This is a genomic window from Pseudomonas sp. H3_E04 (genome assembly GCF_054668915.1).
The window spans coordinates 1,434,240-1,895,612 of record NZ_CP162797.1 but is presented as its reverse complement, the minus strand read 5'-3'; the positions used below and the strand labels follow the sequence as shown (position 1 = coordinate 1,895,612).

Below are 461,373 nucleotides of genomic sequence, written 5' to 3'. Positions count from 1 at the left end.
CCACCCCCAGTTCCTGGTAGTACTTGATCCGCGGAATGATTTCTTCCGGCGTACCAATCATCGCCGTCTTGTGCAGGCTCTCCAGTTCAAACTCAGGACGCCCGGCAAACTTCTCTTCAGGACTCGGCGCGAGGAAGCCATTGACCGGCGTTTCCTTGTTGCCAAACCACGCATCGAACGTGCGATAGAAACGTGAGATGGCTTTCGCCCCGACCTTCCAGCCGTCCGGGTTATCAGCGGTGTGCACGTGGGTGTGGCGCAGCACCATCAATTGCGGACGCGGCACGTCGGGGTTGTTGTCCAGTGCGGTCTGGAATTTGTTCTTCAGGTCGAGGACTTCTTCGTCGCCTTTCATCAATGGCGTGACCATGACGTTGCAGCCGTTGGCCACGGCGAAGTTGTGCGAGTCGGGGTCGCGGGCGGCGATCCACATGGGCGGGTTCGGCTTCTGGATCGGCTTCGGCACGCTGGTGGAGGTGGGGAATTTCCAGGTGTCGCCGTCGTGGGCGTAGTCGCCTTGCCACAGGGCGCGGACTACCGGGACCATTTCGCGCAGGGCCTGGCCGCCGCTCGAGGCGGGCATGCCGCCGGCCATGCGATCGAATTCAACTTGATAGGCGCCGCGCGCGAGGCCGACTTCCATGCGGCCGTTGCTGATGACGTCGAGCAGGGCGCATTCGCCGGCGACGCGCAGCGGGTGCCAGAACGGCGCGATGATGGTGCCGGCGCCGAGGTGGATGGTCGTGGTTTTCGCTGCGAGGTAGGCCAGCAGCGGCATCGGGCTTGGGGAGATGGTGTATTCCATGGCGTGGTGTTCGCCGATCCACACGGTGCTGAAACCGCCGGCCTCGGCCATCAGGGTCAGTTCGGTCAGGTCTTCGAACAGTTGGCGGTGGCTGACGCTTTCGTCCCAGCGTTCCATGTGTACGAACAGGGAAAATTTCATGACGCTACCTCGAGTCTTTTGTAATTGGCCGGTCGTGTGCGGGCCTGTCGAACTGACGTGAACGCGTTGCGCTCGCGAGTCTTCTCACCATTCAAGCACGCCTTCGAGGACGGCTGTTCGGTTGATTGAATATTGGTATACCATAATACGGAATATCCGCAAAATATTTCTGACCGACACTTCGAACAAGGAAGGCGCAAGCAATGAACATAAAACAAAAACTGACTCTGGCGTTTGCGGTAATCGCCAGCCTGCCGGTGTTACTGGTGGCAGCGCTGATCATCCTCAATGTCCGCGAGGGCGCGCGCGACACCTTTACCGATAGCACCGGGCGCGAGGTGCGTCAGGTGGAAAACGCGATGCAGCTGTTCTTCGAGGGCATCAGCCAGAACGTTGCCTATCTGGCCGAGCATCCGCAACTGCAGAGCATCGACACCAGCCTCAAGCGCTACCTGAGCAGCGACGCCGCGCAAGTGCCGATGGGGCCGCAGGATCAACAGCTGTTCAAGCTGTTCGACGGTCTGGCCAAGGCGCACCCGGCCTATACCTATCTCTCTGTTGGTACGGAGCAGGGCGGTTACCTGTTCTGGCCGGGCGATGCGAAGTTGGCGAACTACGATCCGCGCACCCGCCCCTGGTACAAAACCGCGATGGCCAACCCCGGCAAAACCCTGCGCACCGAGGCCTATTACTGGGCGGCGGATGACGTGGTGCTGGTGAGCACCGTGCGCAGTTTCAACAACCAGTTGGGCAGCAATGCCGGCGTGGTCAACATCGATGTGTCGCTCAAGCAATTGACCGATCTGGTCAAGCAGATCCGCCTTGGTGAGAGCGGTTATCTGTTGTTGATGGAAGCCAACAACACCGTGCTGGTCGACCCGAGCGACCCGGCGCACAACTTCAAGAAACTCAGCGATCTCGGCGACGGTTATCAGCAACTGGCCGAGGCGGGCAAAGGCCTGGTCGAGGTGCAACTGGCCGGGGAGGATTACATGGCGCTGGTCTGGCCGTCGCAGGCGTTGGGCTGGCGGTTTGTCGGCTTGGTCAAGGCCAGCGAAGTGATGGCCGGGGCGACGCGTTTGACCTGGCTGATCGGCGCTATCGCTGTGGTTTGCGCATTGTTGTTCGCGATGGCCGGCGCGTGGTTTGCCGGACTGATGGTCAAGCCGATTCGTGGTGTCGCCAGTGGTCTCGAAGGCATTGCGCAAGGTGAGGGTGATCTGACTGCGCGACTGGAGGTGCGCGGGCAGGATGAAACCGCGCAACTGGCCGGCTGGTTCAACCAGTTTCTTGAAGCGATTCGCACACTGATTCAACGCATCGGCCAAGCAGCGGGGCAGATTCACAGCAGCTCCGGCAGTGCCACCGAAGTCTCGGCGGAAATGGCCGAAGTGGCTTCGCGTCAGCGTGAGGCGGTGGACATGGTGTCGACCGCATTTCACGAGATGGTCGCCACGTCCAACGAGGTCGCGCGTTCGTGCAGCCAAGCGGCCGACTCGGCAGACAACGGTCAGCGTCAGGCACACACCGGGCAGCAGCAGATCGACGCGGCGGTGAGCAACGTCGGGCGCTTGAGTCAGGAGATCGGCCACAGCGCCGAGTCGATGCAGCAACTGGAACAGGACAGCAACGACATCCAGTCGATCCTCGGCACCATCCGCTCGATTGCCGAACAGACCAATCTGCTCGCGCTCAACGCCGCCATCGAAGCCGCGCGCGCCGGTGAACAGGGCAGGGGCTTTGCCGTGGTCGCCGATGAAGTCCGGGCGCTGGCCAAGCGTACTTCCGACTCCACCGGTGAGATTGACGCATTGCTCGGCAATCTGGCGCGGCGCACCCACCAGATGGGCAAGCAGATGCACGCCAGCCTTGAGGTCTCGCAGGAAACCGTGGTGTCGATCAACGAGGCGCGGGCGAGTTTCGAATTGATTCGTGAATCGGTGGACGTAATCCGCGACATGAACACGCAGATCGCCACGGCGGCGGAGGAACAGCATCAAGTGGCAGAGGACATCAATCGGCACATCAGCCAGATTCATGGCGATGCGCAGTTGGTGGCGAGCCTGGCGGATTCGACTCGGCAGGATGCGCAGAACCTGACGGCGTTGTCGCAGACGTTGAATCAGCTGGTGAGCCGGTTTCGGACCTGACACGGTCGCCCAGGCAACACCAAAACCTGTGGGAGCGAGCCTGCTCGCGAAGGCGTCGGGTCAGTCAAAAATGTAACAACTGACCCATCGCATTCGCGAGCAGGCTCGCTCCCACATGGGATATCCGAGATCTGGTGAAATCACGCCACAACCGGCAACGCACCCATCTTGCCGTGGCAATACACCAGCGGCCCGGCGACCTGCTCGGGGACGATCAGGTTCTTCACCGCGCCGACCATGATCGCGTGGTCGCCACCTTCGTATTCACGCCACAACTCGCACTCGATCACCGCCGTCGCATTGGCGAGGATCGGGTTGCCCAGTTCGCTCAACGTCCACTCGATGCCCTGCGCCTTGTCCTTGCCTTTGCGCGCGAAGGCATAGGCCTCGCTTTGCTGCACGCTGGACAACAGGTGAATCGCAAAGCGTTTGTTCTTGATCAGCACTGGGTAAGAGTCGGAGCTGTAATTGGGGCAGAACAGCACGAGCGCCGGGTCCATCGACAGCGAGCTGAACGCGCTGGCAGTCAGGCCGACGATCTGGCCGTCGTCGTCCAGCGTGGTGATGACGGTGACGCCGGACGGGAACGAGCCCATGACTTGTTTGTAAATGGCAGCATCGATCATTGGGTGGTCCTCGGGTGGTGTGACGCGGTTTTTATGGTTAGTAGGTCTGATGGTATACCGTAATACATATCTTGCAAGAGCTTTTCTGGTGAACCGATAAACGTGCCACTTTCGTCGGAAACTCAATGTTTACGGGGCGTTCAGCTAGCCGGTCAGGGGTGGGATCAGCGAGGATAGCGGATCAGACAGCGACAGAATCAGCGGATCAGGCTTGTGCAAAGTTTGGAATACCATAATATGGTCTGCATCTGAGGGGCGACACAAGAGTCCTCCCGGTTTGGCTTCATACAAAGATAAAAACAGACAAACTCGAGTTCATGCATATGTCCCAGATGTCCCGGCAAGATCCGTTGATCGAGAATCATACGGTCGATTACGTCCCACTCGCGGAACGCCACGGGAAGGCCCGCGATCTGTTCACTCTTTGGTTCAGCACCAACATTGCGCCACTGCCCATCGTCACCGGCGCCATGGTGGTGCAGGTGTTCCATCTGAATCTGTTCTGGGGGCTGCTGGCGATTGCGCTGGGGCACATGATCGGCGGCGTGGTGATTGCGCTGGCCTCGGCCCAAGGCCCGCGCATGGGCATTCCGCAAATGGTCCAGAGTCGCGGTCAGTTCGGCCGCTATGGCGCGCTGCTGATCGTGTTCTTCGCAGCGCTCATCTACATCGGTTTCTTCATTTCCAACATCGTGCTTGCCGGCAAATCCATCGTCGGCATTGCGCCGTCAGTGCCGGCACCGCTGAGCATTCTGATCGGCGCGCTGGCCGCGACCGCGATCGGTGTGATCGGATACAACTTCATCCACACCCTCAACCGCATCGGTACCTGGGTGATGGGCGGCGCATTGCTCGCCGGGTTCATCTACATCTTCGCCCATGACTTGCCGGCAGATTTCCTGACGCGTGGCAGTTTCAACCTCTCCGGCTGGCTGGCGACGGTGTCGCTGGGGATCATCTGGCAGATCAGCTTCTCGCCGTACGTCTCCGACTATTCGCGTTATCTGCCAGCAGACATCGGTATCGCCAAACCCTTCTGGGCGACGTATCTGGGCGCGACGCTGGGTACGATTCTGTCGTTCAGTTTTGGCGCAGTCGCCGTACTGGCGACGCCGGAAGGCACTGAAGCGATGGCAGCGGTCAAGCAGTCCACCGGCTGGCTGGGGCCGATTCTGATGGTGCTGTTTCTGCTCAACATCATCAGCCATAACGCGCTGAATCTGTATGGCGCGGTGTTGTCGATCATCACCTCGATTCAGACCTTTGCCAGCCAGTGGACGCCGAGTATCAAGGTGCGCGTGGTGTTATCAAGCGTGATCCTGGCAGGTTGCTGTGTGGTCGCCCTCGGTGCTTCGGCGGATTTCATTTCTGAGTTCATCGGACTGATTCTGGCGCTGTTGCTGGTGCTGGTGCCGTGGGCGTCGATCAACCTGATCGACTTCTACCTGATCAAGCACGGCAACTACGATATCGCCTCGATCTTCCGCGCCGACGGCGGCATCTACGGGCGCTTCAACCTGCACGCGATCATTGCCTATTTCATCGGCATCATCGTGCAGCTGCCGTTTGCCAACACCTCGCTGTATGTCGGGCCCTACGCCAATCTGGTGGAAGGTGCCGACCTGTCGTGGCTGGTTGGCCTCGTGGTCACCGTGCCGCTGTATTACTGCCTCGCAACCCGTGGGCAGGCGCAGCAGAGCAGGGCGGCCAGACTCGGCTATACCGACTGATCGAAACGGCAACACAGCAATGCCCGGCCCAGCGCCGGGCATTTTGTTTGCGTATCTCGGCGGTCAAGCAAATTGGCCATATCGATCCCCTTTTGGCCTGCCGCCTACTGTCATCGCGCTACGCTGTCAGCAAGAATCGAAACCCTAACAACAGGCTCGACCTTTTTTGCCCTTGGCTATCGTTACAGCCACTGCCGTGTACAGAACATAAAAACCATCGATCTCACGTCGCATTCGGGGAAACAACCATGGTCACGATCAAACGCATTCTGGGCGCCACTGTGTGTGGCCTGACGCTGCTGGCCAGCGCCGTCCAGGCCGAGCAGCGCGAACTGCGGGTGTACAACTGGGCGGATTACATTCTGCCGTCAGTGCCCAAGGACTTCGCCGAGCAAAGCAAGATCAAAGTGACCTGGGATACCTTCGACACCAACGAATCCCTGGAAGCCAAACTGCTCACCGGCAACTCCGGTTACGACCTGGTGGTGCCGTCCAATCAGTTCATCGAAACCCAGATCAAGGCCGGCGTGTTTCAGAAGCTCGACAAGTCGAAACTGCCGAACTGGCAGCACCAGGATCCGGCCCTGCTCAAATTGCTCGACGCCAACGACCCCGGCAACCAGTACGGCGTGCCGTACATGTATGGCACCGTGCTGATCGGCTTCAACCCGGCGAAGGTCAAGGCTGCCCTGGGCGACAACGCGCCGGCGGACAGTTGGGATCTGGTGTTCAAGCCCGAGAACATGGAAAAGCTCAAGTCCTGCGGCGTGGCGATGCTCGATTCGCCGTCGGAAATTCTGCCGCTGGCCCTGCATTACCTCGGCCTCGATCCGAACAGCCAGAACCCGGCGGACTATGAAAAGGCCAAGGCCTTGATGATGAAAATTCGCCCGTACGTGACCTACTTCAACTCGGCCAAGTACATGACCGACATTGCCAACGGCGACATCTGCGTGGCGATCGGTTATTCCGGCAGCTTCTACCAGTTCGGCAATCGCGCCAAAGAAGCGGGCAACGGTGTGGTGGTCGACTGGCGTTTGCCGAAGGAGGGCGCGCCGATCTGGTTCGACACCTTCGCCATTCCGAAGAGCGCTAAGAACGTCGCCGAGGCCCACGAATTCCTCAACCACTTGCTCGACCCGAAAGTGATCGCCCCGATCAGTGATTTCCTCGGGTATCCAAATGCCAACAAGGACTCGATGCCGCTGGTCAACAAGGACATCACCGACAACCCCAACCTGACCCCGACCAGCGAAGCGCTGAAAACTTTGTATGTGGTGCAGCCGCTGCCGCAGAAAATGGAACGGGTGCGCACGCGGGTGTGGACCAGTATCAAGTCCGATAAATAAGAGCACCGCACTTCAAATGTGGTAGCGAGCCTGCTCGCGAAAGCGGGGTGTCATTCAAATCAGATGGTGAATGATCCGGCCTATTCGCGAGCAGGCTCGCTCCCACAGGTAGGGTTGTGTGTTGTCATTCGGTGCTGCGTTCTGCCTCGCGGCTGGTCACCAGACTCAACAGCACCGACCCGAGAATCACCGTCCCGACGATTGCCAGCGACCATTCCACCGGCATGTGGAACCACGGCATCAGCACCATCTTGCCGCCGATGAACACCAGCACGATCGCCAGCCCGTATTTGAGCAGGTGAAAGCGGTCAGCCATGTCCGCCAGCAGGAAGTACAACGCGCGCAGGCCCATGATTGCGAAGATGTTCGAGGTGAAGACAATGAACGGGTCGGTGGTGACGGCGAAGATCGCCGGGATGCTGTCGACGGCGAACATCAAGTCGCTGGCCTCGATCAGCACCAGCACCAGGAACATCGGTGTTGCCCAGCGCACGCCGTTCTGCAGGATGAAAAACTTCTCGCCGTGAAAGCCACTGGTGATGCGCATATGCCCGCGCACCCAGCGCAGCAACGGGTTTTTGTCCAAGTCCGGTTGATGATCAGCGAACACCAACATTTTGATCCCGGTGATGATCAGGAATACCCCGAAGGCATAGAGCAGCCATTCGAACTGCGACACCAGCCACACACCGGCGAAAATCATTATTGCGCGCATGACAATCGCGCCGAGCACGCCGTACAGCAGCACCCGCCGCTGCAGTTCGGGCGGCACGGCGAAGTAGCTGAAGATCATCACGAAGACGAACATATTGTCGATCGACAGCGACTGCTCGATCAGATAGCCGGTGAGAAATTCCAAGGTTTTCTGCCGGGCGATTTCACTGCCGAATTCGCCGTGCAGATACCACCAGAGCAGCCCGGCAAAACTAAGCGCCAACAGGCACCAGGCAACCACCCAGGCCGATGCTTCCCGCACCGACACCCGGTGCGCCTTGCGCCCACCGAAGACAAACAGGTCCAGGGCCAGCATGGCCAGAACGAAGACGATGAAGGCGCCCCACATCCAGGGTTCGCCGATATTGATGTTCGTGGCAGGCATGGCACGCTCCCGGTCTTTTGCAGCTTTATCACCGATCCCGACTCCGACACAGAAACCTGTGGGAGCGGGCTTGCTCGCGAAAGCGGTACAACAGCGAAGTTGAAGTTGACTGACAGATTGCCTTCGCGAGCAAGCCCGCTCCCACAGGGATTACCGTTGGCCGGGCGTTATGTTCATGGTTTGATCAACGTCAGACGGGGCCATGCTAGCGACGGATTTGGGGCAAAGAAAAATCGTTTATTTCTGAGTGACAGTTCGGCAAAAACGAAGTGTCGACAATAGGATTACCCCGGCGTATCGCCACATTCTTACGGTGGCGGCATCAGATCGAACTGCGGGGCCTGGCTGGTGGAGGGCGACCTGCGCCAGATTTGGAAAAACGAACAAAGGACGATTTAAAGTCACTGAAAAAGGACGAACCAGACTGGCGAGCCGTAAAAAACATCAATTTCTCGCTATAAGTCGCCGGTCTGATTCTGGTTCGCATGTTGCGCAAGCTGATTGCGCATTAAATCAACTGATAGCAGTGGGCTTGACGTGAATTCTTCCTTTAACGGTATGTTCATTACCTTCATGTTTTATGATGAAGGCAAAGTCTGCATCGACGATATCTTCGTTTTGCTTGACAGATACTTTACCGCTGATTGCGCTTTTAATTTCCGAGGTAAGTGCAAGTGAGGCGCGGGCACCGTTGGGATGTGCTTTCCCGATTTCATATTCAGTCTTGGTCTTTGGTGAATTCAGAGGAAGCACGATAGAAAGGAATTTAGCTCCCGACATGGCTCTACCGATAATGCTGAAGCTGTGAGGGGAAAGGGACTGACAAATATATTCTGTGGCGCTGAACTCTTTTTCCTCAAAAAGCGGGGGCGAGATATCAGCTTTGAATATCCAGTCGCCAATAGGCTCCGCTTTGTTTTCGGCGAAGTTCTCCTTCAAATGCTCGAAGTCGGTCATGATCTGCTCCTGATGTAATTAGTTAGCGCTGTTGAAGTAGCGGGCGGATGGAATAATTCCACCCGCATGATTAACATTGCGCGGTCATCAAAGGTTGGGCAACTGTCAGATATGACAGTTGGTTATGCATCTGGGTTGTGCTAGTAGCCAGTTATAGAAAACCTGGACTCATGCAGTACCCTGGAACCGCGATGTGTAGCGAGGCTGGCGAATATGATTCGTCCAGTTCTATCGAAAAAACTCCCCCGGCGTCTCACCAAACTGCTGCCGAAACGCCGCAATAAATGCCGAAGTCGAGTCGTATCCGCAGGCCAGCGCAACGTCAGTCACACGCTCACCTTTCTCCAACGGCGTCAGTGCTCCAAGCAGGCGCAGGCGTTGGCGCCAGGCGCGGAAGGTCAGGCCGGTGTCGCGCAGAAACAGGCGCGTCAGAGTCTTTTCGGTGACACCGAATTTTTCGCTCCAGTGGCTCAGGGTGGTCTGCTGTTCCGGGTGTTGCTCAAGGCTCTGATAGATCTGCTTCAAGCGCGGGTCCTGCGGCAGCGGCAGCATCAGGTCGATGGTCGGAGCCTCAGCGAGTTGATCGAGGATGACTTGAGCCAGGCGTCCATCGGGGCCGCTCTCGTCATACTCCACCGGCACCTGACTGAAGGCGCGGATCAACTCCCTGAGCAGATCGCTGACGCCGAGCACATGGCAATGCTCAGCCGCCCAACCGGTGACGCTGCTGTCGATATAAAGACTGCGCATTTCCGTATGCGGTGCGCTGAATACCCGGTGCGGCACCCCCGCCGGAATCCACACCGCACGTTCCGGCGGCGCGACAAAACGGCCAGCGCTGGTCTGCACTTCGAGCACGCCTTGAATCGCATAGGACAACTGCACCCACGGGTGACTGTGACGGCGGGTGAGGGCGCGGTTGGGCAGCGATTCGGTGCGTCCATAAACCGGGCGCGGCAGGCTCGGCAGCCCGGGAACACTGCGGCGAACGCTCTTGCTATGTCCTTTAGGCGGCATCTTGCGGCTCTTCGGCGTTAGTCGGTAATTGCCAGTCACGTTAGAGTCGTCGACACGCACTGGCAACCCCCGGATGAATCTCATGACGCGCCCACGTTTTTTACCCGATAACTTCACCCTGACGTTGATTGCTGTGGTTGTGCTGGCGAGTTTTCTGCCTGCCAGCGGTCAGGTCGCGGTCGGCTTCGGCTGGCTGACCAATATCGCCATCGCCCTGCTGTTTTTCCTGCACGGCGCCAAGCTGTCACGTGAATCGATCATCGCCGGCGCCGGCCATTGGCGCCTGCATCTGCTGGTGTTCGGCCTGACCTTCGTGCTGTTTCCCATACTCGGTCTGGCGCTGAAACCGTTGTTATCACCGCTGATTGGCGATCAGCTGTACATGGGCATGCTCTATCTATGCGCATTGCCGGCCACCGTGCAGTCGGCGATCGCGTTCACTTCGTTGGCGCGGGGCAATATTCCGGCGGCGATCTGCAGTGCGGCGGCGTCCAGTCTGTTCGGGATTTTCCTTACGCCGCTGCTGGTGACGCTGCTGCTCAACGTCCACGGCGACGGCGGCTCGACCCTCGATGCGATCGTGAAAATCAGCGTGCAATTGCTGCTGCCGTTCATTGCCGGGCAGATCGCGCGACGCTGGATCGGCGCGTGGGTAGGGCGCAACAAGAACTGGCTGAAATTCGTTGATCAGGGTTCGATTCTGCTGGTGGTTTACGGCGCGTTCAGCGAGGCGGTCAACGAAGGCATCTGGCAGCAGATTCCGTTGTTCGAGTTGCTCGGTCTGGTGGTGGTTTGCTGCATCCTGCTGGCGCTGGTTTTACTGGCCTCGACCTTTTTGGGCAAAGCCTTCGGCTTCAATCAGGAAGACCGCATCACCATTCTGTTCTGCGGCTCGAAAAAGAGCCTGGCCACGGGTGTGCCGATGGCGCAGGTGTTGTTTGCCGGCAGCACCATCGGCGTGCTGATTCTGCCGCTGATGCTGTTCCACCAGATTCAGCTGATGGTCTGCGCGGTGTTGGCCCAGCGCTATGCCAAACGGCCGGAGTCGGTGCCTGATCTGATGGCGCAGGTTGACCCTTAAAAACGCTTCACAGCCGCGAATACTTCACCGCCGCTGCCGCTCGCGTCGGCACATCCAGCGTGCGCAGCAACGAAGACACATGGATGCGTACCGTGAACGGGGAGATATCCAGTTCACGGGCGATTTCCTTGTTGGTCTTGCCTTGCGCGATCAAACGCAGCACGTCCTGCTGACGCGGCGTCAGCGTCGTCGCGGTTTCCAGCGGCAACAAGCCGGACGGCGCCGACTTCACCAGTACTTCACCTTCACGGATCGCCAGAATCGCCTGGCCGATTTCATCCGGCGCGATGTTTTTGCCAATGAAACCGTCAATGCCCGCCGCCATGACTTCACTGATCAGCGCCTGATCGTCAACCATCGACACCACGATCAACGTGGTGCGCGGCAACTGTCGGCGCAAGTCGGCGAGCTGGGTGATGCAGGTCAGCCCGGGAAAACGCAGATCGAGCATCAGCGTGTCCGGCTCGTTACCCGACGCCAACAGCCTGAGCACAGCGTCGAAGTCGCCGGCCTCGCAGGTATCCGCATCGGGCAGCAAGCGCTGCACGGTGCGCAGCATCGCCTCGCGAAACAGCGGGTGATCGTCGGCTATGATGATCCGGCACGTCATGACGCGACCCTCCCTGGGTCAGGCGTGATTCAAGGCCTGCACCTTAGCATCGGACGCGAAGGTTGCCTGTAGGCTGCTTCCGAAACTGCAAGTGCTGCACAAGGACGTTTGCCATGAAGTTCGAGAAAAACACCGAACTCGACCAGGCCAATCTGCGCATCATCATCGCCGCCATCGCGGTGATCTACATGGTCGTACTGGTCTTTCTGCCGGGCCATCGCTTGGCGACCTACCTGCCGGTGATTACCTACATCAGCCTGTTCCTGCTGGCGTCGATCGTGTTTCGCCAAGCCATTGCGCGTTGGCCGGGGCATTATCGAGCGCGGCGGATTTTTGCCATGGTCCACGATTACACCGGTACCTGTTTTGGTCTGGTGATTGGCGGCGAGGCAGCGTTGCCGCTGTATGCGGTGATGGTCTGGGTCAATCTCGGCAACGGCATGCGTTACGGCTCGCGCTATCTGGCGATCGCCACCGGCCTGGCATTGGTGGCGCTGCTGGTGGTCTATCGCCTGACGCCGTATTGGCAGGCGCAGCCGTTCATGGTGCTGATGTTGCTGATCACCAGCACGGTGATTCCGTTTTATGCGCACTTGCTGCTCGAGCGTACGCGCAAGGCGTCGGAAGAAGCGCTGGCGGCTAACCTGGAAAAGTCGCGGTTTCTGGCGCAGGCCAGTCATGATTTGCGTCAACCGATTCACTCCATCGGACTGTTTACCGCGTGTCTGCGGGAGTCGCGTTTGGGCGATGACGAGCGGCGGCTGGTCGACAATATCGACCGCTCACTGCTCAACGTTTCGCAACTGTTCCGCTCGATTCTCGACCTCTACACCCTCGATAACGGCCGGGTCGAAGCGAAAATGCAAACGCTCAACCTCGGTGAATGGCTCGCGGACATCGTCCGCCAACATCAGGAAGCGGCCCGTTGGGCGGGCGTCGAGTTGCGTATGCGACCGTGCAACTACTGGATCAGAACCGACCCGGCACTGCTGGCGACCATGGTGCAGAACGTGCTCTCCAACTGCTTCAAATACGGTGCGCAGCGGCCGGTGCTGATTGGTGTGCGTAAACGCGGGGCAGGGCTGGCCATTGTTGTTTATGACCGCGGCAATGGTATTGCCCAAGAGCACCTGCAAAAGGTTTTCGAGGAGTTTTATCGGGTGCGGCAGGTACGCGACAAAGATGTCGAGGGTGTCGGGCTGGGCCTGTCGATCATCAAGCGCCTGGGTGAACTGATCGATGTGCAAGTTGCTCTGCGTTCACAGTTGGGGCGCGGCACAGCTGTGACCCTTGCAGGGTTGCCAATCGTAGCGGCACCGCAGTCACTGGTCGTTCGCGGCGAAGCGCGGCAGGTGGGATTGTTGACGGGGTTAAAAGTCTGTCTGGTCGAGGATGATCGCAATGTGTTGCTCGCGACTTCGGCGTTGCTCGCACGTTGGGGCTGTGTTGTGCAGGCCGAGTGGTCGGCCGCAGGCCTGGTTACTGACTGCGACATCATCGTCGCCGACTATGACCTCGGCACCCACGCCACTGGCATCGAATGCATTGACGAAGTGCGCAGGCAGCGCGGCTGGGCAGTGCCAGCGATGATCATCACCGGGCACGACGTCGACAGGATTCAGGCAGCCTTGCATGATCGGCAGATTGCGATTCTGTCGAAGCCTGTGCGGCCGGCCGAGTTACGCGCGACGCTGCGTGCCCTGCGTGATCGACGAGGCGAGGCGGTCGAGGAGACGCTGTAGAGGCTGATGTAAACGGGCGGCTCAGCAACCCGCCCGTTACATCGGGGCGTTATTGCGGGCTATTGAACTGGTCGGAATAGCTGCCGGTCATCAGCGCTGATGCCACGCGATCAGAACCGACTCCGACTCGAGAATAGGCCACACGGTTGACGCCGGTGCGGTCGGCGCCATCCGCCGCCAAAGCCCCAGCCCCGACCTTATCGGCGCCATCGGAAGCCACTGCGCCAGCGCCGACATGATCGGCGCCGTCAGATGCCACTGCGCCGGCCCCGACCTTATCGGCACCATCGGAAGCCACTGCCCCGGCGCCGACATGATCGGCGCCGTCAGATGCCACTGCGCCGGCCCCGACCTTATCGGCACCATCGGAAGCCACTGCCCCGGCGCCGACATGATCGGCGCCGTCAGATGCCACTGCGCCGGCGCCGACCTTATCGGCGCCATCGGAAGCCACTGCGTCGGCCCCGACCTTATCGGCGCCATCGGAAGCCACTGCCCCGGCGCCGACATGATCGGCGCCGTCAGAAGCCACCGCGCCAGCGCCGACATGATCGGCGCCGTCAGATGCCACCTCGCCAGCACCGACATGATCGGCTCCATCAGAAGCCACTGCCTGCGGTTGCGCCGCCCAGACATTGGGCACCACAACGCTGGCCGCTACCGCAAGAAGCACGCCTGACAACAACTTGTATTTCATGGTTCTCTCCACGACCCGGCAGCCATACAGCGATCATTCGTGCGCTGTACATCTTAAGACGCCACGACTCATTGGCTTGGGTTTACCTGGTTGGCGAAAGGCACGGGCACACCGAGTGGCGTGCGGGTGTCGAGATAATTTTGATCGAGCCGATTGAGTATAGGATCGGCCTCGGGAACTGCCACGGCGGGGAGATCGACGGACAAAAAAAAGACGAGGCCCGCATCGCGCGGGCTTCGTTGTGTGGAGCTGTTTACATTCTTGCCAGTGCCTGAGCCAGATCGGCGCCCAGGTCTTCAACGTCCTCAAACCCAACTGACAACCGCACTGATCAGAGCCTACAGCCACGACGTAGTTGAGCAAATCGCCAATCAACCACAGGCGTTCGACTCACTGGCTCGGCTCAAGCTAATTGGTGAGTGCAGGCCGAAGGCCGGAAACGTTTGGGATTGAAGCCCGAAAGGGTGAAACGGGTTGGCGGTTGGGCCTGGTTCAACGCGCAGCGCGAATGCCCGGCCCGCAGGGTGCGTCAGATGGCAGCATTTGCAGTAAGCCATCACTGGACGAGGTGACAATTACAACGATGGTCTCAGTGACTCGACGCGCGAGGCTTGCCACCTGTTTCCGATCCCGCTGGCTGCTGAGGTTGAACGCGTTCAAGCCCATGCGTGGCCTTCCATTTCTCGGCAAAGGCTTTGCCTTGCTCGATTTGTTCAGGTGACATTTTGTTTGAATAGTTTTCTAATCTTTCTCGATCATACTCTTTATCAGACTCGTCATTTTCTAAGCCTGCTAAAAAGAACATAAGGCCATAAGCCTTCACCATATCAAATGGAAAGCCATAGTAATTTGGATTACTTGCATACTCTCGAGCAAGCAAACCGATGCCATTGCTGTCACCCGCCTTCGCAGACTCCTCTAGCCAATACCGGGAAATTGATAGGTCTCCGTTATCTTCATAAATGGAGGCTGCATAGGCAATCATTGCTCTTGGATAGCCATTTTCAGCCGCTCGCTTATACCACTTGTTGATTTCCTTGCGGCGCTGCCCAAACCACCAAAAAAATCCATCACCAGCTGAATAACTCTCTGCAAGCTGATATTGTGCGAATGAGTACCCTCCCTCTGCTGATTTAATCAGCATATTAAAGTCAGAATTGCCTACGTATAACAAATAGGCAGCTTCCATGTCACCGGAAGCAATTTTTTCTCGCGCAATCTTCTCAAATTCTGATTTCCACTCGCGCTGAGTTTTATCTCCCTTCGGGCAGTTCTCAACGATCGTGCATAATTTATCTCCATCATCAAGAGCCAGACGAAGTAGGGAGTTAAAATTTCCTTGATTAGCAGAATGTACTAGCCATTCGCGCGTATCTTCCACCCTGTGGTTTTTTGCATAACGAAGCTCATCCTGTAGATGAAACCACTCTCCTACAACATCCGACTTGGCTACCCAATCATTTAGTTCGCCTAGTTGTTGCAAATCATTTGAGGCAAATTTCTCCATCAAAGTTTTTCTGTACTCTTGATCCCATTCACCTCGGCTTTTTTCCCCTTTGGGACAAAATGAAGCAATAACACACAGCTTGACGTTGTGAGATAACTGATATAGCGAGAATAAATTGCCTTGATTAGCAGAAGCCACGAACCACTTTACAGATTCTTTCGAGTCTAGCGCTTTATTAAGTTCCAGTTGGCGAAGTTGTTGCGCCAAATAAAATTGTGCTTCTGCATCGCCAGCCTCAGCGGCAATGCGCAATTCACGCTCTGCATTTTTCTCTTGTTTATATAATGAAATGCCGCGTTCCTTGGCTGCCTGCTGCTCCTGTGAAAGCACTGCCGATGCGGTGACTGAGTTAAATAAAAAAAGTAAACTTAAAATTGATTTGATTAGATGTTTATAATGATTCATTTTCTTCCCTGTGTAATTAACAAGCGAGCGCCGTATTCCATATGCTGTTTGACACCAAGATGCGAAATGAGGTGGGCGAATGTTGCGACACTTGTGTTGTCGAGTTTGCGCAGCAGCACGGAGCTCTTCATTCGGCAGACTTGATGTCATTTTCAAAAAGACTTGTATGACAATAAAAACGACAGATCGAAAGGCCACAGGGGGTTTTCCCCGCGTGGCGAGGGTAATTATCCCCGTTGGGCTGCGATGCAGCCCTCTTCAAAAAGTCACATCTTAGCCAAAGCCTGCGCCAAATCTTCCCGCAGATCCTCAACATCCTCAACCCCCACCGACAACCGCACCAGCCCATCGCCAATCCCCAGCTTCGCGCGGGTTTCCGGCGGAATGGTCGCGTGGGTCATGATCGCCGGGTGCTCGATCAGGCTTTCCACACCGCCCAGACTTTCCGCCAGTGCAAAGATCTTCACGTTCTCCAAAAACCGCCGCGCACCGGCCAGGTCGCTGTTCAGATCGACGGAAATCATCCCGCCAAAACCACGCATCTGCCGCTTGGCCAGTTCGTGCTGCGGGTGCGAGGTCAGGCCAGGATAGTAGACGCGCTTGACCTGCGGCTGCTGTTCCAGCCACTGCGCCAAGTCCAAGGCGTTGCTGCAATGACGCTCCATGCGCAGCGCCAGGGTTTTCACTCCGCGCAGAGTCAGGAACGCGTCGAACGGCCCGGAAATCGCGCCGACCGCGTTCTGCAGGAAACCGAGCTTTTGCGCCAACTCGGCGTTCTGCCCGACCACCGCAATGCCACCGATCACATCGGAATGGCCGTTGAGGTATTTGGTGGTCGAGTGCAGGACGATGTCGAAACCCAATTCCAGTGGGCGCTGGATGTAGGGGCTGGCGAAGGTGTTGTCGGCCACGCAGATGATCCCGCGCGCGCGGCAGATGCGCGCGATGGCGGCCAGATCCGACAGGCTCAGCAGCGGGTTGGTCGGGGTCTCGACCATGACCATGCGCGTGTCGTCCTGCAGCGACGCTTCGAACGCCGACAGGTCGGCGAGGTCGACGAAGCTGAAACGGTGCCCGGCACTGCGCTGGCGGACCTTGTCGAACAGGCGGAACGTGCCGCCGTACAAGTCATTGCCGGAAACGATGTGCGAGCCGGCGTCGAGCAGTTCCAGCACCGTGGAAATCGCCGCCAGCCCTGAGGCGAAGGCGAAGGCGCGAGTGCCGCCCTCAAGATCCGCTACGCAGCGTTCCAGGGCAAAGCGCGTCGGATTGTGCGAGCGACCGTAGTCGAAACCCTTGTGCACGCCGGGGCTGTCTTGCAGGTAGGTGGAGTTGGCGTAGATCGGCGGCATCAGCGCACCGGTGGTCGGGTCCGGCTGCTGCCCGGCGTGGATCACTCGGGTGGCGAAGCCTTGGGATTTATCGTCGTGCTGACTCATGCAAGGGATCTCCGTAATTGGTTGAGCATGTCGGTGCGGGTGATCAGGCCATGGAAGCCGGACGCGTCAGCGATGATCGCGACGAGGCCACGGCTGAGCACCGCTTCCAGTTCGGCCAGGGTCGCAGCCGGGGCGAGCGTTTGCAGTTTGTCGGTCATCACGCTGGACACTGACTGGCTGAAGCGCGCGGCGTCTTCGTGCACGCCGAGGAGGATGTCGGACTCGTCGATCACGCCCACCAGTTGCTTGCCTTCGACCAGCACCGGCAATTGCGAAACATCTGCCAGACGCATGCGCTGGAATGCAGTGAGCAGAGTGTCGCCCGGGCCGACGCTGATCACCCGGCCGTCCTCGAAACGCCGTGCGATCAAGTCACGCAGATCGCCATAGCCCTTGCGTTGCAACAAGCCCTGATCGGTCATCCACTGATCGTTGTAAACCTTCGACAGGTAACGCGTGCCAGTGTCGCAGACAAAACTGACCACGCGTTTCGGCTCGGTCTGTTCGCGGCAATAACGCAGCGCGGCAGCGAACAGGGTGCCGGTCGATGAACCACCGAGAATGCCTTCGGCCTTGAGCAACTGGCGGGCGTGATCGAAGCTTTCTTCGTCGCTGATCGAGTAGGCGTGACGCACGCTGGACAGGTCGGTAATCGATGGAATGAAGTCTTCGCCAATGCCCTCGACCGCCCACGAACCGGGCGTCGGCAAGGTGCCGTCGCGGCTGTATTGCGCCATTACCGAGCCGACCGGATCGGCGAGGACCATTTCCAGATTTGGCTGCACACGTTTGAAGAAGCGACTGAGCCCGGTCAGCGTGCCAGCCGAACCGACGCCAACGACGATGGCGTCCAGATCATGTTCGGTCTGCGCCCAGATCTCCGGCGCAGTGCTGCATTCGTGGGCCAGCGGATTGGCGGGATTATTGAACTGGTCGGCGAAAAACGCCCCGGGAATGTCCCTGGCCAAACGCGCCGCGACGTCCTGGTAATACTCGGGATGGCCCTTGCCGACGTCGGAGCGGGTGATGTGCACTTCGGCGCCCATGGCCTTCAAGTGCAGGACTTTCTCGGTGGACATCTTGTCCGGCACCACCAGCACCACGCGATAGCCTTTGGCCCGGCCGACCAGCGCCAGACCCAGACCGGTGTTGCCGGCAGTGGCCTCGACGATCGTGCCGCCCGGTTGCAGGCGGCCGTCACGTTCTGCGGCGTCAATCATCGCCAGGCCGATACGGTCCTTGATCGAGCCGCCGGGGTTCTGCGATTCGAGTTTGAGAAACAGCGTGCAGGGTCCGGTATCAAAGCGGGTGACCTGCACCAGCGGAGTATTGCCTATCAGCCCAAGCACGGCAGGGCGTGATTCCTTCGACATTTCTTCACCTCATTATGGTGTTGATCGCGTTCCGATCGCGGGGAAAAGACTCGCGTGCAACTTAGGCGCAGGCATCTTCCCTCGCAACCTTTAATCTTTGAGAAATCCAGCCATTTGGATCTAACGATAGAACGAAATCGGCCAGCTGCCGGAACAGTTCGAACGTGTTTACAGCAAGGCGTCATCGAGTATTCAAAGGGCGTCTTCGCCGCGACAAAAGCTTGATTTGTGTCCCCGGGTTCCGATCGTTCCCACGCTCGGCATGGGAGTGCAGCGGGGGACGCTCTGCGTCCCTTCAGCCGAAGATCGCAGCCTTCGGCAGCTCCTAAAGGCTTATCTCTACATGAGCATAATTTGTGTTCATTAGAAAAAGATTGAGTTTGTTTCATTAAGCTAGGTTCCAGACAATAGCCGCCATCGAATAAGCATCTGGAGTTGTTTGTCATGGCACTGGCCCATTCCCTTGGATTTCCGCGCATCGGCCGCGACCGCGAACTGAAGAAAGCGCAAGAGGCGTTCTGGAAAGGAGAACTGAACGAGGCGGGCCTGCGTGACGTCGGACGTGAGCTGCGCAAGGCCCATTGGGACTTGCAGAAAAACGCCGGCATCGACTTGCTGCCGGTCGGCGATTTCGCTTGGTACGACCAGGTGTTGACTCATTCGCTGATGTTCGGCGTGATCCCCGAGCGCTTCCGCCCGCACGACGGCAAAGCCACGCTGCAGACGCTGTTCAGCATGGCCCGTGGTGTCAGCAACGGCTGTTGCGGCGGTGGTCACGCTCAAGAGATGACCAAATGGTTCGACACCAATTATCACTACCTCGTACCGGAATTCAGCGTCGATCAACAATTTCAGCTGGGTTGGGAGCAGCTGTTTGAAGAAACCGAAGAGGCCCGCGCGCTGGGGCACAACGTCAAACCGGTGATCCTCGGCCCGTTGACCTATCTGTGGCTGGGCAAAACCAAGGGCGCCGATTTCGACAAGCTCGAGTTGCTCGATCGCCTGCTGCCGCTGTACGGGCAGATCTTCGCGCGGCTGGCGGCATTGGGCGTGGAGTGGGTGCAGATCGATGAGCCGATTCTGGTGCTCGATCTGCCGCAGGACTGGAAGAATGCCTTCGAGCGCGCCTACAACCAGATCCAGCGCGATCCGCTGAAAAAACTGCTTGCTACGTACTTTGGTGGTCTGGAAGAAAACCTCGGTCTGGCGGCGAACCTGCCGGTCGATGGCCTGCACATCGATCTGGTGCGCGCGCCGGATCAGTACCCGACCATTCTGGATCGTCTGCCGGCCTATAAAGTGCTGTCGCTGGGTGTGGTCAACGGGCGTAACGTCTGGCGCTGCGATCTGCAAAACGCGCTGGCGACGCTGCGCCATGCCCATGAGCGTCTGGGTGATCGTTTGTGGGTGGCGCCGTCCTGCTCGTTGCTGCACAGCCCGGTTGATCTGAGCCGCGAAGACCAGCTCGATGCCGAACTGAAAAGTTGGCTGGCATTTGCCGTGCAGAAGTGTGAAGAGGTCGCCGTGCTCGCTCTAGCGATCAGCGAGCCGGAAGCGCCGCAGGTGCTGCGCGCCCTGGCGCAAAGCCGCTCGGTACAAACCAGCCGCGCCGCCTCGCCGCGCATCCACAAACCTGAGGTGCAAGCGCGGGTTGCGGCGATCACTGCCAGGGATGCGCAACGCCAATCGCCGTTTGCCCAGCGCATTGCCAAACAGCGCGACAAACTCGATCTGCCGCTGTTTCCGACCACCACCATTGGTTCGTTTCCGCAGACGGCGGCGATCCGACTGGCGCGTCAGGCCCACAAGCAAGGCAAGCTCAGCGCGGCCGATTACACCGATGCGATGCATACGGAAATTCGCCACGCTGTAGAAATTCAAGAACGCCTCGGCCTGGATGTGCTGGTGCACGGTGAAGCCGAGCGCAACGACATGGTCGAATACTTCGCCGAGCAACTCGACGGCTACGCATTTACCCGCTTTGGCTGGGTACAGAGCTACGGTTCGCGCTGCGTCAAACCGGCGGTAATCTTCGGCGACCTCAGCCGCCCGCAAGCCATGACGGTCGAGTGGATTCGCTACGCCCAAGGTCTGACCAACAAGGTCATTAAAGGCATGCTGACCGGCCCGGTGACCATGCTGATGTGGTCGTTCCCGCGCGAAGACGTCAGCCGTGAGATTCAGGCACGACAACTGGCGCTGGCCATTCGTGACGAGGTGAATGATCTGGAAGCGGCAGGAATCAAAATTGTGCAGATCGACGAAGCGGCGTTTCGTGAAGGCTTGCCGTTGCGCCGGGCGCAGTGGCAACCGTATCTGGACTGGGCAAGCGAAGCGTTCCGCCTGTGCGCCTGCGGCGTGCGCGATGAAACCCAGATCCATACGCACATGTGCTACAGCGAATTCAACGATGTGATCGAGTCGATCGCGGCGATGGACGCCGATGTCATCACCATCGAAACCTCACGGTCGGACATGGAACTGCTCGAGGCTTTCGAAGCGTTTGCCTACCCGAACGACATCGGCCCGGGCGTCTACGATATTCACTCACCACGCATTCCCGATGTTACGGAAATGGTCGGCTTGCTGCGCAAGGCCGCGCAACGTATTCCGGTGGAGCGTCTGTGGGTCAATCCGGATTGCGGATTGAAAACCCGAGGCTGGCCAGAGACCGAAGCGGCGTTGGTGCATATGGTCAGCGCAGCGCGGCAACTGCGCAAAGAATGGGCCTGATCCTTCACCGCCCTGGAAAACATAACCCCTGTGGGAGCGAGCCTGCTCGCGAAAGCGGCCTGTCAGCCACAGTTAAATTGCCTGACCTGCCGCCTTCGTGAGCAAGCCCACTCCCACAGGATTTCGCGTTACACCCGCCATCCCCGCTAACCCACAAATCCATTGTGGGAGCGGGCTTGCTCGCGAAAGCGGCAGGTCAGACACAAATGAGTCAGGTAAGAAAACGCAATATCGGCGCACCATCGAACGGGTCCGTCAGATAGTGCGCCCTGACCCCGAAGGTCGTCTGTAACCGCTCCGGCGTCAGCACGTGCAGCGGCTCGCCCAATGCCACCAGACGCCCGCGCTCCAGCACCGCCAGGCGATCGCACTTGAGCGCCTGGTTGAGATCGTGCAGGGCGATCAGCGTAGTCACCGGCAGTGCGCGGACCACTTGCAGAATGCTCAACTGGTGCTGAATGTCGAGGTGGTTGGCCGGTTCGTCGAGCAGCAGGATCTGCGGGCGCTGCGCCAGTGCGCGGGCGATGTGCACGCGTTGACGTTCGCCACCGGAAAGACTGCGCCAGAGGCGTTTACGCAGGTGCACGGCGTCAACGTCGACCAGCGCTTGCTCGACGATGGCGTCGTCGGCGGGGGACCACGGTTGCAGCGCCGATAACCACGGCGTACGCCCCAGCGCCACGGCGTCGAATACGCGGATGCCATCGTCGGTATCGGCCTGTTGCTCAACCACCGCAAGCGTCTGCGCGATGCTGCGCCGCGACATTGTGCCCAGCGCCTGACCGTCGAGCTGCACCTGGCCTTCGTTCGGCTCACGCAGGCCGGCGAGCAGTTTCAGCAAAGTGGATTTCCCCGAACCGTTCGGGCCGACAATGCCCAGCGTCTCGCCGCGCTGAACGTCGAGACTGACACCGTTAAGCAACTCGGCGCCACGCACCTTGAAGCCCACACTCGCACAACTCAATACCGCGTTCATCGTGCCGATCTCCGGCCCACCAGAATCAGGGCGAACACCGGCGCGCCGACCAGCGCGGTGATCACGCCGACCGGAATCACCTGACCCTTGATCAGGGTCCGCGACAGCACATCGGCGGCAATCAGAAACACCGCGCCGCCCAGTGCACTGGCGGGCAGCAGACGCGCATGCCCCGTGCCGAGCAACAACCGCGCGGCGTGGGGAATCACCAGGCCAACAAAGCCGATCGAGCCGACGATCGACACCATCACCGCCGTCACCAGCGCGGCGCAGCCGATCAACAGAATTTGCACACGTCGCACTGGAATGCCGAGGGATGCCGCCGAATCCACGCCGAAGGTAAACGCATCCAGCGCCCGCCGGTGCCACAGGCAAACGACCAGCCCGAGCAAGGCCACTGGGACCGCCAGCCACACCGACGGCCAGCGCACGCCGCCGAGATTGCCGAGCAGCCAGAACATGATCCCGCGCGCCTGTTCCGAACTGGCCGAGCGGGTGATCAGAAACGCGGTGAGGGCGTTGAAAAGCTGCGAGCCGGCGATCCCGGCAAGAATGATCTGTCCGGTACCGCTGGCCGTGCCGCTGACCCGCGCCAACAGGATCACCAGCGCGAACGCCGTCACCGCACCGGCAAAGGCACCCACCGACAATGAAATCGCCCCTGCGCCGACGCCAAGCAGCGCGACCATCACCGCGCCGGTCGAGGCGCCAGCGGAAATTCCCAGCAGATACGGATCGGCCAACGGATTGCGCAGCAGCGACTGCAAAATCACCCCGCATGTCGCCAGACCGGCGCCGCAGGCCGCCGCGACCAAAGCGCGAGTCAGGCGATAGTTCCAGACAATGCCTTCGTCGATCGGGTCGAGCACATAACCGGCACCCCACAGCTTGTTGGCCAGCACCTGCAACACCACGCTCGGCTCGATTGAAGTCTCACCAATGGCCACGCCGCCGATCAGCGCGACCGATAGCGTCAACAGAACCAGCAGCAAACGGATCAGGCGTCTGCTCATTGCGACAGGTCGTAGCCGTTGATGGCCGTGGCCAGTTGTGCGAGGCCGTCGAAGGTGCGCAGGCTGGCCTGCATGGCCATGGCGTCAAGAATGATGATGCGGTTGTGCTTGACCGCGTCCATGTTGCGCGTCACTGGATCACTGCGCAGAAAGGCGAGTTTCTTCTGATAATCGTCAGCCGGGAAACGCCGACGATCCATGCGCGCGATGACCAGAAACGTCGGGTTGGCCTTGGCGATGGTTTCCCAGCCGACGGTCGGCCATTCTTCATCCGACTCGACGACGTTGCGCACGCCGAGGGTGCTGAGCATGAAATCGGGAACGCCTTTGTGTCCGGCCACGAACGGCTCGATGTCCATCTCGGCGCTGGAGAACCACACCAGTGCACTGACGTCTTTGCGCTGCTGTTTTGTCGCCGTGGCGATCGACTGTGCGAGGCTGGCTTTGAGCTGCTCATTGAGCTGCTCGCCGCGCGCCTGCACGTCGAAAATCGCCGCCAGTTGGCTCACGGCTTTATAGATGCTGTCGATGCGGAACGGCGCCAGCCGCGTGCCGTCCGAGCCGACGAGGTTGTCCTTGGCTTCGCAATCAGAGGGCAGCAGATAGGTGGGAATCTTCAGTTCATGGAACTGCTCACGGGTGCCGACCGCGCCTTGCGGGCCGACCATCCATTCCAGCTCGACGGCGACCAGTTCCGGGCGTTTGCCGATCACCGCTTCGAAACTTGGCTCGTTGTCGGCGAGACGCTCGACCCTGTCGTTCTGCGTTTTGTATGTGCCCAGCACATCGTTGAACCACAGCGAAGTGCCGACGACTTTGTCGCCCAGGCCCAAGGCATAAAGCATTTCCGTACCGGCCTGGCCGATGGTCACCGTGCGCGCAGGAGCGTGCTGAAAGGTCAGGCTGCTGCCGCAGTTTTCGACGGTCAGCGGATACGTAGTCGGCGCCGCTTGCGCCAGGGCGCAAAGACTCAGAGCGGTGAGCAGGGTGGCAACGCGGGGCAGCAGCATGGGGCAGTCTCCAGGGGAACCGTACGTGAGCGGGCGGGTACGGTTGGAAACACACCTCGGGCGCGGTCGTGGAAACTGCGCAAGGCCGGCATTGAAAAACGCGCACGGCACGATGTCCTTCCCGGACACCCCGCCGGTTAGTCAGTCACTGTGCCGGCAGGTCTCCTGACTGATGCGTCATCGCCACGCTCCGGCCTTCCCGGGATTCACCCAGTGGCAGTCAAGGAGCAGGCTCGGCACCTACAGTTGCGGGGGCAGTTCCGATTGATGCTGTGCAAGCATTTCGGATTCCCTATTAATTCCGTGTGGAAACCGGCGGCGGCATGGTAGTCGATCGAGCCGCTGAAGGGGAGACCAATCTATCGCGACGAGCATTAGCAGCAGGCGTCTGCTGTCACGCCAACCTTGCTTCCGGCAGTTCAAGGGAGTGATGGGATCGTTCCCACGCTGAGCGCGGGAACGATCACGGTCAGGGCCGACTCAGCTGGCTTGCGGAGTTTCACCCCGGGCCAGACGCGCATTGATGTCGTCGATCACCTGAGGCAGTTCAGCGATGGTATCGATCAGGTAATGCGGGCGCGAAGGGGCGAACATCTTGCCGATCCGCGCGCGTTCTACCGCCAGTCGATCCGACGCCAACGCCTTGTATTGCTCATAGGTCAGGCCCAGCGCGTTGCCGGAACAGGTCAACGCCACCGTCCACATGCCGGCGGCGCGCCCTTCGAGAATTCCCGGCCAGGTGTCGTCGACCTTGACGCAGGCGGCCACGTCATTGATGCCCAGGGCAATCACGTTGGCCAACGCCTGCGCCGGATATGGACGGCCATTGGGCACTTCATCGGTGGCGACGACATGGTCGGCGACGTAGCCATTTTCCTCTGCCAGTCCGACGACCTTGGCCATCACCACCGCCGGATAGCCCGAGCACGAACCGATTTTCAAACCCTTGTCGCGCAACGCCGCCATCGCCTCGAGTGCACCCGGAATCAACGCCGAATGCAGGGCGATTTTTTCGATCTGCAACGGCATGAATCGTTCGTAGATCGCCGTCACATCGTCGTCACTCGGCAAGCGGTCAAACGCCGCGCGGTAACGTTCGGCAATCTGCGGCAGGTTGCACAGGGTGCGGATGTGATCCCACTTGCCCATGCCCATTGGCCCGCGCGCTTCCTCCAGCGACACGGCGACGCCGAACTCGGCAAAGGCTTCGACGAAAATCTGCGTCGGCGCAAACGAGCCGAAATCGACAACGGTGCCGGCCCAGTCGAGGATCGCGGCTTGCAGATGAGTCGGTTGTTGGTACTGCATGGTCAATCTCCGTTTTCAGGTAAGCGTGGGCCGTCCCTCGACAATGAGGTAGGCGGTTCAAGGGGCAGGGCTGATCAGGTCAGCGGTGGATTCGCATCAAACAGTTCGGCAATCACTGGCCGGTTCCTGCGGATGCCGAGGCAGCACAGGTGGTATTCGATGAAGAACGGGTGATCGACAAAGGTGATCGGCCTGGTGCCCGGGGTCTCGGCGTATTCCACGGCCGAGACAAAACCGATACCGATGCCTTTGACGATCGCGTGGACGATGGCTTCGCGGCTGTTGAGTTGCATGACGCAATTGAGCTCGATATCGAGCCGTTTGCAGCTTTCTTCCACCAGTTGCCGGGTACGCGCACTGGATTCGCGCATCACCCATTTTTCGCCGCTGATTTCACTGACGTGAACCTGCGCCTTACCGGCCCACGGATGGTCATCGCGGACCACGGCGATGATCGGATAACGGTGATACAGCCGCGTGTGGAAGCGCTCATCGAATTCCGACAAGGCCAGAATCGCCACGTCGATATCGAAGTTGAACAACCGCGCCAGGGTGTCCTTTTCCGAGGAAAACGAGGTTTCCAGTTCGATATCCGGGTGGCGCTGCATCAGCTCATAGGTCAGATTCATGGCAATCGGCGGTGACACCGCGCCGAGGCGCAGCATGCCGGTCTTGCGCTGCTTGAAGCTCTGCAACAGTTGCACGGCTTCATCCTCCTGACCGAACAGCCCCTGAGTGATCGCATAGAGCTTGTGCCCGGCGGCGCTCATTTCGATGTAGCGGCCACGGCGATGAAACAGTTCGACCGAGAAGGTGTTCTCCAGTGCGTTGACCTGTTCGCTGACGGTCGGCTGACCGACGCAGAGGTACTCGGCAGCAAGGGTGAAGCTGCCGGTCTTGGCTACCGCATGAAACGAACGCAACCACTTGTGATACTGGTACATGCAAGCCCCGTCAGCGTCGAATGAACAATGCCACTGCCGCGCTGCACAGGCAGGCACTGGTGACCACTATGAAGATGAGAGACGTGTTTGCTGTGGTGTCAAGCAAACGACCGATCAATGGCTCGGCCAATCCGGCGAACAGATAGGAGGAAAAGTTCATGATTCCGGTCGCCGTACCGGCGCGTTTGGCACCGACCAGATCCGGGCACAGCGCCCAGAAACTCGACGCCGGGCCGTATACGAAAAAGCCGCAAAGGAACAGGGCGATCAGGCCGATGACGCTGTGTGGGGGCAGGCTCCACATCCACAGGCTGGTCGCGGCGCCGAGCAACATATAAAGCATGATCGCCAGATACCGCTTGGAGCCGAACAACTTGTCTGACACCCAACCGTTGCTCAACGCGCCAACCGCCATGCCGACGGGGAGGGCGACGGTGATCCATTTCGGATCGATCATGCCGTCACCACTTTTCCAGTCAGCGCCTAGAAAGTGCACCGGCACCCAGACGATCAAGCCGTAGCGCGCCGCGTTCTGAAAGCCCAGTGACAGCGCGGCGATGAGCAGGCGAGGGTTCTTCAGTACGGCTTTGTAGCGTTGTGCCGAGGATTCGACTTCACCCTGTGCCGCTTCCTGATGTTTGTCGTCAGCGTTGGCCACACCGGTATCACCCACCGGTTCGAAGCCCAGATCCTGTGGGCGTTCGCGTGCAACCAGATAGAAAATAATCCCGCCGGCGAGCATCAGCAGCACCGGCAAACGGAAGATCCAGCGCCATTCCAGTTGCAGTACTTCGAGCACGACGATAGAGGTGACGTAAGACAGAACCGAAGCGCAGCCGGCGGCGAAAGTGTAGAAGCCATACACCTTGCCGCGCTCGCCCGCCGCCCACCAATTGGCAATCAGCCGACCGCCCGGCGCCCAGCCCAAGGCCTGAAAGTAGCCGTTGACGCCCCACGGCAGAATCAGGCTGGTGAAACCACTGGCGAAACTGGTCACCCAGTTTGCCGCGCAGGACAGCACAGCCCCCAGAGTCATGATGCGTCGACCACCGAATTTGTCGGCGAGGTTGCCGTTGATCGCCTGACCAATCGCGTAGGCCCAGAGCATCACCGCAGAGGCCCAGCCGAGAGTTTCCTTGCTCAGACCGAACTCGGCCTGAATCCCCGGAATGGCAAAACCGAACGTCTGCCGACCGGTGTAAAAAAACAGGTAACAGAACATCGCCGCCAGCAGCATGCGCCACTGGGCGACCCGGAACGAGGCAGAACGTTCGGCGAGACCAGGCATTGTTTCGGCACGATTCATGATCTTTTCCTTATTGTTGTCGGTTCCCGTCGGGTGTCGTCGGCGGGGTGCACTCTTTTATGGTGCGACAGGAAATCACCGCGGCTGCATGCCGCTGGCGGTGCTTGGGTGACTCGGGTGTTATCAGGCGTCAGGCGGCTTGCGAACCGATGAAGTTCTTGCCGCGCGCGCCCTGCATCGCGAGCTGGATGATGGCTTCGGCGTCCTTGGCCGAAACGCCGTAATCGGCAAACTCGGTCTTCACCCCGAGGCTGTGCAAGAACTCGCGCAACTGCTGCTGGGCTTTGCCCAGGTCCGCGCCGAATACCCTTTGCAATGTACGGTCGCGAGTGGCGTCGTGGCCCCAGGCCAATCCCAAAACCATTGGTAGGGTGAAGGAGCAGGCGATGCCGTGGGGTAAGCCGTGGCGCAAGGTCATCTCATAGGAAATCGAATGCGCCAGCGCGGTTTTGGTGTTGGAAAACGCCAGTCCGGCTTTGAGCGCAGCGAGCGCCATGCGGCTGCGCAACTCGTGACTGGAGAGATCTTTGTGCAGGCGCGGCAGGCATTCCAGAATGTCCTCGATCGCGGAAATCGCGAAGGTGTCCGAGACCGGGTTGGCGTTGACGTTCCAGATCGCCTCCAACGCATGAGACAACGCATCGAGCCCGGTAGAGACGGTGACGCTGGCCGGCACAGTGAGCATCAGTTGCGGATCGATGATCGCTACCCGTGGCCAGGTGCAGTCCAGGTGCAGCGAGTATTTCTTTTGGCTGGCGCTGTCCCAGATCGTCGCCCACGGCGTGACTTCGCTGCCGGTGCCGGCAGTAGTCGGTGCGGCAATCAGTTGTTTGCAACGGGCCGGGGTGAATGGTTTGCCTGTCGCCAGCAGGCTCAACAATTCATCGAAACGGCCGGATTCGGTACCGACGATCAACGCTTTGGCAGTATCGATGGCGCTGCCGCCTCCGACCGCGAGCACCACGTCGCAAGCCCCTGCATGCTGCCAGAAATGCTCGTAAGTGTTGCGCAGATGGGCGACGTCCGGGTTGGGCTGAACGTCTTCGAACACATAGACCAGACGCTCGCCGAGCAAGGCTTGCAGGCGATCGACCAGCCCCAGCCCACGCGCTTCTGGAAAGGTCACAAGGGCCACGGTCTGCTGTTCGGTGAGGGCGGCGAGGTCTTGCAGGCTGCCCCAGCCGAAACGGGTATCGACGGGGTTCTGGAAGCGGGCAGTCATGGTGAATCCTTCTTGTTGTTGTCGTGTGGCGCCATACTCAGCGCCCGTCGACAACGGCTCAAATCGATAATTCGCAGGTTTGAATCGGTTCAGCCGATAGCAGCTGTACGCTAGTGCGCCGAACCGCTCTGGATCGCCGCGCGCAGGCGGCTGGAGATGGCGTCGGCGACGATCACCATGAAGGTGATGACGATGATGCAGGTCGCGGTTTCCTGATATTTGAACAGCTTGAGACTGCTCACCAGCTCGAACCCCAGGCCGCCAGCGCCGACCATGCCGAGCACCGTGGCCGAGCGCAGATTGACTTCGAAGCGGTACAGAATCACTGCAATCCACGCGGTGATGACTTGCGGCAAAACGCCAAACACGATCACCTGCAATGGCCGCGCACCGGTCGCTTGCAGCGCTTCAATCGGACCTTGGTCGATCTCTTCAATGCTTTCGGCGAAGAACTTGCCAAGCATGCCTACACCATGCAGCGCCAGCGCCAGTACGCCGGGAAATGGGCCGAGCCCGACTGCCGAGACGAAGATCAGCGCGAGGATCAGTTCGTTGATGCTGCGGGTAAAATTCAGTGCCTGACGCGTGGCGTGAAACAGCCAGCGGTTGCGGCTCAGATTACGTGCGGCGAGAAACGACAGCGGAACTGCCAGTAACACGCCAAGCAAGGTGCCCCAGATGGCGATCTGCAGGGTTTCCACCGCTGGTGCGACCAGACGCGCAAGAATGCTCAGATCCGGTGGGAAGGTGCGCGAAAGGAAATCACCGATCTGCGGCAACCCCGCCGCCAGTTCACCGAGGCTGAGCTGCGCGCCTTGCGCGCTCCAGTTCAGCGTCCACAGCACGATCAGGACGACGGCGCCGGTGGTCAGCCAACTGCGCGGGCCTCGTGGACGATCGCCGACCCACTGATAGTTTTGCGATTGCATGCTCAGGCCCTCGAGGCGTTGCGGTAAGACAGGGTGGGCGTCGGGATTCCGGCGCAGGCTTGCGCCGATTGCCCCGGATAGATTCGCGCCAGATCGGCGTCGGTCATGCTCGACGCTTTGCCATCGAACACCAGACTGCCGTTGGCCAAGCCGACCACACGGTCGCCAAACTCACGGGCGTATTCGACCTGATGCAGATTGCACAGCACGGTGATACCCAACTCGCGGGTGGCATCGCGCAGATACTGCAACACCAGGCGCGCGCTTTTCGGGTCGAGGCTGGCAATCGGTTCATCGGCCAGAATCACTTGCGGCCGTTGCGCCAAGGCGCGGGCAATGCCGACGCGCTGCTTCTGTCCGCCGGACAGCGAATCCGTGCGCTCGCCAGCCTTGTGCGCCAGTTCAACACGCTCCAGGCATTGCATGGCCAGTGCCACATCGTCACGGCGGAACAGCTGCAGAATCGAGGCGAGCGTGCCGACGGAACCGAGGCGACCGGTCAGTACATTCTTCAGCACACTCAGGCGCGGCACGACGTTGTGGTGCTGGAAAATCATCGCCACTTCACGGCGCAAAACGCTGGTGTCAGGGCAGGCCAGGGCATCGATGCCGGCCACGTTCAGCGTGCCGCTGTCGGCCTGTGCCAGGCGATTGATACAGCGCAGCAAAGTCGATTTACCGGCGCCGGACTGACCGAGTACTACGACGAATTCCCCTGCACCCACCTCAAGGTCAATGCCGCGCAACACCGGGTTGCTACCGTAGTCTTTGGTCAATTGGCGGATGCTGATCATTTCATGCTCCGCAAATCGAGATCGAGCACCTTGGCGGTTTCGCGCACTACGTCGTAAGAGGCGTCGGTGGTCGGCTGGAAACCATTGAGCACGCCCTGATCACCCCACGGCACATCCTTGATTGAAGCCAGCGCGTCGGCGACCTTCTTCTTCAATTGTGGATCGAGCGCCTTGCGCCAGACCATCGGCGATTCGGGGATCGGCCTGGAACTCCAGACGATTTCGAAGTCATCCTGCTTCACCACACCTTTGGCCACGGCACTGGCGAAGATGCGGTCAGCCACGGCCGCAGCGTCGACTTTCCTGTTCTCCACCGCGAGGATGCTGGCGTCGTGGGAACCGGAGAAAATTACCCGTTTGAACAGGCTGTCCGGAGCAAAACCGGCCTGCTCAAGGCCAGCCTTGGGAAACAGATGCCCGGACGCTGAGCTCGGGTCGACGAATGCAAACGTATGCCCCTGCAGGTCGGCCAGCGAATGAATCCCGCTGTCCTTGCGCGCCAGAATCACGCTTTTGTAAGCGCTCTGGCCGGTCTTCTTGGTCACCGCCACTGAGAACGCCTCGACATCCGCCACCGAGGTCGCCAGCACGTAGGAGAACGGCCCGAGGTAAGCGACATCGAGCTTGCCCGAACGCAGCGCTTCAATGATGCCGTTGTAATCGGTGGCCACGAACGGCATCACGGGCATGCCGATCTTGCTTTGCAGATCGTCGAGCACTTGCTTGCTCGATTCGATCATTGCCTGGGAGTCTTCCGAGGGGATCAAACCAATGGTCAGTTTGTCTTTGGCCCAGACCTGGCTGGCGCCGAGGGCAATGACGGTGAGGCTGGCGACACGCAGAAACTGTTTGATTGTTTTCATGGCATTCCACGGTGTGGTTGGGAGTTGCCACAGGCTAGGTCTGTCACGTGACAGTCATTCAATCAATTCAATATGGGAAACAGCAGCTATGTATTGATGGAGTCTATGGATGTCCAGCGCCAAATTGCGGGCCTTTCTCGCCGTTGCCCGTCACGGCAGTTTCAGTGCCGGAGCACGGGCGACCGGGCTCAGCCAGCCAACACTGACCACGCAGGTGCAGAGCCTGGAACGTCAGCACAACGTCGAGCTTTTTCACCGGCGTGGGCGGCGGATTGAGTTGTCGGATGTTGGTCGGCAGTTGCTGCCAATCGCGCAACGACTTGCCTTGCTGGAGCTGGAAGCGCACAACCTGCTGCGCGATTCCGGGCGGCTCGACAGCGGCCAGCTCAAGGTCGGTGCAGTGGGGCCGTTTCATGTGATCGAGATGGTCGACAGCTATTTGCAACTGCATCCGAATATCGACGTGTCGATCCGCGTCGGCAACTCGGCTCAAGTGCTGTCGGATCTGGAAAACTATGTGACCGACATCGCCGTGCTGGCGGGGCGGCAAGATGATCCGGCGTTGTGCTCAGTGCGTTATGCGCGGCACGCGATCATTCTGTTTGCCCACCATGAGCATGCGCTGGCTAATCGTGGCAGCGTGCGGCTGGAGGAACTGCAAGGGCAGAGGCTGCTGCAACGCGAGCCAGGCTCGACCACCCGACTGGTACTGGAACAGGCGCTGAATGCGGCGCAGGTCAAACCGCGTATCGCCATGGAAATCGGCAGTCGTGAGGCCCTACGTGAAGCGGTGGTGCGTGGGCTGGGGTTGGGGGTGGTGTCAGAAGCGGAGTTTATTGCCGACCCGAAAATCCGAACGATCAGAATCGAGGGCGAAGAGCTGTTCACCGAGACGTATCTGTACTGTTTGGCCGAACGGCGTTCCAGTCGGCTCATCTCATCGTTTTTTGATGCGGCGCCGAAGGTTTTCAGGATTCGCTGAAATAGTAGCACTGGTATATAGCACTTCGGCTGCTCTGTATTTCACCAGCGCCGAACTGAAATTCCAACAAGTCCGAATTTTTTTGATTCTGGTGCATGTTTAGCGAAATAACTGAATTCGCATGCTTAGGTTGCTTGCTACAGTGTCTGTCTGTCGCCCATACCTGGTCAGTTTCTTAGAGAGCAAGGCCGGTTATTGCGATCACTCAACCAAATCCATGCGTCAGCTCGGCTGTAAGCGGTCATCCCCGAGCAGCGTTTTTCGACTCGTATCGGACACTGGATCAACTTAGGCAAGCTCTTGAGTGGGACTGACGACGGCACGCAGGCGTATCCTCTTTTGAAAAGATGACCGACGCGTCGGTGGGCGACCAACGAGCGCCGGAGAGCAGGCGCTCAGATTGCGGTATAACCGCCGTCAATGGCAGAGCCACCCTACGATGAAACTTGCTGCGTTGCTGCAAAGAAACAGAACCGCAGCCCCTACTTCTTCCGCGCCGCCCAGGCTTCCGACGGGCTGTTTCTTGATGATTGCATCCATGGCAGCGGGGTAGTTAGCCAGCATGTTAAGGACCATGGGGGGTATCGATTACACCAGGTCAGACGATGTTGAGGCGAATGCTGCGCGTGGCGTATACCAACGCGGCAGTCTGGGTCATGCCAATCACGCCGTGCTTGGCTGCATGGTAAGCGGCGAAGCCAGGATTACCGACAAGTTCTCGGTGGCAGCATTTCCTCTACTGCTACGAGGAAGCAACTGGCAGAGTAATGTAAACAGGCGTGCTTGTAGCGTTCAGCATGCTGGGCAATAGCAACTCTCGACGAAGCTGCAACACCATCAAGACATGGTCACTGTGGCAGAAAGAAAAGCTGGCAACCGACCGCTGCTTTGAGCGACTGCCCGATCCTGGCCAGAAGCGGACGCCGCCAAGCGACCGCTACCGGCCAAAAGCGGACATAAATGAGCCATGCATATAGCAAAGGTGGTCACCGCTGCGGGCTTGCCCATGTGGGTCTTTCGTTCAAGGCATGCTGGGCGTGTCGGCACCGGCCAGCTGAGGATTCATAGATACAAGGTGGTCAACCATGGGGGGAATGTACGTAATCAAGGGCCCGAGTTGATCGCGTCAATCGAGGTAAAGTTAGCGCAAGAAAAAATAAGAGGCCGAGCGCACGATCCGCACCGGATACATGCCTACACGACCTCTTCGCGTTTCTATGCCCTACCGCAAGGTATACCCACCATCTACCACAATATCTTGGCCGTAAATGCCACGAGCTCGCTCTGATAGAAGGAACAGAATCACATCTGCCACCGCTTCCGGCTCAAGGAACTTACCCTCTAGTAAGCGCTGGTTGACCGTTTCCGCGACTGAGGACAACGTCGCATTATCCAACCCTAGTGATCGCCAGATCGGCGTAGCTGTTGGCCCTGGCGATACGACGTTCACTCTAATTCCGGCCTCAGCCTGTTCGACGGCTAAGGTTCGAGCATGCGCTGTCAGTGCTGTTTTCGACGCAATGTAGCCAGCCAAGCCTGGGAAGGCCAAAGCGGAAAGAAAAGTCCCCACAAATACAACCGAAGCGGGTCTCGCCAATTGGGCTCGCAAAGCTGAAAGCGTGTTAAGCGCACCTGATCCGTTGATGGCCCAATTTCGCTCGAATCCCTTACTCGCCAAGCTGTCTTCAAGTACAGCGACTCCTGCATTCGGTACTAGAAAATCTACAGGCCCGATTCTGGAGACGCAGTGTGCAAGCTTCTCAAGATCCGAACTTACCGTAACATCGCCACTGACAATATGGAGGCGATCACCATGAACGTCTTTGAGTGCAGCCAGGCCGCCCCGGCCACGGGACATCGCCACTACCGTCGCTTCATAGCTTAGTAATCGTTGAACGACTGCCAGTCCGATGCCTGAACTTGCTCCGGTTACCACAGCGACACGATTGTCGAACTCACTTTTCATGTTTCAGCTCCTTGGGTATTAAACCATTTACCCATCACTGACACATTTCATGCCAACCTAAAACGTCATAAAAATCAGGGTGCAGAAGCTATACCGAGTCAATTTGACCATTATTCGTTTTAGTCGAAATGACGACAAATAGGTTTTTTTGACACGCACCAATGGCTGTGTTCTCAAGTGCGTTATAGGACTGAAAATCCGATCGCATCGAATTTCTTTGAAAGGAAAATACCACTCCACTCTTCGTAAACACGCCCGAGTTGCTCTGCGAACTGCGGATTGACCGCCCACCGCCCCACTCTCTTGCGATCTGTTTCGGCGTTTTCGACCGGCGAGAGGAATCAGTCTTCACAAAGGCGCTGCACCTGTTATCCACCCCAGAACTATCGCGCATCGCATTTCAGTTGCCGCTTACTGTGCCAGTTTATACACCGGCTTTGGGTCGCCTTCCGCCGGGTTCACGGACAACCGGCTTGGCAACATCGGCGAACGGCAAATCGCGAATCAGAACAGCATGGCTTAGTTGAAAGGTCTTTTCTTGGCCCTGTCTGACTAGACCACGCGTGGCTACAGTGGGCTCCAACAACCCTAAACCCGCTGCGAGTGACCGCCATGAACAACCGTATTGATTACTTCAAACAGTCGCCTCAGGCTTCCAATAAGCTGGTGGAGCTGACGATGCAACTGAGTAAGAAGCCGCTACTGGCTGACCTGGCCCACCTCATAATGCTGCGGGCGTCTCAATTGAATGGCTGCGCGTTCTGCGTGGATATGCACGTGAAGGAAGCCAAGATCCATGGCGAGCGCGAATTGCGCCTCCATCACATTGCGGTCTGGCGTGAATCGCAACTGTTCTCGCCAATAGAGCGCGCGGCGCTCGCCTGGACAGAAGCCCTGACCCAACTGCCATCCCACGGTGTACCTGAAAGCCTCTACGCGGATGTGCGTGAGCAGTTTTCCGAACAGGATCTGTCGGATTTGTCGTTCCTGATTGTCGCCATCAACGGTTGGAATCGCCTCAATGTGGCCTTTCAGGCAGTCCCTGGTTCGTCGGATGAGGTGTTCGGCCTGACCAAAGCCAACCTCAACTGAGCGCACGGTTTATCAACGCGCCAAGCTGCTCGCCCTGAGCAGCGCAGGCGCAGTTGGTGAAGCTCAGCAGCAGCCCAGATTGACGCCGCGACGAAACACTCCATCGCGACAAGGGTTGCACGGCGATGCCTTTGGCCAGCAGTTGCTCAGTCAGGGCAGTGTCGACTACTCCCTCCGGCAAACGGAGTACCAAGTGCATCCCCCCTGGCGAGCGCTCCACCAGCAGTCCATTGGGTAAACTCCGCTCCAACGCTTCAATAGTCAAAGCGCGTCGTTCGCTGTAGAGCCTTCGCATGCGCTGAATGTGCCGAGTGAAATGCCCCTCGACAATGAACTCTGCGACCAGCGCTTGAGTAATCGCTGGCGAGCCTGCGGAGAATAACGCCCGACTTACACGCTCAAACGCTGCCACTTGCCCCTGAGGCACCACTAGGTAGGCAAGGCGGATACCGGGGAAAAGCACCTTGCTGAAAGTCCCGGCGTACAGCACGCGCCCGTTGCGATCCAGGCTCGCCAACGCCGGGAAGGGGCGACTGACATAGCGATACTCGCCGTCGTAATCATCCTCGACAACCCAGGCATCGCTCCGGGCCACCCAATCGAGTAACAACTGTCTCCGAGGCAAAGACAGCGCCATACACAGTGGGCTTTGATGCCCCGGCGTCACCATGACGACCTGTGCAGCCTGATGCCTGGCAATGGCCTGCTCCACATCCATACCTTCGGCATCAACTGGCACTGCCTCAAGCTCAATACCGAATTGACGAAGCACTTGGCGCGTGGTTGGGTAGCCAGGATCTTCGACCCAGGCTCGCTCCCCTGCGCGCAGCAAAGTATGTGCGATCAGCGACAGGCTACTGCGCCAGCCGCTGGTGATAAACACCTGATGGGCGCCGCAATCGATACCTCGAGACACCTGCAGATATGAGGCGATGGCGCTGCGTAAGGCAGGCAGGCCGTGCGGCGGCGGATAGTCCAGATCGCCTGAACGCATGCCTCGCAGATAACGGGCACCCAAGCGCGCCCAGATCTTGCGTGGGAACTCATCCATTGCAGGCACTCCCATCTGAAACGGCAAAAGTTGCGGTGGACGCCATAGTGCGTCTGGGGAGTTTTCAATCACCTCGCTGCTGACGGATAAAGCGGGGGCAGACAGTAGCGGCTTCTGCAATTCGGGATTGACCACGGTGCCCTTCTGCCCCAGGGCTAAGAGATAGCCCTCGCTCGTGAGCAGCGAATAGGCCAGTTCGATGGTGCCACGAGCAACGCCGAGATCCTTGGCGAGAGCTCGCACCGAAGGCAATCGGTCACCTGGGGAAAGCGTGCCAGCGGCGATGGCGGCGAGTACTCGGTCATATAACTGACGGTACAGAGGCGAACCGGGTTGCCCATCCAAGGAGGCGAAAGGGTGCGAACAGGAAGTCATCATGGCCTAGTTCATATCTCACTTCTTGGTTCAATAAATTGAGGCAATGTTAGTTCAAGATTTGACCATCACAACCCACTAAGGCCTCTCCCATGACGTTCAATCTTCAAGACTACGTGCCCAGCGTGCTCGACTTGGCCGACACTGCCCTGCGTCCTCTAGACAGCCGCCATGACTTGAAAATCGCTTTCCCGGTAATGCAGCAATTGCGCCCCCACCTAACAAGCGAGGCCGATTTTATGAGTCGTATCGAACGAATGCGAGCCGGCGGCTATCGCCTGGTTGGAGCCTTCGAGTCATCGGCTCTCGTGGCGCTTGCAGGTTACCGCCTTCAGGAGAATCTGATTTATGGCCCATTCTTGTATGTCGATGACCTCATCACCGATGAAGCCCAGCGCGGCGGCCAGTGGGGCTCCCGGTTATTGCGAGCTCTGGAACGACTGGCTCGTGCCAGCGGTTGTGCTCGCCTTGTGCTTGACACGGGTTTGGCCAACGCGCGCGCCCAACGCTTCTACTTCCGCGAAGGCCTTTATACCGGCGCGCTGCGTTTTCAAAAACAGTTCGATACCCCATGACCGCATCACCCGTACAGGAGGCAATATCATGAACCCGTCTCAGAAGCCCCTCGCTCCTTTGCGAATCCTTCGCCTGATTGCCAGTCCCAACGGTAATGCATCTGAAAGCTTGAAACTGTCTGAGCGGATTCTGCACGCTCTGACAGTACGCGCTGGCATACGCGGGATTGAAGTGACGGATATAGATCTGAACACGTTATCGCCAGTCGATGCGACTTATGCCCATGCCTTGGCCCATCCGAGCGAAATAGCTACCGAGGATCAGAAAGGTACATTGAGTCGCTCCGACCAAATGATCATCCTGTTGAATGCCTGCGATGTGCTGCTTATCGCTACTCCCATGCACAACTACAGCGTGCCCTCGCCGCTCAAGGCCTGGATTGACCACGTCGTACGCGTCGGAAAAACTTTCCTCAGCACATCAAAAGGTAAGGTTGGAACGTTATTGGATCGCCCCGTCTACGTTGCCGTAGCCACCGGCGGCTACATTAGCGGTGAGAGGGCACGGCAACCCGACTTTCTTCGTCCCTACCTATCCGCAGTGCTGAAAACCATCGGTCTCAATCAGGTGCATTACTTCACCGTTGAAGGCACAGCAAAAGGGACGGACGCGCTAAAAACGGCGCAGAAAATAGGGTACGACGATGTGCATACGTTCTTTCATGAGGAAATCGAAACTAGGACTCATGAAACAGTTGCCTGAAGCCGGTGCCCCAGACGGCCGAAGTACAAAGGTCGGCAGCGATGCCTGAAGCTGAGCCTAGCTTTTTGATTTTCGGGAGAGCTGTTCGCCCGGGTCGGCAGCCATGGGCCGCATGTCCCCCTCTTAATACCGCCTACAGAGAGGAATTGATCATGAGTCGCCTCAGTTGGTTTCAAACTTCACATGGTGCAGCCAAGTCGCTTGAAATTAATGACCCCGCCATGATCTACATACGGGAGATGCTGGAGCATGCCGACCGCCCCTACGACTTGCTTCCACCTCACCTCAAAACTCCAGCGTTCTTCTACAGCTACAGGTAACAACCAAGTCTACTTTGGGGGCTATAGCATTTGAGACTGGCGGGATACTGATTGATCGGGGCCTGGCGGGATGGAGCGAGGGACGGGCGTAAGGGCAGCTGCTGGTGGCAGATGACGCAGCAGGTGGATGCTTTTCCATCAACGGCGGCGGCTTGGGTGATGATGTGGGAGCGGTGTACTACTGGGCGCCCGATATTCTGCAGTGGGAGCCATTGGGCATCGATTATACCGCCTTCTTGGAATGAGCTGTGAGCAATCGTACGGCGGCCTACTAAGAGGGCCTACGTTGGTAATCCTGGCGCAACGACATTCAGTCAGTGGGCGGAGATCAATGCGTGTCTTTCTACCCATTCCTATGGACACGAGGGGCTGAGTGGCAATAAGCGCGCAGGTTGTCAGTATGGCTGAATAGTATGATTTGAATTGCACATTAGCCGGCCAGTTGTACGCCCCGCCATCACTCCTAATTAAATTAAGCAGGCCGGCAGCGAGTCAAAGTGCGCTGGTTACGCACAGACATTTCAAAGTTGAAGCATTCACTGGACGCTTACTGAGACACTGACCACCTGCTTACGTCAGACTGACACTCCGGATAGTACGTTTGAACAATACAACACCGAGCCTTCGTTCGAGGTTTCTCTCTACCTAGCTTACAGCAGGGGGAGCCCCCCCCCAATGGTGGGATGCCCAAGTGCAGCTGCGCTGCTTTGCTACCTCTAAGAATTTAACCAAGACCATCAAGCTGATCTTGGCGCATAAGTCCTCCGACCTTTTGTAATTTTGTTGGCAGCAATTGTTACGAAATTGCTCTACCTGCCTAGGAACACCGCAACGCAGATCATGGGTTGATTAGTACAAAGATCCACTCGGGAGAGAAGGCGGACAAGCGAGGAAAAGGACCACTGGATTTCGTTTTTATCAATAAAGTCGCGAGCACTGGTCTAACACAGACTGCCCCTCGGATTCTGCTGCAAAATTGAAACAAAAAATTTTGGTTCGCGGGCACGGGAATCGCACTTAGTCGTTTTGATGATGACTTCAGCCTGTCTTTAGATGCGAAGGTTAAAGAGCGACAAGAAGTGGCGTGCCGCTTTGCACATCGGACATAGCTTGGAGGGGAGAGCTCTCTGAGTCCTAATGCTTCGCTAAGGGAAATACGGGACGTACTCCCCACGCCAATTTGAGCTACACGCACCCGATCCATTTCCGGTCAAATGTAAAGAGATTGAATAAGGCGTATTCAAAGTCTAGTTGCAGCAGAAGCACGGTGTTCTGCCGCGTAGCTGCTTTACTTGAAAATTATGCTGCCTGCGAGGGCCTAGGAATGAATCGAAACGACTTGCGTCGCGTGGACATGAATCTTCTGGTTATTTTCGAAACCTTAATGTTCGAAAGGAACTTGACTCGGGCTGGGGAGAAACTGTTCTTAGGCCAACCCGCCGTCAGTGCCGCTTTAGCGCGGTTGCGCGACTTGTTCGACGATCCCTTGCTAGTACGCAACGGTCGTACCTTAGAGCCGACCCAGCGAGCGCTGGCAATTCTTAAAGAGTTGCAACCAGCCATGGACACCATCTCCGGAGCTGTCAGCCGAGCTAAGGATTTTGACCCATCCACCAGCCGGGACGTATTCCGCATCGGCCTTTCCGACGATGCCGAATTCGGCCTGTTTCCACCATTGATCAATCAACTTCGCGAAGAGGCGCAAAAGGTTATCGTAGTGGTACGGCGGGTTAACTTTCTGCTGATGTCGACCATGCTTGCCTCCGGAGAGATTTCCGTCGGAGTCAGCTACACCACCGAGTTGCCGGCCAACGCCAAGCGCAAGAAGCTGCGGGATCTGCGCGTCAAGATACTGCGCGGCGATAATCGTCCTGGCCCCCTGACCTTGGATGAGTATTGCGAACGACCTCACGCCCTGGTGTCGTTTTCCGGGGATTTGACCGGTGCCATCGATACCGACCTGGCACGCATCGGCCGCTCGCGGCGAGTGATGCTGGCGGTACCCCAGTTCTCAGGACTGCGTGCCTTATTAGCGGGCACGGAAATGCTAGCCGCAGTGCCGGACTACGCGGCGTGCGCGCTGATCGATGGCAGCAGCCAGTTGCGTGCTGATGACCCGCCCTTTGACATCGTGCCGTCGGAGTTGTCGATGGTCTGGAGCGGGGTCAACGATAACGATCCGGCAGAGCGTTGGTTGCGCTCATTAATTGCCCAACACATGGCGACCCCTCTGCCGGTGTATTGAGCGAATTGAAATTTGGATCGGTCTCGCGCAGGAATATCGGCATGTCTGTCATTGGCGGAATGGCCGGAATGTCGAAATACATCTGGATAACCCACCCACGGTGATAGCTGGCGTGGTTGACCACATGCATCAGCATTGCTCCGGCACTCATGGTGCCGCGTTCCCCAGACACAAACGTGAACTCGACGAGTCTATCCAGCGATGCCTCGCTCTGCCGGGCGCTCCAGTCGCTGTACCAGTGATCGATCTCCTTTTGTGCCAAGCGCAAATCAGCGAGTTCGGGATGCAGCAGATCATGTGAAGTTTCGAAGCCGTGCCCCCGGCCTTCGAGGTGAGCCTGCCAAATGCAGTCCACGACGTAAATGTGATTCAAAGTGCCAATTATGTTTTTGAACACCGACACTCGCTCTTTGCTGACTTCGCCAGGAGGCAGTGCGGCCAGGCTGTCAAAGAGGCGCTGATCGGCCCAGCATTTGTAATCGGCAAGCATGCGGGCTGTGCGTACGTTGATCATGAGATTTCCCCAATTTAAATGGGCGTAATGCCAAGCATAGCCCTCACAACGAGCGGCATCGAAGACGCTGATTATCGGTCGGCAAGCGCCAGGGAGCCAATTGGGCTAGGAGACTCGAAGCCGGAAAGCTTAAAGGCGCTGCCTGCCCCCCTCAGTCTTTGCTGATCAGGGAGCCTACCAGAGTTATACGACGAAGCTGGATCAGTTGTGGAGGGTGAGCGCCAGGTAGCGGCGACGGGATGGGCCTCTGCCGCCTGAAAAACGAGCCGTCTTGAACGGCTGCTTATGGCCGATTGCAGCCGGTGATAATGGCCATCTTAGGAATTATTTTTAATGGAGGGGGTGTACCAGATCTACTGCTAAGGTTTGACCTGACAGATACGGCTGCAAAAGCTGTAAGTGTCAGATCAAATTAAGGCGCCCTTCAATATCAGTAGCGAGCCGCAGTATTGCTTTCAATCGCTTCCGCCGCAGCCAGCGTATTCCTCATCAAGCACGCTACGGTCATTGGACCCACGCCGCCCGGAACTGGAGTCATGGCCGCTGCGATGTCCTTGGCAGAGTCGAAATCTACATCACCGACTAGAACAGATACACCGTTTTTCTCGACTCGGTTGATGCCAACGTCAATGACCACTGCACCCGGCTTGATCGCCGTCGCATCAATAAATTCCGCCCGTCCAATTGCTACCACCAGGATGTCGGCCTGACGACATTCAGCGATGAGATCCCGCGTTCGGGAATGCACAATCGTGACGGTGCAGTTTTCTTGTAAGAGCAAATTCGCCATTGGCTTTCCGACGATGTTGGATCTGCCAACAATCACCGCTTTTTTGCCACTGAGGTCACCGATCTGATTCTTCAACATCATCAAGCATCCCAGGGGAGTGCAGGGAATCAGTTTGGCTTTACCCTGACCCAGCAGACCCACATTGATCGGATGGAAACCGTCGACATCTTTGGCCGGGTTGATTGCCGCAATAACCTTCGACTCATCGATATGGGCGGGCAACGGGAGCTGCACCAAAATCCCATGTACATATCGGTCATTGTTCAGCTTATCGATCAGGTTCAGCAGGTCCGCTTCGGACGTATCGCTTTCGAGTAGGTGAGGGAAGGAGTCAATCCCGGACTCAAGCGCCTTTTTCATTTTGGTTTTCACGTAAACTTGGCTGGCAGGATCGCTCCCGACTAGTACGACAGCCAGCCCTGGTGCTCTGCCGCGTTTCTCCCTGAAGGCCCTTGCACCGACGGCGACATTCTTGCGCAAGATTTCGGCAAACGCCTTCCCGTCGATTATGGAGGCCTCTGCATTGGGCGCGGTATCTAAAGATTGTGTGATGGTCATTTCGTCCTACCCCATTAGCGGTCAGAAGCTGCCTCCACGTTCTTGGAGGCAGTTGCATAATCAAGATTTCAGGCGTTCGCCTTTCGGGTCGTAAAGGCATCCGCGAATGACTTTCGCGGAACATTCTTCACCCAGAATTGTGATGGTGAGTTCGGTGTCCAGGGCCGCCAGTTCGCGTTTGATAAAGCCCATGGCCAAACTCTTGTTAACGCGATAACCATAGGCTCCTGATGTGGTAAGCCCTACCAGTTTTCCTTGATGGAAAATGGGCTCGCTACCCAATGCGTCAGCAGGACCCGCTTGCACTTCCATCAGAACGAGACGGTGGGTACTCGGCTTCTCTTTTTCTGCCAGCACTGCCGCGCGCCCCTCAAAATCGCCCTTATCGGTCTTGATGAAGTAGCCCATGTTGGCAGCCAGCGCCGAGTACTCTGTTGTTAGTTCGCGGCCCCAGATTTGATAGCCCTTTTCGATGCGCATCGAGTCCATCGCTCGTAGCCCGAAGTCGACGATTCCATACGCTTCACCCGCCCAAACGAGTGCTTCGTAAAGTGCTTGCTGGTGTTGGAGTGGATGGTGGAGTTCCCATCCCAATTCGCCGACAAAGTTCATCCGCAACGCGCGTACGGGAGCGCCAACGACCTGGATCTCCTGGCCGGTAAACCAGGGGAATGCTTCATTACTCAGATCGGTGTCGGTGAGTTTGGAAAGCACTTCTCGTGCTCTAGGGCCCGCCAGGATGAGCGTGCCCCAGTCCTTGGTGATATTCGCGATGGAGATATTCGCGTATTTCGCTGCCCGTTGTCGCAGCCAATCTTCAATCAGCAGCTCACAAGCCGCCGGGCACATCAGGTAAAACGCGCCGCTTTCCAGGAGGGTCATGGAGAACTCCCACGCCACGCTTCCTGATGGGGTAAGTACATGGGCGAGAGCTACATCCCCACATTTGGCAGGAACCTGGTTGGGGCTGATCCGATCCAGAAATGAGCGAGCATCCTTTCCAGAAATCTCGAATTTTGTGAAGGCGCTCAGGTCGAGGATACCCACGCGATTTTGCACCGCTTCACATTCCGACCGAACTGCGGCATCCCAATTGCCCCGGCTGTAGCTGAAGTTCTCGACGGGGGCATCGGCAGATTTTGCGAACCAGCTGGCTCGCTCCCAACCGTAATAAGCGCCGAACACGGCATTCTTGTGTTTAAGGATTTCGTAAATTGGCGTGGTCTTGACCTCGCGACACGCCGGGCGCATCGCGTAGGGGGGCAACTTTCGCGTTCGTGGATTGTTTGGAGCTTAAATTGATTCGCCATGTCTATTGTGTTGACCGAAACGTCATTTCTAAGATCAAGGATAAGTCGCTTTCCAGTGAGGAGGAGGCACTGCTGCGTTCGATTGATCAGGAAGGCAATCGTGTCAGTCCTATTCTTGCTTGTTTCGAAGGGCAAATCGGCGGTTTGCAGACAGTAGAACAGCTCAAGGAATCGATTGAGAAAGACACTGTTGCGCTTGCCAGTTTTTTCAAACTAGCGCTGACGGATGACATGGCAAAAATCGCTCACCCGGAGCACATGCTTGCGATCGTCAATCGTCAAAATGAACGGTGGGATGCCAATGCCGAATTTGTTAGGTATGCGCAGCGTAGGTTGTACCAACCTATTGCCAAAGACCAACTCAAGACAGTCCAAAAAGAGCTCGCCCAAGAGGCGAGACGCCTTAGCGTGCCGATTGGAAGTATTTTCGTTCTCTGCGCTCTTGCCTGCCTGTACCAGCAAAAGGACGCTCATGAAATTCTCAAGCCTTCGAAGAAGGAGGCGCGGGCCGAAAATCGGATTCATAACGCCATGCAAGACCTTGCATCCATTGGGCTGTACTTCATGGTCTCAATGTTTTTCAGCGCAGGTCGGCAAAAACTCGAAACGACCTATATCACATTCGACGGATGGGTAAACCGCTTTATGAAGCTCACCAATGCACGTGCCGGTGCGCTCCTGGTGACTAACGGGTGAGCCAAACGAAATTTGACTTGAGCCGTGAGGTGTTTCCAAAGGCATCCGAGGCCGACTTCAAAAGTATCTGCGAACTGCTGGGTGTAACGGATGATCAACCTGGTTACAGCCGGCCAAGCTACGCACCTTCTTGGTACCCATCACCACATAAAGTTCGCATCAAAATAAACTTGCGCAATACCGAGGATCACCGCTGATTGAACCTTGATGTTTCGACCGTTATTTGGTTAGGCAACCACGGCTATTTGGACTGCGGTTCCCAAGTTAACGGTGGTGTGATGGGTTGTGTTCTGACTGCCAGGACGTTGGAACTATTGAAGGCGATGCCTTCAAATCTCGAACGCAAAGATCCGTCCTTGGGCGAGCAGTTGGTGAGTACCACGAAGGACGGTATGACTGGCAAGGTCAAAGAACTAGCTTCTGACTTCCTAAGCAAAGCAGTGGTTTTCGGAACCAAGGCTGTGACCGATTGGGTGGGCTAGCTTCAATGGCCCCTTCGACTCTCCCTTGAAAGGTGCAACTGTGACGATGCCAATTGTTGATGAGGCGCGAGCCCTTACTGCTGATTCCACCGCGGAGATTCTTGAGGCACTACACGAGGCGAAAATTCTCGCTCGACGATTTTATCGGCTTACTGGGAAACCACTGGGAATCACTCGCGAGGTGGCTGAGTATGAGGCAGTCAAAAAGCTAGGCTTGAATTTGCATTGCGCCAGACAGGCGGGCTACGACGTTACTGCTATCCGAAATGGGAAAGAAGTACGGATTCAAATTAAGGGACGGTGTGTCACGGATTAGTCAAAGTTGACTGGTCGGTTGGGCAGTATTGACTTGGCTAAGCCATTCGACGCTGTACTACTGGTGTTGCTTGATTTGGATTTCAATGCATTTGCGATGTATGAATCGAGTAGAGACACGGTTGTTTCAGCACTGACTAAACCCGGCTCAAAAGCTCACAATGAGCGTGGGGCACTGGGTATCAGGCAGTTTATTGCATTAGCGACTGCCATTGGGATCGATTCAAGTTTTAAAAATTTGGAGCCGTAAATATCTAACTGGACGACAAAATTATGAACCTTCCTTTGCCGAAAATTTGGCGTTTAATACGTACAAGCAAAGCGACATCTTACGTGTTACTCATGCTAGGCCCGATGTTCATTCAGCCACTAGCCTTTGTTAAGGTGCCTTCACAAAGTTAACCCGCTTACGCGAGGTTGCCAGGTGTATGGCATACGCCTTTGTTAGTGGCCGGCGTTTTAGCACCTGCAATTCAATCGTTTTATCAGTGGGTTTACTGGCGGGAGGCGAGCAAGGATTCTCCCGCAATGTCGTGTGTAGATCTGATTTTTCAGCTTCACCAAACCGAAGGGCGATACTTTTGGTTCGGCTTCGGCATTACGGTTGTAATGGTGTATGCCATAGCTTGCCTTCGCTGGGGATACCACTGGTGCGCTATTTATCTCATACGAAAGTGGCTGCCAAATCTATATGAGCCACCTTTAAAATTCTTCTTGGTAACCACTGCTGGCTGGGGACTCTGGTTAAGCTTTTACTCCACAGCTTTTGTATATGCTATGTGGTATTGGAAAGTAAATCAGGATCTAGGGCAGATAATTAACGACTATGTTTCGAGCAATGCAAATGGGATAATTATAATTTTATTGGCTTTGGGAGTTTTTTTGAAACTTGCGGGGAGAAATAGCGACCTTGGAATGAAAGCCTTATATGGTGGTCGACAATGGCTGAGTGTGCTCGTGAGCTTAGCGGCTATTGCTTGCATGGTTGGACTCGCAGCAGCTTTGGTCATCCTCCCCTAGTGAAGATTTGACCTTCAGAGCCAAAATCGATCTGATCAACCCTCAACTCGACAGTCAGGACGTTAGGTATGAAGCAGTACGATTGGCCCGCATGGCGTAGCCAGATTAAAAGCTTTACAGGCAAATGGGCGCTTGAGCGCTGGTTCCTGATGTATCTGCATAAACAACACAGCATTGACGCACTCGCGCTTGAAATCAAAAGCCAGTTGGCTGCACAAGGCCGCTCTGCTCAGGTACGGGTCCAATCCATTTGGGTCGATGGCACACCTCAGGCGGAGTTCACTCCTAAAGGCCATTCGCCGCGTCAGCAGAAACCACAGTGTGAACTGGCTGATCTGCTACTTTGCGTGCGGTTGGAATCGCCTAATGGCGTGCTCCAGCGCGAGCAAGCAATGCTGATTCAGGCCAAAGTTGCGAGTAAGTACAACAAACTACCAGGCGGAAAATCGACGCAGAAAGAACGGCTGCTGTTCGAGGACTGCAATCGGCACAAAAACATTACGCTGTACCCTGGCGTCAATCGAGAAAACCCAATTGGCGCTTATCAGCTTGGCAGCAGTGCTGCTACAAAAACCTATGGCCTCGAAGATTGTGCAACCTTCTTATTAATGGCGAAGTCGTCGTGGCCTCTCGCTACGGCTCCCGTGGGACCACTTCAGGTTGGCTGGCCATTGGACAAAAAAAAGACCGAGATCAAGCCTCCGGACTCTTACTTGGATGCTGTTATCAGCATGGTATCTAGCACTACACCGTCGATGGGGCGGGAGGTCAAAACGGGTGCCTCAGCCAAACACTGTGTTTGGACCAAAATGGTGAATGACCTACGTGGGAAGTACGAAAAGGTCAGCATGAACGGGTACAATGGACAGGCTCGTGTAATCACCTCTGCTAGAAGCGCCTCAGCGCGAAATTTAGTCTACTCACTGCTCGACAAACATGAAAAATTCAGCGATTTCGTTTCGGATCTAACGCGCCGCACTGGACGGTTACCAACTTTTTTCCAATTTTTTGGGGAAGATGAGTGGAGGACGGCGCGCAAAGCGAAACAACGTAATGATCCTCACGGTATGCGGAGTTCTGGCTACGTCATGGCGTTTATGGAGTTCTTTTGGAGTTGGGAGGAGTTGTACGAATTCGATCTTTGGGAAAATGTCCCACCACCTCAAGGTGAGGATTTTGATGATGGCAGAGGCCCTCACCTTCCAACCGTGGTAATCACTGTTCGTAGCGATGACGAGTATCGACGTTCAGACTAACCGGTGACCTCGCCTAAGTCGCCACGTGATCGCCGCCCTGATGAGCGGCTTTCATTGGACGATAATCAGGAAATTCCAAGATTCCTGTTGTACCAACCAACCGATCCTTCCCACCCACCCGAAAAATATTCGCCAAATAATGCAGCAACACTACCTGTTCACCACTACAGACGGTTGCTCTACTGTGCTGAAGCAAGGATTGTGAGTCGTTGTCTAGAATGGAACAACGACTCACTGAGGGCGGTGCGCTGGATTTCAGTTAAGGTGAAAAAAGTTCATACGGTGGTGAAAACCTACGGGCGCTGGGTTGATTTGCAATTCTGCGTAAGGCTTGGCTAATATACGATCCATATACACATCGTATCGGATTCATATATGGGCATCGTAAAAATCTCAGAGGACATGCACGAGAACCTGCGTATCTCCAGCAACGCCCTCAGCCGCTCGATCAACGCGCAGGCCGAGCACTGGATGCGCATCGGCATGCTTGCCGAGCTGCACCCCAACCTCGACCACAGCGCCATTTGCCGCCTGCTGATCCGCGCCGAACAGAACGGCGGACTGGATCTGCATCAACTGACCCAGGAAGCCGTCAGCGCATGAGAAACCAGATCAGGATCAACACACCCGCCGACATCGAAAAATCCCGCGCCGCCGGCAAACTGGCTGCTGAAGTGCTGGCAATGCTGGTGCCGCATGTGAAGGCTGGCGTGACCACCGATGAGCTCGACCGGCTATGCAACGATTACATCGTCAATGTGCAGAAGGCGGTGCCGGCCAACGTCGGTTATCACGGTTTCCCGAAAACCGTCTGTGCATCGGTCAACGATGTGGTGTGCCACGGGATTCCATCGGGTACGCCATTGAAGGACGGCGACATCGTCAATCTCGACATCGCCGTGATCAAGGATGGCTGGTTCGGTGATACCAGCCGCATGTATGTCGTGGGTGAGGCGAGCCCCGAAGCGCAGCACCTGATCAAGACCACTTACGATGCGATGTGCGCGGGCATTCGTGCGGTGAAACCGGGCGCGACACTCGGCGATATCGGTTATGCGATCCAGAGCCTGGCGGAGGCGGAGGGCTTCAGCGTGGTGCGCGAATACTGCGGCCACGGCATCGGCAAGGTCTATCACGATGAGCCGCAGATCCTGCATTACGGCTTCCCCAATCAAGGGCTGAAGCTCAAGGCCGGGATGATTTTCACCGTGGAGCCGATGCTCAATGCCGGCAAACGCCATGTGAAGAACATGCCGGATGGCTGGACCGTGCTGACCAAGGATGGCTCCTTGTCGGCGCAGTGGGAGCATATGGTCGCGGTGACGGAGAGCGGGTTTGAAGTGCTGACGGCTTGGCCGGATGAGATTGAAGGGTATTCCCCGATTCATTGAACAATACCGAACCTGTGGGAGCGAGCCTGCTCGCGAAGAGGTTGTGTCAGTCACCATTAATGTTGAATGACACACCGCATTCGCGAGCAGGCTCGCTCCCACAGGGGAATTTCAGTGGATTGAAAATTTTAGTGGGCACCGGCAGCCTTGTTCAAATCGCTCTCGGTCCATTCGGTATAAACACAAGCATCCGCCGTGGCCCAGCGCACCCGCACCGGGTCGCCGGCCTTGAGTGGCATGCCTGCTGCCGACAGCGCTTTCACCGTCATCGAGGTCCCGCCCGCAGTCACCACGCTGCACGTCTGGCTCTCACCCAGAAACAGCACCTCCACAACGTTCGCCGACACCTCATTCCAGCCCGCCGCCAGCGGCTCATCAATCGCTTGTTGCACGCTCAGCGCCACAGCCTTTTCCGGGCGGACCATGAGCAGCACATCCTGATCGGTGTGCAATCCCGCCGTGAGCCGGATCGACAACGACTGCCCCTCGAAACTCGCCGCTGCATTGCTCTGCGCCTTGAGCTTGAGGAAGTTCGAGTTGCCGAGAAACGACGCAACGAACGCATTCGGCGGATTTTGATAAAGGTCATAACCACTGCCCAGCCCGACAATCTTGCCGTGGCTGAAAATCGCGATGCGTTGCGACAGCCGCATGGCTTCTTCCTGATCGTGGGTCACGTAAACGATGGTGATGCCCAGGCGCCGGTGCAGCTGGCGCAGTTCATCCTGCAAGTCTTCGCGCAGCTTTTTATCCAGCGCACCGAGCGGTTCGTCCATCAGCAGAATGCGCGGCTCGTAAACCAAGGCGCGAGCGATGGCGACACGTTGTTGCTGACCGCCGGACAGTTGCGAAGGGCGGCGATGGGCGAACTGTTCGAGCTGCACCAGCTTCAACATCGCATCGACGCGTTTTTCGCGCTCGGCCGCCGCCAGTTTGCGAATGGCCAGAGGGAAGGCGATGTTGTCGCGCACCGACAGATGCGGGAACAGCGAGTAGCGCTGGAAGACCATGCCGATATCGCGCTTGTGCGGCGGCACATTGACCAGCGACTGGCCGTTGACGAGAATCTCGCCGCTGCTCGGTGTTTCGAACCCGGCGAGCATCGACAGCGTGGTGCTTTTGCCCGAGCCGCTGGAGCCGAGGAAGGTGAGGAATTCGCCGTCCTTGATGTCCAGCGAGATGTTGTCGACGGCAGCAAAGTCGCCGTAGTGCTTGTTCAGGTTGCGCAGGCTGACCAGGGGTTTGTCGTTCTGCTGGGATGCGTCTTTGATCACGGCACTCATGTCGTACTCCTGGGCGCTCAGGCGCTGATTTCGTTGCGCCGGCGCAAGGCGGCGGCGATCACCATGACCAATACCGACAGGCCGATCAGCAGCGTCGAAGCGACGGCGATCACCGGGGTCAGGTCCTGGCGCAGGGTGGTCCACATTTTCACGGGAAGGGTTTGCAGAGTCGGGCTCGCCATCATCACGCTGAGCACCACTTCGTCCCACGAAACGAGAAAGGCGAAGAGGGCGCCGGCGACCATGCCTGGACGGATCGCCGGGAACGTCACCTTGAACACCGCTTGCAGGCGCGAGGCACCGCAGATCACCGCCGCGTCTTCAATCGACTGATCGAACAGCTTCAGCGAGTTGATGATCGAGATGATGGTGAACGGCAGCGCGACGATCACATGGCTGACGACGAAGGCGAACATGGTCCCGGTGTAGCCGAGCTTGAGAAACAGCGCGTACACCGCCACGGCGATGATCACCAGCGGCACGATCATCGGCAGGGTAAACAGGCCGTAGAGCATCTCGCGGCCGGGGAAGCGCCCGCGCACCAGCGCAAACGCGGTCGGCAGACCGAGGGCCACGGCGCAGATCGTGGTCAGCACGGCAACTTTCAGGCTGGCGGCAGCGGCGTTCATCCAGTCGGGATTGGAGAAGAACTGGCCGTACCATTTCAGCGTCCACCCCGGCGGCGGGAACACCAGCCACTGCGAGGAACCGAACGACAGCAGGACGATGAACACGATCGGCAACAACAGGAACAGACCGATCAGCCCGGTGGTGGCGTAGAGGCCGAAACGCATGCGCCGGCTCATGGCATTGGGGGTCAGGAGCATGTCGGCTTACCTCGCGTTGCTGGCGCCAACCGGGGATTCCGGTTGAAGCTTCAGGTAGAAGTAGAACAGCACCAGAGTGATGGCGATCAGCAACGCGGCGCCGGCACTGGCCAGGCCCCAGTTGAGGAACGATTGCACCTGCTGAATGATGAACTCCGGCAGCATCATGTTCTGCGCCCCGCCGAGCAGCGCCGGGGTGACGTAGTAACCGAGCGACATCACGAACACCATCAAACCACCGGAGGCCAGACCCGGCCGGCACAGCGGCAGGAACACCCGGAAGAAGTTGGTCCACGGACTGGCACCGCAGATCGAGCCGGCCTGCAGAATCATCGGGTCGATGGCCTGCATGGTCGCCTGCAACGGCAGCACGATGAACGGGATCATGATGTAACTCATGCCGATCACCACGCCGGTGAGGTTGTGCACCATTTCCAGCGGCTGATCGATGATGCCCATGGCCATCAGCGCCTTGTTGATCACGCCCGAGGCTTGCAGCAACACCAGCCACGAATAGGTGCGGGCGAGCAGGCTGGTCCACATCGACAGCAGCACGATGTTGAGGATCCAGCGGCCCCAGCCGCGCGGCACCAGGGTGATCGCCCAGGCCAGCGGAAAACCCAGCAGCAGACTGAACAGTGTTACCAGCCCGGCCACCGAAAAGGTGTTGAGCAGCACTCGGGCATACGCCGAGTTGGCGAACAGTTGTTCGTAGTTGCCAAGGCCAGGCACAGGTTCCAGCACACCGCGCAGCAGCAGGCCAATCAACGGCGCGAGAAAAAACAGGCCGAGGAACAGCAGCGCCGGAGCGAGGTTGCCGGCGCCGCGCCAGCGTTGCTTGAGGGACGAACCGGCAGCGCCGGCGGCGCTCCCGGTGGCAGTGGAAGGACGAGGCGCAGTGGCCGCGATTTTCATTTGACCAGCCATTCGTTCCACCGTGTCGCGATAGCCGGACCGTTTTTGGCCCAGTAAGCGAAATCAAGGGTGATCTGATCCTTGGCGTAAGCCGTCGGCAGGTTGGGGGCCAGCGTCGAATCCAGACGCTCCACGCTGTCGAGGTTGACCGGGGCGTAGGCGGTCAGATTGGAGAAGTCGGCCTGGCCTTTGGCGCTGCTCGCATTGGCCAGGAACTTCATCGCTGCGTCTTTGTTTTTCGAGCCTTTGGGGATGACCAGAATGTCGGCCATGACCAGGTTCTGCTTCCAGCTCACGCCCACCGGTGCGCCGTCTTCCTGCAAGGCGTGCACGCGACCGTTCCAGAACTGGCCCATGCTCGCTTCGCCGGACGCCAGCAGTTGCTGCGACTGCGCGCCGCCGCCCCACCAGACGATGTCTTTCTTGATGGTGTCGAGTTTCTTGAAGGCGCGATCCAGGTCCAGCGGGTAGAGCTTGTCAGCCGCAACGCCGTCGGCCAGCAGCGCCAGTTCGAGCACGCCTGGGCTTGGCCATTTGTACAGGGCGCGTTTGCCGGGGTAGGTCTTGGTATCGAACAGCGCGCTCCAGTCCTGCGGCTTGTTGGCGCCGAGCTTGCCTTCGTTGTAACCGAGAACAAAGGAGAAGAAGAACGAACCGACGCCGTGATCGTTGACGAAGCGCGGATCGATCTTGTCGCGCTGGATCACTTTGAAGTCGAGGGGTTCGAGCAGGCCTTCGGCGGCGGCGCGCAGGGCGAAATCGGCTTCGACATCGACCACGTCCCACTGCACGTTGCCGCTCTCGACCATTGCCTTGAGTTTGCCGTAGTCGGTCGGCCCGTCCTGAACGACGGTGATGCCGCTGGCCTTGCTGAACGGATCGGCCCAGGCCTGTTTCTGCGCATCCTGGGTGCTACCGCCCCAGCTGACAAAATTCACGCTTTCGGCAGCCATTGCAGCCTGGCCGGTAACGCTGAGCAGTCCCGCGAAAAAGATCGCGGTTGCAGCTTTGTTCAACACCATGTTCACGCCCTCATTGTTGTGTTTTTGAGCGGGCCTTGCGTTGTTGCCCGCCTGTCGGGAGCAGTAGCCGGGTGCTTCTTTGGAGTGTCCGGTCTATGGAATATCATATTATGGTATTCCAAACTTTGTGCAAGCACTTTGCCTTACCGGTTATCTGGCGGATAAGCTTTTTGTCGTTCGACAGAATTTGGTTTGAAGCGCGGATCCCTTGTGGGAGCGGGCTTGCTCGCGAATGCGTCGGGTCAATCAACACTGATGTCAGCTGACAGGACGCCTTCGGGAGCAAGCCCCCTCCCACAGAGAATGTTGTTTCAAGTGGGTTATTCGCTGAAGGGAATGCTTTCAACCACCTCAAGGTCATACCCGGTCAGGCCGGCATATTTCAGCGGCGGGCCAAGATGGCGCAGCTTGCCCACCCCCAGGTTCTGCAGAATCTGCGCCCCAGTCCCGACCTCGGAATAAATCCGCGACTGCGAACGGCTGAACTGCCGTGGCGGCTGGGTCAGTTGCGGCACGCGCTCGAGCAACGCCTGCGACGATTCATGATTGGCCAGCACCACCACAACCCCATGGCCCTCCGCCGCGACCCGTTGCAGCGCCGCCCACAGCGTCCAGTTCGTCGGCCCGCTGTACTCGGCGCCGACCAGATCGCGCAGCGGATCGATCACGTGCACGCGCACCAGTGTCGGCTCTTCACGGCGCAAGTCGCCCATGACCATCGCCATGTGCACGCCGCCTTCGATGCGATCCTCGAAAGTGATCAAACGGAACGTGCCATGCACTGTAGGCAGCTCACGTTCACCGATGCGTTCGATGGTGTGCTCGGTGCTCAGGCGATAGTGGATCAGGTCGGCGATGGTGCCGATCTTGATCCCGTGCTTGCGCGCGAACTGCTCCAGATCCGGGCGGCGGGCCATGGTGCCATCGTCATTCATCACTTCGACGATCACCGAGGCGGGGGTGAAACCGGCCAGACGCGCCAGGTCGCAGCCGGCCTCGGTGTGCCCGGCGCGGGTCAGCACGCCACCTTCCTTGGCGCGCAACGGGAAGATGTGGCCTGGCTGCACCAGATCTTCGGCGCGGGCATTCGGCGCGACGGCGGCGGCAACGGTGCACGCGCGATCTGCTGCGGAAATGCCGGTGGTCACACCAACCGCCGCTTCGATCGACACGGTAAATGCAGTGCTGAACACGCTGCCGTTGGCGGGTACCATTTGCTCCAGGCCCAGACGCTGGCAATGTTCGTCGGTCAGGGTCAGGCAGATCAGCCCGCGTGCCTCGCGGGCCATGAAGCTGATAGCCTCCGGTGTGCAGCGATCGGCGGCCAGCAGCAGGTCGCCTTCGTTCTCGCGGTCTTCGTCATCGACCAGCAGGACCATTTTGCCGAGGCGATAATCTTCGATGATTTCTTCGATGCTGTTGAAGGCCATGCTGGACTCTCAGGGTTCGTTGGAAATATATTGGTATACCATAATACAAAATCAACAAAGAGGTCACTATGAAGGCGTACTGGATTGCACATGTGGATATAGCTGATGCCGAGCACTACAGCCAATACACCCAGCGCACCCCGCAGGCGATTGCCGCATTCGGCGGCAGGTTTGTCGCCAGAGGCGGGCGCAGCGAAGCGCTGGAAGGGCGGGAGACGCCACAGCGCACCGTGATCATCGAGTTCGAGAGCTACGAACAGGCCGTGGCGTGCTACCGCTCGGCGGCGTATCAGGAGGCGAAGAGCTACCGCGAAGATTGGGCGAGGGCGGAGATCATCATCGTAGAAGGCATCGCCCCGAACTAGGAAACACCGCTAGCCCCATGTAGGAGCTGCCGAAGGCTGCGATCTTTTGATTTTGCTTTTAAAGTCAAATTCAAAAGATCGCAGCCTTCGGCAGCTCCTACAAGGGTAGTGCAATGATGGAAATCAGCGCATGAAGTGGATCTTGCCGCTGTCATCATTACCCATGTAAATCCCGTAAACCCCGGCCTGGCGCTCTTCGATATAGCGCTCGAGAATCTGCCGGATCGCCGGGTAGTAGATCTGCTCCCACGGAATCTCTTCAGGGGCGAAGAACTTGTAGTCCATGGTCTCCGGCCCGTACTGCCCGGTGATTTCCAGGGCGATGGCGCGGAAGATGATGTAGACCTCGCTGATCTTTGGCACGCTGAAGATCGAATACGGCGAGACGATTTCCGCGCGCACGCCGCTTTCTTCCCAGACTTCGCGAAGCGCCGCCTGCTCGGTGGTTTCGCCGCTTTCCATGAAGCCGGCCGGCAGCGTCCAGGTGCCCGGGCGTGGTGGGATTGCCCGTTGGCACAGGAGGTATTTGCCGTCCTGCTCGATGATGCAGCCGGCAATGATCTTCGGATTGACGTAGTGGATATAGCCGCAGCCGCGGCACATCAGGCGCTCGTGCGTATCACCCGGCGGCGTCTGCTGACCAAGGTCAGGGCCACCGCATTTCGGGCAAAAGCTCGGGCTGAACATGTCATTGACCTATGCGAGGTTCTTTCAGCGCGATCGGCAGGGTGATCGCCGGGGTGCCTTTGACGGCGACGCCGGTTTCTTCCTGTTTGCGCTTGAGGTAGTCGAGGGCCACGGCAGCGGCCGCGCGGACGTGATCGACACACGCCTGATGCGCCGCCAGCGGATCACCGCTCTTGATCGCCTCGACCATTTTTTCCATCTCGTGATTACTCGCGCCGCGTCGGTTTTCCTGGGAGACCGAGGTCGCGCGCAGATAGCTGATGCGTGCCTGCAACTGGCGCAATTGGGTGGCGGCGACATGGTTGCCCGAGCCTTCGAGCAGCACGTCGTAGAAGCCCTGCACCGAGTCGATCACCTGTTGCAGCTCGCCGTCCTTCAACGCCTTGCGGTTGTCGTCGAGGGCTTTTTCCAGGGCTTTGATGTCCTTGGCCTTGGCGCGCAGGGTGAACAGCTGGACGATCAGGCCTTCGAGTACGCAACGCAATTCGTAGATATCGACAGCGTCGTCGAGGGTGATGATGGCTACGCGCGGGCCTTTGGCGTCGGCGAATTCCACCAGGCCTTCGGATTCAAGGTGACGCAAGGCTTCGCGCACCGAAGTGCGGCTGACACCGAGGCGATCACAAAGGTCGCGTTCGACCAGGCGATCGCCTGGCATGAGCTGGAAATTCATGATCGCGCTACGCAGTTTGTCCAGCACGATTTCGCGCAGGGTAACGGGGTTGCGATTGACCTTGAAGCTGTCGTCGAGTGGCTGGCGTTTCATGGGGTCCGCTCTTGAGCTTGGCTGTCCATGCCAGACGGGCATCAAAACAGCCGAGGGTTAACTGGAGGCCTCGGCGTCGGCTTCGGCAAAGGCTTCACGGGCCAGCCGGAAACTGTCCACGGCCGCCGGAACGCCGCAATAAATGCCGACCTGAAGCAGAATTTCGCGTATTTGCTCACGACTCAGGCCGTTACGCAAGGCGCCACGCACATGCAGCTTGAGTTCATGCGGGCGGTTGAGCGCCGAGATCATCGCCAGGTTGATCATGCTGCGCTCTTTGAGCGACAGACCCTCACGGCCCCAGACATGGCCCCAGCAGTATTCGGTGACCATTTCCTGCAGCGGCCGGGTGAAATCGTCGGCGTTCTCTATCGAGCGCTGCACGTAGGCTTCGCCCAATACCTGCGTGCGGATCTGCAGGCCTTTTTCGTACTTTTCGTTACTCATCATTCCTCCAATCACCACAATTCCTCTGTGGGAGCGGGCTTGCTCGCGAAAGCGTCGTGTCAGTCGACATCCATGTTGCATGATCTACCGCATTCGCGAGCAAGCCCGCTCCCACAGGTTTTGCATTGCTCTCAGGTAAGCGGCGGCAACGCGCCCAACTTGCCCTTGTGGTAAATCATCGGCGTCACCGGCTGCTCGGGCAGGATCAGGTTCTTCACTGCGCCGACTATGATCGCGTGATCGCCACCGTCGTATTCACGCCACAATTCGCACTCGATGATCGCCGTGGCCTTGGCCAGAATCGGGTTGCCCAGATCGCTCAGGTGCCACTCGATACCCTTGGCCTTTTCCTTGCCCTTGCCGGCGAACGCGTAGGCTTCGGCGGTCTGCTCGGCGGAGAGCAAGTGGATGGCGAATTTCTTGCTGTCGCGCAGGACCGGGTAGGTGTCGGACGCGTAGTTGGGGCAGAACAGCACCAGCGCCGGGTCGATCGACAGCGCGCTGAACGCGCTGGCGGTGATACCGACGATGCCGCCATCCGGGTCGAGGGTGGTAACCACCGTGACGCCGGACGGAAACGAGCTCATGACGTCTTTGTAAATGCCGGGTTCGATCATTTCGCAGGACTCCTAGCGCATCACAAACGGATCAGGCATTGGCGCCTGGGAGAGGTTGATCCACACCGTTTTCAGTTCGGTGTAGGCCAGCACCGAGTCGATGCCGCTTTCGCGTCCATAGCCACTGTTCTTGAAGCCGCCGATCGGCGCCATCGCCGACACTGCGCGGTAAGTGTTGACCCAGATAATCCCCGAGCGCACATCACGCGCCAGACGATGGGCGCGACCGAGGTCGCGGGTCCAGATGCCGGCAGCGAGGCCGAACTGCGAGTCGTTGGCGATCGCTAGCGCTTCGGCTTCGTCTTTGAAACGAATCACCGAAGCCACCGGGCCGAAGACTTCTTCCTGCATGATCTTCATCGAATTGCGGTCGCACTCGAACAGCGTCGGCTCGTAGAACCAGCCTTCGCCGAGATCCGCCGGACGCTTGCCACCGGTGCGCAACCGCGCGCCCTCGGCGATGGCATCGGCGACCAGACCTTCGACCACCGCCAGTTGCTGCGCGGTGGCCATCGGCCCCATTTCACTGTGGTCTTCCTGCGGGTTGCCGATGCGGATGCGCTGGGCGCGCTCGACCAGGCGATTGACGAACTCGTCGTAGATTTCGTCCTGCACCAACAAGCGCGAACCGGACACGCAGCTCTGCCCGGACGCCGCGTAGATTCCGGCAATCGCGCCGTTGATCGCGCTGTCGAGATCGGCGTCGGCAAAAATGATGTTCGGCGACTTGCCGCCCAGCTCCAGCGACAGCTTGGCGAAGTTCTCGGCGCTGCTGCGCACCACATGCCGTGCCGTGGCCGCGCCGCCGGTGAAGGCGATCTTGCGGATCAGCGGATGACGGGTGAGGGCGGCGCCAGTGCTCGGGCCGTAGCCGGTGACGACGTTGACCACGCCCGGCGGTATCCCGGCTTCGAGGGCCAGGCGTGCCAGCTCGAGAATGGTCGCCGAGGCGTGCTCGGACGGCTTGATCACAATCGTGTTGCCGGCGGCCAGGGCCGGGGCCAGTTTGATCGCGGTCAGGTACAGCGGGCTGTTCCACGGAATGATCGCGGCAACCACACCCATGGCTTCGTGCACGGTGTAGGCAAACAGGTCGGGCTTGTCCAGCGGCAGGGTGCCGCCTTCCAGTTTGTCGGCCAGGCCTGCGGTGTAGTGGAAGAACTCCGGCAGATAGCTGACCTGGCCACGGGTTTCGCGGATCAGCTTGCCGTTGTCGCGGCTTTCCAGCTGCGCCAGGTGTTCCTTGTTTTCTGCGATCAGATCGCCGAGGCGACGCAGCAATTTCCCCCGCGCGGTGGCGGTCAGACCCCGCCACGCCGGGCTGTCGAAGGCCGTTTGCGCTGCTTGCACGGCGCGTTCGACGTCCGCTTCATCGGCGTCGGGCAATTGCGCCCAGGCTTGCGCGGAGGCCGGGTTGAGGCTTTCGAAGGTCTTGCCGGAGAGGGCGTCGACCCAGTCTCCGCCGATGCACATCTGGAAGCGTGCGAGTGTCATGCAACGATCCCCTTTATATGGTTTTGTCGGGAGTGTGCGAATTGGAGAAATTCCAGCAGCATCTGGTTGACCAGACGCGGCGACTCTACCGGCATCATATGCCGTTGCTCGGGCAGCACGGCAACCTTCGCACCGGGGATGCGCCGGGCCAGTTGCTCGGCCATTTCCGGCGTCGAGCCGGGGTCGAGTTCGCCGGTGGCGATCAGCGTCGGCGCCTGAATGCTGCTCAGGTCGTCGGCGCGGTACATGTCCTGGGTGGCGAACAATTCATAGGTGGTCAGGTAGCCTTGCGGATCATTGTTGGCCAGGGTCTGGCGCAACGCGGCGATCTGCGCCGGGTTGGCCGCCTGATATTCACGGCTGAACCAGCGTGACAGGGCGGCTTCGGCGTTGGCGTCCGGGCCATGTTCGGCAGCCTGCGCAGTGCGCGCGATGACACCGGCACGCTGTTCTTCGCTGCGGTTGAACACGCTGTTCAGCACCACCAGGCTTTGCAGGCGCTCCGGGTAATGCAGGGCGAAGGCCCGCGCGACCAGACCGCCCATGGAGAAACCGATCACCGCCGCCTGCGGCACGTTCAAGTGATCGAGCAACTCGAGCAACTGATCAGCGTAACCGAGCAGGTCGGTGCCGCTGGCCGGGCGCGGGCTGGCGCCGTGGCCGAGCATGTCGTAGGCGATTACCTGGTACTGGCTGGCGAGGCCGACAATCTGCCCGCCCCACATTTCTTTGTTCAGGCCCACGCCGTGGATCAAAACCACGGGCTGGCCTTGGCCGGTCGCCAGGTAACTGGTGCCAGCCGGGGTGAGTTCAGCGGTGAGCCGAATCATGGAGCGCTCCTGCAATGCCTTTTTATTGTGATTACTGGGCTTTTTCGGCAGCCAGTTCTTCCAGATCGATGTAGCGGTTGCCGATGCGCGGGTGCAGGCGGCCACCGTCGGCGCAACCGAGCACGACCACGATTTCGTCGGCACGCGGCGCGTCTTCGATCTGCATTTCCAGGGTGATGTAGTGCGAACGCAGGCCTTCGTCGTCCTTGTGCATCATCGGAATTTGAATCGAAGTACCCGGACCGCCGCGCTTGTTGGTGAAGCTCAGGTAGCTCTTGGCTTTCACCGCTTCGCGGTAGTGGTTGCCGAAGCGCAGGGTGTGGATCACCGCCGACGCGTGCTCGATCTCGCCGTCAGCGCCGACGACCGCCGCTTTGCCGTAGGCCTCGATCTTCTCGGCACCGCCGATGATGCCGACCAGACGCTCGACCATCATTGCGCCGAGGTCGGAGCAGTTGGCGCGGATCTGCGGCTTGAGGTCTTCGACAAAACCGTTGCCCACCCACGGGTTCTTCATCACCACGGCGAGGCCGACCATGGTCACCGGCTTGTCAGTAGCCTTGCCGCCTTCGATGAAGGTTTCTTCGACATAGCTGACGATCTTGCGAATTTCGAAACTCATGAGCTGCTCCGTTGGGGGATTGAGAGTGTCTGTGCGTCTGATGGTATACCATAATACCAATCCTGCAAGTCCCCTCCGCAACAATTGCGTCATCCATCCTACGAATGGCTGCGCATTCACCTGCTACTGCCAATCTTCCAGACAGCCTGAAACCCTGTGGGAGGGGGCTTGCTCCCGAAAGCGGTGTATCAGGCAACGTCTCTGGTGGCTGACACATCGCATTCGGGAGCAAGCCCCCTCCCACAATGGAAACCGCAGGCCAAGCGAGGCTGATGCCGGTTAACAAAAGATAACGTGGCGCCGATTGTCAGACATTTGCAAAGCCCGATAGGATGAGCCAGCTTCCGAAGGGGCTCTGGATTGCGGGTTTCAGGACTATGCTTCTGATCTGCCACTAGCCGAGCACCCTTGCGGCGCCCTTGAAGGCCCGATGGCCCAACAATAATAAATAGGGGAAGGTCTATGAGTCGTTGCCGCCCGCCGGCGTTACGCAACACCGCGTTGCTGGCCACAGCACTCTCGCTGCTGGGCTTTGCCACGTTATCGGCACCCGTGATTGCCGCCGAGGCCCCGGCTGACGTGGTCTATGCCACCGAATCGGCCAAGGCCGCGAAAAGCCTGATTCTCGATGTCGTCCATGCTGGCGCGCGTCTGGTCGCGGTCGGCGATCGCGGGCACATCGTCTATTCCGATGACCAGGGCAAGACCTGGACCCAGGCCAAGGTGCCGACGCGGCAACTGCTCACAGCCGTGTATTTCGTCGACGACAAAAACGGTTGGGCCGTGGGCCACGACGCGCAGATTCTCGCCAGTGCAGACGGCGGTCTGACCTGGACCAAGCAATTCGAAGACCTTGCACGCGAATCGCCGCTGCTCGACGTCTGGTTCAAGGACGCCAGCAGCGGCTTTGCCGTGGGCGCCTACGGCACGCTGCTGGAAACCGCCGACGGCGGCAAGCACTGGGAAGACGTCAGCGATCGCCTCGACAACGAAGACCAGTTCCACCTCAACGCCATCGCCTATGTGAAAGACGCCGGGCTGTTCATCGTCGGCGAGTCCGGCAGCATGTTCCGCTCCGCCGATGACGGCCAGACCTGGGAAAAGCTTGAAGGCCCGTACGAAGGTTCGCTGTTCGGCGTGATCGGCACGGCGCAGCCGCAGACCCTGCTGGCGTACGGCTTGCGCGGCAACCTTTATCGCTCCACCGATTTCGGCAGCAACTGGGAGCAGGTCGAACTCAAAGCCGCACGTGGTGCGCTGGAGTTCGGCCTGTCTGGCGGCACGCTGCTGGAAGACGGCTCGATCGTCATCGTCGGCAACGGCGGTTCGGTGATCAGCAGCAGCGATAACGGCGAAACCTTCAGCGTGTTCAACCGCCCGGATCGCATTTCGCTGTCGTCGGTCACCGCCGCCGGCAACGGCAACCTGATTCTGACCGGGCAGGGTGGTTTGCACATCACCCAGCCAAACGGTGCCGAGACCAATAACAATAAGGCGGGGCTATGACTTCCTTGATCACTCCTCAGCAGGAAAAGGCGACGGTTCTCGAGCGCCTGATCTTCAACAACCGCCCGGCCGTGATTCTGATCTGCCTGGTGGTGAGCATTTTCCTGTTCTGGCAGGCCACGCTGATCCGGCCGTCGACCAGTTTTGAAAAAATGATCCCGCTGCAGCATCCCTTCATCGAAAAGATGATGGAGCACCGCAACGATCTGGCGAACCTGGGCAACACCGTGCGTATTTCGGTGGAAGCCACCGACGGCGACATCTTCTCCAAGGAGTACATGGAGACCCTGCGCCAGATCAACGACGAAGTGTTCTACATTTCCGGCGTCGATCGTTCCGGCCTCAAATCGCTGTGGAGCCCGAGCGTACGCTGGACCGAAGTGACCGAAGAGGGGTTCGCTGGCGGCGAAGTGATTCCGCAGAGCTACAACGGCTCGCAGGACAGCCTCGATCTGCTGCGCAACAACGTGCTCAAGTCCGGCCAGGTCGGGCGTCTGGTGGCCAACGACTTCAAGTCGAGCATCGTCGACATCCCACTGCTGGAGGCCTATCCGGACCCGCAGGACCAAGGCAAGTTGCTCGCGCTGGACTATCGCCAGTTCTCCCATGAGCTCGAAGACAAGATCCGCAACAAATTCGAAGCGCAGAACCCCAATATCAAGATCCACATCGTCGGTTTCGCCAAGAAGGTCGGCGACTTGATCGATGGTCTGGTGATGGTGGTGCTGTTCTTCGGTGTCGCCTTCGTCATCACCCTGATTCTGCTGCTGTGGTTTACCAACTGCCTGCGCAGCACCATTGCGGTGTTGAGCACGACGCTGGTGGCAGTGGTCTGGCAGCTCGGGTTGATGCACTTTTTCGGCTTCGGGCTCGACCCGTATTCGATGCTGGTGCCGTTCCTGATTTTCGCCATCGGTATTTCCCACGGCGTGCAGAAGATCAACGGTATCGCCCTGCAATCCAGCGAGGCCGATAACGCGCTGACCGCTGCACGGCGCACCTTCCGCCAGTTGTTCCTGCCGGGGATGATCGCGATTCTGGCCGATGCGGTGGGCTTCATTACCCTGCTGATCATCGACATCGGGGTGATCCGTGAACTGGCTATCGGCGCGTCAATCGGCGTTGCGGTGATCGTGTTCACCAACCTGATTCTGCTGCCGGTGGCGATTTCCTATGTCGGCATCAGCAAGCGCGCGATTGCCAAGAGCAAGAAGGACGCCAACCGCGAACATCCGTTCTGGCGTCTGCTGTCGAACTTCGCCAGCCCGAAAGTCGCACCGATTTCAGTAGCCCTGGCTCTGATCGCCTTCGGTGGCGGGCTCTGGTACAGCCAGAACCTGAAGATCGGCGACCTCGACCAGGGCGCGCCGGAACTGCGTCCGGACTCGCGCTACAACAAGGACAACAACTTCATCATCAGCAATTACTCGACCAGTTCCGACGTTCTGGTGGTGATGGTCAAGACCAAGGCCGAAGGGTGCTCGCGCTACGAAGCCATGGCGCCGATCGATCAGCTGATGTGGAAAATGCAGAACACCGAGGGCGTGCAGTCGGCGATCTCGCTGGTGACCGTGTCCAAGCAGATGATCAAGGGCATGAACGAGGGCAACCTGAAATGGGAAACCCTGTCGCGCAACCCCGACGTACTGAACAACTCAATCGCCCGCGCCGATGGCCTGTACAACAACAGCTGCTCGCTGGCGCCAGTGCTGGTGTTCCTCAACGATCACAAAGCTGAGACCCTCGATCGTGCGGTCAACGCGGTGCAGGAGTTCGCCAAGGAAAACAACAAGGACGGCCTGGAATTCATCCTCGCTGCCGGTAACGCCGGGATCGAAGCGGCCACCAACGAAGTTATCAAACAGGCTGAGCTGACCATCCTGATTCTGGTGTACATCTGCGTGGCGGTGATGTGCATGATCACCTTCCGTTCGTGGGCGGCGACGCTGTGCATCGTCCTGCCGCTGGTGCTGACCTCGGTGCTCGGCAACGCTCTGATGGCGTTCATGGGCATCGGTGTGAAAGTCGCGACGCTGCCGGTGGTGGCGCTGGGCGTGGGGATTGGTGTGGATTACGGCATCTACATCTATAGCCGCCTGGAAAGTTTCCTGCGTGCCGGGCTGCCGTTGCAGGAAGCCTATTACCAGACGCTGAAGTCCACCGGTAAAGCGGTGCTGTTCACCGGCCTGTGCCTGGCGATCGGCGTGTGCACCTGGATCTTCTCGGCGATCAAGTTCCAGGCCGACATGGGCCTGATGCTGACCTTCATGCTGCTGTGGAACATGTTCGGTGCGCTGTGGCTGCTGCCAGCGCTGGCGAAGTTCCTTATCAAGCCTGAGAAGCTGGCGGGGCAGAAGGGTAACTCGTTGTTTGCCCATTGATCTGACAGGCTGAAACGACAAAGCCGCAACCTTGAGGGGTTGCGGCTTTGTTATTTTTGAACCTTGCGCCGATTTCCTGTGGGAGCGAGCCTGCTCGCGAAGGCAGAGTGTCAGACAGCACACATGTCACAGGCAGACCGCTTTCGCGAGCAGGCTCGCTCCCACAGGGCGATCTCAGCGCTAAGTGAGCTCAGCACCCAGCACCACACTCAACGCACTGCGCGCATCATCCAGCTGCACCAGCGTCGCATGCCGGGCCCCCAAGGCATCCCGATTTTCAATCGCCGTCAGAATCGCCTTATGCCTGGGCAACGCCAGTTCATGCAGATTCGGCCGTTGATTGGAATGCTTCAACGCCTCGGCGATCGCTACCGCCAACATGTTGCACAGGTTCGCCAGCAGGTCATTGTGCGTGGCATCGGCGATGCGGCTGTGGAAGTCCAGGTCCGGCTGCAACAGCGCTTCCGGGGTCGGCGCGGCTTCCATGCGTTGGTAGGCTTCGTTGATCGCGGCGATGTCGGCATCGGTTGCATGCTGAGCGGCGAGGGCGGCGGCGGCCGGTTCGATGATGCTGCGCACACTGGTCAGGACGTTGAAAAATTCATTCTGCGGGCTGCTTTGCATCAGCCAGTGCAGCACGTCCGGGTCGAGCATGTGCCATTCGCGGCGCGCCTTGACGACTGTGCCCACGCGCGGTTTGGAATACACCAGCCCCTTGGCCACCAGCACTCGAGTCGCTTCGCGCAACACCGGTCGACTGACCGCGTACTCCTCGCACAGCAGGGCTTCGGCGGGCAGTTTGTCGTCGGGCAAAAAGCGTCCGGAGACGATCTGCATGCCCAGTTCCTGGACGATGCGCGAGTGCATGCTTTTACGGTCGGAAGGTTTGCGGTAATCCATGGGGAGTGGCGCGATCCTGAGCGATGGAGATGCCGCGCATCATAGCAGGCACGGCACAGATTTGAGGCGATACGCAAAAGCAACTGTGGGAGCGAGCCTGCTCGCGAAGGCGGCATATCAGTCAAATAGATGTCGACTGACACTCCCTCTTCGCGACCAGGCTCGCTCCCACAGGGGAATTGCGCTGTTAGTGAGAGTGACGCGGAACCTCGGCACCTCGGCAGCCCACCAGGAAGTCAAAGTCGCAACCCTGATCCGCCTGCAGCACGTGGTCGATGTACAGCTGACGATAACCGCCCACCAGCAATTGCTGCGGGGCTTGCAGATCGGCCATGCGCGCGGCCAGTTCAGCGTCGGGAATGTCCAAATGCAGACGGCCACTGGCGCAATCGAGTTCGATCCAGTCGCCTTCCTGCACCGCCGCCAATGGTCCGCCCGCTGCCGCTTCCGGGGCGACGTGCAGAACCACCGTGCCATACGCGGTGCCGCTCATGCGTGCGTCAGAAATACGCACCATGTCGGTCACGCCTTCTGCCAACAGCTTGGCCGGCAAGCCCATGTTGCCGACTTCGGCCATGCCCGGATAACCCTTCGGCCCGCAGTTCTTCATCACCAGAATCGAATCCTTATCGACGTCCAGCTCCGGATCGTTGATCCGCGCCTTGTACATGTCGAAGTTCTCGAACACCACGGCGCGGCCGCGATGCTGCATCAGTTCAGCAGTGGCGGCGGAGGGCTTGAGCACCGCACCCAGCGGCGCCAGATTGCCGCGCAACACGCAGATGCCGCCGTCGGCGCGAATCGGATTGTCGAGGGTGCGGATCACTTGGTCTTCGCCGTAGATCGGCGCGTCCTTGGTGTTCTCGCCGATGGACTTGCCATTGACGGTCAGTGCGTTCGGGTTGGGGATCAGATTGGCCTCACCGAGGCGGCGCAGTACCGCTGGCAAACCACCGGCGTAGTAGAACTCTTCCATCAGGAAACGCCCGGACGGTTGCAGGTCGACGATGGTCGGCATGCCGCGACCGATGCGGGTCCAGTCGTCCAGATCGAGCTCGACGCCGATGCGCCCGGCGATGGCTTTCAAGTGGATCACGGCGTTGGTCGAACCACCGATGGCGGCGTTAACACGGATGGCGTTTTCGAAGGCTTCCTTGGTGAGGATCTTCGACAGTTTCAGGTCTTCACGCACCATCTCCACCGCACGCATGCCGGACATGTGCGCCAGCACATAACGGCGCGCATCGACGGCCGGAATCGCCGCGTTGTGCGGCAGCGAAGTGCCCAGCGCTTCAGCCATGCACGCCATGGTCGACGCGGTGCCCATGGTGTTGCAGGTGCCCGCCGAACGCGACATGCCGCCCTCGGCTGCGAGGAAGTCATCGATGGTGATGGTGCCGGCCTTGACCTGTTCGCTGAGCTGCCAGACCACGGTGCCCGAGCCGATGTCCTTGCCCTTGTGCTTGCCGTTGAGCATTGGCCCGCCGGTGACGACGATGGCCGGCACGTCGCAACTGGCCGCGCCCATCAACAGTGCCGGAGTGGTTTTGTCGCAACCGGTGAGCAGCACTACGCCGTCGATCGGGTTACCGCGAATCGCTTCTTCAACGTCCATGCTCGCGAGGTTGCGGGTGAGCATGGCGGTCGGGCGCAGGTTCGATTCGCCGTTGGAGAACACCGGGAATTCCACCGGAAAACCACCGGCCTCGATCACCCCGCGTTTGACGTGCTCCGCGATCTGGCGGAAGTGCGCGTTGCACGGAGTCAGTTCCGACCAGGTGTTACAGATGCCGATGATCGGCTTGCCGTGGAACTGGTGGTCGGCGATGCCCTGATTCTTCATCCAGCTGCGGTACATGAAGCCGTTCTTGTCGGCCGTGCCAAACCATTGGGCGGAGCGCAGGGTGGGTTTCTTATCAGACATGATCGATTCTCTTATTGTAAGACTATTGTTTGCGAGCTGACGCTTAATCTAAGCTCAAAATCCGCGCTTTGGAAGTGTTGTTGGGTAATTAGTATTACTATATAGTCGTTTTCGACGGAGGGATGGCCCTGGCTGTTTTGGCGAGAGGCGTCCCCCGAGGTTCTATAAAAACAACAATCGGAGACCGATCTCATGAGCCAGGAATTGCGGCTTGTCCGGCGCATCACACTGAAACTGATTCCCTTCCTGATCCTGCTGTACCTGATCGCCTATGTGGATCGCTCCGCCGTCGGCTTCGCCAAGCTGCACATGGGCGCCGACATTGGCATCGGCGACGCCGCCTACGGCCTCGGTGCCGGGCTGTTTTTCATCGGTTACTTTCTTCTGGAAATCCCCAGCAACCTGATGCTCGAACGCTTCGGCGCGCGGCGCTGGTTCGCGCGGATCATGATCACCTGGGGCGCGATCACCATCGGCATGGCCTTCGTGCAAGGGCCGCACAGCTTCTATGTGATGCGCTTTCTGCTCGGCGCGGCCGAGGCGGGCTTCTTCCCCGGCGTGCTGTACTACATCACCCAGTGGTTCCCGGTGCGCCATCGCGGCAAGATCCTTGGCCTGTTCATCCTGTCGCAACCGATCGCAATGATGATCACCGGTCCCGTGTCCGGCGGTTTGCTGGGCATGGACGGCATCCTTGGTCTGCACGGCTGGCAGTGGCTGTTCATCGTCATTGGCACCCCGGCGATCCTGCTGACATGGCCGGTCCTGCGGTGGCTGCCGGACGGCCCGCAGCAAGTAAAGTGGATGGATCAGGCGGAAAAAGACTGGCTGACCGGCGAGCTGAAAAAGGACTTGCAGGAATACGGTCAGACCCGTCACGGCAACCCATTGCATGCACTGAAAGACAAACGCGTGTTGCTGCTGGCGCTGTTCTATCTGCCAGTGACCCTGAGCATTTATGGCCTCGGCCTGTGGCTGCCGACGTTGATCAAACAGTTTGGCGGCAGCGACCTGGTTACCGGGTTCGTTTCTTCGGTGCCGTACATTTTCGGGATCATCGGCCTGCTGATCATTCCGCGCAGCTCCGATCGTTTGAATGATCGCTACGGCCACTTGGCGGTGCTCTATGTGCTCGGTGCGCTGGGCCTGTTCCTCAGTGCCTGGCTGTCGATGCCGGTAGCGCAACTGGCGGCGCTGTGTCTGGTGGCGTTTGCCTTGTTCTCGTGCACTGCGGTGTTCTGGACTTTGCCAGGGCGCTTCTTTGCCGGCGCGAGTGCCGCAGCGGGAATTGCCTTGATCAACTCGGTGGGCAACCTCGGCGGTTACATCGGGCCGTTCGTGATCGGCGCATTGAAGGAGTACACCGGCAACCTGGCTTCGGGGCTGTATTTCCTCTCGGGCGTGATGGTGTTCGGGCTGATTCTGACCGGCATCGTTTATCGCGTGCTGGAACGCAAACACGTGTTGCCCGTCGACCAGTTCGCCGCCAGCGCCCGTGGCGCGACCCGCACTTGACTGACAACACTGGCCCCTGTGGGAGCGAGCCTGCTCGCGAAGAGGCCATCACATTCAACACTGTTGGTGACTGATACACCGCTTTCGCGAGCAGGCTCGCTCCCACAGGGATAGCGGCGTTTTTGATGGAACAGGAGAAAATCATGCATCTGGTTCAATTCGAATTACCCAACGGCGAGCGCCGTGTCGGCGTGGTCGACAACGGTCAGGTCCGCGAAGTCGAGGACGCCCGCAGTGTCCGTGATCTGGCCCTGGCCGCGATCGAAGCCGGCAGCTCCCTTGAGCAGCAAGTGCAAAGCCTCGGCCTCGGTGCCAGCCACGACTACGCGCAGTTGCTCAAAGACCTGCGCATCCTGCCGCCACTCGATCACCCGGACCCGGCCCATATGCTGGTCAGCGGTACCGGCCTGACCCATCTGGGCAGTGCCTCGGCCCGGGACAAGATGCACCAGCAGGCCGGCGATGAAGCGGCAATGACCGACACCATGCGCATTTTCAAATGGGGCGTGGAGGGCGGCAAACCAGCGGCGGGGCAGGCCGGCGTGCAACCGGAATGGTTCTACAAGGGCGACGGCAGCATTGTCGTGCGTCCGGGGCAGCCGTTCCCGCTGCCGCCGTTCGCCGAAGACGCTGGCGAAGAGCCGGAGATGGCCGGCCTGTATGTCATCGGCAACGACGGCAAGCCGTATCGCCTCGGTTTCGCGGTGGGCAACGAGTTCTCCGACCACGTCATGGAGCGCAAGAATTACCTCTACCTCGCGCACTCTAAATTGCGCAGTTGCAGTTATGGCCCGGAACTTCGTACCGGTGAATTGCCTCAACACCTTGCCGGCACCAGCCGAATCCTGCGTGACGGCGAAGTGCTCTGGCAGAACGAGTTTCTCAGCGGCGAGGCCAACATGTGCCACAGCCTGGCGAACCTCGAATACCACCACTTCAAATACAGTCAGTTCCTGCGCCCGGGCGACGTGCACATTCACTTTTTCGGCACTGCGACCCTGTCGTTTGCCGACGGCATCCGCACCCAACCGGGCGACACGTTCGAGATCAGCCAGGCCGACTTCGGCGCTGCGCTGGTCAACGGTATCGCACCGGTCAAAGCGGCTTTTGAACCGGACAGCATCGGCACCCTTTAAGGAGATCCCATGACTCAGATTCTCGGTCACAACTACATCGGCGGTCAGCGCAGCGCCGCCGGCAGCGTCAAACTGCACTCGGTCGACGCCAGCACTGGCGAGGCCCTGCCGCACGATTTCATTCAGGCCACGGCCGAAGAAGTCGACGCCGCCGCCAAAGCCGCCGCTGCGGCTTACCCAACGTATCGCAGCCTCAGCGCCGAACGTCGCGCGCAGTTCCTTGACGCGGTCGCCGATGAGCTGGATGCGCTAGGCGATGATTTCGTTGCCGTGGTCTGCCGCGAAACCGCGCTGCCGGCCGGTCGTATTCAGGGTGAGCGCGGTCGCACCAGCGGGCAGATGCGTCTGTTCGCCAAAGTCTTGCGTCGCGGTGATTTCTACGGCGCGCGCATCGATCTGGCGCTGCCGGATCGCCAGCCGCTGCCACGTCCGGATCTGCGCCAATACCGCATCGGCCTCGGCCCGGTCGCCGTGTTTGGCGCGAGCAACTTCCCGCTGGCGTTCTCCACTGCCGGTGGCGATACCGCAGCAGCACTGGCCGCTGGTTGCCCGGTGGTGTTCAAGGCCCATAGCGGCCACATGGCTACCGCTGAGCTGGTCGCCGACGCGATCATTCGTGCCGCAGAAAAAACCGCCATGCCCGCCGGCGTGTTCAACATGATCTACGGTGGCGGCGTCGGCGAATGGCTGGTCAAGCATCCGGCGATTCAGGCGGTTGGCTTCACTGGCTCGCTGAAGGGCGGTCGCGCCTTGTGCGACATGGCTGCCGCACGTCCGCAACCGATCCCGGTGTTCGCCGAGATGTCGAGCATCAACCCGGTGATCGTCCTGCCTCAGGCGCTCGCTACGCGTTCGGAAACCGTCGCGCGTGACCTCACCGCTTCGGTGGTGCAGGGTTGCGGTCAGTTCTGCACCAATCCGGGTCTGGTCATCGGTATTCGCTCACCGCAGTTCAGTGCGTTTGTCCAACAAGTCGCCGCTGCAATCGGTGATCAACCGGCGCAAACCATGCTCAACGCCGGCACCCTCGGCAGCTATGGCAAAGGCCTGGAAAAACTCCTCGCGCACAGCGGCATCGAGCATCTGGCCGGTAATCCGCAGCAGGGCAATCAGGCGCAGCCGCAGTTGTTCAAGGCTGATGTCAGCCTGTTGATCAACGGCGATGAAGTGCTGCAGGAAGAAGTGTTCGGCCCGACCACGGTGATAGTGGAAGTGGCCGATCAGGCACAACTCAGCGCGGCGCTGCATGGCCTGCACGGTCAACTGACCGCGACGATCATCGGTGAGCCGTCTGACTTCGAGCAGTTCGCTGAACTGACGCCACTGCTGGAACAGAAGGTCGGGCGCATCCTGCTCAACGGTTATCCGACCGGTGTCGAAGTGTGCGATTCGATGGTGCACGGCGGGCCGTACCCGGCGACGTCCGATGCGCGCGGCACGTCGGTGGGCACGCTGGCGATCGATCGCTTCCTGCGCCCGGTGTGCTTCCAGAACTACCCGGACAGCTTGCTGCCCGAGCCACTGAAAAACGCCAACCCGCTGCGGATTCAGCGTTTGGTGGATGGCAAGCCATCGCGTGAGGCGATCTAAAGCCAACCGGAAATCCTCTGTGGGAGCGAGCCTGCTCGCGAAAGCGGACTATCTGCCAGTTATTTGTTAACTGGCACACCGCCTTCGCGAGCAGGCTCGCTCCCACAGAGGTTCCAGCAGGGGCCTCTGGATCACATTGGGCTATCATTGGCCCTTTCCCCCCTAGAAAGACTGTTTGCCATGACTGCCCAAACCCTTCTCAACGCCCTCGAACACTGCGGTATGGTCGAAATCGATGGCCTGCACGCCTTCGAATTCGCCCTCGACGAGGACGATAACCTGCACATCGAATGCATCGATGGCCGTGAAGCCAAACACTGGGAATTCACCCCGGCGCAGGTCGCGCAAGCGACGTTCGATGAGACGCTGCAGAGCTGGCTGATCACCGGTTACGCCAGCGACACCAAGACCACGGGCGAGCATCGTCTGGTGTGCATCGGCGACGTAGTCAGCAGCAGCGACGATGAGGATGACAATAATGAAAATGCGTAACTTCTGGCCATTGCTGATGGCCGGCAGCGTCGGCGCGATGGGGCTTTCGAGCGCCTCTGCCGACACCTTGCAGTTGCTGGTCGGCTCGTACACCGCTGGTTCCAGCCAGGGCATCTACCGCATGCAGTTCGACAGCGCCACCGGCCAGATCGACGCCAAGCCGCTGCAAGTGGTCAAGACCGAAAATCCATCATGGCTGACCCTCTCGAAAGACCAGAAGCGCTTGTTCGTGGTCAACGAAAACGGCCCGGGCCAGACTGACCCGGTCGGCCGCGTCAGCAGCTTCGCCATCGATCCGAAGACTCACGCGCTGAGCCTGATCAATCAAGTGCAGAGCCTGGGCAACGAGCCGACCCATTCCAGCCTCAGCGCGGATGCCAAACACCTGTTCGTCAGCAACTACTCGGTGATGGAAGATCCGGGCGGCACCCTGGCAGTGTTGCCGGTCGATGCCGACGGCCAACTTAAACCGGTAGTGCAGATGAGCGGGCACCCGGCCAGTCGGGTCAATCCGGAGCGCCAGGCCTCGAATCACGTGCACTCGACCGTTTCCTCGCCGGACGGTCGTTACGTGTTCTCCAATGACTTGGGCGCGGACAAGGTGTTCATCTATCAATACGACCCGAAGGCCAACCCGCACTTGCCGCTAACCCCGGCGAAAACCGCCTCGGTAGCTCTGCCGGCCGGCAGTGGCCCGCGTCATCTGCTGTTCAGCGCCGACGGCAAACACGCCTGGCTGACCATGGAAATGAGCGCACAGGTTGCGGTGTTCGACTACAACGACGGCGTGCTGACGCAGACGCAACTGGTCGATCTGGCAGCGGGCCAGCCAACTTCGGACAAGGCGGGCGCGGCGCTGCATGCCTCGGCTGACGGCAAGTTTCTTTACGTGAGCAATCGCGGCACGGCCAATCAACTCGTAGTGTTCGGCATTGATCCGGCGACCGGTCAGCTCAAAGAGCTGCAAAAACGCTCGGTCGAAGGTGATCACCCGCGCGAGTTTGCCCTTGATCCGAGCGGTAAATTCGTCTTGATCGCCAACCAGAAGAGCAACCAGATTGTCGTCGTCGAGCGCGATGCCAAGACCGGTCTGCTCGGCAAAACCGTGCAAAAACTGCCGATGGACGCGCCAAGTGATCTGAAATTCCTGGTGCGACAATAAGCCACAGGCCCCGGTCTACGGGGCCTGCATCGTTGTATTAATTGCACTGATAACGGCTAATGCTACAAAAGATTTCAAGCGAGCAACCCTCGAGCGTTACGTTTGTTTCACAGCCCGACCGGGCAAATCAAGCAAACGAACACGAGGGTTACCGCCATGAACTTCAATCTCTTCTCCGTCATCGCCGCTTCCGCCATTTCTGCCACCGTGGTATTGCCAGCCGGTGCCAACGTTGAAATCGCCAGCAAAAAATCCCACACCCAGAGCTATACCCAGAAATACCTGCAACAAAGCGCCAACTTCTACGCCGCGCTGGATCACAAAACCCAAGCCTGAGCGCACCGTTCTCCTGTAGGAGCTGCCGAAGGCTGCGATCTTTTGATCTTGTTTTTCATAAGCAAAATCAAAAGATCGCAGCCTTCGGCAGCTCCTACACGTGTGCGTGGCATTTGGTTATAGGTTTCTTCAAGCGAGGGAATAGAACGGCTAAATAATCAACGAGGCTGATGTTCACCATTGCAAACCCTGAGTGGTTACCCCGGCTTTTTTGATTGATTCTGTGGCCATCGAAACCTTTGCCCACGGAGAACACCATGGCCAGCGCAATCCTCACTTCCGCCAAACGCGGCGCCTACCTGGCCATCGGTCTGTACCTGGCCGTGGTGCTGTTCGTCAGCATCGGCGCACAGATGGAACACAGCTTCGACGCCCCGATCGACGTCGCCCACCCCGGCATCCAGTTCGAACTGCGCTCGCAAAGCGCGATGGTCGACAGGGCCGAACTCGCAGGAGTCGGCGGCGCATGAAAGGCTACAGACTCTGGGTCATCGCCAGCCTCGCGCTGATGACCAACGGCGCTTCACTGTTGGGATTTGGCCAGGGCTCGGTGGGCGGCTTGGCCCGGGCCATAGAGGCCAACCACAACATCGCGCACAACATTGAACGAGCCAACACGCTGGGGCTGATGGCCGGCAATCCACCGGTCAAGGTCGCGGTGGATCTTCTCGGGCCGTTTGAAGTGGATTGCATGGCGCTGGGCATGTGTAACGCCCTGGCCTGACGAAGATCGCCGCCTTCGGCAGCTCCTACATCGGGTTACTTCTTCATGATCGAGGTGAACAGGTCGGATTCGAGGAAACGCTGCAACCACGCCTGCAAGCGAGCATAAGGCGTCTGCGCGAACCACTCCCTATCGACGTGAGCGAACTGCCGGACGAAGGGCAGCAGGGCGATGTCGGCGAGGCTCGGATGATCGGCCAGCAAGTAGTCACGTCCTTCAAGCAGCTCATCCAGTTTCTGCAGAAATAACGCACCTTCAGCCCGATAAGCTTCCATCGGCTGCTCAGGGTAACGCTCGGCGTACTTGTAGCGATTCAAAGCCGATTTGAAAATCTGATCATTGCCTTCAATCAGTTTCTCCATCCACAGCGCCGCGAACGAATCACCGGCCAGCAACCAATCATCCGGATCATTCTGCGCCAACGCCCAGCGCATGATCTGCAGACTCTCATCGATCACCACGCCATCGGCATTCAGCACCGGCACGGTGCCCTTGGGCGAGAGCACGAGCATTTCCGCCGGCTTGTTCTTGAGGCTGACTTCGACAATCTCTACCGGCACGCCTGCATAACGCAGGGCCATTCGCGCACGCATGGCGTAAGGGCAGCGGCGGAAGGAATACAGCGTGTTCATTTCACCTCCAGCGTGCTCAAACCATTGCCCTGACGCCGCACCTGAATCTGCACCGGAATCCGTTCGTGCATTTCCTGCACGTGGGAAATCACCGCCACCTTGCGCCCCTGCGCCTGCAAGCCATCGAGCGCGTCCATGGCCAGTTGCAAGGATTCCGGATCAAGGCTGCCGAAACCTTCGTCGATAAACAGCGATTCGATTTTCAGCGTGCTCGACGCCATTGACGCCAGACCCAGTGCCAACGCCAGCGAGACCAGGAACGTCTCGCCGCCGGACAACGAATGCACCGAACGCAGTTCGTCGCCCATTTCCGTGTCCATCACCAGCAGACCGAGCATGCTGCCGCCGCGTTTGAGGCGATAGCGTTTGACCAGTTGGCGCAGTTGCGCGTTGGCGTGATGCACCAGCAGGTCGAGGTTGTACGCCTGGGCGATCTTGCGGAAGGTGTCACCGGTGGCCGAGCCAATCAAGGCACTGAGCCGCGCCCAGCGCTGGTACTCGGCATAAGCCTCGGCGATCTGTTGGGCCAGCGCCTGATTGGCGTTCTGCCGGCGCTGGTCTTCAACCTGTTCGGCGCGCAATTCGGCGCACTGCTGTTCGCTGACGGCAAACTGGTTTTGCAGCTCGGCGAGGGCGCTGTCGAGCTGTTCGGCGTCAAGATTACCGTCCTGCCGGGCCTGGTGATCGAGCAGACGCTGATCGCGCTCCTGCAATAAGACCAGGGCCTGTTCGATGGCTTTTTCGTTGTGCTGAAGGGTCTGACGCAGGTCGGCGACTTGCGCGTCGTCGAAGCGCAGCAAGTCTTCCAGGCCGCTGTCATCCAGTTCCGAGTGGCTGGCGCGCCAATCGGCGATCTTGCCGGTGAGTGCCTGGTCTTCAGCTTCCAGTGCTTGCAGGCGATCCTGCTGTGACTTGAGTTCGGCTGCGATCCGCACCAACTGCGTGCGCACGCTTTGCAGCTCCTCAGCGGTGCTGGTTTCGGCGACGCGCGCCTGTTCCACCGCGTGTTCTAGCTGCCGCTGCCAGTGCTCGGCGCTGTCGTGCTCGCCAAGTAACTGCGCGAGTTTTTCCTGACAGTTTTGCTGTTGCTCGGTCAACGCGGTGGATTGCTGCTCGGCGCTTTGCAGTTGCTGAGTGCGCAGCTGCTGGCGATCCTGCTCTTTCTCCAGCGTCTGCTGGCGTTGCTGTTGTTCGCTCAACTCTTCCTTTTGCTGCTCAAGCCGGGCCAGACGCTCGGCGATCTGCCGATCCAGCTGCATGAACGTTGCCGCCGGCTCAAGGCGCAAGGCCTCAAGCGTGTCGGCGGGCAACAGCGGGCCAAACGCGGCGAGTTCTTCTTCAAGACGCTGACGATCACTGTTGAGTTCATGCTGCTGATGGCTCAGCTGTTGCGCCGCTTGCTGATGAGCCACTTCGGCCTGACGCAGCAGCTGGGACAGGCGCGCGGCGTCCTGCTGCAAGGTGAGCAGGGCGCTTTGCCGTTGTTCGTCCTGAGTGATGCTCTGGTTCAATTGCTCGTTCTGGCGGCTGAGCCAGGCGTCGCGTTTGTCAGTGTCCTGATTGAACAGTTGCGCGGCCAGCGGATGCGCCTCGAGGCTCGGGGCCAGGGCTTGTTGCTGCGCCGCGAGTTGTTCCTGTTGCTGGAGCAATTCTTTCTGTTGGGCGATCACGCCACCGACTTCGCCGCGCAGTTCGATCAGTTTTTCCTTGAGCTGATCGACCACTTGCTGGGCGTTGGCCTGTTCGCTTTCATCGTGACGGCCGAGGCTTTGCAGCAGCGCCTCGGGCTGATGATAGGGATGCTCGTTGCTGCCGCAGACCGGGCAGGGCTGATCGTCCTGCAACTGCGCGCGCAACTCTTCGACACTGGCACTGCGCGCCAGCCGCTGACGTTCAAGCAGTTCGCGAGTGACGCTGAGGGTCTGCTCGGCGACGGTCAGTTCGGCCTTGGTTTTCACCCCGTCCTGGGTCAGGCGTTCGCGTTGCTGCTGCGCGTCGAGCTGACGTTGTTGCAACTCGGCGCTGCGCTTGTCGAGATCCTGCTGAGTCGCCCACAAGCGCGACAAGTCTTCGATCGCGCGCAGCTGTTTGCGGTTGTCCTGCAGCAAAGTGCCGAGCAGGCCGATCTGTTCGGCCACCGCATCGGGCTCGGCGCCAGCCTCTTTGAACAGCACTTCCAATTGTTGCTTGTGCGAGGCCAGTTGCTCAGCACTGCGCGCGGCGTTCTGTTCGAGGGACGCCAGTTCGCTCTGGCCTTTGTTCAAGCGGTTGCCGATCAGCATCAGCTGTTGCAGACGATCGCGATAGGCGCTCCAGGCATCGCTCAAGGGCGCCAGATGGGCGCTCTGCTCAAGCTCGTTGGCGATGCTTTGCAAGCGTGCGGCGACTTCATCCTGTTTTTCCTGCAAGGCCTGAATCGCGCTCTGGCCATCCTTGAACGCTTGCTCGGCCGCTTGCCGGGCTTCGGCGCTGCTGGCAGTGTCCTTGATCAGACGGGCGAGGGTGCTTTGTTCTTCGAACGCCTGACGCAGCAACGGCGCGTTTTCGCTCTGCCGCTGCTGCGCTTCGCTCAGGGCGACTTTCGCTGCGTCGAGGTTTTGTTCCAGCTGCGTCTGGCGTTCGCCCAGCGCCGCGTGTTGTTGGGTGTGTGCGGCAATCTGCGCCGCCAGTGGCGTCAGCAGCGCGTCAAGCTCGGCCTTGCGCGCGAACTGATGGCGTTGCGGGCCAAGCTGTTCCAGACGCGTCAGTTTCACCCGCTCGCCGGCCAGTGCCTGCCATTGCTGTTGCGCGGTTTGCAGTTGTTCACTGGCGGCTTTTTGCGCGTCCTGCAACTGACGCAAATCCTTCAGCCAACTGTGTTGTTGCTCAAGCTGTTTGAGCTGCGCCTGTTGCGCCTTCATCTGTTGCTGCGCGGTGTTGAAACGCTCGTCGAGTTCGGCGCGCGCTTCCGGCGCCAAAGGCGTCACACCGGTGGCCTGATCCTGCAACAGCTTGTGTGCTTCGCGGGCTTCTTTGGTCTTGTCGAAGGCGCGGCGGCCGAGGCGTGTGTAGAGCGCGGTGTCGGTGAGTTTTTCCAGCAGTTCACTGCGGTCGTTATCGTCAGCCTTGAGGAACGCGCTGAACTCGCTCTGCGCCAGCAACACAGCGCGGGTGAACTGTTCAAAGTTCAGGCCCAGTGCGGCTTCCAGCTGAGTTTTGTATTCGCCTTTCTGGCTGGCGAGCAGTTGATCCTGATCGATGTCGCGCAGGCTCTGCCGACTGGCTTGCAACTTGCCGCCAGCCTTCTCGCGGGCACGGTTGGCTTCCCAACGCGCGCGATAGCGGCGGCCATCGACGCCGACAAAATCCACTTCGGCATAGCCTTCACCGGTGCCACGCCGCAGCAAGGTGCGCGGGTCGCCGGTGGCGATTTCACCGTCGGCATCCGGAACTTTGGCATCGCGGCCGGTGTTGTTCAGGCGCGGCACAGCGCCGAACAGTGCCAGGCACAAAGCGTCGAGCAGGGTACTTTTGCCGGCGCCGGTCGGGCCGGTGATTGCGAACAGGCCGGCGCTGGCCAGCGGTTCCGCGGTGAAATCAATCTCGAACGGCCCGGCCAGCGAGGCCAGGTTCTTCAAACGAATGGCGAGGATTTTCATGGTTGCTCGCCCTCCAGTTGCACGTCCTGCAGCAGTTCAGCGAAGTCCTTGAGCGTCTGATCGTCGACCTCGCTGCCGTAGTTGTCGAGCCAGGCGCGGCTGAACAGTTCCTGCGGGGTGAGCTGGTCGAGTTCGATCAGCGTGCTGCCGTCATCGCTGCCATCGGCGCCACGATTGCCAGCGTATTCAGCGGCGATGCGCACCAGGCGCACGGCTTTGCCTTGCAGTGCGGTTTCCACTTGGTGGCGCAGATCCGGCTGCGGCTCATCCAGACGCACGCGCACTTCCAGCCATGGCTGGCGCTGGGTTTCGGCGAGCAGATCGATGTTCGGCAGGTCGGCCAGTTGCAGCAGGATCTCGGCCAGCGGCGCCGGGCCGATGCGCTGCAGATTGACCGAGCGCGGGATCAGTTTCGGCTCGACGCTGACCAGTGTTTCACCGTCGAGGACCACATCGAGAATCTGATGCTGATAGCCGATTTCGGAGAACGACAGCGGAATCGGCGAGCCGCTATAGCGGATGCGCTCCTCGCCGTTGACCTTCTGCGGCTTGTGCAAATGGCCGAGGGCGACATAGCTGATGCTTTCGCCGAACAGGCTGGCGGGTAGGGCTTCGGCATTGCCGATGATCAGGCTGCGCTCGGAATCCTCCGACACCGAACCACCGGCCATGTGCGCGTGGCTGATAGCGATCAACGCCTGCCCGGGCCGGCGCTTGGTATTCGCCGCCGCGATCAGCCATTCATGCACTTGACCGATGCCGCGCAGATAGTTGTCACCCAGATGCGCGCCAGTGACTTCCGCCGGGCGCAAGAATGGCAGTGCCAGGCACCATGCGGCGATTTCACCGGTTTTATCCGGCAACGGCAGCAGCAGCCGGTCGGCATCGAGTTGGCCGTCATCCAGCCACAGCACCCGACCCAACGCGTGAGTACGCAAACGCCGCATCAACGGCGCCGGCAGCTCGATCCGCGAGCCGGAATCATGGTTGCCGGCAATCATCACGATGGTCAGCAGCGGCTGCTGTTCGTGAGCGCTGACGATGAAATCGTAGAGGCGTTCCTGAGCTTTGACTGGCGGGTTGACCGTATCAAAGATATCCCCGGCGATCAGCAGCACATCCGGCTGCGCCAGGTGCAACTGGCGCAGCAGCCATTCGAGAAAACACGCGTGCTCGAAATCGCGCTCCTGGCCGTGCAGGTTTTGCCCAAGGTGCCAGTCGGAGGTGTGGAACAAACGCAAGGTGAACTCCGCATTTTGATCAAGAGGGTGGCCGCGAGGAACAAAGGGCGGCGAGAGGAGGGGAGTTTACTGGCAAATCACGCCCCTTGCCTTGTCGTGTGTCTGCTTGCACCGACAGCGGCGAATATTTCGGTAATCGGCCGATGCGGCTGGCGCTTGTGCATCTGCCGCACCAACTCGCTCAACCGCAACAACTCTTCGCTCGGCTTGGCCCATTGCTCTTCCGGCAATGGCTCGGACCATTCGCGCATGACTTCCGGCAGCGCCTGCTTGCCGATTCTTTCCAGGCGGCGCACTTCCCATTCGACCAAACGGTTGGGAATCGTCCATAAAGTCATGATGTGATACAGGTACCAGAAGAACCCCGACAACCGCGAGCGGCGGCCTTCATGGATCTCCTGATGCACCCGCGCGCGGGCGTTACGGAAAGTGTGCAGGCCTTCGTGGGGCGGGTCGTCCGGGCCTTGAAGGTCTTGCAGGTCCTGAATCGATTTGAGGTCGTTGACTTCGTACTCCATGTAACCGCGAATCGCTTCCCAGTGGCTGATCGCGAGCTCCAGGCCGGCGCATTGGAATTCGAGGCTGGTGAGGGTTTCGCCGTGATCAAAACCGATGCCCATGCCGTATTGGCGGTGGATGCCAAACTGGGTGGCGCCTTTGGCTTCGATGATCCAGGCGCTGAGCGACTCCCACGGGACAAAGACCGGCTCGGTGGCGCCTTGGGGCATGAAACAGACTTCGCGGCGTTGACGGTTGAAGCGGGTTGGGATGAGGGAGAGGCGTTTTTTGTGGACGTGGTGCCAGACGCCCAGGTTAATACACAAACAACAAAAAATGGTCAAAGAGCCCGTACCAATCAAAGCATCGAACACTCCTTCGATGGCGCCGCATATGTCATTCCACCCCGAACCTGCCAGAAAAAACATAAACCCAGCAATTGCGGGAAAAAGGCATGTGATCATGAAGGTTGCACTAAAGGGCAACCCTACTGTTACCTGCCACATGAACACTTGCGGCGGTCCTATCCCGAATTCCATGAAGACGTGATTCAGTTCACCGATTTGCGGTCCAAAGGGTTGCTGTACGGTAGGCAATGGCAACGGTGCCAGATAAGTAATTTTTCCGCTTGGAAACGGTTCGATATCTCCCGCCTGCCTGGCCTGGTTGCTTGCGTTGTCTTGGTCATTCGGCATGGTCGGCTGGGTCCAGAAACTGTGTTTCGATGAACAGTACAGGTGGTTTGTCTTTTACAAGCTCAGGTGAAACCACCGGAAAATGACCTTTCCCGCGAGGCTCAACATGTATCACCCGAGTTCGTGATACCCATTGACCATTCTCATCCAGAGCCTGAATGCGGATGGCCAGTTCGAGTGTTTCTTTTGCTGGGGTGAATTCCGAGTCGGGTGCTACCGGGTACTCAAGACAGAGCACCAGGCCCTCCGGCATGGACTTGACGATGCGCAGACTCTTTACGATTTCGTCGCTGATGACGTCCCGCTGTTCTCGTGGCGTTCCTCGGCTGTGTAATGGAACTGAAATGCGGTGCGCGCCGATAGCTAAGTGATGCGTCGGTTTCCCACCGAAGGGGGGTGTCAGATCCTTCAAGGTCAATCGAGGCAGGACCAGATGGATATCGCTGGGCTTGGCTTTCAGCAGCAAGCTTTTAAGTCGAGAGTCATGCGCTTGCACGCCGAGTTGCACATAGGGCGCGTGAATCAAAAAAGCCAGATAATTTTGATAATCCTTGAGCGAATGATCACCACGCATATCCGGATCCCGGCTCCATGGCGTTATTTTCAGCCATTTATCATGCGCGCTGATGTTGTAACGGCTGAACAGCCAGACCCCCGATAGTTCAAGCACAGTGAATAACGCACCGGCCAGGTTAAAGCGAAAGAAAACAGTAGACAGGCGTGTGCCAGCAGCGGCCCAGGCTGCGGCTCTTGCCGCTGCGTTTTCGGCGATCAAAACTCTGTGCCCGGCGTGAATGGTATGGCTCAAGGCATACCCGTTATTGGCAGTTGAACCCAACGCGCCAATCGCGGCCAACGCAGTGCTTTTCTCGGCGTGAAAGCTTCCGCCGCGAACGGCCTGTTGCCAGTTTGCATAATGGCTTTTCACGCTTTGCAGCGAAGACAGGAAACCTGAGACATAGGTGAAACTGCCCAAACCAATATGCAGTTTCCCCAACTGCACATGCACGTTTTTCAGCGCCGCTTGCTGAAGATTCGTCGCCAGCAATGAACTGCGGTTTTTCAATGCTGTATCCCCAAGACTTTGCGCAGCAGTAAATCCTGCAGCCCCAGTAGTGATAATCGCATTGGCGAATGGCTGCCAAACCCGTTTATTCGCTGTTTGCCTGCGCAGTTCACGCAAAGCCCCCACCAAATTCACCACCTGCACCAACACCACCAACAACCCCATCCCCTCCGTCCGCACCAGACTCGCCTTCGAAACCCCCGCCACCCCCGCACGAATATTCTCCAGCAACCCGCGCAATTCCCCGTGCTGCGCCGGCGGAAACACCACCGTCAATCCCGCTTTCGCCGGGGTGGCGCCATACAGTCGGGCCGAGCGATCCGGCAGTTCGTCAATCGGGCTTAACGCTGCCGCAAGGCGGCCTTCGAACAGCGCCAATTGCGTGCGCACGCGGACGATTTCCTGCTGCAATTCCATCGCCCGGGCGGTTTTGTGGCCCTGGCGGTTTTTGTTGTGGGTGAGCTGGTTGCGTTCGCGGTTGAGGGTTTTCAGGTAGTCGCGTTCGCGCAGCACTTCCTTGATCGTGGCTTGCAGCGCCGCTTGTTCCGCCGGGGTGGACACGGTGAAGGTCACGCCGCTGGTTCGCGCGGCGTCGAACACGCGCAGGCGCAGGGCTTTGGGCAAGCGCTGGAACAGTTCGTCGAGGTCGGGGATTTTCTCGCCGGCAAGATCAAAGCCTTCCAGCGCCCGGCTCAGGCCGAGGTTCAGCGCCGGGCTGTAGGTGTCTTGCACCGCGTCCGCCAGGACGCGACTGTGTGCGGGCAGGTCGTCCAGTGCTGGCAGCTGCGGCTGCTCGATGCTCTGCAATTTGGCCAGCCAGTCCGGCAGGTTGTTGAACATCGCCATGCCAGCGTTGAACAGCGTTGAATATTGCCCGGCCTGTTCGGTCTGCAAGCGCAGCGGCAAGGTGTAGAACAGCGGGCGGGTCAGTTGCGGGTGTTGCTCGAGGTAACCGAGCATTTGCTCATTGGCCGCGTCGCTGCGGCCGATGTCCTTGAGACAGGCGTATTCGCTGGCGAGCGCCTGATCGATCTGCACTTGGCCGTCGAAATACCACGCCGAGCGATGGAAACGCCCGGCGCACAGCAGTTGCGCACGATCGGCGGTGATGCGTTCGAGCAGGCGATTCCAGCGTCCGAGATTGTCGCGATGACCGTTCAGCACCTCGTCCATGGCCGGGCGGTCGATCAGATCATTGATGCCGCGTTTGCCGCTGAGCAACGGGCCGTCGAGCACGTCTTTCATCCGCCGGCTCTGGTCCTTGCCGAGGTCGACCAGTGTGCTCAGGTGGCGCTCGACGAATTCGGCCGGGGCGACTTCAGAAAAATATTCGCGGGTGTAAAAGCGTCGGTCCGCCTCGGCGGTGACGCGAGCGTGCGCGGTGAAATCCGGGGCGACGCCGTCGAAACGGTTCAGCGCCAGCGACTCGTCCAGTGCCTTTTCGCGAAGCTGTTGCAACTCAGGCGTGGCTTTGACTGCAACTGGCTCGACCTCACCTCCCTTGTTCAAGTACTCGAGCAGCGCCTGCCGGGTATTTTCCCGATCCGGCTCGGGCAATTGCTCCAGTTCAGCGAACAATGCCTGGGCGCGCGGATCGTCGCTGGCCTTGGCCAGGGTGTCGAAATCCTGAGCGCCCAACTGGCTCAGCGACTCGATGTAGCTGGCCAGCAGATAGTCGCGCTCGTTGTTGTCGGTGTTGCTCCACTGCTCGATCCAGCCGACCACCAGGTCCTGATAATCAGCCAGATCACGCATCACCCCGAGGTCGTCGTTGACCAACAGAAACAGCGTGTCGTCCTGATATGGCCCGCGCACCCGCCCGAGAAATTCGCCGATATGCGCCTCGCGAAAACGTCGCGGGTTTTCCCACAGATAGGGTTCGCGTTCGTGCTCCGGCGCATCGCTGACCTGCACCGTCGGCATCCGCGTGGTGTCCGCCTCGGCCAGCGGTTTTGCCGTGCAGGCCACTTCCGCCAGCCACTGTTTGGCCTGGGCCACGGTGAGCAAATGCTCGCCGCCGATCAGACAATGCACTGGGCCAAGATCGACCGCCTGCATGAAGTGCTCGCGCTCCTCCGCGCTGTCCAGCACCTGTCGGCATTTCGCCGCGCTCAACTGCACATCGGCAAAGGTCACGTAAAGGGTGCTTTTGCGCGAGAAGATCAACGCCGGACGTTCCTCGATGGCGCTGCGCTGATCCTCGCTGACGGTTTTGCCGCGATGCAGCAATGCGCTGATGACGCCTTCAAGCACGCGGTATTCGTAGAGCTCGCCGCTGAGGCTGTCGACGATGTACAGCCAGCCATCGCGCAGGCGGCGGATGCCCATGGGGCGCGTGGTCAGGGTGTAAGGCGGCGTGATTTCGGTGCTGGGGTCGAAGGGTTTTTCCACCAGGCCGTACGCGAGGGGTAACAGTTGCACGTGGGTGTTGCGCAAGGGGCAGGCGGCTGGCGCACCAATAGGTGCTTTCGAGGCGGCAGCTGCCGCAAGGTTGGCGGGGTGCATCATTGAGCACATTTCCCTGTGTCTGTTTGTGACAGAGAAATGTGCGTGTATCTGGAAAACGACAGCAGTCAGATCTTTCTGTGTTTTGCGTAGGAATCGAACACTCGGGATTAAACCTACGAGGGATCGTCTGAAATCTTACAGAGGTTGCTTCGGATGAACCGTGAGTAACCCTGAAGGCGTACCCGCGCTCGCAAACCGACGCAGGGCAAACAGAGCCTTTAACAGGCGCATTGCCCGAGGATACGGGCTGTACCGCTCATCGAAACCGATTGTTCAACCAATCCATTGATTGACGCCAAAAAGGTGGCCACCTAATATCATGCCGGCTGGTGCGCTAGTGCAGAGACGCCAGCGACTCTTTGCGCTCATCCGCGCCGCTGTCCGGCCGAGCATGGCACCTGATCAGACCGATTATTGCCCGTTGCAGGATCTTCTACATGTACGTTCGTCGTACGTATTTCTCGCGCACCAGTCTCCTGCCCCTGTGGGCGAACTCATCAGTTCATTGGCATGCCCAAGCGCGGACAGACGTTCCTGCTGGCAAACATCATGGTCTTGCAGCCACTATGAGCGCAGTCCGATGGCATCGTCGTTGCCAATCCCAGTATCTCGCTGGATCGTGCGGGTAATGGAGCAGAACCAGGGACAAACCAAGTTCTGATAAACAGAGGTCTGTCCCCCCGAGGTCCCCCGCGGCGGAAAATCGTGTCTGGAGCCCATGCAATGCATCTGATCAACTCTTTACCCTCCGTCATCGACACTGAACCCTATGACGCGTGGAAGCAGCAATGGGCAAATCAGGAAGGCCTGGATATTCATTCGTATATCAACGACCAATGCCACCCGGAACAGATATTGATGTTTTCCACGTTGCTGTTCCCGACGTTCATCGTGTCTGAGGGAGGCGTTTTCCTCGAGCGAAATTTTTCACACGAAGCGTTCGCGCGCTGCGTGAACCTTGCCGCTGGCGACATGGCGGAGGTTGAGCGGCTTATGAATTATGTGAAGATTTATGATGTTTTTGGCCAATACGGAAATGGTGTATCGCCCAGAATATTTTTTCAGCTGTGCGAGATGATCGGGTTTGCCTGGCGAATGGTGTTGAAGGAGAAATTCCCGGACACATTATTCACTGTCGAGGTGTCGAACTCGGATGAGGATTACGGCCCGGTGGTTACGTTCTATCAGGTGAAACAATGAGTGATCCCATTCCCAACGCTCGCTGATAAAAAGATTTTTGTCTTGATGTGCTCGCCTCAAGACCGTGGGCGAGCAATTACGTTTCTTGAGTTGAGCCACCAATACAATGCCTAAATTTTCCTGCGTGTGCGGTCAGATAATCAATTTGTCTCATGGTACGTCCGAGTCCGAGTTTTCAATGGTTGCCGAGCGAAAGATAGATGAGCTGGGTGCTGCCTTGGCAGATCGTTGGTTGTCTGAGGAAGAGTTCTATCAGCAGATAGGTGCGAGTGCTACTGCTGTTTATCGCTGCAATAAATGCGAACGACTACATATTGATCAAGGTGGCGGAAACTTTTCTTCCTATATCAAGGAAGTATGATAGAGCGCGCCCACATGCTTTCGGGGAAAGAGTGGGAGCTGGATTGTTCACCAGCAAGAGGCTTCAAATGGACTTTTCAATTGCGGAATACGGATTGGTCGGCCCCCTGAATGGAAAACTGTCCAGAACTCAAGTGCGCGAAATTCTGGGAGCCGGTTTCGAAGTGTTCTGGAAAACAGCTGACTCCTTGAATACTACGGATGCTTATTCTCAGCTCGACCTTCATGTCTACTATGACGAACGAGATATGGTTAAAGGGGTAGAATTTTTCGAAAGAAGCACGGTGTCTTGGAGCGGGCACAAGCTGGTAGGCGAAACATCCACGGACGTATTGGCTTTGTTCCGTCGCCACGGTATTGACCCCATCATTGATGATGACGGATTTGAAGTCGGTGAGTTGGGTATGGGGTTTTACGTTGACGATGACGACGACTTGATCACCACTTTATATATCAATCTGCGCCGCGAAAATTCATTCAACGGCGTCGTGCTCTAACAGGAGCCAGAGATGATCATCTGCCCAAGATGTCAGCAGGATTACATTGTCTGTGCCCATGTCAAGGCCACTGGCAAAGAGTTATTCATGTGCCCAGAGTGCGACGCTACCTGGTTTTCAATTGAGGCGATCGGCGTTGCGCCTTTTCTGGATTTTGGGACTTATATGGAAAGCATAGGCTTGTCGATGCTGTGGGGCGAGCTGGACATTGTTCCGTGTCCAGTTGATTTCGAAAGGAAGTGATGTTGGTGTTTGATCTGTCAAGTCGCGGTGATCTGGGGTTGATTCACGCTGGCATGTCCCGAGAAGAATCAAGGAAGGCGCTTGGTGGTCGGTTTGAGGCGTTTTACAAAGCCGAAGATTCGACAGTACCGACCGACGCTTACGATGATTTAGGCGTGCACGTTTACTTTGATGAGCGCTACCGGGTCGTTGGCGTTGAGTTTTTGAAATGGAGTGAGCTTGTTTGGGACAACCAGAAACTGGTCGGTGAGAATGCGCTTGTGGTTCGACAGTTTTTGGCCAAGCGAGGAGAGGTTCTGGTTTTCAATGATTCAGGCTTCAGTGCCACTGGCGTGGGTTTAAGGTTTTATGTGCCTGATTTCGGGGAAAACGACGCCACCGTTGAGGCTGTCTATGTAGAAGTTGGTGGCGCATGAGGAGAAGCGCGGGAAACTATTAGCTTCGGGGTTGGACATCTCAGAGAAACTCAGCTTCAGCCGCAATCTGGAGTTTTTACAGTGATTACCGAAGACATAAAGATTCTCCAAGAGAACTTTCAGTTAGTTCAAGCCGGCGTCGCCCATGGTTATGACGCGTTCCGTTAACTGATCCCGGACTTTCCGATCAAAAGATCGCAGCCTTCGGCAGCTCCTACACACAATCCGTAGGCGCTACCAAAGGCTGCGATCTTTCGCTTTTCACTTCGGATAAAGCGGCGGCAATCCACTCTCACTCACCGGATCCTGCACGCGCTCGGCGGCGGGAATAGTACGAATCGCCCGCCACAAATCCTCACCCTGCCAATGCTGCCCGGTCTCGCTGTACAGCGCGCCGTTCAACCCGTCCAGCGCGTCCGACAACGGCACAAACCGCGCGGCCATGTCTGCCAGTGTCTCCGGCTGTTGCCGCGCCCAGGCGTCCAGTGCCTGGCGGGTGGCGTGGGGGTCGTTGGCCTGGCTGGCGCGTTTGATGTCGTCGAGCAGGGTGCGTGGGCTCGGACCGGTCTGGGCGGCGCGGTGGATTGCCGGTTGCCAGCGGGCGCGCCACCAGAGGCCGAAGCCGAGCAGGGTGGTGCAGGCGAGGATCAGGGTGCTGAGTTTCCACCACCACAATGTGTCGTTGTCGGGCGTGCTCGATTGCAGGGTGCCGGCCGGGGTGTCGATTTGCAGGCTCGGGTTGTTCGCCACTTGCAGGGTGCGCGCGGGCAGGCTGCTGTGTTCGAGGTGGTCTTCGAAGGTGTTCCACCAGACTACGTCGACGGTCGGCAGGTCGATCGCGCCGCTGCGGCTTGGTACCAGTGCTTCGCGTTCTTCGCGGCTGCCGATGATGCCGCGGTCGCTGCTCTGGTTGCTCAGCACCGGTTGGTCGGGGTAGCGGCGCAGGCCGTTGACGTCGGTGGCGGGCAGGGCCGGCAGTTGCGAGCTGGCGAGGCCTTCGACTTTCAGGGTCAGGCTGCGGGTCAGTGAGTCGCCGACCTGGGTGTGGTCCGGTTCCGGGCTCCAGCTTTCGCTGAGGCTGAGGCTGCGCGCCGGCAGCCATGGCGCATCGACCGGGTAGGTCAGCGGTTTCGGTTTGACCGTCAGCGGAATCGACACCGAGCTGACGCGCATCAGTTTGCCGGGCTTCGGCCCCGAGGCGTCTGCTGATGGCGCGGTATCGACCAGCGTGGCGCTGAAGGTTTGCGGGGCGATCGTCAGCAGGCCGCTGTGTTGCGGGTAGATCGCGTAGCGCATCTCGATCACGCCGTGGCGCAGGCCGTTGATGTCTTTTTCGTAGGTGCGCGTGTCGCCAAGTTGTTCGATGCGCGCATCGGCGATTTGCAGCGGGCTGAGGCTGCTGTCGTCGTAGAGCGAAACCGAGTGATAAATGCGCAACGTCAGGATGGCCTGCGCCTGCACATAGACGCTGGTCTGATCGAGGCTGGCTTCGATGAACACCGGATCAAGGCTGTTCTTTTCTTCGCGGTTGTCGCTGGCGATCACCTGCACGGTGATCGGCTGGCTCTGCGCTTCGCCCAGTTGCAGCGGCGGAATCACCACGCTGCCGTTCTCTTTCGGCAGCAGGGTAATGATCCAGCGTGTGGTCGCGCGGTTGTCGCCGTTGAGGGTGTTGAGCTGGTTGACCTGGCGCGTGCCGCGCACTTCGAACAGCGCTTCCAGCGCCGACAGATCGGGCTTGCCGAACTGGGTGACGTCGTCAGTTTCGAGGGTGAGCTCGACCGTCTCGCCGGAGTTCAGGCGACTGCGATCCACGCTGGCGGTCAGCTCGGCCGCCTGAGCGGTGGCCGTGCAGATCAGCAGGGGCAGCAAGAGAGCGGTGAAGCGGGTCATCGATTGTTTTCCTGATCCTGATGTTGTTGCTGTTCGTACCAGAATTTGCGCCTGAGCAGTTCGCCCGGGTCGTCCGGGATCTTGCCCAGCCATTGCTCGAGCGCCTGACGCTGCTCGCCCTCGAGGTTGTTCTCACTCGGGCGCAGGGTCGGCACCGTATCGGTTTCCTCTTCCTCGTTGCTGCCGGGGATTTCGTTAGGGCCGGGCAGCGGCGGGGCGGTCGGCGGCGGTTCGCTGGCGGATTCGGCCGGTTGCGCCTCGCTCTGGGTTTCGCTGCTCACCGCCGGAGGGGGCGCGGTGGTGGGCGAAGGCTCATCGCCGGGCAGACTTTGTTCGTTCGGCTGGTTGTCCGGCTCGGGCGGCGGCGGGGCGTTTTTCTGCTTCAGCAGGTTTTCCACCAGCGCCTTGTTGGTCTGCGCCGGACGCAGATCCGGTTGCAGTTCCAGCGCCTGTTCGTAGGCGTCGATCGCCGCTTCCAGCTCGCCGCTTTTCGCCAAAGCGTTGCCACGATTGTAGTGGGCGCGGGCATCGCTGCCCTCGGCGAAGCGCTGAGCGGCGCCACTGTAGTCGCCGGCCTCGTACAACGCCACCCCTTGCCACTGATGATCTTCAAAATGCTGCGCGGCTTCGGCCGGGCGTTTCTGTTTGAGCAGATGCAAACCTTGTTGATCGGGGCGCAACCACAAGTCTTCGAAGTCGAAAGCGTAGCTCGGTTGCGGCAGGCACCACAGCAGCGGCAGGCAGAACAGCCAGCCACGGCGCCCGGCACAAGCGGCGAGCAACAGCAGCGGCAACAGCAGCCAGTAACCCTGATCGGCCCACGTATCGAGGCGCACGGTCTGGCCGTCGTCGCGCAGGCTGCGCGGGCCGTTGAGCAGGCCAAGAGCGCCAAGATCAGCCTCGTCGAGACGCGCCGGGTGATATTCGCCGCCCACGCTGTTGAAGAAAGTCGCCAGGCCTGGGCTATCGAGTTGCGGCACGCGGATCGCGCCTTGCTCGTCCTTGAGGAAACTGCCGTCCTCCTGGGCAATCGGCGCACCTTCTGCGGTGCCGATGCCGAGCATCAGCAGTTGCGTCGACTCGCCATTGAGCGCGCGGCGAATACCGCGCCGTTCCTCTTCGTTGAGCGACGAACCGATCAGCAAAATCCGTCCCTGTCCCAGCGCACCTTGCTTGAGCAAAGCCAGCGCCTTGCCCACGGCCAGATCGGCGCGGTGGCCGGCTTCCGGCATCAGCGACGGCTTGAGCGCGTCGAGCAGGTTGCGACTGGTTGCGAGATCATCCGACAGCGGCACCAGCGTGTGCGCGCTGCCGGCATAAACGACGATGGCGGTCTGCGCGTCGCTGCGCGCCTGCAACAGGTCGAACAGCTTGCGCCGCGCCTGTTCCAGACGCGTCGGCGGCGAGTCGGTGGCGAGCATTTCCGGGGTGAGTTCGAGCACGACTACCAGCGGATCGGCGGGTTTCTGGCTGGTCTGTTCGACGCGCTCCCAGCTCGGCCCGAGCAAGGCCAGAATAGTCAGCAACCACGCCACGCCAAGGGCGATCCACGGCAATTTGCTCTGGCGCCCGCTACCACCACTGAGCAGCGCAGCGTGAAATGCTGGCGGCAGAATCATCTGCCAGCGACCGGCGCGTTTCTGTCGGTGCCAGAGTTGCCAGAGCAGCCAGCCGAGCAGCGGCAACAGCAACAGCCACCAAGGGCGGAACCAGTGCGGCCAGAGCGCGATCATCGGCGCCTCCGCAGGCGCAAACGCTGCAAGCGCTGACGCCAGTCCGGCAGTGGACTTTGCAAATACAGTTGTTTGGTAAACAGGCGTTGCAGCGGATTGTCCGGCCACAGCTCGCGGACGACCAGCAACAGGCTCAACCACAGCGCCAGCGCCAGCGGCCAGTGATACAAGGCTTGCGCCGGGCGTGCCTGAGTCGGTTGCTGAGTCACCGGTTCGAGCTGATCGAGGGTGTCCTTGATCGCTTGCAGCTCTTTGCCGTCATGGGCGCGGAAGTACTGGCCGCCGGTGATTTCGGCGATGGCTTTGAGCGCCGGTTCATCCAGGTCAAGGCTCGGATTGACCCCGAGCAGGCCGGTCGAGCCGCTGTCCTCGGGATTGGCGCCGATGCCGATCGGATAGATCCTCACGCCTTCACTGGCCGCCAGTTTTGCCGCAATCAGCGGATTGATTTCGCCGCCGTTGTTGGCGCCGTCGGTGACCAGAATCAGCACGCGACTTTGCGCCGGGCGCAGACGCAGGCGTTTCAGGGCCAGACCGATAGCGTCGCCGATCGCGGTGTTCTTGCCGGCGATGCCGATCCGCGCCTCGTCGAGCCACACGCGAACGGTGCGCCGGTCGAAGGTCAGCGGTGCTTGCAGGTAGGCCTGACTGCCAAACAGGATCAAACCGACGCGGTCGCCGTCGCGACTTTCGAGGAAATCACCGAGCAAATGCTGCACCAGCGACAGGCGACTGACTTCTTCGTCCTGCCACTGCATGTCGGGAAAATCCATCGAACCGGACACGTCCACCGCCACCAGCAGATCACGGCCACTGGCGGCAATCGGCAGCGGTTCGCCGAGCCATTGCGGGCGGGCGGCGGCGGTCAGCAGGATCAGCCACAGCAAGATAAACGGCGCCTGCTGCCGCCACGCCGGCAAGTTCGCACGCGCGCGGCGGCGGGCGAGGCCTTCGAGGTCGGCGAGGAAGCTGACTTTGAGTGCCGGCTCGCCGCTGTCGGCCACCGGCAGGACGAGACGCATCAGCCACGGCAGCGGCAACAGCACGAAGATCCACGGCCAGGCGAACTCAAACATGTTTGCGAATCCACGTTTCGACCGCTTGGGTCAGGCCAGCGATGGCTTTGTCGTCGAGTTTGCATTCCGGTTTGTACGCGCCTTCGACCAGCACCATCCAGCGCGTCAGGCCGGCAGCCGGGCAGCGGTTATCGAGGAAGGCCAGCCATTTGCGCCCGTTGAGGGTGTGGCTCTGGCTGTACGGATAGTGGTTGCGGCACAGGCGTTTGAGCAGGCCGTTGAGTTGTTGCAGCCAAGCGCCGGCCGGAGCGCCGTCGTAGGGTTTGGGCATTTGCGCCAGTTCGGCGAGCGCGGCGATGCGCACCGGGTCCAGTGGTTGCTCGGCGCGCACCACCGGGCGTTTCTTGATCGGAATGAAGCGGCGCAGCTTCCACACGGCAAAACCCAGCAGCGGCAACAGCAGAAGCAGCAGCCACCAGCCCGGCGCCGGCGGCCAGAAGGCGATCGGCGGCGGTGAGATCAGCGGTTGCAGTTGGTCCAGGCCGTTCATCGACCTTTCCCCGGACGCTGCGGGTTCAGGAACTCGCGCATCTGCTCGACCATTTCACTCTGCGTGCTCAACGGCATCAGCAACACCCGCAGCTTTTGCGCGAGCAATTCCCAGCGAGCGATGCGCGCTTCGGCCTGAGCGCGGTAGGTCTGGCGCAGGTCGAAGTTCAGCGTGTCGATTTCCAGCTGCGCGCCACGTTCGGCGAAGCGCAGCAGGCCGGCAGCGGGCAAAGCGTGATCGAGCGGATCGGACAGCGGCAACATCAGCAGATCGCAATGCCGCGCCAGCAGACTCAATTGCTGCTCGGCGCTGTCGGACAAAGCGCGTTCGTCGCAAATGACGATGGCCAGACTGCCCGGGCGCAGCACTTCCCGCGCGCGGCGCAAGGCCACGCCGAAGGCATCGCGATCCGGCTCGCGCTCGCTGTGCAGCGACTGATTGACCTTGACCAGACGGTTGAGCAATTGCAGCAGGCTCTGCTTGCTGCGCCGAGGCTTGATTTCGTAGTGCTCGTTGTCGCCGAACACCAGCCCGCCGACGCGATCGTTGTGCCCCAGTGCAGCCCAGCCGATCAACGCCGCGACCTGCGCCGCCAGCACCGACTTGAACATCAGCCCCGAGCCGAAAAACAGCCGCGTGCTTTGCTCGACCATGATGAAAATCGGCCGCTCGCGCTCTTCATGGAACAGCTTGGTGTGCGGCTCCTGCGTGCGCGCGGTGACGCGCCAGTCGATGGTGCGCACGTCGTCACCGGCCTGATACACCCGCACCTGATCGAAGTCGACGCCACGGCCACGGAATTTCGAATGATGCAGGCCGATCAGCGGGCTGCGCTGACTTGGCGTGGAAAACAGTTGCACCTCGCGCACGCGGTGACGCATCTCGATCAGCTCGGCGAGGCTGATGCGGATACCGGGTTCGGAGGGCAGGGCGGCGTTCATGGGGGTCAAGCGACGGCGACGACGTCGAGAATCCGCTGCACCACGCGGTCCTGATCGATGCCAGCGGCTTCGGCTTCAAACGACAGAATGATGCGATGGCGCAACACGTCGAATAGCACGGCCTGAATGTCTTCCGGGCTGACGAAGTCGCGGCCGGCCAGCCAGGCGTGGGCGCGGGCGCAGCGATCGAGGGCGATCGAGCCGCGCGGACTGGCGCCGTAGGCGATCCACTCGGCCATTTCCGGGTCGAACTTGGCCGGGTTGCGCGTGGCCATGACCAGTTGCACCAGGTATTCCTCCACAGCGTCGGCCATGTACAAACCGAGGATTTCCTTGCGCGCGGCGAAAATTGCCTGCTGGCTGACCCGACGCTCGGGCTTGGTCTCGCCGTTCAGCGCCTCGCCACGGGCCTGCTGGAGGATGCGCCGTTCGACAGCGGCGTCGGGGAAGCCGATCTTGACGTGCATGAGGAAACGGTCGAGCTGGGCTTCCGGCAGCGGGTAGGTGCCTTCCTGTTCGATCGGGTTCTGCGTGGCCATCACCAGAAACAGCGGCGACAGCTCATAGGTGCTGCGGCCGACACTGACCTGACGCTCGGCCATCGCTTCGAGCAAGGCCGATTGCACCTTGGCCGGCGCGCGGTTGATTTCGTCCGCCAGCACCAGGTTGTGGAAGATAGGCCCTTGCTGGAAGACGAAACTGCCGGTTTCCGGACGGTAGATTTCGGTGCCGGTGATGTCAGCCGGCAGCAGGTCGGGGGTGAACTGAATTCGATGGAACTGGGCTTCGATGCCCTCGGCGAGTTCTTTGATCGCTTTGGTCTTGGCCAGACCGGGAGCGCCCTCGACCAGCATATGGCCGTCGGCGAGCAGGGCGATGAGCAAGCGCTCGATGAGTTTTTCCTGGCCGAGAATCTGCGTTGAAAGAAAGGTTCGCAGCGCCAGCAGCGCTTCACGATGTTCCATCGGTGACTGTTCCTGGAAAGGGAGTGGCCAGGGCGTTCGGATAACGCCGGGGCTGGGGGCGATACTTTAATCCATCGCGGGGGGCGGCGACTAACGGCATTTTGTGCAAAAGAGCAAAAGATCGCGGCTTTTGGCGGCTTCCCGGTTGGAATGCGATCCCCTGTAGGAGCTGCCGAAGGCTGCGATCTTTTGATCTCCTGTCAGCAGGAAATTTACCGAATGGCAGTTCCGGCCTCTTCGCGAGCAGGCTCGCTCCCACAGGGTCTGGTGTACGCATTCCAATGTGGGAGCGAGCCTGCTCGCGACAGGGCCAGCCCGGTCAACATCAAATCTCGCTGATAAAGGTGCCGGTGCCATCGAGAATATTCTTCAAAGTCTCGACAACCTCGTCCATATCCACCATGTCCGGATTAAAACTGATCTCCAGCACATCATCGCCATTCAACGCATCGGCATCCGCCGCAGCAATCTCGATCTTCAGCAGATTCGCAGTCAGCGTGACCTTCACCCCGTCGAGCGTCGAAGGCTCGCCATCGAGGGTGATCTCCAGCTCATCCTCATCCGGATAACGACTCATCAGGAACATCTCGCCCTTGTCGCTGTGGCAGCAAAGCATGGCCATGTTGTCTTCTTCGTCGTCGCACGGGTTGACGATCAGTAGGGCGGTGGTCATTTGCATGGGGGAATCCTGGGCAGTGGCGGCGGTGAATCTGTTCGAAGGTGCGATTTTGCCAGTCTCTGCTCGTTCGCGCTGCCTGCTTCGGTAAAAAGTGGCAAAGCAGGACATTTCCGTCATTCACTTCCGAGCGGCTCGAAGGAAGGATCCGGCGCCCACGTAGGGCAATTGCCGGTCGCAACAAATCCATGCGTAATTGCGATTTTTCCCTTGTGATCGCTACCGTTTTCCCGTTAGTTTCGCCGCTCTTGCGCAACGGAGTGCGTTACGAAAACCCCCAAAAAAGGACCTTTGCCATGACCCGATATTTCGAACGCGCCGAAGAAATCCGCCACCTGTCCGATGAGCAGATCGAGGAGATCTACAAGCGCTATCTGGAAGGGGAGAAAACTTCGCAGCTGATGGAGCAGTTCCAGATTCCTTCAACGGTGCGCAGTCTGCTCAAGGTACTGCCACCGATCGTCAGCGCAGACCTCACCTGTCCTTACTGCGAACTGCCGATGTGGATGCGCCGCCACGCCAGAGGTACTCCGCTTTCGCTGCGCAGTGCATTCAAATGCGTACGCTGTGAGCACCAGCACAGTGTCCCCGGCGCCAATCGCCGCCACACCACGTGCAATTGCAAAGAATGTTTCAAGGTTCGCCAGCAGCAACTGGCCGCCCGCGCAGCACGGGACCGCCTGGAGTTGCAGGCCAGATATGGCGCGCAACTCCCTGCAGTGCCTTACGCCAATCTGGGGTTTGTGCAGAAGTTGACGTTGCTCGCCTTGCTCGATGATGGCTACGGCGCAAACGTTGAATGGATTGCGCCATTGAATGCGCCATCCAGAGAAGAACTGCTCGCCCTGACGTTCGAGGCCCGTGAAGAGCTGCTCAAGGGCCTGCACGAAGCCGCAGTGCTGGCGGTTTCCATCGATTCGGATATCAACGCCTTCGATCGCAGCGAGGGCTGCAATATTCGCGAGTACAGCGCGGTGCGCTGGCTGCCCAACGTCACGCTGGATGGCTTGGCGCGCTGTACCCGAGAGAATCTGTATCTGGCGCTGTATCAGGAGTTGTCGGGCAGCGTGAAGGCTGCCTGGAAGAGCGAAATCTATTCTTTGGTCTTCAGTCTCGCCCGCGAAGAGTCGATTCAGTACATTCGTGTGCTGGCCAGCGAAGTGGATTTCGCCTTCACGGCTGAAGCCCGTGCCGAGGAGGTGGTCGGGCAGTTGCTGCAGGATTTCTCGGTCAGTCAGCTGTATTACTTTGCTCGGCTGGCCGTGAGAAATGCCGCGCATTTCTATGCCACCGGCAATTCCAAGGGGCGCAGTCACGCCTCCAACACCATTCCGCGCAACATGCTCGGCACGGCGCAGGACGCACTGAATCGTAACTGGCGCAAGAACGCCCATCGCGATGCGCGGGTGCCGCAAACGGCCTTGCAGCGGCTGCTTTACGATGTAGTGCTCAAGGACAGCGGCGGCGGATTCTCCAAATCGCCCGGCATGTACTGGCGCGACGAACTGGTTCCGCAATTCTTCAGCGCTGTAGCGTTCGACAGCGACTTGCTCGGCAATCTGCGCCTGTTCTGCCGCGAATGCGATTCGAGCAACATCGACGCCAGCATGGACAAACAGATCCTGCAGACGATGTGCTACGACTGCGCCACGGTGAGCAAATTCAGAGCCTTCGAAGAGTTGCCGGACTGATCCGCGTCAACCGCTGGCGCTGAACCGGATGCCACGCTCAGGGTCGATTAAAGGGCCTTGGGCGTTTTCGTTTCCGGATATGTAACGTCCTCAGGGCCCGTGCTGGTACGAAAGTCCCGTGAAACGGGGGTGTCGAGCCTGCGTTTCAGCTCACGCCTGCTAGTGTTGATGCAGACGAAACCCTGCATTTACGTGCCAATGACCGAATATGTCGCAGCACCGCAAGCAGACACATTGTCGCACCCATTAAGCTGCGCAACGGATGAGCACCCGTAAAGGCATTGCCAGCAGCGCGGGCAGTCGCTTTTGCAGATGCTCATTCATGGAAGGTGAATGTGACCTGAGTGTCCCGTCCAGCTTCACCCACCTGTCTCCCTGTTTCCTCTGCCCGAGAATCAGGAACAGGGCGACACGAGGCCCGAAAGGGCTGTTGCACGCGACGCTTTCCATCAATAACAAGCTTAAGCGGAGTACCACAGATGGCGTTCTTCACCGCAGCCAGCAAAGCCGACTTCCAGCACCAACTGCAAGCGGCACTGGCGCAGCACATCAGTGAACAGGCACTGCCACAAGTGGCGCTGTTCGCTGAACAATTCTTCGGCATCATTTCCCTGGACGAGCTGACTCAACGTCGCCTCTCCGACCTCGCTGGCTGTACTCTCTCTGCGTGGCGCCTGCTTGAGCGCTTCGATCACGCGCAACCGCAAGTGCGTGTCTACAACCCCGATTACGAACGCCACGGCTGGCAGTCGACCCACACTGCGGTCGAAGTGCTGCACCACGACCTGCCATTTCTGGTCGACTCGGTGCGCACCGAGCTGAACCGTCGCGGCTACAGCATTCACACCCTGCAGACCACCGTGCTCAGCGTACGTCGTGGCAGCAAGGGCGAACTGCTGGAAATCCTGCCAAAGGGCAGCACCGGCGAAGGCGTGCTGCACGAATCGCTGATGTACCTGGAAATCGACCGTTGCGCCAACGCGGCCGAGCTGAATGTGCTGAGCAAAGAGCTTGAGCAGGTGCTCGGTGAAGTGCGCGTCGCCGTCGCTGACTTCGAGCCGATGAAAGCCAAGGTGCAGGACATCCTCACCCAGCTCGACAACAGCGCTTATCCGGTCGATGCCGACGAAAAGAACGAAATCAAGAGCTTCCTGGAATGGCTGGTGGGCAACCACTTCACCTTCCTCGGCTACGAAGAGTTCGTGGTCACCGATCAGGCCGATGGCGGCCACATCGAGTACGACCAGAGCTCCTTCCTCGGCCTGACCAAACTGCTGCGCACCGGCCTGACCTACGAAGACCTGCGCATCGAAGACTACGCCGTGTCTTACCTGCGCGAACCGACCCTGCTGTCGTTCGCCAAGGCTGCGCACCCGAGCCGTGTACATCGTCCGGCGTACCCGGACTACGTGTCGATCCGTGAAATCGACGCCGACGGCAAAGTCATCAAGGAACACCGTTTCATGGGCCTGTACACCTCGTCGGTGTATGGCGAGAGCGTGCGGGTCATCCCGTTCATCCGCCGCAAGGTCGAAGAAATCGAGCGCCGCTCCGGCTTCCAGTCCAAGGCTCACCTGGGCAAGGAACTGGCGCAGGTCCTCGAAGTGCTGCCGCGTGACGACCTGTTCCAGACCCCGGTCGACGAACTGTTCACCACCGTAATGTCGATCGTGCAGATCCAGGAGCGCAACAAGATCCGCGTGTTCCTGCGCAAAGACCCGTACGGGCGGTTCTGCTACTGCCTGGCCTACGTGCCGCGCGACATCTATTCCACCGAAGTCCGCCAGAAGATCCAGCAAGTGCTGATGGAGCGCCTGAAGGCTTCCGACTGCGAGTTCTGGACGTTCTTCTCGGAATCCGTGCTGGCCCGCGTGCAGCTGATCCTGCGCGTCGATCCGAAGAACCGTCTCGACATCGACCCGGTGTTGCTGGAAAAAGAAGTGGTTCAGGCCTGCCGCAGCTGGCAGGACGACTACGCTGCACTGACCGTCGAAAGCTTCGGCGAAGCCCACGGCACCAACGTGCTGGCCGACTTCCCGAAAGGCTTCCCGGCCGGCTACCGCGAGCGTTTCGCTGCGCATTCGGCCGTGGTCGACATGCAGCACCTGCTGAGCCTCAACGAAAAAAATCCGCTGGTGATGAGCTTCTATCAGCCGCTCGGTCAGGTCTCCGGCCAGCGCGAGCTGCATTGCAAGCTGTATCACGCCGACACGCCGCTGGCGCTGTCCGACGTCCTGCCGATTCTGGAAAACCTCGGCCTGCGCGTGCTGGGTGAATTCCCGTACCGTCTGCGTCACACCAATGGCCGCGAGTTCTGGATTCACGATTTCGCCTTCACCGCCGCTGAAGGTCTGGACCTCGACATCCAGCAACTCAACGACACCCTGCAGGACGCGTTCGTGCACATCGTGCGTGGCGATGCCGAGAACGATGCGTTCAGCCGCCTGGTGCTGACCGCCGGTCTGCCATGGCGCGACGTCGCGCTGCTGCGTGCCTATGCCCGTTACCTGAAGCAGATTCGTCTGGGCTTCGACCTGGGTTACATCGCCAGCACCCTGAACAACCACACCGACATCGCTCGCGAACTGACCCGGTTGTTCAAGACCCGTTTCTACCTGGCGCGCAAGCTCGGCAGCGATGATCTGGAAGACAAGCAACTGCGTCTGGAACAAGCGATTCTGACTGCACTGGACGATGTTCAGGTGCTCAACGAAGACCGCATCCTGCGTCGTTACCTCGACCTGATCAAAGCCACCCTGCGCACCAACTTCTATCAGACGGATGCCAACGGCCAGAACAAGTCGTACTTCAGCTTCAAGTTCAACCCGCATGCAATCCCTGAGCTGCCGAAGCCAGTGCCGAAGTTTGAAATCTTCGTTTACTCGCCACGCGTTGAAGGCGTGCACCTGCGCTTCGGCAACGTTGCCCGTGGTGGTCTGCGCTGGTCCGATCGTGAAGAAGACTTCCGTACCGAAGTGCTCGGCCTGGTAAAAGCCCAGCAAGTGAAGAACTCGGTCATCGTGCCGGTGGGCGCGAAGGGCGGCTTCCTGCCGCGTCGCCTGCCACTGGGCGGCAGCCGTGACGAGATCGCGGCCGAGGGCATCGCCTGCTACCGCATCTTCATTTCCGGCCTGTTGGACATCACCGACAACCTGAAAGACGGCGCACTGGTACCGCCGGTCAATGTCGTGCGTCATGACGACGATGACCCGTACCTGGTGGTCGCGGCGGACAAGGGCACTGCGACCTTCTCCGACATCGCCAACGGCATCGCCATCGACTACGGCTTCTGGCTGGGTGACGCGTTTGCGTCCGGTGGTTCGGCCGGTTACGACCACAAGAAAATGGGCATCACCGCCAAAGGCGCGTGGGTCGGCGTCCAACGCCACTTCCGCGAGCGCGGCATCAATGTTCAGGAAGACAGCATCACCGTGGTTGGCGTCGGCGACATGGCCGGCGACGTGTTCGGTAACGGCCTGTTGATGTCCGACAAGCTGCAACTGGTCGCTGCGTTCAACCACATGCACATCTTCATCGACCCGAACCCGAACCCGGCGACCAGTTTCGTCGAGCGTCAGCGTCTGTTCGACCTGCCGCGTTCGGCCTGGACCGACTACGACACCAGCATCATGTCCGAAGGTGGCGGTATCTTCTCGCGCAGCGCGAAGAGCATCGCGATCTCGCCGCAGATGAAAGAACGCTTCGACATCCAGGCTGACAAGCTGACCCCGACCGAACTGCTCAATGCCTTGCTCAAGGCACCGGTGGATCTGTTGTGGAACGGCGGTATCGGCACCTACGTCAAAGCCAGCACCGAAAGCCACGCCGATGTCGGCGACAAGGCCAACGATGCGTTGCGCGTCAACGGTAACGAACTGCGCTGCAAAGTCGTGGGCGAGGGCGGTAACCTCGGCATGACCCAACTGGGTCGTGTGGAGTTCGGCTTGAATGGCGGGGGTTCCAACACCGACTTCATCGACAACGCCGGTGGCGTGGACTGCTCCGACCACGAAGTGAACATCAAGATCCTGCTGAACGAAGTGGTTCAGGCCGGTGACATGACCGACAAGCAACGCAACCAGTTGCTCGCGAGCATGACCGACGAAGTCGGCAATCTGGTGCTGGGCAACAACTACAAGCAGACTCAGGCCCTGTCCCTGGCGGCGCGCCGTGCCTACGCACGCATCGCTGAGTACAAGCGTCTGATGAGCGATCTGGAAGGCCGTGGCAAGCTGGACCGTGCCATCGAGTTCCTGCCGACCGAAGAGCAACTGACCGAGCGCGTCGCTGAGGGCCACGGCCTGACCCGTCCTGAGCTGTCGGTGCTGATCTCCTACAGCAAGATCGACCTGAAAGAGCAGCTGCTGGGCTCGCTGGTGCCGGACGACGATTACCTGACCCGCGACATGGAAACGGCGTTCCCGCCGACCCTGGTCAGCAAGTTCTCCGAAGCCATGCGTCGTCACCGTCTGAAGCGCGAGATCGTCAGCACGCAGATCGCCAACGATCTGGTCAACCACATGGGCATCACATTCGTGCAACGACTCAAAGAGTCGACCGGCATGAGCCCGGCGAACGTGGCTGGCGCTTACGTGATCGTGCGCGACATCTTCCACCTCCCGCACTGGTTCCGTCAGATCGAAGCGCTGGACTACCAAGTCAGCGCTGACGTGCAGCTGGAGCTGATGGACGAGTTGATGCGTCTGGGTCGTCGTGCCACGCGCTGGTTCCTGCGTGCCCGCCGCAACGAGCAGAATGCTGCGCGTGACGTCGCGCACTTCGGTCCGCACCTGAAAGAGCTGGGTCTGAAACTCGACGAACTGCTCAGCGGCGAAATCCGCGAGAACTGGCAGTCGCGCTATCAGGCGTACGTCGAAGCCGGTGTGCCGGAGTTGCTGGCGCGTATGGTTGCGGGTACTTCGCACCTGTACACGCTGCTGCCGATCATCGAAGCCGCAGACGTCACCGGACAGGATCCGGCCGAAGTGGCCAAGGCCTACTTCGCCGTCGGCTCTGCGCTGGACATCACCTGGTACCTGCAACAGATCAGCGCCTTGCCGGTGGAAAACAACTGGCAGGCCCTGGCCCGTGAAGCGTTCCGTGATGATGTCGACTGGCAGCAACGGGCGATCACCATCTCCGTCCTGCAACAGGGCGACGGTTCCCAGGACGTGGAAGCACGCCTGGCGCTGTGGATGGCCCAGCACGAAAGCATGATCGAACGCTGGCGCGCCATGCTGGTGGAAATCCGCGCGGCAAGCGGCACGGACTACGCCATGTACGCGGTGGCCAACCGTGAGCTGCTGGATCTGGCGTTGAGTGGGCAAGCGATCGTGCCTGCGATCACTGCGAATGCCGAGCTTGAACTGGCGTAAGTAGTGGCTGAATGAAGAAGCCCCGCTCTCGAAAGAGGCGGGGCTTTTTCATATCTGCCATTCAGTACGTATCGGCGCAGCGGAAGGCGAAGCTAGCGACGCCGTCGACATGGGGCAGGGATGTTCCGGCTACGACAATCTGATGGTTCTGAATAGCAAGGCCTCCCGCCGTGTCGAGCACGTCGGTCAGATTGATGACCAGCACACCGTCGTCGGCAAAATCGCGATCTGCAGAGCCATCCAATTTGAACTGGGCAATGACGATTTCCGAGTCTTCTTCGCCGTGGGTGCTGGAAACCACAAGGATATGTCCGCCTTCTCGCAGCGTGCCAGAGGTCCATTGGATGCCGAAACGCGCGTTCGAATAAGGCGTCAGAACGGGCCTCCCTTCATTGAAGTCGGTGGCGTATTTCCCATTCCTGTCGACACAAACCAGGACGCCCCTGTGAACAAAATCCTTCGAGGTGGCGCTACCGATGCCAAGGACGTTGCCATCAGGCATTTCGACGAGTTGGTTGATCTGACTGAGCATGTCCAGGCCGTCGAACAGGGCAAAACCCTTATCGCCAAAGCTGCTGACAGGGTTACCTGCGGCGTCGAAGAGGGCGATCATCGCGCAGTAGCTGTCTTCACGTGAAACGTTACCGGCGATGGCGAACTTGCCGTCCTGGAGCCGGATCATTGAGCCAGCCCACGTGAAGTTGGCCAGGTATCGAATTGCAACGTAACCCTGTCCCTGGCCAAACGTAGTGTCCAGATCTCCGTTGCTTTGCAGCCTGATCAAAAGACCGCATTGGTCGTTGGGGGAATATTGATGGTTGCTGAGCACCATCAGTTTTCCATCGGCCATTTCAATGGTGTGGCCACCGTTGTCGGATGCGGTTGTGCGTTTCTGCCTGGGGTCAACCTCGGACAGGGTGAAGGCGGGAAGCGGAATCGGCGCAACGATTTTTACACCTTGGTCGCCAAATTCGACGCTCGGCGTTCCGTCACTGTTAAACATCGCCAGGCCGCGCTGCGCGCTCGAGAACTCGTGCAGATAAAAGTCGCCATTCAGCAAGATAGACTCGTGCTTGAGAATGTTGATGCTGGCGCCAACGGATCTGTATCCGTGGGCGAAAACACCGCTGGCCACGCCATCTTTCGAAAACGAAGCGTCAGGTGTGCCATCAGCGTTCAACCGCACCACGGCGAACTTGTTGCCTGCACTGGCGGCGATCAGCAGCCTGCCGTCTGCTGCGACGGTGATTCCCTTGGCGAAACCATTTTCCTGTTCGGAATATTCAAGCCAGGTGATGCCATTATTGTCAGGGCCAAAAGTGGGGTCGAGTTTATGCACATCGGTTTTTTTAATCTGAGACATGATCTGCTCCTTGCGTAAGCGGTTTTTGCGTAAAGCGATCAGTCGATGCGCACCGGCAAATCAACGCAGTGCTGCTATTTGGAGAGCGTTCGGTCGCGCTGTCCACTGTCAGACCTGACAGTGGACAGCGGCGGATGGTTGTGGATGTGGAAGAAGGGATGGCCAGCGTTGCCGGGGATTTAATGTCTGAGGGTTTTTGTGGTGTCTGGTCGGCGCCTTCGCGAGCAGGCTCGCTCCCACAGTTGATCGCATTGCAAATGTGGGAGCGAGCCTGCTCGCGAAAAGAGACTTACATTCAATACAACTTTTGAGCTTGTTTACTCTCGAGCATCGACACTTTCTCCGCCGGCCGCACAACCAGATTACTCAGCGAGCGATCAAACTCCCGCAACGCCGCCAGCTGCAATTCCTCCTGCTGATTGATATCCGCCACGATCTCTTCCGAGCGCTTGAAGTCCGCCCACACCGGCGTCAGCTCCCTAGCCTGCGAACCCTTGGCCGTGCCGATGTAGTTCAGCTGCCCATCGTAAAAGTCGGCACTGACGTCAGCGCGGATATCCGAGCTGCGCGAGGTGATCAATTGGCTGTGGGTATCGACGATCGCCACCACATCCGGCCTGGCCGCGCGCAGACTTTGCATGTCCGGGTACACCGTCACCGAGCCGAACTGGCGTTGCAGCGAAGCGTTGACCCACTCCACCGCGCGATCCGGGCTGGCGCTGGCGACGTAGGCATCGTGGATCGGCTGCACCAGCAGGCTTTGTCCAAAACCGGTGCCGGCCTTGGCCTGGTACTCGCGCAGGTATTTGCGATTGGCTTGGGTGCCGGGGCTATAAATCACCCCCAGCGATACGCCGGGACCGCTCTTGACCAAAGTGGCAGTGCTGCGACCGGTCGGGTGCGGCAGCAGCGTGTCGAGAGATGACACGGCTTGCGGGGCAGTGGGAACAGAACAGGCAGAGAGCATCAAAACGCAGATCGCCAGCAGGGTGGGAAGCGCAGGTTTCATGGTGTTTCTCCCGTGAAACAAGGTCTATCGATGAGTGTGCACGGGCCGATGGTTCGGCGGATATTCAGGGTAAACCTGCCGGCCTGACCATTGGCTGAATAACCTGTGCGGGGTTAGTTTTATTGGCTTTAAGCGTTCGCAGTTAATGCCGCTGCGCAATAAAAGAGGCGCAAATGGCCGATTTGCGCCTTTCGTTTATGGCTGATCAGGCAGCCATCAGTTTTCCAGCGGGATCAGCACCTGCTCATCCGGGGCCAGCACCATGAACACCAGCAACTTGGCCGGCTTGGTCGAGCTGGCATTTTTCGACACCAGATGTTCGGACCCGGCCGGCTCGTACCAGAATTGGCCCTTCTTGTAAGTGATCGCTTTTTCGCCCTTGACCTGTGAAATGACCTCGCCGTCGAGCACGTAAGCCATCGCAGTGCCTTCGTGCTTATGGGCGATCGAGGATTGCCCGGGCTTGTAGTCGACTTCGATCATCATGGCTTTCTTGCCGGGGGCGTTTTTCAGCAGTTGTTCCTGCAGAACCGTAATTTTCTCGGACGGATCGTGAGCCATTGCCGATGCGCAAAGGGTGACGGCGAAGGCGGCGGCGAAGAAGGGCAGGGCTTTCATGGCGGGTTACCTGTGATGGTTGGGGTGTGCTCACAGTAGGCCGCAATGTGGCCGGTTCAAACGGCCAATATTCACGAAGATCAGGTGACCAATTGTGGTTCAAAAGCAAAGATCGCAGCCTTCGGCAGCTCCTACAGGGGAACGCATTCCAGAGTAGGAGCTGCCGAAGGCTGCGATCTTTTGATCTTGCTTTTAGACGATAGGAAAGCTGTTGAAATCAACGCTATTGGCCAGGCGGCTATCGATCAGGTCGATAAACCCCTGCGCCTCGGGCCGGTTGAAATGCGCCTGCATCGCCGCCTCCGACTGCCAGCGCGCGCTGACCGTCCAGCGGTGGCTATCTTCCGGGCAGCGGTCGACCAGGTAGGAATCGCAGCCCGGGGTTTGGCGCAGGGTGTCGACGATCTTCTGCAATTGCTTGCCAAGCTCTTCCGAGCGGCCCGCAGCAGCTTTCACTTCAACCGTATTGATCACTTCGCTGGACATTGCTCACACTCCTGAATCAGGCCGGACGAATCCTGCTCACTGAGGGATAACGCCTGTGCAGAATAGGCCTGCCGCCGTGAATCACCAATAACCAATCGGCGGTAAAAGCCTTATACCAACGGCTCATGACAGCTGTTCGAGGATGTCACGCAGGCGATCGAGGGCGATGTCGATGTCCAGGGTTTCGATGGCGCCGAAGCCGAAATACAGGCCTTCTTTCGCCGGCTGCTGGTAGTAGAAACCACTGATCGCATACAGGCCGACCTCGACCTTTTTTGCCAGCTCAATGACCAGCGGCAAATCGATCGGCACCTTGCAGAACACCGCCATGTGAAACCCGGCACTGGCCGGCACAGCTTGCAGCCATGGCGCCAGATCAGTCGCCATGCGCGCCAGGATGCGCTCGCGGCGCTGCGCGTAAATCGTGTGGCAGCGGCGGATGTGCTTGAGCAGACAACCCTCAGCGATGAACTTCGCCAGCGCCCATTGCGGCAGGGTCGAGGCGTGTAGATCGGTCAACTGCTTGGCGCGAATAACCGCCTCGATGATCGACGGCGGCAGGATCGCGTAGCCCAGGCGCAACTCCGGCAGCAAGGTTTTCGAGAAGGTGCCGACGTAGGCGACGATACCGCGCTGATCGAGGTTGTACAGCGAATCGGTGGGCCGGCCCTCGTAGCGGAATTCGCTGTCGTAATCGTCTTCGATGATGATCGCGCCGAGCTCATGGGCACGGGCGAGCAGGGTCTCGCGGCGCGCCTGACTCATCGCCATGCCGAGCGGAAACTGGTGCGACGGGGTGACGTAAATGAGCCGCGTGCCATCGGGAATCTGTTCGACCTGAATACCCTCGGCATCCACCGGCACCCCGACCACTTCGGCGCCATGGGTGCCGAACAGCAAGCGCGCGGGCGGATAGCCCGGATCTTCCATCGCCACCAGACTGCCAGGGCGGGTCAGCACGCGGGCAATCAGGTCCAGCGCCTGTTGCGCGCCGTTGCACACGACGATGTCTTCATCCTGACAATTAATGCCGCGAGAAAACGCGATGTGCCGAGCGATCGCATTGCGCAGCGCCGGCAAGCCTTCGGCGACGCTGTAGAAGCCTTTGGACTGCGCCATCTGCCGCATCGCGTGGGCGACGCAACGGCGCCAGTCGTCGTGCGGGAACTGGCCTTTGCTGGTGGCGCCACCGATGAAGTCGTAGCGCAGCGAACCTTCCAGCGTCGGATGACGGAGGAACACCGGCAGATTGCGCCAGCTCTCGATCACCTCGGCACTGGCCAGCTCGGTGTGGCTCTGCTTGCGCTGCACCTGCGCCGGGCGGGCGTTGACGTAGGTGCCTTTGCCGATCACCCCGGTGAGGAAATTTTCGTAAGTCAGCTGCGCGTAAGTGTCGGAAATGGTCTTGCGCGAAATGCCCAATTGCTCGGCCAGCAAGCGGCTCGGCGGCAACTGCGTACCCGCCGCCAACCGCCCGGATTCAATCGCCGCGCGCAACTGCTGATACAACTGACCGGCAAGATCCTTGCGGCCGTTGATCACGACATGAAGTTCCATACCGACGAGGCTCCCGGGTGTTGAGTGAAGTGTCGGTCAGATTAGCGTTGTTGGGCTTTTGGCAGTAGTTGCGTGGAGTAAAAACCGCAAATTGGCGTAAATCCCTGTGGGAGCGAGCCTGCTCGCGAAAGCGGTGGGTCATTGAACAGATTCGTTGTCTGAGACTTCGCTATCGCTGGCAAGCCAGCTCCCACAGTTTTTGCGGCGTGCGCAAATCTTGTGAACGACGTTAAACCCTGTGGGAGCTGGCTCGCCAGCGATGGCGGTGGTGCAGTGGATGAATATTTGTCTGGGAAACCGCTTTCGCGAGCAGGCTCGCTCCCACAGTATTGCGTTTGGCCGAGGTTCATTGGTGTAGCCGGAATTCGTCGAATTGGGGCTGTAGCAGGCCCACCCCAGCCCGTACCGTGAACTCATCATTCCGCCTGCCGAGAGCCGCGCCATGTCCCTGCGTCTGGATTACTACAACGCGTCGCCCAAGGCGATGAAAGCGATGCTTGCCATGGAGGCGCTGACCAGCAACCTGAGCATCGAAGCGCCGCTGCTGCAATTGATCCGGATCCGCGCTTCGCAGCTCAACGGCTGCGCGTTCTGCACCGATATGCACTCGGTGGATGCGCGGCGGGCCGGGGAGAGTGATCGGCGCCTTTACGCGATCGCGGTGTGGCGCGACAGCAGCTTCTTCAACCCCCGCGAACGCGCGGCGCTGGCCTGGGCCGAGGCGGTGACGCTGTTGGCCGAAAGCCACGTGCCCGATGACGTCTACCAGCAGGCGCGCGAGCAATTTGATGAAGGCGAACTGGTGGACTTGACGGTTGCGGTGAGCACGATCAACAGCTGGAATCGTTTGGCCGTGAGTTTCCGCCAGACCCCGAGTGACTGAAAAGCGCCCATCCCTGTCTGATCGTTCCCACGCTCCGCGTGGGAATGCAGCCCGGGACGCTCTGCGTCCCATTGGAACGCGGAGCGTCCCTTGAGGCGTTCTCACGCGGAGCGTGGGAACGATCGAGTCAGGTCACTGCGGCGGCCGCTGCGGTTTCACTGAGGTGCCAAACGTATTCCCCATCCGCGTACTCGTCGCCGCCGGTGTCGCCAGCCCGACCTGATTCGGCGCGCGCTTGTGCACCGGCACATTCAACGCTTCCATGTTCTTCTGCGCCGCCGCCGCGCCGTCAGGATTGTTACCCATCTGCTGGCTCAGGCAATCGTAATTCGGCGCCTTGTAACCGCCGACCGTGACCTCGACACAGCCCAGCGGCTCCTCCGCCTGCGCCGCGCCCACCGTCATCAGCAAGACCCACATCCACCGCGTTTTCATGTCCGCCTCCTGGCCCGCCCGATTGGGCCGCTCTGGGTTTGAGTCTAGTGCAAGCGCGGCGCAAAACCCGTGATGGTTTTTTTGCACCGCCCGTCATACCAGAGTCATAAATGCCCCGCAGGATAGCGATTTTCAGGGGTGCGCCAGTCGTGCAGCGAGGCAGTTCGCAGATCAGTCTTCAGCGCTCGGCGACGCTTGTGCGCCGCGCGGGTCTGGGGTGGCTGCTCGGTCTGCTGGCGGGCGCGGCCCATGCAGATCCGGCAGCGGCGGACATGCGACTGACCTTGCACATCCCGGCGCAGGAACTGGCCCGGGCGCTGGACCAATACAGCCGCGCTACCGGCGTTGCAGTGCTGGTCGACAGCCAGTTGAGCCGGGGCCGTCGCTCCCTCGCCGTGGATGGCGAATTCACCGCCGCCGATGCCTTGCGCCATCTGCTCGGCGGCACCGGGTTGATGGCGCGTTACGCCCGGGCCGATGCGTTCACCCTGCAAGCGGCGCAGGTGGAAGACCTGCCAGTGCCGACGGACAAACCCACGCCGGCCGCTGTCGCGGTCAACCGCAGTTACGCAACGGCGGTGCAAGCTGCGATCGAGCGCAAGCTGTGTCGTTCGCCGCTGACCCGCCCGGGCAGTTATCGCGCGGTGTTGCAGGTGTGGGTCGGGCGCGACGGCGTGGTGCAGCACAACCGGTTGGTGACATCGACCGGCGATGTACGGCGCGATAACGCGCTGGTGGAAAGTTTTCGCAACCTCACAATCGATCGGCCGACGCCCAGCGCCTTGCGCCAGCCGGTCACATTGCTGTTGTTACCGGAGTCGTCAGGAAAACGCATGGAATGCACGAGATGGGAAGGAGTTTCCGGGGGATGAAAGACGCCGGACAAAGCACGATGGGCCAGCTGTTCCTCAGCTCTTACGAGGATTTTCGCGTGCGCCTGCGCCGCCGCCTCGGCTCCGAAGATCTGGCCAACGACGTGCTGCACGAAACCTGGCTGCGGGTCGATCGCATGGAGACCCCGCCCAACCTGCTCAAGCCCAACGCCTACCTGTATCGCATGGCCCTCAACATTGCCGCCGACCGCCGTCAGGCGGATGCGCGCCTGCTCACCGGCACCGAAGTCGAGGAACTGCTGCAACTGGGCGACGAAGCCCTCGACCCGGCGCGGGTGGTCGGTGGGCAAAAGGAGATGCAGGCCCTGCTCAGCGCCTTGTACGAACTGCCCGCCCGGCGTCGGCGGATCTTCATCGCCGCGCGGCTGGAAGAGGCGCCGCACCTGGAAATCTCCCAGCGTTTCGGCATTTCCACGCGCATGGTTGAGAAGGAAATCAAAGCCGCGTTGGGCTTCTGCGCAGCGAAACTTGAAAGAAAAGTGTTTCAGCGGTTCGGTCGCGGGGCCGGAAAACCGTCTAGCGAATAGTGACCCGATTAATCCGTTGAGAATTTGCGCGTTTGAACATCTTTCGACTGAAACCCGCCGAGCCCTCGGCCACCGAGTCTCTGCACAGCGAAGCCCACGATTGGCTGATCCTGCTGACCTCGGGCCGCGCCACCGTCGCCGACGCCCGCGCCTTGCGCGAATGGTGCGCGCAGAGTGGCGAACACGCCCGGGCCTTCGAAGAAGCCAAGCGGCTATGGCATCACCTGCAACCGGCCGCCGAAGCGCTGCAGGGCGGACGCAGTTTCGGTCGACGGGCATTTCTCGGCGGTGCGATTGCCGCATCCGCCGCATTCCTGCTGGTGCGCGGCACCATTCCCGGCGGCTTCGAAGGGCTGGGCGCCGACTACATCACCGAAGTCGGCCAGCAGCGCCGGGTCGAACCGGCGCAAGGCGTCAGCCTCGAACTCAACACCCAGACCCGCATCAATCAGCGCAGCGTCGAAAACGGCGTGCAGGGCTTCGAACTGGTCAGCGGCGAAGTCGAAGTACAAACCGCACGCCTGCCACTGGCGATGCAGGCCGGGGCAGGGTGGTTACGCGCCAGTCAGGCCCGCTTTAACCTGCGCAACACCGACCAGCAAGTCTGCGTGACCTGCCTCGACGGCACGGTCGACGTCGCCGTCGAAGGCCGCAACCTGCGCCTCGAAGCCGGCCAGCAAGTCACCTACGACGCACGGCAAATCGGCAACGTACAAACCGTCGACACCGCCGCCGTGATGAACTGGCGCCAACAAGTGCTGGTGTTCAACGGCGCGACCCTCAGCCAGATGATCGACGAAATCAACCGCTACCGCCCCGGCATGCTCCTGCTGCTCAATCGCGAACTCGGCCAACGCCGCGTCCAGGCCCGCTTCAACCTCGACCAACTCGCCGGCGTCGCATTGCTGATTCGTGATGCTTATGGCGTCAAATGCACCGAACTGCCCGGCGGTGTCGTAGTGCTCAGCTAACCAAAGCCCACCGCGATCAAAATGTAGGAGCTGCCGCAGGCTGCGATCTCTTGATCTTGATCTTGATCTTGCTCTTGCTTTCTGTGGGAGCTGGCTTGCCAGCGATGACGGCCTAACAGCCACCCAACCTGCAACTGACCGCCGCCCACCCAATTGTGGGAGCGAGCCTGCTCGCGAAAGCGGTTGCCCAACTGACCAATATCTTCCGGTCGCACTCGATCCCTGTGGGAGCTGGCTTGCCAGCGATGACGGCCTAACAGGCGACCAGCCTGCAACTGACCGCCCCCAACCCAATTGTGGGAGCGAGCCTGCTCGCGAAAGCGGTTGCCCAACTGACCAATATCTTCCGGTCGCACTCGATCCCTGTGGGAGCTGGCTTGCCAGCGATGACCGCCTAACAGGCGACCAGCCTGCAACTGACCGCCGCCAACCCAATTGTGGGAGCGAGCCTGCTCGCGAAAGCGGTTGCCCAACTGACCAATATCTTCCGGTCGCACTCGATCCCTGTGGGAGCTGGCTTGCCAGCGATGACGGCCTAACAGCCACCCAACCTGCAACTGACCGCCGCCAACCCAATTGTGGGAGCGAGCCTGCTCGCGAAAGCGGTTGCCCAACTGACCAATATCTTCCGGTCGCACTCGAACCCTGTGGGAGCTGGCTTGCCAGCGATGACCGCCTAACAGGCGACCAGCCTGCAACTGACCGCCCCCAACCCAATTGTGGGAGCTGGCTTGCCAGCGATGACGGCCTAACAGCCAACCAACCTGCAACTGACCGCCCTCAACCCAATTGTGGGAGCGAGCCTGCTCGCGAAAGCGGTCTACCAGTAACAATAATGTTGACTGACCCACCGCGTTCGCGAGCAGGCTCGCTCCCACATTTGCTTGGTGACTGCCAAATTATTGCAACCCAATCACCTGCCGATAACGCTCAACCCCCTGCGCCGTCTGCCGACTCAAACTAATCTCCAACCCCAACGGATCCTCCCGCCGATTTCCGCTCAACTGACGCCACCCCTTGTCCACCTCCCAAACCCGCACCTGAACATCACTCACCTCATTCAACACCGCCACCCCGTTCCCAGGCGCCGGCAACGGATAGCGACTGCGCGCCTCAGCCACCGCCCGATACAACGTATCCCCCTTGACCCACCAGCGAACCCGCTGCAACGCCCCCGACTGGTCCGCCGCGCTGCGAATAATGTCCAGCCGAAACCCCTTGCTGTCACTACTGCGCACCGTCACCGCCGGCGGCGCAGTCGGCACCTCATCCTCATCCTCAGCCCCAACCTTGCGCGGCTCGCTCAACTCGACCCCCGCGCGCATGTCCACATCGCGCTGCAACTGATTCAACACCCGCAACAACCCATCGCTCTGCTCACTGCTCGCCTGCAAATGACTGTCCGCTCGCGTCACACTGTCCAGCCCGCGCCAGGCAATCAGACTCACCACCGCCATCAGCAAAATCGCGACCATCACCTCAATCAGAGTGAACCCTTGCTGAGTCTTCATTGAATACTGATCCGCCCACTGCCATCGCGCAGCACACTCAGCCGATTGGCCCCATCCGACAAAATCAGCCGCAACGGCGGATTGATCCACTCAGCATTCAGCACCACCGTCTGGCGGGGCTCCACCCGCACCTCGACCTTCGGGCTCTGCCACGCACGCGGGCGCAACTGCGCATCCTCCTTGAACGACTCAAACCCCACGCCATCATCCTCACGCCGCCCAAACCGAAACCCCTTGGCATCCGCCACCCACACAATCGGCCGCCCATCCGCGCGAGCCTCGGCCTGCGCCACCTGCAACAACTGCGCAACCCGCTCGGCATCCTTGCGCAACAACTGCAACGGATCAGGCCTGATACTCAAACTGATCGCCGCACTGGCAATCCCGATGATCACCAGCACCACCATCAACTCGATCAACGTAAAACCCTGCTGCCTGCTCATCACCCACGCGCTCCTTGGCGTCCCACCCCATCGTGCCCGGCGAACATGTAAGGCATGTGAAATAAAACGGAGAGAATTGCCGCGTAGGCTGGCAGCAGGGACAACAAGGAGCGACAACCCATGAAATTCACCGCACGGATTACCCCGGCGCAAACCGTCCAGGCCCTGGCCCTGCTCGCCGCCCTGGTGGGCGTCGCGACATGGTCGTCGCTGCTGCTGACCTCGGCGGAATCGCACACCCCCGCAGCCGCCCCGCAAGTGCTCGCGGGGAGGAGTGACAACCCGGCGTTGCAGTGGTTTTCCAATGAGACCGCGCCGGTGGATATCAAGGTGAGCGGGGTGATCGCGGGCGGGAGTGGGACGGTGGCGATATTGAGTTTGAATGATGGCGCGCCGAGGAGTTTTTTGGTGGGGGAGAAGGTTGGGGTTGGGGTGAGGTTGGTGGGGGTTGAGGGGGATGGGGTGGTGATTGAGCGGGGTGGGGAGAGGGTGCGGTTGGGGGTGGAGAGGTTGGGGGAGGGGGTGGAGATGCCTAGGTTGTCGCGGCCCGAATTGTAGAGAGGGGAAAAGGGACCATTCCCGAGATCTTAGCGTTTGCTTGTACCCAAAAACCAACAATTGTGTTTGTCCGCTATCCGCTAGTAGCGGACGTCCGTGAGCGGCCGCTTTCGGCCAAAAGCAGACCTTGGTGGAAGGCCTGCTCAGCCATAGTGGCTCGCTCATATAGCCTCACTGTGAGACCCGGAAGCGTCTACGCAATTCGGGCGATTCAATCCTAAGAGAAGGTCTCACAGGATTTCGACCTCGCTCTCCTTAAGCCAGCCAGCAGCAACAACGTTTTGCTTGGCGAGTGCAGGCTGGGGTGTGTATACGACAATCGCCAGGCTCTTTTCAGCCCGACTACATGTCACGTAAAGCAGCCTACGCGTACGTGCTAGTGCGTTGTCCTTGCCGTCACGCTCGTTGTCCCGGTCAGTCTTTGTTGGTTCTTTTACACCCAGCAATTTGTCGTAGCTGAATAAGAAGCCGCCTGCCTCCTCATCGTTGATGACAACCATGACTCGTGGAAACTCCAGCCCCTTCACCCCTTGATGTGTGCCGTAGGCTGAAAGGCCATCCGCATAACTCGCAAAGGCTGCCAGCTCCGAAAATGGACGCTCCAGAAATTGCTGGTAGGCGTAGTTTGTCATCGCGTTCGTATCTTCAGGATCTGGAGCCTCACCAGGGGCTCCTAACACCATTGCCCCAACCAGGTTTTCAGGGACATCAAGCAGTTGGGTTTGCAGCAGAAGCGTTGCGACCTCGCTCAGTGTTGGATCGTTTCTTTCGTAAAGAGAGAGCAGAGCTCGTGTCGCGTTCTCTACGCGCTGCATGTGGGCCGATTGATCTCCTGTTGATTGCATAACATCCTTGCTCAGCAAGGGAGAACGAGAGCGTACGGCTTCAAGCAGGAGGAAGGGATCATTCTTAGCGTTAAGGATGGGAAGAATGCCTTCGCTGAAAACGCGAAGTGCAGGTAGGGTTCCATCCAGCAAGCCTGTTTGAAGGTGCTCAACCGCATGTAAGGGCGTGAACAGTTTCTCGAACCCCATTCGCCGTCCAGCCATCTTATGTTCGAGGATCAAGGTCTTCCGGCCTTCAGGGCCGGTAGCCCATTCTCCGTCGCCGGTGAGTGCAGCCATTGAATGAGCGATTCCTTCCTCAAGATTCGGTGCCTGTTGGCTTTCGCTAATGAAGTACATGCGCACTAAACCTTCAATGGCATCACGCATGGGGGTCTGTTGATGAGTGTCTGCAGTGCTTCGAATCACGTTGATAAGTTCTACAACCCTACGAGGGCAGCGGCGATTAACGACCTTTTCAGGTTTCAGCCAATCATCCGGTATCGCTTTATCAAGGCGCGTTACTCCATGACCGTAAATCTGTTGCATAGTGTCGCCCAGTAGCCCCAAGCAGAAGCGAGTCTTCGCCAATTGCTGGACTTTCAAAAAAGCCTCCATTACTGGAGCGTGGGTATCCTGACTTTCGTCGATCAATACAACTGGGTAACGGTCTACGAGAACATCCAGCAACGGGCGTTCAGAAACGAATGCCGCAGTTAACTTGATGACTTCATCGTGATTGAGTGCTTGTCGCTCTCTGTTGTCGCCAGTGGGGCTGTAGATGAACTTCGTAATCTCGTCGAGATTCTCAAGTCTGCGTATCTTGCTTTGTAGCTTCCGTCTGTTTGCTCGAGAGGTTTTGTTGTCGCCTCTCGAGCGTGCTAGCTCACCCTCGATCTTTTCGATGTCTTGGGGAAGTTTGATCCTTAGCCACTCTCTGATCTCGTTGTCGAATCCTTGGATTAAGCCCCATGCGAACGCGTGAATAGTCGAGACTTCCACTAGTGGGTCAAACTCTAACCTCCGAAGAATCTCGTCGCAGGCTGCGTTTGTGTAAGTGATCACCGCAATACGCCGGCCTTCGAACGTCAGGCGTTCTCGCTCGCGACTTTTGAGTTCGCGGATAGCCTCGACGAGCGAATGGGTTTTTCCTGAGCCAGCACCTGCGTAAAGAAAAAAACTCTTTGGGTCTGCCAGATTCAGGCAAGCCTGCATAATGGTGTCGGCATCTGCAGCAGTTGCTTCGCTCATGGCGTCAACTCCGCGCCCTCGGGCGGAATTACCAGCAGCTCTTTTTGTTTGCTTCGCAATTTGGACTCAAGCCAGTTGAGGCCGTCACTGATGTATATAGGGATTTCGAGGTTGGAAAAGTTCTTATCCCCCAACACGAGCAGGACAAACTCTGCCTTCTTTCCTTCGCGTAGTTCGTTGAAAAAACCCTTCCCGACGGCTTCAGATGTTTGCGATTCATTCAAAACTTTGAAGAAAGCCTTCATCAGACCAGTGCTCCCTGTCTTTTCCGCAAAGTGACGGACGTTGCTAAGTACAAAGCTGTCTTCAAAGGTATTTGGAAGAACTTGTATTGCTTCACCAGTAGCGGGAAGGTGGGTGGAAATAGGAGTTTGATAGGCAACGCGTACCGAGTACAGGTCGTCGATTTGGTGCTCTTTTTTGTTCGCTGGCAGCTCAAGAAGCTCATCCACTGTGCTGCCCAGATGCATCAGCTTCATCCAGCTCCGCAATGTCGGATTGTTCGTAATCTGATCTGCGTTTCTTTGCACCGGTACTGCAGCTCTGTTTAGCCCTGCATCGAGGTCTGTAATAATTAGCGTGAGGATGCCCAGAGCGTCAATTAAAGGCCTTAGCCGGTGCGCGTGGCTGCCACCGATATCGAGGGTTGTGATGTAGCAGCGGTCAAGGAATGGAAACTTATTTCGCAAAAAATGCGGCAGCATCATTCGCTCTGCTGAACCCTCTACCAAGATGACGGCATCGGCGAAGAAGATGTCTGCATGCTGTGCCCGCAGATACCTGGTTACGAACTCCTTCGTCTTTGTTCCCTCGCCGAACACGTTAGAGAGATTAGAAACCGTGGACACCGGTACACCGATGTCATACATCCCAGCTGGGAGTCGCCTGAAATACCTAAGGTTCTGGTACTCCACTTCATGTGTTACATGGCTGGAGTGCGTGCTCACCAAAAGCTGAGTTTTCAGATTTGGGTAGCGTTCAAGTAAAGCGTCTCGACAAAGAACTTGGTAGGCGTGCCGCACGAACACTTGTTGCACTTGAACATGAAGATGGGCTTCAGGCTCTTCGATAAGTACGAGGTGGATGGGCTCGACGCGGTCTATTACTTCCGTGCTGGCGGCCCTGGTTTTTCTCAGCCATTCGTCCCTGAAGCTCATCAGCCGGAAAATCATGGATATCAGGTTTTGATATCCCAACCCGTTAGCGGTCTCTGGCAAGTGAAGAGGAGGTGCTCCAGGGGCACCCTGGATTGAATCCAACTCAAACAGGACGGCCGCTTCATGGTTCATGCCGTCAGTTGTTGCTAAGCGACTTGCGACTTTGATACGTGGGTCATTTCGGCCTGGGTAGCCCAATCCCTCGACCTCTCTAATAGCGGGTTCGAAGCTGCTACCTAGTTTCGTATCGAATGCCGACTGGGCTGCTTCTATCGCCCGCAAAGCTTCGAGATCTGAGATGTCGGGGCTGTCACCTGGATCAAGGTGTCGGGAGTAATAGGATCTGAGCTGTTCCGAGAGTTTTCGAGCGCCACTGGGTCTAGTGCTATCGCTTTGATTGTCGTCCGAATGGTCGCCGAATCCCCGCTGTGCATTAATTTCATGTACTCGAATTAATCCGCTGAGAGGATTACTTTCCAAGGGCAGGGCAGTAGGGCTCAGTTGCTGCATTTGCGCCATTCGAGTCGACTTGTCAGGTTTCTCAAGTTGTTTTGGATCTAGGCGGTACCACCGAATCTTGAATTTATCTCCCAGTCGACGGTTCAAATAATCATGAAGGCTCTGCGGCCATAGTGTCAGCGGGCTACCAGGCGGGTCTTCCTTCCCTAGAGCGTCCTCAAGCTCTGCAACCCTCGCGCGCTCCTTGCGATAGTCCGTGTACAACGTATTCATATCATCTGGTTCAAGCAGAAAACGCATTCCCACAAGCCCCCCGCGCCACTCAAAGCTGGGAATGAGATCGCGGATGAAGTGGAACTCTCCTTGATCTGCCGAGACCCAGATATCCAGACTGGGAAGCCAGTCGGCCCAGTCCTTGGCTGCAGGAACTTCAAAGTCTGCTGGCGGGTTTTCCCACTCCTTCCCAATCTCATCCAGCTTGGCGAGATGACAAAGAGTCAGATCCTGGAGCCGAAAAGAAGAAGCCTTCGAAACCAAAAATCTCCGTAGTGCCAGCATGGCGGAGGATTTTCCGCTGTTGTTTGCACCTACGAGCAGTGTGGTCTCGTTAGCGAAGTCAATTCGCACAGAAAGCAGCTTTCGGAAGTTCGATATCTCTACGTGCTGGATGCGCATGGGTCGTCCTTGAAAGCCTGAGGAATATCAATTTGCTATCAATGTAGCTAGGTGCCTACAACAATCAAGAGAGAAAACGGAGACAGATTCATTTTTGCAGCCCAGAACGACTGATATTGGCCGAAAGCGGACTTGTGGAAACTTGCCCGTATCCAGTTTCAGAGGCTTGCCAACCTACGCTTTAACTCACCGGCCCCGGCTCCAGCCACCCACTCAACCAATCCACTTCCAATACCAAATCAGCGAAAAAATAAATCCGTGCCCATTTTGATTGCGACTTTGATTATTTCCGGAAGGCTCGATCCCTGAAACCTTCTGCGCGGTGGTTTGCTCCTGAGCTTGACCTAATCGACGCCGTTCGTCAGCTGGATCTAAATCTGACGGCGAAATTGCTGAATGTCCTACATATTGTGGTTATTTTCTCGCCTAGCACAATATGTGGTGGTGGCGAAATGGATCGAGCATACATCCAAGAAGCAGCGCATTGGGTTCACGAAGGCCTGTGGGCACACAAGGAAGCTCTGTGGCCTGGCGCACAACCTCCACTATTAAGCATGCTCGATCCCGCAGTTGCGGCTTCACTGTTGGGACTGACGTATCTGGAACTCCCGACCCTTGGTTCCACAAGATTTGCTCCACAAGGTCAGAAATTCCAAGCAGCTGGGATATTTGATCGGCGCTCCGGAAAAATCGCAGTCTCTACCGAATTCCCATTACATGAACGCCGTTTCACAGCTGCTCATGAGATAGGCCATTTCCTGCTTCATGAGCAAGAAATTATGCATAGGGACCGGCCGCTAGGCGGCTATCACTCACTATCGACCAAACCTCTGATTGAGCGCGAAGCGGATTATTTCGCAGCGTGTTTCCTTATGCCCCCTAAGCTTGTGATTGCCCGGTTTGAAAGCCAGTTTGGATGCAAGAGGCAGTTTCATTTTAACGACGTCAGTTGTTTTCACCTGAACGCTAACGATCCAAATTCCCTTCTTTATGCCTCGCAAAATTCACTCGACCGAGAAATAGCTTTGGCTCGCTGTACCAGATTCAACGGCAAGGCAATCAATTCTTTGGCTCAGCAATTCAGAGTATCTGACAGTGCCATGGCGGTTCGAATCAAGGAATTGAATTTGGTGCGCTGGCCATAGAGTAAGAAACCAACCTTGGTAGGAGGGCAAAGGGGAAATTTACTTTGTGAGAAATTGATAAGTGCAAAAACCACGATCAATATCAACGTTAAGGAGAAAGCTTATGGCGCTTAAACCAGGCCCAAAACCAATCGCCAAATCAACCGGTGAAGTTGACAAGCGTCGTCGTGATAATAAAGACACGCAAGGAAACAATCCCGACTTGAAACCTAGCAAATCTTCAAAAAAATAAGTTGTTGCTGGCAGAAGCTACTGTAGCGGTAGCTTTTGTCATTGAAAAAGGAGACTGATTATTTCTCAGAAAAAAGCAGTCCCCGGCCTCAAGAGAAGATAAGTTCCAACCAGAATAGGGGGGCGTCTAGGTTTTTGGACGCAATCAGGGTCGTATAACCGGACCCATGGGTTCGTTTGTTCAGTAATTCGGGCTCATGAAATCGCATCTCACTTTCAAGAGTTTGTCGAATCGAGCACGGTGGGTTTTGTACCCAACGCTAATGCTTGCCTTGCTCAACTTTTTCACCTTCGTAGCGGTCAGCCAGTATCTTTAGGGCGATGCGCTCAACGGATGTATTTAGACGGGAAAATATTTTGTGTGTGCTCATGGAAGCTGCGTCCACGTATCGCCAGAAATTTGGCAATACAGCTACTGGCATGCAGTGACCGCAATGGGAGGCATCCAGTTTTCGATTGCGGAGGTCGCTCTCTTCGTTAACACAGGTGACATCACAATCGACTGGAATGCGCCCTAATCATTCATCCAGTTGGACGGCTTACCATCCGCTTAACTCTAGCGTTGAACGTCTGTTTCTGGCCGAAAGCTGCGGCTCACGGTCGTCCGCTTTTTCGCCGAAAATTGCCGTTTTCACGGGTGAAATTCCGACACGGGACGGATCTGTTCCGCCCAACATGGCGCAATTGCGTCTGATAAACACAAATGTTTAAAAAGACATCTCCAGTCACGCTCCCAGGCTACATATCCTTGCGCCTTTGCCTACAGCTACGCCAGAATCCGCCGGCTTGTGCGCCTAGGGAGCGGGTTCTATTGTGGTGCGGTCGCTGACGAATCAGCGATCGGATTTGACCGTCCGCCCAATATCAAGGCGCGCCAGCGTTCTGCACTTGTTCAGGCATTGTCTGAAATCATGTTGCGGTGGCTGTGCGTGGGACACCTTCGGGTGTGCCGGATTCCTTGATGTCCGGTCGGTCAACCCGCGTACAGCTGCCACCCTGTTTGTTTGACCGCGAACGGTGGCGGCTCCAGTCATCAAGGAGCTTCGCCATGATCAAACCAACACCCAACCCGCCCGAAACCGATCCCACATCCCCGTACGAATCCCTCGATTCAAACAAGCTCCACGGAGCCGCTGACCGCGCGCTAGATCATTACCTGTCTCCAAATAATCTCCTGCCTCCGCCGCGTAAGGCGCGTGGGATGTATGCGGTGACGGCGGATACCAAGAATGAAGAACTGCTGGCTGATGCGAGTGAAACGCTCGCTTCGGCGAAGACAATTGCTCAGGACATTTCCAGTTTGTTGCCAGCGCCGCAGCGGCGGGCGTTGTTGGGGGTTGCTCAACTGATCATGTTGGGGGAGCTGGCGGTGAATCGGGTGATGGATAATTTGGAGGTGGCGGGGTGAGGTAGATGTCCGGGGGTGCCAGAAAGGTGATTTGTCATTAGGGCTGGCGCTTTCGCGAGCAGGCTCGCTCCCACGAGATTGTGTGTTGGTCGCAAGATTTGGTTTGGCAGCTGAGATCTTGGGGGCGTTGGGAAAACGGGCCGGATTTATTTTTGAACAATAGATCCGGCCCTTTTGAATGTTCAGCGGGCGAATGAAATTACCGACCTATCGCCGCACAGATGGTTGCCCATCTAACGGTGCAACCGCTGACGGGGCACCATATCAACATTTGCCTAGTCGCCCAAATCAACGGCATTACCGTTAGCCCGAACATAATAGTTATCGAATTCACCGCTTTCGACGAACACAAAGCCATGGCGAGTGTAAAAACGATTTGAGGCGCTTTCTTTGAGAGCTCCAACCTTGATGGGACGCCCGATCTCATCAGCCTCTCTGAAAATCCGAGTAAGAACTTCAGAGCCGATTCCTGCTCCTTGAGCACTGGGTATCACATACAAGTGGTCAAGTAGAAGCTCGCTCTGGTGGTCTTTGATGACGACAAAACCGACCAGATCACCTGATACTTCTATGCGGCGGGTGCTGTTAGCGTCGAAGCCAGCAAGAAATCGTTCGCGCGCACGATCCGGGTCAAATCGTCCAAGCCGTTCAAGGCTCTCGCGCATGGCCTCAATCCTGATGGCGACCAGATCTTCCAGGTCGTTATTGGAAGCTGCGCATAAAACGACAGCGGAGTTTTGATCAGCGGAGGCTGGCATTTCAAGCACCCTAAGCATGGCCGGTCAGTCATTATAGAAAACAGAATCCGCATCACCACTGCTGTCTCGGTTCAATGGAGGCGATGGCATCAGCTTCAGGAGGATGTTTCGCCGAACGCTTACGTCTTTTGGGGCAAGGGGACCGGATCTGCCGTGAGATCCGAGACGCACTCAGGGTTTCGATAAACACCAATGTTTAAAAAGACATCTCCAGTCACGCTCCCAGGCTACATATCCTTGCGCCTTTGCCTACAGCTACGCCAGAATCCGCCGGCTTGTGGGCTTCGTACCTGGTCTATATCGTCTGTGGGTCGCTGGCAATCCAGCGACCGGGTTTAGCGACCCGACCAGGTATAAGTTCAACGACGCTCCAGTTTGTCGCGTTTGCGATGACGCTATGGTGGCTGTGCGTGGGAGACCTTCGGGTCTGCCGGGTCTTATACCTCTCGGTTCGCTAACCCGCGCACAGCTGCCACCCTTACTTGTTTAGCGACAGGTTTTGGTGGTTCCACCAGGTATAAAAATGGAGCTTCACCATGATCAAACCAACGCCCAATCCGCCCGAAACCGACCCCACGTCTCCCTACGAATCCCTCGATTCAAACAAGCTCCACGAAGCCGCTGATCGCGCGCTCGATCATTACCTTTCTCCCAACAATCTCCTGCCTCCGCCGCGTAAGGCGCGTGGGATGTATGCGGTGACGGCGGATACCAAGAATGAAGAGCTGCTGGCTGATGCGAGTGAAACGCTCGCTTCGGCGAAGACGATTGCTCAGGACATTTCCAGTTTGTTGCCGGCGCCGCAGCGGCGGGCGTTGTTGGGGGTTGCTCAACTGATCATGCTGGGGGAGCTGGCGGTGAATCGGGTGATGGATAATTTGGAAGTGGCGGGGTGATGTGATGTGCGGGGCGCCAGCGGGTTGATTTGTTGTTTGGGCTGGCGCCTTCGCGAGCAGGCTCGCTCCCACAGGGGGATTTATGTTGGTTGCGGGAGGGAGGATCCAAAGATCGTCCGATCGCGGCCCGAGCCTTCGGCAGCTCCTACGGTGGGCGGGTCAGTAAGGTTTCCAACCTGGCCAATGGCGGCGCATCCTGGTTGCGGTCAAATACTTGGATTCCAACCTTGAGCAGTCGCCCATTCTCTGTGCTGGCGATCACCTGTTCGCAGCGCAACATAAGCCGTCCTTGATCACATTCAACAGCCTTCATTCCATTCGGCAACCGGCCTTCCAGGCGTAGCTCAGCCATCCGGCTCTGCGCGGCAATCATTGCCACCGACCGATCCCTTAAAACCCCACTGCTCTGCGTCATCAACCCCGCGACGCGCACGGCGGCGGACATGGCGACGGCGATGATCGCCAGTGCCACCAGCACTTCAATCAGGGTGAATCCTTCCTCTCGCGTTCGCGCACGCATACATGGCCCAAAAGCAAAACCCAGCCCTCGACGCTAACCCCCGTCCTTGACGGCTTGACGACGGAAACACCCGAGGATTTTCAACATCCCTGACATATCTTCTTGCAACACTGCGCGTCGAATTCGGATCAAGCCAGGGAATGTCGAGATGGATATCGCACCTTTGAACACGCTCAGTCAGTCGCCGCGCACACCGCGTAGCCAGCAGGGTTTTACCTTGATCGAGATCATGGTGGTGGTGGTGATTCTGGGGATTCTGGCGGCGATGGTGGTGCCCAAGGTGCTCGACCGGCCGGATCAGGCGCGGGCGACGGCGGCGAAGCAGGATATTGGTGGGTTGATGCAGGCGTTGAAGTTGTATCGCCTCGATCACGGCACGTATCCGAGCATGAATCAGGGGTTGAAGGTGCTGGTCGAGCGGCCGGCGGATGCGAAGAACAGCAACTGGCGTTCGTACCTGGAGCGTTTGCCGAATGACCCGTGGGGCCGGCCTTATCAGTACCTCAACCCGGGTGCGAATGGTGAGGTCGATATCTTTTCCCTCGGCGCCGATGGCCAGCCTGACGGCGATGGCGTGAATGCCGATATCGGTTCCTGGCAGTTGTAAGGCCGGCCGTGAATACAGGTTCGCTCAACGGGGCGAAGCAACGGGGCATGGCGATTATCAGCGCGTTGTTGATCGCCGCCGTGGTGGCGGTAATTGCGGCGGGGATGTTGACGCGCCAGAGCGTGGCGACCCGTGCGCTGGAGGCCGATCAGCAGCGGGTGCAGGGGCGGTGGGTCGCGCAGGGTGGTCTTGAGATCAGCCGGCAGTTGCTGTGGGATGCGCGGCTGCGTGATCCGTTGACCCGGCGTGATCAGCCTTGGGCGCAGCCGTTGCTGGCGGCGGGTTTTGCCGGGCGGCTGGAGGACGAGCAGGGCAAGTTCAACCTGCGCAATCTGGTCGCTAACGAGCGCATCGATGAGGCGCAGGTGCAGGCATTCGAGCGTTTGTGCGAGTTGATCGGTGTGAGCGCCGTTGTCGGCCAGCGCATCCGCCAACGGGTGATTGCCGGTTATCCGCATCTGCTGAATGCGCAGATTGGTGCGACTGGCAAAGCCGGTTTCGACAGTGGCCGCACCACTTCGCCGGATGCCGATCACAAACCGCAACCGCCGAAGGTGCCGATGCTGCGCACACTCGATGATCTGCGCGGTGTGGAAGGGATGACGGATGCGCTGATCGGCCAACTGGCGCCGTACGTGACGGTGATTCCGGCGACGACGTGGATCAACGGCAACACCGCCACGGCGCAGGTGCTGGCGGCGTATGTGCCGGGGCTTTCGCTGGAGCGGGCGACGGCGTTGATTGCCGAGCGTGACGCCGGGCGCTGGTTTATCAATCGCGGCGATTTTGTGAACCGTTTGCGCATGCCGCAGTTGGAAATGAGCAGCGTCAAGGTCGGCATCACCAGCGACTGGTTTCGTTTGCGCGGTGAGGCGCGGCGTGATCAGCGGCGGGTCAGCCTCGACGCTTTGCTGCACCGCAGCGAGGATCGGCTGCCGCAGGTGATCTGGTCGCGGGTGGGCGCATGAGCCAGTTGCGCGTCGCGTTGCCGCCGCTGGCGGAGCTGGAGTTGCACAGCGAAGTGAGCTGCGTCTGGCTGGATCGTCAGGGGCAGGTCAGTCGTGAGGAGCGGCTTACTTTGAGTCAGTTGGGGCAACGGCCGAAGCAACCACCGCTGCTGTGCTTTCTGCATCCGGCCGACAGCCTGCTCGCCAGCATTGATCTACCGCCGCTGCCCGCTAACAAAACCGCGGCCGCTGTGCAGTGCGCGGCGCAGGCGTTGATGCTCGGTGATAGCAGCCAAATGCATATCGGCCACAGCCCTCGTGATGCGAGTGGGCAGGTGCAAATCGCCTGGGTGGCGAGGCAGCACTTGCAGCGTCTGGCTGCGGTGCTCAAGCAGGCGGGGTTGACGCTGCGCGGTTTGTATCCGGCGCCGTATAGCCTGCCGGTGCTGCCGGGGGGTGTTGCTTGTGTGGCGGACGGTCATTGGCTCCGGCGCGAGAGTCTGAATAACGCGCAGGTTGAGCCGTTGCTCGGTGACGAAGTTGATGAGGCATCGTTCGCAGCTGACTCGACGCAACGCTGGATCGGTCCCTTGCCCGGTTGGGGTTTGCACGGCGGCCTGCAGCAAACCGGCGGCGAGCAACGTGGCTGGGGTCGCGCTGTCGGGTGTGTGGCATTGGCCGTGGCAGTCTGGGTGGTCGGCCTGAATCTCTACGCCGCTCGCGAGGCGCGGCAGGGCCAGCAGCTCAAGGCGCAGATGAGCCAGCGGGTGAAGCAGGCATTTCCTGAATTGCCGGTAATTCTCAACCCGCTGCAACAGGCGCGTCAGCAACTGGAGCAGCGGCAAAAAGGCGCGGTCGATGACCCGGCGCAGAACTTCAATCGGCTGGTGTTGCAGGCCGGCACGGGCATGCCGTTCATGGCCGGCAGCGTCGAGCGCCTGAGTTACCGCGACGGCGCCTTGCAGCTGGCCTTGCTCAGCGATGCAAATCGTGGCGGCAACGACAAGGACTGGCAAAGCACCTTGGCCCAGGCCGGCATCAGCATCACTGCCGATGACGCAGGCTGGACTTTGCGCCCGAGCGATGAGCCCAGCGCAAACACCAACGAAGACGACGACAGCGGAGCAGACAATGAGTAGGGCGACGCTGGCGATTTACCGTGGACGCTGGCAGCGCTTGCGCAGCCAGTTGCAGGCGCGTTGGCAGCCGTTGGCGTTGCGTGAAAAACGCATGGTCGCCGGCATGGCGCTGGTGCTTGTCGGTCTGCTGATCTGGCTGACGCTGGTCAAGCCGCCGTTGGCCAGGATCACTTTTTGGCAGAGCGAAACACCCAAGTTGCGCGCGCAAACCGAGGCGCTGGAAGTGCTGTTGCGCAGCGTCAATGTGCGTCCGCAGGGGCAAAGCGTTGGCCAGTCGCTGGAGCAAAGTCTGCAAGCGGCGGGGCTGGCCGGGCATTACCAATTACAAGCAGCGGAGGGCGGCGCGTGGCAGTTGAATGTCGACGCCGCGCCGGCCGATGCGCTGCTCGACTGGCTGCTCAGCCAGCCATTACAACTTTCTCTGCAGGTGGTCGAGGCGCAGTTGCAACGCGCAAACGAAACCTCGACCGCAGTCACTGCCGGCACATTGTCAGGCACCGTTCGCATGGATCAGGCGCAGGGCGCTAAGGAAGCTTCATGAAGGAGTCACGCTGCAAACCGGCACGTCTGGCGCTGCCGTTGTTGCTGATGGCATTGAGCGCGTGCAACAGCACCACGGCGCCGCAGAATCAGCCGCCGCTGTTGGTCGACAGCGAACTCGGGCGGCCGCTGGCCAACACCCAGCGCAGCGGCGATGCGGTGGCGGATCGCGAACGGGCGCAGGCTCAGGCGCGGCCGGTGCCCAAGCAGTTGCACAACATCAGCCAGCGTGGGCGCAGTGCTGGCGCGGCGCCGAGCAATGCGACCCCGCGCAATCCGTTGGGCGAGCAACCGGTGACGCTGAATTTCGTCGAGGCGGATATTCAGGCGGTGGTGCGTGCGCTGTCGCGGGCCACCGGGCAACAGTTTCTCGTCGATCCACGGGTCAAGGGCAATCTGACCCTTGTCTCGGAAGGTCAGGTGCCGGCCCGTCAGGCTTACGACATGCTGCTCGCGGCGTTGCGCATGCAAGGCTTCAGCGTGGTCGATGTCGGCGGCGTGGCGCAGGTGGTTCCCGAGGCCGACGCGAAGTTGCTCGGCGGGCCAATCTACAGCGCCGACAAACCGGCCGGCAACGGCATGCTCACGCGCACGTTTCGCCTGCAATACGAGAACGCGGTGAACCTGATCCCGGTGCTGCGCCCGATCGTCTCGCCAAACAATCCGATCAACGCCTATCCCGGCAACAACACTGTAGTCATCACCGATTACGCCGAGAACCTCACCCGCGTCGCGCAGTTGATCGAGAGCATCGACTCGCCGAGCGCGATCGACACCGATGTGGTGCAGATCCAGAACGGCATCGCCGCCGATATCGCGCCGATGGTGGCCGACTTGCTCGACGCGCCGGGCAACGATCCGACGCAGAAAATCGCCGTGATTGGCGACCCGCGTTCCAACACCATCATCATCCGCGCCGGCAGCCCCGAGCGTACCGAGCTGGCGCGCAACCTGATCTACAAACTCGACAACGCGCAGAGCAATCCGAGCAATCTGCATGTGGTTTATCTGCGCAATGCGCAAGCGGCGAAACTCGCGCAGGCGTTGCGCGGTTTGCTCACCGGCGAGAGCGACAGTGGCAGCAGCGATGCGGCGCGATCGGTGCTCAGCGCGATGGGCAGCAGCACCGGCGGCAATGCCGGGCAGAACGGCCAGAGCAGTACGCCGAGCACTGGCACTTCAACGACGACTGGCAGCGGCGCAACCGGCGGCAGTTATGCCCAGGGCAGTGGCGGCGGCAGCAGCAGTAGTGGCGGTACGCAGAGCAGCGAGCAGAACGTCGCTTTCAGCGCTGGCGGGGTGACGATTCAGGCCGATGCCACCACCAACACGCTGCTGATTTCCGCACCGGAACCGCTGTATCGCAACTTGCGTGAGGTTATCGATTTGCTGGATCAGCGCCGTGCGCAAGTGGTGATCGAGAGCTTGATCGTTGAGGTCGGCGAGGACGATGCCAGCGAATTCGGTGTGCAATGGCAGACCGGTAACCTCGGCGGCAAGGGCGTGATCGGTGGCGCCAATCTGGGTGGCGCGGGTCTCAACACGGGAGCGAAGAACAGCATCGACGTACTGCCGCAGGGCTTGAACCTTGGCTATGTCAACGGCACGGTCGACATTCCCGGCATCGGCAAGATTCTCGACCTGAAAGTGCTGGCCCGGGCGTTGAAGAGCAAGGGCGGCACCAACGTGCTGTCGACACCAAATCTGCTGACCCTGGACAACGAGGCGGCGAGCATTTTTGTCGGCCAGACCATCCCGTTTGTCAGCGGCAGCTACGTCACCGGCGGCGGGGGTACCAGCAACAACCCGTTCCAGACCGTGACCCGCGAAGAGGTCGGCCTCAAGCTCAATGTGCGCCCGCAGATTTCCGAGGGCGGCACGGTGAAGCTGGATATCTATCAGGAGGTCAGCAGCATCGACGAGCGTGCATCCAACAGCGTGACCTCGGCGGGCATCGTCACCAACAAGCGTGCGATCGACACCAGCATTCTGCTCGATGACGGGCAGATCATGGTCCTCGGTGGTTTGCTCCAGGACGGCTACAGCCAGAGCAATGACGCGGTGCCATGGCTGTCGACGATTCCGGGCATCGGCGCGCTGTTTCGCAACGAACGCCGGGCGATCACCAAGACCAACCTGATGGTGTTCCTGCGCCCGTACATCATCCGCGACAGCGAAGCTGGGCGCAGCATCACGCTCAACCGCTATGACTTCATGCGCCGCGCCCAGGGCGGCTTGCAACCGGAACGCAGCTGGGCGATGCCGGACATGCAGGCGCCGCAGTTGCCAGCGGCGGCGCAAGGCGTGCCGGCGGTTTTACCCTCGGGGCCGCGCGCCACGATCAAAGCGGTGCCCATCCAATGACGCCGCCATCGCCCCTTGATCTGGAAATCGGACCTGTAGGAGCTGCCGAAGGCTGCGATCTGTTGATCTTGCTCTTCGACGGACTCAAACCGCCAGAGATCAAAAGATCGCAGCCTTCGGCAGCTCCTACAGGGAGGTGTTTGTCTTGAGTCGGTTGCCATATGCCTGGGCCAAGGCGCAGCGCATTTTGCTCCGCGATGATGTGTTGACGGTGTGCCCGTCAACGCCCGGCTGGTCGATCAGCGAAGTGCGTCGGCAGTTTGGTGCGACACAGGTGGAGCGGGTGCGTGATGACGAGCTCGACGGTTTGCTCGCCAGCGCCTACGCCGACACCGGCAGTGCGGCGGCGGTGGTGGGTGCTGCGGAAAACGAAGTCGATCTCGATCGGCTGATGCAGGACATGCCGGAAATCACCGACCTGCTCGACACCCAGGACGGCGCGCCGGTGATCCGCATGATCAACGCCTTGCTCACTCAGGCCGCGCGCGACGAGGCCAGCGACATTCATATCGAGCCGTTCGAGACCCATTCGGTGGTGCGCTACCGCGTCGACGGCACCCTGCGCGATGTAGTCTCGCCGCGCAAGGCATTGCACGGTGCGCTGGTGTCGCGGATCAAGATCATGGCCCAGCTCGACATCGCCGAAAAACGCCTGCCCCAGGACGGTCGCATCGCTTTGCGCGTAGCGGGGCGGCCGATCGATATTCGTGTGTCGACGGTGCCGACCGGCCATGGCGAGCGCGTGGTGATGCGCTTGCTCGACAAACAGGCCGGGCGCCTGCATCTGGAAACCTTGGGCATGGATGCGCAGGTGCTGGCCAAGCTCGATCATCTGATCCGCCAGCCCCACGGCATCGTGCTGGTCACCGGGCCGACCGGCAGCGGCAAGACCACCAGTCTCTACGCGGCGCTGGCGCGGCTGGATGCGAGTACCAGCAACATCCTCACCGTGGAAGATCCGGTGGAATACGATTTGCCGGGGATCAGCCAGATTCAGGTCAACGCCAAGATCGACATGACCTTTGCCCTCGCGCTGCGGGCGATTCTGCGCCAGGACCCGGACATCATCATGATCGGCGAGATCCGCGATCTCGAGACTGCGCAAATCGCTGTGCAGGCCTCGCTCACCGGGCACTTGGTGCTGGCGACGCTGCACACCAACGACGCGGTGTCGGCGGTCAATCGCCTGATCGACATGGGCGTTGAGCCGTTCCTGCTCGCGTCGTCCATGCTCGGCGTCCTCGCGCAGCGCCTGGTGCGGCGCCTGTGCAATCAGTGCAAACAGGAAGACCCGGCCACGCCCGGCACTTGGCGCCCGGTCGGCTGCGCGGCGTGCAACCACACCGGTTACAGCGGCCGCACCGGTATCCACGAATTGTTCTGCATCGACGACGACATCCGCACGCTGATTCACCAAGGGGCAGGGGAGCAGGCCTTGCGCGCGGCGGCGTCGAAAGCGGGCATGTTCAGCCTGCGCGAGGACGGTGAACGCTGGATTCGCAGCGGTTCCACCGCGCCGGAAGAAATCCTTCGCGTGACACGGGACGCCTGATGAATCGCTATCGCTTTGAAGCGGCGGATGCCACGGGAAAAATCGAGTCCGGGCACCTTGAGGCGGACAGCCAGAGCGCAGCGTTCAGTGCCTTGCGCGGACGTGGACTGACTGCGCTGTCGGTGCACGAGGAAAGCAACGTCGCCCGACACGGTGGCGGCGGTTTGTTCAGCGCCAAACTCTCCGACAATGACCTTGCCTGGGCCACACGGCAACTGGCGAGCCTGCTCGGCGCCAGTCTGCCGCTGGAAGCAGCGCTGAGTGCGACGGTCGAGCAGGCCGAGAAAAAGCACATCGCCCAGACTCTCAGCGCCGTGCGCGCCGATGTGCGCAGCGGCATGCGTCTGGCGGAATCGCTGGCGTCGCGGCCACGGGATTTTCCCGAGATTTACCGCGCGCTGATTGCCGCTGGCGAAGAGTCCGGCGATCTGGCGCAGGTGATGGAACGGCTGGCCGATTACATCGAGGAGCGCAACAACCTGCGCGGCAAGATTCTTACCGCGTTCATCTATCCGGGCGTGGTCGGTCTGGTGTCGATCGGCATTGTGATTTTCCTGCTCAGCTACGTGGTGCCGCAGGTGGTCAGCGCGTTCTCTCAAGCGCGGCAGGATTTGCCGGGGCTGACGCTGGCGATGCTCACCGCCAGTGATTTCATTCGCGCGTGGGGTTGGTTGTGCGCGACGGTTATGGCCGGGGCGTTCTGGAGTTGGCGGCTGTATTTGCGCAATCCGGCGGCGCGCTTGAGCTGGCATCACCGGGTGCTGAAATTGCCGCTGTTCGGGCGTTTTATCCTGGGTTTGAACACCGCGCGATTCGCCTCCACGCTGGCGATCCTCGGCGGCGCCGGCGTGCCGTTGTTGCGTGCGCTGGAAGCGGCGCGGCAGACGCTGTCCAACGACCGCTTGAGCCTGAGCGTCAGCGAGGCCACGGCGAAGGTGCGCGAAGGCGTCAATCTCGCCGCCGCGCTGCGGGTGGAAAATGTTTTCCCGCCGGTGCTGATCCACCTGATCGCCAGCGGCGAGAAAACCGGCTCACTGCCACCGATGCTCGAGCGCGCGGCACAGACGCTTTCCCGGGACATTGAGCGACGGGCGATGGGCATGACCGCCTTGCTCGAACCGCTGATGATTGTGGTGATGGGCGGGGTGGTGCTGGTGATTGTGATGGCGGTGTTGTTGCCGATTATTGAGATCAATCAGTTGGTGCAGTAGCCGCTTTTGATGTTGGCCGGGCTGGCCTCTTCGCGAGCAGGCTCGCTCCCCCAGGGGAAACGCATTTCAACTGTGGGAGCGAGCCTGCTCGCGAAAGCGCCAGTCGCGACAACACAAAACTCAAATATTTTGCACCGGCCTGACCCTCACCCGAGTCCCGATCCCGCCATCCTCGGGTTCTCCATTCTGTCATCTGCAACCACCCGCCAACGGCTCCAGCCCGATTCAGCCAAACCCGCGATCCAGACATGCCGCGACACCCCGCAAACACCCGAGAAATCCGCACAAAAATCCCCCCGCAGCTCCCGAGGTTTTTTCCTTTATCTGTCACCGGAAGCTGCGAATTTCTCCCTGCGGCTCCACCACGGTGGACCCTCCGGTGTCATGCAAGCCTTCCGAAACCTGTGTTCCAAACCAAGTTGAAAAGGAGATTCTTCATGTTCAAGCGCACTCTGATCGCCGCCTCACTGACCGTCGCCGCTCTGGCTTCCGCCCAGGCCATGGCCGCTAACGTAACCGGTGGTGGCGCGACCCTGCCTGCCGCTCTGTACAAGGGCTCTGCCAACAGCATTTTGCCAGCCAACTTCAGCTACCTGGGCACTGGTAGCGGTACTGGCAAGACCGCTTTCCTGACCAACAACTCGGCACTGTTCAACACCACCGGCACCGTGCACTTCGCCGGTAGCGATTCGGTACTGAGCACCGCTGAGCTGACCGCTTACACCACCAACTTCGGCACTGCGTACGGCCCGCTGATCCAGCTGCCATCGGTAGCCACTTCGGTTGCCGTGCCATACAAAAAGTCCGGTCAGACCGCTTTGAACCTGACCAGCGCTCAACTGTGCGACGCGTTCTCCGGGACCAAGACCACTTGGGGTCAATTGCTCGGCACCGCTGACACCACGCCGATCCGCATCGTTTATCGCAGCACTTCCAGCGGCACCACGGAAATCTTCAGCCGTCACCTGGCGTCGATCTGCCCAACCAAGTTCGCCATCAACTCGACGTTCACCAATGCGCGCCTGCCAGCCGGTTCTGCATTGCCTTCGAACTGGGTAGGCGTTGCCGATACCGCCAACGTGGCGCCAACCGTAAACCTGGTTGACGGTTCGCTCGGTTACGTCGGTCCGGACGGTGTTGCCGCCGCCAACAACGCGGTGGTTGCTCGCGTCAACGGCGTGCAGCCAACTCAGGCCAACGTAACGGCGGCGCTGTCGACCGCCGCGCTGCCGACTGATCCGACCAAACCTGAGCAGTGGGCTCCGGTGGTCGCCAACCCGGCCAGCGGTTACCCGATCTCCGCCTACACCAACCTGATCCTGGGTCAGTGCTACAAGGATGCGACTGTGGCCGCTGACGTCAAAGCGTTCCTGACCACCCACTACAGCGTGCCGGGCAACGCCGCCGCAACCCTCGCGCACGGCTTCAGCATCGTGCCAACCAACTGGAAGAACGCAATTACCGCCAACTTCGTCAGCAACACTTCGGGCAACAAGCTGGACATCAACAACGCCAGCGTGTGCAACGCCATCGGCCGCCCATAAGCCTGCGGTTTCACCCGGCAACACGAATGGCAGCCCGTTTTCGGGCTGCCATTTTTTTTGCCGTGGGGCGCCGTTACTCCTCATTCATGAAGTTTGTGTGACATCTGTTCGGTCGTGGCCGGCGACAACCGCCTACGTCCTGACAGCAGGTTGTTGCCGATCTGCGGCCTATCAGAAAAGGATCTTGTCGTGATGCTTGCTCGCCCGTCCCGTCGTCGTAACAACGCCCCCTCGTCCCAACGAGAAACCGCTGACCCGGCGCTGTGGCTGCTCAAGCCGCTGGCGCAGGCTGTGGCGTTGTGTCTGGTGGCTGGCAGCGCGCACGCACAAACGGCATTCAGCTCGGGCTGGTTTGCCGCCAAGGGTGCCGCCCAGCAAAGCGCAGCGGCGCGACCGAATGCGGGCGGGTTGCCGGGCATGGCGCCGCCGCTGGCGCAGCAGCAGAAAGCCAGTCAGCAGTTGCAACGCTCGATTCAGACGTTGAACAACACGGTGGCTGCGATCGCCGCACAACAGGCTGCGCAGGCGGCCGGTCGGGCGACTGCGTTGGGCTCGGTGCAGTTCGTCCCGGACGGTCTGGGCGAAGGCGGTCTGAAGGTCGACAATAGCCTGACGCAGGGTTGGCAGAACGCCAAAGGCCCGCAGCAGACCCAGGCTGATGGCAAGACCCAGGTGCGTATCGAGCAGACGGCGGACAAGGCGATTCTCAATTGGGAAACCTTCAACGTCGGCCGTAACACCACCGTCGAATTTGCCCAGCAGGCGAATTGGGCGGTTCTGAACCGGGTCAACGATCCAACGGCGCGGCCGAGTCAGATTCAGGGCCAGATCAAGGGCGACGGCACGGTGATGCTGATCAACCGCAACGGCATCGTCTTCAGCGGCAGCAGCCAGGTCAACGTCCGCAATCTGGTCGCCGCCGCTGCCAATATCACCGACATTCAATTCCGCGAGCGTGGGCTGTATGTCGACAGCAGCGCCAGTCAACCGACCTTCACCGACGCCGTCGGCAAGGTACTGGTGGAGCGCGGCGCCACGATAGAAACCCACAAGCCCGGCAAGTCCACCGATGCCGGCGGCTATGCCTTGCTGCTCGGCAGCGAAGTGCAGAACGACGGCAGCATCAGCACCGTCAAAGGCCAGACCCTGCTTGGCGCAGGCGATCGTTTTTATATCCGCAAAGGCTCGGGTACCGAGGGCAACGGTTTTTCCACGACGTTCGGTAACGAGGTGGTTCCTGGCTTCAACGCCGATTCCGCCGCCGGCAAAGTCAGTAACCAGGGCTTGATTCAGGCAGCAACCGGCGACATCACCCTGACCGGGCATGACGTGCAGCAAAACGGCGTGGCGCTGGCGAGCACTTCGGTGGCCACGCGCGGCACTGTGCATTTGCTCAACCCGGCAAGTGACAGCACCGGCAGTGTCACGCTGGGGCAGGGCAGTGCCACGGCCATTCTGCTCGACAACAGTGACCTGACGGCGCTTGACAGCCAGCATCAGGCAGCGCTGGCCGGGGTCAACGCCAACAACAGAATCCGCAGCGATCAGTCGCGCATCGACATTCAGAGTGGCGGCAGCGTCGAGTTCCAGCAGGGTTCGATCACCCTCGCGACCGGTGGACAGGTCGCGGTGACGGCGGGGCGTCGCAGCGTGGTGCGCGACGGCGCGATGATCGATGTGTCGGGGGCCATTGGCGTGAAAGTCGCGATGGAAAACAACAGCATCAAGATCAACGTGCAAGGCAACGAGCAGCGTGATGCGTCGGTCAATCGCGAAAAAGGTGCGCTCAACAGTAACGATATCTGGGTCGACGTGCGTGAACTGGTGCATGTGCCGGCCGGCACCAATGGTTATGCCACGGATCGCTGGTACACGGCGGGCGGACTGCTCGAGGTAGGCGGCTACCTCGGCACCCAGGGTCATGGCATCGGCGAGTGGATGGCGCAGGGCGGCACGCTGAGCTTCGCTGGCAATGATGTGGTCACCGAGAAAGGTTCGCTGATCAATCTGTCGGGCGGCACGCTCGATGTGCAAAGCGGCGAGATTCGCCAGAGCTGGCTGCGCGGCGCGGACGGCAAGTTGTACGAGGTGTCCCGCGCACCGGGAGACCTGCTCTACACCGGGTTGTACAAAGGCTACGAGGACAGCAGCGCACGCTGGGGCCAAAGCCACTATTACTACAGCCCGTTGATCGCGCCGCGCAGTCGTCGGGAATCCGGCTACACCGTGGGCCGCGATGCCGGTCAGTTGGTGATTGCCACCGGTAATGCCGTGCTTGAGGGGCAGATGCTCGGTGAGGTCTATCAGGGTGAGCGCCAGACCCAGGCGCCGCGTGCGGTCATCGATGGCTACGCGCAGAGCCAGACTGCGCTGGCCCGGCGTGGACAATTGATCGTTGGCAGTTATGACCCGGCGTATATCGCGTCGGCCGGGGGCTTGTTGTACAGCCTCAACCCGTTGCTGGATCAGGTGCAACTCGGCGGCGAGCGCCCGGTCGATGCCGGTGATACCGGACTTGCCGGGGCGGTTACCGAGGCGCGCCAGGGCAAGTTGTATCTCGACACCGCGCAGCTCGACGGTTGGCGTCCGGGGGCAGTGAAAATTGCTGCGAGAGACCGCATCGAGGTCAACGATGCACTCAGCGTGGATGCCGGTGGCGACATCACCCTGTACGCGCCGGATGTGGAGGTCAACGCCGACCTGAGCGCACGCGGCGGCAGCCTGCAACTGGGCAACGTGCTCAATCAACTGTTGTCGACCACTCGCACCGACACGCTGATCAGCGCGCAAGCGGGCAAGCCGACGCAGGTTTCGCTCGGCGACGGCGTGCGCCTCGACACCCGCGGGCTGTGGAGCAACCTGCGTACCAACCCGGATGACAGCGCCAGCCTGGCCTATGTCAACGCTGGCCGCGTCGCGATTCGCAGCAGCGGTGATATCGAGATCGGCAGTGGCAGCCTGCTCGACGCGTCTTCCGGCGGTGCGGTGTTGGTCAACGGCAAGACACGCGGCGGCAAGGGCGGGGATGTGACGCTGGAGTCCAACGCCATCACCGCGCCGGGCGCCACGCATCTGCGTCTGGACGGCGACATTCGTGGTTATGGCGTGACGGGCGGCGGCACCTTGACGATTCAGGCCGGCAAAGTGCTGATCGGCCAGACCGACCAGGCGCTGGCCGATCACACGCTGCAATTGAATTCGAATCTGTTCAACAAAGGTTTCGCCGCTTACAGCGTCATCGGCCTGAAGGGGCTGGACCTTGCCGACGGTGCGGCGATCGATGTAACGATGCCGGTGTACCGCTTTGCCGAGGCGGCTGTCAGCCAGGCCAGCGGTGCCGATCCGCGCTCGACACTGCAATTGTGGACCCCGGACTTGTACCAGCAGGACCTGCTCAAGGGCGTGCTGACCCAGCGCGCGGGCGCCAGTCTTGCTCTGCAGGCCGGCGCTAGCCGGATCGGGTTGATCGACCCGACCACCAGCACCCTGACGCTGGGCCAGCACTCGCGGATCACTGTCGACCCCGGCCAGCGCATCGACCTGCGCGGCGGCGGGCAAATCACTGTCAACGGCGAGCTGAATGCCTGGGGCGGCTCCATCGACATTCGCCAACAGCAGTTTGCCGCGATCAACCCGGCAACCTTCGGCGACAACCTTGGCCCGCAGGCTCATGATCGCTCGATCTGGATCGGTGAACACGCCGTGCTCGATGTTGCCGGTCGATCGGCTACGGCCAGCGATGTACTGGGGCGTACCTACGGCAAGGTCGACAAGGGCGGCAGCATCGTCATCGGCGGCGAGATCAACGCGCAACAGGCCACGGCAACGGCGGCGGATGCCTACATCATCGTGCGCGAGGGCGCGCGGCTGGAGGCGAGCGGCACCGAGGCTGTGATCGATGTCGTAGGGCAAGGTCCGACCCGAGTCGCCAGCGACGGTGGCCGGATCAGTTTGAGTTCCTACAACGGCCTGTACATCGATGGTCAGCTTCAGGCTGCTGCGGGCGGTGCAACAGCTGCAGGCGGGCAGTTGGAAATTGCGCTGGATACACCGCTGTACCTGCTGTCGGCAGCGCAGAACACGGTGCGCCGTCCGCGTGAAATCATCATCGGTCAACAAGCGCAGGCCGCGTTGCTGCCGAATGATTTGCAACCAGGCGCTGCCGATGACGGCTTGCACTATGGCCAGGCACGTCTGAGCGCCGACCGCTTGATGTCCGGCGGTTTCGACAATCTGAGTCTGTTCAGCAACGGCCTGTTGTCATTCGATGGCGATGTCGATCTGCACATGAAGCAGAGCCTGAATGTGTATGCCGGCGCGTTGTCGCTGGCAGAAAATTCGCCGGACGCCTCACGTATCAATCTGACGGCGCCGTACATTCGCCTGTCCGGCATCGGCACGTATTTTTCCATCCCCGGTTCGATTCGTCCGCAAGTGCTCAACAGCCCGACCCCGGCGTTGTCGTCCGCGCAATTCACAGCGTCGGCCGATCTGCTCGATGTGGTTAACAGCCTGTCTTTCGGCGCCAAGGGCTCGATCGCGCAGTTGAATACGCCGGCCAGCGAGGTCAGCCGACGCGGCTTCGAACAGGTGACGCTGGGCAGCCGTGGCGACCTGCGTTTCCTCGCGCCGGCCGACAAAGGCAAAACGCAGTTGTGGACGGCGGGCGACTTGAATCTCACGGCAGCGCAGATCTATCCCGCCAGCGGCGTTACCGCCGAAGTGCGCGTCGGCTATCAGGACGGCACTGACGACCCGGTGCATACCCTGCGCGTCGCTCAGAACGGGCCGGCACCGGTCGCGCTGCCTTACTCGGTGTTTGGCAGCCTGTCGCTGATCGCCGGCCACATCGAGCAGGGCGGCACGCTGCGCGCACCACTTGGCGCGATCAGCCTGGGCGATGATATTTTCACCAAGACCCGCGAGCTGAACCTGCTGCCGGGCAGCGTCACATCGGTCAGCGGCGCCGGTCTGCTCATGCCTTATGGCGGCACCACCGATGGCATCGACTATCGCTATGACGGCGCATCGGTGGTGTTGCAGGGAATCGCCGGTGGGCCCGCAGGCATCACGCTGAAATCGCAGTATGTCGACGTGCAGAACGGCGCGGTCATTGATCTGTCCGGTGGCGGTGATCTGCGCGGCGCCGGGTTTGTCTCGGGACGCGGCGGTTCCACCGATGCCCGTTTCAACCCACTGGTGCGCAATGCCGCCGACGGCACGTTCAGTCTGCCGGGGCTGGCCAGTAACCCGGTCTATGCGATCGTGCCGGGCAACCAGAGCGCCTACGCGCCAATGCTGGGGGAGGCTGGCGCGGTCGATCCGCGTATTGGCCAGCAGGTGACGATTGGCGCCGGCGTGCCGGGGCTCGCGGCTGGCACCTACACGCTGCTGCCTTCGACCTTTGCCTTGCTGCCCGGCGCGTTTCGGGTCGAGGTCAATGGTCAGGTTGCGCAAAGTCTCACGGGCGCCGCGCAGCAAATGCGCAACGGCTCGTGGAGCAGTGCCGGGCAGATGTCGATTGCCAACACTGGCGTGCGCGACAGTATCGCCAGCCAGCTCATCATCACTTCGGCCGACGTGCTGCGCCGCTATTCGCAGTACAACGAAACCAGCTTCACCGACTTTGTGCGCAGTGACGCCGCGCGGCGTGGCGTGCCGCGAGCGCTGGCGCCGATGGACGGCAAAACGCTCAACCTGCTATTGCTTCAGGGCAGTGAGCGCGACAGTGCCGTGGATTTCAACGGCCAGGTCCTGTTCAAGCCGACCGCAGGCGGCATGACCGGCGGCGCGGTGGTACGCGGCGGCGCGGACGAGATTGAAGTGCTGGGTGCCGGACACCAGCGCAGCGCCGGTTTCGGCGGCGTGTCGTTGTATGCCGAGACTCTGAACAGACTCAACGCCGGGCGCTTGACCCTCGGTGCACAGCCAACCGTGCAGTACGCCACGGCTGGCAATATCATCTCGTTCGAGGGCGCCATGTCGGCCATCACCTTGCGCGAAGGGGCGATTCTGTCGGCCCCCGAGGTGGTCTTGCGAACCAACACAGCGCGCGGTGGCATTACGGTGGAAGCCGGCGCCGGGATCAACACGCTCGGCCGTGGTGAGGTGTCGTACGACTCTTCGGCCGGCTATATCTATCAGCCGGGCGCGGCGAGCCTGTTGCTCGCATCCAACGGCTGGACCAACGTCCTTGCGCCGGAGGTGAACGACAGCACGGCGGCCGGCACTATTCGCATCGGCACTTGCCTTGCGCAGGTGTGCAAGGTGCCGGCGGTGCTGTACTCGGCCGGTAGCATCACCGCCGCCACTGACAAACAGTTCGAACTCGGCGAGTCGGTACGCTTCGGCACCCGCCATCTGACTCTGGCCGTGGGCAATGTGAATGCCGGCAGTGCCCAAGCGCTGGCCGCAGCGGGTGAGCGCGTGCCGGCGGGGCTGACCCTCAGCCAGAACGTGCTTGACCGGCTGCTGCAGGGCGACACGCAGTACGGTGCTCCCGCACTGGAAACCCTGAGCCTGACCGCCCGCGACGCTTTCAATTTCTTCGGCAGTCTGTCCCTCGATACGCTGGACCGGCAGACCGGTCAGAGCCGATTGCAGAATCTGATTCTGACCACGCCGGCCATTTACGGTCAGGGCCAGGCCGCTGACGTGGCCACCCTCCGTACTGCCAGACTCACCTGGAACGGCGCCCCGCAGCGCCCCGGCAGTGTCGTCAGCATGGGCGCTGGCACCGGGGCAGGCACACTGGACATTCAGGCGCAGCGCATCGAATTCGGTTACGGCCCGAACCCGCAAGCCAGCGGCCTGGATCAGAACGATCGCCTCGCGCTGGGTTTTGCCAACGTCAACCTGAGCGCCAGCGAGCGCATCACCGCCAACCATAAGGGCAGCCTCGCGGTGTATCAGCAACAGGGCGCCTACGACCCGGTCAACGGCTACGCCTACAGCGGCGGCAATCTGACCCTGCGCACGCCTTTGCTCACGGGCGAAGCAGCTTCGGTCAACGCTTTCAGGGCCGGTAACGATCTGATCCTGACCGGTAGCGGCGGCCAGGCATCGGCCGATGCGCTGGGCGCCGAGCTGACGCTCGCGGCGCGCAATGTCGTGATCGATGGGCGCATCGCTTTGGCCAGCGGCAAATTGACAGTCAAGGCAGAGGACGACCTGACGCTGACCCACAACGCAGGGCTGGATCTGGCCGGTCGCACGTTGGTCTTCAACGATGTCAACAAATACAGCTGGGGCGGTGATGTGGCGTTGTTCAGCCATAACGGCAATATTCGCCAGGCCGCCGGCTCGCGAATCGATCTCTCGGCGCAGAACCATCAGGCGGGCAGCCTCAGCGCAGTGGCGCTGGCGGCCGACGCCGGGGTAGTCGACCTGCAAGGCGAGATCCTTGGCGCCAGCGGCGGCTATTACGACGCCGGCGGCACGCTGGTGCCGTACAGGGCCGGCGGCGTGGATATCCGGGCGCAAAGCCTGGGCGGCGAGCTGAGCGAGCAATTCGCCGCGCTTAACCAGCGCTTGAACGCCGGGAAAGTATTCGGCAGCCGCAGCTTCCAGCTCAAGCAAGGTGATCTGCTGATTGGCGATGGACTCAGGGCTGGTGAGGTCAATGTCTCGGTGGACAATGGCAACCTCACCGTGGCCGGCGTGATTGACGCCAGTGGCGAGCGGGTCGGCAACATTCGTCTGTCGGCGAAAAACGGTCTGACAGTGGCCGGCAATGCGCTGCTCGATGCTCACGGCCGGGTGCTGCGGGTCGACAGTTACGGCAAGATCATCGACGCACCGAATCGCGCCATGGTCGAACTCAATGCCGGTGACGGCACGTTGATTCTCGCCTCCGGTGCCCGCATCGATCTGCGCCACGGCACCGATGCGCCGGTCGGCAATCTGCCAGGGCAGAACGATGGTCTGCCGCGCGGCACGCTTGAGCTCAATGCGCCGCGTCTGGGCAGCAACGACATCGCCATCGACGCCAGCGGTACGTTGACCGTGCAAGGCGCACGCTCCATCGGTCTCAACGGTGTGCGCCGCTACAGCCATGCCCGCGACGGCGTTGATCCGGCCGCCAGTGGCCGGCCGTATCAAGTGATCGATCAGGCACTGTTCGATCGCATCGATGTCGACAGCACAAGTTTTGTTGATGCCGCGCTGGCCAACACCGATCTGCTGCAACGCAAACTTGCCGGCCTGAACAATTCCACGTATGCCGATGCGTTCCATCTGCGTCCGGGGGTCGAGATCGTCAGCAACCGCAGCGATGGCGACCTGCTGGTTGAGGGTGATATCGACCTGTCACGTTATCGCTATGCAAGCCTCAATCCGCACACGCAGAAGACGGCGGCTTACGGCTCCGGCGAATCCGGCAGTCTGGTCATGCGCGCCGGTGGCAATCTCGATATCCACGGCAGTCTCAACGACGGTTTCGCGCCGCCGCCGGAAACGGTTGATGACGCCGGCTGGAAACTGCTGCCGGGGGTACAGCCGTTTGGCGGCGACCTGATCGTGCCCGGCAGCGGCGTGACCCTGGCCGAAGGTACGCAATTTCCCTCGGGCACGACACTGAACTACGACCTGCCGATTCAGGCCGGCACGTTAACCAGCGGCACAGTGCTGCCCACTGACGGCACGCTGGCCGAGGCTTACACAATCAGCGCCGGAACTGTGCTGGCGGGTGCGATCCACGATGCGTCGGGCAATTTGTTGTACGCCGCCGGCACCTTGCTGCGCGACAGCGTCAGCCTGCCTGCCGGCAGCCGCCTGGGCGCCGGCACTCGCTTGAGCAACGCCGCGGCGCTGCAAGCGATGCTCTGGCCCAAAGGTGTGCCACTGCCCGGCGCGCTGGGTGCCGACAACACCACCGTCGGCGTCAAGTTGAGCGGCGCACTGGCGCTGTTGCGCGGCTCACTGATTCCGTCGATGACCGACGTGGTCCTGGCTGACGGCACTGCGTTTATCGAGCTGCGTGGTTACAGTAACGCCACCCAGCAGGGCAGCAACTGGGCGGTGGCGAGCCTGTTGCCATCGGGCAGTGCCTCGTGGTCGATGCGTATGGTGGCCGGCGCCGATCTGGCGGCGGCCGATACCCGCACGGTGAAACCGTTGACCCGCGAGGGCGATCTGCGTCTGGCCGACACCCATTACGGTTTGAAAGTGGTCGAGAAAAAACTCGATACCGTCTGGGCTGAGGGCAACCCCATGGGTTACCCGGCGGGCGATGTGGTCAGCGCCGACGACCTGTATCTGTGCGATATCCTGCCGGGTGCTTGTATCGCACCGGCCAAGTTCCTCTGGGCCCCGGACAACATCGCCGGCATGCCGGCGGGTACACCGGTCACCGATGACGAGATGTTCTGGTGCGACGCCGATCCTGCGTCCTGCGCGCCAAACAAGGGCGGCATCACGGTTTCTCCGCACACGCAGATGTTCAGCGTGCTGCGCACCGGCACTGGCGATCTCGATCTGCTGGCGGCCGGCAATCTGAGCATGGACTCGCCGTTTGGTGTGTACACCGCCGGCACCCAGGCCAGCGATGTCGATCCGCGTTTCAATCAGCCGCGCGGCCGCCTGACCGACAACGGCAGCGTATTGGGCAGCGGCGGCGCCGACTATGAAAAGTGGGTGGATGGCGGTGCCGAGAGTCTGTACCAGGCCTGGTATCCGACGCTTGGCGGCAATCTCACTGTCCATGCCGGCGGTTCGCTTTCCGGCGATACCGTTGGCCGTCGCGCCGTCAACTCGCAAGCCGACCTTCGCGAACAGGTCGCCAGTGTCTCGGTGGGCAACTGGCTGTGGCGCCAGGGCAGTGGCAACGGTGACGTGCCCACCGCGTGGTGGATCAACTTCGGCAGCTATGCGACCCAACCGCTGCCGGATCAAAGTGTCGATACCGGGCCTTATCTGGTGGGCTTCACCGGATTTGGCACGCTGGGTGGCGGCAATATCAGCCTGCGCGCCGGTGGCGATGCCGGCATGCTCAAGACGCTCGGCGACACGCAGTTCAATCCGCGCAGTCAGGGCTTGATCGTTGCGGTGGGCAGTACCGGGCGAGTCGCCAGCGACGGCAGCCTGCAACTGACCGGCGGCGGCGACATGGACATTCGCATCGGCGGTACGCTCAACCCATCGTTGCAGGCTCGGGCAGGGCAGAACGGCATTTCGGTACCGCGCCATGACCTGCAAGGCGCATTGATCAACCTGCGCGGTGCGGCCGAGATGAACAGTGCCGCGCTGGGCGGCATCAACTTGCAGTACGGCGCGTCAGCCGCCCTGCAGGACCCGCGCGAAGTACGCGCCTACGATCCGTTCACGGCAACAGTTGGCAATGCCGGCGGAGGCCTGGCGCTGATCCCCGGCGATTCGGGGATGCGTTTGAGCGCACGCGGCGATCTGGTGCTGGGCGGCGCGGCGGATCCAGGTCGGGTGCGCTTGCAGAACTCCACGCCGTTCACCGATCGTGACGGCGTCGAGCATGCCGGCGGCGGCTTGAGCAGTTTCTCGCTGTGGACCGATCACACCGCCATCGAGCTGTTTTCCGCTGGCGGCAATCTCGCGCCGAGCACCCAGATGGCCGAGTTCTACAACGGCCAATTGGTCACCGGCAGCAACACGGCGCCGACGGATGGCCGCTTTGTCTATCCGTCGATCCTGCGCGCAGTCGCGGCACAGGGTTCGATCTATGCCGGTCCGTCCGCCGCCTACAATCAGGCGAGCGCCTATCCGTTGCTCGCCTGGTCGCTGCTGTTGGCGCCGTCCAACCGGGGGCAGCTGGAGCTGCTGGCCGGTGACTCGATCTACGCCGGCGGCTATGCCATCAATCAGTCCAGGGCGAGCTTGTCGGCCATTGCTACACCGTTTGCTCCAGCCTTCAACGGTTTTGCCAGCAGTACCTCCGGCAGGCCACTTGTGAGCAACTACAGCAGCGATGGCACGCAGGCCAATAAAAATCTGCGTTACTCGCTGTTTGCCTTCGGTGCAGACACGTATTCCTCCTCCAGCACAGTGCAGGCGCCGGCGCGTTTCTATGCCTTGAGTGGTGATCTGGTCGGTGTTCGCAGTGGCGAGACGCTGAGCTTTTCACCGTCGAACCAGACCTGGTACGAAGCCGCCGGCCCGGTGTGGATGCTGGCAGGGCGCGACATTGTCGCCTCCGGCACTTTCCTCGGCCAGCCATCGACCGTGGCCGATGACATTGGCAGCGGCGCCAATGCGGCGACGTCTACCGGTAATTTGTTCATCCATAACGATCCCCGGGATGTGTCACGTGTCTCAGCGGGGCGGGACATTCTTTACAGCAGCTTTGACATCGCCGGTCCCGGCCTGCTGGACATCAATGCCGGGCGCAACATTCTCATGGAGGACCGCGCCAGTGTGACCAGCCTCGGGCCGGTTGCCGCAGGCGATAACCGACCGGGCGCCAGTGTTGTGCTGCAAGCAGGCGCGGGGGCGCAGGGGCCGGATTACTCACGGTTCATCGCGCGTTATCTGAACGCGCAAAACGTAGCGGATTCAGCTGTGGCCCTGAGTGCGCAACCGGGCAAAGTGGTCAAGACCTACGTCGAAGAACTGCAGAGCTGGCTGAGCTTGGGTTACGGCTTCAAGGGTAGCGATGAACAGGCGCAAGCGTTCTTCGCCGCACTGCCGAGTACCGCACAGGCGATCTTCGCCCGTCAGGTGTACTTCGCCGAACTGCGCGCCGGTGGCCTGGAATACACCGACGCCGACGGCCCGCGCACCGGCAGTTACCTGCGCGGTCGCAACGCCATTGCGGCGCTGTTCCCGATGACCGATGTGGCCGGCAATCCGATTCGCTACGACGGCGACATCACGATGTACGGCGGAGCAGGGGTCAAGACGCTGTTTGGCGGCGATATCCAGATGCTCACGCCGGGCGGTGGTCAGGTGTTCGGCATCGAAGGCGCGGCGCCGCCATCCACGGCGGGGATCATCACTCAGGGTTCGGGCGACATTCAGCTGTACTCGCAAGGCAGCATTCTGCTCGGCCAGAGCCGGATCATGACCACGTTCGGTGGCTCGATTCTCGGCTGGTCGGCCGAGGGCGATATCAACGCCGGTCGCGGCTCGAAAACCACCGTGGTCTACACACCGCCAAAACGCGTGTACGACACCTGGGGCAACGTCACGCTGTCGCCGTCGGTGCCGAGCACCGGCGCCGGTATCGCCACGCTCAACCCAATCGCCGAAGTGGCGCCGGGGAACATCGACCTGATCGCGCCATTAGGCACCATCGATGCCGGCGAAGCGGGGATTCGCGTGTCAGGCAACGTCAACATCGCCGCGCTGACGGTGGTCAACGCCGCGAACATTTCGGTGCAGGGCAAGGCAACCGGCGTGCCGGTGGTCTCGGCAGTGAATACCGGCGCAATTACCTCGGCGAGCTCGGCAGCATCCTCAGCCACCCAAGCGGCAGAAGACGTCGCCCGTCAGCAACAGGCCGCCGCGCGGCAGAATCAGGCCTCGGTGTTCACCGTGCAGGTACTTAGCTTCGGCAACGAGCAACTGGCGCCGTCGCGTGATGGTGCCAGTCGCGCGCCAGCGACGGGTTATAACCCGGACAGCCCGGTGCAGGTGCTGGGCGCCGGGGCGCTGGATGAACAGGCGAAGCAGCAGCTGACCGAGGAGGAGCGTGGGCAGCTGACGCTGTAAAGAACTCTCGTGCAGTACGTTTGGGCGGCCGGTTGGCCGCCTTTTTTTTATGAGTGGTTATGGATATTTTTTACGGGCGTGCAACACGGTCAGAATTTTGATGTGGTCTGTCACCCGATAGACCAGTAAATAATTCGAGTTAATGACCATTTCGCGAGTGCCTGGTATTCGGCCGGAGCGGAAACCATGCGGTATCCAGGAAAGCCTTCGCGCTGCGGCGCTGAGCTTTTGGTGCAGTGCAACTGAAGCGACAGTGTTGCGTTGTTCCAAATATTCGATGATGTCAGCCAGATCTCCAAGAGCCGGTTTACTCCAGCTAACAGGCAGCGAGTCGATTCTTGCGTCTCTCTTCCAGCATCTGACCTAGCAGCACCATTGCCTCATCGTGGGGAACAGGCGGGCGTGGATCATCGAGTGCGGCTTGTACCTTGGCGCGATACCAAAGGTCATATTCCGCAGCCTCTTCTTCGGTTTCGAAGTCTGAAACGATAAGTGAAAGTTCAGCGCTCATCATGACCTCCATGATCAATGTGAAGCAGTCTAAGGGGATGTGGGCTCGTTGTCGTCACTGGCGGGACGAGGGAGACATCATCCGCAAACAGACGATGCAAATCTGTCAGACGCTTCGCTTGTGATGCACGTGAAGTCGATCAGCTGTGTAGTTCAATTCTGTAGGAAATCAGCTTTTGGTCATCGGGCTGACAGCCGCCGCGCAAAGCCGCGGCCACAGCCACGCTGCACTCAGTTACCGTCTGCAACCTTACGCTCGATCTCGTCGACTTTGCGCTGCAGCTCTTCAGCTTCCTGCTCTTTGACCCGAGTGGAAGACGGCGTGATGACTTTGTCTACGCCTTCGGTCTTGCCGTCGCGATCCTGCAAGTCGCGCTCGACCACGTTCACCGGTTTGCCGCTGGCATCGGTGGGCGGGGCGTTGGGGGTTTTGTCGTCGTTGGGGTTCATGGCGCTGGCCTCCTGTGGGTGTACACATTGGAGACAGCGCGGCGGCAGACGTTCGAAATTTTTCAGCGGCGAGGCCCTCTCCCGCAGGAGAGGGCACAGCGGTTGTTTCAGTCCTTGAGAATGTCGCGGTCCTTGGTTTCCGGGAGGAAGAAGGTGCCGAGTATCGCCGTCGCCACTGCAATGACGATCGGGTACCACAGCCCGTAGTAGATATCGCCGGTGGCCGCGACCATGGCGAACGCCACGGTCGGCAGGAAGCCACCGAACCAGCCGTTGCCGATGTGGTAGGGCAGCGACATCGAGGTGTAGCGGATACGCGTCGGGAACAGTTCGACCAGCCACGCGGCAATCGGGCCGTAGACCATGGTCACGTAGATCACCAGCACGGTCAGCAGGAGCAGCATCATCGGATAATTGATTTTCGCCGGGTCGGCTTTTTCCGGGTAACCGGCGTCTTTCAGCGCTGCGCCGAGGTTGGCGGTGAAGGCGTCGTTGCGGGCCTTGAAGTCGGCGGCGGGGAGGGCGCTGCCTTCGAAGCTCTCGACAACGCGGTCACCGATGCGCACCTGCGCGACTGTGTTCGGTTCAGCGGCGACGTTCTCGTACGGAATCGCCCGTTTCGCCAGCAGCGTCTTGGCCAGGTCGCAGGAGCTGGTGAATTTGGCCTTGCCCACCGGATCGAACTGGAACGAGCACTGCTCGGGACTGGCGATCACCTTGACCGGATTTTTCTCCTGGGCGACGAACACGTCCGGGTTGCCGTACTGGGTCAGCGCAGTAAAGATCGGAAAGTAGGTCAGCGCCGCCAGGATGCACCCGGCCATGATGATCGGCTTGCGCCCGATGCGATCGGACAGGCTGCCGAAAATCACGAAAAACGGCGTGCCGATCAGCAGCGAGCCGGCGATCAGCAGGTTCGCGGTCTGCGGGTCGATCTTCAGCGTCTGCAGCAGGAAAAACAACGCGTAGAACTGCCCGGTGTACCAGACCACCGCCTGCCCGGCGGTGCCGCCGAGCAGCGACATGATCACCACTTTGAGGTTGTCCCAGCGTGCGAAGGATTCGGTCAGCGGTGCTTTCGAAGCCTTGCCTTCGTCCTTCATTTTCTGGAATACCGGCGACTCGCTCAGTTGCAGGCGGATGTACACCGACACGGCCAGCAGAATGATCGACAGCAGAAACGGAATCCGCCAGCCCCACGCCTCGAACGCTTCGGTGCCCAGTGCCGTGCGGCAGGCGAGAATCACCAGCAACGACATGAACAGACCGAGGGTGGCAGTGGTTTGAATCCACGAAGTGAAAAAGCCACGGCGATTACGTGGCGCGTGCTCGGCAACGTAGGTTGCCGCTCCGCCGTATTCACCGCCCAGCGCCAGACCCTGGAGCAGACGCAGGGTGATCAGAATCACCGGGGCGGCGACGCCGATGGTCGCGTATCCGGGCAGCAGCCCGACGATTGCCGTGGACACGCCCATGATCACGATGGTGATCAGAAACGTGTGTTTGCGCCCGATCATGTCTCCCAAACGTCCGAAGACGATGGCGCCGAACGGCCGCACCGCAAACCCGGCGGCAAAGGCGAGCAGGGCAAAGATGAACGCGGTGGTTTCGTTGACGCCGGCAAAGAAGTGCTTGGCGATGATCGCCGCCAGTGAACCGTAGAGGTAAAAGTCGTACCACTCGAAAACCGTGCCCAGCGAGGAAGCGAAGATGACCTTGCGCTCCTCCTTGGTGATGCCGCCGCTGCGGGGCGGTGTGCCGGTGGATGCTGTGTCGATTGTGGCCATGGGTGTTCTCCGTCGTGCTTATTGTTGTAGGCCGGAGTCCCCCGTTACTGCCTGTCGCACTCTGGCCCGTTGGCATCTGCCGCCGTTGCTCTAGCGTGAAGCTTGCACAGTCTGACCGCCTCGCAGGGCTGCAAGGTTTCCTGAAGCATAATCAGCTTTTGCCAGATATCCACTCGGCCTACGCTTTGACCCAACGCTGCCGGCTCCAGGCGCTCAACCAGTCGACCAGAAACACCAGCAACAGCATCGCCAGAATCACCGTGCTCGCCTGGGCTTCCTGGAACAGGCTCAGGCTGACGTAGAGCATCTGCCCCAGGCCGCCGGCGCCGACAAAACCCAGCACGCTGGCCATGCGGATGTTGTTTTCCCAGCGATACAGGCAGTAGGCGAGCAGTTGCGGGGCGAGGTTAGGCAGGGTGCCGTAGCAGAAAGCGAGGATCGGATTGCCGCCCTGCAAACGGATCGCCTCGGCCGGTTGTGGCGGAGTGTTTTCCAATGCTTCGGCAAATAGCCGACCGAGCACCCCGGTGGTGTGCAGGGCAAGGGCGAGGGTGCCGGCGTTCGGTCCGAGACCGGCGGCAAGCACCATCAGCGCGGCCCAAACCAGCTCTGGAATCGCCCGTAAGCCGTTGAGCAGCAGACGCGCTGCGCTTTGCAGCGGCCAGCCGAAACGTCCGGCAGCGGGTAGCGCCAGCACAATGCCGAACAGTGCCGCGAGCAGGGTGCCGAGGGCCGACATGGCCAGGGTTTCCAGTGAACCGTGAGCGATGGCTTTCAGATACCCGGCGCTCAAATCGGGACTGAGAAAACGCTGCACATAACTGCCCATTTGCTTGAGGCTGTTGGCGCTGCCGAGTTCGGCGAGATCCAATTCCAGATAGGCGAAAGACGCGACTACCGAGAGCGCAATGACAGCAAGCAACAGCAGATTGATCAGGCGCCTCATGTCAGCCTCCAGCGCAGCAATCGGCTGAACTGATCTGCGCACAGCACCAGCAGCAGGAACGTCAGCAACATGCTGGCGACTTCACCGCCGGCGAACATGCGGATCGACAGGTCGATCTGTTGCCCCAGCCCACCGGCACCGACAAAGCCCATCACCACCGAGGCACGGATCGCGCACTCCCAGCGATACACCGTGTAGGAGAGCAGTTCGGCGGCGACATTCGGCAGCGTGCCGTAGGCAAACGCCGCCAACCGACCGCTGCCGGCCTGCAAGAGTGCATGCGCCGGGCGCTGGTCGGTGGATTCGAAAATTTCTGCGTAGACCTTGCCGAGCATGCCGCTGTAGGTAATGGCGATGGCCAACACGCCAGCCGCCGGGCCGAGGCCGACCGCGCGGACAAACAACAGTGCCCAAACGATCTCCGGCACGCTGCGCAGAAAGATCAGCAAGCCGCGCACCGGCCAGCGCAGCAAACGTCCGGGCAGGCTCGGCACGCCGCCCCGTGACGCCGCCGAGAGCGACAAAGCACGACTGGCGATCAGGCTCGCCGGCACCGCCAGCAGCAAGGCCAAAGCCATGCCGGCCGTGGCAATCGCCAAAGTTTGCAGGGTGGCTTTGAGCAGCAGTTGCAGGAATGCCTGATCGTGCGCCGGTGGCCAGAATGCCGAAACAAAACGGCCCATTTCGTTCTGGCTATCGGCCTGAAAAAACACGCCCAGGTCCAGCTCACTGAGCTGAATCCCCGGCCACAGCAAAGCCAGCGCCAGCAGCGTCAGCAACAATCGCGGCGCCGCCGCCGGGTCCCGTGAATCGGCTTTCAGCATCGCGGAATCTGCACAATCAAAGGCGCAACCGCCGGCGCTGGCGATTGCAGTTGTTCATTGGCGTACAGCGCATCGAGCTTGTCGCGGCTGACTTCAGCAGAAGGGCAATCGAAAAGAATCTGCCCGTCGCGCAAGCCGATGATCCGTGGAAAGTGTTCCAGCGCCAGATCCACTGCGTGCAGGCTCGCCACCAGCGTGACGTTGTGCTCGCGGGCGTGGCGCGAAAGGATCGACAGCGTATGGCCGGCAAGCACCGGGTCCATGGCCGAGACAGGTTCGTCGGCAAGCAGTATTTCCGGCGCCTGATACAGCACCCGCGCAATGCCGACGCGCTGCAATTGCCCGCCGGACAGCTGCTGGCAATGGGCGAACAATTTGTCGCTCAGATCCAGTCGCGCCAACGCCGCGCGCGCGCCCGCCACATCCAGCGGATGCAGCAGGTTCAGCAGACTTTTGCCCAGACTCCACTGGCCGAGCTTGCCAGCCAGCACTGCGGTGATCACCCGCTGACGCGGCGGAATCGGCGGCGCCTGATGCACCAGACCGATACGCGCGCGCAGGCATTGACGCTGGCGCGCCGACAAGTGCCAGGCGCGTTCGCCGAGCACTTCGATGTCGCCACTGCTGGGCTTGAGCGCGGTGGCCAGCAGATTGAGCAGGCTCGATTTGCCGGCGCCGGACGGACCGATGATTGCGACCTGTTCGCCGGCACCAATCTGCACGTCGATATGGCGAAGGGCATCGACGCCATTGGCGTGGCGCAGGCTGCCCTGGGTGAGGCGTAGGGTCATTTCAACAATTCGGCGGCGCGGGCGGCTTCCTCAATGCCCTTGTAGTTTTCAGGCTTGGTGTCGATGAAGCGACTGGCGGCCTGCAGATCAAGGATCTTCTTCTGTTCAGGGTTGGCCGGGTCGAGGTCGCGGAAAGCTTTCTTGATCTTCGCGGCCAGCTTCGGATCAAGGGTGCCGCGCACGGTCCAGTTGTAATCGAAGTAGGTCGGGGTGGTGGCGAAGACTTTGACTTTGCTGGTGTCGACCTTGCCGGCGTCGACCAGTTTCTGCCAGACGCTGGCGTTCAACACACCGGCATCGACCTTGCCCGCCTGCACCCAGGCAACGGTGGCGTCGTGCGCGCCGGAGTAGGCGACGCGGCTGAAATAGCCTTCAGGCTTGATGCCGTCGTTCTTCAGCATGAAGTAACGCGGCATCAGGCTGCCCGAGGTGGACGACACCGAACCGAAGGCGAAGGTCTTGCCCTTCAGGTCGGCGAGGCTCTTCACGTTCGGGTCGGCGGTGATGAATTTGCTGGTGAACTGCGCATCCTGCTCGCGCTGCACCAGTGGGATCACTGGGGTGGTGGCGTCGGTCTTCAAACGTGCCTGCACAAAAGTGAAACCGCCGAGCCAGGCCATGTCGAGGCGATCGGTGGCCAGGGCTTCAACCACGGCCGGGTAGTCGGCGACGGGGACGAACTGCACCTTCATGCCCAACTGCTGCTCAAGATAGGCACCCAGCGGTTCGAACTTGCGCAGCAGCTCGGTCGGGGCTTCGTCGGGAATCGCGCTGACCCGCAACACGTCAGCGGCTTGGGCCATCAAAGCAGAAAAGCACAGCGCCAGACCGGCGGTGAGGGCGAGGGTACGCTTGAACATAGAATTCTCCGTTTCGTAAGCGTCAACATTCGAAGGGCCGCCGGTAGTCAATGGCGCGCCACGTCAGGGTAGACGAAACGGCGAGGTTATACGCATTCGCGAGGAGATTGGCCAGCCTCCGTGCCGGCGCGTTGTGTCTGTTTGTGTGCGGTTGCGGTCAAGCCGCTTCGGGCAGTCTGGCAATCACCTTGATCTCGAAATCGAAACCCGCCAGCCAGGTCACGCCGACAGCGGTAACCGTCGGGAACGGTGCTTCGCCCCAGAACTCAGGCACCACACTCCAGATCGTTTCGAACGTCGAGTGCGGATCGACCATGAACACGGTGACATCCACCGCATCATCGAAGCTGCAACCGGCCGCAGCGAGGATCGCATTGAGGTTGTTGAACGCCGTGCGTACCTGATCGCGCAGATCCGCCTCGGGTGAGCCGTCCTCGCGGCTGCCGACTTGTCCGGAGACAAACAGGAAACCGTTGGAGCGAATCGCCGGCGAATAACGATGACGCTCATACAGGGCGTGGCGGGCAGGTGGGAAAACTACATCGCGCTTGGGCATGGGGCTGACTCCATCAGTGGTTGATGGAGTGACTTTAGGTATTTGCAGCTGCCGGATAAACGCGCAAGCTTGGCGTTCACTGTTTGCAAATCCCAAACAATCGAGGGGCGCGGATGGACCGGTTCGATGCGATGCAGGCCTTTGCCCGGGTGGTCGAGGCGGGCAGTTTCACCAAGGCTGCCGAAACCCTGCACATGAGCAAAACCACGGTGACGCAACTGGTGCAGCAACTCGAGGCGCGGTTACGGGTCAAGCTGCTCAACCGCACTACGCGCAAGGTCAATGTCACCGCCGATGGCGCAGCGTATTACGAAAGGGTGGTCAAGCTGCTGGCTGACATGGACGACGCCGAAACCAGCCTGCCTGGCGCCGCCGCACGGCCACGCGGGCGCCTGCGCATCGACGTGCCGAGCCCGTTCGCGCGGCACATTCTGGTGCCGGCGTTGCCGGAGTTTCACGCGCGCTACCCGGACATCCAGATCGACATGGGCGTCAGCGACCGCATCGTCGACATCATCGATGAGAACGTCGATTGCGTGGTGCGCGGTGGTGAGCTGCTCGATCAATCGCTGATGGCGCGCAAGCTTGCCGATCTGCCATTGGGTGTTTTTGCCGCGCCGGCTTATCTGGCTCGCGAAGGTACGCCCGAGCACCCGCTGGAACTGCAAGACTCCCATCACCGCGTCGTCGCTTTCCTCTGGGCTCGCACTGGTAAACCGCTTCCGTACACGTTGCACAACGGCACCGAGCGCCTGCAGATCAAGGGCCAGCATGTGCTGGCGGTGGATGACGGCAATGCCTATCTGGCGGCAGGGCTGGCCGGGATGGGGGTGCTGTGGCTGCCGACGTATATGTCTGACGCGCACGTGGAGCGGGGCGAGTTGGTGCAATTGTTTGAAGGCTGGCGCCTGGAAAGCATGCCGCTTTATGTCGCGTATCCGCCGAACCGGCATGTCAGCGTGAAGTTGCGGGTGTTTATCGACTGGATTGTGGCGTTAATGGCGTAGGGGGCTGGTGCGCTTATTGCTTCACGGGAGTGCAGGTCGCCAGAAAAACAACCAACCCGGCGACCCGAACGTGCCAATGGTGAGATGCGCACGTTCGACCCAAGGAGCTATGCGCGTAATGAATATGTACATCGATATCGTCGGCGCCTGCAATCTGAGCTGCCCGTCATGCCCGATGGGTAATTCGGAAAATGCCAACTTCAAGAAAGCCATGCAGCTCGATATGTTCACACAGATTGTCGATAAGGCACGGCGTGAAGGGGTCAAGGCGATCTTTTTGTACAACTGGACCGAGCCGTTGATTCACCCGCGCATCGGTGAGTTCGTCGAAATCATCAACGCTGCAGGCTTGCAAAGCGGCATCAGCTCCAACCTGAACCTGGCCAAGAACATTGAAGCCGCGATGCTCGCCAATCCCTGGTTCTTCCGTGTTTCGCTGTCCGGTTTCCATCAGGACACCTATCGCCAGGGGCATGTCGGTGGCGACATCGAAGTGGTCAAGCAGAACATGATCAAACTGCATGACCTCAAGCAGCGCCATGGGCTGAATACGCTCATCGAAGTGTATTACCACCGCTATCTGGATAACCTCGAAGAAGAGGGATTGATGCGCGAGTTCAGCGAGCGCCTGGGTTTCAATTTCTCCACCGGCTACTCGGTGATGATGCCGCTGGAAAAAACCTTCGCCATCATCGAAGACGATGCCTCGGTCACCGACTCGGACCGCGAAACCCTCAAGCGCCTGGCGTTGCCACCGTATGAAGACCTCGTCAATCTGGTCAAGCAATACCCCAAACAGGCGTGCACTCTGAAAGATGATTGGCTGGTACTCGATTGCAATGGCAATACCGTACTGTGCTGTACGATTTTCAATCAGGCGGAATACAGCGTCGGCAAGTATCTGGACATGCCGGTGCAGGAGTTGATGAGTCGCAAATCCACGCAAAAGAACTGCGTGGACTTGTGCAACCGCTGCGCGAAGAACGGTCTGCACATCTACTCTGCATCGCCCAACAAGGGGCCGCTGGAAAGTCATGCCGTCAATCGCATCATCGACTTTCAACGACGCACGATCCTCGAACAGCCGATCGAAAGCGAACGTCTGGGGCGAACAGGTGAAGTCAGCGCCGAGCATTTCGATGAGGCGCAATATCTGCGACTCAACGCCGACGTAAAGACTGCAATCGCCACAGGCGCCTTCTCCAGTGGCTATCAACACTACGTACTGTTCGGGCGTCTCGAAGGTCGGCTCGGGGCGGGGTTGAACACTGCCGTTTGATAGATCCGGGACGACGGCCATGGGTTGTTTGAAGGTGTGGCCCGATGACGTGATTGACTCTTTATCGGTTCCGGCCAACTATCGGCGCACAACAATGTGAACGATGGACTGAAACTTGACCGAACGACGCCAATTCAGCGGAGGCATGAAGGGGAAAAACCTCCGCTATCTGAATGAGCAAAGCGATGACGCGCGGTTGACGCGTACCGGTTTTCTGCTGCTCGAACACTTTTCGCTGCCGGCCTTTACGCAGACGCTGGACGCCGTGGTGACCACTAATCTGTTGCGCCCGGGGCTGTTTACCTCGCGCACCTTCGGGCTGGGTGAGGGCGAGGTTATCAGTGATCTGGGGTTGGTGATCCGCCCCGATGCGCGCCTGGACTCAGCAGCGCTCGAGCAATTGGATCTGCTGGTGGTCTGCGGCGGTTATCGCACCGAGTTGCGAGCGAGCGATGGGTTTGTGCATTTGCTCAAACTGGCGGCGGAGCAGGGCGTAAGTCTTGCCGGATTGTGGAACGGTTCGTGGTTTCTCGGCCGCGCCGGTTTGCTCGACGGCTATCGCTGCTCGATCCACCCGGAACATCGCCCGGCACTGACCGAAATCGCCAAGAGCACCCACGTCAGCAGCGAACCCTATGTGATCGACCGCGACCGCCTCACCGCGTCGAGCCCGTCGGGGGCTTTCCACATGGCGCTGGACTGGATCAAAAGTTTGCACGGCAAAGCGCTGGTCGAGGGTGTCGAGGACATTCTGGCGTTCGAGGAATCGCGCTACCGGCGCATCAAACCGGATGAAAACATCTGCGTCAGTGCGCCGTTGCGTGAAGTGATCAAGCTGATGGACGCCAACCTCGAAGAACCACTGGAGCTGGAGCAACTGGCGGTCTACGCCGGCCGTTCACGGCGCCAGCTCGAGCGCTTGTTCAAGGAGCAACTGGGCACCACGCCGCAGCGCTATTACCTGGAACTGCGCATTACCGAGGCGCGACGCCTGCTGCAACACACTGAGCTGTCGCAGGTGGAGGTGTTGGTGGCTTGCGGCTTTGTCTCACCGAGCCATTTCAGCAAGTGCTACAGCTCGTACTTCGGTTATCGGCCTTCGAAGGAAAAACGGCTGGTCAAATAGACCAGCCTTTTTAATGACTCTGGTGTTTTTCTTCAGAGGTGGTCGGCATCCACTACTGCCTGGGCGAATGCCTTCGGAGCCTCTTGCGGCAAGTTATGTCCGACCCCGCCCTCGATCAGCCTGAACTGATATTTCCCGGTAAAACGCTTGGCATAATCCTCAGGCTTGGGATGCGGCGCTCCATTGGCGTCGCCTTCCAGGGTAATGGTTGGCACGCTGATCGACGGTGCAGTCGCAAGCTTATCTTCCAGCGCGGCATATTTCGCCTCGCCCTGCACCAGGCCCAGACGCCAGCGGTAGTTGAACACTGTGATTTCCACGTGATCGGGGTTCTGCAATGCCTTGGCGCTGCGGTCGAAGGTGGCGTCATCAAACTTCCACTGCGGCGAAGCCAGTTGCCAGATAAGTTTGGCGAAGTCGTGGGTGTTCTTTTCATAGCCGGCGCGGCCGCGCTCGGTGGCGAAGTAGAACTGGTACCACCACTGCAATTCGGCTTTTGGCGGCAGTGGATTCTGTCCGGCGGCCTGGTTGCCGATCAGATAACCGCTGACCGCCACCAGCGCCTTGACGCGCTCTGGCCACAGCGCTGCGACGATGTCAGCCGAACGCGCGCCCCAGTCGTAGCCACCCAGCACTGCCTGCTTGATTTTCAGCGCATCCATGAAGTCGATCACGTCGCTGGCCAGCGCCGCCGGTTGGCCGTTGCGCAGAGTGTCTTTGGACAGGAACTGCGTGTCGCCATAACCCCGTGCATACGGCATCAATACGCGATAGCCCTTGGCAGCCAGCAGAGGTGCGACTTCGTCGTAGCTGTGAATGTCGTAGGGCCAACCGTGCAACAGGATCACCACGGGACCCTCGGCCGGACCGGTTTCGGCATATGCCACGTCGAGCACGCCAGCCTTGATGTGCTTCAGCGGGCCGAAAGGAGAGGGCGCGGAATAGCTGACGGCGGCCGGTTCAGTGGTTTGCGCCTGAGCGCTGCCAACCGCGCCGAGCAGCGACAGCGCCAGCATCGACAAGCCGAGCGCGTGGGTGATTTTTGAGGTGTACAGAGCCTGTTTCATGCTGACGTCTCCTTTGCGGTCTGTGGCCAAGGGGCTGGATGAACCCTTGAAACCCTGTGTGCATTGAAGCGTAGCGAGGTATCCGTTCTGTGTCCCCGGACGGCAGTTTTGCAAGGGCGTGTATGGCGGCGCGGCGCGTACACAGTGTGATACATGGCGATGAAACGGTGAGTTTTCGCGCGAAAATAATAAGTGGCTGTTTTAAAACAAAAAATATTTCATCTCGGGCTTCCCAAATGAAATGAATGTTGTTAAATTGCGCCCCGTTCTCACAGCGATCCTCACGGAGCCGCTGACCAGAGCTACAGGGGCGTCGCCAAGCGGTAAGGCAGCAGGTTTTGATCCTGCCATGCGTTGGTTCGAATCCAGCCGCCCCTGCCATCTACGAAAAAACGCCAACTTCGCAAGAAGTTGGCGTTTTTTTATGCCTTCGATTTACCGCGCTTGAGCCAATCGGGCTTGCGCGGCGCCGAAGCACCGCGCACGCCGGTCACTCAGTGCGGTGCGCGCGGGATGGTTTTCATCAGGTCTTCAGGGCTGATGTGGCCGACCACGCTGCCCGGCTGCGGCAGGTTGAGGATGTGGCCTTTCATCTTGCCGATGATGTGCATCTCGCACGGCTTGCAATCGAACTTCAGCGTCAGCACCTCATCGCCGTGGATCAACTGCATCGGCGCGACCTTGGTACGCACACCGGTGACGCCTTTGGCCTGTTTCGGGCACAGGTTGAAGGAGAACCGCAGGCAGTGCTTGGTGATCATCACTGGCACTTCGCCCGGCTCTTCGTGAGCTTCGTACGCCGCGTCGATCAGCTTGACGCCGTGACGGTGGTAGAAGTCGCGGGCCTTCTGGTTGTAGACGTTGGCGAGGAAGGTCAGGTGCGAATCCGGGTACACCGGTGGCGGCGTGGTTTCGGCCTTGCGGCTGCCACGCGGATGCGCGGCGACGCGGGCCGCCGTCAGCGCTTCGATCACTTCACGACGCAGGGATTTGAGCTGCGAGTTGGGAATGAAGAACGCTTGCGGCGCATCCAGCTTGATGTCGGTGGCGTGATACTGCGTGGTGCCGAGCTGGCCGAGCAGGTCGCGCAGTTGCTCCAGCGCCTGTTCCGGCTTGTTGGCAGCGCCGAACGGCCCGTTCAGGGTGACGCTGGCGCTGATGCCTTCTTCGCTGGTCGCGGTCACTTCCAGCTGTTCTTCACGCAGACGAGCGAACCAGCTCAGGGCCACGCGACGTTCCGAAGAGGTCTTCTGCAACGCCTGCTGCCAGTTGTGATCAAGGTTGCGATTGAGCGGGTGGCTTGGGCGCAGCTTGAACAGGCCTTCGGGCATTTCGTTCGGCTCGACGCGGTAGCGGTAGCGCTTCTCACCGTCTTCTTCGAACTCGCCTTTGGCCTCGGCGATGTTGGCGCGGAAACCGACCACTTCGCGTTTGACCAGTACGTTCAGGCCGTCACCGTTGGACAGCGGCTCATGGGTGATGACCTGCATGTCACGCTTGCCGACTTTTTCCACGGTACCCACCGGCAGGCCGGTGAAGGTTGGCGAATCGAAGGCGCCGATGTCGATCTTGCGATCGGTGACGAAATAATCGGTGCTGCCACGGTGAAAGGTCTTTTCCGGGTCGGGCAGGAAGAAATGCACGGTGCGGCCGCTGGAAGCGCGGGCCAGGTCCGGGCGGTCTTCAAGCACATCGTCGAGGCGCTGGCGGTAATAGGACGTGATGTTCTTCACATAGCCCATGTCCTTGTAGCGACCTTCGATCTTGAACGAACGCACGCCGGCCTCGACCAGTGCGCGGATGTTGGCGCTCTGGTTGTTGTCTTTCATCGACAGCAGGTGTTTTTCGTAGGCGATCACGCCACCCTTTTCGTCTTTCAGGGTGTAGGGCAAGCGGCACGCCTGCGAGCAGTCGCCCCGGTTGGCACTGCGGCCGGTTTGCGCGTGGGATATGTTGCACTGGCCGGAGAAGGCCACGCACAACGCGCCGTGGATGAAGAACTCGATGGCGGCATCGGTTTCATCGGCGATGGCGCGGATTTCTTTCAGGTTCAGTTCACGGGCCAACACCAACTGCGAGAAACCGGCCTGATCGAGGAACTTTGCCCGCTCCAGCGTGCGGATATCGGTCTGGGTCGAGGCGTGCAGCTCGATCGGCGGAATGTCCAGCTCCATCACGCCCAGGTCCTGGACGATCAGCGCATCGACACCGGCGTCGTACAACTGATGGATCAGCTTGCGCGCCGGCTCCAGTTCGTTGTCGTGCAGGATGGTGTTGATGGTGGTGAAAATACGCGCATGGTAACGGCGGGCGAATTCGACCAGCTCGGCGATTTCGCTGACTTCGTTACAGGCGTTGTGGCGTGCACCGAAACTCGGGCCGCCGATGTACACGGCGTCGGCGCCATGCAAGATGGCCTCGCGGGCGATGGCGACATCGCGGGCAGGGCTGAGCAATTCCAGGTGATGCTTGGGCAAGGACATAGTTTTTTTAGTCAGGCGGTCACGGGCAAGTCGCGCATTCTACCCGTGAAACGCGCGGCGGGCACGTGTGTGCTGCCCGGTGGTGGCTGACGATCGGGTCAGTTCGGCAAGTTATTGAATTGAATATGCCGGCCTCTTCGCGAGCAGGCTCGCTCCCACAGGGTCAGCTCCGGGCCGGAATACATCCATTGTGGGAGCGAGCCTGCTCGCGAAAGTGGTGTGTCATCCGAAAATCATTGAAATGACACTTTGCAATTTCAATCAGCCCTTGGCCGCCATCGCCGTCACTTCCACGCGCATCCCTTCAACCGCCAGCGACGCCACGCCCACCGCCGCCCGCACCGGCCAAGGCTTGGCGAAATAGCGTTTGTACACATCATTGAAAGCCCCGCGATCGGCCATGTCGGTCAGGTAAATGGTCAGGTGCAGCACCCGGTCCATCGAACTGCCGGCACGTTCCAGTGCGACTTTCAGCGCTTGCAGGGTGCACTCGCTTTGCTCAGTGATACCGCCGAGTTCCAGGCTGCCATCGACGCGGGTTGGAATCTGCGTGGAAACCATGATGCCGCCGAAGGTGGCAACGTCGGAAGAAATCGAATCGGTGTCGGGATCCGGCGTGAAGATGATGTCTTGATTGGCCATGGGCATCTCTTGTTTGAGTGAATGAAGATTGCGGCAGTTTACAGATTCCCTTCGGCCATGGCCCGCACGGGTTCAGACTGGCAAAGTCGCTTCTTCTGCGGCAATTGCCGCAAGCACACTGGGTCGCGCGCCGATGCGTTGCATATAGGTGGCCAGCGCTGGCCATTCGCTGATGTCGATGCTGAACGTCGGTAGCCAGTTCAGGACCGTGAACAGGTAGGCATCGGCAACGCCGAAGCCGCCCGTCAGATAGTCCCGATCCGTCAGGGTGCCCTCAAGGTAATCCAGCCGTTTGAACAGTTTTTGCCGAAAAATCGCTTTGACCGGCTCGGGGATTTCTACGCTGAACAATGGCGCGCTGGCGGCATGAATCTCTGAGCTGATGAAGTTCAGGTGTTCCTGCAAACGTGCGCGCTGCCACGTACCTGCGGCAGGTGCCACGTCGTTCCCGGGGGCTTGATCGGCGAGAAACTGCAGGATCGCCGGGCCTTCAGTGAGCACTTCGCCGTTATCCAGTTGCAGCGCGGCCACGTAGCCTTTCGGATTGATCTCGCGGAAGTCACGGCCGTCAGCGGTGCGCTTGGTCTGGTTGTTGACGCGGATCATTTCGAACGGCAAGCGGAGTTCGCGCATGACGATATGCGGGGCGAGCGAACAGGTCATCGGTGCAAAGTACAGTTTCATGGCAAGTCCATTGAAAGTGGAGGCGCCACGATCCTCTGCGGGCAAAACTTCCGCAAAGGTCATTTGCAGTGCTAGCGTATGACAAATTCTCATGCGCTCCTTAGCCTTATGACTACCAGACTTCCTTCCCTCAACGGCCTGCGCGCGTTCGAAGCGGCGGCTCGGCATATGAGCTTTACCACCGCAGCGACCGAGTTGAACGTCACGCAGACAGCAATCAGTCACCAGATCAGGCGCCTCGAAACCGAGTTGGGCGTGGCATTGTTCCTGCGCCTCAAGGATGGCCTGGCGCTTAGCGAAGACGGGCAGGCCTACCTGCCGGGGGTGCGTTCTGCATTTCAAGCGTTGCGCCATTCGACGCAACAATTACTCGAGTCGCGCGGGTCCAGCGTATTGACCATCAGCACGCTGGTCTCGGTTGCGTCGAAATGGCTTTTGCCGCGCCTTCCGGCATTTCAGCAGGCGTTCCCGGACATCGATGTGCGCATCAGCGCCACTACCGATCTGGTGGATTTTCGCCGAGGAGGCATCGACGCGGCGATTCGCTACGGACGGGGCGACTGGAAAGGTTTGCGCGCGGACTTTCTCATGGCCGATGAGGTATTTCCCGTATGCAGTCCGGAAGTGGCGACGATATTGCACACTCCGGAAAATCTGGCTAGTCACACGCTTGTACAAGTTAGCGGCCTCACCGCCAGCGACTGGCAGGCGTGGCTCAGCGCCGCCGGCCAGCCTGCGCAGTTGGCCGACGGCGCGAAGCTGACCTTCGATCTGGCGATGATGGCGGTGCAGGCGGCAATTGACGGGCAGGGCGTGTGCATCGGTCGTTCGACTTACGTAAACGACGATTTGCGTGCGGGCCGATTGGTCGCACCGTTCGACCTGCGCCTGCAGGATGATCTCGGTTTCTATTTGGTTACACCCCATGAAACCGCTGAATCGCCAAAGATCAGCGCTTTCAGAAAGTGGCTTGTGGCGGTGGCCAGCGACACGTTTGTATAAGCATGTATCAACCCCCAGCCGATACACACGGCAACACCAAACTGCGCCTTCGAGACACATCCGCCCTACATGCCGAGCCCAAAGTAGCCCTCACACCAACACTACGCTCAAGAGGGCATCACCATGTACCGTCCACTGTTTCTGGCTTCTGCCGTTGTCTTCGCCTCCCTGACCGGCTTCGCCCATGCGGCGGATGCGCCGGCAACGAGCTGGCAGAAAGGTCTGAGCCGTACCGATCTGGTTCGTCAGGATCTCGGCGCTGACAATCGCGAAGTGATTCAGGCGCGTATCGATTTCGACGCTGGCGTCAGCGCGCCACGGCATGCGCACCCCGGCGTGGAAGTCGCCTATGTCATCAGCGGTACGTTCGAGTATCAGCTTGAGGGACAGGCGCCGGTGACACTCAAGCCCGGCGATTCGTTGTTCATTCCGGCGGGCGTTGCGCATGTGGCCAAAAACGTTGGCAACGAGAAAGGCGTCGAACTGGCCACTTACGTCGTCCCGAAAGGCGAACCGCTGCTGATCCTCAAGCCGTGATGCGTCGGCCAGCTATTTCGAGTGCGGTTTGCTCATTGCACGCTTGATGCGCATCCAGTCCTGAAAGGCCGCCGTTCGCTTGGCGTCGGCCAGAGCCTTGGCCTCGGTGAAACGAGCCCAGGCTTCAGGGTTGTCGGTATCGTCCCCAATGAGTTGATAGGTCGCTTCTTCCATCAAGTCGGCCTCTCGGAACATTGCGGCGTTATTGGCCATCTCGTCATCCCATGAACGGCCGAAACCGAATCTCAAGAGGTGTTCAGTCATCTTGCGTGATCCTCCTCCCAGACCAGCGGCACCGACTCGCGCCAGTGCACGGCGGTAACGCCAAAGCGTTCTGCCATTGGTTTGGAAAAACGTTTCAACGGAGGCCGACCGGGGCGCGGGATGGGCGCGATTCCTGCGTCGCAACTTGCCCACTGCCACGCTTCGGCGTTGTTCATGTTTTTTGTGCGAATGACGAATGACCTGGGCTTTCCGTGAAGCAGGTAATCGATCACGTACAAATCCGCTGCGCTCATACATTTCCTCCAGCTGCTTAAAAAGAGGGATGTCTGGCGAAATGAATAATTCAGAGAAATTGACGCGGGCATGGTGACCGGCTGATTGGGCGCTTTGTAAGCCTGTACGGCAGATCGATTCTGTACAAGTTCGTCTGGAATTTTTGCTGAATTGCCGGTTGTTAAGACAGGAACGCGCCCGCTACGACGCGTTATCAAGTGGGACGAGTCAGGAGTAGATGCACGAGCAGACAAAGTCCGCGTGAACCTCGGTGTTTTCAATCGCCGTGATAAGGCCTGAATGCATGGCTTCTTCAGGATTGATGATGCGCGGCGCTGCTGTCAGATATTTCTCTGTCTCCAGCGCATTTTTTCCGTTGCTCGTACGCTCGGCGACAATCTGGGCGTAGAGATGCAAGTCGTAATCCAGGCTCATGGCGTATTCCGACATGCGCGAGTGATCGACCGAACCTTGCAGGTGCCAATGAAATGGGTGAAACAGAAACTTGCTGTGGGTACAGGCGGTGCGGCGCTGGCCGGCCAGAAAGACAATGTTGCCCATCGATTCGACCGTTCCCAAATTGTGGGTGTGTACCGGAATAGGCAGGGCCAACAGGAAGTTGTACATCGTGAAACCGTAACTGCATTCACCGCCCATTGTGGCGATATTGACGATCAGTCGCGGTGCATCTTCCTTTACGGCGAGCGAGGCTTTATCGATCAATTGGCCGCAGGTCGAGGCATTGATCGGGCCGGTGAAGTTGATGACATGAACAGGCATGGCGTTTCCCTCGGCTGGTCAGGACTCCTGAGCAATAGCTGTAATTTCGCTTGAATGAAAGTGGGCAGGGGAGCGAGGCTCCCCTGCACCCGGCGCATCAACTGTTGCGCCCGCCACCATGGCTGTTTTGACCACCTTTTTTACCTGCTTCATTAACTGACATACTGCCTTGTTGTTTATCTTGTGCCATTTCAAACTTCCTCATTTCTCTGTATAGGCACTGGGCGAATCGAAGATGCACACACTGCGTGCCGTCGTCATTCGCATAGTGTTCATAAAGTTTGCTGATGTCGTTTGTTTTGGTTGGTCTCGCTTGTCTTTAGCTACAAGTTAGAACTTGCGCTAAGAAGAACGCTCATAAGTTGGCGTTGCATCAGGTATTCGGGAGTTTTCAGAGTGCACCGTCAATTCCCGGCGTTCATAACATTCCTGCTGAACGTTCTCCCTGCGCCTCGGACTTATTTGCTGCCGTTCAACACAAGGTGCCACCGGTGGAATAGCCGACTTCGTCACTTGCGAACTGCGCGTTGCTTCGGGATACACTTCTGTTCCCTTGTTTCGTTGCACTTCGCCTCGTGCAGAAGCCGTTACCGTTCTCATGATTGCGCTCCCTCAGCCGATTTCAAAGGGCAGCAAGGCTGCCCTTGTGCCGCTCACTCAGGACTTGCGACCACCACCGTGGCTGTTTTGTCCACCTTTGCGGCCCGCCTCGGATGCCTTCTCACGGTCATTGGCGAAGTTGCCGCCCGATGCCTGGCCGCCTTTCTTGCCAGCTTCAGACGCCTTATCACGATCGTTCGCGAAGTTACCTGGATTTTTATTTACTGTAGTCATGATAGCTCTCCGATATCGATTAACGTTTCGCTAGTTGTGTCCATTGTTGCACTGGACATCTACTCCGATTACCAGCCGACTGAGAATGTTTTGAAAAACGTTACTTGGCCCGATGAGCGGTAAGTTTGTGATGAAACTTATACAGGTGACTGTTTTCTGCGTCGCTTCGTATAAGTTTTGAAGGTAACGGTTGGTTATAAGCGCGGGCGGGATTCAGTTGCCGTTTCGCTTGGCGTTCACAGCCACTTGTCGGCGAGGAGTTGAACTGAAGTGTGTGCAATCTAGAGTTTGTGAAGTGTATGACTACAACTCTGTGGAGGACAGGACCATGGCCAATCATCACAAGGATCAACCGTTCGCCGAGGATGCGCAAAAAATCAGGGAAGCCGGCAGGAAGGGCGGGAATTCAGTCAACGTGAAAGTCGACCGTGCGGAAAAGGCACGCGTCGGCGGACAGCATAGTCACGGCGGTACGCGCACGGGCAAGGGTGACTGAGGTGCCGGGAAACCGATAACGGCCGTCCTCTCTGCGCCAAGGCAGAGAGGACTTCTACGCTGGCGCCTATCTGAACCGGGGTAACGGCCGGTCAATCGGCTTGAGCGTCGAAAGCGTGTCGCGAATCAGCGGCGCATCTTTTTCGATATCGTGCAGTCGATCGCGGATGCGTAATGCCGTCGGGTGTCCGCCTTGATGGTCGACCCAGTCGGCGATCTCTTTACAAGCGGCTGCAAGGCGCGCCTGGCGGGCGTCGAGCAGGGTGAGGAGGGTGGTGATGGACTCTTTTTCGGACATGGAACACCTCCGTTCAATGAAACCGCTGAACCGCAACAAAAAGCCCGCATGTTGCGAGCCTTCTGCTGTTGGGGTGCTGCTCCATCAGCTGGTTTCAGTATAGACCCGCTGTTGCCGGGCATCAGCCGGAGTGCTGGCGGGCCGGTAGTTGAGAACTCGCTGCGTTGAGGCGCTGACATTCGCGTTGAGCATCCGCTTGCTCGTCAAAGCCATCGCCGATGAAGCCAGCGGTGCGTGTGTCGCAGATGCGAAACCATGCCGATGCTTCGGCGGGCTCCTGCTGGCTGTCTCCGGCGCGGCGGCCGTGAATGACGATCTTGTTGCAACGCTTCACGACGAAAATGTCTTCCATGGCGCCACCGCAGTTGATTCGTGTCAGATCAACTATAGAAGCCCTGTGCGATCGTGCAAAAAATACCCAGCTCAACTCGTCGGCGGAATCCTTGTGAGAGCAAGCTTGCTCGCGAAGGCAGTGTGTCAGTCGCAAATAATCCGCCTGACCTGGCGCCTTCGTGAGCAAGCCCACTCCCACAGGGTTTTCCGTTGTACTCAAAATCCCGCCAACTCCCCAAATCTCATGTGGGAGCGGGCTTGCTCGCGAAAGCGGAGTGTCAGCCACAGATAAATTGCCTGACCTGCCACCTTCGTGAGCAAGCCCACTCCCACAGGGGTTTTCCGTTGTACTCAAGTTCCCGCCAACCCACGATGAGCGGCGGGCATCGAGGATCAAGACGCCTCAGTCACTTCGCACATGCGTTCGAGAAACATCGCTAAGGCCACTTCCTCGGCGCGCAGGCCTTTGCGTACGCGCGGGCGGGGCAGTTCGGCGAGGGCGCCGAGCATGAAATGTTCGAGGACGGCGGGGTGGATGTAACACTTTCGGCACACCGCTGGCGTGTTGCCCAGCTGTTTGGCGACGCTCTTCACGGCTTCGACCACATGGCGCTTGGCTTCGGTTTCCGACTCATGCTGCAACTCGCGCAACACCGACAACGCCAACGCGCTGCCCGCCCAAGTGCGGTAGTCCTTGGCGGTAAATGCCGCGCCGGTGAGCTTTTGCAGATAAGCGTTGACGTCGGAAGAGGTGACGGTGTGCCGCTCGCCGTGTTCGTCGAGATACTGAAACAGGTTCTGCCCGGGAATTTCCAGGCAGCGCTTGATGATCCGCGCCAGGCGCCGATCCTTGACCGTGATCTGGTGTTCGATGCCGCTCTTGCCACGAAACTGGAACAGGATCGCGCTGCCATTGACTTCGACATGCCGGCTGCGCAACGTCGTCAAGCCATAGGAGCGATTGTCCCGCGCGTATTGGGTATTGCCGACGCGGATCAGCGTGGCGTCGAGCAAGGTGATCACCGTCGCCATGACCTTGTCACGACTGAAGCCCGGGTCATCGAGCAGCGCCTCAAGCTGGCGCCGCAGCTTGGGCAGGGCCAGGCCGAATTCGCGCAGACGCGAGTATTTGTCGGCGTCGCGCACTTCGCGCCAGCGTGCGTGATAACGGTACTGTTTGCGCCCGCGTGCATCGCGGCCGGTGGCCTGCAAATGACCGCACGGGTCGGCACAGATCCACACATCAGTGTAGGCCGGTGGTACCGCAAGGGCGTTGATGCGTTTGATTTCGTCCGGGTCGGTGATGCGCTGTCCCGACGGTTCGAAATAGACGAACTTGCCGCGCAGTTTCTTCCGGGTGATACCAGGCTGAGTGTCATCGACGTAATGCAGATCGGCGGGCAGAGCATCTGTCAGCACGGTATCGGGCATGGCGGTTTCCTTCGGTCATACGGCAGTCTGTAACTGATTGACCGCAGGCGCTGGCCGTCGTGCCGAATGATTTATGCGAGCACCGCCACCGCCTTGATCTGCGCCCACAGCCGCTGGCCCGGGTGCACGCCTAATTGATCCCGCGAAAAGCGGGTGATCCGCGCCAGCAGCGGTGTACCCCCGGCATCAAGGCGAATCAGCACATGGGCACTGTTGTCAGCGGCCTGTTCGCTGATCACCGTAACGGGCAGACGATTGAGAATGCTGCTGGCTGCATCGTTATTCAGCGCCAGGCTGATGTCGCGCGCGTGCACTTTGCAGCGCAGAGCCTGGCCCACGGCCATCGGCGCATGGGTGACGCGAATGTTCATTGCAGTGGCCGGCAGTTGCAGGCTGAGCAATTGATAGGTGGCGTCGTAGGCGCTGACCTGGCCTTCGATGATCACCCCGGCGTCATCGCCCAGCGCCAAAGGCAGGTCCAGGCGCGCTAGGGTTTCGCCGATCGGGCCGCTGGCGAGGGCTTTGCCATCACGGAGCAACACCAGATGATCGGCCAGACGTGCGACTTCATCCTGCGCATGGCTGACGTACAGCAGCGGAATATCCAGTTCGTCGTGCAGGCGTTGCAGGTACGGAAGGATTTCGCTTTTGCGCCGGCTGTCGAGCGCCGCCAGTGGCTCGTCCATGAGCAGCAGTTTCGGGCTGGTCAGCAGAGCGCGGGCGATGCCGACGCGCTGCCGTTCGCCGCCGGACAGATGCTGTGGATGACGCTCGAGCAAATGGCTGATGCCGAGCAGTTCTGTGGCGTGGTTCATATCGACGCGGCGTTGCGACCTGGCGATGCGTTTGAGACCAAACTCCAGATTGGCCAGCACCGATAGATGCGGGAACAGGCTGGCTTCCTGAAACACATAGCCAAGCGCACGTTTATGCGGCGGGACGAAGATGCCCTTGGCGCTGTCCTGCCAGACCTCATTGTTGATCTGCACAAAACCCTGCTCGGCGCGCTCCAGCCCGGCGATGCAGCGCAGGCACGTCGTCTTGCCCGAGCCGGAATCGCCAAACAGCGCGGTGACGCCGCGGCCCGGCACTTGCAGATCGACATCCAGTTCGAACCCTGGATAAGTGCGTTTCAGGCGTACATCGATCATCGATCAGCTCCAGCCTGCGCGGGTCTTGCGGCTGGAATACAGCGCCAGCAACACCAGAAACGAAAACACCAGCATCGCCGCGGACAGCCAGTGCGCCTGGGCATATTCCAGCGCTTCGACATGGTCGTAAATCTGCACCGAGACCACGCGCGTCTTGTCGGGAATGTTGCCGCCGATCATCAGCACCACGCCGAACTCACCCACGGTGTGGGCGAAGCCGAGAATCGCTGCGGTGATGAAGCCGGGGCGCGCCAGTGGCAGGATCACGCTGAAGAACGTGTCCCAGGGATTGGCGCGCAAGGTCGCCGCGACTTCGAGCGGGCGGGTGCCAATCGCCGAGAAAGCGTTTTGCAGCGGTTGCACCACGAACGGCATGGAGTAGATCACCGAGCCGATGACCAGCCCGGTGAAACTGAACGTCAGCGTGCCTAATCCCACCCATTGAGTGAACTGACCGAGAAAACCGTGCGGCCCCAGCGCCAGCAGCAGATAAAAACCGATCACCGTCGGCGGCAGCACCAGCGGCAGGGCGACGATGGCGCCAATCGGCCCGCGCAACCAGGACGAGGTGCGCGACAGCCATAACGCGATCGGTGTGCCGATCACCAGCAGGATCGCGGTGGTCAGCGACGCCAGTTTCAGGGTCAGCCAGATCGCGGCGAAATCGGCACTGGTCAGCGACATTTACAGTTCATATCCGAAGGATTTGATCACCGCAGCGGCTTTCGGGCCTTTGAGGTAATCGACCAAAGCCTTGGCAGCGGCGCTGTCCTTGCCTTTGTTCAAGATCACCGCGTCCTGTTTGATCGGATCATGCAGAGCAGCCGGGACAATCCATGCCGAGCCGCTGCTGATTTTGCCGTCCTTGTAGATTTGCGAAAGCGCGACAAAACCCAGTTCAGCGTTGCCGGTGGAGACGAACTGGTAAGCCTGAGTGATGTTCTGGCCTTCGACGATTTTCGCTTTGGTAGCGTCTGTCAGCTTGAGCTTTTCCAGCACCTGAGTGGCGGCGAGCCCGTACGGCGCGGCTTTCGGATTGGCGATCGACAGATGTTGGTATTGGTTGGTTTTCAGTATTTCGCCTTGCGAATCCACATAGCCCTCTTTCGCTGACCACAGCGCCAGCGTGCCGATGGCGTAGGTGAAGCGCGACCCTTTGACGATCTCGCCTTCCTGTTCGAGCTTTGCCGGGGTGCTGTCGTCAGCTGCGAGAAAAACTTGGAAGGGGGCGCCGTTTTTGATCTGGGTGTAGAACTGGCCGGTGGCGCCGTAAGCAGCGACCAATTTGTGGCCGGTGTCTTTTTCAAAGTCGGCAGCGATGGCCTGGATGGGCGCGGTGAAATTGGCGGCGACCGCCACTTGTACTTCGTCAGCCTGCGCGGCGCCAATGCTGAAAAATACGAGGAATGAGGCGAGGCAGGCAGGGGCGAGGCGTGTGGCAGCAGGTGTCATGTAAGGCTCCGTGATCGGCGTTAAATACTTTGCTTTGGATAACGCCGATACACGGGCGCAATCGCTGTATACGGAAATATATAGCGAGACGCCGCCCAGTGGCGAGGGAATAAATCCGCTCGCTGCGTAAATTCAATGGCGGTTGAGTTTCGCCAGCGCGCCCTCGGCCAGTTGCCGGGTCAGTTCAGCGCTGCCGATGTCCTTGCCCAGCGTCAACGCCTGACCGGCCCAGAGGTTGGCAAAGTCGGAGTCATCCTTGGCCCGCAGCGGCATCAGCGCACCGCCGGCCAATGGAAAGGCCGGCGCTTGCACCGACATCGGGCCGAGCTCGCGCATCGCCCGATTGACGATGCCCCGCGCCGGACGCCCTGTGAAGATGTTGGTGATAGCGGTCTCGCTTTCCTTCGCGGTGCGCAGGGCCTTGTGATGTGAGGCGCTGACTTTCGCTTCAGGAGTAAACAGGTACGCCGTGCCGACTTGCACCGCCGAGGCGCCGAGCATCAACGCCGCTGCAACACCCCGGGCATCGCTGATTGCCCCGGCTGCAATCACTGGCACCTTCACCGCGTCGACCACCTGTGGCACCAAAGCGAAGGTGCCGACCTGGGTGCTCAGATCATCGCTGAGAAACATCCCGCGATGGCCACCAGCCTCATAACCCATGGCGATGATCGCATCGCAGCCATGCTGCTCCAGCCAGATCGCTTCTTCGACCGTAGTCGCAGACGAAAGAATTTTCGCCCCGGTGGCCTTGACCCGATCAAGCAGGGTTTTTTCCGGCAGCCCGAAATGAAAACTCACCACCTCGGGGCGGAATTCTTCGAGCACGGCACAGGCGGCTTCGTCGAACGGAGCGCGGTTGGACACTGGCGTCGGCGCGTCGAAATCGGCACCCAGTTCGCGGTAATAAGGTTCGAGCAGATTTTTCCAGTCACGGGCTCGCTGTTCATCAGGCGCCGGTGGCTGATGGCAGAAGAAATTGACGTTGAACGGCTTGGTGGTGTGCTGGCGAATCGTCCTCAACTCCTCGCGCAGTTGCTCGATGCTCAGCATCGCCGCCGGCATTGAACCGAGGCCGCCAGCGTTGCTCACCGCGATCACCATCGAAGAATTGGTCGCACCAGCCATCGGGCCCTGGATGATCGGCAGTTCGATTCCGAGAAGATCAAGGATGCGGGTGTCTGGCCACTGGCTCATATAGCAATTCTCCAAACGATGAAACGGGCAGGGACGGCATGCGGTTTTTAGCAGCAAAACCGGTTGCGGGGCCAGTCTGAAATTCTGAACATGACGTGCAGTTTTTCAGCGTCGGTGCAATCCGCCGCCACCGCCAAACGAGCGGTTCATCATCTGTGAAGAATGGTTGAAGTTGTGCGTTCGCTGATTGCCAACATTGCGTGCGGCAGATTCGCGGTTGAGATTCTGCAGCTGCGCATTGTTGTTCGCGGGTCTGGTTCGGTTGGCACCGCTGCCGGCCACGGATTGCCAGCCGTTGTCGGTTTTCTTGTAAACGTTGCCGTCGCGCCCGGCATAAACGTTGTCGCCGACCCGCGCAGCGCCGCCGTTGCGGCCATGGATACCGCCGTATTGCGTGGTGTTGCCTGTATTGGGGTTGTAAACGGCGCCGCGATTGGCACTGACGTGAGTGCCGCTGCGGACGTTGCCAGCGCTAACCCGTTCTCCGGCGATGGCACCGCCGTTCGGGCCGACTGCCACGCCGCTGCGCCCGGCAGCGTAGTTGCCGGTGTAGGCGTTGTGCACCGCGCCACGTTGCCCGGCGGCGGCAATGCCGGTACGCGAGTTGTACGAGGCGCCAACCTGACCGGCCCAGCGATTGCCGGTCCAGGCGTTGTAACCTGCGCCATAACGGCTGACCGTCGCACGGTCGCCCCACTGATGAAAAAGATTGCCGGTCGTTCCGGCCCAGCCACCCGGGCCCCACGCCACGGCGCCGCCGCGATAACCATAGGCCGCGCCACCCCAGGCCAGCGGCGCCGGGTACAGACGCGGACCCCACGCGTAGCCCCAGCCGTAATTTCCCCACCACGGATAGGCGCCCCAGCCCCAGCCCATGGCGACGGTGTTGCCGCCCCAGCTCCAGCCGAATCCGAAGCCGAAGGTCCAGCCAGTCCACGGCGTGTAACGAATCGCGACGCCGAAACCATAGGTCACCGGCGGCCCGTACCAGACACTCCCGACCCACGGCGTATACGGATAACCGGTGCCGTACACCACAACACCAGTCGCCGGGTCCAGCGTCGAGCCTTGATAGCCCGGCGTGTAGCCGACCACCACGGTATCGCCACTGGACTCGTAGACTTTGACGTAAGTGAGGTAATGCATCGGTGAACTGGGCGGAATCGAATAAATCACCGCTGGCACTGAAGCGGCCACGCTCCACGGCCCGCCCACCGAGGTGGCGCTGAACCAGATGCCATTTTCTACTGCCCACCAACTGTCGTTGTCGACGCGAATGATCGGTGTGGCGCTGTTGGCCACGTATTGCAGCGGCGTATTGCTGATCGCTTTGAGCTGGGGCTCGCCATCAAATTGCGGTGTAGTCATCTTCACCGCGCTTTTGTTGATCGCCGACGTCTGCGGGATGGTTGCGGCAATCGCCGCCTCCTGCGCCTGTGGCGTGCCGGCCACCGACGCCTTGACGTTCTCTTTGGCGCTGTCGTCAGGAATATTGGCAAAGTCGTCCGGCAATTTGTCTGCCGGGACAAACGTCCACGGCCCGCTCATGTCGCTGGCGCGAAACCAGCGCCCGGAGATCAGCACGTAACTGTTCTGGTCGCCGATTTCCTTGAAGATGTGCCCGGTGGTGTTGCTCACGTACAACAGGCTGGTGCCCTGAATCGGTTGCCATTGCGCGGCGCCGTCGGTGACCAACAGTTCCGTTGGCGTGGTGGCGATGAAGATTTTCGGCTGTGGCGGCTTGGCCAGGCTGGGAATCTTGTCCTTCGGATCGCTTTGCCCGGTGAGCAGGTCCACCTGGCGACTCTTGATCGCCGCCTGTTTGGCTTTTTCCAGACTGGCCGGCGGCGCAGCAAGGCGCGTGTAATCGCCGGCCAATTGATCGGCAACCATCCAGCCGTCAAATACATGCAGGTAGTGTTTGCCTTCGGCGTCCTTGAGCAGAAGTGGGCGCGTGTTGATCACCCGTTGCAGCTCCGTTCCTTCCACCGGCCGATAAGCCGCCTCACCGTCGATGTACACGAGGATTGCCGGGCTGTCGGAGCTGATGATGGTCGGCGGGGTGTTTTCCAGCGGTGCGCTGTCAGCTTTCTGTTCAGCGTTGAGCACGCCGACCGCCGCTTCCAGTTGATCGAGGGAGATGGTTTTCTTGCGGCTCTCGGCATCTTTTTTCAGGATGGCGAGCCACGTGTCGGCCTGTTTGGCATCGGCGGGGAAGTCGGCCTTGATGATCTTGTACTGATCGAGCGCGACCCAGCGAGTGGCCTTGTCGACCAGCGTATGAGCGCTGAACTGGACGATGCCGTAGGTGGATTTGCCATCGGCGGCTGTGGCTTCGACGGCTGCGCGGGCATTAAGCGTATAGCCGTCCCAGCTGTCGAGTTGCGGCTGATACACCGTCAGCTTGCTCTTGCCGCTGCTGATCACCTGCGGCCATATCGGCTCGCTTGGCGCCGCATTCGGCTTTGACGCCGGTGCGGCTGCCCAGGCATTGCCAAGTGTCAGCAGACATAACATCAGCAGCGAAGGTAAAGCGCTCAGGAAAGGCATCGTCAACTCCATCGACACACCGGTTTGCAAGGCGAAACCGGGAAAACACAACCGTCGAAAAAGCATAGCCGCCCACCGTGGATTTACCCGGCTGATCGAGCAGTTAGCGCAAAGTCGAGTGTGGCAATGTGTTGCGATGTGCTATTTCAAGGCATGCTTTTTCCAAATCATCTTCGAGAGGCCGTCATGTTCAATGCCATTCTGATCGACAAAGACGACAGCGGTTATTGCGCCAATCTGCAGCAAATCGATGAGCAGCAACTCCCCGAAGGCAACGTCAGCGTTAACGTCGCGTACAGCACCCTGAATTTCAAGGATGGATTGGCGATCACCGGCAGCAGCCCGGTGGTGCGCAAGTTTCCCATGGTGCCGGGGATCGATCTGGCGGGGACTGTCGAGTCCAGTTCGCATGCGGATTTCAAGGCGGGCGATCAGGTGCTGCTCAACGGCTGGGGCGTCGGTGAGAGCCACTGGGGCGGGCTGGCGCAAAAGGCCCGGCTCAACGGTGACTGGCTGATTCCACTGCCTGAAGCGTTCTCTCCGGCGCAAGCCATGGCCATCGGCACCGCAGGCTACACGGCGATGCTGTGCATTTTGGCGCTGGAGCGCCATGGCGTAACGCCGGATCACGGCGAAGTGCTGGTCACCGGAGCCAATGGCGGAGTCGGCAGCTTTGCGATCGCCTTGCTCAGCAAGTTGGGATACCGGGTTGTGGCATCTACCGGCCGTGTGTCCGAGCATGAATACCTGCAGCAATTGGGCGCTGCCGAAATCATTGATCGAGCCATCTTGTCCGAGCCGGGCAAGCCATTGGCGAAGGAGCGTTGGGCGGCGGTGGTCGACTCAGTCGGTAGTCATACGCTGGCGAATGCCTGCGCCAGCACGCGCTCGGAGGGCGTGGTCGCGGCGTGCGGATTGGCTCAGGGCATGGACTTCCCGGCCTCGGTAGCGCCGTTCATTCTGCGCGGCGTGACGCTGGCCGGGATCAACAGCGTGACCCAGCCCAAGACGCGCCGTATCGAGGCTTGGGACCGGCTGGCCAAGGATCTGGATTTGTCGTTACTGCCATTGATCAGTCATGAAATCAGTTTGAGCGAAGCCCTTGAGGCCGCGCCCAAACTGCTCGCCGGGCAACTGCGGGGCAGGGTGGTGGTCGACGTCAATCGTTGAGTTCGCGCGCCAGCAACTGACGTTTACGCTCGACGCCCCAGCGGTAGCCGGAAAGATTGCCATCGCTGCGCACCACGCGGTGGCAGGGAATCGCCACCGCCAGGCGGTTGGCCCCGCAAGCCTGGGCCACCGCGCGCATTGAAGTCGGTGCGCCAATGCGTTGCGCGATCTCGGCGTAACTGGCGGTGCGGCCTGCGGGAATCTCACGCAGAGCCTGCCAGACGCGCTCCTGAAACGCTGTGCCGCGGATATCCAGCGGCAAGTTCAGGCCCGTCGCAGGCGCTTCGACAAAACCGACGACGCTGGCGACCAACTGTTCAAATTCGCGGTCGGCGCCAATCAGATTGGCTTTGCGAAACTGGTCCTGCAGATCGCAGACCAGTTGATGCGGATCGTCTCCAAGCAGAATCGCACAGATCCCCCGTTCGCTTTGTGCCACCAGAATCGCCCCGAGCGAGCATTGGCCGACGGCGAAGCGAATGTCGTTGTTCTGCCCGGCGGCGCGGTAGTCGGTGGGTTTCATGCCCAGCAGTTGATCGGCTGATGCGTAGAAGCGGCTGTTGGAATTGAAACCGGCGTCATACAGCGCATCGGTCACCGAGCCGCCGTCGGCCAGCCGGGCCCGCAGCTTGCGTGAACGATTCGCCGTGGCGTAGGCCTTGGGCGTCAGGCCTGTCGCCGTTTTGAATAGGCGGTGGAAATGAAAAGGGCTAAGGCCAGCGCTGGCCGCGAGGTTGCTGAGCGCCGGCAGCGTCTCGCACGCCTCGATCTGCCGGCAGGCTGCAGCAATGATCGCTGCATGCTGCGCATCATTCTGATCCTTGCTGGCGCGTTTGCTCGGCCGGTATCCCGCCGCTTCGGCCAGTTCGGCGGTTTCAAAAAACTCGACGTTCTGCGGCTTGGGCAACCGCGCCAGGCTGCTCGGTCGGCAATAGACGCCGGTGGTTTTTACCGCGTAGACAAATTGCCCGTCCGCACGCGTATCGCGCGCCACCACCGCGGCCCAGCGTGGATCGTCTTCAATGCTGATCGTCTTCGAAAGCGTGTCCATGAGAGGGAATCCGTTGACCTGTTTGAGTCAGGTTAACCAGCATCGTAACCCGCGACACTCCGCGCCTTGCGGTCAAACTTTTATTGAACGCCCGCGACGCGGAAGGTGATGTTGATGCGCCGCTCGCCCAAGAGCGGGTGATGGCCGGGTTTTATTGGCAGCACGCCGTGATAGCGCAGACGATCCACGCCGCCCCAGACCACCATGTCGCCATGTAGCAGCGGGATGCGCTGGCTTTTGTCGCTGCGTTCGAAACCGCCAAACAGAAACATCGCCGGCAATCCCAGCGACAACGAAACGATGGGCGCGGCATAGCCCTTTTCGTCCTTGTCCTGATGCAGCGACATCTTGGCGCCGGGGACGTATTGGTTGATCAGGCAGGAATCGGCGTGAAAATTCTTGAAACCGGCGCGCTCGGCCGCTTCGTGCGCCAGTTCGGCAAACACCGCCGGCATCGACGGCCACGGCAAGCCGCTGAGGGGATCGACGCTGGAGTAACGATAACCGCTGCGGTCGGTAATCCAGCCCAGTTGCCCGCAGCTGCTGGTGCCGACCGACATGCTGAAACCGCCGGGCGTGACCATGTGGCGTAGCGGGGCGGCGACAAGAATCGCGTCAAGTTCGGTCAGCAGTTGCTCGACCTGCGGCAAGGCGAATCCGCGCAGCACCCACGATTGTTCGCCGATCTGCTCGGCGCGGGCTTGCTGTACGGGTTCGTTGTCGGCGAACAGGTCAAACGTGGTCGGTTGCATGATTCGGTTACAGCGCTTTGCTGACCTTGATGTCAGTGAGTTCTTCGTCAGCGTGCATTTTCTTCAGCGCCGCTTTCGCTTCCTCGTCAGTGCCGGTTTCCAGTTCAGCGAACTCGAAACGCTGTTCACCGTCCAGTTTGTACTTGATCACGTATTTGGTTTTTTGCGCCACGGTGGTGGTTTCCTTTCAAAATGGGCTGTGCGTCTCAGCTCAGTTTAGTGCTGGAGCGACGGATGATCTTGATCGAATGGGTCAGCGTCGGCTTGCGCGTCACGCTGATCGCGCGGCGGTTGACGGTGTCGATGGTGATGTTCCAGAAACCGGTGCTCGGTGCGGTGATGCGCGCCGGGAAAGTGTCGAACGCGCCGCCGTGGTAGGTGTGACGACCGCCGTTTTTGAAGCTGCGGAAGTTGGCGTCGTTCATCAAACGGATGTTGCACATCTGCGAGCATTGAATGACGACGATGTCGTCTTCGTTGAGGTGCTCGCGCTGGTGAATGAATTTCATGGGCGCCTCCAGAAGGGCTTTTTCTACTAAATCAAAACGATAGCTTGTCGATGGGCGCAGTTTATCAGCCCGCACGGGTTATTATCTGGCCGTCGGGCGATGCTTTGACAAATTTTGAACAGAACTTCGCCACGGCGGGCGGGTTAAATGCACAAGGCCCCGGAGAAAAGCGGCATTTGTGCTGTCGGACGGTCTTTAACGGAGGATTCATATGAAGTGGGGTGTGGTGTGTGTGCCGTTGATTCTGGCGATGGCCGGTTGTGCAAATGTTTCCGAAATCAATGAGACGCTGCCAACCATGAGCGTGATCTCCGGCAAAAAGCCCCAGGAGTATGCGCAGTGCCTGACCGACAAGCTCGCTGACAGCCGTGGCGCGTTGCAAGTCCAGCCGCAGAAGGACGGGGTGCGAGTGATCGTCCCGGGTAAACTGTCTTCGGGCCCGGCAGCCGTGTTTGATATCGAAGATCGCGCTGGCGGCAGCAGCATCAAGCTGCATGAGCGCATGTCCAATGTGCCGGTCCGCCCTCACGATGTGCAGAAAGCCGCGAACGCCTGCATTTCCGGCTGATAGACTACCGAACATCAGCACCCGATGCCGTCACAGTCCTGCTGTGACGGCATTGTCATTTTTGGAGTTGCGATGAAGCGAGAGCACGTGCGCGAACGCCACGCAGAGGGCCTTATCTCTGCCACCCACGTCATCCAGAACCCGGCCAATCCCGGTGAGTGGATCGTGTTTTTCAAGAAGAGTGCAGGGCGCAGCTACTTCCTGGTGGACGACAATGATGAAGTCGAGTCCTTCAGTCGGCTCGATGATCTGATCGAGGTCGTCCGTGGCCTCGGGATCAAGTTCGCCGAAATCCACATGTAGGCTTATTTGCAGACGACCACGACGTTGCGGGTCTTGTAGTTGCCAACGTCAACGCCCAGGGTTTTGTCATCTTCCTTGGGTGCCGGTGTGCCATCAGTGCCGACGATGCGATAACCGGTGCCGGCGCATGAGGCATCTGCCTTCTCGTAGCACATGGCCCAAGAGTTGGCTTCGCCAGAGCAGTCGATGCTCAGGCCTTGTTCGCCATTGTTCAGATAAGTGGGCTGCGAAGTGGCACAGCCGCTCAATACCAATACCGCGAAAAGCAGCTGCAGTTTGTTCAGGTTCATGGTTGCGTGATCTTCAAGTGGGGGACTGGATGCTCTGACAGCGCCGTGATGAAAAGGTTATAGCGATTGGCCACTTGTTTGCCAACAAGGCACAAAAAAGCCCTGCGTTCTGGCAGGGCTTGGCGCAAGTGCTGGCAGGATCAGTCCTGATCTTTGCCACGGCGCTTGGAAGAAGCAGGTGTATCGGTGAACACCGAGGCTACATCCGTCGCCATCTGCTCGCTGTCGAAAGGCCCGGCGATGTGTTCGCCGTTGGTGGTGGTCAGCGTCCACTTGCCATCTTTCTTGTCGATCACATACCCGTTGATGATTTTTACCGCAGCCATCTGGTCTTCTCGTTCGCTGGTTCAAAGGCGCCATGATAGCGGCAAATGCTCGCATTGGGGGCTGATAAGCGTATGGTGATCCAGTTTGCCCGGATCTTGAGCTACGCTGAATTCGCCGCTGAAAAAACCGCAAGGAACTATCCGCGCGAATATTTCTCTATGTTGGCATCGGTTAGCCAGCGCGGGGCATTGTAAGGCGCACGCCGCCTGATTAGACTGCCCCGAAACTCGTACACACAGCCTTTTCAAGGACTTATATGATCAAGAAATGCTTGTTTCCAGCAGCCGGTTACGGCACTCGCTTCCTCCCAGCGACCAAAGCCATGCCTAAAGAAATGCTGCCGGTGGTAAACAAGCCACTGATCCAGTACGGCGTTGAAGAAGCACTGGACGCGGGCCTGACTGAGATTTCCATCGTCACCGGCCGTGGCAAGCGTGCTCTGGAAGACCACTTCGACATCAGCTACGAGCTCGAAAACCAGATCAAGGGCACCGACAAGGAAAAATACCTGGTCGGTATCCGCAAGCTGCTGGACGAGTGCTCGTTCTCCTACACCCGTCAGACTGAAATGAAAGGTCTGGGCCACGCAATCCTGACAGGCCGCCCGCTGATCGGTGACGAACCGTTCGCCGTGGTCCTGGCGGATGACCTGTGCGTCAACATCGATGGTGACGGCGTACTGACCCAAATGGTCAAGCTGTACAAGCAGTTCCGCTGCTCGATCGTTGCGATCCAGGAAGTCGATCCGCAGGAAACCAACAAGTACGGTGTTATCGCTGGCGAAATGATCCGGGACGACATCTACCGTGTGCACAGCATGGTCGAGAAACCAAAGCCGGAAGATGCGCCGTCGAACCTGGCGATCATCGGTCGCTACATCCTGACCCCGGACATCTTCGACCTGATCGAACAGACCGAGCCAGGCAAGGGCGGCGAAATCCAGATCACCGATGCCCTGATGAAGCAGGCCCAGAACGGCTGCGTGATGGCCTACAAGTTCAAGGGCAAGCGTTTCGACTGCGGTGGTGCGGAAGGCTATATCGACGCAACAAATTTCTGCTTCGAAAACTTCTACAAGACTGGCAAAGCTTACTAATAGCATCTGCCTCGTCTGCAAAAGAAAGCCACCTCCGGGTGGCTTTTTCATTTTCCGCCCTTATATGGATAGCAGTGCTTGCCCAATGGATGTCTGCGGGTATGCTGATGGCCTGCCGAGGAGATAGAAATGGCCTACGATTTTGATCTTTATGTGATTGGTGCCGGTTCCGGCGGTGTGCGCGCTGCGCGATTTGCCGCTGGTTTCGGGGCGAAAGTGGCGGTGGCCGAGAGTCGCTATCTGGGCGGCACCTGCGTCAACGTCGGCTGCGTGCCGAAGAAGCTTTTGGTTTACGGCGCGCATTTTGCCGAAGACTTCGAGCAGGCTTCCGGTTTCGGCTGGAATCTGGGTGAGGCGAATTTTGATTGGGCCACGCTGATCGCCAACAAGGATCGCGAGATCAATCGCCTCAACGGTATTTATCGCAATCTGCTGCTCAACAGCGGAGTGACCTTGCACGAGGCGCACGCGAAAATCGTCGGGCCGCACGAGGTAGAGGTCAATGGCGAGCGCTACACCGCCAAGAATATCCTGATCGCGACTGGCGGTTGGCCGCAGATCCCGGAAATCCCAGGGCATAAACACGCAATCGGTTCAAACGAAGCGTTCTTCCTGAAAGAGTTGCCCAAGCGCGTGCTGGTAGTTGGCGGCGGTTACATCGCCGTCGAGTTCGCCGGGATTTTCCATGGCCTTGGCGCCAACACCACGCTGCTGTATCGCGGCGATCTGTTCCTGCGCGGCTTCGACGGTTCGGTGCGCAAGCATCTGCAGGAAGAATTGACCAAGCGCGGGCTCGATCTGCAATTCAACGCCGACATCGCACGCATCGACAAGCAGGCTGACGGCAGCTTGAAGGCGACGCTCAAGGATGGTCGCGTACTCGAAGCCGATTGCGTGTTCTACGCCACCGGCCGACGTCCGATGCTCGACAATCTGGGCCTGGAAAACACTGATGTGCAGCTCGACGACAAGGGCTTCATCAAAGTCGACGACGAGTATCAGACTACCGAACCGTCGATTCTGGCGCTGGGCGATGTTATCGGTCGCGTGCAACTGACCCCGGTTGCACTGGCTGAGGGGATGGCCGTGGCGCGGCGTCTGTTCAAGCCCGAGCAATACCGCCCGGTGGACTACAAGATGATCCCGACCGCCGTGTTCAGTCTGCCGAACATCGGCACGGTCGGATTAAGCGAAGAAGAGGCGCGCGAATGCGGCCACGAGGTGGTGATTTTCGAGAGCCGCTTCCGGCCGATGAAGCTGACCCTGACTGACTGTCAGGAGAAAACCCTGATGAAGCTGGTGGTCGACGCCAGGACCGACAAGGTACTTGGCTGCCACATGGTCGGCCCGGACGCTGGCGAGATCGTGCAAGGTCTGGCGATTGCGTTGAAGGCGGGCGCGACCAAGCGCGACTTCGACGACACCATCGGGGTGCACCCGACGGCTGCCGAAGAGTTTGTGACCATGCGCACGCCGGTCAGCGCTTAAACATCCTTCGCTTTGGCCGAGTCTGGCGCTGCCGCAACGGTAGCCGCCAGGCGCAGGCTGTCTTCCAGGCTTGCCTGAGCCTTGAGCAATTCCTTTTCCAGTGACTGATTGAGCTGCGTCTGCTCGTCGACGCTCTGCTTGAGTGCCTGGCTTTCCAGTGTTGCCACGCGCAGACGTTCCTGGAGGAGGGTGCGCTCGCTGTCCATGCGCGTCGCCTGCTCAAGCAATTGATCCTGACGCTGATTGCTCTGCTTGAGCTGGTCCTGCAACAAGTTCAGCTCGCGCTGGGTGCCACGGTTTTCGGTAAGCAGGCGTTCGTTGTCGCGGTGCAACTGCGTGATCTCATCCTGACGTACCAGTGCACTCTGCTGGGCTTGACGCAGTTCGGCCTGGATCTGCTGGATTTGCCCCTCATGGCGGGCCTGTTCCTGCTCGCGCTGTTCCTTGGTGGCGTTGCGGTAATGCTCCAGCGCATCACGGGCGTGCAGGTGCTTCTCTTCCAGCGAGCGAATCTGCTCGTCCTTGTCCTGCAAGCGCAGTTCGAAGTCGGCCAAAGCCTGGTTGAGACCGGCGTTGCGCGTCTGTTCGGTCTGCAGCATCGAGCGGGTGTTGCTCAGCGCCTCGGATTCGCGTTGCAGGGCGGCGCCCTGAATGTCGTGGTCGTGTTCGAGTTTTTCCAGCGCCTGGCGCGTCTGTTTCAGCTCGCCTTCCAGTGCTTCACGTTGTTCCTCGAACTGTTCGCGGGCTTGCTCGATGGGCTCCTGCGCCTGTTCTTTCAGGCGCTGGGCGAGGCGAGAGACGAGGGCGGTCAGCTCATCATCGATCGGTTCTGCTGACGCTTCTGTTGGCTGTGCGCCGTCATCCAGTTCTTTCAAGTAGCGATGGATCGTGGTTTTCGAGCCGGTGTTGCCCATTTCGATGCGTACTGCATCGATGCTTGGGTGTTCGCCGCGAGCCAGGATCGCTGTGCGCGCGATTTGCACCAGTGCTTTGGTAATGCCGCCACGGGCCATGTGAACTCCTACGGTTACGTACTGTGGTACATGCCACTAAATTACGCAGTGTACCATGCTGAAAATATAGGTAAATATTTGAAATTAAACAGGCGGGATATACTGGTATTACCCAATGTCAGGCGGCAAAATGCGCCTCTGCATGTCTGACCCAGTACGCCAGCGAGAAAACTGCCCATGAATGACATTGATCGCTATCTGCAAGCCGCCACCCGCGACAACACCCGTCGCAGCTATCGCATGGCCATCGAGCATTTCGAGGTGACGTGGGGCGGATTTCTGCCGGCCACCGCTGACAGCATTACGCGCTATCTGGTAGAGCACGCTGGAGTGCTGTCGATCAACACCCTCAAATTGCGCCTGTCCGCGTTGGCGCAGTGGCACAACAGCCAGGGTTTTGCCGACCCGACCAAGGCGCCGGTGGTGCGCAAGGTGTTCAAGGGCATTCGTGCTTTGCATCCGGCGCAGGAAAAACAGGCCGAACCGTTGCAACTGCAGGATTTGCAGCGCGTCATCGATTGGCTGGAACAGGAAGCACAGATCGCGCGGCAAGAACAGGATCGCCCGACCCTGCTCAAGGCTTATCGGGATCGGGCGCTGATTCTGCTGGGCTTCTGGCGTGGCTTTCGCAGCGATGAGTTGTGCCGCCTGCAGATCGAGCATGTGCAGGCGAGTGCTGGCAAGGGCATCACTTTGTATTTGCCGCGCAGCAAGGGCGACCGGGAAAACCTCGGGCAGACCTATCAGGCCCCAGCGCTGCTCAAGCTGTGCCCAGTGCAGGCCTATATCGAATGGATTACAGAGGCTGCGCTGGTACGCGGCGCGGTGTTCCGCAGCATTGATCGCTGGGGCAATCTGAGCGAGGAGGGTTTGCACGCCAACAGCATCATTCCCTTGTTGCGCCAGGCCTTGCAGCGCGCCGGGATTGCCGCCGCCAACTACACCAGCCATTCGCTGCGGCGTGGCTTTGCCACATGGGCGCATCAAAGCGGCTGGGACCTGAAATCGCTGATGAGCTACGTCGGCTGGAAGGACATGAAATCCGCCATGCGCTATGTTGAGGTCAGCCCATTCCAGGGAATGGCTCGGATTATGGATAAGCCGGATCAACCGTAGAGATCGTTTTCTTCTATTAATACAGTCAGCTAATAGCGAAAACAAATCAGCAGTATCAGGTTTGCCAATGAGCCTTCCGTCGAGTGAGTGGGTAGGATTCACCCATCAACTTCATAACCCCTGACGGAGAGTCATCGATGCCTATCATCAACAGCCAAGTAAAACCGTTCAAAGCTACCGCGTTCAAAAACGGCGACTTCGTTCAAGTCTCGGATGCTGACTTGAAAGGCAAGTGGTCCGTAGTGTTCTTCTACCCAGCCGACTTCACCTTCGTGTGCCCAACCGAGCTGGAAGACCTGGCTGACAACTACGCTGAGTTCAAGAAGCTGGGCGTGGAAATCTACAGCGTTTCGACCGACACCCACTTTGCTCATGCTGCCTGGCACAACACTTCGCCAGCCATCGGCAAAATCGAATACACCATGATCGGCGACCCGACCCACGTCATCTCCCGCAACTTCGACGTACTGATCGAAGAGGCTGGTCTGGCTGACCGTGGCACCTTCGTGATCAACCCTGAAGGCCAGATCAAAATCGTTGAGCTGAACGATGGCGGCGTTGGCCGTGACGCTTCCGAGCTGCTGCGCAAGATCAAGGCTGCTCAGTACGTCGCTGCACATCCAGGCGAAGTTTGCCCGGCCAAGTGGAAAGAAGGCGAGGCCACTCTGGCTCCGTCGCTGGACCTGGTCGGCAAGATCTAAGTCTGTGACATGCAACGCAGGGCGGCACGCCGCACCTTCTTAAGTTAGCTGCACCGCCCAATAAAAATGCCCGGGCGAGATTCGCTCGGGCTTTTTTTCGCCTCAAATAAAGGAAATCGCCCGTATGTTGGACGCCAATCTTAAAGCCCAGTTGAAATCGTACCTGGAACGGGTCACCCAACCGATCGAGATCGTTGCATCCCTCGACGACGGTGCGAAATCCCGTGAAATGCTGGAACTGCTGAAAGACGTTGCCAGTCTTTCGAGCCAAATTACCCTGATCGACAGCGGTGATGATGCCCGCAAGCCATCGTTCTCGATCAACCGCCCGGGCGCTGATATCAGTCTGCGCTTTGCCGGGATTCCAATGGGGCACGAATTTACCTCGCTGGTGCTGGCCCTGCTGCAAGTCGGCGGCCACCCGTCGAAGGCCAGTGCTGAAGTGATCGAGCAGATTCGCTCGCTCAAAGGCGAGTTCAGCTTCGAGACCTACTTCTCGCTGTCTTGCCAGAACTGCCCGGACGTCGTCCAGGCGCTGAACCTGATGGCCGTGCTCAACCCGAACATCCGCCACGTCGCCATCGACGGCGCGCTGTTCCAGGACGAAGTCAACGATCGCAAGATCATGGCCGTGCCGAGCATCTACCTCAACGGCGAGAACTTCGGCCAGGGCCGCATGGGCCTTGAGGAAATCCTCGCCAAGCTCGACACCGGCGCGATTGAGCGTCAGGCCGAGAAAATCAGCGCCAAAGAGGCCTTTGATGTACTGGTCGTTGGTGGTGGCCCGGCCGGTGCTTCGGCGGCTATCTATGCCGCACGTAAAGGCATCCGCACCGGTGTCGCGGCTGAGCGTTTTGGTGGTCAGGTGCTGGATACCATGGCCATCGAGAACTTCATTTCCGTTCAGGAAACCGAAGGGCCGAAACTGGCCACGGCGCTGGAAGAGCACGTCAAGCAGTACGACGTCGACATCATGAACCTGCAACGTGCCGACAAGCTGATCCCCGGCAAAAATGGCGAGCTGCACGAAGTCCACTTCGCCAGCGGCGCGACTCTGAAAGCCAAGAGCGTGATTCTTGCGACCGGCGCACGCTGGCGCGAAATGAACGTCCCAGGCGAGCAGGAATACCGCAACAAAGGCGTGGCGTACTGCCCGCACTGTGACGGTCCATTGTTCAAGGGCAAGCGTGTTGCAGTGATCGGCGGCGGTAACTCCGGTGTTGAAGCGGCCATCGATCTGGCCGGTATCGTGTCGCACGTAACGCTGCTGGAATTCGATGTGCAACTGCGTGCCGACGCCGTGTTGCAGCGCAAACTGCACAGCCTGCCGAACGTCACCGTGATCACCAGTGCGCAAACCACTGAAGTCACCGGCAATGGCGAGAAGGTCAACGGCCTGCGCTACAAGGACCGCACCACTGAGGAATTGCGCACGGTTGAGCTGGAAGGCATCTTTGTACAGATCGGTCTGCTGCCAAACACCGATTGGCTGAAGGGCACCATCGAGCTGTCGCCGCGTGGCGAGATCATTGTCGATAATCGTGGCGAGACTTCGATCTCGGGGATCTTTGCAGCGGGCGACGTGACGACTGTGCCGTACAAGCAGATCGTGATCGCAGTGGGCGAGGGCGCCAAGGCTTCGCTGAGTGCATTCGATCATTTGATCCGGACTTCGGCACCGGCGTAATCGTCAGGTCTGAAATGAAAAAACCCATGAGCGATCATGGGTTTTTTTTGCCTGTCACAAAAGCAAATGTGGGAGCGAGCCTGCTCGCAAAAGCGTCTAATCAGCCAACATCATCGTTGAATGACATACCGCCTTCGCGAGCAGGCTCGCTCCCACAATTGGATTTATACCGTCAGTTACAGCGGCGCAGGCTGAATGATCTCGACCCAGTAGCCATCCGGATCCTTGATAAACGCCAGGCTCTTCATGCGGCCATCGGTGAGGCGCTTCTGGAAATCGCAGCCCAGCTCTTCAAAGCGTGCACACGCTGCGACGATGTCCGGCACCGAAATGCAGATGTGGCCGAAGCCGCGCGGGTCGGTGTTGCCGTTGTGATAGGCGAAGTCGGCATCGTTTTCGGTGCCGTGGTTGTGGGTCAGTTCGAGAATGCCCGGGATCGACTTCATCCACTCGGTACGTGCAGCGGCATCGGTCGGGATCTGTGCTTTATCGACCAATGCGAGGAAGTACAGGCTGAACTCGGCTTCAGGGAAATCACGCTTTTCGACCAGCGAGAAACCCAGTACACGGGTGTAGAAATCCAGCGACTTGGTGATGTCCTTCACGCGCAGCATGGTGTGGTTGAACACGAAGTTGCGGGTTGCGCTGTCTGGCGTGGCAGTCACACCGGGAAAAGTGTTCAGTTCGTTGAGGCTCATGGGCCCTCCAATAACAATGGGCGAGTGATTGGACGCAATGATACGCATGCCGGCCGGCATCGCCAAATGCAACGCGGGCTTGCCCTGCGCGAGGGCGGGGCTCAGACTTTGCCTTCTGTCTACGAGTGCGTCCGGCAATGATCCGACTGTTTAAATCCGTGTTTGTTTTTTTTGCATTGTCGTCGGCTGTGGTTTGCCCTGTCATGGCCGAACCCAGCATCACTTGGCCGACGGGCTGGGAGATCGAGGCGTTGCCAGATACCGCGCCGCCAGTCTCTCGACAAAGAGCGGTGAAACACGATGCCGACGGTAATCAAGTAATGGTGATGGAGCTGACCATGACCCAAGTGGAGGCGGGGCATCAGGTCAATTTGCAAGGCGTGTTGCTGGAAATGCGCAAATCCATCCAGAAGGATTTCTTTCGTAGTGGCTATCAGAGCGTCTGCAACCGCATTCATCCGGCGGCACTGGGTTCACTGACTGGCTTGGAAACAACCTGCACGGTGACGGAAAACGGTCGACACGTTTTATCCCAAACATTGGTAGTGGCCGTAGAAAAAGACAAGGCTTATGTACTTTCTTACGCCGGTCAGGCCGACGTTTATAAGGCGAGCGCCGACGACATACAGGCGGCGCGGAACAGCCTGAAACTATAAACGTTCGTACTAACTAGCGAATGCTTGATTGCCGGAAGGGATTAACCACAAAGTTGGGCCCGGTGCTCGGCGCAACATCAAGCAGCAAAATGTTTAGGCGTGATGATTCAGCAGCGTTACACAGATGCCGAACTTGTTCGATGAAAATCATTTCATTTGTTAGATATTGTCAATAAAAAAGCCCTGCATCGAGCAGGGCTTTTTATTGGCGTCAGATTAACCGCGCAACCAGGAATCAACGGTGGACGCACCGTACTGTTCTTTCCAGGCTTTCAGACCGCGATGGTTGCCGCCTTTGGTTTCGATCAGCTCGCCGGTGTGCGGATTCTGGTAAACCTTGACGACGCGAGCGCGACGGGTCTTCGGCGCTGCGGACTGCTGCAGACCGGACTTTGCCGGGTTTGGATCGAGGATGGCGATGATGTCTTTCAGGCCTTTGCCATAGGTTTTCATCAGTCCCTGGAGCTTTTCTTCGAATTCGATTTCTTTCTTGAGCCCGGCATCGTTCTTCAGCGATTCCAGCTGTTTGAGCTGTTCCTGAAGGGCCTTTTCAGCTGCGCGAAATTCAGCGAGTCTGGACAATATCTTTACTCCAATAGTGTGTTTGGCTGATACCAACCGCAAACAAAGCTATAAGCCAAGAGCCGTGAAGCGACTCGGTGATAATAGGCTCACCTGTCAGTCTGGCTCAGGTTGAAAAAATTGTAGTAGTTAATGCGACAAGAGTAAATCCTGATGTTGTCTTCATGTAACAACAATGACTTTTTGTATCAATTTGGTGCGGCTGTTCGGCGGGTCGTCCGGTGTAGTTAATGATGAGATAATGTGTCGATAAAATCAGCGGCAGGCATCGGTTTACCGTACAAGTAGCCCTGCAGAAACTTAACGTTATGCTCAGTCAGATAATCAGCCTGAGCCTGTGTTTCGACACCTTCGGCAACAATACCCAAGTCCAGTTTGGCGGACAGCTCGATGATGGAATCGAGAATATGCCTCGATAACGCGTCTATCCCGATCATGGCCACGAAGCTCTGATCGATTTTCAGAAAGTCGACATTGAAGGTGCGCAGATAACCAAGGCTTGAGTGCCCCGTACCGAAGTCGTCAATCGCGATTTTTACACCTAGCGCGTGCAACTGCTCGAAGAGCTGCAGAGTGATGTCGTTCGGCTCGATCAGCTCGCGCTCCGTCAATTCCAGCACCAGTTCCACACTGCCCGGCTCAAATGCTGCCAGAAGATCGCGACAGTCCTCAACCAGCTCCAGGTCCTGGCAATGGCTGGCTGTGATGTTGATGCCGATATGAAACGGTTTGTCGAAGGTTGCAGATTGTGCACCCAGCAGGACGGCCGTCTGTTGCATCAGAGAGCGGGTCATCGGCACGATCAAGCCCGAATGCTCGGCAAATGGAATAAACAGATCCGGGCGCACCAGCCCCTCTTTGGGATGATTCCAGCGCATCAGTACTTCGGCGCCCGACCATTGCTTGGTGTCGGCGTGAACCACGGGCTGGAAGTACGGAATGAACTCACCGGCTTCCAGCGCGCGCAGCATTTCGTGGCTGGGGGAGGTTGAGCGTTTCTGCACGAAGTGGCCAATCGCACCGGAAACTGCGCCGAAGAAAATCAACAGGCTGAACAGGGGTGGATACTCAGCCGCCATGTAACGCCAGGTTTCACCATCGCGGTAACCAGCCGAGACGCTGAAGCCATAACGCGCGGATTCAAGCACGCTATGCGCAACCGGCAAAGCTGGCAGCGGCCCCTGATGAACTTTGCCGTCTGCGGACAGCCAGTCATTGCCCACGCGCAGCATCAGTAGTGTCTGGCGACCGATCAGACGCAGGATATTGCTCAGGTGATAACCATCAAGCGTGGTCAATGCGCCACCAGGACCGTCGCTGAGACGATAGATCAGCAATGCCGTATCGGGTGTCACGGGATTGCCATTCATCAGCCATAGTTTGCCCTCGTAGTAGTTCCCGGCATTGACAGCTTCCGTGAACTGGCCGAACAGTGAGCTGCAATAGAGATTGTTCTCCCAAACCAGATTGGTCGAGCGAACGAAAGGGCGACGGGTCACCTGTTCGCGCAAGGCCAGTTTCACTTCTTCACAGTCTTTACCCGCTAACGGCAACAGGATTCGCGCCGCCTCGGCGGTGTTGTCGAGCATCAGCTCGAACTGGCGTAAAGCTTGCTCGGCAGTTTCGGCAGCGCTTTGCTCCAGAGTTCGTTCCGCCTGCATATAGAGAATCACACTGCCCAGCACGATTGGCAGCAGACCGCTGAGCAGGGTTACGACGATGCGGGTGCTGCGTTTGCGGCGGGATCGTGCAGTCAGTGGCATGGACACATCCTGTGGCTTCGAAATCGGGCCCCGGTCAACAACTGAGCCAGAGGGGAGAATAGATGGCAGATGGCTCTTGTGCCGTACGCAAAAAAAGGGATTTTATACAGAGGGCAGACAGGCCTGGTTACGCTGTGTAGAATCGGGTTACGCATACAATAATAATCGTCTTCTGGCAGCAGAAGCCTCGCCCGCAAGAGCCTTGGGTCGACAATGAAGATATTCGGGTTTCAACTGATCTACGGAGACTTCCTCGCCCGCAGCGTGCGTGGCATCTCCTGTGCGCCTCCCTGCACATCACTTTCCTGACAAATAACCCTGGTTAATTGATAAGAAATGATGAGGCGTCACCATGGCAGATTTATACGAAAACCCAATGGGCCTGATGGGCTTTGAGTTCATCGAGTTCGCAGCGCCGACTCCCGGCACGCTGGAGCCGATCTTCGAAATCATGGGCTTCACCAAGGTCGCGACCCACCGCTCCAAGAACGTGCACCTGTACCGTCAGGGCGCCATCAACCTGATCCTCAACAACGAACCCAATAGCGTCGCCTCGTACTTCGCTGCCGAACATGGCCCGTCCGTTTGCGGCATGGCGTTCCGCGTCAAGGATTCGCAGAAAGCCTATTCCCGCGCACTCGAACTCGGCGCTCAGCCGATCCATATCGAAACCGGTCCGATGGAACTGAACCTGCCGGCAATCAAAGGCATTGGCGGTGCCCCGCTGTACCTGATCGACCGTTTCGGCGAAGGCAGCTCGATTTACGATATCGACTTCGTGTTTATCGAAGGCGTTGATCGCAACCCGGTCGGTGCCGGCCTGAAGATCATCGACCACCTGACCCACAACGTGTATCGCGGTCGCATGGCCTACTGGGCGAACTTCTACGAGAAGCTGTTCAACTTCCGTGAAATCCGTTACTTCGATATCAAGGGCGAATACACCGGCCTGACGTCCAAAGCCATGACCGCACCGGACGGTATGATCCGTATTCCGCTCAACGAAGAGTCGTCCAAGGGCGCCGGGCAGATCGAAGAGTTCCTGATGCAGTTCAACGGCGAGGGCATCCAGCACGTTGCGTTCCTCACCGACGACCTGATCAAGACTTGGGATCAGTTGAAGAAAATCGGCATGCGCTTCATGACCGCGCCGCCGGACACTTACTACGAAATGCTCGAAGGTCGCCTGCCAAACCACGGCGAGCCGGTCGATCAGCTGCAATCGCGCGGCATCCTGCTCGACGGTGCGTCGGAGCAGGGCGACAAGCGTTTGCTGCTGCAGATCTTCTCTGAAACCCTGATGGGCCCGGTGTTCTTCGAGTTCATCCAGCGCAAGGGCGACGATGGTTTCGGCGAGGGCAACTTCAAGGCGCTGTTCGAATCGATCGAGCGTGACCAGGTGCGTCGTGGTGTACTGACCACCGAGTAATCTGAAATGAAAAAATCCCGGCCTGCAGCGATGCAGAGCCGGGATTTTTTAAGATCAAAAGATCGCAGCCTTCGGCAGCTCCTACATTTGGAATGCATTTTTCCTGTAGGAGCTGCCGAAGGCTGCGATCTTTTGCTTTTAAGAGCGGCGTTGGCGCGTCAAGTGTTTGAATCCCTCGAAAACCAGCACCACTACCGCCAGCCAGATCGGAATGTAAGTCAGCCACTCGCCCGACTTGATGCTTTCCCCCAGCAACAACGCCACCGCGAGCAACAGCACCGGTTCCACATAACTCAACAAGCCAAACAGACTGAACGGCAGCAAGCGGCTGGCGATGATGTACACCACCAGCGCGGAAGCACTGATCAGGCCGAGCAGCGGAATCAGCCACATCAGTCCCGGATATTGATCGAACACGGCCAGGCCCTGTTCGCCGCCCTGCACAAACCAGTAAGCGACCGGCAGCATCAGGGTCATGTCGACCCACAGGCCACCCAGGTTGTCGGTTTTCAGGTATTTGCGCAGTACAAAGTAAAGCGGATAACCGACCACGACCACCAGTGTCGCCCAGGAAAAGCCACCAACCTGATACAACTCGTTCAACACGCCGAGGCTGGCAAAAAACACTGCGATTTTTTGCAGATAAGACAAGTTCTCGCCGTAGGCAATCCGCCCGGTCAGCACCATCGCCAGGGGCAACAGGAAATAGCCCAGCGATACATCCAGGCTGTAGCCGTTGAGCGGCGCCCACATGAACAGCCACAACTGCACGCCGAGCAGGGCCGAGGAAACCAGCAGCCCGGCAATCAGCTTCGGCCTGGCCGCGATCAATCGGAACAGCTCCAGAACCCGCCGCCATTCGCCGGAAACCAGCATGAACACGGTCATGCACGGCACGGTCAGGAGCATGCGCCAGCCGAAAATTTCCACGCCGCTCAGAGGCGTCAGCAGCGACGTGTAGTAATACATGACGGCAAACAGCACCGAGGCCGAAACTGATAAAGCGATACCTTTAGACAAACTGCCCTCGCGGCGTGAAGGTTGAACGGGGCGCGCAGGATACGTGGTTTTTGTGCTGAATATTGAGCGGATGCTCATTATTTCCCACATCCTGGAGCCAGGCACAAAACCTGTGGGAGCGAGCCTGCTCGCGAAGAGGCCAGCCGATTCAGTATAGATGTTGCGTCTGTTGCCGCTTCGCGAGCAGGCTCGCTGCCACATTCGATTTGTATAAAACCCGCAATCTGCTTACGCCGCTCATTCCCCGCTTATGCAGTTTTAGGCCGGGCGCGGTTTACGACCCGACACAAAATGGCTCACATCGTTGAACCCCGGGGTCGAAGCATGTCCCGGTGTCACCAGCGAATCGATAAACGCCTCGTCTTCTGCGGTGATCTTCACCGCTTGCGCCAGCGTGTAGGCGTCCCACTGCTGTTCAGTGCGCGGGCCGACAATCGCCGAGGTCACCGCACTGTTGTTCAGCACCCAGGCAATCGCAAACTCGACCATGCCGACGCCGCGCTGCTCGGTGTATTGCTGAATCTGCTGAGCAATGCGCAGCGATTCCACACGCCATTCCGTTTCGAGGATGCGCTTGTCCTGACGCCCGGCGCGGCTGTTGGCGTCCGGCGTCACATCGGGTGCGTACTTGCCGCTGAGCACGCCGCGAGCCAAGGGGCTGTAAGGCACTACGCCAAGGCCGTAGGCTTGCGCGGCGGTGATCTGCTCGGTCTCGGCCTGGCGGTTGACGATGTTGTACAGCGGCTGGCTGATTACCGGGCGATCAACGCCGAGCTTGTCGGCGATGCGAATCACCTCGGCGATCCGCCAGCCGCGATAGTTCGACAGGCCCCAGTAGCGAATCTTGCCCTGGCGAATCAGATCGCCAATCGCCGAGACACTGACTTCCAGCGGCGTGTTGTGGTCTTCGCGGTGCAGGTAATAGATGTCGACATAATCAGTACCGAGCCGCGTGAGGCTGGCTTCGAGTCCGTTGAAAATGTGTTTGCGGCTCAGACCGCTGCGGTTCGGCACACCGTCTACCGGGCCGAAACCGACCTTGGTCGCGAGCACCCATTCGTGGCGATGGCGGGCGATCGCTTCACCGACGATTTCTTCGGAACGGCCATTGGTGTAAACGTCGGCGGTGTCGATGAAATTGATGCCTTGATCCCAGGCCTTGTCGATGATCCGCAGCGAGTCTCCGGCGCTGGTCTGCTCGCCGAACATCATCGAGCCGAGGGTGAGCGTGGAAACCTGCAAGCCCGAGTGGCCCAGTGTGCGATAGCTCATGCCGAAATCCTTTTTGTCGGTGGGTGGGGAATCAATCAAATACCAGAAGCGTTAGAGGCGGAAAAGTGAAACCGAATAAAAAAACGGCCCGAAAGGGCCGTTTTGGTCATGCGCGAAGTTCAGGCCCGCAACGTCCGCGTCATCCGCAACGCCAGCAGACTCCCTCCGACGATCACCGCCGCCAGCACATACAGCGCCGCATCCGTCGAGCCGGTGCTGTCCTTGACCCAGCCCACCAGATACGGGCTCAAGAACCCGGCCATCTGCCCCATCGAGTTGATCAGCGCCAGCCCACCAGCCGCCGCGCCCGCGCTCAGCATGGCGGTTGGCACTGGCCAGAACATTGGCAGGCCAGTCAGCGCGCCCATGGTAGCGATCGTCAGACCGAGAATCGCAATCGCCGGATTCGCTGCGAAATTCACTGCAATCACCAGACCGACAGCGCCCATCAGCATCGGCACCACCAAGTGCCAGCGGCGCTCCTTGCGCAAGTCCGCCGAGCGGCCGACGATCAGCATGAACACCGCTGCGAGCAGATACGGAATCGCACTCAGCCAGCCGATCACCAGGTTATCGCTGAAGCCGAGGTTCTTGATGATCGACGGCAGCCAGAAGTTGATCGCATACACGCCGCTCTGGATGCAGAAATAGATCAGGCCGAAGGCCCAGATCGCAGGGTTCTTGAACACCGCAAGCAGCGAGTCGGTGGCGGTTTTCGGTTTGTTGGCGAGGTCTTCGGCGTGGTCGGCTTCGAGCACCGCGCGTTCGTGGGCGGTCAGCCATTTTGCATTGGCGAAGCTGTCGCTCAACAGGAAATACGCCAGCGCACCGAGGATCACCGTCGGAATGCCTTGCAGCAGGAACATCCATTGCCAGCCAGCCAGGCCACCTTGGCCAGCAGCGAAGTGGTTAAGGATCCAGCCGGAAAAAGGGCTGCCGAGCAAACCGGAGACCGGGATTGCCGACATGAACAGCGCCATGATCCGCCCGCGACGAAAGGTCGGGAACCACTGCGAGAGATACAGCACGACGCCCGGGAAGAAACCGGCCTCAGCCGCACCGGTGAAAAAGCGCAGGGTGTAGAACTCGGTCGGGGTGGTGACGAACAACAGGCAGGTCGACAGTGTGCCCCAGGTGATCATCATCAAGGCAATCCAGCGCCGAGGACCGAAGCGGGTCAGTGCCAGGTTGCTCGGCACGCCGCACAGCACGTAGCCGATGAAGAAAATCCCGGCGCCGAGGCCATATACGGTTTCGCTGAATTTCAGTGCATCGAGCATCTGCAGTTTGGCGAAGCCAACGTTGACCCGGTCGAGGTAGTTGAACAGGTAGCAGATGAAAATGAAGGGAATCAAACGCAGGGTGATGCGCTTGTAGACGGCGTTTTTACCGTCATCGATGGTCTGGGTAGCTGCGGCGCTCTGCGACATAGCGGCTCTCTCTTTATTATGATTTTTTGCGATGCAAAGGGTAACGTTGATCGCCCTGAGAGTCTCGGCCACCTTTGGCCGGATTGTCTTTGTGCCTGAGCACAGGGTTTGCCGCCAGACCCTGTGCGGCTGAACAACCGCTTGTGCCTGAAATGAAGGATTGCCGCCGCTATGTTCGAACTCGATCACGACCTTGCCCAGGACATCGTCGACCGGGCCATGGCCATTTTGCCGTACAACGTTAACGTCATGGACAGTCAGGGCCTGATCCTGGGCAGCGGTGAACCGGAGCGCATCAACACCCGGCATGAAGGCGCGCAATTGGTGCTGGCCAACGGGCGCGTGGTGGAAATCGATGCGCAGACGGCGGTGCATCTCAAAGGCGTGCAGCCGGGGATCAACCTGCCGCTGTTGCTCGATCAGCGCTTGATCGGTGTACTCGGCATCACCGGCGAGCCGGAGCAATTGCGCACCTACGCTGAACTGGTGCGCATGACCGCGGAAATGCTCGTCGGCCAGCGCAACCAGCAGGCCGAGCAACAGTGGCGACGGCAGCGTTGCGATGATCTGCTGGCGTTGCTGCTGAGCGAGGCGGGGGATTCGCCGCGTCTGATTGATGAGGCGCAGCAGCTAGGGCTCAAGCCGCAATTGACACGGGTGCCGTATCTGTTCGAGCTGGGGCTTGAGCACGGCCCGGGGCAAACCGTCGAGGCACTGAGTGCGTGGCTGACCTCGCGTTACCCCGACAGTTGGTGCATGAGTTCGGCGAAGTCATCGCTGTTGTGGTGTCGGCCGGCGAGCCAGAACGTCGAGCACGATCGCCTGCTGGAAAAGCTCGATGGCCTCGGCTGGAAGATCCTGCGCATCGCCGTCGGCGGGCAGGCGGATGGCCTCGCCGGGTTGCGCCGCTGTTATCGACGGGTCGGCGACTTGCTGGCGTATGGTCGTGACGTGCTGCCGAATTCGAGACTGCTGACGCTCAATCGTTATCGCTTGCCGGTCATGCTGTGGCGTCATCGCAACGACGATGCGCTGGACGAACTGCTCAAACCACTGCGCAAGGTCATCGCCAAGGACAGCAACGGTCAATTGCTGGCGACCCTGCGCAGTTGGTGCGAGCACGACGGGCAGAGCCAGGCCTGCTCCGAGGCGTTGGGCATTCATCGCAACAGCCTGCGCTATCGCATGGAACGGATTGCCGAGTTGAGCGGGGTTGATCCGTTGAAGCTGGACGGGATGCTGGCGTTGTATCTGGGGGTGCAGCTGTTGCCGCAGACTGATCCGAATTGATCGGTGTATTTCGGGGCCCCTTCGCGAGCAGGCTCGCTCCCACAGTGGCATGTATTTCAAATGTGGGAGCGAGCCTGCTCGCGAAGGGGCCGGATCATCCAATGCAAGTCTTTTGTGGAAATGAACAATAAACGCCGACGCCACTTGTGCAGCCGACCGGCGTCATCGCCCGCGACCGCTGGCAGCATGAACGCCACTGCAACCGGAGAATTCCCATGAAGATCGTCATCGCCCCTGATTCGTTCAAGGACAGCCTGAGTGCCCAAGGCGTTGCCGAAGCCATCGCCCTCGGACTTGCCCAGGTCTGGCCGCAGGCGACGCTGATCAAATGCCCGATGGCCGATGGCGGCGAAGGCACGGTCGAGTCGATTCTCGCGGCCTGCGAAGGTGAACTGCGCCGCACCCGCGTGCGCGGTCCGTTGGGCGCGCCGGTCGATGCTGCCTGGGGCTGGCTGCCGCACAACCACACCGCGATCATCGAAATGGCCGAGGCCAGCGGCCTGCAATTGGTCCCACCGGGGCAGCGCGATGCGTGCATCAGCAGCACCTTTGGTACCGGTGAGTTGATTCGTGCAGCGCTGGACGCCGGCGCGCAACGGGTGATTCTGGCGATTGGCGGCAGCGCGACCAATGACGGCGGTGCCGGGGCGATGCAGGCGTTGGGCGTGAAGTTGCTGGATGCGCACAACCAATCGTTGGTGCCCGGTGGGCTAGCCTTGGCGAATTTGGCGCGATTGGATTTGAGTGAACTTGATCCACGTCTGGCCGATGTGCGTTTCGACATCGCCGCCGACGTCAATAATCCGCTCTGCGGTCCCCATGGTGCCTCGGCCATTTTCGGCCCGCAGAAGGGCGCGTCGCCTGCGCAGGTCGAGCAACTCGATCAGGCCTTGGGGCACTTCGCCGAACTCTGCGCGCAGGCGTTGGGCAAGGACGTGCGCGATGAGCCGGGCAGCGGCGCGGCGGGTGGACTCGGATTCGCGGCAAAGGCGTTTCTCGGCGCACGGTTTCAGGCGGGCGTCGAGGTAGTGGCGGAACTGGTCGGGCTCGCTGAGGCGGTCGAAGGCGCGGATCTGGTAATTACCGGCGAAGGCCGTTTCGATGCGCAAACCTTGCGCGGCAAAACACCGTTCGGTGTCGCGCGGATTGCCAAACAGCATGCCGTGCCGGTGATTGTGATTGCGGGCACCCTGGGCGAGGGCTATCAGGAACTCTATCAATACGGTATCGACGCCGCATTCGCCCTGACCAGCGGGCCGATGAGCCTCGAACAGGCCTGCGCGCAAGCGCCTCGGCTTCTGCGTGAACGTGCCACCGATATTGCCCGGGCCTGGCAACTCGCCGCCAAACGCTGATCGGCTTGCCTATGCAGGAGCTGTCGAGTGCAACGAGGCTGCGATCTTTTGATCCTGCTTTTAAAAGTCAAAAGATCGCAGCCTCGTTGCACTCGACAGCTCCTACCAAAGCCAGCGGAGCTGGGTAGATTGTTGTAACGTCCCGAAAAATATTTACCGCAGACCCGAAACCTTCCTCAAGCCTGGCCGATACAACGGTCAGGCGCACACAAAACCACAACTCAGTGCCGCCGGACTGTCGCCCGCTATGGGCCAGTGCTCACGGCATGGACGCTCGTAGTTTCTTTCTTTCGAGAGTCCGACCATGTCCCTGCGTAACCTGAATATCGCGCCCCGTGCTTTCCTCGGTTTTGCCTTCATCGCCTTGCTGGTGATTGTCCTTGGCGTGTTTGCCGTCAGCCGCATGACGGTCATTCGTCAGGCGTCGGTAGACATGGACACCAACCAGTTGCCGAGCGTGACCCACCTCAGTGTGGTCACGGAAAACGTCCTGCGCATGCGCATTCTCTCGTTCCGTGTGCTGGTCAATCGCGAGCCGGCCAGCCTCCAAGAGGCAGAAACCCGCATCGCGGTGCTGGTCGACAAGGTGCGCAAAGCCCAGGCCAGCTACGCTGCGCTGCCGGCAGGCCCTGAAGAGCGTGCAGTCTTCCAGACGTTTTCGACGACGCTCGATAATTACCTGCAAGCGCAGAATCAGATGATTGAGCTATCGCGCAAGGGCGATCTGGAAGCGATGCGTGCGTTGATCAACACGCGCATCAAGGAAGGCACCGATCAGATGGGCGAGCAGCTCAACAAGCTGATCGGCATGAATACGGCCGGGGCCAGAGCGGCGGCTACTAAGGCCGGTGAAAACTATGACAGCGCCATCACCGGGATCATCATCGTCGCCGTGATTGCAGCGCTGGCCACCGTGTTGCTCGCCTGGTTGCTGACCCGCAGCATCGTCACACCACTCAACCGCGCCGTGCTTGCCGCGCAGACAATTGCCGGCGGTGACCTCAGTAAAGCCATTGAAGTTGACGGCAAGGACGAGCCGGCGCGCCTGCTCGAAGCTTTGGCGGCGATGCAGACCAACCTGCGCAAAACCATCGAGCAGATCGCCGGTTCCGCCACGCAACTGGGCGCCGCTGCCGAAGAACTCAGCGCTGTCACCGAAGAAGCGTCGCGTGGCCTGCAACAGCAGAACAACGAAATCGAACAGGCCGCCACTGCCGTCAACGAAATGACCGCTGCGGTGGAAGAAGTGGCGCGCAACGCCGTTTCGACTTCCGAGGCCTCCAATCAGTCGACCCACGCCGCCCGCGAAGGTCGCGATCAAGTGGTGAAAACCGTCGACGCGATCCAGACCATGACTCACGACGTGCAGAACACCGCGCAGATGATCGAAGGCCTCGCCGCGCAAGGTCGTGACATCGGCAAGGTGCTGGACGTGATTCGGGCCATCGCCGAGCAGACCAACCTCTTGGCACTCAACGCTGCGATTGAAGCGGCGCGTGCCGGCGAGGCTGGTCGTGGTTTTGCCGTGGTGGCTGACGAAGTGCGCGCCTTGGCCCATCGCACCGCACAGTCGACTCAGGAAATCGAAAAAATGGTCGCCGGCATCCAGAACGGCACCGGTGAAGCGGTTTCGTCGATGCAGCAAAGCAATCAGCGCACCCAGTCCACACTGGAAATGGCCCGCGCGGCCGGTGTGGCGCTGGAGCAGATCACTCAATCGATTCACCAGATCAACGAACGCAACCTGGTTATCGCCAGCGCTTCGGAAGAGCAGGCGCAAGTCTCCCGTGAAGTCGATCGCAACCTGGTCAATATTCGCGACCTCGCCACGCAATCGGCCGCTGGCGCCAACCAGACCAGCGCCGCGACCCATGAACTGTCGCGCCTGGCAGTGGATTTGAACGCCATGGTGGCGCGTTTCGTGATTTGAGATACGGTGAAGGCTGGAAACCGCGCTAACAGGAGACGTACATGCGCTATTCAGCCTTGACCCAACGAATCGCCGGGGAGGGTGCCGCTGCCTGGCAGATTCACGACCGAGCGCTGGAACTGCGCGCCGAGGGCGTTGATGTTTTGTTGTTAAGCGTCGGCGATCCGGATTTCGATACGCCGTTGCCGATCGTCCATGGCGCGATCGACAGCTTGCTGGCCGGCGATACCCATTACGCCGACGTGCGTGGTCGGTTGGAGCTGCGCAGGCTGATTGCCGAGCGTCATCGCCAGCGCAGTGGTCAACGGGTCGATCCGGATCAGGTGATTGTCCTGCCCGGTGCGCAATGTGCGGTGTACTCAGTGGCGCAGTGTCTGCTCGATCCGGGTGACGAAGTGATCGTCGCCGAGCCGATGTATGTTACTTACGAAGGTGTGTTTGGCGCGTGTGGTGCTACGGTGATCGCGGTGCCGGTGCGCCCGGAAAACGGTTTTCGTGTCGACCCGGCCGATGTCGCCGCGCGCATCACTCCGCGAACTCGCGCCATGCTGCTTAACAGCCCGAACAACCCCAGCGGCGCGAGTTTGTCCTTGCTGATCTGGCAGGAACTGGCGGCGCTGTGTATTCGCCATGACCTGTGGCTGATCAGCGACGAGGTGTACAGCGAGCTTTTATATGAAGGCGAGCACATCAGCCCGGCGAGTCTGCCGGGCATGGCTGAGCGCACCGCGACGATCAACAGTCTGTCGAAATCCCATGCGATGACCGGCTGGCGCATCGGCTGGATGATCGGCCCGAAACCTTTGGCCGAGCATTTGGTGAATCTGTCGCTGAGCATGCTCTTCGGTCTGCCGGATTTCGTCCAAAAGGCCGCGCAAGTGGCGCTGCAAAGTGATTTGCCGGAGGTCACGCAGATGCGCGAGGAATACCGATTGCGACGGGATCTGGTGTGCGAGCGGTTGCAGGGTTGCGTCGGTTTGCAGCCAATTCGCCCGGATGGCGGCATGTTCGTGATGGTTGATGTGCGCCAGACTGGGCTCGGCGCTCAGGCGTTCGCCGAGCGCCTGCTGGAAGGTTATGGCGTGTCGGTACTGGCCGGCGAAGCGTTCGGGCCGAGCGCGGCGGGGCACATTCGCATTGGGCTGGTGGTGGATAGCGTCAAACTGGCGGATGCCTGCGCGAGGATTGCGTTGTGTGCGGTGCAGCTGTTGCAGGCGCGCAGTGCCTGATGTTTCTGTGTTGCCTTCACTGGCCCCTTCGCGAGCAAGCCCGCTCCCACATTTGAAATGCATTCTCCTGTGGAAGCAGGCTTTCCCCAAATTTGAAATGCATTCTCCTGTGGAAGCAGGCTTGCCCCGCATTTGAAATGCATTCTCCTGTGGAAGCAGGCTTGCCCCGTATTTGAAATGCATTCTCCTGTGGAAGCAGGCTTGCCCCACCTTTGAAATGCATTCTCCTGTGGAAGCAGGCTTGGCCCGCATTTGAAATGCATTCTCCTGTGGAAGCAGGCTTGGCCCGCATTTGAAATGCATTCTCCTTTGGAAGCAGGCTTGGCCCACATTTGAAATGCTTTCTCCTGTGGAAACAGGCTTTCCCCACATTTGAAATGCATTCTCCTGTGGAAGCAGGCTTGGCCCACATTTGAAATGCATTCTGCTGTGGAAGCAGGCTTGGCCCACATTTGAAATGCATTCTGCTGTGGAAGCAGGCTTGGCCCACATTTGAAATGCTTTCTCCTGTGGAAACAGGCTTTCCCCGCATTTGAAATGCATTCTTCTGTGGAAGCAGGCTTGGCCCACATTTGAAATGCATTCCTACTGTGGGAGCGGGCTTGCTCGCGAAGGCGGTTTGACAGGCGCCTGAGATCTCAACTTTGCAAGGCGGGGGCATTCACCAGATTCGCCGGCCGCTGCCCATTCAACGCCGCCAGCAGGTTCTCCACCGCACACCGCGCCATTGCTTCACGCGTCTCATGCGTCGCCGAGCCCATGTGCGGCGTCGCCACCACATTGCTCAACTGCAACAACGGCGAGTCATGGTTCAACGGCTCGCGCTCGAACACATCCAGCCCCGCCGCGCGAATACGCTTGTTGCGCAACGCCTCGATCATCGCCGTTTCATCAACCACCTTGCCGCGCGAGATATTGATGAAGATGCTCTCCGGGCGCATCAGCGCAAACTGTTCGGCGCCGATAAAGCGTTCGGTCTGCGCCGTCAGAGGCAAGGTCAGGCAAATGAAGTCGGCTTGCTGAAGCAACTCTTCGAGGCTGCGATATTGCGCTTCAAAGCGCTCCTCGACCGCCGGCTTGCGCGACTGGCTGTGGTAGATCACCGGCATGCCGAAACCGAAATGCCCGCGCTGGGCCAACGCCTCGCCGATGCGGCCCATGCCGATGATGCCCAGCGTCTTGCCATGCACATCGGTGCCGAAATGCGCCGGGCCGATATTACGGCTCCATTGCCCGCCACGGACCATGTTCGCCAGTTCGACCACACGCCGGGCAGTGGCGAGGATCAGGGCGAATCCGGTATCGGCAGTGGTTTCGGTGAGCACGTCCGGCGTGTTGGTCAGCAGAATATTGCGCCGGTCCAGATAATCGATGTCGTAGTTGTCGACCCCCACCGAAACGCTGGCAATCGCCTCCAGCTGCGGCGCCAGATCAAGCAGCGCCGCATCCAGTTTCAAGCTGGCGCCGAGCAAGCCGTGGGCGCGGGGCAGGGCATCGCGCAACTGCATGAGGCCATCGGCGGCGAGGCTTTCGATCAGCGTCACGTCAAACTGCTCTTGCAGACGCGCCATCAGCGCGGGCGAAAGTTTCTTGTACAGCACGACCTGTTTTTTCATGGCAAAAGTCCTTTCAGGAATGCGCCGGCACACGCGGGGTGACAGCGCCTTTGGCGACGACGCGATCACTGGCGCCGGGCTTGAGGAAAATCGTCAGCACCACCGACAGCAGCAGCGCGCCGCTCATCAACAGATAGGAAGCACCGGGCGAACCGGTGGAGCTGTTCAGATAGCCGACCAGATACGAGCCGCCAAAAGAACCGAGCGCGCCCATGCTGTTGATCAGCGCCATGGCGCCACCGGCAACGTTGGCCGGCAGGATTTCGGGGACGATGGCGAAGAACGGCCCGTATGGCGCGTACATGCAGGCGCCGGCAATCACCAGCAGCGTGTACGACCACCAGAAGTGTTCGGCGCCCAAGGCATACGAGCCGTAGAACGCGATGGAGGCGATCAGCAGCGGCGGCCAGACGAAGCGTTTGCGCTTCTGCAATTTGTCCGAACCCCACGACACCGCGAGCATGCCGATCACCGCCGCCAGATACGGCAGCGCCGACAGCCAGCCAGCCTCGATCATGTCCATTTGCGCGCCGGCCTTGAGGATCGACGGCAGCCACAGCACGAAACCGTAGACGCCGATGCTCCAGCAGAAAAACTGCAGCGCGAGAATGATCACCTTCGGCGAACGGAAGGCCTCGGCGTAGTTCTTCACCGCTTTGATCCCGACCTGCTCGGCGGCGAGGGCGCTTTCCAGATCGTGCTTTTCCTGCTCATTGAGCCACTTGGCCTGGGCCGGACGATCATCGGCCAGACGCCACCAGATAAACGCCCACAGCACCGCCGGCAGACCTTCAATGATGAACATCCAGCGCCAGCTGAAATGCTGTACCAGATAGCCCGAAACCACCGACATCCACAGCATGGTCACCGGGTTGCCGAGAATCAGAAAGGTGTTGGCCCGCGAGCGTTCGGCGCGGGTGAACCAATGGCACAGATACACCAGCATCGCCGGCATCACCGCCGCTTCGACCACGCCGAGCATGAAGCGAATGACGATCAGCCAATAGGCGTTGGATACCACGCCAGTCAGCGTAGCCAAACCGCCCCAGAGGATCAGGCTGACGAAAATCAGCTTCTTGACGCTGTGCTTTTGCGCGTAGATCGCGCCCGGTACCTGGAAGAAAAAGTACCCAAGAAAGAACAGCGCACCGAGCAGCGAGGACAGGCCGGGCGTGATCATCAGGTCCTCGGCCATGCCCGACGCGGCGGCAAAACCGTAATTGGCGCGGTCGAGATAGGCCAGGCTGTAAGTGATGAATACGATCGGCATGATGTACCACCAGCGGCGGGTGGCGAGGGTAGCGGTTTTCATCGGTGTGACTCCTGAGCTTGTTGTTTTTGTCGCAGCAGGTTCATTGATTTACGGTCATCAGGCGGGCCTCTTCGCGAGCAGGCTCTCTCCCACAGAGGATTGCATTCCAAATGTGGGAGCGAGCCTGCTCGCGAAGGCGGATTCAAATTCAACCGATAACTCTTGGCGGGTCGGCAACCCCTCCATATCCCCGCGACTCTGCACCGCGCGACTGCCAATCCAGTTCGCCCGCTGCACAGCCTCGGCAAAACTCTGATGCTCGAGCAGGGCGCTGATCATCCCGACGGCAAAGCCATCGCCGGCACCCACGGTATCGACCACGTTGCTCACCGGCACGCCAGCCACAAAACCCTGATCCAACTGCGTGCGGTAATAAGCGCCCGCAGGCCCGAGCTTGATCGCCACGGCCTCGGCGCCCTGATCCAGATAGAACGCAGCAATGTCGGCCGGGTCGTCGAAACCGGTGAGCAAGCGACCTTCACTCAACCCCGGCAGCACCCAGTGGGCAAGGGCGGCGAGGCGGTTGATCTGGCGGATCATCTCGCCCTCGCTGGCCCACAGGCTCGGGCGCAGATTCGGGTCGAACGACACGCTGCGCCCGGCGTTGCGCATCCGGGTCATCAGCTCGAAGGACATTTCCCGGCTGGAACCTGACAGCGCCGGCGGAATACCGGTGGCGTGTAAGTGACGGGCATTCAGCAGGTTGTCGCTGATGGACTGCGGCGACAAATGACTGGCCGCCGAACCACGACGGAAATACTCGACCTGCGGGTCGCTGCCATCGTCATTGCGTGATTTGAACTGGAAACCGGTCGGGTGATTTGTGTCGACTTCAACGTGGCTGCAATCCAGACCTTCCTTGATCAGCGTCTCGACCACGAAGCGTCCGAGCGAATCGTTACCGACCCGGCTCAGCCACGCGACGTTGAAACCCAAGCGCGACAAGCCGATCGCGACGTTGCTGTCGGCCCCGGCAATCCGTTTGTGAAACTGCTCGACCTTGGCCAGATCGCCGGTCTGCTCGGCGACGAGCATTGCCATGGTTTCACCGAAAGAAAGAATATCGATTTCAGACATGTGCTGGCTCCAGGCGCGATTGACCGAGGCGGGCGAGGGCGGCGACGTGTTCGCGGGTCAGTTGCACCAGATCATCGCCTTGCAGCGGGTACTCGGCGGCGCGCATAACGCCTTGGTCCATGTGCCGCAGCAGTTGTTCCCACAGATGCAGATCGCTGATGGCGGGGGGTACGGCGATCAGTTTGCCGTCGGCGCGGCGCGCAACGGCTTTGCAATGCACGTAACCGACATGACGACCAAGCGCGCGTGCGGCGCTGGCGGCGGACTGGTCCTGCCAATGCCAATTGCCAATGTCGAAGGTCATCTTGATCGGCAAGTTGTGCTGTTCGACGGCGGCGAAGAAACGCTGGAACGGCTCGATACGTCCGCCGTGCGAGGTCTGGTCGTTCTCCACCAGCAGTTGCACGGGACTGTGTTCGAGTCGCTCGGCCAGTGCCTGCAAATCAGAGTTGTCGGTGAAATAGCCGAGCGACACCTTCAACCATTTCGAGCCAAAAACCTGGGCCTGTTGCAGCGCGGTGATCAATTCTGGATTTGGCTGCGCCTGACCGGCCAGCCACAATTCGGTGGGTGAGGAGTAAATGCTTTGCAGACCCTGCGCCCTAGTAGCCTGAGCCAGTTGCGCCGGGTCTTCCCGGGTCAGCAATTCTTCGCGCCACTCGATGCGATTCGCCCCGGCTGCCGCGAGGATATCGATGAAAGAATCCTGCCCACGCTGGCGCACAAGCTCGGCACCGTAGCTGGACAGACTGATGGAAACGGCTGGTTTATTCATTGTTATTGACCTCTGAAACCGGTTTCATTTTTGTTCAAAAAAATATCAGATAGTTCTGTGGTGTCCTTCCGGGCGTCTTCGCGAGCAGGCTCGCTCCCACATTTGGAATGCGCTCACCTGTGGGAGCTGGCTTGCCAGCGAAAGCGTCAGATCAGACACCGCCAACCTCTCGGGTCGACCCACGCTCAACCAGCATCGGCGCAAAATCCACCATCCGTGCCACTTCATCATCTCCGCGCAAGCGCTTGAGCAAACACTCGAACGCTCGTGCGCCTATCTCTTGCGTCGGCTGCGCCAGCGCAGTAATCCCGCTGCCCACCAGCGGATACCAATCCAGATCGTCCAGGGCGATCAGCCCGACATCCTCGAACAAGCGCACACCGAGTGCGCGCAACGCGTGAGTCGCCGCCAGCGCCGCCACGCCATTGGCGCAGAACAGTGCTTTCGGACCGTCAACGTGGGTGTTTAAAAAAGTTTGAAGTTGCGCCTTCAGATCATCGCCTGTTTCCAGCACCGCCCCGGTCAGGGCCGAGCGTTGGGCAATCTGCGCTTGAAAACTGCTGACCCGTTCGATCCGCGAACTGGTGCCGTCAAACGGTTCGGTCACCAGCAATAAATCCCGATATCCGCGCTGCTCAAGGTGCGCGAGCGCCATCTCTACGGCTTGCGAGTTGTTCAGTCCGACCATGTCGCTGTCCAGCCCGTCCACTTTGCGATCCACCAGCACCAGCGGCATCTCGCGGCGCAGCTCATGCAGTTCGTCCCGGTGATGGCCCAGCGTGTTCACGATCAGCCCTTCGATGTTGTACGAGCGCAACAGCGCCAGGTGCTGGCGTTCCTGCTCGTCATCGCGGTCGGTGTTGCACACCACCAGGCTGTAGCCGTGCGCACGGCAGGCGGTTTCCACCCCGTGCATCACGGCAATCGAATAAGGGTTGCGGATATCGGCCACCAGCATGCCGATCAGCCGAGTGCGCCCGCGTTTCAGACCACGGGCCATTTGGTTGGGGCGGTAACCGAGTTCATCAATCGCCTGCTCGATGCGCCGGGCAATGGCATCGGAGAGCAGGGCGCGGTCATCGCCGATGAAGCGCGAGACGCTGGCCTTGGACACACCGGCGCGCTCGGCAACATCAAGCATGGTCACGCGGCTGCGCTGGGCGGCGGAGAAGTCGTTCACGGTATGAAACCTTGTTATTGGATTTATAGGCCCAGGCAGAGCCTGAAACCGGTTTCAGGAGACACCAGAAACAATTCGGTCGTCAAGTAAATGATCAGGGGGTTGCCCTACGTTACCGACGGGCGGGTGATTGCCTACCCGAACAAACCGGCGGCAATATTGATCGAAAAGCCCAGAATCGCAGTGTTGAACACAAAACCGATCAGCGACTGCGCCAGTACGATTTTGCGGATGCCCCGCGTCGCTACGCCTACGTCCGATGTTTGAACTGCAACGCCAATCGTGAACGAGAAGTACAGGAAGTCCCAGTAATTGGGAGTGGTCAGCCCTTCGGCGAAACGCAGCGCCGGCTCTTTGCCGTCCCAGGTGTAAAACAATCTGGCGTAGTGCACACAGAAGATCACACCTATCAGCAGCCATGAGCCGGTCACTGTCAGCGCTGTGAACCCGTAGTGCATGAGTTTGCGTGAGGTTTCCAGGTCTTTGCTGCCGGCGAGTTCAAGGGTGATGGTGGCGAGACTGGCCAACGCGGCAATGCACACCACAAACAGCACCAGCCCGGCGTTCTCGTCTTCGACTTCGGCGATGCGTCGCACGTCCGGTGCCTTGGCGCGAATGGTCAGCCAGAACATCAGGATCAGGTATGTCCAGACACCGACGTTCCAGCCAATGAGGATTTTGCTGACGATGGAATCGGCCGGGACCAACAGGCCGGTGGCGAAGCCGAGCAAGGCGGCAGCGGAAAGGCGAGGGTGGGTGCGGGCGAGGAAGCGCATGGTGACTCACGTCGGTGAACTGTCAGTGCACCATAGCGCAGGCGATCCGGCTTTTGTAGGAGCTGCCGAAGGCTCGGGCCGTGATCGGACGATCTTTCGACTTTAGCTTTTCAAGATCAAAAGATCGCAGCCTCGTTGCACTCGACAGCTCCTACATTTGGATCAGTGAGGTTTGCTGAATCGCTGTACGAGTTTCATCACTACGACGAAGAAGACTGGCACGAAGATCACCGCCAGCGTTGCCGTAATCATCCCACCGATCACGCCAGTGCCGATCGCCTGTTGGCTGGCCGAACTGGCGCCGGTGGCGATGGCCAACGGCACCACACCGAGAATGAACGCCAGCGATGTCATCACGATCGGCCGCAGACGCAAACGCGCGGCCTGCAACGTAGCATCGATCAGATCGTGACCTTCGTCATACAAGCTCTTGGCGAACTCGATGATCAGGATCGCGTTCTTCGCCGACAGACCAATGATGGTGATCAGTCCGACCTTGAAGAACACGTCGTTGGGCATGCCGCGCAGTGTCACGGCGAGTACGGCGCCGAGCACACCAAGCGGGACAACGAGCAATACCGAAGTCGGGATCGACCAGCTTTCGTACAGCGCTGCCAGACACAGGAACACCACCAACAGCGACAAACCAAGCAGAATCGGCGCCTGATTGCCTGACAGGCGTTCCTGCAACGACAAACCGGTCCACTCCTGGCCCAGACCTTTCGGCCCCAGCGCAACCAGTCGTTCGACTTCCGCCATGGCCTCACCAGTGCTGTGCCCGGCTGACGGCTCGCCGGAAATCGCAATCGCCGGATAACCGTTGTAGCGGGTCAACTGCGCCGGCCCTTGAATCCAGTTGGCCTGAACGAATGCCGACAGCGGCACCATGTTTCCGGCGTTGTTGCGCACATGCATTTTCAGCAAGTCATCCACCTGACTGCGCTGATCACCTTCGGCTTGCACGACCACCCGCTGCATGCGGCCCTGATTGGGGAAGTCATTGATGTAGCTCGAACCCACCGCAGTGGACAGCACGTTGCCGATGTCGGCGAACGAAACGCCCAAGGCGTTAGCCTGTTTGCGGTCGACGATCAGTTGCACCTGTGGCGCTTCGGCCAGTGCGCTTTCACGGACGTTCATCAATATCGGGCTTTTCTCCGCTGCGGCGAGCAGTTCCGTACGCGCCTGCATCAACGTCGCATGGCCCAGGCCGCCGCGATCCTGCAAACGGAACTCGAAACCGCTGGACGTGCCGAGGCCGTCCACCGGAGGCGGCAGTACCGAGAACGCCATGGCGTCCTTGATCTGGCTCAGTGCAGCGTTGGCACGATCGGCGATCGAGCTGGCGGCATCGTCACTGCCACGTTCCGACCAGTCCTTGAGCGTCGAAAACGCCAGCGCTGCGTTCTGCCCGCTACCGGAGAAACTGAAACCCAGGATCACTACGCTGTCACTGATTCCCGGTTCACCGGCGTTGTGCGCCTCGAGCTGTTCGGCCACCTGCACAGTGCGGTTCTTGGTCGCGCCGGGTGGCAGCTGGATATCGGTGATGGTGTAACCCTGATCTTCCGTGGGCAGAAACGAGGAGGGCAGGCGCGCAAAACAGATTCCGAGTCCAATCAGCAGGACCACGTAGATCATCAGATAGCGACCCGTACGCTTGAGCGCATAGCCGACCCAGCCCTGATAGCGATCGGTCAATTGCTCAAATCGGCGATTGAACCAGCCGAAAAATCCGGACTTCTCGTGATGTTGACCCTTCGCGACAGGCTTGAGCAATGTTGCGCACAAGGCCGGCGTCAACGTCAGGGCGAGGAACGCCGAGAATAGAATCGAGGTGGCCATGGACAGCGAGAACTGTTGGTAGATCACCCCGACCGAGCCCTGCATGAATGCCATCGGAATAAACACTGCGACCAGCACCAGCGTAATGCCAATGATCGCTCCGGTGATCTGCGTCATCGCCTTGCGCGTGGCTTCCTTGGGCGACAAGCCCTCGCTGGCCATGATCCGCTCAACGTTCTCAACCACGACGATGGCGTCGTCCACAAGAATGCCGATCGCCAGCACCATGCCGAACATGGTCAGCACGTTGATCGAGAAGCCCAGCGCCAGCATGGTCGCGAACGTGCCCATCAGCGCCACCGGCACCACCAATGTCGGGATCAGCGTGTAGCGCACGTTTTGCAGGAACAGGAACATCACCGCAAACACCAGCAGCATCGCTTCGCCAAGGGTGTAGATCACTTTAGTGATCGAGACTTTGACGAAGGGCGAAGTGTCGTAAGGAATCTTGTACTCCACGCCGGCCGGGAAGTAGCGCGCCAGCTCGTCCATTTTCGCCCGCACCAGTGTCGCGGTGTTCAGCGCGTTGGCGCCTGGAGAAAGCTGCACGCCAACGGCGGTGGACGGTTTGCCGTTGAGGCGTGTACCGAACTGATATTCCTGACTGCCGATCTCCACTCGCGCGACATCACCGATGCGCACCGTGGAGCCATCGCGATTGGCCTTGAGCACGATGTCGGCGAATTCCTCCGGCGTCGACAACTGGCCTTTGACCAGAATCGTCGCAGTGATTTCCTGCGTGGACGGCGACGGCAGATCACCGATGCTACCCGCTGAAACCTGAGCGTTCTGCGCAACGATGGCTTCGTTGACATCGGCCGGCGTCAGGTTGAACGCGATCAGCTTCTGCGGATCGATCCAGATGCGCATGGCCCGTTCGGCGCCGTACAACTGCGCCTTGCCGACACCATCCAGACGCTTGATCTCGTTCATCACGTTGCGCGCCAGGTAATCGCTGAGCGCCACGTCATCGAGCTTGCCGTCGCTGGAGGTCAGGGTGATCAGCAACAGAAAGCCGGACGAGACTTTTTCGACCTGCAACCCTTGCTGATTGACCGCTTGCGGCAGGCGCGACTCGACCACCTTGAGGCGGTTTTGCACATCGACCTGCGCCAGTTCCGGGTTGGTGCCGGGCTGGAACGTGGCTTTGATCGTCGCGCTGCCAAGGCTGCTTTGCGATTCGAAATAGAGCAAGTGATCGGCGCCGTTGAGCTCTTCCTCGATCAGGCTGACCACGCTTTCATCGACGGTTTGCGCGGAGGCGCCGGGATACACGGCGTAGATTTCGATCTGCGGCGGTGCGACGTCGGGGTATTGCGCGACCGGCAACTGCGGAATGGCCAGCGCACCGGCCAACAGTATGAACAGGGCGACCACCCAGGCGAACACCGGACGGTCGATAAAGAACTGCGGCATATTAAAGCGTCCTGCTTACTGACCAGTGGTCTGGGCAAGTGGAAGAGGGGTTTCGTCGATCTGCACCTTTTCCCCGGGACGGGCGTGTTGCAGGCCTTCGATAACGATGCGGTCGCCGGACTTGAGGCCGCCGGTGACGATCCAGCGATTGTTCTGCACTGCGCCCAGTTGCACTGGTTTCTCCGCAACGCGCATTTGCTCATCGACGGTCAGTACCTGGGCGATGCCGGCGCTGTCGCGTTGTACGGCGCGTTGCGGCACGGTGATGCCGTTCTGGATGGTCGCTTGCTCAAGACGTACGCGGATGAAGCTGCCAGGCAGCAGATCGAGATCCGGATTGGGAAATTCGCTGCGCAGGATGATCTGGCCAGTACCAGGATCGACAGTGATATCGCTGAACAGCAGCTTGCCGGGCAATGGATACACGCTACCGTCATCCTGAATCAGCGTGGCCTTCGCCTGATCCTGACCGACTTCCTGCAACTGCCCGGAACGGAACGCTCGGCGCAGTTCATTGAGCTCGCGAGTTGACTGGGTGAGGTCGGCATGAATCGGGTTGAGCTGCTGGATCAGCGCCAGTGGCGTGGTTTCGTTCTGCCCCACCAGCGCACCTTCGGTGACCAGCGCGCGGCCGATGCGGCCGGAGATTGGTGCGGTCACGGTGGCATAACCGAGGTTCAGTTTCGCCCGTTCCAGCGCTGCTTTGCTGGCGGCGACATCAGCGGCGGTCTGCCGGGCAGCGGCGCGAGCGTTGTCGTAGTCCTGACCGCTGATGGCCTGGTCCTCGATCAACTGCGCATAGCGTTGTTCTTGCAGTTTCGCCTGAAAAGCGTTGGCCTCGGCTTTGCGCAGCGCGGCTTCAGCACTGTCCAGATCAGCCTTGAACGGTGCAGGGTCGATGCGGAACAGCACGTCACCCTTTTTAACGTCGCTGCCTTCGCGATAGGTGCGCTGCAACACCACGCCCGCCACTCGCGCACGCACTTCGGCAATCCGTGGCGCGGCGATGCGCCCGCTCAGTTCGCTGCTGATCGACAATGGCTGGGTTTTGACGGTCTCGACGCGCACGGTGGCCGGCGGCGTCTGCTCTTCGGCGTTCGAGGATGAATCACAAGCGCTCAGCGTCAGCGCCAATGCGATCAGGCCGAGCCCGGCCAGCAGTTTTCCAGACATGTACAACCCCCAATATTGAAGGCCGCATCCTACGGCCAGACGGGGAGGTTAGCGGTGAAGCTTTGTAGCTGCTGTGTGAAATTGTGTAAGGGTTTTGCTCGGTGGTGCGCGAGGGCGTATATCCTGCAGGCCTTGAAATTTATTGCGACAGTTCGATCGCTTTCGCGAGCAGGCTCGCTCCCACAGGAGATCGCATTTCAATGTGCGAGCGAATGAGCCCTGACTGTCGCCCCAGCATTTTCTGGAACACCCCATGCCCAACATCCTCCTGGTCGAAGACGACACCGCCCTCGCCGAACTGATTTCAAGCTACCTGGAGCGCAACGGTTATTCCGTCAGCGTCATCGGCCGTGGCGACCATGTGCGCGAACGGGCGCGGATCAGTCCGCCGGATCTGGTGATCCTCGACCTCATGCTGCCGGGCCTAGACGGCTTGCAGGTGTGTCGCTTGCTGCGTGCCGATTCGGCGACACTGCCGATCCTGATGCTGACCGCTCGCGATGACAGCCATGATCAAGTGCTGGGCCTGGAAATGGGCGCTGACGATTACGTCACCAAACCCTGCGAGCCCCGGGTGCTGCTGGCGCGGGTGCGCACGCTGTTGCGGCGCAGCAGCCTCGGCGAGCCGCTGGCGGTCAATGACCGGATCGTCATGGGCAATCTGTGCATTGATCTGTCCGAGCGCACCGTGACCTGGCGTGATCAAGCGGTTGAACTGTCCAGCGGCGAATACAATTTGCTGGTGGTGCTGGCCCGACATGCCGGCGAAGTGCTGAGTCGCGATCAGATTCTGCAGCGGCTGCGCGGTATCGAATTCAACGGTACCGATCGCTCGGTGGACGTGGCGATTTCCAAGCTGCGGCGCAAATTCGATGATCACGCCGGCGAGGCGCGCAAGATCAAGACCGTGTGGGGCAAGGGCTATCTCTTCAGCCGCTCCGAGTGGGAATGCTGAGCTGATGTTTCGCATCCTGTTTCGCCTGTACCTGGTGACCATCGTCTCCTATAGCGCGGCGATCTATCTCGTGCCGGATCTGGTCGTGATGGTCTTTCGGGATCGCTTCGTCACTTACAATCTGGAGTTCTCCAGAGGTCTGCAATCGCTGATCACCAAGCAGTTTCATGCCGCGCCGCAAGAGCAGTGGCCGGCGATTGCGGCCTCGATGGACAAGGAATTCCAGCCGCTGCACATCGTCCTGACGCCAATCGACGACCCGGTGTTCACGCCCATCGAGCAGGAACGTCTGCACCGTGGTGAAAACGTCGTGCGCATCGGCGATTGGGGCTGGCGCACCCTGGCGGTAACGCCGCTGAATGCGGACATGGCCGTGCGTATGGTCGTGCCGCCGGATCCGGTCGACGTTGATCTGTTGTATTGGAGCATCAACGTGCTGATCGGCGCCATGTTGCTCGGCTGCCTGCTGCTCTGGTTGCGCCCACACTGGCGCGATCTGGAGCGCCTGAAAAGCACCGCCGAACGCTTCGGCAAGGGCCACTTGAGCGAGCGGACCAAAATCGCGCCGAGCTCGAACATTGGCAGTCTCGCCAACGTGTTCGACACCATGGCCGGCGATATCGAAAACCTGCTCAACCAGCAACGTGATCTGCTTAACGCTGTTTCCCACGAACTGCGTACGCCGCTGACACGTCTGGATTTCGGCTTGGCGCTGGCGTTGTCCGAAGACTTGCCGGCCGCCAGCCGCGAGCGCCTGCAGAGTTTGGTCGCGCATATTCGTGAGCTGGATGAATTGGTGCTGGAGTTGCTTTCCTACAGCCGCTTGCAGAATCCGGCGCAATCGCCCGAGCGCATCGAGGTGTCGCTGGATGAGTTCATCGACAGCATTCTCGGTAGTGTCGACGAGGAGCTGGAATCGCCGGAGATAGTGATTGACGTTCTGCTGCACGGTCAGCTCGAACGCTTCGCGCTGGATCCACGCCTGACCGCCCGGGCCATTCAAAACCTGTTGCGCAATGCCATGCGCTATTGCGAAAAACGCATTCAGATTGGCGTGCGGGTTATTGCCGGTGGATGTGAAATCTGGGTCGACGACGATGGCATCGGCATTCCTGACGACGAGCGTGAGCGGATTTTTGAACCGTTCTATCGGCTCGATCGCAGCCGTGATCGCGCGACGGGTGGATTCGGCCTCGGTTTGGCGATAAGCCGCCGTGCGCTGGAAGCGCAGGGCGGCACACTAACCGTTGAGAGTTCGCCGCTGGGCGGGGCGCGATTCAGGCTGTGGTTGCCGGCAATGGCCTGAATCTTTAACGGACATCTGATGATTGAATCAGGCCGACGCCAGCCTCTTGCATCCGCGTTATGGCGGCTGCCAGCGAACCTTCCAGATCAATCGCCCGACAGGCATCCAGCACCACAAAGACATTCAATCCCGCCGCACGCGCGTCCAGCGCGGAAAACATCACACAGAAATCCAGCGCCAGGCCGACCACGTAAACGGTGTCGACACCGCGCTCTTTTAGATAACCCGCAAGACCTGTGGTGGTGCTTCGGTCTGCTTCGAGAAAAGCCGAGTAGCTGTCGATGTCGGGATTGCAGCCCTTGCGGATGACCAATTGCGCGTGCGGCAAATCCAGTTCCGGATGAAATTCAGCGCCTTCGCTGGCTTGCACACAATGATCGGGCCACAGGGTTTGTGCGCCGTACGGTAATTCAATGACGTCGTAGGGCTGGCGCCCGGGATGGCTGGACGCAAACGAGATATGCCCGCTCGGGTGCCAGTCCTGAGCTATGACGACTTGCCTGAACTGGCGCGCGAGCCGGTTGATCAGCGGCACAATCCGGTCACCTTCTGGCACCGGTAATTTCCCGCCGGGAATGAAGTCGTTTTGAACGTCGATGACGAGTAATGCAGCGCGGGACGAAATGGGCACGGGTAAATCTTCCTGGGAATAAAACCTCGGCCAGTTTAGCAGGGCTCCTGTCAGCCGCTGGTCTGCAGCACGCACTGCTGGGTTTTACTGTCCCAGACCTGGCCTTTCGGGCATTCGGGCTTTTTCACGGCATCGCTTTCATCGACGGCGAAAACAGCAGGGCTGGACAGGGCGGCGACCAGCAGCGGGACGGCGAACAGTATTTGTCGAATATTCATGGTCAATCTCCACTTTCATCGGCTCGGAGCAGAAGTTGTTGTTCTCCTTTGCAGTGACTGTTCAGTTCTGCGGAAGATTCAAAGTTCTGCAGCGGGCCATTGACTTGTCATCCGCCGGCAGGCTAATTTCCAGTCCATGACTTTCACCGTATCGCGCTGCCAGCCAAGCATTATTACCGCCATTCCTCATTTGGCGGGCTAGCTCACGACTGCAGCACCCAACCCGCCCTAGAGGCGGGTTTTTACTTTCTGTCTCCGGGGTTCTGAAAAATGTCAGGAGACGACCATGCCGCACAGCCCCGACCAGCAAGCACTGCTTGAGCGTTACGTGAAAAAGATTCTGGCCGCGCCGGTTTACGACATTGCGGTGCGTACGCCGTTGCAGCCTGCTCCGGCGCTGTCGGAAGCCTTAGGCAATCGGGTCCTGCTCAAGCGCGAAGATCTGCAACCGACGTTCTCTTTCAAGATCCGTGGTGCTTACAACAAACTCGTGCAACTGAGCGATGAGCAGAGAGCGCGGGGAGTGATCACGGCATCGGCGGGTAATCACGCGCAGGGTGTAGCGCTGGCGGCACGGGAATTGGGCATTGCCGCGACGATCGTCATGCCGTCTACCACCCCTGAGCTCAAAGTGCTCGGCGTGCGCAGTCGCGGTGCCGAAGCACTGCTGCATGGCGAAAGCTTCCCGTTTGCTCTGGCCCATGCGTTGCATTTGGCCGAACAGACCGGATGCACGTTTGTTTCACCGTTCGATGATCCTGACGTGATCGCCGGACAAGGCACTGTGGCGATGGAAATCCTGCGCCAGCATCAAGGCGCGCTGGACGCGATCTTCATCCCGGTCGGCGGCGGAGGTTTGATCGCAGGTATCGCGGCCTACGTCAAATACCTGCGTCCGGAAGTGCGGATCATCGGCGTCGAATCCGAACATTCGGCATGCCTGCAAGCGGCTTTGAGTGCGGACGAGCGGGTGGTTCTGCCGAGCGTTGGTACCTTTGCCGATGGCGTAGCGGTTGCGCAGATCGGCGCGTATGGCTTCGAGGTGTGCCGCTTCTGCGTAGATGAGGTGATAACGGTCAGCAATGACGAACTCTGCGCCGCGATCAAGACTATCTACGACGATACCCGTTCGATCACAGAACCGTCGGGGGCACTGGCCGTGGCGGGGATCAAGCAGTACGTGGCGCGCAATGGGGTTCGCGATCAGACATTCGTCGCCATCGACTCCGGGGCCAACATCAACTTCGACAGCCTGCGCCATGTCGCCGAACGCGCCGCTGCTTGCGGCGTGCCCGCGTAATGGCGATCAGGGCAGCAACGGGCGCAGAAACGTGCGCTCGTAACTGACGATGAACTTCTTCTCGACCAGATCGGCCACCAGTGCGGTGCTTTCGGGGTCGGTCATTGCAATATGTCGATAGCTTTCGTAATCGGCCAGTGATGGAAAACTGAACAGACAATAAGCAATGTTGCTGGCGCCTTCCGAGGGGAGAAAGTAGCCGTGATGCGTACCGCCCAAGCGCTCAACGATGTCGAGCCACGCTTTGGCATAAGCTTCGAAAGCGGGCAACTGATAGGGATCGATCACATATCTGACGTGGCAAGTAATCAAGGGCTGGGCTCCGGTTATTCCTGCAGGGCGGTGCCGACTTTGTCCGACGCCGACCAGATGCGATAACGCACCTCTACGTCCGAAGGCGCGTACACCACGACTGGCAACTTGCTGTTGTAACGCAACATGAAGCCATCACCGACGACCGGAACGAAAGCGCGCTTTTTCTGGCTGCCAGGCGGGCAGGCCATCATCGTGCTCATCGGGCCGATGACCTTTTCCATGCGATAGAACGGATAGCCCCAGCCTTGCAAATTCTTTTCATCGAGCACACCGCCCAGACGCTGGCGATTGCAATCCACTTCGAGGGTTCTGCCGGCGAGAATTTCAACCTGGAAATTCTCTTCCTGCTCTTGCTTGGGCAGATGGATGACTTGTCGGGTAAACCCGGCTTCGGCTTTGGGATACGGCGCGATGTCTTCGAGCTTGGCGGCGTGGGCGAGGGTGGAAAGGTTGGCGATCAACAGGCCGGTGATAGCGCAAACGCTTAAGGAATTCATGGAGGCCTCCGTGCGGGTTGAATTGCAATGGGAGACATTCTTGCCGTCATAGTCTGCGAAAGCAAATTTGCCCGGAGATTGCAGATTGCAGGGGGCGGGTGGTCGATTCATGCATTTTGCAAATAGCAGGATACTGGCCACATTTCCAAGTGCTTGATTTTGAAGGGAGCAAAACGAACCGATCAAAGGCACGTTTTGTGCGTTCTTTTGGTGAGGCGCACAGGATTTGGGCGCCTACACTCCAATGGGCATTTCGCAGTACCACCACTTGCCGCACCAGGGAAACAGCGGGGGCACACCCGTAAAGGCGCAGCAGAGGGTCAGCGTGAATACTTGATTGGCAATCGCACAGAAAGGAGAGGGTTCGCCATGTTTTTATCTGCCTTGGAATTACGCAATATCATTGAAAGCAGCTTCCTGCCGAAACGCTGCCAGTGCACGTTGACACCAGACTTGTCGATGTCCGTCAAAGTATTTGGCGACCATCGAACCGACCAAGCCGATCTCTACGTCAGTGGAATCGACGCCAGCCGCCTGAACAGCTGCCGTGAAATCAACAACTTGGTCGCAGGCCTGCGATCCGATCTCGCGCAACAGACCACGATACATCAAACCAGCGCTCGTTCTCGAGCCGTTTAACCCACCGTCTCACCCAGTTCGACCGCCACGCGCCGGGCCTGCACGAAACCAAGGCCCAGCGCGAACTCGACCAGCACCGCGAGCAAGATCCCGGGGCCGGCATGGCCATTGAGCCATTCGCCAAAACCCAACGCCGCCAAACCGAAACAGCCGACGATGAAACCATTACTCAGCGCACTGCGTGCCACTGACGGCGGAGCATTGCGCAGCAAATAAAACATCACCCCCAACGCCGCAAACAGCACCGCGCTGCGCCTTGCGACTACGCCAGTGCCTTCCGAGTAGCCAATGCTCCAGATCGCCAGCAACACCTCCGGAAAAAATCCCCAGACCAGCGCCAGCAAAAAACACAGGATGGAAGTGAAGCTCGACAACGTGCGGAACGACAACTGCATGGCCAATCCTTGCGGCAGTAGGGAAGGCTCCGAGCATACGCGTCGAAACCACCCCACGCCTATGGCCAACCGGAAAATCAGAAGCGTCTGTCAGTTCTGCTGACTGCATGCGTCAGATAATTTCCTGTAACTGATTTGTGCGGGCTTGCCGGTGTTGTCGATGTATTTCATGTCGGCGGTGATGACTTTGCACTTGAGGGTCGGCGGTTCGGTTAGCGAGAGTACCTTCGCCACGTGTAGTGGCATGCCGTATTGGTAGGGTGCTTGATTCGATGTGGCGGAGGTGTCGTTGGCTTGGGCCAGTGCGGCGTATGAGCAGCAGGCGAGGATGGCGGTGAGCAGGAAGGGACGAATGTTCATGAGAGGACTCCAGCGTAACGGATAGGCGCCCGGCATGAAGCCGGACGAGCCTGCCGCAGTCGGTTTCAGCGCGATGCCTGAGCGGAACAGTACTGTAGAGTCTTTGATTTGAGGATTAAGGGGGGGTAATTGGACTAATTAGGCTGAATAGATCGGGGATCAAGCGGTAAGCACATTTAACCAAAGATATTTGCATTGAAGCGATTGCCGATCAGCCATAACCAGGAGCGATGATCCTGATTATGGCTCTCAAGTAGTACGCGTCCTAACTCATTATTGATTAAAGCGAATTAACGACTCAGTTTTTCGGGAAAAAAGGACAGCGGAGGATGTGTTGCGGCCCATTTCTTCGTTTGCTCGTGCGCTTCGGAAATTTGTGCGGGTGTCAACTTGGCTGCAATGAGAGGGAGTTTGTATTCAACGTTTTCTTGCATTCCACCCCCGCCGTTCAGAATACTTAAGGATGAAACTAGTGAATAGCCTTTAACGGGGTCATATGGAAATCCATATGTGTCGGGCTCATGAGCAAGATATGAGCCATATCCATACACCGATTCCGCATAACCTGCTATCGCTGCTTGCTCATTCCAGTGTCTAAAACCTTCAAGATCTCCGCTTTCGAAAAGAAGAGCCGCATACTCCATCATGGAACGCGGATTTCCTGCTTCAGCGGACAGTTTGAACCATTTTTTTACTTCTTCTGTTCGTTTCCAAGGTAAGAAAAAGCCATCACCTTGCTTATAAGATACCGCCAGCCAGTACTGGGCCTGATCGTCACCCGCAATAGCTGCTTTTTCAAGCCACTGATCGTCTAGGGTGATTTCATACATAATGTACATTGCTTCAGCGTTACCGCTTTTTGCTTTCTCTATAGCCTGTTTCTTGGCTTCGTTCAGCCACTCGATCGGATCTTTCTGAGGTGGTTTGCAGTCGCGAGTGATATCGCATAGGTCTTTTTCACTCCGTCCTAGCTGAATCATGGCGTATAGGTTGCCTTGATTAGCCGACGCCTCATACCAAGCCCTAGCTTCGGAGCTCATGTAGTGATTTTTTTTTCTAAGCACTTCCGCTAACAAATATTGAGCTTCACTATCTCCTGCCTCCGATGCGATCAATAAAAAAGGCTTGGCAGACTCGGTCTTCAATTGATTATAAAGGACAATGCCATGGTTTTTGGCCTGCTCTTGGCGTGGAGCGAGCTCTGCCAGAGAGGAGCTAGCATAAGTGAGGAATATAATTACTGAGAATAGTGAGCGCAGCCACATATGTTTGTCTCTTTAATTAATTAATTAATGGGTGGTCGGAATAAATTTAGCCACACCTGCTGGTACGTATGTTCGTCCTTGATATTGGCTGCGCTGGCAAGTTCCGTCACGTTTTGCGCCTAACAATTTGACATGATCTTTATAGCGCGTTCGCATTTCCTCCCCTGAGGGAACAGTAAGGCGAAGGACTGCCTCAGTCATGAAATTATCAAGCGCCAAACGGTTTTCGCAATATTTCTCCTCAGCATTAGCTGGCTTCATTCCAAACTTATTCATGCACATGCAAATTTGCTCAAATTGATACTGAGCTTGTTCGATTGAATTTTTCTTGGTTGCACTTTTTACAATCCAGCCGAGAATGCGCTCAATGGCCTGCTGCTGAACTAGGTGCGCTTGGTCACTGTCATATTTGCGCTCTTTTTTATCAGTTTTATCTGAGTTATTCGAATAATTTACAGAGAAATCATCAGGTGGGCTAATGAGTGTCATCAATAATGGTCCGAGCGCGCCTGGAATCGCATTGATGCACCATTCCTCAAGCTCCTCCACTGGATCATAAAACATGATCGTATCAGCAATAGATCCGCCTTTGCCTGTCGCAGTCAAGCTCTCATAAAGCGTCATCACCGCATCAGCGCCCATAAGATAAATCATCCGAATGTCAAAACCGCCAATGGCCAGCGTATTTAATTTTGAAAGGTACGCATAGGTTTCGTCTTCAATCACAAAGTAAGGGTTCTGTTTGTTTTTATATAGTTCTCTACGGAACATGTTAAGCAGCTCGGTGACGGCATCGTAGCCGACTTCGAACTTGAAGGAGCCACCAACGCCTGGGCCGGCGATCAACGCTGCCTTTAGCACCAGAATCAGACGGCCCTCGTGCAGGGAAATACTCGCCTCAGCCCTCGCTCCGAGACCGGCAGCGGCATTGAGTTCCACAGTCAAACGCGCAAGGCTGAACCATTCGCTGGCTTTCATTCCGGCAGATTTTCCGGAAACGGGCGCTTTGGTTAGCAAGGCTACTTCGCCGGGTGGTGCCCAATTTAGCGCTCCGGTGACCATTATCCCGGTTTGCAGACCGGCGAATAGATTAAATGCGGCTTTCGCGCCATCCTGTATCTGTAGCGTTTCAGGAGCTTTTTTAATCTGTCCACTTTTTTCAGTTCTCGCGTAGCTGCGCTTATCTGGGTTGCGCACAACCGGTTCCGGAGGAGCTAAATGGAACCCAGCGTTGCTGACATCCAATGCAATTTCCGAAGAAAGCAACAATGATGCTCCTGCATAGCCCCAAGCCTTCGCGCCTAAATAGAGCGAAAAACGTCCAAGATTCATCTTTTGCTGTATGTCTTCTGCATTTCGGTAGGTGATGACAATATCTTTCGCGCTGGCACGATCTGGCAAGTCGACTTTAAAAAGCTCGACCTCGCCTCTGGCAAGATCAACGGCAAAAGTAGCCTTGGCGGAGGCTTGGAATCCTTCGGCCAGAGTCCAGTCCGGCCCCTCTACTTTTGTCGATGAATGGATAGTTTCCGTGGTGGAGGGCATTAGGCAACGAACCAACTGGGCTTGCGGTGTGATGTCGAAAATGCGGAATGTCTTGCGTACGTTGTCCTTGAACAACACTTGCTGCAATCGGTCCCCCCATTCTTTACGGGTACCAGCGTTCTCCAGCGCAGTGACCTTGTACTTTTTGTTTTCTAGGTAGGCGTTGAATTTTTCGATTTCGAACCACCCTTCGGCTGAGAACCAATCGCTTTCCTGATCCTTGATTCTTAACGCGCCTTCGCTTTTCAGCCACTGTCCAAACAAACTCAGTTCAGTGTCCGTCGTTGCTTTTCCATCGCTATTGCCCGGACGCTTCATCAGATCTTTGACCTTGGCGCCAACTTTCTTCCAGTCATCCTTAACGGTTTGTTTGAGTCGTGGCAGCGAATACATGCTGAGATAGGTCAGCGGTTTTTTCAGGCTGTCCGCCATACTCATCTCGGCCAGCGGAAAGCCGTTTTTGATCAAGCGCTCTTCAGGTCTTGCCTGAAATTGCTCTGGCTCCCACAGCAGGTGACGGCGAACAATTGCCGTTTCCACATTGCTCTCAGCCTGAAGTCGTAGTTTTTCTTTCGAAGCCTGCAAGCGGTCCCAGTCGGCACGTTCATTAGTGACCAGGTTGGTGGGCGCTTTGGCTTGTCGGCCACTTGCCTCGATCCAGCCTTTGTACTTGGCGCTGAGACGTTCATTGGTCTCTTTTTGCTCTTTCTCGAGCGCGATATATTGCTTGAACAGGTCGACTCCACTTTCGACTGCTCCGCCCTCAGAAATCAGCGCGAACTCCGGCAATGCGATTCCGTATTGTGCAACGTCGGTGATGGCCTCCAGATAAGCGCTGTAGGTCGCTTTCCTTTCCTTACGTTTGATTTCCTGGTCGCGTACATAGGTGCAGAGCATCAACTGATTGTTAGTGCCGCACATCGCGATCTCGTCGATTCGCTTTTTATCTTGAGCGAGCATCGGCGCAAGCTCTGCCGAGGTTAACGTGGTGAGATCCTTGTCCTCTAACAGCGCTTCTCGCGCTTTCAGATACTTTTGAACGGCTTCCCGGGCCGCGATGGCTTTGGGCGCATAAAGGTTGCCGCTTTCGTACGCGTAACCTTTTTCCTTAGCGGCGACGATGGCCATGCGCTTGAGCTTTTGCCATTCGCTATGCATGCCACGTACGCGGGTTGCAGCATCCCGGGCGGACATGAAATGGTTTCTTTTAAGCTGATCTTGCTCAAGGGCCGTAAGCTGAGTGGAAGAATCTTCTGGCGCCGTGGTTTTTAAGTTCTGCTGAGCCTCTAGAAGTGCTGCATCCAGATTGCTGATATTCGGATGTTGAGCTTCGATTTCTAGCATCCGTGCTTTCTCGTCACCCTCAAGAAAGTTTGCCAGTTTAGGCTCTAGGAAATACTCAAGGAGTCCCGACTCGTAGAGCCCTTTTTTCCGTTCTTCTGGAGATTTGCTTGAGCTGACCTTCTGTTCCAAGTCACTGGAAGCTTCTTTCAGGGCGGAGTTTGTCCGCTCTGGTAGTAACCAGAAGGATTCATTTTCCGTATCGTAAATTGCACTGCCATAAATGGTGGAGCAGGGCGTTTTCACTTTGTCGTGATCGCCTGGTGTGTCTTCTGGCGCTTCGGGCTGTTCACCAATATCCCGAGGCGGTTTTGCACAAGTTTCATCGTCAACTACCGCTTTTGGAGGTGCCGACTCGGTGTTAGGTGCTGCGCTGGTATTTTGTTCCATTTCGCTTCCATTCATTCTTAACGGACGGGTTCATCAAGCAACGCTGGTGGTGAGTTGCTGCAGCTGCTGTACTTTGATGAACGACTCTTCCCTGGATTGCAGGATGGCCATTGCCTGTGGCTGTGTTTCAAGCAGTGGGCCATTTGTGATTGACCCCAGCTTCAGCAAGTGACGGCCTTCGTAAATATTGTGGGCAACCAGCACATTGAGGTTTGCCACAAGCTTGGGCAGATGCTCATCGCTCGGCTCGCCGTAATCTGCGTGATGTTCATCTGCCCAATAAACCCAACCCAAATGCTCTTGAACGTTCGCCGCGGATGGCGGCAGGCTGAACACTGAAGTATCGCCCAGCCATTCGACTTCCGAGACGGCGCGCCAACTGAGCCATGGACCTTCATTGCGCCCAAAATGAACCGGCGCTGGGCTGTATACGTGCTGCCAAGGGCCGAACAGCTGATGGGAGTTGTCGCCAGCGGTATAGGCCAGCGCGGCCCACAGGCTTGGCTTGTGGTAGCTCAGCAGGCTTTGTCCGCCAGAGCCATCATTAGCGCGCAAGAGCCAGCGCGCATGGGCGAGCGCTTTGTCAGAATCAGCTGTGGTAATGGCAATGCCAGAGAAATTTTCCTCGCACAGCTTTGCTGCCTCAGCCGCAAGGCGACTGCCCCACGGCGCGGTGATCCAGAGCGGACCGTCAGCGGCGATATCAGCGAAGGCGGTTTTGAGGAACAGGCCCTGTGCATCTACCACCGGTTCGCCAACACGATAAAGGCGGCTCATCGCGTCAGGCTGTCGAACCGGGTCAATAATGAAACACAGTGTTGATTCAGAGCTTTCTCTCGGTAAATCAACGAACCCATGGCGTGGAGCTTCGAGGAGGGCGCTGAGCGCTTTTACATGCATGTGCAATCCTTACGGCTGCAGGCGCCGTTGCTTTGCTTGCCGCACAACGGCGTTATTCCAGACTCATTCAGACGTTTGGGCAGCGGGACAGGGACTTTCCCCGCCTTATCCGCATCCACAACCTTCATCGGCCCCGGCAACAACGGCGCCGCCGGCGTGCCCACCCCGGGCGAGCCGCCGGTATTGACCTTCACCTCAGCGCCGCTGATGGTCACGCCACCCGCGTCGACCTTGACGAAGCTGCCGCCAGCCTTGGCAGTCAGTTCCATGGCGCCTTCGACCACGACTCTCTGGCCGGCGTAATAATGGATTTCGTTGCCAGCCTCAACAAACTGCCCAGTCCCAACCTTCACATGCTGCGTCACACCCACCGTCAGGTGATCATCCGCGCGCATTTCGCTGATGCGGTCCAGATGGGTGATCCGGTGCTCTTCAACCTTGAATTCGCTAAGCACATTGGCTTCAACAGTGTCATGGCGTTCGTTGCCGACGCGGATTTTCTGGTCGTGTTCGATGTTTTCGTCCCAGTCGCGCTGGGCGTGGATGTAGATCTGTTCGGCGCCTTTCTTGTCTTCGATGCGGAATTCGTTGTAGCCCTTGCCGCCCGGGGAGCTGAGGGTTTTGAAGGTGCTGCGGGTCTTGTTGGCGGGCAGGTCGTAGGGGACGACGTTTTCCTTGTGGTACAGGCAGCCGGTGACGAGGGGCTGGTCGGGGTCGCCTTCGAGGAAGGTGACGAGGACTTCCATGCCGATGCGCGGGATCGCGATGCCGCCGTAGGCGCTGCCTGCCCAGCCGCTGGCGACGCGCATCCAGCAGGTGGTTTTGTCGTCGGACTGGCCGTCGCGGTCCCAGTGGAATTGCACTTTGATGCGGCCGTACTGGTCGCAGTGGATTTCTTCTCCGGCCGGGCCGGTGACGACGGCGGTCTGGCTGCCGAGGACTTTCGGTTTCGGGTGTTCGAGGGCAGGGCGGTAGTGCGCGTCCCACGGGGTGGCGAGGAAGGTGTTGCGGTAGCCCTGGTGGAAATCGCTTTTGTTGTCGGTGACGTCGCTGGTGACGTTTTCGCCGAGGACTTGCGGCTGTTTGCCTTCGTGGAAGACTTCCAGCAGCAGCCACAGGTCGTTCCACTCGGCGCGCGGGTGTTCGGCGAGCGTGAGGAAATGGCCGCTGGTCAGCGTCGGTTCATCACCTTTGCCTTCGGCAAGTTTGTAGTCGCTGCGATGGCGTTCCAAGGCGCGGGTTGATAGGAACTTGCCGCGCTCGCGAGTCGTGAAGCGGCCGGGGTAATCGTAGTCTTCCAGGTCCGGGGCGAACTCGGTTTTGACCGCGCCTTCGGGCAGCAGCTTCGGTTTTTCGAAATCGTAATCGCGACGGCTGACGCGGGTGGTGCGGGTTTCCAGGCGCAGGTTGAAGCGCTTGATCACCGGCTTCTCCGCAGCCATGCCGGAGTCCTGCTGGTAGCTGACCGGCTTCAGTTTGCGGAACACGGTCTGGTCGTCGCCGAACACCAGTTTGTGGCCGCTGCTGCTGTGCTGGAAGTGGAAGTGAATGCCTTCCTCTTCGCACAGACGCTGGATGAAATGCAGGTCGGACTCGTCGTATTGCACGCAATACTCGCGTTCCGGGTACTCGGCGCCGAGCTGGAAGCTGTAGGCGTCAGAGAGAATGCCGCGATCTTCCAGCACCTGGGCGATGATTTTCGGCACCGTCAGTTGCTGGAAGATCTGCTGATCATGATTGTGCTGCAGGTAGGCCAGTTGTGGCATCAGGCTGATGCTGTAGCGGGTCAGGGTCTTGCCGGAGTCGCCCTGCTCGATGCGATAGACCTGGCCGTGAATCTTGCCTTCGCCGGTGGCGCCGAACGTCAGGCAGGCGCGCTTGTGCAGCAGCTCTTCGAGCTTCAGGTCGGGGCGGGCGCTGACCAGTTCGAGGTCGAAACGGAACGGTTCGTTGAGGGCTTCGCGACCGGTGAAGCTGAGGACTTGCAGGTCGGCGTTGGCGTCTTCGATCGAGAGGGTGATGTGGGTTGCATTGGCGTCCAGCATGCCTTGAATTCCGTCCGTTGAATAAGCAGGTGATGGATGTTGCAGGATTAGACGGCCTCATTCAAGGCGCAAATGGCGCAGATGTGGGGCTGCGAGGTCATAGGGAAAACCCTTAGGAGGGCGGTTTGGGCCAGTAAAGCCGGGCATCGCATGAATTTTCAGCGTCTGATCGGGCGCTATCGCGAGCAGGCTCGCTCCCACAAGGGATCTACAGTGATCACAGAATATGTGGACATCTGTGGGAGCGAGCCTGCTCGCGAACGGCTTCTACAACCAATGCCAGAACCGGCTCCAGAACCCGCGATTGAGGTCTTCCTTGCAGCCGGCATACTGCTGCGCATACAAATCCGAACGGTTCTGCACCTTGCGCGCGGTCGGCGGTAGCCAGGCTTTGCTCGCGTAGGTCTTGTTGCGAAAGCCGCCCCAGCCTTCGTGGTAGTTCAGGTATTGGTTGTAGGCGTCGTATTTGTACACGCCGTTGATCGAGGTGGTCTTGTCCATGTACCAGCCGACGAAGTCGATGGCGTCGTCGAAGTCTTCGCGATCGGCCCAGTTGCGGCCGGTGCTTTTCTGGTAGTCGGCCCAGACTTCATCCTTGGCTTGCGCATAGCCGGAAGCGGTGGAGACGCGGCCCCAAGGAATTACCCAGAGCAGATATTTGCGCGGCGTCTTGGCATCGTAGCGATAGCCGGACTCCTGATACATGATCGCGAAAGGCACCTGGATCGGCACACCCCAGCGTTTCTGGGTGACTTGCGCAGCGTCGTACCAGTCGCTTTTCTCGCGGAAGATTGCGCAGATGTCTTCCGGTGAACGGGGCGGCGAGGTGCCGCAACCGCTCAGCAGGGTGGCCAGGGTCAGGAGGCCGAGGATATGCCTGTGATTCAAGAGCTGTTTTCCGTCGTGCGCAAAAAGGCCGACAGTCTACGCGCTCAGCTCAATTGATGACGATAGGGCAGATCCGGACCGGTTTTGCTGCAGGTCAGTGCGGCGGCTTGTACGGCGAACCTGAGCATGCCGTCGATCTGCTCGCGACTCAGTTGCTGCACGCCAGCGACCGAGTCCAGCGAATGTTCGGTCAGCCAGGTGATCAGCGCGGCCTGGAAGGTGTCGCCGGCGCCAACGGTGTCGGCAATTTTTACCGGGTTGGCCGGCACCGACCACGAGCCATGGGCGCGACTGAACACCGTTGCGCCATCGCCACCGCGAGTGAGGAACGCGATCTGACAGCGATGCTCGAGCCAGCCTTCAATCACCTGCTGCGGATCCTGCTCGGGATAGAGCAGGCTCAGATCCTCGTCGCTGACTTTGATCAGATCGGCCAGGCGCACCAGCGTGGCGATGCGTTCGCGCCATAGATCAATATTTGGCTCGGGGTTGAGGCGCACGTTGGGGTCGAGGCTGATCAGGCGTTTGCCGCTTTCGCGCTGGACCAGCTTCAGCAACGTGTCGCCAATCGGCTGCACCACCAGCGAAAACGAGCCGATGTGCAGGCCGCGAACCTCGTCGCCGAGCGTCGGCAGATGTGCCTCGCTCAGTTGCCGATCGGCGCAGCCTTCGCCACGGAAGCTGTAATGCGGCGAACCGTTGGCGCCGACGGCGACCATCGCCAGAGTGGTCGGCGCGGCGAAATCCACCAGATAGTCCGGACGCACACCTTCCTCCTGCAGCACTTGCTGCAAACGGCGGCCCAGGTAGTCGGTGGACAGGCCGGCGAACAACGCGGAGTCCACGCCCAAGCGGCGCAGACCGACGGCGACGTTGAACGGCGAGCCGCCGGCAATCGCCTTGAAATTGACTTTCGAGGCCAGACCGCTGGCGTCGTTTTCGCTGAAAAAATCAAACAGGGCTTCGCCACACACCAGGTACATAGTTGTTTGCTCGTTATAGGGTTGCGACATGCTGTTGATAGCGTTCGTAGGCCTGCTGGAACGCCGCGACGTTAGCGGCAATCGGCAGGGTCTCACTGCGTGCGTCGAGTTTCACGCAGCGCTCGCATAGATCGGCCAGAGAAACTTCATCGCCATTGGAGCGCGACGCGCACCACGCTGCCTGAATCGCCGCGCCCAGTGCGGCGGCTTCGCTTTGTTCGGTACAGATCACCGGGGCGTTCATGATGTCAGCGACGATCTGCCGCCACACCGCACTCTTCGAACCGCCACCGATCAGGCAAATGCGCAGGCTTTGTAAACCATTCTGGCGGAGCAAATCCAGCCCGTAGCGCAAACCGAAGGTGGTGCCTTCGACAGCGGCGCGGCACAGATTGGCCTGGGTCAGATTGTCCATGGTCAGCCCATGCAGGCTGCCAGTGGCGTGGGGCAGGGCGGGGACGCGCTCGCCGTTGAGGAACGGCAGCATGCTCACGCCTTCGGCGCCGATCGGCGACTGCGCGACCAGTTGGTTGAAGGTCGGCAAGTCGAGCTTGAACAGCTCGCGAATCGCGCCGGTGGCGTTGGTCAGGTTCATCGTGCAGATCAGCGGCAGCCAGCCGCCGCTGGAGGAACAGAACGTGGCAACCGAGGCATCGGCGCTGACGTTCGGCTCCTCCGAATAGGCGTAGACCGTGCCGGAAGAACCGAGGCTCATGGTGATCGCGCCGGGCTGGATATTGCCGGTACCGATGGCGCCCATCATGTTGTCGCCGCCGCCGCTTGAGACCACGGCGTTGGGGTTGATGCCGAGTTGCTGGGCGATTGCCGGCAGGATAGTGCCAACGGCCGCGTGCGCCTCGATCAGCTCCGGCAGCGCGGTTTGCAAACGCCCGCTGGCGTCGATGTCGCGCAGGATCTGCACATCCCACTGACGCGTACGCACGTTGAAGTAACCAGTGCCGGAGGCGTCGCCGTATTCGCTGCAGGCGCGGCCGGTGAGCCAGTAGTTAAGGTAGTCGTGGGGCAGCAGAATCCGAGCGATGCGCGAGAACACGTCGGGATGCTGCTCTTTGGTCCAGAGCAGTTTCGACACCGTATAGCCGGGCGCAATGACCACGCCGAGGCGTTCCAGCGAACCTTCCTCGCCGCCCAGTTGCTCGAGCAAACGGTCGTTTTCCGGCGTGGTTTCGGTGTCGCACCAGAGCTTGGCCGGGCGCAGCACTGTGCCTTGCTCATCGAGCAGGACCAGGCCGTGCTGCTGCCCGGAGACGCCGACGCCGAGAATCGCCTGGCCGTCGACGTTGGCCGCTTGCAAGGCCTGGCGGGTGGCGCTGACGAAAGCGTCGAGCCACTGTTGAACGTCTTGTTCGCGGCGGCCATTGGCGCCGCTGATCATCATGTGCGGGGCCGCGCCCAGACCGAGCACCTGACCGCTGTCGGCATCGAGGATGATTGCTTTGGTGCCTTGGGTGCCGCAGTCGATACCCAGGAAGAGTTGTTGGCTGGTCACAATGAGGTCCTCAGGATGTCAGGGGGTTTCCGAGTATGGCGGCTATTCGCGAGCAGGCTCGCTCCCACAAGTGATGTTGGAACCCTAACCTGTGGGAGCGAGCCTGCTCGCGAAGACGTCAGTCGCATCGCCGCAGAATCAGGCTAGAACTCGTTGCAATGTTCGCGAAACCCCAAACTCGCGCAGACTCTGGCAGCACCACTCGAACGCTGCAACAAACTCCGCCGACTTCGGTATCGCCGTGCCGAAAATTTCTTCAACACCCAGCAGCCGTTCGCTGATCAGCCCATCATCCGCCACCAGTCCTTGGCAAAACGCTGCTCGTGGGTCCGGAATCGAATACGTATCACCATTCTCGTCCACGCCCTTCAGATACAACGCCCACGCCGCCACGACCAGCGCCGCGCGCTTGGTTTCGCGACCATCGGCGATAAGACGATTGATCGTCGGCACGGTGAATTTGGGAAACTTCGATGAGCCATCCGAACACACACGCTCCAACTGATCGGCAATCGCCTGATTGGAAAACCGCGCCACCAGCGTGTCCTTGTAGTCGCTCAGATCAATGCCCGGTACCGGCGCCAGTTGCGGAGTGACATCCAGGTCCATATAGGCGCGCATGTACTGCACGAACAGCGGATCGTTCATGGTCTCGTGGACGAAGCGATAACCCTTGAGAAAGCCCAGATACGTCAGCGCTAGATGACTGCCGTTGAGCAGTTTGATTTTCATCTCTTCGTATGGTGAGACATCGTCGGTGAACTGCACGCCGACCTTTTCCCAGGCCGGGCGGCCGTTGACGAATTTGTCCTCCAGCACCCACTGCACAAACGGTTCGCAGACCACCGGCCACGCATCGTCGACGCCGTGTTTGTCGGCCAGTTGCAGGCGATGCGCGGTGCTGGTCATCGGCGTGATGCGATCGACCATGGCGTTGGGGAAACTGACGTTCTGGTCGATCCAGTCGCGCAGCTGCGGATCACGCAGGGCAGCGAAGGCCAACAGCGCCTTGCGGGCGACGGCGCCGTTGTGCGGCAGGTTATCGCAGGACATCACAGTAAACGCCGGAACGCCCGCTGCACGACGTTTGGCCAGCGCGGCGCAGAGGAAACCGAACACGGTGCCCGGCGCCTCGGGATGGGCCAAGTCGTGTTGAATCTGCGGCAGGTGCGCCATGAACTCGCCGTTGCTGTCGTCGATGCAGTAACCGCCCTCGGTGATGGTCAGCGAGACGATACGAATCTGCGGTTCGGCGAGTTTGTCGATCAGTGCCTGCGCGCCATCTTCGGCCATCAGCATGTCGCGGATCGCGCCGATGACGCGTACTTCGGTGTCGTCACTGTCGCCCAGTTCGAAGAGGGTAAACAGGTAATCCTGCTCGCGCAGATCATCGCGAGCACGGCGATCTTCCGGGCGCAGGCCGACGCCGCAGATCGCCCAGTCCAGCGCTTCGCCAGTGTTCATCAGGGCATCGGTGTAATACGCCTGATGCGCGCGGTGGAAACCGCCGACGCCAATGTGGGCGATGCCCTGACGCGTGTCAGCGAGGTCGTAGCCTGGCAGTTGCACCTGGGCGGCGAGGCGATTGAGGTTCTGTTGGTTGAGTTTCATCGGATAATCTCGAAATCAGGCGGCAGCGCGCAGTGGGCGGGTCAGCGCCATACCTTCGGCGTCGAACAGATGGCAGTGAGTCGGGTCCAGGCGCAGGCTCAATTGCTCGCCGTAACGGCTGGCCAGATCGCCGCGCACGCGCATGGTCAGGGCTTCGTCGGCGCTGGTGGTGACGTGGCAGAAGGTGTCGCTGCCAAGGCGTTCGCTGACGTCGGCAGTGACTTGCAACGTGCAGTCACCGGGTTGCGCCAGCTCAAGATGTTCGGGGCGAATGCCCAGCGTGACAGCGCTGCCGACACTGAGGTTGGCGGCGTTGAACGGCAGGGTGATGCGTGTGCCGGCGTCCAGCGCAACTTCGCAACTGGCGCCGTCGATGCGGGCAATCGTGCCTTTGAGGAAACCCATTTTCGGCGTGCCGAGGAAGCCTGCGACAAACAGGTTGGCCGGGTTGTGATAGAGGTCCAGCGGTGAGCCGACCTGCTCGATCCTGCCGCCATTGAGCACCACGACTTTGTCGGCCATGGTCATCGCTTCGACCTGATCGTGGGTCACATAAATCATCGTCGCTTGCAGATCTTTGTGCAGGCGCAGCAGTTCCAGACGCATCTGCACGCGCAACGCCGCGTCGAGGTTGGACAGCGGCTCATCGAAGAGGAAAATCTTCGGGTTGCGCACGATGGCGCGGCCGATCGCCACGCGCTGACGCTGACCGCCGGACAGCTGTTTGGGTTTGCGCTCGAGCATCGGCCCGAGTTCGAGAATGCGCGCCGCTTCGCCAACCTTGCGCTCGACCTCGGCTTTCGGCACGCCGGCCAGATCGAGGGCGAACGACATGTTCTTCTTCACGGTCATGTGCGGGTACAGCGCGTAGGTCTGGAACACCATCGCCAGATCGCGCTTGGCCGGGCTGACTTCGGTGATGTCGCGGCCATCGAGTTCGATGGTACCGCCGCTGACCTCTTCCAGGCCGGCGATCAGGCGCAGCAGGGTGGATTTACCGCAGCCCGACGGGCCGACGAAGACCACGAATTCCTTGTCGTTCACTTCAAGGTCAATGCCCTTGATGATGGAAAAGCCTTCGAAGCCTTTTTGCAGATTCTTGATTTTCAGGTTGGCCATGAGATGGGCCTCCGCATTGTTATTTTTAAGATCAAAAGATCGCAGCCTGCGGCAGCTCCTACAGGAGATTTATACCGATTCGACATTTCATGTAGGAGCTGCCGAAGGCTGCGATCTTTTGCTTTTCAGTTCATTTCACGGCACCGAACGACAGCCCGCGCACCAGTTGCTTCTGGCTGATCCAGCCAAAGATCAGAATCGGCGCACAGGCCAGGGTCGACACGGCCGACAACTTGGCCCAGAACAGCCCTTCGGGACTTGAATACGAGGCGATCAACGCGGTCAGTGGGGCGGCATTCGACGATGTCAGGTTCAGCGACCAGAACGCCTCGTTCCAGCACAGGATCAGCGACAGCAGCACGGTCGAAGCGAGGCCACCCTTGGCAATCGGCAGCAGTACGCGAACCATTTCCTGCCACAGCGTCGCACCATCGAGGCGGGCGGCTTCGAGGATGTCCTTGGGGATGTCCTTGAAGTAGGTGTAAACCATCCAGACCACGATCGGCAGGTTGATCAGCGTGTAGATCACGATCAGCGCGATGCGCGTGTCGAGCAGGCCGAAACTCTTGGCCAGCAGGTAGATCGGCATCAGCACGCCAACCGGCGGCAGCATCTTGGTCGAGAGCATCCACAGCAGCGTGCCTTTGGTGCGCTGGGTTTCATAGAACGCCATCGAGTATGCCGCCGGCACCGCGATCAACAGGCACAGGGCCGTGGCGCTGAATGAGATCACCACCGAGTTCCAGGCGAAGCTGAAGTAGTCGCTGCGCTCGTTGATGTGCAGGTAGTTCTCCAGCGTTGGCGTGAAGATGAACTGCGGCGGCGTGGCGAAGGCGTCGATTTCGCTTTTGAAACTGGTCATCACCATCCAGAAGATCGGGAAGAAAATCACGATCGCGATGGCCCAGGCCAGCGTGCCGAGCAGCAAGCTTTGCAGGCGGCGGGATTGTTGGAGCGTCATGGCAGGCCTCACGCTTTGTCAGTCAGGTTTTTGCCGATCATCCGCACCAGAATGATCGCGGCGATGTTGGCGATGACTACGGCAATCAAGCCGCCCGCCGAGGCCATGCCGACGTCGAACTGCACCAGCGCCTGGTTGTAGATCAGGTAGGCGAGGTTGGTCGAGGCGTAGCCGGGGCCGCCGTTGGTAGTGGTGAAGATTTCGGCGAACACCGAGAGCAGGAAGATCGTTTCGATCATCACCACCACGGCAATCGGCCGCGCCAGATGCGGCAGGGTCAGGTGCCAGAAGATCGCGATCGGACCGGCACCGTCCAGGCGCGCGGCTTCTTTCTGTTCCTGATCCAGTGACTGCATGGCAGTCATCAGAATCAGGATCGCGAAGGGCAGCCATTGCCACGAAACAATGATGATGATCGACAGCAGCGGGTAGTGCGCCAGCCAGTCCACCGGTTGCGCGCCGAACAGCTTCCAGATGTAGGCGAGGATTCCTGACACCGGGTGAAAGATCAGGTTCTTCCAGATCAAGGCACCGACGGTGGGCATGATGAAGAACGGCGAGATCAGCATCACCCGCACCAGGCCGCGCCCAAGGAATTCGCTGGCCTCCAGCAACGCGCTGATCAACACGCCGAAGACCACACTGATCAGCAACACGCTGCCAACCAGCAACAACGTATTGGTCGCACCGGGCATGAAACCCGAATCGGTTAAGAAATACGTGAAGTTCTCAATCCCGACGAATTCGTTTTCACCGGGGTAGAGCAGGTTGTAGCGGATCATCGAAAAGTACAGGGTCATGCCCAGCGGCACGATCATCCACAGCAGCAACAGCGCCACCGAGGGGCTGACCAGAAACCAGCCGGGATTGCGCACCCGCAGCTTGCGCTGGGGTGGCGACAGGTCGATGTGGGCTTTGGCAGTTGAAGTATTCATGGCAATCACAACCGAGTCATACAGACCTATGGAGATCCCCATGTGGGAGCGAGCCTGCTCGCGAAAGCGCTGGGTCAGTGTCATTTGTGTTGGCTGACACGACGCCTTCGCGAGCAGGCTCGCTCCCACAAGAGGCAGGAGCAAGTCGTTCAGCGCTTACTTGGGATAACCCGCGCGCTTCATCTCGCGTTCCGTGGTCTGTTGCGCCGCCGCCAGCGCTTGATCCACCGTGGTCTGGCCGATCAGCGCTGCCGAGAACAGCTTGCCGACCTGGGTGCCGACTGCCTGGAATTCAGGAATGGTCACCAACTGGATGCCAATGTACGGCACCGGTTTCAGCGTCGGTTTGCTCGGGTCAGCGGCTTTCAGCGATTCCAGCGTCACCTTGGCAAACGGTGCGGCGCTCATGTACGCGTCGCTGTAGGTCGAAGCGCGTGTGCCCGGCGGCACGTTGGCGATGCCATCGGTCTTGGCAACCAGTTCGCCGTACTCTTTGGACGTGGCCCAGGCACTGAAGGTTTTTGCTGCGTCCTTGGCCTTGGAGCTGGTCGGAATCGCCAGCGCCCACGAATACAGCCACGCCGAGCCTTTATCCGTGACCTGATGCGGAGCGAAGGTGAAACCGACGTGATCGGCGACCTTGCTCTGGGTCTTGTCGGTGACAAACGAGCCGGCGACGCTGGCATCGACCCAGATCGCACATTTGCCGCTGTTGAACAGGGCGAGGTTTTCGTTGAAGCCGTTGCTCGACGCACCCGGCGGGCCGGATTTCTTCATGGTGTTGACGTAGAAATTCAGCGCGTTTTTCCATTCCGGGCCACTGAATTCCGGCTTCCACTGCTCATCGAACCAGCGCGCGCCGTAAGCGTTGGCAACCGTAGTCACCAGCGCCATGTTCTCGCCCCAACCGGCCTTGCCGCGCAGGCAGATGCCGTACTGCTCTTTGTCTTTCTGAGTGAGCTTTTCGGCAAAGTCGGCGATCTCTTCCCATGTCGGACGCTCCGGCATGGTCAGCCCGGCGGCCTTGAACAGGTCGGTGCGGTAATAGGTGATCGAACTCTCCGCGTAGAACGGCAACGCATACAGCGAACCCTTCACCGACAGGCCTTCGCGCACCGAGGGGAAGACGTCGTCTAGGGCGTAACTGGCCGGCAGGTCCTTCATCGGCTCCAGCCAACCCTTGCCGCCCCACAGTGCCGCTTCGTACATGCCGATGGTCAACACGTCGAACTGGCCGCCCTGCGTGGCGATGTCGGTGGTCAGGCGCTGACGCAGGACGTTTTCTTCCAGCACCACCCAATTGAGCTTGATGTCCGGATGCTCGCTCTCGAAAGTCTTCGAGAGTTTCTGCATGCGGATCATGTCGCTGTTGTTGACGGTGGCGATGGTCAGGGTCTGGGCGCCAAGGCTGACGCTGCTGAGGGTCATGCAGGTGAGAGCGAGCAGAGCTTTTGCAGTGGGTTGCATCGTGCACTCCTTTTCTGGCACCCGATGGGGCAGAAGGACAGTTATTGTTTTTGTGTCTTCCGAATGCAGGAAGAATCTGCGCTGATTACAGCCTTCCACGGCGGGGCTGACAAATCATCCCTAGCACTTTTGTTGATACTTTTTTGCACTGGGGTTTGGGCGCGTTAACGGAGGGAGAGGGTTTGCAGCGATCAGGCTTTTTCGAATGTGTACAGGTTTCTGATGCAACACGTCAGCCTGTGGGAGGGGGCTTGCTCCCGAAGGCGTTGGGTCAGCAACACACATTTCAACTGACAAGCCGTATTCGCGAGCAAGCCCGCTCCCACACAGGATGGTGGGTTGTCAGAGGTGGTTTTGTTCAGTCAGCCGCTGCACCGCCAGCCGCCGATAGTGCGACGGTGTCATGCCCTTGAGTTGCTGAAAGCGCCGATTGAAGTTGGAAATGTTGTTGAAGCCCGATTCGAAGCACACCTCGGTCACCGGTTTGTCACCGTCGGCCAGCAGCTCACAGGATTTGCTGATGCGCAGGCGATTGACGAATTCGATGAAGTTACGCCCGGTGGCTTGTTTGAATACCCGGCTGAAATAGGTCGGCGTCATGCCCAGGTGCTCGGCCACTTCTTCCAGTGAGATGTCCCGGGCGTAATGGCTGAAGATGTAATCGACCGCGCGGTTGGTGCGGTCGATGTTGTGTTCGTCGGCCAGTTGCGGCGTGGTCGCACCGGACAGCAATTGGAAATCGTCGGTGGCTGCGAGCAATTCCATGAGGATGAAAAAGTGCCCGAGACGAGTGATGCCGCTGCTGTCAGCGATCCGTTGCATCAAAGTCATGGCCTGACGGATCGTGCGCTTGCAGCGAAACTCGATGCCGTACTGCGCGCGCTCAAGCAGTGGCGCCAGGGATTTCAGCTCAGCGAACACCTGGTGTCCGCTTTCGAACAATTCGTCGGTGAAGTTGACCAGCATGTCGCGCTTCTCCACCACTTCATCTTCAGCGATCTGGCTGATCCAGTTATGCGGCAGGTTGGGACCGGTCAGAAACAGGGTTTCCGGATAGAAGTTGCCAATGTAATCGCCAATGAACACCTTGCCTGAACTGGCGACGATCAGGTGCAGCTCGTATTCCTTGTGAAAATGCCAGCGCACCAGCGGGCAGGGGAAGCCGTGCTGGCGGTAGATGATGGATAACCCGTTATGGTCATCCATCAACTCGTAGGAAGGATCGGTCACGCGAGCAGTTCGATTCATGTCTGAGCGCTTTCTTATGGTAATCGCGAGTAGATCATGCCTCGTTCGACTTGCCATGCGCCAGTTCGCCGACGCGCCTTGCGTGCGATCACGCTGCAGCCGCTGCTCAGGCTTTCCTGGCTGCCTTGTTCAAATTGGCGACCTGGCAAAAGAACACGATTTTCGAGTTTTTAATAAAGTCGAAATTGATGATGTTGCAATTTTCTGCCCAGTTGCTATTCGCCGGGTCAAACCAGCTGTCAAGTTTGTCGAGAACTCGTTGCGGACCACCGGCATTGAAGATGGCTGCCGAGAGTGCCCAGAGCCTGTCTCTGGAAGGAGGATTTTCCATTGTTTTAATTATGTAAGCCAACAGTGTGGAGGTAGGCGTGACGGTCTCCTGGAGCACCGCATTTCCGGCCCACTTCTGCTCAATCTGTTCGCAGAATGTCTTCCAGTCCAAGTGGTAATGTGAAGGGGTCGCCACCAGCAAGCGTTGCGTTCGGCTGACTTTTTTCAATTGCTCAAGTGTCAGGCGCTTGTTTTGCGACGGAATGATGTATTCGCCTAGATGCTTATGCATCACTTCATTGAAATATTTGTAATCGAAAGACTCCTCGCCTCCCTTTAATTCATGGAAGTCCAGAACGATGAACTCGTTGTAGCTTCGCTCCAGAAACGCTTTGATATCTCGAACAAGATCTTCCAGTGTGCGGGACGATCGATATTCGTTATGGGTAAATCGGAATCTGGCTAATCCGCTGGCGTCGTTGTCATAGACCAGGCGCAGGTCCAATGCCCTCGCGCCGCGGTTGAGCTGGGCATAAAAAGGAACGTCCTGACAAACGACCCAGTTGGCGGTGAGCGGGGCGTAGGAGGCTTCCCCGTCGCAGCCCGCGTTGTGTGTACCCGGCAATGTCATTTCAAGCAATGACAACTTGTCGAGCTCGGGTGTTCTGCCCATCCATTGATGAGGTGCCAGTGTTTCAAATGTGTAATTGTTCATGTTTCATAACCTGCATTTATTGAGAGCTTGCGAGTAATTCGCTTGTGCAGGATGTTTATAGAGTAACTCCGTTAATTGGCAAATAGCCGATGTGATGCAAGTTTTGTAGGGGTGTCAGTTTTTAGTGTTTGATAAGCAGTTATTGTTTTTTGCTTCGATCCATTGCGACATATATTGCGTGCTTTTGTGGGAGTGGTGGCGGAGCATGCCGCCGATGAAATTGTTGTCTCGCAGTTTCTTCAAGTTCGATCGGTATTCATCTAGCTTGTTGATGAGTGCCGGCCCATGGAGTGTGCGCTGGTAACGTTCACTTAATAACGTGTTGCCCGCCTGTACGGCAGTCTGCCAATAACTCTCGTCTTTATATAATTTGGCCGCATGATTGGCGAAGTCGGTCGCTGAGTGAGTAATCCCGCCGGGCCACGGGGCGTCAGCGTGCATGCCTTCCGCGCCGATGGGCGTTGTAACACTAGGTGTGCCACACAGCATCGCATCAACGAGCTTGCCCTTGATTCCGGCGCCAAAGCGCAAAGGCGCCAGACAAACCCGCGCCGCTGACATCACCTGCAGCGCATCTTCAGCCCAGTTCATCACGTGAAAACCCTGCGCCGCATTGTGCAGGGCTGTGGCTTTGGGAGGCGTGTAGGCGCCATAGATATGCAATTGTGCATCGGGAATTTGCTGACGAATCAGCGGCCAGATCGTCGATTTCATCCAGAGCACGGCATCCCAGTTGGGGGCATGCCGGAAGTTGCCGATACTGAGAAAATGCGCACGTTCGACAAAAGGGCGCGGCGATGCGGTGGGCAGGTTGACCATCAGCGGGCACCAATGCAGCAACTGACGGGGCAAGCCGAATTGCTCGACGAGTAATTCGATTTCCACCTCGGAAATCATCAGGTTCAGGTCGCAGCGAAACAAGGCCGCAATTTCCCGTTTGGCGAGGTCCGTAGTTGCCATCAATTCGAACTCTTCGCGCAGTGCCGGCGCAAACACATCGCGCAAGTCATTCTCATCGCTATTGGTTTTCAGGCGATCCTTAAGTCGTTGGTGCCGGGCATGACGCAAGCTCTGCAGATCAGATGTTTCGAGTACACGCAGAGCGGCAGGACAGTGTTTCTCCACGCGCCAGCCGAATTGCTCTTCCATCATGAACTGGTCGAACAGCACGATATCTGGCGCCAGCGCGCTGATGAACGTATCGAAACTGCTGTTGTTGAGTTCGATCGGCACTTCGCGAATGCCCAGCGCGCTGAGGTCCGCCTTATGCTCTCCGGGGCCTGCCGGGCTGCTGAAGGTGATGTCCCAGCCTTGCTCAAGGAACGTTTCGAGAATCTGCATGACGTGGCCGCTGGCCGCAGACGAGCGGGGTTCGGGCCAGACGTAGCCGATGATCAGGACTTTGGTGGTGGAAGGCAGTGTCATGAAAACGATCCTGAATATCAGCCGAGTCGGCAAAAAAAGGGCGCAATTAAACCACAGTGATGGTTGTCTGCGCCCCTCTCGTCAGCCCTGCATTTTCAAGCCTTGTTTAAAAAGTGGGTTTGGCCAGATTGAGCAGGAGCGGGCCCTGAAGAAAGTCTCCGGGAGCGGTGCTATCGATCGCATTGGTGATAGCGGAAAGGTTGAACCGAAACGTGGAGTTGCTGGTTTGGTACTGATCGATCAGAGAAACAGCCAAGGTATAGGAGTCGGCATTCAATAACGCCGGATGTTCCTGCACGATTTTTGGCCAGTTCGCAATGCTCGACTCAAAGTCATCGAAGTCTTTTAACGAGGCAAAGGCGTAATGAGGGTTTGCCAGATTTTTGGGATGGGCCTTGCGAGGGTTTCTTGCGAAATCCAACAGCCCGACCGCGTTGTACTCTGCTGGAGTGACACCCTTGAACACTTCGCCGTAGTAGAAATCAAGCGTGTCCGGTGCACCGTGGGATATTTCATGCACAAGAATATCGCCGATCCTGGCATCGTCGTATTTGGCCACCGCATAGTATTCATCAAGATTATCCGGGTACATGGCCAGGAAAGTCCTGGTGTTGACGTCCAGCTTGGTATTGGAACTTACTGCCGCTTGCCAGCGCTTATAGGCTTGAGGCTGTAACGCAGCAAGGGTATCGCTACCCGGTGGCCGAAAGATCATGTTATCGACACTTAGGAAGTCAAGATCCCTGCGCATCTTTCGCAAGTTGCTGGTGATGTACTCAACTGCCGTATTCGAGTTGTTACCGAACACATGCAGGATGACAGCTCTGACGTCGTTGTTGCGGGCACCGGAGATTAACTGAATAGTGTTGTCGATTTTGCTTTTGGCGTGAGGAATCGCTTTTTTCAGATAGCCACGCGTGTAACTGAACGGCTTTGCTCGCTTGAGAGGGTTACGAAAAAAGTTGACCAGCTTCAGGTTTTTTAACTTTGGTCCCCACGGCTCACCCAAACGGTTCACGGCGTACCATTCATCAGTGTGGCGGATGCCCCATACCTGGAATATGTCACTCGAATTTTGCGCATATTGCCGGGTGCCCAAACGGATAGTGTCTGTATCGACCACCGAGGAAAGTGCATGGTAAGGCGGCGTTGCAGTCCATTTCCGGGCGTCGTGAATGGCGCCTTCAAGTGCGGCCACGCCGCTGTGCCAGCCTTTACGTAATAATTTCGCTCCTTTGAACACCACATCCGTAGCCCCATCCAGCGGGTTGAAGAGACTGTTGACCAGTCCAGCACCCGTGGCCGCAATTTTGCCGGCCTTCGTGGCGATACTCATGCTTTTGGCAACCACACTGGCAATTTTTGCAACAGCAGCGACTACCAAAAGAATGGTCATTGTGGCTTCCAGGGCGCACGCTGCGGCCCCATTGATCTCCCGTTCTACATCGTCGGAAGTCAGATCCTCAATACAGGATTTGAACGGCACGATAATGTTGAGGAATGTATCCAGATCCTTCTCCCGTTTGATCCGCAATGCCTCAAGCCGGGTTTGCCCCCAACACTCTTTGACCAGTTCATCGTAAGTGGCTACAGGTCTGTGCTTGAGCACGAAATTCACCAGGCGATCGAATTCCGTGGAGTAGAAACTCTGATAGTAGCCATTGATCTGTGCCGGTGGCACCGCGGACAGCTCACCGACTCTGTCGATTACTCCCGAACTTACAGCGACAAGGCCGGGCGTCACACCATGGGTATAACATTCGATGTCTGTTGGTAATTGATGCACTGTGGCCGGCGCTGAGTAATTTATCCCGGTGCGGCGAACTTTTGGTTCCAACAGATTCTCACGCTGGATAAGTGCTGCCAGTTCAGTGTTTTCACGGCAGACGCCTTGCAACGTGAGTAATTCGTAACACGAAACCTGGCCTTCGAACTCGCAGTAGATCACAACCCCGTAACGGCCCTTTGCTTCATCTATTTCCTGATGACTTTCAGTGGGTTTACGCCCCTCTGTCTTCACGATCGAGTCAACGACCGACGAAATGGGGTTAACGGGCAGATTCGTTATGGTCTGCAGTTTCGCGACCGAGGGTCTGAGGGTGAACATCGTCACCTTGCCTTTGAGCAAGCGAGCCCGGTCAGGCAGTGGCAAGAAAGAGAACGCCTGTTTCAAATGCGTATGCATGGCTTGCGTGTGCGTGAGATAGGCGCGGTTGAACTGGCGATGAAACTCATCATCGGGAGAGACCAGTTTACGCAACAGGTCGGGGAACTCTTTATAAATACTTTCGCCTTTAATCCGGTCCCAATCACGGCTCGCAAGGTCATTGGACATGTGCAGTTCAACCGGTGACAGGTGCATCGTGGTGAACGCGTCCGCCAGCGATGTATTGCGCACTTGCTTGAGGGCGTCTTTTTCAAGATAAGTGCAGCCCTTGGCGGCATGCTTGAGGATGGCCAGTGCAACGCTTCTGCGCGTGGGCAGCGGACGCGTCAATGCTTCAGCGTTTGCGGCAAGGGTTTTGGCATGCTGCACATAGGCGTTCGTGGCGACTTTCAGAGCGTCGGGGACAGACTTCTCGACCTCTTCAGGCAAGAGGATTTTATTCAGCACGGCCCAGTCGATTACAGGATCCACCGCAGCCAGAGCGTCGAGTTTCTTGCGCGATTCGGTTAACGGTTCCAGTGTTGAGCGCTGTTGCAGCTGTGCGTAAGTCATCGAGCGGGTCGAGCCTGGCGCGATGATCTCATGCACTGCCACGACTCGGCAGTATTCGACGCATTGCGGTGTGCCCAGTACCAGATTGTCAGGCAGATCCTTGACCAGAAACTCTGGTGCGGGTTCGGCCAGTAACAGATGAGCTGCAAGCGCGGCGTTCTTCGGGCTGACCCGATAGTGCGCGATGAGGTGATTTTCGAACCTGGTCTGGACCTCTGCGAAGGATAGTTCCAGATGCTCGGCGGCATATAAATCGAAGCCGGCCACATGGTTGCGCGGCTCTTGCTCGCCGACTTGCGGGTGGAGATCGACCAGCAGCGATGTCAGCATCAATTGTTTGCGGGACGCTGCGGATCGGGGCTGATTTGGCTGCGCGCCGTACCAGCCCAGATCGCGCACGTAAGCGTCTGTCCAATGAGCAGCGATCGGGCTGGACACCATCAACTCGATTGCGGCCTCGGCTTCGGAGCGTTTGAACGGGGTTGACCGGCCACCCAGAATACGTTCTGACAAATGTTCCAATAAGGACTGGCCTTTCAAATAGCTGGCAATCAGCGCTCGAAGCTCGCCGAGTGGAGTCGCTGAAAGGGTGGCTGCTTCGCCTGCGGCGGCTTTTATCATCTCCCGGTAGTTACCGACTTCCGGACCAGGGTCAGGCGGGGTGGCCATGAATGCCACCAGGCGGGAAACCTCAGCGGCGTTAAGCGGAATGGAATAGCCGTGAAATGCCAGCCATTGCGCTAAATCGATCTGATCGGTATTCGAAATCTTCCCAGCGGTCAAAGCTGCCATTTCCACCAGAGTCTGAAAGTCTTCTTTCAAATCGGGTGCAAGTACGAAAGCGTTTGCGAGATCAGTAGCGTCGTTGGTAGTGAGTGCATATATCTCGCCCTGAGCCGTTACCTCGAAGATAAAGCGTTCGGACAGTTTTAATGTCGCCAGGAGTTTTTTGAAAGAAGCCTGTTCGGACAGCTTTTGCAGTAGCTGCGCGCCCGGGAGCAGGGCATCTTGCAGGGATGATCCCGGCTCCAGAGAAAGTTTTTTTCCGACCAAAGTAATGGTTTGCGTAGGGGCGTAATTTTTTATCAGTTGCCTGAGTTTATAGATCGCTTCTTCTCGCTCGCGATTATCACTCGGCGTGTGATCGTGTTGGAAGCTTGCGTTATTAGAGACTACGGATAAGTTGCGTTGACCCAAAGAGTCAATGTGCTGAATGCTCATAAGTTCACTTGCTGTTGGTTGGTAAGTTCGGCTTATCCTCTTTTCTAAATGGGTGCTTATCAATCAGCTTTGTGTGAGTGAGTTTTTCAGTTGCTCGAAAGTTATAATTTTGTATCGAGATCCTGAGGGGGCTTGCCAAGTTTTGATGGGTTACGGATTTGCAGTGATTATTGCTTTTACTTTGTCGCGCAGTTGGTCGATAGAAAATGGCTTGCCGATGACATACATGTCGCCGGGCACTTGAATGGTCTCGGCATAACCGCTGGCAAACAGGATGGGCAGAGCAGGGCGCAGCTCGCGCGCCTTTTCAGCAAGTTCGCGGCCATCCATGCCAGGCAGGCCGTGGTCGGTCATCATCAAATCGATCGGCTTGCCAGCATCCCTGAGAATCTCTAGCGCCTTGTTGCCGTCCTCAGCCTCTAACACAGCGAACTCCAGCTCCTCCAGCACATCGACGATGAGCATGCGCACGATGTCGTCATCTTCTACGACAAGGATAGTGGAGGCATTGGTAGGCATGGCAGGGCTCTCAAAAAAATGAAATCGGGGGATACCGGGCGATCGAAAATGCCGGACTCTTGCATGAGTAAGTGGCGCATAGCCACAAGTTCCCGAGCTGATACAAAAAAGAACAGCTCGGTGCGATGTGGCAAGGATAACCGTTGGCGTCGTCCAATGCGCAGGCGCGCGTAGGAAAATGCCATCATTTGTGTGAGAAAAATGGATCCATGGCGGGGTTTTGGGGCAAACTCTCGGGTTTTCAACAGTTCGACAAGGCTGCCCCATGTCCTCTCCGTCCTCGGTTGATGAACAACGGTTCCGCAAACTTCTGAGTCGCAACGTCAGCCTGCCGCTGGGCGTCGGCGTGCTCAGCGCCGTGTTCTTCGTCTCGCTGATCACTTATTTACTGTCGGTCATCCAGTGGGTCGAGCACACCGACCGGGTGATCAATAACGCCAATGAGGCGGTGAAACTCACCGTCGATCTGGAAACCGGCATGCGCGGCTATCTGCTTAGCGGTGACGAGCACTTTCTTGACCCGTACGAAGTTGCCAAGCCGCGTATCGAGGTCGCTCTCAATACGTTGCTGGAGCTGACCGCCGATAATCCGGTGCAGACCGATCGCCTGCGCCGTTTGCAAGCCTTGCAGGTGGAGTGGGCCAATTACGCGCAGTCGATGATCGATCTGCAGCGCAGCAGCGGTGATTATCGCGGCGCGGTCAAGGCCGGGCGGGGCAAGCGCCTGACCGATGAAATCCGCAAGCAATTCGAGGACGTCATCGAGACCGAGCAAGTGCTGCGCTCCACGCGCAACGAGGACGTGCGCCGCACGACGATCTGGAGCATCACCCTTTACCTGATCTTCATCGTTGGCATCAGCGGTTTGCTGGCCTACATCGGCCGCCGTGATCTGCTCAACCTGTCGACCAACTACAGCGCCAACCTCGCCGCCCAACTGGCCAGCGCCGAACGCCTCGAGAAACAGGCGTGGCTGCGCAACGGCCAGACACAATTGGCCGAGCAGGTGCTGGGGCAACTGACGCTGAACTTGCTGGGGCGCAACATTCTGCAATTCTGCGCGCAATACCTCGGCACTGCCGTCGCGGCCCTTTATGTGCGCGAAGAACATGGCGGCCTCAAGCGCGTGGCGACTTATGGTTTCTCCCGCGAGCAGGAAGAGCTCAATCAAACGATCTACAGCGGCGAAGGCATCGTCGGCCAAGTGGCAGAACAGGCACGGCTGATCCGTCTCGACGCGGTCCCGGGCGACTATTTCAAAGTCAGCTCCGGGCTCGGTGCAGGCCTGCCACACAGTGTGCTGGTGGTGCCGACCAGCGATGACGATCGGGTCAATGGCGTGATCGAGCTGGGTTTCCTGCGTCCGCTGTCCGAGCGCGACATCGAACTGCTGGAATTGATTGCCGGCAACATCGGTACCTCGATCGAAGCGGCGCGTTACCGTCAGCGCTTGCAGGAAGTGCTCGCCGAAACCCAGCAGCTCAACGAAGAGCTGCAAGTGCAGCAGGAAGAGCTGAAGACTGCCAACGAAGAGCTGGAAGAACAGTCGCGGATTCTCAAGGAATCCCAGGCGCATCTGGAAACCCAGCAAGTGGAGCTGGAGCAGACCAACGAGCAGCTCGCCGAACAGCGCGATGCGATGGACAAGAAAAACACCGAGCTGAATCAGGCGCAGATTCAACTCGAAGAGCGTGCCGAAGAGCTGCAACGCTCGAGCAAGTACAAGTCCGAATTCCTCGCCAACATGTCCCACGAACTGCGCACGCCGCTCAACAGTTCGCTGATTCTGGCCAAGCTGCTGGCGGAAAACCCGCAGCAGAATCTGTCGGCGGAACAGGTCAAGTTCGCCGAATCGATCTATTCGGCCGGCAACGATCTGCTCAACCTGATCAACGACATTCTCGACATTTCCAAGGTCGAGGCCGGCAAACTCGAAGTGATTGCCGAAAACACCCGCGTCGATCGTCTGGTCGACGGCTTGCGCTCGATGTTCGAACCGTTGGCGGCGGACAAGAAGCTCGCCTTCAGCGTCGAGGTTCAGCCAGACGCACCGGGCTTGCTGTTCACCGACCGTCAGCGTCTGGAGCAGGTGATCAAGAACCTGCTGTCCAACGCGATCAAGTTCACCGAGCACGGCGCCGTCAGCCTGACCATTACCGCGCAGCCGAATGATCACATCGCTTTCAGCGTCAAGGATTCCGGGATCGGTATCGCTGCCGATCAGCAAGAAAGTATTTTCGAAGCGTTCCGTCAGGCGGATGGCACCACTAATCGCAAGTACGGCGGCACCGGCCTGGGCCTGTCGATCTCGCGGGATCTGGCGACGTTGCTGGGCGGTTCGATCAGTGTCGACAGCGTACCGGGGCAGGGCAGCACGTTCACCCTGGTGTTGCCGCGTCAGTATCACGAATTCGGTGAGACGCCGGCCGCGCCGCTGACCTTCCACCCGGCACCTGTGACGCCTGCGCCAGTTGCTGTTGCGGCTCCGCTCGCATCGGCGATTCCGGCAGTCATCCCGCGCTTCGCCGACGATCGCGACAAGGCACCGTTCGCCACCCGCTGCATTCTGGTGGTGGAAGACGAGCCGAACTTCGCTCGTATCCTCTATGACCTGGCGCATGAGTTGGGTTACATGTGTCTGGTCGCCCACGGTGCCGACGAAGGCTACGACCTGGCGCGTGAATTCGTGCCGGATGCGATCCTGCTCGACATGCGCCTGCCGGATCATTCCGGTCTGACCGTGCTGCAACGCCTGAAAGAACGCGCCGAAACCCGACACATTCCGGTGCACGTGATTTCCGTGGAAGACCGCGTTGAAGCGGCGATGCACATGGGCGCGATCGGCTATGCAGTGAAACCGACTACCCGCGAAGAGCTCAAGGATGTGTTCGCCCGTCTCGAAGCCAAGCTGACGCAGAAAGTCAAACGCGTGCTGCTGGTCGAAGACGACGATCTGCAACGCGAAAGCATCGCGCGGCTGATTGGCGACGAAGACATCGAAATCACCGCCGTCGGCCTGGCCCAGGACGCGCTGGAGCTGCTGCGCACGACCATCTACGACTGCATGGTCATCGATCTCAAGCTGCCGGACATGCTCGGCAACGATCTGCTCAAGCGCATGTCCACCGAGGACATCTGCTCGTTCCCGCCGGTCATCGTTTACACCGGACGCAATCTGACCCGCGATGAAGAGGCCGAACTGCGCAAGTATTCGCGCTCGATCATCATCAAGGGCGCACGCTCCCCTGAGCGGTTGCTCGACGAGGTCACACTCTTTCTGCACAAAGTTGAATCGCAGCTGTCCCATGAACGGCAGAAGATGCTCAAGACCGCGCGCAGCCGCGACAAGGTCTTTGAAGGTCGTAAAGTGCTGCTGGTGGACGACGATGTGCGCAACATCTTCGCCCTGACCAGCGCGCTGGAACACAAAGGCGCAGTCGTGGTGATCGGCCGTAACGGCCGTGAAGCGATTGAGAAACTTCATGAAGTCGAGGACATCGACCTGGTGCTGATGGACGTGATGATGCCGGAAATGGATGGCTTCGAAGCCACCATGGAAATCCGCAAGGATCCGCGCTGGCGCAAGCTGCCGATCATCGCGGTGACGGCCAAGGCCATGAAGGACGATCAGGAGCGCTGCCTGCAAGCGGGCGCCAACGATTACCTGGCCAAGCCCATCGACCTTGATCGTCTGTTCTCGCTGATACGTGTGTGGTTACCGAAAATGGAACGCATCTAGTGGAACGCAGCAGTCCGGCCGAGCGCAACAGCGAAATCGAATTACGCTTGTTGATTGAGGCGATTTACCTGAAATACAGCTACGACTTTCGCGACTACTCCGGCGCTTCGATCAAGCGCCGGGTGCAGCACGCGCTGAGTCAGTTCGAATGCGCGACCATCTCGGCCCTGCAGGAGAAAGTCCTGCACGACCCGACGGCGTTCATGCAGCTGCTGCAACTGCTGACGATTCCGGTCAGCGAGATGTTCCGCGATCCGTCGCACTTCCTCGCGATCCGCAACGAAGTGGTGCCGCTGCTGCGCACATATCCGTCGCTGAAGATCTGGATTGCCGGCTGCAGCACGGGCGAGGAGGTCTATTCGATGGCGATCCTGCTGCGCGAAGAAGGCCTGCTCGACCGTACGATCATCTACGCCACCGACATCAATCCGCGCTCGCTGGAGAAGGCCAAGCAAGGGATTTTCTCCATGGAGAACGTCCGCGCCTACACTGCCAACTATCAGCAGGCGGGCGGTCAGCGTTCGTTTGCCGATTACTACACGGCAGCCTACGGCTACGCGATTTTCGACAAGAGCCTGTGCGAGAACGTGACGTTCGCCGACCACAGCCTGGCCACCGACAGCGTGTTCTCCGAAACCCAGTTGATTTCCTGTCGCAACGTGCTGATCTATTTCAACAAGAAGTTGCAGGACCGGGCATTCGGGCTGTTCCATGAATCGCTGTCGCATCGCGGCTTTCTGGTGCTGGGCAGCAAGGAAACCCTGGATTTTTCCAACTATTCGAACCAGTTCGAGGCGTTGGTCAAACAAGAACGGATCTACCGCAAATCATGAACGACACCCCGAGCCTGCCTCGCATCGAGGCTGTCGTGATCGGCGCCTCCGCAGGCGGTGTCGAGGCGTTGCTGACCCTGCTCGGGCCGTTGCGCAAAGGCTATGTGCTGCCGATCATTATCGTTCTGCATTTGCCGGAAGAACGCCGCAGCCATCTGGCCGAAGTCTTCTCCCGCCGTGTGGCGATGCCGGTCAAGGAAGCCGAAGACAAGCAGGACATTGAAGCTGGCACGGTGTACTTCGCCACGCCCGGTTATCACTTGTCGATCGAAGCGGATCGCAGCCTGTCGCTGAGCCTCGAGGACCGCGTGCACCATTCGCGGCCTTCAATCGATTACCTGTTCGAGTCCGCCGCCGACGTCTACGGCCCGACACTCGCCGCCTTACTGCTGACCGGCGCCAATCAGGATGGCGCGCGCGGGTTGGCTTACGTCAAGCGCTGCGACGGCCTGACCATTGTTCAAGACCCCGAGGATGCACAAGTCGCCACCATGCCCCAGGCCGCACTGAACGTTTTGCAGCCGGATCATGTCCTACCCATTCACGGCATCGGCCGTCTGCTAGTCGAGCTGGAACGAATCGCATGCTGAGTAATATCCAAGCCAAACTGTTGATCGTCGACGATCTGCCAGAAAACCTGCTGGCGCTGGAAGCGCTGATCAAGCGCGAGGATCGCACGGTCTACAAGGCTCTGTCGGCGGACGAAGCACTGTCGCTGTTGCTGCAACACGAATTCGCCATGGCCATTCTCGACGTGCAGATGCCCGGAATGAATGGCTTCGAACTGGCCGAGTTGATGCGCGGCACCGAGAAAACCAAGAACATCCCGATCATCTTCGTCAGCGCCGCTGGCCGCGAACTCAACTATGCGTTCAAAGGCTACGAAAGCGGTGCGGTGGACTTCCTGCACAAGCCGCTGGACATTCATGCGGTGAAGAGCAAGGTCAACGTTTTCGTCGATCTGTATCGCCAGAGCAAGGCCATGAAGCAGCAGGTCGAAGCGCTGGAGCAGGCCCGACGCGAGCAGGAAGCGTTGCTGCAACAGCTGCAAAGCACCCAGCTTGAGCTGGAGCAAGCGGTGCGCATGCGCGATGACTTCATGTCCATCGTTGCCCACGAAGTGCGTACGCCACTCAATGGCCTGATTCTCGAAACCCAACTGCGCAAGATGCATCTGGCGCGAGACAACGCCTCGGCGTTCACCCTCGACAAGATGCAAGCGATGGTCGATCGCGATGAGCGCCAGATCAAAAGCCTGATTCGCCTGATCGAGGACATGCTCGATGTCTCGCGAATCCGCACCGGCAAACTGTCGATCCGCCCGAGTCGTTTCGATCTGGTGCAACTGGTCAGCAATCTGCTGCAGAATTTTGCCTCGCAAATGGAAGCGGCAGAAACCAGTGTTTCCTTTGAGGCGTCCGAGCCGGTCGAAGGTTGCTGGGACGAGTTCCGCATCGAGCAAGTGGTGTCCAATCTGCTGACCAACGCCTTGCGTTACGGGGGGCGCAGCCCGATTCAGGTGCGCGTTTATCGCGAAGGTGACGAGGCGCGGGTCGAAGTCCAGGACCACGGCATCGGCATCAGCGCCGAGAACCAGAAGCGTATTTTTCAGCAGTTCGAACGGGTGTCCGCCAAGACGGTGGTGGCCGGGCTCGGGCTGGGTCTGTTCATTTCCGAGCAGATCGTCGCCGCCCATGGCGGCTCCATCGTCGTCGAGAGTGAAATCAACGAAGGCGCCCTGTTTCGCGTTTGTCTGCCGATCCAGGAAAACGGCATATCCGACGCAACCTCTGAGTGACCACACGGTCGTATCAGCAGCTATTGACCGAACAAAGGCTTCCCATGAGCGTAGATGCGCAAGATGTAGTACTCGTCGTCGAAGACGAACCGGTTATCTTGATGGTCCTGACGGATTACCTGTCAGGGCAGGGCTATCGCGTGTTGCAAGCGGAAAATGGCGAGCAGGCTTTCGAGATCCTCGCCAGCAAACCTCACCTGGACATGCTGATTACCGATTTCCGCCTGCCGGGCGGTATCTCCGGCGTGCAGATCGCCGAGCCGGCAGTGAAGTTGCGACCGGACCTCAAAGTGATTTTCATCAGCGGCTACCCGCAGGAAATCCGTGAGACCGGCAGCCCGATCACCAACAAGGCGCCGATTCTGGAAAAGCCTTTCGATCTGGATGTGCTGCAGGAAAAGATTCAGGAATTACTGGCCTGATATGCCGGAGCTGCCGAAGGCTCGGGCCTTCGGCAGCTCCTGCAGGTTCAGCTATTGATCATCTCGCGCACCTTGGCGGTGAGCAGATCAAAAGTGAACGGCTTGGTGATCATCTGCATCCCCGAGTCGAGGAAGCCGCCGCGCACCGCCGCGTGCTCGGCATAACCGGTGATGAACAACACTTTCAGGCCTGGTCGGTATTGCCGACCGACTTCCGCCAGTTGCCGCCCATTCATTCCCGGCAGACCCACGTCACTGATCAGCAAATCGATACGCTGCGTGGAATTGAGGATCGGCATGGCACCATCGGCATCACCGGCCTCCACGAACGCATAACCCAACTCACTGAGCACGGCGCTGACCAGCACGCGCACAGCCGGATCATCTTCAACGATGAGCACGGTTTCGCCATCCATCGCGTACGGAGCTTGTTGCGAATCCGAGACGGGAATTTCCACTTCTTCACCACGGAAACGCGGCAGGTAGAGTTTTACCGTGGTGCCTTGATCGACTTCACTGTCGATCGACACATGCCCGCGCGACTGCTTGCTGAAGCCATAGATCATCGACAGTCCGAGGCCGGTGCCCTGGCCGATCGGCTTGGTCGTAAAAAACGGATCGAACGCACGGCTGACCACGCTCTGCGGCATGCCGCTGCCATTGTCAGTGACGCTGAGCATCACGTAATCGCCCGGCTCCAGATTACTGTAAGCGGCAGTGAAGTCGCGATGCAGCACCTGATTGCTGGTTTCCACCACCAGTTTGCCACCCTCGGGCATCGCATCGCGGGCGTTGATCACCAGGTTGAGCAGGGCGCTCTCGAGTTGATTGGGATCGGCCTCGGCAACCCAGAGGTTGTCGTCCAGGCGCATTTCCAGATGAATGCTTTCATTCAGGCTGCGTTGCAGCAGCTCGCCCATCGACAGCACCAGCGTGTTCATCTGCACGGCTTTCGGGTCGAGCGATTGCCGGCGGGAGAACGCCAACAAGCGGTGAGTCAGGCCGGCGGCGCGGTTAGCGGAGGTCACGCCTAGATCGATCAGACTGTCGAGGTCTTCGGTGCGGCCCCGGGCCAGCCGTCGGCGCAGCAGTTCCAGGCTACCGATGATGCCGGTGAGCATATTGTTGAAATCGTGAGCAATGCCGCCAGTAAGTTGGCCGACCGCTTCCATTTTCTGCGATTGGCGCAGCGCTTCTTCGTTGTGGCGAAGCTGTGCGGTGCGCTCTTCAACCTGTTGCTCGAGGGTTTCCAGAGTCGATTGCAGGCGTCGTTCGCTTTCACTCAGGTCGATCAGCCGATCGCGCGCTTCATATTGTCGTCGCCGCCCACGCAGGGCGGCGGAGACCAGACTGACCAGTGTCGCGGGATGGAAGGGGCGCTCGAGAAAAGTCACGTTGCCGAGCAGGGTGCTAAGGCGCGACGGCGGCCCTTGTTCATCGCCGCCATGATGAGTCAGCAGTACGATGGGCATGTCCGACCACGCGGGCTGCTGGTCAAGGTAGGCGATAAGCCCTTCGAGTTCCGGTCCGCGCAACGCTTCAGCAGCAATCAGCAGCAACCCGGCACCGACCTCCAGTTCGGTGCACAGAGCGCCTAGATTCGGCGCCACCATGCCGCCGTAACCGGCTTCGTTGAGAATCATCAACGCGATCTGGCTGTCACGACCCATGGGCGCCAGAACCAGCACCCGCTCGGCCAACGGCGTGTTGACCGTCACAAGCTTTCATCCTCAAGCAATGGATTGCTCGCTCCCATGTAGGTCGGCACGCCACGCAGCACGCCCTGGAAGGATTCCAGCGGTTGGCCGATGGTCATGCCACGCGAGGAGATCCGGTATTCACGGATGGTCGATTCGTGGTTGCCGGTACGTTTCTTGATAATCGAGATCGCCCGACGGACTTTGCCGAGGGCTTCGAAGTAACGCAACAGAATCACCGTGTCGGCCAGGTAAGTGATATCGACCGGCGCCTGCATATCGCCCACCAGCCCGTGCTGGGCGACCGTCATGAAAGTCGCCGCGCCTTTGCGGTTCAGGTACAGCAGCAGTTCATGCATGTGCAGCACCAGCGCGTTTTCTTCCGGCATCGCCGCTTGATAGCCGTTAATGCTGTCAATCACCACGGTTTTGATACCCAGCTCATCGACGCAACGCCGCACGCGATGGGACAACTCGCCGGGAGACAATTCGGCGGCGTCGACTTGTTCGATCAGCAAATTACCGGTGGCCTGTAAGGCTTTCAGGTCGATGCCGAGATGACGCATGCGTTCGAACAGCAGGCCCAGCTCTTCATCGAAAATGAACAGCGCGGCTTTTTCACCTCGGGCCACCGCTGCGGCGGCGAAGATCATCGAGATCAGCGATTTGCCGGTACCGGCCGGGCCGAGGATCAGCGTGCTGGAGCCGGTCTCGATGCCGCCGCCGAGCAGGGCGTCCATTTGCGCGATGCCGCTGGACAGCTGTAGACGCGCATAGTCGCCGCGATGCTCTGCCGCCACCAGACGTGGGAAAACGTGGACGCCGTCGCCCATGATGGTGAAGTCGTGGAAACCGCCACGGTATTTCTGCCCGCGATATTTGACCACTCGTACGCGACGACGCTCGGCGCCGTAGCTCGGAGTCAGCTCTTCAAGGCGGATCACGCCATGGGCGACACTGTGCACGGTTTTGTCGAGAGACTCGGTAGTCAGGTCGTCGAGCAGCAGGACGGTGGCGTCGTAGCGCACGAAGTAGTGCTTGATCGCCAGAATCTGCCGACGATAGCGCAGGGAACTCTGCGCCAATAGGCGGATTTCCGAGAGACTGTCGAGCACTACGCGGGTTGGCTTGAAGCGTTCGACCACTTCGAAAATCTGCTTGGTCGCCTCACCGAGCTCAAGGTCCGAAGAGTACAGCAGGCTTTGCTGATGTTCGGCGTTAAGCAGGCTTTCCGGCGGCGTCAGCTCGAAGATCTTGATGTTCTCGTTCAGCTCCCAGCCATGGGAGAGTGCGCCTTGACGCAGTTCTTTCTCGGTTTCCGAGAGAGTGATGTACAGGCAGCGTTCCCCGGCCAGCGCACCGGCGCGGAGGAAATGCAGAGCTACCGTGGTTTTGCCGGTCCCGGGTTCACCCTCAAGCAAAAACACATGGCCGCGAGACAGGCCACCGGCGAGGATGTCATCCAGGCCCGCGATGCCGACGGCAGCTTTCGCACTGATCAACTCGTTTGATGTAGTCAAAAAACGCCCTCTTATGACTAGGGTAACCGGCGACTGGCTTAAATGAGCCGCCTGAGTAACTTGACCTCAGGGCATGTTCACGGTTCCGCTTTTTCTTTCGACAGGTGGTTGATTGCACCCGCTGTACCTTGATTAAAGACCTTGTTGCAGGGCCGGGTCATCCGGATTGAGCTGCTCCAGTTGCGCCAGCAGGATCTGCACATTCTGCAATTGGCCGCTTTCCTTCCAATAGTTGATCAACAGCACTCGCGCCTTGCGGTCGGCGGGGTGGCGCTGAACGATCTCCTGCAATTGTTTCTGCGCTGCCTCCAGTTCTTCCGCGCTGTGCAGGGTAGTGGCGAGATCGTAGCGATAATCCTTGTTGTCCGGCTCCAGTTCGACCGCTTTGGACAGGCCGAGCAGGGCGTATTCGCGCTGGCCGTGGTGCAGCAGCCACAGGCCGAGGGCATGTTGCAGATAGGCCGAATCAGGCTGCGCCTTGAGTTGGCGGGCGAGCAACTGGCGAGCGGCATCGCTCTGGCCCTGGCGGTCGAGCACATCGATCTGCATGACCAGCGCCGGCAGGTTGCCCGGTTCCAGGCGCAACGTATTGTCCAACGCCTGTTGGGCCTGTTTGTATTCGGCGTTATGGATATAAAGACGTGCCAATTGTGCGTAGTTGACAGCGCTTTCCGGCTGGCTTTCCAAGGTTTGTTGCCAGCCGTCGATAGCCTGCTGTAGCGGTGCGAAATACAGGCCGAGCTCGTCCGGGGTCAGGCCGAGCAGGGCGTTGATCGCGGCAAAACGGACAGTTTGTTCTTCATCGTCGAGCAACGGCCCAAGCAACAAGCTGCGTTGCCCGCCGGGCACCAGACCGACAATGCTTTTGACCGCTGCGACGCGCACTTGCGGCGCTTCGTGATGCAAGTCGATGTCAGCCAGTTTCAACGCCTGCGGGCTGGGGTAGTTGGGCAGCTCGCCATGCAGCCAGACCCGGCGCTTGACCGAGATGTCCGGGCGGCCCAATTGCTGGTACAACTGGCGCGCCGCTCCGGGTTCACCGGTGCGTGCGGCGTTCAGCGCTTCGCTGTAGCCGTGTTTGATAGCATCGGGGATGGTCGGTGTGCTGCTGCGCCAGGACAGCCAGACGACGCCGAGGATCAGTACGAGGCCTAGGCCGATCAGCAGGTTACGGCGGGACTGAGTCATGCGGGTTTCCGAAAGCTTCGAACTTGAGCAGAGCGGCAAGCTTCGGTCAGCTTGGCGCACGAGTCAAACCCTTGCCGGCGAATCGTCCTACGACACGTGTCGACTGTGAAATCCGTCAGGCTTTTGTGGCAGTGTCTACGCTTGCAGAAGTCGTTTTAAAGAGTGTGCCCATGTCAGCGCTGTTCACCTATTTCAAGGCTTTGATCCATCCCGGTCAAGCTGTTTTGCTGTTTGCCCTGCGGACCATTGCCGCCGGGCTGTTGACCCTGTATCTGGCGTTCATCTTCGATCTCGAACAGCCGAAGTGGTCGATCATGGCGGTGGTAATTGTCAGCCAGCCATTGGCGGGCATGGCGCTGGCACGCAGTTTCGGACAAGTGATCGGCACCACAGTGGGTGCGGCGGTGGCGGTGCTGATCATGGCGATTTTTCCTCAGGCGCCGCTGCCGTTCATCACCACGTTGGCGTTGTGGCTGGCGCTGTGCACGGCGGGCGGCACCTTGCTGCGCTACACCAGTTCCCAGGCTTTCGTGCTCAGTGGCTACACCGCAGTGGTGGTGGCCTTGCTCGCGATTCCGGATCAGGACGGCACCTTTCTGCTGGCGGTCACCCGCGTCACAGAAACCCTGTTGGCGGTTGCCTGTGTGTGCGTGGTAAGCCTGCTCACAGCGCGGCCTGAAGCGGTGGCAAAGGGTTATTTCGCCAAAATCGATCAGGTCATCAAACTGGCGGCCAGCCACGCCGCCGAAGTGCTTCGCACGGAAGAAAGCGAAGCCGATTTCCAGCGTCGGCAGATGCAACTGCTCGGTGAAATCAGCGCGCTGGAAGGTTTGCGACGTCATTTGTATTTCGATGCGCCACGTTTGCGCAGTGCCGACAACCTGGTATTGCTGCTGGGCAATCAACTGATGCTGCTCACTTCGCGGCTCACCGCGCTGCGTCATCAGCGCGAATTGCTCATCGAACGCTGGGAAGGCGATCTGCCGTTGGAGGTTCAGCAACTGCGGGCCGAGGAACTGGCATTACTTGAACAGCTGGCGCAACAGGGCCGCGCGCTGTCTGGCGCGGATCGGCAGCGCTTCGTCACTTTGCAGCAACAGTTCGAAGCCTTGGCGTACAAGGCTGAGCAGCAGACCGAGAACATGAGCGCGACCCTGCGCTCACTGGCCTGGGCGTTACGCTGGGAGCAGGCGCGGCTACTGCAGCAACTGGAGCAGATTCTCGAACTGAGCGACGCCATTCAGGAAGGCCGCCCCGCCAGTTGCCTCTACCGCGGCCAGAGCAGTCCGCTGCATCTGGATTTTACTTTGGCCTCGATGAACGCCATTCGCGCCTTTACCGCGCTGTTGGTCAGCGGGTTGATCTGGATTGAAACGGCGTGGGATGGCGCGCGTGGCGGGATGATTCTGGTGGGGATTCTCTGCTCGCTGATGGCGACTTTCCCGCGTCCGCTGATGGCCGCGCAAAGCTATGCCCGTGGCTTGGGCCTGGCGCTGGTGGTGTCGGCGTTCTATCAATTCATGCTGGTGCCGGCGATCAGTGATTTCGAGCTGCTCGCCTTGCTGCTGGCGCCGCTGCTGTACGCCATTGCCGTGGGTATTTCCAGTCCGGCTACCGCCGGTATCGGCATGGGCCTTGGCCTGTCCAGTTTCCTCATGCTCGGACCGCAGAACGTCGGCACAGGGCAGAACACGGCGATCCAATGGTTCGAATTCGCCGGCGCCTACGTCAGTGCAGCGATGCTGGCCCTGATCGTCTATTCACTGATCTTTCCGTTCCGTCCGGACTTGCGCATTCGGCGCTTGTACAGCGAAGCGCGGGAGCAGGTGTATCAACTGAGCAAAATGCCGGCGACCGATGAACAACAATTCGCCTTCGAGAGTCGGATGACCGATCGCCTGACCAGCATGCTCGGCCTGCTGCCAGCGGCGAACGATCGCGCCATGCAGCGTCTGTATGAAATCAGTCTGGCATGCGTGGCCTTGGGCGTGGCGATGCATCAATTGCGGCAGCAGGCCTTGAACAATGGGTTGCTCACCGAAGCGTTCAGCCAGCGCCTGGCATCGGCGTTACGCAAGACCGGTCGCCTGGTTGCCGGACGCGATGATGTGCAACTCCCGGCGCTGCTGGCCACGTTGCATCAACTCGGAGATGAGCTGGACGAGCTGCATGCCGCCAGTCATGAACATTTATGGTCGGTGTTTCGCATGCGTGTGGCGCTGCTGATTGTGGTGTCGTTCCTCGAGCGCCACGGCGAACATTTGCAACCTCAAGTTCTGCAAGGAGAACCGCAACTTGCCCATTGATTTCGAAATTGGCGGGGTTTATCTGCCGCCGATTGCCCAGGCACTGTTACTGGCGATCCCGATTTTCATGTTGTTGGACTGGTGCCTGCGGCGCCTCGGTGTGCTGCGGCTGGTCTGGCACGAAGCGCTGTTCGAGGGCGCTCTTTACGCCTGTGTCTGTGCCACGCTGATTCTGTTGATGGGAGCCTGATGTCTTGAAAGCACTAGTTGCACGAATGATGACCGTGGCGGTGGTGATCCTGGCGATCGTCCTCGGCTGGTTCGCCTGGGAGTATTACACCCGTGCGCCGTGGACTCGGGATGCCCGGGTGAGGGCGGATGTGGTGACGCTGTCGGCGGATGTCTCGGGGCGGATCGTCAAACTGGCGGTGCAGGATAACCAGCATGTCGACAAGGGTCAGTTATTGCTGGAAATTGATCCGGCGCGCTATCAACTGGCGGTCGAACATGCCCGGCGTTCGGTGGAAGTGTCCAAGGCTTCGCTGGGGCAATCGCAAGCGGCGATCGTCGCCAGTGAAGCGTTGCTCAAACAGCGCCAGAGCGAGGAGCGCCGCCGACGTACCTTGAAGCAGGGCTATGCGATTTCCGGGGAGGAGTGGGAGAAATCCAGCACCGACGTGGCGGTTGCACAGGCGGATCTGTTGCGCAATCAGGCCAACCTTGGGCTGGCCGAAGCCAACGTGCAGTTGGCGATTGCCGCGCTGACTCAAGCCGAACTGGACTTGCAGCGTACCCGCGTCGAATCGCCAGTGAGCGGTTACGTGACCAACCTGCTGACCCGCCAGGGTGACTATGCGCAGGCGGGTGGGGCACTGCTGGCTTTGGTCGACAGCGATTCTTTTTACGTCAGCGGTTATTTCGAAGAAACCAAGCTGCCGCGAATCGAAGAGGGTGACCGGGTGCGCATTCAGTTGATGAGCGGTGAGCGTTTCGGCGGCACGGTAGAAAGCATCGCCTTCGCCATTGCCGACCGCGAGAACGCGCCGGGGAGTCGACTGCTGGCCAACATCAATCCGAGTTACACCTGGGTGAAACTGGCGCAACGTGTGCCGGTACGCATTGGCATCGACGGTGATTTTGCCGGAAAGAATCGCTTGCGCGCCGGGACAACCGCCACCGTCACCGTCCTGGAACCCTGATCCCCCTGTAGGAGCTGTCGAGTGCAACGAGGCTGCGATCTTTTGATCTTGGGACGCAGAGCGTCCCCGGCTACATTCCCATCAAGGATCGCAGCCTCGTTGCGCTCGACAGCTCCTACACGGGATTGGTGATTCAGTGGCAAAAAAAACCCCGCGACCGAATGATACGCGGGGCAAAGAAATTGGTTGGTTGCGGCCAACCAAAGGAGCTCTTTAACAACCTTTACTTGCTGGCGACCGTCTCCGGTTGCCAGCCACCGCCGAGGGCCTTGTAGATCGCGACAATGCCGCGATACAACTCGACTTCGGCCTGGGCCTGACTGTCTTCGGCATTCAGGCGCTCGCGTTGGGCGTCGAGCAAGACGAGGAAGTCGGTGGTGCCTTCGCGGTAGCGAATTTCCGCCAGATCGGCAGCCTTGCGACTCGACTCGCTCTGACGAATCAGCGAGATCAAACGTTGCTGACGTTTGCCGTAATCGCTGAAGGCGTTTTCCGATTCTTCCAGAGCCAGCAGCACCTGTTGCTCGTAGTTGGCAAGCGCGCCTTCGGCGTCAGCATCGGCGCCGCGCAAACGGGCACGGACGCTACCGAGGTCAAACGCAGCCCAGGTGATGCTCGGGCCGAGTGCCCAGGCGTTGGCCGCCGAGGAACCGATCTGCGAGCCTCGTCCGGCGGTCCAACCGAGGAAGCCGCTGAGGCTGACCCGGGGGAACAGGTCGGCTTTGGCCACGCCGATGCGCGCAGTGGCCGAGGCCAATTGCCGCTCGGCGCTAAGGATGTCCGGACGACGTTGCAGCAGCTCACCCGGATCGCCTATCGGAAGCGCCTTGGCGATGGCCGGCAGATCTTTCGGGCTCAGGTCGACGGTCAGTTTGTCCGGGCGCTCACCGAGCAGGGTGGCAATACGGTTCTTCTGCCGCACCTGTTCCGCCTGCAACTGCGGCACGGTGGCTTCAACGTTGGCCAGACGCGCATCGGCGCGCTCGACATCGAGCTGATCGCCGACACCGGCGTCACGCAGGCTGATGGTGATCTTGCGTGATTCCTGCTGGTTGTTGAGGTTGGCCACGGCGATTTTTTCCCGCAGCTGGGCACCGCGCAGTTGACCGTAGGCGTCGACCAGTTCGGCAATCATGGTGACTTGCAGCTGATACAGATCAGCTTCGGCGGCCTGCTGGTCGGCATCGCTGGCTTCCAGATTGCGCTGGATGCGGCCGAACAGATCGAGTTCCCAGGCCATGTCCAGGCCGAGGTCATAGCGTTCGCTATTGACCCGGTCGGTGGTCTGGCCGGGAATCTGGCCCTTGCCCAAGTCGCTGCTGGCGCGGCTGGTGATGGTCGGCATCGCGTCGTTGCTGGCGTCGTCGCGGATCGCTCGAGCGGCTTTCCAGCGGGCGAACGCCACGCGCAGTTCACGGTTGCCTTGCAGCGACTGGCTCACCAACTGGTTCAGGGTCGGATCGTCGAATTGCTGCCACCAGATGCCTTCGAATTTCGAACGGTCGAAGTTCTTTTGCCCGGCGGCGCCGTCGGTGGCGGTCGTAATATTGGCCGCCTCCGTGGCTGGGGTCTTGTAGTCGGGGCCGACGGCGCAGGCGCTGAGGGCCAGCACCAGTAGACTCGGCAGGAAGACTTTCAGACTCATTGTTGCGCCTCCAGTTTCAGAGCTTTGGCTGCTTTGCGCTGCTCGCCGCGTTCGACAAAGTTACGGATCAGCACGTAAAACACGGGCGTCAGCAGCAGGCCGAAGAAGGTTACGCCGAGCATCCCGGAGAACACCGCCACACCCATGGCGTGACGCATCTCGGCACCGGCACCGCTGGAGAACACCAGTGGCACCACACCCATGATGAACGCGAAGGAGGTCATCAGGATCGGCCGCAGACGCAGGCGGCAAGCTTCCAGTACCGCTGCGAGCGGGTCGAGGCCTTCTTCCTGTTTGTCCTTGGCAAACTCGACGATCAGAATCGCGTTCTTACAGGCAAGTCCCACCAGTACGATCAAGCCGATCTGAGTGAAGATATTGTTGTCACCGCCGGAGATGATCACACCGGTGATGGCCGACAGCAGGGTCATCGGTACGATCAGGATTACCGCCAGTGGCAGGCTCCAGCTTTCGTATTGTGCGGCGAGCACCAGGAACGCCAGCAGTACGCAAAGCGGGAACACGAACAGCGCGGTGTTGCCAGACAAAATCTGCTGGTAGGTCAGGTCGGTCCATTCGTAGGTCATGCCGTTCGGAAGTTCTTCCTTGAGCAGTTTCTCGATGGCTTTTTCGGCCTGGCCAGAGCTGTAGCCCGGGGCTGCGGCACCGTTGATTTCAGCGGTGATGAAGCCGTTGTAGTGCATCACGCGGTCCGGCCCCGAGGTGTCGCTGACCTTGATGAAGGTCGCCAGCGGGATCATTTCGCCTTTGTTGTTGCGTACTTTCAGCTGACCGATCTGGTCGGATTCGAGACGGAACTGCTGTTCGGCCTGAACGTTGACCTGATAGGTGCGCCCGAAGCGGTTGAAGTCGTTGGCATACAGCGAACCCAGGTAAATCTGCAGGGTGTCGAAGATGTCGCTGACGGCCACGCCGTGGGTCTTGGCTTTTTCACGGTCGATAGCAGCATCGACTTGCGGCACGTTCACGGTGTAGCTGGTGAACAGGCCGGCCAGTTCCGGGACGTTGTGGCTTTTGTTGATGATGTTCATGGTTTCTTTGTACAGCTCGTCGTAGCCGAGGTTGCCCCGGTCTTCGATTTGCAGGCGGAAACCACCAATGGTGCCCAGACCTTGTACCGGCGGTGGCGGGAAGATAGCCATGTACGCTTCCTGAATGTTCGCGTACTGGCCGTTCAAGGCGCCGGCAATCGCGCCGGCGGACATGCTCGGGTCTTTACGCTCGTCGAACGGTTTCAGGGTGACGAAGACGATGCCGGCGTTCGGGCTGTTGGTGAAGCCGTTGATCGACAGGCCCGGGAACGCTACGGCGCTTTCCACGCCTGGCTGTTTCAGTGCGAGGTCGGACATGCGCTTGATCACGTCTTCGGTGCGATCCAGGCTCGCGGCGTCCGGCAATTGCGCGAAGGCCACCAGGTATTGCTTGTCCTGGCCGGGTACGAAACCGGTCGGCGTGCTGGAGAAACCGAAGAAGGTCAGCACCATCAGACCTGCATACAGGAGCAGGGCGATGCCGCTGCTACGGATGACCCGGCGCACGGTACCAACGTAGCCATGGCTGGCGCGGTCGAAGAAACGGTTGAACGGGCGGAACAGCCAGCCGCCGAAGATCTTGTCGAGCACTTTCGAGAAGCGGTCTTTCGGCGCGTCGTGGCTTTTCAGCAACACAGCAGCCAGCGCTGGCGACAGAGTCAGCGAGTTGAATGCCGAGATCACTGTCGAGATCGCGATGGTCAGTGCGAACTGTTTGTAGAACTGCCCGGTCAGGCCGGAAATGAACGCCGCCGGAATGAACACCGCACACAGCACCAGTGCCGTGGCCACGATCGGCCCGGTCACTTCACGCATGGCACGTTTGGTCGCTTCGACCGGCGTCAGTCCGAGTTCTATGTTCCGTTCGACGTTCTCCACCACCACGATGGCGTCGTCGACCACGATACCGATGGCCAGTACCAGGCCAAACAGCGACAGGGCGTTGAGCGAGAAACCGAACAGGTGCATCACCGCAAACGTACCGATCAACGATACCGGCACCGCCACCAAAGGAATGATCGAGGCGCGCCAGGTCTGCAGGAACAGGATCACCACCAGCACCACGAGGATCAGCGCTTCGAACAAGGTGTGAACCACTGCCTCGATCGAGCCACGGACGAAGATCGTCGGGTCATACACGATGCTGTAGTCCATGCCCTGCGGGAAGCCTTTCTTCAGCTCTTCCATCTTGCCGCGCACTTCGTTGGAAATGTCGATGGCGTTGGAGCCTGGACGCTGGAAGATCGGAATCGCCACCGCTGGCTGATTGTTCAGCAGCGAGCGCAAGGCGTACTGGCTGGAACCCAGTTCGATGCGCGCGATGTCTTTCAGGCGAGTGATCTCACCGTCGTCGCCAGCGCGAATGACGATGTTCTCGAACTCTTCTTCGGAAACCAGACGGCCCTGAGTGTTGACCGATAGCTGGAAACTTTGCGCGGTCGGCGCAGGAGGAGCGCCCAATTGGCCGGCGGCGACCTGACGGTTCTGCTCGCGAATCGCGGTGACCACATCGGTCGCGGTCAGATTGCGCGAAGCGGTCTTGTTCGGGTCAAGCCAGACACGCAACGAGTAGTCGCCCATACCGAACAACTGCACGTCACCGACACCACCGAGGCGAGCGAGCTCATCCTTGATGTTGAGGATCGCGTAGTTGGACAGGTAGAGCATGTCGTAGCGCTTGTCCGGTGAGGTCAAGTGCACAACCATGGTCAGGTCGGGCGAAGCCTTGTCGACGGTGATACCGATACGCGTCACTTCTTCTGGAAGTTTCGGCTCGGTTCGGGTCACCCGGTTCTGTACCTGCACCTGCGCGTTGTCCAGGTCAGTGCCCAGGGCGAAAGTGATGGTCAGGGTGATCTTGCCGTCAGCGGTCGATTGCGAGGACATGTACAGCATGTTCTCGACGCCGGTGATCGCCTGCTCCAGAGGAGCGGCCACGGTTTCACCGATGACTTTGGGGTTGGCGCCCGGGAAGTTGGCACGCACGACCACGGTCGGTGGCACGACTTCCGGGTATTCGCTGATCGGCAACTGGAACAGCGAGATCGCACCGGCGATCAGGATCAACAGCGACAGCACCGCTGCGAAGATCGGCCGGGAAATGAAGAATTGGGAAAAATTCATCGGAGTTGTCGTCCCTTAACCGCGTGGGGTCGTAGCAGCCAGCTTCGCAGCCGAACCCGATGCGCCCTTGGCAGGGGCAACTTTGGGCAGGTTGCTGGCTTCCAGCGCTTGACGTTGTTGAGCGAGGGCGGCGAGGGTCTGCTCGCTGGCCATCGGAATCACTTCAGGGGTGACCGGTGAGCCAGGACGAACCCGTTGCAGACCCTTGACGATGATCGTGTCGTCCTTGTTCAGACCGTTGCGCACGATGCGCAGGCCTTCGATCTTCGGACCGAGTTCAACGGCGCGGTAGGCAGTCTTGTTGTCGCCATCCATTACCAGCACGAACTTCTTGCCCAGGTCGGTGCCGACAGCTTCGTCATTGATCAGCATGGCGTTGTAGGTGCCGCTGCCGACCAACTTCAAGCGAGCGTAAAGCCCCGGGGTGTAGGTGCCGTCAGCGTTGTCGAAGACTGCGCGGCCACGGATGGTGCCGGTTTTCGGGTTGACCTGGTTGTCGACGAAGTTCATCTGGCCCAGGTGCGGGTTGCCGTCCTCGTTGGACAGGCCCATGTACACCGGCGTGGTGGCGCCACGCTGACCATTGCGGGCCAGCTGGGTGTATTTGAGGAACACGCGTTCATCGGCGTCGAAGTAGGCGTAGACCTTGTCGGTGGAGACGACGCTGGTCAGCGCGGTGGTGTCGGCGGTCACCAGGTTGCCGGCAGTGATTTCGGCGCGGCTGACGCGGCCGCTGATCGGTGCGGTGACGCGGGTGAAACTCAGGTTCAGTTTGGCCAGGTCCAGTTGTGCCTGCAGAGCACCGACGGCAGCGCGGGCCTCCTGAGCAGCGCTGGTGCGCGAGTCGGCCAGTTCAGCGGAAATGGCATTGCTGGTACGCAGACGTTCGCCGCGAGCGGCTTCGTTTTCACTGCGAGTGGCGGTAGCGCGGGCTTGGGCGACCAAGGCTTCGAGGCGGCGTACCTCGGCCTGGAATGGACGCGGATCGATCTGGAACAGCAGGTCGCCTTTCTTGACCAGCGCGCCTTCAGTGAAGGCGACCTGATCGATCTGGCCCGAAACCCGTGGCCGGATTTCAACGGTTTCCGGCGCTTCAAGGCGCCCGGTAAATTCGTCCCACTCGTTGACCGGTTGTTCCAGCACCTTGGCCACACTGACTTTGGCAGCGGGCGGGGCACCGGCAGTCTCCGGAGCTTTGCCGCAGGCGCTCATCACCAGTACGGCCAGCATGGCCAACGGGAAGCGCAAATGTTTGAGTGATTGTTCCATGGATGCAATCCGCCGAAGTATTGAAGATGGGCGGATGATGCTCGGCGCGGGTGTGATGGCACGAATCGAATGAAGCAAAGGTAACTATCATTCGGAATGATATAAGAACCGAGGCAGCCCTCTAGCATGCACCTTTCGTTAGGGGGCTAACAATGTGTTTTCTTGCAAATCTGTCTTGCGTGACGAGCAATGATCAAGCAAGGCGCTGGCGAGAGGGGAGTCATAAATAAAGAAACGGCCATGAGGCCGTTTCGATCCGCGATTGCGGCTGTTGATCAGTTGAAGCCCTTGCGATTGGCACCGAACCGATTGGGGCCGGGTTGGCTGTCTTGTGCCAGGAACACGATGTTGACGATTGGCAGCAGAATCCACCAGCCGCTGCGGTCAGTGTCGTGCATGCGTCGTACACCGACCGCAAGACTCGGCAACAGCATTGCCAGGTTGTACAGGCTTTGCAGGACACCACCGGTTTTGAGAATGCCGTCCACCACGCTGATGGCAATGGCGATGCCCATGTTGATCAGAAAGAACATCCAGTATTCACGGCGCGTGGCGCGCCCGTTGAACACCGCATATTTCTTCAGTGCTTCCACGTACGGGTTGCCGCTTGCCATAACGGGGCCACTGGCAATTGAATGCAGTGGCGCTTGAGGTGCGCCGCACTGGGGGCATGCCAATGCCAGTGTACTTATTTCCTTGGCGCAACCACGGCAGAAAACCAGGCTCATGTTTTTTTCCCTAAAAAATGGTCAGTCGAAAGACGGGACAGATACGCCCCGGGTGTTTCGTTGGTGCAGACGTCGCCGCCAACGAAAGCAGAGAGACTGAATGCCCGACTCTCCATTGGCGGGGCGGCGGTAATCTAATCGTTACCATACGGTTTGTCATCGGCTCTCGGCATTCGGTTTGTGGGTCTGCAACTGAAGCCAAACCAGATCGTCACCAAATCCACTTGGGCAAGAAGCATCCGAAAGCATTTCGCTCTAACATGAGCTGATATTCATGCTGTCACCTTCTGCCTCCGCCGGAACTTTTATCTATGCGCGACCTGCCTCCGACTGCGACCCTGCGTGCTTTTGAAGTGGCCACCCGGCACCCGACGTTCACCGCTGCCGCTCAAGAGTTGCATGTGACCCAGAGCGCCGTCAGTCATCAGCTTCGGCACCTGGAAGAACTTTGGGGCTTGCAACTGTTCGAGCGCGGCAAAGCGTTACGCCTCACTGCGGCGGGGGCGACGCTGGCGCCGATCGTGCGCGAATTTGTCATCAGCCTTCAAGCAACGTTGGAGGATCTGCGTGAGCAAAAGGACAGGGTTCGCCTGACTGTCAGCACTACCTATTCATTCGCGTTGAAGTGGCTACTGCCACGCTTGCCGAGCCTGTCACGCCAGCATCCGGAACTCTTGGTGTCGCTGGACACCACGGACAAGATCATTCACTTCGCCAACGGCGAAGCCGACGTCGCAATCCGTTTGGGCAAGGGCAATTATCCCGGTCTGTATTCGGAGTTCCTTTTTGGTGAGCAGGTGTTTCCCGTGGCCAGCCCCGAACTGCTGCAGCGCGTCGGCATGCCCGGCAGTCCGGCAGAGTTGCTGCAGATGCCATTGCTGACTCGCGATGGTGCCGAACTGGTGCCGAAATGGGAGGTGTGGTTTCAATCCATCGGTCTCGCATTTTCGCCGCTGCGCGAAAGCGTCAGGTTTGGCGACACCAACATGACGGTCGAAGCTGCACTGCTCGGTCAGGGCGTGGCTCTGGTGCGCAGCGGGCATGTCGAGAATGAAATCGGCGACGGCCGCCTGGTGAGGCTGTTCGATGTACCGTTCGCTTCGCCGCTGGCCTACTACTTCGTCTGCCCCAAAGGCATTGAAGCACAGCCGCACATCCTCAGATTTCGTGAATGGTTGCTTGGTGAGGCGTTGAAGGCGCAGAGCGCCCAGCGCTGAGGCATGAGCTTTTGCTCATGCTTCAATGAGGAAACTTCGCTGTAATGCCAATGCCAGTGATGCCTAGAATGCCGCATGCCAATCCATCTCGTACTTCTCGTTCTGTTCGCCGCGCTCCTGCACGCCAGCTGGAACGCGCTGCTGCGCGGCGGCGCTGATCGACTCTGGTCGATGACCATGATGTGCGTGGCCATTGCCATCGTCTGCGCCGTCGCCGCACTTTTCTTGAGCCCGCCGGCACCTGAGAGCTGGGGTTACGCGCTGCTGTCGGCACTGCTGCATGTCGGCTACAACCTGTTTCTGGTGCGCAGCTATCGGGTCGGTGACCTTGGGCAGATCTATCCGATTTCGCGCGGCTCGTCACCGGCGCTGATCACCCTCGGCGCCGCGCTGTTCGCCGGCGAAACCATTACTCCCGGCGAATTGCTCGGCATTGGCCTTGTGTCGGGCGGGATCATGTCCCTGGCCTTTCGCGGACGCAGCCTGTCGGTGCCGAGCCTGCCATATGCGCTGGGCACTGGTTGCTTCATTGCCGCCTACAGCGTGGTCGATGGCATTGGCGCCAGGCTGTCGGGGGCGCCGCTGGCTTATACCGTTTGGATGAGCGCCCTGTGGGGCGTGCTGATGCCGCTGGTGTATATCGGCCTGCGCGATGCTCGCAGTCTGTTTTCCGTACGGCCCGGCATGCTGACCGCTGTGGTCGGCGGACTGGTCTCGTTACTGGCCTACGCAATCGTTATCTACGCCATGAACGAAGCGCCACTGGGCGCGGTGTCGGCCCTGCGCGAAACCAGCGTGTTGTTTGCGGCGTTGCTCGGCTATTTGTTCCTCGGTGAAAAGCTCACCGTCCGCAGGATGCTGGCATGCGTGGTCATCGCCAGCGGCGCCATCATCATCGGCTGACACAGACCAACTGCTCAGGAGAACGTCGCATGGATAACGTTTCGCAAACCCCGCTGATTCTGATCACCGGCGGCAGTCGCGGAGTCGGCGCCGCCACCGCCCGACTCGCCGCAGCACAAGGCTACGACGTTGCCATCAGCTACGTCGCTAACGAGTCCGCCGCGCTGGCGGTGGTGGCCGATGTCGAAGCATTGGGGCGCAAGGCGCTGGCGGTGCGCGCCGATAGCGCTGACCCCGAGCAGGTTGCTGCGCTGTTCTCGGCCATTGATCATTCATTCGGGCGGATCGACGTGCTGGTCAATAACGCTGGCGTGCTGGCGAAACAGTCCCGCATCGAAGACCTGGGTTTCGAACGCATGCAGCGCATCTTCGCGGTCAATGCCCTTGGGCCAATCCTGTGTGCGCAGCAGGCGGTGAAGCGCATGGCACTGCGCCACGGCGGAACGGGTGGCGTGGTGATCAATATTTCGTCCGCCTCGGCGCGCTTGGGCAGCCCGAATGAATACGTCGACTACGCAGCATCGAAAGGCGCGCTGGAAACCTTCACCATCGGCTTCGCCAAGGAAGTCGCGCGAGAAGGGATTCGAGTCAACTGCATTCGCCCGGGGCACATCTATACCGACATGCACGCCAGCGGCGGCGAACCGGGACGGGTGGATCGCGTGAAGGACTCGATCCCGATGGGGCGGGGCGGTCAGCCGGAAGAGGTGGCGCGGGCCATCTTGTGGCTGGCCAGCGCGGAGGCTTCGTTTGTAACCGGGACTTTTCTGGATGTGACGGGTGGCAAGTAGTTGCTACAGGCTGTCAGGGTCGCCAAAAAACATCTGAATCCGCGACCTCAACCACCGCTCTCCCGGGTCGTTGTCCTGCGATCCGCGCCAGGCCATATGCAATTCAAACGTACGCGTCGGCAGCGGCGGGTCTTCAGCACGCAGGCCGCCAGCCGCTGTCAGTGCGTCCGCCGTGTAATCCGGCACGGTCGCGACGATATCGGTGCCTGCGAGCAGCGTGCCTAATCCGTTGAACTGCGGTACCGCCAGCACGACGTGGCGTTTGCGTCCGAGTTTTTCCAGTTCTTCGTCGACGAAACCACTGAGATCGCCAGCAAACGACACCAGCGCGTGCGGTCGCGCGCAGTAGTCGTCCAGGCTCAGCGGCCCCGGCACGGTGTCGGCGCGCAGCAGCTTCGGTGCGCTGCGGCGCAGGACCTTGCGTTTGGCGTTGGCCGGCAGGTCGGTGGTGTAGCTGACGCCGATCGAAATCTCGCCGGAGGCCAGCAGGCCCGGCATCAATATGTAATTGACCCGCCGCACCACGAGGACGATGCCCGGTGCTTCGGCGCGCAGGCGCTTGAGCAGCATCGGCAGCAGGGCGAATTCGACGTCGTCGGACAAACCAATGCGGAATACCGACGTGCTGGTGGCCGGATCGAAGTCGGCGGCACGACTGACCGCTGTAGAGATCGAATCAAGGGCGGGCGAGAGCAGGGCGAAGATTTCCACCGCGCGGGCAGACGGCTCCATGCTGCGGCCGGTGCGGACAAATAGTGGATCGTCAAACAGGCTGCGCAGACGCGACAGCGCCGCACTGATAGCCGGTTGGCCGAGGAACAATTTTTCCGCGGCCCGAGTCACACTGCGTTCGTGCATCAATGTTTCGAACACGATCAGCAGGTTCAGGTCGACACGACGCAGGTCATTACGATTCATCTGGAGTCCTGGCAGAGTCATCAAACTTGACGAGGGCGACCATATGAGAACAATGGCCGGCATGAATCTTACGGGGAAAGGCTGGTACTCTGCACCGGAAAATTCAGCTTTACTGCGACGGTGGCAGGCCTTTTTTCATGGATTTTGCCAATGCCGCCCTTGATGCGGAATCAATGACAGGCATGTCGACTATTAATAGCCACTGATGGTCTTGGGTCGAAAGCCCAGATAGAGTTCATGGCATTAGAGGTTACTTTGACGAGGTTTGCGATGTCCCGCACGATCCGTTTTCACAAGTTTGGTCCGGCCGAGGTGCTCAAATGCGAAGAGCATGCGGCTGCTCAGCCAGGTCCTGGCGAAGTGCAGGTGCGTGTCGAGGCAATCGGCATCAGTTGGTACGACACCCTGTGGCGCCAGAATCTGGCGTCGTCCCAGGCACGTCTGCCTTCGGGCCTCGGTCACGAAATGGCCGGCGTCGTCACGGCGGTGGGCGCTGACGTAGATGACCTGTCCGTCGGCGACAAAGTGGCCAGTTTTCCGGCTGAAAGCCCGAACGATTACCCCGTGTACGGTGAGGCGATCGTTCTGCCCCGCACGGCGCTGACCCGCTACCCCGACGTGCTCAGCCCGATCGAAGCCAGCGTGCATTACACGCCGCTGCTGATCGCCTACTTTGCCTATGCCGATCTGGCGCGGGTCAAACCCGGGCAATTTGCGCTGGTGACTGATGCCAGCCACTGCGCCGGTCCGTCGTTTGTCCAGTTGGGCAAAGCGCTGGGTGTGCGAGTGATCGCGGCGACCAAATCGGCGGAGGAGCGTGAGTACCTGCTGTCCCTGGGCGCGGAAAAAGTCATCGTCACCGAAGAAGAAGACCTGTTGATGCGCATCAACAAGATCACCGATAACCGCGGCGTCGATGTGGTTTTCGATGGTCTGGGCGGCCCGCAGATGTCCTTGCTCGGCGATGTACTGGCGCCACGCGGCAGTCTGGTTCTGTATGGTTTGCAGGGCGGTAACCAGACACCGTTCCCGGCGTGTGCAGCGTTTCAGAAGAACATCCAGTTCTTCGTCCACTGCATTGGTAACTTCACCGGCAAACCGGAGTTGGGCATTGTTCAGGACCATGTCGCTCTGCAACGTGCCTTGCGTGACATCAACCAGTTGACGGCCGACCGTGTGTTGCTGCCGTTGAAGACCCGAGTATTTCCGTTCAACGAGTTCGTCGAAGCGCATCGCTACATGGACGAATGCCCGTGCCGCGAGCGGGTAGCCTTGCAAGTTGAGCCAGCGTAAATCCGGCCATCAGAGTCCGTGGCCTCACGGACTCTTTTTGTTTATTTCTGTCCAGTCTGTAAACCTTTCCTGCTATCGCGCGCTTGACCACTTCAGCAACTGAACTGGTTTTTGCTCTATATCTGTATCTTCCAATCGTATTCCAACTGCTGATAATTGAATGATTACTTTCATCTCAAGGAATGAGCTATGCCTGTGCATTCAATTTGTCTTCGGCAATATCAAACGGCTAGCCCGCTTGGCTTCGTCAATTTCTGTTTAATTGCTGTAGGGCGATTCCGAAGTTGCTTCTGTTTTTCTTGTAATGAATCTTCGTGGGACGTTGTGGGAAGTTTCCTCAGATTAGTTGTCGCTAGAAAAATGCACCCAAAAACAACGTGTTAGGAAATTAGCTTGACCGCAAACGGTTTTTTCGCAGGTCAAGTGTTTCAAATAGCTACAACTTTGTAAGTGTTAGCATTTCAGCGTCTATTACTTATTGATCCAATTTGTCGGGCGCACACTGTCCAGTGCATGCGGCATGAAATTTTCTATACCGGGTAAATACCGATGAGCACGATCCACGATCAGGCAATGAATTATGTCTATCAGCAAGTTTTGCAGCGTTTGCTGAGTTTCTTTTCCCGCGCCGAGCGCACAGCCTTGCAGTTACTGATCCAGCGCCTGGTCGTGGCGGCCGGCGGAATGGACAACGTCGGACAGTTCAAGGTGCTTGTGCATCAGTCTGGCTCGCGTGACAGCTGCTACACCCTGGCTTTGCTTCGTGCAGCGCAGTTGACCATTGCCAGTCGCGCCCCTGCTACATTCCAGCTGCGCGTTGCTACCCTGCGCTGGAACGGTGACAGCCCAGGCAACCTGCAAAACCTGCATCGCAGCTTCAGCGCACTGTTTCTCTATGACGACCCCCGGGTCGAGTTGCTGATGGTGGATAACCGCGAGGTGTTGCCATTCGACCATCGCACGGCCGTCAGCAACGACGGTCATGAAGCCAGCCGGGTCAATCTGCTGCTCGTAGGGCACTGCCGTACCTGGATTGAGACCCCCGAATTGTGGGATGACGCTTACCTGGCCACTGCCGAGTACTACAGCCAGATCGCCCGCTGGAATAATGGCGTCGACGCCATGATCAGCACTGAAACCAGAAGCAGTCAGCGGCATTTCCTCGAGGGCCTGAACCGTGCGATGCAGAGAGTGGCGATTGCAGGCCCCGGGCTGGTTCAGAGCGGATTCGAAGCGCTTTTTCCATTGCTCGACGGGCTTGGTGACGATTTCTATCGCGAGCTACGTTCAGATGATGAGCGCACCGTCTGGCGCCCTGAGGGTGAATTCGAAGCCTGCCGTCGCACCAGTTTTATCGACATCAACGACATGATGGTTGGCAAGCTGGAGGATCGCTGGCCGTTATTGGGCGAATTTCTTGGGTTTGAACCGGATGATCTCGCGCTGTATCAGGGCGAAGCGTTATTTGCCGATCCGCTGATTTCAGCCCATGTAAGAGGCTTGTACGCGCAATTCATCGAGGGGAGAGCGTATCAAGCGGGAGTCGACGACTACGCCCGCAATACCCTGGCCGACCTGCGCCAAAAACAAGCGGCGGAGCCCGTCTGCGAACACTTGATGTGCAGTTTTGAAAATGTCGGCGGGCCAGAGCAACTGCGAATACTGGCAGATGATTACCTGCTCAATGGTTTCGGCTTGAACGAAACTCAGTTGGTCTGCCTGTTATTCGCACCGTTTATCGACGGCGGCAAAGGTCTTGAAAGGTTTTTGCGTAATTGTCATCCAGGCATGCTGGTCGCGATGCCAGATCTGCACCGGGCCATGCAGGGCTTGCATGCTCCCGAGCAGGTGTTGAAATGGATGACCGAAGTCAGTGGGTTGCCCGTCAGGCTGATCACCCGTCTCTATGCGATGGGGCCTGTTCAGTTGTGCTCGCCGACCGAATTCGCCTCTGACGACCTGGAAGCCTGCGAGGTGGGCGCCGTGTCACACGTCGAGCGGTCGACGGAACGCTGACGGTGAGACAAAGGTCGGGCCGAAATCCCCTGGAATCGAGGTTGTGAAGGGCGCACGGGAACATGATTTTGTTTACCAGTCGGTTTATCGGTATCTGACAACGCTGATTGACGATGCCGCTGGGCATGCAGCAGTACGCATGCCCTCGTTACGCCAACTGGCCGACCGGCTGAATGTGTCGATCTCGACTGTGCAATACGCTTATGCGTTGCTCGAAAAAGAAGGCCGGGTCTATTCCATAGCCAAATCAGGTTATTACGCTCAAGCGCTATTCAGCCTGGACGTGCCCGATGATGGCAGTGATCTGCTGGAGACTGTTTACGTTAACGCGAGACGCCCCGGCATGTGTGTTTTAAGCGCTGACGAACCGGCGTCGTTACAACCGCTGGACAGTCCTTTGATGACGTTGGAGCGTGAACTCTTGCGCCAATACCCTCGCCAGCCTCAGACCCTCGTGCAGCCTTGCGGGGAACTGGAACTTCGGGTTGCCCTGGCAGCGCGGTACACCTGTTCGACGGCGCATTATTGGCATGCCGATGATGTTTATATTGGTGCTGATCTGCGCGGAGTTCTGGAAATTCTGATTTCGGTGCTCGAATTGCGTGAAGCCGTCGTCGTTGTTGAATCTCCCTGTGACTGGGTGATCTTGCGTCTGCTCGAGTCGTGCGACGTGCGTGTGATCGAGTGGCCTTCGCTGGCCGAGGGCGAGGTTGATCTGCGGGCACTGGAAATGTTGCTCAGGCACGAGCCGGTCCGTCTGGTCGTTCTGTCTTCGGTGTTGAGCCTGCCCCAGGGCTGCGGTTTTAGCCAGGCGCATCAGCAGGCGATCGCGAAGATGCTCGAGCGATATGGCATCTGGGTGCTGGAAAACGACTGCTACAGCGAGCTTGATGAGCGCACCGATTCGCAAAGGTTACGTAACTGGCTGGATCCGGATCGCTTGCTGGTGTTTTCCAGCTTCGAGAAATTCATTGGTGCGGAAGCGCCATTCGGCTTCGTTCTATCGCGGCATTGGCGCAACGAGTTGCAACGGCATTTCCTGTTCCGCGCGTTTCGCCTGTCGCCTATTCGACAGAAAGCGATTGCCAGGCTGTTGAGCGGGGGGCGGCTCGATCAGCATCTCTTGGTGCTGCGACGTATGCTCCGCGAGCGCCGTTCCTTGTTGATCCATGTGTTGCGTGAACGGTTGGGCGATGCGCTGCAGATTGTCGAGCCACAGGGCGGGGCGACGGTGTGGGTGCGTTCGGTGCGAGCGGTCGATATGGCAAATGTCTTCCAGCGACTGCTCAAACAACAAATCATCGTGGCGCCGGGCGAGCTGTTCAGTCTGCACGGCTTGCATGCCGATCACCTGCGGTTGAGCGCGCTGAATCACGGCGAGCGGGATTTACCGGGTGTCGTCGGTTTGCTCGGCGACGCCTTGCGCCTGTCTGGCGCTCGATAACGTTAAAAAACATCGGAAGTGTTTCGGATACATCCCGTCGCACAGTGGTCAAACTGCCAGTAAACTGCGCAGCATTTCCTGAACCACTCCGATTTCAGAGGTTTTTGCATGACACTCAGTCCTTTTGCGGGCAAACCGGCACCGGCAGAACTGTTGGTCGACATCCCGCGACTGGTTACGGCCTATTACACCGGCCAGCCTGATGCATCGATTTCTACCCAGCGAGTGGCGTTCGGCACCTCCGGCCACCGCGGCAGCTCCTTCGATTTGAGCTTCAACGAATGGCACGTTCTGGCCATCAGCCAGGCGATCTGCCTGTATCGCGAAGCCCAGGGCATCACCGGCCCGCTGTTTGTCGGCATCGACACCCATGCATTGTCGACCCCGGCCGGTGCCAGCGCACTGGAAGTCCTCGCCGCCAACGGCGTCACCGTGATGATCGCCGAAGGCGATGAGTACACGCCGACCCCGGCGATTTCCCACGCCATTCTCTGCTACAACCGCGGCCGCACTTCCGGCCTGGCTGACGGTATCGTCATCACGCCGTCGCACAACCCGCCACAAAGCGGTGGCTACAAATACAACCCGACCAACGGTGGCCCGGCCGATACCCACATCACCAAGTGGATCGAAGCCAAGGCCAACGAACTGCTGGCGAACAAACTGGCCGGGGTCAAACGCATCAGCTACGAGCAAGCGCTCAAGGCCAGCACGACCCATCGCCACGATTATGTGAACACCTACGTTGCCGACCTGATCAACGTCATCGATTTCGATGCGATCCGCGACGCCAAGCTGCGTTTGGGTGTCGATCCGCTGGGCGGAGCAGGGGTGCGCTACTGGTCGGCCATTGCCGAGCACTACCGTCTTGACCTGGAAGTGGTGAATAAACAGGTCGATTCAACATTCCGCTTCATGACCGTCGACTGGGACGGGCAGATCCGCATGGACCCATCGTCCAGCCACGCGATGCAGGGTCTGATCGGCCTGAAAGAACGTTTTGACGTGGCGTTCGCCTGTGACCCGGATCACGACCGACACGGTATCGTTACGCCGTCCGGCGGCCTGCTCGCACCGAACAATTATCTGGCGGTGGCGATCGATTATCTGTTCCAGAATCGTCCGCAATGGCGCGCTGATGCCGCCGTGGGCAAAACCGTGGTCAGCAGCGGCCTGATCGACCGCGTGGCCAAGCGTCTGGGCCGTCGCCTGTACGAAGTGCCGGTCGGTTTCAAATGGTTCGCCGACGGTCTGTTCGATGGCTCGCTGGGTTTTGGCGGTGAAGAAAGCGCTGGCGCCTCGTTCCTGCGCAAGGATGGCGGCGTTTGGAGCACTGACAAGGACGGGCTGATTCCAGCCTTGCTCGCCGCCGAAATGACGGCGCGCACCGGCCGCGATCCGAGTCAGGCCTACCGCGCACTGACCGAGGAACTGGGCGAACCGTTCTCGGTGCGTGTCGACGCCAAGGCCAACCCGGAGCAGAAGGCGCTGCTGAGCAAGCTGTCGCCGGAGCAGGTCACCTCGACTGAGCTGGCAGGCGAGAAAATCCAGAGCATCCTCAGCCATGCACCGGGCAACGATCAGGCGATTGGTGGTCTGAAAGTCATGACCGAGAACGGCTGGTTTGCCGCGCGTCCTTCGGGCACTGAAGACATCTACAAGATCTACGCCGAAAGCTTTATCGGCGATGACCACCTCAAGCAACTGGTGGCCGAAGCGCAGACGTTGGTGGATGGCGCTATTTCCACTAAGTGATGCGCACATAAGAAAGGGCAACCGTAATGGTTGCCCTTTTTTATTGCCTGCAGATCAAGCCAGGTCGACCAGTACGATTTCGCTGTCCTCGATCGCCGTGACTGTCAGCACTTGCTCGTGGGCCACCGCCACACCGTCACGCGCTTGGGCACGCAAGCCATTGACCTCGATCACGCCAGTGGCCGGAACCAGATAGGCGCGACGTCCCTCGTCCAAACGGTATTCGGCTGTTTCACCGGCCTTGATGTTTGCCGCCACCAGGCGTGCATTGGCGCGAATGTGCAGGCTCTCATCGTCGCCGTCCTTGCCGCTGGCCAATGTGACAAAACCTTCGCGCTCGCCTTTGGGAAACGGCTTGGCTCCCCACGACGGCGGCGCACCGGTTTCGGTCGGCAGAATCCAGATCTGGAAGATCTTGGTTTCCTTGTCTTCGAGGTTGTACTCGCTGTGGGCGATGCCGGTACCGGCGCTCATCACTTGTACATCACCGGCTTCGGTGCGGCCCTTGTTGCCCAGATTGTCCTGGTGCGTGATGGCACCTTCACGCACGTAAGTGATGATTTCCATGTCGCGGTGCGGATGCTGCGGGAAACCGGTGCCTGCGGCGATGATGTCATCGTTCCACACGCGCAGGTTGCCCCAGCTCATCCGCTGCGGATCGTAGTATTCGGCAAAGGAAAAGTGGTGATGCGCGTCCAGCCAGCCATGATGGGCGCCGCCCAGCGAACTGAAGGGTCTGAGTTCAAGCATGATCGTCTCCTAATAAGGGTCGTCAGGGGGCGGACCCCGTGGTTGATGACGACGATCATCTATCAGCCAATCATCGATAAAAAGCGCAAAAACTGCCGCATCATGATCAGATTATTTGATGGGAATATGCCTCGAAATGGTCTCATCCGACTTTCAATTCGTCGCCTAAACCGATGACCTGTAAGCATTTCGCTAGAACTGGACGGCAAATCCAGACACCATAGCCGCCAAAGCCTCACACCCTGGAGTCCGTCAGCGTGGCGCACCACACCCCCGATCTTCCTCCCGAACTTCGTCCACTGGCCGAGATGCCCTGGTTCAAGCGTCTGGCCGCGCGATTCTTTGGTCACGGCCTGACAAAACTGCGCGCCCAGCACCGGGCATCGTGGCTGCACGGGCAAGCCGACGGATTCCGCAGTGGCCACACCGCTGGTGTCGAATACGGTTTCAAGGAGGGCAAGCTTGAGGGATTGGAGGAAGGCCGTCAGGTGCTGCTGATTCGCGACAGCCGCAACACCGAGCATCGCCCACCCGGCGTCGATAACAACCTGTTCGATGACTGGCGCCTGCCGCTGACGGCGGAGCTGAAGAAGCGCATCAAGGCTGATGTCGCCCGTTTGCTCCCGGCCCACGCCCAGCCCAGCGCTGCGCAGTGGAAGATGATCTTCAGCGATACGCCGTCCACCTCGGTGGTCGCCGGTGCCGGCGCCGGCAAGTCGACCACGCTGGTGCTGCGCATTCTGTTGCTCAGCCATTATCTGGGTTTTGAGATGGATTCGATGACCGTGGTGACCTTCACCCGCGAATCGCGCAAGGACTTCATCAACAAACTCATCGAAATCTTCACGTTGTGGGGCCAGCCGGTGAACCTCAAGCAGGCCCGCGAGCTGGTTAGAACCTTTCACTCACGCATCCTGCCGATGGTGCGCAGCCTGCCGGGCTTCGAGCGTTTGCACGCCTTCGAAAACCTCAATGATCGCCCGCAAAGCGACGCAGAGGAAGTCGACAGCAATCCGTTTGACCTGCGCATCAACGACGCGCAGCGGCAGCAACTCAATGCCTGCTATCACCGCCTGTTCAAAGAAGACGAGCGTTTCCGCGAGTTGATCCAGCCGCTTTCCCGTGCCGGATTACAGTTGAAGGAACTGGAGCGCGATCACCCTGATGTGCAGAAACGCATGGCGGTTACCGAACTGGCGGCCAAGCGCGATGAAGAACTCTGCGATGTGATTGAAGATTTATGGTTTCGTGCAGGCGCATGGCCCATCAAGGGCATCGAGCCGAATCGGCAGGCCTTCGAAATCAATGGCTCGAAGTTCCACGCTCATGGCTATATTCCCAGCCTCGATGCCTGGGTGGTACTCGGCTTTGATCCCAAGGAAAACGCCCAGCTGACTCGGCCCAACGCCAAGTTGAGTATCCGTGCAGAATGGGCGGTCAAGCGTACCCTGTTTCAAGCTTTCTGCCGTAAGCCTTTGATATGGCTGGATAGTTATGAGTCGTCAAAACGCGTTCTTGCGACATTGGCCGGCGATGCCAGTGCCGGTCCCGGCTTTGATTACAAGGTCAAAGGCGAGCTGGCATCCGCGCCATTGCTGGACTGTTTTGTCGCCGCAGCGGGCTTCATCGAAAACCTCGGCCTGGATGTGCCGGACGCGGTCAGTCGGATGAGCTTCGCCAAGGACGATCCCGATCGCTTTTTCTTCGAGGCTTTGAGCCTGTTCTGGCGCGCATTCGAAGATCACCTGCTGGATCAGAAACCGCCAGTGATGACCTACAACCGCATGTTCGCGTTGTTCAGCGAGCACTCGCCGGAAAACCTCAAGTTGCTCAGCGACGATCTGCTGCGACCGATGGCGCATTTGATGATCGACGAATTCCAGGACGTATCGCCGCAGATCGTTTCGTGGATTCGTGCCAGCCTTAATGAAATCCGCAGCCGTGGTCCGGCCATGCACGTCGGGCGAGGGGCGCAGCGTTCGTCGCTGTTGTGTGTTGGCGATGACTGGCAATCGATTTACGGTTGGCGCGGCAGCTCACCGAGCTACTTCATGGAGTTCAACAAGGAGTTTCCCTCGCCGAGCACCACGCGGGTGATGCTCAGTGACAACTATCGCAGCCATCAGCACATCATCGACGCCGCCGAACACGTTGTCCGTGCAGCGCCGGCAATCGCAGGCAAGAAAGCCAAGGCCAGTGGTGAGCCCAAGCCGCTTCACCCGGTCAATGTGCTTGAACGGGATGATGAAGCATTGGGTCAGCGCTTGGCCGAGCATTACCGGCGGGGCGATTCAATCCTGATGCTGTATCGAAAAAGCAGCGATAAGTTATTGATTGAAAAGCATATTCAGCCATTACTTAATGTGGATTCGAGTTTGCCCTATGAGGCTCGGCGGCTGAAACAGCTCACCTATCACAGCGCCAAAGGCTTGCAGGCTGATGCGGTATTCCTGCTGGGTGATTGCCAGCATCTGACCAGTTCACCGTACAAGAACCAGGTGTATCGCATGGCGGGACTGGGCAAAAGCGGCGATAGCGAGCCGTACGACACTGCGCAAAAGGACGAAATCCTGCGCCTTGCCTACGTTGGTATCACACGCGCCGTCAGCCATTGCTACTGGTATGTCGAACCGCAGGAAACCCAAGCGGTAAACATGCCCAGGGCATCGGATCGAGTCGCCAAGGGCAAGCCGTTCTTCGTCGACCATCGAAGCGAAAAGGCCAGCGCCTGAGCAATAAAAAGCCCGCAATGCTGCGGGCTCTTTGTTTTAAATCAGATGGTTATGCGTAGTTCTTGAGAGATTCCGGAGGAGTGAAGGCTTCCAGCTCATCCTCGATGGCTTCGATCATGCGCTCGACGTCCGCCGCGTTCATCACCGTTGCGCAGGGTATGCCGGCGATGGCGATCATGGTTTCGCCGCTGGCACGATCGAACAGACGGGCGATCATGCTGCCCGGCGCATCCATCGTCGCCTCAAAACCCATGGGATGAAAATGCCAGCGCATCAGCTGGCATGCATTTGGAAAGGTGACTTTGCTGAACCCTTTATTCATGGTGTTGCCCGCCTGCTTCATCGAGCGCTTCCTTTTGCTCATGTTAGGTGGGAAGAGCCTTCATTGGCTCAACCAGTGCTTGAGCTTTAAAAGTAGCATCCGTGTGTGAAAAAACTGTGAGTTTTTTCAGTCCGTTTAGCGATTGATTCGCATTTTTTGATGTAAGTCACTGGCTCATCGAATATCGCCAAAACGCCACCATGGATTTTTCATTGAAGCGGCAGAGGAAGTTGGGCAAGCTCGGTTCTTTTTCGCCGAGCCGCTTATGCACGCCGATGACGACGGCCCAGAACAGACCCAGGCCACGGCCGCCACGGTCATGCGCTATCACCTGAGCTGGAAACACCGGGATCTGGACAGCGTGATGGCGCTTTATCACGCCGATATCCAGTACAACGATTTCTTTCAGAACCGCGTACTTGCTCTGGATGAGCTGCGCGAATATGTGCGCGTGAGCATGCCGCGAGAATCCGACGAACTGCTTGAGCATTGCGACCGAATCCGGGTGGATGGCAACACCGCGTTCATTCAGTACGAGGTGACCTTGCGCGGCGGCGATGGTCTGGTGTCGTTCCGTTCCAGCGAAGCGATCACGGTCAAGGACGGTTTGATCTGGCGCGTCAACGAATACGCCTCGCTGGTGCGTACCCAAGCCGACGGCAGTTCGGCACCGAGTCAGCGGCCGGCGGTCAGTCGTCTCGGTCTGTCACCGCGCCAGCTGAGTTTCATGGCCGAAGACCTGCAGCAGTATTTCGAAAAGCAGCAACCTTATCTGGATCCAGAGCTTGACCTGCAACGGGTGGCGAAGGAGTGCGGGTACAGCCGCAATCAGATTTCCTATCTGCTCAATCAGGTGCTCGGGCAAAGCTTTTATCGCTACGTCAATCAGGCGCGGCTGCAGCATTTGCTGCGGGCGCTGGACAGCGCCACGCCGCCGCTGCGTGTCGACGAGCTGGCGTTTGCCGCCGGCTTCAACTCGCTGTCAGCGTTCTACAAATGCTTTCGCGAGCACACCGGTCAGTCGCCCAAGGCCTACGCCAAACAAATTTCTCTGCGGGCACGCGCGCAAGACATCCACTGAAGGCAGCCACTAGGATCGACGCCATCGAAGGTTTTCAGTGGCGGAGTCTGGCATGTCGGCGTGGCGCACGATCAGTTTATGGATGGATCAGCTCGATGAGCCCCTGCTGGCGCGGCCTGCGCTGGAGCGGGACCTGGACGTCGACGTGGCGATCATCGGCGCCGGTTACACCGGATTGTGGACGGCGTATTACCTGAAGAAACACGCGCCAGGCCTGGATATCGCCATCATCGAGGCGCAAACCGCCGGGTTTGGTGCTTCCGGACGCAATGGCGGCTGGCTGATGGGTAACTTGCTGGGCGAGGATCGCTTGCTCGCAGGCTTATCGCCGCAACAGCGGCGGGCTTCGTTCGATCTACTGCACAGCATTCCTGACGAGGTAGAGATCGTCATTGAACGCGAAGGCATCAACTGCGATTACCGCAAGGGCGGGGTGCTTTACTGCGCCGCGCGATACCCAGAGCAGGAAGCCGTTCTGCGCGATTACCTGAGCAAGCTGCACGCGCAAGGCCTGACTGACGACGATTACCGCTGGCTCAGCCCCGAGCAACTGGCCCAGCAGATCCGTGTGGCGAAACCCTATGGCGGCATCTTCGCCCCCCATGTCGCGACCATTCACCCGGCGAAACTGGTCCGTGGTCTGGCGCGAACTGTGCAGAACATGGGCGTGAAGATCTACGAAAACAGCCCGGTCACCCAATGGCAATCCGGCAGTTTGCGCACTGCCAAGGCCAGCGTGCGCAGCCGCTGGATCGTCCCGGCCGTGGAAGGTTATTCGGTGACGTTGCCGCCACTCGGCCGTTATCAATTGCCGGTGCAGAGCCTGATCGTCGCCACCGAGCCGCTGTCCGCTGCGACATGGGACGAAATCGGCCTCAATCGCGGGCAGGCCTTCAGTGAATTCAGCCGTCAGGTCACCTATGGCCAGCGCAGTGCCGACAACCGCCTGATTTTCGGCGCCCGTGGCGGTTATCAGTTCGCCGGCAAGCTGCGTCACGATTTCAACCTGACCCGCGACGAAGTCGAACTGCGCCGTTATTTGTTCGGCGAACTGTTCCCGCAACTGAAAAACGTGCAGATCACCCACGCCTGGGGCGGCAACCTCGGCATGTCGCGGCATTTCAAGCCGCACATGCTTTGCGACCGCGCCAATGGCATCGCGTTGTCCGGCGGCTACGGCGGCGAGGGCGTCGGTGCCAGCAATCTCGGCGGCCGGACGCTGGCCGATCTGATTCTTGAGCGCGACAGCGAGCTGACCCAACAACCGTGGGTCCTGCCCGACGGTGGCATTCATGCGCTGCGTGCCTGGGAGCCAGAGCCATGCCGCTGGCTCGGTTACAACGCGATCATCAAAAGCTTCGTGCACGAAGACCAGACCCTGGCCAATCCCGCGACCGCACCCTGGCGGCGCAAGCTCGCCAGCCGGGTGGCCGGGTTCATGGAAGGTTTCATGCACTGAACGTCGTTTACCTCAATAAACAGGACACGCCATGAGCATCACCCAATTCAAGAACACCGCCACGCTTGAGCTCGAGGAATCCAACCCGGTCGCCGTACCCCTCGGCGAACCCGTCGCCATTGCCTCGACCACCAGCGTCGAGCGCGACGACGGCGTGGAAACCGGCGTCTGGGAGTGTACCCCCGGCCGCTGGCGGCGGCAGATCACCGCGCAGGAGTTCTGCCATTTCATTTCCGGGCGTTGCACCTTCACCCCCGACGGTGGCGGCGAAACCCTGCACATACAAGGCGGCGATGCACTGATGTTGCCAGCCAACACGCTCGGGATCTGGGATATCCAGGAAACCGTGCGCAAGAGCTACGTGCTGATTTTCTGATTGTTTGATCCTTTGATTGCCTGCCAACAAAAAAAGCCCATACAGGAATCGCCCCATGATCCAGAAAACCCTCGCATTGGTGCCGCTGCTGCTGGCCGCTTCCGTCAGTCACGCGGCCGAGACGGTCAAGGTCTACAACTGGTCCGACTACATCGCCCCGGATACTACGAAGAATTTCCAGAAAGACACCGGCATCGGCGTCACCTATGACGTCTACGACAGCAACGAAACCCTCGACGGCAAGTTGATGACCGGCAAATCCGGTTACGACGTGGTTTTTCCGTCGAACCACTTCATGGCGCGGCAAATTCAGGGCGGGGCGCTGAAGAAACTCGACAAGAGTCAGTTGCCTAACTGGAAGAACCTCAACCCGGCGCTGCTCAAGGCCCTGCAAACCAACGACCCCAACAACGAGCACGGCTTCCCGTATCTTTGGGGCAGCACCGGTATCGGCTACAACATTGCCAAGGTCAAAGCGGTGCTGGGCGACAACGCGCCGGTGGATTCCTGGGATCTGATCTTCAAGCCTGAGTACATGGAAAAACTGCAGAAGTGCGGCGTGGCGATCCTCGACAACGGCCCGGAACTGCTCCCGGCGGCGCTCAACTATCTGGGTCTGCCGCACCACAGCAAAAATCCTGAAGACTACAAGAAAGCCGAAGCCCTGCTGATGAAAGTGCGGCCCTACGTCAGCTACTTCCATTCTTCGAAGTACACCAGTGACCTGGCCAACGGCGACATCTGCGTAGCGGTGGGCTTTTCCGGCGACATCCTGCAAGCGGAGAACCGCGCCAAGGAAGCGAAGAACGGTGTCGAGATCGGTTATGCGATTCCCAAGGAAGGCGCGGCGATCTGGTTCGACATGGTCGCCATGCCCGCCGACGCACCGGACGAAAAGGCCGGCTACGCCTTCATGAATTACTTGCTGCGTCCCGATGTCATGGCCGGCATCACCAACTACGTGCACTACGCCAATGGCAACGAACAAGCCGACAAGCTGATCGACCCGGCAATCAAGAACGACACCAAGGTTTACCCGAGCGCGGAAATGATGGGCAAGCTGTTTGCGCTGGAGGCGATGCCGCTGAATATCGACCGGATCCGGACACGGGTTTGGAACAAGATTCGTACCGGTAGCTGAACCTCCGTCCTCTGTAGGAGCTGACGAGTGCAACGAGGCTGCGATCTCTTGATCTTGATCTTAAAAAGGTCAAAGTCAAAAGATCGCAGCCTCGTTGCACTCGTCAGCTCCTACAGTCCGAATAACGTCATAGAGTTGATATCAAAGCACTGGCACCGCTGGCTGAAAGTGTGACTTGCGCAACAAATCCAAACTTACCGATATTTAATATTTAAATAGAAAATCGTCAGACAATTTCATCCCGCGCTGCAACTAATAACAATCTTTCATGCCCGCACGCTTTGTTTACGGCAGTTTCCTGATACAGCCAAATTGGATCGCAAAAAAACTCTTTACGACAGATTTCCAATTGTGTCAGGTTCGTTACGCCTTCATTGGGCGAGTGATAGGACGATCTCGCCAAAGATCGTCCTGTCGGACAAAAACTGTTCCATTGCTAAACAAGGAAGTGTGTTTATGTCGAAAGTTAAAACCAATGCTGTTGATTCCGCCGAACAGGCTTTCCAGCTGGCTGCCTTCAGCTCGGCGTATAACCAGATCAATAGCTTCAGCCATCAATACGATCGTGGCGGCAACCTCACGGTCAATGGCAAACCCTCGTACTCCGTCGACCAGGCGGCTACGCAATTGCTGCGTGACGGCGCTGCCTACCAGGACAAGGACGGCAGCGGCAAGATCGAGCTGACCTATACGTTCCTGACCTCGGCCTCGAACAGCACGATGAACAAGCACGGGATCAGCGGATTCAGTCAGTTCAGCGCGCAGCAGCAGGCGCAGGCCAAGCTCGCCATGCAGTCCTGGGCCGACGTGGCCAATGTCACCTTCACCGAGAGAGCCTCGGGCGGTGACGGGCACATGACCTTCGGTAACTACAGCGGTGGCCAGGACGGCGCTGCGGCATTCGCCTATCTGCCGGGGACCGGCGCTGGTTATGACGGTACTTCCTGGTACTTGATCAACAACGGTTACACGCAAAACAAGAACCCGGATCTGAACAACTACGGGCGTCAGACCCTGACCCACGAAATCGGCCACACCCTGGGCCTTGCTCACCCTGGCGACTACAACGCCGGCAACGGCAACCCGACCTACAACGATGCGACTTACGGCCAGGACACCCGTGGCTACAGCGTCATGAGTTACTGGAGCGAGAGCAACACCAACCAGAACTTCAGCAAGGGCGGCGTCGAAGCCTATTCGTCCGGCCCGCTGATGGATGACATCGCCGCGATCCAGAAGCTCTACGGCGCCAACACCACGACCCGCACCGGCGACACCACCTACGGCTTCAACTCCAATACCGGTCGCGATTTCCTCAGCGCTTCGTCGTCGAGTGACAAAGTGGTGTTCTCGGTCTGGGATGCCGGCGGCAAGGACACTCTGGACTTCTCCGGTTTCACCCAAAACCAGAAGATCAACCTCAACAGCGCTTCGTTCTCCGACGTTGGCGGCATGGTCGGCAACGTGTCGATTGCCAAGGGCGCAGTCATCGAGAACGCGATTGGTGGTTCGGGCAGCGATCTGTTGATCGGTAACAGCGTGGCCAACGAACTGAAGGGCGGTGCCGGCAACGACATCCTCTTCGGCGCTGGCGGTGCCGACAAACTGTGGGGCGGCGCCGGCTCGGACACTTTCGTGTTCGCCGCCAGCTCGGACTCCAGGCCGGGTGCGATCGATCAGATTCTCGATTTTGTCAGTGGTCTGGACAAGATCGACCTGACCGGCATCACCAACGGCGCGGGCCTGCACTTCGTCAACAGCTTCACCGGTTCTGCCGGCGATGCGGTGCTGACCTCGTCGGGCGGCAACAGCCTGTTGTCGGTGGATTTCTCCGGGCATGGCGTGGCTGACTTTATTGTCAGCACCGTGGGCCAGGCAGCGACCAGCGACATCGTCGCGTGATGTGAGAGGAAAGCGGCGCCTCGTGCGTCGCTTTCTTCGCTTGCATCGGCCTGAGCGCCGGGCAAGGCTACGAACGGAAGTGATATTTCCTATGCGTGGATATGTTTTTACTTACACAACGATGGCATGGCTGATGGCAGTCACGCTGATGATGAGCGGAGCGACAAGCATGGCAAGCAGCCTCAGACTCGAAGAACCCTCGGCATTCGCCGGGCGCTGGCAGGCCACATTGAGCGGCCACAACGACACCGCCGAAACGCGCTCGCTGCAGGACAAACCGTCGAACACTTGCCTCGTCGAGCTTGCGCCGGACCAGACCTTGGGCGCCGGCGCCGATTGCCTGGGCGCGTGGTTGAGCGAAGCGCCGATCGGCTGGTTTCCAGAGCCAGATGGCATTTCCATCACTGGCAAGGAAGGTTCGAGAATTGCCTTTTTCAGCCGTCAGCGTAATGGCGTTTATACGCAAACATTGACTGCAGGACTGCTTATTACGCTAGAGCGTACGGCGCAGTAAGCAGCGTCTGGTAGTTGCGATGAGTTGATATAAGGCAGCGAGTACAGGTTATAAGCGCAACGCCTGATCAACTTGTTATGAAATTGTAAGCGCTACTTGCAAGTCATCTTTGAGCAGGTGGGCGGAATCTCAATGGAATGCTCGTCCGTTAATGACGAGACTATGAATTCAGGAAGAATCAATGAAGATGGCGAGGTCTCCGGCCGCTCCGTTAGTCAAGGCACTGGGCGACTATAAAAGCATTCTGATCAGCGTCGGTTGTTTCACTGCGCTGATCAACGTGTTGATGCTGGTGCCGTCCATTTACATGCTGCAAGTCTATGACCGGGTGCTGTCGTCGCAGAATGAAACCACCCTGGCAATGCTGTCGTTGATGGTGGTCGGCTTCTTCGCTTTCATCGGCCTGCTGGAAGTGATCCGCAGCTTTATCGTCATCCGTATCGGCAGTCAGCTCGAGCGGCGCTTCAATCTGCGCGTTTATCAGGCGGCGTTCGAGCGCAATTTGTTCAAGGGCGAGGGCAACGCCGGACAATCGCTGGGTGACCTGACCCATATCCGCCAGTTTGTCACCGGCCCGGCGCTGTTCGCCTTCTTCGATGCGCCGTGGTTCCCGGTCTATCTGTTTGTCATCTACCTGTTCAACGTCTGGCTCGGCGTGCTGGCGACGGCGGGCGCGCTGTTATTGATCGGGCTGGCCTGCCTCAACGAATACATGACCAAGAAGCCGCTTGGCGAAGCCGCCGGGTTTTCCCAGCAGTCCAGCCAGTTGGCCACCAGCCATTTGCACAACGCCGAAACCATTCAGGCGATGGGCATGCTCGGCTCGCTGCGCAAACGCTGGTTTGCGGTGCATTCACGTTTTCTCGGTTTACAGAACCAGGCCAGCGACACCGGCGCGGTGATCAGTTCACTGAGCAAGACCTTGCGCCTGTGCCTGCAATCCCTGGTGCTGGGCCTGGGCGCGTTGCTGGTGATCAAGGGCGACATGACTGCGGGGATGATGATCGCCGGTTCGATCCTGATGGGCCGCGTACTGAGCCCGATCGATCAGTTGATCGCCGTGTGGAAACAGTGGAGCGGGGCGAAGCTGGCTTACCGCCGTCTCGATGCGTTGTTGCAGGCGTTTCCACCCAGCGACGAGGCGATGGCACTGCCGGCACCGAAGGGCCAGATCACCTTCGAACAAGTCAGCGCCGGCCCGCCGGGGAAGCGTGCAGCCACTTTGCACATGGTCAATTTCAATCTGGGTGCTGGCGAAGTACTCGGCGTGCTTGGCACCTCCGGTTCCGGCAAATCAACCCTGGCCCGGGTGCTGGTCGGCGTGTGGCCAGTTCTGGGCGGCACGGTGCGACTGGACGGCGCCGATATTCATCGTTGGAACCGTGATCAGCTTGGTCCTTACATCGGTTATTTGCCGCAAGACATAGAGCTGTTCAGCGGCACCATCGCCGAAAACATCGCGCGATTCAGTGAAGCCGACGCGCAGAAAGTCGTCGCCGCCGCGCAACAGGCCGGTGTGCACGAGATGATCCTGCGCTTGCCTCAGGGCTACGACACGCAGCTGGGCGAGGACGGCAGCGGCTTGTCGGGTGGCCAGAAACAACGCGTGGCCTTGGCCCGCGCGCTGTACGGCACGCCGAGTCTGGTGGTGCTTGATGAACCCAATTCCAACCTCGACACCGTCGGCGAAGCGGCACTGGCCAGCGCCATTGCGCAACTCAAGGCGCAAGGCACGACGGTGATTCTGGTCACACATCGCTCTTCGGTATTGGCTCAGGCGGACAAACTGCTCGTGCTCAACGACGGTCATTTGCAGGCGTTCGGCGCGAGTCAGGATGTGCTCAAGGCACTTTCCGGTCAGCACGAACAGCAACGCGAAAAAGCTGCACAAACACCGGGCGGGCTCAGCATGAGCCGGCAGTATCAGCCCTCGACAAGGAATTCGGGTGTATGAGCAGCGTCAGCATGAACACGCAAAACGAAGCGAACATGGAACATGCCTACATCACCGAGCGCCCGGAACGCGACGCGAAATTCTTCGCGCGCATGGGCTGGATTCTGGCCATCGTCGGCGCTGGCAGTTTCTTCACCTGGGCGGCACTGGCGCCGCTGGATCAGGGCATTCCGGTGCAGGGCACGGTGGTGGTCTCGGGCAAGCGCAAGGCCGTGCAGTCGATGAGCAGCGGCGTGGTCAGCCGGATTCTGGTGCGCGAAGGCGAGATCGTGAAGCAGGGCCAGCCGCTGTTTCGCCTCGATCAGACGCAGGTCGCCGCCGACGTGCAATCGCTGCAGGCGCAGTACCGCATGGCTTGGGCCAGCCTCGCGCGCTGGCAGGCCGAGCGCGACAACCTCAAGCAAGTGAGCTTTCCGGCCGAGCTGAGCAACGATCCGGACCCGCGCCTGGCGCTGGTGCTGGAAGGCCAGCGGCAACTGTTCAGCAGCCGCCGCGAGGCGTTCTTCCGGGAGCAAGCGGCACTGCGCGCCAACATCGAAGGCGCCACTGCACAACTGGCAGGCATGCGCCGCGCGCGTAGCGACCTCAATACTCAGGCCAGTTCCTTGCAACAACAGTTGAGCAACTTGCAACCGCTGGCCGACAACGGCTACATCCCGCGCAACCGCTTGATGGACTACCAGCGCCAACTGTCGCAAGTGCAGCAGCAATTGGCGGAAAACACCGGTGAAAGCGGGCGCGTGGAGCAGGGCATCCTTGAATCGCGCCTGAAGTTGCAGCAGCACGGCGAGGAATACCAAAAGGAAGTGCGCACGCAACTGGCCGATGCGCAGCTCAAAAGCGTAACCCTGTCCGAACAGCTGACCTCCGCCGGTTTCGACCTGCAACACAGCGAGATCCTCGCCACCGCCGATGGCGTGGCGGTCAACCTCGGCGTGCACACCGAAGGCGCTGTGGTGCGTCAGGGCGAAACCCTGCTGGAGATCGTTCCGCAAGGCACCACCCTGGAAGTGGAAGGGCACTTGCCGATCAACCTGATCGACAAGGTCGGCACGCATTTGCCGGTGGACATTCTGTTTACCGCGTTCAACCAGAGCAAAACCCCGCGCGTGCCCGGCGAAGTCAGCCTGATCTCCGCCGACCAGATGGTCGATGAGAAAACCGGCGTGCCGTATTACGTGTTGCGCAGCAGCGTCAGCGATCAGGCCATGGAAAAGCTCAACGGTCTGGTGATCAAGCCCGGCATGCCGGCGGAAATGTTCGTGCGCACCGGTGAGCGTTCACTCCTCAACTACCTGTTCAAACCGCTGTTTGATCGCGCCGGTTCTGCGTTGACCGAGGAATAAGGATGTTCGGCTGTATGAAAAAGCTTTCCATACTGGGGGCCGCAGTGATGCTGCTCGCAAACCACTCGGCCATCGCGGCCATGGGGCCGTTCGAGATTTACGAACAAGCACTGCGCAATGATCCGGTGTTCCTTGGCGCGATCAAGGAGCGTGATGCCGGCCTTGAAAACCGCGTGATTGGTCGCGCCGGGCTGCTGCCTCGGATCGGCTACACCTACAACAAAGGCCGCAACTCGTCCAAGGCTACGTCTCTGGATGACCGTGCGCGCAACCGCACCGACGAGCGCAACTACAACAGTTACGGCTCGGCGCTGACGGTGCAGCAACCGCTGCTCGATTACGAGGCTTACGCGGCGTATCGCAAGGGCGTCGCGCAGTCGTTGTTTGCCGACGAAGCGTTTCGCGGCAAGAGTCAGGAGCTGTTGGTGCGCGTGCTGGACAACTACACCAAAGCCTTGTTTGCCCAAGACCAGATCGACATCGCCCAGGCGAAGAAGAAGGCCTACGAGCAGCAGTTTCAGCAGAACGAACACATGTTCAAGCAGGGCGAGGGCACGCGCACCGACATTCTCGAAGCCGAATCGCGCTATGAGCTGGCGACTGCCGAGGAAATCGAAGCGCGTAACGAGCAGGATGCGGCCCTGCGTGAACTGGGGGCGCTGGTCGGCGTGCCGGCAGTGGACATCAGCGATCTGGCGCCGCTTGGTCAGCAATTCCAGACCTTCATCCTGCAGCCGGCCAATTTCGATACCTGGCATGAACTGGCGATCAGCAACAACCCGAACCTCGCTTCGCAGCGGCAGGCCGTGGAGGTGGCGCGCTACGAAGTCGAGCGCAACCGCGCCGGGCACCTGCCGAAAGTCAGTGCCTACGCCTCGATGCGCGACAACGAGTCTGAAAGCGGCAACACCTATAACCAGCGCTACGAAACCAACACCATTGGCCTTGAAGTCAGCGTGCCGCTGTATGCCGGCGGCGGGGTATCGGCCTCGACGCGGCAGGCCAGCCGCACCATGGAACAGGCTGAATACGAACTGGATGGCAAGACCCGCGAAACCTTGATCGAACTGCGCCGACAGTTCAGCGCGTGCCTGTCCGGCGTGAGCAAATTGCGCGCTTATCAGAAAGCCTTGAAGTCGGCCGAGGCGCTGGTGGTCTCGACCCGACAAAGCATTCTGGGCGGCGAACGTACCAACCTCGACGCGTTGAACGCCGAGCAGCAACTGTTCACCACCCGCCGCGACCTGGCCCAGGCACGTTACGACTACCTGATGGCCTGGACCAAATTGCATTACTACGCCGGGACGCTGAATGAGCAGGATCTGGCGCGGGTGGACGAAGCATTTGTGGTCGCGCAACAGCCCTCACCCTGACCAAGGGGGGAACGGGCGATACCGCTATCAGCCCTGAACAAAACTACAAAAACGAGAGTGATGACCATGGACGTACGCATCAAACCGATTTCGCTCGGCACGCTGTTGCTGGTGACCTCGGCGACTCAGGCGCAATACCTGGAATCAGGCCAGCCCGGCGCCCCATCCAGTTGGCGCAGCGCCGAGTTCCTGCGTGACTGGGGTCTGCAACGCATGCAGGCCGATCAGGCCTACGCAGCCGGCAGCACCGGCAAGGGCGTGAAAATCGGCGCACTCGATTCCGGTTTCGATGCCGCCCACCCGGAATTCGCTGCCGATCGTTATCACCCGGTAACGGCCAGCGGCAGCTACGTCGATGGCTCCGCGTTCAACGTCGACGGCACGCTCAACCCGAACAACGACTCCCACGGCACCCACGTCGTCGGCACCATGGGCGCAACCCGTGATGGCAGCGGCATGCATGGGGTGGCGTACAACGCGCAGATCTACGTCGGCAACACCAACAAGAACGACAGTTTCCTCTTCGGCCCCAGCCCTGATCCGCGCTATTTCAAAGCGGTGTACGACAGCCTCGCCGATGCCGGGGTGCGGGCGATCAACAACAGTTGGGGGAGTCAGCCGCCGGATGTCAGCTATCGCACGTTGGCCGACCTGCACGCCGCCTACGCGCAACACTGGAACAAAGGCACTTGGCTGGACGCCGCTGCTGACGTTTCCCGGCGCGGCGTGATCAATGTGTTCAGCGCTGGCAACAGTGGCTACCCGAATGCCAGCGTGCGCTCGGCGCTGCCGTATTTTCAGCCAGATCTGGAAGGCCACTGGCTGGCGGTGTCCGGGCTCGATCAGAGCAATCAGCAGAAGTACAACCAGTGCGGCATCGCCAAATACTGGTGCATCACCACGCCGGGGGCGAAGATCGACAGCACCATTCCTGGCGGCGGTTATGCGATCAAGTCCGGCACCTCGATGGCGGCACCGCACGCGACCGGGGCCCTGGCGCTGGTGATGGAGCGTTATCCGTACATGAACAACCAGCAGGCGCTCGAAGTGCTGCTGACCACTGCCACCCAGCTCGATGGCTCAAGCACAGACGCACCGAACGAGCGCGTCGGCTGGGGCGTCGCCAATCTAAACCGGGCGATGCGCGGGCCGGGGCAATTGCTGGGTGCGTTCGATGCCAACCTAGGGGCAGGGCAGCGCGATGTCTGGAGCAATGACATCTCCGACAAGGCGCTGCTCCAGCGCCAGCGCGAAGACCTCGCCGAGCACAGCGCCTGGCAGCAAACCCTGCAGGACAAAGGCTGGCAGAACGGTGTTGCGGCCGGCGCCAGTCAGCAGGACCAGACCGATTACGCCGTCGGCATGCTCCGTGATGCGGCAGCGGCGAACCGGGTGTATCAAGGCAGCCTGATCAAGTCCGGCGCCGGGCAATTGTTGCTCAGCGGCGCAAACACCTATCGCGGCCCGACCACCGTCAACGGCGGTCTGCTGATCGTCAACGGTTCGCTGACTTCAGCGGTCACCGTCAACGACAGCGGCACCCTCGGCGGCTCGGGAAGCATCGGTGCGTTGACCGCCAACAGCGGCGGCCGGGTCGCACCGGGCAACTCCATCGGCACCTTGAGCGTCGCCGCTGATGTGACACTCGCCCCGGGCTCGACGTACGCCGTTGAGCTGTCGCCCACCAGCAGCGACCGCATTGTCGCCGGCGGCACGGCAACCGTGAGCGGCGCCAACGTCAGCCTGGCGCTGGAAAACAGCCCGACCTTGCTCAGTAGCGCCGAAGCGCAAAGCCTGCTCGGTCGTCAGTACAACATCCTGCAAGCGGCCGGTGGCGTGCAGGGGCAGTTCGCTGCGGTGGTGCCGAACTACCTGTTCATCGGCGGCGCCCTCGACTACGCCGCAAGCGGCATCCAGCTGAATATCCAGCGCAATGCCACAAGCTTCGCCAGCGTCGGGCAAACGCCAAACCAGCGTTCGGTGGCGGCGGCAGTCGAAGCGCTGGGCGCCGGCAATTCGGTTTACGAAAGCGTTCTTCGTGCGCCGACTCAGGCTTCGGCCCAGCAAGCCTTCCAGCAACTGAGCGGCGAGATTTATCCGGCACTGGGGACAATGCTGATCAACGACAGCCGCCAGTTGCGTGATGCGGTCGGCGAGCGGCTGCACGATCAATCGGCGACCCGCAGCAACGGCTGGATCAAAGCCCTCGGCGCCTGGGGCAGCACCGATTCCAGTCACGACACGGCCGGGTACAACACCTCGATCGGCGGTCTGCTGGCGGGTGTCGACGGCGCGCTCGATGAGCAGACCCGCATCGGTCTGGTCACCGGCTACAGCGATAGCTCCTTGAGCATGGGCTCGGGCACGCATTCCTCGGCGAAAGTCGACAGCTACCACCTTGGCGCTTACGCCGGACACGACATCGGCGCCTGGCGCTTGAGCAGCGGTGCGGCGTACAGCTGGCATCGCGGCGATGTGAAGCGCGATCTGCAATACGACGAGGTCAGCGCCAAGCAAAAAGCCAAGCTAGATGCGACCACCACCCAAGTCTTCGCCGAAGCAGCGTATCGCTTGCAGCTGCAACCTTTGGCGCTGGAACCGTTCGCCAACCTGACTTACCTGCATCTGGACACCGAAGGCTTCACTGAGAAGGGCGACGCCGCTGCGCTGAAAAGCGCTGGGGATCAGCGCGATGCAGTGTTGAGCACCTTGGGCGTGCGGGCGAGCAAAACCTTCAACCTTTCCAGCCAGCAAACGCTGGACGTCAGCGCTCGGCTCGGCTGGCAGCACAGCCTCAGCGATATTGAATCGCAGCAGCATTTGCGCTTTGCCAGCGGCGGCACGCCGTATTCAGTGGAGAGCTCGGCGCTGGTGCGCGATGCCGCACTGGTTGGCGTGCAGGCCAGTCTGGCGTTGAGCAAAGACGTGCGGGTCAACCTCGATTACAACGGCCAACTCGCCAGCCGCGAGAAGCTGCATGGCGTTGGGCTGAGTCTGAACTGGCAGTTCTGACACAGGATTTTTCGCAACATCACTAAGGAAGGTCGTGGATGGATAACAACAATACCCCCGCGCAATCGGATGGCCGCTTTGCCCTGAAAACCCTGACAGTCGCCATGCTGTGTGCCAGTGCGATGGCGCAGGCAGCGCCTTACGTGGAAAACGGCCGCAACGGCGATCCGTCGAGTTGGCGCAGCAGTGAATTCAAGGCCGACTGGGGCCTGGGGGCGATCGGCGCGGATTACGCTTACGCCGCTGGCTATACCGGCAAAGGCGTGAAGCTGGGGATCTTCGATCAGCCGGTCTACGCCGCGCATCCGGAGTTCTCTGGCAGCAACAAAGTCGTCACCCTGGTCACCAGCGGCATCCGCGAATACACCGACCCGTACATCCCGGTGAAGGCCGGCGATGCGTTTGTCTATGACGGTTCGCCCTCGGTCGGCTCCAACGGTAAGCTCGGCGCCCACGGCACTCACGTCGGCGGCATCGCGGCGGGCAGTCGCGACGGTGGGGTGATGCATGGCGTGGCATTCGGTGCGCAGATCATCAGCGCTGACAACGGCGACCCGGGGCCGGAAGACGGCATCGTGCGCGGTAACGACGGCGCGGTGTACAAGGCCGGTTGGGATGCGCTGATCGCCAGCGGAGCGCGGATCATCAACAACAGCTGGGGCATCGGCATCACCGACCGCTTCGACCTCGGCGGCCGCGATCCGGCGTATCCGCATTTCACCGTCAACGACGCGCAGTTGCAGTTCAACGAAATCCGCACCTTGCTCGGCACCAAACCCGGCGGCGCCTACGACGGCGCCATTGCCGCCGCACGCAGCGGCATCGTCACTATTTTTGCCGCTGGCAACGATTACAACCTGAACAATCCGGATGCCATCGCCGGCCTCGGCTACTTCGTCCCGGACATCGCGCCGAACTGGATCACCGTCGCCGCGTTGCAGCAGAACCCGGACACCGCCAGCGCCAATCCGTATGTGATCAGCACGTTCTCCTCGCGTTGCGGCTATACGGCGAGTTATTGCGTCTCGGCGCCGGGCACCAAGATCTACAGCTCGATCATCGAAGGCACCAACGCCGGCAACCTGACCACCAGCTACGCCAATTACAACGGCACGTCGATGGCGGCACCGCACGTCGCCGGTTCCATCGCCGTGCTGATGGAGCGTTTTCCGTACATGAGCGGCGATCAGGTCGCCAGCGTGTTGCGCACCACCGCCACCGACCTCGGCGCGCCGGGCATCGACGCCTTGTACGGCTGGGGCATGATCAACCTGCGCAAAGCCATCGACGGCCCGGCGATGTTCGTCACCGAGCAGGACATTCCGGAGGAATTCCGCGTGCAGGGCGCTTATGGCTCTGGCCAGTTCGTTGCTGACTTGCCGGGCATCGGCGCGATCATCGATCAGGGCAAACCGACCGAGCGCGTGTGCAGCGACATCACGTGCGGCCTCGACACTTGGCGCAACGACATCGGCGGCCATGGCGGTCTGACCAAGCAAGGTATCGGCACCCTGGTGCTGACCGGCAACAACACTTACAGCGGCCCGACGCTGGTCAATCAGGGCCGTTTGGCCATCAACGGTTCGCTGCAATCGGCGGTCACCGTCAACAACGGCGGCATCCTCGGCGGCAATGGCCGCATTGGCGCGCTGGCGGTGAGCAGCGGCGGTACGGTGGCGCCGGGCAATTCCATCGGCACCCTGAACGTGGCGGGTGACGTAACCTTCGCGCCGGGTTCGACCTACGCCGTAGAGCTGTCGCCGACCAGCAGCGATCAGATCGTCGCGGGCGGCAAAGCGGTCATCGACGGCGCCACGGTGAGCCTGTCGCTGGAAAACAGCCCGACCCTGCTCAGCACCGGCGAAGTGCAGAGCCTGCTCGGCACCCGCTACAACATTCTGCAAGCGGCGGGTGGCATTGAAGGGCGCTTCGGCCAGGTCTTGCCGAATTACGCCTTCCTCGGCGGCACTCTGGATTACTCGGCGGGCGGCATTCAGTTGGCGGTCGGGCGCAATGAGGCATCGTTTGCCAGCGTCGGGCTGACGCCGAACCAGCGCGCCGTTGGTGCGGCCGCCGAGCGTCTGGGCGCGGGCAACGCGCTGTTCGAAACCCTGTTGCTGTCGCCCAACGCGGCGTCGGCGCAACAGGCCTTTCAACAGTTGTCCGGCGAGATCCACCCGGCCATCGGCACGCTGCTGATCAACGACAGCCGCTACCTGCGCGAAGCCGTCGGCGAGCGTCTGCGTGAGCGTGATCTGTTCAACGCCGATGCGCCGACTGATGAGCGCAGCAACGTCTGGGTCAAGGTCCTCGGCTCGTGGGGCGAGAGTGACGGCGGCCATGACAATGCCGATTCCAACAGCTCCATCGGCGGGCTGCTGGCCGGTGTCGACGGGCTGATCGCTGAAGATACCCGTCTCGGTTTCGTCACCGGTTACAGCGACAGCTCGTTGAGCATGGGCAGCGGCACGCATTCGTCGGCGTCGGTCGACAGCTACCATTTGGGTGCATATCTGGGCCATGAGATCGACGCGTTGCGCCTGACCGTCGGCGGCGCCTACAGCTGGCATCGCATCGACGTCAAACGTGACCTGCAGTTCGGCGACGTCAGCGGCAAACAGAAAACCAAACGTGACGCGACCACCGCGCAACTGTTCACCGAGGCCGCTTACGATCTGGGCCTGCAACCGATGAACCTGGAGCCGTTCGCCAATCTGTCCTACGTGCACCTCAACACCGACAGCTTCACCGAGAAGGGTGACGCTGCCGCGCTCAAGGGTGGCGAAGACAACCGCGACGTGGTGCTGTCGACCCTCGGCGTACGCGCCAAGCGCAGCTTCGCCTTGTCGGATAAGCATCAGCTGGAACTGGGCGCCAGCCTCGGCTGGCAGCACAACCTGAGCAGCGTCGATGCCGACAGCCATCTGGCCTTCGCCAACGGCAACAGCGCGTTCACTGTGCAGAGCGTGTCAATGGATCGTGACGCCGCCGTGGTCGGCGTGCGCGCGGGTCTTGCGCTCAATCGCGACGTGCGGGTCAACCTCGATTACAACGGCCTGATCGGCTCGAACGAGAAGGATCACGGCGTCGGCCTGACCCTCGACTGGCAGTTCTGAGGCGTAACCGGCAGCGCTTCACGGGCTGCCGGTTTTTCCAAAAAAAGGAGCGCTGCACATGGGATTGTTCGATTACAAAAATCCAACTGTGCAGGAGATCCAACTGTGCAGGAGATCCAACTGGGCAGGAGATTTTAATTGTGCAGGAGATCCAAATGTGGGAGCGGGCTTGCTCGCGAAAGCGGTGTGTCAGTCAAGAAGGTGCCGTATGACACTCCGCTTTCGCGAGCAAGCCCGCTCCCACAGGTACTGCGTACACATGATATTTGAGGGTCATCACAAGATGTAATGAATGCTCCGGAGCCTCGCGCTCTGGCTGTGAGCTATCTCTGACAATTCCAACAACAAGAGAGGCAATGGCAATGGGTGTATACGACTACAAGAACTTCGGCACGGCCGAATCCGCAGCGCTGTTCAGCGATGCCATGGCGATCACGCTGTATTCCTATCACAACCTCGATAACGGCTTCGCCGCCGGTTACCAGCACAACGGCTTTGGCCTCGGCCTGCCGGCGACGCTGGTCACCGCGCTGATTGGCGGCACTGATTCGCAAGGTGTGATCGCCGGTATCCCGTGGAATCCCGATTCGGAAAAACTCGCCCTCGAGGCCGTGCAAAAGGCCGGCTGGACACCGATCAGCGCCGCGCAATTGGGCTACGACGGCAAGACCGATGCACGCGGGACATTCTTCGGCGAGAAGGTCGGCTACACCAGCGCGCAGGTGGAAATCCTCGGCAAGTACGATCCCCTAGGCCAACTGACTGAATTGGGCATCGCCTTTCGCGGCACCAGCGGCCCGCGTAAAATCCTCATCGGTGACTCGCTTGGCGACGTGATCAACGATCTGCTCGCGGCGTTCGGCCCGGCCGACTACGCGAAAAACTACGTCGGCGAAGCTTTCGGCAATCTGCTCGACGATGTCGTCGCATTCGCCCGGGCCAACGGCCTCAGCGGCAAGGACGTGCTGGTCAGCGGTCATAGCCTGGGCGGCCTGGCGGTGAACAGCATGGCTGACTTGAGCGCTGGCAAGTGGGGCGGCTTCTTTGCCGATTCCAACTACATCGCCTATGCCTCACCGACCCAGAGCAGCGGCGACAAAGTGCTGAATATCGGTTACGAAAATGACCCGGTGTTTCGGGCCCTCGACGGTTCAACGTTCAGCAGTGCCTCGGTGGGCGTGCACGATGCGCCGCATGCCTCGACCAGCGACAACATCGTCAGCTTCAACGATCACTACGCCTCAAATGCCTGGAACGTGCTGCCGTATTCGATCCTGAATATCCCGACGTGGATTTCACACCTGCCCACTGGCTACGGCGACGGCATGAGCCGTGTGCTGGAGTCGAAGTTCTACGACCTGACCAGCGGCGACTCGACGATCATCGTCGCCAACCTGTCTGATCCTGCGCGGGCCAATACCTGGGTGCAGGACCTCAACCGCAACGCCGAACCCCACAAGGGCAGCAGCTTTATCATCGGCAGTGACGGCAACGACCTGATCCAGGGCGGCAGCGGCAATGACTATCTGGAGGGCCGCGCCGGCAATGACAGCTTCCGTGACAGCGGCGGCTATAACGTCATTCTGGGCGGGCAGGGCAGCAACACCCTCGACTTGCAGCAGACGGTGAAAAACTTTGATTTTGCCAACGACGGCGCCGGCCACCTGTACATCCGCGATGCCAACGGCGGGATCAGCATCACCCGGGACATTGGCAGCATCGTCAGCAAAGAGCCGGGGTTTCTCTGGGGCGTGTTCAAGGACGACGTGCTGCACAGCGTCACTGCCAGCGGTTTGAAAGTCGGCAGTAATCTCACCGCTTATGAATCAAGTATTGGAGGCACGGCCGGCGCTGACACACTCAAGGCGCATACCGGCGGTGACTGGCTGTTCGGGCTGGAGGGCAACGATTATTTGCTCGGCGGTGCGGGCGATGACGTGTTTGTCGGTGGCGCTGGCAATGATCTGCTGGAATCGGGTGGCGGGGCGGATACGTTTCTGTTCAACGGCGCGTTCGGCCAGGATCGTGTGCTTGGCTATACGGCCAACGACAAACTGGTGTTTCTTGGCGTGCAGGGCGTGTTGCCGGGGGATGATTACCGTGCTCATGCGTCGGCGGTCGGACAGGATACCGTGCTGACGTTTGGTGGAGATTCAGTGACGTTGGTGGGGGTGGCGCTTGGGAGCTTGAGCGCCGACGGGGTTGTTATCGCCTGATGTTGGTGCGGGGCCTGTGCCGGCCCCTTCGCGAGCAGGCTCGCTCCGACACTGGATCTGTGTCGTTCACAAATCCCTACCAGGAGCTGCCGAAGGCTGCGATGTGATCGTTCCCACGCGGAGCATGGGAACGATCATTCAGGCAAAGTCAGTCTTCCTTGCGCACGGTCGCGACTTCATCGGCGCGAACCTTGACCTTGGCGCCGGAGATGTCTTCGAACTCATAGAAGCCATCTTCGGTCTCGGTCTTCGGCATGTCCTCGGTCAGGTACTGGGTGCCGTTCTGCAGCGTCACCACGGTCTGGGTCGAACAGCCGCCCAGCGCCAACAGGGCCGCGACTGCGACAGGAATGCCCAGCATCTTGATTTTCATACCCACCTCTGACTCCTTGCTTGAATGTGATTACGGGCATTGTCGGCCCTCTAACGCGGTTGGTGCCAGCAGCGGCGGAAAAGTTCGATGGCAGCGCGAAAAAATGCCATTGATCTTTTTCCGTTTGCGCCGGGCAGGGCTGAGCTGGTATCTGTACGCATAACCAGTGTTCGCTTGCCGTGGCTTTGAATTCCCGTGACCTCCAACCCTCTCGAAGATCCGTTCTATTACCTTAACAACTTCCGGCAAGTGCTTGATTGGCTTGGACTTCGCTATGCGGATGTGATGAGCGCGAGCGAGCACGGTTTCATCCGCGACTTCAATACGCTGCCGCAAGCCTCGCAGGGATTGCTGGTGCGTATGGTCATGCGCAAGGGCATTCACTTTCGCGCGAGCAAACTCAATTACCTGGAAATTGGCGACATTGGCGAAGCGGCGCGGCCGTTGCTCGATCATGGCTGGCTCGATGAACACGCGGATCTGACGCTGGCAGAACTGTTCGATGTCTTGCTCAAGGCCGAGCTCTTGCAAGCTTTCGGCGTGTTTATCGAACAGCCGAAAGGGCGCAAGGACGAGTGGCTGCCCGTGCTGGCCGAGCAGTTCAGCGAGGCGCAAACCCTGCGCGCCTGGGCGCCGCAACTGGCTGAACGGCTGTTCAGCCTGACCCTGATGGACCTGTGCGATCGTCTGCGCCTGATGTTCTTTGGCAATCTGTATCAGGACTGGTCGGAGTTCGTGCTGGCCGACCTGGGCATCTTCACCTATGAAAAAGTCGAGTTCTGCGCCGACTCCCGAGGCCTGCGCAGTCGCGAAGACGTCGATGCCTGTCTGTTCCTGCATCAGTGCCAGTTGCGCTTCGAAGCCGGGGAACCGCTGCAAGAGATCGTCGAACAGATCAACGCCGTGCAATTCGACAACCCGTGGCTGCACCGCCGACAAGCCAAGGCGTTGTTCCAGATCGGCCAATATGGCGAGCGCATCGGCGACTTTGCGCTGGCCCTGAGTGTTTACCGCGACTGCGCCTACCCGGGCGCGCGCTTGCGCATGATCCGTGTGCTCGAACGCTGCGGCGAATACGCGCTGGCGCTGGAGCTTGGCACGCTGGCCGAACAGGCGCCGCAGAGCGCGGCCGAGCAGCAAGGCTTGCAGCGCATTGTCCCGCGCCTGCGGCGCAAACTCGGTGGCCCGCCGCTCAAGCGTGCCAAGGCCAGAGAGGTCGAGCGCCTTGACTTGCACTTGCCGCGCACCGATCCGGCGCGGTCGGTGGAATTTCATGTACAAGCGCACTTGCATGCCGATGACGGCCCGGTGCATTACGTCGAGAACAGCCTGATCAATTCACTGTTTGGCCTGTTGTGCTGGCCGGCGATCTTTGCGCCGTTGCCGGGTGCGTTCTTCCACCCGTTCCAGCGCGGCCCGGTCGATCTGCTCAGCGAAGATTTCCTCGAGCGCCGCGCCGAGCTGTTCCAGGCCTGCCTGGGCGAACTCGACGACGGTCGCTACGTCGAGACGATCCGCCAGCGCTTCGTCGACAAGTGGGGCATTCAGTCGCCGTTCGTGTTCTGGGGCGCGCTCAATGAAGACTTGCTGGAGCAGGCGCTGGCCTGTCTGCCCGCCGACCACCTGAAACACTGGTTCAACCGATTGCTGCTCGACATCAAGGCCAACCGCGCCGGCATGCCGGACCTGATCCAATTCTGGCCGCAGCACAAGACCTACCGGATGATCGAAGTCAAAGGCCCCGGCGACCGCTTGCAGGACAATCAACTGCGCTGGCTGGAGTTCTGCCACGAGCACCAGATGCCAGTGGCCGTGTGCTACGTGCAATGGGCGGAGCAGAGCGCTTGAGTTACAGCATCGCCGTCCGTGCACTGTGCGAGTTCACCGCCAAGACCGGCGACCTCGACCTGCGTTTCACCCCGTCGCCGACGGCGCTGGAAGGTATTGTCGGCCATCGCACCGTGGCCTCGCGGCGCAGCGAGCAATACCAGAGCGAAGTGGCACTGCAAGGCGAGTTCGGCGAGTTGAAGGTCAAGGGCAGGGCGGATGGCTACGACCCGGCGCAAAACTGCCTGGAAGAAGTCAAAACCTATCGCGGCGACCTGAGCAAGCAGCCGGCCAATCACCGCCAGTTGCACTGGGCGCAGGCGAAAATCTACGGCTGGTTGATGTGTCAGAAACTGCAACTGCAGCAGATCAATCTGGCGCTGGTGTATTTCGACGTCGTCAGTGAAAAGGAAACCTGTCTGGTCGAATCCCACAGCGCTGAAGCGCTCCAGGTTTTTTTTGCGCAGCAGTGTGGTTTGTTCCTGCAATGGGCCGAGCAGGAAATGGCCCACCGCGAGGCGCGCAACCTGGCCGCGCAGCAACTGGCGTTCCCGCACGCGGATTTTCGTCCCGGCCAACGGCATCTGGCCGAGTCGGTGTTCAAAGCCGTCAGCACCGGCCGCTGCCTGATGGCCCAGGCGCCGACCGGCATTGGCAAGACCCTCGGCACGCTGTTTCCGATGCTCAAGGCCCTGGCGCCGCAGCAGCTGGACAAGGTGTTCTTTCTCACCGCCAAGACCCCGGGGCGCAAACTGGCGCTCGATGCCAGCCAGGTGTTGTTCAGGCAAGCGCCGGACTTGCCGCTGCGGGTGATGGAAATGGTCGCCCGCGACAAGGCCTGCGAACACCCGGACAAGGCCTGCCACGGCGAATCCTGCCCGTTGGCCCAGGGTTTTTATGATCGCCTGCCGGCTGCCCGCGAGTCTGCCAGCCATATCAACCTGCTCGATCAGGCGGCGATGCGTGCAGTCGCCGCGCAGCACAGCGTGTGCCCGTACTACCTCAGTCAGGAAATGGCCCGCTGGGCGGATGTGGTGGTTGCCGACTACAACTATTACTTCGACTTCAGCGCGCTGCTGTTCGGCCTCGCGCAGCTCAATCAGTGGAAAGTCGCGGTGCTCGCCGACGAGGCGCATAACCTGGTCGAACGCGGCCGGCAAATGTACAGCGCCAGTCTCGACCAGTTCACCCTCGCCAGCGTGCGCAAAACCGCGCCGGCAGCGCTGAAGAATGCCCTGCAACGGGTCAACCGCGAATGGAACGCGCTGCATGCGCCGCAACTGGCGGCGTATCAGGCGTACGACAAGGCGCCGGACAAACTCCTGCACGCCATCTCGCTGTGTTGCGCGGCCATTGGCGATTACCTCAACGAGCATCCGCAAGGCCTCGACAGCGGCCTGCAGAACTTCTATTTCGACTTGCTGCAATTTGCCCGGGTCGCCGAGCTGTACGACGAGCATTACCTGTTCGATATCAGCAAACGCGACCTCGACCGCAAGCGTCCGCTGTCGCAACTGTGTCTGCGCAACGTGGTGCCGGCGGCGTTCATCGGCCCGCGCCTGAGCGCGGCGCGCAGCAGCGTGCTGTTCTCGGCCACGCTGAGCCCGCGCAACTACTACGCCGACCTGCTCGGCACGCCCGCCGACACGGTGTGCATCGACGTCGAATCGCCGTTCAGCGCCGAGCAATTGCAGGTGCACATCGTCAGCCAGATCTCCACCCGCTTCAATCATCGGCAGGCTTCGCTGGAGCCTATCGTCGAGCTGATCGCGCGCCAGTTCAGCGAGCGCCCGGGCAACTATCTGGCGTTCTTCAGCAGTTTCGATTACCTGCAACAGGTCGCGACGTTATTGGCCGAGCGCCATCCGCACATCACTCAATGGCTGCAATCGCGGGGCATGGCCGAGAGCGCGCGGCAGGCGTTTCTCGACCAGTTCAGCGCTCACAGCCAGGGCGTCGGCTTTGCGGTATTGGGCGGCGCGTTTGGTGAGGGCATCGATTTGCCCGGTGCGCGACTGATCGGTGCGTTCATCGCCACGCTGGGGCTGGCGCAGCTCAATCCGGTCAACGAGCAGATGAAGCGGCGCATGGCCGCCATTTTCGGCGCCGGTTACGACTACACCTATTTGTACCCGGGAATGCAAAAAGTCGTTCAAGCCGCCGGGCGGGTAATTCGCACCCGTGAGGATCGCGGCACGGTCATGCTCATCGACGACCGCTTTGCCGAAAGCCGCATCCAGCAACTGCTGCCGCGCTGGTGGGCGATCAAAAGCGAACCGGCGCTTTTCAAATCGGCGGATTCACGCATACTTCAGCCCATGACAGTGGCTGGTGAGTGTGATGAGTGAAAACAACAGAACCGCAGCGATCGAAGACAGCCGTTGCCGGCTGCTGATCGACGCGGTTGTCGACTACGCGATCTACATGATCGACCCCGACGGTACCATCACCAGTTGGAACTCCGGCGCCAAACGTTTCAAAGGTTATGAAGAAGCCGAGATCATCGGCGAGCACTTCTCGCGCTTCTATACCCCTGAAGACCGCGCCAACGGCATGCCGCAACGGGCGCTGGACACGGCGATCCGTGAAGGTCGCTTCGAAGGCGAGGGCTGGCGCGTGCGCAAGGACGGCACGCACTTCTGGTCGCACGTGGTGATCGACCCGATCATCGACCCCAACGGCCAGTTGCTCGGTTTCGCCAAGATCACCCGAGACCTCACCGACCGCAAAATGGCCGAGGAAACCCTCAAGCAAAGCGAACAGCAGTTCCGCCTGCTGGTGCAGGGCGTCACCGATTACGCGATCTACATGCTCAGCCCCGAAGGCTGCGTCAGCAACTGGAACCAGGGCGCGCAGCGCATCAAGGGCTATCTGCCGGAAGAAATCATCGGCCAGCATTTTTCAATCTTCTACACCCCCGAAGACCGCGAACTCGGCGAGCCGCAGCATTCGCTGGAGATTGCCACCCGCGAAGGCCGCTTCGAGAACCGCAGTTGGCGGATGCGCAAGGACGGTACGCGCTTTCTCGCTCACGTAGTGGTGGATGCAATTCGCGGCGACACCGGCACGCTGCTCGGTTTTGCCAAGATCACCCGCGATGTCACCGAGGCGCACGAGGCGCAGCAGGCCCTGGAAAAAACCCGTGAGGCGTTGTTCCAGGCGCAGAAGATGCAGGCGATCGGCCAACTCAGCGGCGGTATCGCCCATGACTTCAACAACCTGCTGACGGTGATTCTCGGCAATCTCGAGATCGTGCAGAAGCGCATCGGTGACGCGCCGAAAATCGCTCGACTGCTGGAAAACGCCACCCAAGGCGCCTTGCGCGGTGTTTCGTTGACCCAGCGCATGCTGGCCTTCGCCCGGCGCCAGGAACTGAAGACCGAATCGGTGGATATTCCGCAACTGGTGCAAGGCATCACCGGGCTGCTGCGCAGTTCGTTGGGGCCGGGGATTCGCATCGAAACGCGCTTTCCCGACGATCTGCAGCCAGTGCTGGCCGATAGCAATCAGCTGGAACTGGCGATCCTCAATCTCGCCACCAATGCCCGCGATGCCATGCCCGAGGGCGGCACGGTGGTCATTCAAGCGCAAGCGGAAGTGGTGCTGGAACAAACTCATTCGACCCTGGCAGCGGGGCGTTACGTCTGCCTGAGTCTGATCGACAGCGGCGAAGGCATGGACGCCGCCACGCTGGCCTGCGCCCGCGATCCGTTCTTCACCACCAAAGGCCTGGGCAAAGGCACCGGGCTGGGCTTGTCGATGGTGCACGGCTTCATCGAGCAGTTGGGCGGGCGCTTTATTCTGAAAAGCGAGAAGGGCCAGGGTACGGCGGCCGAGCTGTGGATTCCGGTGGCGCTTGAGCGTACGGCCAGTCGCCCGGCGTACAGCAACGCCGCGCCGATTGCGGTGCCAAGACTGAGTGTGCTGGTGATCGATGACGATTCGCTGGTGCTGACCAGCACCAGTCTGCTGCTCGAAGACCTCGGCCACCGCGTCATCGGCGCGACCTCCGGCGCCCAGGCGCTGGCTTTGTTCGAACAGGGCGAAGTGATCGATCTGGTGATCACCGACATGGCCATGCCAAAAATGAGCGGCGCGCAACTGGCCCATGCTTTGCGCATGCTCAAGCCCGATCTGCCGATCATTCTCGCCACCGGTTACGCCGAACGCCTGGAGGGCTTCGCTGCCGATCTGCCGCGTCTGCCGAAACCATTCACCCAGTTGAATCTGGTGCAGATCATCGCCCAATCGATGAAGTGACGCGCTGGTCGATCCGGCTGAACTAGTGCTGATGCGTGCCTTTCCAAAAGTCTTGTTCACTTTTGGAGGGCACGTCTCTTGTCTCGCATATTGACCCAGCCAAGCGCTGTTGAAGAAGCCTTGGCCGAACACGACGCCAAGATGTTTGGCTCACCCAAGGAACGGCTGGATTTCTATCGCCGGGAAATCCAGTACGAAACCAGCATCCTCGCCAACCGCACCGACGCCTATCTGGCTGCGCAGTCGTTCCTGGTGATCGCTTTCGCCTCGTGCATGGCCAACCTCAATCCGGAGTGGGGCAAGATGTTCACCCTCGTCGTGCCGCCGTTTCTCGCGCTGCTCGGGGTGCTCAGTTCATTGAATGCCTGGCCGGGGATTCGTGCGGCTTACGACATCATCGATCACTGGCACTTCAAACAGAGCCAGTTACTGCACAGCGAACCAGTGATGGGCGCGGCGTACGATGAATCGCCGCTGTTCAGCGAAATGGAATCGAGCCACAAGGGCTATCGCAAGTCGCTGCTGTTCTCGGTGCGCACGCCTTGGATTTTTGCCACGTTCTGGGTGATGTTGGGGGTGTATGCGGTGTTTATTCAGGTGACCAATCCGTGAAGAGATCGGTCGGCAGGTGGCGGATGTCTTAAGCTTTGATCGGGTTTCCCCCTCACTGGCTGGAGTGAGGGGGCTGGTAACTTCTCATTACGCGGTTTCAAGCTCACGCCGCAAAGTAACAGCATTCTGCACCGCCGCCGGAATCGGCGGGAAATCCTCATTCAGCACACACAGATGATCGATCGCATCTTCAAATTTCGCATCGGCTTTCTTGCGCAGTGCCCGATATTGCTCGAAGCGTTCGAAGTCGGTCGGCGTCTGTTCCAGCAGCGCGTTGGCCGCTCGGTTCAGTTCGTGGGCTTCTTCGAACAGTTGACGATTGCGTTCCAGAGCCAGTGCTCTGCAAGCCTTGATTTGCGCAGGAGTCGAGCATTCGTTCATGACCGTGACCTTGTTTGTGTCGGGGTTCCGTTTAATAGGCTGTTCACCGCAGGGGAACCGAACCTGCCGGGCCGCGCTGGATGGTTGGCGCGGTTAAAGTTGTGACCCTTGGGTCGCGTCCGGCGATCCATTTTTTTGCAGAAAAATCTTCGATAATTTCCAGCGAAGCGCAGCGGCCGACGAATCAGCTTTTTCGTTGCTTCAGACGTTCATAACGCGCCAGCAACGGCTGCGTGCTGATGCCATGCAGCAGAATACTCAAGGCAACAACCGACAACGTGAGGTCCGTACAGACCTTGGCCACGTCGGAATCCAGGCCGTGGTTCAGGGCGAAGAACAGATAGAACAGGCTGCCGATGCCGCGAATGCCGAACCAGCCGATCAACAAACGCTGCGGCCCGCTGAGCAGATTGCCCCACGGCATCAGCGCCACGCTCAGTGGCCGGATCAGGCAAAACAATACGGCGCCGATCCACAATGCTCGCCAATCCCAGTGGGCAATCAGCACGACGCCGAGCAGGGTGACCAGAAACACCTCCATCGCCCGTTCGACCAGACTGCCGAACGCGAGCATGTCGCCCATCATGATGCCCGCTGCGACCTGGCTGTCTTCCAATTGCTCGGTATCGCCATGCACGGCGTTCTGCGGTTCAACGTTCTGATGGCCGACCACCGGTTGCACCAGATGCTCGGCAGGCACTTGGGTAATGCCGGTGGATTTCACCTCCTCCTGACGCAGGCCGAGGCCGGCGGCAAACACCGCGAGGAAGCCATAGCCGCCAATGGCATCGGCCACCACGTAGGAAAGCGCAATCAGGGCGAGGGTCAGATAATCGTTGGGGCCGAGGGTGCTGTCGTCATTGTGAATGCGCAGCGACAGGGCGATGCGGCCGATGCCGCGACCCATCCAATAGCCGGTTAGCAAACCCGCCGGCACCGCCCACAACAGACTGCGGATCACCCAGTGCTGCCACTCGCCCGCGCTGCCGTCACCGTGCAGCAACAGCAGACCAAGAATCACGAAAGGGAAGGCCACGCCATCGTTGAGCCCGGCTTCACCGGAGAGGCCGAAACGCACGCTGTCGATGTCCTGCGCATCATTGACCTGCACCAGCGCCGCAAGCACCGGGTCGGTCGGCGCCAGCATCGCACCGATCAGCAGCGAAGGCCCCCACGCCAGTTGCAGGCCCCAGTGCAGCAGCAGACATACGCCGATGATGCTCAGAATCATCACCGGCCCGGCCAGACCAAAAGCGATGCGCCAGGTTTTGTTGCCCAGCGGCAGACGCAGCTTCAAACCGCAGACGAACAGTGAAAAGAGCACCGCGACTTCCGTCAGGTGCTCCATCCACAACGACGATTCCTCCAGCGGCAATTGCAGCAGGTCGAGGCCGCTGGGGCCGATGGCGATGCCCAGCAGCAGACACACTGCCGAGGTGGTGACCGGCATCCAGCGCAACCAAGACGAGGTCAGGGCCAGCGTCAGCAGCACGGCGCCGAGCACTGCGACCCATACGCCGAAACTCATGACCGCTCACAGCAGCGAGTTTTCAAGGACAGGCGCACCGGGTCAGCTCACGGTCGTGCGCAGGTACTCGGGGATGAGCACGTTGAACCACAGCAGGATCATCGACACCAGCATGGTCACCAGCACCAATAGGCCAACGCCCCACACGCACGCTGAATACAGCAAGCCTTGCTCCTTGCGCTCGTGCATGAAGGTCGGCAGGCCGACAAACAGTAAAAACGTCGAATAGATCGACGCCGCGCCGAGCACCAGAATCGCCAGCCAGCGGCTCGGGTACAGCCCGGCAATCCCGGCGAGGAAAAACGGCGTCACCGTGTAGGCGGCAAACCCGATGCATTGATTGAGCGTTGGGCGCGCATCGAACGATCGCGACATCCATCTGATAAACCCGCCGATAATCGCCACACCGGCGACAATCGTCACGTACAGCAACACGCTCAGTTGCAAGGCGCTGGCCGTGCTCAGGCGCACGTTTTCACCCACGGCGAGGCTCCAACCGACCTGGGTAGTGCCGATGAACAGGCACACGGCCGGAATCAGCGCGAGCAGCAGTAGATGGGCGAGGTAGTGGCGGGGATGGGTTTCTTCTTCGCGGCGGATATCGGTCCAGGCGAAATTGGGTTGGGTGAAGAGTCTGACGAGGGGGGCGGACATGACAACCTCCTGTTCCTGTTGGCCCGTAGGGGCTTACAGGTATGGAGGGATGCCATGCCGCTCGGGTTCAGTTTTTCTGCTGCACGGTTACAGCATCGGTTTGCCGCCGGTCACGCCGTAGCGCTGGCCGGTGATGTAGCTGGCTTCGTCGGAGGCCAGCAGCACGTAAATCGGTGCGACTTCCACCGGTTGGCCGGGACGGCCGAGCGGGGTGCTGCCGCCGAAGTTCTGCACCTCTTCGTCGGGCATGGTCGAGACGATCAGCGGCGTCCAGATCGGGCCGGGCGCGACGCTGTTGACGCGAATTTCCTTCGGCCCGAGCATCTGCGCCAGACCACCGGTGAAGTTGGCAATCGCACCTTTGGTGGTGGCGTAGGCCAGCAAGGTCGGTTTGGGCATGTCCGAGTTGACCGAACTGGTGTTGATGATCGATGAACCGGGCCCCATGTGCTTGATCGCCGCCTGGCAGATCCTGAACATGGCGGTGATGTTCACATCGAACGTCATCACCCATTCGTCATCAGGGATTTCTTCGAAGTTTTCGTGGGTCATCTGGAACGCGGCGTTGTTGACCAGAATGTCGATGCGGCCAAAGCGCTCGACGGTCTTGTCGACCAGCGCCTGACACTGAGCCTTCTCGGCGATATCGCCCGGCAGCAGGATGCACTGACGCCCGGCCTGTTCGACCCAGCGTGCGGTTTCTTTAGCGTCTTCGTGTTCATTCAAGTACGCCACGGCGACGTCGGCGCCTTCACGGGCGAAGGCAATCGCCACTGCGCGACCGATGCCGCTGTCAGCGCCGGTGATCAGCGCAATCTTGCCGGCCAGGCGGCCAGAACCGACGTAACTTTGCTCGCCGCAGTCCGGGTACGGCTCCATTTTGCGCTGCGAGCCGGGCACCGCTTGGGCTTGTTTCGGGAAGGGTGGTTTTGGATAGTCAGTCATCGCAGGGTCTCCTGATTTCAAGGCCAGTGTTCCGGGTTGACCCGGTGGCTTTGCCTGGAGTTCGATCGGATTTGCGCTGGATTGTGGTTGGCTATGCAAAACCAATGTGGGAGCGAGCCTGCTCGCGAAAGCGGTGTGTCAGACGATAAATGTGTCGACTGACACTGCGCTTGCGCGAGCAGGCTCGCTCCCACAGGGATCATTTACACAAGGGAATCTCGGGGCAGGATCAGAGATTGCGGTTTGCCAAAGCCCGCTCCATCCGCGCAATCCCATCTTCCAGCAACGCCCTCGGGCAGCCGAAATTCAAGCGCACGAACTGTTGATGCTGGTCGCTAAAATCCAGCCCGGCACTGAGCCCGACCTTGCCCTGTTCGAGGAAGAATCGCTGCGGATCCGGCAGGTCGAGCGCCGTGCAATCGAGCCATGCCAGATAGGTGCCCTGCGGCACATTGATGCTCACGCCTGGCAGGCGCGTGCGCACCGCGTCTACCAGCCAGTCGCGGTTGGCCTGCAGGTAGGTTTTCAGTTCGGCGAGCCACGGCGCGGCTTCGCTGTAGGCGACGCGGGTGGCTTCCATGCCCAGCGGGTTGACGCTGTCGACCATGCCGCAGCGGGCGTGATTGACGCGTTCGCGCAGGGCGGCGTCCTGAATGATCATGAACGAGGTCTTGAGACCGGCGATGTTGTACGCCTTGCTCGCCGACATCAGGGTGATCGTGCGTTTCGATACCTCCGGGCTCAGTGAAGCAGTAGGAATATGCACGCGGCCGTCGAAGCACAGTTCGGCGTGAATCTCGTCGGAGATGATCCACGCGTCCTGCGCTGCGCAAATGTCCGCCACGGCCTGTAACTCCTCGCGATCAAAGACCTTGCCGATCGGGTTGTGCGGGTTGCTCAACAGCAGGGCGCCGCCGCCTTTGAGCGACTCGCGCAGTGCGTCCAATGGCGTGGCGTAGGTGCCATCGGCCTGGGCGTTGAATTCCAGCTCAACCTTGTTCAGCCCCCAATGCCCCGGCGCATGGCGCAGCGGCGGGTAGTTCGGCACCTGCACGACGACATTCTGTTGCGCCTGGACCAAAGCCTTGAGGGCCATGTTGAAGCCCGATTCCACGCCCGGCAGGAAGATCAGCTCCTGCGGTTTGACCTGCCACGCGTACTTGTTCCACAGGTCGGCGACGATGGCTTGCCGCAGATTGTCCTGGGCCACGCTGTAACCGAGCAGCGGGTGCAGCAGGCGCTGTTGCAAGGCTTCGACGATGACCGGTGGCGCAGCGAAATCCATATCAGCGACCCACATCGGCAACACATCGGCCGGGTAGCGGCTCCACTTGGTGCTGCCAGTGTGGTGGCGGTCGAACAACTGATCAAAATCGAAAGTCATGCGCGGTCTCGTCAAGGCGGAGTTGGTTCTGCCGGACATTCTATGCGCAACGCCATCTGTGTGGGAGCGAGCCTGCTCGCGAATACGTCGGGTCACGCAGCATTGAGTTCAATGACCCATCGCTTTCGCGAGCAGGCTCGCTCCCACAGGGGGGTGTGCACTGGCTGGAAATCCGGGCCAGACACCCGACGGTCGGTTTTCACACAATCGGCAAGGTCTTTGTCTACAGTGAAAAAGTCGGCGCCAAGGCGTCGCAACCGTGATTGTCCAGATAAAGCCCGGCGCAAGTACCGGGTTCCACCTGATCAGGAGTGCACGATGGATCTCAGCCGTCGTCAGTTCTTCAAGGTCGCCGGTATCGGCCTTGCAGGCTCAAGCCTGGGCGCGTTGGGCATGGCCCCGACGGCGGCCTTCGCCGAGCAGGTGCGTCACTTCAAGCTCGCCCACACCCGTGAAACCCGCAACACCTGCCCGTATTGCTCGGTCGGTTGCGGTTTGATCATGTACAGCCAGGGCGATGCCGGCAAGAACGTGGCGCAGAACATCATTCACATCGAAGGCGATTCCGACCACCCGGTCAATCGCGGCACGCTGTGCCCGAAAGGCGCGGGCCTGCTCGACTTCATTCACAGCCCCGGCCGCTTGCAGTACCCGCAAGTGCGCAAGCCTGGCAGCAATGAATGGACGCGCATCGGCTGGGACGAAGCCCTCGATCGCATCGCCGACCTGATGAAGGCCGACCGCGACGCCAACTTCATCGAGAAAAATGCCAACGGGCAAACGGTGAATCGCTGGCTGACTACCGGTTTCCTCGCGGCATCGGCGGCATCCAACGAAGCCGGCTACATCACCCAGAAGGTGATTCGCAGCCTCGGTCTGCTGGGGTTCGATAACCAGGCGCGTGTCTGACACGGCCCGACGGTGGCAAGTCTTGCCCCGACGTACGGCCGTGGTGCCATGACCAATACCTGGACCGATATCGCCAACGCGAATCTGATCCTGGTAATGGGCGGCAACGCAGCAGAAGCGCATCCGTGCGGCTTCAAATGGGTGACAGAGGCCAAGGCGCACAACGCCGCGCGGCTGATCGTGGTTGATCCGCGTTTTACCCGGACCGCGTCGGTGGCCGACTATTACGCGCCGATCCGCACCGGTACCGACATCGCCTTCATGGGCGGTTTGATCAATTACCTGCTGACCGAGGACAAGATCCAGCACGAATACGTGCGCAATTACACTGACGTGTCGTTCATCGTCAAAGCCGGCTATGGCTTCGAAGACGGCTTGTTCAGTGGTTATGACGCGGAAAAACGCAGCTATACCGACAAGTCCGGCTGGGGCTACGAATTCGCCGAGGACGGTTTCGTCCGCGTCGACCCGACCCTGCAAGACCCGCGCTGCGTATATCAACTGATGAAGCAGCATTACAGCCGCTACAACATCGACCTGGCCAGCCAGATCTGCGGCATGCCCGTCGACGCGATGCAGAAAATCTGGGAAGAGATCGCCACCTGCTCGACACCGGGCAAGACCATGACGATTCTCTATGCCCTCGGCTGGACGCAGCACTCGATCGGCGCGCAGATCATCCGCAGCGCGGCGATGGTGCAACTGCTGTTGGGCAACGTCGGCATGCCCGGCGGCGGCGTCAATGCGCTGCGCGGGCACTCGAACATTCAGGGCCTGACCGACCTCGGCCTGCTTTCCAATGCCTTGCCCGGCTACCTCACGCTGCCCAGCGACAGCGAGCAGGATTACGGCCAGTTCATCTTCAAACGCACGCAGGTTCCGCTCAGACCGGGGCAGCTCTCGTACTGGCAGAACTACAGCAAATTCCACGTCAGCCTGATGAAATCCTGGTACGGCGCCAACGCCACCGCCGAGAACAACTGGCTGTTTGACCATTTGCCGAAACTCGACATCCCCAACTACGACGTGCTGAAAATGTTCGATCTGATGAGCCAAGGCGAGGTCAACGGCTACTTCTGCCAAGGCTTCAATCCGATCGCCGCGTTACCGGACAAGAACCGTGTGATGGGCGCATTGGCCAAGCTCAAGTGGCTGGTGGTGATGGACCCGCTGGCCACGGAAACCTCGGAGTTCTGGCAAAACGTCGGGCCGTACAACGACGTGAAAACCGCCGAAATCCAGACCGAAGTCATTCGCCTGCCGACCACTTGCTTTGCCGAGGAAGACGGCTCGCTGGTCAACAGCAGCCGCTGGCTGCAATGGCACTGGAAAGGCGCCGATGGCCCCGGTGAAGCGCAGACCGACATTCGCATCATGAGCGAACTGTTCCTGCGCCTGCGCCAGCGTTATCAGAGCGAAGGCGGCAAATTTGCCGATCCGCTGCTGAAACTGTCGTGGCCGTACAAGATCCCCGACGAGCCTTCGCCGGAAGAACTGGCGCGGGAAATCAACGGCACCGCTGTCAGCGATTTCACCGATGCCAGCGGCGTCACGGTCAAGGCCGGTACGCAACTGGCCGGCTTCGGTTTGCTCAAGGATGACGGCAGCACCGCGTCCGGTTGCTGGATTTTCGCCGGCAGCTGGACCGAGGCCGGCAACCAGATGGCCCGTCGCGACAATGCCGACCCGTTCGGCATGCATCAGCATCAGGGCTGGGCGTGGGCGTGGCCGGCGAATCGGCGGATTCTCTACAACCGCGCCTCGGCGGACCCGGCGGGCAAACCGTGGGATCCGAAAAAGCGTCTGGTGTGGTGGAACGGCAAGGCCTGGACCGGTACCGACGTGCCGGATTACAAGGCCGACGTGCCGCCGGAAGCCGGGATGAATCCGTTCATCATGAACCCTGAAGGCGTGGCGCGGTTCTTCGCCGTCGACAAGATGAACGAAGGGCCATTCCCCGAGCACTACGAGCCGTTCGAAACGCCGATCGGCATCAACCCGCTGCACCCGCAGAACAAGAAGGCCACCAGCAACCCGGCGGCGCGGATCTTCGATTCGGTCTGGGAAACCCTCGGCGAAGCCAAGGACTTCCCGTACGCCGGCACCAGTTATCGGCTTACCGAGCATTTCCACTTCTGGAGCAAGCACTGCAAGTTGAACGCGATTGCCCAGCCTGAGCAGTTCGTTGAAATCGGCGAGGTGCTGGCGAACGAGAAGGGCATTGCTGCCGGTGATCGGGTGCGGGTCAGCTGCAAGCGCGGCTTTATCGAAGCGGTGGCGGTGGTGACCAAACGGATCCGGCCGCTGCAGGTCAACGGCCAGGTCGTGCATCAGATCGGCATCCCGCTGCACTGGGGTTTCACTGGCCTGACGCGTCACGGTTACCTGACCAACACCCTGGTGCCGTTCCTCGGCGATGGCAACACTCAGACCCCGGAATCCAAGTCATTCCTGGTCAACGTGGAGAAACTGTAAATGGCCAGCCAAGACATCATTGCCCGCTCGGCCACTACCACCGTGCCGCCGTCGGTGAGGACTCAGCAAGGCGTCGCCAAGCTGATCGACACCACCAAATGCATCGGCTGCAAGGCCTGCCAGGTCGCCTGCTCGGAATGGAACGAGCTGCGCGACGAGGTCGGCCACAACCACGGCACCTACGACAATCCGCAGGACCTGACGGCGGATTCATGGACGCTGATGCGCTTCACCGAGCACGAAACCGACGCCGGCAACCTTGAGTGGCTGATCCGCAAGGACGGCTGCATGCACTGCGCCGAGCCCGGTTGTCTGGCCGCGTGCCCGAGCCCCGGCGCGATCATTCAGCATGCCAACGGCATCGTCGATTTCGATCAGGACCACTGCATCGGTTGTGGCTATTGCATCACCGGTTGCCCGTTCAACATTCCGCGCATTTCGCAGAAGGATCACAAGGCCTACAAATGTACGCTGTGTTCCGACCGCGTGGCGGTGGGGCTGGAGCCGGCCTGCGTGAAAACCTGCCCGACCGGCGCCATCGTCTTCGGCACCAAGGAAGACATGAAAGAGCACGCCGCCGAACGCATCGTCGACCTGAAAAGCCGTGGCTTTGAAAACGCCGGTCTGTACGACCCGGCAGGCGTTGGCGGCACCCACGTGATGTACGTGCTGCACCATGCCGACACGCCGAAAATCTACGCCGGTTTGCCGGACCATCCGGCGATCAGTCCGCTGGTGGGTTTGTGGAAAGGCATCAGCAAACCCCTCGGCCTGCTGGCGATGGGCGCGGCGGTGCTGGCCGGGTTTTTCCACTACGTGCGCATCGGCCCGAATCGTGTCGAGGAGGATGAACTCCCACCAGCGCCCGACACCTCGGTGCATGTGGTCGACCCGGCGGTGCACACCTTCGATCCACGCGGGGAGGAGCGGCCATGAGCAACAAGACGATCCTGCGTTACAGCGCCAACCAGCGCACCAATCACTGGCTGGTGGCGATCCTGTTTTTCATGGCCGGGTTGTCCGGGCTGGCGTTGTTTCATCCGTCGCTGTTCTGGCTCAGTAACCTGTTCGGCGGCGGCACCTGGACGCGGATCCTGCACCCGTACATGGGCATCGCCATGTTCGTGCTGTTCCTCGGTCTGGTGTTCAGCTTCTGGCGCAGCAACTTCTTCATCGCCAATGACCGCCAGTGGCTGCGGCGGATCAACCGGGTGATGGTCAACGACGAAGAAAGCGTGCCACCGGTAGGCAAGTACAACGCTGGGCAAAAGCTGCTGTTCTGGACTTTACTGCTGTGCATGCTCGGTTTGCTGTTCACCGGGCTGGTGATCTGGCGCGCGTGGTTCAGCGCGTATTTCGGCATCAGCGTGATCCGCTGGGCCATGCTGTTGCATGCGCTGGCCGGGTTCGTGCTGGTGCTGAGCATCATCGTGCACATCTACGCCGGTTTGTGGATCAAGGGTTCGGTCGACGCCATGCTGCATGGCTGGGTCAGCCGGCCGTGGGCCAGAAAACACCATGAACTGTGGTACCGCGAGGTGACCCGCGACGAACAGCCTCGGGACCGGCCTGAGCGACCGCTGACGAAAAAGGGCTGACTTTTGCCAAGCATTCTTGAACCTGGGGAAATCGAGGCGGCGGCCAGTTCGCCGCCGTTTCTGTACCTGCCACCGCGTAACCTGTTTGCCCTGCGTGCCGAGCGCCTTGAGCGTCTGGCCGAGGGCAATGGGTTGGCGGATTATCTGCTTCTGATGGCCGGGTTGTGTCGGGCGCAGCAGCAGGTTTTCGATGATCCGCCGCTGACCGCGCCGTTTGATGCGCAGCGTTTCGAAGCCTGTCAGCAGCACGGTCTGCCGCCGTTCGCAGCGGACACTTTGGTGCGTGAGGACGCCTGGCAGCCGTGGTTGGACGCTTTGCTGCAGCGCTATGCGCCAGCGGACCAGCCTGCGGTGATCGATGCGCTGGACACTTTGCGCGGGACTGGTGCCGGCCAGTTGCGCGCATGGGCAGTGGCGCTGGTCAGTGGGCAATATTCGCTGGTGCCGGCGGCACTGGTGCCGTTTCTCGGCGCGGCGCTGCAAACCGCATGGAGCCACTGGCTGCTCAGTGTGCCAAATCTGCAACTCAAGCCTGGAGACAGCCTCAGCCAATGCCCGGCCTGTGGTTCGCCGGCCATGGCCGGGGTGATTCGCCATCGCGGCAAGCACAACGGTTTGCGTTATCTGGTCTGTTCGCTGTGTGCCTGCGAATGGCATGTGGTGCGGGTCAAGTGCGTGTATTGCGAGCAGAGCAAGGGCCTTGAATATCTCAGCGAGGAAGACGACCGGCACAGCGCCGAACAGGCACCGCTGCGCGCCGAAGTCTGCCCGAGCTGCAACAGCTACCTGAAATTGCTTTATCTGGAGAACGACGCCGAAGCCGAGGCGTTGTCAGCGGACCTCGGCAGTTTGCTGCTGGACATGCGTCTGGCCCAGGACGGTTATCAGCGTCTGGCACCGAATCTGTTGCTGGCGCCCGGAGACGAATGACGAGAGCAGAACTGTGGGAGGGGGCTGCTCACGAAGGGGCCGTTTCAGCCACATCATCTTCGACTGATCTACCGCTTTCGCGAGCAAGCCCGCTCCCACAGGTTTATGTGCCGGATCACAAAGCCCGGTCAGCCCCGGATTTTCAAGTGGGAGCGAGCCTGCTCGCGAAGGCGTCAGGTCAGCCACATCCACGCTAACTGACACACCGCTTTCGCGAGCAGGCTCGCTCCCACAGTTTTTGTGGTGACCAACAATGTTCATTCCACCCCGAATCCCTGTGGGAGCTGGCAAGCCAGCTCCCACAGATTTATGTGCCGGATCACAAAGCCCGGTCAGCCCGGATTTCCATGTGGGAGCGAGCCTGCTCGCGAAGGCGTCAGGTCAGCCACATCCACACTAACTGACACACCGCTTTCGCGAGCAAGCCCGCTCCCACAGGTTTATGTGCCGGATCACAAAGCCCGGTCAGCCCCGGATTTCCATGTGGGAGCGAGCCTGCTCGCGAAGGCGTCAGGTCAGCCACACCCACATTTACTGACACATCGCTTTCGCGAGCAGGCTCGCTCCCACAGGTTTTGTGGTGATCAACAATGTTCATTCCACCCCGAATCCCTGTGGGAGCTGGCTTGCCAGCGATTCGGTTGGCACATCCACCACTTCTTTGACTGACCCACCGCAATCGCTGGCAAGCCAGCTCCCACAGGTTTATGTGCCGGATCACAAAGCCCGGTCAGCCCGGATTTCCATGTGGGAGCGAGCCTGCTCGCGAAGGCGTCAGGTCAGCCACATCCACACTAACTGACACACCGCTTTCGCGAGCAGGCTCGCTCCCACAGGTTTTGTGGTGACCAACAATGTTCATTCCACCCCGAATCCCTGTGGGAGCTGGCTTGCCAGCGACTCGGTTGGTACATCCACCGCTTCTTTGACTGACCCACCGCAATCGCTGGCAAGCCAGCTTCCACAGATTTATGTGCCGGATCACAAAGCCCGGTCAGCCCCGGATTTTCAAGTGGGAGCGAGCCTGCTCGCGAAGGCGTCAGGTCAGCCACATCCACGCTAACTGACACACCGCTTTCGCGAGCAAGCCCGCTCCCACAGGTTTTGTGGTGACCAACAATGTTCATTCCACCCCGAATCCCTGTGGGAGCTGGCTTGCCAGCGATTCGGTCGGCACATCCACCACTTCTTTGACTGACCTACCGCAATCGCTGGCAAGCCCGCTCCCACAGGTTTTGTGGTGACCAACAATGTTCATTCCACCCCGAATCCCTATGGGAGCCGGCAAGCCAGCTCCCACAGTGCGTCTACACTGCTGAAATACTTGCGGGAGGGGGTTGCTCACGAAGGGGTCGTTTCAGTTACATCATTGCTGACTGACTTACCGCATTCGCGAGCAAGCCCGCTCCCACAGTAATTGGCTGCGTGCACTCATTTTGCAGGCTGTCCCAAAACCGTGTGGGAGGGGGCTTGCTCCCGAAGGGGCCTTTCCGGTCAAAACAGGAGTGGTTGATGTCTTCCAGCGTTGCCCTGCGATTACCGTCCATTGATGGGTTGTTGCGTCACCCGGCGTGCGCGCCGTTGGCCGAGCGTTACGGCCGGGATTCTTTGCTGACGGGCCTGCGCCAGTTGCTCGATGAGCTACGGCCCAGCGTGTTGAGCGGGCAAGTGTCCGCCATTGAAATCGGCGCCGAAGTGCTCGCCGGCCGCGTCGGCGAACGCTTGGCGCAACAGCAACGCAGCCAGGTGCGCAGGGTATTCAATCTGACCGGCACGGTGCTGCATACCAATCTCGGTCGCGCCCTGCTGCCTGATGAAGCCATCGAAGCGGTGCAAATGGCTGCACGCTACCCGCTTAATCTCGAATTCGATCTGGCCAGCGGCAAGCGCGGTGATCGTGACGACCTGATCGAAGGTCTGATCCGCGAACTGACCGGCGCCGAAGCGGTGACCGTGGTCAACAACAATGCCGCTGCCGTGTTGCTCACCCTCAACAGCCTAGGCGCGCGCAAGGAGGGCATCATCTCGCGCGGTGAACTGATCGAAATCGGCGGTGCCTTCCGCATCCCCGACATCATGGCCCGCGCCGGCGTGCGCCTGCATGAAGTCGGCACGACCAACCGCACCCATGCCCGTGATTACCAAGCGGCGATCGGCCCGCGCAGCGGTTTGATCATGCGCGTGCATGCCAGCAACTACAGCATCGAAGGCTTTACCGCGCGGGTGGCGACTGCGGAACTGGCCGAGTTAGCGCACGCCCATAGCTTGCCGTTACTGGAGGATCTGGGCAGTGGCAGCCTGCTCGACCTGACCCGCTGGGGCCTGCCGGCGGAACCGACGGTGAGACAGGCGTTGCTCGATGGCGCTGACATCGTCACCTTCAGCGGCGACAAATTGCTCGGCGGGCCGCAGGCCGGGTTGATCGTCGGGCGCAAAGAACTGATCGCAAAGATCAAGAAGAATCCGTTGAAACGCGCGCTGCGGGTCGACAAGTTAACCCTGGCCGCGCTGGAAGCGGTGCTGGGTTTGTATCGCGATCCGGATCGTCTCGCTGAACGTCTGCCGAGCCTGCGCCTGCTGACCCGTCCGCAAGCTGACATCTTCGCCCAGGCTTTGCGCTTGCAGCCCTTGATGGCTGAACGTTTGGGCGAGATATGGCAGGTCAGCGCGGTCGAGGCGTTGGGCATGATCGGCAGCGGCAGCCAACCGGTGGCGCGTCTGCCAAGCGCAGCGCTGTGTTGTCGCCCACAGGTGTCCAAGCGCTGGCGCGGGCGTTATCTGCTCAATCTCGAAGCGGCGTTGCGCGATTTGCCGATCCCGGTACTCGGGCGGATCGACGACGATGCGCTGTGGCTGGATCTGCGCCAGCTCGACGATGAGCCGGCGTGGCTGGCGCAGTTGCCGCATTTGCAGGTCGACGCGTGATCGTCGGCACGGCGGGGCACATCGATCACGGCAAGACTTCGCTGTTGCAGGCGCTGACCGGGCAAACCGGCGACCGCCGGCCGCAGGAGCGCGAACGCGGCATGACCATCGACCTCGGTTACCTCTACGCCGAACTCAAGGCGGGCTCCGGGCTCACCGGGTTCATCGACGTGCCCGGCCATGAGAAATTCACCCACAACATGCTCGCCGGCGCGCAGGGCATTGATCTGGTATTGCTAGTGGTCGCGGCCGACGACGGCGTGATGCCGCAGACCCGCGAGCATCTGGCGATCGTCGAGCTGCTCGGCATTCCCCGCGCGCTGGTGGCGATTACTAAATGCGACCGGGCGGGAGCGGGCAGGGTGGAAGAGGTGCAGCGCCAGGTCCTGGATTTGCTGGCGGCCGGGCCATTCGCCGATGCGCCGATTTTTACCGTGTCGAGTGTGACCGGGCAGGGCGTCGATGAGTTGCGCGCGGCGTTATTGCAGGCGCACAACGAGGTGCAAACGCGCGGTTGCGATGGCGGCTTTCGTCTGGCGATTGATCGGGCGTTCAGCGTTGCTGGAGCAGGGGTTGTGGTCACGGGCACCGCGCTGTCGGGCACGGTTGCAGTGGGCGAAAAACTGCTTCTGGCGCCTGCCGGCAAATCGGTGCGCATTCGTGGCCTGCACGCGCAAAATCAGGCTGCCGAACAGGCTTTCGCCGGCCAGCGCGTGGCGTTGAACCTCAGCGGCGAACGTCTGGAACTGGCGCAGATTCACCGTGGCCAATGGCTGCTGGCGGACTGGCTGCATGCGCCAACCCAGCGCATCGACATCGAGTTTCAGCTGTTGCCCGGCGAGCGCACCTTCGAACATTTCCACCCGGTGCATGTGCATGTCGGCACCCAGGACGTCATCGCCCGCGTCGCCTTGTTGCAAGGCCCGCGCCTGAGCCCCGGCGAGCGCATGTTTGCGCAATTGCTGATCAGCGCGCCGGTGCACGCGGTGAAGGGCGATCGGCTGATCCTGCGCGACGCCAGCGCGCAACGCACCCTCGGCGGTGGCATCGTTCTCGACTCGTTCGCCCCGGCCCGCCAACGCCGCAGCCCGGAACGCCTCGCACAACTGCAAACCCTCGCCCTTAGCGTCAGCCTCGAACAAGCCTTGCCGGCACTGCTCAACCACAGCCCCGGCGGCGTCGACCCGCAACGCTTGGAACGCCAGTTCAACCGCCCGCGCGCGCAGTGGACGTTGGCGGAAAACATCCGCCTGATCGACACCCGCCAAGGCCCGCTGCTGTTCAATGTTCAGCGCTGGGGCCAGTTGAAATTCACCTTGCTCGAACAACTGGCGCGGTTCCACGAACAGGAACCCGATCAGATGGGGCCGGACCGCGATCGACTGCGCCGCTTCAGCGCGCTGGCACTGGAACGCTCGACGTTCATCAGCCTGCTCGACGAACTGCTCAGCGTCGGCTCGATCCTCGCCAGCGGCCCCTGGTTGCACCTGCCCGACCATCAGGTGCGCCTGAATGCTGACGACGAAAGCCTCTGGCAGCAATTACAGCCGTTGTTCGAACAGGCCGGTTTCGAACCGCCGTGGGTGCGCGACGCCGCGAAAATGCTCGGCGAAGAAGACGCCAGCGTCCGCCTGCTCTTGCGCAAACTGGCGCGGCTGGGCCTGATGCACCAAGTGGTGCGCGACCTGTTCATCAGCGACATCGTCCTGCGGCAAATGGCGGCGCTGCTGCTGAAACTCGCCGAAGAAAATGCCGCAATCGAAGTGACAACCTTCCGCGATGCGCTAGGCTTGGGACGCAAACGCTGTATTCAGTATCTGGAGTATTTCGATCGACTCGGCCTGACCCGCCGCCTCGGCGAATCCCGCCAGATCCGCCCCGACAACGCGCTGGCTAACGCCTGCGCACCATGAACGAGGAAGACAATCGCGTCCGGTGGCGCGGCCGGGCTTCAAACCCGGTTGGGGACGGCATCCGTTCCCGGGCAGGTTCGACTCCGGCTGTCTTCCGCCAGTCTCTCAAAAGCAAAGATCGCAGCCTTCGGCAGCTCCTGCATCGATTTGCAGGAGCTGCCGAAGGCTGCGATCTCTTAATTCTGAATGCCGGTGAAACGTAGTCGGCCACGTTTGGTTCGCCAGTTATTGAGAGGCAGCCGCGAACTCTTGTGGGAGCGAGCCTGCTCGCGAAAACGGTATATCAGCCGACATCTCAGGGACTGACCCACCGCATTCGCGAGCAGGCTCGCTCCCACAAAGTTTGGCGCGTGAACGAAGCCTTGTGGTCGACAGAAATCCCTGTGTGGGCTTGCCCGCGAAGGCGCCTCACTCAGCATCCTTTAGCGAGGCCCGCTACTGCGGCAACTCCAGATTATCCAGCACCCGATTCACCGCCAATTCTCCGAGCATGATCAACTGCGCAATCCCCATCAGCGTCCGGCGCTGGGATGGCTTGACCAGTCCGGCGAATTCCTGGGCGATGGTTTTCGCGGAGGCGAGGGTTTCGCAGGCGTTGGCCAGCAGGTCTTCGTTTTTGGTGTCGGCGGTGACGGCGTACATCGCGCGGGGGCTGTAGGGCGGCGGGGTGGAGCCGGGTGGGCAGAGGTAGTGGTCGAGGGCGCGGTCGGCGGCTTCGTGGAGTTTTTTCGAGTCGAGGGATTCGTAGGGGGAGGTGGGGTCGGTTTCGGGTGGGTTGGGTGTTGGTTTGATCATGGTAAAGCTCCTATTAAGTGGAGCCGTCAGGCACTGTCGCTAAACAGTAGGTGGCGGCTGTACGCAGGTTAGCGAACCGGTTATAGGCACCCGGCAGACCCGAAGGTCTCCCGCATACAGCCACCATAGCGCAGTCGCAGAATTGAACCTGCGACGAAGCATGGACCGCTGATGCACCTAATTAAGATCCGGGTCGCTAAACCCGATCGCTGATTCGTCAGCGACCGCACCACAATAGAACCCGCCCCCAAGGCGCACAAGCCGGCGGATTCTGGCGTAGCTGTAGGCAACGGCGCAAGGATTTGTAGCCTTGAGACCGTATCCGCAGGTGTCTTTTAAACAGCTTCGTTTAAATCGAAGAATTGCGCCGGAGCTGACGGCCTCTTCGCGTGCAGGCTCGCTCCCGCATTGCAATGCATTGCGCCGCAATCCACCTCACCAGCCCACATCACCAAAACTCACGGTTGATACGGAATCACCTTGTCCCGGTCCATTTCCACCAGCAACTGATCGAGCATTTGCCGTTTGTTCTCGACCCCGGGAATCGGCACATACCACGTCATCACGCTCCAGCCTTCGCGCGAGTAGTTGTAGGTTTTGAGCAGTTGGCCATCCTTGAAGACCGAGCCGCGCAGGTTGTCCTGGTAGTGGTAGGGCATCGGGAAGGTGAACAGAGTGAAGACGTTGACCAGCGCCAGCCAGTTGACCTTGCCGTCGCTGGGTTCGGTGATCAACAGGCTGTAGCCGTTGCGGGTGTAACCGCCGTCGAGCATCGAGAACGCGCCGGTCTTTTTCAGGACGCTGACGGTCTCGCGCTGATGCTGCTCGTCGATGCGCGTATACGCGGGCCCCATGCCCAGCGTGACCGGCACATAGGCCTGATCGGCATGGTAATCGAGCGGTTGCAAGGTGTTGGCGCAGCCGCCCAGCATCAGAGAGGCACAGAGCAGGCCGGCGACTTTTATCATCGCGCGGTTCATTGCGCGACTGCCGGGATCAGCCGGTCTTGCTGCACATCCTGCGCGAAGGCGCGGGCGATGCGGCCGAGGTTCTGTTCGCGCATCTCGCCGCCCTGATCCAGTAGCCAGATGTATTTTTGAGTGATGTTGCGATAGGTGTATTGCTTCAGTCGCTTGTCACCCTGGAACACGGTGAATTCGGTTTGCGTGTCGAATTCATTCGACAGCGGCAGCAAGAACAACGTCGCGGTGCTCAGCAGAATCACCGGAAACGGCGGCAGGTGACGTTCCACATTAAGTTTGACCTGCACGTTGTACTCGTCAGCTTTACCGCTGCCGGTTTCGATAGTGCGGAACACACCGGTCTGACGCAGGTGGTTGCGCAGGCTGGAGCCGTTTTCCGGATCATCGACCATAACGTGAATCGGCTGCAGATAATCCTGACCGTCCGTAAGCGTGCGCTCGGGCAAGGTGTTGGTCGCCGCGCAACCGGTCAACAGAGCGGCGGCGGTGAGGGCGATGATTTTTTTCATGGTTTGGCGTCCACGGCAATACCCGGGATGGGGCCGGTGAAGATGTAGGGCTGAGCACTGTTCAGGTCGAGTTTCAGCGGTTGCAGCGTTGGCAATCCTGGCGCCAGACGTTGCGCAATCAGCGCATCGCGGGCGTTCTGATCACTCCAGCGGAACGCGCAGAAACCGGCGGTCAGGCAGAACGAGCGGAACTCGCCGATGTAATAGGCCTTGCCGGGTTCCAGGCGCATCGGCAGGTTGAATTTCTCCCGCGCCTCTCTCGAGGTGAAAACAGTGCCAAGCCCAGGTTGATAACGTGCGGAAAAGAACTGGAAGTCATAGAACTCGTAATCGCCAGGCTTCAGGGGAAGCACGAATACGCTCGCTGCGCCGACACCGTCCTGAACATCCTGCGGCGTGGAGTAGGCACCGGCCATTTTCCAGACGCCGGCCGCACCGTATTCGGAACCGCGTTTGCGGAAAAAGATTCGCTGGTTGTCAGCGGCTGATTGCTTGAGTGATTGCGGCCCGATTGAGCCAACGAGATAACTGGCTGGCTCGCTTGCCTTGGGTTGCAAGGGTTCGCTGACCCAGGAAGCGCTTTCGGTAATGCAGCCGCTGAGCGTCGCGGCGAGCACGAGGGCCGCTCCGAGTTTGAATAGCTGAAACATGTACATCCCTGAATCTGCTTGCGTTGATTGACTACAAACAGGAAGGTCAATCAATGCCTTCCTGGCTTGGCTTTTTATGCGGGGGGGCAGAATAAACGAGGTGATGGCACTTGGCTAGCCGCTGTAGGTGCTGCGGTACGCTGAAATCTTTTGATTTTGATCTCCAGGAGCAAACTCAGGGTTTGTGACCGACGCAGGAACCTGTGGGCGGGTTTATCGTGTTACCTCAGAAACCCAACGGGTACTGGATGACCACGTAAATCCGGTCAATATCATCCCCGGCCTGTGCTTCATTGGCGCGGTGGCTGACGTGCGACAGCTGCACCGACAGATCCTTCGCGGCGCCAGACTGCACGACATATTTCAGGTCGATATCGCGTTCCCAGTGTTTACCGCCATTGCCCTGTTGCGGTTGATAGTCGCCGCTGTCGGCGTCGAACGAGTTGTAGGCGCCGCCCTTGGGCGCGTGCGTGCCGTCGATGTGGCTGCCCCTGACGTAGCGGGTCATGAAGTTCAGACCGGGGATGCCCAAGACGCCGAAGTCGAAATCGTAGCGGGCTTGCCAGGAGCGTTCGTTGGCGCCGTTGAAGTCGGCGTATTTGATCGAGTTGGCGAGGTAGATCGAGTCGCCACCGACGAAATCGAACGGCGTGTCGCCATTGATCCGCTGCCAGCCGAGCATCACCGCATGCGGGCCGAAGCTGTATTTGCCGGAGAGGCTGAAGGCGGTGTTGTCGATCTCGCCGGCCAATGCATGGCCGGTATCGCGGGTGTGGTAGAGGTTGGCGTCGAGCAACACACCTGATTGTTTGAAATGCAGGTTGCCGTAGTACTGATGCCAGGTGTCGCTCAATTCCGAGGCGTAGACAGAGCCGCCGACCGCGCTGCTGCTGAACAGGTCGGCGCCGACGAAGCTGATGCCCCCCGCTTCGGTGTTGGCGCCGTAGCCATAGAAATCGCCCTGGCCGGAAGAGCTGTCCTGGTTCTTGAATGCAGTGAAGTGCCCGGCGACCAGATTGATGCTGTCGAACTCGGCGCTGTTGAACAAAAAGCCTGTAGCGTATTCCGGTTGCAGGCGTTTGTCGGAGGTGTCGAAGACCGGGGTTTCCACGGTCATTTCGCCGAAGGCCAAGGTAGTGCGCGAGATTTTCAACTTGAATGCACCGCCAGCGCTGGAGTAGCCGTGCTCGCTGCGACCATCGCTGTCGACCGGCAGCAGACCGGTGCCGGAGTGACCCTTGCCGCCGTCGAGTTTCAGGCCGGCGAAGGCGTGGGCGTCAATACCGAAACCGACGGCTCCATCTGTAAAACCTGATGAGAAGTTGCCTATAACCCCTTGAGCCCACTCCTGTTTGTAATTTTTACCGGAGGGCGTTGGCGAGCGGTAATCGTTGCTCAGGTAAAAGTTGCGCAGCAGTACATCGCTTTTCGCATCGGCGAAAAAACCATCGGCGCAGGCGCTAGCGCTGAGGCTGCAGAACAGTGCAAGCAGGGTGAAGCGCGAGGGGGCGCAGTTGATCATGGTCAGGGCCGGCGGCAATTGGGATGGCGCTGATGATCAACTGTGCCGAGCCAAAAGGATTGGGTCGATGTGCTCAGTTGGCGCTGGTCAGAGTCAGGCCATCGCCCGGCGCTTGAGCAGCAAGGTCAGGCCCAGTCCGGTCACGGACAGCAGTGCTGCGCTGAAGAAAATCCACGAATAACCAAGGTTCAACGCGACCGCGCCCATCAACGGCCCGGCGATCGCCAGTGCCAGGTCGAAGAATACGGCATAGGCCCCCAGACCCGAACCGCGACTCGAACTCGGTACCTGCTTGATCGCTTCAACCCCCAGCGCGGGATATACCAGCGACAATCCAAACCCCGCCAGCCCCGCGCCGATCAGCGCATATGCGGTGGAGGGCGCCAGCCACAGCATCACCAGCCCGATGGTTTCCACTGTCATGCAGGCGATGGCCGAGGCAAAGCCGCCAAACCGGGCGATTGCCGAGATAAACAGCAGCCGCGACAAAATGAAACACACGCCAAACACGCTCAGGCAATACGCCGCGCCGCTCCAGCCTCGGTTGAGGTAATAAAGGGTGATAAATGTGGTCAGCGTGCCGTAGCCGATCGAGGCCAGGGTCAGGCTGGTGCCGTACGGCGCAATCTTGCCGAAAACTGCCCAGAACGACAGACGCTCACCGCGAATCACTGGCACTGATGGCTTGTTGCGGATCAACCACAACGCACCGGCCGCCAACGCCGACAGCGCGACGCCAAGGCTGACAAAACCGTATTCAGCAACCATCACCACACCCAGCGGCGCGCCGATGGCAATCGCGCCGTAGGAGGCGATGCCGTTCCAGCCGATGGATTTCGCCGTGTGCTCGACACCGACCTGGCCCATGCACCAACTGATGGTGCCGACACCGATCAGGCCTTGGGCAATGCCAAGCAGCAAGCGCCCCGCAATCAGGATAAGCAGGCTGGTCAGCGGGAAACTTTGCAGCAAGGTCGACAGCAGCGTCAGCGCGCCACTGAGGACAATCCCCCACAAGCCATAAATGATCGCCCGCTTGGTCCCGAGCGTGTCCGACATGCGCCCGGCCATGGGCCGGCTGAGCAGGGTGGCCAGATACTGCGAGCCGATCACCAGGCCGGCAATGATCGCGCTGAAACCCAGTTGCTCATGGACGTAACCGGGCAATACCGCAATCGGCAACCCGATGCAGAGAAAGGCAATGAAGGTGTAGAAAACGATGGAGACGATCTGCAGGGTGATCGCCAGGGAGCTTTGCGGTGGCAGTGGCTGCGCAGACATGAGCACTCGTTCGCGGGCGGCGGTGGGAGAGTTGCCGACATCATGGCGCGGGGTCGGGATAAATGAAAGCAGGCTAACGATCAAAACATCGCAGCCTTCGGCAGCTGCTACAGGGATTGATTGCGTTGCCGACGGCCCCTTCGCGAGCAGGCTCGCTCCCACATTTGAAATGCGGACTCCCTGTGGGAGCGAGCCTGCTCGCGAATACCTGCGCACCGTCAATTCCCAACCGCCGAATGCAAAAAAGCCCCGTCACACGGACAGGGCTCTTAACTTGCAGCTTGCAGCTAAAAACTCGCAGCTGCCCTTAAAACACTACCCCTTGGCTACGCAGGTAGTCGTCATAAGTGCCGCTGAAGTCGGTCACGCCGTTCGGGCTCAGCTCGATGATGCGGGTGGCCAGAGACGATACGAACTCACGGTCGTGGCTGACGAAGATCAGCGTGCCCGGGTAGTTTTCCAGCGCCAGGTTCAGTGCTTCGATCGATTCCATGTCCAGGTGGTTGGTCGGTTCGTCCATGATCAGTACGTTCGGCTTTTGCAGGATCAACTTGCCGAACAGCATGCGACCTTGTTCACCACCGGAGATGACCTTGACCGACTTGAGGATCTCGTCGTTGGAGAACAGCATGCGGCCCAAGGTGCCACGAATCATCTGTTCGCCCTGGGTCCACTGACCCATCCAGTCGAACAGGGTGACGTCGTCTTCGAAGTCGTGAGCGTGGTCCTGAGCGTAGTAGCCCAGTTCAGCGGCGTCGGTCCATTTCACGCTACCGGCATCCGGGGTCAGTTCGTTGACCAGGGTGCGCAGCAGGGTGGTCTTGCCGATACCGTTCGGGCCGATGATCGCGACGCGCTCGCCGGCTTCAACCTGGAAGCTGAAGTCCTTGAACAGTGGCTTGCCATCAAAACCCTTGGCCATTTTCTCGACCATGACCGCCTGACGGTGCAGCTTCTTGTTCTGTTCGAAACGAATGAACGGGCTGACACGGCTGGAAGGCTTGACCTCGGCCAGTTGGATCTTGTCGATCGCCTTGGCGCGAGAGGTGGCCTGCTTGGCTTTCGAGGCGTTGGCCGAGAAGCGGCTGACAAACGATTGCAGCTCGGAAATCTGCGCTTTCTTCTTGGCGTTGTCCGACAGCAGTTGCTCGCGGGACTGGGTCGCCACGGTCATGTACTCGTCGTAGTTGCCCGGGAACAGACGCAGCTCGCCGTAATCCAGGTCAGCCATGTGCGTGCACACGCTGTTCAGGAAGTGACGGTCGTGGGAGATGATGATCATCAGGCTATTGCGCTGGGTCAGGATGTTTTCCAGCCAGCGGATGGTGTTGATGTCCAGGTGGTTGGTCGGTTCGTCGAGCAACAGCACTTCCGGATCGGAAAACAGTGCCTGCGCCAGCAACACGCGCAGTTTCCAGCCTGGCGAAACTTCGCTCATCGGGCCGAAATGCTGTTCCAGCGGAATGCCCAGACCCAGCAACAGTTCGCCGGCGCGGGATTCGGCGGTGTAGCCGTCCATCTCGGCGAACTCGGTTTCCAGCTCGGCGACGGCCATGCCGTCTTCTTCGGACATTTCAGCCAGCGAGTAGATGCGATCGCGCTCGGCCTTGACCTTCCACAGCTCTTCGTGACCCATGATCACGGTGTCGATCACGGTGAATTCTTCGTAGGCGAACTGATCCTGGCGCAGCTTACCCAGACGCACGTTCGGCTCGAGCATGACCTGGCCACCGGACGGATCGAGATCGCCGCCGAGGATTTTCATGAAGGTCGACTTGCCGCAACCGTTGGCACCGATCAGGCCGTAGCGATTGCCTGCGCCGAATTTGACCGAAACGTTTTCGAACAGCGGCTTGGCGCCAAACTGCATCGTGATGTTAGCTGTGGAGATCAATTACCTTACCTATCAATGGGTTAGAGCTGGTCTGTGGTGCCTGGTACAAACTTGCGTACCAATCTGGAGCTTTTCCAGCTCCCCCCAGTCTGTGCTTGAGTTGAGCCAACGCGCATAAGTCGTCCGCAACTGGGGCCGTTGAAGGCAAGCTGCTGAGCGACGAGTGCGGGGTTCTTGTTGGACATTGGCGCGCATTGTCGCATAACTCAGACGGCAGTTATATGGCAGGCAAACCGGCGTTCGCATCGGCTCGTCCGAGAAGTAATTGATATCCGCTGATCAAAATCTCGAAAACCCGAATGAACTCACTCGGCCATTTTCACTTCGGAAAGTGGAGCAGCAGCCATTTTGTTCAATCGAGTGAGGACCAAGCCATGCGAGCAATGACCTATCACGGCGCTCATGACGTGCGCGTCGAAACCGCACCGGACCCGAAACTTGAAGCCGCCGACGACATCATCCTGCGCGTCACCGCCACCGCCATCTGCGGGTCGGACCTGCACCTGTACCGAGGCAAGATACCCACCGTCGAACATGGCGATATCTTTGGCCATGAGTTCATGGGTATCGTCGAAGAAACCGGCCCAGCCGTCACGGCGGTGCAGCGCGGCGACCGCGTGGTGATTCCCTTCGTGATCGCCTGTGGCGATTGCTTCTTCTGTCAGCAAGAGCTTTACGCCGCCTGCGAGACCACCAATGAAGGCCCTGGCGCGGCGCTGAACAAGAAAATGATTCCGCCACCTGCGGCGCTGTTCGGCTACAGCCGTCTGTATGGCGGAATTCCCGGTGGCCAGGCGGAACTGGTGCGCGTACCGAAAGCCAATACCGGCCCGTTCAAGGTGCCGGGCACGCTGTCGGACGAGAAAGTGCTGTTTCTGTCTGACATCCTGCCGACTGCCTGGCAAGCCGTGATCAACGCCGGCGTCAGCCAGGGTTCGAGTCTGGCCATCTACGGCGCCGGGCCGGTCGGCTTGCTCACCGCAGCCTGCGCCAGAATGCTTGGAGCCGAGCTGATCTTCATGGTCGATCACCATCAGTACCGCCTCGATTACGCCCAGCGCACTTACGGAGTGATTCCGATCAACTTCGATGAGGACGATGACCCGGCCGACACGATCACCAGCCAGACCGCCGGCCATCGCGGCGTCGATGCGGTGATCGATGCCGTGGGCCTTGAAGCCAAGGGCAGCACCACCGAAACCGTCATGGCTACACTCAAGCTTGAAGGCAGCAGCGGCAAGGCCTTGCGCCAGTGCATCGCGGCCGTTCGGCGCGGTGGTGTGGTCAGCGTTCCGGGGGTGTATGCAGGATTTATCCATGGCTTTATGTTCGGCGACGCTTTTGACAAGGGCCTGACCTTCAAAATGGGCCAGACTCACGTACAGCGCTTTCTGCCCGAGCTGCTTGGCTACATCGAAACCGGCAAGTTGCAGCCCGAAGCGATCATCACCCACCGGCTGTCGCTGGAGCAGGCCGCCGAGGGTTACAAGATCTTCAATAAAAAGCAGGAAGAATGCCGCAAGGTCATTCTGACCCCGGGTGGCAGCGATGTTCCGCTGGCGCAACTGGATGAAACCACGCCGTTCGTACCGGCCACCTGAAACCGAGGAGTTTTCATGGCGCTACCGTCATCTTCGTTCGCTGCCCCCGTGCGCGCATGGTTCGTCAGCCTGGCGCGGACGGGCTGGGGAGGGCGGATTTTCTGGCTGACCCTGATCGTTGTAACCGTATTGCTGCTGATCAGCGGCTACACCGGCCTGGTCAGCACGGGCCGCGATACCTTGCGCCTCGCCACCCTGGGCGGACTGTCGGGTTTTACGGCCACGGCGGTCGGTGCATTGCTGGCCTTGGCATTGCGGGCGATCACTTCGCGAACCCAGGACACCATGCTCGGGTTTGCGGCGGGGATGATGCTGGCTGCCAGCTCCTTTTCACTGATCCTGCCGGGCATCGCGGCGGCGAAAGAGGCGGTGAGCAGTCCCATGCTCGCCGCTGCCGTCGTTGTGGCCGGCATGGCCTTGGGCGTGGCGTTGATGGTCGGCCTCGACCGTTTCGTCCCGCATGAACATGAAAAGAGCGGGCGGCGCGGCCCCGAGGCGAAACGCTTCAATCGGGTCTGGCTGTTCGTGCTGGCGATCACGCTGCACAACCTCCCGGAAGGCATGGCGATCGGCGTCAGCTTCGCCACCGGCGACATGAAAATCGGCCTGCCGCTGACCACTGCGATTGCCATTCAGGACATTCCTGAAGGCCTGGCTGTGGCGTTGGCGCTGCGGGTGACCGGCATTTCCGCAGTGCGTGCAGCGTTGATTGCCGCCGCTTCAGGATTGATGGAGCCGTTGGGCGCGATCATCGGTTTGGGCATCACCAACAGCTTTGCGCTGGGCTTTCCGGTGGCGATGGGGCTGGCTGCGGGCGCGATGATCTTCGTGGTGTCCCATGAAGTGATTCCGGAAACGCACCGCAATGGTCATGAAACCCCGGCCACCCTTGGGCTGATGCTCGGCTTCGGCGTGATGATGTTTCTCGATACCGCTTTAGGGTAAAACCCACATACGCCATTGAGCGCATCGCCACGCACAAAAAAGGAATTTTTTTCAGCGCCAATCACTCTTTCGTTTATAGGCAATGCCAATAACGCAGGGGAATGAGTCATGTCGCTGATCGAAATCCCGACCAGGAAGTCTTCGGGTAAAACATCCACGCCGGCGGATACCGAACGCCGGCTCTATGACCGATTGCTGGCGGAAGACTCCACGGTTGATCGCGCGGCGCTCGATTTTCTGCGCCGGCAATTGAGCAAAGCGGCGGCGCTGCCTGACGATTTGCCAGGCAGCGCCGAAGAGCTGCTGCAGTGGTCTGAGGCCCGGTGCGCCAGAGTCGCTGCCGAATACGCCGATTACCTCGAGCAGCGTCAGCAGGGCGCGCCGCGCCGCTATTTCCGTAACAAATCCCACGCGTTGTACTTCATTCTGCATGTGGCACCGACCAAGGAGGTTGATGGCGCCTGGCTGGCCGGACTGTTACCGCAGTGGCAGGACCCGCGTTTCGACGATTTGCTTGATACCTATCTGGAAGAGCTGGGCGAGGGCGTGCCACGGCAGAATCATGTGGTGATCTATCGCAAGCTGCTCGCCGAGCATGACTGCTCCGATCTGAGCGGTCTTGCCGACGAGTATTTTCTGCAAGGCGCGGTGCAGTTGGCGCTGGGACGTTTCGGCGGGCAATTTCTGCCGGAAGTCATTGGCTTCAACCTCGGCTATGAACAACTGCCGCTGCACTTGTTGATCAGTGCTTATGAGCTGGCGGAACTGGGCATCGATCCGCACTATTTCCGCCTGCACGTGACCATCGACAACGCCAGCACCGGTCACGCGCGCAAAGCCGTGCAATCAATGCTCGAGCTGATGCCGCTGGGCGAAGAGCGCGACGAGTTCTATCGGCGCATGGCGATCGGTTATCGCCTGAATGATGTCGGCAAGGGCACCACCGCAGTAATCAAAGAGTTCGATCTGGACCGCGAAGTGATCGCCATGCTTGAGCGCAAAGCAGTGTTCGGTCGGCACATGCATTCCGATTACTGCCGCATTGAAAACCGCACCATCAACCAGTGGCTGGCCACGCCGGGGCAAATGGGCGAATTCCTTTCGGCGCTGGAGCGCAAGAGTTGGATCAAACGCGGTGAAGCGGTGGAAGAAAGTCGCTTCTGGCGTCTGATCGACGGCAGCGATGCGGCGATGTTTGGTGTGTTCAACGGCTATGAAAAACAGCTGTTACGCGACTGGATCACTCAGGATTGCCCGGCGTCACGGCCTCGGCCCTACGTGCGCCGCGAAGCCGCTGTCGAGGAATCCTTCGACGATGATGCCGATCTGCTCAATCTCGAAGCGGCACTGGCTGACGAGCCTGCCGCCGAGCAAATGGCGTTGTTGATGGCCTGGCTGCAACCGCAGCGGCACTGGCGTCCGGCCGGACTTTTCGCGACGCGTCGCTTTATCCAACTGCGCGCCCGCTTGCGTTGAAACAAGGAGGCTTCATGTCGGCACAAGAAACATCGGACAGAGCGCTGTTCGAGCTGGGCAAGCGCCTGCTCGACAGCGGTTATCACTTCATTACCCCCACGCCTTTGACTCACGAACGATTTCTACAGCGCTTTGCCACGCCGCTGGCCAAGGATCTGCGTGACGTGTTCGGCTGGTCGATGCCGTTTCCTGCCGAGCTGTTCAGCGCAGACGAACTGGCCAGTCTGGAGCAGGCCGGCATCGTTGAACGCGATGGCGCGGTGTGGCGCAGTCATGTGCGCTGGTCGACGCTTAATGACCGGTTGTTCGCTCACTCGGCATTTCCAACGACGGCGAGCGATGCGGTGTTCTTCGGTCCCGACACTTATCGCTTCGCCCAGGCCATCGAAGCGCAAATGCAGCAACGCTTTTCGCCAATCAGGCGCGCAGTGGATATCGGTTGTGGCAGCGGCGCCGGGGCGGTGCTCATGGCCAAGGCGCGTCCGGATGCCGAGGTGCTGGCGGTCGACATTAATCCGCAGGCGCTGCGCATGAGTGCGGTCAACGCCGAACTGGCCGGGGCCAGCAATGTGTCGGTGTACCACAGCGATCTGCTTGCCAGTGTCGAAGGCCAATTCGACTTGATCATTGCCAATCCGCCGTACATGAACGACCAGCAACAGCGCGCTTATCGCCACGGTGGCGGGGCGCTGGGCGAGGGTTTGTCGGTGCGGATCGTGCGTGAGGCATTGCCGCGCCTGGAGGTCGGCGGCACGTTGCTGGTGTATACGGGCGTGGCAATTGTTGCCGGCCACGATCCGTTCCGCGAGGCAGTGACGCCATTGCTCAAGGGCGAGCGTTTTGGCTGGACCTATCGCGAGCTCGATCCGGATGTGTTCAGTGAGGAGCTGCTCAAGCCTGAATACGAGCGCGCTGAGCGAATCGCCGTGGTCGCACTGACGGTAACCCGCGAGCAGTGACCGATCGCTGGGCCACTGCTCGCGCGGTGGCCTTCAGCGATTTCTGATGCGCGAAATTGTCAGCAGACAAACCCCCACCAACATCGCGGCCCCCGCTACCAGCAGCGGAGAAGGGCGAATCGGCTGTCGCGAGATACGCTCGATGCGCCCTGCGATCGAAGCTCGCACAGGTGCAGCAGGTTCAGCCTGATAGGGCGCTTCTTCGATTTCCAGGCGTAAGCCGTCCGGCATCACCAGCGTCAGCCCTTCGATCGTGCCGGCAATTCTGCCCGGATAAACCGGCTCACCGGTCGGGTCGAGCTGGTCGTAGAAAAAAATTTGCCCTTCAAGCCAGCCAACGGCGGTCTGCAGTTCAGGACCCAGGTAATACTTTCCATCGAGAAAAAAGCCAGAGAATTGCGGCGCGCGTTCGACGCTTTCAATGCGATAGCGCTGACCTGGTTTCATACCGGTTTGTGGGGCAATCATGGGGGTTCCTCCGTTATTGGTAAGCGATAGAGGAGCGCGTGCGGAGCGTGGTTCCATCGAAACGAGCAACGGGCGTTGCGCCTGCTTTGGCATCGGCGCAGGCATTAGCCAAAAGCAGGCAAGACAGTTTTTCACAGTTGAGGGTTCACTATCGGTTACGAACTGTGGCTAAAATGCCACCCTTTCACCGAGCGCCCGGAAACGGCGCGGGCCAAGGACGCGCCCTGTGCATCAAGACCGCTGCATAAGACGCTGGCTCCCAGGCCGCCACGCGCGCAGTTTGTTCACTTTTGACGTGTGACCCTTTTCCGTGAAACTCATCATTGCCGCTGTTTATGTCATCTCCATTGCTTACGTTCACCTGCGTGGACGCGTGCGCCACAAGCTGGGGCGGCAATTGAGCGACCACTCGACGTTCCTCGCGCCGATCAACTGCTTCCTGTACCTGTTCTCCAGGATGCCCAACAAGCCGTACCTGAATCCGGCGGATTTCCCCGATCTGAGCCCGTTGCAGGCGCACTGGAAAGAGATTCGCGAGGAAGGCCAGAACCTGCTGCGTGCCGGCGAGATCAAGCGCTCGAATCAGTATGACGATGTCGGCTTCAACTCCTTCTTCAAGACTGGCTGGAAGCGCTTTTATCTGAAGTGGTACGGCGACAGCCATCCGTCGGCAATGAAACTGTGCCCACGCACCACCGAACTGGTGCAGAGCATCGGCTCGATCAAAGCGGCGATGTTTGCCGAGCTGCCACCGGGCTCGAAACTGGTGCGCCATCGCGATCCTTACGCCGGTTCATACCGCTATCATCTGGGGCTGGACACGCCGAATGATCCTGGTTGCTACATCAACGTCGACGGTGAGAACTATCACTGGCGCGATGGGGAAGCGGTGATGTTCGACGAGACGTTCATCCATTACGCAGAAAACACCACGGATCAGAACCGCATCATTCTGTTCTGCGACATTGAACGGCCGCTGAAATACCGCTGGGCTGCTGCGTTCAATCGCTGGTTCAGCCGCACGGTGATGTCGGCAGCGGGCGCGCCGAATGATGCCGGGGACAAAACGGGCGGGATCAACCGCTTGTTTACCAAAATCTACAAGATACGTTTGCGCGGCAAAGAGCTGAAGAAGCGCAACCGCACGCGCTATTACCTGGAAAAATGGGCGATTTTTGCCGCGTTGTTGGCGATCTTCATTCTGATCTGAAGATTGGCGGTGTCATCGCTGGCCCCTTCGCGAGCAAGCCCGCTCCCACATTTATCAGGGTGAATGCAAATATTGCATCCGACTCCGAAGTCTGTGGGAGCGGGCTTGCTCGCGAAGGCAGCTTCCTTTCAACGTACCTGTAGCTGGCCGAACGCTTACTCCCCAGACGCCTTCCTGGTTTTCTTCGCCGGTGCCGCCTTGCTGGTTGTCTTGGCCTTCGGCTTGGCTGGCGCCTTGCCACCGAGGCTGCGCTTGAGCAGCTCGGTCAAATCGATAACATCGGCAGTCTTGCGCTCTTCCTCACCAGTGGTGGTCTCGACATCCTCGATCTTGCCTTCGTGGGCCTTCTTCTCGACCAACGCCATGATCTTGTCTTCGAACTCGTCCTTGTAATCCTCCGGCGTCCATTCCGAGGTCATGTCTTCAACCAGACGTTTGGCCATGTCCAGCTCACCCTTGGCAAGCTGTGGCTTGGTCACTTCGCTGCCCAGCGCCAGTTCATCGAGGCTGCGCACTTCCTGTGGCCAGCGCAGTTTCACCAGAACCAGTGCCGACTCCAGTGGCATCAGCGCTGCCAGGTATTGGCGCGTATGCAGGACGACGCGGGCGAGCGCGACTTTGTTGGTCTTGCTCAAGGTTTCACGCAACAACGCGTAGACCTTGCCGCCACGTTTGTCCGGCGCCAGATAGTAGGGCGTGTCGATGTTCTGCAGCGGGATCTGTTCGGCGTCGACGAAAGAGAAAATGTCGATGGTCTGCGTGGAAACGGGGTGCGCCGAGCGGATTTCCTCCTCGCTGAGCACCACGTAGCGGCCCTTCTCGTAGGCCACGCCTTTGACGATGTTTTCCTTGGTGACTTCTTTGCCGGTGACCTTGTTGATGCGTTTGTAGCCCACCGGATCCATGCTGCGGCTGTCGAGCCAGTCAAAGTCCACGCCTTGGGACGACGTCGCTGAAACCAGCGCCACGGGGATGTGTACCAGTCCAAAACTGATTGCGCCTTTCCAGATTGCCCGAGCCATGACGTGTCCTCCGAGTGATGTTCAGGTGACCCGTGGCGCGGCGAGAAAGTTTCCAGTGATTGCGCGGCTTCCAGCGCTACGGTCAAGCCGTGTTACATGTTGTTTAAGGCACGAGGGTTAACAAATCCGAACCCACGGCGTAGCGTGGGCTCCAAGGCTCTAGTCCACGCACATCGAGAGGCATTCCCCATGAACCGCTTTCTGATTGGTATCGCTGTCCTGACCCTCAGTGGTGGTCTGGTGCATGCCGATGTCGTGCTGGCGCAAAGCCCCACCGGTAACAGCAATAATCCCTACAACAGCCCGATCCGCCGGGCCAACCCCAACAGCATGCAGGGCACCCAGCCCAGCGCTCCGCCTCTTCGCGGGCCGAACACCGTCCCCGTGCCACGTCAGCCGACCGTTGAAAATCGCGGCATCGGTAACGGACAGCCGATTCGCTCGGTGCCGAGCAATCCACCCACCTTCATTCCCAACCCGCCCCCACGGGGCACCGGCAGCAACCGTTGAACGGCAGAACTGAGTTCCTGCCAGCCCCTCACACGAACATAAGGAATCGTGCATGTTGCGTAAAACCCTTCTAGCCACCTGCTGCGCCGCCGCGCTGATCAGTGCCCCGGCCTTCGCCGCCGCGCCCAAAGAGCTGAAAAGCGAGCAGGGCATTCTTGAAGTCAGCACCATTGCCCAAGGCCTGGAACATCCGTGGGCGCTGGCGTTTCTGCCTGATCAGCAAGGCATGCTGGTTACCGAACGCCCAGGGCGTCTGCGGGTCGTGAGCAAGGACGGCAAGTTGTCCGAGCCGATCAGCGGCGTGCCGCAAGTCTGGGCCAAAGGGCAGGGCGGTTTGCTCGATGTGGTGCTGTCGCCGGACTTCAAGCAGGACCGCATGGTCTATCTGTCCTACGCCGAGGGTGGTGGTGAGGGTGGCAAGGCCGGCACAGCAGTAGGGCGCGGACGTCTTTCCGAAGACCTGAAGACGTTGAAGGACTTCAACGTGATCTTCCGTCAGGAACCGAAACTGTCGGTGAGCAACCATTTCGGTTCGCGCCTGGTGTTCGATCGCGATGGGTATCTGTTTATCACTCTGGGGGAAAACAACGACCGCCCGACCGCGCAGGATCTGGACAAGCTGCAAGGCAAGGTCGTACGTATTTTCCCCGATGGCAAAGTGCCGGACGATAACCCTTTCGTTGGCCAATCCGGCGTTCGCCCGGAAATCTGGTCGTATGGCCTGCGCAACCCGCAGGGCGCGGCGCTCAACCCGTGGACCGGCACGTTGTGGGAAAACGAGCATGGGCCACGTGGCGGCGATGAAGTGAACATCATCGAGCGCGGCAAGAACTACGGCTGGCCGTTGGCGACCCATGGCATCAATTACTCAATGCAGCCGATTCGGGAGGCGCAGGGTAAAACTGCCGAAGGCACCGTGGCCCCGCATCATGTCTGGGAAAAATCGCCCGGCGTTACCGGCATGGCGTTCTACGACGCCGATCGTTTCAAGCCTTGGCAGCACAATGCATTTATCGGCGCACTGGTGAGCCAGGAACTGATCCGCCTGCAGTTCGATGGCGACAAGGTCGTGCATGAAGAGCGCTTGCTGGGTGAGTTGAATAAGCGCATCCGCGATGTGCGCCAAGGGCCGGATGGCTATCTGTATGTGCTGACGGATGAAGAGAATGGCTCGTTGTACAAGCTTGGGTTGAAATGATTGCGTGCGGCGAGCGATCCGACGCCTTCGCGAGCCAGCTCGCTCCTGCATTGAAATGCAGTCTCCCTGTGGGAGCGAGCCTGCTCGCGAAAAGGCCCGCACATTTTGCGCCGACGCCGAGCAGTCCCGCATTTGGCCGAACCGCCGCCCCGTTGCCTTGTTATAGTTCGGGCCTTATTTTCCAGCCCGGTAAAGGATTTCTGCCATGACTCAATACTCCGCCTTCAGCGTCGAACTGGCTGACAACATCGCGCATGTGCAGATCAATCGACCGGAAAAGATCAACGCAATGAACGCGGCGTTCTGGAGCGAAATCGTCGAGATCTTCCAATGGATCGACGATACCGACGAAGTTCGCGTGGTAGTCCTCAGCGGTAACGGCAAGCACTTCTCTTCCGGCATCGATCTGATGATGCTCGCCGGCGTCGCCAATGAACTGGGCAAGGACGTGGGCCGCAATGCGCGCCTGTTGCGGCGCAAGATCCTCAACCTGCAGGCCTCGTTCAACGCCGTCGACAATTGCCGCAAACCGGTACTCGCCGCGATTCAGGGATACTGCCTGGGTGGGGCGATTGATCTCATTTCAGCCTGTGACATGCGCTACGCCGCCGAGGACGCGCAGTTCTCGATCAAGGAAATTGATATCGGCATGGCCGCCGACGTCGGCACATTGCAACGGTTGCCGCGAATCATCGGAGACGGCATGCTGCGTGAACTGGCTTACACCGGTCGCAACTTTGGCGCTGAGGAAGCGCGCAGCATGGGCCTGGTCAATCGGGTTTACAGCGACAAGGACACACTGCTCGAAGGCGTGTTCGACATTGCCCGTGACATCGCTGCGAAGTCGCCGATTGCCGTGACCGGTACCAAGGAAATGATCAGCTACATGCGTGACCACCGCATCGACGATGGTCTCGAATACGTTGCCACCTGGAACGCCGCCATGCTGCAATCCAACGATCTGCGCGTGGCCATGGCCGCCCACATGAGCAAACAGAAACCCGAATTTCTGGATTGAGTTAACCATGACCTCTCGCTGGACCACTGCAGTATTCGACACCGATCAACCCGGCGGCTGGGCCGTAGCGCGCAGCCCGGAAGGCTTTCTGTTCGATGACAACGGCGCGCTGTTCCCGCGCGAATGGCTCAAGCGCCAGGATCTTTCAGTCCTCGCCGAGCACGGCATTGGTCATCTGGATGGCGAGCCGGTGTATCTGCTCGAGTTGCGCAGTGTCAGCGAAGTGCCCGGTTGCGGCTGGAAGGGCCTGCGAGCGTTCATGCTCGAAGGCGATCACACGCTGTACAAAGTGCTCGGTTATGCCGCACAGATCGGCACTTGGGCGCGTGAGCATCGCTTCTGCGGCAACTGCGGCCAGCCGATGACGCAAGTCCCTCGCGAACGAGCGATGTATTGCCAGCCGTGCGATCTGCGCAGTTATCCGCGCATTTCACCAAGCATGATCGTGCTGATCACCCGTGGCGACGAAATCCTTCTGGCACGCTCGCCGCGTTTCGTCACCGGGGTTTACAGCACGCTGGCCGGCTTCGCCGAGCCGGGGGAGTCGGCCGAGGATTGCCTGATTCGCGAAGTGCGTGAAGAAGTGCAGATCGAAGTGAAGAACATCCAGTACATCGGCAGCCAGTGCTGGCCGTTCCCGCATTCGATGATGCTCGGCTTCCATGCCGAATATGCCGGTGGCGAAATTGTCTGTCAGGAAGACGAGATCGAGGACGCTCAGTGGTTCAACGTGCATGACTTGCCGCCGTTGCCGGCGTCGCGTTCGATTGCCCGTTACCTGATCGACGTCTACGTGGCGCGGCGCTTAGGCCACGCTGAACCAGTGTTGCCAGGCTAGGCGCACAGTCAGGCCAAGCACTACGGTGATGAACACTGGACGAATGAATTTGGCGCCGCCGCTGATTGCGGTACGCGCGCCAAAGAACGCCCCGACCATCACCGACAGGCCCATGCACAAGCCAATGATCCAGTCGACTTGTCCGGAGAAGATGAACACCGACAGCGCCGCGATGTTGCTGACAAAGTTCATGCTTCGCGCCACGCCGCTGGCCTTGACCAGATCGATCGGGTACAGCAGCAGACTGCTCACGGTCCAGAACGCGCCCGTGCCGGGGCCGGCCACGCCATCGTAGAAGCCGAGGCTGAAGCCTTGGGTCGATTGCCATTTCTTTTTGATCGGTGCGTCGCTGTCCAGCGGCGCTTTTGGCGTGCCGCCAAACAGCAGATACACACCACAAGCGAAGACGATCACCGGCAGCATCTTGTTCAGCCATTCGGCCGGCAGGTAATGCGCAACCACCGCACCGGTCAGCGCGCCGACCAGCGTGCCGACAATGGCGTGGGTCCACTGGCGTGGATGAAACAGTTTGCGCTTGTAGAAGGTGAAGCTGGCGGTGGCCGAACCGAAGGTCGAGCTCAACTTGTTGGTGCCCAGCACCAGATGCGGCGGCAGGCCCGCCGTCAGCAGCGCCGGCGTGGTCAACAGACCGCCACCGCCAGCAATGGCATCAATGAAACCGGCAAGGAAGGCAACGGCAGCCAGAATGGCCAGGGTGGTGAGGTCAACGCTGAGTTCGAAAGGCATGGAGTCGGCTTATTCGGCAAGGCGCAGAACGTGGGCTGCGGGGAGGGCGGTTATGTTACCTGTATCGAACTGTTGCGGCGAGCCAGAGCATGCCGTCGTCAATTACAGTCTGGAATACATTCCTGTGTAGGAGCTGCCGAAGGCTGCGATCTTCTGGGGCGCGGAGCGCCCCGGCTGCTGCGCGTGGGAACGATCAAATCAAGATCAAAAGATCGCAGCCTTCGGCAGCTCCTACACAGGGGTGGGTTGGCTTTAGAGACCGAGTTCACTCAGCCCCGGATGATCATCCGGCCGGCGGCCCAGCGGCCAGTGGAATTTGCGTTCGCTTTCCTTGATCGGCATGTCGTTGATGCATGCATAGCGCTGGAACATCAGGCCATTGTCATCAAATTCCCAGTTCTCGTTGCCGTAGGAGCGGAACCAGTTGCCCGAGTCGTCATGCCATTCATAGGCATAACGCACGGCGATACGCGTATCGGAGTAGGCCCAGAGCTCTTTGATCAAGCGATAATCCAGTTCCTTCGCCCATTTGCGCGTCAGAAAAGCCTTGGCCTCTTCGCGATTGTTGGCGAACTCGGCGCGATTGCGCCATTTGGTGTCGAGGGTGTAAGCGAGCGAAACCTTTTCCGGATCACGGGTGTTCCAGCCATCTTCGGCAAGGCGCACCTTCTCGATGGCTGAAGCGTGGTTGAAAGGTGGCAATGGCGGACGTACCTGGGCTGCAGTCGACATGTTCAATCTCCTGTTTCATTTAGTGTATGAACAACAAGTCCGGCTTATTAAGAGTTACAGGCCCAATAACTTTCGCGCCATGCATTGCGCATTATCGGCGGCACTGTGATCACCCATCACAAGCGCTACGGTAATGGCGCCTTCAATCAGAACCAGCAACTGTCTGGCCAGCAGTTGCGGATCCTCGGCGCCATGTTCGGTACACAGCTCGCACACGTAGTCGAGCAGCTTCTGTTTGTGTTCTTTGGCAACCAGCCGCACCGGATCCTGAGGATCCCCGGTTTCGCCGCTGGTGTTGATGAAGGCACAGCCGCGAAAGCCTTCCGAGTCGAACCAGCCCTTGAGCACGTTAAACAGGTTTAGCAGTCGATCAACCGGGGTTTCGGCCTGGTCGACAGCGCTCCTGAACCAATGCATCCAGCGAATATCCCGTCGTTGCAGGGCTGCGACTACCAACGCGTCCTTGTCGGCAAAGTAACGGTAAATGCTTTTTCTGGAGACGCCGGCGGTCTTCACCAGAAGATCCATGCTGGTGGCAGCGATGCCACTTTTGTAGATCAACTTTTCGGTAACATCCAGAATGATGTCGCATGTGTCGTTGCTGATTGATTTGTTCATGTGGCGAACAGTAGAACGAGTGTTCTTCTTGGTCAAGGGGTTTTTCAGTGACTGCGAAAGCGCTTTCGCGAGTAGGCTCGCTCCCACAGGGGAATGCATTTCAACGGTGGGAGCGAGCCTGCTCGCGAAGGGGCCATTACTGACGCTGACGAGACCCGGCGCAGACGATGGTGTAAGCTCTCAAACTCTTCGGAATCGAACCTTGCGAGCCTTATGCCGTTGCTTTTCAAACGTTCTCTGCTGCCCAAACTGCGCAGCTTCGCGCTGACCGCCGAGGCGGTGAGCATTCTGTCCAGTGCTGCTGAATTCCGACGCTGCCTGCTTGAGCAAATCGCTGCAGCGACCCAACGCATCTACATCGTTGCGCTGTATCTGCAGCAAGACGAAGCCGGCCAGGAAATCCTCGACGCCCTGCACGCCGCCAAGCTCAAGCGTCCCGAGCTGGAAATCGCCGTCGTGGTCGACTGGTTGCGCGCCCAGCGCGGTCTGATCGGCGCCGGCAAGCAACCGGGCAATGCCGCCTGGTATCAGGACATGACTCGCACGCACCAGAGCGAAGTGCCGATCTATGGCGTGCCAGTGCAGACCCGCGAGCTGTTCGGCGTGCTGCACCTCAAAGGCTTCGTGATCGATGACAAGGTGGTCTACAGCGGCGCGAGCCTCAACAATGTCTACCTGCACAAACTCGACAAGTACCGCTTCGACCGCTACCACGTGCTGCACAGTCGTGAGCTGGCGGATTCGATGCATCATCTGGTCAAGCATGGCCTGATCGAATCAAAAGCCGTGCACCGCCTCGACCTGCCCAACCTGCCGACCACCCGCAGCCTGCGCAACGACATCGGTGACCTGCGCAGTCGCCTCAAGTACGCGACGTACGACACCGGTGCGGGCAGTACCAGCAAAGAAGGGCTGTCGGTCACGCCATTGCTCGGGGTCGGCAAGAACAACCCGCTGAACCGCGCGATTCTCGAACTGATCGCCAGCGCGCAAAAGCAGCTGACCATTTGCACGCCATACTTCAACCTGCCCCTGGGCGTGATCCGCGAGATCAACCGAGCGCTGGCCCGTGGCGTGAAGATCGATATCGTGGTCGGCGACAAGACCGCCAACGATTTCTACATTCCGCCGAGCGAGCCGTTCAAGGTAATCGCCGCGCTGCCCTATCTGTACGAGATCAGCCTGCGCCGCTTCGCCAAACGCCATCAGCACAGCATCGACAGCGGCCAGTTGAACCTGCACTTGTGGCGCGACGGTGACAACACCTATCACCTCAAAGGCATGTGGATCGATCAGCGTTACACCTTGCTGACCGGCAATAACCTCAACCCACGGGCGTTCCGTCTTGATCTGGAAAACGCACTGCTGATCGAAGACCCGAAGGGCGAGTGGCAGGAGCCGCGGGCGAAAGAGCTGGAAAACATCTTCCGCCATACCACGCGGATCGACAGTTTTCAGAATCTGGAGACACTGCCGGATTATCCGGCAGGGGTGGCGAAGTTTCTCAAGCGGGTGAGTCGGGTGAGGATTGAGCGGTTGCTCTACAGGATTCTCTAGCGCGTCCGGAATTGCTTTCGCGAGCAGGCTCGCTCCCACAGGGAAATGCATTCCAACTGTGGGAGCGAGCCTGCTCGCGAAGGGGCCAGACCAGACGCTAAAAAATCAATTCAGACCCAACTTCCCGCGCATCATCGACAAATCTTCCGCCAGGGTATTCACCGGCCCGACCAGCGCTTTGCGGTCGTTGTCCTTGACCTTGTCATAGGTTTCAAAGCCGCCATCCGCCGTTTTGTATTTGGCGAGAATCCTGTCGACCGTGGCGAAGTTCTTGTCGACTTTCGCGACGAACGCTTTGTCCTGCTGTTCGATCTGTGGGCGGAACAGGTCGACGATCTTCTTCGCGCCATCGATATTGCCCTGGAAGTCATACAGGTCGGTGTGGCTGTAGCGGTCTTCCTCGCCGGAAATCTTCGTCGCCGCCACTTCTTCCAACAGCGCCGCCGCGCCGCCGACGACTTTCTCGGGCGGGAAGGTCAGGCCGGCAACACGGGTTTGCAGGTCATGCACGTCCTTGTTCAAACCGTCAGCCAACGCATCCAGACCTTTGGTGGACTTCTCCGCGAACAACGAATATTCGATCCGGTGGAAGCCCGTGAAATCTTCGGCCTTCACGCCTTTTTCGTGGTCGTCGACGCGCGAGTCGATGGACGCATCGAGATCGCTGAACAGCTCGGCAATCGGCTCGATCGACTCGTAATACACCCGTGTCGGCGCGTAGAGCTTCTGCGCGGTGGCCAAGTCGCCTTTCTTCACTGCGTCGGTGAACTGCTGGGTGTGGCTGGCCAGTTCATCGAGTTTTTCGGTGACGTAGATCTTGTAGTCCGACACCGGCCCCACCAGATCCAGCGGCGCAGTCGCGGCGAACGCCGACAGCGGGGTGTTGAGCAAACCGAGGGTCAGCAATAGCGCGAGTGGCGTCTTTTTCATGGGGCGGCTCCAGTGTCGGTTGGGTGTCATGCGGTTTTGTTGTGGGAGGTGGCAGCCAGCAACGAGCGACCGATGAAATCGGCGTCGCCGGTCACGCCGGGCAGGGTGAAGAAGTACCCGCCGCCGACCGGTTTGAGGTATTCCTCAAGCGGCTCGCCATTGAGGCGGGTCTGCACGGTGATAAAGCCTTTTTCCAGGTCGGCCTGATAGCAGATGAACAGCAGGCCCATGTCGAGCTGGCCGTTCTTGTTGACGCCGTTGGAGTAGTTGAACGGCCGGCGCAGGATCAGATTGGCCTGGGTCGCGGCGGTGCGTGGGTTGGCCAGACGAATGTGCGCGTCGAGCCTCGTCAGCTTGCCGGCCGGGTCTTTGCTGTAATCCGGCACTTCGCTTTCATTGTGGCCGCCGATGGGCGCGCCGCTGCTTTTGACCCGGCCGAGAATGCTTTCCTGCTCCTGCAACGGCGTGCGATCCCAGCGCTCGACGAAGTTGCGGATGATGCGCACCGCTTGATAACTGCCATGGGCAGCCCAGGCCGGCTCGTCGCTGCCCGGTTGCACCCAGACGATGTGGTCCATGGCCTTGGCGTCGTTGGAATCGGGGTTGGCCGAACCGTCGCGAAAACCGAGAAAGTTGCGCGCCGACTGCGCCGGTACGCCGGGTTTGGCCGGCGCTTGCGGCGGGACGCTGCCTTCCTGTTTCCAGCGCACCAGCAGCAGGTCAGGCAGGTTCTTGACGATGTCGCGCAGGGCGTGAATGTTGGTATCAGCGGTGTTGGCGCAGAACTGCAGGCTCAGGTCGCCATGGCAGCAATCGGCGTCCAGCGCATCGTTGGGAAAGCCGACCATGCGTTGCAGGCGCTTGGGCTTTGCCGCCGCCAGGCCGAAGCGCTCGTCGAACAGCGAATCGCCGACGGAAACGGTGATGGTCAAATTGTCCGGGGTGACCACCGGGCCGAGGATGCCGGAGTCCGGCGGCGGCAGTTTCGGGTCGATCTGCGCGACCGGGCCGCCCTTCATCAAAAACGCGATGCGCTCGTTCAAGGTGCGGAACAGCCGCTCAAGGTCTTCGCGATCAGAGGCCAGCACATCAAACGCCACCAGCATCCCGGAGGCCGGGCGCGGGGTGACGATGCCGGTCTGGTGCACGCCGTGGAAGTCGTGACGGTCTTCGGTCTTGTCGCTGCTCGGCGCTTCGGTGACTTGCGCAGGCAGCGCGGCCATGGCCGGGCAGCTCAGCGCTGATCCGGCGAGAGCGACGCCGGCAGCGCCCATGCCCATCAGCACGCGGCGCCGTTGCAGGTTGGGAGATTCTGAATCGTTCATCGGATGGTCTTCTGTTTACAGGTCGGAAAGGCCGAGGGCGGGGTCGATGCCATTCAGCGCCGTGGCCAGGGCCTTGGCTTTGGCGGCGAGCTGCTGGCGTTGCGCGGCGGTCACGGCGTCGTAACTGACGTAGCCGTCGGCAGATTTGAACGCGTTGAGCTGGCTATCGAGGTCGCCCAGCGCCTGGTCGACATTCGCCAGTACGTCTGCGGAGGATTTGCTCAGCATCGTTCGCAACAGGTCGACGACTTTGCGCGCGGTTTGCGCGTTGGCGGCGAAACCGTTGAGATCGCTGTGGCTGTAGCGTTCTTCTTCGCCGCTGCCAGCGCGCACCTCGGCGAGGCTGTTGAGGTTGCGCACGACGATGCTCACCAGTTGCTCCGGCGGCAGTGACTGCGCGAGCAACTGCTCTTTGAGTGTGGTGACGTCAGTGAGCAGGCGCTGGGCAATCGGCGCGACATCGTCGAGTTTGCGTTGCTGGAACAGCGCGTATTCGAGGCGATGGAAACCGACGAACGCCGGATCCTGCTCGCGCTTCTCGAAATAATCGGCGCGGGCATTGATCTGATTGTCCAGCTCGGCCAGGCGCTGCGCCGCCGGCGCCAGACGCTGATAAGCCGCACGCGCCGGCAGGTACAGCGCTTGCGCCTGCGCCATGTCACCACTGGCGATTGCCTGATCCAGCGCCGTAACCGCTTTGATCAACGCGCTGCCCTGAACGGCCAGATACACACGAAATTCCGACAGCGGCCCGACGAAAGCCACCATCGACGGCTTGGCCTTGGCGGCGGCATCCGAGGCTGCCGTCGGTGTCACGTGCAGAGTGCCGCGCGGGTTGCTGAGCAAGCCGCAGGTGATTGCATAGTCGCCCGGTTGCAGGTTGGCGTTGATCACCTGGCTCAGGCCCGGGGCGATGTTTTCCCGCTCTTCGACCACCAGCACGCCGTCGAGAATTTCCCACTCGACCGCACGCTCGGAGCGGTTGACGATGCGGAAACTGGCGCGGCCGGCCGGCACCGTCAGGGCATTCGGCTCACAACTGTGCGGATGGATGTTGACGACGATTTCGTCGTGGTTGTGCTGACGCTTGGCGGCGGCCATGTTCGAGGCGTACCAGAACAATCCACCAGCGGCGATCATCAGCACTACCGAGCCGGCCAGCGCCCAACGCAGGGCCCGAGGGGTTTGAATGTCAGACATGGGTGCCCTTATTGGCTGGAAACGGAAGTCGTTGGCGTTGCCTGGCGGGGCGCGGGCATGAAGAACATCACCAGCGCCAGCAGCAGATAAAGCAGATACGCGCCGAGGGTGCTGACGGTCGGCGCGTCCTGATAGCCGAACATACCGGCCAGCACCGAGCCCAGCGGGCCGTCCATCGGCAGCGTCGCGCTGAAGTCGAACAGCACGGTTTGCAGGTGATTCCACAGCCCGGCTTCATGCAGCGCCTGGACCGAGTTGGCGAGGATGCCTGCGGCGACCACAAGGATGAACAATCCGGTCCACTTGAAGAACGCCGAGAGATTGAGGCGCATGCTGCCGCTGTAAATCAGGAAACCGACGATCACCGCCAGGATCAGGCCGAGCAGGGCGCCGATCGGCGCGCCCGGGCCTTCGCTTTGCTGGAACACGGCGAGCAGGAAGAACACCGTTTCCAGACCTTCGCGAGCGACGGCGAAGAAGACCATGGCGATCAGCGCAATCACTTGATGCTTCGATGCCGTCAGCGCCTGATCGAGCGAGGCTTGCAGGGAATGCTTGATCGACCGCGCGACCTTGCGCATCCAGAACACCATCGAACTGAGAATGCCCACCGCGACCAGACCGACCACGCCTTCGAACAGCTCCTGCTGCTTTTGCGGAAATTCAGCACTGACCAGTTCCAGGCCACCACCGACCAGCAAGGCGAGTGCGGCAGCGAGGAAAACGCCGATCCATACGGCCGGCATCCACTGGCCACGGCCGGTCTGCTGCAAATAACTGGCGATGATGCCGACGATAAGCGCGGCCTCGATGCCTTCGCGCAACATGATCAAAAAGGGGACGAGCATTGGCGAGCCACAGCGATTTAGATAGGAGGCTAAGTTGTAACATAATGACACTCATTCCCAAATGGCATTCATTGACATTTAGCTGAACCTTAGCTGAACGAACGCCATCTTCGTCCCGCATAGATTGCCTGTGGGAGCGAGCCTGCTCGCGAACGCGATGTGCCTGTGAGGCATCTTCATCTGACACACCGCTTTCGCGAGCAGGCTCGCTCCCACATTGGCCCTGCGGTGAATTCAGCAGCTGGGTTAAGATGCCCACCACCCAAAAACAACAAGGCTTACCTCGCTCCATGGCGGAAAAAGACACCATTGCCATTCAACTGGTGCGCGAAGCGCTGCTGCAGAGTTGTGCCCCGGGCGCGGCGACCGATGAGGCGTTGAGCAAGGTCGGTATTGATCCGGCCCTGTTAACGGCCGACGAGGGCAGGGTGCCGGCCTCGCAATACGCCAAACTCTGGCGCCTGTTGGCACGGCGCTGTGATGACGAGTTCTTCGGCATGGACCCGCGCAAGCTCAAGTCCGGCAGTCTGGCGTTTCTGTGTCACAGCGCCATGGCACAGCCGACGCTGACGGCGGCGCTGGATAGCGGTCTGACGTTCCTGTCGCTGATGCTCGAAAAGCTGCCGGCGCAACTGGTGCGTCAGCAGAGTTTGGCCGAAATCGTCCTGCTCGAAGACGACGCCGAGCCGCGCCGCGCCTTCACCTATTTCACCTACTGGATGATCGTGCACGGCGTGGCGTGCTGGCTGGCCGGGCGGCGGATTCCGATTCTGGCGATTGAACTGCGCTGCGCGGAGCCGGATTTCACTGACGATTATCGGGTGATGTTTTCGGAAAACCTGCGTTTCGAGCGAGCACGGACACGGATGATTTTTTCCGCCGATTGCCTCGATCTGCCGATCAAGCGCAGCGCCGAAGAGCTGAAGCGTTTTCTCGCCCAGGCGCCGGCCAACATTCTGGTCAAGTACCGCGACCCCGACAGCCTCGCCAGCCGGATCAAGCAGGATCTGCGACAACTGCCCGCCGAGCAATGGCCGGAAACCGAAGCGCTGGCCCAGCAACTGTGCATGTCCGCCTCGACCCTGCGCCGGCGTCTGGCCGAGGAGGGGCAGACTTATCAGGGGCTCAAAGACAGCGTGCGAAAAGAGCTGGCGATTACCTGGCTGGCGGAACCTTCGATCAGTTTCGTCGAGATTGCTGCGCGGCTGGGCTTTGCTGATGCCAGTTCGTTCTACAAAGCGTTTCGCAAGTGGTCGGGGTCGAACCCGGGGCATTACCGCACACTGATCCTCAATGAGGTTGTCTGACCCGACGCCTTCGCGAGCAGGCTCGCTCCCACATTTTTGAAATGCGTTCCCCCTGTAGGAGCTGCCGAAGGCTGCGATCTTTTGATCTTGATCTTGATCTGGATCTGGATGGTGAAAGTCAAGATCAACAGATCGCAGCCTCGTTGCACTCGTCAGCTCCTACAGGGCATGCGGCCCCAACTCTTGGCCAAACCAGTCAGCCACGTTGATAACTTTGACCATTGCCCCAGACCCCGCGCGGCGCGACTATCCCTGTGTTGTTTACGGTTCCCAGCCTAATAAAAACACCGAGGGATTCTGGCAATGCGCGATTACTTGTCTGCCACCGAACAGTTCGATTATCAGCACACCGTCGACGCGTCGCTCAGCGGCACGCTCGCTGCGCTCAACGCTTGCGTCGAATGCTGCGACCGCCATGCCTTGCCGGGGCGCATTGCGTTGTTCTGGGAAGGTCGCGACGGCTCAAGTGCGACTTACACCTTCACTGATCTGCAAGACAAAGCCGCGCGTTTCGCCAATTTCCTCCTCGCTCAAGGCGTGCAAAAGGGCGACAAGGTCGCCGGCCTGCTGCCACGCAACATCGAGTTACTCATCACCGTGCTCGCCACCTGGCGCATCGGCGCGGTGTATCAACCGCTATTCACTGCATTCGGGCCGAAAGCCCTCGAACATCGCCTGAACAGTTCCGGGGCGAAAGTCGTGGTCACCGACGCGATCAACCGACCGAAGCTGGATGAAGTCAGCGCATGTCCGACCATCGTCACTGTTGCCGGCGTGAAAGGTCAGGGCATTGTCCGTGGTGATTTCAGCTTCTGGGCTGAGCTGGCCAACCATTCCGATGTTTGCGAACCGACGTTGCTGACTGGCGAAGACCCGTTCCTGCTGATGTTCACCTCGGGCACCACGGGGCCTGCGAAAGCGCTGTCGGTGCCGCTCAAAGCCATCGTCGCCTTCCAGAGCTACACCCGCGATGCGGTGGACTTGCGCCCTGAAGATGCGTTCTGGAACGTCGCCGATCCGGGCTGGGCCTACGGCATTTATTTCGGCGTGACCGGGCCGTTGGCGCTGGGCCACCCGATTACCTTCTACGATGGCCCGTTCACTCTCGAAAGCACCTGCCGGGTGATCAACAAATACGGCATTACCAATCTCACCGGCTCACCCACGGCCTATCGACTGCTGATTGCAGGGGGAGAGGAATTTGCCAGATCGATCAAGGGCAAGCTGCGTATCGTCAGCAGCGCCGGTGAGCCACTGAATCCGGAAGTAATCCGCTGGTTCGCCGACAACCTCGATGTGGCCATCCATGATCACTACGGCCAGACCGAACTGGGCATGGTGCTGTGCAACCACCACGGCCTCGAGCACCCGGTGCATGTCGGCGCCGCCGGTTTCGCTTCGCCGGGCCATCGCATCGTCGTGCTCGATGAGCAATACAACGAACTCGGCGTCGGTCAGCCGGGCATTCTTGCCATCGACCGCCCGCAGTCGCCGATGTGCTGGTTCGGCGGCTACGAAGGCGCGCCGACCAAGGCCTTCGTCGGCAACTACTACCTGAGCGGCGACACCGTGGAGTGGAACCCGGACGGCAGCATCAGCTTCGTCGGCCGTAGCGATGATGTGATTACCACTTCGGGCTACCGCGTCGGCCCGTTCGACGTGGAAAGCGCCCTGATCGAACACCCGGCCGTGGTCGAAGCGGCGGTCGTCGGCAAGCCCGACCCGGAGCGCACCGAACTGGTCAAAGCCTTCGTTGTGCTGAGTGCGCAGTACCGCGCTGCGCCGGAGTTGGCCGAAGAACTGCGCCAACACGTGCGCAAACGTCTGGCCGCGCACTCGTACCCGCGTGAAATCGAATTTGTCAGCGAATTGCCCAAGACCCCGAGTGGCAAATTGCAGCGCTTTATCTTGCGCAACCAGGAAATCGCCAAGGCTCAAGAGGCCGCGGCGCACAACGTTTCAGCTTGAATCCAAGGAAACACCGTCATGCAGATCGAGAACAAGGTTTTTATCGTCACCGGCGGCGCATCAGGCCTCGGTGCCGCCAGCGCTGAATTGCTGGTCAGTGCCGGCGCCAAAGTCATGCTGGTCGACATGAACGCCGAAGCCGTCGCCGCTCAGGCCCAGCGCCTCGGTGCGCAAAGTGTGGTTGCCGACATCAGCAATGAGGCGGCTGCCGAAGCGGCGGTGCAAGCGACGATCGCCGCGTTTGGCAGCCTCAATGGCCTGGTCAACTGCGCCGGTATCGTGCGTGGCGAGAAGATCCTCGGCAAGAACGGCCCGCACGCACTCAGCAGCTTCGCGCAGGTGATCAACGTCAACCTGATCGGCAGTTTCAATATGCTGCGTCTGGCCGCTGCGGCGATTGCCGAGAGCGAGGCCAATGCTGACGGTGAGCGTGGCGTGATCATCAACACTGCCTCGGTCGCAGCGTTCGACGGTCAGATCGGCCAGGCTGCGTACTCCGCATCCAAAGGCGCGATCGCCAGCCTGACCCTGCCGGCCGCCCGCGAACTGGCGCGCTTCGGCATCCGCGTGATGACTATCGCACCGGGCATCTTCGAAACGCCGATGATGGCCGGCATGACTCCGGAAGTGCGCGACTCGCTGGCCGCCGGCGTGCCATTCCCGCCGCGCCTGGGCAAGCCCGCCGAATACGCCGCGCTGGTGCGCCACATCATCGAAAACAGCATGCTCAACGGCGAGGTGATCCGTCTCGACGGCGCCTTGCGCATGGCCGCCAAGTAAAGAGGATTAGTCATGACTACTGCCAACGATCCGATTGTTATCGTCAGCGCCGTCCGCACCCCGATGGGCGGCTTTCAAGGTGAACTGAAAAGCCTCACCACACCGCAACTCGGCGCGGCGGCGATCAAGGCTGCGGTCGAACGCGCCGGTGTCGCCAGCGACGCGGTTGACGAAGTGCTGTTCGGCTGCGTACTGCCCGCCGGCCTCGGCCAGGCGCCGGCACGCCAGGCTGCGCTGGGTGCCGGGCTGGATAAATCGACCCGCTGCACCACGGTCAACAAGATGTGCGGCTCGGGCATGCAGACCACCATCATGGCCCACGACATGCTGCTCGCCGGCAGTGCCGACGTGGTGATCGCCGGCGGCATGGAAAGCATGTCCAACTCGCCGTACCTGCTCGATCGTGCCCGCGCCGGCTATCGCATGGGCCATGGCCGCGTGCTCGATTCGATGTTCCTCGACGGCCTCGAAGACGCCTACGACAAGGGCCGCCTGATGGGCACCTTCGCCGAAGATTGCGCCGAGGCCAACGGCTTCAGCCGCGAAGCGCAGGACGCTTTCGCCATCGCTTCGACCACCCGCGCGCAACAGGCGATCAAGGACGGCAGCTTCAAGGACGAAATCGTCCCGCTGACGGTGACCGTCGGCAAAGAGCAGGTGGTCATCAGCAACGATGAACAGCCGCCAAAAGCCAAACTCGACAAGGTTGCCTCGCTGAAACCGGCGTTCCGCGAGGGCGGCACGGTCACGGCGGCCAACTCCAGCTCGATCTCCGACGGCGCGGCGGCGCTGGTGCTGATGCGCCAGTCCCACGCCCAGCAACTGGGCCTCAAGCCGCTGGCGGTGATTCATGGCCACGCGGCGTTCGCTGATACCCCGGGCCTGTTTCCCACTGCACCGATCGGCGCAATCAAGAAACTGGTGAAGAAGACCGGTTGGGCGCTGGATCAGGTGGATCTGTTTGAAGTAAACGAGGCGTTCGCGGTGGTCGGCATGGCGGCGATGACGCACCTGGAGATTCCCCACGACAAGCTCAACGTGCACGGCGGCGCCTGCGCGCTGGGCCATCCGATCGGTGCATCGGGGGCGCGGATTCTGGTGACGTTGCTCGCGGCTTTGCGGCAGAAACAGCTCAAGCGCGGCATTGCAGCGATCTGCATTGGCGGCGGCGAAGCCACGGCCATGGCTGTGGAATGCGTTTACTGACCGACACCGCCCCCTGTAGGAGCTGACGAGTGCAACGAGGCTGCGATCTCTTGATCTTGCTTTCACAATCAGGATCAAGATCAAAAGATCGCAGCCTTCGGCAGCTCCTACAGGGGACTGTTGTGCGACTGACATTCAAGGACTCACCATGATCCCCAATGAAGACCAAACCCAGATCCGCGACATGGCCCGGCAGTTTGCCGAGGAGCGGCTCAAGCCGTTCGCCGCCGAGTGGGATCGCGAGCACCGTTTCCCCAGGGAAGCCATCGCCGAGATGGCCGAGCTGGGCTTTTTCGGCATGCTCGTGCCGGAGCAGTGGGGTGGCTGTGACACCGGCTACCTGGCATACGCCATGGCTCTGGAAGAAATCGCCGCCGGCGACGGTGCGTGCTCGACGATCATGAGCGTGCACAACTCGGTCGGCTGTGTGCCGATTCTCAAGTTCGGCAATGACGACCAGCGCGAGCGCTTCCTCAAACCATTGGCCAGCGGCGCCATGCTCGGCGCCTTCGCGCTGACCGAACCGCAGGCCGGTTCCGATGCCAGCAGCCTGAAAACCCGCGCGCGGCTGGACGGCGATCACTACGTGCTCAACGGCTGCAAACAGTTCATCACCTCCGGGCAGAACGCCGGCATCGTGATCGTGTTTGCCGTGACCGACCCGAGTGCGGGCAAGCGCGGGATCAGCGCGTTTATCGTGCCGACCGACTCGCCAGGCTACAAAGTCGCGCGGGTCGAAGACAAACTCGGCCAGCATGCCTCCGACACCTGCCAGATCCTCTTCGAAGATGTGAAAGTGCCGGTTGCCAACCGCCTTGGCGAGGAGGGCGAGGGCTACAAGATTGCCTTGGCCAACCTCGAAGGCGGCCGCGTCGGTATCGCCTCGCAAGCCGTCGGCATGGCCCGCGCCGCGTTCGAAGCCGCCCGTGATTACGCCCGTGAGCGTGACACCTTCGGCAAGCCGATCATCGAGCATCAGGCCGTGGCGTTCCGCCTGGCGGACATGGCCACGCAAATCGCCGTCGCCCGGCAGATGGTGCACTACGCCGCAGCCTTGCGTGACAGCGGCCAACCGGCGCTGGTCGAGGCGTCGATGGCCAAGCTGTTCGCCTCGGAAATGGCCGAGAAGGTCTGTTCCATGGCCTTGCAAACCCTCGGCGGTTACGGTTACCTCAACGACTTCCCGCTGGAACGCATCTACCGCGACGTGCGCGTCTGCCAGATCTACGAAGGCACCAGCGACATTCAGCGCATGGTTATTTCGCGCAATCTCTGACAAGGAATTTTATTCATGACTTACGAAACCATCCTGCTGGAAACCCGCGACCGCGTCGGCCTGATCACCCTCAACCGGCCGCAGGCGCTGAACGCGCTGAATGCGCAACTGGTCAGCGAAGTGAACCACGCGCTGGATACGCTGGAAGCCGATGCGCACATTGGTTGCATCGTCCTCACCGGTTCGAAAAAAGCCTTCGCCGCTGGCGCCGACATCAAGGAAATGGCCGAGCTGACCTATCCGCAGATCTATATGGACGATCTGTTCAGCGACAGCGATCGCGTCGCCAACCGGCGCAAACCGATCATCGCAGCGGTCAATGGTTTTGCCCTTGGCGGCGGTTGTGAACTGGCGCTGATGTGCGACTTCATCCTGGCTGGCGACAACGCCAGATTCGGCCAGCCGGAAATCAACCTCGGCGTGCTGCCGGGCATGGGCGGCACCCAGCGCCTGACCCGCGCCGTGGGCAAAGCCAAAGCCATGGAAATGTGCCTGAGCGGGCGCATGATCGATGCGCTGGAAGCCGAGCGCTGCGGCATCGTCGCGCGGATCGTGCCGAGTGATGAATTGCTTGATGAGGCGCTGAAAGTTGCAGCAGTGATCGCCGGCAAGTCGCTGCCAATTGCGATGATGATCAAGGAGAGCGTGAATCGTGCGTTCGAGGTCAACCTGACCGAAGGCGTGCGCTTTGAGCGGCGGGTGTTTCATGCCGCGTTTGCGACGCAGGATCAGAAGGAAGGGATGGCGGCGTTTATTGCCAAGCGTGAGGCTGCATTTCAGGGTAAATGATGCGGCGTCCGGGCGGACGCATTTGCGAGCAGGCTCGCTCCCACATTGGACGGTGGATCCCTGTGGGGGCGAGCCTGCTCGCGAAGCTTTTAAAGGCCCACTCACTAACGCTAGTCTGTTGACCTTCTTGCACATCGAGAGCAGAGGTCAACATGCGTATCGGATTTATCGGGCTGGGTTCCATGGGCAAGGGCATGGCTGCCAACCTGCTCAAGGCCGGCCATGAACTGCGGGTGTGGAACCGCAGCCAGCCTGCTGTCGAACAACTGGTCAGGCAGGGCGCAACGGCCGCCAGCGATCCCGGCGAAGCCTTCGCTGCCGACGTGGTGATCAGCATGCTCGCCGACGACGCGGTGACGCGCGCCGTGCTGATCGACAGCGGCGCGTTGGCCTCAAGCAAACCGGGGCTGATTCACCTGAGCATGGCCACGCTGTCGGTCGAGTTCATCAAGGAACTGGCGCCGCTGCATGAAAGCGTCGGCGCCAGCTTGATTGCCGCCCCGGTGTTCGGGCGCAATGATCTGGCCGAGGCCGGCAAGCTCAACATCGCCGTCGGCGGCCCGGCCAGCGCGATTGCCCGGGTTCAGCTGCTGCTGGATGTGATGGGTCAGAAAACCTGGCCGATGGGCGAAGATCCGGTCAACGCCGCCATCCTCAAGATCGCCACCAACATGATGTTGATCAGCGCCATCGAATCCACCGGCGAAGCGATGGCGTTGACCCAGAGTTATGGCGTGGGCAATCGCGATTTCGTCGAGTTCATCACCAACACCCTGTTCGCCGCGCCGGCTTATAAGGTCTATGGGCCGAAGATTGCCGAGCGTGAAACTGAAGGGGCAGGGTTTACCTTGCGTCTGGGTTTGAAGGATGTCGGCTTGGCGCTGAAAGCAGGCGAGCCGAATCATGTGCCGTTGCCGGTGGCCAGTGTGTTGCGCGACAACTTGCTCGATGCGGTGGCGTTGGGCGAGGGGGAGAGTGATCTGGCGGCGTTGGGAGTGAGGGCGATCAGGCGTTCTGGGCAGAATTGAAAAGGATCAAAAGATCGCAGCCGTCGGCAGCTCCTTGGAATGCGCTGTCCTGTAGGAGCTGCCGAAGGCTGCGATCTTTTGCACTGCAAGGCGCTATCCCCAGCCTGCCAGGGAAACGCTACCTTTAGAGCTGATAGTTCTTCAAATCGCGCGCAATCACCATCCGCTGTATCTCGCTCGACCCTTCATAGATCTGCGTGATCCGCGCATCGCGGTAGTACTTCTCGACCGGGTAGTCCTCCAGATAGCCATAGCCGCCATGGATCTGGATTGCCGACGAACAGACCTTCTCGGCCATTTCCGAAGCGAACAGCTTGGCCTGCGAAGCCTCGGACAAGCATGGTTTGCCCGCCGTCCTCAGACGCGCTGCATGCAGGATCAGCAACCGCGCGGCGTTGATCTGCAGGTGCATGTCCGCGAGCAGATTGGCGATGCTCTGGTGCTCGATGATCGGCTTGTCGAATTGCACGCGATCCTTGGAATACGCCAGTGCCGCTTCAAACGCCGCGCGAGCGATACCCAACGCCTGCGCCGCGATGCCGATGCGTCCGCCCTCAAGGTTGGACAGGGCAATCGCCAGACCTTTGCCGCGCTCGCCGAGCAGGTTGGCTTCGGGAATGCTGCAGTTGCTCAGCGTCACCGCGCAGGTGTCGGAAGCGCGGATGCCCATTTTGTGTTCGGTGCGATCGACGATGAAACCCGGTGTATCGGTCGGTACCAGAAACGCCGAAAGGCCTTTCTTGCCCAGCTCCGGGTCGGTCACCGCAAAGACGATCGCCAGTTTCGCCCGTTTGCCATTGCTGACGAATTGCTTGGCGCCGTTGATTACCCACTGGCCGTCGCGCAGTTCGGCGCGGGTGCGCAGGTTGTGCGCTTCGGAACCGGCCTGCGGTTCGGTCAGACAGAAGCAACCGATGGTTTGCCCACTGGCCAGATCGGCGAGCCAGGTTTGTTTCTGCTCATTGCTGCCGTAGTTGAGCACCGGGCCGCAGCCGACCGAGTTGTGGATGCTCATGAACGCACCGGCGGCGCCATCGCCGGCGGAGATTTCCTCAACGGCCAGCGCATAGGCGACGTAATCGACGTAAGTGCCGCCCCATTCCTCAGGTACGACCATGCCGAGCAAGCCCAGCTCACCCATCTTCGCCACCAGAGCATCGTCGATCCAGCCGGCCTTTTCCCAGGCCTGGGCGTGCGGGGCGATTTCGCCACGGGCAAAGTCCCGGGCCATGTCGCGGATCATCACTTGTTCTTCAGTCAGTTCGAGATCGTGCATGGCTCAGCTCCCGCTCTCATCAAAACCATGGAAGAAACTTGCGACCTGCGCAGCGTCCAGCTCAGCGACGGTCGGTGGGTTCCAGCGCGGTGACTTGTCCTTGTCGATCAACAGGGCGCGAACGCCCTCGATCAGGTCGCCACGGGCAAACCACTGGCGATCCAGATGCAGCTCCAGAGCAAAGCAATTCTCCAGACTCAGGTGCCTGCCACGACGGAGCATTTCCAGGGTCACGGCCATGGCCAGCGGCGAGCGGGTTTCCAGCAGATCTGCCGTGGTGAGCGCCCATTCGTGGCTGTCGGCAACGGTGACGGCGCGCAATTGCTCGATCATGCTCGGCACATCGGGCAGGGCGAAGAAGTGGTCGATGGCCGGACGCAGCGCCTCGAGTGGCGCATCCGACAGGGTTTGCACGGCATGCTTGGCCAGCAGATTCTGCAGCGACTTGAGCGGCGTGTCCTGCCATTCCATCTGATCGAGTTTCTCATCGAGCAGGGCCAGTTTGCTGCTGTCCAGGTACCAGTCGGCGAGGCCGCAGTACAGCGCATCGGCCGCGCGAATCTGCACGCCACTGACGCCCAGATAAATCCCCAGCTCACCGGGAATGCGCGGCAGGAAGTAGCTGCCGCCGACATCGGGAAAATAGCCGATGGCCACTTCCGGCATCGCCAGACGGCTCTTTTCGGTGACCACGCGCAGATCGGCGCCTTGCACCAGGCCCATGCCACCGCCGAGGACGAAACCATCCATCAAGGCCAGCACCGGTTTGCGGTAGTGATGAATGGTCAGGTCGAGGGCGTATTCCTCGACGAAGAAATCTTCGTGCAGCGTGTCGCCGCTTTTGTAGCTGTCGTAGAGCGAACGGATATCACCGCCGGCGCAGAAAGCCTTTTCACCGGCACCGCGCAACACCACGGCGTGCACATCGGCGTCAGACGCCCAGGCATCGAGCTGCTGTTGCAGCAGACGCACCATGTCGAGGGTGATTGCATTGAGGCCCGCAGGGCGGTTGAGGGTCAGGTGGCCGATATGGTTGCGCACCTCGGCCAGCACGTCGTTTTGCATGGCATCCATGGACGGGGTCCGCCGGGATGAAGCCTGAGCTGTCATCAGTAACTCCCTGCTTTTATTGTCTTTATTCGAGAAGCCCGGGTGGGGGCGTTAGCGGATCGTAACAGTGCAAATTTGTCGTGTACAACGGGGATATGTGCAGGGGGAATCTGCGTTTTTCTCTCAGGGCCGCTTTCTGTGCGCGTAGGAGCTGACGAGTACAACGAGGCTGCGATCTCTGGATTTCAAGAAACAAGATCAAAAGATCGCAGCCTCGTTGCACTCGTCAGCTCCTACAAGGCGATCATCGGAAGGTTTCGGTAATGCTGCGGCGTTTGGCGTGCAGCTCGCTGGCATGGATCAGGCGTTCGAGGTCTTCGGGGGTGACGTCGATGAAGGCTTCCATGTCGGCGAGCGCCAGTTTCAGGTCTTCGACAGTAATCGCCTGGCTGTCGACCGGGACCACGGGCGGCGCAGGATCGGCGGGGCGTTTCGGGTAGCGGATGCGGGTCAGATTATTGTAGGCCAGCGCGCTGGCGAGCATGCACAGGGCGCCGAGCATCACCGGCTCCATGGCTTTCCAGTCCATGGCGATGGTCGCAGGGTCGGCCAGTACCAGCGTCAATGCCAAGGCACCGGCCGGTGGATGCAGGCAACGCAGCCAGCACATCAGAATCACCGCCATCCCGGCGGCGAGGCAGGCGCTGCCCAGCGTTCGCCCGAGCACATGGGCGACAAGCAAAGCGACCACGCCGGCGCATAAGTACCCGCCCAGAATCGACCATGGCTGGGCGAGAGCGCCGGACGACACGGCGAACAACAGCACCGCCGAAGCACCCAGCGGGCCGATCAGGTGAAAGGCAACGTCATGCCCGAATACCTGCGCGCACATCCACACGCTGAACAGCGTGCCCAGGCTCATGCCGATCGCGGCACGGCTCCATTCGGTGGGGCGAGTGTTGATGGCGGCGGGCAACCAGCGAGCAAGCATGTAGAACTGATCCTGTGCAAAATCCGGGGCAAAAAAAAGGACTTGTCCGGCATATCCGGAAAGCCCTCGAAACGTTCCAACATTGGGGGAGGAACGCGCGTAGTTTGCCGATCAAAATCGATGCTGACAAATTCATATAAATGCAGTTTTAGTGCACTATTTTTGCACTGAAGCGGTGCGGCGTGCGCTGACGAAACATAGATAACCGCCCAGTGCTGCCAGTCCGCTCAGGGCATAGAACATGCTCGGCGCGGGCGTATGCATCAGAAGAAACCCGCAAATCACCGGGCTCGCGCCGCCGCCGAGTGCCGCCAGGTTCTGCGCGCCGTAGTAGCTGCCGCGCAGTGTCTCCGGGGCGAGGGTGTCGACGAAGAGGAAGTCTGCCGGGTAAATGATCATTTCGCCCAAGGTGAAAATGAACATCGCCACGCACCAGCCAATCAGGTTGTCGGCCAGACTGAAACCGATCAGCCCGACGATGAACAGCGCGGTGCCGCCGGCAATCCAGTGACGCAGGTGTTCGCGGCTGAGCCAGCGACCGACCTGGTACTGCAGCAGAATCACCGTGATTGCGTTGCAGGCGAGCAGGGCGGCCATGGTGTCGAGCATTTGTTGCTGATTGTGGGTGACCAGCAGGTATTGCGACAGGTACAGGGTGAAACGTCCGTGCACCAATGTACTGAGCAGGCAGCCAAGGGTGAACAGCACCATGGTGCGATCGCTTTTCAGGATCATCAGCGTATTGAGGAAACTTTGCGGCGCACTGCCGGACGTTATCGGACTGGCATCCCTGGTCGCGCCGAGCAGCAGGAAAATACTGCCAATGGCGATCGCGCCGGCAACGATGAAAGGCGCGGCCGGCTGTACGCCGGCAATCACCACGCCAATCATCGGGCCAATCGCGTAACCGATGTTGGTCAGGGTGTAGTTGAGGGAAAACGCCTTCACCCGCTGGCCCACCGGCAGGTGTTCACTGAGGATTGCCTTGCTGGCGATGAGAAACAGCGCCGAGGCAGTTTCGCTGATGATCAGCACGACGGTCACCAGATATAGATTCTGCGCAAAGGTCAGCAGGATCAGGCCGATACCGCTGGAGAGCATGCTCAGGATCAGCAATCGGCGCTTGTCCAGCTTGTCGATGATGTAGCCGCCGTACAGCGACAGCAGCGTGGCGCTGAACACGGCGATGCCCAGCAGCAAGCCGACATCCTGCGGATTGAGGCCGAGCTTGTTGCTGAGGAACAGCGTCAGCAGCGGACTGACCAGGGCGCGGCTGATGACCACGGTCAGCGAGCCGAGCATCAACCGGCGGATGAAAGGCGAATAGATGGCCACGGAAGAGGAATGTCCTTATTCGGGAAGCCTGGGGCGAACGCCATCCTCTCTGGGCAGCCGCCACCGGTCAAGCTGATACACCAGCGTCCCTGGGAGCACATGATTTCCCTGTGGGAGCGAGCCTGCTCGCGAAGGCGGCGGATCAGTCACCTGCGATGTCGCTGACATACGGTATTCGCGAGCAGGCTCGCTCCCACAGGGTCTGTGTACCTCACAATTACCAATGACTCCCACAGGGGCAGGTCAAGCCACATCAGACGCCGCCGGCCTCTGCCGCATTGTGATCGGCAACCTGCACGATTCACCGCGCCCCATCGGGAAATACTGAAAGCCATTGCGCGCCAGACGCTCGGCGTCGTACAGGTTGCGCCCGTCAAAGATCACCGGGCTGTTGAGCCGTTGTTTGATCAGCTCGAAATCCGGGGCCTTGAACTGTTGCCATTCGGTGCAGATGATCAGCGCATCGGCGCCGGCCAGTACCGATTCCGGCGTGCCCATCAGCATCAGTTTTGATTCGTCCGGATAGAGACTCTGGGTTTGCAGCATGGCTTCCGGATCGAACGCACGCACGCTGGCGCCGGCAGCCCACAACGCGTCGAGCAGCACCCGACTCGGCGCGTCGCGCATGTCGTCGGTGTTGGGCTTGAACGCCAGTCCCCACAGGGCAAAGGTCCTGCCGCGCAAGTCACCACGGTAGAACGCGTTGATGCGCGCAAAGAGCTTGTGCTTCTGCCGCTGGTTGATCGCCTCGACCGCTTGCAGCAGATCACTGGAGCAATGGGCCTGCTCGGCACTATGGATCAGCGCGCGCATGTCCTTGGGAAAACACGAGCCGCCGTAGCCGCAACCCGGATAGATGAAGTGATAGCCGATTCGCGTATCGGCACCGATGCCTTGGCGCACTGCTTCAATGTCCGCGCCCAGGTGTTCAGCGAGTTCGGCGATCTGGTTGATGAAACTGATCTTGGTCGCCAGCATGCAGTTGGCGGCGTATTTGGTCAGCTCGGCGCTGCGCAGGTCCATGAACAGGACGCGGTCGTGGTTGCGGTTGAACGGCGCGTACAGATCGCGCATGACATCGCGCACTTCAGTGCCTTCGCACCCGATAACAATGCGATCCGGCCGCCGACAATCGGCAACCGCCGAACCTTCCTTGAGAAATTCCGGGTTGGAAACAACATCGAATTGCAGCAGGCGGCCGACCTTGATCAGGGCCTTTTCGATGTGGCTGCGCAAGGCGTCACCTGTGCCCACCGGGACCGTGGATTTTTCCACCACGATCAACGGCTGCTCGCGATGCCGCGCGATCGCGTCGCCAACCGCCAACACGTAGCGCAGATCGGCCGAACCGTCCTCCCGTGACGGCGTGCCCACCGCGATGAACGCCACACGCCCGTGCACCACCGCGAGTCGTTCATCAGTGGTGAATTGCAGGCGTTGCGAATCCAGGCCCTCACGCACCAGACTGGCCAGCCCCGGTTCGAAAATACTGACGTGGCCCTGGCGTAACTGCTCGACCTTCTGTGCGTCGACATCCATGCACACGACCTCGTGACCGACCTCGGCCAGCACCGCCGCTTGCACCAGACCGACATAACCACTGCCAAACACCGTGATCTTCATGCCGCACTCCTGCTTGCAGTTCCCTGCATTGAACATAAGAGCGCGATGTTTCAGTTCGCCTACCGTGCTGATGAAGCAGCAAACAGACCGTTCGGGGAAAGCCCGATTGACTTTTACTGCCTCGAACGGCAGGTTGTCGGCCTTTCGCGGCAACCCCTGTCATCGAGTCATGCCGTTTTTTGCGTTTCAGTTCATGCATTTATTGTTTTTGTTGAATCGTTTTTTATTTCAAGGCCGTTTCGTTTGAGTGATTTGTCGAGTACCCATCCCGCACCGTCCAACACCAATCCGCTGACCGTTTACCTCGCGCGACTGGCGCCTTCCAGCCAGTTGACCATGCGCTATGTGCTGCAAGACGCCGCCGACCGCCTCGGGTTCGAGGACGTCGATATCGAAGACATCCCTTGGCACGGCCTGCAACCGGAAGACGTGGTAGCGCTGGTCGCCGCTTTGCGTGCCGACGGCTATGCACCGAACACCTCATCGCTGTACGTGAATGCCGTGCGCGGTGTGATGAACGAAGCGTGGCGCATGAGCCTGATCAGCCAGGATCACCTGCTGAAGATGCGCTCGGTCAAGGGCATCGCCGGCACACGGTTGTCCCAGGGACGCAATCTCAAGCGCACGCTGATTCACGAACTGATGGAAGTCTGCGCTGCCGACCCACGCCCGCAGGGCTTGCGTGATGCGGCGGTGATTGCGCTGCTGTACGGCACCGGCATGCGCAAGTCGGAATCGGTGGATCTGGATCTGAGTCAGGTCGATTTTCGCGAACGCAGCCTGACCGTGACTGGCAAGGGCAACAAGCAGTTGATAAAATACGCGCCGGCCTGGGCCTTTGCCAAGCTCGATGCCTGGCTGGAACTGCGTCGTTCACAGCTCAAGGAAGGCGAGAGCGACGATGCGTTTCTGTTCAACCGCATTCGCCGGGGCAGCCATATCACTCGCGAGCGCATTACCAAACACGCGATTTACTACATCGCCCGCCAGCGCGGTACGCAGGTCGGGGTGAAGATCATGCCCCATGATTTTCGGCGTTCGTTCATCACTCGGGTGATCGAAGAGCACGACCTGTCGATCGCACAGAAACTCGCGCATCACAGCAATATCCAGACCACCGCCAACTACGACGTGCGCGATGACAACGAGCGGCGGCGGGCGGTGGATCGCTTCGATTTGTAAACGGTGTCAGGTCTGCGGCGGGCAGCGCGACCCGCTGGCACCCTGCGCGATGTGCGCAGCGAGGCGTTTGATGTTGTTCTGTTGCGCTGTCACCAGTTCGTCGATGCTCGGCCCCGAAGGCGTCTGCAACACCGAGCGACAGTTCAGCAGCGCGGCGTCCGTCGCACCCAGCGGGCGCACTCGCCATTTCACGTCGATCAAGGCGTACTGCCCGGGGATCGAATCGAAGCGCTGTACATCGACGCGCACGGAGGCTCGCTGCTGACCGACGCCGCTGCTCAGCTGATCAGCCAGTGCACCGCGTAACTCATCGGCAAGGGTGGCGCTCCACCAATCGGTTTCCAGAATAGCCACGCCGCTGTTGCCTTGGCGGATGACAATTTGCGCGCGATCGACCTGCGGCGGCACGCTGATGCTTTCGATGGCGATATCGGCGCCGTTGCGACTGACACCCGGTTGCGCCGGGGTCAGCGTATGGAAGCTGATCGGGTCGCTCCGGCAGGCGGTCAGCAGCACGAGCGCAGCGAGCACGGTGATCTTCAACGGTAAAGCCATGGATTCAGCTCCTGTGCTCAATTGCGTGGCGGTCCTTTGAGGTCCAGCGGCGCGGCGTTGTCCGGCCGCCCGCGAATCAGCGACTCAGGGTGGCGACCGAGGTAATCCGACAATTCACGCAACGAGCGCGACATGCGTCCGAGCTCGTCGAGGGTCTCGGTCAGCTGCTCGCGTTGCGGTGAGTCCTCGGCCAAAGTCGAATTGGCGGACTGCAACGTCTTGCTGACGTCGGCGAGGGTGCTCTGTACGCTCGGCAGGGTCCTGGCATTGAACTGCTTCAGGCCTTTGCGTAGCTCGACCAGATTGCCGTCGAGGTTGCTGGCGATTCGTTCCACCGGCAGCGCGTTGATCTTGTTGACCATCGCCTCGAGTTTTTCCTGCAACTGTTCGAGGCTGCCAGGGACGGTCGGAATGGTGACCGGCCGCGCCGTAGGGTCGAACGCGACTTTCGGCGCTTTAGGGTAGAAATCCAGCGAGATATACAACTGACCGGTGAGCAGGTTGCCATTGCGGGCCTGGGCGCGCAGGCCGTTTTCGATGAACGTGCCGATCAGGCGCGCGCCGGTGGCCTCGTCGTTTTCGTCGCCATGGTAGGTCTTGAGAATCTTCGCGTGGGCACGGCCGAGTCGCTGCGGATAAATGACGATGCCGACATTCACCGGAAAGGTGCGCTTGACCTCGTCGAAGTCGAGATTGACCGCCACCACCCGGCCGATTTCGATACCGAGAAACTCCACAGGCGCATCAACCTTGAGCCCGCGCAAGGCCTGATCAAACCGCAGCGCCAGATACTGCGCCTTGCCGTCAGGCGGGGCGAGGGCGGCGGTCTGGTTGGCGAACAGCTCGAAACTCTTGTCGTCGCTGGCCGGCGTGTCGTTGGGGCTGTAGTCCGGGGCGCGAAAAGCGATGCCGCCCACCAGCAGGGTCGACAGCGATTCGGTTTTCACCGCAAAGCCGTTGGCGCCGACATTGATGTCGATGCCACTGGCGTTCCAGAAGCGGGTGTTTTCGGTGACGTAGGCATCATTGGGCGAATGCACGAAGACTTCGATATTGACGCCTTTGCCGTCCGGGTCCAGCGCGTAGGACACGACTTGGCCAACGGGAATCTTGCGGTAGTAGACGGGGGAACCGATGTCCAGCGAGCCGAGGTCGGCGGTGTGCAGAGTGAAGCGCTTGCCCGGCTCGCCGTAGGTGATCGGCGGCGGGTTCTCCAGGCCTTTGAAGGTTTTTGCCCGGGTGTTGGCTTGGCCGATGTCGGCACCGATATAGTCGCCTGACAGCAGCGTATCGATGCCCGAGACACCGCCGGCACCGATGCGCGGTCGCACCACCCAGAATTGCGAGTCCTCGCGGGTGAAGGCTTCGGCTTGCTTGGCCAGTTTGATCGTGGCGTTGACGTGTCTATGGTCGCTGGCCAGTTCGACCTCCGAGACATGGCCGATGACCACGTTGCGGTACCTGACTTCGGTCTTGTTGGCGGTCAGGCCATCACCGGTCTTGAAAGTGACGGTGATGACCGGGCCTTCTTGAAGGATGTTGTGAATCACCAGCGAAATGCCCACCAGCACCGCCACGATCGGCACGATCCATACCAGTGAAATACCGAAACGGCGGGTTTTGATCGGCGCTTGACCGGGTGCTCGCGGCTCGTCGCTGGTTGACGACTTCATCCATGTCCTCCTCAATTAATCGGGCACTGAGCGTCAGGAACGCAAAAGCACTTCATCAATATAGAAGTGCCTTGCGATAGAGCAAATCCGCAGCCGTTTTAACTTCATGAATGTGTAAGCGCCTGTTAACCGAGCATTTCGCGCAGGCGATACCAGAACATGCCCAGCGCCAGCAGCGGCGAACGCAACGCAGGGCCCCCGGGGAAGGTCATGTGGGGCACGCTGCTGAACACGTCCATGCCTTGGCTGTGCCCGGCGTGAATGGCTTCGCCCAACAATTTCGCGCACCAATGAGTAACGTTGAGGCCATGACCGGAATAGCCCTGCGCGTAAAACACGTTCGGGTGCTGTTTGAGCCGGCCAACCTGGGGAAAGCGATTGGCGGTGATGCCGATCTTGCCACCCCATTGGTAGTCGATGCGCACATCGGCCAGTTGCGGGAACACCTTGAGCATTTTCGGCCGCATATAGGCGCAGATATCCGCCGGATCGCGCCCCGAATAATGACAAGCGCCGCCGAACAGCAGACGTCGATCAGCCGAAAGCCGGTAATAATCCAGACCGACTTTTTGATCGCACAGCGCCAGGTTTTGTGGAATCAACTGCGCCGCGTGGCTTTCGTCCAGCGGCTCGGTGGCGATGATGTAACTGCCGGCGGGCAGCACCTTGCCGCTGAGTTTCGGCTCCAGGTCATCCAGATGCGCGTTGCAGCCGAGCACCAGGCTGCCAGCGCGTACTGAACCCGTGGCGCAGTGTACCTCGACGGTAGGGCCGTGGAGGATTTCCAGCACCGGGCTGTGTTCGAAGACACGCACGCCCAGCGATGCGGCAAGACGCGCCTCACCTTGCACCAGGTCCAGCGGATGCAAATGCCCCGAACCCATGTCGATCAATCCGCCGGCGTACACACCGGCGTCAACCACTTGCTGACGGACCTGCTGCGGGCCGACCAGCCTGGTTTCGTGGGCATAGTCGAGTTCAGCGAGACTGTCCTGTTCCTGCTGGAACGCGGCGAATTGCGCGGCAGTGTTGGCCAGTTCGCAAAAGCCCCAGCGCAGATCACAGTCGATGGCGTTGTCAGTGATGCGCTGGCGCACCAGCTCCACCGAGTCGATGCCGGCACGCTGCAGATAACGCACGCCGTCCTGGCCAACGTAGCGAGTGAAACCCTCGACTTCATGGCCTATGCCGCGAATCAGCTGACCACCATTGCGCCCGCTGGCGCCCCAGCCGATGCGTCGCGCCTCGAGTAACACCACCGATAAACCGCGCTGCGCCAGTTCAATCGCCGTATTGACGCCGGTAAAGCCGCCCCCGATCACGCAGACGTCGGCAATCAGATCGCCGTCAAGCGACGGGTAGGGCGTGCTCGCTCGTGCAGAAGCTGCGTAATAGGAACGGGCGTGTTGTGGGCTGTGCTGAGTCATTTGTTCGACTTCACTTTGCTCCAAGACCGGGTCATCAGGCGCATGATCGCTTGGGGCGGGGTCGAGGAAATGTAGAGTTTGTCGAGTACCGACTGCGGCGGATAAACCTCAGGGTTGTTGACCAACTCCTGATCCATGAACGGCTTGGCCGCCGGGTTCGGGTTGGCGTAGCCGACGGTGGCGCTGACCTTGGCGATCACCTGCGGATCGAGCAGGTAATTGATGAAGGCGTGGGCCTCTTTGGCGTTGCTCGCGTCGGCCGGAATCGCCAGCAGATCGAACCACAGGTTGGCGCCTTCCTTGGGAATGGCGTAGGCGATATTCACACCGTTCTTGGCTTCCCGGGCGCGATTGGCGGCCTGGAACACATCGCCGGAGTAACCGAACGCGACGCAGATGTCGCCATTGGCCAGGTCCGACACGTATTTGGATGAATGGAAATAGGTGATGTATGGGCGGATGCTCAGCAGCTTGGCTTCGGCTTTTTTGTAGTCCTCAGGGTTTTCACTGCGTGGGTCCATGCCCATGTAGTTGAGGATGGCGGGGAAGACTTCGTCGGCGGAGTCCATCATTGACACGCCGCACTGGCTGAGCTTTTTCAGATTCTCCGGTTCGAACAGTACGGCCCAGGAATCGATGTGGTCGATGCCGAGCACTTGCTTAACCTTGTCGACGTTGTAGCCGATGCCGTTAGTGCCCCACAGATAGGGCACCGAGTGCTCATTGCCTGGGTCATTTTTTTCAAGCAATTCAAGTAGTTTCGGGTCCAGATTGTTCCAGTTTGGCAACTGAGAGCGATCCAGTTTCATGAACGCGCCGGCCTTTACCTGGCGGGCGAGGAAGTGGTTGGACGGCACTACCACGTCGTATCCAGTGCGCCCGGCGAGGAGTTTGCCTTCCAGAGTTTCGTTGGAGTCGAAGACGTCGTAGATCACCTTGATCCCGGTCTTGCTCTGGAAGTCGGCGAGGGTGGTTTCGCCGATGTAGTCGGTCCAGTTGTAGACACTGACCTGGGGCTCGGCGTGGGCTGCTGCGCTGAACAGCACGCTCAGCGCGACCGGGAGTATGGATTTCAATGGACGCATATCGACACCTCTTGGACTTATTGGAATTCTCAAGCGCTGTACATTCTTCTGTGGTGTTTATCACTTCTGGGGTACATCACAGATCCCACAGGGTTCTGTGGTGTTATCACTTCTTGGGTACATCACAGAGATCCCAGGGTTCTGTGGTGCTAATCACTTCTTGGGTACATCACAGATCCCACAGGGTTCTGTGGTGTTATCACTTCTTGGGTACATCACAGGTCCCACAGGGTTCTGTGGCGCTATCACTTTTTGGGTACATCACAGATCCCAATGTGGGAGCGGGCTTGCTCGCGAAAGCGGTGTTTCAGTCGACATCCATGTTGAATCTGCCGGCGTCTTCGCGAGCAAGCCCGCTCCCACAGGGCTGTGTGGTGTTATCACTTCTTGGGTACATCACAGATCCCACAGGGACAGGTACGCCGTCAGACGCTGAGCAGCAGGAACTCGCGCTCCCACGAGCTGATCACGCGCTTGAAGTTTTCGTGCTCGGCGCGCTTCACGGCGACGTACCCGCGAACGAATTTGCTGCCCAGGTATTCAGCGACTTTCGGGCACTCTTCCATCTGCGTCAGGGCTTCTTCGATGGTGATGGGCAGGCGCAGATTGCGCCGTTCGTAGGCCCGGCCTTCGACCGCCGCGCTTGGCTCGATCTTCTCGACCATGCCGATGTAGCCGCACAGCAGGCTGGCGGCAATCGCCAGATAAGGGTTGGCGTCGGCGCCGGGCAAGCGGTTCTCCACACGCATCGATTCCGGCCCCGATGTCGGCACACGCAGGCCCACCGTGCGGTTCTCTTCGCCCCATTCGACGTTGACCGGTGCCGAGGTGTCCGGCAGGAAGCGGCGGAACGAATTGACGTTCGGCGCGAACATCGGCAGGACTTTCGGGATGTACTTCTGCAGGCCACCGATGTGATGACGGAACAGCTCACTCATGCTGCCCTCGGCATCAGCAAAGATCGGCTTGCCGGTGGCGATCTCGACCACACTCTGGTGCAGGTGCATGGCGCTGCCGGGCTCGTCGCCTATCGGCTTGGCCATGAACGTCGCCGTCACGTTGTGCTTGAGCGCCGCTTCGCGCAGGGTGCGTTTGAACACGGTGATCTGGTCAGCCAGATCCAGCGCATCGCCGTGGCGGAAGTTGATTTCCATCTGCGCCGGGCCGTCTTCATGGATCAGTGTGTCGAGATCCAGGCCTTGCAGTTCGCACCAATCGTAGACGTCTTCGAACAGCGGATCGAATTCGTTGGCGGCATCGATCGAGAACGACTGGCGACCGCTTTCCGCGCGCCCGGAACGACCCAGTGGTGCCTTGAGCGGCAGGTCCGGATCTTCACAACGCTGGGTCAGGTAGAACTCCATTTCCGGCGCGACAATCGGCTTCCAGCCCTTGTCGGTGTAAAGCTGCAGGACTTTCTTCAGCACGTTGCGCGGCGACAGTTCGATCGGGTTGCCGAACTTGTCGAAGGTGTCGTGGATGACGATGGCGGTCGGCTCGATCGCCCACGGAATGACGTAGACGGCATCGGAAACCGGTTTGCAGACCATGTCGATGTCGGCCGGGTCGAGCAGGTCGTAGTAGATATCGTCGTCGACAAAATCCCCGGTTACCGTTTGCAGCAGCACGCTCTCCGGCAGGCGCATGCCGCGCTCATGCAAGAACTTGTTGGTCGGTGCAATCTTGCCGCGGGCGATGCCGGTCAGGTCGCTGACCACACATTCGACTTCGGTAATCTTGTGATCTTTCAGCCAGGTGAACAGCTGATCGAAAGGGGCGTTCATAAAGACCTCGTTATTGGTTTTGTAGACGCCGGGGAGGGCGGGTTTCATCTTCCGCCCCTTCCCCTATGGCGTGTTGGCGACTATCTTGGGCGCGGCTTGCGATTCCATCTATCCACTTTCAGCAGCACCAAAGCGCACCAAAAGAGTGCGCAAGGTCACCCCATGACAACGTGCAATCCGCTCCAGGTTCAAGCATTCAACACCGCCGATGTGGCCGAGCAAATCCGCGCCACACCGGGCTGGGTCCAGCATTACCAGCAGATGTCGCCGGGACATTTTGCCGGGCAGATTCGTTATCTCGATCTGCAGGGCGTCGAGGTCTACGAAGAGCAGATGAACACCCGGGTCGAACAGAATTTCAGCGCGCCATCCGGGGCTCTGGCGTTCTGTTTCGATCGCAGTGACAACGCGCTGTATCTGCTCAACGAAGACAGCCGCAACATCTGGATCACCCCGGAGAACTACCGGGAAATTGCCGTGGTGTTCGGCCCGGATTTCGTCCGCGAGCACGGCCTGCAAGTGGCGAAACTCGAAGGTTTGTTCATGGCGCCGCTGAACTGCGGACAGAACGCCTTGTTCAGCGGCTGGTTAAGCTCGATTCTCACGAAGTTGTCGCAAACTGCTGATCCACTTGATAAAAATCGCCTGACGCAGCAGTTGCTTGAGGATTGCCTGTTCATCCTTGATAACGCTCACACCGGTCTGGATCGTGGCGGATTGCAGCGGCGCAATGACGAACGCCAAATCATGAAACGAGTAGGGGAGTGGGCGGCTGATTCGCCGGAAGACACGGTCAATCTGCTCGAACTTTCCCACGTTGCCGGCGTACCGCTGCGCCAGTTGCAACAGGCTTTCAAGGCGTACACCGGGATGACCCCGAGCCACTGGTTGCGCCTGAGGCGGCTGAACAGTGCGCACCGTGAGTTGCTCAAGCGCAGGCCCACAGAAACCACCGTTGCCGAAGTGGCGATGCGCTGGTCTTTCTGGCATCTGGGGCGGTTTTCCAGCAGTTACCGCGCACTGTTCAAGGAGCTGCCGAGCGAAACGCTCAAGCGCTGAACAGAAAAAGGCTTTGTGTCCTCGCTAAAGTTAAATAGAATCAGTCTCATTTGAATCTACCTTCGCGCAGGGTCTGTTGAGATGTTTGAAGCCACGTCACCGTCGGAGCAGAGCCTGCAACAGTTGTATCGCGAGCACCGTGGCTGGCTGGAAACCTGGCTGCGCCGGCGCATGGGCAATGCGTGGGATGCGGCGGACCTCAGCCAGGACACCTTTCTACGCGTCCTTTGCAATGCGCCGCCACTGGCCGAGTTGCGCGAGCCGCGCGCGTATTTACTCACTGTCGGCAAACGACTGCTGAGCAATTTCTACACGCGACGCCATCTGGAACAAGCCTACCTCGACGCCTTGGCGCAATTGCCTGAAGCATGCGCACCGTCGCCGGAACAGCGCTGGCTGCTGCTGGAAACCTTGCAGGCGCTGGATGAGTTGCTCGATGGCTTGCCGCGAGCGGTGCGTCGGGCATTTCTCTGGAGTCAACTCGAGGGCCTTGGCTATCGCGAGATCGCCGAGCGTCTACAGGTTTCTGAGCGCACGGTGAAACGTTACATGGCCCAGGCGTACGAGCATTGTTTGCTGGTGGAGCTGTGATGCGCGTTGCCCCGAGCGAGGAAACGCGGGAAGTAGCACGGGCAGCGGCGCAATGGCTGGCCTTGCTTGAATCCGGCGGTGCCAGCGATGAAGATCACGCGCGATTGCAGCATTGGCGCAACAGTGACAGTCGCCACGAGAACGCGTGGCAGAAAATTCAACAGCTTCGCCAGCGTTTCGCAGGTTTGCCGCCGACGCTGGCCATGGCCACGCTGGACCGACCGGATCCGGCGCGGCGGGCGGCGCTCAAGCGTGCCTTGGGGGTGGCAGCGCTGGTGCCGGCGGCGTGGTTGATCGGACGCGAACTGCCGCTGGAAGTCTGGCGCGCCGATTTGCACACCAGTACCGGTGAGCGGCGCAAAGTGCAGCTGGCGCAGGATTGTTCATTGCAGCTCAACACCGACAGCGCGGTGAATGTCGATCTGCCGGCACGTCAGTTGACGCTGATTCGTGGCGAACTGGGACTCAGCGTGGCGGGCGATGCAGCCTTTATCGTCAACGCGCCTTATGGGCGGATGATGGTTAGTCACAGCGACATCTCGGTGCGCCTGAATGCGCGCGATTGCCAAGTCTGCGTGCTGCGTGGTTCGGTGCAATTGCAGCCGCTGCACGGCTCGGCGCTGGTATTGAAGCAGGGCCAGCAAGTCAGCCTGCAAGCTTCAGGCGCGGGGGCGGTGACGGCGTTCGATACGTTGATGCCCGGTTGGCTCGACGGCGTGTTGATGGCGCAAAACCAGCCTCTGGGTGATTTCCTCCGCGAATTGAGTCGCTATCGCTCGGGCGTATTGCGCTGGGATCCGACGCTGGAATCGCTGCGCGTCACCGGCAGTTTCCGCCTCGACGACACCGATCAGGTGCTGTCACTGCTGGCAGCCAGTTTGCCCGTCGACGTGCATACGCGAACGCGATTTTGGGTGTCATTGGTGCCGCGCACAGAAAAAACTGGCTGAAGCCTGTCCCTTTTTTTCGCCTCGCTGGTCATTCCAGGCAAGTGAACAAAATCGAGAGCTTCTACCAATGCCCGCAGTATTCCCAGGTCGTTTGCGTCCGTTGTTGCAGTTGAGCCTTTTGCTGAGCCTGAGTGCCAGCCCTGTGTTGATCCAATCGAGCTGGGCCGACGATGGCAGCCGCCGCAGTTATCAGGTGCCGGCCGGTAGTCTGAGTGCAGCGCTGACGCGTTTCGCCGGTCTCGCGGGCGTCAATCTGTCGGTGGATCCGGCACTGGTCAGCGGCCGCAACAGCAATGGTTTGTCCGGTGAATATGGCGTGGAGGAGGGGTTCAGCCGGTTGTTGCTGGGCTCTGGTTTGCAGTTGCAACCGGTCGGCGATCAGGCTTATACGCTGGTACCCGCAGCACAAGGCAGCACCCTGCAACTTGCGCCTACCTCCATTCTTGGCGCGAGCGGCTCGGCGGATGCCGACGTGTTTGCCGGCGGCCAGGTTGCACGGCGCGGCTCGCAAGGGCTGTTGGGCTCCAGGGATTTCATGGAAACCCCGTTCAGCATGACCACCTACACCAGCGAAACAGTGAAAAACCAACAGGCGCGCACGCTCGGCGATCTGATCGGCAGTGACCCTTCGGTACGCGCCACCAACCCGGCCGGTGGCCGCTATGAGCAATTCACCATTCGTGGTTTCAGCCTGTTCAACAGCGACGTTTCCTACAATGGCCTCTACGGAATCCTGCCGACGTACACCATCGACATGGAAATGGCTGATCGCGTCGACATCCTCAAGGGCCCAAGCCAGTTGATCAACGGTATTTCGCCACGGGGCAGTGTAGGAGGGGGGATCAACGTCGTGCCGAAACGTGCGACCGACAAGCCGATTACCTCGCTGACGGCCAATTACGCCTCGAACAACCAAGTCGGCGGCGCGGTGGATGTCGGACGGCGCTTTGGCGAAGACAATCAATTCGGGGTGCGCTTCAACGGGGTCAAACAGTCCGGCGATACCGAATGGGATCATCAGAGCGTCGATCGCGACATGGCGGTATTTGGCCTGGATTTCCGTGGCGAACGCTTGCGACTGTCCACTGATATCGGCCACACCGAACGCGACACCGACGCACCGCAGGAACGCGTGCAAGTCGCCGCCAATGCCAAGGTCCCGAACGCCAGTGATGTGCGCGATAACTACGCGCAACCCTGGAGCCAGGCGCGCACCAAAGACACTTTCGGCACGGTGAACGGCGAGTTCGATGTCAGTGATTCGGTGATGCTGTATGGCGCCGTCGGCGCCCGGAAAAGCAATCACGACTTTTTGCGTCATGCCGTTTCGGTGACCAACGACGCCGGTGACTTCAGCGTCCAGCCCCGAGATTTCACCCGCGACGAAAACGTCCGCACGGCTACCGCTGGGGTGCGCAACTGGTTCCAGACCGGACCGGTCAGCCATGAAGTGAACCTGGCGGCCAACTACTTTTATATGGACTTCGAAAACGGCGGCGCCCGATATGCCGCCGGGCGTAGCAATCTCTATGACCCGGTGGAAATCGCCAAGCCCGGCACGCCGACCCGCAATGACGCCAAGGTCTACACCGAAAATCGCTTCAGCGGCGTGGCGTTGTCCGACACGCTCGGTTTCTTCGATGATCGCCTGTTGCTGACTTTGGGGGCGCGCTGGCAGCGGGTCAAAGTCGATGACTGGAGCGATGGCATCAAGGGCGACACCGCCTACGATGAAGAAAAGGTCTCGCCGTCCGGCGGGATTCTGTTCAAGGCGACGGACAAACTCTCGCTGTACGCCAACTACATGGAAGGCCTCAGCCAAGGCAAGATCGCGCCATCAACGTCAATTAACGAAGACGAAATCTTCCCACCGTTCATCAGCCGCCAGGTCGAAGTCGGCGCCAAGTACGACGCGGGCGCGTACGCGCTGACGGCAGCGGTGTTCCGCATCAAACAACCGGCGTACGAAACCAACGCCACCACGCGAGTCTTCGGCCCGAACGGCAAGCGCGAAAACAACGGCGCAGAACTGAGCGTATTTGGCGAACCGCTCAAGGGCTTCCGATTGCTCGGCGGTGTGATGTATATCGACAGCGAACTGACCCACACTACCAACGGCACATTCGACGGCAACCGTGCGCCGGCAACACCGAAATACAACGTCAACCTCGGCGCGGAGTGGGACGTGCCGACTGTGCAGGACCTGACATTGACCAGCCGTGGAATCTATTCGAGTTCGCAGTATCTGGACCAGTCCAACGATAAGGAAATCGACTCCTGGGAACGGTTCGACGTCGGCACACGCTATGCTTTCAAGTTGGACGAGAAGACGATTACCTTGCGCGCAAATGTCGAAAACGTGCTGGATAAACGCTACTGGAGTTCAGCGGGCGCTTCGGATGACAGCGAGCCGGGATTGACGCTTTCGACTCCGCGAACGTATCTGCTGTCGGCGACGATGGACTTTTAGTAGAGCAGGATAAACTCGTCGAACGCGCGTAGTGTTCAGGTCGGATGAATTGGTTGGTGAGTCGGATGCTCAAAAGAAAGCCAGCGTCAAACTGACCGCCAAACCGCTACCTTCCGGCCTGTTTTTAGTATCGAACTCCGGCACCCAGCGAGCGCTGACATTCGCTTGAGCATCACTGAATTTACCCGCCCAGCCGACCACCGGACCGGCTCCCACGGAGCGACCGCGATAGCCGCCGAATGAATCAGCAGTCTGGCCTTTGTCGTCGGTAATCTGCTGCACATACCCACCGACGATGCCTGCGCTCCACCCGTTTCCGAACCCGTGCGTCCAGAGCGCATCAAAGGTGAAAATGTTGCCATTGCGATAATCGGTGGCTTCGTTCTCGGTATAGAACTCTAAGCCGGAGGACAGCGTCATTTCGCCACCCGAGCCGTCCAGGTGGGTGAAGGCGACGGTCGGCATGAACGTATAGTTGTTCTGGCCAGGGTTGGCCAGGCGATTATCGTTGTAGGCACCTGTCGGGAGGTAAACCGGAAGGGAAAAGGATATGTGGTTCTGCGCGTCGAAGTGATAACCGGCAGCGATGGGTGTGACCAGAATATCCGCAAACTGGGTACCCGTGTCTTCTGCCCCCAGCACGCGGCCCCGAGGTTGGGTAAGATCCACTGTTACATCGGTATATTGCACCGGCACGCCAATAGCCGATGCATAGTTCCATCGACCTTTGCCGGTATCCCAGACATGAGTGAAGTTGGCGATGGTATAGGACACTTTCATATCCAGATCTCCACCAACTCTACCGACGATGGGCACGCCCTTATTGCCCTTTAGATCACCGTCGTACCAGATGCTGGTCAGTGACATGATCCAGCCAGGTTCTGGTGGTACTACCCCTGCGTTGGAATATACCTGTTGGCCTGTAATCGGACGCCCAACGCCGCCCTCGGCCGCAAGTAACACGGAACTCACTCCGAGCGCAGTGATGGATAACACGAAGCTGGCGACTGAAGTCTTTCTTTCCACTGCTTTGCTTTCCTTTCATCCAGGATCAGTAGTGCAACTCGGTCCCAAAAGCAAAACGTCCGCCCTCGGGCGGACGCTTGGCAGCAGCTCCTGTTATTTTTGCTGTTTCATTTTCTCCTCGATTTTTTTGTCTACGTCAGCCCGAATCTGATCAATGCTGAAGCTGGCTGGACGTTGGCTAGGCGGGTAGTCGACAAAAGTCTGCAGGAACGCTGCTGCCTTGCGAATGCCATTGAATACCAGGAAGTCGTTCTTGGTCAGCCAGTCGTAATACTGGTCGGACACTACGTCGGCGCGCTCGTAAGGGTCCATGCGCAAGTTGAAAAGCTTTGGTACCCGCAGGCATGTGAAGGGTTCACTCCAGACCTTCAAGCCTCCTGGTGCGCGTTGTTCGCAGAACACCAGTTTCCAGTCGCCGTAACGCATGCTCACCAAGTCGCCGTCATCGCTGAAATAGTAGAACTCATCACGAGCACTCTTTTCGGTTTTCCCGGTGAGGTAATCGAGCTGGTTAAAGCCATCCAGATGGACTTTGAAGTTTTTGCCACCAACGTCGGCCCCCTTCAGCAGGCGTTCCTTGATATCGGTGTCGCCCGTAGCGGCAAGCAGTGTTGGGAACCAGTCAAGACCGGAGACCATTTGCGTTGAAACCGAATCGGCCTTGATCTTGCCAGGCCAACGGATCATCGCCGGTACGCGGAAAGCACCTTCCCAGTTCGAGTTCTTCTCGTTGCGGAATGCCGCCCGCCTGGGCGGACAGACTGCTGACGAACAAACCTGTGGCTCCGAGTAATGACAGGGCTCCACGTATTGAGTTTCTGCTGGTGAACACCGATCCGGAGCGGCGCAAATCCGTGGCTGACATGAGGTCTCTCTCCTTACTGGGCGGCAGGGCAACCGTTACTGGAATTGTTGGCAGTGAGTCCATCACCCGTCTTGAACGTCAGCGTGATGGTCGGTCCTTGCTGAAGAATGCTGTGCACCACCAGTGAAATGCCTACCAGCACTGCAATATTGGGCACTATCCAGACCAGCGACACGCCGAATCGACGCGTCTTGAGCGGGGCTTGCCCCGGGGTGTGCGGCGTGTCATTGGTGGCTAACTTCATCCATGAGCTCCCTGTCTTGCCGGTTGTGTTGGTCCCAGATAAGACGCGGGTCAAAACTCATCGCCGAGAGCATGGTGAATACCACCACCAGGCCAAAAAAGAGAATGCCGGCACGTGGCTCGATGTCGGCCAGTGCGTCGAACTTCACCAACGACGCGACCAATGCGACGACGATAACGTCGAGCATTGACCAGTAACCGATTACCTCAACGAACCGGTACAACCGCGAGCGTTCCTTGAGTGCCCATTGGCTGTCGCGCTGGACCGTGACCAGCAGCAGCGTGATTGCGACAAACTTGATACCGGGCACGGCGATACTGGCAATGAAGATGATCAGGGCGATATCCCACGCTCCGGCCTCCCAGAATTCGAGCACGCCGCTCATGATCGTACTGTCAGCGCCGTTGCCGACCATTTTCGTATTCATGACCGGCAACAGGTTGGCCGGGACATAGAACGCCAGCGCCGTGAACATATAGGCCCAGGTTCTCGTCAGCGAGTCGGGCTTGCGACGATGCAGGGGAGCCCCGCAGCGTTCGCACTCATGGGGCTCGCCCGTCATGTCACACGCCTCGCCGCAACTGTGGCAAAGACACAAGTTGAGGTCATTTGCATTGGGCGGCATGTTCATACGATGTCCCACAGTTCGCGGATATCGCGCCCGGCAATGCGGATCATCATCAGGCTCAACACTGCGAGGGCAAACAGGCCAATTCCCGGCAACACGTCCAGCAGCCCGGCAAGTTTGATCACCGCAACCATGGCTCCAAGGAGGCAGACCTCAAGCATGCTCCAAGGTCTGAGGGTTTCCAGCCAGCGCATGCAGAAGCGGAAACCGGGGGAACGACGCGATTTCAGAGCGAAGCCCAGCACCCAGGCCAGCAGCAGTAACTGGATGATTGGCGCAATGATCATGGCTACCGCAGCCACGAGTGCTATGAAGGTGATCGGTCCCAGACTCAACGCCACGACAGAATCCCAAAGCGTTGCACTGTTTTTCAGACCTTTGAGGCTGATGCTCATCACTGGATAAAAATTGGCGAAAATCCAGACCACCAGCGCGGTGAGCGTCAGCGCCAGACGCTGCTCGATCGTCAGGCCGTTATAGCGCTGGAGTACGCCGCCGCAGCGCACGCATAAGGATTTCTGATTCTTGACGAGCACGCTACGCTCGTAAACGCCGTCGCAATGCTCGCAAATGATCCATCCCTTGTCATTTTCCATCGGATACGCTCGGCGGAGTTCAGAGACCGGAAAAACTTCAATGAGGATAGAAGCGCTTCACGGTTCAGCAACTTTTTTACTTCCGTATCTGATGAAAAGCTCGAAATCTACTTCGATTGGCGATCAGGGCGAAAAGCTGAGCTATAAATAAACGGCTCGTCTTTCGGCTCATCAAAGGCCCGGACGATCGCAGCTATGCATTGATCGAAATGGGTTTCGCGAAATTTCGCACACCAGGGAGATTCAAGAATGAGAGCAACGCTTTTGATGGGGTCGGTATGTCTCGCCACGCTAGCCATGACCGGATGTTCAAGCAAGCTGACTCAGCCTGATGAGTAATCGGGTTTCCTCAAGGACTACAGTCGTTTGAAAGAGGAGAAATCCCCCTCGGGTGCGGCCGTGATGCGCTGGGTTGATCCCAAACTCGATCTGAACAAGTACTCGAGCGTCTACGTAGAACCAAGCCAGCTCTACCCTAAACCACAACCTACAGACAAGATTCCGCAAAGCACACTCAATGGCATCACGTCCTACTACGATTCTGCACTCAAACGTGAACTGGGCAAATCGCTGCCTCTGGCCAATGGCCCAGGCCCGGGCACTATTGTCGTGCGCGCGGCGATTACGGCGGTCAGCAGCGCGGTCGCGTTCTTCAGTGAACGTGCGCACCACAGGTTTGCCGGTACGCAACGAAGCCCGCCAATCGAGATGCCGTAAATCGTCGCCAGGCTGGTAGCGGCGCAACTCGTCAAAGTTCAGGCCCCGGCCACGTAAGCGTGAAGCATGATTGCCGGCAAGAATGCTGCCTTGAGGTTGACGCGCAGCAAAGCTGAGCCCTCGAGCCGGAAACTCCATTGCCATCAATTGGCCGAGAGAAACGTAGACGTACCCGTCACTGGTCATGCCGGAATTGCTACCTTGTCCAGGATCCGGTCCAGCACTTGGTCAGCCGTTACTCCATCGGCCACTGCGTCATAGCTCAGCTGTATGCGATGGCGTAGCACTGGATGCACTACGGCGCGCACGTTGTCCGGCGAGACGAAATCCTGGCCTTGCAACCAGGCATCGGCGCGGGCGCAGCGATCAAGGCCTATGCCGCCACGCGGACTCGCGCCAATGTTGATCCAGCGACCCAGATCTTCGTCATAGTCGGCCGGATAGCGGGTGGCATTGATCAGGTCGATCAGATAACGGTCAATGGCGGGCGAAACATGTATGGCGCTGACCTCCTTGCGCGCTTCGAAAATTACGCTCTGCGCTAGCGCGAAATGGTCCTTGGAGGCGGTGTTCGAACCTTGACTGAATTCTTCGTCACGCAACAGGCGCAGCACCTGACTTTCATTTTCAGCGCTGGGATAGTCGAGCAGGACTTTCATCAGAAAACGATCCATTTGCGCTTCGGGCAGCGGATAGGTGCCTTCCTGCTCAATCGGGTTTTGGGTCGCAACTACGATAAACAAGTCTGGCAAAGGATGACTGTTGCCAGCAACGGTGATCTGTCGTTCCTCCATGGCTTCAAGCAACGCAGCCTGGACTTTGGCCGGTGCGCGGTTGATTTCGTCTGCCAGAATCAGGTTGCCAAACAGCGGGCCGGGCTGGAAACGGATTTCATTGCGACCCTCGACTTGATGCAGGACCTCAGCACCAGTGATATCTGAAGGAAGCAGATCCGGCGTGAACTGGATGCGGCTCATCTTTGCATCAAGATGCTTGGATAGCGCCTTCACCGTGCGAGTCTTGGCCAATCCTGGAAGACTCTCCAACAGCAAATGCCCGTTAGCCAGCAAGCCAAGCAAAATCTGACGAATCACTTGATCCTGGCCGAGCACTGACTCAGCAATATTGGCCTGCAAGGCGTTGAGGTCGGTCAGTGCACTCATTCGAAATCCCTTATGAAATAGAGGCCCAAGGCTTGCTCATTAACTAATGTCGCAGACAAAGATAGGACAGAAAATTGCTCAGTGCCTGCGTATCGGGAAATGTTGAAGCGAATCTTGATCCTGCCCGGCAGTAAGAAGGAGCTTTGGTAAATTGACGGATATGCTGCGTGCGGCGTCATCTGCACCCTCAACGCGCGAGAGCCGACCTGCAGTGAAAAAACGTGGAGCGGTTCGAGCCGTGACTCCCGCTAAGATATCGCGATAGAAGTTTTGGGCTAGGTTGACCGAAGGGTGTAGGCGGGTAATGTTTATCTAATGCCAGGTAGGTGAGATGAATTGCTGCTCGTTTGGAAAGAGTTAGTCTGGAGTATTTCTTTATAACTCAACTAAATAGACGTTTAGTGTAGTTATAGCTTGTTGTTATTAATGCGTGGCGGGGTAAGTGTGACTTGAAATCACTTTCCAGCTGTTAAAGCAGCTCGGAATCCTTCCTATAAACGGCCATAAGATGCTGAGAAATATTGGTGAGGCAACGTTTGTCGGGTGGCATTCAGGCATTCGGTGGCAGACACCTCCATGCAGAAAGAAAGAGGCCTCGTCAGGCTTTAAATCTGACGTGACAGCCCTTTAGATCTGCGCAACATGTCCACGCGATACGGTCCAGATTTCACACAGCGGCGTGTTTTTGCATCGTAAGTGATGACACTCCCATTGCAGCGTGCGTACAAACATTCAGTTTTTCAAATGCTGTGCTCACAATTCCAGTTTTCAGATATCAAACGTTTTGGCTTTTGGCTGGCAAATGTTTCCTGCGATAAGTCCAGTTCCAGAGCCTTGGAAAAAATGACCTCCAATATTCGGTTTTGAAATGCCAAAAGGGAAAAAGATAAAAAGGACGATGTCACTGTGAAAGGAGAGCCTACGGTTCTGTTTTTTCAGGCGTTCCATTTTTCAGTGATGGAGACTTCAGTTTTTAATGGCGCTCACAGGCAACGACGCAGATTCGAATCTTGCGAGCAACGACGCTAGTCTTGTAATACTTTGTTACGTGTAATGTATATTATGTTAAATCATGGGTGCGGATGGCCTCAGCCTTTAGATATCACATCCACCATTCCCAACCTCTCAGGCTAAGCAACGCCATTCGTTTGCTGCTTCAACAACCAATGTCTCTCGGTAGTCCATCCGATAAAAACCTGAGCACCTTCGCTTGCTTGGCGAGCCTCGGTCAACGGTGCGCCAGAAGCCGCTACTCGCAATCCTCTAATCGCCGGCAGGAACCTTTCACGAAATGCACCAGGCTGAATCGCGAAATGAGCTTCGATCCGTTCAATCGCGTATCGCCTTTCTGTCTCATCGAGCATCGCTAGATAAAACACCATCTGCCGCCAGGCGTACGCTGTATTTTTGATCACTACCAGGCTGGAGTGATAAAACCTCAACTTCATCTGCTGGCGTTTGCATATCCATCTGAAGCATTCCTCGGCCATCGAAGCCAGGCGATGCTGCAACAGCGCCTTCAACCCAAGCTCACCAAATAAGAGCGAGAGGTTTTGTGTCGTGAGGATCTGTTGTTGCTCGATGATTTTCCCGTTAGTCGCCGGCCGCCATGTACCCAAGCGCTCATCAGCCCTCTGGGCGCACAGTCTGGCCAATGCATCCCTTGAACTTGTGTTGGGCCTGGAAAACCTTTTGCGCCTGGATTTCGGTTGATCAGGAAGCATCGCCAATAAGCTTGCGTCAATATCGTAGTAATTGGCGTATAGCGTGCCACCGATCAACGATGCCGCCTGCCTGGCAGCTCTTATGTACTTGTTGGAGAAAGCGCCCATGAAAATGTCTGAAGCGACTTCTTCAACAAAAGGCAGTTCCAGCTTGGCCATCGCAGCAAGCGCAGCAAATTCCTGAATGAGTTTGTTGGGCAGGATCGCTTGAGGAAAAGCGCAAAGAGTCATTGCTGCGGATTCGATCAGGAACTGTTTCGCTGTTTCAGCGACCACCGCGTCCGTTTCTCGCTGGTCTTCAACAGCCGCCACCCACGGCAATTCATTCATTTTGACCCGGGTTTGCAGATCCAACAGCAACAATGATCGGCGTCGTCGAAAGGCACGATAGGTGGCGACAGACAGAATCCGCAGCGGCGTATCGCGAAATCCTGCGCTGTAGATCTCAGCCGTTATCGCTGGCAGCAGCCGCGCCACGGTGTCGCCAGACGTAATCAAACCCTTCTCGATCAACTCCTCAACCGTGCCGTTTTGACACCGCTCGACGCGTCGACGAACGGCCGGAGGGATGCCAGCACCTGTTACCAGCGAATATTCGGCCGCTTCTTCGCTGGTAATGGATTGCAACAGAGATGAAAAGTCTGAAACTCCATCCGATTCCGAATATCTGTTCAGGCGTTCGGCAACGGCTTTAGCAATCAGATGGTGCCCGGATGCAGACACGTGAGTGCGCTGAGTTTCTCTGCTCTTTACATGAGATTCAGATTCGGGATGACCATGCTTGCGTACGAAATCATCGACGATCCTGCGAATTCGTCCGACTTGTCGCCCAGTGAGCGACGCCGCATCGCTGGCGCAAAGCCCCAAGAGTGCAAACAACTCCCCTGCCCGATCCCTTGAGTTCTCAGCTTCATATTGAGCGATGGGGCAGGAAGCATCGAACTTCCGCTTCAGAGTACTCGCCTGCTCAAACCATCCCTCGGGATACCGACGACAAGGCCAATCATCCTGATACGTCAAAAGGAAGAGCGACACCGCCGAATCGTAGAGCGGCAAGCGAGTCTCAACGACATGTTTTTGCAATGCAAAGTGCTTCTGTGCTGGGCGATTTGAAAGCACGGTTCTGATATCACCGACAGTACAAACCTGCACTTGCCCTGCCGAAAGCGGCAAACCGTCGGACGCCATCGGAAAGAATCGCAGCTGTACAAAGAAAGGCGCTATCGCTTCAACCAGATCCCATGCGTTATCTATGCGGTTCTGCCCCAGCAACCACGCCACTGTCAGCAGTGCAGCCTCCTCTGGCACCTCGACCCGATAATCACTGCTCGCGAGTTTGGCTTGCAGTACCTCGATCCCCTCCTCCGTGAGGTGCCAGGAGTTGAGATCGAGTCGTTCGAAGCCCGGACGGATACCTTGGATCGAGGCAGCCAGCCTTCGCTCATATTCAGTCAGTTCACCACCGGCCATGAACTGTCCAGTCGCAAAACCACCCGTGGCGACTTCCAACGTTACCCACTCAGGCACATCCGCGACTGGCGTTCGTGAGCCATACGATGCGGATTCGTCGGATATGTGTTTGATCACATTACGCCAGCGCTCGACGCGTTTGCTCGTCTGGCCATTATTGTCGAGGCCCGCTGCAGCGAGTGCCCGAGACAGTTGAAAGGCTGCATAGCCCGCGCCTATGCCGGCATTTGCATTCGATTTCCTATCGTTCCCGGGCATGAGTCCGTCCGTGCCTGCGATGTTGTGGGGCCGGGGGCTGGACTCGAACCAGCGCCCACCCGGTAGGAGCCGAGTGTTCTACCGCTGAACTACCCCGGAACAGAGCGCGGATTGTCCGCCAGCGCTGAACGATTGTGAAGATCGAAAACATTGCCGATTGTGAACCTGAACGGTCGCACCGGCGTAGCGAACCAATACGTCGGGAGCCGAAGACTTTATTTCGGGTTGCGGGATTGTCAGCGAGTTTAGCGCTACTGTGCGCAATCGATTACTTCGCCGTTCCAGTAGCAATTGCACGCGCCGGAGCGACCGCGATTGGTATTGCACTCAGAATTCGTTTGAGCTCGATTCCCAGTGCCTCACCTTCTGATTCTGCACTGATTTGCCAGGCTCCGACCCCACAGTCCGCATGATAAGTCGGGCTGACAAGCGCTGTTACTTCGTCTGCCCTAGGTATCAGCAGCAATGAAACGTCAGGCTTGATGCCCTTCCACTGGAGACTGTCGTGATAAATGTGCGCTGACTCCATTGCATCCAGGACGCTGGCACGGGCGCTGCGATACTTCGCGTCGAAAACCAAGAAGCGCTTCGCCGAAGGCGAGTCTAAGGAGATCGAAGAGAACAAGTCCAATGGCCTGATTGGCCGGATTGTCCTCTTCCTCGTAAGATTTGCTGACCTCAAAGCGTACAGTGTTAAGGCCGGACGCTGAGTACTAGCAGGATGCAACACAGTGGGCCGGAATGGGCGCATCGTAATGTCCGAATTTGCTTTCCCGGCCAATCAAATGCATGGGCTCTGGTGTACCCGCTTCAGAATGCCAGTGCCCTGTACTTTGACTTCATGTATATCCACAAAGAGCCTCCTCAGGAAGTGCTGTCCGCACTGCTAAGGAAGTATCCACAGTGTTCCGTCATCGACTGGTCGCCCGGACGCTTGGCCTGCATAGAAGCTCAGGGGGTAATGTTGAGACGCTCGCTGAAATTATCCGGGATCTAGCTGAAGCTGCTTGGGATGAGCACATCACATTTGTCGATGCTTCGTACGAGGAAATGGGTAAAGCGTGACCTCAGAGCGGACGGTCGACCTTAGCTTCCCAAGCGCGTGCTCAAAGACCATGTCTTTGGCAACAATCGACCAGACGGGAACGGAACGCAGGTCACCATAATCGAAGGAATGTTTGTTATGAGCCACCTTGACAACGACTTGAGGGCCGATTTCGTTGAGGCACTTGAGGAAATCTCGACGCTGATGTCCATTGCATACGACCAGCTTGGCCCTGTACCGGAAGACCATGCATTAGCTCAGGCAGGTTTAGAGAATGGTGGTGAAATAGTTCTGGATTATGTCGATCACAACGAGGCTGGAGTAGCGTTCGAACACCTGCTTTACATGATTGACGAACCACCGCTTGTTGTTTCTGAAAAATGCATAAAAATTTTAGCTCGGATCGCAAAGTCCTTGAAGATGCCATTCACGAGGTGAAAAGAAATTTACCCATCTGAAGGTCAGCTTTGGGCCGAAAAGAGTCACTCCTACCCGAAACGTCCACGGAGAATTGGCCCATGAAAACCGCCGTGATATCCGATACTCACAATCTCCTCCGCTCCGAAGCCATCAGCGCGCTCCAAGGCTGTGACCTGATCATCCACGCCGGCGACATCGGCAACCCTGACATTCTCGCCCAATTGTCCGAAATCGCTCCCGTCCACGCCGTGCGCGGTAACAATGACCTCAGCAGCCCATGGGCCAAAGACCTCCCCGACTCCCTGATCTGCACTCTCAACGGCTGGCACACTCTCCTTATCCACGACATCGCCGACGTCCCCGCCGATCTAGATCCAGACATAAAGCTCATCATCACCGGCCATTCCCACAAACCGCGCATAGAATGGCGCGGCGATCGTCTATACGTGAACCCTGGTAGCGCCGGCCCTCGGCGTTTCAAATTGCCGGTCACGCTGGCAATTCTCGAGATACAACCCGACAGCATCGAGCCGCGCCTGATTTCCCTGCTGGATCCCCCCGCCTGAAATCGCTACGATTACTGCGATCCAGAACCTGGAAGCGCCACCTCCTACCAGGCCCGACCTATCTCGCGGCGAACCGATCCTCAACGCCGCCGAGGCGTGCTATCAAGTGACAGGACAGCGGGTTTAGATCCGATCCGCGCCGCTCAGCATGGCGGACTGACACTTCCGACATGGAGGCGTCTAATCACCCGATTAATCTCCCCTACCACCCGCCTCGTCGCCTCTTCGATCGTTCCCTCATTCCGGCATAAAAACCAGCCCTGTTCAGCAACGGCTTGCTCAAACGCCTCAGTACAAGCGACATGCTCCTCAAGACCGCGAAGCACAGTACTGCTCAAGCCACGCCGTCGTGCCCCCGCCCTCGCCCACGAAATGTCAGCCGCTGTAACCACCCCGACATGCAGGTCTGGCACCTGTACGTTGCGGTCAATGTTCAACTGCAGGATTTCCGCAAACGGGACTATCCGGCGAAACGCGGCATCGGACGGGTACCAGCGATCGATGAGGATGATGCTGTCGGCGGGTTGTTTGGTCAGCACGTGCTGGGAAATCCAGCGGCGGCTGTCAGCCAGGCGTTGGCAAACCTCGAGTTCCAGATCCCGGTCAGGATGGCGGACGAGCCGGTTCACCAAGTGCATTGTCTCGCCCCTGAACGGATCGCTTTTTTTCTCGCACAGTCGGATGACTTTCTGGTTGTCTGCCCTCAGGACTTCAGTGATGGCCTCCAACAGCGAGGTTTTGCCGACGCCTTTGGGGCCATCCAGAGCGACAAACAGCGGACGAGTCATTTTTCTCACAGGCTTTAACGGGGAGTAGCGCGCACTCTAACGGATTTTCAGGTTGAACCTCTGCTGCTCAGCAGGACTCCCAAACTCAAATCCAGGAGAAACCTATGACCCAGACAGCTCTAGTCGTGGGCGCCAGCGGCATTGTCGGCAGCGCCATCACCCAGTTACTCATCGACAACCAGTGGCAAGTCGCCGCGCTGTCGAGGCATCCATCGCAAGCGCACGGCGTGATCCCTGTCGCGGCAGACCTTCAGGATCCTGCTTCTCTGGAAAAAGCGCTGAAGGATGTGAAACCCACGCATGTGTTCATTACCACATGGTCGCGGCAAGCCACTGAGGCCGAAAACATTCGCGTCAATGCAGCCATGGTGCGCAATGTGCTCGCCGCCATTCGTCCAGCCAAAAGCGTCAAGCACGTAGCACTGGTTACCGGCCTGAAACACTACCTCGGCCCGTTCGAAGCCTACGGTAAGGGCAGTCTGCCGCAGACGCCGTTTCGCGAAGAACAGGGTCGTCTCGATGTCGAGAATTTCTATTACGCCCAGGAAGACGAACTCTTCGCCGCAGCTGAACAGGACGGTTTCACATGGAGCGTGCATCGCCCGCATACCGTCACTGGGGTGGCCGTGGGCAACGCGATGAACATGGCAACCACCCTCGCCGTCTATGCCTCGATTTGCAAAAAAACCAATCGCCCGTTTGTGTTTCCCGGATCAAGGGTGCAATGGGACAGCCTCACCGACATGACCGATGCGCGGCAGTTGGCGAAACAGCAATTGTGGGCAGCCACCACGCCGGCTGCGGCGAATCAGGCATTCAATATCACCAATGGCGATGTATTCCGGTGGAAATGGATGTGGGGCCGCATTGCCGAATACTTCGACCTGCCTGCTGCTGACTATCCTGCGTCACCCTCGCCTCTAGAGAAGCAGATGGCGGACGATCAAGCCGTATGGACGCAAATAGTCGCCGAGCACGGTATGAAAGAGTCCGATATTGGACGTCTGATTTCCCCATGGCATACCGATGCCGACCTTGGTCGCCCCATCGAAGTGGTCACGGATATGTCGAAAAGCCGCCTGATGGGCTTCACTGCCTACCAAGCGAGTGATCAGGCATTTTTCGACGTGTTCAACAGGCTGCGGGAGATGCGCTTGATACCTTAGGCGGTTCCAGACAGATAAGGTGGGCACCTGGCGTGCCCACCTCATTCAACAGTACTTTCCACGCCCTCGCCCCTCCTCTCATCTGCGACGTTCGTTTGCCCTGCGAAATCCTCCCGCCAGTCACCGGCAGAACGCAGCCGATCGTATATCCCAACTCCAAAATAGCGCCTTCAACAGGTATCGCTCTGTATCCAAGTGTGTACGGACGCAAACACGTTACACAACATTGATCTTCCCGCCCCCTCAGACACAAGCGAGATACACCAGCACGATGAACTGCGCTCACGGCCAGCGCAGTGCTCCTGTGCCTGACACCTGTCATTGGGAGCACCTGAACGGCTTCCACTTTCTTGACGACAAGTCGGAGGATTAAACCCATGCATACAAACGCATCATCGGTCTTGAATCGGCTGCAACTCAATCTCGATCGCGCTGGGGACTGGATCGCCCCTTTGAGCCTGCGCGTTTTTCTGGCCTGGGAGTTTTTTGAAGCGGGATGGGAAAAGTGGAACGGTGAGAACTGGTTCCCGAGCATTCAAGGGGCCTTTCCTTTTCCCTTCAATCAGCTGCCGGCTACGTTCAATTGGCAGTTATCCATGTGGGCAGAACTGCTCTGTTCCATTGCTTTGCTTGTAGGCCTGGGCACACGGCTCTCGGCACTGATCCTCATCGTGGTCACCGTCGTGGCAACTGCCGCAGTTCATTGGCCAGCAGAGTGGTCGACGTTGAGCGAACTGGCTATGGGGTACTCCATCAGCAACAAAGGCTACGGCAATTTCAAGCTGCCGTTGATCTATCTCGTCGCACTTCTGCCACTGGTATTCACAGGCGCCGGCAAGCTCAGCCTGGATGCATTCATCGGTCGGCATCTCAAGCATTTGAATGCACGCTGAGTGTTATCGCGTCACCAAGGTTATCGCTTTCAAACCCAGCTAATTGATCAGGAATTTCACCATGACCCATATTGATAAAGTGCTGTACACCGGCAAAGTCCATACCTCTTCGGGTGGACGAAATGGCACCGCCCTCAGTGACGACGGCCGACTGGATATAAAGCTGTCGTCGCCTGGCACCTCTGGCGCCGGTACCAACCCAGAGCAGTTGTTCGCCGCAGGTTGGTCGGCTTGTTTTATCGGTGCAATGGGACTTGCGGCGAGCAAGCTGAAAGTCACTCTCCCGGTTGACCTTGCCGTTGACGCCGAAGTGGATCTAGGCACAACCGATGGTGCGTATTTCCTCCAGGCTCGCCTCAACGTCTACCTTCCCGGGCTGGATCGCAACGTCGCTCAAGAGCTGATCGACACCGCACACCAGACATGCCCGTACTCCAAAGCGACGCGGAACAACATCAACGTGGTGATCAACCTCGTTTGAGCAGAACCGTGGCGGGTTTCAATCGCCCGATTCACACCCTCGGCTGCCAAAGGTGACCGTGTAGCTGCTGTGGATCGGGGATTTCAGACGTCGAATCGGAGTATTGAGCTCATGCAAACGAACATTTCATCATCAGTGTATTCAGATCCACAGCCCCCTCTTGAAGCGACCGTCGGGCTGGGATTGCGTCGTGCGCTGCTCAACACGCTTCGTGACGCTCCCGTTGGGGATTTCGATTTTCTAGAGGTTGCTCCAGAGAACTGGATCGGCATCGGCGGCGCTCATGGTGAGGCCCTGCAGTTGCTGGCTGAACGCTATCCGTTGTCATGCCATGGTCTGTCACTCTCGCTGGGTGGCAGTGCACCGCTGGACGAACCTTTTCTTGAGCAAGTCCGAGGGTTTCTCGATCGCTTCAACGTGCCGTTCTATAGCGAACACCTGAGTTACTGCAGTGACGATGGCCATTTATACGACCTGCTGCCGTTGCCATTCACTGAGGAGGCCGTTCATCACGTTGCTGCGCGCATCCGCCGTGCACAGGACATTCTCGGTCGTCGTCTTGCTGTAGAGAACGTCTCTTACTACGCCGCTGCTCATCAGGACATGGACGAACTGACGTTCACCAATGCAGTGCTCCGCGAGGCCGATTGCGACCTGTTGCTCGACGTTAACAATGTGTACGTCAACTCAGTGAACCATCGATTTGATCCGGCGGTTTTCCTGGCCGGCCTGGAACCAGAACGCGTAGTCGCCATGCATGTGGCTGGGCATTACGACGAAGCCGAGGACCTGATCATCGACACCCATGGCGCCTCGGTCAAACCAGTAGTCTGGTCATTGCTGGGGCAGGCTTATGACCTTTTCGGCGTGAAGCCAACCTTGCTGGAGCGCGATTTCAACTTTCCGTCCTACGACGAACTGGTGGCTGAGCTGAACACCATCAGGCGCTTGCAGCGCGACGCGGCTGCTTTGGTGCGGGTGACTGTCGATGGCTGACTCCCCTTCAAGTTTGCACAGTCAGCAACTCGCGCTGACCCGTTACCTGCGTGACCCGGACGCTTATGCGCCGCCTGCGCAGATGAATCCTGCAAGAGCGCAGGTCTATCTCAACTTGGTGTTCAACAATCTGTTGGGGTTGCTGGGTGGGACGTTTCCGGTGCTGGTTGCCGTGCTGGGTGATGCCGGTTGGCGTGCACTGGTACGACGTTTTTTGCGTGATTACCGCGCGCAAACACCACGCTTCGGAGAAATTGCTCGTGAGTTTGTAGACTTCGTAGCGAGCCTGGAAGACTCGCCCGGTCTCGAACACCCCTGGTACCCGTTCTTGCCTGAATTGGCCCATTACGAGTGGGTGGAGATGGCGCTGCAACAGTTGGACGCTGCGCCGTTAAAAGCCAGTGATGCGGCGCATTTACTCGACCGTCCCCTCAGGCTTTCCCCACTCGTCTGGCCGCTGGCTTACACCTGGGCCGTACATCGTCTCGGGCCAGGCCACCAGCCTTCTGAACCGCCAGAACAACCAACGTTGCTGCTGATCAGCCGTGTGCCGAGTGGCCAAGTGCAATTCTCCCAGGTCAGCCCTCTCGCGTTCCGGTTGTTGCAGCGGATCGAGCAGTTCCCTGACATGGATGGTCGAGCGCAGTTGCACGCTTTGGCTGCGGAGGCTGGTGCTTCAGACGTGACCGGCTTCGTCGCTGACGCACTGGTGCTGCTGCGCCAGCTGCATGCGCAAGCTGCCGTCGGCGTAGCCGCGACACCCGTTTTAAAGCTGTTGTTCTGACTGATGAGCAAAGGCTGAGGTCGGATTTTGTATCTCTATGTACCCAAACGCGAAGTCTTGGGATTGGCTTACAAATGCTCCGCTCGCCGATACATCGCCGATACATGACTCCCGCTAAATAGGCCTACCCGAACAAGGACGCTCTGTCGAAGTGGACGACGCTTGCGCCCTTCGCCTCGAGCTTCGAGCTTCCTTGAGGGTCTATCCGCCCTGTGGCATGAACCGCGGCCTGGCCGCGCAAAGCATCTGGAGAAGCACTATGTACCGTAAACCAATGTCGAACAAAACCAGTCTTGGCCTGGCCGCTATTGCTTTAGCCGGTGGCATGAGCCTGGCATCGTCTGCGGCTTTTGCTGTTGAGCCTTTGTCTCAAGGCTACCAACTGGCATCGGCCGATAAAACCGGCGAAGGCAAGTGTGGCGAGGGCAAATGCGGGGCCAGCGAAGCCAGCGACAAGTCCGCTACTGCCGAAGGCAAGTGCGGTGAAGGCAAGTGTGGCGACGACTCTTTCGCTCGCACAGATACCGACCATGATGGCCTCGTCTCTCTTAAAGAACTGCTGGCTGTAGCCCCTCAGGGCGGTGAAGAATTCAAAGCGATGGACACCAACCAAGATGGTTTCCTTTCGGAAGGTGAGGTCTACAAGTTCAGAACCAACCAGTACATTTCCAATGGCAAGAAAGTACCCACCGAGCTATTTACCCGCATGAGCAAAGCGCAGAACTGATTCCTCCCGCCGTAGCATTCGCTCTCCCCGCGTCTGCAGCCAGGGAGGGCGATTTACCTTCTGCAAAGCCCCCAGTTGTATTGATTACACCGCGTCATAAGTGAAGTTCTCCGCCCCTGATTTATCCAGTGAACGCGACACTCTAAAGTCCACTCCACTGCTCCCCTCATCATATCGATGGGGCGCCCACAGGAGACTTATCCCATGCCTTTCATCAGCGTTCGTATCACTCGCGACGGCGTTACCAAAGAACAGAAATCTCAAGTCATCGCCGAGATCACCAAAACCATGCAAACCGTCCTCAACAAGGACCCGCACCTCACCCATATCGTTATTGAGGAGGTCGACACCGACAACTGGGGCTATGCCGGAATCACCACCACTGAGTATCGCCAACAACTGACGGAGTCGAAGAAATGACTTTTCCCGTCAGTATCGACTTTGTGTCGGATGTTGTGTGCCCCTGGTGCGCACTCGGCGCCACAGCGCTGGAACAAGCCATCGCGAATGTTGCCGGCGAAGTTGCTGTGGAGTTGACCTTCAAGCCTTTCGAACTGAACCCGGACATGCCGGCCGAGGGCGAGCACGCCATCAAGCACATGATGCGCAAATACGGGCGCAGCGCCGAAGAAGTCGCCTCGCGCAATGAAATGATCGTCGCGCGTGGCAAGGCCATCGGTTTTCACTTCGACCTGGAAAAGCGCAGCCATTTCTACAACACTTTCGACGCCCATCGCCTTCTGCTCTGGGCCGTGCAGGAGGGCCGCCAGGTCGCGCTGAAAAAAATCCTGATCGAGGCTTATTTCACCAATGGCGAGAACCCCAGCGACCACGAAACACTGGTGCGCCTGGCCGGTGAAGCGGGACTTTCAACCACCCGCGCCCGAGAGATTTTGGCCAGCGAGGCGTTCGCTTTCAAGGTCCGTGAACTTGAGAGTTTTTACCTTGAGCGCGGGATTAATTCGGTCCCGGCCATGGTGCTGAACGGTCGTCAGTTGGTGTCCGGATCGCTATCCGTCAAGGAATACGAACAAATCCTCAGGCAAGTGGCACGAGAGTCCGCCCCGGCCTGACAAAGCGATTTACCAGCACGATGCCTGGGCAAGCCCACGGCATCGGTCACTCAACTTTTGCGGAGTACATCGTCATGTCGAACGCCCCTTATCCGCTGAACCGCACCGCTTATCTGCTGGTCGATCCGTACAACGATTTTCTCTCGGACAACGGCAAGGTCTTCCCCTTGATCAAGCCGATTGCCGAACAGGTCGGGCTGCTCGACAACCTGCGAGCCCTCGATGGCGCCGTACGAGCGCAGAACATTCCGGTGGTCATCGTGCCGCACCACCGCTGGGAACACGGCGACTACGAAGGCTGGGATCATCCAACACCGACCCAATGCAAAATCATGCACATGCACCACTTCGCACGCGGTGAATGGGGCGGCGAATGGCATCCCGATTTCGCGCCGAAGGACGGCGACATTGTCGTGCAGGAACATTGGGGCGCCAGTGGCTTTGCCAATACTGACCTTGATTTTCGCCTGAAGCAGAAAGGCATCACTCACGTCATCATCGTCGGCCTGCTCGCCAACACCTGCATCGAAGCGACCGCCCGCTACGCCTCGGAATTGGGCTACCACGTCACGCTGGTGCGCGATGCGACCGCCGCTTTCCGCGCGGAAATGATGCACGCCGCCCACGAGTTGAACGGGCCGACTTTCGCTCACTCAATTGTCACCACCCAGGAACTGATTGAGGCGTTGGCAGCGCAGGAGTAGCGGCGATGAACACCCATTTCGCCAGTTTGCCGAGGTGGTGCGTCAAGGCCGCTTTCTGCAATGGGCGATCGGCCCCGTCAAAAATGCACCTTGAGCAAGAGACTCAACGCGTTCTGGTCGGTAGGGAATCCGCTCGTGTCTTCAATCCCGTATTTATTCGACCAGTAATCCCACTCAAGTCCCGCATAAAAACGCTTTTGCTGTTGCCCCAGCGCCTTGCCCACGTCGTATTTGACTTGTGGGTTGAAGTGAAAGCTCCTGGCCACATAGTTGGAGGTGCCTTTGTTGCCGACGTCGTTGACGTACCACTCCAGATAGCCGTCGAAAAGAATGTCGGAGCGACCCACCGGGAGGGTCATGGACCAGGTCGGGTTGATCTGCCATTGACCTGAGGCCTTACCGGTGATGCCGTCGGGTTTGCGGTAGTAGGTATTCAGGGAAAAGCGATCAAAGCCTGGAAGCACGAGGTCGACAGCGGGGCCCAGCAGGTATTTGCGATTGCGGTTTTCACCGCGCTCGTAGGTGGCGGCGATGAGTACGTCCTTGACGATGCCATAGCTCAGGGAGCGGTCACTGATTTTGCCCAGCGACAGCCGTGGGGAGAATTCACCGTAGTAGGAATGGCCGTCGGCACCCGAGAGTCCACTGGACCATTTGTTGTCGACGAACATGAAGATATCGCCCCACGTCCAGCCGCTGGCGTGTTCGAAGCTCAGCGTTTGCTGAGTATCGTCGCCAGTGCCGTCGACTTTGAAATGCTGGCCGTAGAGGTAGCTCAAGCTGTTGTCGTTCCACAACAGAGGGCCAGCTTCGGCGCCGGCGCTGGCCAGAGCTAACAGCGGCGCCAGGCTGCGACGCAGCAGTGAAGGTGCAAGTAATGGAGTACGCGATGCGTTCATGGGCTGCCCTTGTCAGGTGATTGGCGGATATCACCGGCAAGGCATGCCCGAGCTGCGGATCAAGCAGCTGCTCTGGCCCTCAAATTAACGAGGGGCGACCCTTGCCGGGTGCGCGGCGTAATGCCGCCAGAGCAATGCCCTGCACCTCGGGTTCTGTTGAGAGCCCTCTGTGCTGACCGCTTCTACTCGACTCCGTTCTAAGCAGGGGTTGTGCCAACTGAGCGAATACAATCTTCAACCCTCCTTCAGCACAATCGATGCGTAAAACTGAATACTTTGCAGCCATCGGTTGCGCACCAGATTGAGGCGCGCCCACTTGAATTCGCACCGTTGCGAATCGCCTGCCCACCTCCTGCTGATTGCCTCGCCAGCCGGATCCCGTGAGGGCGGGCCTGCGACGGCTTGGCACACTTTTGGCTATGACTGCTTTCGAGTAGAAGCGGTCAGTGCCAGCAATGGCACCGGGCATTGCTCTTGCGCCCTCCCCTGTGGGCGTACGTCCGATTGGATGCTTGAACGCGGCGCCAGCGCCCCGGGCAAGAGAGAAGTGTCAGCCGTGTAACTACGCATACGCGCCTTCTCTCCTCCCTTGTTCTCTCCAATCGGTCCCGCGCTGGCGTGCCGATTGGCGCGCGGCGGTTTTCGAATCGTTGTGGAGAACACATCATGAAAATTCGCTTTGCCTTGGGTCAACCGCTTCGCTCGCTACTGGCCATGGCGCTTGTGCCCGCCGCCCTGATCGCGTCTCCACTGGCTTTGGCCAATGACAAGGTGGTGCTGCTCACTTCCTGGTATGCCCAAGCTGAACAGGGCGGTTTCTACCAGGCCCTGGCGGATGGACTGTATGAAAAAGAAGGCCTGGACGTGACCATCCGAATGGGTGGGCCGCAGGTCAATGGCATGCAGCTGCTGCTCAACAAGCAGGCCGATTTCATCGTCAACTACGACTTGCAGATTCTCAAAAGTGTGGAGCAAGGCCTGCCGGTGGTGGCCGTGGCCGCGCCCTTTCAAGGTGATCCTCAGGGTCTGCTGACGCATGCCGATGTGAGCGGCCTGGATGCGTTGCAGAACAAACAGGTGCTGGTGTCCACCTCCGGCCAGCAAACGTGGTGGCCGTGGCTCAAGGAAAAATATCAGCTCAAGGACAGCCAGGCCCGCCCCTACACCTTCAACCTGCAACCCTTCCTCGCGAACGCCAACACCACGCAGCAGGCCTATGCCAGCTCCGAGTTGTTCCAGGCGTTGAAGGCCGGGGAGAAAGCCAACTTCTTCCTGTTTGCCGACGCCGGTTACCCGCCCTACGGCTCGACCCTGGCCACTCGCCAGGACGTGATCGATCAGCATCCGGAGCGAGTCCAGCGCTTTGTTCGCGCCTCGATGGAGGGCTGGAAGCGCTACCTCGACAACCCGAGCGCCAACCACCTGATCAAGGCCGACAACCCGAACATGAGCGATGAATTGCTCGCCTGGGGCTTGTCGACGCTCAAGCAATATCGCCTGGTCACCGGTGGTGATGCCGCCACCCAAGGCATCGGCGTGATGAGCGATGCGCGCTGGCAGGCCACCCGAAACTTCATGGTCGACGCCGGCCTGCTCGGTGCCGATGCGCCTTGGCAGAAGGCCTACACCACGCGCTTCGTCGAGGATTTGAAGGTACTGCCTGGCGCCGAACAGTCCGCCAGCCGCTGAGCCTGATTGCAAGACTGCTGAACCCAGAGCCCGAGCCCAAGAGCCGGCTGAACGATTACCGTGAGGACACTTGTTATGTTGGTCACCAAACAACCTGTATTGCGCCGCTTCTGGTATGCCCTGCTGCCCATGACCGCGCTGGATGCCGGCCCGCAGTCCTTCACTTTACTGGGTGAGGCGCTGGTGCTGTGGAAGCGCCCCGACGGCACCCCGGTGGCCATGCGCGACCGTTGCTGCCACCGCACCGCCAAGCTCTCGAAAGGTTTTGTCAGCGAGGACGGCAACATCGCCTGCGGCTATCACGGCTGGGAATACGACTGCACCGGCACCTGCGTGAAGATCCCGCAAAACCCCGCTGGCATGATTCCGCCGGGCGCCTCGGTCCAGGCCTTTCACTGCCAGGAAAAATACGGCTACGCCTGGGTCGCCCTCGACGATCCTCTGCAACCAATCCCTGAGTTTCCCGAGGATGGCGCCCCGGGCTACCGGCGCATCTTCCAGTTTTATGAAGAGTGGAAAACCAGCCCGCTGCGGGTCATGGAAAACTCCTTTGACAACTCGCATTTTTCCTTCGTCCACAAAGCCAATTTCGGCCTTTTCGACCAGCCCGCGCCGGCCGGCTACGAGTTTCGCGAAACCGACTACGGCTTCGAGGCGGAGACTCGGGTGCCGATCCGCAATCCTGAGGAGAGCTATCGCATCACCGGCACCCGCGAGCCGATCACCCAGCGCCACCTGATCAACCGCTATTACCTGCCCTTCTCCCGGCGCTTTGGCTGCATGTACCCGGACAGCGGCATCCATCACATCATCTACAACTGCGCGACGCCCATAGAAGACGGGCGCCTGATGCTGGTCCAGTGGTTGTATCGCAATGACAGCGAAGAGCAATGCTCGACCCAGGAACTGATCGACTGGGACGCAGCGATCACCGCCGAAGACCGCGACATCCTCGAAGCCACCGATTACGACGCCTGTGTCGACACCCGCCGGCGAGTGGAACTGCACATGCCGTCGGACAAGCCTGGCCTGGTGATTCGTCGGCAATTGCTGGGCCTGCTCGAAGCTCATGGTGAAAGTGAAGTGTTCCTCAGCCGTTGAAGTCAGCGCCCCGGTGTGCCGGGGCTTTACCGCACGCTCATGACCTAAGGGGAGAGCGCTATGTTGATGCAAACCATAACTGGGGCCAACGCCCTGCCACAGGCATTGCCACGGGGCGACAGCGTCGGCGTGCAAACACCGCTGTTCGCCAATCAGGTGGAAAAAACCTACAGCAACGGCACCCAGGCCTTGAGCCGGGTGAAGCTGGCCATTCAGCGCGGCGAGTTCGTTTCATTGCTCGGCCCTTCGGGCTGCGGCAAGAGCACCCTGCTGAAAATGTTCGCCGGCCTCGAAAAACCCTCCGCCGGCCACGTGCGCTGGTGGGGCAAAGACAGCCCGGCGAGCCCGACCCAAGGGCAAAGCCTGGCGATGGTGTTCCAGGAGGCGACCCTGATGCCTTGGGTGAAGGTCAGCGACAACGTGCGCCTGCCGCTGGATCTGGCCAATATGCCCAAAACCCAGAGCCAGCCAAAAGTCGACGCAGCCCTTGCTCTTGTCGGCTTGGACCGCTTCAGCCAGGTGTACCCGCGGGAACTGTCCGGCGGCATGCAAATGCGCGCGTCCATCGCCCGGGCCTTGGCCACCGAGCCCAATCTGCTGCTGATGGACGAGCCCTTCGGCGCCCTGGATGAGTTCACCCGCAACAAGCTCGACAGCGACCTGCGTCAGCTGTGGGCTAGCCGCGACCTGACCGTGGTGTTCGTCACCCACAGCATTTTCGAGGCCGTCTACCTGTCATCGCGGGTGGTGGTGATGGGGGCGCGCCCGGGCCGAGTAATCGCCGACATCGAAATCGACGGCCCGTTGGAACGAGACGAGGCCTACCGCACCTCCCCGGCCTTTATCGCGCAGTGCGCACGTCTGTCCCGGCTGCTGGCCGAGGCCAATGGCGATCCTTGCTGACTTCACTGAGAGCCCGATCATGAACCCGTCCTTTACTCCCTGGTTACGTCACCCCACGGTGTTGCGCATCGTCTCGCCGCTGCTGCTCGGCGCGGTATTGCTGGGTCTGTGGCAATTGGCATGTGTGGCCTGGAAGGTGCCGGTGTATCTGGTGCCCTCCCCGGTCGATATCGGCCGCACCCTGATCAGCGATGGCCCGATGCTGTTCGGTGCATTGTGGATGACCTTGAAGATCACTTTTTTCTCGTTTGCCCTGGCGGTGCTTATCGGCACCTTGGCGGCCTTTGTGTTTGTGCAGAGCCGCGTGCTGGAAGCCAGCCTGTTTCCCTACGCCATCCTGTTGCAGGTGACGCCGGTGGTGGCCGTGGCACCGCTGATCATCATCTGGTGCAGCAACACCACGCTGGCGTTGATTATTTGCGCGACCCTGGTGGCGATTTTCCCGATCATCGCCAACACCGTACTCGGCCTGCGCAGCGTCAACCCCGGCCTGCTCAATCTGTTCCGCCTGAACCGCGCCAGCCGCTGGCAGGTGCTGTTGCGCCTGCGCATTCCCAGCGCCCTGCCGTGTTTTTTTGCCGGGCTGCGCATTGCCAGCGGGCTGGCGTTGATCGGCGCGGTGGTGGCGGAGTTCGTCGCCGGCACCGGGGGCACCGGTGCAGGGCTGGCGTATCAGATTCTCCAGGCCGGCTTTCAACTGAATATTCCAAGGCTGTTCGCTGCCCTGCTGCTGATCGCGTTGACCGGTGTCGCGTTATTCAGCCTGATGGCCGTGCTGGCCCGGTTGAGCCTGCGCAACTGGCACGAAAGCGAACTCGGCTGACCCTTGAATCCGCCGCAGGTGCGGCGTATGGAGCCTCACATGAAGATTCAAAATAGCTGGCTGGTACGTAACGCCAGCGCCATCCTCACCGGTTTGTCCGGCGCGGCGGCGCGCCACGCCGGGCCTGATATCCGTATCGTCGACGGCCACATCAGCGCCATCGGCGCCCTGCAACCCCAGCCCGGCGAGCGAGTGCTGGATGCCACCGATTGCGTGGTCTACCCGGCGTGGGTCAATACCCACCATCACCTGTTTCAGTCGCTGCTCAAAGGCATTCCCGCAGGTATCGACCAGAGCCTGGGAGCCTGGCTGGGTGCCGTGCCCTATCGCTATCGCGGCGCGTTTGACGAGCAAAGCTTTCGCCTCGCCGCGCGCATTGGCCTGGTCGAATTGGCACGATCCGGCTGCGCCACCGTCGCAGACCATCATTACCTGTACTTGCCGGGCATGGACTTTGACAGTGCCGAGGTGCTGTTCGAGGAAGCCGAACGGCTGGGGCTGCGGTTTGTCCTCTGCCGTGGCGGCGCCACTCAAGCACGGCAAGCCGAAGGCAAGTCCGTGGCTGGGCCGGAGACCCTGGAACAATACCTGGACGACGTCGAGCGTCTGGTACGGCGCTACCACGACCCGGCCGCCGATGCCTGGCGGCGGGTGGTGATGGCGCCCACCAGCCCGCCCTACTCCATGCCTGCCGAACACCTGCGCGAAACCGCCCGGGTCGCCCGGCGACTGGGCATTCGCCTGCACAGTCATCTGAGCGAAACCGTCGAATATCAAAATGAGGTGCAGCAACGCCACGGCATGTCTCCAGTGGCGTTCTGTGCCGAACACGAGTGGCTGGGGCCGGACGTGTGGTTCGCGCATTTGGTGAAACTCGACGCCGAGGAAATCCGCATGCTGGGGGCCAGCGGTACGGGCATTGCCCATTGCCCGCAAAGCAATGGCCGCCTGGGCAGTGGCATTGCCGATGTGGTGGCCATGGAGGCTGCGGGAATGCCAGTGTCGATTGGCGTGGATGGCGCCGCCTCCAACGAGGCCTGCGACATGATCAGCGAAACCCACGCCGCCTGGCTGATGCAACGGGCCAGACTTGGCGAACGGGCCCGCCCGCGTTATGCCGGCGGTGACGAGGAAGGCGGTGCCAGCGCGGCCACGGTGGAAGACGTGGTGCGCTGGGGTACGTCTGGCGGGGCTCGGGTGCTGGGGCTGGACGCCGTGGGCAGCGTGCAAGTGGGCATGGCGGCCGACCTGGCGATCTATCGCCTGGACCAGCCCCGATACTTCGGCCTGCATGACCCGGCGATCGGGCCGGTGGTGGGCGGAGGACGCCCGACCTTGCGCGCCTTGCTGGTCGGTGGGCGGTTGACCGTACAAGACGACCAGTTGCCTGACTTAGACCTGGCCGAACTCGGCGCCCAGGCCCGGGACGCGGTGCGACGGTTGCAGCAGGCCGCAGGCGTACGCTCATGAGCTGATCTCCCCGGCACGTGCTGCCGTGCCAATACTCGGCCGCATCAAATGTCTGGTAGATGGAAAAATACGGCAGTAATCGACTTGGGACTGTCATCAGACAGTTTTAGGGTCCCGGAAAAGAAAGCAGCGGACGGCGTATGACGAGGGGCTGCTACAACAATTGCTCGCGTAGAAAATTGATGAACGCCATCGTCCGCGCTGAACGTCGGCGCTCGCGGCTGAGTACCGCGCTGACAGGCAGCGCGCTGGTCTGATAGTTGTCGAGTACGGTACTTACCCTGCCCAGCTCGACATCAGCTGTGAACAGCCATTGCGGTGAGAGGGAAATACCCAGGCCGGAGAGCACCATTTCGCGGATGGCCTCGCTGCTGTTGCTGGTGACGTTGCCCTGGATACCTACATCGAACGCTTGGCCGAGGTGCGTAAAGGTCCAACGGTCGTAATGCTCCAGCAATGTGAAGGCGATGCAGTTGTGACCTGATAGTTCGCTGGGCTCACGTGGCACGCCGTGCAGAGCCACGTAACCGGGCGCGGCATAGACACGCCGTGGGCTATTGCCCAGTGGCAGTGCCACCAATCCCTCGCTCTTCACTACGCCAATGCGGATCGCCAGATCGATGTTTTCCTTGAGCAGGTCTTCATTGTGGTCACTCAGCCGCAGGTCAATCCGCACATCAGGATGGCGTTGCAGGAAAGTCCCTATGAGCGGTGCGATGCATAACCTTCCATAACTGACCGGGGCGGCGACTCGTAAAGGGCCGGCGATCTGCTCCTGGCCACTGGTAAAGCTTCGCGTAGCAGTTTCGACGTGGCCGAGAATTTCCTGGCAGTGGTCGTAGAAGCGTTGACCTTGGTCGGTCAGGGCCAAATGCCGAGTGCTGCGTGCGAACAATGGCCCACCCAGATACTGCTCCAGCGCGCGCACTTGCTTACTCACTGCCGGCTGCCCCATGTTCAGTTCACGGGCCACCGCCGAGAAAGACCCGCGCTCCACGACGCGAACAAAGACATGCATGCTGTCGAACAGATCCATCGACGATTGGTTCTCTTTGGGGAATAAGTCATATGCAAATTGGGTTTCTTATCGGAATGATTAAAGCGCGGCAATCTGTAAGCGTCCATCCCAACACAGGTTCCCGTCATGAAACATTCCATGCTTGCCGCCATCGCCGAGTCCGCTCAATCCCCGCTGGTCATCCGTTACATCGACCGCCCTGTTCCCGGTAAGGGGCAAGTACTGGTCAAGGTTCACGCCGCAGGGGTCAATCCGCTCGATACCAAAATTGCCGCCGGCGCAGGCGCTCACGCCCGCCAAACGCTGCCGGCGGTGCTCGGCCTTGATCTTGCCGGTACGGTGGTCGAAGTGGGCGAAGCGGTCGAGGGGTTCACCCAGGGCCAGGAAGTCTTCGGCATGCCCGGCGGGATCGGCGGAGCCCAAGGCACCATGGCCGAGTACATTGCCGTGGATGCCCGCCTTATCGCGGTCAAGCCACGCACCCTCAGCATGCGTGAGGCGGCTGCATTGCCTTTGGTATTCATTACCGCATGGGAAGGTCTGGTCGATCGCGCCAATGTCCGCTCCGGTCAGCGTGTCCTGATTCATGGCGGCGCGGGCGGGGTCGGCCAAGTGGCTGTGCAACTGGCAAAGGCTAGTGGTGCCGATGTCTACGCCACCGGTTCGGCGGGCAGTCTGGACTTCATACGCTCGCTGGGGGCTACAGCGATCGACTATCAGGCACAGAGCGTTGAGGATTATGTCGAGCACTACACCGCCGGCGAAGGGTTCGACATTGTCTACGACACCGTCGGCGGCAGCACGCTGGATGCATCATTCAAAGCCGTGAAAGCCTATACCGGGCACGTGCTGAGCTGCCTGGGCTGGGGCCAGCACAGCCTGGCACCGTTATCGTTCAAAAGTGCCACCTACTCGGGCGTCTTCACTCTGGCTCCGCTGCTCACCGGCAAAGGACGCGAACATCACGGCGCTATCCTGCGCGAGGCCGCTGCGTTGGCCAATGCGGGTCAACTGACAATCCGCGTGGATCAACAGCACTTTGCGCCGCAAGACGTCAACGAGGCATTTCGCCAAGTCGCCGAAGGCCGCGGCAAGGGCAAGACGGTCATCGAGTTTGTGGGTGCATAGTTCCTTGTGATCTCTTTAGAGCGCACTCGGCCAAAAGCGTGCGCAATGGTCCGCAACGTCCTCGCCGCCATTCTCCCAGCCAAAAGCGTCAAACACGTAGCACCCCACGAGTTGAACGGGCCGACCTTCGCTCATTCAATCGTGACCACCCAAGAATTGATTGACGCGCTGGCAGTGCAGGAGTAATGGCCGATGACCCTCATAGGATAGCTGATCGATCACCGGCCCATTTCTACACGGCCCAACAGGAGCAGCCCAAGGCACCAAAAAAACTTCGGGGGTCCGATACTGGAGCATTGGATCCCCATGCACCGGCATGATCGTGACCGTGCAGGCCGCAAAAGCTTGCGCAGCCGCACGAGGCCGCGACTTGGGCGCGCAGCGGAGCCAGCGAGTTTCTGCCTGCTCCGTCTGGGTCTCCCCAGGCGCCATAACCTTTAAAGGTACGCGTCGGCGACCAGTCAGGCATGGCGGGCGGTAGCGGGTTGTCGTCAAACCTGGCGAATTGGCCGGCCCCGTAAACCACGCGCCCGCCAACCACGGTCATATCGGCGGTAAGAAATGAAATCTCCTCTTCAGGCACAGAGAAGTAGTCCTTACTTGGCACAATCAGGTCAGCAAAGTGACCGGTCTGGATGCGACCACGTTTGCCCTCTTCGTTAGAAAACCAGGCGACATTCTCTGTCCACATCCGCAACGCCGCTTCGCGATCAAGCAGGTTTCGTTGAGGGTACAGATTCAGACCGCCCACCGTTTTACCGGTTACCATCCAGGATAGCGAAACCCAGGGGTTGTAGGAGGCAACCCGGGTGGCATCGGTGCCTGCAGACACTTTCACCCCTTTTTCCAGTATGCGCGCTACGGGCGGGGTCGCTTGCGCCGCACGGGCGCCGTAGCGCTCGACGAAGTACTCCCCCTGATAAGCCATACGATGTTGTACAGCGATGCCACCGCCGAGCGCGGCGATACGGTCGATCGATTTGTCCGAGATGGTTTCGGCATGATCAAAGAACCAATTGATGCCAGCGAGGGGGATGTCCTCGTTGACCTTCTCAAATACATCCAGCGCTCGGGTAATGGTTTCGTCGTAGGTGGCATGCAACCGCCACGGCCATCGGTTCTCTGCGAGGATGCGCACAACTTCCTCCAGTTCTCCCTCCATCTCGGGCTGCAGGTCCGGTCGCGGCTGGCGAAAATCTTCGAAGTCGGCAGCGGAAAACACCAACATTTCGCCCGCGCCGTTGTGACGGAAGTAGTCGTTTCCTTGCTTGTACTTAACGCTGGAGGTCCACTTGAGGAAATCCTCCTTCTCTTCCTTGGGTTTCTGAGTGAACAGGTTGTAAGCCAACCTGACCGTCATTTGCCCATCGTTGTCCAACTTCTGGATCACTGCGTAATCGTCGGGATAGTTTTGGAAACCGCCGCCCGCATCAATAAGCCCTGTCACACCCAAGCGATTGAGCTCGCGCATGAAATGGCGAGTGGAGTTGACCTGATAGTCGAAGGGCAACTTCGGTCCCTTGGCCAACGTGGCGTAAAGGATCGTCGCGTTGGGCGTGGCCAACAGCAGGCCCGTAGGCGCACCATTGGCATCGCGGTAAATTTTCCCGCCTGGTGGCTCGGGGGTATCTCGGGTGTAGCCGACCGCGCGCAAGGCCGCACCATTGAGCAAGGCCCGGTCATAGAGATGCAGAAGAAATACAGGTGTATCGGGCGCGATCGCATTGATCTCGGCTATGGTTGGCAAACGCTTTTCGACGAACTGGTGTTCAGTGAAGCCACCTACCACGCGCACCCACTGCGGTGCTGGTGTGTTAGCCACTTGGCGCTTGAGCATGTCCATGGCGTCAGCCAGTGAACGCACACCGTCCCAGCGCAATTCCAGATTGTAGTTAAGGCCGCCGCGGACCATGTGGGTATGGTTATCGACTAAGCCAGGGAGCACACAACGGCGCTTGAGGTCGACAACTTTTGTGGCTGAGCCAGCCAGCGCCATGACTTCCTGGTCTGACCCTACAGCCAGAAACTTGCCGTCTTTGATTGCAACGGCGTGGGCGACTGGGTTGGCGCGATCCAGTGTAGTGATCTCGCCATTGTGGAAAATGATGTCCGGAATGGAATCGGTCATATCGGGCCCTTCCCTACTTAGAGTTTCGGAAAAAGCGCTGCGTCCAAAGACACCCCCTAACGCTAAGGTGGAGGCGGCCTGGAGAAGTTTTCGGCGCGATGTCATAGGTAGAGGCCTCACAGATATAAAGCCCGTTTCCAGGGCCTTCAGGGAATAGCGAACCTTGAGAACCGGTTACTCACGTCTGACTGGACTTTTTAAACTGCATACATCCTCATGCTCCACCTCGTGTTTTGGACAATAACGCCGATGGGTGGAGCTATCGCGTCAGCGCTGCGCGACAGCTCTTGCATAACGGATTTATTTAGCAGGGTTTGGACCGATGTGCTCGCCATGTTGCACCCGCTCAGGCGCCTTATGCACCATGGTGTAGGCATAATCCACACCCATCCCGTAGGCGCCGGAATGTTCCTGCACGATCCCCATCACGGCTTCATAGGTCTCCTTGCGCGCCCAATCCCGCTGCCATTCGAGCAGCACCTGTTGCCAGGTAACCGGTACGATACCGGCCTGAATCATGCGGTCCATGGCGTAGTTGTGCGCGTCGATCGAGGTGCCACCCGAGGCGTCGGCAACCATATAGATTTCATAGTCTGTATCGCGCAGGCAGGACAGTGCGAAGGTCGTGTTGCAGACCTCGGTCCACAGGCCGGATACGACGATCTTCTTACGGCCGGCAATGGCGGACTCTGCCAGGGCATCACGAACGTTTTGGTCATCCCAGGAGTTCATTGAAGTACGTTCGAGGATTTTGTTCTGCGGATATACCGCTAGCAACTCGGGGTATGTATTACCAGAGAAACCCTCGGTTTCCACAGTCGTGATGGTGGTAGGTATGCCGAACGCTTTGGCAGCCTTGGCCAACCCCACGACATTATTTTTCAGCACCTGCCGATCTATCGACTGCACACCAAAGGCCATTTGGGGCTGGTGGTCGATGAAAATCACTTGGCTGTTTTGCGGGGTCAGTATTTCTAAGTACTTGTTGGACATGGCGGATTTCCTTTGGTAAGTAGAGCAATACGAAAGCGGCGTTATGCGTGGCTGCGCAAGCAGAACGCGACCCGTCCTGGTAGGGCTAAAAGCCACTTTCCGGACGAGTTCAGGGGTGCCGAAAAGCCCCTTGAATTTACGAATGCAGCATTGTTCAGCCGCGTTCGCGGGGTTCAGTTAAATGCCCGAAAAACGCTTGCCAAGCTGCTTTTGCAAGTGCACATCATCTGCGGCTAATTCGCTCCCACCTTGAAGGGAAGTGCATCTTTGGATGTCTTCACGGTCCATGAACCGGACTGCCGGAACGAACTGGCAGACGCGTAGGTATCTTCCATGAACTGGAAATAGGTCATCTTTCCATCCTGAACTTTCGCATGGATGGAAAACGGTGATGTGAACAGATGTCCGACCGCCACGGAGCGGTAGGTGAACTTACCGAAAATCGCGACATCTTCGCCGGAAGCGATTTTGGTAGTAATCGTAAAGTCTTCGATTTTCCAGTAGTTTGAGACCTGCAAAAACAAAGAGCTAAAGGCTTTGGGACCTTTGTTTGTGCCGGTCCACGGCATGATTTTTCTGAGTTCTGGATTGTCAAAGTTTAGAGAAACATAGGTGGCGTCTGGAGCTGCCAACCTCATTGCCGCGGCTTCGACTTTATCGGGTGCGGTATTGGCCAGGAATTCCACGACAACCGCTAGTGAAGCAGCAGATTGCGCTTCAGTAGCTGACTGCGCCGACGCTGGAGTGATTGTTACTAACCATGAGGCGAGCGCCATTGCTGCAGTGATCAATTTGATGCTTCGAGTATTCATGAACTCTCCATTTATGAGTACGATTTTGCGATTCGCGGTCATCCAACCCATGTTGCAAATTGCTACGCGTCGAAAAGCGACAATTGGTACTGGAGCAAGGGCTATGCCAATTTTATAAAACTTATATAAATCGATATTTATCAATGACATATAACTTAATGTGGTGTCGCGAGTATCGGGCTCGGAGTTTATCGAAGGGCTTGTTTGATCATTTGATGAAGTCTCGGCGAGGTTTTGTTGATTTGATCAATCCAGCTCGAGCGTGGTCCACGGTGAACCGCCAGGCGGCCACGCAAAGTCACTCAAGACTCTCGTCATGCAACAAGCCGCTTTTCTTCAGGCGATAGGCCAGTGCCGGCCGGGTCAAGCCGAGCATGCGAGCGGCTTGCGAGACGTTTTGGTGTGAAAGCTCCATGGCGCGGCGCATCAGCCGTTCTTCCACAGCATCCAGGCTGATGTTTTTATCAAAGATCTGCGTAACCCAATCGGGACAAGGTTCTTCACCGCCAGCCTGAACCAACGCGCCATCAGAGTTGAGACGATCACCGTGCGAATCGTCTGTTTTTGGGAAGACTGCAAAGAGTGCATCCTGGCCTATGGTCTCGTTGCTGTCGGTCAGGATGACGCCACGCTCAATCGTATTTTCCAATTCGCGAATATTCCCCGGCCAGGCGTAGCGGCGACACAATTCAAGAGCTTTGTCTGATAAACCCAGCGTTCGCTTGTGATATTGCAAGTGAAACTTGCTTATAAAGTGCTCGGCCAGCAGTGGCAGATCTTCAAGTCGCTCACGCAGTGGGGGAATCTGCACCGGAAACACATTCAAGCGGTAATAAAGATCGGCGCGAAACCGGCCCGCTTCGACGGCGTCGGCGAGGCTTTCATTGGTAGCAGCGATGACTCGCACATTGATCTTGCGGGTTCGGGAATCGCCTACCCGTTCCAGTTCACCCTCTTGCAGTACCCGAAGTAATGTCGCCTGCGCTCTGGGCGTCAGCTCCACCACCTCGTCTAGAAAAATCGTCCCTCCGTTGGCCCGTTCAAAGCGTCCTGGGCGGGTTTGATTGGCGCCGGTAAAAGCGCCTTTCTCAACACCAAACAATTCGGCTTCAATCAGGTCCTGAGGAATGGCAGCGCAGTTCACTGCGACAAACGCTTGCTCGGCGCGATCACTGCGCAGATGCACGCTCCGTGCGATGACCTCCTTGCCGACGCCAGTTTCTCCGAGCAGCAGGACGGAAATTTTTCCTTTGGCAGCCTTGTCGATCATCCGGCATACCTTCAAATAGGCAGGCGAGCGCCCTACTCCATAGAATTGAGCTTCCTGCTTCTCCAGGCTTCTACGCAGAGAGCTGATCTGTGATTGCAGTTCATACAGCTCCTCGATGATTGGATCGGCTTGAAAGTACTGTCTGAATTCTGCGGCGTTCTCCCATTCCTCGGCAGGTTTACCAATAATGATGCAGCGCTCATCCCCGCATCCGCGACAGGTCGTTTCTTGGATGATGATTTCGCGTTTCATGAATGAAGAACTGTAAGCACAGGCGTAGCCCAACAAAGACCAACAAACTGGTTCCTCCATCAGGCCGACTTCAGTCAGGCAAGTCTCGACCTCAAAGGAGTCAATCCATTCGAGCTCGCAATAAAAATGGCCGCTCTCCTGATCCAGCTCTAACTGAATGGGTTTCGCATTGACCATACCTTTGAGGGAATGCAGTTGCGGGCCGACCAGAAACATCTGCAACTGCGGACTGTCTGGTCTGAGCTTGCGGGCCATTTCCGCATCCTTGAGTCCAGACTGGTAGCCAAGGCGCAAGAAGAACCCCTTGGCGCGGTCGACGCCGAGGCTATTGATGAGTTCACGGCGAAAATTAGCCATCGCCGATACCTGCATCAACAACATGCGCTGCTCGCCAAACCAGATCTTGCCTTCCGTGCTTTGAAAACGAACCTGGTCGCTCAGGTCGTGAAAGCCGGAATAGTGGAGCTCAGGGTTGTAACTGACAGCCATTGAGAGAGACCTCGATTATTGTTTTGAGCGGTCTTGATCAAGCTGTGGCGCCGAGTGAAAGCACCGAAACAATCGATCGCGATATGAAGGGATTTTAGTGCATTGCTACGCAGAGCCAGCGGGCCTCCCGATGCAAAGACATGACGGTGCACGGGCTTCGCGGGCAGATGAAGGCAGTTACCAAGCGCCAAAGTCACAGCCAGGCTTAATGTTGGTGATCTGGCCCGAGCCGGCCATGTGCTGTGTTGGACTAGGTATTGGTCATTCGCAATATCCCAGCAGATTGCGAATGCACGCCTTCAGTATCGGCCGTCGATGAACGCGGGAATGGGGCGCCTCCCTGGCAAAGCGGTACTTCATTGGTCCCTCACTCCCGTGCTGATCAACCTTCAGCGGGTACCGGCGTGTCGAGCAATTGCTGCTCCCACAGATAAGCAATGCCGCTACCTGCAGCATGCTGGAGAAGCACATCGGTTACAGCGCCTGCCGTATCGAGGCGCGCCCAGTCGCGTTGCCATTCAGCCATGACTGCCAACCAGGTCATGACATTTGCCCCGGCGCCGACCATGCGTTGGATGGCGACTTGATGGGCTTCGACCGAAACGCCACCGCACGCGTCGGTGACCACGGTAACGTCCCAGCCCTCGCCTAGTGCTTGAATCGCTGGCATGGCGACGCAGACCTCAGTCCACAGGCCAGCCAGGACCAATTGCTTGCGGCCTGTTGCCTTGACCGCGTCCACTACTTTCTTGTCTTCCCAAGTATTGATGAGCGTTCGGTCAATCACCTCCTGACCGGGGAAAACGTCGGTGATTTGCGGAAAGATCCAACCGCCACGCTCGGCAATCACACTGGTCAGAATGGTCGGGACGTTAAACGCCTTCGCAGCCTTCGCCAATGCTGTCGCACAGTTGACCGCTGCGTGCGGATCGTGGCTATTGAGATTGGTGAGTTGAAAAGGCTGGTGGTCGATCAACACAAGTACGGAGTCTTCTGGACGAAGAAGCGAAGCAAGACCGTTACGAAAAGCCATTAATCCATCCTCTTGTTGCCGTGGGTTGGCACGTTTATTTGCGGGATCAGTTTCCGTGCAGCGCGCCTTATGAGCGGCGATGCCTCATGCACTGTGCAGCGCCCTCAAACCTTCGGGTAGTAGCAGCGAATGACTAACTGTGTCGCGGAATGAGGAACGCCACGGTTTTTGCTGCCATTCTCTGGCGATGGCTTCACGGCTTCATGACGACGCGCCCCAGCGGTTTGCTTCGCTCCGCGAAGTCATGCGCAGCAGCCTGCGATAGGGTAAAGGCCCGTTCAATGACAACCCGTATACGCCCCCGCAATACATCCTGTAGCAGCTTGTCGACACTCGCACGCACTGCCGGCCGCTCGAAAAGCGGCCCCATGTACGCACAGATCAGGACGTCCCCGGGAACCGCTATTGGCGCCAAGGCGCGAACTCCGTAATGTGCAGTTCAGATGTACGTTCTGGTAGTCGCATTCCGTGCGTAGCTGCGTGACAAAAAAAGGAACGTGGAAATGGATATAGAAGAGCTTGAAACCTTTGTAGAAGTGGCCGATGCCGGCGGCATTTCCCGTGCGGCAACGCGCCTGGGCACGTCGAAATCTATCGTCAGTCGCCGGCTTGCCCGCCTGGAAGCAGAGCTGGGCGTGCAACTGATGGCGCGTACCACCCGCGGTGCGGCCCTTACCGAAGCTGGGGCGACCTTCCGCGACTACGCCGCCAGAATATGCGCTGAGGCCGAGTCGGCACGCGATGCGATCTTGCCTTCCGGCGAGCTTTGTGGCCGCCTGCGGATCGCCGCGCCCCTGACTTTGGGGCCAATACATTTCGCGCCGATCCTCGCGGAAATGGCCAGGCGTCACCCACAGCTTCATGTGCAAACGAACTACACCGATCGTTTCGTTGACCTCATCGCCGAGGGGTATGACTGCGCGATACGGGTGGGCTACCTGCCCGATTCCAACATGATCGCCCGGTGTATCGGACCGATCTTTGGCCAATTGGTGGCAAGCCCCGTCTATATCAAGGCGCATGGAGCGCCCGAAACACCCGACGAAGTCGTCAGCCACCAAGCACTGATGCAAGGCAATGAATCGTGGTCATTCATGGATGGTGACACGATGGTTACGGTGCGCCCACAGGGAACGTTCAAAGCCGACAATGGCACCGCATTGCTGGCCGCAGCTTTGGCCGGCATCGGCATTGCCTGGTTACCTGACTGGGTCACGCATGAGCATTTGGCGAGCGGCGCACTTGTAGCGATCATGACGGATTATCCGCCGCCTCCAGCAGGCGCTTATGTAGTTCGACCGCCAGGCCAGCACCCTGCGCGAAAGATAAGGGTGCTCACCGAATTGCTGCTTGAATACTGCGACCAGGCGGCACATATTCCTGAGTCGCCACAGAGCTGAAAGACCCGATTGCAAGCTCCCTTCGAGTGAGTCCTGAAAGCAAAGTATGGATACCAGGCTTACTTATTGATCCATCAGAGCTATCGCGGCTAATACGTCCAGTCCTGATCAGCGCACCCGAATATTTCTCCAAAGTTTCATTCCTCACTCGCGAATAACGCCAACACCCGGTTGGATGTTCCGATTTGTGCGACACAGTAATACAACCCACGAGACTACAAACCAAGGAACTGGATCCCTAATATCCGCCCCCGTATCGGCACGCTTGCACCATCCCTGGTGAATGCGCGCGGCCAAATAACTGCATGCCAGACAGGTGAGTAATGATCGATTTGGAAGGAAAACGTGCGTTGGTGACGGGAGGAGCTCGCGGGATCGGCGCCGCTATCGCAGTGGCACTGGCAGAGAATGGCGCCGATGTTGCGTTCACCTACCAGCAGTCGACGGAAAAAGCTGAGGCAGTGGCCAAATTCATCGCTGATAAAGGGCGTCGTGCTATCGCGATTCAAGCCGACAGTGCCAACCCGCAAGCCATTGAATGCGCAGTCGCGCAGGCCATCTCGACGCTGGGCGGCCTCGATATTCTCGTCAATAGCGCGGCTATCGGCTTGAACGGAATGATCGCCGACATTGATGTAGACGACTATCAAGCACTGATGGATATCAACGTGCGAGGCCCCGTCCTGTTCGCAAAGGCGGTCATCCCGCATCTGCCCGCTGGCGGAAGAATCATCACAATTGGCTCGGGACTGGCAGAGCGGGTGCCCTTTGCGGGTGTAACAGCCTATGCAATGTCCAAGTCGGCGTTGCTCGCATTCACCCGGGGTTTGTCACGTGAACTCGGCCACACCGGCATAACCGTTAATCTTGTTCAGCCGGGATCGGTCGACACCGACGCAAATCCAGCCGACGGCCCCGCCGGCGACTTTCAGCGGAGCCTGTCGTCCTTGGGACGTTTTGGCGAGCCTCGCGAGGTTGCGAGTGCGGTGGTCTATCTGGCCAGTCCTGCCGCGAGCCTGATCACTGGCGCCATCCTGACCGTGGACGGCGGTGCGATCGCTTGACTAACGCTCAGGCAGCTGTCCGCAGTGGACGGCAGCCATGGACTGTTGGTCAGGGGTTGAAACGCACTAATGGCCATTTGCAGAGGCAGGAAGCATTGGATATTGATGATCTTCGAACCTTCGTCGAGGTAGCCGACGCGGGCGGTGTTTCGTCGGCGGCCCGGCGACTGGGTGTTGCGAAATCGATAATAAGCCGCAGGCTTCTGAAGCTGGAAACCCAACTGGGTGTGCAGCTATTGGCCAGGACAACCCGTGGTGCTGCTGTCACCGAAGCGGGAGCCGCCTTGCGAGAGTATGCGGCGCGGATCGTCGCTGAGTTTGACGCGGCAAGGGACGCCATTGTTCCAGATGGAGACCTTCGAGGCCGCTTCCGGATCGCAGCACCGATCTCGTACGGCCCGACACATATTGCCCCCGTGCTTGCTGAAATGGGGCGACGCCACCCTCTCCTGCACATTCATGCAAGTTACAGCGATCGTATCGTCGATCTGATTGGCGAGGGCTTCGATTGTGCTATTCGGGTCGGCCATTTACAGAGCTCCAATTTCATCGCAAAGCGTGTGGGCAGCATTCACGGCAAACTCGTGGCAAGCCCAGGCTATGTGAATACACATGGAGCGCCAGAGGCTCCCCACGAGATTCTTACGCATGAATCTCTTATGCAAGGTGCGGAAACCTGGCGGTTTATGGATGGCCAAAAGTCCATCATGGTTAATCCCCAAGGGCGCTTCAAGGCTGACAATCCTGTCGCGCTCGCCGTGGCAGCCGTTGCAGGTCTGGGTCTAGGGTACCTTTCTGACAGCGTCATCGACGAGCACATCAAATCTGGCGCATTGGTGTCCGTCATGCACAGATATCCCCCTGTTCCGGCGGGTATTTACATTGTTCGCCCCCAAAGCCAGCACCCTGCGCGAAAGATACGGGTGCTGACGGACATGCTGGTCGATTGGTTCGCAGATGTGAGCCCGGGCAACGTCCTCTCCCTTTAGAAGGCAAGCCACTCGGGACGGCGAGCGTTCAATCTATCCAATTGCCGGACGCATCTTCCACTCATAGTTCCTGCACAACCATGCCATTCGCCTGCATGCAGGCGCTGAGCTGCGCATGTTTGCCTAAGATCAATCGCCTGAGTAGAATGCGATTCATTATCAATCATGTATGTCCCGGGATGCCGATGCGTAGCGACGAAACACTAGGTACTGCAGATCCAGGGCTGCTCTATCGCACCCACTTCTCGTGGTTACAGGGCTGGCTGATCCGGCGCATCGGCTGTCGCGACAACGCCGCAGATCTGGCGCAGGACACTTTCGTCCGTGTGCTCAAACACCGTCACCAGTCCGGCGCCCTGCGCGAGCCACGCGCCTATTTGAGCAGCATTGCCCGCGGTCTGATGATTGATCAGTATCGTCGTCGCGAACTCGAACGTGCCTACCTGGAAAGCATCACCTTGCTGCCTCAACACGAGGTTCCATCGGAAGAAAGCCGGCTGATGATTCTCGATGCGCTCGAGCGCATAGACCGTCTGCTCGACTCGCTCAAACCAAGAGTACGCCAGGCGTTTTTATTTGCCCGACTCGACGGTCTGACCTGCGCGCAAATCGCCGAAAAGCTCGGAGTTTCCCGCGCGACGGTGGAACGCGACCTGGCCACAGCCCTGCAACATTGCTATCGCTTGCGTTATGTCGAGGCCTGAGCCCGAGGCGCTGGATCCGGCCATTGTCGAGCAGGCGATCCAATGGCTGGTGCGCCTTCGCTTCAATCAAGCCGATGAACAGACACAGCGCACTTTCGAGCACTGGCTGCAGCAGCGCCCGGAGCATGCGTTGGCGTGGCAGCGTGTGGAAACGCTTGGCGATGAATTCGAAGGCGTGCCAGCTCAACTGGCTCGACAAACCCTTAAGGGCGCCCAACATGGAATGCGCCGGCGGGAAAGCCTGAAGCTACTGGGCGTATTGGCGACGGTCGGCACGGCAGCCTGGCTCGGCCGCGACTACACCCCCCTGCCCTCCATGCTTGCACAGCAGCGCAGCAGCACCGGCGAGCAACGACGTTTCCAACTCGATGATGGCAGCCTTATCCAGCTCAATAGCGATAGCGCCGTCGACAGCGATTTCGACGCCCAGCGACGCCTGATCATCCTGCGCCGTGGTGAAATCATCGTGAATGTCGGTGCGGATCAACACTCGCCGCAAGCGCGACCGTTGTGGGTGCAATCACGCGACGGGATTATGCGAGCCCACAGCTCGCGCTTTCTGGTCCGCGAGCGTGACGACGGTACTCTGGTCGCAGCCCAGGAAGGATCAGTCACGGTTTTCCCCGGTTCCGGTCAAGCGTCTGCGAGCCGCAACGTCCTGGCAGGAAACCAACTGCTGTTCACCTCAGGTGACACCCGAACGTTCAGGGACAACGGCCTTGATCTATGGGCTTGGGGTGACGGTGTGATCAGTGCGAACCATATGCGCCTTGGTGACTTTATCGCAGAGTTGTCGCGTTATCGCCCAGGAGTCTTGCGCTGCGCCGAAGACGTCGCTGATCGTCGCGTTTCCGGCACTTTCCAGCTCGCCGACAACGATCGGGTCCTGGCATTGATCGCGCAGTCACTGCGCCTGCACATTGATTACCGAACCCGTTATTGGGTCACCGTAACCGCTGCCACCTGACTCCACCCGAATATTTTTTTGCCACCTGAAAAATAATGAGGTGGTTTCTCATTCTCGTTCGACCTGTAAGGAAGGCCGGAATACAGGCCAGTCTGCCGATGTCCTTTCTTGGAGCGAGAAAATGAGTTCGTCCCCGGTTTCACAGCGCCATCCATTAAGTCGTGCCATGCACGGTGCGATCTTGGGTTTGATCGTGAGCAGCTACACATTGCCATCGCTGGCGCAAACCTCGGGCGCTGATCACAGCAATCAAGTCAAACAGTGGAATATCGCCCCCGGCCCCCTGGCGCCGGCGCTTGACCGCTTTGCGCGCGAAGCTGGCATCAGCCTTTCCTTCGACGCCTCGAGTGTGGCGAACCGCACCACGGCTGGCGTGAGTGGCACGCTCGATACATCGGCAGCGCTGTCATCCTTGCTCCAGGGCAGCGAATTGCAGATCGAACAGCAAGGCCCGAATGCTTACCTGCTGACCCCTCAAGCAAAAACCGCCGGCCCGCTGGAACTCGACGCAACGGCTGTTGAGGATTACCGCCTCGCCCCACTCATCATCAATGCCAAGGTCCGGGTCAGTGCCGACGACGACACCAATTCCGTGGTCGCCAAGGAGCTCTGGGTTGGCGGCAAGGTGCCCACCAGCATTCTCAATACACCGGCATCGGTGTCGGTGGTGACCAACAAGGAAATGCAGCAGCGCAGCGTCAGCACCACGGAAGAAGCGCTGCAATATACGCCGGGCGTGGTCAGTGACTTTTATGGTACGGATGATCGCAACGACTATTTCCAGATCCGCGGCTTCCAGGCCACCACCTACCGTGACGGCTTGACCCTCAGCTCAATGCGCGGCGTACGCGAAGACCCATTCGCCTATGAGCGCATCGAGATTCTGCGTGGCGCCAACTCCACCCTGTTTGGCCCTGCGGACCCGGGCGGTTCGGTGAATTTCGTGACCAAACAGCCGCGCTTCGAGAAGTTTGGCCAGGGCTATGTGACCTACGGCTCGTTTGACCATGTCGAGACCGGCATCGATGTCGGCGATGCGCTGAACGACGAGAAAACCCTGGCCGGCCGCTTTACTGCCAAAGGCCAGAACAGCGATCGCGAGTACGATCATTCGCAGGACGACAACCAGTTGTTTATGGGTGGCCTCACCTGGGCACCGACGGATTACACGTCCGCCACGATGATTCTGGATTACCTGAAAACCGAGAGTTCGCCCAACAGCGGCGGCTATCCACTGGATCGGGAATACGACCGCAGCAAGTTTTATGGCGAGCCCAGCTACAACTTCCACGATGTCGAGCGCACCAGCCTCAGCGGTAACGTCACCCATGATTTCGACAACGGTTTTGTGCTGCGCAGCAATCTGCGTTACAGCCAGTTGACCGATGATTTCGGCTACGTGTACCTCAGCGACAGCACCGCACGTGTCGGTACCACCGTCGATAGATACCTGTTTGGAACCGACACTGACGCCGACCAGTTCAACGGCAATCTTATGCTGCAATACGATGCCCGCTTCGAGAACATCGACAGCAGCAGCCTGGTGGGCGTGGAGTACCTCGATTCGACCACCAAGGAAAGCTCGGTCTACGCCCTGACGACCCCGATCGATATTGCCAACCCTGTGTTTACTGGCGTTCCACGCTCAATCGCGCCGTATGCCGTCAACAAACGAGACGCGACCACCAAGGCCGTCTTCCTTCAGCAAAACCTGTCGTTCTACGAGCGTTTCATCGTCACCGGGGGCGTGCGCAACGACTCGATGGACCTGACCAGCAAAGGCTTGCAATCCACCGAGAAAGACAACTTCTCCGAAACCTCCTACCGAGGTGCGTTGACCTATATTGTCAACGATGAAGTATCAACCTACGTGAGCATGGTCGAATCCGTCTCGCCGCCGCAGGTTGGCGTAACACCGCAGACAGGCAGGCAGTACGAAGTGGGCGTGAAGTATGCGCCGATGGGGATGGACGCACTGTTCTCCGCCGCCGTGTATGACCTGACCCAGGAAAACGTCACCATCGCTGTGGTGCTGCCGAGCGGCATCATCGAGCAGCAGACCGTAGGCGAATCGCGGGCGCGTGGCCTCGACCTGGAAGCCAAGGCGCAGGTAACGCAGAACCTCAGCCTGATCGGCGGCTATTCCTATATGGAGTCCGAAGTATTGCGTGGTTCGTTGTTCGACGGCAGCTCGCTGAAGGGTAACGAGTTCGCCACGGCACCCAAGCATTCCGCTTCGCTCTGGAGTTACTACGACGTACCCGCCACCGATGTCAGCGTGGGCCTGGGTGCACGCTACGTCGGCGCTTATTACTTCGATGCAGCCAACTCCGGCAAAAGCGATGGCACTACCCTGTTCGACGCTGCCTTCAACTACAAGATAGCCAAGGGCACTGATCTGGCGGTAAACGTCAGCAACCTGCTGGACGAGCAGCACGTGGTCGGCTCCGGCACCGCGAACTTCTACAACCCGGGCCGCGAGATTACTGCCAAGCTGAGCTACAACTGGTAAGCCGGCGGGTAAGCGTTTTTCCCCGTTCAGGAAACGGTGCCCGCGTTACGGCGGGCATCGTCAACTACGGGCAATACCCAGGTTGATCTACGCTTGAATGAAATCACGCGGAGAAACAGATCATGTCCCTCGCTCCCGGAAGAATATTGGCCCTGGCTTTGGGTGTCGTCTTCTGCACATCCGTGCTCGGACAAGGGGCAGCAGACAGCGATTCTCCACCGGCAATACTGCCATTGGCATCCGAGAGCGCGCCGAGACTCATTGCCTACCCGCCGCTCGCCGAGCCGCTCGCCCGTGGAGTGGTCATCATCCAGTTTCGAACAGAGCACGCCAGGATCATGCCGGTGTTTGGCAAGGTGGCTGCCGAGGTATCACCACGTTTAGGTCACCTTCACGTGACCGTCGATGACTGGAAAGGTACGTGGGCGCACACCAGTGAAGACCCGATTATCCTGGTCGGGCTAACGCCCGGTCCTCACAAGGTTCTCTTGGAAGTGGCCGATCCGACGCACCAGATCATCACCAGTACGACAGTGAGTTTTACAGTGCCGGAGAAGAAACCGATGGACGCTCCCCGTCCTGACGATCATCACGCGGCAAAACCATGACTGCTGTGCTATTCACCGAAACAGGCAACAATCGGCGTCTCTGCCAGCGACTGACTGGCTCAATATCTCCAGAAAACCGGGGTCACGAGCACCAACACCGTCAGGATTTCCAACCGGCCCAGAAGCATGCCGACAGTCAGTAGCCATTTGGCTGCATCCGGCAGTGACGAGAAATTACCTGCCGGCCCGATGATTGTGCCCAGGCCGGGGCCGACGTTACACACCGCCGTAGCGGCGCCGCTCAGGGCGGTAATCCAATCAAGCCCGATCAGCGCCAGGCCCAAAGCGATGGCGGCAATCGTGATGGTGAAGAAAAACGAGAAGGTCAGCAGCGAGCGGACGATTTCCTCGTCGATGGGATGGCCGTTGTATTTTTTCTGAATCACGGCTCGGGGATGGATCAACTGCTTCAAGCTACTGACCAGAAGCGCGGCGGCCACCTGAAAACGGAAGATTTTCAGCCCGCCTGCCGTTGAGCCGGAACAGCCTCCGACGAAGGTCAGATAGAAAAACAGCAACACAGCGAAGCTGCCCCACAAGGTGTAGTCGCCAACTGCAATTCCGGTGGTCGTGACGACCGAGGTCACATTGACCGCCACGATACGAAATGCGTCCCACCATCCGTAGTCGCTGTGCAAATACAGCCAGGTACCTACAGCCAGCGATGTGACGAGCAAGAATCCAATAAACCCGCGTACCTGGTGATCCCTGATCAGCGCACGCCGATTGCCCCGACAGGTTGCGACGTACAAGGTGAATGGCAGGCTGCCCAGAATCATGATGACTACCGCCACCCAGTGAATTGCTGGTTGCTCCCAATGCCCGAGGGAGGAGTCCGACGTCGAGAACCCACCGGTGGAGATCAACGACATTGCGTGGTTGATCGCTTCGAATGGGGTCATTCCTGCGAGCCAGAGCGCCAAAGTGCCGATACCCGTCAGGCCCAGATAGAGCAAAAGGATGTACTTGGCTGCGACATGAGAACGTGGTGTCACTTTCTCCGACCAGTCCGAGGATTCTGTCTGGAAAAGACGCATGCCGCCGACTCGCAAGAGCGGAAGAATCGCGACAGCCATGCCAATAAAACCGATGCCGCCTAACCAGTGCAGCATGGAACGCCAGATCAACAAGCCGGGAGAGGCGCTATCCAGACCGGTGAGTACCGTCGAGCCAGTGGTTGTGATGCCCGACATCGTTTCAAAGAACGCATCGGTGTAGCTGATATCGCTGATGAAAACCATTGGTAAAGCTGCGAAGGCGCACACAACAACCCAGCTCGCGGTAGTCAGCAGGTACATGTCCCTGGGCCGAAGATTGCCAGTCTCCGGACGACCTCGCACGATCAATAGCAGACCACAGATGAAGGTAATCAGACTCGACCAGAGAAAGGCCGACAGATCGTCGCTATGCTCATAGACCACCAGCGTCATCATGGGTATAGCCATGCTTACCGCCAGGGTGATCAGAAAAATACCCAAAATGAAGCCGATAAGCCGAATTGCTGCGAGGGACATCACGATAGCGTTCCAAATTAGCGCCGCGCAGTATCGGGTGCCCTCAATAAAGACTGCGTAAATTCTCCGTAAAATTTTTACCTGCAGTCAGTCAGGCTGCGGGAGTCAAAGCGTGGCTAGGAGTCAATTACGGTCCTTCGCAACAGGCAGGAATCGGCCGAAGCCGCCAGTGCCAGCCCTCTTCGCATCAAACGAGTCCCGGCCTGATGCTGCATGCTGCGCGTAAAATCTGGCTGCAGCATGCAGCGCCGTGCAAACGGAAGTTGATCTGCGCTGATCGCTCATCAGGAGGAAACGAGTTTCTCGTAATCAGAGAAGGGCTTGAGCGCTACGGCCGTGCGATGGAACTCGAATACGCCCACTTTGCCACTCTCGAACCGATGGCCAAGCAGGACAAAAAATCTGAGAGCTATCCAGCTCCTGCTGGGTCATAAGAAGCTCGCAAGCACCGTCAGATACCTGGGAATCGTAGTCGATGATGCTTTGGAAATGGCGGAACAGACCGAGCTGTGACCACCGCCTCAACGGTTGATCCAGACCGTCGCTATCCGGCCAAAAGCGGATTTCGATTTGATCGGCGTCGAGGCCGAGACTCTGATCGCTAGCGCGCCACTCGCCCCTAGAGCTGCATTACGGCAAGCGCCCTGCGCAGGGGTTCATCGGATATCTGAATTGGACCGTGAAATGGCACGTCCATATCCAAAACAAGGTAAACGGAAGCGGCAATGAGAAATGACGAGATGATGAACATTCCCATCACCATCGAGTTACGGGGAGCGCGGTATCCAAAACTGGCGAAAATGAGCGTCAACCAGGCAACAAGCATTCCAATAAGCGGGCCAGGAATCGCTCCCTCGGACTGCTCGACGATCTTCCAGCGTTGCTCAATGAGCGAATGATATTGCTGACGAATATCCTGAAGCATCGTTTCATGGTAGCGGTCCAGAGGCTTTATGAGAGCCAAGGATTTTCCTATGTTATCCAAGTATCTAGCCGCCTCGCTGTTACGATGCTGTAGCGCCTCGTCTCCCCGATACGGGGTCTCGATAGCGCGCTCAAGATAGGTGATCAAATGATTTCGTGTGTCTTGCGCCGCATCGCCATAGCCCCGAAGTGTTCGATCAAAAATGATCATGCTGGTTGCATATCCATGGAAGTTTGCATCAATAGACTCGAAGGTGTTTTTGGCGGAATTGATCATCAAGCCAAAGACCAGCGAAGTCATCACCACAAAAATATTGGCTACAAGACGAATTACGGAGTTGGTTTCGTCGTCCCTGTGTTGGGCGGCCAGCTTTGGGTAACAGTGCATCATGAGAAGCGAGGCAGCAACGAGGCATACAAAAATGCCCAGTGCGATCCATAAAGCGTTCATACATCAGTGCCCCAATCAATTTGAGTCAAGTATTGAAGGATAGACCGTAGACTGCTCGACGATTCGGCTCGGACGATACCGCTCTTGCAATCCGGAAGTGCCCCCCAGCAGATGTTCGTCAGTTCTGGTCATGGTTGGAAATTGGTCGAGCTCTGCCAGTCGTTGAGGCAATAAATCTCCCTCCATCTATTTATGGCCGATTGATGAGGCTCATCAGGTGCTGCAATCGACTATTGACTCACCGATCGCGCGGGTGAAAACGACCAAGATGAGTGGTTGGCGACTGCGTAAATTCAAGGAAACTGCACATGCGCAAATATTTGGTCTTACTACTGATTGGCGTCACAGGCGTTGCCAATGCGCAATCCCAATGTTCAAACACGTGGTATCAATCGGTCGATAAGGTTTTGCATACGGCTGATATGCAAGGGCACGGACCGGATTTAGGTTCTGACGAATGGAAGTCAGTCATCGAGACAAAGTTGGGGGTTCAAGATGGGTCAGATGTCCCTGAGCGAAGCTCCGAGCAGTGGTGCAATTACATTGAACAGCAAATCGATGCGATACAGTCGAATGGGGTGCGCACGGGAACATCGTCGGCTATCAATTCGTCAGTTGGTCCATCTTACGATTGCTCAAAGGCAGAGCCTGGCGGTATCGAAGGATTAATATGTGAAGACAAGGAATTATCTGCCCTTGATCGCAAACTCTCGGCAGTGTATGCCAGTGCGAGTATCAAGGCCGGCAACGAGCATCCTCCAATGCTCAAAACAGAGCAGCGGGGGTGGATTAAGGGACGAGACGATTGCTGGAAGAGTAATGACGTCGGTGCATGCTTGCGCATGGAATACCATAACCGCATCGCTGAGTTACAAGCACGGTACCGACTGATCTCTGGCACTGGGCCTGTCTTTTACGAATGCAACGGCAACCCTGCGAACGAGGTGACCGTCATGTTCTTCGAAACTGATCCGCCGACATTAATAGCCGAGCGTGGCGACAGCGCATCGCTGATGTACCAGCAACCCAATGGCGTTGGCATCAAGTACGTCGGACGTAATGAATCGCTTTGGGAACATAAGGCCGAAGCCATCATCACTTGGGGATATGGTGCGCCCGAAGAGCAATGCAAAAGAAAACCTTGAGCAGCGATTTTATTCAGGCTAGTCAAATACAAATGGGTGAAAGGCAGCAATTGAACGATAGCTGCCAACCGGGATCGGTAGCTATCGGCCAGAAGCTGACGGTAGCTACAGGCAGAAATCGACTCACAGCTGCCTTCTAAATCAGTTGGGATCTTTGTTAGAGCGGGCTTACCCGCAAGGAGGCTGCTTAAGCAACGCACATACTCTTCGAGCGATGTCATCTGCGCTATCGGGAATGACCACTGAAATGCCTAAATAGTGTTCAAGGTGTAGGGTAAGCGTGTGTTCACCCACCAACAGATCCCAATAGCGCTGGTCCAGGCCATCGAGCCTCTCTTTCCAGCAACCGCCCAGCCCTTGCTCAATAACCCGGGCCACGTCCTCGAAAAGCTTCCAGTCGGCTTCTTCTGATACTTCAATCCTCACTATGCGTCACCTCACCACCAACAGTCCTCTGATTCTGGTGGCTCCTGTGAATGGCCGCAATGGGTCGACACATAACGGTGGAGGATGACCGCTTTTAGCCGTTAGCGGTCATTCGTGAGCGGCGGATTCCGGCCAGAAGCTGCCTCTCAGGCAGCTAACCGTGAATGGCCACTCGTCAAACAAGGTCCAGCCATTGCAAATGCCAGCAAAGTCTTTTGCCGTAAAAAATAATGTCAGTTCCTTTGGGTCAAATTCTTTGTAGAGCCAATGCCCAAGAATCGGGCCTCTCGTTATCGCGTATTCCAAGCGGTATTTTTGAAGAGGTCAAAAACTGAAGGAGCGTGAATTCAACTCAGACCTGTCACCTCTGTTGAGCGCCCATGGCTTTCCAACAAGGCAGTCATCAAGTAGCACATCGGCCCCAAGCAAGCCACGCAACAAACCTATTCCAGGTTTGTCCTGCCTGAAATCCCAAACCCGCACAAAAAATTCACCGATTAATTGTCAGTTGATCCTTTTCAGCCTATCTTCAATAAAACCTATACAGCCAACCAGTGCGCGTACAACCTTTCACCCTACAGTGTCCCTAACCCGCACCGCCACGAGTAACCCGAATGAGCCCACTATTAGCCAGCCATTACCGTGAAATCCTCGTTGGCGTCGGTGAAAATCCTGAGCGTGAGGGGCTGCTGGATACGCCCCAGCGTGCCGCCAAGGCGATGCAATACCTGTGCAACGGTTACGCGATGAGCCTGGAAGACGTCACCAATGGCGCCCTCTTCGAGTCGCAGAGCGATGAGATGGTGATTGTCAGCGACATCGAGCTTTATTCGCTATGCGAGCACCATATGCTGCCGTTTATCGGCAAGGCGCATGTGGCGTACATCCCTACTGGCCGGGTGCTGGGGCTGTCGAAGGTGGCGCGAGTGGTCGACATGTTCGCGCGGCGCCTGCAGATTCAGGAAAACCTCACTCAGCAGATTGCTCAAGCCATCCAGCAGATCACCGGTGCCGCCGGTGTCGCGGTGGTCATTGAGGCGCGGCACATGTGCATGATGATGCGCGGTGTCGCGAAGCAGAATTCGATCATGACCTCCTCTGTCATGCTCGGTGCCTTTCGCGACAGCGCGACAACGCGGCAGGAATTTCTCCAGCTCATCGGCCGGCGTTAGGCCTATACACAGCCTGTTAACTGTACAAGCTTAAGGAGAAGGAAGATGACCCGATTTCTGCTGCTGTTAGGACTGGCGCTCAGCATTGCAAGCTGCGGCAGTGTCGATGTTGCTCGTTATGCGGATCAGCAACCGGCATTGAGTCTGGAGCAGTTTTTCAGTCAGCCCGTCAAAGCCTGGGGGATGTTTCAGAAGCGCAACGGCGAAGTGGTCAAGCGGTTTGAGGTCGATATCGCCAGCCGTCGTGAAGGAGAAAACCTGATCCTCGACGAGCGCTTCCTTTACAGCGACGGCACCCGTGAACGCCGAGTCTGGACCCTCACTCCCGGGGGCAATGGTCAGTGGAGTGGTCGAGCGCATGATGTGGTCGGCGTTGCGCAGGGCCAGATTGCTGGAAACACTTTCCACTGGCGTTATCGCCTGAACCTGCCAGTCGACGACTCGACCTACGAGATGAGCATGGACGACTGGATGTACCTGGTTGACGAAGACACGTTGATCAACCGCACCCGTATGTCCAAGTGGGGTTTCGAAGTCGGCCAGGTGACGGTGTTTTTCCGTCGTCAGAGCGCTGGTGCCACTCCATGAGCAGCGGGTTGACCCTGGCCTCCTTCGGCGACGGATATCGCGCCTTGGTGATCGGCGCCAGTGGCGCCCTCGGCACGGCGTTTTGCCAACATCTGAACCAGGATTCACGCTGCGCCAGCGTCCGTGCGCTGGGGCGCAAATCTGTGCCGAAGCTCGACCTCGAGCAACCCGAAACGATCGCCAGCGCCGCCGCTGAACTGGCAGGCGAAGCGCCCTATCACCTGATCATTCACGCAGCCGGCCTCCTCCATCGCAACCAAATCAAACCGGAAAAAAGCTACAGCGCGATCAACGCCGAGTCGCTGCAGGCCGTGTTCCAGGTCAACACGCTGGGGCCGGCATTGCTGCTGCGCGACTTTCTGCCATTGCTCGCGCCTCAAGGCGCGATGGCGATGCTTTCGGCAAAAGTCGGCAGCATCGGCGACAACCGTTTGGGCGGCTGGTACGCCTATCGCGCCTCCAAGGCTGCGCTGAACATGCTGATCAAGACCGCCGCGATCGAGCTCTCGCGCACTCGGCCGCAGAGCCGCTTGCTCAGCCTGCACCCGGGCACGGTGGTGTCGCAGTTGTCGCAACCTTTTCGCGGAGCCTCAAGCGCCCGCCCGGCAGACATTGCCGCCGCACAATTACTGAGTCTGATTGACACGCTGACGCCGGCCGATAGCGGCCATTTCTTCGCCTACGATGGAGAACGCCTGCCCTGGTAGGCAAGGAGTGAAGCATGAATCTGCAAACCCTCACCGAGCGTGCGGCCAACAGTGAAGTTCGCGAACTGGAGCTACTGTCACTCGAAGGTGGTTTTTACCTGGCGAGGATTCGCGTGGATCAAGGCCAGTTCACCTTGCTCGATGACGCGGCCAAGCCAATGCACCTGCGTTCGATCACCCACCTGCGCGACTTGCTGCAAACCGTGCCGGCGTTTCCCTGTGTGCTGGTGCAACAATGCGTGCACGATGAAATGTGCGGCCGGGATTCCGGGCCGGTCGAAGAGCTGCGCATTCCGTTTTCGCTGACCACGCCGTTATGACGCCGAAGCGAGGCGAGCGCTGAATGGCAGGCTGATAAAGCGCGCGTCGCCCACCGGCGACGCATTTATCGAACCCCTGCCCCGTCCACGGGTCTGCTTCACATCGATTCCCTGGAAGTAACCCCCATGTCCACTCAACACACGCTTGTCCTGCTTGCCCGAGGCGGATACGCCGCGCGCGGCGTTCTGTATCTGATCATCGGCATCTTCGCGCTATTGGCAGCGCACGACTCCACCAAACCGAAAGACAGCCACAAGAGCCTTGAAGCATTGCTCAGCCAGCCCTTCGGCTACGTGCTGATCGGTGTTGTGGTCGCCGGCCTGCTGGCTTTCGCCGCCTGGCGTGCGCTGCAAGCGATCCGCGATGTCGACCACCACGGCACCAAGTTCAAGGGCCTGGTCATTCGCGCAGGTTTGCTTGCTGGCGGTCTGGTTAACGCGGCGCTGGCCTTCTTTGCCTTGGGCCTGTTGGTGAGTGGCCTCAGGAGTTCGGGCGGTTCCGGCGATGGCAAGACCAAGGATCTGCTCGCGCAGCTGCTGTCGTTCGAGCACTCGAACCTGTTGATTTACCTGATCGCGCTGATCCCGCTCGGCGTCGGTATCGCCCACATCATCAAAGGCTGGAAGGCCACGTTCGAGAAATACTTCGAAGCGGATGACGAAGTGATGCGCTACGTGCGCCCGGTGTCGCGCTTTGGCTTGATCGCCCGAGGCGTGGTGTTTATCGAGATTGCAGTGTTGATGGCAGTCAGCGGCTCGGTTTACCAAGCGACCAATCCACCCGGCATGAAGGAAGCGCTGGATGCTTTGCAGAATCTGCCGGCAGGCGGCGTGCTGTTGATGCTGATGGCGTTGGGGCTGATCGCCTTCTCGGTGTACAGCTTTTCCGAAGCGGCCTGGCGCCGGATCGAAATGGATGTGCGGTTGTAAGCGGCGATTCGAGGGGGCGTTTGCCCCCTCGACTGCTCGTCATCAGGTAAACAAATCAACACCCAACTGGAACGCTACCCATAGCGCCAGACCTGTAGCAAACAACAGCGCGATGTTTTCGAACAGGTTGTTGCGATACTTCTTGTCCAGCAGCGACTTCTGGTTGGACATGATCAGCAAGCCCAGAGAAATCACCGGCAAACCAATGATGTTCAACGCGCTGACGCCAATGGTCAGAGTCACGAAATCCGGCATGCCCGGCATCGACCAGATTAGCGGCGTGACGAGGATGAACAGCATGAACCACTTGTGCATCGGGTCATGATGGAACTCTTTGCCGTACTTCTCGCGACGCTCAGGGCGAACATGCTGGAAGGCATCGGTGATCAGCATCGGAAACGCCGTGGTCTTGCCTGAAATACTGGCGAACAACGTCGCGAACACACCGATGAAGAACACATACCAGCCGATCGGGCCGAAGAAGATTTCCAGCGCCTTGCCCAGATCGCCCAAGGTTTTCACCTCGATGCCATTGGGACGCAGGATTTCCGCGCCAACAATCCAGATCGCCAGGTTGATGATGATCCCGACGAACACCGCAAACAGCAGATCGTTACGTTGAATGCGCTTGTGCTGCGGCCCGGTCCAGCCTTTCTGGCGCATGACATAGGGATGCACGAAGTTGGCAATCGAACCGGCAACCGCGCCGATCACCGAAACCGCGACCAGCAACGCGCCATGCACGCCCTCGTCCGGCGGAATGCTGAAGCCGATGGTGCCTTTGATGATGCCGCTCACATCCGGGCCGGACATCACCGCCAAAGCGATGAACGCCAGGGTCATGATCGCCAGCAGCAGCTTCATCACGCCTTCGATCATCGTGTAGATGTTGCGCCCGACCAGCATCCAGACCGCCAGCACCACCGCCACCGAGCACAGCAATGGCTGATCGATCTTGAACAGCATCGCCAGCGACTCCCCTGCCCCCTTGATCATGTAGGCGTTCATCAAGTGCCCCATCAACAAGGCATAAACCAGCATGAACCAGGCGAACACCGGGTTGAGCTGGGCATAGCCCTGCAGAATGGTCATGCCCTGGTTATTGCACAACTGGAAACGGGCAATGATGTTGACGATCAGGTATCTGAGCAACAACGAGACGGCCAGCACCCACATCATGGCGTAGCCGTAGTTCGCACCGGCCACTGAAGACGTGATGAGATCGCCCGCACCGAGCCACGACAGCACGGCGATAATGCCGGGGCCGAGCAGTTTCAGCGTTCGCAGGAACAGGTTTTGCGGTTTCGCAGCGGCCTGATGATCGAGTGGAGCCATGCTCGTCATAGGGGTATCTCCGTTATTGTTTTTGTGAGAGTTGTTGCACTGCGCACATTAGGTAGGATGTCGTACAACAACGCTAATGGGAGAGTATGTAAAAATGTGTCAAAGCTCAATCATGACTACGCTCTCCGATCATTTCTGCTGATCAAAATCATCTATTACGCGCCTATAAAATAAGCATGGCGACTTTTCAGGCTTACCAAAAAGCCATTGATGCCCCAGTAAATCACTCATAGGATGACTGATCACAACAACAATAAGGCTGGAAATGATGAAAAGAACCCTCTTGTTCGCTGCGTTCGCCTCCACGTTGAGCGTGACGGCTAACGCCGCTACTTACGCTTACATCTCAAGCCCCGGCGACGGTCTGATCTCGCAATACCGTCTCGATCAGAACAACGGCGCACTCACCCTCATCGAACAGGTCCAGGCCGGCGACCAGGTCAATCCCATGGCTCTCACCCCGGACGGCAAGGTGCTGTTTGCAGCCTTGCGGGTCAAGCCCTTCCAGGTCGTGGGTTATCGGATCGATCCCAAAAGCGGTCACCTGACGCAATTTACTCAGGCTCCTCTCGCAGAAAGCATGGCCTACCTGTCGACCGACCGAAAAGGACGCTACCTGCTCGCAGCGTCCTACGGCGCCGATACTCTCAGCGTCCAGAAGATCAGCAAGGATTACCAACCTTCCGCCGATATGGTTCGCTACAAGACAGGCCTGCACGCGCATTCGATTCGTACCGAGCCGAGCAATCGCTTTGCCTACGCTGGCAACCTGGGCACCGACAAGGTTCTGCAATATCGCCTGGATGCCGACACTGGTGAGCTCAGCCCGATCGGCAGCGGCTCGGTCAGCGTCCCGGAGAAAACCGGGCCTCGGCATCTGGCGTTCTCGCCGAACGGCAAATTCCTTTACGTGGTCGGTGAAATGAGCGGCACCGTGACTGCGTTTTCCATCGACGAGGCCAGCGGCGCGTTGACCCGAATCGCTGAAGCCAATGGCATTCCCGAACGTTTGCAACTGGCTCACGGCGAAGTCCGTGATGCGCGCAACAACGATCTAAAAGACGACCCGACCCCGCGCATCTGGGCCGCTGACCTGCGCATGTCGCCGGACGGAAAACTGCTGCTGATGAGTGAGCGCACCAGCAGCAGCGTTTCGGCATTTGCCGTGGATCCGGCAACAGGAGCACTCAAGTTTCTCGACAACTACCCGGTGCAAGAACAGCAACCGCGCAATATCGCCTTCTCCCCAGATGGCCACTGGCTGCTGGTGACCGGAGAGAAAAGCGCCAAGGTCGGTACTTACGCGGTGAGCAAGGATGGCGCGCTGAAGCGTGTCGGTGAAGCGGCCTCCGGCAAAGGCGCTTTATGGATCGAGATACTGCAAACGCCTGATGCATGAATATCTGCGGAGCAGCAACTGCTCCGCTGCCCTGCAACTAATTCCCTGCCGCTTCGGTCATTAGCATTGCCGAGGTTGATGCATTTTCGCATACCTCATTTTCAAGAGACTGTCCACCGTGATCAGCCATCTCGATCGCCGCAACAACCGCTCGCTGGACAGTCTGAATTTCTTCCTTGCCGATGTCCGCGACGGCCTGGGGCCGTACCTCGCCATCTACTTGCTCGCCGTACATCACTGGGACCCGGCCAGTATCGGCGTGGTCATGACCCTCGCCGGTATTGCCGCGCTGGTCACGCAGACACCTGCTGGTGCACTGGTTGACAGCAGCCGGGCGAAACGGGCGCTGATCATCATCGCCGCGTTGTTGGTGACGGCGAGTTGTCTGCTGCTGCCCTTCATTTCGTCATTCAGTCTGGTGGCGTTGACCCAAGCCTTGAGCGCGGCGGCAGCGTCTATTTTTGCCCCGGCCATTTCTGCAATCACGCTGGGCATCACCGGCCCGCGAGCATTCACCCGGCGTACTGGTCGCAACGAGACGTTCAACCATGCCGGCAACGCGTGCGCGGCGTTATTGGCCGGTTTGTTTGCGTATCTGTTTGGTCCGGTGGCGGTGTTTTATCTGATGGCGGTCATGGCGCTGGCCAGCGTGATTGCCGTGCTGTTCGTCTCGGCCGAGGCGATTGATCATGACGTCGCGCGCGGCCTCCAGCCTGGCGATCAAAGTCATCAGCCGTCCGGGTTCAAGGTGCTGCTGAGCAATCGCCCGTTACTGATGTTTGCCCTGTGCTGCGCGCTATTCCACTTGGCCAACGCGGCGATGCTGCCGTTGGTGAGCCAGAAACTCGCGCAAGCCAACTTGCACATGGCCACGCCGCTGACCTCGGCGTGTATCGTCGCCGCGCAACTGGTGATGGTGCCAATGGCCCTGCTGGCCGGTGCGAAAGCCGATGTCTGGGGGCGCAAACCGTTGTTGCTGGCGGGTTTTCTGATCCTGCCGCTGCGCGGGTTGCTCTACACATTCTCGGATGATCCGTATTGGCTGGTCGCCGTGCAGTTGCTCGACGGCGTCGGCGCCGGGCTGTTCGGGGCGCTGTTCCCGGTGATGGTCAAGGATCTGACTCTCGGCTCCGGGCATTTCAATGTCAGCCTCGGGGCGCTGACGACAGCGTTTGGTCTGGGCGCGGCACTGAGCAACGGGCTGGCCGGTTTTGTCGTCGAGGCCGCCGGTTACAGCGCGGCATTTCTGACCCTTGCCGCAATTGCAGGAGCAGCGTTTCTGCTGCTGTTGATCGGTGTTCCGGAAACGCTGCAGCGGACTGAGAAATTCGAGTCCGCTGCAGTGATGGGCCAAACCTGAACTAATCGCCACCGCAGCCATCGCCTAAAACGCTGTAAGTGGCGACATGCCGCTGGCCGTGGCTGTCTTCATAGACGACCTCCACCGGAACAATTCCGCAGGCGGCGCTGGTGTCGGTGATGCTGATGGTTTTGGCGATCTCCAGTGACACGCCGGTCTGTGCAGGTTCGGTGGCAGCGAACACGTTGCCGGCGAGGATGGCCAGGGTCAAAGCAAAAAGCGTTTTCATGGTGTGATCTCTCTATAAAGGATGAGGAATTCAGGCCTGACGTTCAGTCAGCAATTGGCGCGCGGAATCGGCCATCACCGGCAGCGCTCCGGCAAGCATCAGGACGTCTTTGAGCACCAGGCGTCCGGCGCCGGACAGATAGGGAAAACCGTGCTGACCATCGCCCAGCGCAGCGACCCAGGCTTCAGGTGTGGTGATCAGAAAGCTCAGGGTCACCAGCGGCGTAGCGAACGCCAGCGCGCCACCGAGCAGCCCGGTGCGGCGGGAAAGCCGGTTGGACAGGACCAGCAGACCGATGAGGATTTCCACCACGCCAAGCCCGGTGGAAAAGCCGTAAGTGTTGTTCGCGGTCTGCCAGGCGCGCTTGTCGGCGTTCAGCTCGCCCTCATGGGTCAGGTGCGCCTTGTAGTCCTGCGGGTGTTCGTAGAAGAACGACATCACCGGGCTGTTGGCGACGAAGGGCGTGATGCTGTCGGCTTCGTACGGGACGAATTTCAATGCGCCGATCCACAGAAAGACGATGGCGATGGCCACGCGCATCAGCGGGATGCCGAGGCGATCGAGTTTGCCGAGCTGTTGTAGTCCGGCGTTGATTGAGGTGAACATGCGACTTCTCCAGATCAATGAAAGTGGAGTCAGTCTGAGGTGCTATCGAATCGCGCTTTTGTCGGTCATGCTCAACGTCTTGCTCAATCGTCTCAACTTTGCGGATTTCCATCGTAATGGGTGCCAATGAACTCGCTCGATAAGCTCATCAGCCTGGCCAACGTGCGCGGCAGTCTTGATCTGCGTTGCCAGTTTCAAGGCGACTGGGCGCGCGATCATCAACAGGAAGCCTTGGGCAAGGCGCCCTATCACGTCGTGCTCAAAGGTGAATGCCGCGTTGAGCTGGCCAGCGGGCAACGCCTGGCGATGCGCGCCGGCGATATTCTGCTGTTGCCACGGGGTACGCCGCATGTGCTGCACAGTGCCGGCAAGAACGTAGCGCCGATGTCGCCAACGCTGATTTCCGGCGGGGTGTTGCCGATTTATCGGCTGGGTGGGGCGAGCGCCGATCTGGACATGCTCTGCGGTGGTTTTCATTACAACCGCGCGTCGATGCTGTTCGCCGCGCTCCCCGACTACCTGCTGATTGCCAACGATGGCTTGCCGATTGATGCGCCGCTGACCGCCCTGATTGCGCTGTTGCGCAGCGAAGCCGACAGCGAACAGCCGGGCGCGCGCTTTCTCCTCGATTCACTGTCCCAAGCCTTGTTCACCTTGATCCTGCGTGCGCACCTGGGCCGTGCCGATCAAGCCAAAAGCACCTTGGCGCTGCTCGGCAACCAGCGCCTCGGCCGCACCTGTCAGGCAATCTTGGCCGACCCGGCGCACGAGTGGACCATCGAAGCCATGGCCGATACCGCGAACATGTCCCGCGCGACGTTCATGCGCACCTTCGCTCGGGTCGCTGGCGTGTCGCCGTGGGTCATGCTGACCCAGTTGCGCATGGAGCTGGCGTTCAGTCTGCTCAGCCATTCGCATCTGGGCCTTAACGACATTGCCGTGCAGGTCGGCTACCAGTCGCAAGCTGCATTCAGCAAGAAATTCAAGGAAACCTACGGCGAGGCCCCAGGCAAGATTCGCCGCGCGATCTGAACGGATGGATCGCTTTGTATCAGCGTGTAGCTTTTACCAACACAGATACACACGCATGCGAAGTTCGGCCGTGCGCACACAGAACTGACACATTTAGCGCGCTAAATACCCCTGTCGCTTCCATTCCTACCTTAATCAATCGACAGGACATCACCATGAACAAAGTCTTCGCTACCCTCGCCCTCACTGCCGCCATGTTCGGTGCCACTGCCGCCTTCGCCGCGCCGGTTAAACCTACCGTGGTGCTGGTGCACGGTGCGTTCGCCGATTCGAGCAGTTGGAACGGCGTGGTCAAGATTCTCGAGAAGGATGGCTATCCGGTGATCGCCGCCGCCAACCCGCTGCGCTCGGTCAAGGGTGATGCGCAATCGGTAGCGGATGTATTGGCCAGCGTGAAAACCCCGGTGGTGCTGGTCGGCCACTCTTACGGTGGCCCGGTGATCAGTGAAGCCGCCTACGGCAATGCCAATGTCAAAGCGCTGGTGTACGTCGCGGCTTTTGCGCCGGAAAAGGGTGAAACCGCAGCTGAGCTGTCCGGGCGTTTCCCCGGCAGCACCCTCGGCCCGACCCTGTCGGCCCCGGTTGAGCTGGCCGATGGTGGCAAGGATTTGTACATCCAGCAGGATAAATTCCACGATCAGTTCGCAGCCGATGTTTCCCCGGCAGATGCGAAGCTGATGGCCGTCACGCAACGCCCGGTGACCGTCGCCGCGCTCAACGAAGCCGCCACCGAGCCTGCATGGAAAACCGTGCCGTCGTACTTCGTCTACGGCGATCAGGACAAGAACATCCCGGCGCAAGCCCTGGCGTTCATGGCCGAGCGCGCGCACTCCAAGCAGACCGTCGTGGTCAAAGGCGCGTCGCACGTGGTGATGGTGTCCAACCCGAAAGCCGTCGCCAGCCTGATCGAAACCGCTGCGGCCGGGAAGTGATTCATCGCTGAGTTGAACCTTGAAGCGTTAGCCGTGAACCCTGTTCACGGCTTTCAGCGCTGGGTAGTGTTGCAGCCGCTCGCTGAGAAAATCCACAAACGTGCGCACCTTCGCCGGTACGCGCGGATGTTTCAGATAGACCAGTTGCACAGGTAACGCCGGCGGCTCAAAGGCCTGCAACACCAATTCCAGTTCGCCGGCGGCAACCTGGCTGGCGACCTGATAAGACAGCACGCGGGTAATGCCCCAACCGGAACTGGCGATATTGATCGCAGCCTGATTGGCGGTGACCACCAGACGCGGCTCGAAGCGAAAACTCAACGGGCCATCGGCATGGGCGAATTGCCAATCGCTGAGCAAATGACTGGCGGACGACATGACGATATTGGCGCGGCTCAAGTCGTTCGGATGTTGCGGCCGGCCATACCGGGCGAAGTAATCGGGGGTGCCGCAAATCACCTGGCGGACCTCGCCGACCTTGATCGCATGCTGATTGTTCTCGTGCAGATGGCCGATGCGCACGGCGACATCGATACCCTCTTCCGCCATGTTCACCACGCGATCAACCAGCAAAGCCTTCAGATGCACCGAAGGAAACGCGTCCAGGTATTGCGCCAGCAACGGCGCGATGAACAGTTCGCCAAACAACACCGACGCGGTCACGCTCAAATGCCCACACGGCACCCGATAGCTGCCGGCGGCGGCCTCTTCGGCTTCGTCGACATCACAGAGTATCCGCCGACAATCATCCAGGTAACGATGCCCGGCTTCGGTCAGATGCAGGCTGCGCGTGGTGCGCGACAACAGACGTGTGCCGATGCGTTGCTCCAGCGCAGCGATGGCGCGGGTGACGCTGGGGGGCGAAGTGTTCAAACGCCGAGCCGCAGCCGCAAAGCCACCCTCCTCGGCCACAGCCAGGAACATGCGCATTTCCTGAAAACGATCCATAGACGGCAACCTGTAAAAAACCTCGAAAACACAGTGAGTCCATTTGGGAGCGAGCCTGCTCGCGAAGGATTTCTGTCAGTCAACAACGATGCTGAATGCCCCACCGCTTTCGCGAGCAAGCCCGCTCCCACAGGGGTTGGTGTACACAGTTGAATTGGGGCAATGCTTCAACTCCCGCCAGTACGCCCGCACATTCGGATATTTCTCCAGCGAGACATTGTCTTCCAATACATGGATACCACTGCTAACGCCTAACCAGTGGGAGCGGGCTTGCTCGCGAAGACTTTCTGTCAGTCAACAACCATGCTGAATGACCCACCGCTTTCGCGAGCAAGCCCGCTCCCACAGGGGTTGGTGTACACAGTTGAATTGGGGCAATGCTTCAACTCCCGCCAGTACGTCCGCACATTCGAATATTCCTCCAGCGAGACATTGTCTTCCAATACATGGATAGCACTGCTAACGCCTAACCTGTGGGAGCGGGCTTGCTTGCGAAGGCGTCAGGTCAGTCAACATTAATACTGAATGACCCACCGCTTTCGCGAGCAAGCCCGCTCCCACAGGGGTTTGGCGTGTGCTGATATCAAGCTGTTTGCAGGCCCACTGCTGTGCGCTGAAAGCCGACAAATTTGGGTAATGCTTCAGCCCGTTCAAGCCACGCACTTACAATGCAAAGCCCCAATGCCTTCCGGTGCATAGGCTGGCACAGCCGACGCCTAACCTGTGGGAGCGGGCTTGCTCGCGAAGGCGTCAGGTCAGTCAACATTAATACTGAATGACCCACCGCTTTCGCCGGCAAGCCCGCTCCCACAGGGGTTTGGCGTGTGCTGATATCAAGCTGTTTGCAGGCCCACCGCTGTGCGCTGCATGCCGACGAACTTGGGCAGCGCCTCGACCCGCGCCAGCCATGCCCGCACATTCGGGTAATCCTCCAGCGAGACGTTGCCTTCCGGTGCGTGGGCGACGTAAGTGTAGGCGGCCACATCGGCAACGGTTGCTTTGTCGCCGGCGAGGAATGCGCTGTTGCCCAACTCGTCTTCCATCACCTGCAACAACCCATGAGAACGCTTGATCGCATCAGCCGCGTCGTAACCCGCGCCGAACACCGTGATCAAGCGCGCCGTCGCCGGACCCGAGCTGATCTGCCCGGCAGCCACCGATAACCAGCGCTGCACCTTGGCTTGCTCGACGGGATCACTCGGCAGCCACTGGCCGTTGCCGTATTTGCTCGCCAGATAAAGAAGAATGCCGTTGGAATCCGCGAGCACCGTGCCGTTGTCGTCGATCACCGGCACCTGGCCGAAACGGTTGAGGGCGAGGAATTCAGGCGTTTTGTGTGCGCCTTTCATCAGGTCGACGAACACCAGTTCGGTCGGCACATCCAGCAGGGACAACATCAACTCGACGCGATGCGAGTGGCCGGACAACGGATGGCGGTACAGTTTGACGGCTGACTGAGACATGACGTGCTCCTGGATTATTTGAGGTCGACCCGCTGATCGTGTCGATGGAGCTCATCCTGCTCCCCTGCCGCAAATCGCGGAATCCTCAACAAATACAATCGAGCATTTCAGCCAGTGAAATAATCACCCTTCTCCTTTAGCGCGCGTAGGGATCATTTCACCGAGTGAAACAGTGGATTGCAGTTTCTGGCCATTCCCTCGCAACCGGCCGAGGGCGAACATGAGCCCACTTGAGCTTCAGCCCCTGGCGGCTCACCGGCCCGTTTGCACCCGAGGAGAATCGAAATGGACACAGCGTCGAAACCGCAGACCTCGCCCTGGCATGAAGGTGAGCTGACCCTGCAACGTGCCGTCGGCGCGGTGGAGATGATGGTCGGTGTCGGCCAGCGGCAACTGGCCCGCGACTGGATGCCGGACCAGCACCGCGAGTTCTATGCGCAACTGCCCTTCGTCGTGCTCGGCGCCGTCGATGGCCAGGGCGATCCGTGGGCGACGCTGCGTACCGGTCAACCGGGGTTCATGGATTCGCCGTCGCCACAGGTGCTGAAGATCAAACTCGACGCGCAGCCCAACGACCCGGCCAATCAAGGCCTGCAACCCGGCGACGCGATCGGCATGCTCGGCATTGAGCTGCACACCCGTCGGCGCAATCGCATGAACGGCAACATCAGCCGCCGCGATGCCGACAGCCTCGAAATCAGCGTGACCCAGGCTTACGGCAACTGCCCGCGCTACATCAATCTGCGCCATTACGCCTTCGTCGATGAGACCACCGACACCGCGCTCGACTTGGCTGTCAGCGAACCCTTGGTGCGCGACATGATCACCGCCGCCGACTCGTTCTACGTGGCCACTTATGTGGTGCGCGACGGCGAGCGCCAGGTCGATGTGTCCCATCGCGGTGGCAAATCCGGCTTCGTGCACCTGGACGAGGACGGCACCCTGACCATCCCGGATTTCTCCGGCAATCTGTTCTTCAACACCTTGGGCAACATCCTGCTCAACCCGCGCGCCGGGCTGACCTTTATCGATTTCGAAAGCGGCGATCTGTTGCAGATGACCGGCAGCGCAGAAGTGCTGCTCGACGATCCGCGCATCGCCGCGTTCCAGGGCGCCGAGCGCCTGTGGCGTTTCAAGCCGCAGCGCATCGTTTACCGTCAGGCCGCGCTGCCACTGCGCTGGGCCGAGCAGCCGGAAGGCGATTCGCCCAACTCGCAAATGACCGGCAGCTGGGAACAGACCCGCGAACGTTTGCAGGCCGAAGCGCTGCGTAATCAATGGCGCGCGCTGCACGTCACACGGGTGGTCGATGAGAGTCCGCAGATCCGCTCTTTTTACCTGCAAGCCAACGACGGCTTCGGCCTGCCGCGCTTTGAACCGGGCCAGCACTTGCCAATCAAGGTCTTGCTCGATGGCCAGGATGCCGCGTCGATCCGCACCTACAGCGTGTCCAGCGCGCCGTCGGACGAGTTCTTGCGCATCAGCGTCAAACGCGATGGCTCGGTGTCTTCGCATCTGCATGATCGGATTCAGGCATTGGACATGATCGAAGCCCGCGCGCCGCAAGGCGACTTCACCGTCGACGCCACCGAACGCCGGCCACTGGTGCTATTGGCCGCAGGGGTTGGGGTAACGCCGTTGCTGTCGATGCTGCGCGAAGTGGTCTATCAGGGCAAACGCATCAGCCGCATGCGTCCGACCTGGGTGGTGCAAAGCAGTCGCACCGTCGAGGATCTGGCCTTTCGCGAAGAAATCGACGCCCTGGCTGCGCGCGCGGGTGACAAGGTCAAGGTGCTGCGCGTGGTCAGTCAGCCGCCGCTGGAGGCTACAGCGCAGGGTTACGATCACCCCGGGCGCATCGACATCGCCTTGCTGAAAAGCCTGCTGCCGCTGGATGACTACGATTTCTACCTGTGCGGTCCGGGCAGCTTCACTCAGGCGCTGTACGACGGCCTGCGCAAAATGCGCATTCCCGATGATCGCATCCACGCCGAAACCTTCGGCCCGTCGACGCTGATCCGCGATGTCGAAATCAGCACCCCGGCGCCGCCGCAAGTGCCGGTCGCCGAAGAGCCGGTCAAGGTGTTGTTCGCCACGTCCGGCAAGGAAGCACGCTGGGAACCGGGCAGCGGCACCTTGCTGGAACTGGCCGAGGCACGTGGCTTGAATCCGGAGTTCAGCTGTCGCGGCGGTTCGTGCGGCACCTGCAAAACCCGCCTTACCAGCGGCCAGGTGCATTACCTGACCCCGCCGGCCATGCGCCTGGCGGACGACGAAGTGCTGATCTGCTGCGCCGCCCCGGCGCAGGGCAGCGACACCCTGGTGCTGGATGTTTGAATGTTGAGGAGGTGCGCCATGAAGCCGTATGCAGAAACCAGCGTGGTTTGGCCGCAAGAGAAAAACGGACTGTCCGCCAGCGAATGCGAACGCAGTTTTTTGCTGCCGCAACTGATGGGCTCGCTCGCCGGTGAAACCTGCGCGTTGACTGGCTCACTCAGTCAACGCGAGCCTCTGCCTTCGAGCCCGAACGGCTGGTTTTCCCGTGGGCTCAAAGCGTTGTTTGCTTAGGCTTTGCCCACCGCCGCCACTCTGCCCGCTGGCCCGTGCTGGCGGCTGGTGACCAGGCCTACGAACGAGATCAGCAACGCCAGGCCAATGGTCGAAGTCACTTCAAGGCGATGTTCCGGGGTGATCATCATCACGGCCAAAGCGGCGCAGATGAAGGCGATGACCAGCCAGGTGAGCCAGGGGAACAGCCACATGCGCAAGGTCATTTCGACCTTTTCCCGTTCCAGTCGGCGGCGCATGCGCAACTGCGAAATGGCGATCACCAGATACACCAGCAAGGCAATCGCACCGGAGCTGGCGAGCAGGAACTGGAACAAACCGGCCGGCATGAAGTAGCTGAGCAAGGTCACACCCGCGCCAATCACCGTGCTGGCGATCACTGCCGCGCGTGGCACGCCGGCCGCCGAAGTCACCTTCAATGCCGGCGGCGCATCGCCGCGTCGGCCCAGCGAATAGAGCATGCGCGAGGAAATGTAGATCGACGAGTTCATGCAACTGGCCACCGCGATCAATACGACCACGTCGACGAGGAATTTGGCGTTGGGGATGTTCATCAGTTCCAGTGCGCGCTGGTAGGAACCGACCGAGGCGAGTTGCGGGTCATTCCACGGCACTACGGAAATCACCACGAAGATCGACAGCAGATAGAAGATGCCGATGCGCCAGATCACCGAACGCGTGGCCTTGGCGATGTTCTGCGCCGGATTGTCCGACTCCGCAGCGGCAATGGTCACCGCTTCGGTGCCGATGAAACTGAACATGATGGTGATGAACGCGCCGACCACCGCCGACATGCCGTTCGGCGCAAAGCCGCCGTGCTCGGCCATCAGCGTGCTCAAGCCACTGGCTTCGCGTTCGGGAATCCAGCCCATCAGCACCGCAAAACCCAGACCGATGAAACCGATGATCGCGATGACCTTGGCCATGGCGAACCAGAATTCGAACTCGCCGTATTTCGACACGCTGAACAAATTGGTGACCACCAGCAGCACGATCGACAGCAAAGCGAACAACCAGGCATCGACCTGGGGAAACCACTGATTGAGCACATGCCCGGCGGCCAACGCTTCGATGGGAATTACCAGCACCCAGAACCACCAGTAGAGCCAGCCAATGGTGAACCCGGCCCAGCGGCCGATGGCTTGATCGGCGTAAGTGGAAAACGAGCCGGTGTCGGGATGGGCCACGGCCATTTCGCCAAGCATGCGCATCACCAGCACGACCAAAAGACCGGAGAACAGGTAAGCGAGCAGCACCGCAGGTCCTGCGGCGGCGATGGCGTGGCCTGAGCCAACGAAAAGTCCTGCGCCGATGATGCCGGCAATGGAAAGCATGGTGACGTGACGCGGTTTGAAACCTTGCGCCAACTGACCGTTGGAGTCCTTGGGGTTCAGGCTAGTCATGGGTTCTTATTGTTCTCATGATCGACGTTTGGGCCACTGACTGTGCGTCAGGCGATCATCATTTCCGGTGCCGACATCAGGCGAAAGCTGCGACGCAGACGCTTTGTCGACGAAATGATGCTTCACCTTACGTGGCCCGACCGCCGCCCAACTAGCCTGAGTGCGGCATGCCGATGTCTGATTTCGACATGCCACTCTCAGGCCACCATGAGTCGGCGGCAACCGCTGCGGCGATTTACAGCGTGTAGGAAATCCCCACCTGCACGGTTCGCGGCGCGCCCGGGTAGGCGTAAACGTTGCCGAAGGCGCCTTCTTCGTAGTCGCGGTCGAAGATGTTTTTCACATCGAGGTTGAGCCGCACTTTATCGTTGACCTTGTAGAAGCTCAGCAGGTCGACCACGGTGTAACTGCCCATGGAAAACGCGGTGTTGGCGGTCTGCCCGGCACGCTCGTCGAAGTATTTCAGGCCAGTGCCGAGGCCAAGGCCTTTGAGCGTGCCGTCCTGGAACTCGTACATGTTGAGCAGGCTGAAGCTGTTCTTCGGAATGTTCAGCAGGCGCGTACCGGAGCGCAGCGTGTTGTCCTTGGTCACCTCGGCGTCGACGTAAGCGTAACCGCCGACTACTCGCCACTCCGAAGTGAGATTGCCGGTGACGTTGACATCGAAACCACGGCTGCGCACTTCACCGGCAGCGACGCTGAAGGTCGAATCTACCGGGTCGGTGGTCAGCACGTTGCGTTTTTCGATCTGGTAGATCGCCGCGTCGACGCTCAACTGCTGATCCAGTGCCTCCCACTTCACGCCCATCTCGTAGGACTTGCCTTTCTCCGGGGCGAAGCCGCCGCCTTCGCGACTGGCGCCGGTGTTGGGCTTGAACGAGCGCGCGGTGTTGGCGTAGACCGCCAGGGTATCGGACAAATCGTAGGTGACGCCGATACGCGGGGTGACGGCGTTGTCGCTGGCCTGCCAGCTCTTGCCGCCGGGTACGTAGGTTTCGTAGTCATGCTCGAAGCGCTCGAAACGCGCACCGGCCAGCACCTTCAGCTTGTCGGTCAGGGCGACCTGATCCTGCACGAACGCTGCGTAGGTCTTGAGATTTTCTTTGTCATGAGTCGGCGTGCGGGTCAGCGCCGGGCGTGGCTGGCCGTAAACCGGATTGAAGATGTCGATCGGGTAGGCACTGACCGCGCCGCTGGAGCGCTGGATGATCGACTTGTAGTCGTAATCTTCGTACTCGATGCCGGTGAGCAAGGTGTGCTGCAGACCGCCGGTGTCGAAATGCCCGGTGAGGTTGAGCTGGGTGTCCTTGTCGGTCCATTCCAGCTTGCGGTAGTTGAAGTTGCGCCCCAGCGTGCGGCCGTCAGCGGCAATGCCGTTGGCCTCGATCGCGTCGCCCTTGAGCGAGCCGTCGAGCCACTGGAAACCACCGCCCAGAGTCCAGTCGTCGTTGAGCATGTGCTCGAAACGCAGTTGCGCCATGTTGTTGTCGTTGTGCAGTTTGCCGACGTTCTTCTCGCCAAAGAAGGTCTCGCGCGAGGCGGTGCCGATCTGCGCCGGGTAGCGCGTCACGCCACGATCGAGCGGCGCGTTGTTGCGCATGAAATCGCCTTCGAAAATCAGCTTGGTCGCGTCGGTGGCCTGCCACGTCAGCACCGGCGTGATGCCGTAGCGCTCGGTCTCGACATGATCGCGGAAGGTGTCACCGCCCTCGCCCACCACATTCAAGCGATAGGCCAGACGCCCTTCTTCATCCAGCGGCCCGGAAGCGTCGAGGGTGCCGCGCTTCATGCCTTGGTCATTCAACTGGCTGCCCAAGGTGACCGTGCGCTCGGGCAACGGCTGTTTCGACACCACGTTGAAGGTACCGCCGGGATCGCCACGGCCATAGAGCATGGTCGCCGGGCCGCGCAGCACTTCCAGACGCTCGATGGTGTTGGCGTCAGGCATGTTCGGGTAGCCACGGTTGATCGGGAAACCGTTGCGGTAGAACTCACCCGTGGTGAAGCCGCGCACTGTGAACGTGGTCAGGCCCTGCCCACCGAAATTGTTCGCGCGCCCGACGCCGCCGGCGTAATCCAGCGCATCCTGCAAACGCGTCGCGCCGAGGTCTTCAACGGCATCCTTGGTCACCACGCTGATCGATTGCGGGGTTTCATGAATCGAAGTGTCGGTGCGCGTGGCGCTGGCCGAACGCGTCGCGCGGTAGCCTTGCACCGGGCCGTCTGCCCGTTCGTAATCCGCTGTGCCGACCACGTCGGTGGCTTCCAGCTCAAGCGTTGAAGAAGTCGATTCGGCTGACTCAGCCCACGAGGAAGAAGACAACGCCTGCAGCACACAAATGGAAAGCAGAGTTCGACGCATGAGGTGAAAACCTTTACGAATAGGCCAGAACGAAGGGCAAAACCGCCAATGAAAACGCGGCGCATGGTATACGGTCGCATTAGTAATTGAAACGTATTCTTATTTGTCATGTTGATCAGGATTGGTGAGCGGGATTCATCACTCCATCCTGAAACCGCGCATTATCAGCAGCGCGTCGATGGCCTAGGCTCGTAGAGATCCGACGTCAATCGATGGCTGCGCCGCGCTACGTGGGCGCCGCCAGCCTGTCTGAAAGGAATTTGCAGATGAAATTCGACACCCCGGCCGGCTCCAATCCGATCGACCAGCTGAACGTCATCGGCCAACCTGCCGACCGCATCGACGGCAAGCTGAAAACCACCGGCACCGCCCCCTACGCCTACGAACAAAACGCAGCGGTGCCGGACGCCGCCTATGGCTATATCGTCGGCGCCGGGATCGGCAAGGGGCGCATCGCCTCGATCGATTCGACGCAAGCGCGTGAAGCGTCCGGGGTAATCGCCATCGTCACTTACGAAAACGCCGGCGCATTGGCCAAAGGCGAGTTTTACGTAGCCAGGGCCTTGGCCGGGCCGCAGGTCGATCACTATCACCAGGCCGTGGCGATTGTCGTCGCGGACACCTTTGAACAGGCCCGCGCGGCCGCCGGCTTGCTCGACATCCGCTACGTGGCCGAAGCGGGTTCATTCGATCTGGCGGCTGCGAAAGACTCCGCTACCCCACCGCCACCGGCCGGTTTTGGCCCGCCGCCGCAGACCAGCGTCGGTGACTTCGAAGGCGCCTTCAACGCTGCGCCAGTGCAAATCGATCAGCACTACAGCACGCCTGACCAGGCCCACGCGATGATGGAACCGCACGCAACCATCGCCCGTTGGAGTGGCACACAGTTGACCTTGTGGACATCGATCCAACAGATCAACTGGGGCGTGCGCGATCTGGCGAAAACCCTCGGCATCGCCAAGGAAGATGTGCGCCTGATCTCGCCGTATATCGGCGGTGGTTTCGGCGGTAAGGGCACGATTCTTTGCGACGCAGTGTTGGCATCCCTGGCCGCTCGACATGCCGGGCGACCGGTGAAAGTCGCGCTGCCGCGGCCGCTGATGTTCAACAACCTTACCCATCGTCCGGCGACGCTTCAGCGCCTGCGCATCGGTGCCAACCGTGACGGCGTGATCACGGCGATCGGCCACGAGAGCTGGTCAGGCAATCTGCGCGGCGGACGCGCCGAAGCGGCTACCGCGTCAACCCGATTGCTTTACGCCGGGGCCAATCGCATGACCCGTTTGAACCTGGCCGTGCTCGATCTCGCCGAGGGTTCGGCGATGCGCGCGCCGGGCGAGGCACCGGGGATGATGGCGCTGGAAATCGCCATGGATGAACTGGCCGAAAAGCTGCAGATGGATCCGCTGCAACTGCGCATCCTCAACGATTCGCAGGTCGATCCGGAGCAACCGGCGCGGCCGTTCTCCAAACGGCAGTTGGTGGAATGCCTGAACACTGGGGCCGAACGCTTTGGCTGGCGTCAGCGCAACCCTCAACCCGGTCAGCGTCGTGAGGACGGTTGGCTGATCGGCATCGGTCTGGCCTCGGCGATTCGCGGCGCACCGACGACCGCTTCGGCGGCCCGGGTACGACTCGATCGTCAAGGCGTCATCACCGTGGAAACCGACATGACCGACATCGGCACCGGCAGTTACACCATCATTGCCCAGACCGCCGCCGAAATGATGGGCGTGCCGCTGGACCGTGTCGTGGTGCACTTGGGTGATTCGCGGTTTCCGGAATCGTCGGGCTCCGGCGGCCAGTGGGGCGCCGCCTCGTCCACTGCCGGCGTGTATGCCGCGTGCATGAAACTGCGTGAAGCCGCCGCTCGCGCCGTCGGGATTGACCCGCAGCAAGCCGAGTTTGTCGACGGGCAAATTCGCACAGGCTCGCAGCAGGTTGCCTTGGCTCAGGCCGCAGCCAGTGGCGAGCTGACGGGCGAGGACCGCATGGAATACGGCGATCTGGCCGAGCGTTTTGCCCAGCAGACATTCGGCGCGCATTTCGCCGAGGTCGCGGTCAATGCGGCGACCGGCGAAATTCGCCTGCGTCGGCAACTGGCCGTGTGCGCCGCCGGGCGCATCCTCAACCCGAAAACCGCGCGCAGCCAGATTATCGGCGGCATGACCATGGGCGCTGGTGCGGCATTGATGGAAGAGTTGGCGGTGGATCATCGAATCGGCTTTTTCGTCAATCACGATCTGGCCGGATACGAGGTGCCGGTGCACGCCGACATTCCCCATCAGGAAGTAATCTTTCTCGATGAAGTCGACCCGTATGCAACACCGTTGAAAGCCAAAGGCGTTGGCGAGCTGGGTATCAGCGGCGCGGCGGCGGCCATCGCCAACGCGATCCATAACGCGTGTGGCGTTCGGGTGCGCGATTATCCGATTACGCTGGATAAACTCATCGGCGAGTTGTCCTACCCGGTCTGAGACTGGATCACGCAGGATATCGCCCATGCACCCCACCACCCCCGATGGCCGCTATTTTGTGGTCAAGCAGCAGCTGTGGCGTTGCAGCAATCCAGCGCTGCCCGCGGCCGAGCGTGAGGCACTGGTTTCCGAGCTCATGGCGGCGCGGCGTGCGGTCAGAGAAGCCAAGCGCGCGGAGGATGCTGATGCATTGAGGTCAGCGAGAGCGCGTGTGAACCGGGCCAAAGTCGCATTGGGTGAGCGCGGGCCGGTGTGGTGGGAGGATGGCACCCCGGATTACAACCGGCACAAGGTGAGCAATACGCCATATGCGCAGTGGTTTGCCCAACTGCCGGAGGGTTGACTGGCCTGCTGATCCCCAATCCCAAAATCAACGCTGGTCCCCTGTGAGGGCGGGCTTTGTGTGTTGCCGGGATTTTGCATACGCCGCGAACTTGTGGGAGCGAGCCTGCTCCCACACTGGATTTCGCGTGCTGCCGGGATTTGGCACGCGCCGCGAAAACTTGTGGGAGCGGGCTTGCTCGCGAATGCATTCGGTCAGGCGATGAAGACGTTGAATGTGCCACCGCCTTCGCGAGCAAGCCCGCTCCCACACTGGATATTGTGGATTGCCGGGGTTTGGCACGCGCCGCGAAAACCTGTGGGAGCGAGCCTGCTCGCGAAAGCGTTGGATCAGGCGATGAAAATGTTGAGTGTGCCACCGCCTTCGCGAGCAGGCTCGCTCCCACACTGGATATTGTGGGTTGCCGGGGTTTGGCACGCGCCGCGAAAACCTGTGGGAGCGAGCCTGCTCGCGAATGCATTCGGTCAGGCGATGAAGATGTTGGATGTGCCACCGCCTTCGCGAGCAAGCCCGCTCCCACACTGGATATTGTGGGTTGCCGGGGTTTGACACGCGCCGCGAAAACCTTGTGGGAGCGAGCCTGCTCGCGAAAGCGTTGGATCAGGCGATGAAGATGTTGAATGTGCCGACGCCTTCGCGAGCAAGCCCGCTCCCACACTGGATATTGTGGGTTGCCGGGATTTGGCACGCACCGCGAAAACCTTGTGGGAGCGAGCCTGCTCGCGAATGCATTCGGTCAGGCGATGAAGATGTTGGATGTGCCACCGCCTTCGCGAGCAGGCTCGCTCCCACACGGGATATTGTGGATTGCCGGGATTTGGCACGCGCCGCGAAAACCTGTGGGAGCGGGCTTGCTCGCGAAAGCGTTGGATCAGGCGATGAAGATGTTGAATGTGCCACCGCCTTCGCGAGCAGGCCCGCTCTCACAGGGGCCTGCAGCGAGGCTCAGACTCGCAACAACTGTCGGGTCATCGCCATGGATGTTTCCAGCGACTGCCCGGTGCGCTGCAATTTGTTCAGCAGACTCGCGCCGAGCCAGAGCTGATACAGCGTCTCTGCCAACTTCCGCGCATCGCCCTCGGGCAGGCTTTTGTCATATTGGCCTTGTTCGATGCATTCGGTGATGCGCGCGACGATGCGTTCGGCGCCGTCGCGCAGGGTCAGGCGCATGGATTCGGACAGGTCGGCGACTTCAGCGCTGAGTTTCACCACCAGGCATTCATCACCGTGGCCTTCCACGGTGCAGCGGTTCTGCCAGCCCTGCCAGTAATCCATCAAACGCTCGAAGGCAGTCAGCCCCGGCAGCGTCAGGCGGCGCTCCATGTCGGCGAGGTAGTCGACGAAGTAATCCTCGAGCAGCGCCTGGCCGTACAACTCCTTGGATTTGAAGTAGTGATAGAACGAGCCCTTGGGCACGCCGGCGGTCTGCAGGATCTCGTTGAGGCCGACGCTGGTGAAGCCCTTCTCGGCCATCATTCGGTGGCCGGTGTCGAGCAAGTGTTGGCGGGTGTCGTCAAAGGTCGGCTTCATGGTGCGCAAAATTCCAGACAATAGACCAGTCGTATACTTTTCAGGATCGGGAGTTTGCCATAACCGACGAGCAAAAACATTTTCTGAAAAAACTGCTAGACGACTGGTCTAATTGGAACCTATGCTGCGCCCCGAGACACAAATTCATGCGGCGCCGACGCTGAGCGAATTCCTCGCCTTGTGCCGATGCCTGACCAACCCAAGGGTGCTCTATGAAAATCTTGATGGTTCTGACTTCCCACGATCAACTCGGCAACACCGGCAAGAAAACCGGCTTCTGGCTGGAAGAGTTCGCCGCGCCCTACTTTGCCTTCAAGGACGCCGGCGCCGATGTCACCCTGGTATCGCCTGCCGGCGGCCAGCCTCCGCTCGATCCGAAAAGCGATGAGCCAAGCGCGCAGACTGCCGAGACCGATCGCTTCCGCGCTGATCCGGCGGCGCAACAAGCGTTGGCCAGCACCGGTCGTCTGGCTGATGTGAAGGCCGAAGATTTCGACGCAGTGTTCTACCCAGGTGGCCACGGCCCGCTGTGGGATCTGGCCGAAGACAAGGCCTCGATCGCGCTGATCGAAGCCTTCGACCGCGCCAACAAACCTCACGGTTTTGTCTGCCACGCACCGGGTGTGTTGCGTCACGTGGTGCGCGCTGACGGCCAGCCAATCGTCAATGGCCGTGACGTCACCGGCTTCACCAATGCCGAAGAAGCGGCGGTCGGCCTGACTGACGTGGTGCCGTTCCTCATCGAAGACGAATTCCAGCGTCTGGGCGGGCGCTATTCGAAAGTCGCCGACTGGCAGGTGCATGTGGTGGCTGACGGTCAACTGGTCACCGGCCAGAACCCGGCCAGCTCCGCCGCCGTTGCCGACAAACTGTTGAAGATGCTCGGCTGAATCCCTCGCTCTACCCCGATCAACGCCGTGTGCGTACCGCCCGGCGTTGTTTTTTTGCCCAGTCACTAGTCGACTGGTCTAATCAGATTCAAGGCTTACTCCATGAACAATGCTTTCTTCACGCCCGCTAAATTGGGCAACCACACCCTGAAAAACCGCATCGTCCTGCCGCCCCTCACCCGCCAGCGCAGCACGCAACCGGGCAATGTCGCCAACGAGTTGATGGCCGAGTACTACCAGCAGCGCGCCGGTGCCGGTTTGCTGGTCACCGAAGGCACGCAGATCGAACCGCGCGGTCAGGGTTATGCGTGGACGCCGGGTATTCATACGCCGGAGCAAATCGCCGGTTGGCGCAAAGTCACCGAGGCGGTGCACGCGGCGGATGGTGTGATCTTCGCCCAGCTCTGGCATGTCGGACGGGTCTCGCACACGGCGTTGCAGCCCAACGGCGATGCGCCGGTGTCGGCCTCGGCGGTTGCCACGGACCGCGTCAGCGTGTTCATCGAAACCGCGCCCGGCGCAGGTGAACTGGTGCCGCCGTCCGCTCCGCGCGCGCTGAGCACCGATGAAGTACAGGAACTGATTCAGCTGTACATTCAGGCCGCGCGCAACGCGATGGATGCGGGTTTCGACGGTATCGAATTGCATTGCGCCAACGGTTATCTGGTCAACCAGTTCATCTCCGCCCACAGCAACCTGCGCACCGATCAGTACGGCGGCTCGCTGGACAATCGCTTGCGCTTCTTGCGCGAAGTGGTGGCCGGCGTTGCCGAATGCATCGGCAAGGACAAGGTCGGCGTGCGCTTTGCGCCGCTGTTCAGCACCACCGATGAAGCGCGGACTTATCTGGGCCTGGTCGAGGAGGATCCGCACACCACCTACATTGCAGCGATCAGGATTCTTGAAGAAGTGGGCATTGCCTACCTGTCGATCGCCGAAGCCGACTGGGACAACGCGCCTGCGATGCCGCAGACCTTCCGCCAGGCCGTGCGCGACACCTTCAGCGGCGCGATCATTTATGCCGGGCGCTACAACGCCAAAACCGGCGCGCAATTGCTTGAGTCGGGGCTGGCGGATCTCGTCGCGTTTGGCCGACCGTTCATGGCCAACCCGGACCTGCCGGCGCGGATTGCCAATGACTGGCCGTTGAATCAATTGAACCCGGCGACGGTGTATGGCGGTGGTGCAGAGGGTTATATCGATTACCCGACCTACCCCGCTTAAGCACCCAGCACAAATCCCTGTGGGAGCGAGCCTGCTCGCGATAGCGGTGTGTCAGTCAATTATATGCAAGCTGACCCACCGCCTTCGGGAGCAAGCCCCCTCCCACATTGGTTCTGCGGTGGATCAAGGATCAGGTGGTACACCCGCCATCCCTGTGGGAGCGGGCTTGCTCGCGAAGGCGTCCTGTCAGTCATGAATGTGCAAGCTGACCCACCGCCTTCGGGAGCAAGCCCCCTCCCACATTGGTTCTGCGGTGGATCAAGGATCAGGTGGTACACCCGCCATCCCTGTGGGAGCGGGCTTGCTCGCGAAGGCGTCCTGTCAGTCATGAATGTGCAAGCTGACCCACCGCCTTCGGGAGCAAGCCCCCTCCCACATTGGTTCTGCGGTGGATCAAGGATCAGGTGGTGCACCCGCTATCCCTGTGGGAGCGGGCTTGCTCGCGAAGGCGTCCTGTCAGTCATGAATGTGCAAGCTGACCCACCGTCTTCGGGAGCAAGCCCCCTCCCACATTGGTTCTGCGGTGGATCAAGGATCAGGTGGTACACCCGCCATCCCTGTGGGAGCAAGCCCCTTGCCACACTGAGACGTCAGTGGTGGTGAAAACCTATACATAGCAAACAATCTGTATAACTATTGGCGTTCGAATCGCCAACCGGACTTCGCTCCATGCCCTCTGCCCACCGCTTGCTCCTGATCCTCGGTGACCAGCTGTCATTCGACCTGGCCTCCCTGCAGCCACTCGATCCCCAACATGACCTGCTGCTGATGGTCGAGGTCATGGAGGAAGCAACCCACGTCGCTCATCATCCACAAAAAATTGCTTTGATCTTCAGCGCCATGCGCCACTTTGCCGAGGCGTTGCGCGATAAAGGCTACCGCGTCCAATACGTCACCCTCGACGAACCGGACAACAGCGGTTCAATCCCCGGCGAATTGCAGCGCTGGCAAACCCTCACTGGTGCCGACGAGATCCACATCACCGAATGCGGCGACTGGCGCCTTGAGCATTCAATCAAAGATTCGGGCTTGCCCGTGCACTGGCATTCAGACAGCCGTTTCCTCTGCTCCCGCGAAGAATTCTCCAACTGGGCCAGCAGCAAGAAACAGCTGCGCATGGAATTCTTCTACCGCGAGATGCGGCGCAAGAGTCGGCTGCTGCTCAATGGCGACGGCACGCCAGTCGGCGGTGCGTGGAATTTCGATGCGGAGAATCGCAAGGCCCTGCCCAAACACGCCAAACCGCCCTACCCGGCACGTTTCGCCAATGACGCAATCACCCAAGAGGTGCGGGCGTTGGTCAGCAAACGCTTCGCCACGCATTACGGCACGCTGGATGACTTCAACTACCCGGTGACCCACGCCGATGCCCAGGCCCTGTGGCAGTACTTTCTCGACTACGCGCTGGCCGGATTCGGCGATTACCAGGACGCCATGGCCAGCGGCGAACCGTTTCTGTTTCACGCACGGATCAGCGCGGCGCTGAACATCGGCCTGCTCGATCTGCGCCAGCTGTGCAGCGATGTCGAGGCGGCGTACTGGTCGGGGAGCATCGGCCTCAATGCTGCCGAAGGCTTCATTCGGCAGTTGATCGGCTGGCGTGAATACGTGCGCGGTGTGTACTGGCTGAAGATGCCGGACTACGCCGAGGGCAATGTGTTTGGTAACACGCGTTCGCTGCCGGAGTTCTACTGGACGGGTGACACGCAGATGAACTGCATGCGCCAGGCCATCGGCCAAAGCCTGCGACATGCTTATGCTCACCACATTCAGCGGCTGATGGTCACCGGCAACTTTGCCTTGCTCGCCGGGATTGCGCCGAAGGAAATCTGTGAGTGGTATCTGGCGATCTACATGGACGCCTTCGACTGGGTCGAACTGCCCAACACCCTTGGCATGGTCATGCACGCCGACGGCGGTTATCTCGGCTCCAAGCCTTACTGCGCCAGCGGCCAGTACATCAATCGGATGTCGGATTACTGCGGCGACTGCGCCTACAAGGTCAAGGAAAGCAGCGCGGACGATGCCTGCCCGTTCAACGCGCTGTACTGGCATTTCCTCATGCGCCACGGCGACATTCTGCGCGGCAATCAGCGCATGGGCATGATGTACAAGAACCTCGACCGCATGCCATTGGCCAAGCAGGATGCCCTGTGGCAACGCGGACAAATGCTGCTGGCGAAACTGGAGAGCGGCGAAGCTTTCTAGTGCGCCTCAGCGTGTCCGGCCAAACTGTTGCGCCCCGCCTCTTTCGCACGATAGAGCGCCTGATCGGCGGTCTCGATCATCGCGGATATGGTCTCCAGACTTGAGCCCGTTGCCACCGCGATACCAATACTCACCGTTACCCGCCCGAACGGACTGCCCGGATGGGCAATATTGGCCTGCTGCAACCGATCGAGCATCAGCTGCGCGACCACCGTCGCCCCGGCGCTGTCGGTTGCCGGCATGATCACCGCCATTTCCTCGCCACCGTAGCGCGCGACCAGGTCCGAGGGGCGTCGCACGCAGCCTTCAAGAATCTTGCTGACCGCTTGCAGGCAGGCATCGCCGGCGACGTGGCCCAAGGCGTCGTTGAACAATTTGAAGTGATCGATATCGATCATCAGCAAGGCCAGCGAGGTCCCGTCACGCTGCGCCCGCCGCGCTTCCACCGCCAGCGTCTCATCGAAACAGCGGCGGTTGGCCAAACCGGTCAGCGCGTCTTTCATCGCCAGCAATTCCAGCTGTCGATTGGAAGCGAGCAACTGCTGCTGGGCATCGCGCAACGCTTCTTCAGCCTCGGTGCGTCGGCGAATATCGAGGATCAGGAACCAGCCGATCAACCCGGTCAGCCCCAGCAGCCCGACGACCACCACCGCCGACAGTCCCGCTTCGATGCGCCACGCCGCCAGCGCTTCGTCCTTGCCCAGGGCAACGGTGGTGATCAGCGGCAGGGTCTCGCTTTTGCGAAAAGCGTACAGGCGTTCGACGCCGTCAAGGCTGGAGGTGTAAGAGGCGGTACCGACCGAGCGGTCGACCAGGTATTTGGCGTAGATCGGCGATTTTGAGAAGTTGCGGCCCATGTCCTGCTCGCGGAACGGGTAGCGCACCAGCAGCGTGCCATCGGTGTACGACAGACCGATCGCGCCGTCCTGGCCAACGTCAAGTTTGCCGAATACGCGCAGGAAGTTTTCCACCCCCAGCGTCACCGCTACCACACCGGCGAACTGGCCAGCATCGTCATTGAAGCGACGGCTGATGGTCACCACCCATTCGTGATTGGAACGGCTCTGGATCGGCGGACCAATAAACGACTCGCGGCTCGGGCCGTCACGGTGGTGCTTGAAATAGGCGCGGTCGCTGCTGTTCGCTCCTGCCGGAATCGGCCGGTTGGAGGACATCAACCAGTGCCCGTGCCGGTCGTAAATGGTGATGCCGCTGAGCTGCGGCATCAATGACTGCTGACGGTCGATCAGGGTCTTGATGCGCTGAATCTGCGCCGGTCCGTCGCCTTCGGCTTCCAGACGCTCGACCAGCCCGAGCAAGAGCAGCGAGCTTTGCCGGACGATGCCTTCGGTGTAGGTATTGAGCGCCTGGGTCAGGTTCAGGCCATGCACGTCGACCTCGGCCAGCGCGCGCTCACGCGAAGACCAGACTTTCCAGATCGTCAGCGAAGTCAGGGAACAGCCAATCACCAGCAGCAGGAGCATTACAAGGCGAGTATCACGCTTCACGTCGTTACCTTAAGGAAGTCCGGGGTCCATTCCAGCCATCATTCGAACGTCGGCACTCACGGCGGCCACGTGTTCCGGGGCGCAAGCATACAAGCAGTCTCAAGCGGCTGCAGCAACAGAGTGTGCAGGGCTAAACGGCGGGTGCAGCCGGTTTGAGAATCTCCACGAGGAAATCGATGAACACGTTGATTCGGCTCGATCCACGGTGATTGGGCAAGTACAACGCGTTGATGCAACTGCTGGCGCTGCCGGGGTTGACCTCATAGTGCTCAAGCAAGCGCGTCAGGCGTCCGGCGGCGACATCGTCGCGCACCAGCCAGTCAGCCAGCAACGTCACCCCGCCACCACTGATCGCGGCTTCGCGAAGGATGTCGGCGTTGTTGCTTTGCAGGCGTCCCTGAACGTTGAGCTGGATCGGCTCTTCGTCGCCCTGAAAGGTCCAGTGATGATGGCTGCCGCCGTAATCGAAACGCAGGCATTGGTGCTCAAGCAGATCCCGTGGGTGCTCCAGCACACCGCTGCGCGCCAGATAATCCGGGCTGGCGACGATCCAACGCTGAAACTGCCCGACGCGTTTGCTGACGATGTCTTCGCTGACCACCGTCGAGCCGAGCCGCACCGATACGTCTATCTGCTCGCTGAGTAAATCGCTGACCTGATCGCTCAGCGACAGGCTGATCTCCAGCCCCGGATGGCGCTCGAGCAAGCGACTCAGGTGCGGCGCGATCAGCCTGCGGCCAAACTCCACCGGCACGCTGATGCGCAAGCGACCCTGGGCATCGCTGCCACGATCGGCGACCACCGCGTCGGCTTCGTCGATGGCATCGAGAATCGCCACGGCCTTCTCGAAATAGGTCTGGCCGGCGACGGTTACGCTGGTGTTGCGCGTGGTGCGATTGAGCAGGCTGGCGCCCAACTCGTTTTCCAGCCCCGCCACTTGCCGTGTCACCGAAGACGTCGAGATCCCAAGCTTGCGTGCCGCCGAGGAATAGCCCCCGCAGCGCACGGTTTCAACGAACATCTTCAAGGCCAGCAACTTGTCCATAAGCGGGGTCCGGTGGTGAGGGAACGCCGCTGATTGTGCATCAGCGCTCGCCACACGTCTTGTATCGTCGTGCTTGAGGGCGCCGGGCGCGGTAAACAATTCCATCTCGAAGGACCTCACTTTGTGGGAGCGGGCTTGCCCGCGAAGGCACCCCGTCAGTCGAAAAATCTGCGGCTGCCCCACCGCGTTCGGGAGCAAGCCCCCTCCCACAATGGGTTTGTGGTGGGTCAGCAATCACCCGATGTACCCACAATCCCTGTGGGAGCGGGCTTGCCCGCGAAGGCGCCCCGTCAGTCGAAAAGTCTGCGGCTGCCCCACCGCTTTCGGGTGCAAGCCTCCTTCCACAGTGGGTTTGTGGTGGGTCAGCGATCACCCGGTGTACCCGCAATCCCTGTGGGAGCGGGCTTGCCCGCGAAGGCGTCCCGTCAGTCGAAAAATCTGCGGCTGCCCCACCGCTTTCGGGAGCAAGCCCCCTCCCACAATGGTTTTGAGGTGGGTCAGCGATCACCCGGTGTACCCACAATCCCTGTGGGAGCGGGCTTGCCCGCGAAGGCGTCCCGTCAGTCGACAAAAATGCGCGCTACCCCACCGCTTTCGGGAGCAAGCCCCCTCCCACAATGGTTTTGAGGTGGGTCAGCGATCACCCGGTGTACCCACAATCCCTGTGGGAGCGGGCTTGCCCGCGAAGGCGTCCCGTCAGTCGAAAAATCTGCGGCTGCCCCACCGCTTTCGGGAGCAAGCCCCCTTCCACAGTGGGCTTGTGTCGTTCTTGAAATTCAGCTGCGGTCAGCCTTGCGCCCCAGGAACAACGCCAGCGCCAGCGCCGGCAACACCGCCACGGCGACGGCCGAGAGGTTCCAGCCGAAGTGTTCGTATAGCGGGCTGGCGACCAGCGAGCCGAGGGCGCCGCCGACGAAGATGCTGGTCATGTACACCGCATTGAGGCGGGCGCGGCTGTGCGGGTCGAGGGCGTAGACCTCGCGCTGGCCAAGCACCATGTTCAGTTGCACGGCAAAGTCCAGCAGCACCGCGCACACCACCAGCCACACGTAACCACTGCTCGGCAGCGCGGCGAGCAACAGCGACAGCGGCGCCAGCAGCAACGCCACCAAGGTACCGCGACGACCGTGTCCGGCGTCGGCCAGACGCCCGGCAATTGGCGCGGCAATGGCACCCACTGCACCGACCAGCGCGAAGATTGCCACTTGCGCTTGGCTGAAGCCGTGATGACGCATCAGCTCAATCGGCGCGAGGGTCCAGAACAGGCTGAAACTGGCGAACAGCAAGCCCTGATACAGCGAACGCTGGCGCAACACAGGAAAGCGCCGCGCCAGGGCAAACACCGAACCGATCAACGCGACATAAGTGGCCTTGTGCGTCGGCACCCGACGCGGCAATGCCACAGCGGTAACCAACGCGATCACCGCCATCAGTGCCGCCGCGCTGTAAAACACCCCGCGCCAGCCGAACACTTCGACCAACAGACTCGACAACGGCCGCGACAGCAGAATCCCCAGTAACAGGCCGCTCATGATATTGCCGACGACGCGGCCACGGCTGGCTTCCGGCGCCAGATGCGCGGCCAGTGGCACGAGGATCTGCACCGCCACCGAGGTCAGGCCGATCAGCAATGACAAAAGCAGGAACAACGACGGCGAATGAGTCAGGCCAGCGCACAGCAGCGTCACACTCGCAGCGAGGGTGAAACCGACCACCAGACGACGGTTTTCCATGAGGTCGGCCAGCGGCACCAGCAGCAACAAGCCCAGCGCGTAACCAAACTGGGTCAGTGACACGATCAGGCTGGCATTGGCGCTGGACAGGCCGATCTGCGGCGCGATCAGTTCGACGATGGGCTGCGCGTAATACAGGTTGGCGACGACCGCGCCGCAACAGAAGGCCAGAAACGCGACCATCAGGCCGGAGAGTGAAGCAGGCTGTTCGGCCGGGGCCGCAACGGCAGGGTTGCCGGTAAGCATGGTGACACCTCGTTGAGTTCGGGAATGTGCTGCCAAGGCTACGGTCGCGCGGCGGCAGCGAGAATCCGTGCCACTGGCAACGCACTGATGCGTGGCGCGCAACGTTGCTTGTGGCGCAACGCGCTGTTGCGCGGGCCGGTGATTCTCCGCCGCAAGCGTCTTCTCTACGCTTTGGCCATGGCGCAGACGTCCGCATCGGCGCCCTTCCCCGGCTGCTACAAGGAGCGTTTCCATGACCCGCACTGCACTCGTCCTGCCACTGCCCGCCTCGTTTTTCTGCCGACCATGAACAGCCATCTGCTCAAATCCAGAACCCTATGGATCAGCGTCGCCGTGCTCGCGGTGATCGGCCTGATCGTCGCCGTCGTACTGATGTGGCGCCCGGCGATCGCACCAATCCAACGCCCGACGTCATTCGATACTGCGCAGTTGCAACGCGGCGCACGGGTGGTCGAGGCCGGCGACTGCGCGGTGTGCCATACCCGCCCCGGCGGCGAATACCTGGCTGGCGGCCTGCCGCTGGTGACGCCGTTCGGCACGCTGTACAGCACCAACATCACCCCCGATGCGCAGACCGGCATCGGCGAATGGTCATTGCCGGCCTTCGAGCGGGCGATGCGTGAAGGCATTGCCCGCGACGGCCACTTTCTCTACCCGGCCTTTCCCTACGTGCACTACCGGCGCATGAGCTCCGAAGACATCGCCGACGCCTATGCCTACTTGATGAGCGGCCCCGCCGTACATGCGCCCGCCAGGCAGAACCAGATGAACTTTCCGATGAACATCCGCCCGCTGGTGTCGTTCTGGAACCTGCTGTTTTTGCATGGCGAGCCGCTGACCCCGCTAGCGGAACACAGCGCCGCGTGGAATCGCGGACGCTATCTGGTCGACGGCCCAGGCCACTGCGCCGGCTGCCATTCACCGCTGAACCTGATCGGCGCGGAGAAATCCTCGCAATACCTGCAAGGCGGCAGCGTCGATGGTTGGGAAGCGCCGGCCCTGGTCGGCCTCGGCCAACGCGCCAATCCATGGAATCGCGAGCAATTGGTCAACTATCTGCGCGCCGATGTGGTCGATGGCCACGGCACGCCCGCCGGCCCGATGCGCCCGGTCAGCCTGAGCCTGGCGCGCTTGCCGGCCAGCGAAGCCGAGGCAATTGCCGACTACCTGCTAAGCCTGCAAAACCCGCAGGCAGTGACCGAAACCACACCGAAAAAGCCAAGCGATCCTGCGGATCACAGCAGCGGCGCCCTGCTCTTCAGCAGCGCCTGCGCCGGATGTCACGCTCCCGCCGCGCCGATGCGCGAAATCGACGGCCGCCCAGGCCTGCAAAGCACCTCGGCGCTGCAAGCGGCCACTTCGCGCAACTTTCTCAAGACCGTGCTCGAAGGTGTGCCCGCCACTCCCGGCGCACCCGGCCCGATGATGCCGCCGTTCGCCGCCAGCCTCGACAACGCCCAGCTCGGCGCCCTCGCCGCGTATCTGCGCGAGCAAGCCCGCCCCGAGCAGCCATGGACCGACCTTTCTTCCAATATTGAAGCGTTACGTCAGGAGACGAAATGAGCCAGATCACTCTCACCGTCAATGGAGGCGCCCAAGCGCTGCAGCTGGAACCGGACATGCCGCTGCTGTATGCGCTGCGCAACCACTTGAACCTCAACGGCGCCAAGTACGGCTGCGGCCTGGGCCAGTGCGGCGCGTGCACGGTGATCGTCGACGACCAGCCGGTGTTCGCGTGCCTGACGCCCTGCGCTGGTCTTGAAGGGAAAAAGATCCGTACCGTGGAAAGCCTCGGCAGCGTTGAGAAACCCGGCGCGTTGCAAGCGGCGTTCATCGACAAGCAGGCCGCGCAGTGCGGCTACTGCATCGCCGGCATGCTGATGCGCGCGCAGTCGTTGCTCGAACGTGATCCGCACCCGGACGAGCAAACCATTCGTGAGCACATGGCCGGCAATCTGTGCCGTTGCGGCACGCACTTGCGCATCATCGAGGCGATCAAGCAGGTGGCCGGGCATAACGGGAGCCTGACATGAGCGCAGCAAACGGATTGAACCCCAGCCGCCGGGCCTTCCTGCGTGGCGGCGCGTTGCTCATGGCCTTCACGCTGATGCCGGTAGCGCGGCGTGTTTTGGCCGATACCGAAGTCGATACCCTCGGCACCGTAGTGCTGGCCCCCGATCTGCCGGGCAGCCTGCGCACCAACCCATACCTGGACGCGTGGATTCGCATCGGGGCCGACGGCATCACCGTGTACACCGGCAAGGTCGAACTGGGCACCGGAGTGAAAACCGCGTTGCTGCAAATCGCTGCCGAGCGTTTGCAGGTGCCGGCCAGCGCGATCAATTTGCTCACCGCCGACACCGCGCTGACGCCCAACGAAGGCTACACCGCCGGCAGCCACAGTATTTTCGACAGCGGTACCGCGCTGTACAACGCCGCTGCGCAGGTGCGGGAAATGCTCGTCGATGCCGCCGCGCGCAGTTGGCAAGTCGATGCTGCGCAACTGAGCACCCGCGACGGCGTGATCAAAGGCCCGGGCGGGCAACGCATGGCGTATGCCGACGCGGTCAAGCATGTCGATGTGCACCAATATGCGAAAGCACAATCACCAGCGATGGCGGCGGCCGACTTCAAACTGATCGGCCACAACCTGCCGCGTCTGGATATTCCGGCCAAGGTCAGCGGCGGCGCGGCATTCGTGCAGGACATGCGCCTGCCCGGCATGCTGCATGCGCGGGTGATTCGCCCGCCGCGTCCCGGCTGCAGGTTACAGGCGTTCGATACGGCATCCATCGAAGCGTTGAACGGTGTGGTCAAGGTGATCCGCGACGGCAACTATCTGGCGGTGGTCGCCCGTGATGAATGGCAAGCGATCAAGGCCATGCGCAGCGGCATCGAGAGTGCCAAGTGGAGTGGTGGCGAGGCGATTCCCGAAGCCGCCGGAATTCACGATTTGCTCAAGCAGTTGCCTTCCAAGCGCTATCCGATCAGCAACAACGGCAATCCCGGCGGCGCCACCGAGACGCGCTTCAAGGCGCGGGTGACCAAGCAATATTTGATGCACGGTTCGATCGGCCCGTCCTGTGCGGTGGCCTGGCTCAACGATGGCGTGCTCACGGTGTGGACCCACACCCAGGGCGTCTATCCATTGCGCGCCGGCATCGCCGAGATGCTGCGGCTGCCGCCGGAACGCGTGCGCTGCATTCATACCGAGGGCTCGGGCTGTTATGGCCACAACGGCGCCGATGATGCCGCCGCCGATGCCGCGCTGATCGCAATGCGTCTGCCGGGCACGCCGGTGCGCGTGCAATGGATGCGCGAGCAGGAAAATCTCTGGGAGCCGTACAGTTCGGCGATGGTTACCGAAGTCGATGCGAGCCTCAGTCAGGGCCGTCTGCAGGATTGGAACTACGAGCTGTGGACCACCCCGCACAACGAACGCATCGTCAATGCCGGGCGCCTGCTGCCGGCACGTCTATTGGCCAAGCCCTTCGCTTCGGCGCCGTCGGTGCCGATTGCCCAGCCCGAAGGTGACGGCGATCGAAATGCGGTGCCGCTGTACGAGCTGGGCGCGACGCGGATCAACATGAACTTCGTCACCACCATGCCGTTCCGCACTTCGGCGATGCGCTCGCTCGGAGCGCACATCAACATCTTCGCCATCGAGGCGGGTATCGATGAGTTGGCGATCAAGGCCGGACTCGATCCCGTGGCGTTGCGCCTGGCCCATCTGCGCGATCCGCGTGCCCGCGCCGTGATCGAGCGCGTGCGTGATGAAATCGGCTGGCCCCACAAGAGCAGCGAACCCGGCGCGGGCATCGGTTTCGCCTTCGCCCGCTACAAAAACATCATGGGTTACTGCGCCCTTGCGGTGAAACTGCGGGTGCATCCGCAGACCGGGGAGATTCGCATCGATCATGTGGTCACGGCGGTCGACGTCGGCCAGATCGTCAGCCCCGATGGCCTGCGCAATCAGGTCGAGGGCGGCATTGTCCAGTCGGCAAGCTGGACGCTCTACGAACAAGTCGCCTACGACGCCGGCGGCATTCGCAGCTATGACTGGAGCGGCTATCCGATTCTGCGCTTCACGCAATTGCCGAAAAAAGTCGATGTGCACCTGCTCGATCAACCGGGCGAACCCTTCCTCGGTGCAGCCGAAATCGTCCAAGGGCCAATGGCTGCTGCCCTCGGCAACGCGGTCAGCAATGCCACTGGCCGGCGCTGGCTGAACCTGCCGCTGACCCGTTCCAGCCAACCTGCCTGAACCTCGCCCGCGCTCATCAGCGATGAGCGCGGGTGCCGTTGCGTTGCGCGCAAAACTGCGTAGCGCCGGCCACGGATTATCAGCCCCGCCACCCCCGGTTAAGTTACCTGCACAGCGCGTGGCACCTGGCTGCCGCGCTTGAACCCTACTCATCGAAATCCGGAGCTAACCATGACCCGTCGCCTGTTCCAACCCATCGCACTCGGCCCTTACACCCTTGCCCACCGCGTAGCGATGGCGCCCCTGACCCGCTCGCGCGCTGGCCAGCCGGGCGACGTGCCGACCGCGATGAACGCCGAGTACTACCGCCAACGCGCCAGTGCCGCGCTGATCATCACCGAGGCCACGCAGATTTCTCAGCAAGGCCAGGGCTATGCATGGACGCCGGGGATCTACACCGATGCACAAGTACAGGCCTGGCGCGAAGTCAGCACGGCGGTGCACGCGGCTGACGGCCTGATCTTCATGCAGTTGTGGCACGTCGGCCGGGTCTCGCATCCCAGCTTCCAGCCTGACGCCGGTTTGCCGGTGGCGCCGAGCGCCCTGCCAGTGCCGGGCAAGACCTTTATCGTCGATGAACAAGGCAATGGCGTTTGGGGTGATGTGCCGGTGCCGCGCGCCCTCGAAACAGCCGAAATCGCCGACATCGTCGAAGACTATCGCCGCGCCGCGCGCAACGCGTTGAACGCAGGTATGGACGGCGTGGAGATCCATGCTGGCAACGGTTATCTGCTCGATCAGTTTCTCAACAGCAACAGCAACCAGCGTGATGACGCCTATGGCGGCAGCGTCGAGAATCGTGCGCGTTTTCTGCTCGAAGTGGTCGCCGCCGTGGCTGATGAAGTCGGTGCCGAGCGCGTCGGCGTGCGTCTGACGCCGATGGGCCGCTTTATGGGAATGGGTGATGACACGCCTGAAGCGACCTTCGGTTATCTGGTCGAAGCGCTCAATCAGTGGAATCTGGCGTATCTGCACCTGGTCGAGCCGGCCATGGTCGGCACGGTCAAGGACGAAAACTTCGACCCGCGCTGGGACGCGATCATCGCCCAGTTGCGCCAGACCTGGAACGGCGTGCTGATCCTCGCCGGCGGTTACGACGCTGAATCCGCCGAACAGGCGCTGAACGCCGACCGCGCCGACATCATCGCCTTTGGCCGGCCATTCCTGGCCAACCCGGATCTGCCGCGTCGGCTGCACGATGGGCTTGAACTGAACACGCCGGATCCGAGCAGTTTCTTCGGCGGCGACCAGCGCGGTTACGTCGATTATCCGTTCCATGCCTGAGACGTGCGATTCATAACTTTTAAGGTTTGTTTAAGGACTTTAAATAAAGCCTGCGGCCAGACTTTGCCCATCGATCAGGAGAGCCGCCATGAACCCGCAATCGGTGAAGTCAGACAACTCCAGCCAGATCGCGCGCCCATTGGGCGCGCTGTCCGGCTGGCAGGAACGCCGCGCCAAGGCTTACATGCTGCACGATCTGAGCCGCAGTCTGCGCGTCAGCGAGATTGCCGAACATTGCAATCTTTCACGCAGCCACTTTTCCCGGGCGTTCAAGATCGTCACCGGCTGTTCGCCGCAGGAATGGATGCTGAAGATGAAGATCGACAAGGCCAAGGGGCTATTGCTGACCTCGATGGCGATTACCGAGATTGTTTATGAATGCGGGTTCTCCGATCACTCACACTTCACGCGCACGTTTGGGCGCTTGGTGGGAATGCCGCCGAAGATCTGGCGGCAGGCGATGTGTCGGGCGCGGGTAGCGGTGGTTGATGCGGATGTCTGGCAGCTCAGCGATGGGTTGCTGAATTCGACGATGGGCAAGCGCCTGACGGAACTGCGACCCTGAGTCGGATTTCCAAGGATTCTGTTCACTCCTCCCTTTTGGCCGCGATTTGCGCGGCTTTTTTTTACCCGGTCTGCCAGACATCTCTCAGCTATAAGTCAGAAGTTTTTGATCCTGGCGTCCGGCGCAAGCGGCAGTCTGAAACAGATCCGCGCGCCCTCCTCGCTGTCCTCCACCCGCAACGTCCCGCCATGGGCGCCTATCACCGTTCGGCAAATCGCCAGGCCCATGCCCATGCCGCTGCCCTTGGTAGTGAAGAACGCATCGAAAATTTCTTCACGCTGATGCTCGGCGATCCCCGGCCCGTTGTCCTGAAAAGCCACGCAGACCTGGCCATCGCTGATCGTCGACTCGATCACCAAGCGCCCGTCAATCGCGCCCTGCCCAGCCATCGCCTCGAGTGCGTTGACGATCAGGTTGTAAATCACCTGCTGAATCTGCACCCGATCCCCCGGCACCGGGTCAGCTGCGTTGAGTTCCGTGTGCAAGCTCACCCGGCGATTGTGCAAATCGCTCGCTGTCAGTTGCACGACCTCACCGATCAAAGCGTCAATCGATACCGGTAGCCGCTGCAGCGGCGCCTGCTTGGCCAAAGCGCGCAAGGCCTGGACAATCTCGGTGGCCCGGGCGCTGTCGGAGCGGATGTCCTCTAGCCCCTGAATCGCTTCGTCGAGGTCCGGCGTGTCGCGCTTGAGCCAGCGCAAACTGGCCGAGGCGTTCGATGAAATGCCCAGCAGCGGCTGGCTGATTTCATGGGCGATCGAGGCCGACAGTTCGCCCATCATTTTCAGGTGCGAGTTGCGCGCCAGTTCCGCGCGCGAACTGCGCAAGTCGGCTTCCATCTGTGCGCGCAAGCGGTTGTCTTCGACCAGTTGCGCATACAGCCGCGCGGTCTGCAGCGACACCGCTGCCTGCGAGGCGAGAATTTCCAGCATGGTCAGGCGTTCGGCGCTGAACAGCTTCGGTACCAGGCTGTTTTCCAGATACACCAGACCGATCAGCGCGCCTTGCTTG

Annotated in this window: 385 protein-coding genes, 2 tRNA genes, 8 pseudogenes and 1 riboswitch (2 of these 396 running past the window's edge); of the genes and pseudogenes, 188 read left to right on the top strand and 207 right to left on the bottom strand. The window is 59.5% G+C overall.

The annotated features are described in order from the left end of the window. Window positions 1-946, bottom strand: the 5' portion of a protein-coding gene (locus AB4N53_RS08435; protein ID WP_460119747.1) for an LLM class flavin-dependent oxidoreductase. It extends 98 nt beyond the left edge of the window; only the first 946 of its 1,044 coding nucleotides appear in the window; it begins with the start codon at window positions 944-946; its stop codon lies off the left edge, out of view. Window positions 947-1,149: 203 nt separating this feature from the next. On the opposite strand from AB4N53_RS08435, the pseudogene AB4N53_RS08430 reads away from it, so the two are divergent. Together AB4N53_RS08430 and AB4N53_RS08425 are read left to right on the top strand one after the other, a co-directional pair. Next, window positions 1,150-2,190: pseudogene (locus AB4N53_RS08430) on the top strand (cache domain-containing protein); the annotation flags it as partial. Between the two features lie 138 nt (window positions 2,191-2,328). Continuing rightward, entirely contained in the window at window positions 2,329-3,096 is a 768-nt protein-coding gene (locus AB4N53_RS08425; protein ID WP_460125384.1) for a methyl-accepting chemotaxis protein, read from the top strand. A 140-nt stretch (window positions 3,097-3,236) separates the two neighbouring features. On the opposite strand, the gene AB4N53_RS08420 is transcribed toward AB4N53_RS08425, so the two are convergent. Then, window positions 3,237-3,722 (bottom strand): flavin reductase family protein, encoded by a 486-nt coding sequence (locus AB4N53_RS08420; RefSeq protein WP_016775037.1) that lies wholly within the window; start codon window positions 3,720-3,722, stop codon window positions 3,237-3,239. 323 nt (window positions 3,723-4,045) lie between these two features. Between AB4N53_RS08420 and AB4N53_RS08415 the strand changes: the two genes are divergently transcribed. Continuing rightward, complete coding sequence (locus AB4N53_RS08415; protein WP_460119745.1) at window positions 4,046-5,452, top strand: purine-cytosine permease family protein; 1,407 nt, start codon at window positions 4,046-4,048, stop codon at window positions 5,450-5,452. 248 nt (window positions 5,453-5,700) lie between these two features. Beyond that, window positions 5,701-6,801, top strand: coding sequence for a polyamine ABC transporter substrate-binding protein (locus tag AB4N53_RS08410; RefSeq protein WP_460119743.1), 1,101 nt, complete (start codon window positions 5,701-5,703; stop codon window positions 6,799-6,801). A gap of 124 nt (window positions 6,802-6,925) precedes the next feature. On the opposite strand, the gene AB4N53_RS08405 is transcribed toward AB4N53_RS08410, so the two are convergent. The 3 genes from AB4N53_RS08405 to AB4N53_RS08395 form a co-directional block, all read right to left on the bottom strand. Next, on the bottom strand, window positions 6,926-7,900 hold the full coding sequence (locus tag AB4N53_RS08405) for a TerC family protein (protein ID WP_460119741.1): 975 nt from the start codon (window positions 7,898-7,900) through the stop codon (window positions 6,926-6,928). Between the two features lie 513 nt (window positions 7,901-8,413). Beyond that, window positions 8,414-8,857, bottom strand: coding sequence for a hypothetical protein (locus tag AB4N53_RS08400; protein WP_460119739.1), 444 nt, complete (start codon window positions 8,855-8,857; stop codon window positions 8,414-8,416). Window positions 8,858-9,085: 228 nt separating this feature from the next. Further along, the gene (locus AB4N53_RS08395) at window positions 9,086-9,874 is read right to left on the bottom strand and encodes an AraC family transcriptional regulator (RefSeq protein WP_460119737.1); all 789 of its coding nucleotides are present in this window, start codon (window positions 9,872-9,874) and stop codon (window positions 9,086-9,088) included. Window positions 9,875-9,956: 82 nt separating this feature from the next. Here AB4N53_RS08395 and AB4N53_RS08390 point away from each other — a divergent pair, with 82 nt between their 5' ends. After that, on the top strand, window positions 9,957-10,955 hold the full coding sequence (locus AB4N53_RS08390; protein ID WP_039763080.1) for a bile acid:sodium symporter family protein: 999 nt from the start codon (window positions 9,957-9,959) through the stop codon (window positions 10,953-10,955). A 7-nt stretch (window positions 10,956-10,962) separates the two neighbouring features. Here the strand turns inward: AB4N53_RS08390 and AB4N53_RS08385 are convergent, their stop codons facing one another. Next, window positions 10,963-11,565: a LuxR C-terminal-related transcriptional regulator gene (locus tag AB4N53_RS08385; RefSeq protein ID WP_460119735.1), complete on the bottom strand. Its 603-nt coding sequence runs from the start codon at window positions 11,563-11,565 to the stop codon at window positions 10,963-10,965. Between the two features lie 113 nt (window positions 11,566-11,678). On the opposite strand from AB4N53_RS08385, the gene AB4N53_RS08380 reads away from it, so the two are divergent. Then, window positions 11,679-13,307, top strand: a complete 1,629-nt coding sequence (locus AB4N53_RS08380; RefSeq protein WP_460119733.1) for an ATP-binding response regulator — start codon at window positions 11,679-11,681, stop codon at window positions 13,305-13,307. 49 nt (window positions 13,308-13,356) lie between these two features. Here AB4N53_RS08380 and AB4N53_RS08375 read toward each other — a convergent pair whose 3' ends face one another. The 4 genes from AB4N53_RS08375 to AB4N53_RS08360 all read right to left on the bottom strand — a co-directional run bounded on the left by AB4N53_RS08375 (window position 13,357) and on the right by AB4N53_RS08360 (window position 18,728). Then, the gene (locus AB4N53_RS08375) at window positions 13,357-14,004 is read right to left on the bottom strand and encodes a hypothetical protein (protein ID WP_460119731.1); all 648 of its coding nucleotides are present in this window, start codon (window positions 14,002-14,004) and stop codon (window positions 13,357-13,359) included. Window positions 14,005-14,593: 589 nt separating this feature from the next. Further along, window positions 14,594-15,916, bottom strand: a complete 1,323-nt coding sequence (locus AB4N53_RS08370; RefSeq protein ID WP_460119729.1) for a tetratricopeptide repeat protein — start codon at window positions 15,914-15,916, stop codon at window positions 14,594-14,596. Between the two features lie 266 nt (window positions 15,917-16,182). Next, window positions 16,183-17,355 carry a cystathionine gamma-synthase gene (locus tag AB4N53_RS08365; RefSeq protein WP_460119727.1) on the bottom strand — a complete coding sequence of 391 codons (1,173 nt, stop codon included), beginning with the start codon at window positions 17,353-17,355 and terminating at the stop codon, window positions 16,183-16,185. Next, a complete protein-coding gene (locus tag AB4N53_RS08360; protein WP_460119725.1) occupies window positions 17,352-18,728 on the bottom strand; it encodes a pyridoxal-phosphate dependent enzyme in 1,377 nt (458 codons plus the stop codon). Before AB4N53_RS08360 ends, AB4N53_RS08365 begins: the two co-directional genes overlap by 4 nt. 444 nt (window positions 18,729-19,172) lie before the next feature. Here AB4N53_RS08360 and metE point away from each other — a divergent pair, with 444 nt between their 5' ends. After that, on the top strand, window positions 19,173-21,461 hold the full coding sequence (gene metE / locus AB4N53_RS08355; RefSeq protein WP_460119723.1) for a 5-methyltetrahydropteroyltriglutamate--homocysteine S-methyltransferase: 2,289 nt from the start codon (window positions 19,173-19,175) through the stop codon (window positions 21,459-21,461). Between the two features lie 211 nt (window positions 21,462-21,672). Here the strand turns inward: metE and AB4N53_RS08350 are convergent, their stop codons facing one another. The 10 genes from AB4N53_RS08350 to phnD form a co-directional block, all read right to left on the bottom strand. After that, entirely contained in the window at window positions 21,673-22,437 is a 765-nt protein-coding gene (locus tag AB4N53_RS08350) for an ABC transporter ATP-binding protein (RefSeq protein ID WP_460119720.1), read from the bottom strand. Then, window positions 22,434-23,450: a FecCD family ABC transporter permease gene (locus AB4N53_RS08345; RefSeq protein ID WP_460119718.1), complete on the bottom strand. Its 1,017-nt coding sequence runs from the start codon at window positions 23,448-23,450 to the stop codon at window positions 22,434-22,436. The genes AB4N53_RS08350 and AB4N53_RS08345 overlap by 4 nt, the downstream gene beginning before the upstream one ends. Continuing rightward, window positions 23,447-24,460, bottom strand: coding sequence for an ABC transporter substrate-binding protein (locus tag AB4N53_RS08340; RefSeq protein ID WP_460119716.1), 1,014 nt, complete (start codon window positions 24,458-24,460; stop codon window positions 23,447-23,449). The genes AB4N53_RS08345 and AB4N53_RS08340 overlap by 4 nt, the downstream gene beginning before the upstream one ends. A 138-nt stretch (window positions 24,461-24,598) precedes the next feature. Further along, window positions 24,599-24,792, bottom strand: a riboswitch (cobalamin riboswitch). A 148-nt stretch (window positions 24,793-24,940) separates the two neighbouring features. After that, window positions 24,941-25,768: a phosphonoacetaldehyde hydrolase gene (gene phnX, locus AB4N53_RS08335; protein WP_460119714.1), complete on the bottom strand. Its 828-nt coding sequence runs from the start codon at window positions 25,766-25,768 to the stop codon at window positions 24,941-24,943. Between the two features lie 74 nt (window positions 25,769-25,842). Further along, window positions 25,843-26,712, bottom strand: a complete 870-nt coding sequence (locus AB4N53_RS08330) for a LysR substrate-binding domain-containing protein (protein WP_460119712.1) — start codon at window positions 26,710-26,712, stop codon at window positions 25,843-25,845. A gap of 10 nt (window positions 26,713-26,722) precedes the next feature. Next, window positions 26,723-28,018: an MFS transporter gene (locus AB4N53_RS08325; RefSeq protein ID WP_460119710.1), complete on the bottom strand. Its 1,296-nt coding sequence runs from the start codon at window positions 28,016-28,018 to the stop codon at window positions 26,723-26,725. 130 nt (window positions 28,019-28,148) lie between these two features. Next, window positions 28,149-29,240, bottom strand: coding sequence for an iron-containing alcohol dehydrogenase PsrA (gene psrA, locus AB4N53_RS08320; RefSeq protein WP_460119708.1), 1,092 nt, complete (start codon window positions 29,238-29,240; stop codon window positions 28,149-28,151). A 110-nt stretch (window positions 29,241-29,350) separates the two neighbouring features. Next, window positions 29,351-30,169 carry a phosphonate ABC transporter, permease protein PhnE gene (phnE, locus tag AB4N53_RS08315; RefSeq protein WP_460119706.1) on the bottom strand — a complete coding sequence of 273 codons (819 nt, stop codon included), beginning with the start codon at window positions 30,167-30,169 and terminating at the stop codon, window positions 29,351-29,353. A 2-nt stretch (window positions 30,170-30,171) separates the two neighbouring features. After that, window positions 30,172-30,963, bottom strand: coding sequence for a phosphonate ABC transporter ATP-binding protein (gene phnC, locus AB4N53_RS08310; RefSeq protein WP_460119704.1), 792 nt, complete (start codon window positions 30,961-30,963; stop codon window positions 30,172-30,174). Beyond that, complete coding sequence (gene phnD / locus AB4N53_RS08305; RefSeq protein ID WP_460119702.1) at window positions 30,960-31,826, bottom strand: phosphonate ABC transporter substrate-binding protein; 867 nt, start codon at window positions 31,824-31,826, stop codon at window positions 30,960-30,962. The genes phnC and phnD overlap by 4 nt, the downstream gene beginning before the upstream one ends. A 109-nt stretch (window positions 31,827-31,935) precedes the next feature. Here phnD and AB4N53_RS08300 point away from each other — a divergent pair, with 109 nt between their 5' ends. Next, window positions 31,936-32,808 carry a LysR substrate-binding domain-containing protein gene (locus tag AB4N53_RS08300; RefSeq protein WP_460119700.1) on the top strand — a complete coding sequence of 291 codons (873 nt, stop codon included), beginning with the start codon at window positions 31,936-31,938 and terminating at the stop codon, window positions 32,806-32,808. A 417-nt stretch (window positions 32,809-33,225) separates the two neighbouring features. On the opposite strand, the gene AB4N53_RS08295 is transcribed toward AB4N53_RS08300, so the two are convergent. The 3 genes from AB4N53_RS08295 to AB4N53_RS08285 all read right to left on the bottom strand — a co-directional run bounded on the left by AB4N53_RS08295 (window position 33,226) and on the right by AB4N53_RS08285 (window position 34,774). Next, entirely contained in the window at window positions 33,226-33,372 is a 147-nt protein-coding gene (locus AB4N53_RS08295; protein ID WP_460119698.1) for an SDR family oxidoreductase, read from the bottom strand. A gap of 34 nt (window positions 33,373-33,406) precedes the next feature. Beyond that, window positions 33,407-33,475: a hypothetical protein gene (locus tag AB4N53_RS08290; protein WP_460145133.1), complete on the bottom strand. Its 69-nt coding sequence runs from the start codon at window positions 33,473-33,475 to the stop codon at window positions 33,407-33,409. Window positions 33,476-34,030: 555 nt separating this feature from the next. Further along, a complete protein-coding gene (locus AB4N53_RS08285; protein WP_460119696.1) occupies window positions 34,031-34,774 on the bottom strand; it encodes an SDR family NAD(P)-dependent oxidoreductase in 744 nt (247 codons plus the stop codon). A 612-nt stretch (window positions 34,775-35,386) separates the two neighbouring features. Here AB4N53_RS08285 and AB4N53_RS08280 point away from each other — a divergent pair. After that, window positions 35,387-35,866, top strand: a complete 480-nt coding sequence (locus AB4N53_RS08280; protein WP_064361697.1) for a carboxymuconolactone decarboxylase family protein — start codon at window positions 35,387-35,389, stop codon at window positions 35,864-35,866. On the opposite strand, the gene pdxR (AB4N53_RS08275) is transcribed toward AB4N53_RS08280, so the two are convergent. After that, window positions 35,859-37,295 (bottom strand): MocR-like pyridoxine biosynthesis transcription factor PdxR, encoded by a 1,437-nt coding sequence (gene pdxR, locus AB4N53_RS08275; protein WP_122704474.1) that lies wholly within the window; start codon window positions 37,293-37,295, stop codon window positions 35,859-35,861. The two genes, AB4N53_RS08280 and pdxR (AB4N53_RS08275), sit on opposite strands and share 8 nt — an antisense overlap. Before the next feature lie 89 nt (window positions 37,296-37,384). Between pdxR (AB4N53_RS08275) and AB4N53_RS08270 the strand changes: the two genes are divergently transcribed. The 5 genes and pseudogenes from AB4N53_RS08270 to AB4N53_RS08250 all read left to right on the top strand — a co-directional run bounded on the left by AB4N53_RS08270 (window position 37,385) and on the right by AB4N53_RS08250 (window position 41,135). Beyond that, entirely contained in the window at window positions 37,385-37,867 is a 483-nt protein-coding gene (locus AB4N53_RS08270; protein WP_042609823.1) for a GNAT family N-acetyltransferase, read from the top strand. A gap of 28 nt (window positions 37,868-37,895) precedes the next feature. Continuing rightward, window positions 37,896-38,570, top strand: coding sequence for an FMN-dependent NADH-azoreductase (locus tag AB4N53_RS08265; protein WP_460119693.1), 675 nt, complete (start codon window positions 37,896-37,898; stop codon window positions 38,568-38,570). A 152-nt stretch (window positions 38,571-38,722) separates the two neighbouring features. Next, window positions 38,723-38,890, top strand: a complete 168-nt coding sequence (locus tag AB4N53_RS08260) for a hypothetical protein (protein ID WP_155400930.1) — start codon at window positions 38,723-38,725, stop codon at window positions 38,888-38,890. A 14-nt stretch (window positions 38,891-38,904) separates the two neighbouring features. Beyond that, window positions 38,905-39,135: pseudogene (locus AB4N53_RS08255) on the top strand (DUF2625 family protein). Window positions 39,136-40,214: 1,079 nt separating this feature from the next. Continuing rightward, window positions 40,215-41,135 (top strand): LysR substrate-binding domain-containing protein, encoded by a 921-nt coding sequence (locus tag AB4N53_RS08250; RefSeq protein WP_042609825.1) that lies wholly within the window; start codon window positions 40,215-40,217, stop codon window positions 41,133-41,135. Here AB4N53_RS08250 and AB4N53_RS08245 read toward each other — a convergent pair. From AB4N53_RS08245 to AB4N53_RS08235, 3 genes are all read right to left on the bottom strand, one after another. Further along, entirely contained in the window at window positions 41,056-41,649 is a 594-nt protein-coding gene (locus AB4N53_RS08245) for a DinB family protein (RefSeq protein ID WP_460119690.1), read from the bottom strand. The genes AB4N53_RS08250 and AB4N53_RS08245 overlap by 80 nt on opposite strands. 430 nt (window positions 41,650-42,079) lie before the next feature. Then, on the bottom strand, window positions 42,080-42,997 hold the full coding sequence (gene folD / locus AB4N53_RS08240) for a bifunctional methylenetetrahydrofolate dehydrogenase/methenyltetrahydrofolate cyclohydrolase FolD (protein WP_460119688.1): 918 nt from the start codon (window positions 42,995-42,997) through the stop codon (window positions 42,080-42,082). Window positions 42,998-43,057: 60 nt separating this feature from the next. After that, window positions 43,058-44,263 carry an aminomethyltransferase family protein gene (locus AB4N53_RS08235; RefSeq protein WP_460119687.1) on the bottom strand — a complete coding sequence of 402 codons (1,206 nt, stop codon included), beginning with the start codon at window positions 44,261-44,263 and terminating at the stop codon, window positions 43,058-43,060. A gap of 32 nt (window positions 44,264-44,295) precedes the next feature. Between AB4N53_RS08235 and AB4N53_RS08230 the strand changes: the two genes are divergently transcribed. From AB4N53_RS08230 to map, 5 genes are all read left to right on the top strand, one after another. Continuing rightward, window positions 44,296-45,003: a hypothetical protein gene (locus AB4N53_RS08230; protein ID WP_460119685.1), complete on the top strand. Its 708-nt coding sequence runs from the start codon at window positions 44,296-44,298 to the stop codon at window positions 45,001-45,003. A gap of 197 nt (window positions 45,004-45,200) precedes the next feature. After that, window positions 45,201-45,485 (top strand): hypothetical protein, encoded by a 285-nt coding sequence (locus tag AB4N53_RS08225; protein WP_460119683.1) that lies wholly within the window; start codon window positions 45,201-45,203, stop codon window positions 45,483-45,485. A gap of 1,403 nt (window positions 45,486-46,888) precedes the next feature. Next, on the top strand, window positions 46,889-48,076 hold the full coding sequence (locus AB4N53_RS08220) for a hypothetical protein (protein ID WP_460119681.1): 1,188 nt from the start codon (window positions 46,889-46,891) through the stop codon (window positions 48,074-48,076). A 375-nt stretch (window positions 48,077-48,451) separates the two neighbouring features. Further along, complete coding sequence (locus tag AB4N53_RS08215; RefSeq protein WP_003225727.1) at window positions 48,452-48,679, top strand: ParD-like family protein; 228 nt, start codon at window positions 48,452-48,454, stop codon at window positions 48,677-48,679. Beyond that, complete coding sequence (gene map, locus AB4N53_RS08210) at window positions 48,676-49,467, top strand: type I methionyl aminopeptidase (protein WP_460119679.1); 792 nt, start codon at window positions 48,676-48,678, stop codon at window positions 49,465-49,467. Before AB4N53_RS08215 ends, map begins: the two co-directional genes overlap by 4 nt. A 128-nt stretch (window positions 49,468-49,595) precedes the next feature. Here the strand turns inward: map and AB4N53_RS08205 are convergent, their stop codons facing one another. The 5 genes from AB4N53_RS08205 to ribBA all read right to left on the bottom strand — a co-directional run bounded on the left by AB4N53_RS08205 (window position 49,596) and on the right by ribBA (window position 54,944). After that, on the bottom strand, window positions 49,596-50,750 hold the full coding sequence (locus AB4N53_RS08205) for an ABC transporter ATP-binding protein (RefSeq protein ID WP_460119677.1): 1,155 nt from the start codon (window positions 50,748-50,750) through the stop codon (window positions 49,596-49,598). 17 nt (window positions 50,751-50,767) lie between these two features. After that, on the bottom strand, window positions 50,768-51,577 hold the full coding sequence (locus tag AB4N53_RS08200) for an ABC transporter permease (protein WP_007918021.1): 810 nt from the start codon (window positions 51,575-51,577) through the stop codon (window positions 50,768-50,770). Between the two features lie 6 nt (window positions 51,578-51,583). Next, window positions 51,584-52,492, bottom strand: coding sequence for an ABC transporter permease (locus AB4N53_RS08195; protein WP_460125381.1), 909 nt, complete (start codon window positions 52,490-52,492; stop codon window positions 51,584-51,586). After that, window positions 52,489-53,514 carry an ABC transporter substrate-binding protein gene (locus AB4N53_RS08190; protein ID WP_039763888.1) on the bottom strand — a complete coding sequence of 342 codons (1,026 nt, stop codon included), beginning with the start codon at window positions 53,512-53,514 and terminating at the stop codon, window positions 52,489-52,491. The genes AB4N53_RS08195 and AB4N53_RS08190 overlap by 4 nt, the downstream gene beginning before the upstream one ends. A gap of 320 nt (window positions 53,515-53,834) precedes the next feature. Beyond that, on the bottom strand, window positions 53,835-54,944 hold the full coding sequence (gene ribBA / locus AB4N53_RS08185; protein WP_039763890.1) for a bifunctional 3,4-dihydroxy-2-butanone-4-phosphate synthase/GTP cyclohydrolase II: 1,110 nt from the start codon (window positions 54,942-54,944) through the stop codon (window positions 53,835-53,837). A 68-nt stretch (window positions 54,945-55,012) separates the two neighbouring features. Here ribBA and AB4N53_RS08180 point away from each other — a divergent pair, with 68 nt between their 5' ends. Then, complete coding sequence (locus AB4N53_RS08180; protein ID WP_460119674.1) at window positions 55,013-55,309, top strand: DUF1330 domain-containing protein; 297 nt, start codon at window positions 55,013-55,015, stop codon at window positions 55,307-55,309. Window positions 55,310-55,432: 123 nt separating this feature from the next. Here AB4N53_RS08180 and AB4N53_RS08175 read toward each other — a convergent pair whose 3' ends face one another. The 7 genes from AB4N53_RS08175 to AB4N53_RS08145 all read right to left on the bottom strand — a co-directional run bounded on the left by AB4N53_RS08175 (window position 55,433) and on the right by AB4N53_RS08145 (window position 60,772). Further along, a complete protein-coding gene (locus tag AB4N53_RS08175; RefSeq protein WP_024013191.1) occupies window positions 55,433-55,996 on the bottom strand; it encodes an NUDIX hydrolase in 564 nt (187 codons plus the stop codon). A 1-nt stretch (window position 55,997) separates the two neighbouring features. Continuing rightward, window positions 55,998-56,762, bottom strand: a complete 765-nt coding sequence (locus AB4N53_RS08170; RefSeq protein ID WP_016775014.1) for a GntR family transcriptional regulator — start codon at window positions 56,760-56,762, stop codon at window positions 55,998-56,000. 57 nt (window positions 56,763-56,819) lie between these two features. After that, a complete protein-coding gene (locus AB4N53_RS08165) occupies window positions 56,820-57,209 on the bottom strand; it encodes a carboxymuconolactone decarboxylase family protein (protein ID WP_024013190.1) in 390 nt (129 codons plus the stop codon). 131 nt (window positions 57,210-57,340) lie between these two features. After that, the gene (locus AB4N53_RS08160; protein ID WP_460119671.1) at window positions 57,341-57,826 is read right to left on the bottom strand and encodes a flavin reductase family protein; all 486 of its coding nucleotides are present in this window, start codon (window positions 57,824-57,826) and stop codon (window positions 57,341-57,343) included. 12 nt (window positions 57,827-57,838) lie between these two features. Further along, window positions 57,839-59,320, bottom strand: a complete 1,482-nt coding sequence (locus AB4N53_RS08155; RefSeq protein ID WP_353187616.1) for an aldehyde dehydrogenase — start codon at window positions 59,318-59,320, stop codon at window positions 57,839-57,841. Beyond that, the gene (locus tag AB4N53_RS08150) at window positions 59,317-60,150 is read right to left on the bottom strand and encodes an alpha/beta fold hydrolase (RefSeq protein WP_129999509.1); all 834 of its coding nucleotides are present in this window, start codon (window positions 60,148-60,150) and stop codon (window positions 59,317-59,319) included. The genes AB4N53_RS08155 and AB4N53_RS08150 overlap by 4 nt, the downstream gene beginning before the upstream one ends. A 31-nt stretch (window positions 60,151-60,181) precedes the next feature. Continuing rightward, window positions 60,182-60,772 (bottom strand): amino acid synthesis family protein, encoded by a 591-nt coding sequence (locus tag AB4N53_RS08145; RefSeq protein WP_007968626.1) that lies wholly within the window; start codon window positions 60,770-60,772, stop codon window positions 60,182-60,184. Window positions 60,773-61,234: 462 nt separating this feature from the next. Between AB4N53_RS08145 and AB4N53_RS08140 the strand changes: the two genes are divergently transcribed. Further along, a complete protein-coding gene (locus tag AB4N53_RS08140; protein ID WP_460119668.1) occupies window positions 61,235-62,278 on the top strand; it encodes a WD40/YVTN/BNR-like repeat-containing protein in 1,044 nt (347 codons plus the stop codon). Next, entirely contained in the window at window positions 62,275-64,659 is a 2,385-nt protein-coding gene (locus AB4N53_RS08135) for an efflux RND transporter permease subunit (protein WP_024013186.1), read from the top strand. Before AB4N53_RS08140 ends, AB4N53_RS08135 begins: the two co-directional genes overlap by 4 nt. A 180-nt stretch (window positions 64,660-64,839) precedes the next feature. Here AB4N53_RS08135 and AB4N53_RS08130 read toward each other — a convergent pair whose 3' ends face one another. Beyond that, window positions 64,840-65,559 (bottom strand): FadR/GntR family transcriptional regulator, encoded by a 720-nt coding sequence (locus tag AB4N53_RS08130; RefSeq protein ID WP_016775009.1) that lies wholly within the window; start codon window positions 65,557-65,559, stop codon window positions 64,840-64,842. Between the two features lie 187 nt (window positions 65,560-65,746). Beyond that, a complete protein-coding gene (locus AB4N53_RS08125) occupies window positions 65,747-67,483 on the bottom strand; it encodes an IlvD/Edd family dehydratase (protein ID WP_415762240.1) in 1,737 nt (578 codons plus the stop codon). 192 nt (window positions 67,484-67,675) lie between these two features. On the opposite strand from AB4N53_RS08125, the gene AB4N53_RS08120 reads away from it, so the two are divergent. The 8 genes from AB4N53_RS08120 to AB4N53_RS08085 all read left to right on the top strand — a co-directional run bounded on the left by AB4N53_RS08120 (window position 67,676) and on the right by AB4N53_RS08085 (window position 74,438). Continuing rightward, window positions 67,676-68,998 carry an MFS transporter gene (locus tag AB4N53_RS08120; protein WP_042606778.1) on the top strand — a complete coding sequence of 441 codons (1,323 nt, stop codon included), beginning with the start codon at window positions 67,676-67,678 and terminating at the stop codon, window positions 68,996-68,998. Window positions 68,999-69,141: 143 nt separating this feature from the next. Continuing rightward, window positions 69,142-70,134, top strand: coding sequence for an AraD1 family protein (gene araD1, locus AB4N53_RS08115; RefSeq protein WP_130911255.1), 993 nt, complete (start codon window positions 69,142-69,144; stop codon window positions 70,132-70,134). Window positions 70,135-70,143: 9 nt separating this feature from the next. Beyond that, complete coding sequence (locus AB4N53_RS08110) at window positions 70,144-71,724, top strand: aldehyde dehydrogenase (NADP(+)) (protein ID WP_460119665.1); 1,581 nt, start codon at window positions 70,144-70,146, stop codon at window positions 71,722-71,724. Between the two features lie 180 nt (window positions 71,725-71,904). Further along, window positions 71,905-72,216 carry a DUF5629 family protein gene (locus AB4N53_RS08105; RefSeq protein ID WP_460119663.1) on the top strand — a complete coding sequence of 104 codons (312 nt, stop codon included), beginning with the start codon at window positions 71,905-71,907 and terminating at the stop codon, window positions 72,214-72,216. Beyond that, window positions 72,203-73,378 (top strand): lactonase family protein, encoded by a 1,176-nt coding sequence (locus tag AB4N53_RS08100; RefSeq protein WP_400555191.1) that lies wholly within the window; start codon window positions 72,203-72,205, stop codon window positions 73,376-73,378. The genes AB4N53_RS08105 and AB4N53_RS08100 overlap by 14 nt, the downstream gene beginning before the upstream one ends. A 156-nt stretch (window positions 73,379-73,534) precedes the next feature. Continuing rightward, a complete protein-coding gene (locus AB4N53_RS08095) occupies window positions 73,535-73,714 on the top strand; it encodes a hypothetical protein (RefSeq protein ID WP_016775003.1) in 180 nt (59 codons plus the stop codon). A 257-nt stretch (window positions 73,715-73,971) separates the two neighbouring features. After that, the gene (locus tag AB4N53_RS08090; protein WP_039763920.1) at window positions 73,972-74,184 is read left to right on the top strand and encodes a hypothetical protein; all 213 of its coding nucleotides are present in this window, start codon (window positions 73,972-73,974) and stop codon (window positions 74,182-74,184) included. Beyond that, window positions 74,181-74,438: a hypothetical protein gene (locus AB4N53_RS08085; protein ID WP_460119660.1), complete on the top strand. Its 258-nt coding sequence runs from the start codon at window positions 74,181-74,183 to the stop codon at window positions 74,436-74,438. Before AB4N53_RS08090 ends, AB4N53_RS08085 begins: the two co-directional genes overlap by 4 nt. A 35-nt stretch (window positions 74,439-74,473) precedes the next feature. Here the strand turns inward: AB4N53_RS08085 and AB4N53_RS08080 are convergent, their stop codons facing one another. The 5 genes from AB4N53_RS08080 to AB4N53_RS08060 form a co-directional block, all read right to left on the bottom strand. Continuing rightward, window positions 74,474-75,070, bottom strand: a complete 597-nt coding sequence (locus tag AB4N53_RS08080; RefSeq protein ID WP_460119658.1) for a glutathione S-transferase — start codon at window positions 75,068-75,070, stop codon at window positions 74,474-74,476. Then, window positions 75,067-78,708 (bottom strand): AAA family ATPase, encoded by a 3,642-nt coding sequence (locus AB4N53_RS08075; RefSeq protein ID WP_460119656.1) that lies wholly within the window; start codon window positions 78,706-78,708, stop codon window positions 75,067-75,069. The genes AB4N53_RS08080 and AB4N53_RS08075 overlap by 4 nt, the downstream gene beginning before the upstream one ends. Continuing rightward, a complete protein-coding gene (locus AB4N53_RS08070) occupies window positions 78,705-79,949 on the bottom strand; it encodes an exonuclease SbcCD subunit D C-terminal domain-containing protein (RefSeq protein ID WP_460119654.1) in 1,245 nt (414 codons plus the stop codon). Before AB4N53_RS08070 ends, AB4N53_RS08075 begins: the two co-directional genes overlap by 4 nt. Window positions 79,950-80,026: 77 nt before the next feature. Beyond that, the gene (locus tag AB4N53_RS08065; protein ID WP_460119653.1) at window positions 80,027-81,142 is read right to left on the bottom strand and encodes a hypothetical protein; all 1,116 of its coding nucleotides are present in this window, start codon (window positions 81,140-81,142) and stop codon (window positions 80,027-80,029) included. After that, entirely contained in the window at window positions 81,132-84,716 is a 3,585-nt protein-coding gene (locus tag AB4N53_RS08060) for a toxin VasX (RefSeq protein WP_460119651.1), read from the bottom strand. Before AB4N53_RS08060 ends, AB4N53_RS08065 begins: the two co-directional genes overlap by 11 nt. 723 nt (window positions 84,717-85,439) lie before the next feature. Between AB4N53_RS08060 and AB4N53_RS08055 the strand changes: the two genes are divergently transcribed. From AB4N53_RS08055 to AB4N53_RS08040, 4 genes are all read left to right on the top strand, one after another. Further along, window positions 85,440-85,916 (top strand): hypothetical protein, encoded by a 477-nt coding sequence (locus tag AB4N53_RS08055; protein WP_460119649.1) that lies wholly within the window; start codon window positions 85,440-85,442, stop codon window positions 85,914-85,916. A gap of 428 nt (window positions 85,917-86,344) precedes the next feature. Then, window positions 86,345-86,773 (top strand): hypothetical protein, encoded by a 429-nt coding sequence (locus AB4N53_RS08050; protein ID WP_460119647.1) that lies wholly within the window; start codon window positions 86,345-86,347, stop codon window positions 86,771-86,773. 12 nt (window positions 86,774-86,785) lie between these two features. Continuing rightward, complete coding sequence (locus AB4N53_RS08045; protein WP_460119645.1) at window positions 86,786-87,016, top strand: hypothetical protein; 231 nt, start codon at window positions 86,786-86,788, stop codon at window positions 87,014-87,016. A gap of 5 nt (window positions 87,017-87,021) precedes the next feature. Then, the gene (locus AB4N53_RS08040) at window positions 87,022-87,432 is read left to right on the top strand and encodes a hypothetical protein (protein WP_460119643.1); all 411 of its coding nucleotides are present in this window, start codon (window positions 87,022-87,024) and stop codon (window positions 87,430-87,432) included. A 261-nt stretch (window positions 87,433-87,693) separates the two neighbouring features. Here AB4N53_RS08040 and AB4N53_RS08035 read toward each other — a convergent pair whose 3' ends face one another. The 7 genes from AB4N53_RS08035 to AB4N53_RS08005 form a co-directional block, all read right to left on the bottom strand. Next, window positions 87,694-89,325 (bottom strand): BatD family protein, encoded by a 1,632-nt coding sequence (locus tag AB4N53_RS08035; RefSeq protein ID WP_460119641.1) that lies wholly within the window; start codon window positions 89,323-89,325, stop codon window positions 87,694-87,696. Beyond that, complete coding sequence (locus AB4N53_RS08030; RefSeq protein ID WP_460119639.1) at window positions 89,322-91,058, bottom strand: tetratricopeptide repeat protein; 1,737 nt, start codon at window positions 91,056-91,058, stop codon at window positions 89,322-89,324. Before AB4N53_RS08030 ends, AB4N53_RS08035 begins: the two co-directional genes overlap by 4 nt. Further along, window positions 91,055-92,134 (bottom strand): vWA domain-containing protein, encoded by a 1,080-nt coding sequence (locus AB4N53_RS08025; RefSeq protein ID WP_460119637.1) that lies wholly within the window; start codon window positions 92,132-92,134, stop codon window positions 91,055-91,057. The genes AB4N53_RS08030 and AB4N53_RS08025 overlap by 4 nt, the downstream gene beginning before the upstream one ends. After that, window positions 92,127-92,624, bottom strand: a complete 498-nt coding sequence (locus AB4N53_RS08020; RefSeq protein WP_460119635.1) for a DUF4381 domain-containing protein — start codon at window positions 92,622-92,624, stop codon at window positions 92,127-92,129. Before AB4N53_RS08020 ends, AB4N53_RS08025 begins: the two co-directional genes overlap by 8 nt. Further along, on the bottom strand, window positions 92,621-93,565 hold the full coding sequence (locus AB4N53_RS08015; protein WP_016774988.1) for a DUF58 domain-containing protein: 945 nt from the start codon (window positions 93,563-93,565) through the stop codon (window positions 92,621-92,623). Before AB4N53_RS08015 ends, AB4N53_RS08020 begins: the two co-directional genes overlap by 4 nt. 5 nt (window positions 93,566-93,570) lie before the next feature. Beyond that, a complete protein-coding gene (locus tag AB4N53_RS08010; RefSeq protein ID WP_007913915.1) occupies window positions 93,571-94,530 on the bottom strand; it encodes an AAA family ATPase in 960 nt (319 codons plus the stop codon). Between the two features lie 325 nt (window positions 94,531-94,855). Next, the gene (locus AB4N53_RS08005; protein ID WP_460119633.1) at window positions 94,856-95,209 is read right to left on the bottom strand and encodes a hypothetical protein; all 354 of its coding nucleotides are present in this window, start codon (window positions 95,207-95,209) and stop codon (window positions 94,856-94,858) included. Window positions 95,210-95,502: 293 nt separating this feature from the next. Here AB4N53_RS08005 and AB4N53_RS08000 point away from each other — a divergent pair, with 293 nt between their 5' ends. Together AB4N53_RS08000 and AB4N53_RS07995 are read left to right on the top strand one after the other, a co-directional pair. Continuing rightward, a complete protein-coding gene (locus AB4N53_RS08000; RefSeq protein ID WP_460119631.1) occupies window positions 95,503-96,897 on the top strand; it encodes a hypothetical protein in 1,395 nt (464 codons plus the stop codon). A 479-nt stretch (window positions 96,898-97,376) separates the two neighbouring features. Further along, the gene (locus AB4N53_RS07995; protein WP_460119629.1) at window positions 97,377-102,272 is read left to right on the top strand and encodes an NAD-glutamate dehydrogenase; all 4,896 of its coding nucleotides are present in this window, start codon (window positions 97,377-97,379) and stop codon (window positions 102,270-102,272) included. A gap of 61 nt (window positions 102,273-102,333) precedes the next feature. Here the strand turns inward: AB4N53_RS07995 and AB4N53_RS07990 are convergent, their stop codons facing one another. The 5 genes from AB4N53_RS07990 to pdxR (AB4N53_RS07970) all read right to left on the bottom strand — a co-directional run bounded on the left by AB4N53_RS07990 (window position 102,334) and on the right by pdxR (AB4N53_RS07970) (window position 107,305). Then, window positions 102,334-103,635, bottom strand: coding sequence for a delta-60 repeat domain-containing protein (locus AB4N53_RS07990; RefSeq protein WP_460119627.1), 1,302 nt, complete (start codon window positions 103,633-103,635; stop codon window positions 102,334-102,336). 295 nt (window positions 103,636-103,930) lie between these two features. Next, on the bottom strand, window positions 103,931-104,644 hold the full coding sequence (locus AB4N53_RS07985; protein WP_460119625.1) for an ATPase: 714 nt from the start codon (window positions 104,642-104,644) through the stop codon (window positions 103,931-103,933). 216 nt (window positions 104,645-104,860) lie between these two features. After that, the gene (locus AB4N53_RS07980; RefSeq protein ID WP_460119623.1) at window positions 104,861-105,262 is read right to left on the bottom strand and encodes a cupin domain-containing protein; all 402 of its coding nucleotides are present in this window, start codon (window positions 105,260-105,262) and stop codon (window positions 104,861-104,863) included. A gap of 192 nt (window positions 105,263-105,454) precedes the next feature. Further along, complete coding sequence (locus AB4N53_RS07975; RefSeq protein ID WP_460119621.1) at window positions 105,455-105,748, bottom strand: putative quinol monooxygenase; 294 nt, start codon at window positions 105,746-105,748, stop codon at window positions 105,455-105,457. A gap of 123 nt (window positions 105,749-105,871) precedes the next feature. After that, on the bottom strand, window positions 105,872-107,305 hold the full coding sequence (gene pdxR / locus AB4N53_RS07970) for a MocR-like pyridoxine biosynthesis transcription factor PdxR (RefSeq protein WP_460119619.1): 1,434 nt from the start codon (window positions 107,303-107,305) through the stop codon (window positions 105,872-105,874). 442 nt (window positions 107,306-107,747) lie between these two features. Between pdxR (AB4N53_RS07970) and AB4N53_RS07965 the strand changes: the two genes are divergently transcribed. Then, entirely contained in the window at window positions 107,748-108,188 is a 441-nt protein-coding gene (locus AB4N53_RS07965) for a carboxymuconolactone decarboxylase family protein (protein ID WP_039763964.1), read from the top strand. Window positions 108,189-108,320: 132 nt separating this feature from the next. On the opposite strand, the gene AB4N53_RS07960 is transcribed toward AB4N53_RS07965, so the two are convergent. Next, window positions 108,321-108,623 (bottom strand): hypothetical protein, encoded by a 303-nt coding sequence (locus AB4N53_RS07960; RefSeq protein WP_016774979.1) that lies wholly within the window; start codon window positions 108,621-108,623, stop codon window positions 108,321-108,323. A gap of 149 nt (window positions 108,624-108,772) precedes the next feature. Here AB4N53_RS07960 and AB4N53_RS07955 point away from each other — a divergent pair, with 149 nt between their 5' ends. Genes AB4N53_RS07955 through AB4N53_RS07945 form a run of 3 tightly spaced genes read left to right on the top strand, consistent with a single transcriptional unit; the run spans window position 108,773 to window position 111,014 of the window. Then, a complete protein-coding gene (locus tag AB4N53_RS07955; protein ID WP_460119616.1) occupies window positions 108,773-109,495 on the top strand; it encodes a secretin and TonB N-terminal domain-containing protein in 723 nt (240 codons plus the stop codon). Further along, window positions 109,492-110,043 carry an RNA polymerase sigma factor gene (locus AB4N53_RS07950; RefSeq protein ID WP_041480103.1) on the top strand — a complete coding sequence of 184 codons (552 nt, stop codon included), beginning with the start codon at window positions 109,492-109,494 and terminating at the stop codon, window positions 110,041-110,043. The genes AB4N53_RS07955 and AB4N53_RS07950 overlap by 4 nt, the downstream gene beginning before the upstream one ends. Window positions 110,044-110,075: 32 nt before the next feature. Next, a complete protein-coding gene (locus AB4N53_RS07945; protein ID WP_460119613.1) occupies window positions 110,076-111,014 on the top strand; it encodes a FecR family protein in 939 nt (312 codons plus the stop codon). A gap of 899 nt (window positions 111,015-111,913) precedes the next feature. Here AB4N53_RS07945 and AB4N53_RS07940 read toward each other — a convergent pair. Continuing rightward, on the bottom strand, window positions 111,914-112,525 hold the full coding sequence (locus AB4N53_RS07940) for a prepilin-type N-terminal cleavage/methylation domain-containing protein (protein ID WP_460119611.1): 612 nt from the start codon (window positions 112,523-112,525) through the stop codon (window positions 111,914-111,916). Then, window positions 112,522-112,968, bottom strand: coding sequence for a type II secretion system minor pseudopilin GspH (gene gspH / locus AB4N53_RS07935; RefSeq protein WP_460119609.1), 447 nt, complete (start codon window positions 112,966-112,968; stop codon window positions 112,522-112,524). Before gspH ends, AB4N53_RS07940 begins: the two co-directional genes overlap by 4 nt. Before the next feature lie 120 nt (window positions 112,969-113,088). Between gspH and AB4N53_RS07930 the strand changes: the two genes are divergently transcribed. Continuing rightward, window positions 113,089-113,526 (top strand): type II secretion system protein N, encoded by a 438-nt coding sequence (locus AB4N53_RS07930; RefSeq protein ID WP_460119607.1) that lies wholly within the window; start codon window positions 113,089-113,091, stop codon window positions 113,524-113,526. A 230-nt stretch (window positions 113,527-113,756) separates the two neighbouring features. Here the strand turns inward: AB4N53_RS07930 and AB4N53_RS07925 are convergent, their stop codons facing one another. Together AB4N53_RS07925 and AB4N53_RS07920 are read right to left on the bottom strand one after the other, a co-directional pair. Then, a complete protein-coding gene (locus AB4N53_RS07925; protein WP_217849010.1) occupies window positions 113,757-115,601 on the bottom strand; it encodes a UvrD-helicase domain-containing protein in 1,845 nt (614 codons plus the stop codon). Continuing rightward, window positions 115,598-117,892 carry an AAA family ATPase gene (locus AB4N53_RS07920; RefSeq protein ID WP_460119605.1) on the bottom strand — a complete coding sequence of 765 codons (2,295 nt, stop codon included), beginning with the start codon at window positions 117,890-117,892 and terminating at the stop codon, window positions 115,598-115,600. Before AB4N53_RS07920 ends, AB4N53_RS07925 begins: the two co-directional genes overlap by 4 nt. A gap of 452 nt (window positions 117,893-118,344) precedes the next feature. On the opposite strand from AB4N53_RS07920, the gene AB4N53_RS07915 reads away from it, so the two are divergent. The 3 genes from AB4N53_RS07915 (at window position 118,345) to AB4N53_RS07905 (ending at window position 120,676) form a co-directional block, all read left to right on the top strand. After that, the gene (locus AB4N53_RS07915) at window positions 118,345-119,037 is read left to right on the top strand and encodes an ImmA/IrrE family metallo-endopeptidase (protein ID WP_460119603.1); all 693 of its coding nucleotides are present in this window, start codon (window positions 118,345-118,347) and stop codon (window positions 119,035-119,037) included. Window positions 119,038-119,140: 103 nt separating this feature from the next. Continuing rightward, on the top strand, window positions 119,141-119,269 hold the full coding sequence (locus AB4N53_RS07910; protein ID WP_256214295.1) for a hypothetical protein: 129 nt from the start codon (window positions 119,141-119,143) through the stop codon (window positions 119,267-119,269). 1,047 nt (window positions 119,270-120,316) lie between these two features. Then, window positions 120,317-120,676: a DUF6124 family protein gene (locus AB4N53_RS07905; RefSeq protein WP_460119601.1), complete on the top strand. Its 360-nt coding sequence runs from the start codon at window positions 120,317-120,319 to the stop codon at window positions 120,674-120,676. A gap of 275 nt (window positions 120,677-120,951) precedes the next feature. On the opposite strand, the gene AB4N53_RS07900 is transcribed toward AB4N53_RS07905, so the two are convergent. Next, window positions 120,952-121,434 carry a GNAT family N-acetyltransferase gene (locus tag AB4N53_RS07900; protein WP_252886318.1) on the bottom strand — a complete coding sequence of 161 codons (483 nt, stop codon included), beginning with the start codon at window positions 121,432-121,434 and terminating at the stop codon, window positions 120,952-120,954. A gap of 536 nt (window positions 121,435-121,970) precedes the next feature. Between AB4N53_RS07900 and AB4N53_RS07895 the strand changes: the two genes are divergently transcribed. Further along, the gene (locus AB4N53_RS07895) at window positions 121,971-122,330 is read left to right on the top strand and encodes a DUF6124 family protein (protein ID WP_016774969.1); all 360 of its coding nucleotides are present in this window, start codon (window positions 121,971-121,973) and stop codon (window positions 122,328-122,330) included. A gap of 145 nt (window positions 122,331-122,475) precedes the next feature. Here AB4N53_RS07895 and gspI read toward each other — a convergent pair whose 3' ends face one another. Beyond that, window positions 122,476-122,850 (bottom strand): type II secretion system minor pseudopilin GspI, encoded by a 375-nt coding sequence (gene gspI, locus AB4N53_RS07890; protein WP_460119598.1) that lies wholly within the window; start codon window positions 122,848-122,850, stop codon window positions 122,476-122,478. Between the two features lie 148 nt (window positions 122,851-122,998). Here gspI and gspG point away from each other — a divergent pair, with 148 nt between their 5' ends. The 9 genes from gspG (at window position 122,999) to AB4N53_RS07845 (ending at window position 145,432) form a co-directional block, all read left to right on the top strand. Continuing rightward, entirely contained in the window at window positions 122,999-123,457 is a 459-nt protein-coding gene (gene gspG / locus AB4N53_RS07885; RefSeq protein WP_123442313.1) for a type II secretion system major pseudopilin GspG, read from the top strand. Window positions 123,458-123,504: 47 nt separating this feature from the next. Beyond that, entirely contained in the window at window positions 123,505-124,425 is a 921-nt protein-coding gene (gspK, locus tag AB4N53_RS07880; protein ID WP_460119595.1) for a type II secretion system minor pseudopilin GspK, read from the top strand. Further along, complete coding sequence (gene gspL / locus AB4N53_RS07875; protein ID WP_460119593.1) at window positions 124,422-125,543, top strand: type II secretion system protein GspL; 1,122 nt, start codon at window positions 124,422-124,424, stop codon at window positions 125,541-125,543. Before gspK ends, gspL begins: the two co-directional genes overlap by 4 nt. Beyond that, a complete protein-coding gene (gene gspM, locus AB4N53_RS07870) occupies window positions 125,536-126,084 on the top strand; it encodes a type II secretion system protein GspM (protein WP_460119591.1) in 549 nt (182 codons plus the stop codon). The genes gspL and gspM overlap by 8 nt, the downstream gene beginning before the upstream one ends. Beyond that, window positions 126,081-128,447, top strand: coding sequence for a type II secretion system secretin GspD (gspD, locus tag AB4N53_RS07865; RefSeq protein ID WP_460119589.1), 2,367 nt, complete (start codon window positions 126,081-126,083; stop codon window positions 128,445-128,447). Before gspM ends, gspD begins: the two co-directional genes overlap by 4 nt. A gap of 145 nt (window positions 128,448-128,592) precedes the next feature. Continuing rightward, the gene (gspE, locus tag AB4N53_RS07860; protein ID WP_460119587.1) at window positions 128,593-129,999 is read left to right on the top strand and encodes a type II secretion system ATPase GspE; all 1,407 of its coding nucleotides are present in this window, start codon (window positions 128,593-128,595) and stop codon (window positions 129,997-129,999) included. Further along, complete coding sequence (gspF, locus tag AB4N53_RS07855; RefSeq protein WP_460119585.1) at window positions 129,999-131,210, top strand: type II secretion system inner membrane protein GspF; 1,212 nt, start codon at window positions 129,999-130,001, stop codon at window positions 131,208-131,210. Before gspE ends, gspF begins: the two co-directional genes overlap by 1 nt. A 437-nt stretch (window positions 131,211-131,647) precedes the next feature. Then, window positions 131,648-132,754 carry a substrate-binding domain-containing protein gene (locus AB4N53_RS07850; protein WP_460119583.1) on the top strand — a complete coding sequence of 369 codons (1,107 nt, stop codon included), beginning with the start codon at window positions 131,648-131,650 and terminating at the stop codon, window positions 132,752-132,754. 192 nt (window positions 132,755-132,946) lie between these two features. Beyond that, a complete protein-coding gene (locus AB4N53_RS07845) occupies window positions 132,947-145,432 on the top strand; it encodes a filamentous haemagglutinin family protein (RefSeq protein ID WP_460119581.1) in 12,486 nt (4,161 codons plus the stop codon). A gap of 57 nt (window positions 145,433-145,489) precedes the next feature. Here the strand turns inward: AB4N53_RS07845 and AB4N53_RS07840 are convergent, their stop codons facing one another. The 9 genes from AB4N53_RS07840 to AB4N53_RS07800 form a co-directional block, all read right to left on the bottom strand. After that, the gene (locus AB4N53_RS07840; RefSeq protein WP_460119579.1) at window positions 145,490-145,702 is read right to left on the bottom strand and encodes a type II toxin-antitoxin system RelE/ParE family toxin; all 213 of its coding nucleotides are present in this window, start codon (window positions 145,700-145,702) and stop codon (window positions 145,490-145,492) included. Between the two features lie 46 nt (window positions 145,703-145,748). Next, a complete protein-coding gene (gene relB / locus AB4N53_RS07835; RefSeq protein WP_460119577.1) occupies window positions 145,749-145,943 on the bottom strand; it encodes a type II toxin-antitoxin system RelB family antitoxin in 195 nt (64 codons plus the stop codon). Window positions 145,944-146,173: 230 nt separating this feature from the next. Then, window positions 146,174-146,392, bottom strand: a complete 219-nt coding sequence (locus tag AB4N53_RS07830) for a hypothetical protein (protein ID WP_042606898.1) — start codon at window positions 146,390-146,392, stop codon at window positions 146,174-146,176. A 107-nt stretch (window positions 146,393-146,499) separates the two neighbouring features. Beyond that, a complete protein-coding gene (locus AB4N53_RS07825; RefSeq protein ID WP_460119575.1) occupies window positions 146,500-148,179 on the bottom strand; it encodes an MFS transporter in 1,680 nt (559 codons plus the stop codon). Between the two features lie 178 nt (window positions 148,180-148,357). Further along, complete coding sequence (gene phnE / locus AB4N53_RS07820) at window positions 148,358-149,125, bottom strand: phosphonate ABC transporter, permease protein PhnE (protein WP_460119573.1); 768 nt, start codon at window positions 149,123-149,125, stop codon at window positions 148,358-148,360. Next, window positions 149,122-149,949, bottom strand: coding sequence for a PhnE/PtxC family ABC transporter permease (locus AB4N53_RS07815; RefSeq protein WP_460119571.1), 828 nt, complete (start codon window positions 149,947-149,949; stop codon window positions 149,122-149,124). Before AB4N53_RS07815 ends, phnE (AB4N53_RS07820) begins: the two co-directional genes overlap by 4 nt. Beyond that, window positions 149,943-150,740: a phosphonate ABC transporter ATP-binding protein gene (locus tag AB4N53_RS07810; protein ID WP_460119569.1), complete on the bottom strand. Its 798-nt coding sequence runs from the start codon at window positions 150,738-150,740 to the stop codon at window positions 149,943-149,945. Before AB4N53_RS07810 ends, AB4N53_RS07815 begins: the two co-directional genes overlap by 7 nt. Then, window positions 150,737-151,600: a putative selenate ABC transporter substrate-binding protein gene (locus AB4N53_RS07805; RefSeq protein WP_460119567.1), complete on the bottom strand. Its 864-nt coding sequence runs from the start codon at window positions 151,598-151,600 to the stop codon at window positions 150,737-150,739. Before AB4N53_RS07805 ends, AB4N53_RS07810 begins: the two co-directional genes overlap by 4 nt. A 157-nt stretch (window positions 151,601-151,757) precedes the next feature. Next, entirely contained in the window at window positions 151,758-152,156 is a 399-nt protein-coding gene (locus AB4N53_RS07800; protein ID WP_460119565.1) for a RidA family protein, read from the bottom strand. 113 nt (window positions 152,157-152,269) lie between these two features. On the opposite strand from AB4N53_RS07800, the gene AB4N53_RS07795 reads away from it, so the two are divergent. From AB4N53_RS07795 to AB4N53_RS07785, 3 genes are all read left to right on the top strand, one after another. Beyond that, window positions 152,270-153,163: a LysR family transcriptional regulator gene (locus AB4N53_RS07795; protein ID WP_460119563.1), complete on the top strand. Its 894-nt coding sequence runs from the start codon at window positions 152,270-152,272 to the stop codon at window positions 153,161-153,163. 118 nt (window positions 153,164-153,281) lie between these two features. Then, window positions 153,282-154,442 carry a radical SAM protein gene (locus tag AB4N53_RS07790; protein ID WP_460119561.1) on the top strand — a complete coding sequence of 387 codons (1,161 nt, stop codon included), beginning with the start codon at window positions 153,282-153,284 and terminating at the stop codon, window positions 154,440-154,442. A 115-nt stretch (window positions 154,443-154,557) separates the two neighbouring features. Further along, on the top strand, window positions 154,558-155,568 hold the full coding sequence (locus AB4N53_RS07785) for a GlxA family transcriptional regulator (protein ID WP_460119559.1): 1,011 nt from the start codon (window positions 154,558-154,560) through the stop codon (window positions 155,566-155,568). A 32-nt stretch (window positions 155,569-155,600) separates the two neighbouring features. On the opposite strand, the gene AB4N53_RS07780 is transcribed toward AB4N53_RS07785, so the two are convergent. Then, the gene (locus tag AB4N53_RS07780; protein WP_460119557.1) at window positions 155,601-156,635 is read right to left on the bottom strand and encodes an alpha/beta fold hydrolase; all 1,035 of its coding nucleotides are present in this window, start codon (window positions 156,633-156,635) and stop codon (window positions 155,601-155,603) included. A 306-nt stretch (window positions 156,636-156,941) separates the two neighbouring features. Here AB4N53_RS07780 and AB4N53_RS07775 point away from each other — a divergent pair. After that, a tRNA-Gln gene (locus tag AB4N53_RS07775) sits at window positions 156,942-157,016 on the top strand. Between the two features lie 113 nt (window positions 157,017-157,129). On the opposite strand, the gene AB4N53_RS07770 is transcribed toward AB4N53_RS07775, so the two are convergent. From AB4N53_RS07770 to gstA, 3 genes are all read right to left on the bottom strand, one after another. Next, on the bottom strand, window positions 157,130-159,118 hold the full coding sequence (locus AB4N53_RS07770) for a peptidase U32 family protein (RefSeq protein ID WP_460119555.1): 1,989 nt from the start codon (window positions 159,116-159,118) through the stop codon (window positions 157,130-157,132). Between the two features lie 261 nt (window positions 159,119-159,379). Then, the gene (locus AB4N53_RS07765) at window positions 159,380-159,760 is read right to left on the bottom strand and encodes a RidA family protein (RefSeq protein WP_460119553.1); all 381 of its coding nucleotides are present in this window, start codon (window positions 159,758-159,760) and stop codon (window positions 159,380-159,382) included. Between the two features lie 72 nt (window positions 159,761-159,832). Continuing rightward, on the bottom strand, window positions 159,833-160,444 hold the full coding sequence (gene gstA / locus AB4N53_RS07760) for a glutathione transferase GstA (RefSeq protein WP_460119551.1): 612 nt from the start codon (window positions 160,442-160,444) through the stop codon (window positions 159,833-159,835). A 108-nt stretch (window positions 160,445-160,552) separates the two neighbouring features. On the opposite strand from gstA, the gene AB4N53_RS07755 reads away from it, so the two are divergent. Both AB4N53_RS07755 and AB4N53_RS07750 read left to right on the top strand, forming a co-directional pair. Continuing rightward, window positions 160,553-161,446 (top strand): transcriptional regulator GcvA, encoded by an 894-nt coding sequence (locus tag AB4N53_RS07755; protein ID WP_460119549.1) that lies wholly within the window; start codon window positions 160,553-160,555, stop codon window positions 161,444-161,446. 123 nt (window positions 161,447-161,569) lie between these two features. Further along, window positions 161,570-161,983, top strand: a complete 414-nt coding sequence (locus tag AB4N53_RS07750; protein WP_460119547.1) for a cupin domain-containing protein — start codon at window positions 161,570-161,572, stop codon at window positions 161,981-161,983. A gap of 12 nt (window positions 161,984-161,995) precedes the next feature. Here the strand turns inward: AB4N53_RS07750 and AB4N53_RS07745 are convergent, their stop codons facing one another. The 4 genes from AB4N53_RS07745 to AB4N53_RS07730 form a co-directional block, all read right to left on the bottom strand. Further along, window positions 161,996-162,247, bottom strand: coding sequence for a hypothetical protein (locus tag AB4N53_RS07745; protein WP_460119545.1), 252 nt, complete (start codon window positions 162,245-162,247; stop codon window positions 161,996-161,998). Beyond that, complete coding sequence (locus AB4N53_RS07740; RefSeq protein ID WP_460119543.1) at window positions 162,244-162,501, bottom strand: DUF6555 family protein; 258 nt, start codon at window positions 162,499-162,501, stop codon at window positions 162,244-162,246. Before AB4N53_RS07740 ends, AB4N53_RS07745 begins: the two co-directional genes overlap by 4 nt. A gap of 208 nt (window positions 162,502-162,709) precedes the next feature. Beyond that, window positions 162,710-163,261 (bottom strand): ATP-dependent Clp protease proteolytic subunit, encoded by a 552-nt coding sequence (locus tag AB4N53_RS07735; RefSeq protein WP_016774940.1) that lies wholly within the window; start codon window positions 163,259-163,261, stop codon window positions 162,710-162,712. Window positions 163,262-163,918: 657 nt separating this feature from the next. Continuing rightward, a complete protein-coding gene (locus tag AB4N53_RS07730) occupies window positions 163,919-164,095 on the bottom strand; it encodes a con-10 family general stress protein (RefSeq protein ID WP_460119541.1) in 177 nt (58 codons plus the stop codon). Between the two features lie 328 nt (window positions 164,096-164,423). On the opposite strand from AB4N53_RS07730, the gene AB4N53_RS07725 reads away from it, so the two are divergent. Next, the gene (locus tag AB4N53_RS07725) at window positions 164,424-164,591 is read left to right on the top strand and encodes a con-10 family general stress protein (RefSeq protein WP_460119539.1); all 168 of its coding nucleotides are present in this window, start codon (window positions 164,424-164,426) and stop codon (window positions 164,589-164,591) included. A 66-nt stretch (window positions 164,592-164,657) separates the two neighbouring features. Here AB4N53_RS07725 and AB4N53_RS07720 read toward each other — a convergent pair whose 3' ends face one another. From AB4N53_RS07720 to AB4N53_RS07685, 8 genes are all read right to left on the bottom strand, one after another. Then, window positions 164,658-164,888, bottom strand: coding sequence for a hypothetical protein (locus tag AB4N53_RS07720; protein WP_016774936.1), 231 nt, complete (start codon window positions 164,886-164,888; stop codon window positions 164,658-164,660). A 121-nt stretch (window positions 164,889-165,009) separates the two neighbouring features. Continuing rightward, a complete protein-coding gene (locus tag AB4N53_RS07715) occupies window positions 165,010-165,240 on the bottom strand; it encodes a hypothetical protein (protein ID WP_039764049.1) in 231 nt (76 codons plus the stop codon). A gap of 374 nt (window positions 165,241-165,614) precedes the next feature. Next, entirely contained in the window at window positions 165,615-166,652 is a 1,038-nt protein-coding gene (locus AB4N53_RS07710; protein WP_460119536.1) for a DNA topoisomerase IB, read from the bottom strand. Between the two features lie 71 nt (window positions 166,653-166,723). Next, complete coding sequence (gene modC, locus AB4N53_RS07705) at window positions 166,724-167,803, bottom strand: molybdenum ABC transporter ATP-binding protein (RefSeq protein WP_460119534.1); 1,080 nt, start codon at window positions 167,801-167,803, stop codon at window positions 166,724-166,726. A 3-nt stretch (window positions 167,804-167,806) separates the two neighbouring features. Beyond that, window positions 167,807-168,487 carry a molybdate ABC transporter permease subunit gene (gene modB / locus AB4N53_RS07700; protein ID WP_460119532.1) on the bottom strand — a complete coding sequence of 227 codons (681 nt, stop codon included), beginning with the start codon at window positions 168,485-168,487 and terminating at the stop codon, window positions 167,807-167,809. Continuing rightward, a complete protein-coding gene (gene modA, locus AB4N53_RS07695) occupies window positions 168,488-169,255 on the bottom strand; it encodes a molybdate ABC transporter substrate-binding protein (protein ID WP_460119530.1) in 768 nt (255 codons plus the stop codon). A gap of 132 nt (window positions 169,256-169,387) precedes the next feature. Continuing rightward, complete coding sequence (locus AB4N53_RS07690) at window positions 169,388-170,452, bottom strand: NAD(P)H-dependent flavin oxidoreductase (protein WP_460119528.1); 1,065 nt, start codon at window positions 170,450-170,452, stop codon at window positions 169,388-169,390. Window positions 170,453-170,557: 105 nt separating this feature from the next. After that, window positions 170,558-173,002 carry an autotransporter gene (locus tag AB4N53_RS07685; protein WP_460119526.1) on the bottom strand — a complete coding sequence of 815 codons (2,445 nt, stop codon included), beginning with the start codon at window positions 173,000-173,002 and terminating at the stop codon, window positions 170,558-170,560. A gap of 186 nt (window positions 173,003-173,188) precedes the next feature. On the opposite strand from AB4N53_RS07685, the gene acuI reads away from it, so the two are divergent. Continuing rightward, a complete protein-coding gene (acuI, locus tag AB4N53_RS07680) occupies window positions 173,189-174,172 on the top strand; it encodes an acrylyl-CoA reductase (NADPH) (protein WP_460119525.1) in 984 nt (327 codons plus the stop codon). Here acuI and ada read toward each other — a convergent pair. From ada to AB4N53_RS07660, 4 genes are all read right to left on the bottom strand, one after another. Then, window positions 174,162-175,223: a bifunctional DNA-binding transcriptional regulator/O6-methylguanine-DNA methyltransferase Ada gene (gene ada, locus AB4N53_RS07675; RefSeq protein WP_460119523.1), complete on the bottom strand. Its 1,062-nt coding sequence runs from the start codon at window positions 175,221-175,223 to the stop codon at window positions 174,162-174,164. The two genes, acuI and ada, sit on opposite strands and share 11 nt — an antisense overlap. A gap of 80 nt (window positions 175,224-175,303) precedes the next feature. Next, window positions 175,304-175,975, bottom strand: a complete 672-nt coding sequence (gene alkB / locus AB4N53_RS07670) for a DNA oxidative demethylase AlkB (protein WP_460119521.1) — start codon at window positions 175,973-175,975, stop codon at window positions 175,304-175,306. 7 nt (window positions 175,976-175,982) lie between these two features. Next, entirely contained in the window at window positions 175,983-176,147 is a 165-nt protein-coding gene (locus AB4N53_RS07665) for a hypothetical protein (RefSeq protein ID WP_460119519.1), read from the bottom strand. A gap of 34 nt (window positions 176,148-176,181) precedes the next feature. Beyond that, on the bottom strand, window positions 176,182-176,484 hold the full coding sequence (locus tag AB4N53_RS07660; RefSeq protein WP_007912251.1) for a DUF1883 domain-containing protein: 303 nt from the start codon (window positions 176,482-176,484) through the stop codon (window positions 176,182-176,184). A 211-nt stretch (window positions 176,485-176,695) separates the two neighbouring features. On the opposite strand from AB4N53_RS07660, the gene AB4N53_RS07655 reads away from it, so the two are divergent. Then, complete coding sequence (locus tag AB4N53_RS07655; RefSeq protein WP_071172600.1) at window positions 176,696-177,052, top strand: hypothetical protein; 357 nt, start codon at window positions 176,696-176,698, stop codon at window positions 177,050-177,052. A gap of 72 nt (window positions 177,053-177,124) precedes the next feature. Continuing rightward, a complete protein-coding gene (locus tag AB4N53_RS07650) occupies window positions 177,125-177,355 on the top strand; it encodes a hypothetical protein (protein WP_039762740.1) in 231 nt (76 codons plus the stop codon). A gap of 2 nt (window positions 177,356-177,357) precedes the next feature. On the opposite strand, the gene AB4N53_RS07645 is transcribed toward AB4N53_RS07650, so the two are convergent. Both AB4N53_RS07645 and AB4N53_RS07640 read right to left on the bottom strand, forming a co-directional pair. Continuing rightward, the gene (locus tag AB4N53_RS07645; RefSeq protein WP_460119516.1) at window positions 177,358-177,645 is read right to left on the bottom strand and encodes a hypothetical protein; all 288 of its coding nucleotides are present in this window, start codon (window positions 177,643-177,645) and stop codon (window positions 177,358-177,360) included. Between the two features lie 140 nt (window positions 177,646-177,785). Continuing rightward, window positions 177,786-177,971 carry a hypothetical protein gene (locus AB4N53_RS07640; protein WP_016774922.1) on the bottom strand — a complete coding sequence of 62 codons (186 nt, stop codon included), beginning with the start codon at window positions 177,969-177,971 and terminating at the stop codon, window positions 177,786-177,788. A gap of 257 nt (window positions 177,972-178,228) precedes the next feature. Here AB4N53_RS07640 and galU point away from each other — a divergent pair, with 257 nt between their 5' ends. Continuing rightward, the gene (gene galU, locus AB4N53_RS07635; RefSeq protein ID WP_024013124.1) at window positions 178,229-179,068 is read left to right on the top strand and encodes a UTP--glucose-1-phosphate uridylyltransferase GalU; all 840 of its coding nucleotides are present in this window, start codon (window positions 178,229-178,231) and stop codon (window positions 179,066-179,068) included. A 129-nt stretch (window positions 179,069-179,197) separates the two neighbouring features. Next, window positions 179,198-180,556: a glutathione-disulfide reductase gene (gene gorA, locus AB4N53_RS07630; protein WP_460119514.1), complete on the top strand. Its 1,359-nt coding sequence runs from the start codon at window positions 179,198-179,200 to the stop codon at window positions 180,554-180,556. Here gorA and AB4N53_RS07625 read toward each other — a convergent pair. Further along, window positions 180,553-181,569 (bottom strand): DNA-binding protein, encoded by a 1,017-nt coding sequence (locus tag AB4N53_RS07625; protein ID WP_460119512.1) that lies wholly within the window; start codon window positions 181,567-181,569, stop codon window positions 180,553-180,555. The genes gorA and AB4N53_RS07625 overlap by 4 nt on opposite strands. Before the next feature lie 177 nt (window positions 181,570-181,746). Between AB4N53_RS07625 and AB4N53_RS07620 the strand changes: the two genes are divergently transcribed. The 3 genes from AB4N53_RS07620 to ahpF all read left to right on the top strand — a co-directional run bounded on the left by AB4N53_RS07620 (window position 181,747) and on the right by ahpF (window position 185,073). Next, window positions 181,747-182,685: a site-specific integrase gene (locus AB4N53_RS07620; protein WP_460119510.1), complete on the top strand. Its 939-nt coding sequence runs from the start codon at window positions 181,747-181,749 to the stop codon at window positions 182,683-182,685. Between the two features lie 137 nt (window positions 182,686-182,822). Next, the gene (gene ahpC / locus AB4N53_RS07615) at window positions 182,823-183,386 is read left to right on the top strand and encodes an alkyl hydroperoxide reductase subunit C (RefSeq protein WP_016774916.1); all 564 of its coding nucleotides are present in this window, start codon (window positions 182,823-182,825) and stop codon (window positions 183,384-183,386) included. A 124-nt stretch (window positions 183,387-183,510) separates the two neighbouring features. Continuing rightward, the gene (gene ahpF / locus AB4N53_RS07610) at window positions 183,511-185,073 is read left to right on the top strand and encodes an alkyl hydroperoxide reductase subunit F (protein WP_460119508.1); all 1,563 of its coding nucleotides are present in this window, start codon (window positions 183,511-183,513) and stop codon (window positions 185,071-185,073) included. 176 nt (window positions 185,074-185,249) lie between these two features. On the opposite strand, the gene gloA is transcribed toward ahpF, so the two are convergent. Beyond that, window positions 185,250-185,771 (bottom strand): lactoylglutathione lyase, encoded by a 522-nt coding sequence (gene gloA, locus AB4N53_RS07605; protein WP_101157207.1) that lies wholly within the window; start codon window positions 185,769-185,771, stop codon window positions 185,250-185,252. A 137-nt stretch (window positions 185,772-185,908) separates the two neighbouring features. Here gloA and AB4N53_RS07600 point away from each other — a divergent pair, with 137 nt between their 5' ends. Beyond that, complete coding sequence (locus tag AB4N53_RS07600) at window positions 185,909-186,427, top strand: DUF4946 domain-containing protein (RefSeq protein WP_460119505.1); 519 nt, start codon at window positions 185,909-185,911, stop codon at window positions 186,425-186,427. A 216-nt stretch (window positions 186,428-186,643) separates the two neighbouring features. On the opposite strand, the gene AB4N53_RS07595 is transcribed toward AB4N53_RS07600, so the two are convergent. Together AB4N53_RS07595 and AB4N53_RS07590 are read right to left on the bottom strand one after the other, a co-directional pair. Further along, a complete protein-coding gene (locus AB4N53_RS07595; protein WP_039762749.1) occupies window positions 186,644-187,009 on the bottom strand; it encodes a histone-like nucleoid-structuring protein, MvaT/MvaU family in 366 nt (121 codons plus the stop codon). A 227-nt stretch (window positions 187,010-187,236) separates the two neighbouring features. Continuing rightward, a complete protein-coding gene (locus tag AB4N53_RS07590; RefSeq protein WP_460119503.1) occupies window positions 187,237-188,772 on the bottom strand; it encodes an EAL domain-containing protein in 1,536 nt (511 codons plus the stop codon). 352 nt (window positions 188,773-189,124) lie between these two features. On the opposite strand from AB4N53_RS07590, the gene hppD reads away from it, so the two are divergent. Next, window positions 189,125-190,201, top strand: a complete 1,077-nt coding sequence (gene hppD, locus AB4N53_RS07585) for a 4-hydroxyphenylpyruvate dioxygenase (protein ID WP_016774910.1) — start codon at window positions 189,125-189,127, stop codon at window positions 190,199-190,201. Window positions 190,202-190,339: 138 nt separating this feature from the next. Here the strand turns inward: hppD and rarD are convergent, their stop codons facing one another. The 3 genes from rarD to AB4N53_RS07570 all read right to left on the bottom strand — a co-directional run bounded on the left by rarD (window position 190,340) and on the right by AB4N53_RS07570 (window position 193,923). Then, complete coding sequence (rarD, locus tag AB4N53_RS07580) at window positions 190,340-191,221, bottom strand: EamA family transporter RarD (protein ID WP_460119501.1); 882 nt, start codon at window positions 191,219-191,221, stop codon at window positions 190,340-190,342. A 258-nt stretch (window positions 191,222-191,479) separates the two neighbouring features. After that, window positions 191,480-192,493: an aldo/keto reductase gene (locus AB4N53_RS07575; RefSeq protein WP_460119499.1), complete on the bottom strand. Its 1,014-nt coding sequence runs from the start codon at window positions 192,491-192,493 to the stop codon at window positions 191,480-191,482. Between the two features lie 119 nt (window positions 192,494-192,612). After that, window positions 192,613-193,923, bottom strand: a complete 1,311-nt coding sequence (locus AB4N53_RS07570; protein ID WP_460119497.1) for an MFS transporter — start codon at window positions 193,921-193,923, stop codon at window positions 192,613-192,615. A 171-nt stretch (window positions 193,924-194,094) separates the two neighbouring features. Between AB4N53_RS07570 and AB4N53_RS07565 the strand changes: the two genes are divergently transcribed. The 4 genes from AB4N53_RS07565 (at window position 194,095) to AB4N53_RS07550 (ending at window position 199,727) form a co-directional block, all read left to right on the top strand. Further along, window positions 194,095-195,213 carry a sugar diacid recognition domain-containing protein gene (locus AB4N53_RS07565; protein WP_460119495.1) on the top strand — a complete coding sequence of 373 codons (1,119 nt, stop codon included), beginning with the start codon at window positions 194,095-194,097 and terminating at the stop codon, window positions 195,211-195,213. Between the two features lie 215 nt (window positions 195,214-195,428). Further along, on the top strand, window positions 195,429-196,568 hold the full coding sequence (locus tag AB4N53_RS07560; protein WP_460119493.1) for a glycerate kinase: 1,140 nt from the start codon (window positions 195,429-195,431) through the stop codon (window positions 196,566-196,568). 304 nt (window positions 196,569-196,872) lie between these two features. Then, window positions 196,873-198,498: a methyl-accepting chemotaxis protein gene (locus AB4N53_RS07555; RefSeq protein WP_460119491.1), complete on the top strand. Its 1,626-nt coding sequence runs from the start codon at window positions 196,873-196,875 to the stop codon at window positions 198,496-198,498. 41 nt (window positions 198,499-198,539) lie between these two features. Beyond that, window positions 198,540-199,727: a pyridoxal phosphate-dependent aminotransferase gene (locus AB4N53_RS07550; RefSeq protein WP_460119489.1), complete on the top strand. Its 1,188-nt coding sequence runs from the start codon at window positions 198,540-198,542 to the stop codon at window positions 199,725-199,727. A gap of 638 nt (window positions 199,728-200,365) precedes the next feature. On the opposite strand, the gene AB4N53_RS07545 is transcribed toward AB4N53_RS07550, so the two are convergent. From AB4N53_RS07545 to AB4N53_RS07510, 8 genes are all read right to left on the bottom strand, one after another. After that, window positions 200,366-201,343, bottom strand: a complete 978-nt coding sequence (locus tag AB4N53_RS07545; protein WP_460119487.1) for a 2-hydroxyacid dehydrogenase — start codon at window positions 201,341-201,343, stop codon at window positions 200,366-200,368. Window positions 201,344-201,356: 13 nt separating this feature from the next. Beyond that, complete coding sequence (locus AB4N53_RS07540; RefSeq protein WP_460119485.1) at window positions 201,357-202,655, bottom strand: MFS transporter; 1,299 nt, start codon at window positions 202,653-202,655, stop codon at window positions 201,357-201,359. A 57-nt stretch (window positions 202,656-202,712) separates the two neighbouring features. Then, window positions 202,713-203,732: a sugar kinase gene (locus AB4N53_RS07535; RefSeq protein ID WP_460119483.1), complete on the bottom strand. Its 1,020-nt coding sequence runs from the start codon at window positions 203,730-203,732 to the stop codon at window positions 202,713-202,715. Next, window positions 203,725-204,507: a sugar phosphate isomerase/epimerase family protein gene (locus AB4N53_RS07530; RefSeq protein ID WP_460119481.1), complete on the bottom strand. Its 783-nt coding sequence runs from the start codon at window positions 204,505-204,507 to the stop codon at window positions 203,725-203,727. Before AB4N53_RS07530 ends, AB4N53_RS07535 begins: the two co-directional genes overlap by 8 nt. Before the next feature lie 151 nt (window positions 204,508-204,658). Then, window positions 204,659-205,687 carry a LacI family DNA-binding transcriptional regulator gene (locus AB4N53_RS07525; RefSeq protein WP_460119479.1) on the bottom strand — a complete coding sequence of 343 codons (1,029 nt, stop codon included), beginning with the start codon at window positions 205,685-205,687 and terminating at the stop codon, window positions 204,659-204,661. Between the two features lie 134 nt (window positions 205,688-205,821). Then, window positions 205,822-206,463 carry a DUF1345 domain-containing protein gene (locus AB4N53_RS07520; protein WP_460119477.1) on the bottom strand — a complete coding sequence of 214 codons (642 nt, stop codon included), beginning with the start codon at window positions 206,461-206,463 and terminating at the stop codon, window positions 205,822-205,824. A 162-nt stretch (window positions 206,464-206,625) separates the two neighbouring features. Then, complete coding sequence (locus AB4N53_RS07515; protein ID WP_460119475.1) at window positions 206,626-209,724, bottom strand: multidrug efflux RND transporter permease subunit; 3,099 nt, start codon at window positions 209,722-209,724, stop codon at window positions 206,626-206,628. Between the two features lie 15 nt (window positions 209,725-209,739). Beyond that, on the bottom strand, window positions 209,740-210,897 hold the full coding sequence (locus tag AB4N53_RS07510; RefSeq protein ID WP_460119473.1) for an efflux RND transporter periplasmic adaptor subunit: 1,158 nt from the start codon (window positions 210,895-210,897) through the stop codon (window positions 209,740-209,742). Between the two features lie 253 nt (window positions 210,898-211,150). On the opposite strand from AB4N53_RS07510, the gene AB4N53_RS07505 reads away from it, so the two are divergent. Both AB4N53_RS07505 and AB4N53_RS07500 read left to right on the top strand, forming a co-directional pair. Continuing rightward, entirely contained in the window at window positions 211,151-211,852 is a 702-nt protein-coding gene (locus tag AB4N53_RS07505; protein ID WP_016774890.1) for a response regulator, read from the top strand. Window positions 211,853-211,856: 4 nt separating this feature from the next. Continuing rightward, window positions 211,857-213,158 (top strand): ATP-binding protein, encoded by a 1,302-nt coding sequence (locus tag AB4N53_RS07500; RefSeq protein WP_460119471.1) that lies wholly within the window; start codon window positions 211,857-211,859, stop codon window positions 213,156-213,158. A gap of 4 nt (window positions 213,159-213,162) precedes the next feature. On the opposite strand, the gene pncA is transcribed toward AB4N53_RS07500, so the two are convergent. Together pncA and AB4N53_RS07490 are read right to left on the bottom strand one after the other, a co-directional pair. Continuing rightward, on the bottom strand, window positions 213,163-213,789 hold the full coding sequence (gene pncA / locus AB4N53_RS07495; RefSeq protein WP_460119468.1) for a bifunctional nicotinamidase/pyrazinamidase: 627 nt from the start codon (window positions 213,787-213,789) through the stop codon (window positions 213,163-213,165). A 50-nt stretch (window positions 213,790-213,839) separates the two neighbouring features. Further along, window positions 213,840-214,007: a hypothetical protein gene (locus AB4N53_RS07490; protein ID WP_460119466.1), complete on the bottom strand. Its 168-nt coding sequence runs from the start codon at window positions 214,005-214,007 to the stop codon at window positions 213,840-213,842. A gap of 286 nt (window positions 214,008-214,293) precedes the next feature. Here AB4N53_RS07490 and ilvA point away from each other — a divergent pair. Continuing rightward, window positions 214,294-215,283 (top strand): annotated as a pseudogene (gene ilvA / locus AB4N53_RS07485) (threonine ammonia-lyase, biosynthetic); the annotation flags it as partial. 30 nt (window positions 215,284-215,313) lie between these two features. Here ilvA and AB4N53_RS07480 read toward each other — a convergent pair. Further along, window positions 215,314-215,619, bottom strand: coding sequence for an NIPSNAP family protein (locus AB4N53_RS07480; RefSeq protein WP_056789713.1), 306 nt, complete (start codon window positions 215,617-215,619; stop codon window positions 215,314-215,316). Between the two features lie 14 nt (window positions 215,620-215,633). Beyond that, window positions 215,634-216,119: a serine protease inhibitor ecotin gene (gene eco / locus AB4N53_RS07475; protein ID WP_460119464.1), complete on the bottom strand. Its 486-nt coding sequence runs from the start codon at window positions 216,117-216,119 to the stop codon at window positions 215,634-215,636. 369 nt (window positions 216,120-216,488) lie between these two features. Here eco and AB4N53_RS07470 point away from each other — a divergent pair, with 369 nt between their 5' ends. Further along, window positions 216,489-216,758: a DUF1652 domain-containing protein gene (locus AB4N53_RS07470; protein ID WP_460119462.1), complete on the top strand. Its 270-nt coding sequence runs from the start codon at window positions 216,489-216,491 to the stop codon at window positions 216,756-216,758. Here the strand turns inward: AB4N53_RS07470 and AB4N53_RS07465 are convergent. From AB4N53_RS07465 to AB4N53_RS07375, 19 genes are all read right to left on the bottom strand, one after another. Next, a complete protein-coding gene (locus tag AB4N53_RS07465; RefSeq protein ID WP_460119460.1) occupies window positions 216,755-217,153 on the bottom strand; it encodes a hypothetical protein in 399 nt (132 codons plus the stop codon). The two genes, AB4N53_RS07470 and AB4N53_RS07465, sit on opposite strands and share 4 nt — an antisense overlap. A 90-nt stretch (window positions 217,154-217,243) precedes the next feature. Then, window positions 217,244-217,513 carry a DUF2790 domain-containing protein gene (locus tag AB4N53_RS07460; RefSeq protein WP_460119458.1) on the bottom strand — a complete coding sequence of 90 codons (270 nt, stop codon included), beginning with the start codon at window positions 217,511-217,513 and terminating at the stop codon, window positions 217,244-217,246. Window positions 217,514-217,803: 290 nt separating this feature from the next. Then, on the bottom strand, window positions 217,804-218,778 hold the full coding sequence (locus AB4N53_RS07455; RefSeq protein WP_460119456.1) for a tetratricopeptide repeat protein: 975 nt from the start codon (window positions 218,776-218,778) through the stop codon (window positions 217,804-217,806). A gap of 24 nt (window positions 218,779-218,802) precedes the next feature. Continuing rightward, window positions 218,803-222,054: a hypothetical protein gene (locus AB4N53_RS07450; RefSeq protein ID WP_460119454.1), complete on the bottom strand. Its 3,252-nt coding sequence runs from the start codon at window positions 222,052-222,054 to the stop codon at window positions 218,803-218,805. Between the two features lie 33 nt (window positions 222,055-222,087). Continuing rightward, entirely contained in the window at window positions 222,088-222,954 is an 867-nt protein-coding gene (locus AB4N53_RS07445; RefSeq protein ID WP_460119452.1) for a DUF4123 domain-containing protein, read from the bottom strand. After that, window positions 222,945-224,999: a type VI secretion system Vgr family protein gene (locus AB4N53_RS07440; protein ID WP_460119450.1), complete on the bottom strand. Its 2,055-nt coding sequence runs from the start codon at window positions 224,997-224,999 to the stop codon at window positions 222,945-222,947. The genes AB4N53_RS07445 and AB4N53_RS07440 overlap by 10 nt, the downstream gene beginning before the upstream one ends. A gap of 267 nt (window positions 225,000-225,266) precedes the next feature. Further along, window positions 225,267-225,887 carry a transglycosylase SLT domain-containing protein gene (locus AB4N53_RS07435; RefSeq protein WP_460119448.1) on the bottom strand — a complete coding sequence of 207 codons (621 nt, stop codon included), beginning with the start codon at window positions 225,885-225,887 and terminating at the stop codon, window positions 225,267-225,269. A gap of 44 nt (window positions 225,888-225,931) precedes the next feature. Continuing rightward, on the bottom strand, window positions 225,932-226,870 hold the full coding sequence (locus AB4N53_RS07430; protein WP_460119446.1) for a carbohydrate kinase family protein: 939 nt from the start codon (window positions 226,868-226,870) through the stop codon (window positions 225,932-225,934). A gap of 13 nt (window positions 226,871-226,883) precedes the next feature. Continuing rightward, window positions 226,884-228,380 carry a xylulokinase gene (xylB, locus tag AB4N53_RS07425; protein ID WP_460119444.1) on the bottom strand — a complete coding sequence of 499 codons (1,497 nt, stop codon included), beginning with the start codon at window positions 228,378-228,380 and terminating at the stop codon, window positions 226,884-226,886. Window positions 228,381-228,518: 138 nt separating this feature from the next. Continuing rightward, on the bottom strand, window positions 228,519-229,991 hold the full coding sequence (locus tag AB4N53_RS07420; protein WP_460119442.1) for a mannitol dehydrogenase family protein: 1,473 nt from the start codon (window positions 229,989-229,991) through the stop codon (window positions 228,519-228,521). 15 nt (window positions 229,992-230,006) lie between these two features. Next, window positions 230,007-231,110 carry an ABC transporter ATP-binding protein gene (locus tag AB4N53_RS07415; protein ID WP_460119440.1) on the bottom strand — a complete coding sequence of 368 codons (1,104 nt, stop codon included), beginning with the start codon at window positions 231,108-231,110 and terminating at the stop codon, window positions 230,007-230,009. A 130-nt stretch (window positions 231,111-231,240) separates the two neighbouring features. Then, window positions 231,241-232,071, bottom strand: coding sequence for a carbohydrate ABC transporter permease (locus AB4N53_RS07410; RefSeq protein WP_016774872.1), 831 nt, complete (start codon window positions 232,069-232,071; stop codon window positions 231,241-231,243). An 8-nt stretch (window positions 232,072-232,079) separates the two neighbouring features. Next, the gene (locus AB4N53_RS07405) at window positions 232,080-233,006 is read right to left on the bottom strand and encodes a carbohydrate ABC transporter permease (RefSeq protein ID WP_460119438.1); all 927 of its coding nucleotides are present in this window, start codon (window positions 233,004-233,006) and stop codon (window positions 232,080-232,082) included. A gap of 156 nt (window positions 233,007-233,162) precedes the next feature. Beyond that, complete coding sequence (locus tag AB4N53_RS07400; RefSeq protein WP_460119436.1) at window positions 233,163-234,473, bottom strand: ABC transporter substrate-binding protein; 1,311 nt, start codon at window positions 234,471-234,473, stop codon at window positions 233,163-233,165. Between the two features lie 342 nt (window positions 234,474-234,815). Continuing rightward, entirely contained in the window at window positions 234,816-235,721 is a 906-nt protein-coding gene (locus tag AB4N53_RS07395) for a helix-turn-helix domain-containing protein (RefSeq protein WP_460119434.1), read from the bottom strand. 106 nt (window positions 235,722-235,827) lie between these two features. Further along, on the bottom strand, window positions 235,828-236,706 hold the full coding sequence (locus AB4N53_RS07390; RefSeq protein WP_460119432.1) for a phospholipase: 879 nt from the start codon (window positions 236,704-236,706) through the stop codon (window positions 235,828-235,830). A gap of 114 nt (window positions 236,707-236,820) precedes the next feature. Continuing rightward, complete coding sequence (locus AB4N53_RS07385) at window positions 236,821-238,131, bottom strand: glycosyltransferase (protein WP_460119430.1); 1,311 nt, start codon at window positions 238,129-238,131, stop codon at window positions 236,821-236,823. Between the two features lie 106 nt (window positions 238,132-238,237). Then, window positions 238,238-242,071 (bottom strand): hypothetical protein, encoded by a 3,834-nt coding sequence (locus AB4N53_RS07380; protein ID WP_460119428.1) that lies wholly within the window; start codon window positions 242,069-242,071, stop codon window positions 238,238-238,240. Window positions 242,072-242,221: 150 nt separating this feature from the next. Further along, a complete protein-coding gene (locus AB4N53_RS07375) occupies window positions 242,222-242,590 on the bottom strand; it encodes a response regulator (RefSeq protein ID WP_460119426.1) in 369 nt (122 codons plus the stop codon). A 265-nt stretch (window positions 242,591-242,855) separates the two neighbouring features. Between AB4N53_RS07375 and AB4N53_RS07370 the strand changes: the two genes are divergently transcribed. From AB4N53_RS07370 to AB4N53_RS07350, 5 genes are read left to right on the top strand one after another with little or no spacing between them, the layout of a single operon-like run. Next, the gene (locus AB4N53_RS07370; RefSeq protein WP_460119424.1) at window positions 242,856-246,329 is read left to right on the top strand and encodes a response regulator; all 3,474 of its coding nucleotides are present in this window, start codon (window positions 242,856-242,858) and stop codon (window positions 246,327-246,329) included. Then, window positions 246,329-247,162 (top strand): CheR family methyltransferase, encoded by an 834-nt coding sequence (locus AB4N53_RS07365; protein ID WP_041480257.1) that lies wholly within the window; start codon window positions 246,329-246,331, stop codon window positions 247,160-247,162. Before AB4N53_RS07370 ends, AB4N53_RS07365 begins: the two co-directional genes overlap by 1 nt. Further along, entirely contained in the window at window positions 247,159-247,752 is a 594-nt protein-coding gene (locus AB4N53_RS07360) for a chemotaxis protein CheB (protein ID WP_460119422.1), read from the top strand. Before AB4N53_RS07365 ends, AB4N53_RS07360 begins: the two co-directional genes overlap by 4 nt. Next, window positions 247,746-248,960, top strand: a complete 1,215-nt coding sequence (locus AB4N53_RS07355) for a hybrid sensor histidine kinase/response regulator (protein ID WP_460119420.1) — start codon at window positions 247,746-247,748, stop codon at window positions 248,958-248,960. The genes AB4N53_RS07360 and AB4N53_RS07355 overlap by 7 nt, the downstream gene beginning before the upstream one ends. A 44-nt stretch (window positions 248,961-249,004) precedes the next feature. Then, entirely contained in the window at window positions 249,005-249,382 is a 378-nt protein-coding gene (locus tag AB4N53_RS07350) for a response regulator (protein WP_039761562.1), read from the top strand. A 47-nt stretch (window positions 249,383-249,429) separates the two neighbouring features. Here AB4N53_RS07350 and AB4N53_RS07345 read toward each other — a convergent pair whose 3' ends face one another. The 3 genes from AB4N53_RS07345 to AB4N53_RS07335 form a co-directional block, all read right to left on the bottom strand. After that, window positions 249,430-251,100: an ATP-binding protein gene (locus AB4N53_RS07345; RefSeq protein ID WP_130909876.1), complete on the bottom strand. Its 1,671-nt coding sequence runs from the start codon at window positions 251,098-251,100 to the stop codon at window positions 249,430-249,432. Further along, window positions 251,097-252,599 (bottom strand): ATPase domain-containing protein, encoded by a 1,503-nt coding sequence (locus AB4N53_RS07340; protein ID WP_460119417.1) that lies wholly within the window; start codon window positions 252,597-252,599, stop codon window positions 251,097-251,099. Before AB4N53_RS07340 ends, AB4N53_RS07345 begins: the two co-directional genes overlap by 4 nt. 132 nt (window positions 252,600-252,731) lie before the next feature. After that, entirely contained in the window at window positions 252,732-253,787 is a 1,056-nt protein-coding gene (locus tag AB4N53_RS07335; RefSeq protein WP_460119415.1) for a tetratricopeptide repeat protein, read from the bottom strand. Window positions 253,788-253,957: 170 nt separating this feature from the next. On the opposite strand from AB4N53_RS07335, the gene AB4N53_RS07330 reads away from it, so the two are divergent. The 3 genes from AB4N53_RS07330 to AB4N53_RS07320 are packed head-to-tail and all read left to right on the top strand — an operon-like array spanning window position 253,958 to window position 257,232. After that, the gene (locus tag AB4N53_RS07330) at window positions 253,958-256,093 is read left to right on the top strand and encodes an FUSC family protein (RefSeq protein ID WP_460119413.1); all 2,136 of its coding nucleotides are present in this window, start codon (window positions 253,958-253,960) and stop codon (window positions 256,091-256,093) included. Next, a complete protein-coding gene (locus tag AB4N53_RS07325) occupies window positions 256,083-256,283 on the top strand; it encodes a DUF1656 domain-containing protein (RefSeq protein ID WP_016774855.1) in 201 nt (66 codons plus the stop codon). Before AB4N53_RS07330 ends, AB4N53_RS07325 begins: the two co-directional genes overlap by 11 nt. 25 nt (window positions 256,284-256,308) lie before the next feature. After that, entirely contained in the window at window positions 256,309-257,232 is a 924-nt protein-coding gene (locus AB4N53_RS07320) for a biotin/lipoyl-binding protein (protein ID WP_460125377.1), read from the top strand. 223 nt (window positions 257,233-257,455) lie between these two features. Here AB4N53_RS07320 and AB4N53_RS07315 read toward each other — a convergent pair whose 3' ends face one another. The 4 genes from AB4N53_RS07315 to AB4N53_RS07300 form a co-directional block, all read right to left on the bottom strand. Continuing rightward, window positions 257,456-258,877, bottom strand: a complete 1,422-nt coding sequence (locus AB4N53_RS07315) for an efflux transporter outer membrane subunit (RefSeq protein WP_039761555.1) — start codon at window positions 258,875-258,877, stop codon at window positions 257,456-257,458. Next, window positions 258,874-262,053 (bottom strand): efflux RND transporter permease subunit, encoded by a 3,180-nt coding sequence (locus AB4N53_RS07310; protein ID WP_460119410.1) that lies wholly within the window; start codon window positions 262,051-262,053, stop codon window positions 258,874-258,876. The genes AB4N53_RS07315 and AB4N53_RS07310 overlap by 4 nt, the downstream gene beginning before the upstream one ends. A 15-nt stretch (window positions 262,054-262,068) precedes the next feature. After that, on the bottom strand, window positions 262,069-263,322 hold the full coding sequence (gene mexE / locus AB4N53_RS07305) for a multidrug efflux RND transporter periplasmic adaptor subunit MexE (protein ID WP_460119408.1): 1,254 nt from the start codon (window positions 263,320-263,322) through the stop codon (window positions 262,069-262,071). A 275-nt stretch (window positions 263,323-263,597) separates the two neighbouring features. Then, window positions 263,598-264,050: a DUF805 domain-containing protein gene (locus AB4N53_RS07300; protein ID WP_460119406.1), complete on the bottom strand. Its 453-nt coding sequence runs from the start codon at window positions 264,048-264,050 to the stop codon at window positions 263,598-263,600. Window positions 264,051-264,361: 311 nt separating this feature from the next. Between AB4N53_RS07300 and gcvA the strand changes: the two genes are divergently transcribed. The 3 genes from gcvA (at window position 264,362) to AB4N53_RS07285 (ending at window position 266,961) form a co-directional block, all read left to right on the top strand. After that, window positions 264,362-265,267: a transcriptional regulator GcvA gene (gene gcvA / locus AB4N53_RS07295; RefSeq protein ID WP_460119404.1), complete on the top strand. Its 906-nt coding sequence runs from the start codon at window positions 264,362-264,364 to the stop codon at window positions 265,265-265,267. 75 nt (window positions 265,268-265,342) lie between these two features. Continuing rightward, entirely contained in the window at window positions 265,343-266,170 is an 828-nt protein-coding gene (locus AB4N53_RS07290; protein WP_310407846.1) for a DMT family transporter, read from the top strand. A gap of 29 nt (window positions 266,171-266,199) precedes the next feature. Continuing rightward, window positions 266,200-266,961: an SDR family oxidoreductase gene (locus tag AB4N53_RS07285; protein ID WP_460119401.1), complete on the top strand. Its 762-nt coding sequence runs from the start codon at window positions 266,200-266,202 to the stop codon at window positions 266,959-266,961. A 3-nt stretch (window positions 266,962-266,964) separates the two neighbouring features. Here AB4N53_RS07285 and AB4N53_RS07280 read toward each other — a convergent pair whose 3' ends face one another. Further along, window positions 266,965-267,879, bottom strand: coding sequence for a LysR family transcriptional regulator (locus tag AB4N53_RS07280; protein WP_225926638.1), 915 nt, complete (start codon window positions 267,877-267,879; stop codon window positions 266,965-266,967). A 270-nt stretch (window positions 267,880-268,149) separates the two neighbouring features. Here AB4N53_RS07280 and AB4N53_RS07275 point away from each other — a divergent pair, with 270 nt between their 5' ends. The 4 genes from AB4N53_RS07275 to pgm all read left to right on the top strand — a co-directional run bounded on the left by AB4N53_RS07275 (window position 268,150) and on the right by pgm (window position 274,387). Further along, window positions 268,150-269,172 carry a zinc-dependent alcohol dehydrogenase family protein gene (locus AB4N53_RS07275; RefSeq protein ID WP_460119398.1) on the top strand — a complete coding sequence of 341 codons (1,023 nt, stop codon included), beginning with the start codon at window positions 268,150-268,152 and terminating at the stop codon, window positions 269,170-269,172. A 549-nt stretch (window positions 269,173-269,721) separates the two neighbouring features. Next, window positions 269,722-271,188: a hypothetical protein gene (locus tag AB4N53_RS07270; RefSeq protein ID WP_460119396.1), complete on the top strand. Its 1,467-nt coding sequence runs from the start codon at window positions 269,722-269,724 to the stop codon at window positions 271,186-271,188. A gap of 43 nt (window positions 271,189-271,231) precedes the next feature. Beyond that, the gene (locus tag AB4N53_RS07265) at window positions 271,232-272,632 is read left to right on the top strand and encodes an aminotransferase-like domain-containing protein (protein WP_460119394.1); all 1,401 of its coding nucleotides are present in this window, start codon (window positions 271,232-271,234) and stop codon (window positions 272,630-272,632) included. 108 nt (window positions 272,633-272,740) lie between these two features. Beyond that, the gene (pgm, locus tag AB4N53_RS07260; RefSeq protein ID WP_460119392.1) at window positions 272,741-274,387 is read left to right on the top strand and encodes a phosphoglucomutase (alpha-D-glucose-1,6-bisphosphate-dependent); all 1,647 of its coding nucleotides are present in this window, start codon (window positions 272,741-272,743) and stop codon (window positions 274,385-274,387) included. A 54-nt stretch (window positions 274,388-274,441) separates the two neighbouring features. On the opposite strand, the gene AB4N53_RS07255 is transcribed toward pgm, so the two are convergent. After that, window positions 274,442-275,137, bottom strand: a complete 696-nt coding sequence (locus AB4N53_RS07255; protein WP_016774845.1) for a pirin family protein — start codon at window positions 275,135-275,137, stop codon at window positions 274,442-274,444. 257 nt (window positions 275,138-275,394) lie between these two features. Between AB4N53_RS07255 and AB4N53_RS07250 the strand changes: the two genes are divergently transcribed. Further along, a complete protein-coding gene (locus AB4N53_RS07250; protein ID WP_460119390.1) occupies window positions 275,395-277,869 on the top strand; it encodes a UvrD-helicase domain-containing protein in 2,475 nt (824 codons plus the stop codon). Between the two features lie 49 nt (window positions 277,870-277,918). Here the strand turns inward: AB4N53_RS07250 and AB4N53_RS07245 are convergent, their stop codons facing one another. Then, window positions 277,919-278,191 (bottom strand): DUF1652 domain-containing protein, encoded by a 273-nt coding sequence (locus AB4N53_RS07245; protein ID WP_038862172.1) that lies wholly within the window; start codon window positions 278,189-278,191, stop codon window positions 277,919-277,921. Between the two features lie 265 nt (window positions 278,192-278,456). Here AB4N53_RS07245 and AB4N53_RS07240 point away from each other — a divergent pair, with 265 nt between their 5' ends. From AB4N53_RS07240 to AB4N53_RS07185, 12 genes are all read left to right on the top strand, one after another. Continuing rightward, window positions 278,457-279,272 (top strand): helix-turn-helix domain-containing protein, encoded by an 816-nt coding sequence (locus AB4N53_RS07240; RefSeq protein WP_460119388.1) that lies wholly within the window; start codon window positions 278,457-278,459, stop codon window positions 279,270-279,272. Between the two features lie 52 nt (window positions 279,273-279,324). After that, window positions 279,325-280,731, top strand: coding sequence for an NAD(P)/FAD-dependent oxidoreductase (locus tag AB4N53_RS07235; protein WP_460119386.1), 1,407 nt, complete (start codon window positions 279,325-279,327; stop codon window positions 280,729-280,731). Window positions 280,732-280,762: 31 nt separating this feature from the next. Then, window positions 280,763-281,107 (top strand): cupin domain-containing protein, encoded by a 345-nt coding sequence (locus AB4N53_RS07230; RefSeq protein ID WP_024013066.1) that lies wholly within the window; start codon window positions 280,763-280,765, stop codon window positions 281,105-281,107. A gap of 55 nt (window positions 281,108-281,162) precedes the next feature. Beyond that, window positions 281,163-282,248, top strand: coding sequence for a polyamine ABC transporter substrate-binding protein (locus tag AB4N53_RS07225; RefSeq protein WP_460119384.1), 1,086 nt, complete (start codon window positions 281,163-281,165; stop codon window positions 282,246-282,248). Between the two features lie 456 nt (window positions 282,249-282,704). Next, window positions 282,705-284,150: a serralysin family metalloprotease gene (locus AB4N53_RS07220; RefSeq protein ID WP_460119382.1), complete on the top strand. Its 1,446-nt coding sequence runs from the start codon at window positions 282,705-282,707 to the stop codon at window positions 284,148-284,150. 91 nt (window positions 284,151-284,241) lie between these two features. Beyond that, entirely contained in the window at window positions 284,242-284,664 is a 423-nt protein-coding gene (locus tag AB4N53_RS07215; protein ID WP_460125374.1) for an AprI/Inh family metalloprotease inhibitor, read from the top strand. Between the two features lie 181 nt (window positions 284,665-284,845). Beyond that, window positions 284,846-286,618 carry a type I secretion system permease/ATPase gene (locus tag AB4N53_RS07210; protein ID WP_460119380.1) on the top strand — a complete coding sequence of 591 codons (1,773 nt, stop codon included), beginning with the start codon at window positions 284,846-284,848 and terminating at the stop codon, window positions 286,616-286,618. After that, window positions 286,615-287,964, top strand: coding sequence for an HlyD family type I secretion periplasmic adaptor subunit (locus tag AB4N53_RS07205; protein ID WP_460119378.1), 1,350 nt, complete (start codon window positions 286,615-286,617; stop codon window positions 287,962-287,964). The genes AB4N53_RS07210 and AB4N53_RS07205 overlap by 4 nt, the downstream gene beginning before the upstream one ends. Before the next feature lie 2 nt (window positions 287,965-287,966). Further along, the gene (locus AB4N53_RS07200) at window positions 287,967-289,337 is read left to right on the top strand and encodes a TolC family outer membrane protein (RefSeq protein ID WP_460119376.1); all 1,371 of its coding nucleotides are present in this window, start codon (window positions 287,967-287,969) and stop codon (window positions 289,335-289,337) included. A gap of 66 nt (window positions 289,338-289,403) precedes the next feature. Continuing rightward, window positions 289,404-292,349, top strand: coding sequence for an autotransporter serine peptidase EprS (eprS, locus tag AB4N53_RS07195; protein ID WP_460119374.1), 2,946 nt, complete (start codon window positions 289,404-289,406; stop codon window positions 292,347-292,349). A 38-nt stretch (window positions 292,350-292,387) separates the two neighbouring features. Further along, window positions 292,388-295,465: an autotransporter domain-containing protein gene (locus tag AB4N53_RS07190; protein WP_460119372.1), complete on the top strand. Its 3,078-nt coding sequence runs from the start codon at window positions 292,388-292,390 to the stop codon at window positions 295,463-295,465. Window positions 295,466-295,827: 362 nt separating this feature from the next. After that, window positions 295,828-297,681 carry a polyurethane esterase gene (locus AB4N53_RS07185; RefSeq protein WP_460125371.1) on the top strand — a complete coding sequence of 618 codons (1,854 nt, stop codon included), beginning with the start codon at window positions 295,828-295,830 and terminating at the stop codon, window positions 297,679-297,681. A 148-nt stretch (window positions 297,682-297,829) separates the two neighbouring features. Here the strand turns inward: AB4N53_RS07185 and AB4N53_RS07180 are convergent, their stop codons facing one another. Beyond that, entirely contained in the window at window positions 297,830-298,054 is a 225-nt protein-coding gene (locus AB4N53_RS07180) for a YgdI/YgdR family lipoprotein (protein ID WP_016774830.1), read from the bottom strand. A gap of 195 nt (window positions 298,055-298,249) precedes the next feature. On the opposite strand from AB4N53_RS07180, the gene AB4N53_RS07175 reads away from it, so the two are divergent. The 4 genes from AB4N53_RS07175 to AB4N53_RS07160 all read left to right on the top strand — a co-directional run bounded on the left by AB4N53_RS07175 (window position 298,250) and on the right by AB4N53_RS07160 (window position 304,753). After that, window positions 298,250-299,902: a VRR-NUC domain-containing protein gene (locus AB4N53_RS07175; protein WP_460119370.1), complete on the top strand. Its 1,653-nt coding sequence runs from the start codon at window positions 298,250-298,252 to the stop codon at window positions 299,900-299,902. Then, a complete protein-coding gene (locus tag AB4N53_RS07170) occupies window positions 299,899-302,229 on the top strand; it encodes an ATP-dependent DNA helicase (protein WP_460119368.1) in 2,331 nt (776 codons plus the stop codon). Before AB4N53_RS07175 ends, AB4N53_RS07170 begins: the two co-directional genes overlap by 4 nt. Beyond that, the gene (locus AB4N53_RS07165; RefSeq protein WP_460119366.1) at window positions 302,222-304,141 is read left to right on the top strand and encodes a hybrid sensor histidine kinase/response regulator; all 1,920 of its coding nucleotides are present in this window, start codon (window positions 302,222-302,224) and stop codon (window positions 304,139-304,141) included. The genes AB4N53_RS07170 and AB4N53_RS07165 overlap by 8 nt, the downstream gene beginning before the upstream one ends. A gap of 78 nt (window positions 304,142-304,219) precedes the next feature. Next, window positions 304,220-304,753 carry a hypothetical protein gene (locus AB4N53_RS07160; RefSeq protein WP_016774826.1) on the top strand — a complete coding sequence of 178 codons (534 nt, stop codon included), beginning with the start codon at window positions 304,220-304,222 and terminating at the stop codon, window positions 304,751-304,753. Window positions 304,754-304,840: 87 nt separating this feature from the next. On the opposite strand, the gene AB4N53_RS07155 is transcribed toward AB4N53_RS07160, so the two are convergent. The 5 genes from AB4N53_RS07155 to AB4N53_RS07135 form a co-directional block, all read right to left on the bottom strand. After that, window positions 304,841-305,134 (bottom strand): hypothetical protein, encoded by a 294-nt coding sequence (locus AB4N53_RS07155; RefSeq protein WP_460119364.1) that lies wholly within the window; start codon window positions 305,132-305,134, stop codon window positions 304,841-304,843. A 184-nt stretch (window positions 305,135-305,318) separates the two neighbouring features. After that, complete coding sequence (locus tag AB4N53_RS07150) at window positions 305,319-306,662, bottom strand: cation:proton antiporter (protein WP_460119362.1); 1,344 nt, start codon at window positions 306,660-306,662, stop codon at window positions 305,319-305,321. A 42-nt stretch (window positions 306,663-306,704) separates the two neighbouring features. Beyond that, window positions 306,705-307,316, bottom strand: coding sequence for a Yip1 family protein (locus tag AB4N53_RS07145; protein WP_016774823.1), 612 nt, complete (start codon window positions 307,314-307,316; stop codon window positions 306,705-306,707). 87 nt (window positions 307,317-307,403) lie between these two features. Continuing rightward, the gene (locus tag AB4N53_RS07140; RefSeq protein WP_460119359.1) at window positions 307,404-308,261 is read right to left on the bottom strand and encodes a glucose 1-dehydrogenase; all 858 of its coding nucleotides are present in this window, start codon (window positions 308,259-308,261) and stop codon (window positions 307,404-307,406) included. A gap of 229 nt (window positions 308,262-308,490) precedes the next feature. After that, a complete protein-coding gene (locus tag AB4N53_RS07135) occupies window positions 308,491-309,645 on the bottom strand; it encodes a MalY/PatB family protein (RefSeq protein ID WP_460119357.1) in 1,155 nt (384 codons plus the stop codon). A gap of 318 nt (window positions 309,646-309,963) precedes the next feature. Here AB4N53_RS07135 and fdnG point away from each other — a divergent pair, with 318 nt between their 5' ends. The 7 genes from fdnG to AB4N53_RS07100 all read left to right on the top strand — a co-directional run bounded on the left by fdnG (window position 309,964) and on the right by AB4N53_RS07100 (window position 320,495). After that, window positions 309,964-313,029, top strand: a complete 3,066-nt coding sequence (fdnG, locus tag AB4N53_RS07130) for a formate dehydrogenase-N subunit alpha (RefSeq protein ID WP_460119355.1) — start codon at window positions 309,964-309,966, stop codon at window positions 313,027-313,029. Continuing rightward, on the top strand, window positions 313,030-313,965 hold the full coding sequence (gene fdxH / locus AB4N53_RS07125) for a formate dehydrogenase subunit beta (RefSeq protein WP_460119353.1): 936 nt from the start codon (window positions 313,030-313,032) through the stop codon (window positions 313,963-313,965). It abuts the gene before it with no gap. Continuing rightward, entirely contained in the window at window positions 313,962-314,627 is a 666-nt protein-coding gene (locus AB4N53_RS07120; protein WP_460119351.1) for a formate dehydrogenase subunit gamma, read from the top strand. The genes fdxH and AB4N53_RS07120 overlap by 4 nt, the downstream gene beginning before the upstream one ends. A gap of 3 nt (window positions 314,628-314,630) precedes the next feature. Continuing rightward, window positions 314,631-315,557 (top strand): formate dehydrogenase accessory protein FdhE, encoded by a 927-nt coding sequence (gene fdhE, locus AB4N53_RS07115; protein WP_460119349.1) that lies wholly within the window; start codon window positions 314,631-314,633, stop codon window positions 315,555-315,557. 1,512 nt (window positions 315,558-317,069) lie between these two features. Beyond that, window positions 317,070-318,482 (top strand): L-seryl-tRNA(Sec) selenium transferase, encoded by a 1,413-nt coding sequence (selA, locus tag AB4N53_RS07110; RefSeq protein ID WP_460119347.1) that lies wholly within the window; start codon window positions 317,070-317,072, stop codon window positions 318,480-318,482. Further along, window positions 318,479-320,395 (top strand): selenocysteine-specific translation elongation factor, encoded by a 1,917-nt coding sequence (gene selB, locus AB4N53_RS07105; protein ID WP_460125368.1) that lies wholly within the window; start codon window positions 318,479-318,481, stop codon window positions 320,393-320,395. Before selA ends, selB begins: the two co-directional genes overlap by 4 nt. 4 nt (window positions 320,396-320,399) lie before the next feature. Then, window positions 320,400-320,495 (top strand) — tRNA-Sec (locus AB4N53_RS07100). 335 nt (window positions 320,496-320,830) lie between these two features. Here the strand turns inward: AB4N53_RS07100 and AB4N53_RS07095 are convergent. From AB4N53_RS07095 to AB4N53_RS07065, 7 genes are all read right to left on the bottom strand, one after another. Then, window positions 320,831-321,190 carry a DUF6124 family protein gene (locus tag AB4N53_RS07095; protein ID WP_253500427.1) on the bottom strand — a complete coding sequence of 120 codons (360 nt, stop codon included), beginning with the start codon at window positions 321,188-321,190 and terminating at the stop codon, window positions 320,831-320,833. A 458-nt stretch (window positions 321,191-321,648) separates the two neighbouring features. After that, a complete protein-coding gene (locus AB4N53_RS07090; protein WP_016774812.1) occupies window positions 321,649-322,158 on the bottom strand; it encodes a hypothetical protein in 510 nt (169 codons plus the stop codon). An 8-nt stretch (window positions 322,159-322,166) separates the two neighbouring features. Further along, window positions 322,167-322,682 carry a hypothetical protein gene (locus AB4N53_RS07085; protein ID WP_460119344.1) on the bottom strand — a complete coding sequence of 172 codons (516 nt, stop codon included), beginning with the start codon at window positions 322,680-322,682 and terminating at the stop codon, window positions 322,167-322,169. Then, the gene (locus AB4N53_RS07080; protein WP_460145108.1) at window positions 322,679-323,386 is read right to left on the bottom strand and encodes a hypothetical protein; all 708 of its coding nucleotides are present in this window, start codon (window positions 323,384-323,386) and stop codon (window positions 322,679-322,681) included. The genes AB4N53_RS07085 and AB4N53_RS07080 overlap by 4 nt, the downstream gene beginning before the upstream one ends. A gap of 172 nt (window positions 323,387-323,558) precedes the next feature. Next, window positions 323,559-324,854: an OprD family porin gene (locus AB4N53_RS07075; protein WP_460119340.1), complete on the bottom strand. Its 1,296-nt coding sequence runs from the start codon at window positions 324,852-324,854 to the stop codon at window positions 323,559-323,561. A gap of 93 nt (window positions 324,855-324,947) precedes the next feature. Then, window positions 324,948-326,135 carry an MFS transporter gene (locus tag AB4N53_RS07070; protein WP_460119338.1) on the bottom strand — a complete coding sequence of 396 codons (1,188 nt, stop codon included), beginning with the start codon at window positions 326,133-326,135 and terminating at the stop codon, window positions 324,948-324,950. Between the two features lie 307 nt (window positions 326,136-326,442). After that, on the bottom strand, window positions 326,443-328,029 hold the full coding sequence (locus AB4N53_RS07065; RefSeq protein ID WP_016774693.1) for an ABC-F family ATPase: 1,587 nt from the start codon (window positions 328,027-328,029) through the stop codon (window positions 326,443-326,445). Between the two features lie 374 nt (window positions 328,030-328,403). Between AB4N53_RS07065 and AB4N53_RS07060 the strand changes: the two genes are divergently transcribed. The 4 genes from AB4N53_RS07060 to AB4N53_RS07045 all read left to right on the top strand — a co-directional run bounded on the left by AB4N53_RS07060 (window position 328,404) and on the right by AB4N53_RS07045 (window position 333,010). Further along, complete coding sequence (locus tag AB4N53_RS07060; protein ID WP_460119336.1) at window positions 328,404-329,630, top strand: zinc-dependent alcohol dehydrogenase; 1,227 nt, start codon at window positions 328,404-328,406, stop codon at window positions 329,628-329,630. 15 nt (window positions 329,631-329,645) lie between these two features. Next, window positions 329,646-330,575, top strand: a complete 930-nt coding sequence (locus tag AB4N53_RS07055; protein WP_460119333.1) for a ZIP family metal transporter — start codon at window positions 329,646-329,648, stop codon at window positions 330,573-330,575. Between the two features lie 108 nt (window positions 330,576-330,683). Beyond that, entirely contained in the window at window positions 330,684-332,051 is a 1,368-nt protein-coding gene (locus AB4N53_RS07050) for an iron-containing redox enzyme family protein (RefSeq protein ID WP_460119330.1), read from the top strand. A gap of 14 nt (window positions 332,052-332,065) precedes the next feature. Next, on the top strand, window positions 332,066-333,010 hold the full coding sequence (locus AB4N53_RS07045) for a methyltransferase (protein ID WP_460119327.1): 945 nt from the start codon (window positions 332,066-332,068) through the stop codon (window positions 333,008-333,010). Window positions 333,011-333,043: 33 nt separating this feature from the next. Here the strand turns inward: AB4N53_RS07045 and AB4N53_RS07040 are convergent, their stop codons facing one another. Continuing rightward, a complete protein-coding gene (locus AB4N53_RS07040) occupies window positions 333,044-333,478 on the bottom strand; it encodes a short chain dehydrogenase (protein ID WP_460125365.1) in 435 nt (144 codons plus the stop codon). 310 nt (window positions 333,479-333,788) lie between these two features. Here AB4N53_RS07040 and lpxO point away from each other — a divergent pair, with 310 nt between their 5' ends. Then, a complete protein-coding gene (gene lpxO / locus AB4N53_RS07035) occupies window positions 333,789-334,688 on the top strand; it encodes a lipid A hydroxylase LpxO (protein ID WP_460119325.1) in 900 nt (299 codons plus the stop codon). A 155-nt stretch (window positions 334,689-334,843) separates the two neighbouring features. On the opposite strand, the gene ku is transcribed toward lpxO, so the two are convergent. After that, window positions 334,844-335,710: a non-homologous end joining protein Ku gene (ku, locus tag AB4N53_RS07030; protein WP_460119323.1), complete on the bottom strand. Its 867-nt coding sequence runs from the start codon at window positions 335,708-335,710 to the stop codon at window positions 334,844-334,846. Between the two features lie 189 nt (window positions 335,711-335,899). Here ku and AB4N53_RS07025 point away from each other — a divergent pair, with 189 nt between their 5' ends. The 4 genes from AB4N53_RS07025 (at window position 335,900) to nudC (ending at window position 339,274) form a co-directional block, all read left to right on the top strand. Continuing rightward, the gene (locus AB4N53_RS07025) at window positions 335,900-336,220 is read left to right on the top strand and encodes a hypothetical protein (RefSeq protein WP_460119320.1); all 321 of its coding nucleotides are present in this window, start codon (window positions 335,900-335,902) and stop codon (window positions 336,218-336,220) included. A 52-nt stretch (window positions 336,221-336,272) separates the two neighbouring features. Further along, window positions 336,273-337,418 carry a PQQ-dependent sugar dehydrogenase gene (locus tag AB4N53_RS07020; RefSeq protein WP_460119318.1) on the top strand — a complete coding sequence of 382 codons (1,146 nt, stop codon included), beginning with the start codon at window positions 336,273-336,275 and terminating at the stop codon, window positions 337,416-337,418. 205 nt (window positions 337,419-337,623) lie between these two features. Beyond that, entirely contained in the window at window positions 337,624-338,436 is an 813-nt protein-coding gene (locus tag AB4N53_RS07015; RefSeq protein ID WP_460119316.1) for a crotonase/enoyl-CoA hydratase family protein, read from the top strand. A 7-nt stretch (window positions 338,437-338,443) separates the two neighbouring features. Then, entirely contained in the window at window positions 338,444-339,274 is an 831-nt protein-coding gene (nudC, locus tag AB4N53_RS07010) for an NAD(+) diphosphatase (protein WP_460119314.1), read from the top strand. Here the strand turns inward: nudC and AB4N53_RS07005 are convergent. The 3 genes from AB4N53_RS07005 to AB4N53_RS06995 all read right to left on the bottom strand — a co-directional run bounded on the left by AB4N53_RS07005 (window position 339,242) and on the right by AB4N53_RS06995 (window position 341,371). Beyond that, window positions 339,242-340,021, bottom strand: coding sequence for a TSUP family transporter (locus AB4N53_RS07005; RefSeq protein WP_101160301.1), 780 nt, complete (start codon window positions 340,019-340,021; stop codon window positions 339,242-339,244). The genes nudC and AB4N53_RS07005 overlap by 33 nt on opposite strands. Before the next feature lie 252 nt (window positions 340,022-340,273). After that, entirely contained in the window at window positions 340,274-340,753 is a 480-nt protein-coding gene (locus tag AB4N53_RS07000; protein WP_041480390.1) for a nuclear transport factor 2 family protein, read from the bottom strand. A 54-nt stretch (window positions 340,754-340,807) separates the two neighbouring features. Further along, a complete protein-coding gene (locus AB4N53_RS06995) occupies window positions 340,808-341,371 on the bottom strand; it encodes a TetR/AcrR family transcriptional regulator (protein WP_460119312.1) in 564 nt (187 codons plus the stop codon). Window positions 341,372-341,584: 213 nt separating this feature from the next. Between AB4N53_RS06995 and pssA the strand changes: the two genes are divergently transcribed. After that, complete coding sequence (pssA, locus tag AB4N53_RS06990; RefSeq protein ID WP_460119310.1) at window positions 341,585-342,928, top strand: CDP-diacylglycerol--serine O-phosphatidyltransferase; 1,344 nt, start codon at window positions 341,585-341,587, stop codon at window positions 342,926-342,928. 105 nt (window positions 342,929-343,033) lie between these two features. Here pssA and efeO (AB4N53_RS06985) read toward each other — a convergent pair whose 3' ends face one another. From efeO (AB4N53_RS06985) to efeU, 4 genes are read right to left on the bottom strand one after another with little or no spacing between them, the layout of a single operon-like run. Beyond that, window positions 343,034-343,858, bottom strand: coding sequence for an iron uptake system protein EfeO (gene efeO / locus AB4N53_RS06985; RefSeq protein WP_460119308.1), 825 nt, complete (start codon window positions 343,856-343,858; stop codon window positions 343,034-343,036). A 26-nt stretch (window positions 343,859-343,884) separates the two neighbouring features. Continuing rightward, a complete protein-coding gene (gene efeB, locus AB4N53_RS06980) occupies window positions 343,885-345,183 on the bottom strand; it encodes an iron uptake transporter deferrochelatase/peroxidase subunit (protein ID WP_460119306.1) in 1,299 nt (432 codons plus the stop codon). 15 nt (window positions 345,184-345,198) lie between these two features. Continuing rightward, complete coding sequence (gene efeO, locus AB4N53_RS06975; RefSeq protein WP_460119304.1) at window positions 345,199-346,383, bottom strand: iron uptake system protein EfeO; 1,185 nt, start codon at window positions 346,381-346,383, stop codon at window positions 345,199-345,201. A gap of 8 nt (window positions 346,384-346,391) precedes the next feature. Then, on the bottom strand, window positions 346,392-347,231 hold the full coding sequence (efeU, locus tag AB4N53_RS06970; protein ID WP_460119302.1) for an iron uptake transporter permease EfeU: 840 nt from the start codon (window positions 347,229-347,231) through the stop codon (window positions 346,392-346,394). Between the two features lie 290 nt (window positions 347,232-347,521). On the opposite strand from efeU, the gene AB4N53_RS06965 reads away from it, so the two are divergent. The 7 genes from AB4N53_RS06965 to AB4N53_RS06935 all read left to right on the top strand — a co-directional run bounded on the left by AB4N53_RS06965 (window position 347,522) and on the right by AB4N53_RS06935 (window position 355,585). Beyond that, window positions 347,522-348,538: an AraC family transcriptional regulator gene (locus tag AB4N53_RS06965; RefSeq protein WP_460119300.1), complete on the top strand. Its 1,017-nt coding sequence runs from the start codon at window positions 347,522-347,524 to the stop codon at window positions 348,536-348,538. 303 nt (window positions 348,539-348,841) lie between these two features. Further along, window positions 348,842-350,506 (top strand): AMP-binding protein, encoded by a 1,665-nt coding sequence (locus AB4N53_RS06960; protein ID WP_460119298.1) that lies wholly within the window; start codon window positions 348,842-348,844, stop codon window positions 350,504-350,506. 18 nt (window positions 350,507-350,524) lie between these two features. Then, window positions 350,525-351,286 (top strand): SDR family NAD(P)-dependent oxidoreductase, encoded by a 762-nt coding sequence (locus AB4N53_RS06955; RefSeq protein WP_460119296.1) that lies wholly within the window; start codon window positions 350,525-350,527, stop codon window positions 351,284-351,286. 12 nt (window positions 351,287-351,298) lie between these two features. After that, window positions 351,299-352,492, top strand: a complete 1,194-nt coding sequence (locus AB4N53_RS06950; RefSeq protein WP_460119294.1) for an acetyl-CoA C-acyltransferase — start codon at window positions 351,299-351,301, stop codon at window positions 352,490-352,492. A gap of 148 nt (window positions 352,493-352,640) precedes the next feature. After that, window positions 352,641-353,768 (top strand): acyl-CoA dehydrogenase, encoded by a 1,128-nt coding sequence (locus AB4N53_RS06945; RefSeq protein WP_217848704.1) that lies wholly within the window; start codon window positions 352,641-352,643, stop codon window positions 353,766-353,768. 15 nt (window positions 353,769-353,783) lie between these two features. Beyond that, a complete protein-coding gene (locus AB4N53_RS06940) occupies window positions 353,784-354,557 on the top strand; it encodes an enoyl-CoA hydratase (protein ID WP_460119291.1) in 774 nt (257 codons plus the stop codon). Window positions 354,558-354,709: 152 nt separating this feature from the next. Beyond that, entirely contained in the window at window positions 354,710-355,585 is an 876-nt protein-coding gene (locus AB4N53_RS06935; RefSeq protein WP_460119289.1) for an NAD(P)-dependent oxidoreductase, read from the top strand. A 124-nt stretch (window positions 355,586-355,709) separates the two neighbouring features. Here the strand turns inward: AB4N53_RS06935 and AB4N53_RS06930 are convergent, their stop codons facing one another. The 5 genes from AB4N53_RS06930 to AB4N53_RS06910 all read right to left on the bottom strand — a co-directional run bounded on the left by AB4N53_RS06930 (window position 355,710) and on the right by AB4N53_RS06910 (window position 361,860). Beyond that, window positions 355,710-356,861: an acyl-CoA dehydrogenase family protein gene (locus AB4N53_RS06930; protein ID WP_460119287.1), complete on the bottom strand. Its 1,152-nt coding sequence runs from the start codon at window positions 356,859-356,861 to the stop codon at window positions 355,710-355,712. Window positions 356,862-356,864: 3 nt separating this feature from the next. Further along, entirely contained in the window at window positions 356,865-357,971 is a 1,107-nt protein-coding gene (locus AB4N53_RS06925; RefSeq protein WP_460119285.1) for an enoyl-CoA hydratase/isomerase family protein, read from the bottom strand. A gap of 244 nt (window positions 357,972-358,215) precedes the next feature. Then, window positions 358,216-358,902, bottom strand: coding sequence for an HPP family protein (locus AB4N53_RS06920; RefSeq protein WP_460119283.1), 687 nt, complete (start codon window positions 358,900-358,902; stop codon window positions 358,216-358,218). 156 nt (window positions 358,903-359,058) lie between these two features. After that, window positions 359,059-360,237: an MFS transporter gene (locus tag AB4N53_RS06915; RefSeq protein ID WP_460119281.1), complete on the bottom strand. Its 1,179-nt coding sequence runs from the start codon at window positions 360,235-360,237 to the stop codon at window positions 359,059-359,061. A 243-nt stretch (window positions 360,238-360,480) separates the two neighbouring features. Next, window positions 360,481-361,860, bottom strand: coding sequence for a UDP-glucose dehydrogenase family protein (locus tag AB4N53_RS06910; RefSeq protein ID WP_460119279.1), 1,380 nt, complete (start codon window positions 361,858-361,860; stop codon window positions 360,481-360,483). 243 nt (window positions 361,861-362,103) lie between these two features. Between AB4N53_RS06910 and AB4N53_RS06905 the strand changes: the two genes are divergently transcribed. After that, window positions 362,104-363,042 (top strand): site-specific integrase, encoded by a 939-nt coding sequence (locus AB4N53_RS06905; RefSeq protein ID WP_460119277.1) that lies wholly within the window; start codon window positions 362,104-362,106, stop codon window positions 363,040-363,042. Window positions 363,043-363,048: 6 nt separating this feature from the next. On the opposite strand, the gene AB4N53_RS06900 is transcribed toward AB4N53_RS06905, so the two are convergent. The 5 genes from AB4N53_RS06900 to AB4N53_RS06880 form a co-directional block, all read right to left on the bottom strand. Next, a complete protein-coding gene (locus AB4N53_RS06900) occupies window positions 363,049-363,597 on the bottom strand; it encodes a PqiC family protein (RefSeq protein ID WP_460119275.1) in 549 nt (182 codons plus the stop codon). Between the two features lie 17 nt (window positions 363,598-363,614). Next, on the bottom strand, window positions 363,615-365,270 hold the full coding sequence (locus AB4N53_RS06895; protein ID WP_252884214.1) for a PqiB family protein: 1,656 nt from the start codon (window positions 365,268-365,270) through the stop codon (window positions 363,615-363,617). A gap of 125 nt (window positions 365,271-365,395) precedes the next feature. Continuing rightward, window positions 365,396-366,697 (bottom strand): NAD(P)/FAD-dependent oxidoreductase, encoded by a 1,302-nt coding sequence (locus AB4N53_RS06890; protein ID WP_460119273.1) that lies wholly within the window; start codon window positions 366,695-366,697, stop codon window positions 365,396-365,398. Then, window positions 366,694-367,782 carry a polyamine ABC transporter substrate-binding protein gene (locus AB4N53_RS06885; protein WP_460119271.1) on the bottom strand — a complete coding sequence of 363 codons (1,089 nt, stop codon included), beginning with the start codon at window positions 367,780-367,782 and terminating at the stop codon, window positions 366,694-366,696. Before AB4N53_RS06885 ends, AB4N53_RS06890 begins: the two co-directional genes overlap by 4 nt. A gap of 425 nt (window positions 367,783-368,207) precedes the next feature. Next, on the bottom strand, window positions 368,208-369,566 hold the full coding sequence (locus AB4N53_RS06880) for a glutamine synthetase family protein (RefSeq protein WP_460119269.1): 1,359 nt from the start codon (window positions 369,564-369,566) through the stop codon (window positions 368,208-368,210). Between the two features lie 162 nt (window positions 369,567-369,728). Here AB4N53_RS06880 and AB4N53_RS06875 point away from each other — a divergent pair, with 162 nt between their 5' ends. The 4 genes from AB4N53_RS06875 (at window position 369,729) to AB4N53_RS06860 (ending at window position 374,636) form a co-directional block, all read left to right on the top strand. Continuing rightward, window positions 369,729-370,625, top strand: coding sequence for a helix-turn-helix domain-containing protein (locus AB4N53_RS06875; RefSeq protein WP_460119267.1), 897 nt, complete (start codon window positions 369,729-369,731; stop codon window positions 370,623-370,625). 81 nt (window positions 370,626-370,706) lie between these two features. Continuing rightward, window positions 370,707-371,216: a sigma-70 family RNA polymerase sigma factor gene (locus AB4N53_RS06870; RefSeq protein ID WP_460119265.1), complete on the top strand. Its 510-nt coding sequence runs from the start codon at window positions 370,707-370,709 to the stop codon at window positions 371,214-371,216. After that, window positions 371,216-372,166: a FecR domain-containing protein gene (locus AB4N53_RS06865; protein WP_460119263.1), complete on the top strand. Its 951-nt coding sequence runs from the start codon at window positions 371,216-371,218 to the stop codon at window positions 372,164-372,166. Before AB4N53_RS06870 ends, AB4N53_RS06865 begins: the two co-directional genes overlap by 1 nt. A gap of 67 nt (window positions 372,167-372,233) precedes the next feature. Next, on the top strand, window positions 372,234-374,636 hold the full coding sequence (locus AB4N53_RS06860) for a TonB-dependent siderophore receptor (RefSeq protein ID WP_460119261.1): 2,403 nt from the start codon (window positions 372,234-372,236) through the stop codon (window positions 374,634-374,636). 69 nt (window positions 374,637-374,705) lie between these two features. On the opposite strand, the gene AB4N53_RS06855 is transcribed toward AB4N53_RS06860, so the two are convergent. The 5 genes and pseudogenes from AB4N53_RS06855 to AB4N53_RS06835 form a co-directional block, all read right to left on the bottom strand. Further along, entirely contained in the window at window positions 374,706-375,503 is a 798-nt protein-coding gene (locus AB4N53_RS06855) for a SphA family protein (protein ID WP_460119259.1), read from the bottom strand. A 252-nt stretch (window positions 375,504-375,755) separates the two neighbouring features. Then, window positions 375,756-376,400: pseudogene (locus tag AB4N53_RS06850) on the bottom strand (sulfatase/phosphatase domain-containing protein); the annotation flags it as partial. A gap of 167 nt (window positions 376,401-376,567) precedes the next feature. Beyond that, window positions 376,568-376,771: pseudogene (locus AB4N53_RS06845) on the bottom strand (mammalian cell entry protein); the annotation flags it as partial. Then, on the bottom strand, window positions 376,752-377,402 hold the full coding sequence (locus AB4N53_RS06840) for a paraquat-inducible protein A (RefSeq protein WP_460119257.1): 651 nt from the start codon (window positions 377,400-377,402) through the stop codon (window positions 376,752-376,754). The pseudogene AB4N53_RS06845 and the gene AB4N53_RS06840, both read right to left, overlap by 20 nt. Beyond that, on the bottom strand, window positions 377,399-377,995 hold the full coding sequence (locus AB4N53_RS06835) for a paraquat-inducible protein A (RefSeq protein ID WP_460119255.1): 597 nt from the start codon (window positions 377,993-377,995) through the stop codon (window positions 377,399-377,401). Before AB4N53_RS06835 ends, AB4N53_RS06840 begins: the two co-directional genes overlap by 4 nt. A 249-nt stretch (window positions 377,996-378,244) precedes the next feature. On the opposite strand from AB4N53_RS06835, the pseudogene AB4N53_RS06830 reads away from it, so the two are divergent. Further along, window positions 378,245-378,634, top strand: a pseudogene (locus AB4N53_RS06830) (DUF3313 domain-containing protein); the annotation flags it as partial. On the opposite strand, the pseudogene AB4N53_RS06825 reads toward AB4N53_RS06830, so the two are convergent. From AB4N53_RS06825 to AB4N53_RS06815, 3 genes and pseudogenes are all read right to left on the bottom strand, one after another. Next, window positions 378,629-378,898 (bottom strand): annotated as a pseudogene (locus AB4N53_RS06825) (DUF58 domain-containing protein); the annotation flags it as partial. The pseudogenes AB4N53_RS06830 and AB4N53_RS06825 overlap by 6 nt on opposite strands. Next, a complete protein-coding gene (locus AB4N53_RS06820) occupies window positions 378,895-379,875 on the bottom strand; it encodes an AAA family ATPase (protein WP_460119253.1) in 981 nt (326 codons plus the stop codon). The pseudogene AB4N53_RS06825 and the gene AB4N53_RS06820, both read right to left, overlap by 4 nt. A gap of 1,130 nt (window positions 379,876-381,005) precedes the next feature. Beyond that, complete coding sequence (locus AB4N53_RS06815; RefSeq protein ID WP_460119251.1) at window positions 381,006-383,327, bottom strand: hypothetical protein; 2,322 nt, start codon at window positions 383,325-383,327, stop codon at window positions 381,006-381,008. Window positions 383,328-384,510: 1,183 nt separating this feature from the next. Between AB4N53_RS06815 and AB4N53_RS06810 the strand changes: the two genes are divergently transcribed. Together AB4N53_RS06810 and AB4N53_RS06805 are read left to right on the top strand one after the other, a co-directional pair. Next, on the top strand, window positions 384,511-384,810 hold the full coding sequence (locus AB4N53_RS06810) for a MafI family immunity protein (RefSeq protein WP_460119249.1): 300 nt from the start codon (window positions 384,511-384,513) through the stop codon (window positions 384,808-384,810). A gap of 80 nt (window positions 384,811-384,890) precedes the next feature. Next, window positions 384,891-385,358: a metallophosphoesterase family protein gene (locus AB4N53_RS06805; RefSeq protein WP_460119247.1), complete on the top strand. Its 468-nt coding sequence runs from the start codon at window positions 384,891-384,893 to the stop codon at window positions 385,356-385,358. 143 nt (window positions 385,359-385,501) lie between these two features. Here the strand turns inward: AB4N53_RS06805 and AB4N53_RS06800 are convergent, their stop codons facing one another. Then, entirely contained in the window at window positions 385,502-386,146 is a 645-nt protein-coding gene (locus AB4N53_RS06800; RefSeq protein ID WP_460119245.1) for a dTMP kinase, read from the bottom strand. A 104-nt stretch (window positions 386,147-386,250) separates the two neighbouring features. Here AB4N53_RS06800 and AB4N53_RS06795 point away from each other — a divergent pair, with 104 nt between their 5' ends. From AB4N53_RS06795 to AB4N53_RS06755, 9 genes are all read left to right on the top strand, one after another. Continuing rightward, window positions 386,251-387,312, top strand: a complete 1,062-nt coding sequence (locus AB4N53_RS06795) for an SDR family oxidoreductase (protein WP_460119243.1) — start codon at window positions 386,251-386,253, stop codon at window positions 387,310-387,312. Window positions 387,313-387,689: 377 nt separating this feature from the next. Then, the gene (locus AB4N53_RS06790) at window positions 387,690-388,205 is read left to right on the top strand and encodes an HvfX family Cu-binding RiPP maturation protein (RefSeq protein WP_460119241.1); all 516 of its coding nucleotides are present in this window, start codon (window positions 387,690-387,692) and stop codon (window positions 388,203-388,205) included. A 61-nt stretch (window positions 388,206-388,266) separates the two neighbouring features. Next, window positions 388,267-388,686, top strand: coding sequence for an organic hydroperoxide resistance protein (locus AB4N53_RS06785; protein WP_460119239.1), 420 nt, complete (start codon window positions 388,267-388,269; stop codon window positions 388,684-388,686). Between the two features lie 111 nt (window positions 388,687-388,797). Then, window positions 388,798-389,682, top strand: coding sequence for an HvfB family MNIO-type RiPP peptide maturase (locus AB4N53_RS06780; RefSeq protein WP_460119237.1), 885 nt, complete (start codon window positions 388,798-388,800; stop codon window positions 389,680-389,682). Then, the gene (locus tag AB4N53_RS06775) at window positions 389,675-390,466 is read left to right on the top strand and encodes an HvfC family RiPP maturation protein (RefSeq protein ID WP_460119235.1); all 792 of its coding nucleotides are present in this window, start codon (window positions 389,675-389,677) and stop codon (window positions 390,464-390,466) included. Before AB4N53_RS06780 ends, AB4N53_RS06775 begins: the two co-directional genes overlap by 8 nt. A gap of 259 nt (window positions 390,467-390,725) precedes the next feature. Beyond that, window positions 390,726-391,193 (top strand): HvfA family oxazolone/thioamide-modified RiPP metallophore, encoded by a 468-nt coding sequence (locus AB4N53_RS06770; RefSeq protein ID WP_460119233.1) that lies wholly within the window; start codon window positions 390,726-390,728, stop codon window positions 391,191-391,193. A 204-nt stretch (window positions 391,194-391,397) separates the two neighbouring features. Then, window positions 391,398-391,613, top strand: a complete 216-nt coding sequence (locus AB4N53_RS06765) for a tautomerase family protein (protein ID WP_016774741.1) — start codon at window positions 391,398-391,400, stop codon at window positions 391,611-391,613. Then, the gene (locus AB4N53_RS06760) at window positions 391,610-392,266 is read left to right on the top strand and encodes a DsbA family oxidoreductase (protein WP_460119230.1); all 657 of its coding nucleotides are present in this window, start codon (window positions 391,610-391,612) and stop codon (window positions 392,264-392,266) included. The genes AB4N53_RS06765 and AB4N53_RS06760 overlap by 4 nt, the downstream gene beginning before the upstream one ends. 74 nt (window positions 392,267-392,340) lie before the next feature. Continuing rightward, complete coding sequence (locus AB4N53_RS06755) at window positions 392,341-392,970, top strand: cysteine hydrolase family protein (protein ID WP_460119228.1); 630 nt, start codon at window positions 392,341-392,343, stop codon at window positions 392,968-392,970. A gap of 77 nt (window positions 392,971-393,047) precedes the next feature. Here AB4N53_RS06755 and AB4N53_RS06750 read toward each other — a convergent pair whose 3' ends face one another. Continuing rightward, window positions 393,048-393,869: an outer membrane protein OmpK gene (locus AB4N53_RS06750; RefSeq protein WP_460119226.1), complete on the bottom strand. Its 822-nt coding sequence runs from the start codon at window positions 393,867-393,869 to the stop codon at window positions 393,048-393,050. Between the two features lie 666 nt (window positions 393,870-394,535). Between AB4N53_RS06750 and AB4N53_RS06745 the strand changes: the two genes are divergently transcribed. The 5 genes from AB4N53_RS06745 (at window position 394,536) to AB4N53_RS06725 (ending at window position 399,855) form a co-directional block, all read left to right on the top strand. Then, window positions 394,536-395,558 (top strand): ABC transporter substrate-binding protein, encoded by a 1,023-nt coding sequence (locus tag AB4N53_RS06745; protein WP_212616343.1) that lies wholly within the window; start codon window positions 394,536-394,538, stop codon window positions 395,556-395,558. A 75-nt stretch (window positions 395,559-395,633) separates the two neighbouring features. Then, window positions 395,634-396,659 carry an aromatic ring-hydroxylating dioxygenase subunit alpha gene (locus AB4N53_RS06740; protein ID WP_460119223.1) on the top strand — a complete coding sequence of 342 codons (1,026 nt, stop codon included), beginning with the start codon at window positions 395,634-395,636 and terminating at the stop codon, window positions 396,657-396,659. Between the two features lie 60 nt (window positions 396,660-396,719). Beyond that, window positions 396,720-397,562: an ABC transporter ATP-binding protein gene (locus AB4N53_RS06735; protein WP_460119221.1), complete on the top strand. Its 843-nt coding sequence runs from the start codon at window positions 396,720-396,722 to the stop codon at window positions 397,560-397,562. Between the two features lie 19 nt (window positions 397,563-397,581). Further along, window positions 397,582-398,385 (top strand): ABC transporter permease, encoded by an 804-nt coding sequence (locus AB4N53_RS06730; protein ID WP_056786061.1) that lies wholly within the window; start codon window positions 397,582-397,584, stop codon window positions 398,383-398,385. A gap of 39 nt (window positions 398,386-398,424) precedes the next feature. Beyond that, window positions 398,425-399,855 carry an amidohydrolase family protein gene (locus AB4N53_RS06725; protein ID WP_460119218.1) on the top strand — a complete coding sequence of 477 codons (1,431 nt, stop codon included), beginning with the start codon at window positions 398,425-398,427 and terminating at the stop codon, window positions 399,853-399,855. Window positions 399,856-400,009: 154 nt separating this feature from the next. On the opposite strand, the gene AB4N53_RS06720 is transcribed toward AB4N53_RS06725, so the two are convergent. Beyond that, window positions 400,010-400,891, bottom strand: coding sequence for a LysR family transcriptional regulator (locus AB4N53_RS06720; protein ID WP_460119217.1), 882 nt, complete (start codon window positions 400,889-400,891; stop codon window positions 400,010-400,012). Between the two features lie 108 nt (window positions 400,892-400,999). Between AB4N53_RS06720 and AB4N53_RS06715 the strand changes: the two genes are divergently transcribed. Both AB4N53_RS06715 and AB4N53_RS06710 read left to right on the top strand, forming a co-directional pair. Further along, on the top strand, window positions 401,000-402,001 hold the full coding sequence (locus AB4N53_RS06715; protein ID WP_460119215.1) for a zinc-dependent alcohol dehydrogenase family protein: 1,002 nt from the start codon (window positions 401,000-401,002) through the stop codon (window positions 401,999-402,001). Window positions 402,002-402,046: 45 nt separating this feature from the next. Further along, window positions 402,047-402,187 (top strand): annotated as a pseudogene (locus AB4N53_RS06710) (cysteine hydrolase); the annotation flags it as partial. A gap of 46 nt (window positions 402,188-402,233) precedes the next feature. Here AB4N53_RS06710 and AB4N53_RS06705 read toward each other — a convergent pair. The 5 genes from AB4N53_RS06705 to AB4N53_RS06685 all read right to left on the bottom strand — a co-directional run bounded on the left by AB4N53_RS06705 (window position 402,234) and on the right by AB4N53_RS06685 (window position 408,978). Beyond that, a complete protein-coding gene (locus AB4N53_RS06705; protein ID WP_460119213.1) occupies window positions 402,234-404,234 on the bottom strand; it encodes an amidohydrolase in 2,001 nt (666 codons plus the stop codon). A gap of 195 nt (window positions 404,235-404,429) precedes the next feature. Next, window positions 404,430-405,122: a hydrolase gene (locus AB4N53_RS06700; RefSeq protein WP_071172469.1), complete on the bottom strand. Its 693-nt coding sequence runs from the start codon at window positions 405,120-405,122 to the stop codon at window positions 404,430-404,432. A 233-nt stretch (window positions 405,123-405,355) separates the two neighbouring features. Further along, a complete protein-coding gene (locus tag AB4N53_RS06695; protein WP_016774755.1) occupies window positions 405,356-405,934 on the bottom strand; it encodes a nuclear transport factor 2 family protein in 579 nt (192 codons plus the stop codon). 298 nt (window positions 405,935-406,232) lie between these two features. After that, window positions 406,233-407,945, bottom strand: a complete 1,713-nt coding sequence (locus AB4N53_RS06690) for a sigma 54-interacting transcriptional regulator (RefSeq protein ID WP_324175087.1) — start codon at window positions 407,943-407,945, stop codon at window positions 406,233-406,235. Window positions 407,946-408,327: 382 nt separating this feature from the next. Next, complete coding sequence (locus AB4N53_RS06685) at window positions 408,328-408,978, bottom strand: hydrolase (protein WP_071172471.1); 651 nt, start codon at window positions 408,976-408,978, stop codon at window positions 408,328-408,330. 503 nt (window positions 408,979-409,481) lie between these two features. Between AB4N53_RS06685 and AB4N53_RS06680 the strand changes: the two genes are divergently transcribed. The 7 genes from AB4N53_RS06680 to AB4N53_RS06650 all read left to right on the top strand — a co-directional run bounded on the left by AB4N53_RS06680 (window position 409,482) and on the right by AB4N53_RS06650 (window position 417,222). Beyond that, window positions 409,482-410,378, top strand: coding sequence for a LysR family transcriptional regulator (locus AB4N53_RS06680; RefSeq protein WP_016774759.1), 897 nt, complete (start codon window positions 409,482-409,484; stop codon window positions 410,376-410,378). A gap of 323 nt (window positions 410,379-410,701) precedes the next feature. Beyond that, a complete protein-coding gene (locus AB4N53_RS06675; RefSeq protein ID WP_460119210.1) occupies window positions 410,702-411,442 on the top strand; it encodes an SDR family NAD(P)-dependent oxidoreductase in 741 nt (246 codons plus the stop codon). A gap of 95 nt (window positions 411,443-411,537) precedes the next feature. Beyond that, on the top strand, window positions 411,538-412,431 hold the full coding sequence (locus AB4N53_RS06670; protein ID WP_460119208.1) for a LysR family transcriptional regulator: 894 nt from the start codon (window positions 411,538-411,540) through the stop codon (window positions 412,429-412,431). A 185-nt stretch (window positions 412,432-412,616) separates the two neighbouring features. Next, on the top strand, window positions 412,617-413,135 hold the full coding sequence (locus AB4N53_RS06665; RefSeq protein ID WP_051600722.1) for a sigma-70 family RNA polymerase sigma factor: 519 nt from the start codon (window positions 412,617-412,619) through the stop codon (window positions 413,133-413,135). Further along, window positions 413,122-414,102 (top strand): FecR domain-containing protein, encoded by a 981-nt coding sequence (locus AB4N53_RS06660; RefSeq protein ID WP_460119206.1) that lies wholly within the window; start codon window positions 413,122-413,124, stop codon window positions 414,100-414,102. The genes AB4N53_RS06665 and AB4N53_RS06660 overlap by 14 nt, the downstream gene beginning before the upstream one ends. Window positions 414,103-414,223: 121 nt before the next feature. After that, window positions 414,224-416,614 carry a TonB-dependent siderophore receptor gene (locus AB4N53_RS06655; RefSeq protein WP_460119204.1) on the top strand — a complete coding sequence of 797 codons (2,391 nt, stop codon included), beginning with the start codon at window positions 414,224-414,226 and terminating at the stop codon, window positions 416,612-416,614. 122 nt (window positions 416,615-416,736) lie between these two features. Then, window positions 416,737-417,222, top strand: coding sequence for a DUF6130 family protein (locus AB4N53_RS06650; protein ID WP_460119202.1), 486 nt, complete (start codon window positions 416,737-416,739; stop codon window positions 417,220-417,222). Window positions 417,223-417,281: 59 nt separating this feature from the next. Here AB4N53_RS06650 and AB4N53_RS06645 read toward each other — a convergent pair whose 3' ends face one another. Both AB4N53_RS06645 and AB4N53_RS06640 read right to left on the bottom strand, forming a co-directional pair. Beyond that, the gene (locus tag AB4N53_RS06645; RefSeq protein WP_460119200.1) at window positions 417,282-418,736 is read right to left on the bottom strand and encodes a TrkH family potassium uptake protein; all 1,455 of its coding nucleotides are present in this window, start codon (window positions 418,734-418,736) and stop codon (window positions 417,282-417,284) included. 619 nt (window positions 418,737-419,355) lie between these two features. Further along, window positions 419,356-420,111, bottom strand: coding sequence for a bestrophin-like domain (locus tag AB4N53_RS06640; RefSeq protein ID WP_460119198.1), 756 nt, complete (start codon window positions 420,109-420,111; stop codon window positions 419,356-419,358). 308 nt (window positions 420,112-420,419) lie between these two features. Here AB4N53_RS06640 and AB4N53_RS06635 point away from each other — a divergent pair, with 308 nt between their 5' ends. Then, on the top strand, window positions 420,420-421,256 hold the full coding sequence (locus AB4N53_RS06635; RefSeq protein ID WP_460119196.1) for an MliC family protein: 837 nt from the start codon (window positions 420,420-420,422) through the stop codon (window positions 421,254-421,256). A gap of 168 nt (window positions 421,257-421,424) precedes the next feature. Here AB4N53_RS06635 and AB4N53_RS06630 read toward each other — a convergent pair whose 3' ends face one another. Beyond that, window positions 421,425-421,682, bottom strand: coding sequence for a DUF3630 family protein (locus AB4N53_RS06630; RefSeq protein ID WP_460119194.1), 258 nt, complete (start codon window positions 421,680-421,682; stop codon window positions 421,425-421,427). A 614-nt stretch (window positions 421,683-422,296) separates the two neighbouring features. On the opposite strand from AB4N53_RS06630, the gene folE reads away from it, so the two are divergent. The 5 genes from folE to AB4N53_RS06605 all read left to right on the top strand — a co-directional run bounded on the left by folE (window position 422,297) and on the right by AB4N53_RS06605 (window position 425,399). After that, window positions 422,297-422,854 (top strand): GTP cyclohydrolase I FolE, encoded by a 558-nt coding sequence (gene folE, locus AB4N53_RS06625; protein ID WP_460119192.1) that lies wholly within the window; start codon window positions 422,297-422,299, stop codon window positions 422,852-422,854. A 45-nt stretch (window positions 422,855-422,899) separates the two neighbouring features. Then, entirely contained in the window at window positions 422,900-423,442 is a 543-nt protein-coding gene (locus tag AB4N53_RS06620) for a DUF3833 domain-containing protein (RefSeq protein WP_460119190.1), read from the top strand. Further along, a complete protein-coding gene (locus tag AB4N53_RS06615; protein WP_460119188.1) occupies window positions 423,439-424,149 on the top strand; it encodes an SDR family oxidoreductase in 711 nt (236 codons plus the stop codon). The genes AB4N53_RS06620 and AB4N53_RS06615 overlap by 4 nt, the downstream gene beginning before the upstream one ends. Before the next feature lie 14 nt (window positions 424,150-424,163). Further along, window positions 424,164-424,469: a DUF6482 family protein gene (locus AB4N53_RS06610; RefSeq protein ID WP_016774774.1), complete on the top strand. Its 306-nt coding sequence runs from the start codon at window positions 424,164-424,166 to the stop codon at window positions 424,467-424,469. A 126-nt stretch (window positions 424,470-424,595) separates the two neighbouring features. Further along, complete coding sequence (locus tag AB4N53_RS06605) at window positions 424,596-425,399, top strand: DUF1206 domain-containing protein (protein ID WP_460119186.1); 804 nt, start codon at window positions 424,596-424,598, stop codon at window positions 425,397-425,399. Window positions 425,400-425,441: 42 nt separating this feature from the next. Here the strand turns inward: AB4N53_RS06605 and AB4N53_RS06600 are convergent, their stop codons facing one another. Continuing rightward, window positions 425,442-426,734 carry an Nramp family divalent metal transporter gene (locus AB4N53_RS06600; protein ID WP_409037407.1) on the bottom strand — a complete coding sequence of 431 codons (1,293 nt, stop codon included), beginning with the start codon at window positions 426,732-426,734 and terminating at the stop codon, window positions 425,442-425,444. Between the two features lie 274 nt (window positions 426,735-427,008). Between AB4N53_RS06600 and AB4N53_RS06595 the strand changes: the two genes are divergently transcribed. Together AB4N53_RS06595 and AB4N53_RS06590 are read left to right on the top strand one after the other, a co-directional pair. Then, entirely contained in the window at window positions 427,009-428,142 is a 1,134-nt protein-coding gene (locus AB4N53_RS06595; protein ID WP_460119184.1) for a lactonase family protein, read from the top strand. A gap of 118 nt (window positions 428,143-428,260) precedes the next feature. After that, window positions 428,261-429,502, top strand: coding sequence for an MFS transporter (locus tag AB4N53_RS06590; RefSeq protein WP_460119182.1), 1,242 nt, complete (start codon window positions 428,261-428,263; stop codon window positions 429,500-429,502). 1 nt (window position 429,503) lies between these two features. Here AB4N53_RS06590 and AB4N53_RS06585 read toward each other — a convergent pair whose 3' ends face one another. Together AB4N53_RS06585 and rclC are read right to left on the bottom strand one after the other, a co-directional pair. Beyond that, complete coding sequence (locus AB4N53_RS06585) at window positions 429,504-429,731, bottom strand: DUF2790 domain-containing protein (RefSeq protein WP_460119180.1); 228 nt, start codon at window positions 429,729-429,731, stop codon at window positions 429,504-429,506. A gap of 30 nt (window positions 429,732-429,761) precedes the next feature. Next, on the bottom strand, window positions 429,762-430,337 hold the full coding sequence (gene rclC / locus AB4N53_RS06580) for a reactive chlorine resistance membrane protein RclC (RefSeq protein ID WP_460119178.1): 576 nt from the start codon (window positions 430,335-430,337) through the stop codon (window positions 429,762-429,764). Between the two features lie 126 nt (window positions 430,338-430,463). On the opposite strand from rclC, the gene AB4N53_RS06575 reads away from it, so the two are divergent. After that, window positions 430,464-431,369 (top strand): AraC family transcriptional regulator, encoded by a 906-nt coding sequence (locus AB4N53_RS06575; protein WP_460119176.1) that lies wholly within the window; start codon window positions 430,464-430,466, stop codon window positions 431,367-431,369. 155 nt (window positions 431,370-431,524) lie between these two features. Beyond that, window positions 431,525-432,301, top strand: coding sequence for an alpha/beta fold hydrolase (locus tag AB4N53_RS06570; RefSeq protein WP_460119174.1), 777 nt, complete (start codon window positions 431,525-431,527; stop codon window positions 432,299-432,301). A 27-nt stretch (window positions 432,302-432,328) separates the two neighbouring features. On the opposite strand, the gene AB4N53_RS06565 is transcribed toward AB4N53_RS06570, so the two are convergent. Both AB4N53_RS06565 and AB4N53_RS06560 read right to left on the bottom strand, forming a co-directional pair. Next, a complete protein-coding gene (locus tag AB4N53_RS06565; RefSeq protein WP_460119172.1) occupies window positions 432,329-433,249 on the bottom strand; it encodes a LysR family transcriptional regulator in 921 nt (306 codons plus the stop codon). A gap of 833 nt (window positions 433,250-434,082) precedes the next feature. Next, window positions 434,083-434,712 carry a glutathione S-transferase family protein gene (locus AB4N53_RS06560; RefSeq protein ID WP_460119170.1) on the bottom strand — a complete coding sequence of 210 codons (630 nt, stop codon included), beginning with the start codon at window positions 434,710-434,712 and terminating at the stop codon, window positions 434,083-434,085. 285 nt (window positions 434,713-434,997) lie between these two features. On the opposite strand from AB4N53_RS06560, the gene AB4N53_RS06555 reads away from it, so the two are divergent. Further along, window positions 434,998-437,049: a 2Fe-2S iron-sulfur cluster-binding protein gene (locus AB4N53_RS06555; RefSeq protein ID WP_460119168.1), complete on the top strand. Its 2,052-nt coding sequence runs from the start codon at window positions 434,998-435,000 to the stop codon at window positions 437,047-437,049. Window positions 437,050-437,067: 18 nt separating this feature from the next. After that, window positions 437,068-437,280, top strand: a complete 213-nt coding sequence (locus tag AB4N53_RS06550) for a hypothetical protein (RefSeq protein ID WP_460119166.1) — start codon at window positions 437,068-437,070, stop codon at window positions 437,278-437,280. Here the strand turns inward: AB4N53_RS06550 and gabP are convergent. Both gabP and AB4N53_RS06540 read right to left on the bottom strand, forming a co-directional pair. Then, entirely contained in the window at window positions 437,277-438,683 is a 1,407-nt protein-coding gene (gene gabP, locus AB4N53_RS06545) for a GABA permease (protein ID WP_460119164.1), read from the bottom strand. The genes AB4N53_RS06550 and gabP overlap by 4 nt on opposite strands. Before the next feature lie 235 nt (window positions 438,684-438,918). Further along, a complete protein-coding gene (locus tag AB4N53_RS06540; RefSeq protein ID WP_460119162.1) occupies window positions 438,919-441,045 on the bottom strand; it encodes a TonB-dependent siderophore receptor in 2,127 nt (708 codons plus the stop codon). A 266-nt stretch (window positions 441,046-441,311) separates the two neighbouring features. Here AB4N53_RS06540 and paoC point away from each other — a divergent pair, with 266 nt between their 5' ends. Both paoC and AB4N53_RS06530 read left to right on the top strand, forming a co-directional pair. Then, window positions 441,312-443,522, top strand: a complete 2,211-nt coding sequence (gene paoC, locus AB4N53_RS06535; protein WP_460119160.1) for an aldehyde oxidoreductase molybdenum-binding subunit PaoC — start codon at window positions 441,312-441,314, stop codon at window positions 443,520-443,522. A 25-nt stretch (window positions 443,523-443,547) separates the two neighbouring features. After that, complete coding sequence (locus AB4N53_RS06530) at window positions 443,548-443,865, top strand: hypothetical protein (RefSeq protein WP_460119158.1); 318 nt, start codon at window positions 443,548-443,550, stop codon at window positions 443,863-443,865. A gap of 945 nt (window positions 443,866-444,810) precedes the next feature. Here AB4N53_RS06530 and AB4N53_RS06525 read toward each other — a convergent pair. Continuing rightward, window positions 444,811-445,395: a TetR/AcrR family transcriptional regulator gene (locus AB4N53_RS06525; protein WP_460119156.1), complete on the bottom strand. Its 585-nt coding sequence runs from the start codon at window positions 445,393-445,395 to the stop codon at window positions 444,811-444,813. 212 nt (window positions 445,396-445,607) lie between these two features. Here AB4N53_RS06525 and AB4N53_RS06520 point away from each other — a divergent pair, with 212 nt between their 5' ends. The 3 genes from AB4N53_RS06520 (at window position 445,608) to AB4N53_RS06510 (ending at window position 449,717) form a co-directional block, all read left to right on the top strand. Continuing rightward, window positions 445,608-446,285, top strand: coding sequence for a type 1 glutamine amidotransferase domain-containing protein (locus AB4N53_RS06520; RefSeq protein ID WP_460119154.1), 678 nt, complete (start codon window positions 445,608-445,610; stop codon window positions 446,283-446,285). Window positions 446,286-446,387: 102 nt separating this feature from the next. Next, window positions 446,388-447,509, top strand: coding sequence for an alkene reductase (locus AB4N53_RS06515; RefSeq protein ID WP_460119153.1), 1,122 nt, complete (start codon window positions 446,388-446,390; stop codon window positions 447,507-447,509). 669 nt (window positions 447,510-448,178) lie between these two features. Beyond that, window positions 448,179-449,717, top strand: coding sequence for a cryptochrome/photolyase family protein (locus AB4N53_RS06510; RefSeq protein ID WP_460119151.1), 1,539 nt, complete (start codon window positions 448,179-448,181; stop codon window positions 449,715-449,717). Here AB4N53_RS06510 and AB4N53_RS06505 read toward each other — a convergent pair. The 3 genes from AB4N53_RS06505 to AB4N53_RS06495 form a co-directional block, all read right to left on the bottom strand. After that, window positions 449,714-451,225 (bottom strand): sensor domain-containing diguanylate cyclase, encoded by a 1,512-nt coding sequence (locus tag AB4N53_RS06505; RefSeq protein ID WP_460119149.1) that lies wholly within the window; start codon window positions 451,223-451,225, stop codon window positions 449,714-449,716. The genes AB4N53_RS06510 and AB4N53_RS06505 overlap by 4 nt on opposite strands. 130 nt (window positions 451,226-451,355) lie before the next feature. Then, a complete protein-coding gene (locus AB4N53_RS06500; protein ID WP_460119147.1) occupies window positions 451,356-452,270 on the bottom strand; it encodes a LysR family transcriptional regulator in 915 nt (304 codons plus the stop codon). Window positions 452,271-453,046: 776 nt separating this feature from the next. After that, window positions 453,047-454,249, bottom strand: a complete 1,203-nt coding sequence (locus AB4N53_RS06495; RefSeq protein WP_460119145.1) for an MFS transporter — start codon at window positions 454,247-454,249, stop codon at window positions 453,047-453,049. A 24-nt stretch (window positions 454,250-454,273) separates the two neighbouring features. On the opposite strand from AB4N53_RS06495, the gene AB4N53_RS06490 reads away from it, so the two are divergent. The 5 genes from AB4N53_RS06490 (at window position 454,274) to AB4N53_RS06470 (ending at window position 460,362) form a co-directional block, all read left to right on the top strand. Further along, window positions 454,274-455,812, top strand: coding sequence for a c-type cytochrome (locus tag AB4N53_RS06490; protein ID WP_460119143.1), 1,539 nt, complete (start codon window positions 454,274-454,276; stop codon window positions 455,810-455,812). After that, complete coding sequence (locus tag AB4N53_RS06485; RefSeq protein WP_460119141.1) at window positions 455,809-456,282, top strand: (2Fe-2S)-binding protein; 474 nt, start codon at window positions 455,809-455,811, stop codon at window positions 456,280-456,282. The genes AB4N53_RS06490 and AB4N53_RS06485 overlap by 4 nt, the downstream gene beginning before the upstream one ends. Then, entirely contained in the window at window positions 456,279-458,513 is a 2,235-nt protein-coding gene (locus AB4N53_RS06480) for a xanthine dehydrogenase family protein molybdopterin-binding subunit (RefSeq protein ID WP_460119139.1), read from the top strand. The genes AB4N53_RS06485 and AB4N53_RS06480 overlap by 4 nt, the downstream gene beginning before the upstream one ends. Before the next feature lie 171 nt (window positions 458,514-458,684). Beyond that, window positions 458,685-459,797: an alkene reductase gene (locus AB4N53_RS06475; RefSeq protein ID WP_460119137.1), complete on the top strand. Its 1,113-nt coding sequence runs from the start codon at window positions 458,685-458,687 to the stop codon at window positions 459,795-459,797. A gap of 88 nt (window positions 459,798-459,885) precedes the next feature. Then, the gene (locus AB4N53_RS06470; RefSeq protein WP_460119135.1) at window positions 459,886-460,362 is read left to right on the top strand and encodes a helix-turn-helix domain-containing protein; all 477 of its coding nucleotides are present in this window, start codon (window positions 459,886-459,888) and stop codon (window positions 460,360-460,362) included. A gap of 95 nt (window positions 460,363-460,457) precedes the next feature. Here AB4N53_RS06470 and AB4N53_RS06465 read toward each other — a convergent pair whose 3' ends face one another. After that, window positions 460,458-461,373: the final stretch of a trifunctional serine/threonine-protein kinase/ATP-binding protein/sensor histidine kinase gene (locus AB4N53_RS06465; protein WP_460145105.1), read on the bottom strand. 4,277 nt of this gene lie beyond the right edge of the window; only the last 916 of its 5,193 coding nucleotides appear in the window; its start codon lies off the right edge, out of view; its stop codon occupies window positions 460,458-460,460.

Coding starts and splice junctions, on each gene's coding strand:
- AB4N53_RS07070 (WP_460119338.1), bottom strand. CDS start 326,135: ATGTCTGCGCAGCCACTGCCACCGCAAAGCTCCCTGGCGATCACCCTG.
- AB4N53_RS06645 (WP_460119200.1), bottom strand. CDS start 418,736: ATGTCCCTCGCAGCAATTCGGCTTATCGGCTTCATTTTGGGTATTTTT.
- AB4N53_RS07135 (WP_460119357.1), bottom strand. CDS start 309,645: ATGACTTTCGATTTTGATCAGTTGTTCGACCGCCACCACACTGGCAGC.
- AB4N53_RS07360 (WP_460119422.1), top strand. CDS start 247,159: ATGAACGACACCCCGAGCCTGCCTCGCATCGAGGCTGTCGTGATCGGC.
- AB4N53_RS08270 (WP_042609823.1), top strand. CDS start 37,385: ATGACGTTCAATCTTCAAGACTACGTGCCCAGCGTGCTCGACTTGGCC.
- AB4N53_RS06640 (WP_460119198.1), bottom strand. CDS start 420,111: ATGAACGCTTTATGGATCGCACTGGGCATTTTTGTATGCCTCGTTGCT.
- AB4N53_RS07255 (WP_016774845.1), bottom strand. CDS start 275,137: ATGCTTGAACTCAGACCCTTCAGTTCGCTGGGCGGCGCCCATCATGGC.
- efeO (WP_460119308.1), bottom strand. CDS start 343,858: ATGAAAAAGACGCCACTCGCGCTATTGCTGACCCTCGGTTTGCTCAAC.
- AB4N53_RS06935 (WP_460119289.1), top strand. CDS start 354,710: ATGCGTATCGGATTTATCGGGCTGGGTTCCATGGGCAAGGGCATGGCT.
- AB4N53_RS07310 (WP_460119410.1), bottom strand. CDS start 262,053: ATGAATTTTTCCCAATTCTTCATTTCCCGGCCGATCTTCGCAGCGGTG.
- AB4N53_RS07145 (WP_016774823.1), bottom strand. CDS start 307,316: ATGTCCGCCCCCCTCGTCAGACTCTTCACCCAACCCAATTTCGCCTGG.
- folD (WP_460119688.1), bottom strand. CDS start 42,997: ATGACCATCACACAATCTTTAGATACCGCGCCCAATGCAGAGGCCTCC.
- AB4N53_RS06900 (WP_460119275.1), bottom strand. CDS start 363,597: ATGGCTTTACCGTTGAAGATCACCGTGCTCGCTGCGCTCGTGCTGCTG.
- AB4N53_RS07355 (WP_460119420.1), top strand. CDS start 247,746: ATGCTGAGTAATATCCAAGCCAAACTGTTGATCGTCGACGATCTGCCA.
- AB4N53_RS07720 (WP_016774936.1), bottom strand. CDS start 164,888: ATGTCCGAAAAAGAGTCCATCACCACCCTCCTCACCCTGCTCGACGCC.
- AB4N53_RS08015 (WP_016774988.1), bottom strand. CDS start 93,565: ATGAACGCCGCCCTGCCCTCCGAACCCGGTATCCGCATCAGCCTCGCC.
- AB4N53_RS08300 (WP_460119700.1), top strand. CDS start 31,936: ATGTCCAGCGCCAAATTGCGGGCCTTTCTCGCCGTTGCCCGTCACGGC.
- gspK (WP_460119595.1), top strand. CDS start 123,505: ATGGCGATTATCAGCGCGTTGTTGATCGCCGCCGTGGTGGCGGTAATT.
- AB4N53_RS08045 (WP_460119645.1), top strand. CDS start 86,786: ATGATCATCTGCCCAAGATGTCAGCAGGATTACATTGTCTGTGCCCAT.
- AB4N53_RS08350 (WP_460119720.1), bottom strand. CDS start 22,437: ATGAACGCGGTATTGAGTTGTGCGAGTGTGGGCTTCAAGGTGCGTGGC.
- AB4N53_RS06510 (WP_460119151.1), top strand. CDS start 448,179: ATGCCCTCTGCCCACCGCTTGCTCCTGATCCTCGGTGACCAGCTGTCA.
- AB4N53_RS06690 (WP_324175087.1), bottom strand. CDS start 407,945: ATGGCTGTCAGTTACAACCCTGAGCTCCACTATTCCGGCTTTCACGAC.
- AB4N53_RS07190 (WP_460119372.1), top strand. CDS start 292,388: ATGGATAACAACAATACCCCCGCGCAATCGGATGGCCGCTTTGCCCTG.
- AB4N53_RS07905 (WP_460119601.1), top strand. CDS start 120,317: ATGATCAAACCAACACCCAACCCGCCCGAAACCGATCCCACATCCCCG.
- AB4N53_RS07410 (WP_016774872.1), bottom strand. CDS start 232,071: ATGACGCTCCAACAATCCCGCCGCCTGCAAAGCTTGCTGCTCGGCACG.
- AB4N53_RS07655 (WP_071172600.1), top strand. CDS start 176,696: ATGAAGTGGGGTGTGGTGTGTGTGCCGTTGATTCTGGCGATGGCCGGT.
- AB4N53_RS07140 (WP_460119359.1), bottom strand. CDS start 308,261: ATGACTGACTATCCAAAACCACCCTTCCCGAAACAAGCCCAAGCGGTG.
- AB4N53_RS07815 (WP_460119571.1), bottom strand. CDS start 149,949: ATGCTGAAAGCCGATTCACGGGACCCGGCGGCGGCGCCGCGATTGTTG.
- AB4N53_RS06605 (WP_460119186.1), top strand. CDS start 424,596: ATGTCCACTCAACACACGCTTGTCCTGCTTGCCCGAGGCGGATACGCC.
- AB4N53_RS07710 (WP_460119536.1), bottom strand. CDS start 166,652: ATGCCCGATACCGTGCTGACAGATGCTCTGCCCGCCGATCTGCATTAC.
- AB4N53_RS08380 (WP_460119733.1), top strand. CDS start 11,679: ATGAAGTTCGAGAAAAACACCGAACTCGACCAGGCCAATCTGCGCATC.
- AB4N53_RS07180 (WP_016774830.1), bottom strand. CDS start 298,054: ATGAAAATCAAGATGCTGGGCATTCCTGTCGCAGTCGCGGCCCTGTTG.
- AB4N53_RS08250 (WP_042609825.1), top strand. CDS start 40,215: ATGAATCGAAACGACTTGCGTCGCGTGGACATGAATCTTCTGGTTATT.
- gspF (WP_460119585.1), top strand. CDS start 129,999: ATGAATCGCTATCGCTTTGAAGCGGCGGATGCCACGGGAAAAATCGAG.
- AB4N53_RS08135 (WP_024013186.1), top strand. CDS start 62,275: ATGACTTCCTTGATCACTCCTCAGCAGGAAAAGGCGACGGTTCTCGAG.
- AB4N53_RS06790 (WP_460119241.1), top strand. CDS start 387,690: ATGCATACAAACGCATCATCGGTCTTGAATCGGCTGCAACTCAATCTC.
- AB4N53_RS08030 (WP_460119639.1), bottom strand. CDS start 91,058: ATGATCGCGCTCTGGCCGCACTGGTTCCGCCCTTGGTGGCTGTTGCTG.
- pgm (WP_460119392.1), top strand. CDS start 272,741: ATGACACTCAGTCCTTTTGCGGGCAAACCGGCACCGGCAGAACTGTTG.
- AB4N53_RS07095 (WP_253500427.1), bottom strand. CDS start 321,190: ATGATCAAACCAACACCCAACCCACCCGAAACCGACCCCACCTCCCCC.
- AB4N53_RS08180 (WP_460119674.1), top strand. CDS start 55,013: ATGAAGGCGTACTGGATTGCACATGTGGATATAGCTGATGCCGAGCAC.
- AB4N53_RS06750 (WP_460119226.1), bottom strand. CDS start 393,869: ATGAACGCATCGCGTACTCCATTACTTGCACCTTCACTGCTGCGTCGC.
- AB4N53_RS08060 (WP_460119651.1), bottom strand. CDS start 84,716: ATGATGCACCCCGCCAACCTTGCGGCAGCTGCCGCCTCGAAAGCACCT.
- AB4N53_RS07685 (WP_460119526.1), bottom strand. CDS start 173,002: ATGCCTTTCCTGAGCGCTTTACCTTCGCTGCTGATGTTATGTCTGCTG.
- AB4N53_RS07275 (WP_460119398.1), top strand. CDS start 268,150: ATGTCCCGCACGATCCGTTTTCACAAGTTTGGTCCGGCCGAGGTGCTC.
- AB4N53_RS07090 (WP_016774812.1), bottom strand. CDS start 322,158: ATGATAAAAGTCGCCGGCCTGCTCTGTGCCTCTCTGATGCTGGGCGGC.
- gspL (WP_460119593.1), top strand. CDS start 124,422: ATGAGCCAGTTGCGCGTCGCGTTGCCGCCGCTGGCGGAGCTGGAGTTG.
- AB4N53_RS07375 (WP_460119426.1), bottom strand. CDS start 242,590: ATGCCTACCAATGCCTCCACTATCCTTGTCGTAGAAGATGACGACATC.
- AB4N53_RS06660 (WP_460119206.1), top strand. CDS start 413,122: ATGTCGAGGCCTGAGCCCGAGGCGCTGGATCCGGCCATTGTCGAGCAG.
- AB4N53_RS06770 (WP_460119233.1), top strand. CDS start 390,726: ATGTACCGTAAACCAATGTCGAACAAAACCAGTCTTGGCCTGGCCGCT.
- AB4N53_RS08325 (WP_460119710.1), bottom strand. CDS start 28,018: ATGAATCGTGCCGAAACAATGCCTGGTCTCGCCGAACGTTCTGCCTCG.
- AB4N53_RS07990 (WP_460119627.1), bottom strand. CDS start 103,635: ATGTCTCAGATTAAAAAAACCGATGTGCATAAACTCGACCCCACTTTT.
- mexE (WP_460119408.1), bottom strand. CDS start 263,322: ATGGAACAATCACTCAAACATTTGCGCTTCCCGTTGGCCATGCTGGCC.
- phnD (WP_460119702.1), bottom strand. CDS start 31,826: ATGAAAACAATCAAACAGTTTCTGCGTGTCGCCAGCCTCACCGTCATT.
- AB4N53_RS07770 (WP_460119555.1), bottom strand. CDS start 159,118: ATGTCCTTGCCCAAGCATCACCTGGAATTGCTCAGCCCTGCCCGCGAT.
- AB4N53_RS07040 (WP_460125365.1), bottom strand. CDS start 333,478: ATGATTGCCCCACAAACCGGTATGAAACCAGGTCAGCGCTATCGCATT.
- AB4N53_RS07740 (WP_460119543.1), bottom strand. CDS start 162,501: ATGAGCGCAGCGGATTTGTACGTGATCGATTACCTGCTTCACGGAAAG.
- AB4N53_RS07015 (WP_460119316.1), top strand. CDS start 337,624: ATGACTCAATACTCCGCCTTCAGCGTCGAACTGGCTGACAACATCGCG.
- AB4N53_RS08400 (WP_460119739.1), bottom strand. CDS start 8,857: ATGACCGACTTCGAGCATTTGAAGGAGAACTTCGCCGAAAACAAAGCG.
- AB4N53_RS08110 (WP_460119665.1), top strand. CDS start 70,144: ATGACTCAGATTCTCGGTCACAACTACATCGGCGGTCAGCGCAGCGCC.
- AB4N53_RS06885 (WP_460119271.1), bottom strand. CDS start 367,782: ATGCGTCCATTGAAATCCATACTCCCGGTCGCGCTGAGCGTGCTGTTC.
- AB4N53_RS07625 (WP_460119512.1), bottom strand. CDS start 181,569: ATGGCCCGTGGCGGCATTACCAAAGCACTGGTGCAAATCGCGCGCACA.
- ribBA (WP_039763890.1), bottom strand. CDS start 54,944: ATGGCCTTCAACAGCATCGAAGAAATCATCGAAGATTATCGCCTCGGC.
- AB4N53_RS06760 (WP_460119230.1), top strand. CDS start 391,610: ATGACTTTTCCCGTCAGTATCGACTTTGTGTCGGATGTTGTGTGCCCC.
- AB4N53_RS08010 (WP_007913915.1), bottom strand. CDS start 94,530: ATGGAACATCGTGAAGCGCTGCTGGCGCTGCGAACCTTTCTTTCAACG.
- AB4N53_RS08020 (WP_460119635.1), bottom strand. CDS start 92,624: ATGAACGGCCTGGACCAACTGCAACCGCTGATCTCACCGCCGCCGATC.
- AB4N53_RS07940 (WP_460119611.1), bottom strand. CDS start 112,525: ATGAAGACTCAGCAAGGGTTCACTCTGATTGAGGTGATGGTCGCGATT.
- AB4N53_RS07490 (WP_460119466.1), bottom strand. CDS start 214,007: ATGAATATTCGACAAATACTGTTCGCCGTCCCGCTGCTGGTCGCCGCC.
- ku (WP_460119323.1), bottom strand. CDS start 335,710: ATGGCTCGGGCAATCTGGAAAGGCGCAATCAGTTTTGGACTGGTACAC.
- gabP (WP_460119164.1), bottom strand. CDS start 438,683: ATGACTAGCCTGAACCCCAAGGACTCCAACGGTCAGTTGGCGCAAGGT.
- AB4N53_RS08100 (WP_400555191.1), top strand. CDS start 72,203: ATGAAAATGCGTAACTTCTGGCCATTGCTGATGGCCGGCAGCGTCGGC.
- AB4N53_RS06685 (WP_071172471.1), bottom strand. CDS start 408,978: ATGGCTTTTCGTAACGGTCTTGCTTCGCTTCTTCGTCCAGAAGACTCC.
- AB4N53_RS08035 (WP_460119641.1), bottom strand. CDS start 89,325: ATGACCCGCTTCACCGCTCTCTTGCTGCCCCTGCTGATCTGCACGGCC.
- AB4N53_RS08375 (WP_460119731.1), bottom strand. CDS start 14,004: ATGAAATACAAGTTGTTGTCAGGCGTGCTTCTTGCGGTAGCGGCCAGC.
- AB4N53_RS07415 (WP_460119440.1), bottom strand. CDS start 231,110: ATGGCCAACCTGAAAATCAAGAATCTGCAAAAAGGCTTCGAAGGCTTT.
- AB4N53_RS07545 (WP_460119487.1), bottom strand. CDS start 201,343: ATGAAAAAACAGGTCGTGCTGTACAAGAAACTTTCGCCCGCGCTGATG.
- AB4N53_RS07220 (WP_460119382.1), top strand. CDS start 282,705: ATGTCGAAAGTTAAAACCAATGCTGTTGATTCCGCCGAACAGGCTTTC.
- AB4N53_RS06575 (WP_460119176.1), top strand. CDS start 430,464: ATGAACTCGCTCGATAAGCTCATCAGCCTGGCCAACGTGCGCGGCAGT.
- paoC (WP_460119160.1), top strand. CDS start 441,312: ATGAAATTCGACACCCCGGCCGGCTCCAATCCGATCGACCAGCTGAAC.
- AB4N53_RS08220 (WP_460119681.1), top strand. CDS start 46,889: ATGAAGCAGTACGATTGGCCCGCATGGCGTAGCCAGATTAAAAGCTTT.
- AB4N53_RS08150 (WP_129999509.1), bottom strand. CDS start 60,150: ATGATTCGGCTCACCGCTGAACTCACCCCGGCTGGCACCAGTTACCTG.
- AB4N53_RS07690 (WP_460119528.1), bottom strand. CDS start 170,452: ATGAGCCAGTGGCCAGACACCCGCATCCTTGATCTTCTCGGAATCGAA.
- ahpC (WP_016774916.1), top strand. CDS start 182,823: ATGCCTATCATCAACAGCCAAGTAAAACCGTTCAAAGCTACCGCGTTC.
- AB4N53_RS07540 (WP_460119485.1), bottom strand. CDS start 202,655: ATGAAAACCGCTACCCTCGCCACCCGCCGCTGGTGGTACATCATGCCG.
- AB4N53_RS06835 (WP_460119255.1), bottom strand. CDS start 377,995: ATGGAAAATGACAAGGGATGGATCATTTGCGAGCATTGCGACGGCGTT.
- AB4N53_RS07520 (WP_460119477.1), bottom strand. CDS start 206,463: ATGCGCTTCCTCGCCCGCACCCACCCTCGCCTTTCCGCTGCCGCCTTG.
- AB4N53_RS06540 (WP_460119162.1), bottom strand. CDS start 441,045: ATGCGTCGAACTCTGCTTTCCATTTGTGTGCTGCAGGCGTTGTCTTCT.
- AB4N53_RS07995 (WP_460119629.1), top strand. CDS start 97,377: ATGGCGTTCTTCACCGCAGCCAGCAAAGCCGACTTCCAGCACCAACTG.
- gorA (WP_460119514.1), top strand. CDS start 179,198: ATGGCCTACGATTTTGATCTTTATGTGATTGGTGCCGGTTCCGGCGGT.
- AB4N53_RS07300 (WP_460119406.1), bottom strand. CDS start 264,050: ATGAGCCTGGTTTTCTGCCGTGGTTGCGCCAAGGAAATAAGTACACTG.
- AB4N53_RS07745 (WP_460119545.1), bottom strand. CDS start 162,247: ATGACTGAACACCTCTTGAGATTCGGTTTCGGCCGTTCATGGGATGAC.
- AB4N53_RS06890 (WP_460119273.1), bottom strand. CDS start 366,697: ATGACTCAGCACAGCCCACAACACGCCCGTTCCTATTACGCAGCTTCT.
- AB4N53_RS07790 (WP_460119561.1), top strand. CDS start 153,282: ATGAATATGTACATCGATATCGTCGGCGCCTGCAATCTGAGCTGCCCG.
- AB4N53_RS07965 (WP_039763964.1), top strand. CDS start 107,748: ATGTCCCTGCGTCTGGATTACTACAACGCGTCGCCCAAGGCGATGAAA.
- AB4N53_RS07320 (WP_460125377.1), top strand. CDS start 256,309: ATGATGACCGTGGCGGTGGTGATCCTGGCGATCGTCCTCGGCTGGTTC.
- AB4N53_RS06945 (WP_217848704.1), top strand. CDS start 352,641: ATGATCCCCAATGAAGACCAAACCCAGATCCGCGACATGGCCCGGCAG.
- eprS (WP_460119374.1), top strand. CDS start 289,404: ATGGACGTACGCATCAAACCGATTTCGCTCGGCACGCTGTTGCTGGTG.
- AB4N53_RS08080 (WP_460119658.1), bottom strand. CDS start 75,070: ATGAACACGCTGTATTCCTTCCGCCGCTGCCCTTACGCCATGCGTGCG.
- AB4N53_RS06880 (WP_460119269.1), bottom strand. CDS start 369,566: ATGAACGCCCCTTTCGATCAGCTGTTCACCTGGCTGAAAGATCACAAG.
- AB4N53_RS08280 (WP_064361697.1), top strand. CDS start 35,387: ATGAACAACCGTATTGATTACTTCAAACAGTCGCCTCAGGCTTCCAAT.
- AB4N53_RS06500 (WP_460119147.1), bottom strand. CDS start 452,270: ATGGACAAGTTGCTGGCCTTGAAGATGTTCGTTGAAACCGTGCGCTGC.
- AB4N53_RS08395 (WP_460119737.1), bottom strand. CDS start 9,874: ATGCCGCCTAAAGGACATAGCAAGAGCGTTCGCCGCAGTGTTCCCGGG.
- AB4N53_RS08415 (WP_460119745.1), top strand. CDS start 4,046: ATGTCCCAGATGTCCCGGCAAGATCCGTTGATCGAGAATCATACGGTC.
- AB4N53_RS08385 (WP_460119735.1), bottom strand. CDS start 11,565: ATGACGTGCCGGATCATCATAGCCGACGATCACCCGCTGTTTCGCGAG.
- AB4N53_RS07650 (WP_039762740.1), top strand. CDS start 177,125: ATGAAGCGAGAGCACGTGCGCGAACGCCACGCAGAGGGCCTTATCTCT.
- AB4N53_RS06475 (WP_460119137.1), top strand. CDS start 458,685: ATGACCCGTCGCCTGTTCCAACCCATCGCACTCGGCCCTTACACCCTT.
- AB4N53_RS08130 (WP_016775009.1), bottom strand. CDS start 65,559: ATGGATTACCGCAAACCTTCCGACCGTAAAAGCATGCACTCGCGCATC.
- fdxH (WP_460119353.1), top strand. CDS start 313,030: ATGGCCAGCCAAGACATCATTGCCCGCTCGGCCACTACCACCGTGCCG.
- AB4N53_RS07565 (WP_460119495.1), top strand. CDS start 194,095: ATGTTCGAACTCGATCACGACCTTGCCCAGGACATCGTCGACCGGGCC.
- AB4N53_RS08065 (WP_460119653.1), bottom strand. CDS start 81,142: ATGCCGAATGACCAAGACAACGCAAGCAACCAGGCCAGGCAGGCGGGA.
- AB4N53_RS08085 (WP_460119660.1), top strand. CDS start 74,181: ATGAAAGGCTACAGACTCTGGGTCATCGCCAGCCTCGCGCTGATGACC.
- AB4N53_RS07430 (WP_460119446.1), bottom strand. CDS start 226,870: ATGTACCTGGTGTGTGGCGAAGCCCTGTTTGATTTTTTCAGCGAAAAC.
- AB4N53_RS07560 (WP_460119493.1), top strand. CDS start 195,429: ATGAAGATCGTCATCGCCCCTGATTCGTTCAAGGACAGCCTGAGTGCC.
- phnE (WP_460119706.1), bottom strand. CDS start 30,169: ATGCAATCGCAAAACTATCAGTGGGTCGGCGATCGTCCACGAGGCCCG.
- AB4N53_RS07600 (WP_460119505.1), top strand. CDS start 185,909: ATGATCCGACTGTTTAAATCCGTGTTTGTTTTTTTTGCATTGTCGTCG.
- AB4N53_RS07920 (WP_460119605.1), bottom strand. CDS start 117,892: ATGCGCATCCAGCACGTAGAGATATCGAACTTCCGAAAGCTGCTTTCT.
- AB4N53_RS06895 (WP_252884214.1), bottom strand. CDS start 365,270: ATGAAGTCGTCAACCAGCGACGAGCCGCGAGCACCCGGTCAAGCGCCG.
- AB4N53_RS07085 (WP_460119344.1), bottom strand. CDS start 322,682: ATGAAAAAAATCATCGCCCTCACCGCCGCCGCTCTGTTGACCGGTTGC.
- AB4N53_RS06735 (WP_460119221.1), top strand. CDS start 396,720: ATGTTGATGCAAACCATAACTGGGGCCAACGCCCTGCCACAGGCATTG.
- AB4N53_RS07335 (WP_460119415.1), bottom strand. CDS start 253,787: ATGACTCAGTCCCGCCGTAACCTGCTGATCGGCCTAGGCCTCGTACTG.
- AB4N53_RS08370 (WP_460119729.1), bottom strand. CDS start 15,916: ATGAATCATTATAAACATCTAATCAAATCAATTTTAAGTTTACTTTTT.
- AB4N53_RS08405 (WP_460119741.1), bottom strand. CDS start 7,900: ATGCCTGCCACGAACATCAATATCGGCGAACCCTGGATGTGGGGCGCC.
- AB4N53_RS07405 (WP_460119438.1), bottom strand. CDS start 233,006: ATGAATACTTCAACTGCCAAAGCCCACATCGACCTGTCGCCACCCCAG.
- AB4N53_RS06940 (WP_460119291.1), top strand. CDS start 353,784: ATGACTTACGAAACCATCCTGCTGGAAACCCGCGACCGCGTCGGCCTG.
- AB4N53_RS06620 (WP_460119190.1), top strand. CDS start 422,900: ATGACCCGATTTCTGCTGCTGTTAGGACTGGCGCTCAGCATTGCAAGC.
- modB (WP_460119532.1), bottom strand. CDS start 168,487: ATGTCGCTGACCAGTGCCGATTTCGCCGCGATCTGGCTGACCCTGAAA.
- AB4N53_RS07850 (WP_460119583.1), top strand. CDS start 131,648: ATGTTCAAGCGCACTCTGATCGCCGCCTCACTGACCGTCGCCGCTCTG.
- AB4N53_RS06875 (WP_460119267.1), top strand. CDS start 369,729: ATGACAACGTGCAATCCGCTCCAGGTTCAAGCATTCAACACCGCCGAT.
- AB4N53_RS06665 (WP_051600722.1), top strand. CDS start 412,617: ATGCGTAGCGACGAAACACTAGGTACTGCAGATCCAGGGCTGCTCTAT.
- metE (WP_460119723.1), top strand. CDS start 19,173: ATGGCACTGGCCCATTCCCTTGGATTTCCGCGCATCGGCCGCGACCGC.
- AB4N53_RS07550 (WP_460119489.1), top strand. CDS start 198,540: ATGCGCTATTCAGCCTTGACCCAACGAATCGCCGGGGAGGGTGCCGCT.
- AB4N53_RS07950 (WP_041480103.1), top strand. CDS start 109,492: ATGAAAGACGCCGGACAAAGCACGATGGGCCAGCTGTTCCTCAGCTCT.
- AB4N53_RS06775 (WP_460119235.1), top strand. CDS start 389,675: ATGGCTGACTCCCCTTCAAGTTTGCACAGTCAGCAACTCGCGCTGACC.
- AB4N53_RS06485 (WP_460119141.1), top strand. CDS start 455,809: ATGAGCCAGATCACTCTCACCGTCAATGGAGGCGCCCAAGCGCTGCAG.
- AB4N53_RS08120 (WP_042606778.1), top strand. CDS start 67,676: ATGAGCCAGGAATTGCGGCTTGTCCGGCGCATCACACTGAAACTGATT.
- AB4N53_RS06695 (WP_016774755.1), bottom strand. CDS start 405,934: ATGAATACTCGAAGCATCAAATTGATCACTGCAGCAATGGCGCTCGCC.
- AB4N53_RS06950 (WP_460119294.1), top strand. CDS start 351,299: ATGACTACTGCCAACGATCCGATTGTTATCGTCAGCGCCGTCCGCACC.
- AB4N53_RS08145 (WP_007968626.1), bottom strand. CDS start 60,772: ATGAGTTTCGAAATTCGCAAGATCGTCAGCTATGTCGAAGAAACCTTC.
- gspM (WP_460119591.1), top strand. CDS start 125,536: ATGAGTAGGGCGACGCTGGCGATTTACCGTGGACGCTGGCAGCGCTTG.
- AB4N53_RS06910 (WP_460119279.1), bottom strand. CDS start 361,860: ATGAAGATCACGGTGTTTGGCAGTGGTTATGTCGGTCTGGTGCAAGCG.
- AB4N53_RS06810 (WP_460119249.1), top strand. CDS start 384,511: ATGAGCCACCTTGACAACGACTTGAGGGCCGATTTCGTTGAGGCACTT.
- AB4N53_RS06855 (WP_460119259.1), bottom strand. CDS start 375,503: ATGTCACTGACCAGCATCTGGTACGACGGTGATCTAAAGGGCAATAAG.
- AB4N53_RS06555 (WP_460119168.1), top strand. CDS start 434,998: ATGGACACAGCGTCGAAACCGCAGACCTCGCCCTGGCATGAAGGTGAG.
- gcvA (WP_460119404.1), top strand. CDS start 264,362: ATGCGCGACCTGCCTCCGACTGCGACCCTGCGTGCTTTTGAAGTGGCC.
- AB4N53_RS06675 (WP_460119210.1), top strand. CDS start 410,702: ATGATCGATTTGGAAGGAAAACGTGCGTTGGTGACGGGAGGAGCTCGC.
- AB4N53_RS07350 (WP_039761562.1), top strand. CDS start 249,005: ATGAGCGTAGATGCGCAAGATGTAGTACTCGTCGTCGAAGACGAACCG.
- AB4N53_RS07805 (WP_460119567.1), bottom strand. CDS start 151,600: ATGTTCAAGCGTACCCTCGCCCTCACCGCCGGTCTGGCGCTGTGCTTT.
- AB4N53_RS07315 (WP_039761555.1), bottom strand. CDS start 258,877: ATGAGTCTGAAAGTCTTCCTGCCGAGTCTACTGGTGCTGGCCCTCAGC.
- AB4N53_RS08365 (WP_460119727.1), bottom strand. CDS start 17,355: ATGAGTCAGCACGACGATAAATCCCAAGGCTTCGCCACCCGAGTGATC.
- AB4N53_RS06715 (WP_460119215.1), top strand. CDS start 401,000: ATGAAACATTCCATGCTTGCCGCCATCGCCGAGTCCGCTCAATCCCCG.
- AB4N53_RS06995 (WP_460119312.1), bottom strand. CDS start 341,371: ATGAACAAATCAATCAGCAACGACACATGCGACATCATTCTGGATGTT.
- AB4N53_RS07155 (WP_460119364.1), bottom strand. CDS start 305,134: ATGAACGAATGCTCGACTCCTGCGCAAATCAAGGCTTGCAGAGCACTG.
- AB4N53_RS07370 (WP_460119424.1), top strand. CDS start 242,856: ATGTCCTCTCCGTCCTCGGTTGATGAACAACGGTTCCGCAAACTTCTG.
- AB4N53_RS06650 (WP_460119202.1), top strand. CDS start 416,737: ATGTCCCTCGCTCCCGGAAGAATATTGGCCCTGGCTTTGGGTGTCGTC.
- AB4N53_RS06635 (WP_460119196.1), top strand. CDS start 420,420: ATGCGCAAATATTTGGTCTTACTACTGATTGGCGTCACAGGCGTTGCC.
- AB4N53_RS06525 (WP_460119156.1), bottom strand. CDS start 445,395: ATGAAGCCGACCTTTGACGACACCCGCCAACACTTGCTCGACACCGGC.
- AB4N53_RS07470 (WP_460119462.1), top strand. CDS start 216,489: ATGTTTTTATCTGCCTTGGAATTACGCAATATCATTGAAAGCAGCTTC.
- AB4N53_RS07005 (WP_101160301.1), bottom strand. CDS start 340,021: ATGCCTTTCGAACTCAGCGTTGACCTCACCACCCTGGCCATTCTGGCT.
- AB4N53_RS07150 (WP_460119362.1), bottom strand. CDS start 306,662: ATGAGTTTCGGCGTATGGGTCGCAGTGCTCGGCGCCGTGCTGCTGACG.
- AB4N53_RS07020 (WP_460119318.1), top strand. CDS start 336,273: ATGTTGCGTAAAACCCTTCTAGCCACCTGCTGCGCCGCCGCGCTGATC.
- AB4N53_RS06720 (WP_460119217.1), bottom strand. CDS start 400,891: ATGGATCTGTTCGACAGCATGCATGTCTTTGTTCGCGTCGTGGAGCGC.
- AB4N53_RS07660 (WP_007912251.1), bottom strand. CDS start 176,484: ATGAAATTCATTCACCAGCGCGAGCACCTCAACGAAGACGACATCGTC.
- AB4N53_RS07570 (WP_460119497.1), bottom strand. CDS start 193,923: ATGTCGCAGAGCGCCGCAGCTACCCAGACCATCGATGACGGTAAAAAC.
- AB4N53_RS06515 (WP_460119153.1), top strand. CDS start 446,388: ATGAACAATGCTTTCTTCACGCCCGCTAAATTGGGCAACCACACCCTG.
- AB4N53_RS07800 (WP_460119565.1), bottom strand. CDS start 152,156: ATGCCCAAGCGCGATGTAGTTTTCCCACCTGCCCGCCACGCCCTGTAT.
- AB4N53_RS06745 (WP_212616343.1), top strand. CDS start 394,536: ATGAAAATTCGCTTTGCCTTGGGTCAACCGCTTCGCTCGCTACTGGCC.
- AB4N53_RS07910 (WP_256214295.1), top strand. CDS start 119,141: ATGGCGCTTAAACCAGGCCCAAAACCAATCGCCAAATCAACCGGTGAA.
- AB4N53_RS07055 (WP_460119333.1), top strand. CDS start 329,646: ATGGCGCTACCGTCATCTTCGTTCGCTGCCCCCGTGCGCGCATGGTTC.
- AB4N53_RS08105 (WP_460119663.1), top strand. CDS start 71,905: ATGACTGCCCAAACCCTTCTCAACGCCCTCGAACACTGCGGTATGGTC.
- AB4N53_RS06470 (WP_460119135.1), top strand. CDS start 459,886: ATGAACCCGCAATCGGTGAAGTCAGACAACTCCAGCCAGATCGCGCGC.
- AB4N53_RS07285 (WP_460119401.1), top strand. CDS start 266,200: ATGGATAACGTTTCGCAAACCCCGCTGATTCTGATCACCGGCGGCAGT.
- AB4N53_RS07460 (WP_460119458.1), bottom strand. CDS start 217,513: ATGAACATTCGTCCCTTCCTGCTCACCGCCATCCTCGCCTGCTGCTCA.
- AB4N53_RS07210 (WP_460119380.1), top strand. CDS start 284,846: ATGAAGATGGCGAGGTCTCCGGCCGCTCCGTTAGTCAAGGCACTGGGC.
- AB4N53_RS07725 (WP_460119539.1), top strand. CDS start 164,424: ATGGCCAATCATCACAAGGATCAACCGTTCGCCGAGGATGCGCAAAAA.
- AB4N53_RS08025 (WP_460119637.1), bottom strand. CDS start 92,134: ATGTTTGAGTTCGCCTGGCCGTGGATCTTCGTGCTGTTGCCGCTGCCG.
- AB4N53_RS07575 (WP_460119499.1), bottom strand. CDS start 192,493: ATGAGCTATCGCACACTGGGCCACTCGGGCTTGCAGGTTTCCACGCTC.
- AB4N53_RS07400 (WP_460119436.1), bottom strand. CDS start 234,473: ATGCAACCCACTGCAAAAGCTCTGCTCGCTCTCACCTGCATGACCCTC.
- AB4N53_RS08295 (WP_460119698.1), bottom strand. CDS start 33,372: ATGCTGGCTAACTACCCCGCTGCCATGGATGCAATCATCAAGAAACAG.
- phnE (WP_460119573.1), bottom strand. CDS start 149,125: ATGAGGCGCCTGATCAATCTGCTGTTGCTTGCTGTCATTGCGCTCTCG.
- AB4N53_RS07750 (WP_460119547.1), top strand. CDS start 161,570: ATGTACCGTCCACTGTTTCTGGCTTCTGCCGTTGTCTTCGCCTCCCTG.
- ada (WP_460119523.1), bottom strand. CDS start 175,223: ATGGACACGCTTTCGAAGACGATCAGCATTGAAGACGATCCACGCTGG.
- modC (WP_460119534.1), bottom strand. CDS start 167,803: ATGATCGATGTACGCCTGAAACGCACTTATCCAGGGTTCGAACTGGAT.
- modA (WP_460119530.1), bottom strand. CDS start 169,255: ATGACACCTGCTGCCACACGCCTCGCCCCTGCCTGCCTCGCCTCATTC.
- AB4N53_RS07645 (WP_460119516.1), bottom strand. CDS start 177,645: ATGAACCTGAACAAACTGCAGCTGCTTTTCGCGGTATTGGTATTGAGC.
- AB4N53_RS07450 (WP_460119454.1), bottom strand. CDS start 222,054: ATGGAACAAAATACCAGCGCAGCACCTAACACCGAGTCGGCACCTCCA.
- AB4N53_RS07810 (WP_460119569.1), bottom strand. CDS start 150,740: ATGACCCTACGCCTCACCCAGGGCAGCCTGCGCCACGCCAATGGCGTC.
- AB4N53_RS06955 (WP_460119296.1), top strand. CDS start 350,525: ATGCAGATCGAGAACAAGGTTTTTATCGTCACCGGCGGCGCATCAGGC.
- AB4N53_RS08195 (WP_460125381.1), bottom strand. CDS start 52,492: ATGAAAATCGCGGCCACTGCGCCTCGTCCTTCCACTGCCACCGGGAGC.
- AB4N53_RS06565 (WP_460119172.1), bottom strand. CDS start 433,249: ATGGATCGTTTTCAGGAAATGCGCATGTTCCTGGCTGTGGCCGAGGAG.
- AB4N53_RS07120 (WP_460119351.1), top strand. CDS start 313,962: ATGAGCAACAAGACGATCCTGCGTTACAGCGCCAACCAGCGCACCAAT.
- AB4N53_RS06920 (WP_460119283.1), bottom strand. CDS start 358,902: ATGCTTGCTCGCTGGTTGCCCGCCGCCATCAACACTCGCCCCACCGAA.
- nudC (WP_460119314.1), top strand. CDS start 338,444: ATGACCTCTCGCTGGACCACTGCAGTATTCGACACCGATCAACCCGGC.
- AB4N53_RS07830 (WP_042606898.1), bottom strand. CDS start 146,392: ATGAACCCCAACGACGACAAAACCCCCAACGCCCCGCCCACCGATGCC.
- AB4N53_RS07045 (WP_460119327.1), top strand. CDS start 332,066: ATGTCGGCACAAGAAACATCGGACAGAGCGCTGTTCGAGCTGGGCAAG.
- AB4N53_RS06930 (WP_460119287.1), bottom strand. CDS start 356,861: ATGCACGATCTCGAACTGACTGAAGAACAAGTGATGATCCGCGACATG.
- AB4N53_RS08410 (WP_460119743.1), top strand. CDS start 5,701: ATGGTCACGATCAAACGCATTCTGGGCGCCACTGTGTGTGGCCTGACG.
- pdxR (WP_122704474.1), bottom strand. CDS start 37,295: ATGATGACTTCCTGTTCGCACCCTTTCGCCTCCTTGGATGGGCAACCC.
- AB4N53_RS06965 (WP_460119300.1), top strand. CDS start 347,522: ATGGCGGAAAAAGACACCATTGCCATTCAACTGGTGCGCGAAGCGCTG.
- AB4N53_RS08055 (WP_460119649.1), top strand. CDS start 85,440: ATGCATCTGATCAACTCTTTACCCTCCGTCATCGACACTGAACCCTAT.
- AB4N53_RS06585 (WP_460119180.1), bottom strand. CDS start 429,731: ATGAAAACGCTTTTTGCTTTGACCCTGGCCATCCTCGCCGGCAACGTG.
- AB4N53_RS06870 (WP_460119265.1), top strand. CDS start 370,707: ATGTTTGAAGCCACGTCACCGTCGGAGCAGAGCCTGCAACAGTTGTAT.
- pdxR (WP_460119619.1), bottom strand. CDS start 107,305: ATGGAACTTCATGTCGTGATCAACGGCCGCAAGGATCTTGCCGGTCAG.
- AB4N53_RS07240 (WP_460119388.1), top strand. CDS start 278,457: ATGCACGCCGATGACGACGGCCCAGAACAGACCCAGGCCACGGCCGCC.
- AB4N53_RS08190 (WP_039763888.1), bottom strand. CDS start 53,514: ATGGTGTTGAACAAAGCTGCAACCGCGATCTTTTTCGCGGGACTGCTC.
- AB4N53_RS07205 (WP_460119378.1), top strand. CDS start 286,615: ATGAGCAGCGTCAGCATGAACACGCAAAACGAAGCGAACATGGAACAT.
- AB4N53_RS07225 (WP_460119384.1), top strand. CDS start 281,163: ATGATCCAGAAAACCCTCGCATTGGTGCCGCTGCTGCTGGCCGCTTCC.
- AB4N53_RS08420 (WP_016775037.1), bottom strand. CDS start 3,722: ATGATCGATGCTGCCATTTACAAACAAGTCATGGGCTCGTTCCCGTCC.
- AB4N53_RS08260 (WP_155400930.1), top strand. CDS start 38,723: ATGAGTCGCCTCAGTTGGTTTCAAACTTCACATGGTGCAGCCAAGTCG.
- AB4N53_RS06740 (WP_460119223.1), top strand. CDS start 395,634: ATGTTGGTCACCAAACAACCTGTATTGCGCCGCTTCTGGTATGCCCTG.
- AB4N53_RS06530 (WP_460119158.1), top strand. CDS start 443,548: ATGCACCCCACCACCCCCGATGGCCGCTATTTTGTGGTCAAGCAGCAG.
- AB4N53_RS07530 (WP_460119481.1), bottom strand. CDS start 204,507: ATGAATAAACCAGCCGTTTCCATCAGTCTGTCCAGCTACGGTGCCGAG.
- pssA (WP_460119310.1), top strand. CDS start 341,585: ATGCCGTTGCTTTTCAAACGTTCTCTGCTGCCCAAACTGCGCAGCTTC.
- gspG (WP_123442313.1), top strand. CDS start 122,999: ATGGATATCGCACCTTTGAACACGCTCAGTCAGTCGCCGCGCACACCG.
- AB4N53_RS06860 (WP_460119261.1), top strand. CDS start 372,234: ATGCCCGCAGTATTCCCAGGTCGTTTGCGTCCGTTGTTGCAGTTGAGC.
- AB4N53_RS06560 (WP_460119170.1), bottom strand. CDS start 434,712: ATGTCTCAGTCAGCCGTCAAACTGTACCGCCATCCGTTGTCCGGCCAC.
- AB4N53_RS06495 (WP_460119145.1), bottom strand. CDS start 454,249: ATGCTTACCGGCAACCCTGCCGTTGCGGCCCCGGCCGAACAGCCTGCT.
- AB4N53_RS07510 (WP_460119473.1), bottom strand. CDS start 210,897: ATGTCTGGAAAACTGCTGGCCGGGCTCGGCCTGATCGCATTGGCGCTG.
- AB4N53_RS06780 (WP_460119237.1), top strand. CDS start 388,798: ATGCAAACGAACATTTCATCATCAGTGTATTCAGATCCACAGCCCCCT.
- AB4N53_RS07620 (WP_460119510.1), top strand. CDS start 181,747: ATGAATGACATTGATCGCTATCTGCAAGCCGCCACCCGCGACAACACC.
- AB4N53_RS06700 (WP_071172469.1), bottom strand. CDS start 405,122: ATGTCCAACAAGTACTTAGAAATACTGACCCCGCAAAACAGCCAAGTG.
- AB4N53_RS07960 (WP_016774979.1), bottom strand. CDS start 108,623: ATGAAAACGCGGTGGATGTGGGTCTTGCTGATGACGGTGGGCGCGGCG.
- AB4N53_RS08170 (WP_016775014.1), bottom strand. CDS start 56,762: ATGAAACGCCAGCCACTCGACGACAGCTTCAAGGTCAATCGCAACCCC.
- AB4N53_RS06800 (WP_460119245.1), bottom strand. CDS start 386,146: ATGACTCGTCCGCTGTTTGTCGCTCTGGATGGCCCCAAAGGCGTCGGC.
- AB4N53_RS07930 (WP_460119607.1), top strand. CDS start 113,089: ATGAAATTCACCGCACGGATTACCCCGGCGCAAACCGTCCAGGCCCTG.
- AB4N53_RS07895 (WP_016774969.1), top strand. CDS start 121,971: ATGATCAAACCAACGCCCAATCCGCCCGAAACCGACCCCACGTCTCCC.
- phnC (WP_460119704.1), bottom strand. CDS start 30,963: ATGATCAGCATCCGCCAATTGACCAAAGACTACGGTAGCAACCCGGTG.
- AB4N53_RS07230 (WP_024013066.1), top strand. CDS start 280,763: ATGAGCATCACCCAATTCAAGAACACCGCCACGCTTGAGCTCGAGGAA.
- AB4N53_RS07060 (WP_460119336.1), top strand. CDS start 328,404: ATGCGAGCAATGACCTATCACGGCGCTCATGACGTGCGCGTCGAAACC.
- AB4N53_RS08155 (WP_353187616.1), bottom strand. CDS start 59,320: ATGACACTCGCACGCTTCCAGATGTGCATCGGCGGAGACTGGGTCGAC.
- AB4N53_RS07000 (WP_041480390.1), bottom strand. CDS start 340,753: ATGTCGACTGCAGCCCAGGTACGTCCGCCATTGCCACCTTTCAACCAC.
- AB4N53_RS07985 (WP_460119625.1), bottom strand. CDS start 104,644: ATGAAACCTGCGCTTCCCACCCTGCTGGCGATCTGCGTTTTGATGCTC.
- AB4N53_RS06785 (WP_460119239.1), top strand. CDS start 388,267: ATGACCCATATTGATAAAGTGCTGTACACCGGCAAAGTCCATACCTCT.
- AB4N53_RS07825 (WP_460119575.1), bottom strand. CDS start 148,179: ATGGCCACAATCGACACAGCATCCACCGGCACACCGCCCCGCAGCGGC.
- AB4N53_RS07515 (WP_460119475.1), bottom strand. CDS start 209,724: ATGCCGCAGTTCTTTATCGACCGTCCGGTGTTCGCCTGGGTGGTCGCC.
- AB4N53_RS08050 (WP_460119647.1), top strand. CDS start 86,345: ATGGACTTTTCAATTGCGGAATACGGATTGGTCGGCCCCCTGAATGGA.
- efeB (WP_460119306.1), bottom strand. CDS start 345,183: ATGAACGATTCAGAATCTCCCAACCTGCAACGGCGCCGCGTGCTGATG.
- AB4N53_RS08205 (WP_460119677.1), bottom strand. CDS start 50,750: ATGAGTGCCGTGATCAAAGACGCATCCCAGCAGAACGACAAACCCCTG.
- AB4N53_RS06755 (WP_460119228.1), top strand. CDS start 392,341: ATGTCGAACGCCCCTTATCCGCTGAACCGCACCGCTTATCTGCTGGTC.
- AB4N53_RS07420 (WP_460119442.1), bottom strand. CDS start 229,991: ATGAAACTCAACCAACAGAACCTCAATCGCCTCGCCGCCCAGGTGCAA.
- AB4N53_RS07535 (WP_460119483.1), bottom strand. CDS start 203,732: ATGTCTGAAATCGATATTCTTTCTTTCGGTGAAACCATGGCAATGCTC.
- gspD (WP_460119589.1), top strand. CDS start 126,081: ATGAAGGAGTCACGCTGCAAACCGGCACGTCTGGCGCTGCCGTTGTTG.
- AB4N53_RS07975 (WP_460119621.1), bottom strand. CDS start 105,748: ATGTCCAGCGAAGTGATCAATACGGTTGAAGTGAAAGCTGCTGCGGGC.
- AB4N53_RS07505 (WP_016774890.1), top strand. CDS start 211,151: ATGCCCAACATCCTCCTGGTCGAAGACGACACCGCCCTCGCCGAACTG.
- hppD (WP_016774910.1), top strand. CDS start 189,125: ATGGCAGATTTATACGAAAACCCAATGGGCCTGATGGGCTTTGAGTTC.
- AB4N53_RS08140 (WP_460119668.1), top strand. CDS start 61,235: ATGAGTCGTTGCCGCCCGCCGGCGTTACGCAACACCGCGTTGCTGGCC.
- AB4N53_RS08000 (WP_460119631.1), top strand. CDS start 95,503: ATGACCCGATATTTCGAACGCGCCGAAGAAATCCGCCACCTGTCCGAT.
- relB (WP_460119577.1), bottom strand. CDS start 145,943: ATGAGCGCTGAACTTTCACTTATCGTTTCAGACTTCGAAACCGAAGAA.
- AB4N53_RS07755 (WP_460119549.1), top strand. CDS start 160,553: ATGACTACCAGACTTCCTTCCCTCAACGGCCTGCGCGCGTTCGAAGCG.
- AB4N53_RS07200 (WP_460119376.1), top strand. CDS start 287,967: ATGTTCGGCTGTATGAAAAAGCTTTCCATACTGGGGGCCGCAGTGATG.
- gstA (WP_460119551.1), bottom strand. CDS start 160,444: ATGAAACTGTACTTTGCACCGATGACCTGTTCGCTCGCCCCGCATATC.
- AB4N53_RS07215 (WP_460125374.1), top strand. CDS start 284,242: ATGCGTGGATATGTTTTTACTTACACAACGATGGCATGGCTGATGGCA.
- AB4N53_RS07500 (WP_460119471.1), top strand. CDS start 211,857: ATGTTTCGCATCCTGTTTCGCCTGTACCTGGTGACCATCGTCTCCTAT.
- AB4N53_RS07925 (WP_217849010.1), bottom strand. CDS start 115,601: ATGAGCGAAGCAACTGCTGCAGATGCCGACACCATTATGCAGGCTTGC.
- gspI (WP_460119598.1), bottom strand. CDS start 122,850: ATGCGTGCGCGAACGCGAGAGGAAGGATTCACCCTGATTGAAGTGCTG.
- AB4N53_RS07915 (WP_460119603.1), top strand. CDS start 118,345: ATGGATCGAGCATACATCCAAGAAGCAGCGCATTGGGTTCACGAAGGC.
- AB4N53_RS07280 (WP_225926638.1), bottom strand. CDS start 267,879: ATGAATCGTAATGACCTGCGTCGTGTCGACCTGAACCTGCTGATCGTG.
- AB4N53_RS08175 (WP_024013191.1), bottom strand. CDS start 55,996: ATGTTCAGCCCGAGCTTTTGCCCGAAATGCGGTGGCCCTGACCTTGGT.
- AB4N53_RS07590 (WP_460119503.1), bottom strand. CDS start 188,772: ATGCCACTGACTGCACGATCCCGCCGCAAACGCAGCACCCGCATCGTC.
- AB4N53_RS07465 (WP_460119460.1), bottom strand. CDS start 217,153: ATGCAGTTGTCGTTCCGCACGTTGTCGAGCTTCACTTCCATCCTGTGT.
- AB4N53_RS08160 (WP_460119671.1), bottom strand. CDS start 57,826: ATGATCGAACCCGGCATTTACAAAGACGTCATGAGCTCGTTTCCGTCC.
- AB4N53_RS07165 (WP_460119366.1), top strand. CDS start 302,222: ATGAGTGAAAACAACAGAACCGCAGCGATCGAAGACAGCCGTTGCCGG.
- gloA (WP_101157207.1), bottom strand. CDS start 185,771: ATGAGCCTCAACGAACTGAACACTTTTCCCGGTGTGACTGCCACGCCA.
- psrA (WP_460119708.1), bottom strand. CDS start 29,240: ATGACTGCCCGCTTCCAGAACCCCGTCGATACCCGTTTCGGCTGGGGC.
- AB4N53_RS07730 (WP_460119541.1), bottom strand. CDS start 164,095: ATGACTACAGTAAATAAAAATCCAGGTAACTTCGCGAACGATCGTGAT.
- AB4N53_RS08330 (WP_460119712.1), bottom strand. CDS start 26,712: ATGTACCAGTATCACAAGTGGTTGCGTTCGTTTCATGCGGTAGCCAAG.
- AB4N53_RS08200 (WP_007918021.1), bottom strand. CDS start 51,577: ATGCTCCTGACCCCCAATGCCATGAGCCGGCGCATGCGTTTCGGCCTC.
- AB4N53_RS07185 (WP_460125371.1), top strand. CDS start 295,828: ATGGGTGTATACGACTACAAGAACTTCGGCACGGCCGAATCCGCAGCG.
- AB4N53_RS08345 (WP_460119718.1), bottom strand. CDS start 23,450: ATGAGCAGACGCCTGATCCGTTTGCTGCTGGTTCTGTTGACGCTATCG.
- AB4N53_RS07455 (WP_460119456.1), bottom strand. CDS start 218,778: ATGTGGCTGCGCTCACTATTCTCAGTAATTATATTCCTCACTTATGCT.
- eco (WP_460119464.1), bottom strand. CDS start 216,119: ATGAATTCCTTAAGCGTTTGCGCTATCACCGGCCTGTTGATCGCCAAC.
- araD1 (WP_130911255.1), top strand. CDS start 69,142: ATGCATCTGGTTCAATTCGAATTACCCAACGGCGAGCGCCGTGTCGGC.
- acuI (WP_460119525.1), top strand. CDS start 173,189: ATGTTCAATGCCATTCTGATCGACAAAGACGACAGCGGTTATTGCGCC.
- AB4N53_RS07290 (WP_310407846.1), top strand. CDS start 265,343: ATGCCAATCCATCTCGTACTTCTCGTTCTGTTCGCCGCGCTCCTGCAC.
- AB4N53_RS07780 (WP_460119557.1), bottom strand. CDS start 156,635: ATGAAACAGGCTCTGTACACCTCAAAAATCACCCACGCGCTCGGCTTG.
- AB4N53_RS08425 (WP_460125384.1), top strand. CDS start 2,329: ATGGCCGAAGTGGCTTCGCGTCAGCGTGAGGCGGTGGACATGGTGTCG.
- AB4N53_RS07245 (WP_038862172.1), bottom strand. CDS start 278,191: ATGAATAAAGGGTTCAGCAAAGTCACCTTTCCAAATGCATGCCAGCTG.
- AB4N53_RS07390 (WP_460119432.1), bottom strand. CDS start 236,706: ATGAACAATTACACATTTGAAACACTGGCACCTCATCAATGGATGGGC.
- phnX (WP_460119714.1), bottom strand. CDS start 25,768: ATGCAGTACCAACAACCGACTCATCTGCAAGCCGCGATCCTCGACTGG.
- AB4N53_RS06490 (WP_460119143.1), top strand. CDS start 454,274: ATGTGCTGCCAAGGCTACGGTCGCGCGGCGGCAGCGAGAATCCGTGCC.
- AB4N53_RS07075 (WP_460119340.1), bottom strand. CDS start 324,854: ATGATCAACTGCGCCCCCTCGCGCTTCACCCTGCTTGCACTGTTCTGC.
- AB4N53_RS08125 (WP_415762240.1), bottom strand. CDS start 67,483: ATGTCTGATAAGAAACCCACCCTGCGCTCCGCCCAATGGTTTGGCACG.
- ahpF (WP_460119508.1), top strand. CDS start 183,511: ATGTTGGACGCCAATCTTAAAGCCCAGTTGAAATCGTACCTGGAACGG.
- AB4N53_RS07980 (WP_460119623.1), bottom strand. CDS start 105,262: ATGAAAGCCCTGCCCTTCTTCGCCGCCGCCTTCGCCGTCACCCTTTGC.
- AB4N53_RS08285 (WP_460119696.1), bottom strand. CDS start 34,774: ATGAAAAGTGAGTTCGACAATCGTGTCGCTGTGGTAACCGGAGCAAGT.
- AB4N53_RS07900 (WP_252886318.1), bottom strand. CDS start 121,434: ATGCCAGCCTCCGCTGATCAAAACTCCGCTGTCGTTTTATGCGCAGCT.
- selA (WP_460119347.1), top strand. CDS start 317,070: ATGTCTTCCAGCGTTGCCCTGCGATTACCGTCCATTGATGGGTTGTTG.
- AB4N53_RS06925 (WP_460119285.1), bottom strand. CDS start 357,971: ATGACAGCTCAGGCTTCATCCCGGCGGACCCCGTCCATGGATGCCATG.
- AB4N53_RS06520 (WP_460119154.1), top strand. CDS start 445,608: ATGAAAATCTTGATGGTTCTGACTTCCCACGATCAACTCGGCAACACC.
- AB4N53_RS07235 (WP_460119386.1), top strand. CDS start 279,325: ATGTCGGCGTGGCGCACGATCAGTTTATGGATGGATCAGCTCGATGAG.
- AB4N53_RS06705 (WP_460119213.1), bottom strand. CDS start 404,234: ATGACATCGCGCCGAAAACTTCTCCAGGCCGCCTCCACCTTAGCGTTA.
- AB4N53_RS07765 (WP_460119553.1), bottom strand. CDS start 159,760: ATGGCCAATCAAGACATCATCTTCACGCCGGATCCCGACACCGATTCG.
- AB4N53_RS07445 (WP_460119452.1), bottom strand. CDS start 222,954: ATGCATGTAAAAGCGCTCAGCGCCCTCCTCGAAGCTCCACGCCATGGG.
- efeU (WP_460119302.1), bottom strand. CDS start 347,231: ATGCTCGTCCCCTTTTTGATCATGTTGCGCGAAGGCATCGAGGCCGCG.
- AB4N53_RS06805 (WP_460119247.1), top strand. CDS start 384,891: ATGAAAACCGCCGTGATATCCGATACTCACAATCTCCTCCGCTCCGAA.
- gspH (WP_460119609.1), bottom strand. CDS start 112,968: ATGAGCAGGCAGCAGGGTTTTACGTTGATCGAGTTGATGGTGGTGCTG.
- AB4N53_RS07795 (WP_460119563.1), top strand. CDS start 152,270: ATGGACCGGTTCGATGCGATGCAGGCCTTTGCCCGGGTGGTCGAGGCG.
- efeO (WP_460119304.1), bottom strand. CDS start 346,383: ATGTCTGACATTCAAACCCCTCGGGCCCTGCGTTGGGCGCTGGCCGGC.
- AB4N53_RS06600 (WP_409037407.1), bottom strand. CDS start 426,734: ATGGCTCCACTCGATCATCAGGCCGCTGCGAAACCGCAAAACCTGTTC.
- AB4N53_RS06680 (WP_016774759.1), top strand. CDS start 409,482: ATGGATATAGAAGAGCTTGAAACCTTTGTAGAAGTGGCCGATGCCGGC.
- rclC (WP_460119178.1), bottom strand. CDS start 430,337: ATGTTCACCTCAATCAACGCCGGACTACAACAGCTCGGCAAACTCGAT.
- AB4N53_RS06960 (WP_460119298.1), top strand. CDS start 348,842: ATGCGCGATTACTTGTCTGCCACCGAACAGTTCGATTATCAGCACACC.
- AB4N53_RS06820 (WP_460119253.1), bottom strand. CDS start 379,875: ATGAGTGCACTGACCGACCTCAACGCCTTGCAGGCCAATATTGCTGAG.
- AB4N53_RS08075 (WP_460119656.1), bottom strand. CDS start 78,708: ATGAAAATCCTCGCCATTCGTTTGAAGAACCTGGCCTCGCTGGCCGGG.
- AB4N53_RS07270 (WP_460119396.1), top strand. CDS start 269,722: ATGAGCACGATCCACGATCAGGCAATGAATTATGTCTATCAGCAAGTT.
- AB4N53_RS07330 (WP_460119413.1), top strand. CDS start 253,958: ATGTCAGCGCTGTTCACCTATTTCAAGGCTTTGATCCATCCCGGTCAA.
- AB4N53_RS07050 (WP_460119330.1), top strand. CDS start 330,684: ATGTCGCTGATCGAAATCCCGACCAGGAAGTCTTCGGGTAAAACATCC.
- galU (WP_024013124.1), top strand. CDS start 178,229: ATGATCAAGAAATGCTTGTTTCCAGCAGCCGGTTACGGCACTCGCTTC.
- AB4N53_RS06840 (WP_460119257.1), bottom strand. CDS start 377,402: ATGAACATGCCGCCCAATGCAAATGACCTCAACTTGTGTCTTTGCCAC.
- AB4N53_RS06730 (WP_056786061.1), top strand. CDS start 397,582: ATGAACCCGTCCTTTACTCCCTGGTTACGTCACCCCACGGTGTTGCGC.
- AB4N53_RS07025 (WP_460119320.1), top strand. CDS start 335,900: ATGAACCGCTTTCTGATTGGTATCGCTGTCCTGACCCTCAGTGGTGGT.
- AB4N53_RS07735 (WP_016774940.1), bottom strand. CDS start 163,261: ATGCCTGTTCATGTCATCAACTTCACCGGCCCGATCAATGCCTCGACC.
- AB4N53_RS08215 (WP_003225727.1), top strand. CDS start 48,452: ATGGGCATCGTAAAAATCTCAGAGGACATGCACGAGAACCTGCGTATC.
- AB4N53_RS06725 (WP_460119218.1), top strand. CDS start 398,425: ATGAAGATTCAAAATAGCTGGCTGGTACGTAACGCCAGCGCCATCCTC.
- AB4N53_RS06550 (WP_460119166.1), top strand. CDS start 437,068: ATGAAGCCGTATGCAGAAACCAGCGTGGTTTGGCCGCAAGAGAAAAAC.
- AB4N53_RS06615 (WP_460119188.1), top strand. CDS start 423,439: ATGAGCAGCGGGTTGACCCTGGCCTCCTTCGGCGACGGATATCGCGCC.
- AB4N53_RS08090 (WP_039763920.1), top strand. CDS start 73,972: ATGGCCAGCGCAATCCTCACTTCCGCCAAACGCGGCGCCTACCTGGCC.
- AB4N53_RS07640 (WP_016774922.1), bottom strand. CDS start 177,971: ATGGCTGCGGTAAAAATCATCAACGGGTATGTGATCGACAAGAAAGAT.
- AB4N53_RS07440 (WP_460119450.1), bottom strand. CDS start 224,999: ATGCTGGACGCCAATGCAACCCACATCACCCTCTCGATCGAAGACGCC.
- AB4N53_RS06570 (WP_460119174.1), top strand. CDS start 431,525: ATGAACAAAGTCTTCGCTACCCTCGCCCTCACTGCCGCCATGTTCGGT.
- AB4N53_RS06765 (WP_016774741.1), top strand. CDS start 391,398: ATGCCTTTCATCAGCGTTCGTATCACTCGCGACGGCGTTACCAAAGAA.
- AB4N53_RS08095 (WP_016775003.1), top strand. CDS start 73,535: ATGAACTTCAATCTCTTCTCCGTCATCGCCGCTTCCGCCATTTCTGCC.
- AB4N53_RS06865 (WP_460119263.1), top strand. CDS start 371,216: ATGCGCGTTGCCCCGAGCGAGGAAACGCGGGAAGTAGCACGGGCAGCG.
- AB4N53_RS07715 (WP_039764049.1), bottom strand. CDS start 165,240: ATGGAAGACATTTTCGTCGTGAAGCGTTGCAACAAGATCGTCATTCAC.
- AB4N53_RS08390 (WP_039763080.1), top strand. CDS start 9,957: ATGACGCGCCCACGTTTTTTACCCGATAACTTCACCCTGACGTTGATT.
- AB4N53_RS07555 (WP_460119491.1), top strand. CDS start 196,873: ATGTCCCTGCGTAACCTGAATATCGCGCCCCGTGCTTTCCTCGGTTTT.
- AB4N53_RS07385 (WP_460119430.1), bottom strand. CDS start 238,131: ATGACACTGCCTTCCACCACCAAAGTCCTGATCATCGGCTACGTCTGG.
- AB4N53_RS06815 (WP_460119251.1), bottom strand. CDS start 383,327: ATGCCCGGGAACGATAGGAAATCGAATGCAAATGCCGGCATAGGCGCG.
- AB4N53_RS08360 (WP_460119725.1), bottom strand. CDS start 18,728: ATGTCGAAGGAATCACGCCCTGCCGTGCTTGGGCTGATAGGCAATACT.
- AB4N53_RS07845 (WP_460119581.1), top strand. CDS start 132,947: ATGCTTGCTCGCCCGTCCCGTCGTCGTAACAACGCCCCCTCGTCCCAA.
- AB4N53_RS08245 (WP_460119690.1), bottom strand. CDS start 41,649: ATGATCAACGTACGCACAGCCCGCATGCTTGCCGATTACAAATGCTGG.
- AB4N53_RS08340 (WP_460119716.1), bottom strand. CDS start 24,460: ATGCTGCTGCCCCGCGTTGCCACCCTGCTCACCGCTCTGAGTCTTTGC.
- alkB (WP_460119521.1), bottom strand. CDS start 175,975: ATGCAACCGACCACGTTTGACCTGTTCGCCGACAACGAACCCGTACAG.
- AB4N53_RS08265 (WP_460119693.1), top strand. CDS start 37,896: ATGAACCCGTCTCAGAAGCCCCTCGCTCCTTTGCGAATCCTTCGCCTG.
- AB4N53_RS08005 (WP_460119633.1), bottom strand. CDS start 95,209: ATGCAAATGACCACCGCCCTACTGATCGTCAACCCGTGCGACGACGAA.
- folE (WP_460119192.1), top strand. CDS start 422,297: ATGAGCCCACTATTAGCCAGCCATTACCGTGAAATCCTCGTTGGCGTC.
- AB4N53_RS06480 (WP_460119139.1), top strand. CDS start 456,279: ATGAGCGCAGCAAACGGATTGAACCCCAGCCGCCGGGCCTTCCTGCGT.
- AB4N53_RS07380 (WP_460119428.1), bottom strand. CDS start 242,071: ATGAGCATTCAGCACATTGACTCTTTGGGTCAACGCAACTTATCCGTA.
- map (WP_460119679.1), top strand. CDS start 48,676: ATGAGAAACCAGATCAGGATCAACACACCCGCCGACATCGAAAAATCC.
- AB4N53_RS07395 (WP_460119434.1), bottom strand. CDS start 235,721: ATGAATCGAACTGCTCGCGTGACCGATCCTTCCTACGAGTTGATGGAT.
- AB4N53_RS08165 (WP_024013190.1), bottom strand. CDS start 57,209: ATGAGTAACGAAAAGTACGAAAAAGGCCTGCAGATCCGCACGCAGGTA.
- AB4N53_RS06655 (WP_460119204.1), top strand. CDS start 414,224: ATGAGTTCGTCCCCGGTTTCACAGCGCCATCCATTAAGTCGTGCCATG.
- AB4N53_RS06610 (WP_016774774.1), top strand. CDS start 424,164: ATGAATCTGCAAACCCTCACCGAGCGTGCGGCCAACAGTGAAGTTCGC.
- AB4N53_RS06795 (WP_460119243.1), top strand. CDS start 386,251: ATGACCCAGACAGCTCTAGTCGTGGGCGCCAGCGGCATTGTCGGCAGC.
- AB4N53_RS06595 (WP_460119184.1), top strand. CDS start 427,009: ATGATGAAAAGAACCCTCTTGTTCGCTGCGTTCGCCTCCACGTTGAGC.